Here is a 461,373-nt window from a genome sequence, read left to right as displayed (position 1 = left end):
CTGGTGGGCCGGCGCCCGGTGTGGTGCGTGGGATCGGAGTAAGCGCTAAAGCGCCAACTCGGATCGACCGCGGTGCGTGGGACCGGAGTAAGCGCTGAAGCGCTAACTCCGATCGACCGCGGTGCATGGGATCGGAGTAAGCGCTGAAGCGCTAACTCGGATCGACCGCGGTGCGTGGGACCGGAGTAAGCGCTGAAGCGCTAACTCCGATCGACCGCGGTGCATGGGATCGGAGTAAGCGCTGAAGCGCTAACTCCGATCGACATAGGAGACAACGATGGACCGGTTCAAACAGATCGAAACCTTCGTGCGCGTCGCGGATGCCGGCAGCCTTGCGGCGGCGGCGCTGGAGGAGGGCGTGTCGCCGGTGATTCTCGGCCGTCGTATCGACGCGCTGGAAAAGCGCCTGGGCGTGAAGCTGATGTACCGCTCGACGCGCCGGCTGGTGGTGAGCGAAGACGGCGCCGCGTTTCTGGAGCGCTGCCGCGGGCTTCTCACCGAGTGGGATCAGGCGGAAAACGAACTGAGCGCCGGGCGGCGCGCGATCAACGGCCATCTGATCGTGTCAGCGCCGGCTGCGTTCGGACGCAAGCACGTCGCGCCGCTCGCCCCGGCGTTTCTCGCCGACAAGCCGGAATTGCAGGTGTCGTTCAATCTGACCGACCGGGTGGTGGATCTGGTGCGCGAGGGCTATGACCTGTCGATCCGCATTGGCGGCGCGGTCGATCCGAATTTCGTCGCGGTCAAGCTGGCGTCGAACCGGCGCGTAGTGTGCGGCACGCCAGACTATTTCCGCCGGCACGGCAGGCCGAAAACGCTCGAAGACCTGCCGCAGCACAACTGTCTCGCGTTCAATCTGCAAGGCGGACAGAACCGCGGCTGGTATTTCCGCCGTAACGGCAAGCTGGCGACGGTGCGCGTGGGCGGCACGCTCGACTGCAACGACGGGGAGTTGCTGCACCGCTGGGTGTCGGAAGGGCTTGGGCTCGGCTGGCGCTCCACGTGGGAAATCCAGCAACAACTGGCGCGTGGCGAACTGGAAACCGTGCTCGACGAATTCGCGCTGCCCGACTACGACATTCTCGCGGTCTATCCGCAACAGCGGTATGTGCCGGCCAAGGTGCGGTATTTCATCGATTATCTGAAAGACGTGTACGCCAGCGCGGATTACTGGAACCGGCCGGCTTATTAGACGCGGCAGACTCAGCAGACTCAGCAGAGCCAGCCGGCGGCCCGGCACGGCGGCGGTCCTGTGGTCCGACACCCGGGCAGAACCGCCGGATTTTTTGCGAATTGCACGCGGCGTGGGGAATAAACTCGGGAGATGCCCGGTTATGTGCTGTACAGAGTGTCACGACGAGCAACATCGCACAGCCCGCAATGCCCTGGAGGGCCGAGGTGGTCCAGACCGATTCAGATCCTGCCCGCGCGCACGGCGAGACCGACGCAGCAAGGAGCCGGCGCTTTCAGCAGATGGCGCTGCCGCACCTCGACGCCGCGTACAACCTTGCGCGCTGGTTGTGCGGCAACGCCAACGATGCCGACGATGTCGTGCAGGAAGCCTTCATGCGCGCGTTCCGCTTTTTCGACACCTTTCGCGGCGACTCGGCGCGGCCGTGGCTGCTGGCGATCGTGCGCCGAACCTGGTACACGGAATGGCGGCGGCGGGCGTCGTCGCACGAAACGGTGGAGTTCGACGACACGATGGACGACGCGACCTTCGACGGCTGGACGGTGGGCGGCACGGACCCTCAGGCGCTGTTGATCCGCGACGAGGATTCGAAACTCGTGCACGAGGCGCTCGCGCAGTTGCCGGTCGAATATCGGGAAGTGCTGATGCTGCGGGAGCTGGAGGAGATGGGCTATCGGGAGATCGCGCTGGTGGCGGACGTGCCGATCGGCACGGTGATGTCCCGGCTCGCGCGGGGTCGCCGCAAGCTCGCCGCGCTGCTGACGGAGAAGCAGGGGGGCGCGGCGGCGCCGCACCGGCCATCGATGTGCGCGGCGGCGCCCGGCGCAAGCAAATCCGCCTCGGCGAGCGTGACCCCACTGCGGGCGTCCGCCAATGGCCGGCCACTCAACACGCCGGGCGGCACCGCCGCCGGCAACAACGCTCAGGAGACGCCAGATGGACTGTAACGAAGCGCGGCCGCTCCTCGACGCGAACGCCGATCACGAATTGCCCGCGCCGGATGCCCGGCGCATTCAGCAGCATATCGAGAGCTGCGCAGCTTGCCGGCGCGAAAGCGAAAACCTGCGGGCCTTGAGCGGCGCGCTGCGCGCGGCGCCTTACCATCGTGCGCCGCAGTCGCTGCGCGAGCGGATCGTGGCGGGGTTGCCGAGCGTCGACGAGCCGGCTGGGGCCACCGAGCCGCCCGCTGTAAGTGTGCCGAGCGCCACGACGCCGCCGCGCGAACCTGCGCGGCGCGGCTGGCTTGAACGTTGGCTGGACGGCTGGCGCGCCCCGCAAGGCGGGTTCGGCTGGCCGGCGGGGGCGGGTGGCGGAGCTCCGGTTGGCTCAGTCGGCGCAGGCGGCGTCTTCGCGCGCGGCTGGCTGGCGGCGCTGGTCCTCGCATTGTGCGCGGTGGCCGCGGGCGTGGCGTTGAACCTGCGCCGGCCCGCGGACATCGGGCCGTTTGCCAACGAACTGGTGGAAAGCCACGTGCGGGCGCAGGTGTCCGGTCGCGACATCGACGTGATTTCGACGGATCGCCATACGGTCAAGCCGTGGTTCAACGGTCGGCTCGATTATTCGCCGCCGGTCGAGGACCTGGCGGCAAGCGGCTTCGCGCTGGAAGGCGGGCGTCTGGACTACCTCGCGCATCAGCGGGTGGCTGTGCTGGTGTACCGTTACCAGAAGCATGTGATCGACGTCTATGTCTTTCCGCAGGCCGGCGCGGGCCGGGACGCGGATGGCGCGGCACCGGCCACGCTCGGTCGCGAAGGCTACTCGATCGCGCACTGGGACGCGGAAGGCATGACCTGGTGGGCGATCTCCGACGCGGCGCCCGACGCGCTCAAGGGACTGGAAGTGGCGCTGAAGGCGCGGCTGCAAAGCGGCAGCGAGCGTACGGAAACCGGCTCGTAGAAGGCGGACGGCGGCTTTGGCCGCCTGTTTCGGCATCGGCGCGCGATCGGGGACCGCCGGGCGGCGCGCGCTGGCGGCCCATCGAGTCACGTGCAAGGGCTGGCCGGCGGTTTCAGGCTTCCCGGCACGAAATGTCGGGTCCGGCTTTGTGGTGTCACAGCCTAAACCCTTGAAAACACTCCCGATTCACGCGCCGCAACAACGGGATATCTTGCAACCCGGCCCTAATCGGGTTACACTCATTGGCTTCTCACTTGCCACACCGGTTCCGACGCCCGGGTGGCTTTAATCCACAAGGAGTGTGTATGCGTCATTATGAAATCGTCTTTATCGTGCATCCCGATCAGAGCGAGCAAGTGCCCGCCATGATCGAGCGTTACAAGAGCACGATCACCTCGCACGGTGGCCAGATCCACCGTATCGAAGACTGGGGCCGTCGCCAACTGGCCTACATGATCGAGAAACTCGCGAAGGCTCACTACGTCTGCATGAACATCGAATGCGACCAGACCACGCTCGACGAGCTGGAACACGCATTCAAGTTCAACGACGCTGTTCTGCGTCACCTGATCGTCAAGATGAAGAAGGCCGAAACCGGCCCGTCGCCGATGATGAAGGAAGTGCAGCGCGAAGAAGCCAAGAAGTCGGCTGCTACGCAACCGTCCGAAGCGCAGGCTTAAGACACACTATTTAAGCTATCAGATCAAGCGTCGCTCTCGACCAAGGTTACATGAATCGGCTGCAACTCACGGCCAGCGTCGTCGAACGCGAACCGGTGCGGTACACCCCCGCCGGCGTTCCGATTGCAGGCTGCACGTTGCACCACCGCACGGAAGTCGTCGAAGCCGGCATTGCCCGGCAAGTCGAACTGACCATGCAGGCGGTAGCCGCAGGCGAGGCGAGCGGTAAGCTCGAAAGCTGTCAGATGGGCGTGGAAACGCTCTTCACAGGCTTTCTGGCAAAAAAGCACCGCAACGCAAGAACTCTGGTATTTCACATCACAGCATTGCAGGACATTGGAAAGGACTGAACATGCCCCGCCCGACTGGTAAGAAATTCGACAAGCGTCGTCAGCAACAAAATCCGCTCTTCAAGCGCAAGAAGTTCTGCCGTTTCACGGCCGCTGGCGTCGATCACATCGACTACAAAGACCTCGAAACGCTGAAGGACTTCATCGGCGAAAACGGCAAGATCACGCCGGCGCGTCTCACGGGTACGAAGTCGCACTATCAACGCCAGCTGGACACGGCAATCAAGCGCGCACGTTTCCTCGCGCTGGTGCCGTACACCGACCAGCACAAGGCCTAACCCGACGACGCGATAAGGAGTCTCCGAATGCAAATTATTCTTCTGGAAAAAGTCGTCAATCTGGGCAACCTGGGCGATATCGTGAAGGTCAAGGACGGTTACGCACGTAACTTCCTGATCCCGAACAAGCAAGCTCGCCGTGCAACGAAGGAAGCCCTGGCTGAATTCGAAGTGCGCCGCGCAGAACTCGAAAAGATCGCCGCTGAAAAGCTGGCTGCTGCTACCGCCCAAGGCGAAAAGCTGGGTGGCTCGACGGTGCAGATCAATCAGAAGGCTGGCGTCGACGGCCGTCTGTTCGGTTCGGTGACGAACGCGGACATCGCTGAAGCCCTGGTCAAGCAAGGTTTCGCAGTGGAAAAGGCGCAAGTGCGTCTGCCGGAAGGCCCGCTGAAGCTGGTTGGCGAGCACCCGGTTCAGATCTCGCTGCACACCGACGTTCTCGTCGATGTGACGGTGGCTGTGATCGGCGAACACGTCTAAGCAGCAAGTTGTATTTGCCAGGATGTCGCTGGCGAAAGGCAGGGGCCGGGTAACCGGCCCCTGTTTTTTTTGTGCCCGTCTTTTTTGTTTTTCCTGCTCGCCGCAGCGGCTCGATTACCCGATAATTCCTCTCCATGAACGCACCGTCCAAAGATCCCCAACTCGAGTCGCTAAAAGTCCCGCCGCATTCGATCGAGGCCGAGCAATCGGTGCTGGGCGGCCTGCTGCTCGATAACGCCGCGTGGGACCGTATCGCGGATTTTCTGTCGCAGAGCGATTTTTACCGCTACGACCACCGCATCATCTTCGAGCACATCGGCAAGCTGATCGCGGCCACGCGTCCGGCCGACGTGATCACCGTGTACGAGGCGCTCGGCACTTCGGGCAAGGCGGAAGAGGTCGGCGGTCTGGCGTATCTGAACGCGCTCGCGCAGAACACGCCGAGCGCGGCCAATATCCGGCGCTACGCGGAAATCGTGCGCGATCGCGCGGTGTTGCGCAGGCTGGTGTCGGTCGCCGACGAAATTTCGGCAGACGCCTTCAACCCGCAGGGCAAAGAAGTCCGGCAGCTGCTGGACGAAGCCGAATCGAAAGTGTTTTCGATCGCCGAAGACGGCGCGCGCGGTACGCAGGGTTTCCTCGAAATCGGGCCGCTGCTGACCGAAGTCGTCGAGCGCATCGACACGCTGTACCACACCGCGAATCCGAGCGACGTGACTGGCACGCCGACCGGCTTTGTCGATCTGGACCGCATGACTTCCGGTATGCACGGCGGCGAGCTGATCATCGTCGCCGGCCGTCCGTCGATGGGTAAGACGGCGTTTTCCATGAACATCGGCGAATACGTGGCGGTAGAGTACGGCTTGCCGGTCGCGGTGTTCTCGATGGAAATGCCGGGTTCGCAACTCACCATGCGTATGCTCGGCTCGGTCGGGCGGCTGGATCAACACCGCATGCGGACCGGGCGCCTGACCGACGAGGATTGGCCGAAGCTCACGCATGCCGTGCAGAAAATGAGTGAAGCGCAGATTTTCATCGACGAAACCGGCGGCCTGAACCCGATGGAACTGCGCTCGCGAGCGCGGCGGCTGTCGCGCCAGTGCGGCAAGCTCGGGCTGATCATCATCGACTACCTGCAGCTGATGAGCGGGTCGTCGTCAGGCGAAAACCGCGCGACCGAAATCTCGGAAATCTCGCGTTCGCTGAAAAGTCTCGCCAAGGAACTCGACGTGCCGGTGATCGCGTTGTCGCAGCTCAACCGCGGTCTCGAGCAGCGTCCGAACAAACGGCCGATCATGTCTGACTTGCGGGAATCAGGCGCTATCGAACAGGATGCCGACGTGATCCTGTTCATTTACCGCGACGAAGTCTACAATCCGGACAGTCCGGACAAAGGCACGGCCGAGATCATCATCGGCAAGCAGCGTAACGGTCCGATCGGTCCTGTTCGGCTCACGTTCCACGGTCAATTCACGAAGTTCGACAACTTTGCCGGCGCGCAGAATTTCTACAGCGATTGAGCGGAGAAGGGAAGCGATAACTGAGACGCCGTTGTAACGGCGCTTCCGGAAGTGCGGCGCGGGTCCCACAACGGTACAATGTGGCGGTTTTATGTCAGCCATTATGTGACCAATTTTCGGGATCCCAATGTTCGGTCGATTCATGCCCACCGAGGGCAAGTTCTTTGAAATTTTCAATGCGCACGCAACGTGCATCGTCTCCGCAAGCCGTGAACTCGAGCTGCTGATCGACAACCTGCAGGACGCCGAAACCCACAAGCAAAACGTGCAGAAAGCCGAGAAGGCCGCTGACAAGCTCACGCACGAAACCATCGACCTGCTGCACAAGACGTTCATCACGCCGCTCGACCGTGACGAGATCCACAAGCTGATCACCACGATGGACGACATCCTCGACCTGATGGAGGACGTCGCCACCGCTATCTCGCTGTACGACGTGCAGGCCGTGACTTCCGAGGCGAGCCAGCTCGCGCATATCTGCACGGCAACCTCCGAGCGCGTGCAATTCGCCGTCAGCCTGCTGTCCGACATGAAGCAGGCAAGCCAGATTCTGAAGGCCTGCGAGGAAATCGACCGTCTGGAATCGGAAGCCGACCGGGTGCTGCGCGCAGCCATGTCGAAACTGTTCCGCGAAGAAGACAACGTCAAGACCCTGATCAAGCTGAAAGCGATCTATGAATTGCTCGAAACGATCACGGACAAGTGTGAAGATGTAGCGAACATCATCGAAGGCATCGTGCTGGAAAACGCATAATGCAATCGATACAACTCGCAATCTGGGTCGTCACCGGCCTGGTCGCCGTCGCGCTGATTTTCGACTTCATGAACGGCTTTCACGACGCGGCGAATTCGATCGCCACGGTCGTCTCGACAGGCGTGCTGAAGCCGCAACAGGCTGTCGCCTTTGCGGCGGCGTTCAATGTCATCGCGTATTTCGTGTTCCATCTGAAAGTTGCCGCGACTGTCGGCAAGGGCACGATCGATCCGAACATCGTCGACCATTACGTGATTTTCGGTGCGCTGGTCGGCGCGATCGGCTGGAACATCATCACCTGGCACTACGGCATTCCATCGAGCTCGTCGCATGCATTGATCGGCGGCCTCGTGGGCGCGGCGCTCGCCAAGTCGGGGTGGGGTTCGCTCAATTTCGACGGCCTGATGAAGACGGTGGCGTTCATCTTCATTTCGCCGCTGCTCGGCTTCGTGCTCGGCTCGTTCTTCATGCTGGCGGTGTCGTGGATTTACTTCCGCACGCCGCCGAGCAAGGTCGACCGGCGTTTCCGGCGTCTGCAACTGGTGTCCGCGGGTTTGTATAGCCTCGGCCACGGCGGTAATGACGCGCAGAAAACCATCGGCATCATCTGGATGCTGCTGATCGCGACGGGCTATGCGTCGTCAATGGCGGACGCGCCGCCGCTGTGGGTGATCGGCGGCTGTTATCTCTCCATGGGCGTCGGCACACTGTTCGGCGGCTGGCGGATCGTCCGCACGATGGGCCAGAAGATCACCAAGCTCAAGCCGGTCGGCGGTTTTTGCGCGGAGTCGGGCGGGGCGATCACGCTGTTTACCGCCTCGTGGCTCGGCATTCCCGTGTCCACCACGCATACCATTACCGGCGCGATCGTCGGTGTCGGCGCAACCCAAAAGCTCAGCGCGGTGCGGTGGGGCGTGGCCGGCAACATCGTCTGGGCGTGGATTCTGACGATTCCGGCCTCCGCGGCGCTCGCCGCGGCTGCCTGGTGGCTCGGCCACCGTTTCCTGTAAAGGCGCAACGCGGGCGGCGACGCCGCCTGCCGCGCGTTCACGTTGTCAGGGTTCGAAAAGAAGCGTGCCGCCTAGATGAGCGGCGCGCTGCCTCCATCCATCGGGACGATTGCGCCCGTCACATAGCTTGCACGGCGGCTCGCCAGAAAGAGCGCGACGTCGGCGATTTCCTCCGGTTTGGCAAAGCGTCCGAGCGGCACTTTGGCCTGGCCGCGCGCGAGCGCTTCCGCGTTGCCGATGCCTTGCTGCGTGGCTTCCAGTTTGACCGCTTCCTCGACACGTTCGGTCAGCGTTGCTCCCGGATTGATCGCGTTGATGCGGATGCCGTAGCGCGCGTAATAGTGGGCGAGGCCGACGGTGGCAAGCATCAGCGCGGCATTTGCGGCTCCGCCGGCAATATGGATATCGCTCGCGACCTTGCCGCCCATGCCGATGATATTGACGATCGTGCCGGGCTCGCCGCCCGTGCCGGCTTTTACCCGTTCGGCCATGCGGCGCAGCACTTCCTGCTGGGGATAGATGTAGGGGAAGTATTTCGCTTCCATGGTGGCGCGGAACGCGTCGGCATCGAGCGTCTCCGGGTCGTAGCGGCGTGCGGCGCCGGCACTGTTGATCAGCACGTCGATCGGGCCGACGGCGGTGCTCACTTCCTCGACGATATCGGCGGCGCTGTGCGGTTCGTGCAGATCGGCGCGAGTCCGGTGTACGTGCAGGCCTTCCTGTTTCAACTGTTCGTAAGCGCGCGCGAGGTTGGCGGGGTCGCGCGATACGATCGCGACTTTCGCGCCCTCGATCGCAAACGCACGGGCGCAGGCAAGGCCGATTCCCTTGCTGCCGCCTGTAATCAACACCACCTTGTCTTTGAGTCCGAGATCCATCGTCATCACCCGCTGTCGAAAGAATACCGACGACGATAGCAGATTGGCGGGATGGTTGTGATGCGCAGGACGGTGGCGCGGCGTGTGATTGCGAGTCGCTGGGCGGCGGCTGTGCAGCGCGTGCGTCGATGGCCACGCTATACGACGAGGTGTGCACGCTAAGGCGGCTACGATATCCGAATTCGTTCGCATGCCGAGCGCGAAGCTCGCTCACGGCACGGTCCGCGCCGTGGCGTCAGAAGTTGCCGTTGGCGAAGCGGGCGATCGGGTCGTCGTTGGTTTGCGTCGGAGCGGGCATGCCGCGCGAGGCCGTCGAAGCCCGCATGATCTGCACGCTGCCGTTTTCATCGGCTTGCTGCGCCTGCCGGGCCTGCCGCGCGGCGACGGAAGCGGGCGGCGGCGGCTCGAACGCGTCGGCGGCGGCGTCGATAGGATCGGGCGCGCGGGCGGTTGCCGTTTGCGGAGCCGTCCGCGAAGCGGTCAGCTGTTGTTGGACCGGTGCGGTGCCGCTGGCGTTATATGCATTGGCTTGTTGAGCGGCCGGAATCGGCGTCGGGGACACGGCGCCCGCCGCGCGAGCCTGCATCTGAGCCGCGCTCATGCCAGGTGGTGGCGGCTCGAACGGATCGGCTTGTGCCGTGGTGCTGACCGGTTGAGCCTCCACGCTCAACGGCGCGCGAGGCACCGCCGTAACGCGGACGATCTGCTGCGACTGCGACTGCGACTGCGACTGCGACTGTGACTGCGACTGTGACTGCGACTGCGACTGAGATTGGGGTTGCAGTGCGCCTGCGGCATAGACCGGCGGCTGCGCCGCTGCCTTCGCCGGCGCCGGTGCGACGGTCGCGGTCGCGGTCGCGGTCGCATAGGCCGGCGCTGACTGCGCCACCGGCGCGACGCGCTCAGGCTGTGGCGCGGCAGCTTGATAGCTCGGCGTATGGAACGGTGCGGGTGTCGCAGCTGGCGAGGCCACTCGGCGAATGCCGTCGAAGCGCTTGGCCCAGTAAGGATTGGTCAAATAGTCGAGCCGCACCGTACCACCGGTAGACGGCGCGTTGACGAAGCGCAGCTTGCCGACATAAATGCCAACGTGCGAATGCGCGCGTCCTGTCGTGTTGAAGAAAATCAGATCGCCGGGCGCGATCTCGTCCGGTTCTATCGATTCCCCGCGCCCGCTCATATCCGCCGTCGTGCGCGGCAGATTCACGGAAGCCGCACGCGAGACCACATAGCGAACCAGACCGCTGCAATCGAAGCCGCTATCCGGCGTATTGCCGCCCCACCGGTACGGAATGCCGACGAGGCTCATCGCCTGAATCGAGATTTCTTCACGGCCGATGCTGTGATCGACGAAGTTCGGAAAGCCGGGCGGCGGAGCATGATATGCGCCGTTCGCCACCACGACCTGGCTGCCCGATCCACGCGACGACGTTTTCTGCGGCGCGCCGGCACAGGCGGCGAGCAGCAGAACGGTCAGCAGCGATAGGGCGAGTCGGCGCATGAAGACGAGGAGAGCGGTAAACGCTCGTTTAATGGCGGACGATTTCGGGATGGTAGCCCTTGGAACCTCGCTCCGGCAAGAATTCTTCATAAATTACATGAAGTTCGTGCGCTAAGTGTTGCCCGTCAGGAACGTATGGCAAAGAAAAAAGCCGCTTCCGGAGTGTTCCAGAAGCGGCTTCGGTTTGAAGCTAACTAATTGAAACTTAGAGAATTTCCGACGCGTAGTCGGCAAGGCGCGAACGCTCGCCGCGCGCCAGCGTCACATGCCCGCTGTGCGCCCAGCCCTTGAAACGATCGACCACGTACGTGAGCCCCGAACTGCCTTCCGTGAGGTAAGGCGTATCGATCTGCGCGATGTTGCCAAGACAGATGATCTTCGTGCCCGGACCCGCGCGCGTGACCAGCGTTTTCATCTGTTTCGGCGTCAGGTTTTGCGCCTCGTCGATGATCAGATACTTGTCCACGAACGTGCGGCCACGCATGAAGTTCATGCTCTTGACCTTCAGGCGCGAGCGGATCAGTTCCTGAGTCGCGGCGCGGCCCCATTCGCCGGCTGCGTCGTCGGTTTTCTGCAGGACTTCGAGGTTGTCGTCGAATGCACCCATCCACGGCTGCATTTTTTCCTCTTCCGTACCCGGCAGGAAGCCGATGTCTTCGCCGACCGGCACCGTTGCGCGCGTCACGATGATCTCGTTATAGCGCTTGTCGTCCAGCACTTGCGCGAGACCGGCGGCGAGTGCGACCAGCGTCTTGCCGGTACCGGCCTGACCCAGCAGCGTGACAAAGTCGATTTCCGGATTCATCAGCAGGTTCAGCGCGAAGTTCTGCTCGCGATTGCGCGCCGTGATGCCCCACACGTTGTTTTTGTGGTGGCCGTAGTCGCGCAAGGTTTGCAGCAGCGCCGTCTTGCCGTTCAGCTCGCGCACCAGCGCGTGAAACGCCGGCTCGCCGTTTTGCGGTTCCAGATAGACGAACTCGTTGACCAGCATCGAGGCGCACAGGGGACCGGTCACGCGGTAGTACGTGGTGCCGGTCTTGGTGTCCTGCCAGCTTTCCATGCCCTTCGCGTGCTTGGTCCAGAAATCCTGCGGCAGCGCGCGGATGCCGGAGTACAGCAGATCGCTGTCTTCGAGCACCTGGTCATTGAAGTAGTCTTCGGCGGGCAGGCCGAGCGCATGCGCCTTGATGCGCATGTTGATGTCTTTCGACACCAGCACGACCTGGCGATCCATCCGGTCGCGCTGCAACGCGCGCACCACGCCGAGAATCTGGTTATCGGCCTTGCCTTCCGGCAGACCCTCCACCGGTTCGATGGCGGCGAGCTTGGTCTGGAAGTACAGACGCCCGGAAGCCTCGCGGCTGCCCAGACGCGCCAGCGAGATGCCGTCGGACATGTTGCCGGCGTTCGCCACCAGTGCGTCGAGCGTGCGGCTCACCTGGCGGGCGTTGCGCGCGACTTCCGACATGCCCTTCTTGTGGTTGTCGAGTTCTTCCAACGTCATCATTGGCAGATAGACGTCGTGTTCCTCGAAACGGAACAGGCAGCTCGGATCGTGCATCAGCACATTCGTGTCGAGCACGAAGAGCTTCTGGACTTCAACCGGCTCGGCGGCCGCGCCGCGTTTGCGGCCGGTGCCGCGAGTGCTCCGCGCAGCGGCTGCGGGTGTGCTCGCCTCAGCCTGCTTCGCGCTCGGCGCGCGTGCGACGACCGGCTGCGCGGGCGCAGCCGGCTCGGCTTGCGGACGGGCAGCTGGAACCGGTTGCAACAGGGCGGCCGTTTGCTTCGATTTGCGGCCGCGAGTGGGCGCGGCCTGTTCCGCGGAGGCGGACGCAGCCGGGGCCGCCGACGATGTCGGCACAGGCCGCAAAGTGGTCGCGGCGTTGGCGGCGTGCGCCATTGGCGTGGCGACGTTCGCGCGGCCGTAGTCGGCCGACTCTGCGGATTCCCCAACGGCCGTCTGTTTCTTCGCGGCGGAGCGCGCCGGGCTGGCGGCTTTGGCCTTGTATTCGTCAGGCGGCAGGAGATTGCCGAGCTTGCTGGGGGGGGTAGGCAAAGGCATGGTTTCCCTCGAATTATTCGGGTCACATATCGTGCGCCGCCTGTCGCATTCTGCCGGTGCCAGTGGATGCGCACGCAGTTTGCGCCCGGAGGCGCGCATTCGGTCTAGAGATGCCGGTTCGCCTGGTCTTCGATCGGCTCCTTAACGGAAGCGCGTGGCCGAGTGAACGACGGCTCTCGCGCAATTAAAAAAGCCGCCGCCCCGGCGTACGGGGCAAGCGGCTCGCCTACAGTGCTCGCGTTGCACCTCGCGACTCCGACGGGACCCGGAAAAAACGGGAACCAGCCGTCAAGTCTGGCACAGCGGCGAAAAAGTTGGGGTGTACAGGCACTCATTGCAACCCAATATAACGCGCCTCAAAGCGCTTGTACAGCCTCCAGAATATCGTCGACATGCCCGGGCACTTTCACGCCGCGCCACTCCTGGCGCAGCACGCCTTCAGCGTCGATGAGGAACGTGGAGCGTTCGATTCCCCGTACTTCTTTGCCATACATTTTCTTCATTTTGATGACATTGAAGAGCGCGCACAGCGTTTCCTCGGGATCCGAGATCAACGGGAAGGGCAGTTCCAGCTTTGCCTTGAAGTTGTCATGCGAGCGCAGGCTGTCGCGCGACACGCCGAGGATTTCCGCGCCGGCCTTCTTGAACTTCGGATAGAGATCGCGGAACTGCAGACCTTCGGTCGTGCAGCCCGGCGTGTTGTCCTTCGGGTAAAAATACAGCACCACCTTCTTGCCCCGCAGCTTGGACAGCGTGATCTCGCCACCGGTAGCGGGGGCGGTGAAGTCGGGGATGGGTTGGTCGACTGCGATGGGCACGTGCTTCTCCGGTTGTTATGGCCGGCGCCGGATGATTGCGGCGGCGGCCTGGCATCGAGACTTTTGGGGGAGGGGCGGCCGGCGCGCGGCATGTTCTCGCGCGGCGGTCGGGTCGTCAGGGCCGGCTGCCGGTTGACCAGTCAGGGCTGGACAATCAGTTCGCCGGAGCGCCCTGGAATTTCGCCCCACGTAACAGGGTACGATGGCAGCGTGCTGCGGTCTAGCGTGGCGTAATAATCGCCCATCGTCGCGAAGGTGTGGCCCTGCGCGCGCCAGCCTTCCAGAAGCTGTTCGAAAATCGGTGCGAGCTTCTGTCCTTCGAGTTCGGCGTGCAGCGTGTACACCTGATCGTGCGGATTGTTTTCCGTGTGCTTCAACATCCATGCGGCGACGTTGTGCGGCTCGACACCGTTCACGCCGAGCACTTCGTCGAGCGTGGGCAGCGTGGTCGGCATTTGCACATGCGTGAGCGTGCGGCCGTCGACCACCGGCAGATACGGCGAGTGGCCGCGTCCGTCGGACGCGTAGTGCATGCCCCACGCGTCGATCTGCTCGAACGCGTGGCCGTTCATCTGCCAGCCCGCCGCGCCGTGCGTGACCGGCGGCGCGCCGAACACCTCGACGAAACGGTCGTGACTCTGCTGCATCTGCGCCCTGGTCCACGCGCGGTCTTTCGAGCGCACGTTGTCCTGCCAGTAGACGTGATCCCACGTATGAATGCCGCATTCGAAGCCGGCTTCGTGAATCGCGCGCATTTCCGCCGAGGCCTTGGCGCCGATGTCCGGACCGGGCAGCAGCACGCCGTACATCAACTGCTTGATGCCGTAGTGTTCGACCACCGAGGTGCGCGACACTTTCTGCAGAAAGCCCGGTCGCAACACGCGGCGCATCGCCCAACCGGTGTGGTCGGGCCCGAGGCTGAAGAGGAAGGTGGCGCGCGCCTTGAAGCGGTCGAAGATACGTGCGAGATTCGGCACGCCTTCGCGGGTGCCGCGCAGCGTGTCGACGTCGATCTTCAGGACGATACGAGCCAAGGATCAGCCCTTATTGCTGTTCGACGAGCGCGCGCGCTTCGCCGACGTGGCCGCGATACGCTTCGAAAATCTTGCGCAGCGCTTCGTCGAAGGTCGACTTCGGCGCCCAGCCGAGTTCCTGCATGGTGTTGTCGATCTTCGGCACGCGGTTCTGCACGTCCTGGTAGCCGGTGCCGTAGTAAGCGCCCGACGACGTTTCGACCAGCTGCACCTGCTTGGCCGTTTCCGCGTATTCCGGGAATTCGGCGGCGAGCGTCAGCATCTTGTGCGCGAGTTCACGCACCGAGAAATTGTTGGTCGGGTTGCCGATGTTGTAGATCTTGCCCGTCGCCACGCCGTCCTTGTTTTCGATGATCTTCATCAGCGCGCCAATGCCGTCGTCGATATCCGTGAACGCACGCTTTTGCGCGCCGCCATCGACGAGACTGATGTTCTCGCCGCGCACGATATGGCCGAGGAACTGCGTGACCACGCGCGAGCTGCCTTCCTTCGGCGTGTAGATCGAATCGAGGCCCGGGCCGATCCAGTTGAACGGACGGAACAGCGTGAAATTCAGGCCTTCCATGCCGTAACCCCAGATCACGCGATCCATCAACTGCTTGGAGCACGCGTAGATCCAGCGCGGCTTGTTGATCGGGCCGTACGACAGTTGCGATTCTTCCGGATCGAACTGCTCGTCCGTGCACATGCCGTAGACCTCGGAGGTCGACGGAAACACGAGGTGCTTGCCGTACTTGACCGCCGAACGCACGATCGGCAGGTTCGCTTCGAAGTCGAGTTCGAACACGCGCAGCGGCTGCTTGACGTACGTGGCGGGCGTGGCGATCGCGACCAGCGGGAGGATCACATCGCACTTCTTGACGTGATATTCGACCCACTCCTTGTTGATCGTGATGTCGCCTTCGAAGAAGTGCATCCGTTCATGATTGACCAGGTCGCCCAGACGCTCGGTCTGCATGTCCATGCCGAAGACTTCCCAATCGGTCGTTTCGAGAATGCGTTTGGACAGGTGATGGCCGATGAAGCCATTCACACCCAGGATCAGGACTTTTTTCATGAGTAACGGGGAGTTTGGATGAGCTGGGCAAATTCGGCCGGAGTGACGACAGTCTCGCTGCCGTCGTGCTGGCGCCGCAATTCGTGGATGGCGATCGCGCGGCCGTCGCCGCATATCGCGAAAATGCCATTATCGCTTACGTGCAGGCCCGGCGGCAAATCCGAGCGAAGCGCGCCGGGCGCGGCGAGGCGCGCGCGCGTCACGACGAAACGTTGCTCGCCGATGTCCGTGAAGGCGCCGGGATAGGGTGGCGCGACCGCGCGAATCAGGTTGTAGACCTGCTGCGCCGATTGCGTCCAGTCGATGCGGCCGTCTTCCGGCTTGCGCCCGCCATAGTAGCTGCCCTGCGCGAGATCGTTCGGCAGATGCGGCGCTTCACCCGCCAGCAGGGACGGCAGCACGCGCCACAGCGTTTGCTCGGCGGCCACCGTGACCTTGTCGAACACCTGGCTCGCGGTGTCGTCGGGCAGGATCGGCACCGGCGTTTGGGCGATGATCGCGCCCGCGTCCGGTTTGGCGGCCATTTCGTGCAGCGTCGCGCCGGTTTCGGTTTCGCCGTGAATCACCGCCCAGTTGGTCGGCACGCGGCCGCGGTACTTGGGCAGCAGCGAGCCGTGCATGTTGTAAGCGCCCCGTGCGGCGAGCGCCAACACGTCGACCGGCAACATGTGGCGGTAGTAGAACGAGAAGATGAAGTCCGGGCGCGCGGCGCTCACCGCGGCGCGCAGCTCGGGACTCTTCGGATCGTGCGGGGTGATCACCGGAATGCCGTGCTCGGCCGCGACCGAGGCGACGCTGCCGAACCAGATGTTTTCGGTCGGGCTGTCTTCGTGCGTGACGACGAGCGCCACCTCCACGCCGCGCGCGAGCAGCACCTGCAGGCAGCGCACGCCGACGTTGTGATACGCGAATACGACGGCGCGTGGCTTCATGGATTGGGGCCCTGATCGACGAGCGGCGCGGCCTGCACGGCCTGCACGACCGCCTGGCGCGGCGCTTCGGCCACGGTCGTGCCGTCGCGCTGTTCGAGAATGGTCTGCACGAGATAGCGTGGGCGTGCGCGCACCTGCTGGTAGATGCGGCCGATATATTCGCCGAGCAGGCCGAGCGCGAAGATGATCACGCCGAGCAGGAAGAAGATCACGGCGAACAGCGTGAACACACCTTGCACTTCCGCACCGATGATGAAGCGGCGAATCAGCAGCAGCACGAACAGCGCCGCGGACCCGAGCGACAGGATCACGCCGATGAACGACAGCCACTGCAGCGGTACGACCGAGAAGCCGGTCACGAGGTCGAAGTTCAGGCGGATCAGCGAATACAGCGAGTACTTCGATTCGCCGGCGAAACGCTCTTCGTGCGCGACCTCGATTTCGACCGGATTCTGCGCGAAGGTGTACGCAAGCGCCGGAATGAAGGTGTTGATTTCGCCGCAGCGATTGATCGTGTCGATGATGTGCCGGCTGTAGGCGCGCAGCATGCAGCCCTGGTCGGTCATCTTGATGCGGGTGATGCGCTCGCGCAGCCGGTTCATCGCGCGCGAGGCCTTGCGGCGCCACAGGCTGTCCTGACGTTGCAGGCGAATCGTGCCGACGTAGTCGTAGCCTTCGCGCATCTTGTTGACCAGCTTGGCGATCTCTTCCGGCGGATTCTGCAGGTCGGCGTCGAGCGTGATGACGATCTCGCCGCGCGATTGCTCGAAGCCGGCCAGAATCGCCATGTGCTGGCCGTAGTTGCCGTTCAGCAGAATCACGCGGGTCGTGTCGGGACGCGCGCGGAACTGCTCGGCAAGCAGGGCGGCGGATTTGTCGCGGCTGCCGTCGTTGATGAAGATCACTTCATAACCGGTGCCGAGCGCGTCGAGCGCAGGATAGAGGCGCGCGAACAGCGCAGCCAGGCCGGCTTCCTCGTTGTACACCGGGATGATGATCGACACTTCCGGTGCGACGGCGCGATGTTCCGAATAAATCATTTCCGCTTATTTTCCGTATTGTTCGCAAATTTCATTGACCGCGCGGCACACGCGCTCCACGTCGCCTTCGTTCATCAGCGTGAACAGCGGCAGTGTGACGTTGGTCGCGCCGAAGCGCTCCGCATGCGGGAACATGCCTTCCTTGAAGCCATGCGCGCGGTACAGCGAGAACAGGTGGATGGCCGGGTAGTGCACTCCCGAACCGATGCCACGCTCTTTCAGTTGCCCCATGAAACCGGCACGGTCGATCGAGAGCTTCTCGAGCGGCAGCGTGACCTGGAACATGTGCCAGTTGCTGTTTTCAAAGTCAGCAAACGGCAGGCCGAGCCCGAGTTTCTTCGCCGCGCCGCCCTCCAGACCCGCGAAATACGCGCGCACGAGCTTCTTGCGCTGCGCAAGGAAACGCTCCAGATGCGGCAACTGGCCGAGGCCGACGCGCGCGGCGACGTCCGTCAGGTTGTACTTGCCGCCCAGCACGTCGCAGTCCATGCCGTCGAAGCCGGTGCGCGTGATGCCTTGCAAGCGGTATTTCTGAGCAAGGATGGCTTCTTCCTCGTTGTTCAGCACGAGCGCGCCGCCTTCGATCGAGGTCAGGTTCTTGTTCGCATGGAAGCTGAACGAGACCATGTCGCCCAGCTTGCCGATGCGCTCACCGTTCCAGGTCGAGCCGAACGCCTGCGCGGCGTCTTCGATCACGCGCAGCTTGTGGGCGCGGGCGATTGCATAGAGACGGTCCATGTCGACCGGCAGGCCCGACAGGTACACCGGAATCAGCGCCTTGGTGCGCGGCGTGATGGCTTTTTCGAGCAGATCGAGGTCGATGTTGCGGGTGACCGGGTCGATGTCGGCAAACACCGGCGTCGCGCCGACTTCATAGATCACGTTGCTGGTGGAGACCCACGAGGCCGGCGTCGTGATGACCTCGTCGCCTTCGCCCACGCCGGCGATGCGCAGGCCGATTTCCAGCGTCGCCGTGCCGGAATTGAACGTGCGCACCGGCCGGCCGCCGCAGAATTCGGAGAGCGCCGCTTCGAATTTCTGGTTTTGCGGGCCGGTGGTGATCCAGCCGGAGCGCAGCACCTCGGCGACGCCCTGAATCGTTTCCTCATCGATCTCGGGTTTGACAAAGGGCAGAAACGGGAGTGTTGACTGGCTCATGAATGCTTCGCTCGATTGAAAGGGGGCGCAACCCCGAAGGGCGCGAACTAAACCACATAGTGTGCGCAACCTGGGTCGCGGCTAAAAAGGGTGCAACCGGGCAGCATACCAGGATCAACCTTACATATTGCTTAGCCGGCCGGAACGACCGCTTACGGTATCTTTGCCGCCTTCATACGCACAGGCGGCCCGGCAATAAACAACAATAGATTGTGACCGGCACGCCGCGGCGGGCCGTGGTGACTAGCTGCGAGCCAACACCAGCACGCCGATCAGGATGATGCCGATGCCAATCAGCTTCTGTACCGACAGCACTTCGCCGAACAGATACCACGCCGCGAACGCATTGACGACGTAGCCGAGCGAGAGCATCGGATAGGCGATCGATACGTCCACCCGCGACAGCCCGACGATCCACACGGCCACGCTGATCACATAACAGGCCAGCCCGCCGATGATCGGCGGCTGGGTTGCGATGCGAAAGGCAATGGGCAGGATGTTCGCACGGGTGAATTCGAAGTGTCCAACGGCATTCGTACCGGCTTTGAGCAGCAACTGCGCACCGGCGTTCAACGTGACGCCGGCAAGAATGCAAAAGAGGGAAATCGGGTTCATCGAACGGGCAGATCCTGATATGGGGTCATTGTTGTGCTTTTTCCACTGGCACGGATGCGGGTGCGTCAGCTGCCGGCGCGTCGGACGCGAGCGGCTTTTCCACCACCACGCGGCGCGAGTCGCGGGCGATCACCCGCATCGGCAGGCCTTCCTTGAGAAGCCGGTCGTAGGTCGGCGGCGGAATCAGCGCGAGCGCGTAGCGGTCGGCCTTCCAGCGTTCGACCCAGGCGTCGACCGACGGAATCCATTTCTGCGGTTCGACGGACACGCCGAACGCCAGTTCGTCCGCATGCTCGACCATGATCATCGTGTGGTCGACGTAGAACGGCAGCGTGTGGTCGAGTACGCCCACCGAGTAGAACGGCGTGTCGGCCGGCAGCTTCGAGATCTCGGCCTTGATGGCCGGCGCGAGCGGCGCGCCGGAGCTCAGGCGGCCGAACACGTCGTGACCCGTGCCGGCAATCGTGCCGAGCAGCAGCCACGCCGCGCCGAAGGTGGCGATCGCGCCGAGGCTGCCGGCCCGGCCGCGGCGGTTCAGCCACAGCGCCGCGAGCGTCAGCGCAAAGGCGACGCCGAGCGCCGCCAGCACCCACGTGCGGTACTCGGCATACAGTTCGGCCGGATTGCGGGCGCTGCCAAAGCGCGGCAGGAACATTGCGGCAAACGCGGCCACGACGAGAAAGAGCGCATAGCCGGCCAGATGACGGCGCAACTGGTCGCGCGTGACGAGCGGCAGATACATGCCGATCAGAAGCGCGATCGGCGGCGCGATGGGCAGCGTGTAGGAGAGCAGCTTCGAATGCGACGCGCTGAAGAACAGGAAGATGAAGACGGTCCACGTCAGCATCAGCGTGACCGGCGCGAAGCCGTTCGGCTGGCGCGGCAGGCGCCATGCGTGGCGCACGCTTTGCAGCGTCACCGAAAGCCACGGCAGGAAACCCACCAGCAGCACCGGCACGAAGTAGTAGAACGGTCCCGGACGGTTCTGCTCAGGCGTCAGATAGCGCTTGAACTGCTGAACGATGAAGAAGAAGTTCAGGAATTCCGGGTTGCGCTGCTGCACCAGCACGAACCACGGCGTGACGATCGCGAAAAAGACGATCAGCCCGCCGATCAGATGCAGACGCTTCCACACCGCCCAGTCGCGCGCGATCAGCGTATAGAGCACCAGCACGGCGCCCGGCAGGATCACGCCGACGAGTCCCTTGGACAGCACCGCCAGCGCCATCGAGCCCCAGCACACCCACATCCAGCCGCGCACGCAGCCGCTCGGGAGGTTGGGGCGCTGCGCGAGCAGCAGCGCGCACAGCGTCAATTCCATCCAGAACGACAGGCCCATGTCGAGCGTGTTGAAGTGGCCCATCAGGTTCCAGTACGGCGAGGTCGCCAGCACGATCGCGGCGAACACGCCGGTTGCCGTGTTGAACACGCGCTGGCCGGTGAAGCCCACCAGCAGCACGCCGGCAAAGCCCGTCAGTGCGGTATAGAGCCGCGCCTGCCATTCGCCGATGCCGAACCACGCGAACGTGAGCGCGTTCGCCCAGGTCTGCAGCGGCGGCTTTTCGAAATACTTGTAGCCGTTGTAGCGCGGCGTGATCCAGTCGCCGGTGACGAACATCTCGCGCGCCATCTCGGCGTAGCGGCCTTCGTCGCTCGGCAGCAGGTGGCGCCAGCCGAGCGGCACGAACCAGATCACGGCGAGGGCCAGCACCAGCAGCAGAACCGTGGTGCGGTTGAGCGGTAGCCTCGTCGGCGTATCGTTCATGGATTTCAACCTTTATGGCGACGCCGCACAGGCGGCGAAGCGATGTTGTTCGGAAATGGCGACCGGCCATGCGGCGCGGCCATCAGCGAAGCGACCCGCGCTCTGCGGGCGCCCGTCTTCCGGGCGCGTGCATCAGACTCCCGACGCGGCGTTCGAGTTGCTTCCAACCGCAGCAAACTTCGACAGCGGTGGCTTCTTCAGCTTCCGTCGACGGGGCGCTGACGCGACGCGCGGTCGCGCTCAGGCTGTCGGTGCTGCCTTCGTTCGATGGCGCGCAGTGTACGTTATCGCCCCTGACGCGGCCAGGGCGTGCAGTCAGCGCCGACGCCGCGAGGCCCCGAATAAGGTCCGCAGCAGGCTGCGGCGAATTGCTCCCGGGCGGCCTCGCGGCACGGTTTCAGGCTTCGATCAGCAACGCGGCCGCGACCTTGCGGCCCTCGGCCATCAGAATGTTGTAGGTGCGGCAGGCGGCCTTGAAGTCCATCGTTTCGACGCCGATGCGCCTCGCCGTCAGCGCGGCTGTCAGGCGCGGATGCGGAAAGCGCAGCCGCTCGCCGCTGCCGAACACGACCACTTCCGGCGCGGAGTCGACCAGCATGGCGAAGTGCTCGGCGCTCAACTGCTCGAAAGAGGAAACGGGCCAAGGGATGACCGGTGCGTCCGGCAGCACGAGAAGGCTGCCCGAATGGCGCACCAGATTGATTTCGACATAGTCGGCGCCGTAGCCGGTGACGGTGTTGAGGGCGCCGCTCGAATCCTGATGTAATTTCAAATTGGTTTTCCGAAGTCGTCGTGAGACATCATGCGTGTTGACGGCCTGACCGGGCGGGGCCCAGGCGGGGCGATTCGACGCGAATGGGGCACGCGAATGGGGCAGAAGCGGCCGAAAAGGCTTGCCGATGCGGTTGGTGCATTGCGGAAGTCGGCCAAAATCCGCTAAATTATAACTTTTTAGCCGCCTTGCGGCGCCCCTCGCTCATATGCCGCCACAAGCCGCGCTGAGTCGGCGGGTGCGGCCCACCGGCTACCCGCCTTGGTTTTACCCGCTTTCGGCCGCTGTTCGTCGGTTCTGTCTGCGTGCGTCAACGCGAGAAGGGCTCGCGAAGCGGCCTGCGCAAGGGCTCGACGATAGCTCCACGCGACGACGGCTAGACGAACCGGCGCTGAGATTCGGCCTGAGACTCGGCCTGAGACTCGGCCCGATTCGCGTGACGCCGGTCGCCGCTTGCCGTCGCCGGTCGTGCCGCGCCCGAATTCCCCCTATCGGCGAACCCGCCCGGCCCATTTTGCTGTTTGCGCGCGCCGGTTTGCCCAAGCCATCAACCAGGATGAAGTGCCCGCCGTGAAACCGATACTCAAATCCAACAAGTTGTTGAATGTCTGCTACGACATTCGCGGGCCCGTCCTCGAACATGCGAAGCGGCTCGAAGAAGAGGGCCACCGCATCATCAAGCTGAACATCGGCAATCTCGCGCCGTTCGGTTTCGACGCGCCGGACGAAATCATTCAGGACATGATCCTGAACCTGCCGGGTTCGTCGGGTTATTCCGATTCCAAGGGCGTGTTCGCCGCGCGCAAGGCGATCATGCATTACACGCAGCAAAAGGGCGTGCACGGGGTCGAGCTGGACGACATCTATATCGGCAACGGCGCGTCCGAGCTGATCGTGATGGCGCTTCAGGGCCTCCTGAACGATGGCGACGAGGTGCTGCTGCCCGCGCCGGACTATCCGCTGTGGACCGCCGGCGTGAGCCTGTCGGGCGGCACGCCGGTGCACTACATCTGCGACGAATCGAATAGCTGGATGCCCGACCTCGACGACATTCGCGCGAAAATCACGCCGAATACGCGCGCGCTCGTGGTCATCAACCCGAACAACCCGACCGGCGCGCTGTATTCGGACGAACTGCTGCTCGGCCTGATCGAGATCGCCCGCCAGCACGGCCTCGTGATCTTCGCCGACGAGGTCTACGACAAGATCGTCTACGACGGCAAGAAGCACACGTCGATGGCGGCGCTCTCCGAAGACGTGCTCACGGTCACGTTCAACAGCCTGTCGAAGAGCTACCGGTCGTGCGGTTATCGCGCCGGCTGGATGTTCATTTCGGGCCTGACCGCCGGCGAGAACCGCCGCCACGCGAAAGACTACTTCGAAGGGCTCGGCATTCTGGCTTCCATGCGTTTGTGCCCGAACGTGCCGGGCCAGTACGCGATCCAGACCGCTCTCGGCGGCTACCAGAGCATCAACGACCTGATCGTGCCGACCGGGCGCCTGTACAAACAGCGCGAACTCGCGTATGACATGTTGACGGCGATCCCCGGCGTGAGTTGCGTGAAGCCCGAAGCGGCGCTGTACATGTTCCCGCGGCTGGACCCGAAGATCTATCCGATCCAGGACGACCAGCAGTTCATCCTCGACCTTTTGCTGGAAGAGCGCGTGCTGCTCGTGCAGGGCACCGGCTTCAACTGGAAAACGCCGGATCACTTCCGCGTGGTGTTCCTGCCGAACGTGGACGACCTCGCGGATTCGATCAACCGGATCGCGCGTTTCCTCGACGGTTACCGCAAACGTCACACGGCCTAGCGCACAATACGGCGCTAGGGCGCTAGGGCGCAACGCGCGGCGCGCTCACAGGCAATGCGGGCTGACGCCGCGCCGTGCGGAACGCGCCAGACCCGCGACCCGTTTATTTTTAATCACCTACTCGAAAACACACGCTGCATGGAACCGATCAAAGTTGGACTGCTGGGCTTCGGCACGGTAGGCAGCGGCACCTTCACGGTACTGCGTCGCAATCAGGAAGAAATCAAACGCCGCGCGGGCCGCGGCATCGAGATCGCGCGCATTGCCGTGCGCAATCCCGCCAAGGCGACAGCCGCGCTCGGCACCGAGGCCGGCACGGTGGCGCTGACCGATGACTTCAACGCGGTGGTCGACGACCCCTCGATCGATATCGTGGCCGAGATGATCGGCGGCACGGGCGTGGCGCGCGACCTCGTTCTGCGCGCAATCAAGAACCGCAAGCACGTGGTAACCGCCAACAAGGCGCTGCTGGCCGTGCACGGCACGGAGATTTTCGAGGCGGCGCGCGCCAACGGCGTGATGGTGTCGTTCGAGGCGGCGGTGGCGGGCGGCATTCCGATCATCAAGGCGCTGCGCGAAGGTCTGACGGCCAACCGAATCCAGTACATCGCGGGCATCATCAACGGCACCACGAATTACATTCTTTCGGAAATGCGCGACCGCGGGCTCGACTTCGCAACCGCGCTGAAAGCCGCGCAGGAACTCGGCTACGCCGAAGCCGACCCGACCTTCGACATCGAAGGCGTGGACGCCGCGCACAAGGCGACCATCATGAGCGCGATCGCGTTCGGCGTGCCGGTGCAGTTCGACAAGGCTTACGTCGAAGGCATCAGCAAGCTCGCGGCGATCGACATCAAATATGCCGAGGAACTCGGCTACCGCATCAAGCTGCTCGGTATCACGCGCCGCACCGACAAGGGCATCGAATTGCGCGTGCATCCCACGCTGATTCCGGAAAAGCGCCTGCTGGCGAACGTGGAAGGCGCGATGAACGCGGTCGTCGTGCATGGCGACGCGGTCGGCACCACGCTTTACTACGGCAAGGGCGCGGGCGCCGAGCCGACGGCTTCCGCGGTGGTGGCCGATCTGGTCGACGTGACGCGTCTGCACACGGCCGACCCGGAGCATCGCGTGCCGCATCTGGCGTTCCAGCCGGACAGCCTGTCGAGCACCCCGATCCTGCCGATCGACGAAGTCACGAGCGGCTACTACCTGCGTCTGCGGGTGGCGGACGTGACCGGCGTGCTGGCCGACATCACGCGCATTCTGGCCGACACCGGCATTTCCATCGACGCGCTGCTGCAGAAGGAATCGGAGCAGGTCGACGCGAACGGCAAGGGCGAAACCGACATCATCCTGATCACGCACGAAACGGTCGAAAAGCACGTCAACGCCGCGATCAAAACGATCGAAGCGCTGAAGACCGTTGTCTCGCAAGTCACGAAGCTGCGCATGGAAGCGCTGAACTAGGCCGAACTATGAACTACCTGTCCACCCGCGGCGCCGGCGCCGGCGAGCACCACTCCTTTGCTGACATCCTGCTGGGCGGTCTCGCCAAAGACGGCGGCCTGTATCTGCCCGCCGAATATCCGCGCGTCACCACTGACGAACTGACGCGCTGGCGCACGCTGCCGTACGCGGATCTCGCCTTCGAGATCCTGTCCAAATTCATCGACGACATTCCCGCCGAAGACCTGCGTGCGCTCACGCGCAAGACCTACACGGCGGCAACGTACTGCAACGTGCGCGACGACGAAAGCGCCGCGCAGATCACGCCGTTGAAGGTGCTGGGCGTTGAAGAGGGCGCGCCGCTGTCATTGCTGGAACTGTCGAACGGGCCAACGCTCGCGTTCAAGGACATGGCCATGCAGTTGATCGGCAACCTGTTCGAATACGCGCTCGCCAAACACGGCCAGACGCTGAACATTCTGGGCGCGACGTCGGGCGACACCGGCAGCGCCGCGGAATACGCGATGCGCGGCAAGAAGGGCATCAGCGTGTTCATGCTGTCGCCGCACAAGAAAATGAGCGCGTTCCAGACCGCGCAGATGTACAGCCTGCAGGACCCGAACATCTTCAACATCGCGGTGGAAGGCGTGTTCGACGACGCTCAGGACATCGTCAAGGCCGTCTCGAACGATCACGCGTTCAAGGCGAAGTACAAGATCGGCACGGTCAACTCGATCAACTGGGCGCGCGTGGTTGCGCAGGTCGTGTACTACTTCAAGGGCTACTTCGCGGCCACGAAGTCGAACGACGAGCGGGTGTCGTTCACAGTGCCGTCGGGCAACTTCGGCAACGTGTGCGCGGGTCACATCGCGCGCATGATGGGTTTGCCGATCGAGAAGCTGGTCGTGGCGACGAACGAAAACGACGTGCTCGACGAGTTCTTCCGCACCGGTATTTACCGCGTGCGCAAGGCGGCCGAGACGTATCACACCAGCAGCCCGAGCATGGATATTTCCAAGGCTTCGAACTTCGAGCGTTTCGTGTTCGATCTGCTTGGCCGCGATCCGGCGCGCGTGCTGCAATTGTTCCGTGACGTCGAAGAGAAGGGCGGCTTCGACCTCGCCGCGAGCGGCGACTTTGCGCGCGTGCAGGAGTTCGGTTTCGTGTCGGGCCGCAGCAGCCACGAATCGCGCGTGGAGACAATCCGCGACGTGTTCGAGCGTTACGACACGATGATCGACACGCACACCGCCGACGGCCTGAAGGTCGCGCGCGAGCATTTGCAGCCGGGCATTCCAATGATCGTGCTGGAGACGGCGCAACCGATCAAATTCGGCGAGACGATTCGCGAAGCGCTGCTGCGCGAACCGGAGCGGCCCGCGGCGTTCTCGGGCCTCGAATCGCTGCCGCAGCGTTTCGAAGTACTGCCGGCGGACGCGCAGCGCGTGAAGGACTTTATCGTCGCGAAGGTAGGCGCGTAAGTTGGCACATCAGGCGGCGCATGATTCAGCGCATAAGTCAGCCGCCATTGCCGTGACGCGCCACACCGCCTGGGGCGCGCCCAGTCTGTCGGCGCGCTTCATGCGCCGCATGTCAAAGGCGCTTGCCGCGAAACCCCGCGGCAAGCGCTCAAACACCAGAAATCCGCTCATAACGCCCCTTAGCCCAGACTTCCTGCTTCGACCGCTACAATATTCTTTTAACCTGCGGCTTCGAGACCAGAGATGTCCACACCCACGCCCCGCGCGCCGATGCTTGCCACCGCCGAAGCCTTGGCGACCCTGCTCAGCGCAGCGAGCCCGATTGCCGGCACTGAGTCGATCCCCACGCTGGATGCGCTGAACCGTATTCTCGCGGCCGACGTCACCTCGCCGCTCGACGTCCCGCCGATGAACACCAGTTCAATGGACGGCTACGCGATCCGCAGCGCGGACCTGGCCGGTCAAGCCACCGGCCGCTTGCCGGTTTCACAACGCATTCCGGCCGGCCACGCGCCAGAGCCCCTGACACCCGGCACGGCCGCGCGTATCTTTACCGGCGCCACCGTGCCGCCCGGTGCCGACGCGATCGTGATGCAGGAGCAAACCGAAGCCAGCGGCGCTGAAGTCACGATCCTGCACAGCCCGCAGCCCGGTGAATGGATTACGGTGCAGGGCGCGGATATCCGCAGTGGCTCGGTCATCCTTCCGGCGGGCACGCGGCTCACGCCTCAGGCGTTGGGGCTTGCGGCCTCGGTCGGGTGCGCGGAACTCGTCGTGCGGCGGCGCGTCAAGGTAGCCGTCTTCTTCACCGGCGACGAGCTGACCATGCCGGGCGAACCGCTGAAGCCCGGCGCGATCTACAACTCGAACCGGTTCACGCTGCGCGGGCTGCTGGAAAAACTCGGCTGCGAAGTCACCGACTACGGCATCGTCGCCGATAAGCTCGACGCGACCCGCGCGACCTTGCGTGAAGCCGCCGAAGCACACGACCTGATCCTCACCTGCGGCGGCGTGTCGGTGGGCGAAGAGGATCATGTGAAGCCGGCTGTGGAAGCAGAAGGCCGTCTTGCAATGTGGCAAATCGCCATGAAGCCGGGCAAGCCGCTTGCCTTCGGCGCAGTGCGCCGTGCCGCGCGGCGTGACGAAACCGCGGCGGCGGCGGATGCGGCTGAAACCTTTTTCATCGGCCTGCCGGGCAATCCGGTGTCCAGTTTCGCGACCTTCCTGCTGTTCGTGCGCCCGTTCATCCTGAGTCTGGCCGGCGTGCAGACGGTTACGCCGCGCGCACTGTCGCTGCGCGCGGATTTCACGCAGAGCAAGGCCGACCGCCGCAACGAATTCCTGCGCGCGCGTATCAACCCGGCTGGCGGGCTCGATCTGTTCCCGAATCAGAGTTCGGCCGTGCTGACCTCGACCGTTTGGGGCGATGGCCTGATCGACAATCCGCCGAACCACGCGATCAGCGCCGGCGAGACGGTGCGCTTCCTTCCTTTTTCCGAACTGCTGAACTGAGGCCGGCGGCCGCCGGTGGCATCCCGATGAAGATTCAACTTCGATATTTTGCGAGCGTGCGTGAAGCGCTCGATCTGGCCGACGAAACCGTCGATCTGCCCGACGGCATTGCAACCGTCGGCGACGTGCGCGCCTGGCTGCGCGCGCGCGGCGGCATCTGGTCCGACACCCTGGCCGAGGGCCGCGCGCTGCGCATGGCTTGCAACCATGTCATGACCGGCGCGGGCACTCGCGTTACCGAGGGCTGCGAAGTCGCGTTTTTTCCGCCCGTTACCGGCGGCTGATCCGCCGCGCCGCTCCCAACTGCATAGGAGGCCCAGATGCCCGTTCGCGTCCAGACGGAAGACTTCGACCTCACCGCCGAGGTCGCCGGATTACGCGCGCGCAATCCGAAAATCGGCGCGGTCGCCTGCTTCGTCGGCACCGTGCGCGATCTGAACGACGGCAGCGCGATCGAGACGATGGAGCTCGAACACTATCCCGGCATGACGGAAAAATCGCTGGAGGCGATCATCGTCAGCGCGCGTGAGCGCTGGCCGGGCATCGAGGTGCTGATCGTGCATCGGGTCGGCAAGCTGTATCCGCTCGACCAGATCGTGCTGGTGGCGACGACGGCCGCGCATCGCGGGGATGCCTTCGCATCCTGCGAATTCGTGATGGATTATCTGAAGACCCAGGCGCCGTTCTGGAAGAAAGAAAAGACCGAGGCTGGCGAGCGCTGGGTCGATGCACGTGTCACCGACGACGCGGCGCTCGCCCGCTGGGGTATCGAATCGGATAATCGGGCCGAGGACTAGGCGCCGGTGGAATCCGGGTGTCAGCGGGGCCGCGAGTCTGTGAACAGCAAGCGTTTTGACGCCGCTCACGCCGCTCGCCGGCGCTCCTGACGGTTCGGGCTTGGCCGATGCCTGCCGGCCCGCTGCACGGGTTTAGAACGGCAGCCTCGCGCGCGTCTGCGTCATTCGTCCCGCGACCGGCCGACAATGCGCGTCGGAAACGGCTCACCTGGCGGGCGCGCCGCGTGAGCTGCCTCGTCAACATCGTGCGGACGACGTTTGGGCGCAACGCGTTCCAGCAGCGCTTGTTGTTCCTCCGGGATCTTGTAATCCCAGCCGAAACGGCTCAACTGCAGACTCTGCGCGATGCGCAGCGCCGGTTCCATGAAGCGGACCGCGGCGGCGGGCTGATAACGCGACTGCACCGTGTCCAGAAACAGATACAGCCAGCGGCTGAAGTGCTGCGGCTCGATGCCCTCGAGCGGCTGATGCGCCTGCTGCACGTTGCCGCGATATTGCTTCGCGCCCAGCACGAGGCTGCCCCAGAAGGTGCACATCTTGGGCAGGTGATCGTCCCAGCGGCCCGCGAGCGGCGCGTCGAAGACCGGACCCAGCAGCGCATCGGCGCGCACGCGATCGTAAAAGGCGTAGACCAGTTCGCGGATATTCGCCTCGGTGGGCTCGGCGGCGCGTTCGACGACCGGCGCGGCGGGAAAAGACGGGTTCATGCAAAGTCCAAAAGGTGCTGTTCTCGATTGTGCGTCGCCACACGGCGCCGCACTGCGTCAGGAATGGCCTCAAACGGAGTCCAAACGAAAGGAAGTAGGCCGCGAATACCCCGCTTTTCGTAAGAATGCCCCACGCAGGAAACGTTACCATTACTGCCGAAACATACGCACCGCCTAACTGCGCAGAACAAGAAAATATGCGTAGCGCCTGCATCTTAGGGCGAAGCGACGGCCCACGGCAACCCTTGCATCGACGCGGTTATCCCCGGATCGCGGCTTGCGCTCATCGTGATACCTGCACCTATGAGACTGACCGACTATACGGATTACTCACTACGCGTTTTGCTATACCTCGCGGTTCGCGGCGAAGGGCTATCGACGATCCAGGATATTTCGGACGCGTACGGCATTTCCAAGAACCACTTGATGAAGGTCGTGCAGCAACTGGGCGAACTCGGCTGGATCGAAACGGTGCGCGGGCGCAACGGCGGATTGCGGCTGACCGAGCAAACCAGCGCGCTGACGGTCGGCGAAATCGTGCGCGCGACCGAAAGCGACTTTGCGCTCGTTGGTTGTTTTCCAGACCAGCAAGGTGAGCGCCGCAGTTGCGTCATTTCACCGCAGTGCCGGTTGCGTGGCGCGCTCGAAGCGGCGCGTAATGCCTTTCTCTCCGAGCTGGACCGACATACCATTGGTGAGGTGGCACAGCCGCATGGCCCGCTGTCCGCGCTGCTCGGCTTGAGCAGCGTGATTCCGGTCGTGCCGGTCGCGCCGGCCGGTGGTAATCCCGCGCCGATCGCCTGAAAACGGTGAGGCAGTTCTCTTGCGTCCAAACGTTAAATATTCGCTGTCTGATGCAAAAAAGCGCTTGAAACCTGGATAAAACGCCTCATTTTGGTGGTAATCGAAATTGGAGGTCTCTTGATGAGAATCGACAAACTTACCACTAAATTCCAGGAAGCCCTGGCGGATGCGCAGAGTCTGGCCGTCGGCCATGACAATCAATACATCGAACCGGTTCACGTCCTGTCGGCGCTCGTCGCGCAGCAGGATGGTTCGGCACGCTCGCTGCTCTCGCGTGCCGGCGTGCATGTGCAGGCGTTGCAAACGGCGCTCGGCGACGCGATCACGCGTCTGCCGCAAGTGCAGGGCACCGACGGCAATGTGCAGATCGGCCGCGAGCTGACCGGTTTGCTGAACCAGGCCGATAAGGAAGCGCAAAAACTCAACGACACGTTCATCGCGAGCGAGATGTTCCTGCTCGCCGTCGCGGACGACAAAGGCGAAGCTGGCCGTCTCGCGCGTCAGCACGGCTTGTCGCGCAAGTCTCTGGAAAGCGCGATCGCCGCCGTGCGCGGCGGCTCGCAAGTGCATAGCCAGGACGCCGAAAGCCAGCGTGAAGCGCTGAAGAAATACACCGTGGACCTGACCGAGCGCGCGCGGGCCGGCAAGCTCGACCCGGTGATCGGCCGCGACGACGAAATTCGTCGTTCGATCCAGATCCTGCAGCGTCGTACCAAGAACAACCCCGTGCTGATCGGCGAACCGGGCGTGGGTAAGACCGCGATCGTCGAAGGTCTGGCGCAGCGTATCGTCAACGGCGAAGTGCCGGAAACGCTCAAGGGCAAGCGCGTGCTGTCACTCGATATGGCGGCGTTGCTGGCCGGCGCCAAGTATCGCGGTGAGTTTGAAGAGCGTTTGAAGGCCGTGCTGAACGACATCGCGAAAGACGAAGGCCAGACCATCGTCTTCATCGACGAAATCCACACCATGGTCGGCGCAGGCAAGGCCGAAGGCGCGATGGACGCGGGCAACATGCTGAAGCCAGCGCTCTCGCGCGGTGAGCTGCATTGCGTCGGCGCGACCACGCTCGACGAATACCGCAAGTACATCGAAAAGGATGCCGCGCTCGAACGCCGCTTCCAGAAGGTGCTGGTCGACGAGCCGACGGTGGAAGCCACTATCGCAATCCTGCGCGGTCTGCAGGAAAAGTACGAACTGCACCACGGCGTGGATATCACCGACCCGGCGATCGTCGCGGCGGCTGAACTGTCGCATCGTTACATCACGGATCGGTTCCTGCCGGACAAGGCTATCGACCTGATCGACGAAGCCGCTTCGAAGATCAAGATGGAAATCGACTCGAAGCCGGAAGAGATGGACCGGCTCGACCGTCGTTTGATCCAGTTGAAGATCGAGCGCGAAGCCGTCAAGAAGGAAAAAGACGAAGCGTCGCAAAAGCGCCTGCAACTGATCGAAGAGGAAATCGAGCGGCTGGATCGCGAATATTCGGACCTCGAAGAAATCTGGACCGCGGAAAAAGCCGCGGTGCAGGGCAGCGCGCAACTGAAGGAAGAGATCGAGAAGACCCGCGCGGAAATCACGCGCCTGCAACGCGAAGGCAAGCTGGAGAAGGTCGCCGAGTTGCAGTACGGCAAGCTGCCGGGTCTCGAAGCGCAGTTGAAGGAAGTGACGCAGGCCGAGGCGAAAGAGCAGAACAATCCGACGCGTCCGCGTTTGCTGCGCACGCAGGTCGGAGCGGAAGAAATTGCTGAAGTCGTGTCGCGTTCCACCGGCATTCCCGTGTCGCGCATGATGCAGGGCGAGCGTGAAAAGCTGCTGCAGATCGAAGAGAAGCTGCACGCGCGCGTGGTCGGCCAGGACGAGGCGATCAGCGCGGTGGCCGATGCGATCCGCCGCTCGCGCGCGGGTCTGTCGGATCCGAACCGGCCGTATGGTTCGTTCCTGTTCCTCGGCCCGACCGGTGTGGGCAAGACCGAACTGTGCAAGGCGCTTGCGTCGTTCCTGTTCGATTCGGAAGATCATCTGATCCGTATCGACATGAGCGAATTCATGGAGAAGCACAGCGTCGCACGTTTGATCGGCGCGCCGCCGGGATACGTCGGCTACGAAGAGGGCGGCTATCTGACCGAAGCCGTGCGCCGCAAGCCGTATAGCGTGATCCTGCTCGACGAAATCGAGAAGGCGCATCCGGACGTGTTCAACGTGCTGCTGCAAGTGCTCGACGACGGCCGCATGACCGATGGCCAAGGCCGCACCGTGGACTTCAAGAACACGGTGATCGTGATGACGTCGAACCTCGGTTCGCAGGTGATCCAGTCGATGGTCGGCGAGCCGCAGGAAGCGGTGAAGGACGCGGTCTGGGAAGAAGTGAAACTGCACTTCCGCCCCGAGTTCCTGAACCGGATCGACGACGTCGTGGTGTTCCATGCGCTCGACCGTTCGAACATCCAGTCGATCGCGCGGATCCAGTTGCAGCGTCTGCACGAGCGGCTTGCCAAGCTCGACATGCAACTGGTGGTGTCGGATGCGGCGCTCGAGCACGTGGGCAAGGTCGGCTACGATCCGCTGTTCGGTGCACGGCCGCTGAAGCGTGCCATCCAGCAGGAGATCGAAAACCCGGTCGCCAAGCTGATTCTGGCTGGCAAGTTCGGTCCGAAAGACGTGATTCCGGTCGAACTGGAAGACGGCAAACTGGTGTTCGAACGCGTCGTGCACTAAGCGAGACGCGCTCTGTGAACGGCGGAGCGGCAGCGGTCGAGCTGCTCCCGTCGAAGTAAAAAACGGCAACGAAGGTGACTTCGTTGCCGTTTTTTTTTGCCCGCTGACCGCACTGCGCTGGCGGCCTTGCGTGGCGTGTGGCGTGCGGCGCGGCCGCGCCGCACGCCTGTGTGTTTAAGCAGCGGCTTAAGCGTTGCCCTTGCCGAACAGCGCCGACAGGCCGCCGAGCGCGCCGAGCACCGTGGTGGCGTTCAATTTGCCCTCGGCCGGCACTTCGCCTTCCGGCGTGGCCGCGTTGACGACGTGCGGCAGAATCTGCGAGAGCAGGCCGGTGACCTGATCCGGCTGCACACCGGCTTTTGCCGCGAGGTTGGTGACGGTCTCGGAGCCGAGTACGCTGTGCAGCGCATCAGGGGCGATCGGCTGGTTCTCGCCGTTGCTGACCCAGGAGGTCACCACGTCGCCGAGGCCTTTTTCCTTGAAACGGTCGATCAGGCCGTTCAGGCCGCCCGGCTGGTTATTCACGAATTCGAGTGCGGCAGCAACCAGGGCCTGCTGGCCACCGCCTTCGGGGGATTTGCCAACCAGGGAACCGAGTGTGTCGAGTAGGCTCATGACGGTCTCTCTTGAATGCCGACACGCGCTTGACGGGTCGGCGGGTGAAAACGCCGCGCGTTTGCGCGGCGCCGTGGAAGGAAGGCGGGAGGCGGCGGGACGGGCCGGTGGGTTCGTCGCACGAGATCACACGCGAAGCACTCAGCCCGTTACGCCGCCGACGCTCAATCCTGTTTCGTACTCCGTCTCATGCGCGTCCGGTCCGCGAACTGTTCTGTTCAGGCACCACCCGAGGCCGCCGCAGCCGATGCGGCCTTGCTCTTCTTCGCTTTCTTCTTCGAGGCCTTGGCGTCGGAAGCGTCAGCCGGCGCCGCCGCGCTCGCGGCGGCCGGCGCGGAAGCCGCTGCCGCCTCGGCCTTGCTCTTCTTCTTCGACTTCGACGCCTTCGCACCCGAAGCGTCCGCTGGTGCGGCGGGCGTCGTGGTCGCGGCCGTGGCTGGCGCCGCGGTAGTGGCGGCCGGCGCTGCCTTGCTTGTGGCGGTGCTTCCCGCCTTGGTGGCGGGTTTGGCGCCGCTCGGCGGGGTGGACGAGCCGTTGATCGTCAGGCCGGCCGCTTCGAGGTTGGTCACCGATTTGGTGCCGATGCCTTTGACGCGCGTGGCGAGATCATCGGCGTCCTTGAACGGGCCGTTCTTGGTGCGTTCGTCGATGATCGCTTTCGCATGCACCGGGCCGATACCCTTGACCGATTCGAGCGCCGCCTGATCGGCGGAGTTCACTTCGACGGCCGCCGCAAAACCGGCCGACAGCGACAAAGCCAAAGCAAGGCAAAGCATTAAAAGCTTCTTCAGCATGGCAAGCACTCCATTGAGGGCAAAAAAAGTTAGCCACTAAGGGACAACTCGAGACAACTAGTAACGACTGGGGACGACGCGTTGTGTAGCACGCGCTGCGCTTAAGCATAGAACAAATTGCGCGCCCTTATTTGCGAACGCGGACGATTTATACCGATCGATTCATGACAAGTAAATCAATGTGAACGAGATTTAAACCTTTTGCCTAGTGATTAGGCTCTGGTGAGTTTATCGATCAAATCCACACGCCATAAAAAATGACAGCGCAGACAAATGACAGTATGCCGCGCTTGACTTAGAGTGCACTCGAAGTCCTAACCTGAGTTCCGTCATGTCGAATATCTCGAAAGCACTCACCATCGGGCAGGTCGCTGAAACGATCGGCGTCTCGACGCATACGCTGCGCTACTACGAACAGGCAGGCTTGATTCGCGCTGTCGGGCGCACGCAGGCGGGGCATCGCCTGTATTCGCCGGCCGATCTCGACTGGCTGCTGTTCGTGATGCGGCTCAAGGCGACCGGCATGCCGATAGCCGGCATGCAGGCGTTCGCGGCGCTGCGCGCGCAAGGCCAGCCGACGGTGGACGCGCGCCGTGACATGCTGGTGGCGCATCGGGATGCGGTTTTGGCGCGGATCGCCGAGTTGCAGGTCAATCTCGGCGCGATCGTCGACAAGATTGCGTACTACGAGGCGGCGGGGCGCGCATCCGCCGTGGATCGCTCGACACGACAGACCGGCGAAACCCACTCGCATTCACATTCGGAAGAGGACTCACCATGGACCACGCACACAACGACCGCTACACCCGAGGCTGGGACAAACTGAAGGAAATCGACGGCTCGGCCGGCGAGCAGGTGATCGCCGCGCTCGCGCCGATCGCGCCGGATTTCGGGCGTCTGCTGATCGAATTCGGCTTCGGCGATATTTACAGCCGCCCGCAACTCGATCTGCGCGCGCGCGAGATCGCGACGATTGCGTCGCTCGCCACGCTAGGCTGCGCGCAGCCGCAGTTGAAGGTGCATATCGAGGCGGCGTTGAACGTCGGCTGCACGCGCGAGGAGATCGTCGAGGTGTTCATGCAGATGGCGCTTTATGCGGGCTTTCCGGCGGCGCTAAATGCGCTGTTCGCCGCGCATGAGATTTTCGAGCGGCATGATCAGGCGGTGAATAACGCGCAATCTGTGAGGGCGAGGCAGGCGATGGAGGCAGACGCGCTCGCTGGTTGAAGTCGCGCCTGCGGGCGGCGATGCCAAGGGTAGGGCAGGCGGCTGCTTTGCGCAGCCGTTTTCTTGTACTGACAACGCAACTAACAGTCAATTATTGATAACCCGCTCAACAGCGCGTTTGCGGTCGACCAATGCGCTACAGGTTCAGCAGCAAGAAGCCTCGCGATCTTACGGCCGGCGAGCGCCCTGTCACGCGGCCGAATCGACCCGAAGCGCCGCATCGGCATGCAAATGCCGCTTGCTCACGACCCGCCAGTAAATCAGCAGGCCAATGCCGGCAATCGCCAGGCTCAGCGTATTCGCCACCCAGAAGCCGCGCGCGCCAGTCAGCCATTCCGGCATTGTGCCGGTCACGTTGAAGCCGAGCGCATAGCCGCCACCGAGCCCGACGCCCCACAGCGCTACGGCGTAGATCACGGTCGGCACGACCGCCACTTTGTAGGCGCGTAGCACGAACGCGGTGGTGATCTGCAAAGCATCGAATACGTGATAGCACGCGACGATCAACACCAGCGGCAACGCCGCGGCCACGACTTGCGCATTCGGCGTATAGCCTTCGATGATATAAGGCCGCAGCGCCAGCACGATCGCGCCGTAACAGCAGGCGATCGCCACGGCCATCATGATGCCGTGACGCGACAGCGTGCGCGCCGCTTCCGGGCGATGCGCGCCGAGCGCCTGCGCGACCAGCGTCGACGAAGCAATGCCGATCGACAGCGGTGTCATGTACAGCACCGCGCCGATGTTGCCGGCGATCTGGTGGCCGGCGAGCGTCGTCGTGCCGAAGCGCGCGATGAAAAGCGCCATGAACGTGTAAGAGGTGACTTCGATCAGGTACGACAGGCCCATCGGAATGCCTAGCCGCAGTTGCGCCGCCTGGCGCCGCCAGACCGGCCAGCAGAAGCGCGAGAAGATGGCGAACGGTGTGAATACATCGACGCGCGTCAGCAGGATCATTCCGAGCACGGCAAGCGCCCAGTTGATCAAGGTGCTGGCGAGCGCGCAACCGGGGCCGCCCAGCGCCGGGACGCCCAACCCGCCGAAGATGAACCACGTATTGAGCGGTACCTTGAGCAACAGCGCGCCGATTTGAAGGATCATCACGAGCCGCGGCTTGCCGACCGCATTGGTGACCGAACTGTAGACACGAAAGGCGAGACCGGCCGGCAAGCCGAAGGCCAGAATCCGCAGATAGGCGACCGTGCGGTCGTGCAACGCGTCGGGCACGCGCGCCAGTTGCAGCACCGGGCCGGGAAAAAACAGAATCAGGAAACCGATCACGGTCAGCGCCAGCGCAAGCCACAGGGCCTGGCGAACTTCCTCGCCGATTTCGCTGTAGCGGCGCGCGCCGTAGAGTTGCGCGGTAATCGGCTGCAGTGCGGTGAGAATACCCGTCAGGCCGATGTAGACGGAAATATAGATCGATGAACCGAGGCCGAGCGCGGCCAGATCGACTGCCGAGAAACGGCCGACCATCGCCGTGTCGATCACACCGAACGCGATAATCGCGAGTTGGCCGATCAGGACCGGCCATGCTAATGCGGCGATTTTCCGTACATCGGCGAGCATGCTCAGTTGGACTTCTTGTGCCAGTTACGGCGTTTGACGACTGGCGGCTTCGGACGGTCGATGCGCACGTACAGGCGGAAGCGCTCGTCGCGGTCGGCCACGCGGCGGCCCTCCCACACCAGCTTCCAGACGAAGTCGGACATCGCGCTCGGTTCGCCGTAGTCCTGCGTATCCTGGCGCAGGATCACGTCGCAGTCCTGGTCGAAGGAAAAATGCATATCGCCGAAGTAGGCAAAGGTCGCGATCTGCGCATTGCCGAGGCGCACCGGCGAAATGCAGGTGTAGTCGTCCGGCAGATGGGCGGAGATCTGTTCGGCAACGTCTTTATAGGTCCGGCTGTAGTTGACGACCGGCAGCCACAGCGTCATGAGCAGCACCCACATCAAGGTGGTGCCGGCGCTCGAGAGCACCACGCTGCGCCACAACACTTTCGGGTGACGGGCAAGACGCCATTGCACCAGCACGAACCAGCAGACTGTCACGGCGACCGCGCACACAAACGACAGAATCTTGAACTGCGGCGCGAAGCCCGGCGCGAGACGCGCGAGGTTGCGCGCGAGCGGATGCGGAAAACCGGTCAGTCCCGCGATATAAACCAGCCACACGAAGCTGCCGAGAATCGTGAAGCTCAGGAGGGCGAACCAGTCGATCGCGTTGATCGCACCGCGCTTGAGCGTAGGCAGCGCGAACGCGGCCAGCACGGCGAGCGGCGGCAGCAGCAGCATGTAAAGCCGGTTCGACTGGTGGCTTTGCAAAACGACCAGCACGAACAGCGGCCCGATCACCGAAAGCGGAATCGCCACATGCGGCGCGCGGCGCAGGCCGGACCAGCTGAACCACGCCCAGAGTGCCAGCGGCCACGCCGGCCACGTGAAGAGCGGCAGGTTTTTCAGCGCGTAGCCGGCGACCGAGCCCGGCGGTCCGGCGAACGAACTCAGGCTGACGTGCACCCACTGATTGAGATACCAGACGGCGTCGTCGGGGAAGGTGGCGAGCGCGGCGACCGGCCATGCCGCCGACAGCACGAGCGCCACCGGCAGGCCCGCCAGCAAGAGCCAGCGCGAGCGCGTTTCGCGCACGATCAGGGTCATCGCCAGCGTGCCGAGCAGCAGCGCGCCGACCAGCACCGGGCTGCTGGCCAGGGTCACGAACGCGATGGCGAGACCCCAGATCAGCGCGCCTTGAATCGGCTTGTCGATCATGCGCACGAGCCCGTACACGAGCATCGCGATACCGCAGAACTGCGCGAGCTGCGGTGTGGTTTCGTGGCCGCGCTCGGCGAGGCCGAAGCACGCGAGCAGGATCAGCAGCGCGCCGTCGGCGAGGGTGCGGCCGTAGTCGCGCGGTTCTGGCTCGCCGCCGAATGCGTATTTGAATGGCTGAACTTCGGCGCGCCGGCCGAGCAGGTACGCGGCATACCAGACGAACGCGCAGCCCGCGCAAAACAGCAGGCCGGTAAATACGCGCGACGCGTTGCTCGCGTCGACCCACGGTGCAAGCACGCGGATCGCACTGGCGCCGAACCAGTAGCCGAGCGGGCCGTCTTCAGTGAGATATTTGCCGACCAGATTCGGCAGAAGCCAGTCGTGCGCGCTGCCGTTCGCCATGGTCCACATGACGCCGAAGCCGGCTGCATCCTCGTTCTTCCACGGATCGCGGCCGAACAGTCCGAACGATGCGTAGACGATACAGATGGTCAGCAGCAGCCAGCGCGGCAACGCACTGGTCGCTGAGGCAGTGAGGCGAACGGCAGGTCTCATGCGGTGTGTGGATATCGGATAAGCGGTGCAGCCGGGACCGGACGGCATGTCCGGCTGGAATGGCCAATTTGGAGCATCCGGCATTGTAGTCGTGCCGTGCGATGCGCGTCACGGCCGGTAACGGCTCGCAACGTGATTCGACAGGCGGTAACACGGGTTCGGCAGTGCGCCGCGCTCGCTTTCGACCATTGACGATGAATCGGCAAGGCGACAAAAAAGGGCAGCTCGCGCTGCCCTTTTTGCTCCTGCTTCGCTGCTCGCCCGACCGGCTGAATTGGCCGAGCCGGCTGAACTGGCGAGGAGGCGGGTATTACTTCGCTGCGACCTTGCCGGTAGCGCGCGAGCCAAACTTGTTGCGGAACTTCTCGACGCGGCCTGCCGTGTCCATGATCTTTTGCTGACCGGTGTAGAACGGATGCGATTCCGACGACACTTCGATCTTGGCGAGCGGGTAGGTCTTGCCTTCGAATTCGGCGGTTTCACGCGTCTGGATGGTCGAGCGCGTCACAAACTTGAAGTCGTTCGACACGTCGATGAACAGAACTTCGCGGTAATCCGGGTGAATGCCTTCTTTCATGGTCTTTCCTTTAATCTGGCGGTAGCCAACCCGCGTGCGACCGTCTTTGAACGGACCGCATCTAGGCGCGAGCCACTTGCCTATGGTCGAAAAACGGCGATTATGCCAGAAAATCAGTCGCTTGACGACTTTTGTGCCAGCCTTTTGCGAGCCGTGTGCGCTGATTTCGCAGCGTTCCTGCCGGATCGCGGCCGTGGAGCGCTGCGGCGGCCGGGCCTTGTCTGGCGGGCGTTGCGCGTCAGCCTGCAGGGAACGTCACGCCGACACGCGCCGGATCTTGCCGGTAGTATCGTGCCAGCAGCCGGTAAAGCTCGGGATATTCGGCTTCGAACGCCTGCGGTTTGACAAGCAGCGCCTCGCTGCAAACGGCAAAAAATTCCGATGGATGGTCCGCCGCATACGGATCGATCAGCGAATCGCGCTCGAATCTCGCCCAGCGACGCTCCGGCACCGCGTCGACTTTTGCGCAGAAGTGGTCGTACGCATGGTCGAATACGTCGGCCCACGCCTGCGCATCGAGCGGCGCGTGCCAGCGGCGCATCAGCGGCGGGTGGCCGTCCGCCTCGCCGTTCAGCATGTCGATCTTGTGCGCGAATTCGTGAATCACGACGTTGTAGGCGTCCGTGGCGTCCGTCATTTGCGCGTCTTCCCATGACAACACCACGGGGCCGCCTTCCCACGCTTCGCCGCTCGCGTCCTGCTCGACCTCGTGCACCACGCCATCTTCGTCCTCGACGGTCTTGCGGATCACGAATTCGCCCGGATAGACGATCACGCCGACCCAGCCGCGATACAGATCGAGGCTCAGATTCAGCACCGGCAGGCACGCCTGGGCGGCGATCGCCACGGTCATTGCGTCGGTGAGCTCAAGTTCGTGCGCGGTCGAAAATTCCTTTTGCGCAAGGAACAGGCTCGTCAGCTCACGCAAACGCACGAGGTCTGGCGCATCGAGATGCGCGAGAAACGGCAGGCCGTCGAGCGTGGCTTGCCAGAGCGAGTCGTCGATCGCGTAGTCGCGCAACGCGCGCTCGCGCCGGCGTGTGCCGAGCCATTGAGTGAGTTTCGAGAGCATGGCCTGATGCAACCTCTAGTCGATCTGTTTTTGCCACGCGGCGAAAATGCCGCCGCATATCGCCACGCCGGCGAGGAAGTAGAAGCCGTCCAGCGAGGCGAGAAAGCTGGCCTGTTGCGCGACCGTACGGCTGATTTCCACGATGGCCAGCGAGTGCGCTTCGGACGGCGAGCGGCCGGCGGCGGCCAGGCCTCTCGTGAGCGCGGCTAGCGAGTTCTGGAATAGCGGATTGTACGGATTCACGAACTCCGCGAGGCGGGTTTCATGCAGCGCCTGCCGATGCTGCTCGACGATGATCATGGAGGCGGTCGCGAACGAGATCGTCACCTGCCGCACGATGTTTTTCAACCGGTAGCCGTGCGTGAATTCTTCAATGGCGAAAATTCGGAAAGTCAGATTAGCCACCGGCAGCACGATGAACAACAGCAGCAGGCCGCGCAACAAAAGCGGGACAATCAACGCCGCTTCGCCGACGCCGGGCGACATGCGCGTCATCCACGCCGCGGCGAACGCGGCCACCGCGAAACCCGGCACGATGATCCACTTCTTGCGCGGCAGCAGTTTCGCATAGCGCAGATAGACGAACAGGGCGCTCGCCGAAATCAGCGATGTCACGCCGACCAGTTGCCCGGTGTTTTCGACTGGATAGCCAAGACCGCCTTCGAGAAAGCGCGAGATCAGAAAGCCGAACACGGTCGAGATGTAGTAGTAGAACATGTAGAGCACGAGCCCGGCCTGGAACACCTTCTCGCGCAGGGCATGGAGGCGCACGAGCGGCGCCGGATGGTGCCACTGATGATAGGCGAACCAGCCCAACGCGACGATCCCGGCGACGGTCAGCAGGATCAGCCCGGGTGAGGCGCTGAACAACTGGAAGCGCACCTGCTGCATCACGATCTGCAGGGCGCCTTGTGCGAACGCGAAGATGAGGTACGGCCAGAAATGCGCGGCGCCGCGTTCTTCGGGCAGGCGGTTGCCGGAGTCGGGCAGCGCGAGCAAGGCCAGAACGGCGAACAGCAAGCCCACGGGCGCCGTGCACGCGAACAGCGCGCGCCAGCCGAAATGCGCGATCAACTGGCCGCCGATCAGCGGCGCGAGCGCACTGCTCAGGACGATCAGCACGAGGAACGCGCGGGTGGCCGCGGGCCGCTGCTGCGGCTTGAAACTCATCTGGATCAGGATGCGGCAGGTGCCCATCATCGGCCCGATGAAATAGCCCTGCATGCCGCGCGCGAACGCCAGTTCGATCGACGATTCGCACAACGCCGCTGCCACCGCGCCGGCGCAATAGAACACCATGCAGCCGGTCACGTAGCGCCGGTAGCCGAAGCGCTCAACCCACCATTGCTGCTGCAAAATGCCCAGCACCGCCGCGACCGCATAGGCGCTCGACGCCCAGACGAGTTCGTCGGGCGATGCATTGACGCCGCCGGCGATATAGCTGGTGAAGAACGAGAAGATCGAGTTGTCGAAATAGTCGAGGCCGGTGACGACGGCCAGCACCCAAGGGAAGAAATCGCCGCGCAGTTTCTCGACACTGAACAGCGGTGTCCGGCACGACGTCGTACTCATGAGGATTCGCCCGGCGAGGATTCGCCCGGCGTGGAGTCGTCTGGCGAGGATTCGCCCGCCGTGGATTGGCCCGGGGTCTTGCCGCGCTTTGCGTGCGACGTGCCGCTTGCCTTGGCGCGTGCGCTGCGGCGCTGCTCGAGCAATGCGTCGGCGTTCTCGCCGGCGAGGCGCCGCCGGAGATAGTCGAGGTCGGGGCTCAGTTCGGCGCGCAGCTTCTGCGCTTCCTTCAGTTCGCGCCGCATGCTTTCGATGCGCGCGTCGAGCGCTTTAACCTGTTGGGCGATGGCGTCGTGAATCTGCTGCAGCGATTCGGTCGAGTAGCGGTGGCGACCGTCGACGGGTTCGAGCGGTTGCTTGAGCATCTCGGTAATGCCGTGCAGCGAGAAACCGAGCGAGCGCAAACGCAGAATGCGGCCGAAGCGCTTAAGGTCTTCCTCGTCGTAGAGCCGGTAGCGGCCCTCGCTGCGCGTGGGCGAGACGAGGCCGCGTTCCTCGTAGTATTTCAGCGTACGCGGTGTGACGCCGAGGCGTTCGGCGGCGTCGCGCACGGTCAGCAGAGTGGGTGAGTCCTTCGACATGGCATGCGGTGAATAAGACGGACTGCCGGCATTGTACTTCAACGTGTACGTTCACGTACATGTTGGCCGGCTCGGCGGGGTTGATGGCCGAGAGCCGGTTGGGTGAGTATGCCGCGCCGGAGCGGCGAAAGGCGGACAAAAAAAGCCGCTCGTTTGCGGCGAGCGGCTTTTGATGCGATGCAGATGATGCGGCTAGTGCGGCTAAATCAGCCCAAGGCTTTAGCTGCCACCACCACGGCGCATCATGTCGAAGAACTCGGAGTTGCTCTTCGTCTGACGGATTTTGTCGAGCAGGAATTCCATCGACTCGACTTCGTCCATGTCATGAATGAACTTGCGCAGCACCCAGATCTTTTGCAGCACTTCCGGCTTGATCAACAGTTCTTCGCGGCGCGTGCCGGACTTGTTCAGGTTGATCGACGGATAAACGCGCTTTTCAGCAAGGCGACGTTCCAGGTGCACTTCCATGTTGCCGGTGCCCTTGAATTCTTCGTAAATCACGTCGTCCATGCGGCTGCCGGTTTCGATCAGCGCCGTGCCGATGATGGTCAGCGAGCCGCCTTCTTCGATATTGCGCGCGGCGCCGAAGAAGCGCTTCGGACGTTGCAGCGCGTTGGCGTCGACACCGCCCGTCAGCACCTTGCCCGAGGCCGGCACGACGGTGTTGTAAGCGCGCGCGAGACGCGTGATCGAGTCCAGCAGAATCACCACGTCGTTCTTCATTTCGACGAGGCGCTTGGCTTTTTCGATCACCATTTCGGCGACTTGAACGTGACGGGCAGCCGGTTCGTCGAACGTGGAGGCGATCACTTCGCCCGCCACCGAACGCTGCATTTCGGTCACTTCTTCCGGGCGTTCGTCGATCAGCAGCACGAACAACACGACGTCCGGATGGTTCTGCTTGATCGCGTGCGCGATGTGCTGAAGCATCACGGTCTTACCCGACTTCGGCGACGCCACCAGCAGGCCGCGCTGGCCTTTGCCGATCGGCGCGATCATATCGATGATGCGGCCCGTGACGTTTTCCTCGCCACGCATTTCACGTTCGAGCAGCAGCACCTTGTTCGGGTGCAGCGGCGTCAGGTTTTCGAACATGATCTTGTGCTTCGAGGCTTCCGGCGGCTGGCCGTTGACCTTGTCCACCTTCACCAGCGCGAAATAGCGTTCGCCGTCTTTCGGCGTGCGTACTTCGCCTTCGATCGTGTCGCCCGTATGCAGGTTGAAGCGGCGGATTTGCGACGGGCTGATGTAAATATCATCCGTGCTGGCGAGGTACGAGGTTTCCGGCGAACGCAGGAAGCCGAAGCCGTCCGGCAGCACTTCGAGCGTGCCGTCGCCGAAGATCGTGTCGCCCGTTTTGGCTCGTTTTTTTAGAATGGCGAACATCAATTCCTGCTTGCGCAGGCGGTTCGCACTTTCGATCTCGAGGCCATTGGCCATCTCGATCAATTCGGACACGTGCAGAGTCTTAAGCTCGGATAAATGCATACGGAGAACCCGCAGGAGAAGGTGCGACGAAATGAAATCTGGGAGGAGAGTGAGCGGAACCGCTCAAGGACTTACACGTCTTTTCGACGTTTTGCGGATTCTAGCATAGCACACGCCAATTTCCGTCAGTGCGACGGCATGGCATCTTTCTTGTTGAGCGTGTTGCCGGCTGACAACACGCTCAACGCGACTCGCCCGCGGGCCTCAGAGGCCCCCGAGCGTGCCGATGCGCCGCATTTACAGGTTGCCGTCGAGGAACGCGGTGAGTTGCGATTTCGACAATGCGCCGACTTTCTGTGCGGCAACGGCGCCGTTCTTGAAGAGGATCAGCGTAGGAATGCCGCGCACGCCGAACTTGACCGGCGTCGATTGGTGCTCGTCGACGTTGATCTTGGCGATTTGCAGGCGATCGGCGTAATCCTTCGCGACTTCGTCGAGGATCGGCGCGATCATCTTGCACGGGCCGCACCATTCAGCCCAGAAATCGAGCAGCACGGGTTTATCGGATTTCACGACGTCCTGTTCGAACGATGCGTCGCTAATATGCTTGATTTGTTCGCTCATTGTATGAATACCTCTATCGGTTCGAGGCCCGCCTGAATTGCTCGCCACGATACGTCTAAACCTAAGGAAACTTCCGTTCGCTTTGCCGCAATCGAAGCCTTGCCGACACACGCCGGAAAAGGTGAGCACTGTGAACACCTGTTACGGAATATGCAGAAGGCTCGCTCTCGCGGGTCATCCGTATGGCAGTTTAGCTTAATTCGCTATGCGTTGCCGGGGGCGATAGTACTCATCAGGGGCAGCGGGGCCAACGGCTGCCGATGAAGTGCCACCGTGTTTCATCAACCATGACGCCACCTATGTGGTGGCCCGGCCGCCAAACTCAAGTGGCATTGTCGGCGCCGGCCTCGACCTGCGCCCGCCGTTGTCTATATATGGTGCGAAGGTTGCGATTCAGCGCGCCATTCGCACTTTGGTCGTATTAACAGTCGCGCGACGGGCCAAGCGGTGATAGAATGTTTCGTGACGGGCCTCCTCGCATGGAGGTGCGGTCAACCTGGTCAGGTCGGGAACGAAGCAGCCACAGCCGTTTTCCACCAGTGCCGAGGGTCAGGCTCGTCACCCTTCCTTTTTGTTTTTCGTTGTTCTCTAGTTGTTCGTTCTGTGCGGGTTCTGCCGCAAAACTTTCCATCTCCTGTTTTACCCTGAGTGCCGACGCATGCCGCCATGCTGAGTGGTGATTCTTCGCGCGCCTCGTCTATTTTTTTCTATCGGTTCATTAGGCAGTTTCAATCAAGTGGCAGCATGCGTTCGTGCGCTGTCGCGAATCGGTTTTGCGCGGCATTGTTACTGATACAATTTCCGGATGACCTATCAAGTTCTCGCACGCAAATGGCGGCCGAAGGATTTCGCTTCGCTCGTCGGACAGGAACACGTGGTGCGCGCGCTCACGCACGCGCTCGACGGCGGCCGTCTGCACCATGCCTATCTGTTTACCGGCACGCGCGGCGTCGGCAAAACCACGCTGTCGCGCATCTTCGCCAAGGCGCTGAATTGCGAAACCGGCGTGACCTCCACGCCGTGCGGCGTGTGCCGTGCGTGCCGCGAGATCGACGAGGGCCGCTTTGTCGATTATGTGGAGATGGACGCGGCGAGTAATCGCGGCGTCGACGAAATGGCGGCGCTGCTGGAGCGCGCCGTGTATGCGCCGGTGGATGCGCGCTTCAAGGTCTACATGATCGACGAAGTGCACATGCTCACCAATCACGCCTTCAACGCGATGCTGAAGACGCTGGAAGAGCCGCCTGCGCACGTCAAGTTCATCCTCGCCACCACGGACCCGCAAAAGATTCCGGTCACGGTGCTGTCGCGCTGTCTGCAATTCAATCTGAAGCAGATGCCCGCCGGCCATATCGTCTCGCATCTCGAGCACATTCTCGGCGAAGAGAAGGTGCCGTACGACGCCCAGGCGCTGCGCCTGCTCGCGCGCGCGGCCGACGGCTCGATGCGCGACGCGCTCTCGCTGACCGATCAGGCGATTGCCTATTCGGCCAATCAGGTGAATGAAGAAGCGGTGCGCGGCATGCTCGGCGCGCTCGATCAGAGTTACCTGATTCGTCTGCTCGACGCGCTTGCCGATGGCGATGGCGCCGCGGTCCTCACGGTGGCCGACGAGATGGCGTTGCGCAGCCTGTCGTTTTCAACGGCGTTGCAGGATCTGGCGAGTCTGCTGCATCGGGTCGCGTGGGCGCAGTTCGCGCCGTCGTCGGTGCTGGACGAGTGGCCCGAGGCGAGCGATTTGCGCCGCTTCGCAGAAGCGCTCAGCGCCGAACAGGTGCAGTTGTTCTATCAGATCGCGACGATCGGCAGGAGCGAACTGGGTCTCGCGCCCGACGAATACGCCGGCTTCACCATGACGCTGCTGCGCATGCTGGCGTTCGAACCGGCGCCTACGGGCGGCGGCGGTGGGGCGGTGGGTGGCTCGCGTGCGGCTGGCCAGGCAGGGTCGGGTGGCGCGAGGCGCACCGGTGCGCCGGCAGTGGCCGCTGAACGTGGCGCGTCGGGTTCGCCGGCGGTCACGGCTTCGAGCGCCGTGCCGGGAGCTCCGCGGGAGGCGCAATTGAACGTTGCCGCGCCCGTTCGTGAAACACAGTCTCGCGACGCTGCACCGGCTGACAAGGGCGCTGCGGTTCACGCATCGGTCGAATCCGAAACGCGTGCTGCGGAGCACGCCAATAATCCGGTTGAAGCGCGGGCGGCAGTTGGTGGCATTCAAACTGCGCCGGTCAATTCCGCTCAGGGCCCGTCAGCGGAGCGATCTCCTGCCGCGCAACCGGCTGTCGTCGCCGAGTCGGCGGCGGGTGTTGACGAATCGAATTCGGCGCCGACGTCAGTGACTGCCCGAGCACCCGCGTTGGCGCCGTGGGACGACGCGCCCGCCAATCCGGTAGCGAATGGCGTTTCCGCGGGCACTGATCTCAGCGATCCGGCTTCGAATCAAGTATCGGGAATTGCGGGATTCAACGGTGCGGCTTCGAACGATTTTTCCGCAGCTGCGGGCCTTAACGAACCGGCTTCGAATGAAGTCTCCGCGGCCGCAGCGCTCGATGACGCAGCACCCGCGTCTTCACTAAGCGCACCGGCAGCCGCCGCGCTCGCGCGCACGGAGCAAGCTGCCGCGGCGGCGCCGTCGCAAGAGCCGCCGCCCGCAGCCGACTCCGCGCCACGTCGCGCAGGTGGCGCGAGCGCCGCTCTCGACGTCTTGCGCAGCGCCGGTTTGAAGGTGTCCTCGGACCGTGGCCGAGCTTCTGCCGCCACTGCCGCGAAGCCCGCCGCGCCGGCCACGCCGAAACCGGCCGCACCGCGCGTGGTCGTTCCCGTGCCGACGCCGGGCACGCCGCGCCGTGCGCCGCAGCAGGACGCCGCGCCTGCAGCGCCTGCGGCTCGGCCGTCAGCGTCCGCGTCACCGGCCCAGCGTAGTGGCGCCGAGCAGAACGGCTCGTCGGTGCCGCCGTGGGACGATATGCCGCCTGACGAATACATGCCGCTCACGGCCGCGGACGAAGGCTATTACGGCCTGCCGGACGACGGTTACATGCCGGTGTTCGACAGCGGCCCGGACGACGTCCGCGTGAGTGCCGCGCCCACGCCGGCGCCAGTTGTCGATCAACGTCCGCTGCCGCCCGCCGTGCCGCTCGATGCGCTGGGCTTCAAGGGTGACTGGCCGGCGCTCGCCGTCGACCTGCCGCTCAAGGGCATTTCGTATCAGCTTGCGTTCAACAGCGAACTGATGGCGCTCGAAGGCAACACGCTCAAACTGAACGTGCCTGTGCCGCAGTATGCCGAAGCCTCGCAGGTCGCCAAACTGAAAACCGCGCTCGCCGACAGGCTCGGCCAGACTGTCGACGTGCTGGTCGAAGTCGGTCCGGCGCGCCGCACGGCCGCCGCGCATGACGCCGCCCAGCGCGCGCAGCGTCAGCAGGAAGCGGAGCGCGAGATCGGTGCCGATCCGTTCGTGCAGTCACTGATCCGCGAGTTCGGCGCGAGCATCGTGCCCGGCTCGATCCGCCCGATTACTCCGGACGCCGGCTCGAACGGCGCGCCGTCGGTCCACTGATTCGCCGCGCGATACGCCATTACGCGCCCGATTTCCGAATTTCACGCTATCAAGAAGGAGCATGTCCATGATGAAAGGCCAACTCGCCGGGCTGATGAAGCAAGCCCAGCAGATGCAGGAAAACATGAAGAAGATGCAGGAGCAACTCGCGCTGATCGAAGTCGAGGGGCAGTCGGGCGCCGGTCTCGTGAAGGTGACGATGACCTGCAAGAACGACGTGCGCCGCGTGTCGATCGACCCGAGCCTGCTCGCCGACGACAAGGACATGCTGGAAGACCTCGTCGCCGCTGCATTCAACGACGCTGTGCGCAAGGCCGAAGCCACCGCCCAGGAAAAGATGGGCGGCATGACCTCGGGCCTGCCGCTGCCGCCGGGCTTCAAGCTGCCGTTCTGAACGACGCCGCCGCAAGGCGGTGTCCGCGCCGCGACTGCTGTTGCCGCGGCGTGAATCGCGCCACAAAGCGCGAGCGGTGCGTGCTGTCGGTGCCGTAGCGGCTGCCAGCGCCGCTCGCGCTGTGCGCGTGTGCCGGTTTGATCCAACTGGCCGTGGCCTGGCCGAGATGCACCTCGCGCGCACCGGTTCGGGCCGTCGTCGGAATGATTGAAACCGATCGAATTACCCGTATCGCCACCCGTATAGCCGGGCACTACTCACTTCGACGCCGATCCGCATGAAACAACCCTCCGCCTTGTCGGCGCTCGTCGAAGCGCTGCGCGCGCTGCCCGGTGTCGGGCCGAAGTCCGCGCAACGCATGGCGTACCATCTGATGCAGCACGACCGCGAGGGCGCCGAAAAACTCGGCCGCTCGCTGCTGTTCGCCACCGAGCATCTGCAGCACTGCGAGAAGTGCAACACCTTCACCGAAGCGCAGATCTGCGAGGTCTGTCTCGACGAGGAGCGCGATCCCACGTTGCTGTGCGTCGTCGAGACACCCGCCGATCAGATCATGCTCGAGCAGACCATGACCTATCGCGGGCTCTATTTCGTGCTGATGGGACGCCTGAGTCCGCTCGACGGCATCGGTCCGAAGGAGATTCATTTCGACCGGCTCGTCAGACGCGCCTCCGATGGCGTCGTCAAGGAAGTCGTGCTCGCAACCAATTTCACTAACGAAGGCGAGGCGACCGCGCATTACCTCGGGCAGACGCTCAAGGCGCGCGGACTCTCCGTCACGCGTCTCGCACGCGGCGTGCCGGTGGGCGGCGAACTCGAGTATGTCGACGCCGGCACGATTGCCCGCGCAATGCTCGACCGCCGCTCGATGTAGCCCGAGGCATCGGCGGGAACGCAACGCGGCGCGCGCCAGGACCAGAACCAAGGAGACACATGAGCGTCACCCCTGAATCAAACGCGAGCGCCGCGCCTCAGAACAAAACCGGCCCGCTCGCCGGCGTCAAGGTGCTGGAACTGGGCACGCTGATCGCCGGTCCGTTCGCCGCGCGCTTTCTCGGCGAATTCGGCGCCGACGTCATCAAGATCGAAGATCCCAAGGGCGGCGACCCGCTGCGCAAATGGCGCAAGCTCTATCCGGAAGTTGGCGGCACGTCGCTCTGGTGGGCCGTGCAGGCGCGCAACAAGAAATCCGTCACGATCAATCTGAAGGCCGAAGAGGGCAAGGAGATCGTGCGGCGCCTCGCGAAGGAAGCGGATATCGTCGTCGAAAATTTCCGGCCGGGCTTGCTGGAGAAACTCGGTCTCGGCTACGACGTGCTGTCCGCGGAAAACCCCGGACTCGTCATGGTGCGCCTGTCCGGCTACGGGCAGACCGGTCCGTATCGCGACCGGCCTGGCTTCGGCGCAATCGCGGAATCGATGGGCGGCTTGCGTCATATCACCGGCTATCCGGATTTGCCGCCGCCGCGTATCGGTATTTCGATCGGCGATTCGATTGCCGCGCTGCACGGCGTGATCGGCGCGCTGATGGCGCTGCATCACAAGCAGGTGAACGGCGGCAAGGGGCAGGTCGTCGATGTCGCGCTCTACGAGGCCGTCTTCAACATGATGGAGAGCGTGGTGCCCGAATACGGCGTGTACGGCATGGTGCGCGAGCGCACCGGCGCGTCGCTGCCGGGTATCGTGCCGTCCAATACGTATCCGTGCCGCGACGGCAGCATCGTGATCGGCGGCAATAGCGATCCGATCTTCAAGCGCCTGATGATCGCAATCGACCGCGAGGATCTCGCCAACGACCCGGCGCTCGCGCACAACGACGGCCGCGTGCCGCGCACCCAGGAAATCGACGGTGCGATCGCCGCGTGGCTTGCCACGCGCACCATCGACGAAGCCCTCGCCGTGCTGAATGCGGCCGACGTACCGGTGGGCCGCATCTACAGCGTGGCGGACATGTTCACCGATCCGCAGTTCATGGCGCGCCAGATGATCCAGCGCTTCAAGTGGCAGGACGGCCAGGAAATCACGCTGCCGTCGGTCACGCCCAAGCTCTCGGCAACGCCCGGCGAGACGCGCTGGCTGGGCCCGGAACTGGGTGAACATACCGATGAAGTCCTGCAGTCGCTAGGTTATGATTCTGACCATATTGCAAGGTTGCATGCGCAACAAATAGTTTGAGTGTGCACGCCGCGGCAAACAATAAAGCCGAAACAACGGACAACAAAAGTTTGGAGACTCGAGACCATGCAACGGAGAAGCTTTCTCGCCGGTACGGCCGCACTCGCGGGCGCCTCGCTCGCCGCCACACCGCTCGCTTTCGCGCAGGGCAAACCTGAAACCACCAAGGTGGCGATCGCGGTCGGCGGCAAGAACCTGTTTTACTACTTGCCGCTCACCATCGCCGAGCGTCGCAACTACTTCAAGGACGAAGGGCTCGAGGTCGAGATTTCCGACTTCGCCGGCGGCTCGCAGGCGTTGAAGGCGGCGGTTGGCGGCAGCGCGGATGTGGTGTCCGGCGCGTTCGAGCACACCTTGCTGCTGCAGGCGCAAAAACAGATGTTCCGCGAATTCGTCCTGCAGGGACGCGCGCCGCAGATCGTGCTGGCGGTCTCGAAGAAGACCATGCCGAACTACAAATCGATTGCCGATCTGAAGGGCAAGAAAATCGGCGTGACCGCGCCGGGTTCGTCGACCTCGATCATGGCGAGCTTTGTGTTGGCGAAAGCCGGGCTGACCGCGAAAGACGTCGCCTTCATCGGCGTGGGCGCGGGCGCCGGCGCGATCGCCGCGTTGCAGTCGGGGCAGATCGACGCTCTCGCCAATCTCGACCCGGTGATGACCAAGCTCGAACGCACCGGCGAGATTCGCGTCGTGTCGGATACGCGTACGCTCGCCGATACGCGCAGCGTGTTCGGCGGCGATATGCCGGCGGGTTGCCTGTATGCGTCGCAAAGTTTCATCACGAAGAATCCCAATACCACGCAGGCGCTGACCAACGCGATGGTGCGCGCGCTCAAGTGGCTGCAAACGGCGACCGGCAGCGAATTGATCAACACGGTGCCGGAAGGCTATCTGCTCGGCGATCGCGCGGTGTATCTGGACGCGTGGCAGCACGTGAAGGAAGCCATGTCGCCCGACGGCCTGATGCCGGCGGACGGCCCCGCGACCTCGCTGAAGACATTGCAGGCGTTCGACCCGAACGTCCAGGGCAAGCCGATCGATCTGTCGAAGACGTGGACCAACGACTTCGTCAAGAAAGCGCTGAGCACCGTCAAGGCGTGAGCCGGGTGAGGGCGAGCGGGCCGCGAGGCGGCGGCCACCACCTTCGCCGCGCTCGCCGCGGGCCCGTTTGCCATGACGCGATCACACACCGAATCCGATCTTCGAAGCGAGCTGAACGATGACAGTTGCCGCACTGGCGCTCGACAACATCACCTGCACGTTCGCTGCGCGCGACAATCGCGCGCAGCGCTACACCGCGGTGAAGGACACCACCTTGCGCATCGCGCCGGGCGAATTCGTCTCGGTGGTCGGCCCGACCGGCTGCGGTAAATCCACGCTGCTCAATGTCGGCGCGGGCCTGCTGGGTCCGTCGTCGGGCACGGTCAGCGTGTTCGGCGAGCCGCTTCAGGGCATCAACCGGCGCGCCGGTTATATGTTCCAGGCCGATGCGCTGATGCCGTGGCGCTCGGCCATCGACAACGTCATGGCCGGCCTCGCTTTTCATGGCGTGCCGCCCGCTGAAGCACGCGTGAAAGCCGACGAGTGGTTGAAACGCGTCGGCCTCGGCGGTTTCGGCGATCGTTATCCGCATCAACTATCGGGCGGCATGCGCAAGCGCGTCGCGATGGCGCAGACGCTGATTCTCGATCCCGACATCATCCTCATGGACGAGCCGTTTTCCGCGCTCGATATCCAGACGCGTCAGTTGATGGAAAACGAGTTGCTCGACCTGTGGGCGGCCAAACGCAAAGCGGTGTTGTTCATCACGCACGATCTCGACGAAGCGATCTCCATGTCCGACCGCGTGGTGGTGCTGTCCGCCGGGCCGGGCACGCATCCGATCGGCGAATTCACGATCGATCTGCCGCGTCCGCGTGATGTGGCGGAAATCCGCGCGCATCCGCGCTTCGTCGAATTGCATGCGCAGATCTGGAGCGTGCTGCGCGATGAGGTGCTCAAAGGCTATCAACAGCAGCTCACGGCTGTTTAGGCGCGTCACGTCATTGCGTCACGTATGGCGTCATGGGTTGGCGTCCCTGGTAGTGTCCATTAATCGTCGAAGGCAAACCGAGTCATGTGGAAGACGTTGCGCCCGAACCGGGCGAATCTGGTGATCTGGCAATGGCTGCTGCTCGTGCTGTGCTTCGTGCTCTGGTACGTGCTGACCAGTCCGACGCTGTTGCCGGCGTTCTATTTCGACGACCCGAACAAAGCGGCGTTCTTCTTCGGCGAGCCGCAGAAGGTGTTGCAGCGGATCTGGGAGTGGTTCACGGGCGGCGAGATCTATCTGCACCTGTGGATCACGCTGGTCGAAACCGTGCTCGCGTTTACGCTCGGCACCGCGCTCGGACTCGGCGTAGGCCTGTGGCTCGCGTTGTCGCCGCTCGCGAGCGCGCTATTCGATCCGTATATCAAAGCCGCCAACTCGATGCCGCGCGTGATTCTTGCGCCGATCTTCGGTGTGTGGTTTGGCCTCGGTATCTGGTCCAAGGTGGCGCTCGGCGTCACGCTGGTGTTCTTTATCGTGTTCTTCAACGTCTATCAGGGCGTGAAGGAAGTCAGTCCGGTCGTGCTCGCCAACGCGCGCATGCTCGGCGCGAACCGCAAGCAGTTGCTGCGCTTCGTCTACTTGCCGAGTGCGATGAGCTGGGTGTTTTCCAGCTTGCATACTTCAGTGGGGCTGGCGTTCGTCGGCTCGGTGGTGGGGGAGTATCTCGGCTCGGCGCGCGGCGTCGGCTATCTGATTCTGCAGGCCGAAGGCACCTTCGATATCAATACCGTGTTTGCCGGGATCCTCGTGCTGACCGCGTTCGCGCTGGTTCTGGATGCCATCGTCGGTATGGGCGAGCGGCGCTTGATGAAGTGGCAGCCCAAGACGGGCGATACGGAAAAGCTGTAGCTCCGCGAGCGCCAAGTTATGTGGCGCAATGCATGAGCGAAAACGGCGCGCGGGATGGATGCCCGCGCGCCGTTTTTTCTGGGCGCTCGAAGGAACCGCTTGAACGAGCCGCCCGATCAAGCTTCGCTCAAGCGCAGTCTTCGCTTCGACTAAGGCGTCACCACCACCTTCCCGATCACGCGACGTTCAGCCATGTCACGCAGCGCGCGCCCGGTTTCTTCGAGTGAATAACGCGCCGACACATACGGTTTAAGCTTGCCTTCAGCGATCCAGCGGGTCATCTGCTGGAACGCCGCATGATTATGCTGCGGCTCGCGCTTCGCAAAGTCACCCCAGAACACGCCGACCAGGCTCGCGCCTTTGAGCAGCGTCAGGTTGAGCGGCAGCTTCGGAATCTCGCCGTTCGCAAAGCCAACCACGAGATAACGCCCACGCCAGCCGATGCTGCGGAACGCCGGCTCCGCATACACGCCGCCGACGGGGTCGTAGATCACATCCGGGCCTTTCCCGTCGGTGAGCGCCTTGATGCGCTCGCGCAGATCCTCGGTGCTGTAGTTGATGGTGGCGTCCGCGCCGTGCTTGACGCAGGTCGCAAGTTTCTCGTCGCTCGATGCCGCTGCGATCACGCGCGCGCCGAGCGCCTTGCCGATCTCCACGGCCGCGAGTCCAACGCCGCCGGCCGCACCCAGCACCAGCATCGTCTCGCCGGGCTGCAATGCACCGCGATCGACCACGGCGTGATGCGAGGTGCCGTACGCCAACGTGAAGGCCGCCGCCAGTTCGAACGGAACACCGTCCGCCAACGGCACGCAGGCGCTGACCGGCGCCAGCGCCTGTTCCGCGAAACCGCCCTGACCGGTGAAGGCGACCACGCGCGAGCCTGGCTTGAACTGCGTGACGTCCGCGCCCACCGCGCGCACCACGCCCGCGACTTCCGAGCCGGGCGTAAAGGGCAGGGGCGGTTTGAACTGGTACTTGTTCTCGATGATCAGCACGTCGGGAAAGTTGACGGCTGCGGCTTTGACGTCGATTACGACGTGGCCCGGCGGTGCTTCGAGGTCGGGCAGGTTTTCGACGACCAGGCTCTCCGGCGGCCCATATTGATTACAGCGAATCGCGCGCATCGTGTCTCCATGTCGATCAGGGGTTCGCAAGTATTCTGAGTCTAAAGCAATCAGCACGATCGTGCGTTTTTACTGTCTTGCCTGCGCTCATCGGGACGGTTGTCGGGTGATCGATGCGCGTGCGGCAAACGACTCGCGCGGGGTAAGCGCGATTCCCGCGCGTGCGCATTGCATACCGCATGCGCATGGGCCGCCGTGTCGTTCGCGCGTCTTCTTTCCTCGGTTACAATCGCCGCATGCGAATCCTACTCAGCAATGACGACGGTTATCTGGCGCCCGGCCTTGCCGCGCTTTACGAAGCGCTCAAGCCGATCGCGGACGTCACCGTGATGGCACCCGAACAGAATTGCAGCGGCGCGTCGAATTCCTTGACGCTCTCGCGGCCGCTCTCGGTACTGCGTTCGGCCAATGGTTTCTACTACGTGAACGGCACGCCCACCGACTCGGTGCACATCGCGCTCACGGGCATGCTCGACCATACGCCGGACCTGGTGGTCTCGGGCATCAACAACGGTCAGAACATGGGCGAAGACACGCTCTATTCCGGCACCGTCGCCGCCGCCACCGAGGGGATCATGTTCGGTGTGCCGGCCATCGCGTTCTCGCTGGTCGATAAAGACTGGGTGCATCTCGAAGACGCCGTGCGCGTCGCCACCGAAATCGTCGCCCATTATCTCGAGCAGCCGTTGCCGGGACATCCGCTTCTAAACGTCAACATTCCGAATTTGCCCTACGAGCAGCTCGGCGACTGGCAGATTACGCGTCTCGGCAAGCGGCATCCGTCGCAGCCGGTGATCCGGCAAACCAATCCGCGCGGCGAACCGATCTACTGGATCGGGCCGGCGGGCAGCGCGCGCGACGCGAGCGAAGGCACCGACTTTCACGCCGTCGCCAACGGCCATGTGTCGATCACGCCGCTGCAGCTCGACTTGACCCACACGCAAATGCTGCCCGCAGCGCGCGACTGGGTGCGCGCCGGCAGCGGCGCTTCATGACGAACGAGCGCGCCAAGCGCTTTCCGCTCGGCCTCGAGGACCTGGTGCGGGAACCGCGCCGGGCCGAAGGGCGCCCGGGCGAAATACGCGCGGCGACGCTGGCTGCGAGCGCGGCGCTGAACGCACGTCCGCAAGCCGCGAAGAACGCGTCGCTTGGTTCCACGGGTCAATCCCAATCGAAGCAACAGGCGAGGTCGCACACCGCGGCGCACGCGAAGCCGCAAGCCAAGCCCTCGGCGGCAACGCCGCCAAAGCCGCTGGCCGCGTCTTCCGCCAAAGCGCCGGCGAGCGCACCAGTGAAAGCGCCAATGAAAGCGCCGGCCAAGGTCGCCGTGCCGAATTCGACTGCGCGCCCCGCGTCGCAGCCGGCGCCGGCCAAGCCTGCCACCCGCTCAACCGAGCGCAGTGCCGCGCCGAACGTCGCGTTGAGCGGCGCGATGAGCGGCGCATTGGCGCTGACTTCGGAACGGGTTCGCGAACGGATGGTCGAACGCCTGCGTGCGAACGGCGTGACCGATCAGCGCGTGTTGAACGCGATGTCGGTGGTGCCGCGCCACATGTTCGTCGATCCGGGTCTGGCGGCTCAGGCCTATGAAGATGCCGCATTGCCGATCGGCCATCACCAGACGATTTCCAAGCCCTCGGTCGTCGCCCGCATGATCGAACTGGCCGCCGCCGGCCGCACGCTGAATAACGTGCTGGAAATCGGCACCGGCTGCGGTTATCAGGCGGCCGTGCTGAGCCAGGTCGCGCGCGAGGTGTACTCGATCGAACGTATCAAGCCGCTGTCGGAGCGCGCGAAGACAAACTTGCGCCCGCTGCGCATTCCGAACATCCGCCTGCACTACGGCGATGGGCGGCTCGGTTTGCCGTCGGCGGGACCGTTCGACGCGATTGTGATCGCCGCGGCGGGGCTCGACGTACCGCAAGCCTTACTTGAACAACTCGCGATCGGCGGCCGTCTGGTCGCGCCGGTCGGCTCGCAGGACGGCCAGAACCAGGTGCTGACTCTGGTCGAGCGCCTCGGACCCGCGCAGTGGCGCGAGTCGCGGCTTGATCGCGTTTTCTTTGTACCCTTAAAATCCGGAGTGATTTGACACCGATGAGTATGTTGCGCGCGATGCAAAGAACCAGACTGAATGCCCCCATGACCGTAACCCAGCGCAGCGTGTGCGTGCTCGCCTTGTCCCTGTTGATGACGGCCTGTGCATCCCGGCTCGACCAGGCGCCGGTCGTCGACCGCTCCGGCGGCGGCACGCTCAGCACGCAAGCAGCGCAGCCGGCCGTGCCGCTCGGTCCGCCGCCGCCGGGCTACTATCGCGTGAAGCCGGGCGACACGCTGTATCGGATCGCGCTGGAGAACGGCCAGAACTACCGCGACATTTCGGCCTGGAACAATCTGACCAACCCGAATCAGATCGAAGTCGACCAGTTGTTGCGTGTCGTACCGCCGGGTGCGAACACCGCGGCGCTCACGCCGGGTGTCTCGACCGCGCCGATCGGCGGCAGCGCTTCGGTGCAGAGCGCGCCGCTCGGCAGCACGGCGCCGGCCACGGGTGCGACCGCGGGTGTCGCGGCACCGCCGCTCTACGGGTCGGCCGCCAACAACGCGTCGTCGGCGCCGCCGGCCAACCCGGGCGCGGCGAGCGACTCGAACACCGGTGCATCCGGCAACGTGGCGTTCGCCTGGCCGGTGCGTGGGCCGCTGCTCGGCACCTTCAACGACTCGACCAACAAGGGCGTGAATATCGGCGGCGCCGCGGGTGATGCGGTGAAGGCGTCGGCGGATGGTCGCGTGGTTTATGCCGGAAATGGGCTGCGTGGTTACGGTAATCTCATTATCATCAAGCATGATGCAACTTATCTCACCGCGTATGCACACAACCGCTCTTTGATGGTAAAAGAGGGGGATGCGGTGACGAAGGGGCAGAAGATCGCTGAGATGGGCAATAGCGATTCCGACCGCGTGATGTTGCATTTCGAAGTTCGCCGGCAGGGTAAACCTGTCGACCCACTGAAGTATTTGCCGCCGCAATAAGCGATACGACCATGCCGAAATCGAAGCGCCCGCCGCAGCAAGCCGAGTCTGAGACGATCAGCCACGCTATGTCCGCTTCGGTGGATGAAAGCGGCGCTTCGGAAGTGGAAGAGGAGATCGCGGAAGAGCGCGATCTCGACGAACGCCAGGGCGGCGCGGATGAAGGCGGTGACGCCCGCGAAAGCGCGAGCGAGGCGGCCCCGGACGCGGACGATTTCCGCGCGCTGTTGCAAGCCGAGCTGACGGCCGACACGATCCAGCACTACCTGAACCGTATCAGCGTCAAGCCGCTTCTGACTGTCGAGGAAGAGCAGAAGTATTCGCGTCTTGCCAAGGCGGGCGAGTTCGAGGCGCGGCAGGTCATGATCGAGCGCAATTTAAGGCTCGTTGTCAGCATTGCGAAGGGTTACCTGAACCGCGGCGTGCCGTTGCTCGATCTGATCGAGGAAGGCAATCTCGGACTGATGCACGCGATCGAGAAATTCGATCCGACGCGCGGCTTCCGGTTTTCTACCTATGCGACCTGGTGGATTCGCCAGAGTATCGAGCGCGCGATCATGAACCAGGCGCGCACCGTCCGTTTGCCGGTGCACGTAATCCGTGAACTCAATCAGGTGCTGCGCGCCAAGCGCCATCTGGAAAAGAATTCGATGAACTCGGGCGAAGCCGCCGAGCGCCGCGACGCCAGCATCGACGACATTGCCTATCTGACCGGCAAGACCACCGACGAAGTGACGGACATTCTCGCGTTGAACGAGCACACCGCTTCGCTGGACGCGCCGCTCGATCTCGATCCCGCGAGCAGCCTGCTCGATCTGCTGTCAGACGATCAGAGCCAGTCGCCGGATGCCGAAGTGCAGCACCGCGAACTGGAAACGCTCACGCGCGCGTGGCTGGCACGGCTGTCCGACAAGCATCGGCATGTGATCGAGCGCCGCTTTGGCCTGAATCACATCGAACCCGCCACGCTCGAAGAGCTGGCCGACGAAATGGGCCTCACGCGCGAGCGTGTGCGCCAGATCCAACAGGAAGCGCTCGTGCGCTTGAAGCGCTTCTTTGCCTCCAACGGTGTTCGGAAGGACGCCGTTCTATAACCTGATGACACCGATTCTTGTTTTCGACATCGAGACCATTCCCGATGTCGCCGGCATTCGCCGCCTCGAAGATTTGCCCGCCGACCTGAGCGACGCCGAAGTCGCCGAGCATGCGTTCGCCGCGCGCCGCGAAAAAACCGGCGGCGATTTCCTGCCGCACCATCTGCAACGGATTGCGGCAATTTCCTGCGTGTTCCGCGACAACAACGGCTTCCGCGTGCGCTCGCTCGGCAGGCTGGAAGACGGCGAGGCGGCGCTCGTGCAGTCGTTTTATCGCGTGATCGAGAAGTACACGCCGCAGCTCGTGTCGTGGAACGGCGGCGGCTTCGACCTGCCGGTGTTGAACTACCGAGCCTTGGTCAACGGCATTCCCGCCTACAAGTTCTGGGATCTCGGCGAGGACGACCGCGAGTTCAAGTGGAACAACTACATCAGCCGCTATCACGCGCGTCACACGGATCTGATGGACGTGCTCGCCATGTACCAGGCGCGCGCCAACGCGCCGCTCGACGCGCTCGCCAAGATGTGCGGCTTCCCCGGCAAGATGGGCATGGACGGCAGCCAGGTGTGGCACGCGTACCAGGAAGGGCGTATCGAGGAAATCCGCAATTACTGCGAGACCGACGTCGTCAATACGTACTTGCTCTATTGCCGCTTCCAGTTGATCCGCGGCGCGTTTTCACCCGCGGAGTATGCTGACGAGATCAACCTCGTCAAGAACGCGCTGGCGCTGGAAACGGCGCCGCAATGGGCCGAATATCTAGCGGCATTCGATCAGTAAGCCGCTCGCGGACGAGCCATGATGGAGTTCCGCGGGCGAAGAGAGCAGTGAGGCCGCCGCAGCCGTTCGCTCCAAAGGCACGAAAGGCTTGCAAGGTACGAGACGGCGTGAGGCGCGTTCGTCTCCGTCTCCCGCCGCCACCGCCGTTATCGTGGCTAATGTGTCTGGCGGCCATTCCCGCCGCGCCGGATGATGGCCACGCGCGGCGCTTCGTCTACAATCTCGCCTTTCCCCCAAGTTTGTCAGGAAGTAGCAGGTGTCCCGAACTGCCCCCCAACGCCGCGCGCCGAAGCGCCACAAGACGCCTCCGCCCGCGCCGGCACACGTCGTTACCGGCAACGAGCCGGTCATTGAAATCGTTTCGCTCGATATGGAAGCGCGCGGCGTTGGCCGCACCGAGACCGAAGACGGCTCGCCCGGCAAGGTGATTTTCGTCGAAGGTGCGCTGCCGGGCGAACGCGTAAGCTACTCGACGCATCGCAGCAAGCCGAAATTCGAGCAGGCCGAAGTGGTTCAGGTATTCCGCGAGAGCGTGATCCGCACCAAGCCGAAATGCACGTACTTCGATATCTGCGGCGGCTGTTCGATGCAGCATCTGGACATTCGCGCGCAGGTGGCCGTCAAGCAGCGCGTGCTCGAAGACAATCTCCAGCATCTCGCCAAACTGCGCCCGGAAACGGTGTTCCGGCCGATTCACGGTCCGTCCTGGGGTTATCGCTACCGTGCGCGTCTGGCAGTGCGCTTCCTGCCGGAAAAAGGCGGCATGCGGATCGGCTTCCACGAGAAGAAGAGCAGCTACATTGCCGACATGAAAACCTGCGAAGTGCTGCCGCCGCACGTGTCGGCCATGCTGATGCCGCTGCGCTTCATGGTTCGCAAGCTGTCGATCTACGACCGCATGCCGCAGCTCGAACTGGCGGTCGGTTCGTCGGTGACGGCGTTGGTGGTGCGCAATCTCGAACCCATCACAGCAGCGGACGAGCAGGTGCTGCGCGATTTCGCCGACGAGCACAAGGTGCAGTTCTGGCTGCAGCCGGGCGGCCCGGACACGGTCACGCCGTTCTATCCGCTCGACGTGGAGCTCGACTACACGCTGCCGGAGTACGGCATTCGCATGCCGTTCAAGCCGACCGACTTCACCCAGGTGAATCACGCCATCAACCGCGTGCTGGTGAGCCGCGCGCTGCGTCTGCTGGCGCCGGCGCGCACCGATCGCGTGCTCGATCTGTTTTGCGGGATCGGCAACTTCACGCTGCCGCTCGCGCGGATCTCGAAGGAAGTGATGGGCATCGAAGGCAGCGAGGTGCTGACTTCGCGTGCGCTCGCCAATGCCGAACTGAATGGCGTGGCGGGGCATACGTCGTTTGCGTGCCGCAACCTGTTCGAAGTCACCGCCGACGACCTGCGCGCGCTCGGCCACTTCGACAAGTTCCTCATCGACCCGCCGCGCGAAGGCGCGCTGGCCGTCGCCAAGGCGCTGGCTGAGATCGCGCAGAGCGGCAACGGGCCGCTGCCGAAGCGCATCGTCTACGTGTCGTGCGCGCCGGCGACGCTCGCGCGCGACGCCGGTCTGCTCGTGCACGAAGCGGGCTACCGGCTGGTGGGCGCGGGCGTGGTGAACATGTTCCCGCATACGTCGCATGTGGAGTCGATCGCGTTGTTCGAGCGGGACTGACGAGCGCGCCTGGTTGCGTCGGCGCTGCGCGGCAGCGCGACGGCCTAAGGCAGCGTAAGGCAGAGGCAAAAGGCAGCGCACAAACAAAAACGCCACGACCGAAGTCGTGGCGTTTTTTTATTCCTGCTGCTTTTCAGTACGCGGCGCGGCTTAGAACTGCCACCACGACTTTTCCGTACCCGGCCTTGCATGACCCGTGATGTACGGGCTGTCAGGGAAGGTGCCGGCCAGCACGCGCTTCGTGTCGTCGGCCAGTTGCGGCTGATTCAGCTTCTGATACGACAGCATCATGATATGCAGTGCGTCTTCAATCGCCGGCGCGTTCTTGTATTGCGTGAGTGCCAGTTGCGCGCGATTGATCGCGGCGACATAAGCGCCGCGGCGGTAGTAATAATCCGCCGCGTGGACTTCGTGCGACGCCAGCGCGTTCACGATATAGCGCATGCGTTGTGCTGCGTCCGGCGCATACTTGCTGTTCGGGTACTTGTCCACGACGATCTTGAAGGCGTCGTACGATTCGCGCAGCGACTTCGGATCGCGCTCGCTCATGTCCTGGCCGGAGAAGCGGCCGAACAGACCGAGGTCGTCGTTGAAGTGGATCATGCCCTTCAGGTAGTACGCGTAAGCGATGTCCGGATGATCCGGGTGCAGCTGGATGAAGCGGTCGATCGCCTGGTCGGCGGCGGCGTTTTCATTGTCTTTCCAGTTGCAGTAAGCGACATTGATCTGTGCCTGCTGGGCGAAGTGGCCGAACGGATCGCGCCCCTCGAGCATTTCGAAGTACTTGGCGCACTTGCCGTAATCACCACCGGACAAGGCGTCGTTCGCCTCCGTATATAATTTGTTGTTGTTCCACGTTGCCGTTTCGTCGGTCTTCTCCGGCAGGCCGTGGCAAGCCGCGACAACCGCGACGGCTGCGGCACACGCAATGTATCCGGCCACTTTCCGGGCCGCCTTCTTGATGGCCGCCAAATTGATCGCCGCTTTAGTGATGGTGTTCAAGGCTCGCATTTTCCAGTCTAGCTTTACGTCCAGGTGACCCAGACTCAATGACCCGCTCAAATACTCCAGGTGCCGCAACCGGCGCCGGGAATAGCAACAAAGATTATAGCGTAAGCGCTGACCCCTCCGACGCGTTGGGCGTCGATTCCCTCGACGACGATCTCGGCAGCGACGCGCTCGGCGCCGCGGCCGTGTCCAGCCTTGTGCCGACGGTCGCGAACCGCGTGACGGACGAGACGCCGCGCAGCGTCGTCGTGCCCGACGAACTGGCCGGCGAGCGCCTCGACAAGGTGCTCGCGCGGGTCTTCCCCGAGTTCTCGCGCAACCGTCTGCAGAGCTGGATCGAAGCCGAGCGCGTGCGGATCGACGGCAAGCCCGCGAAAATCCGCCAGCCGGTGCCGCTCGGCGCGACCATCGAACTCGTGCCCGATCTGCTGCCCGAGCAGCTCGCGTTCACGCCGGAGCCGGTGCCGCTCGAGATCGTTTATGAAGACGACACGCTGGTGGTCATCAACAAGCCGGCCGGTATGGTCGTGCATCCGGCCGCCGGCAACTGGAGCGGCACGCTGCTCAACGGACTGCTGTATCGCTATGGAGACGCTGCCGCGGGCCTGCCGCGCGCCGGCATCGTGCACCGTCTCGACAAGGAAACCTCCGGCCTGATGGTGGTGGCGCGCACGCTCGAGGCGCAGACCGACCTCGTGCGCCAGTTGCAAGCGCGCACGGTGAAGCGCCGTTATCTCGCGCTGGTGTGGGGCAACATGCCCGAAGAAGGCACGATCGACGCGCCGATCGGCCGCGATCCGCGCGAGCGCACCCGCATGGCGGTGGTGACGAGCGCGTCGGGCAAGCCCGCGCGCACGCATTTCCGGCGTGTCGATTCGGCGATCTGGGAGCGCCAGCCGGTGACCGCGATTCATTGCGATCTCGAGACCGGCCGCACTCATCAGATTCGCGTGCATTGCGCGCACATCGGCCATCCGCTGCTCGGCGATCCGATTTACGGGCGCGCGCGCGGCAAGCGTTCGGTCACGCCGCTGCCTGGCGGTTTCGCGCGCCAGGCGCTGCATGCATGGCGGCTCGGCCTGATTCATCCGCAGACCGGCCGCACGATGCAGTGGCGTGCCGACGTGCCGGAAGACATGCAGGCGCTGTCGGCGGCGCTCGGTCTCGGCCGCGACGACGCAGGCGAGTTCGACGAGACGTACTACGAAGAAGACGACTACGACGCGTCGTTCGACGAGGACGGCGATGAAGGCGCACTCGACCACGACGAACACGACAGTGCAGATGACCACGACCACGAACACGACGAGGACGATCACGCATGAGTGCGCCCGAGCTGAGCTTTGCCGATGTCGTGCAACCCGCATGGAATGTGTCGCCGCGCGTGCGCGCGCTCGTCACCACGCGTAACGGCGGCGTGAGCGAACCGCCGTTCGGCCGCTGGCACAACGGCGCGGATTTGCCCGGCGGCCTGAACCTGGGCATGAAGTCCGGCGACGATCCGGCCGCGGTCGCCACCAATCGTGAACGTCTGCTGAAGCTGGCCGGCGTGAGCGAGGCGGCGTGGCTCGAACAGATTCACGGCGCCGGCATCGTGCGCGCGGAAGAGGTGATCGCATCGGCACGCGTGAGCGGTGGGCCGACGCGCGCCGATGCGAGCGTCACCGATCGTCCTGGCAGCGTGTGCGTCGTGATGGTGGCCGATTGCATGCCGGTGCTGTTGTGCGACGAGGCGGGCCGCGCGGTCGGCGCGGCGCACGCGGGGTGGCGCGGACTGGCGGCGGGCATCGTAGAACAGACTGCGCAGCGCGTCGCCGAACTCGCGCAGGTGCAGGCGAGTGCATTGCATGCCTATCTCGGTCCCTCGATCGGACCCGACGCCTTCGAAGTCGGCCCAGATGTGCGTGACGCGTTCATGAACGGCGTGGGCGGCGCGCAACGCGATGCCACGGCAAACGCATTCGTCGAGCATCCGCAGAATCCGGGCAAATATCTCGCCGATCTCCCGGCGCTGGCGCGTTTGCGGCTGCAGCGGCTCGGCGTGACAAAGATTGTCGGCGGCGACCTCTGCACGGTCACGCTGCGCGAGCGTTTCTACTCCTATCGCCGCGACCGCGAGACCGGCCGCATGGCCGCACTCATCTGGCTGGACGATCAGGCGCAGTCGATCGCGGACTAGTCCTGCTCGCGACGCCGCCCCGCGCGGCGCTCTTGCTGTCAATGCAGAAGACACACACCGGCACACGCGAATGACGTTCGGCGAGGTCGACGTCATCGTGCCGGCAGGCTACGTCAGAGCATTGCCGCGGCATTCTTACGAGCACGCGTATGAGGGTTTATTGGGAGACGCCGCATGTGTTTTTGCTGCGCTGCCGGAATTGCCTGCGATGCGTGAATCTGCCGCAGAAACTGTTCGCAGACGAACGGATAAGTGCGCATAAACCTATGCAATATGGGAGCTTTTTTCGTTCGCGGCTGCGTTGAATCTCCCATGGCCCAAAAGCGCGATCTGCTACACAGGGAAAACGATAATTAAAAAACTATCGCACTGCGGCAAAATCGGGAACAAGCATTGACATGCCTTGCGATGGGGAGCAAGAATGTTCCTCACGGATCCTCGTACAAGGGACAGGGCGTGACGAGGTCGCGAGCAATTGCTCACGTGCGCACGAACCTGCCTCTCAACCCGTCCGCAAGGACTTACCGGTCAAAAGCAGGCATGGCAGCATCACATACCTCAGCTTCCCCCAAGACGGACTCCTCGACGGAGAACACGCAGCAGGCCGGTACGAGCGGTGCAGCGCCGGCCCCAGGGATGCAGCAGCTGTTCGACGCCTGGATGGGCGCCTGGCGCTCGCTTGGCACGCCACCCGGCGGCAACGGCATGCCTTTCCCAATGCCTCAAATGCCGCTGCCCATGCCGTTCCAGATACCGCAAGCGGGTCTGCCGCAAATGCCGTCGTTTCCCGGCATGCCGGACTTCAGCAAACTGGCGGCCGGAGCAATGCCGGCCATGCCGTCTTTCGCCGGTCTGAACATACCGAGTGCAGCCATTCCCTCCGAGCGACTGCAGAAGCTGCAGGCTGACTATTCGCGCGAGGCAATGGAGTTGATCCAGCAAGCCACCACGTCCGCAACCAAAGCGCCCGAACTCAAGGATCGCCGCTTCAGTTCCGACGCATGGAGTGCGGCGCCGGCCTACGCATTCACTGCCGCCTGGTATCTGTTGAACGCGCGCTATCTGCAGGAAATGGTCGACGCGCTCGACACGGAACCCAAGGTGCGTGAGCGTATCCGTTTCGCTGTCCAGCAGTGGACCGCGGCGGCGTCGCCGAGCAACTTCTTCGCCCTGAATCCGGAAGCGCAGAAGACCTTGCTGGACAGCAAGGGCGAGAGCTTGCGCCAGGGCGTGATGAACCTGCTCACCGACTTGCAGCGCGGCAAGATTTCGCAGACCGACGAATCGGGTTTCGTGGTCGGCGACAATCTCGCGAACACCGAAGGCTCGGTGGTGTTCGAAAACGATCTGATGCAGGTGATCCAGTACAAGCCGCGCACGGCGACCGTGCGCGAACGGCCGCTGCTCATCGTGCCGCCTTGCATCAACAAGTTCTACATTCTCGATCTGCAACCGGAGAATTCGCTGGTTGCCCACGGACTCGATTCGGGGCATCAGGTGTTCCTGATTTCGTGGCGCAACGCGGATCAATCCATCGCGCATAAGACGTGGGACGACTATATCGGCGAAGGCGTGCTCACCGCCATTGAGACGGTGAGCAAAATCAGCGGTCGCGAGCAGATCAATACGCTCGGCTTCTGTGTGGGCGGCACGATGCTCGCCACGGCGCTGGCGGTGGCCGCGGCGCGCGGCGAACATCCGGCTGCGTCCATGACGCTGCTCACCGCCATGCTCGATTTCTCGGACACGGGCGTGCTCGACGTGTTCGTCGACGAGGCGCATGTGCAGATGCGCGAGCAGACCATCGGCGGCAAGAACGGTACGGCGCCAGGGCTGATGCGCGGCATCGAGTTCGCCAACACGTTCTCGTTCCTGCGGCCGAATGATCTGGTGTGGAACTACGTCGTCGACAATTACCTCAAAGGGCGCACGCCGGTTCCGTTCGATCTGCTCTACTGGAACAGCGACTCGACCAGCCTGCCGGGCCCGATGTACGTCTGGTATTTGCGCAATACGTACCTCGAAAATCGTCTGCGCGAGCCGGGTGCGTTGACCACCTGCGGCGAGCCGGTCGACCTGTCGAAGATCGACGTGCCCACCTTCATTTACGGGTCACGCGAGGACCATATCGTGCCGTGGCAAACGGCGTACGCGTCGGTGCCGCTGCTCAGCGGGCCGTTGAAGTTCGTGCTCGGCGCATCGGGCCACATTGCCGGCGTGATCAATCCGCCCGCGAAGAAAAAGCGCAATTTCTGGATGCTGGAAGGCGACGTCAAAACGCTGCCGGAGAATGCCGAGGAATGGCTCGATCAGGCGACCGAAGTGCCTGGCAGCTGGTGGCCCGAATGGACCACGTGGCTCGATCAGCACGGCGGCAAGAAGGTGAAGCCGCGGGCCTCTGCAGGCTCGGCGGAATTCCCGGTGATCGAGCCGGCGCCCGGACGCTATGTACGGCAACGGGAGTAGGTTCGAGCTTGCTTCACAGCGCGGTCCTTTGCGCTGTGAACGAGCGTCCGGCTGAGCTGGCGCGCTGAGTTGGCGCGCTGAGTTGACGCGTGATCCTGGCGCATAAGCAGAAGCAACGAGATTTTTAACTTGACGGGCTGCGGCGCATTTGGCCGACTCGCCCGGAGGATATGGAAATGACTGATGTTGTGATCGTATCGGCCGCCCGTACGGCAGTTGGCAAATTTGGTGGGTCGCTGGCGAAGATCGCCGCGCCCGATCTCGGCGCCACGGTGATTCGCGCGGTACTCGAGCGAGCAGGGCTGAAGCCCGAGCAGGTGAGCGAAGTGATCCTGGGTCAGGTGCTGACGGCAGGCTCGGGCCAGAATCCGGCGCGTCAGTCGCTGATCAAGGCGGGCTTGCCGAACGCCGTGCCCGCCATGACGATCAACGTGGTGTGCGGCTCGGGCCTGAAGGCCGTGATGCTCGCGGCCAACGCGATCATCGCGGGCGACGCCGATATCGTGGTGGCCGGCGGTCAGGAAAACATGAGCGCGGCGCCGCACGTGCTGCCGGGCTCGCGCGACGGTTTCCGCATGGGTGACGCGAAGCTGGTCGACTCGATGATCGTCGACGGCCTGTGGGACGTCTACAACCAGTACCACATGGGCGTGACGGCGGAAAACGTCGCCAAGGAATACGGCATCACGCGCGAGCAGCAGGACGCGTTCGCGGCGCTGTCGCAGAACAAGGCGGAAGCCGCGCAGAAAGCGGGCCGTTTCGACGACGAAATCGTGCCGGTCGAGATTCCGCAACGCAAGGGCGAGCCGCTGCGTTTCGCCACCGACGAGTTCGTGCGCCATGGCGTGACGGCTGAATCGCTCTCGAGCCTGAAGCCGGCTTTCTCGAAGGAAGGTTCGGTCACGGCGGCCAATGCGTCGGGTCTGAACGACGGCGCGGCGGCGGTGCTGGTGATGTCGGCGAAGAAGGCGGAGGCGCTCGGCCTCAAGCCGCTCGCGCGCATCAAGGCGTACGCCACCTCGGGTCTGGATCCGAAAGTGATGGGCATGGGCCCGGTGCCGGCTTCGCGCCGTTGTCTCGAACGCGCGGGCTGGACGCCGGCCGATCTGGACCTGATGGAAATCAACGAAGCGTTCGCCGCGCAGGCATGTGCAGTGAATCAGCAGATGGGCTGGGACACGTCGAAGATCAACGTGAACGGCGGCGCGATTGCGATCGGCCATCCGATCGGCGCGTCCGGCTGCCGGATTCTCGTCACGCTGCTGCACGAAATGCAGAAGCGCGATGCGAAGAAGGGTTTGGCGTCGCTGTGTATCGGCGGCGGCATGGGTGTGGCGCTGGCGCTTGAGCGCGCTTGAGTATCGCCGCGTGACCGACACCACAGGCGTCGGTCACGTGGCAAACGGAGCGTTGCCGCGCGCGTCACGCGCGCGGTCAGCGGTGGCCTCGTCGGCCGGTCGCCCGGCGGCTGCGGAGATGAAGCACAGACGAGGGAAGAGGCGGCCGGTCGGTGCCTCGAAAACGATAACGGAGTGTAGTTTATGACACAGCGAATTGCGTACGTAACGGGCGGGATGGGTGGCATCGGCACGAGCATTTGCCAGCGGCTGCACAAAGAGGGCTTCAAGGTCGTCGCGGGCTGCGGCCCGAATTCGCCGCGCCGGGTGAAGTGGCTCGAAGAGCAGAAGGCGCTGGGCTTCGATTTCATCGCGTCCGAAGGCAACGTCGGCGATTGGGAGTCGACCAAGAACGCGTTCGACAAGGTCAAGGCCGAAGTCGGCGAGATCGACGTGCTGGTGAACAACGCGGGCATTACGCGCGACGTCGTGTTCCGCAAGATGACCCACGAAGACTGGACGGCGGTGATCGACACCAACCTGACCAGCCTCTTCAACGTCACCAAGCAGGTGATCGACGGCATGGTCGAGCGTGGCTTTGGCCGCATCATCAACATTTCGTCGGTGAACGGCCAGAAGGGCCAGTTCGGCCAGACCAACTACTCGACCGCGAAGGCCGGCATTCACGGTTTCACGATGTCGCTGGCGCAGGAAGTGGCCACCAAGGGCGTGACGGTCAACACCGTGTCGCCGGGCTACATCGGCACCGATATGGTCAAGTCGATCCGCCCCGACGTGCTGGAAAAGATCATCGCGACGATTCCGGTGCGCCGTCTGGGTCAGCCGCAGGAAATCGGCTCGATCGTGGCATGGCTGGCATCGGAAGAATCGGGTTTCTCCACGGGTGCTGATTTTTCGCTGAACGGCGGATTGCATATGGGCTGAGTCACGGGCGCGCCGCTCACGAGGCGGCGTGCTTCGGCTCAGATGGTTCGGCGGCGTCTCGATTGCGCGATGACCAGATTGCGCAGCCGGTATGACGCCGTTTCCGCGCTCGACTTGCGCTCAAAGGCGTTACATGACCACTACTACAAAGAAAACAGCCGAACGACTGATCAAGAAATATCCGAATCGTCGGCTCTACGATACCGAGACAAGCACGTACATCACGCTGACGGACGTCAAACAGCTCGTGTTGGATCAAGAGGATTTCAAGGTCATCGATGCGAAGAGCAACGAGGATCTGACGCGCGCCATCCTGTTGCAGATCATTCTCGAAGAGGAAAGCGGCGGCTTGCCGATGTTCTCGTCGTCGATGCTCTCGCAGATCATCCGTTTCTACGGTCATGCGATGCAGGGCATGATGGGCACGTATCTGGAAAAGAACATCCAGGCATTCATCGACATTCAGGCGAAGCTCGCCGACCAGTCGAAGAATCTGTACGAAGGCAAGGCCATGAATCCCGAGGTCTGGTCGCAGTTCATGAACATGCAGGCGCCGATGATGCAGGGCATGATGACCAGCTACATCGAACAGTCGAAGAACATGTTCGTGCAGATGCAGGAGCAGATGCAGAATCAGGCGAAGTCGATGTTCGCTACTTTCCCGTTTACGCCAGGTGGTCCGGTCAACGTGGCCGGTGCCGGCAATGTACCGGCTACTCCGCAGGGTAATCCGGAGCCGGAGAAGAAGTAAGGGCGGGGGCTCAAGCTAGTGGTGTTTCCACGCGTCGGGGCGCCATACGGGGCCACCCGGGGCCACCGCCCTTAACAGGTGAGTAACGGCGCAGCCTGCGCGCCGATGCGGAGGGCACGGCTGCGACCGTAAGGCGCCGGCGCGGTACAATCGGCGGCTGCGTGTGTGGGGCATTTTCTTCGGAGAGGGCGCTCTGGCCGCCGACTCCCCCCATTCCCACGGTCGATCTCATGTTTCATCACTGCCCCAGTCGCCCTCTGGAAACCCACCGCCTCCCGGCGCCCGTTTCCCCATGAGCCGCCTCTTCCTCGCCCCCATGGAGGGGCTCGCTGACTACGTATTGCGCGACGTGCTGACCGGCATGGGCGGATTCGACGGATGCGTGTCCGAGTTCGTCCGGGTGACGGGCTCTTTGCTTCCCGGCCGGGTCTACGAAAGGGAAGCCCCCGAAGTGCTCGACGGCGCCTACACCCGCGCCGGTACGCCGATGGTGATCCAGTTGCTCGGCAGCGATCCCGAATGGATGGCGCTGAATGCCGCGCATGCGGCCACCTTGTCACCGCACGGCATCGACCTGAACTTCGGCTGTCCCGCCAAGGTGGTCAATCAGCACGGCGGCGGTGCCATGCTGCTGGCCGACCCTGAACAACTGAACCGGATCGTGTCGTCGGTTCGGGCCGCTGTGCCTGCCGGCATCGCCGTGACGGCCAAAATGCGCCTTGGCGTCTCCGACACGTCGCTGGCGATCGATTGCGCGGTCGCGCTCGCCGAAGGCGGCGCCGCCTCGCTCGTCGTGCATGCGAGGACGCGCGATCACGGCTACCGGCCGCCGGCTCACTGGGAGTGGATCGCGCGTATCGATTCGGCCGTGGACGTGCCGGTTATCGCGAACGGAGAAGTCTGGACGGTGGCTGACTGGGAGCGCTGCCGCGCTGTCAGCGGTTGTGCGGACGTGATGCTCGGGCGGGGCGCCGTATCGGACCCGTTCCTGGCGCTCAGGATACGCGGCCTGATGGATCGGTCCCCATCCGAAGGGGAATGGCATCAGGTGCTTCGTCACATGGCCGGCTATCTGCGGAAATTACAGGCCCGCGTCGCCTCCCGTCACGAGCATGGACGCGTCAAGAAGTGGCTCAGCTACCTGCAGCGCACCTGGCCGCAGGCGGCCGAACTGCACGCGGCGATCCGCCGGGTGCAGGATTCGCACGAAATTCTGGCGATGATCGAGCGCGCTTTGGGATTCGATAAATTAATCGCGCCACATCAGTCCGAGTCTGCCGGCCGGCTCGATCCGGCGCACGCCGCGGCCGGTTGAAGGCGGAAATTCAAAGACTTACGAGCGGCAGCCGTGGCGAACCGCTACAATTCAGGGTTTAACGTCTTCAAGCGGTTCCCCATGTCTGCCACCCCCCCGATTGCCCCGAATGCCACGCCGAAGGTTGGCTTTGTCTCGCTCGGCTGCCCGAAAGCCCTGGTCGATTCCGAGCAGATCATCACCCAACTGCGCGCCGAAGGTTACGAGATTTCCGGCACGTACGACGGCGCGGACCTCGTGGTCGTCAACACCTGCGGCTTCATCGACGAAGCGGTGCAGGAAAGCCTCGACGCGATCGGCGAAGCGCTCAACGAAAATGGCAAGGTGATCGTGACCGGCTGCCTCGGCGCCAAGAAGAGCGCGAGCGGCTCGGGGCTGATCGAAGAAGTGCATCCCAAGGTGCTGGCCGTGACCGGTCCGCACGCGCTCGGCGAAGTCATGCAGCACGTGCACACCCATCTGCCGAAGCCGCACGATCCGTTCGTCGATCTGGTGCCGGCCGCCGGCGTGAAGCTCACGCCGCGCCACTACGCGTACCTGAAGATTTCCGAAGGCTGCAATCACCGCTGCACGTTCTGCATCATCCCGTCCATGCGCGGCGACCTGGTGTCGCGTCCCGTCGCCGACGTGATGCTCGAAGCGGAAAATCTGTTCAAGTCGGGCGTGAAGGAACTGCTGGTGATTTCGCAGGACACGAGCGCGTATGGCGTCGACGTCAAATACCGCACCGGTTTCTGGAACGGCAAGCCGATCAAGACGCGCATGACCGACCTGGTCGGCGCGCTCGGCGAACTCGCCGCGCAATACGGCGCATGGGTGCGTCTGCATTACGTGTATCCGTATCCGAGCGTGGACGAAGTGATCCCCATGATGGCCGAAGGCCCGTTCAAGGGCCACGTGCTGCCATACCTCGACGTGCCGTTCCAGCACGCGCATCCGGAAGTCCTGAAGCGCATGAAGCGCCCGGCCAACGCCGAGAAGGTGATGGAGCGCGTGAAGAAGTGGCGCGAGATGTGCCCGGATCTGACCATCCGTAGCACGTTCATCGCCGGCTTCCCCGGTGAGACCGAAGAGCAGTTCCAGACGCTGCTCGATTTCATCCGCGAAGCGGAACTCGACCGCGTCGGCTGCTTTGCGTACTCGCCGGTCGAAGGCGCAACGGCCAACGAACTCGACGGTGCATTGCCCGACGAAGTGCGCGAAGAGCGCCGCGCGCGTTTCATGGAAGTCGCCGAAGAAGTGTCGGCCAAACGTATCGCGAAGAAGGTCGGCAAGACGCTGAAGGTGTTGGTCGACGAGATCAACGCGGACGGCGGCATCGGCCGCACCGCGGCGGACGCGCCGGAGATCGACGGCGTCGTGTATATCGCGCCGGCCGCCAAGGCGTCCAAGCGCTACAAGGTCGGCGACTTCGTGTCGGTGAAGATCACCGGCGCCGACGGTCACGACCTGTGGGGCGAGGTTTAAGCAATGGCGGCAAGCATGCCTGCAACGCCGGAAGTTCAGCGCCCCGACATCCTCGCGCTCGGCGAGGCGATGATCGAATTCAACCAGTCGGCCAAAGACGAGCCGAACTACCTGCAAGGCTTCGGCGGCGATACGTCGAATTTTTGTATCGCAGCCGCCCGGCAAGGCGCGCGGACGGGTTTCGTCTCCGCGGTCGGTGCGGATCATTTCGGGCGTTTGCTGGTCGATCTGTGGGAACGTGAACAGGTTGATACCTCGCTGGTGCGGGTCGATCCGCACGCGCCTACCGGCGTGTATTTCGTGTCCCACGGTCCGAATGGCCACGCGTTCGACTATCTGCGCGCCGGTTCGGCCGCGAGCCGTTATGCGCCACACGATCTGCCGCTAGAGGCGATTGCCGCGGCCAAGGTGATTCATCTGTCCGGCATCAGCCTCGCGATCAGCCTGAGCGCTTGCGATGCGGCGCTCGAAGCGATCGCGCATGCGCGCGCCAATGGCGTGCGCGTGAGCTTCGACACCAATCTTCGCCTGAAGCTGTGGCCGCTCGCGCGGGCGCGCGCGGTGATGCTCGAAGCCATTCGCCAGACCGACATCTGTCTGCCGAGCTGGGACGATGTTACGGAACTCACGGGTCTGACCGGCCGTGACGAGATCGTCGATTTCCTGCTGTCGCACGGTCCGCGCGTGGTCGCGCTCAAGCTCGGCAAGGAAGGCTCATATATCGCCACGCCGAACGAACGGCGTGTGGTGCCGGGCCACGTCGTCAACGCGGTCGATGCAACCGGCGCGGGCGACTGCTTCGGCGGCGCGTTCATCGCGCGGATCGTCGCGGGTGACGATCCGTTTGCGGCGGCACGTTATGCGAACGTCGCGGCGGCGCTGTCCACGCAAGGTTACGGCGCGGTGGCGCCGATTCCTTCGCGCCCAACAGTCGAACAACTTCTGGCGGGCTGAACACGGGCATTGCGACGCGGGCCCGCCGAGGCAAAATCATCCTGAGAGACTAAAGAAGGAGCGAGCGATGCAACGAGACGTAGTGGTGGTTAGCGGTGTGCGCACGGCAATTGGCGCTTTCGGCGGCAGTCTGAAGGATTTTTCGCCAACCGATCTCGGCGCACGCGTTGTGCGTGATGCGCTGGCCCGCGCCAGCGTGTCGGGCGACGAAGTCGGCCATGTGGTGTTCGGCAACGTCGTGCATACCGAAGCGAAAGACATGTATCTGGCACGCGTGGCGGCGATCAACGGCGGTGTCGCGCAACACGCGCCGGCCCTGACCGTGAACCGCCTGTGCGGCTCCGGCCTGCAGGCCATTGTCTCCGCCGCGCAAAGCGTGCTCCTCGGCGACGCCGACATCGCGATCGGCGGCGGCGCGGAAAACATGAGCCGCGCGCCTTATTCCATGCCTGCCGCGCGCTTCGGTCAGCGCATGGGCGACGCGCGCCTCGTCGACATGATGGTCGGTGCGCTGAACGATCCGTTCCAGGCGATCCACATGGGCGTGACCGCCGAGAACGTCGCGCGCAAGTACGACATCTCGCGTGAAACGCAGGACGCACTCGCGCTCGAATCGCACCGCCGCGCGGCCAACGCGATCACGAAAGGCTACTTCCAGGAACAGATCCTGCCGATCACGATCCCGTCGAAAAAAGGCGATGTCGTGTTCGACACGGACGAGCACGCGCGCATGAACGCATCGGCTGAAGATTTCTCCAAGCTGAAACCCGTGTTCGTGAAAGAGAACGGCACGGTGACAGCCGGCAACGCGTCGGGCATCAACGACGCCGCCGCGGCCGTGGTGCTGATGGAGCGCAGCGTCGCTGAACAGCGGGGCATCAAGCCGCTGGCGCGCCTCGTGTCGTATGCGCATGCAGGTGTCGATCCGGCGTACATGGGCATCGGGCCGGTGCCGGCCACGCGCCGCGCGCTCGAGCGGGCCGGCCTGACGGTCGCCGACCTCGACGTGATCGAGGCGAACGAAGCGTTCGCCGCGCAGGCCTGCGCGGTCAGCAAGGAGCTGGGCTTCGATCCCGCCAAGGTCAATCCGAACGGCTCGGGCATTTCGCTCGGCCACCCGATCGGCGCGACTGGTGCGCTCATCACCGTCAAGGCGCTGTATGAATTGCAGCGGATCGGCGGCCGCTATGCGCTGGTCACGATGTGCATTGGCGGCGGGCAGGGTATTGCGGCGATCTTCGAACGGATCTGAAGCGCTGCGCATAGCGGCAGTATCGAGCAATAAGGAACGAACGGATGCGGGAACTGAAAGCGATGAAGGGTGCGATGCGTCGGCGCGGTTGGGCAATAGCGTCCGTTGCCGCGTTGCTGTGTGCGGGCGCGACGGTGGTGATGCCCGCCCAGGCATGGGCGGAAAGCGACGCGGTGAAAGAGTTGGCGGCACCCGCGCCGATCCAGTTACCGCTCAAGCCCAGTGCTGAATTCGCGAAGTTCCCGCGCTACGCCGGCATGCTGGGCTCGCGCCAGATCGTGCTGAAGCTCGGCCCGAAATCCGACGATCCTGCCGGCGTGCACGGCGAGTATCAGTACACGGACTCCGGCGAAGTGATCCTGATCGCCGGCGACCGCGACGGCGACACGCTCGAAGTCGAGGAATCGAACGACGGCACCCATATTACCGGCAACTGGGTCGGCAAGTTCGCGGCAGACGGCTCGGTGGCGGGCGACCGCATGAACGTCGACGATTCCGACCCGCAGCCATTCGATCTCAAGCCGTTGGCGGCAGGGCAGGCGGTGCCGCGGCCCGGCGCGCCGGCGAGCGCGGCGAACAAGGCTGCGACCCAGCCTGCCGCAGGCGGATCCACGGCTCCGGCTCCGGCAACTGCCGCTGGCGGCCACGCCGTCGGCGGCGTCAGCAACTTGCAAACCGGCGACTGAACCCGGCCATGCGGGCTTCCTCGGCCCGCCGACTCGCGCTGTCCGATAAGCGAAATCCAACCGGCTCGGCTAATCTTGCGTGTGCGGCGCGCCCCGAATTCGCGTGCCCTCCGTTTCCGTCAGATTCTCTCCGAAACACACCATGACCCAATCCAAACTCCAACGCGATCTGCAAACCCGTATCGTGCGTGCCGAAGACCAGCTCACGCCGGGCTTCGAATCATTCTCGATGCCGGTCACGCGGGCTTCGACGGTCGTGTTCCCCGATCTCGCGACCATGCGTGCGCTCGACTGGAAAAACGACGCGCAATGGCGCTACGGCCTGCATGCCACGCCGACTTCGCTTGCGCTGGCGCAGCGCCTCGCGACCATCGAGGGCGGCAATCACGCGTTGTTGCAGCCGTCGGGCTTGTCGTCGATTTCGAATGTGTATTTCGGCCTCGTCAAGTCAGGCGACGACGTGCTGATTCCCGATAACGTCTATTCGCCGAACCGCGATCACGGCGACTGGCTGGCGCGCGATTTTGGCGTCACCGTGCGCTATTACGATCCGATGATCGGTGCGGGCATTGCCGATCTGATCCGGCCGACTACGCGCCTCATCTGGCTCGAAGCGCCAGGCTCGGTGACGATGGAAGTCGCCGACGTGCCCGCTATCACCGCCGTGGCACGCGCACGCAACGTCGTCACCGCCATTGACAATACGTGGTCCGCGGGGCTCGGGTTCCGGCCGTTCGATCATGGCGTCGATATTTCGGTGCAGGCGTTGACCAAATATCAGTCGGGCGGCGGCGATGTGCTGATGGGCGCCACCATTACCGTCGATCGCGAACTGCACCTGAAGCTGAAGGCGGCGCGTATGCGCATGGGCATCGGGGTCTCGTCGGACGACTGTTCGCTGATTCTGCGCAGCCTGCCGACCATGCAGTTGCGCTTCGAGCAGCATGACCGCGCGGCGCTCGGATTGGCCGAATGGTTGAAGACGCGGCCGGAAATTGCCGCCGTGTTGCACCCGGCGCTGCCGGACTGTCCGGGGCACGAGTTTTTCAAGCGCGACTTCACGGGCGCGGGCGGGCTCTTTTCAGTTGTGTTCGACGGCCGCTACAGCCCGGCTCAAATCGACACGTTCTGCGAATCGCTCGAACTGTTCTCGCTCGGCTGGAGCTGGGGCGGCGCGCACAGCCTTGCAATGCCGTATGACGTCGCGTCGATGCGCACCGCGGGGCAATGGCCGCATCGCGGCACCTTGGTGCGGTTTTATATCGGTCTCGAAACCGAAGCGGATCTGCGCGCGGATATCGAGCAGTCGCTGGCCGCGCTGGGTTGAACGTTCCAGGCGACGTTTTTTCGTAGGATCAGTGGGCCCGTCGGGACATGTTTCCGGCGGGCTTTTTTGTTGTCACTTTTTGTTGTCACGATAGCCAGTAAGCCTAACCATTCGGCTGAATGTTCAGCATGATATCCCGACGCTACGATGGCGTGCATTCCAACTCAAGGTTGCCGCACCATGGTGAGCTTCGATGAATCTTTTCTTCTGGATGTTGCTGAATCTCGGCGTGCCGATCATCGGCCCGATCTTTACGCTAACCCTTGTCGCGCCCGCGCACGGTTGGCGCGTGGCAAAGGCGCTGATTGCCGGCTCGGTGAAAGACGGCCAACTGTTCTGGTGTGCGATGCCGCGGCGAAACAGCTTATTTGCTGATGGAAGCTTTTCGCCCACTGAGATCGTCCTCTCCGTTTTGTTCACGGTGATTGCCGTAGCTTTATTAGCATCCCTACATGTGCAGCTGATCTAGATTTTTTAGATAGTGCAGCATTTATACTGATCCTCTCAAGGAGGCAATCATGAAGAAATTCTCGTTGTGGCTGGTGTCCGAGAAAATTTACCCGCGCTTTTTGATGTGGATCACGATCATCGCAAGCCTCGATGCGATTAGCCTTATGTTGACGCTTTCAACGGGCATTGTGAAAAAATAGAGCCATGGCTGGCGCTGGCCACCATTGCATCGGCCAGCGCATCAAACAGCCTTCGAACAGGTATCAGAACAGGTATCAGAACAGGTATCAGAACAGCCGCAGTAACCCGTCCAACCCCACATGGTTGAACGCCACGCTTGCCGCTTCGCGCACCACTGGCTTCGCACGGAACGCAACGGAGAGACCGGCTTCAGCCATCATCTTCAGATCGTTCGAGCCATCGCCCATGGCAATCGAGCGGCCTGGTTCAACGCCCAATTGCGCGCATGTTTCGCGCAGCGTGCGGGCTTTGACATCGGCGTTGACGATCTCGCCGATCACCTTGCCGGTCAGTTTGCCGTCCACGATTTCAAGCGTGTTCGCGCGCGTGAAATCGAGACCGAGACGCGCCCTCAGTTTTTCGGTGAAGAACGTGAATCCGCCCGACACCAGCAGCGTTTTCAAACCAGCCGCCTTCGCGCCCGCCAGCATCTGCTCTGCGCCCGGTGAAAGTTTCAGCCGCTCTTCGTACACCCGTTCGAGCGCGCTTGCGTCGAGGCCTTTGAGCAGCGCCACGCGGCGCGTCAGGCTTTCGTTGAAGTCCTTGATTTCGCCGCGCATTGCGGCCTCGGTGATCGCGGACACTTCGCTTTTCAATCCGCAGAAGTCCGCGATTTCGTCAATGCATTCAATGGTAATCAGCGTCGAATCCATGTCCATCGCCACCAGCCCGAAGTCGCGCAGTTGGCGGCCGGCTTCGACAAACGCGTAGTCCAGTTGATGGGTGCCGCAATAGACGTCGAGGTCGCCACGTTGAGCGACGCTTGCGTCGGCAATACGAATCGCGTTTGCGTCGATGACGCTGGCGTGCGAACCGCGCGCGAGCGCGACGAGCGTTTTTTGATGGTCGGCGGAAAGGGGCGCTGGGCTTTGAATGACGAGGTTCATGGACGACGACGCAATGACGCAGGAAAGGACGGGCGCGCGGCGCGCGCGGAAAATCCCGTTATTGTAACGGTTCGCCGGTCGGCATCGCCTCTCGCGCTCCGCTGGAACTGCCGGAGGCGCCACCGTGCATTGCGCCGTGCAATCCTCCGGCGCGCGGTTCATACTGGCGCATCGAACGACGCCTCGCAGCCATTACACGCACCGGCCGTCCCATTCGCGCCTTCGCGAGGCGCAATGGCCGGCCCGCGAATGCACCGGCACCCTTGACGAGGCGCACTACCACGGAGACAACGCATGCCCCAGGCGACCGCCGGCGACGCATCCACTCTTGCGCGCGACTTCGATCTGCGCCACCTGAATCCCGCTTTCTATGCCGATCCCTATCCGGTTTATCACGCATTGCGCACCCACGAACCCGTCAAGCGCATGCCGGACGGCTCGCTGTTTCTAACGCGGTTTCGCGACGTGCAGGCGGTTTACCGGGATCCTAAAACTTTCAGCTCCGACAAGACCGTCGAATTCAAGCCGAAATACGGCGATTCGCCGCTCTTCGCGCATCACACCACGAGCCTTGTCTTCAACGATCCGCCACGCCATACGCGTGTGCGCAAGCTGATCGCCGGTGCGCTGACGGCGCGCGCCATCGCGGCCATGGAGCCGGGTCTGGTGCGCCTCGTCGACGGCTTGCTCGATGCCGCCGCCGAACGCGGCCGGATCGATCTGATCGCCGAGTTCGCGTCGGCGATTCCGGTCGAGATCATCGGCAATCTGCTGGACGTGCCGCACGCGGAGCGCGAGCCGTTGCGTGACTGGTCGCTCGCGATACTCGGCGCGCTCGAGCCGTCGCTCACCGAGGCGCAACTCGAGCGGGGCAATCGCGCGGTGAGCGAATTCGTCGACTATCTGCGCGATCTGGTCGCGCGACGCCGCCGCGAGCCGGGCGATCCGCAACATGACGTACTGACGCGCCTGATCCAGGGCGAAGAGGGCGGCGAGCAGTTGTCCGAAGCGGAGTTGCTGCAAAACTGCATTTTCATTCTGAACGCGGGACATGAGACGACCACGAATCTGATCGGCAACGGACTCGTCACGCTGACGCAATGGCCGCAAGAGCGTGCGGCGTTGCTGCGCGAGCCGTCGCTGATCGGAACGGCGGTGGAGGAATGTCTGCGCTTCGAGAGTTCGAATCAGCTGGGCAACCGCATGGCGACCGTCGACACCGAGATCGGCGGCATCGCGGTGGCGCGCGGCACGCCGGTTACGCTGTGCATCGGCGCGGCCAATCGCGATCCGGAACAGTTCGAGGATCCGGATCGCTTCGACATTCGCCGTGATCCGAACCGGCACCTGGCGTTCGGCTTCGGCATTCATCAGTGCGCCGGGTTGTCGCTCGCGCGGCTCGAGGCGCGCATTGCGATTGGCCGGTTCGTGCAGCGCTTTCCGGCGTATCGACTGAGCGGCGAGCCGACGCGCGGCGGCCGAGTGCGGTTTCGAGGCTTTGCCGAGGTGCCGATCGAGCTTGAGGCGGTTTGAGCTGGCTTGAATCGCGTTGAGCTGGCAGAAGGTTTGACCCGGCAAAAGCCTTGAACCGCAAAGCCCGGAACGGCGTAGCTTTTGCCGGATTGACGCAAGACTTACAGCCTGAGTGTGAGAGCGCCCAGCCGTCGCCGCCTGCTGGCTTTGGCCGGAATGCCGTGGCACGCTTGCTGCTTCGCTTCAGGTCCTAGGCCCAAGGGAGCGCACGATGGCACACATGATCTGGAAAGGCGCAATCAGCTTCGGCCTCGTTCACGTGCCGGTGCAGTTGTATCCGGCAACGCAATCGGAGAAGGTCGGCTTCAATCTGCTCGACAAGCGCACCATCGATCCGATCGGCTACAAGCAGATCAACAAGCGCACCGGCAAGGATGTGACGCGCGATAACATCGTGCGCGGCTTCGAGTACGAGAAAGACAAGTACGTCGTGCTGTCCGACGACGAGATTCGCTCAGCAAACCCCGAGTCGACGCAAACGGTCGATATCCTCGCGTTCGTCGATGCTCCGGACATTTCGTTCCTCTACCTCGACACCCCGTATTTCCTCACCCCCGACCGTAAGGGCGAAAAAGTCTATGCGCTGTTGCGCGAAGCCATGAAGGCGTCGGGCAAGATCGGCGTGGCGAGCGTCGTGCTGCATAACAAGCAGCATCTTGCTGCGTTGATACCGGTCGGTCCGGTACTCGCGCTGAACACGTTGCGCTGGGCTGCCGAAGTGCGCGACTTCGACGAATTCAAGCTGCCGCCCGAGGGCATGAAAGCCGCGGGAGTGTCAACGCGCGAACTCGACATGGCGAAGAAGCTGATCGACGATATGAGCGACAAATGGGATCCGTCGCAGTATCACGACACCTTCCGCGACGACATCATGGCGCTCGTCGATCGCAAGATTCGCGCAGGCAAGACCGAGGAAATCACCGAGGTCGAAACGACGCACGAGTCGCGTCAGTCCGCCGATATCCTCGATCTGTCGGATCTGCTCAAACGCAGCCTGGGACGTGGCAAGAGCAAGCAGCCGGCGTCGGCCAGTCGCAAGCGCGCTGCGGACGACGATGAAGACGACGCCGACAGCGAAGCCGAAACGTCGGCGCCGGCCCGCAAGAAACCGCGCGCCGCGCGCTCCGCGAGTACGGCAACAACGCGCAGCAGCGCAGGCAGCCGTGCGAGCGCCAAGACTGCTTCGACGCCGGCCACGCGCAAGCGTCGCGCGGCGGCTTGATTGTCAGCCTCGCGTCCACGCCGCTTGCGAGCAACGCCACCATCGTCATGAACGACAGACTCGATACCTACACCCGCAAGCGTCGCTTCGACGAAACGCCGGAGCCGTCGGGCATGCGCGTGGCCCGCAAACAAGGCAGCCGGAAGACGACCAGACAGTCATCCGCCGATGCGCTCTCGTACGTGATTCAGGAGCACGACGCACGTCGTTTGCATTACGACTTCCGGCTCGAGCTGAACGGCACGCTCCTGTCGTGGGCGGTGCCGAAAGGGCCGAGCCTCGACCCGTCGGTGAAGCGGCTCGCGGTGCATGTCGAAGACCATCCGGTCGAGTACGGGTCGTTTGAAGGAGAAATTCCGCCGGGCAATTACGGAGCTGGCAGCGTGATCGTATGGGATCGCGGCACATGGGAGCCGGTTGGTGGCCCGGCGGAGGCGACGCGTGCGTACGCGGCCGGCAAACTCAAATTTCTGCTGCACGGTGAGAAGCTGCGCGGAGGCTGGACGCTGGTGCGCAGCCATATGCGCGGCAGCGGCGACAAGGAGCAATGGCTTCTGATCAAGGAACGCGATAACGAAGCGCGCGCTGAAAGCGACTACGACATATTGAAAAAGCGCCCAGGCAGCGTGCTCGACGGCGTCGCCGCCGCGGGCACAGGTGCGAGAACGTCGAGAGCAGTGACAGCGAAGCGCACAACAGACAAGGCTGCAGGCAAACGCGCTGCGGCCGCGAACGCCACCGCGAAACCGGATGCGGCATCCACCGCGAAACGGGGCGGCAAGAATGGCGCGAAGTCCGCTTCACCGGAACGCGCCGACCCCAAGCGACCCGACATCGTAGCGACGCGCAGCGCGCGATCGCTGCGCGAACTCGCCGCCTCGCCGTCGATCGAGGGTGCGGTGCCGGCCCGCCTGCCGGCGAGCTTCAAACCCCAACTCGCAACGCTCGTCGACGCGGCGCCCGCCGGCGATGATTGGTCGTATGAGATCAAGTTCGACGGCTATCGTGTGCTGGTCAGAATCGACAGGATGACCAAGGGAAATGCGGTCAAGGTGTTCACTCGCGCAGGCAACGACTGGACCGTGAAGTTCGGCAAACAGGTCGAGACGTTCGAACAACTCGACATCGACAGCGCGTGGCTCGATGGCGAAGCCGTCGTGCTGGACCCCAACGGCGTGCCGAATTTTCAGGCGCTGCAGAATGCCTTCGATTCGAACCGTCCACAAGACATTGTCATCTACCTGTTCGACATACCGTTTCTGAACGGCTACGACTTGCGCGGCGTGCCGCTCGAACAGCGTCGTGCAATTTTGCGCGCCCTGCTGGAGGAGGTCGACGACAGCGTGCTGCGCTTCTCGAATGATTTCGACTTCAGCGCCGACGACCTGCTCAGGAGCGCGTGCGACATGGCGTTGGAAGGCATCATCGGCAAGCGGCGCGATAGTGGCTACATGTCGGGGCGTTCATCGGCGTGGATCAAACTGAAGTGCCGCCGACGCCAGGAGTTCGTGATCGGCGGCTATTCGGAACCGTCCGGCAGCCGCGCGGCGTTCGGTGCGCTGCTGCTCGGTATCTACGACGGCAACGGCAAATTGCAGTACGCGGGGCGCGTAGGCACCGGTTTCGACGCGGCGCTGCTGCGCTCGGTGAAGAAAGAACTGGATGCGCACGAGACCCAGCGCATGCCGTTTGCAGCCGCACCGCGCGAGCGCAGCCGCACGCCGGTCCATTGGGTGGAGCCGGTGCTGGTCGCCGAATGCAATTTCGCGGAGTGGACGAGCGATGGCATCGTGCGTCAGGCTTCGTTCGTGAGTCTGCGCAACGACAAGCCGGCGCGTCAGATCGTCAAGGAATCACCTCGCAGGGGAGCCGACGTGGAACAGCAAACCGAATCTGGTTCTGACGGCGTGCCGAAGAAGCGCGCGGCGCGCAAGACTGCCGCGGGCACTTCGGTGGCGTCCGAAGCGAGTGGTGCGAACGAGGGGAGAACGACGGCCACCAAGGCCGTAGGTGCTAAGGCAGTGGGTATGAATGCCACGAGTACGAAAGGCAAGGGTACGAAAGCCGCGGGTACGAAAGCCGCGAGCACGAAAGCCGCGAGCACGAAAGCCGCGAGCACCAAAGCCGCGAGCACCAAAGCCGCGAGCACCAAAGCCACAGGCACCGAAGCCACGGGCACCAAAGCCACGAGCAGCAAAGCCACGAGCAGCAAAGCCACGAGCACCAAAGCCCCGAGCACCAAAGCCGCCGCCGCCAAAGACACGGCCACCAGGACAAACGCAGCAGCAAAACCAAACACCCCTTCGATCCCCTCCGAAGTCGGCGGCGTCCGCATCTCGCATCCCGAGCGTGTTATCGACAAAAGCACCGGCACGCGCAAGATCGATCTCGTGCAGTACTACGAATCTGTGGCCAACTGGATGCTGCCGCATTTGCAGGACCGTCCGGTGTCGCTGGTGCGCGCGCCCGAGGACATCGGCGGTGAACTGTTCTTCCAGAAGCACAGCCAGAAGCTGTCGATTCCGAATGTCACCCAGCACCCGGGCCTCGATCCGGGGCATCCACCGCTGATTACCGTCGACACGCTCAAGGCGCTGATCGGCGCCGCGCAGATGGGCACCGTCGAATTTCACACCTGGAATGCCGTCGCCTCGAATATCGAAAAACCGGACCGCATGGTGTTCGACCTCGACCCCGACGCCTCGCTGGGTTGGGAGCGCATGATCGAAGCCGCGCAATTGACGCGTTCGCTGCTCGAAGAACTCGGCCTCACGTCTTTCTGCAAGACAAGCGGCGGTAAAGGCTTGCACGTGGTCGTGCCGCTCGCGAAGCAGGCCGGCTGGGACGAAGTGAAGGATTTTTCGCAAGCCGTCGCGCAGCACATGGCGGCGACGCTGCCCAAGTACTTCAGCGCGAAGATGGGCGCGCAGAATCGCAAGCAGAAGATCTTCGTCGACTACCTGCGCAACAACCGCGGCTCGAGTACGGTCGCCGCATTTTCGGCGCGTGCGCGTCCGGGGCTGGGCGTATCGGTGCCGCTGACGTGGGACGAAGTCGCCACTTCCACAGGCGGCGATCAGTGGACCATCGAGAATCTGCACGAGCGCCTCGCCGATCTGAAAAGCGACCCGTGGGCGGACTACTCGAAAACACGCCAGCGCATTACCGCAGCCATGAAGAAGCGACTGGACGGCGCGCAGTAAGGGCGCTTCAGCAAACCTGATTCACCGCGAAAAGGAGCACATCATGAAGACCTCACCGCAATCCTCGGACGGCGACAAGCAGGCCGATCCGCATGCTAAAAAGCAACCTCGCTCGATGCAGGAGGCTGCCGCGCCGCTGCCGCATGAAACCGACCAGGTTCCGGAATCCCAGCACGAGGACGGCCCGCGCCTTGTTGGTAAGCAGGCACATCGCGACCTCGAACGCGGGCTGAAAGATACGGACCGGCGCGGCGGCGACGAGTATCAGGAAAAGACGCAGAACGACGCGCACGCCGACGTCAATTCCGATGGCAAAGAAGCCGGGGGCGGGCGCGGCAAGCATTGACCGGACTACGGCGCAACGGAACTACGGCGCAACGGGACCACGGCACAACGGGACAACGGCAAAACGGCAAAACGTCGCCGTGCCACATGCCATCGTGCCTCATGCCATCGTGCCACCCGCCACCCGCCACCCGCCACATCCACGGCCGTTCGCTCAGTTGAGCCGCGCCATTACCTTCCCGCATAGCCCATCCGCTCAGCCCGGTTCCCGGTCCCAATAAGGCGGATCGCCGAAATGGGCGGCGAGGAATTCGATAAAGGCGAGCGTCTTCGGCGGCACGAAGGAGCGGCTCGGATACACCGCCCAGATGGCCACGCGCTCGGCGAGCGGATAGCTATCCAGCACACTGACCAGTTCGCCGCTGCGCAGAAACGGCGCCACGTCCCAGGTCGATTTGAGCGCGATGCCGAAACCGGACAGCAGCGCGTCGCGGATCACTTCGCCGTTGTCCGTGACAAGCCGTCCGCTCACGCGAACCTCGAGCGCTCCTGCGGGCGTTTCGAAGGCCCAGTCGCGCTGGTCCGACAGAATCATGCACTCGTGTTCCGCAAGCTCCGAAGGATGGTGCGGCGTACCGCGCGCGGCAAGGTAAGCGGGCGCCGCGCACAGCACCCGGCGATTCACTGCCAGGCGCCGCGCCACCAGTGACGAATCCTTCAGCACGCCGACGCGGATCGCCACGTCGATCCCCGCATCGACGAGATCGATTACCTGATCCGTCAATCGCAGATCGACGCTCACGCCGGGAAAGCGGCGCAGAAATTCGCTGATCACGGGCGAAACGTGTTGCCGCCCGAACGACGACGGCATCGAAACCCGCAAGCGGCCTTGCGGCTCGGCCTGCGCGCGGCCAACCGAGGCGCGCGCGGCGGCGGCCGCGTCGAGCAGGGCTTCGGCGCGCGACATGAAGACTTCACCATCCTGCGTGAGGCTGATGCGGCGGGTGGTCCGGTGCAGCAGGCGCGCGCCGAGCAGTTTTTCCAGCTGCGCGATGCGTGAGCTGGCCACCGCGGCCGACAAACCGAATTCGCGCCCAGCCGCCGATACGTTGGCCAGCAGAGCCGCACGCACGAACAGGGCGACATCGAGCAGATCGAGCCGCTCCCGATCGCCTGAAGCGCCACGCATGGGATGAGCAGTCAGATTCATTCTTCTGAATTTCCAAAAGATGTTTAAGTCATTATCGCGGTTTTAAAGAAGTTAGAACCGGCTTAGGATCACGCCATTGGGATTGAAGTCCTTGATCAGCGGCGCGACAGGCTCTGCGCAAGGATCGCGATCCTCCCATTTCGTCTGAACGAACAGGAGCATGTATGAAAGCTGTCGGTCTCTATCGTTATTTGCCGATTGATCAAGCCGAAGCCTTGGTCGATGTGGATATCCCCAAGCCCGAAGCCACCGGTCGTGATCTGCTGGTCAAGGTCGAGGCCATTTCCGTCAATCCGGTCGACACCAAGGTGCGCGCCCCAAAAGACACCGTCGAAAAAGCCCCGCGCGTACTTGGCTGGGATGCCGCCGGCACGGTCGTCGCGGTCGGTCCGGACGTGACGCTGTTCAAAGTAGGTGATCCTGTGTTCTATGCGGGCAGCATTACGCGGCCGGGCGCCAACAGCGAATTCCACCTGGTCGACGAGCGGATCGTCGGGCGCAAGCCCGCGTCGCTCGATTTCACGCATGCGGCCGCGCTGCCGTTGACCGCGATCACCGCCTGGGAAGCCCTGTTCGACCGCCTAGGCGTGTCGCCGCAAGGCGCGGATGAGGGGCAGACCGTGTTGATCATCGGCGGAGCGGGCGGGGTCGGTTCGATCGGTATTCAACTGGCGAAGCAACTCGCGAAGCTCACGGTGATCGCGACCGCATCGCGGCCCGAATCGGCCAAATGGGCGACGGAACTGGGCGCGGATCACATCGTCGATCACTTCGGCGATATGCCCGCGCAATTGAAAAAGCTGGGGATCGACGAGGTCGATTACGTGCTCATGTTCAACGACACCGACAAGAACTTCCCCGCGGCGGCCGAAGTCATCAAGCCGCAAGGCGGCATCTGCACGATTGTGGAAAACAGCAAACCGGTGCCGGTCGAACTGTTGAAGGCGAAGAGCGCCGCGTTCCACTGGGAATTCATGTTCACCCGTTCGATGTTCGGCACGCCCGACATGATCGAGCAGCACAAACTGCTGACTGAAGTGGCGCGTCTCGTCGACGCGGGCACGTTGCGCACCACGGTCGGTCAGGACCTCGGCGCCATTAACGCGGCGAATCTGCGCCGCGCGCATCAACTGCTCGAAGAAGGGCGGGCCATCGGCAAGCTGGTGCTGACGGGCTTTGCAGACTAAGCCGCACTGCGCCTGAACCAGCAAGCCTGGCTCATACGGCCGGCGTCGCAGCCATGCGCGCCGGCCGTTTTCATTTGAGGTAGGTCAAGCGGCGCGTTCTCGCAACGTGCGTGACGATTTGTAGCAGAACGGCGCGGCGTGCGCTCGCGCGTGCCTGTGCGGCCACACGCGCAGAAAACGCGTTGCCGCAAGCGGGTTAACACCCGATTCGCGGGCAGCGCGCGCGGGTTCGCTTGGCGTTAGACTGACGGGGCATCATGCTAAAACAGCTGCGTGTCTCGCAGCCCCGGCTGGCCAGGCATCGACCGGCTTCATCCAGTCACGCGGTGCGTGGGCAGTCGTGCTGAAGCGAGCGCGCAGCGGCACAACAACGAGGTGACAGTATGAGCTTCAGACTCTCCGCCGTTTCAGTTGTCGCTTCTCTCGCTTGCGTGCTCGCGCCAGGCATGCTGGTGCCGGCGGCCCACGCGGCCACGCCGATCACGGTTACGTCTCAGTCCGCCCTCGACGGCCCGATCCGCTACACGGTTCGAGTCACGTCAAAGCAGTTCGGCAATTCGCAGGAAACCCGCACGATCCGCTCCGGCGAATCGGATGACTTCACGTGGAAGACTGTGCCGCCTGGCGGCCCGGTTCCCGCCACGGACGCATGCCCGAACTACGCGTCGCTGCCACTCGATACCAACGGCGCGATGATTCGCCAGACCCAGATCCGCTTTGCGCCGGTCGTCGCCGCTGACGGCACGGCAACCGTGCAATTGAGCTTCCAGGCACAGACACCGCACGGCGTGAAATCAGTGACGAGCGGCGGCAAAACGCTCAAGTGTCCGAACGACGTCAGCGTCAGTCAGATCGTGCGATTCACGATGCCTGTCAATGGCAGCACGAAAACGCTCACGCTCAGCGACGGCACGGAAATCGCGATCAGCGCGAAGCGTTGAGTCGGGCGCGCGCAAGAGCGGGCGGACGCGCTTAACGCCGCGCCGTGGTCCGCTCCACGAGCCGCGCGGACAGAAACCGGTGCTCCGCCGAAAAGAGCCGGCGGTACGTGAGCAGTACCGCGCCCACCGTTCCGAGGGCCGACGACGCGGCGATCAGAAACATGATCACGATCTGATAACGCACGGCCTGTAGCGGCGACTGGCCGGCCAGTACCTGGCCGGTCATCATGCCGGGCAGGCTCACCACGCCGACCACGGCCATCTGATTGAGCGTCGGCATCATGCCCGCGCGCACCGCTTGCCGCGCCGGCGCCTGTGCGGCTTCCCAACGCGTCGCGCCGAGCGCGAGCGCCATGTCGACGCGGTCGCGCCGCGCGGTCAACTCCTCGGTCATCCGTTCGATACCGAGCGACACGCCGGTCAGCGTATTGCCGAGGATCATGCCGAGAATCGGAATCGCATACTGCGGCTCGTACCACGGGTGAATGCGGATCACGACGAACAGCCCGACCGCGGCCACCAGCCACGAACTGATCCAGATCGACAGCACACTGTCCGCGCGTTGGCCGCGATAGGTGCGGCTGCCGCGCTGCGCGCCCGCGAAGCCGGCGATCAGCGTCATCAGGATCATGAGCGGCAGCACCACGTACCAACGGTCGTAACGGAACACCCAGCCGAGCACGTAGCCGATCGCCAGCAACTGTACGACGGTGCGCACGGCGGCCCATGCCAGCTTGCGTTCGAGATCGAGCTTCAACGCGACCGAGACGACTCCGTTCACGACGATCAGCAACGCTGCAATCGCGACATCCCAGAGACTCAGGTTTTGCAATGTCATTGGCCGAACTCCGGATGATCGTGACGCTCGGTCGGCTCTTCCTGCCGCGCCGTTTCACCGAGGACGCCCGCGCGCATGACCAGGTGCTGCTCGCTCATGCGGATGGCTTGCGCCGGATCGTGGGATACCCAGATCGATGCATGACGCAGAGGATCGGCGTCGAACCAGGCATGCACCAGACCTTCGATCGCGCGCGACGACTCCGGGTCGAGCGAGGCGGTGGGTTCGTCGAGCAGCAGGACCTCTGGCGCCAGTTGCAACACGCGAATCAGCGCGGTGATCTGCGCCTCGCCGCCGGACAATTCGCTGGCGCTCTTGTCGAGAAAGTCGTTGCCACGGCCGGCCTGAGCGGCGAGGCTCGCGGCGCGCGCGCGATCGAAACGCATGTCGCGATAGGCGCGCAGTTCGAACGGATAGCGCAGATTGTCTTCCACGCTGCCGTCGAGCAGCGCGGGCCGCTGCCGGATATACGCGACGTTGCGCCGGTAGCGCGGTATGGCGGCGCGCTCCACCGCCGCGCCATGCCACATGATGCGTCCCGCATCGAGCGGATCGAGCAGGGCGAGGGCGCGCAGGAACACACTCTTGCCCGAACCCGACGGCCCGGTGACCGCGACGCGGTCGCCCGCATGCAACGCGAAGGTGGTTGGTTGCAGCAGCGTCTGGCCGCGCACGGCATCGCGCCGCGCGATGCCGTCAGCGAAAACCAAGGGGACGTCGGTCATAAGTGGGACCGTAATAGGCAATGCATGAGGTCGAAGCTCGCGGTGATGGAGTAATGACTCGTTAGGAACCGTTCCCGCAGCGCAGTGAATGCGCGGCCGGCGGTGCAGCATGATAAAACGGCAATGCACTAGCACTTGACGGCCACCAGGCGGGCACGCAACGTGCTGCTCGGTGCTCAACCTGGAATCAACCGCGGAGCCTATCAATGGCAGTGTCGAGCACGATCGGAAGACGGATCGGGAAAATCATCGCATGGTTGCTGGCGATCATCGTCATTCTGATTGTGGCGTTGACCATTTTCATACTGACTTTCGACTGGAACCGGGCAAGGCCCTATATCAACGACAAAGTCACGCAGGCGATCGGCAGGCCGTTCGCCATTAACGGCGACCTGAAAGTGGGCTGGCGGCATCCGGTGGGTGAGACCGGCTGGCGCGGCTGGGTGCCCTGGCCGCGTTTTTCGGCGGCCAACATTACCGTCGGCAATCCGGACTGGACCAGGCAGCCGCAATTCGCCACGCTCGACGAGATCGACTTCCAGGTCAAGGTATTGCCGCTGCTCGCGCACGATATCGTGATTCCCGCGATCAACCTTGTGAATCCCTCGGTGGACCTGGAGCGCCTGCTCGACGGGCGCAACAACTGGACCTTCAAACTGGCTTCGTCCAGCGGGCCTTCCGAATGGAAACTCGATCTGCACGATATCGCGTTCGCCAAGGGCAACATCGCGTTGTCCGATCAGCAGAAAAAAGTCGACTTGCAGATGGTCGTCGATACGCTCGGCCAGCCGATTCCGATCGGTGAGGCGATGAAGCAGCAGGAAGCGGCGTCGCGCAGCGCGTCGGCGGAAGCGATCGGCAAGTCGGGCGCGAACAAGCTGACCGCGCAGGCGAATGCGCAAGCGGCATCCGAAGCCGCAGCGGCTTCCGCAGCGGCGGCCTCGGGCGCATCGGCCACGGATATCACGGCGTCGGGTACGACGGCGGCCACGGGCGCCTCGGGTGCGATGGTCGCGGGCGGCTCGAAAGGCGCCAGCGCTGCCGTTGGCGCGGGCGCGAGCAGCGCGGTCGTGGCGTCGGCACCGGCTACGGGTGTGAGCGGAGCAAGCGGTACAAGCGGTGCAAGCAGTGCCGAGGCTCAGGCAGCAGCGAAACGGGAGATTCCACCGTACGCCATCGGCTGGACCGTCAAAGGGACTTACAACAAGACGCCGGTGTCGGGCAGCGGTAAGGTCGGCGGCGTGCTGGCGTTGCAGGACGCAAACCGGCCGTTCCCGGTGCAGGCCGATGTCAAGGCGGGCGATCTGCATGTCGGTCTCGTCGGTACGATCACCGACCCGGCGCATCTTGCTGCGGTCGATCTGCGCCTCTGGCTGCAAGGCAACAGCATGGCGCGTCTCTATTCGCTGACGGGCGTGACCCTTCCCGACACGCCGCCGTATGCGACCGAAGGACGCTTCGTCGGCCAGTTCAAGTCCAGCGGCAGCGTCTTCAAGTATGAAAATTTTACAGGCCGGGTCGGCGGCAGCGATCTGAACGGCTCGTTGACTTATACGGCGCGTGAACCGCGTCCGTTGTTGCAGGGCGAACTGGTCTCGCATCTGCTGCAATTCTCGGATCTGGCGCCGGTGATCGGCGCGGATTCGAACGCGAGCAAGGCCAAGCGGGGCGATGCGACGGCGCAACCTTCCAACAAGGCGCTGCCGGTCGAGGAATTCCGCACCGACCGCTGGAAGGCGATCGACGCCGACGTGAAGTTCACCGGCCGGCGCATCGTCAAGGACGTCAATCTGCCGATCACGGATCTGTACACGCATATTGTGATGACCGACGGCGTGCTCTCGCTGGAGCCGTTGAAGTTCGGCGTGGCGGGCGGCACGCTCGCTTCGGACATCCATCTGGACGGCAGTGCGACGCCGCTGAAGGGCCGTTTCGCCACATCGGCGCGGCATCTCAAGCTCAAGCAGTTGTTCCCGAACTTCAAGACGATGCAGAACGCGCTCGGCGAAATCAACGGCGACGCCGCGCTGACGGCGACGGGCAATTCGCCGGCCGCGCTCGCGGCCACCTCGAACGGCGAGGTGAAGGCGCTGGTGACGGACGGCACGGTAAGCCGCCTGCTGATGGAAGCGGCCGGCTTGAACGTGGCCAACGTCGTGTATGAAAAGCTGTTCGGCAATCGCGACGTGAAGATCAACTGCGCGGCCGCCGATTTTGTCGCCACCAATGGCGTGCTCGATTCGCGTGTCTTCGCGCTCGATACGGACGACGCGGTGATCGACATCGACGGCAATGTGAATCTGCGCGACGAGTCGATGGACCTGGGCGTGCATCCGCATACCAAGGGCTTCCGGGTATTCTCGCTGCGCTCGCCGCTCTATGTGAAAGGCACCTTCAAGGATCCGCATGTTGGCGTGAACGCTGCCGCGCTCGCTTTGCGCGGCGGTGCGGCCGTCGGTCTCGGCTTGATCAATCCGTTCGCGGCGCTGATTCCGTTGCTCGCGCCGAGCAACAACAAGCCGTTGCCATGCAACCAGTTGCTGGCGCAGGTCCGGCAGGCGCCGACGGCGCCGCCGCCGGGCGTGAAGCAGCAGCCGAAGGCCGCTATTTCTCTGGATGGCGCGCCGGTCAACAAGTCTTCGGGTAGCGCATCGTCGCCCGCTGCCGCGGATAAGAAGCCGGCGGTGATGTCGCCGGCTAGCGCGGCTGCATACAAGGGGAGCTGATGCCTTTCGTTCTGCCTGCGGAGTGGTTGAGCTGGAGCCTGGGCGGCGGCCTGTCGTTGATTTTTCTGTGGCTGATCAGCGTGCCGCCAGTGCGCGGCGGCATGGATGACATCGCGACGAAATGAGAACGGCGAGTGCGGCATGCGTGGACGCGATTGGGCCGGCTCGTTGCGCGGGTCGAATGAGAAGCGGCAATGAGGCGACTTAAGCGTCACGTCATGACGTCACGGTGTGTCGTAACGCGACCACGTGACGGAACGACGCAGCCGGCACACAGCGGAGAACGACACAACGCCAGCGCCTGATCGACTCCGCGATCAGGCGCTGGCGTTGCGAACTTGATTGTCTACCGTTGAGGTCGGGCGCAGCCGTCTATCGCAGCGATCGCGGAGCCGCATCCCCGGCCGCGTCCTGACGGCGAACCCCACGACGGGCGCCGCCGATGCGGGTCGCGCCGAATTCCGTGAGAATCTTGCCGCGAGCCCGGCTGGCAAACACCAGGAAACCGAAGCCATCCGCCTCATACCAGTAACCGCCGTTCTCGAGCCCGTCGAGCGGTTGCTCCAGTGCATTGGTAATGGATTCGATGCAGCGGCGCCGCAATTCGGCGGGAGCCGGATAGGGCGGTTGTGCGCCACGGACACTGCACAAGAGTACGTCGAGCCCAGGCAGCACGTGCGCATAAAGGACCGGCTCGTCTTGCGCGCGAGCACGCGCAATTTTGGTGTCGAGCTGACCGAACGGCTTGAAATGCCGTAGTACCGCGAGGAACGACTCATCGCCGTCCACCTTCGCGCGTCTACGCTTTTTCGGGAAGGACATAAAAATTCGCCTGAAAAAGAATTGCAAGAAACGCAGCGTCCTCATGCGACCACTCCCGGCTTCGCGCGCCGCACGTCGATCTTTTATAGCATACGACAAGGCCGGATTCACGGTGATTCGACGACTGCGCCGCCCCACCGCCTCCCGCACGAATCATGCCGAACCGCCTCGCCGCGCGCTTTCGCTTCCCAGCACATCTGTTTCCATCATAGACGCACGAGGCGCGGAAAAAACATCTCATACCAATAAAAAAGTCATTTTTGTGTGGGCGAGCGCATCTTGCCGCTACGTTGAAATATCTCCAATTCACGTCGATAATGGCCCGTCCGGCTGCACTGCGCCATGCTCGCCGATCCCGTCACCGCCAAGGCCGCCAGCGCGGCGCGGCATGGCCGGCTTTGCGAGCGCCGCGGCCGGAGCGACCCTTTGCGACCCTTCGGGCGAACATGAAACTATTCACGAAGGGTCTGCTGCTGATCGCCGTGCCAAGCGCGGTCGAGCTGGCGCTTCTCGGCGTCGTCTTCGATACCCAGGAGCAGACAGCGCAGGCCGCGCAGTGGGTTACCAACAGCAAGCAGATCCTTTATCAGTCGTCGGCCATTGTCGATCCGTTGTTGCGTCAGGCGGCGCGGGTTCGCACCGCCATGGTGATCGGCGACGCATCGCTGATCGACCGTCACACCGTCTGGGTCGATCTCGGCGATCGTCTGTCGAAGCTCGAAGTGCTGGTTGCCGATGCGCCGCAACAGGTCGAGCGCGTGCACAAGATGCAGCGGGCGATCGACGCCTATCGCGCGCAGACTGTCGCGATCTCGCAGGCGCTGCATGCGGGGCGCGCGCCGAATTCGTTCGCCGCGCTGGAGACCGGCGCGTTGCCGCAGCAGATCGCGCTATTTCGCGAGGAACTCGCGGCGTTCGGCGACGAAGCGTCGCGGCTCGACGCGGACCGCTCGGCGGCGCTCGCGCGACGGCGGGCGCGTCAGCAATACGCGCTGATCGGCGCCGTGCTGGGCTCGATGCTGATCTGGGCGGCCACCGCTGTGGTGTTTGCGCGTAGCATCGGCCGCCGGCTGGAAGTGTTGACCGGTAACGCGGAGCGTCTGGGCAGTGGGCGCACGCTCGCCGCGCCTTTGTCGGGCAGCGATGAAATCGCCGCGCTCGACAGGGTGCTGCATCAGACCGGCACGCGTCTGCGCGAGGCCGAGGCCGAGCAGGCCATGTTGAAAACGCGGCTCGAAGCGCGCGCGAGCGAACTGGCCGGCGTCAACGAGGAGTTGCGTCAGGAGACGCAAGACAATGAAATGTTCATCTACAGCGTGTCGCACGATCTGCGCTCGCCGTTGGTGAATCTGCAAGGTTTCTCGAAGGAATTGCAGGTCTCCTGTAACGAACTGGATAGCGTCGTCGAGGCGGCCAGGTTGCCGGAAGCCGAGCATAAACGCATGGTGCATATTCTCGATGGCGACGTGCGCGAGTCGTTGCACTATTTGCGCACCGCGGTGACGCAAGCCGCCGCCATCATCGACGCGCTGTTGCGGATCTCGCGCGCCGGCCGGCTCGAATATCAGTGGCAGCGCGTGAGCGTCGGGCGCGTGGTGGGCCGGGTGGTCGACGCGCTGCAAGGCGTGATTGGCCAACGCTCGGCCGTGGTGACCGTGCGCGAGTTGCCGCCCGCATGGGGCGACCCGGGCGCGATCGAGCAGATTTTCAGCAACCTGATCGGCAATGCACTGAATTATCTGGATCCGGCGCGCAACGGACGCATCGAAGTCGGCGCGCTGGAACCCGAGCCGGTCGAGGACACGGAGCCGCGCGCGGTGCGCATGCGCACGTATTATGTGCGCGACAACGGCCTCGGCATTCCGGCTGCGTATATGTCGAAAGTGTTCAGGGCATTTCAGCGCCTGCACGGCGACGTCGCCGAAGGCGACGGCATCGGCCTCGCGGTGGTGCGGCGCATGGTTGAGCGGCACGGCGGGCGGGTGTGGGTCGAATCGGCGGAAGGCGCGGGTTCGACCTTTTTCGTCGTATTGCCGGAACAGCCCGCACGCCTTTGAACATGACATGAGCGCGCAGACGCGGCGGCAGCGAAGATAATCACGGGCGGGCAGGCATCCACGCATCGTTCAGCACGGAGAGCATATGAGTGACGGGGAAACGGTCAGCATCGTTCTGATCGAAGATGACGACGGCCACGCCACGCTCGTGGAGCGCAATTTGCGCCGTGCTGGCATTTCGAACGGTTTCGTGCGCTTTCACGACGGCCAGCAGGCTCTCGATTATTTCTTCGGCCCGGCGCCGGCGGACGCCGCCGCGAGTGCCGGCGTCGACCAGGCGGGCAAATCTTGCCCCGCGCGCGAAGATCTGATGAATTTCGTCGTGCTGCTCGATCTGAAAATGCCGCGGGTAGACGGCTTCGAAGTCTTGCGGCGTCTCAAAGAATCGCCGCAGACGGCCGCCGTGCCGGTGATCGTATTGACCACCACCGACGATCCGCGGGAAATCGCGCGCTGCTACGAACTCGGCTGCAACGTCTACATTACCAAGCCGGTCGAATACGATGCGTTCATCGAAGCTGTGCGCCGCCTCGGGTTTTTCCTGCAGGTGGTCAAACTGCCTTCCGGGCAGCGCCTCACGGCGCCGTAATGCAAGACTCGCATGAAGCTGGCCGAAGCCGCTCGTGACAAGATGGAGACCACTTGAAGACCCTAGCCAGAGAAGACTCCGCATGACCGAAGACGTGTCCACGCAGCATGCCGCCTACGTGCTCGTCGTCGATGACGACGAAGGCATCCTGCGGCTCGCGCGCAAGTCGCTCGAGCGTGCCGGCTGCCGGGTCGCCATCTGCGCCGGCGTCGACGCGGCCCGTGAGCGGCTCGCGGGCGGCGGCCCCGATTTGCTGGTGCTCGACTATCAACTCAGCGGGCCGGAGACCGGCCTCGACTTCTTTCGCCGGTTGCGCGCGGAAGGCGTGCGGATTCCCGCCATTCTCGTGACCGGCTTTACCGACGAATCGCGCGTCATTGAAGCGCTGCGCGCGGGCGTGTCGGACGTGGTGCCGAAATCCGGCGATTACCTCGATTACCTTCCCGAAGCCGTCGAACGGGTGCTCTCGCAAGTGCGTCTGCAGCGAGCGTCGGACGAAGCCTTGCTGTTGCGCGATCGCGAGCAGCATTACCGCACCTTGTCGGAGGCGCTGCCGCACCTTGTCATGACCTGCAACGCCGCGGGCGACTGCGATTTTCTGTCGAAGCAGTGGTACGACTACACGGGCCTTGCCGAAGGCAGCTCGCATGGTCTCGCCTGGCTCGACGCGGTGCATCCGGACGACCGCGAAGCAATTCGCCGCAGCTGGCTCAAGGCGGTGTCGGGCAACGCCGGCGACTACCGGCACGAGCTGCGGATTCGCCGCCACGACGGCGAATACCGCTGGTTCGACGCCCGTGTGGTGGCGATGCGCGACGCCGAAGGCAACATCAGCAAATGGTTCGGCAGTTGCACGGACATTCATTCGCAGCGCGAGGCGATCGAGGAGCGCGAGCGGCTGCTCGCGTCGGAGCAGGCCGCGCGCCAGATTGCCGAAGAAGCGAACCGCGCCAAGGACCGCTTTCTGGCCATGCTGTCGCATGAATTGCGCACGCCGCTCACGCCGGTGCTCGCGGGCGCCAGCGTGCTGGAGATGATTCCGGGGCTGCCCGATCAGGCGCGCGCGAGCGTGCGCATGATCCGCCGCAACGTCGAACTCGAAGCGCGGCTGATTGACGACCTGCTCGACCTGACGCGAGTGGCGAACGGCAAATTGCGCCTCACGCTGGAAACCGTCGACGTGCACGACGTGATGGACAGCGTGCTCGAACTGTTTCGCAGCGAGATCCAGGTCAAGCAGCAGGACGTGCATGTTCACAAGAACGCCCGGCATCATTACGTGCTGGCCGATCGCGCCCGGCTGCAACAGATGCTGTGGAACCTGATTCGCAATGCCGCCAAGTTCACGCCGGACGGCGGCCATATTTACGTGCGCACCCGCGACGAACGCATGCATGTGCAGATCTCGGTCGAAGATACGGGGATCGGCATCGAGCCGGAGCAGATCGGCAAACTGTTCAATGCTTTCGAGCAGGGCAACCAGAACATGACGCGGCAATTCGGCGGTCTCGGCCTCGGGCTCGCGATCACGAAGGCGCTGACCGACGTGCACGGCGGCACGGTGACCGCGCAAAGCCCCGGCGCACATTGCGGCGCAACCTTCACGATCACCTTGCCGACGGCCATGCCGCCGGAGGTGACTTCACCCGTCGTGGTGCCGGACGCGGTGCATCCAGCCGGTTTGCTGAACATCCTGCTGATCGAAGATCACGTGGACACCGCCGAGGTCATGGCGCAACTGATTCGCAGCCTCGGCCACGAGGTGACGACGGTGGGCCGGGTGGACGACGCGCTGGCCGCTACTCAAGTGCAGAATTTCGATCTGGTTGTCAGCGACGTGGGTTTGCCCGACGGCACGGGCCTCGACTTCATCAAGGCGTTCCGCGAACACTCGGACGCGCCCGCGGTGGCGTTGACCGGCTTCGGCACCGACGAAGACGTGCGTCGTTGCCTCAGTGCCGGCTTTACTTCGCATTTAACCAAGCCTGTCAATTTCAGCCAGCTCGAGACGATGATCGAAGGCGCGGTCAGTCGGAAGGAGCAGAAAGAGATTTGAGGGTGCGCGCCGCGCGCATCGGCTCACGATATGAAAAAGGCCTGTTGCGATTGACTCGCAACAGGCCTTTTGCTTTGCCGGCGGCTGACGTGCCGGAACGTTTAACGCGGTGAGTTCTTCAACGAATCGCGGATTTCGCGCAGCAGCAGCACGTCTTCCGGTGTCGGCGGCGGTGCTGCCGGTGCGGCTTCAGCCGGCTTGCGCAGATTGTTGATGAACTTGACCATCAGGAAAATGATGAACGCGAGAATCAGGAAGTTGATCAGTACGGTAATGAACGAGCCATAACCGAATACGGCGACGCCCGCCGTTTGCAAGTCTTTATACGACTCGGGGCTGCCTTTGAAGCTGGGAGGAATGTCGCCGAGGCGAACAAACTTATTGGAGAAATCGAGGCCGCCGGTGGCAACCCCGACAACCGGCATGATCAGGTCTTTGACAATTGAATTGACGATGGTGGAGAACGCGCCGCCGATAATCACACCGACCGCGAGATCCATCACGTTGCCCTTGAGGGCAAATTCCTTGAATTCCTTGACCATGCTCATAGAGGTTCCTCCCAGAAGTCGATGTTCGAATGATACCAACCTGAGAAGGATAGGCTAGTCTTTTGGCCAGGAACGCGACGTTTGTTTCTTTATTGAGGAAACAGTGACTCGCTATGCCGCGCGCGCTCGATATGCGCTGCAAATGTGACCGGGTCGGTATTGGTGCCGCACAACAGAACGCCCACGCGCTTGCCTTGCAACTGTTCGCGCAGCGGGCCGAGCAAGCCGGCGGTGGCTGCCGCGCAGGCCGGTTCGACGGCAAGCTTCAGTTGTCCGAACAAGGTGAGCATCGCCGCGCGCAACTGGTCGTCGGATACCGTGACGAGCTGATCGATATGACGGCGGCACAATTCGTAGCTGTATTCCTCGGTGTGAGGCGACATGAGCGAATCGGCAATGCCGTGCATCTGGCCCATCTTGACCGTGTGATTGGCGGCGAAACTCTTGCCCATCACGTCCGCGCCTTCCGGCTCCACGCCATAGATATGCACGTTCGGATTCGCGAGCCGCATGGCCGTCGCGACACCGGCGGCGAGGCCGCCGCCGCCGATCGGCACGATCACCGCTTCGAGATCGGGCGTTTGCGTGACCCACTCGTAGCCGAGCGTGGCCGAACCCAGCACCGTGCGATAGCCGTTGAACGGATGCACGAAATAGCGGCCTTCTTCCGCCTCGATGCGGCGGACCAGTTCGAATGCCTCGGCAATGTTCTCCGCGAATACGATCTCGGCGCGATACTGCCGGCACAGCGCCACGCGCGCCGGATTGGCCGCGCGAAACAGCACGACCTTGGCGCTGATGCCAAGGCGCATGGCCGCATACGCGACCGCCACCGCATGATTGCCGCCCGACACGCACGTGACGCCCGCGCTGCGTTGGGCTTCGTCGAGTGCGAGCAGATTGGTGAACGCGCCGCGCGCCTTGAAGCTGCCGCCCGCCTGCAGCAGTTCGAACTTGAAATTCACCAGCGTGCCTTCCAGCGACGGAAAGTCCACCCTGTCGAATACCGGCGTTCGCGTCACCCACGGCGTCAACGCAAAATGCTGCGCGGCGATGTCGTCGAGCGTGGGGATCGGCTCGCCGTCGATCGTATGGTCGGTGTGTTGCGGCGCGGCAGTTGACATGGCGTGGGCGTGCGAGGGTCGGTATGAGTAAGACTGTTTTCAGGCGGCTCGGTTTCAGTGCGCGTGCGCGTCGACCGACATGCTGTGAATGAATTTCTGCAGAAAGCGCTCGCACGCCACCAGCTGATCCAGCGCGACGAATTCGTTGGCCTTGTGCGCCTGTTCGATGTTGCCCGGACCGCATACGATGCTCGGAATCCCCGCCAGCGAGAAGAGGCCGGCTTCCGTGCCGTAAGCGACCTTGCGCTTGTCCTGATCCGCGGTCAACGCGCGCACCAGTTGCGTGATGGCGGCTTGTTCAGACGAATCGAGGCCGGGCGCCGCGGCGATCTTCGTAATCTCAATCGCCGCCGATGGATGCTCGCGCAACATTTTCGGCAGCAGCGTTTCGCGCGCGTATTGATCGATGCGCGCAAAAATCGGCTCGGGATCGAGCGTGGGCAGGTTGCGGAATTCGAACTGGAACTTGCATTCGGCCGGCACCGTGTTGATCGCATTGCCGCCCACGATCGTGCTGGTTTGCGCGGTGGTGAAGGGCACGTCGTACAGTTCGTCGAACGGGCCTTGCTCGCGGAACTGATCGGCCATGTCGCGGATGTAGCAGATCAGACGCGCGGCGTATTCGATCGCGTTCAAACCCTTCGGCGTGAGCGACGAGTGCGCGGCCTGACCGCGCACGCAGCACTGGTAGGCGTTGATGCCTTTGTGCGCCACGATGGGCCGCATGCTGGTCGGCTCGCCGACAATGCAGCCGTCCGGCTTCACACCGCGCTTCATCAGGTCGGCAATCAGGAGGGGCGCGCCCGCACAGCCCACTTCCTCGTCGAACGACAGGGCGAAGTGAATCGGCTTGGCGAGTTTGGTGCGCTGCATGTCCGGCACCAGCGCGAGCGCCGCGCCGATAAAGCCTTTCATATCGCAGGTGCCGCGGCCGTAGAGTTTGTCGCCGCGAATTTCCGGCTTGAACGGATCGCTGTCCCATTTCTGGCCGTCCACGGGTACGACGTCCGTGTGACCCGACAGCACCACGCCGCCGTTCGTTTCGCCGTCGTGTGCGGGAATCGTCGCGAACAGGTTGGCCCATTTGCCGCTTTCGTCGTGCGTGAGCGTGGCCTCGATACCGACGGCGCGCAGTTCGTCGCGCACGATTTCGATCAGGCCGAGATTCGGATTGCGGCTGACCGTGTCCATCGACACGAGACGGGTGACCCAAGGCAGTGAAGCGGGTAGTGACGCAGAGGAAGCGGGATTCGAAACAGAGTCGGGAGACGGGGAGGACTGCGCTGATTCAGCGACGTGCGACATGACAAGACTCCGGCATTTGAGTCTTTCGATCATACCCAAAAAAAAGCCCGTCCGTACGCTGCGGTGCGCGTTTGCGCACCGCAGCATGAACGAAAAATGCTACACGTACCGCGGTTTTTCAACGCGGCGCCAGGCCGTCGCGGTCCGCAGCCTCAGCGTGCGGCGACACTGGCGGCCGTGCCGCGGCTCGGAGTGCCGAGCGCGCGCAAGGTTTCCTTGACCGTGGCAACACGTACCGCAAGATCGGGGCTGCGCGTTTCGATACGCAGCTTGTCCTGGCCCGCGAGCTTGATGTGCTTGTGTTTCTGCACCATCTCGATGATCCGCATCGCGTCGATTGGCGGATTGGGAATGAACTGCAAGCCGATCACGGCTTCGCCGGCATCGATCTTCGAAATGCCCAGCGGCTTTGCGGCAAGCCGCAAACGATGCGTCTCCACGAGCGCGTGCGCTTGCGGCGGCAGCTTGCCGAAACGGTCGATCAACTCTTCCTGAATGCTGTCGATCGAATCGTTGTGTTCGCAATTAGCCAGCCGCTTGTACAGCGACAGACGCTCCTGCACATCGCCGCAATAGTCCGCAGGCAAAATTGCCGGCGCATGCAGATTGATCTCCGTAGTCGCGGCGAGCGGCGCGGTGAGGTCGGGCTCCTTGCCTTCCTTGAGCGCCTTCACGGCGTCGTTCAGCATGTCGGTATAAAGCTGGAAGCCGATCTCGTGAATCTCGCCCGATTGCTTGTCGCCAAGCACTTCGCCCGTGCCGCGAATTTCCAGGTCGTGCATGGCCAGATAGAAGCCCGAGCCGAGTTCCTCCATCTGCTGGATCGCTTCGAGGCGGCGCTGCGCCTGCTTGGTGAGCCCTTGCGGATCGTGGACCAGCAGATACGAATACGCCTGGTGGTGCGAGCGGCCCACACGGCCACGCAACTGATGCAGCTGCGCGAGACCGAACTTGTCGGCGCGGTGAATCAGGATCGTGTTGGCGCTTGGCACGTCGATGCCGGTTTCGATAATCGTCGTGCACAGCAATACGTTGGCGCGTTGCGCAACGAAGTCACGCATCACGCGTTCGAGTTCGCGTTCATGCATCTGACCATGCGCGACCGCGATACGCGCTTCGGGCACCAACGCTTCGAGCATTTGCCGGCGATTCTCGATCGTCTCGACTTCGTTGTGCAGGAAGTACACCTGGCCGCCACGCTTCAACTCGCGCAACATGGCTTCGCGAATCACGCTGTCTTCTTCGCGGCGCACGAAGGTTTTGATCGCAAGGCGCTTTTGCGGCGCGGTGGCGATCACGGAGAAATCGCGCAGGCCTTCGAGTGCCATGCCGAGCGTACGCGGGATCGGCGTGGCCGTGAGCGTAAGCACGTCCACTTCGGCGCGCAACGCCTTCAGGGCTTCTTTCTGGCGCACGCCGAAACGGTGTTCCTCGTCGATGATCACGAGACCCAGCCGCTTGAACTGCACGTCGGACGAGAGCAGCTTGTGCGTGCCGATCACGATATCGACCGTGCCTTCGTTGATCTGCTGGATCGCCGCGTTGACTTCCTTGGTCGACTTGAAACGCGAGAGTTCGGCGATCCGCACCGGCCAGTCGGAGAAACGGTCGCTGAAAGTTTGCGTGTGCTGTTCGGCGAGCAGCGTGGTGGGCGAGAGCAGTGCCACCTGCTTGCCGCCCATCACCGCGATGAACGCGGCCCGCAACGCGACCTCCGTCTTGCCGAAGCCGACGTCGCCGCATACGAGCCGATCCATCGGTTTGCCGCTCGTCATGTCGCCGATCACGGCCGCGATCGCGGCGGCCTGGTCCGGCGTTTCCTCGAAGCCGAAGCTCTCCGCGAACTTCACGTAGTCTTTCGGTTCGAGTGCGAATGCATGGCCTTCGCGCAGCGCGCGACGGGCGTACAGGTTCAGCAATTCGGCGGCGGTATCGCGAATCTGCTGCGCCGCCTTGCGCTTGGCTTTTTCCCACTGGCCCGAGCCGAGCGAGTGCAACGGCGCGCTTTCCGGATCGGCACCGCTATAGCGCGAGATCACGTGCAACTGCGCGACCGGCACATACAGCTTGCTGTCGCCGGCGTATTCGAGGTGCAGAAACTCGGTCTCGCCTTCGCCGAGATCCATGGTGATGAGGCCCATATAGCGGCCGATGCCGTGCTGCGAATGCACGACCGGATCGCCGACCTTGAGCTCGGACAGATCGCGCACCATCGAATCGACGTTGCTCGCCTGTTCCTGGCGGCGGCGCCCCGCACGACGCGCAAGCGGACCATAGAGCTCGGTCTCGGTGATGATCGCGATGCCGTCGACCGGCACGGCAAAACCGTTGGCGAGCGGCGCGACGCCCAATGAAAAGCGCTCGTCGCTCGTGAGCCAGTCCTGGAAGCTGTCGCTCGATACCGGTCGCAGATGATTGTCGGCGAGCAACTGCAGCAGCGTTTCGCGCCGGCCTGCCGATTCGGTGGCGAACAGCACGCGATTCGGCGTGGTGTCGAGATACGTGCGCAAGGCCGCTACCGGATCTTCCGCGTGACGGTCGATAGCGAGGTTCGGCAACGGAGTGGACCAGCCGCCGCCGGCGTTGGCAGGCAGCGCGAGCCGCGCGAAGGGCTTGGCGAACGTGAAGAAATCTTCGTCCGACAGGAACAGCCGCTGCGGTTCCAGAATCGGCCGGTCGCGGTCATGCGAAAGGAAGTTGTAGCGCTGCTTCGTGTCGTTGGTAAAGCGCCTGATCGCCGCGTCCAGATCGCCGACGAATGCCAGTTGCGCGCCTTCTGGCAGATAGTGGAACAGCGTGGCGGTTTCGTCGAAGAAGAGCGGCAGATAGTATTCGATGCCCGCGGACGGCACGCCATTGCCGATGTCCTTGTAAATCGACGCGCGGCTCGGGTCGCCCTCGAAGGTCTCGCGCCAGCGGCTGCGAAAAGCGGTGCGGGCCGCTTCATCGAATGGAAATTCGCGGCCCGGCAGCAGGCGCACGTCTTTCACCGGGTACAGGCTGCGCTGGGTGTCCGGGTCGAACGCGCGAATCGAGTCGACCTGGTCGTCGAACAGGTCGATCCGGTAGGGCAAGGGCGAGCCCATCGGATAGAGATCGAGCAGCGAGCCGCGTACGCAGTACTCGCCCGGGCGCACCACCTGGCTCACGTGCTCGTAGCCGGCCAGCGTCAACTGGGCCTTGAGTTTGGCTTCGTCGAGGCGCTGGCCCTGCGAGAAGGAGAACGTATAAGCCGCGAGGAACGACGCGGGCGGCATGCGGTACAACGCCGTGGTGGCGGGCACCAGCAGGATGTCGCAACGGCCTTCACCGAGATCGTGCAGCGTGGCGAGACGCTCCGAGACCAGGTCCTGGTGCGGTGAAAAGGTATCGTAAGGCAGCGTTTCCCAGTCCGGCAGCAGGCGCACGCGCGCCTCGGGCGCGAAGAAGCCGATTTCCTGCGCCAGTCGCTGCGCATCGACGGCGCTTTCGCACACGACCGCGAGCAGCGGCACCTTCTCGCGATAGGCGAGATGGTAGCGGGCGATCAGCAGCGCGTCGGACGAGCCGTGCGTGCCGTCGAAGGCGAAACGCTGGCCAGCCTTGACGAGCGCGACGGGCGGGGAGTACTGCGATGATGCGGCGATGTCTGGCATAGATGAGAAAAAACGGCCTCAGGCTCACACGTGACCGGCAAGTTTACGCGTGTCGGGGCGTGGATGCGAAGGACCTATTATAAAATCCGTCCATTACTTTGACTTCGCGGCATCCGCACTCGTGACTTCCCGTCTATTTGCCCTGATTCCGTGCGCAGGCACCGGCAGCCGTTCCGGCGCCGCGATGCCCAAACAATATCGCACTGTCGCTGGCCGCGACATGTTGCATTACTCGCTGGCGGCGTTCGACGCCTGCAGCGAGTTTGCGCAAACCCTCGTCGTGATCGCCCCTGATGACGCCCATTTCGACGCCCGCCGCTTCGGCGGCTTGCGTTTCGCCGTGCGCCGCAGCGGTGGAGCGTCGCGCCAGGCCTCGGTGCTCAACGGCCTGCACGCGCTCGCCGAGTTCGGCGCCCACGACGACGACTGGGTGCTGGTGCACGACGCGGCGCGCCCCGGCATTACCCCCGCGCTGATCCGCACGCTGATCGGCGCGCTGAAGGACGACGCGGTGGGCGGCATCATGGCCTTGCCGGTCGCGGACACGCTCAAACGGATCGACGCGAACTCGACCGACGGCCGGATCGCGCGCACCGAGGCGCGCGACGGCTTGTGGCAGGCGCAGACGCCGCAGATGTTCCGCATCGGCATGTTGCGCGAGGCGATCCTGCGCGCGCAGGCCGACGGTCACGACCTGACCGACGAAGCAAGCGCGATCGAGTGGCTGGGCCATGCGCCGAAACTGGTGCAGGGCAGCTTGCGCAACTTCAAGGTGACTTATCCGGAAGACTTCGATCTGGCCGAGGCGATTCTCAGCCGACCCGCGGCTTCATGACGGGCGATTTCAAATTTAACGAGCGGACTTGAGGATTTGACGCATATGGATTTCAGAATTGGGCAAGGCTATGACGTGCACGCGCTGGTGCCGGGACGCCCGTTGATTATCGGCGGCGTGACGATTCCCTATGAGCGTGGCCTGCTCGGTCATTCGGACGCGGACGTGTTGCTGCACGCCATTACCGATGCCCTGTTCGGTGCGGCCGCGATGGGCGATATCGGCCGCCATTTCTCCGATACCGATGCGAAGTTCGCAGGCGCGGACAGCCGGGTTTTGCTGCGCGAATGCGTCGCGCGCGTGAAGGCGGCGGGCTTCTCCATCGCCAACGTCGATAGCAGCGTGGTGGCGCAGGCGCCGAAGCTGGCGCCGCATATCGAGGGCATGCGCGCCAATATCGCCGCCGACCTGGATTTGCCGGTCGAGCGCGTCAACGTCAAGGCCAAGACCAACGAGAAGCTCGGCTACCTGGGCCGAGGCGAGGGCATTGAGGCTCAGGCCGCGGTTCTGCTGGTCAAGAACTGATTGGTTTGAGAACGCGCGCAGCAGCGGGAACGGCATCGCACTGCGCGCATATCGAGGCTTACTTGTCTTCGGCGGCAATGCACTGCGCGGTCGCGTTGATCACCGCGGCGATCCGCCCAACGTCACGCAATTGCGTGGAACTCATGCCTTCGGCGACCAGCGTGTCGAAGTGCGACTTCACGCAAAAATGGCACTTGCCGATGATCGACGCCGCCAACGCATACATCTCGAAGCGCCGCTTATCCACTCCGCCGTGCGACGCATAAGCGTTCATGCGCAACTGCGCCGGCTGCGACTTCAGGTCAGCGCTTTCCGTCATCTCGACGTACGGATACCAGACGTTATTCATGCCCATCAGCGCAGCGGCCGTCAGCGCGCCTTGGGTCTCTTCCGGCGACAACACGCCGGCATTGCGAATCGCGTCGACGATCACCGTGCTCTTCGCCGCGAATGCGGCCGCTAGCGCGACCCCGACGGCGTCATTGCCTTCGAGCGATGAGCGCGCGATCGTCCCATCCAGATTCAGCCGGATGTCTTTCGCATAGTCAGGCACACGCGCCTTAATCGAAGCCAGGAATTCCATTGAGATCTCCTATCAGTTCGTCGATAAAAAAGCCCGCGGCTCGTTCAAGCTTAGCGGGCTTTTGACAGGTCGCACGGTTTAGAGCGTTGCGCCGCCGACTGCGCGGTTGCAAGGACACAGCTCGTCCGTTTGCAGGCCGTCCAGAATACGCAGCACTTCTTCCGGGTTGCGGCCGACGTTCAGGTTATTTACCGAAACGTGCTGGATCGTATTGTCCGGATCGACAATGAAGGTGGCGCGCAGCGCGACGCCTGCTTCCTTGTCACGCACGCCGAGCTGGTCGATCAACTCGCCTTTCACGTCGCCGAACGCGTAATGGTTCAGCTTGTCCAGATCCTTGTGCTCGCGGCGCCAGGCCAGCTTCACGAATTCGTTATCGACGCTGCCGCCAAGCAGCACCGCGTCGCGTTCCTCAAAATCTTTGGCCAGCTTGCCGAACTCGACGATTTCCGTCGGGCACACGAACGTGAAGTCCTTCGGGTAGAAATAAATGATCTTCCACTTGCCCGGGAACGACTGCTCCGTGATGTCTTCGAACGCCGAGACGCCGTTTTCCTCAGGATGGTTGAAGCCCGGCTTTGCAGCAGTGACGGTGAACGCTTCGAGTTTATCGCCAACGGTTTTCATGCGAGTGCTCCTTCGTGTGTTGGAAAAACAGCATGTTGAGGCTACCAGCTCGTGCAGACGAGCGCGTTACACGTGATTCACTATAACTCTATTGACCTATTAATCCAATAGTTTTTAACTAATTATCGAGATGGTTGTTATCCAGTGCGGCAGATGGCGGAAAAGGGCGGATGAGACTATTGCGCTCAGACACCCTTGGCCAGCGGAAACTCGATAGTCACTTCGAGCCCCGGTCCTGGCGTGCGGTTACGCAAGCGCAGCGCGCCGCGGTAACGGCCCACGAGGCGCTGAACGATGGCCATGCCAAGGCCGGTGCCGTTCGCCTGGGTGCGTGCCGAATTCACACGATAGAACGGCCGTGTGACAAGCGCCAGTTGGTCTTCTGGAATGCCCGGCCCTTCATCGACCACGGACAGTTCAACCCGTGAGTGCGACACCCGCGTTTCGAGAATCACGTGCGGAATGCCGTCGCCGTCGCTCAGGCCGTATTTGCGCGCGTTTTCCAGCAGGTTGCCGACCACGCGCCGCATGTCGGTTTCATCGGCCTCGATCACCGCCGACGGCGCGAGCCGCGTAATCAGCCGCATGCTGTCTTCGCTCTGCATGCGCGCGGCCAGTTCTCCTGCGATCACGGAAAGGTCGACAGGTTCCGGCACGCGCTGCACCGGCCGCGCGTAATCGAGGAACCGGCCGATGATCATGTCCATCTGTTCGATGTCGTCGACCATTGCGTCTTTGGTGGCCTGATCCGACGGACTCATTTCGGTTTCGAGACGCAGCCGCGCGAGCGGCGTGCGCAGATCGTGCGAGATACCCGCGAGCATCAGCGCGCGGTCGGCCTCGAGCTGTTCGAGGTCCTGCACCATCTGGTTGAAACTGCGATTGGTTTCCGCGGCCACGCCCATGCCGCGTTCGGGCAGCGGCTCTGGCGATTGCCCCGAGCCGACTTTGCGAGCGGCCATGGCGAGGCGCGCGAACGGACGATTCACGAGACTCGTGATGAATGCCGCGCCGAACAGCGACAACGCCAGCGCGAACACGCCCCAGCCCGCCCACTGCAAACCGGTGGCATTGTCGAGCTGATCGCGGTCGAGCGCGACCCAGTAATCGTCGTCGTCGATCTTGAAGCTGATCCACACGCCGGGAATGTCGTTCACGCTTTGCGCGATCACGGTGTCGTCGCCGAGGCGGCCGCGAATGTCGTGTTCGATCAGCCGGTTCAGCGACTCGTCGGGCTGAAGCTTGTACTTGTCGGTGGTTTCGCGCGGGTACACGCGCACACCCTCATTGCTTTCCAGATCCTGCAGCAGGGCGCGCCGCAGGTCGGGATCGGAATAGAGGAGTGCGGTGCGCGTGAGCTTGACGATGGCGACGAGCTGCAACGCCACGCGCTGCGCGCGCGGCTCGCGTTCGATCACCCGGAAGCTCTGGAACCACGCGGCGAGACTGACTGCGATCAACAGCGCGATCAACAGGAAGGTCCGCCAGAAAAGGCCACCGAACGCGAGCGTCAGGAGGCGCCGGTCGATCCGCATGGGCCCTTCTTATCTGAAATCAAAGCAGGCAATGGCCTTGCATGGGACCAGAGTTAGCGCTGAAGCGCCCACTCTGGTCGACACTGGAGGTGAGAGCAAACTTAGGCTGCACCGTCGGGGATGAACACGTAACCCAGACCCCAAACCGTCTGGATGAAACGCGGGCTGCCCGGATCAGGTTCGATCAGCTTGCGCAAACGCGAAATCTGCACGTCGAGACTGCGGTCGAAGACTTCGTACTCACGGCCGCGTGCGAGTTCCATAAGCTTTTCACGCGACAGCGGCTGGCGCGGATGACGCGCGAACACCTTGAGCACCGAGAACTCGCCCGTGGTCAGCGGAATTTCCTGGCCGGCCTTGGTGAGCGTGCGGGTAGCGAGATTCAAGGCGAACTCGCCGAACTCGAACACCTCGGTGGTTTCGGACGGCGCGCCCGGCAACTCCGAAGGCGACTGGCGGCGCAACACCGCGTGGATCCGCGCAACCAGTTCGCGCGGATTGAACGGCTTGGGCAGATAGTCGTCGGCGCCCATCTCGAGCCCGACGATACGATCGACGTCTTCACCCTTGGCCGTGAGCATGATGATCGGCGTACGGTCGTTGCTGCCGCGCAGACGGCGGCAGATCGACAGACCGTCTTCGCCGGGCAGCATCAGATCGAGCACCAGCAGGTCGAAGCGCTCACGCACCCAGAGCTTGTTCATGGAAGGAGCGTTCTCGGCGACATAGACATTGAAGCCCTGTTCACCGAGGTAGCGGCGCAGCAGATCGCGCAGGCGCGGATCGTCGTCGACGACGAGAATTTTCGAAGGGTTTTTGGTTTCCATGGTCGGCATCTTAGCGCGATTAGAAAGTGGTGCGCGTTTGCATCGTTTTCGGGGTTACAGTCAGTTACAAAATTTACCCGCAGTGTGGCACGACGTAAAGCGGGGGCAGGTAGACTCCTTTACTGAATGCGGCTGTTCGGTGGATACTTCACTCGAATAAAACTCTCGTACCCGGCCCGTTACCGGGGTCTGTATACGCATTTGAGGTAGCCGGTTGCCGCGCCACGAAGGGAACAACATGAAGGGAGGGGTTTGGCCGAATGTGCGCCTCAGCGTGATTGCACTGGCGGTAGCCGGTACGCTTGCAGGCTCACTGGTACCAACGCTCGCCCATGCCCAGCCTTCGGCCGACAGAGCTGCGAGCGAGCGCTCGCCTAAGCCAGGCAGATCCAATCGCCACGATCCCGCGACCGAACGCCCCGCGTCGGATGTGATTATGCGCACCGCTGTTCCCCCCGATCTCGATCAACGCCGTCGTGATGGTCATATGACGCCCGACGAACGGCGTCTGTTACGGCAGCATATCGAAGACGCTGTCCGCGAACTCTATAAGCGGTAGCTATTTTCGTGCCTGCGTTGGCACGCGCTTCACTCTTCCTCCCGCAACATCTTTCGCGTTCCGCCGTGCGTGAAAAAATTCGTTGCACTTCCCTCGTCAACTTCCCGCCTCGTCTGCCGTTGAATCGTCAATGCGAAGCGCGCCGTGCATGCATTGCGTGCGCCGCCGCTTGTTCAAGGTGTCCCGTCAATCCGGATGATCGATGATGAGATTGCTCACAGGTGGTAATTGCCGCCGCAGGTTGGCAGCATGGGCCACTGCCATGACGGTCCTGGCAATCGGTTTACCGGCTGCGGCCGTGGGTTTGCCGCCCGCCGCCGTGCCGTCGGCAGCGTCGCATGTCGGACATCGCACTCATCATGCGCCCACTGCAGGCGACAGTGCGGCTTCCGAACGCGAGCAGAGCATTCTCGATGCCGACGACGCGCGCTTCTTTCTGACGCGCGTCGGCTTCGCACCAGATGCCGCCGAGCTCGCGCAATACGTCGGACTCACGCGAGTGCAGGCCGTCGACACAGTGCTCGCGAGCGCCAGAACCGAGGCGGTCACGCCGCGGCCCGACTGGGTCCTCGAACCGATACCGACACGCGAAACGCGCAAGGCATGGACCGATGATCAGCGTCGCGAAGCGCAGCGATTGCGCGGGCAGCGTTACGAACTATTACGCGCATGGTGGGTGCGCGAGATGCTGGCCACACCGTCGCCGCTTACCGAGCGCATGACGCTGTTCTGGCATAACCACTTCACGTCGGGGCAAGACAAGGTGCAGTATCCGCAGCAAATGGCGCTGCAGAACATGCTGTTGCGCCGAAACGCGCTCGGCAACTTCGGCGAGCTTCTGCACGACGTCGCGAAAGATCCTGCGATGCTGCAGTACCTCGATGGCGCGAGTAATCGCAAGGGCAAGCCTAACGAAAATTTCGCACGTGAGGTGATGGAGTTGTTCACGCTTGGCGAGGGGCATTACTCGCAACGTGACGTGTCCGAGGCGGCGCGCGCGTACACCGGGTGGAGTCTCGATCCCGACACGCAGGCCTACGTGTGGCGCTCCAACCAGCATGACGACGGTGAGAAGACCGTGCTTGGCAAGACCGGGCCGTTCGATGGCGATCAGGTGCTCGATATTCTGCTGGCGCAGCCAGAGACCTCCACCTTCGTGACCACGAAATTGTGGCGCGAGTTCGTCTCGGATACGCCGGACCCGCAGAGTATCGCGCCGATCGCGGCGCGCTTCCGCGCGAGCCGCTACGATATCAAGGTGGCGTTGCGCGGCATTTTCCTGAGCGACGCGTTCTGGGAGGACGATCATCGCGGCGTCCTCGTAAAGTCGCCGGCGGAGTTCGTGGTCGGCACGCTGCGCGCATTCGACATCGGCTATGAGAATACCGCGCCGTTTGCCGCGCAAATCCGCACGCTCGGCGAAAACCTGTTCTATCCGCCGAACGTCAAAGGATGGCCGGGCGGCACGACATGGATCAACAGTTCCACACTGCTTGCCCGCAAGCAGTTCGTCGAGCAGTTGTTCCGCGCCACCGAGGCCGCGGGTCCACTGCGTACGGCGAATCTGGCGGGCGCGAGGATCGCGGCAAGCGACGCGATGTCCGGCATGCAGACCACAGCGCCGCTGCAGCGCGCAACGGCGCATGCCGCTCAGGGTGGCAAAGGTGGCGTACGCTTCGACATTGGAACATGGCTCGCGCGTTACAACACCGCGCCGACGGCGCGGCCCGGATTGTCGGCCGAGTTGCAGTTGCAGCACGCGGTCTTGCCGCTCACGCCGGTGGACGCGATCGAGACCGGTTCGACCGCGGGCGCCTATCTGCAAGCATTGCTGATGGACCCGGCGTATCAATTGAAGTGAGCCATTGAAACAGGCACGCGCCAAACGGTGAAAAAGACGGGACTGTCGAAGCGGACATGACCCGCGCCGTGACAATCGAACGAGGTGCAGGATGAAACGACGCAGCTTTCTCTCGATGTGCGCGGCTTCGAGCGTCACGTTCTGGCTGCCACGCGCATACGGCGCGCAGTCGGCCGAACCGTACGCATCGTCGGCGCGCGGCTACGAGAACCTGTTGATCCTCATCGAATTGAAAGGCGGCAACGACGGTTTGAATACCGTGATTCCGTTTGCCGATCCTGCTTACTATCAGTTGCGCAAGAACATCGGCATCAAACGCGACCAGGCGATTCAACTCGACGAGCGCACCGGATTGCATCCGTCTTTGCAACCCCTCATGCCGCTGTGGCGCGACCGGCAACTGGCGATCGTGCAGGGCGTGAGCTATGCCCAGCCCAACCTGTCGCATTTCCGTTCGATCGAGATCTGGGACACCGCGTCGCGTTCCGACCAGTATCTGCGCGAAGGATGGCTCACCCGCGCGTTTGCACAAATGCCGGTGCCCGCCGGGTTCGCCGCCGACGGCGTGGTGATCGGCAGCGCCGAGATGGGGCCGCTCGCGAACGGCGCGCGCGCCATCGCGCTGGTCAATCCGGCGCAGTTCGTGGCGGCTTCGCGGCTCGCCACGCCCGTATCGCTGCACGAGCGCAATCCCGAGCTGGCGCATATTCTCGACGTCGAAAACGACATTGTGAGAGCCGCCGACCGGCTGCGTCCAACGCAAGGGCAGCCTCAGTTGAAAACCGTGTTTCCGGGTGGAGCTTTTGGCAGTTCGATCAAGGCAGCGATGCAAGTGCTCGCGGCCGGCGACGCACCAAAAAACGACCACGGCGTTGCGGTGATCCGCCTGACGCTGAATGGTTTCGATACACACCAGAATCAGCCGGGTCAGCAGGCGGTGCTGCTCAAGCAACTGGCGGAAGGAGTCGCGTCGATGAAATCGGCGCTCGTTGAACTCGGTCGCTGGGACGATACCCTGGTGATGACTTATGCCGAGTTCGGCCGGCGTCCGCGTGAGAACCAGAGCAACGGCACGGACCACGGCACCGTGGCGCCGCATTTTGTCATGGGCGGACGCGTGCGAGGTGGTCTGTACGGCGTGCCGCCGGCGCTGGCGCGGCTCGACGGCAATGGCAACTTGCCGGTCGGTGTCGATTTCCGGCAGCTTTATGCCACGGTGCTCGGGCCGTGGTGGGGGCTCGACGCGCCGGCGATTCTGCAGCAGCGGTTCGAGCCGCTGCCGTTGCTACGGGTTTGACGGCAGCTTTTGTCGACACCTTGGCAACGGTTTTTGGGAGCCCATCTACCGACGTCTTTTTCTAGCGACGCAGTGAGTGACGCGCCGACCGCTTCCGACGCCAGACCGACGCACCGCCCGGTCACTTTGCGCGCCACGCGATCCAAAGCTTGCGAATCGGCGTCAATGCGATGCGTTGATGCAGCACGTGATAGCCGTCACGTTTGATTTCATCCAGCAGAGCCGACGCCAAGGCGGCTTGCGCGACGAGCGTGCGCTGCGTGCGGCGCTCGTTGGCGGGCACGGCGCCGAGGGCGTTTTGCAGTGCATCGCGGGCGCGCTTCGTCTCGAAGCGCATCAACTCCGTGAATGCCTCGGTGTATTTCCGATTGATCAGATCCGCGGCGGTGACATTGAAGCGCTGCATTTCGTCGATCGGAATATAGATGCGGCCGTGGCGCGCGTCATGGCCCGTTTCCACGACGAATTGCGCAAGCATTAGCGCCTCGCCGAGCGGTGCGGACCAGTTCGACGCCTGAGCGGCGTCTTTCGCCGTGGCGCGCGCGACCAGCGAGGCGAACGTGCCGCCCACGCCTTGCACATAGCGCCGCAAATTCGGGTAATCGAGGTAACGGGCCTGGTCGAGGTCCATTTCGAACCCGGCGAGCAACGTTTGCAGTGCCGGATACTCGGCTTTCACGTCGGGCAGATGCGCGGCCAGCGCCTTGGACACCGGATGCGACGGCGAACCCGAAGCCAGCGCGGCGATTTCGTTTTGCCACCACGCGAGTTTCGTGCGGCCAATGGCCGGATCGCTCGTCTCCTTGACCGTTTCCTCGAACTCGCGGCGCAGCGCGAACAGCGCGGTCAACAGCGGCTGGCTGGCCGCGGGCGCCTGCCGAAGCGCATAGTAAGTGCTCGATCCGGGCGGCGCCGCTTTCTGCTGGCAATATTCTTCGAAATTCACTGGATTGGGAATGTGGGGAAGGGCAGGCGAAGAGGGGGCACGTCGTGCGTGCATCAAGCCAAAAATTGTAGCATCGGCGCCGCTTCGACAGATGCCGGGCAAATGCAGACAAGCGCGAATCAATCGGTTAGAATCTCTCGCTTACGCTTTCGGGCGCGTGTTTCAGACGCGGCCGACAGTATGCAGGACAACGGGCAAACGCATCGCGCATTGCCCGGCTGCGAGGGTGGCGAAATTGGTAGACGCACCAGGTTTAGGTCCTGACGCCCGCAAGGGTGTAGGGGTTCGAGTCCCCTCCCTCGCACCATTTATTCGTAGTGAAAAACCCCGTCAAGTCTTTGGGCTGACGGGGTTTTTTGCTTTTCGGCGATGCCGCCGGCGCGATTCGGCCGCGCTCAGGCGTCCGGCGTTTGCGCAGGCGCTTGCGTGCCTGGCAGATCCGCTTGTGCGGCGCCTTCGAGAAAGCGACGGGTCGATTCGAATGCCTGCAACATCTGATCGGGCCACGGCGTTTGCAGCATGACCGCCTGGTGATTTTCGAAGGCCGACGACAATAGCTTCGCGAGCTCAGGCGAGCGAAGATGACGCAGCAGCACACTGACCGCGATCGCCGTAGCCTGGCTTGCGCCGGCCGTCTGGAGTTCCGAAGCGGTGAGGGCCGCGACCTGTTTGTTGATGTCCACTGCAACTTCCTTGGATGAAATGTGGGAGATTGAAGGCTCGAGGGCCGGTGCCGAATTTTGACATGGTTGGCGGCTTATCGTGGCCGCCTGCCGTATGCGCTCGATGCAATGTCACTTCATGCTCGTGCAGGCGTCAATATCGGTATTCTGGACGGTGTGCGCGCTTCGCCGTGACGATCTGGGCGAAGCGCCGGTTGAGCCGGTTGAGCCGGCTGTTCTGGCTCATTGGCGCCGTGCTGCTCGCGGCGACTTTGCTCAAGCGGGTTCTGTTCGACCTGTCCCACGTGACGGAAATCGAGAGAACCGCATCGTTTATCGGCATCGGGTCAATGGTGCTGTTGATCGGATTCATCGGCTTCATCGGCTTCTTCTCGCCGTTGCCGCCCAAGGCTATGGTCCTGGAAACTGAACAATGAAACATGTCTTCGCATTGACTGGCTGGGGTGTTGCGATCGTCGCGGCGTGGACGTGCGCGCCCGCATTTGCGGCGGATGATTTCGCACAACGCTTTGCGCTCCAACTCGACGAGGGCGCCGCGCATTACAGCATGACGTTGCCGGCAGCCGTCTACGCGGCAAGCCAGCGCAGCGATCTGGGTGACGTGCGCATCTTCAACGGTGCGGGCGAGCCGGTGCCGTACTCGCTCGACGCGCCTCGCGAACCCGCTCGCACGCCGCCCACGCTGCGTCCGGCGCGCTGGTTTCCGTTGCCGTCCACGGCCGCCAAAAGCGCTGGCGCGCCGCTCGGGGTGACGATTGCCGGCGATGGTTCGTTGCGTGCAACGTCGGCGCCGCCGTCCCGCGCGCAGCACGACACGGACGTAATCGATACCGGGCGCTTGTCGCGCACGAGTCGCGTGAGCGCGTTGCTCGTGCATCTGCGCGACGACAATTACCAGGGGCGCGTGGGCGTGGAAGCCAGTGATGATTTGCGTCACTGGCAACCCGCGGGCGACGCACAACTCCTCAAGGTCAGCTACAACGGCAGCACGCTGAGTCAGGACCGGATCGAGCTGGGCGGCACACCTGCGCGGTACCTGCGTTTGCGCTGGCTCGACGGCGCGCCGTACGTCGACTCGATGGAGATGGAGGTGCAGGCGGTTGCCGTCGAGCCCGTGCAACGCGCGGAGCGGGCGTGGCGCGAAGGCATCGTCGCCCACGCGGGCGTGAAGCCCGGCGAGTACTTCTTCAACACCGGTGGCCCGTATCCCGTCGACCGGCTGCGGCTGAATCTGCCTCAGCCAAATACCGTCGCGCCTGCCGTCGTCTATTCCCGCTCGGGGCTGGAGGCGCCGTGGCGCGAAGTCGCCGGTGCGATGCTGTTCCGCTTGCACAACGGCGCGGTGGAGCAGAGCAATCCTTCACTCGAATTGACGCCCGACGCGGATCGGCAATGGCGTGTGGTGGTCGACACGCGCAACGGTGGGCTCGGCAGCGGAGCGCTAACCATTGCCGCGGGCTGGCGTCCGGCTACGCTGACTTTCGCCGCGCGTGGCGCGGCGCCGTTCACGCTGGCGGTCGGGAGCGCGGCGACGGCGTCGGCGGCGGTGAGCCGGAGCGAGTTGTTGATGGGTGCCCCAGCGGTGCCCGCGACGGCCCGTCTGGGTGACGCGCTGTCTGCCGAGCAGGCGGCGAGCGCGCAGGCCGCGAGCCACGATCCGGATGGGACGCGCCGCTATTTGCTATGGGCGGCGCTGCTGCTGGCCGTCGGTTCGCTCGGGGCGATCGCCTGGCGACTCGCGCGACGCGCTCAGGTTCGAGCGGGCGTGGCGTCTGGTGGTGTGTCTGGTGGGTCCGCAGGGTCCGGTGTGGCGAGCGCGACGACTCACGATGCCGCCACGGGTGACACAAACGGGCAAGGCGGCAACGGTTGAACTCGGCGCGCGCCTATGCCGCGCCGGTCACTCTTCCTCCCGCGCGGTCATCGTGCCGATGATCTTGTCGAGCGCGTGGCCGAACGCGAGTTGTTCCTGCTCGTCGAGGCAGCCGAACATGTCACCGTTCCACTTGCGCGCGATCGGCATCACCTTGCGATACAACGCGCGGCCCTCGGGCGTGAGGGAGACCAGCACGACACGGCCGTCTTCGGCGCTCGCTTCGCGCTTCACGAGTCCTTGTTTGATCAATGCTTCAGCGGCGCGGCTTGCCTGGCTTTTGTCGAGATTGGCATGCCTTGCCAGTTCCATGATCGAGAACGGCCCGAACGATCCCACCGACGCAATCACCCGCGCCTCGGGCAAGGTGACGCCGAGCTTGTCCTGATAGCGTTCGCTGATGCCGCGCTCGGCGAGTTTGTTGAGAACATGCAGACGGTACGTGAGGAATTGTTCGAGCCCGGCTTTGGGTGCCTTCATGGTCTTCCCGTAGTGAGTGAGCGGTCGCGGCGCTGTGATTGTTGCCGCAACCGTCCTGCCGGTCAACGCGTGCCGTACTTCAGGCGCGTCAACTGTTCGGCTTCGTCCGCCAGAAGGCGTGCCGCGTCGCGAATCGCGACCTCGAGCGTGATCGGCCCGGGTGCGGGCGAGAAGCACCCGCTGAAATATTCGGCAAGGCGCGGCAAGGCCGCGGAGTCGACCCCGCCCGAGAGCAGCGTGGCGGGCACGCCCGCTGCCTGCGCATGACGGCACGCGATGAAGGGCGCTTTGCCGTGCAGCGTTTGCACGTCCGAGCGGCCCTCGCCGGTGATCAGCCAGTTCGCGCCTTCGAGCGCGGCGTCCAGACCGATTTGCCGCGCGACGGTTTCCGCGCCCGGTTCGAACTGCGCGCCGAGCATATGCAGCGCGAAGCCGAGGCCGCCGGCCGCGCCCGCGCCGGGCTGGTCGCGCGCCGTGCGGCCGAGCGCCGGTTCGAGCAGATCGGCGAAGCGGGCAAGCGCTGCGTCGATTGAAGCAATCTGCTCGGGTTTCACGCCCTTTTGCGGACCGAACACCGCGGTTGCGCCGTGGTCGCCAGTGAGCGGATTGTCGACGTCCGACATGCCGACGAACAGCGTGTCCGCAAGGCGCGCGTCGAGTTGCGACACGTCCACTCGCGCAAGCCGCGCGAGTTGTTCAGGCGTGGCGTCGAGTTCCTTGTCCTGCGCGTCGAACAGCTTGAGGCCGAGGCCCGCCAGCAGGCCCGCGCCGCCGTCGTTCGTGCTGCTGCCGCCAAGCGCGACGAAAAAGCGCCGCACGCCGGCGTCCATCAGCGCGCGAATCGCTTCGCCCATGCCGCGTGTGCTACGCGCCTCGACGGGCACGCCCATTCCCACCGGATCCGTAATGCCGACGATCTCCGCCGTTTCGATAATCGCGCTGCCATCCGCAAGGAGGCCCGTGAGCGCTTCGCGCACCGGCCCTGCCGCGCCGCGCACGCTCAGCTTGCGGCGCTCGCCGCCGCTCGTGAGCATGGCGTCGAGCGTACCTTCGCCGCCGTCGGCCATCGGGCAGATGCGCACGCTCGCGTCGGGGCGGGCGCGCTGGATGCCCGACGCGATTGCTTGCGCGACCTGTTCCGCGCTAAGCGAGCCTTTGAAGGAATCGGGAGCAATGACGACGACGGGCGAGGACGGCGAATTCGGCATGGTGTCTCTGAATGGTTGGAGTCGTTGCGAGGGCGGGTGAAATGACGATGCGGGCGCAGCCCCGAGCGCGTCCATTAGCTTATCAGCATGGGCGCGCTGACTGAATATGTCGAACGGCATAGCGGGCATTGTCGGCGGCGGCGCGCGCAACCGCGCGGCGCATCAGTCCGGCGACGCTGAATGATCGATGTGAAGTGGCGCAAAGCGCCCGACTTGCGCGTGAGAGCCGGTGGCGCAGGGGCGGCGGCACGCCGCCGGGGCGCACCGGAACGGGGCAGAAACTGGCATCAAACAGGTCGGAAAGCGGCCGGAAACCGATCAAAATCCCGATAAAAAAGCGCGCATTCATCGAATCCCGGCTAGTCGCGCAAATAGTTTGCTAAAATATTCGGCTCTTTGGACCCAACCGTGCTGCCGGTGGCCTGCAAGCCCGCGGCGCAGGCGCGCAATCGATGCTAAAGACGTGATCGCCACACTGCGCGACACCGCGCAGCATCGAAAAGCGGCACGGAGAAGATAACTGATTCGCTCGAATAATTTTAGGACGATTGAAGCCATGGCTAACGTTGTTGAAAACCTCGGCAAGCTCGAACGCCGCGTCACGATTTCCCTGCCGAAGGACGCCGTGCAGAAGGAAGTGGACTCGCGTATCCGTCAACTCGCGAAGAACGTGCGCATGCCGGGTTTCCGCCCGGGCAAGGTGCCGCTCAAGATGGTGACGCAACAGTATTCGGGCCAGGTGGAAGCCGAAGTGCTGAGCGACAAGGTCGGCAAGGAATTCTTCGACATCAGCCGCGCCGAAAACCTGCGCGTCGCTGGTCAGCCGAGCTTCGCGCCGAAGACCGACGCCACTGAAGGCGACTACGCGTTCGACGCGACATTCGAGGTGTATCCGGAAGTGAAGCTGGGCGACGTCGCCACGGCGGAAATCGAGCGCACCACGACCACCATCAGCGAAGCGGAAATCGACCGCACGCTGGAGATCCTGCGCAAGCAGCGCGTGCACTTCCACGCTCGCGGCGAATCCGGCGAGCACGGTGACGGCGGCGCGGACACGGCGGCCAAAGAAGGCGATCGCGTGACGGTCGACTTCGTCGGCAAGATCGACGGTGAAGTGTTCCAGGGCGGCAGCGCTGAAGACTTCGCGTTCGTGCTGGGCGAAGGCCGCATGCTGCCGGAATTCGAAAAGGCAGCCACTGGCCTGAAGGTCGGCGAAGCGAAGGAATTCGACCTGGCTTTCCCCGAGGACTACCACGGCAAGGAAGTCGCCGGTAAGACCGCGCAATTCACGATCACGATGAAGAAGATCGAGTGGCCGCATCTGCCGGAAATCGACGGTGAATTCGCCAAGTCGCTCGGTATCGAAGACGGCGACCTGACCAAGATGCGCGCTGAGATCAAAGACAATCTCGAACGTGAAGCGAAGCGCCGCACGCAAGCCATCGTCAAGAACCAGGTGATGGACGCGCTGCTGAAGATTTCGGAACTCGACGTACCGAACGCGCTGATCGAGCAGGATCAGGAACGCCTCGTCGCGATGGCGCGTCAGGATCTGGAGCAACGTGGCGTGCCGAACGCCAAAGACGCACCGATTCCGGCTGCCATGTTCAAAGAACAGGCTGAGCGCCGTGTCAAGCTGGGCCTTGTGCTGGCCGAGCTGGTCAAGGCCAATGAACTGCAAGCCAAGCCGGAGCAGATTCGTGCCGAAGTGGACGAATTCGCGAAAAGCTATGAAGACCCGAAGGAAGTCGTCCGCTGGTATTATTCCAACCAGCAACGCCTTGCCGAAATGGAAGCGTACGTCGTTGAAGCCAACGTCGTCGATTTCGTCCTTGGCAAGGCTAAGGTGACGGACAAGGAAGTGAGCTTCGAAGAACTGGCAAGCGCAACGGCGCAAGCGTAAGCGTCGCTGCAACGGCGTGCCGGCTGTCGGAGCGACGGCCCGCACGCCGTTTTTTTGTGCTGCAAAAGTGTGGAGCGTTGTGTGAGGCACAGGCATCCCGCTCGCACGGATCGCGCACTTGAATACGGGGTCGTCGACCACACCTGTCTAGCATGTAATATTCAGAATATTTCAGACAAGGATCCACTGCATGACCTTTCGCGCTCAAATGCTGGACACGTTGACCTCCCAGTCGTCGCGGGATCTCGAAGCGCAGGCGCTCGGTCTGGTGCCGATCGTCGTGGAGACGAGCGGCCGGGGCGAGCGCTCGTATGACATTTATTCGCGTCTGCTGAAGGAACGCATTGTGTTCCTGGTCGGCGAAGTGAACGATCAGACGGCTAATCTCGTGGTTGCGCAGATGCTGTTCCTGGAAAGCGAGAACCCGGACAAGGACATCAGTTTCTACATCAACAGCCCGGGTGGTTCGGTGTCCGCCGGTATGGCGATTTACGATACGATGCAGTTCATCAAGCCGGACGTCTCTACGCTGTGCATGGGTCTCGCGGCCAGTATGGGCGCGTTCCTGCTGGCAGCGGGCGCGAAGGGCAAGCGTTTTGCTCTGCCTAATTCGCGGGTGATGATTCACCAGCCCCTCGGCGGTGCTCGCGGTCAGGCGTCGGATATTGAAATTCAGGCGCGCGAAATCCTGTATTTGAAGGAACGGCTGAATCATCTGCTGGCGCATCACACCGGCCAACCGGTCGAACGTATTGCACGCGACACCGACCGCGACAACTTCATGTCCGGCGACGACGCGCAAGCTTACGGTCTGGTTGACCAGGTGGCGCACAAGCGTCCTTGATCTGGTGCGGTTTTGCCCCGAATTGGGGCAAAACCGTTAGCCGATCGATTGTGAAACAATCAAGACTCGTCCGAGCGCCTGCGGCAAACGCCGTCACCTTGGCTCAGTCCCTGCCGCGCCCAAACTGCGAGGCGGGGGCAAACGGCGTATTATGTAATCGAGTGTCCGGAGGCTCACACATCTATGGCGGACAAGAAAGGTTCTAACAGCGAAAAGCTGTTGTATTGCTCGTTTTGCGGCAAGAGCCAGCATGAAGTCAAAAAGCTGATTGCCGGCCCGTCGGTGTTCATCTGCGATGAATGTATCGACCTGTGCAACGAAATCATCCGCGATGAGGCTGCAGGTGCGGGCATCGAGGCGGGCTTGTCCAAGTCCGATCTGCCGAGTCCGCAGGAAATCCGTGAAATCCTCGACCAGTATGTGATTGGTCAGGAGCGCGCGAAGAAAATTCTCGCCGTGGCGGTGTACAACCACTACAAGCGCCTGAAGCATCTCGACAAGAAGGATGAGATCGAGCTGTCCAAGAGCAACATTCTGCTGATCGGCCCGACCGGCTCCGGCAAGACATTGCTCGCACAGACGCTCGCGCGCCTTCTGAACGTTCCGTTTGTGATTGCCGACGCAACCACGCTGACGGAAGCCGGCTACGTCGGTGAAGACGTCGAGAACATCATTCAGAAGCTGCTGCAAAACTGCAATTACGAAGTCGACAAGGCCCAACGCGGTATTGTCTACATCGACGAAATCGACAAGATCAGCCGCAAGTCCGACAACCCGTCGATTACCCGCGACGTTTCGGGCGAGGGCGTGCAACAGGCGCTGCTGAAGCTGGTCGAAGGCACGATGGCGTCGGTGCCGCCGCAGGGCGGGCGTAAGCATCCGAATCAGGACTTCATCCAGGTCGACACCACCAATATTCTGTTCATTTGCGGTGGCGCTTTTGACGGCCTCGAAAAGGTTATCGTCGATCGTACCGAGAAGACCGGCATTGGCTTCGGTGCAAGCGTGAAGAGCAAGCAGGACCGCGACGCCGGCGAAGTGCTGCGCGAAGTGGAACCGGAAGATCTGATCAAGTTCGGCCTGATTCCCGAACTGATCGGCCGTCTGCCGGTGGTGGCCACGCTCGGCAAGCTCGACGAAGTCGCGTTGATGAAAATCCTCGTCGAACCGAAGAACGCTCTGGTGAAGCAATACCACAAGCTGTTCAATATGGAACGCGTCGAGCTCGAAATTCGCCCGGCCGCGTTGCAGGCTGTGGCGCGTAAGGCAATTCGTCGCAAGACGGGTGCTCGTGGTCTGCGCTCCATCCTGGAACAGGCGTTGCTTGATGTGATGTACGACCTGCCGCAGATGAAAGGCGTTAGCAAGGTCATCATCGACGACAACGTTATTGACGGCGACGGCAAACCGCTACTGATCTACGAAGACGCGCCCAAGGTCGCGGGTTCGAACTGATCGGCTTTCGGGTTCTTGCAAAAAAAGCCGTTCATGGCAACGTGAACGGCTTTTTTCGTTTATCGTGTGGTCAGGATGGTTGTTTTCACTATGGAGTCACTGAACCTTCGGAGTCACTGAACTTTTCCCACACGCGGAGGCTTGCAATCTTTTCTGCTGGCCTCACCTATCGAACGAACTGATTCCACTCATGGGGAAATGAAATGTCAGGAACCCAACTCCTTCCGCCGGAACGCATTACGCTCCCGCTGCTCCCGCTGCGTGACGTAGTCGTCTTCCCGCACATGGTGATTCCGCTCTTCGTAGGCCGCCCGAAGTCGATCAAGGCTCTCGAAGCAGCGATGGAAGGCGGCAAGCACATCATGCTCGTCGCCCAAAAAACGGCTGCGAAAGATGAGCCGACCGAAAAGGACATGTACGAAGTAGGGTGCGTTGCTAACATCCTGCAAATGCTCAAGCTGCCCGATGGCACCGTCAAGGTGCTGGTCGAAGGCTTGCAGCGCGCGAAAACGCTTTCCATCGAAGAACAGGAAACGCAGTTCTCGTGCGAAGTCATGCCGCTCGAACCCGACCACGCCGACAGCGCTGAAACCGAAGCGCTGCGCCGCGCGATCGTGTCGCAGTTCGACCAGTATGTGAAGCTGAACAAGAAGATCCCGCCGGAGATCCTGACGTCGCTGTCGGGTATCGACGAAGCCGGTCGTCTGGCCGACACGATCGCGGCGCATCTGCCGCTCAAGCTCGACCAGAAGCAGCACATCCTCGAAATGTTCCCGGTCATCGAGCGACTCGAGCATCTGCTCGCGCAACTCGAAGCCGAGATCGACATCCTGCAGGTTGAAAAGCGCATCCGCGGGCGTGTCAAACGCCAGATGGAGAAGAGCCAGCGCGAGTACTACCTGAACGAACAGGTCAAGGCGATCCAGAAGGAACTCGGCGAAGGCGAAGAAGGTGCGGACCTCGAAGAACTCGAGAAGCGCATCACGGCTGCCCGCATGCCGAAGGAAGCCAAGAAGAAGGCCGACGCCGAGCTGAAGAAGCTCAAGCTGATGTCGCCGATGTCGGCTGAAGCGACCGTCGTGCGTAACTACATCGACACGCTGATCGGCCTGCCGTGGCGCAAGAAGAGCAAGGTCAACAACGACCTCTCGAATGCGGAGCGCGTGCTCGACGAAGACCACTTCGGTCTCGAGAAAGTGAAGGAACGCATTCTCGAGTATCTCGCGGTCCAGCAACGTGTCGACAAGGTTAAAGCGCCGATCCTGTGCCTCGTTGGGCCTCCGGGTGTTGGTAAGACGTCGCTGGGTCAGTCGATCGCTCGCGCCACGAACCGCAAGTTCGTGCGTATGGCGCTCGGCGGCGTGCGCGACGAAGCCGAGATTCGCGGCCACCGTCGTACGTACATTGGTTCGATGCCCGGCAAGATTCTGCAAAGCCTGACGAAGGTCGGCGTGCGCAATCCGCTCTTCCTGCTCGACGAAGTCGACAAGATGGGTCAGGATTTCCGCGGCGATCCGTCGTCGGCTCTGCTGGAAGTGCTCGATCCGGAACAGAACCATACGTTCGCCGATCACTACGTTGAAGTGGATTTCGATCTGTCGGACGTGATGTTCGTGGCGACGTCGAACTCGCTGAACATTCCGCCGCCGTTGCTCGACCGGATGGAAGTGATCCGTCTGTCGGGTTATACGGAAGACGAGAAGGTCAGCATCGCGCAACGTTATCTTTTGCCCAAGCAGAAGAAGAACAACGGCCTCAAGGACGGCGAGGTCGATGTGACGGAAACCGCGATCCGCGACATCATTCGTTACTACACGCGTGAAGCGGGCGTACGTTCGCTCGAGCGTGAAATTTCGAAGATCTGCCGCAAGGTCGTGAAGATGCTTCTGCTGAAGAAGGCGGAAGGCGCGGTGAAGGTGGACGGTAGCAACCTCGACACGTTCCTTGGCGTGCGCAAGTACGACTTCGGTCTGGCTGCGAAGGAAAATCAGGTTGGCCAGGTCACGGGTCTTGCGTGGACGGAAGTGGGCGGCGATCTGCTGACCATTGAAGCCGCGGTGATGCCGGGTAAGGGCAATGTGATCCGTACGGGTTCGCTCGGCGACGTGATGAAGGAATCCGTCGAAGCGGCACGCTCGGTGGTCCGTTCGCGCTCGCGTCGTCTCGGTATCAAGGACGAAGCGTTCGAGAAGCAGGACATTCACATCCACGTGCCGGAAGGCGCGACGCCGAAAGACGGTCCGTCTGCCGGTATCGCGATGACGACCGCGCTGGTGTCGGTGTTGACCGGTATTCCGGTGCGTGCCGATGTCGCAATGACGGGCGAAATCACGCTGCGTGGCGAAGTTCTGCCGATCGGTGGCCTGAAGGAAAAACTGCTGGCGGCGCATCGCGGTGGTATCAAGCTGGTGCTGATTCCGGAAGAAAACGTCAAGGATCTGACGGAGATTCCGGACAACGTGAAGAACGCAATCGAAATCGTGCCGGTCCGGTGGATCGACAAGGTGCTCGAACTTGCGCTCGAACGTGTGCCGTCGGCGTTGCCGGATGAAGAGCCGAAACCTGCTGCGCCGGTTGCAGCGGAGCCTGGCAAAGACGCCGCAGCAACTGAAGTCGTGAAGCACTAACGCACTCTGCAACGAAGCTGCTTGCTGGAACAAAACCCGCGGTCACGGCCGCGGGTTTTTTATTGTTCGCTCAATGTCGGCCAGTAGTTTCGTGAGACACGTTTTCCCATCTATTGAGCAAAGCTTTGATGCGTCGGCCGATTGGTTGTGTGCGCATCGAATTGCGGCAACATCCGGTTATAAAAAGCCCGCTTGAAAACCACTCGAATCAGGCTCAACCCCGCTTGACACAAGGGTTTCGGCCAATTCTAATGATTGCGCCCGGCGTTGGCCGCCGGCCGCGTGATATCAGGCGCTATAGAGCGCCGTCACGATCGCCATAACATTCTCGGGGGTTGGGATGAATAAGACGGAATTGATCGATCACATTGCACAGGAAGCCGACATTTCGAAGGCAGCGGCAGGCCGTGCACTCGACGCGGTGATCGGTGGTGTCAAAGGTACGTTGAAGAAGGGCGGTTCGGTCACGCTGGTCGGTTTCGGCACGTTCGCGGTCGGCAAGCGTACCGCGCGCACCGGGCGCAATCCGCGCACCGGCGCCGCCATCAAAATCAAGGCAGCAAAGGTTCCTAAATTTAGGCCTGGCAAAGCTCTGAAGGATGCGCTAAACTAATGGGCTCGCTGCTTGAGGGACGTCGGTAGATGGAAGTCAGTAGGCAGAAGTCACGCAGCGGCAGCACTGAATCGTGAAACGGGTGCTTAGCTCAGTTGGTAGAGCGGCGCCCTTACAAGGCGTAGGTCGGGAGTTCGAGCCTCTCAGCACCCACCAGTTTCAGATTCGGCTGAATGTTTCAGCGCAGCGCAGTTGCTGCATAAGGAGTGGTAGTTCAGTCGGTTAGAATACCGGCCTGTCACGCCGGGGGTCGCGGGTTCGAGTCCCGTCCACTCCGCCAGTATCCTCGAAAGGCGAACTCCGGTTCGCCTTTTTTATTGCCCGCTGTTGTAAGATCGGGCGTTCTGTTTTTGGCACTCCTCACGCATGCTCGATTTTTTCCGCAATCACAAACGCCTGATGATGTTTATGCTCATCCTCGTCATTGTGCCGGGGTTGGGTTTTGTGGGTATTCAGGGCTTTCGCGGCTTCTTTGACGAAAGTGCAAACGTCGCGAGCGTCAACGGTCACAAGATCACGCGCGCTGAATACGATAACGCGATGCGTCAGCAACTCGACCGTGCCCGTCAGATGCTCGGCGCTCAGTTCGACATGAAGTCGTTCGACACGCCGGAGCGTCGCAGCGAGATGCTCGACGGCCTGATCGAACAGCGTGTGCTGGCCGATGAAACGCAGCGCCTGCACCTGACCGCATCCGACGACGCCGTGCGTCGCGTGCTGCTCAACGATCCGGTGATCTCGTCGCTGAAGAATCCTGACGGCACGATCGACGTCGACCGCTACAAGCAGCTGCTCGCCATGCAAGGCATGACGCCCGACCAGTACGACGAACGCGTGCGCTACAGCATCGCCACGCAGCAGTTGCCGGCCAGCATTCAAGGCAGTGCGTTCACGTCGAAGACGCTCGCGCAGCATCTGACCGAACTCGCGGAACAGCAGCGCGAAGTGCAGGGCATCGCGTTCCATCCGCGCGATTACGCGGCGAAGGTGCAGCCTACCGACGCGCAACTGCAAGCGTATTACGACGCGCATCCCAATGAATTCGCCACGCCGGCCACCGCCACGATCCAGTATCTCGTGATGTCGCCGGCAACGCTCGCCGCTTCCGTGCAGCCGAGCGACGCCGACCTGAAAAAGTTCTACGACGACAACATCGCGCACTACCGTACCGACGGTCAGGTGCGTGCGAGCCACATCCTGATCGCAGCGCCGAAAGACGCGAGCGCGGCCGACAAGGCCAAGGCGAAGCAGAAGGCCGAGGAGTTGCTCGCGCAGATCAAGGCGCATCCGGACCAGTTCGCGCAGATCGCGCAGCAGAATTCGCAGGATCCGGGTTCGGCGTCGAAGGGCGGCGATCTGGGCTACTTCGGCCGCGGCATGATCGCAGGCGGCCAGGCGTTCGACGACGCTGTATTCGCGCTGAAGAAAGACGAAGTCAGCGGCATCGTGCAGACCGATTTCGGCTATCACATCGTCAAGGTGACGGACGTGAAGCCGGCCGTTACAAAGCCGTTCGACGAAGTGAAAGATCAGATCTCGAAAGACCTGAAGACGCAGTTGGCAAGCAAGGCTTTCAGCGACGATTCAGAAGGCTTCACGTCGATCGTCTACGAAAAGGCGAAGAGCCTCCAGCCGGCTGCCGACAAGTACAAGCTGCAATTGCAAACAGCTACGGTCACGCCGCAGCCGGACCCGAAGCTTGCACCTGACAGCCCGCTGAACAACGCGAAATTCCTCGCCGCGGTGTTCGCGAACGACGCGGTGACGGCGCGCAACAACACGCAGGCCATCGACGTCGGCGGCAATACGTTGATCGCGGCGCGCGTGACTGACTACAAGGCGGCAGCGGTGCCGTCGCTCGAGGCCGTCAAGGACGCCGTGCGTCAAAAGGTGATCGCGGTTCAATCGAACGACGCGGCTCACAAAGACGGCGTGGCCAAACTCGCCGAGTTCGAGAAGTCGAAGGCAACCACGGGCTTCTCGTCGTCTCTTAAGGTATCGCGCAACGACGCACAGGGCGTGCCGCCGGCGGCATTGAGTGCAATCTACAAGGCGGACGCGCAAAAATTGCCCGCTTATGTCGGTGTGGATCTGGGTGACGACGGCTATGCGATCTATCGTGTGAACGCGGTGGTAGCCGGCACGACGGTCGATCCGCAGCGTTTGGCCGCAGCACAGCAACAGATCGCGCAGGTCGATGCGCAATCTGAAGCAGAGGCGTATGTCGCAGCAGTGCGCGCGCGTTCCAAGGTGAAGTTCTACGGTTCGCTCGACAGCAGCAATGCGCAAGCAAGCGGCGAGTAACGCCCACGCGTAAACCTACGCGCACACGCAAAAAAGCCCCGCTATGGCGGGGCTTTTTCATTTGACGAGTGCAAGCTCGTCAAACGGTTGGCAGCAGCGCGTTACAGGCAGCCGCTGATTGCACTCGTGGCGTCGCTGCCTGCGGCGCCATTGGCGCGGAAGCCGACCCACGTGCCCTTGCCGGTGTACGAAGGACGTACGACAGCGGCGGCGCCGTTAGGCGGCTGCTGACCCGGAACATACACATCCATGGCTTGGTCGTTAGCCAGCGTGTCTTGCGACACGACTTGTTGCTGCGAGCTGTCTGCCCATTTTTGCGCGATGCAGGTGGCAACAGCCTTAGGCGGCTGCTGGCTTTGCCCAACGGACTGAACGCCAGCAGGCGGTTGAGCGGCACAGGCGGAAATTGCCACGGTCAAAGCGATTAACGGTAAATATTTCACGTTATCTCCTCAAAAGTCGCTCAAAATCGAGCCGGGCTACACGGGATTACGAAAGTGTCAGAGAGAACTTACCGATCCGCGTTCCCGAAGTTCTGGAAACAAGTTGTTAGCAGGCTTTTCAGCGCGGCGAACTTGTGCGAAGGAGTGGCTTGACTGCGGGCCACACGTTGTTAAGTAGCACTGGCTGTGCCTGCTGGGTGGGATGAATCTGATCGGCCTGGAACATCTCCGGTTTGTCGGCGATGCCGGCAAGCAGAAACGGCACAAGAGGCACGCGCAGTTGCTTCGACAACTCGCCGTACAGGCCGTGGAACTTTTGCGTGTAGTCGGGGCCGTAATTGGGTGGCACATACATGCCGATCAGTACGACTTTCGCGTGACCTTGCTGAGCCTGCTCGATGATCGTGCGCAGGTTGTCTTCGGTGGTGGAAAGCGGCACGCCACGCAATGCGTCGTTGGCGCCGAGTTCGACGATCACGATGCTCGGCTTCAGGCGCTGCATGAGCGCGGGTAAGCGGGCGCGTCCGCCGCTCGTGGTGTCGCCGCTGATGCTCGCATTGGCGACGCTATAATCGATTCGCTCGTCGGTGAGGCGCTGGCGCATCAACGCAACCCAGCCAGTGTCGCGGGGCAGGCCGTATTCGGCGGAGATGCTGTCGCCGAGCACGACGATCACCGGCTTGACCGGTTCGGGCGCATTGGCGGCCCGGGCCGCGAAGCTCGCTGAAAACAGGGTGGCGGCCATCACGGTGCAGCCGCAAGCCTTCGTCAGCGCCGTGGCGCGAGACGTCATGGCACGCACTTTCAACCTACGCTTCACCATGCTAAACAAAACTGATCCAGTCATTGAAGTGCGGGGTTTGTGCAAGAAGGTTAAGGATGCAACGGGCGAACTGACGATTCTCGACGACATCGATCTTGCTATCGCTGCCGGCAGCAGTGTGGCGATTGTCGGTGCATCCGGGTCGGGCAAGTCTACGCTGCTCGGCTTGCTCGCAGGATTGGACAGCGCGAGTTCGGGCTCGGTTCGGCTGCTCGGCCGAGAACTCGGCGAGCTGAACGAAGACGAGCAGGCCGCATTGCGTAGCGGCTCCGTCGGTTTCGTGTTCCAGTCGTTTCAACTCATGCCGCATTTAACGGCGCTCGAAAACGTCACCTTGCCGCTGGAACTGCAGGGCGGCATCAGCACCCGCGAAGCTGCGACGCGTGCGCGTGGCTTGCTGGAGCAGGTGGGCCTCGGCAAGCGGACCGGTCACTACCCCAAGCTGCTGTCGGGTGGCGAGCAACAACGTGTGGCGCTCGCGCGTGCGTTCGTCACGCATCCGGCGATCCTGTTCGCCGACGAACCGACCGGCAGTCTCGACGCGGCCACTGGTCACGCGGTGATCGATCTGATGTTCGAAATGAACCGCGCGAACGGCGCGACGTTGATTCTCGTCACGCATGACATCGAACTGGCGCGCCGCTGCGATACGACGGTAACGATCGAGGCGGGGCGTCTCGTGTGAGCGAGCCGTGGGCGCAACGGGCGTCGCTGCCAAAGCAAAAGCGGGCCACAGGGGCCCGCTTTTTCATTGCGGAAGCTACTGTGTCGGCAGGTGAGCGCACTGAACAGCTTCAGCGCAGAGTCGAAACACATTCAGCGCAAATTCATCACCGGCTCTTCACCGACTAGACGGCGCGATGCGCCGTGCCGCTCACCGTCACTTCTTCAACGCCGCGCGTGCCCGCGCGATCAACGCGGACGTCGACGAGTCATGCTTCTTTTCATCGACGCTCGGCGCGGTCAGATCAGCCTCGACCACCTTGCCGAGGATCTTGCCCAACTCGACGCCCCATTGATCGAACGGGTTGATATCCCACACGGAGGCTTGCACCAGCACCTTGTGCTCGTACAACGCAATCAATGCGCCGAGCGAACGTGCGGTGAGCGCATCGACCAGCAGCGTGCTGGTCGGGCGGTTACCCGGAAACACAAGGTGCGGCGCCAGCTCCGGCTTGTCCGCGCCGGCCACTTTCTTCGCTTCCTCGAGCGTGCGGCCGAGCATCAACGCTTCACTCTGCGCAAAGCAATTGGCGAGCAGCTTCGGATGATGGCTGACGAGCGGATGCTCCGGCGTCAACACGGCGATGAAATCGATCGGCACGATCGTCGGACCCTGGTGCAGCATCTGGAAGAAAGCATGCTGACCGTTCGTGCCCGGTTCGCCCCACGTCACCGCGGCGGTCGGATAGTCGACCATCGCGCCGTCGAGGCGCGCGGACTTGCCGTTGCTCTCCATTTCGAGCTGTTGCAGATACGAGGGCAGGAAATGCAGTGCTTCCGAATACGGCGCGACCAGGTAGCTTTGCGAGCCGAAGAAGTTGCGATACCAGATGCCGATCATGCCGAGCAGCACCGGCAGATTTTTTTCGAGCGGCGCGTCGCGGAAATGCTGGTCCATCTCGTTGGCGCCCGCGAGCAGTTCGCCGAACTGCTGCGGTCCGATCGCGATCATGATCGACAGCCCCACCGCCGACCACAACGAATAGCGCCCGCCGACCCAGTCCCACATCTCGAACACGTTCTCTTTCGCGATGCCGAACTTGACCACCTCCGTGGGATTGGCCGACACGCCGACGAAGTGTTTCGCCAGCGCGCTTTCCGGGCAGCCTTTCTCGACGAACCAGTCGCGCAGCGAGCGCGCGTTGGTCATGGTTTCGAGCGTGGTGAAGGTCTTGGAGACGATGATCGCGAGCGTTTCTTCCGGATCGATCTGCTGCATCACGTTGTACAGATCGGCGCCGTCGACGTTCGACACGAAGTGCGTGGTGATCTCCGGCGTGGCCAGATGATGCAGCGCGTGCACGACCATCTTCGGCCCGAGGTCCGAGCCGCCGATGCCGATGTTCACCACGTAGCGAATCCGCTTGCCGGTATAGCCTTTCCACTCGCCGCTGCGCACCTGATCGGCGAACGCGGCCATCTTGGCGCGCTCGGCCTGAATCTGGTCGTAGAACGGCGCTTTCGGATCCGTGGCGCGCAGTGCCGTGTGCAGCGCGGCGCGGCCTTCCGTCGGGTTGACGACTTCACCCGCGAACATGGCGTCGCGGCGTTTTTCGACGCCGGCTTCGCGCGCGAGTTGCACGAGCAGTTTCAGCGTCTCGTCGGTGATGCGGTTCTTCGAGAAATCGGCCGCGAGACCGCCGCCCGCGAACGCAAAGCGCTCGGCACGGGTAGGAGCGGGATCGTTCTCGGGGGCGAACCAGTCGCGCAGGTGCGCATCGCGAATCTTCTCGTAATGCGTTTGCAGCGAGGACCAGGAGGGGAGCGAGTTCTGGGTCATAGCGTCCGTCTAACCAAGGGGCACGAAGAAAGGCGCGCGCGTGAAGCGCTGCCGAGGATGATGCAACGATGCTGTTAGAGCGATGCCGCGCGGCCGGGTTCGCCGCGGGTGGCGGCGAAGCTTCGGCCGAAATTTCGGGGAAACTTAGTCGTCACCCGTGCTTGCTCCGACGCGCGGCGCAGTCAGTCAGTATAACGGCGTTGCGTGACGGGCGGCAGCGCTTTGGACGGTGCGCCCATAGGTTGGGACGAACGCTTTCAGGACTCCGCTGCCGGATAGAACAGACGGTTCAGCAAGGTGCGCACCATCGGCGCCAGTTCGCCCGCGGTCAGGCCCGCGGGACCGTGGCCTTGTGCGCTCAGCGTGTCGGCGGCGAGGCCGTGCAGATAGACGCCCGCAAGCGCCGCTTCGTAGCGCGGCAGATGTTGCGCGAGCAGCGCGCCGATGATGCCGCCGAGCACGTCGCCGGTGCCGCCCGTCGCGAGCGCGGCGTTGCCGGTCGGATTGATCGCGAGACGGCCGTCCGGTGCCGCGACGACCGTGCCGGTGCCTTTCAGGACCACGACGCTGGCAAAGCGTGCGGCAAGCGCGCGTGCCGCGGTGAGGCGGTCGCGCTGCACGCCCGGCGCGTCGGTGCCGAGCAGGCGCGCGGCTTCGAGCGGGTGCGGCGTGAGGATGCACGGGTCGCCCTGTACGCCGCGCGCGGTGACTTCGGCGGCGAGCGCGGGATCTTTCGCGATCAGGTTCAACGCGTCCGCGTCGAACAGCTTGGGCACGTCGAGGCGCAGCACGTCGTGCATGACCTGGGTGGCGCGGTCGCGATGACCCATGCCGCAGCCGACTGCGAGCGCGTCCATCTGATCGAGCGGTAGAGCGTCGATCGCATGCAGCATGAGTTCGGGGTGCGGCGGGTCGTAGGGCGGGGCGCCTTCGCCCAGAAGCGCGACGTGTACCTTGCCCGCGCCGCTGTAAAGCGCCGCGCGCGAAGCGAGAATCGGCGCGCCGCACATGCCGGTGTCGCCGCCGACCACGGCAAGGCTGCCGAAGCTGCCCTTGTTGGTCGCGAAATCACGTGGCGGCAAATAGGCGGCGAAGAGTTCGGGCGCGTTCAGTTGGACGGCCGTACGGCCGCTGGTGTCCACGCCGATCGGCGCGACAGTGACCGCGCCCGCGAGGTCGCGGCCTTGCGCGGTGAAGAGTCCCGGCTTGGCGCCGATGAAGGTGATCGTATGCGTGGCATGGACGGCGGCGCCGTCGCCATTGGCTACGACCGTGCCGGTGTCGCTGTCCAGTCCGCTCGGCACGTCGAGCGCCAGCACGCCGCCTTTGCGGGGGCGTGTTTTTGTTCGTTGCGAGAGGCGGCGCGCGACGTCCGCGAAGACACCTTCGAGCGGACGTGTCAGACCTATGCCGAACATGCCGTCCACGAGCCACGTATAGCCGTCGAGCGAGGCGGGCACTGTTGCGGTGATCGCGACGCCCGCCGCGCGCGCCGTATCGAGAGCCCAGCGGGCGTCGTCCGGTTTTACTTCGACCGGCATGCACAGTTCGACGGCAATGCCGGCTTCGTGCAGTTCCGTCGCGAGAATCAGCGCATCACCGCCGTTATTGCCCGGCCCCGCGATGAGCCACACCTTCTGTCTGGATTTGCCGATCGAGGTGTCGCGGGTGATCTGCTCCTGCAGGAAGCTCGCGGCGGATTTCCCGGCGCGCGACATCAGCGTGTGCTGCGGCAACGCTGTCGCCGCCTGGGATTCCGCGATTCGCAGATCAGTCAGCGTCAGTAGCGGCAATGCGCGGTTGTGCGGGCTGATGAGCGTTGGCGGCGTGTGATCGGCATCTGTCATGGCGGGGCTCGGCGGTTCACCTGGAGCCAGGTGAGAAAGCTTGGGAATCGCTATGGTAGTGCCGATAGGCGCCCGGCGGGCGCCTCTTGCGGCGTGCTCATGCGCGCGCCCGCCTCACAGTCAGTGGAAGCGGCCCGCTCATGCGCGCGCCCACCTCGTTCAATGGAAGCGGTCCGCGCGCAATGCGGCCAGCGTGTCCGCGGGAACGTCCGGCGTGCCGCCTGAAATCAGGTCGGCAACCAGTTTGCCGGCCCCGCAGGCGAGGCCCCAGCCCGCAGGGCCGTGACCGACATTGACGAAAAGGCGCGGATGCAGCGCATTGCCGATCACCGGCAAGCCGTCCGGCGACAGCAGTTTGGCGCCTTCCCACGGCAAGGCCGCGGAAATGCGCGCCGCGCCCGGAATCCAGTCGTGCGTGGCCTGGCCGAGCAGGGCGAGCGCTTCTTTCGTCACGGCTTCGCCCAGCGGCTTGTCGATCTGGCCGGCGCTTTGCAAAACCGCGCCGCCCGCGATTCGCAGGCGATGGTTCATCCGGCTGATCGCGATCCGCTTCACCGCGTCCACGATGGCGACGTGCGGCGCGCATTCCTCATGCGCGATCGGTGCGACCAGCGTGTGCAGGCGCAGCGGATGCAGCGGCAGCCGCAAGCCAAGGCGCTCGAGAAGAGGCAGGCTGCCGTGGCCCGCGGCCACGACCACGGCGTCGGCGTGGATCACATCCACTTCGCGCGAGCGGGATGCCGCGCCCGGCCGCGGCGCCAACTCGACCGCGGCGCGCTGGCCTTCGAGGCGGATCGAGGAGACTTCGCAGCCCAGCATGAACTGGACGTCGCCCTGGGTATCCAGCGTCTGCTTGATCAGTTTCGTGAACAGCGGGCAGTTGGCCGTGCGCTCCTGGTCGAACAGCACGCCGCCCGCGAATTCCGGCTCCGTGCGTACGGAATGCTCGAACGCGGCGCATTGCTCGGGTGTCAACTCGTGGTGCGGCACTTCGAAGAGCCGGAGCAGGCCGAGGGCCGGCCGCGTCTGTTGCCACTCCTGTTCAGAGCGCACCAGATAGAGCACGCCGCTTGCCTGTTCGAACTCGAGCCCGAAGCGCGCTTCCATGTCGGCCATGGTGTCGCGCGACAGCTCGATCAGCGGTCGCAGCAGTCCGAATTGATGGCCGAAGGCGTCGGGGTCTTGCAGTTCGGCGAGTTGTTTGACCAGCTGGCGCGCCGGTCCGTTGAAACCGGTTTTATTGACTACGCCGTTCTTGGCGTTTTGACGGCTCGCCATGAAGGTCGGGCCGAACCAGACGTCCAGCGGGGTGGGCAGGACGGTGCCGCCGTGTCCGTAGGTCGCGCCCTGCGCGACAGTGGCGTGGCGCTCGACGACGCATACCCGGTGGCCGGCCGCGCGCAGTTGATAAGCGGTGGCGACGCCCGCAATCCCGCCGCCAATGACGATGACATCCATGTTCTGATTCGATTTGCCGACGGGGCGCCGAAGCGGCGTATTCCCGTTGAGCGTGACATGCGGCGCGCTGCCCGGCCTGCTCGGGCCGTCCGCGCCGATCTGGTGAAAGGGCGAATGATAGCAGTCAAACCGGCCCGCCTGCCACGCGCGCGGCGCGGGCTCCGGCCGCGGCGGGCGCAACGGCGAGGGCACGGGAGCGCACGGGATGCGTCGTCGTCCTTCGTGATCCGTCGCGGCCGCGGCGAGTGCCGGTGCTGCTCAGAGGCTCATGCCGTTGCCTGCGCGCGAATGAACATGCCGTAGTTTTCGGCGTTGTCGGTGGCTATGTCGCTGTTCCGCGCCGCGAGGCCGGCGACGGCGGCCGGACCATACAGGTGATCCTTGGTGTTGCCGATGTACGGGAAATGGCTCAACTCATGGGCGATCGTCGCTTCCGGCGTGTTGGTGCCGAACGCGTGATCGAAGAAATGCGGTTTGAGGTTGATCTGATGCGGCGAACTGGATTGCACGTGCGCCAGCTCCGAGTTGTCGTGCGCCGCGCCGAGGACGAAGGTGAACCGGTCGTGCGACATGGCGTGCTGCATGCGGGTGAAGACCTGTTCGACTTTCTGCACGTTCCGCTGAGTCGGGCTGCCGAACCAGCGCGCAAAGTTGCTGTCCGGATGACCGGATTCGAGCTTGTCGAGCGCGCTGTCGATCATGCGCTTCACGTGTTGATAGGCGCGGTTCACTATGCCGCCTTGCGCCGGCGTGAATCCGATCAGCGCCGGGGTCTGCGCGGAGCCGGGGGCCGGTTGATCGTAGTCGGTGTGGTCGTTGTTGTTGTCGGGCGCCTGGATGTCGCCACTATCGCCGCCTGTGGGCATGAAGGGCTGGCCGCCACTATCGCCTGTGGGCGTGGGGAGTTGGGCGCCGCCGTTGCCGATAGGCGCGGAGGGTTGACCACCACCGTTGCCGATAGGCGCGGAGGGTTGACCACCACCGTTGCCGATTGGCGCTGAGGGCTGGCCGCCGCCAGTTGCCGGCAGCTCGCTGCCGCCGTCGCCATTACCCGGGAGTGGCGATGACGCCGGAGCGCCGCCGGCCACGGGTGGAGGCATCGTGTGGCCCGCAGGTTCGGGCGTGAGACCCTCGGCGTCCATCGAAGGAGGTATGTTGTCGGGCTTTTCGTGCCAGGCGATGCGTTTGTGCTTGCCGTTTAGGTCCCAGACGTCACGGATGTGGTTTCCGTTCGCGTCCCAAGTGTCGCGTATATGGTTGCCGCTCGAATCCCATTTGTCGCGAACATGTTTTCCGCTTTCGTTCGAACTCTCGCGGATGTGTTCGCCGTCTGCGTCCCAACTCTCGCGGATGTGTTCGCCGTTGGCGTCCACGCTGTCGCGGGTGTGCTTGCCGTCCGAGTCCCACGTGTCGTGAATAGGGGCACCTTTGGCGTCCACGCTGTCGCGGGTGTGCTTGCCGTCCGCGTCCCACGTGTCGCGAACCGGATTGCCTTTTGCGTCCTTGGTGTCCCGGGCCCGCTCACCCGAACCGTCCAGCGTATACGGCACCGCCGTACCGGCGATGCGCTCAAGCGGCTCAGCCCCGCCTCCAACCCTCGGTGCCCGGTCGTCCGTCTTGCCGTGTGGAGCCCAGTCCGGCGCATTGCCAACCGGCGCACGCAGCGTCTCGTCCGGCGCATGGATGCGAGGCGCCTGCCGCGCGGGTGCTGCGGCCATGCCCCGCGGCGGCTGCATCAAGGCCAGCGGATGCGAAGTCTGATGGGTACTGCCATAGCGGTTCACGTTCATGACATGCCTGTTCAGATGAGTTTGCGGTTCGCGCCGCGGGCGGGTTCGCGCATCACGCAGCCCCGCCGACGCGTCCGGGCGAATGAATTGCCCCACTTGCGCGTCGATTAAAGCATCGGCACGTCGACGGGATGTCGTATCGGAAGAACACATTCGCAAGCACGCGGCCGCCGGCCGCCCGGACACGCCGCGTGGCCGCCGGAAGCCCGTTCCCGGGGTATAATCTCGGACTTCCGTTCCGCCTCACGTCGCCTTCACGCGCGATTCATCGGCATCACTCATCGGCATCATTAGCGACGCAACGTCAAGTCCATGGCCCACTTCTCGTGTTTCCCCGGCGCTTCGGCCCTTTCCGATTTCCGTCAAACCCGCCTGCTCGAAACGCTTACGCGCATCGATCCGAACATCACCGGCGTGCGCGGGCAATATCTGCACTTCGTCAACGCCCAGACGCCGCTCTCCGCTGAAGACAACGCGAAGATCGAAGCGCTGATGCACTACGGCGATCCGCTCGAAGAAACCAAAGAGCGCGGCACGGCCGAGACCTTCCTCGTGGTGCCGCGTTTCGGCACGGTGTCGCCGTGGGCGAGCAAGGCAACGGATATCGCGCATCTGTGCGGCCTCACGCAGGTGCGCCGCATCGAGCGCGGCGTCGAGTACACGGTCACGCTGAAAAGCGGCCTGCTGGGCGGCAAGAAGGCGCTTTCCGACGAAGCCCGCGCGGCCGTCGCGGCAGCCTTGCACGACCGCATGACCGAGAGCGTGTCGCCGTCGCGCGACCACGCGCTGCACCTGTTCGACGAACTGCCGGCCAAGCCGCTGCAAACCGTCGACGTGCTCGGCCAGGGCCGCGGCGCGCTGGTGGCGGCGAACACGGAACTGGGCCTCGCGCTCGCCGAGGACGAAATCGACTATCTGGTGGACGCGTTCACGAAGCTCGGCCGAAACCCGACCGACGTGGAACTGATGATGTTCGCGCAGGCCAACAGCGAACACTGCCGCCACAAGATCTTCAACGCGGACTGGACCATCGACGGCGAAAAGCAGGACATCTCGCTGTTCAACATGATCCGCAACACCGAGAAGCTCAATCCGCAAGGCACGATCGTCGCCTACTCGGACAACTCGGCGATCATGGCGGGCGGCATGGCCGAGCGCTGGTTCCCGCGCACGCCGGCCGACCTCGGCGCGAGCGAATTGCCGGAGCACTATCGCCGCAGCACCGAACTCACGCACACCTTGATGAAGGTGGAGACGCACAACCACCCGACCGCGATCTCGCCGTTCCCGGGCGCCGCGACCGGCGCGGGCGGCGAAATCCGCGACGAAGGCGCGACGGGCCGCGGCGCGCGTCCGAAGGCGGGTCTGGCGGGCTTCACGGTGTCGAATCTGGAACTGCCGGACGGCGTCGAGACGTGGGAAAACGCGCGCGACGCCGCACAGCCGCTCGCGCACCGCAATCCGGACGACAAGCACGAAGCCTATGGCCGGCCCGACCGCATTGCTTCGCCGCTGCAGATCATGATCGACGGCCCGCTCGGCGGCGCCGCGTTCAACAACGAATTCGGCCGGCCCAACCTGGGCGGCTATTTCCGCGCTTACGAGCAGAATGTCGCGGGTCTGGTGCGCGGCTATCACAAGCCGATCATGATCGCCGGCGGCATCGGCAATATTTCGGACCAGCACACGCACAAGCACGATCTGCCGGAAGGCTCGCTGCTGATCCAGATCGGCGGTCCGGGCATGCGCATCGGCATGGGCGGCGGCGCGGCGAGTTCGATGGCGACCGGCACGAACACCGCTGAACTCGACTTCGATTCGGTCCAACGCGGCAACCCGGAAATCGAACGCCGCGCGCAGGAAGTCATCAATGCGTGCTGGCAGCTCGGCGAGAAGAACCCGATCCTGAGCATTCACGACGTCGGCGCGGGCGGTCTCTCCAACGCCTTCCCGGAAGTGGTGGACGGCGCCGGCAAGGGCGCGCGCTTCGACCTGCGCAAGATTCAACTGGAAGAGAGCGGTTTATCGCCGCGCGAAATCTGGTCGAACGAGGCGCAAGAACGCTACGTGCTGGCCATCGCGCCGGCCGATCTGCCGGCCTTCGAAGCCATGTGCCAGCGCGAGCGCTGCCCGTTTGCCGTGATCGGCACGGCCACCGCCGAGCGTCAACTCAAGCTGATCGACTCCGAACTGAACGACGACGCGGCGCACCAGCCGGTGGACATGCCGATGGAAGTGCTGCTCGGCAAGGCGCCGCGCATGCATCGCGACGTCAAACGCGTCGAGCAGAAGCTCGAACCGGTCGACGTCACCGGCCTCGCGCTGTCGGATGTGGCGACTAGCGTGCTGCGTCACCCCACGGTGGCGAGCAAGTCGTTCCTGATCACGATCGGCGACCGCTCGGTGGGCGGCACGACCGCGCGTGACCAGATGGTCGGCCCGTGGCAAGTCCCGGTGGCCGACGTCGCAATCACCACCATGGACTATGCGGGCTTCCGTGGAGAAGCCATGACCATGGCCGAGCGCACGCCGCTCGCCGTGATCGACGCGCCGGCGTCGGGCCGCATGGCGGTCGGCGAGGCGGTGACCAACATCGCGGCGGCGCCGATCGCGTCGCTCGACAAGCTCAAGCTGTCGGCAAACTGGATGGCCGCGTGCGGCGCAGCGGGCGAAGACGCCGCGCTTTACGACACGGTCAAGGCGATCGGCATGGAATTGTGCCCGGCGCTCGGCATCAGCATTCCGGTCGGCAAGGATTCGCTGTCCATGCGCACCAAGTGGGAAGACCGCGGCGTCGCGAAGGAAGTGGTCGCGCCGGTCTCGCTGATCATCTCGGCGTTCGCGCCGGTCGAAGACGTGCGCCGCCATCTCACGCCGCAACTGCGCCGCGCGAGCGACGTGGGCGAATCGGTGCTGATCGCGATCGACCTCGGCCGCGGCAAGCATCGCCTGGGCGGCAGTATTCTCGCCCAGGTCACGCAGCAGGTCGGTGACACGGTGCCGGACGTGGACGATCCGGAAGACCTGAAGCGTTTCTTCGCCGCGATCCAGGCGCTGAACCAGGACGGCAAGCTGCTCGCCTATCACGACCGTTCGGACGGCGGCCTGTGGGCGACGGTGTGCGAAATGGCGTTCGCGGGCCATGTCGGCGTGTCGCTGAACGTCGACATGCTGGTGCTCGATCCGACCCATGAATCCGATTACGGCGACGCCAAGGACTGGGCGAAGCAGACCAGCGGCCGCCGCGAAGACCGCACGATCCGCGCGTTGTTCAACGAGGAACTCGGCGCGGTCGTTCAGGTGCGCGCGTCCGAACGTGACGCGGTGTTGGGCGCACTGCGCGAACATGGCCTGTCGGCGTGCTCGCATGTGATCGGCAAGATCAACGAGCGCGACACGATCGAAATCTATCGCGACGCCAAGAAGATTTACGAAGCGCCGCGTACCGAACTGCATCGCACGTGGAGCGAAGTGAGCTGGCGGATTTCGCGGCTGCGCGACAACCCGGCTTGCGCCGACGCCGAATACGAGGCGCTCGCCGACGCGGCCGATCCTGGCATCACGCCGGTGCTGAGCTTCGATCCGACGGAAGACGTCGCCGCGCCGTTCATCGGCAGAAGCGCGCGTCCGCGTGTGGCGATTCTGCGCGAGCAGGGCGTCAACTCGCACCTCGAAACGGCTTACGCATTCGACCGTGCCGGCTTCGACGCGCACGACGTGCACATGAGCGACCTGCTGACCGGCCGCGCCAATCTGGCGGATTTCGCCGGCGCGGTGGCGTGCGGCGGCTTCTCGTACGGCGACACGCTGGGCGCCGGTGAAGGCTGGGCGAAGGCGATCCGCTTCAACGCGCAACTGGCCGACATGTTCGCCGCGTTCTTCGGCCGCGAAGACACGTTCGCGCTCGGCATCTGCAACGGCTGCCAGATGATGAGCAGCCTCGCCTCGATGATTCCGGGTGCTGAAGCGTGGCCGAAGTTCACGCGCAACAAGTCGGAGAAATTCGAAGCGCGCTTCTCGCTGGTCGAAGTGCAGGCATCCCCGTCGATCTTCTTCAACGGCATGGAAGGCTCGCGCATTCCGGTGGCGATCGCGCACGGCGAAGGCTACGCGGACTTCTCGCAGCAAGGCGATGCGTCGAAGGTCGCGGTGGCGATGCGCTATGTCGATCACCGTGGTCAGGCGACCGAGCAGTATCCGTTCAACCCGAACGGTTCGCCGAACGGCATCACGTCGGTGACGACGCCGGACGGTCGCTTCACGGTGCTGATGCCGCACACCGAGCGCGTCCATCGCGCGGTGCAGATGAGCTGGCATCCGGAAGGCTGGGGCGAGGGCGGCACTGACGCGAGCCCGTGGATGCGCGTATTCCAGAACGCGCGCCGCTGGCTGGGTTGATGATGTGACGCGCCGCGGCGGCTGCGCCGCCGTGGCGCGAGCAAGCCGGTGCGGGCCCGCGCCGCCCGCCTTGCCGCATTAATGAGAAAGACGAGCGACACCCGCCGCGTATCCGCTCTGGTACGTGAAAGGCGTGCGCTCCACAATCTTCTGCTGTTCGTACCCGATCGGGTACGAAATCGACGCATAAGCCGCTAATACGCCATTTCGTACCCGCTCGGGTACGAAATCAGGTCGACACCCTTGTACCGTGGCATAATGTTCCCGAGCGGGTACGAACGTACAAAGGGGTGACAGTGCCGCAATCCGACGTTTTCATTGACGACATGACGGCGCTCGGCGATCTTGTCCGGGCATCGAGGCTCGCCCAAGGGCTGACACGCGACGACGTCGCCATTGCGACGGGTCTGTCTCCCAAGTTCATCACGCATATCGAGGCCGGTAAGCCCACAGCGCAGATCGGCAAGGTGCTGCATCTCCTCAGCGAACTGGGCATCAGGCTGCGCGCGCAAGTTTCCGTGGACATTCCCCCAGGCTCGGCCACCAAGGCGCTTCATCGCAGGCGGACTACGCATGGCCGCTAGAACGCTCGTCGCCTATGCGAACGGCCTGCGCGTGGGCACCGTCAGCGATGACAACGGTATCTGGTCATTTACCTACGACAAGGACTGGCTGGGTCGTGAGGACGCGTTTGCGCTTTCACCCGCATTCCCGCTGAATGCCCAGCCTTTCATAGACGCCTCGAGCCAGCGGCCTGTGCAATGGTTCTTCGACAACCTGTTGCCGGAAGAGGAAATGCGCATTGCGCTCGCTCGCGAAGCCAAAGTCGATGCGAGCGATGCGTGGGGGCTGCTTGCCTATTACGGCCGTGAATCGGCGGGTGCCTTGACGCTGCTTGCAGAGGGTGAACAGGAGGCATCGAGCGGTCTGCAGCCTTTGTCATACGCGAATCTGGAGGCGCGCATCCAGGTCATGCCGCAGCATGCGCTTACCGCCACGGCACCTAAACGCATGTCCGCGGCGGGCGCCCAACAGAAGCTGCTTCTGACCTTGCGAGGCGACGCGCCGGATTACGCGCTCTTCGAGCCTGTGGGGAGTGAGCCGTCCATGCATCTGCTCAAGCCCGACATGCGAAGCACGGGCTATCCCCACTCGGCGATCAACGAATTTTTCTGCATGCGTCTTGCCCGCGCAATGGGTGTGCGCGTACCGCCTACGCATTTCTTGCGCGTGCCTTCGGCCTGTTACGTGATCGATCGCTTTGACCGTGACACGACCAGCGAGCCGGCTCGGCGACTGCATACCGTCGACGCCATGCAGTTGTTGAACTACGACCGCAGCTTCAAATATCAGAACGCAACGGCGCAGGTACTCAGTGATGCCATCGAAAAAACGAGCACTCGGGCAATGGCGCGTCTCGACGTTTTCCGATGGGCGGTTTTCAACGTACTGATTGGCAACGCCGACTCGCATCTGAAGAACCTCTCGTTCTTTGTCAGCCCTCGCGGCTACATGCTGGCTCCGTTTTACGATCTGGTGAGCACGGTCGTCTACCATACGCCGACCTACCAGCCGCAACAGCGGGACCGTTGGCCGCGCTGCGACCTGACCATGCCGGTGGGAGACGCCACGCAGTTCGCAGACATGTCCAGAAAGAACATGCTTGCATTCGGCGAGGCGCTTCGTCTCGCGCCAAAGGGCTCGGAAAAGTTGCTGGATGACATGCTCGTCACGCTCGACGCACGTGTGGCCGACACGCGGCGCGCCGTCGACGAGATCGCGCGGCCGAATGCCGGCGAAGTCCGGCTGCTCGACTCGATCGTGGCGATGCCGCTTGCGGAGATGAGCGCAGCCTTGCGCAAGTAAGTGCGGCGGTTACGCCGGGACGGTCAATCCCAATCCCAAATGAAAAAGCGCTGTTCAGTCATTGACCGAACAGCGCCTTGCGCAGACTCGAATGCCGCTGATCAGCATAAGCGCTAATGCGACGCGCCACGTTGATCCAGCGGCCAACTCCGCTTACTGAATCTTCGCGTTCTTACGCAGACCTTCTTCGAACGCTTGCAGTTTTTCCTGCTGGATCTGTTGCACGATCTGCGGGCGCACCTGTTCGAGCGGCGGAGGCGTAATGCTGCGCACGTCGTCGACACGGATGATGTGCCAGCCGAATTGCGTATGCACCGGCGTGTCGGTCATCTGGCCTTTCTGCAGATGCGTGGCCGCGTCCGCGAATTCAGGTACGTAGGCCTTCGGGTCCGACCAGTCCAGATCGCCGCCGTTCTTGCCCGATCCCGGATCCTTCGAGTATTGCTTGGCCAGGTCTTCGAAGCTCGCGCCGGCCTTGATCTTCGCGATCAGGTCTTTGGCCTGCTGTTCGTTGTCCACGAGAATGTGGTGCAGGTGATATTCCTTGCCGCCTGCGTCCTTGATCAGCGCGTTGTAGCGTGCGGTGACTTCGGCGTCGGTCGGCTGGTTGTTCTTCACGAAATCTTCGATCAGCGCGCGCAGCACGACGGTTTGCTGGGCGACGGCGATTTGGGCCTTGATGTCCGGACGGTTCGGCAAGCCACGGCGCAGCGCTTCCTGCATCAGGATCTCGCGGTTCACCAGCTCTTCGCGGACAGCCGTTTGCAATTGCGGCGTATTTTGCTGGCCTTGATGGACCAGTTGATCGATCAGCGCATCGGCACGCGCTTTCGGAATCGGCGTGCCGTTCACGACGGCGATGTTCTGTGCGAATGCAGGTGCGGCCGCAAATGCAGCCAGCAATACCCAGAGGCGGGTTTTCTTCAAGGTCATCGAAAATTTTCCTAGCGGGGCAACAAAGCGAATTCTTCGGGCGTGTACGCCGTGATTGCAAGGGCGTGAATGCCGCGCTGCATGGCATCGGCCAGCGCATCATACACCATGCGATGCCGCGCCACGCGGGCCTTGCCGGCAAATGCGGCAGCCACGATCGTGACACTGAAATGACCGCCGGCCGACGCGCCGGCATGGCCTGCGTGCTGCGCGCTGTCGTCGGTGATCTGGATGGAAGTGACCGGCGCGAGAGCGGCGACGAGGCGGGCCTCGATCAGCGCGGCGCGCTCGGCGGTGGTAGCGTGCATGAATACATCGGCGTTGCTCGACATGTCATTCTTCCTTCATATACTTCGACAGCCACAAACTCTGTCCGACGATGAACACGACGAGGCAGCCGGTTGCGCCGAACAGCTTGAAATTGACCCACTGGTCGGTCGTGTAGTTGTACGCGACGAAGAGATTGACGAGTCCGAGCAGCACGAAAAAGATCGCCCACACCACATTCAGCTTGCCCCAGATCGCATGCGGCAGCGTGATCTGCTTGCCCATCATCGCCTCGATCAGGTTCTTGTTGAAGGCCAGTTGCGAGACGATCAGCGCGACCGAGAAAGCCCAGTACAGCACGGTCGGCTTCCATTTGATGAACGTGTCGTTGTGCAGCACGAGCGTGGCGCCGCCGAACACGGTGACGACGCCGAGGCTCACCCACAGCATCGGGTCGACCTTACGGTGGCGGAAAGCCACCCATGCGATCTGCACCAGCGTGGCGACGATCGCCACTGCCGTCGCCGTGAAAATGCCCCAGATCTTGAAGGCGACGAAAAACAGGATGATCGGGAACAGATCGAACAGGAATTTCATTATCTGGTCGGGGAATCGGAGAGCGAGTCGGAGAATAGGGACGCGGTGCGGAACGGGTCGACCGGATCGACCGGCTCGCAAGCTGGATGAAGGGTGTCGCGGCCGGCGTGCGCGCGATTGAGCAGACGCCGGCCGGCAACGCGCCGGACTCCGCGCTGCGTTACTTGGGCTCGAATTGTAACGCAGCCGAATTGATGCAGTAGCGCAGGCCGGTCGGCGCGGGTCCGTCTTCGAATACGTGGCCCAGATGCGCGCCGCAGTTCTTGCATTGCACCTCGATGCGCAGCATGCCGTGCGAGCGGTCGGTTTTCTCGGCGATCACTTCGCCGTCGATCGGCTTGAAGTAGCTCGGCCAGCCGCAACCGGCGTCGAACTTGGTGTCCGATTCGAACAGCGGCGTGCCGCAACAGACGCAGTCATAGATGCCGCGGTCCCAGTGGTCGTGATAGCGGCCTGTGAACGGGCGCTCGGTGGCCGCGTGGCGCGTCACCTGATATTCGATGTCGGAGAGCTGCTTGCGCCATTCGGCGTCGTCTTTCTGCACGGCGGGGGCGTCGGTGTTGAGTTCGTCGGGCTTGTTCATGGTCGGGTTCCTGTCTCGGGCTTGTTTTTGGGGACGGCTAGATGCTCCGGCGGATTCGGCTCGCTGTGTGTCTTCACACGATCGGCAGCAATCGGGCGAAATCATCCAGCATGCAGCGCGTCACGACGAGCAGCTCACTTCCAGCGAACTCGCCCAGTCCGGCGGCAACCCGGCATACGCTTCATGCTCGGGCTGTTCGTTGAACGGACGGCGCAGCACGGCCGCCAGTCGTTCCACTTCGGAAAAATCCTTCTCTTTCGCGCGGCGGATTGCCGTTTCCGCCAGATGATTGCGAAGTACGAATTTGGGGTTCACACGGTTCATTGCAATGGCGCGGGCGGCGTCGTCGCGTGTTTCCTCGGACAGCCGCGCGCGATAGTCGTTCACCCACGCGTCGAAGCCGGCGCGGTCGAGGAACAGGTCGCGCACCGAGGCGTCGCCGCTCGCGTCGTGCTTCGATACGCGCGCCAGATTGCGGAAGGTCAGCGTGAAATCCGCGCGATTGGCGTGCATCACTTCGAACAGGCGATTGGCGAGGGCGTCGTCGCCGGGACGTTCGGTTTCGAGGCCGAGTTTCGCGCGCATGCGCCGCTCCAGTGCCGGCGCGAAACGGTCCTTGAAGCCGCCGAGCACGCGCTGCGCGTCTTCGATCGCCTTGTCGCCGCGCACGCTTTCCTCATGCTTTTCGCCCAGCAGCGGCAACAGGCCTTGCGCGAGGCAGAAGAGGTTCCAGTAAGCGATCTGCGGCTGCATTCTGTACGCGTAACGGCCTTGTGAATCGGAGTGGTTGCAGATGTAGCCGGCGTCGAAACCGTCCATGAAACCGAATGGGCCGTAGTCGATCGTGAGACCGAGGATCGACATGTTGTCGGTGTTCATCACGCCGTGGCAGAAGCCGACCGCCTGCCACTCGACCATCAGGTCGGCGCTCGACATCACCGCTTCGTTCAGCAGCGCGAGATACGGATCGTCGGCTTCGCGGCAATGCGGATAGAAGCGTTCGATCACATGATCGGCGAGCGCACGCAGTGCATCGGTGCGATCGTTCGAATAGAAATGCTCGAAGTGGCCGAAGCGCACGAAGCTCGGCGCCACGCGCGTGACCACGGCGGCCGTTTCGACCGTCTCGCGCCGCACCGGCTGATCGGAGCCGATCACGCACAGCGCGCGCGTGGTCGGAATGCCGAGGTGGTGCATCGCTTCCGAACATAGATACTCGCGGATCGACGAACGCAACACCGCGCGGCCGTCGCCCATGCGCGAATAGGGCGTACGCCCCGCGCCTTTGAGCTGCAGCTCGAAGCGCCGGCCGTTATGTTCGACCTCGCCGAGGCCAAGCGCGCGGCCGTCGCCGAGTTGGCCCGCCCACACACCGAACTGGTGGCCTGAATACACCGACGCGTAAGGCAGCGCCTGCTCCGGCCATTCACGCGTGGCGTTGCCGGAGAACAGCTCGGCGAAGCCCGGATCGTTCTCGAGACCGGGCTCTAATCCGAGCAGCGCGGCGGTTTCAGCGGAGAACCCGACCACGTACGGCGCGCTGAGCGGCGCCGCGGGCAGACGCGTCATAAAGACGCTGCCGAGCCGTGCGAACGCGCTCTCGGGCACATTGGTGAGCGAGTCGGAAAGAGCCGACAAAGGCCCGGATAACCCTGCAATGCTTGGGGAAAACGACATGTTGAGCGCCTCTGGATTAACCGATATTGTAAGTCCGCGCCCGCGGAGCTGCTGGCCGGCCCTGTATCCCTGCCGCATCGAGCCTGCAGGAGCCGTTTGCCGCATTTCCTCTGCATTTTGCTGACGGCGCGTCGAGGCTGAGGCGCGCCCCCCGAGCTGCAAACCGATTGAAACAATCAAGCCGAGGAGACCACCCTTTATGACGACGCCGCTGCTTGGCCAGATGATGGACGTGCCGCTCACCGTGCCTTCGTTGCTCGCGCACGCCGCGCGGCATTTCGGCAGCACTGAAATCGTATCGCGGCGGATCGAAGGCGACCTGCATCGTTATACCTATCGTGATTGCGAAAAGCGCGCGAAGCAGCTCGCACAGGCTTTGATTGCGCTCGGCGTCGAACCCGGCGAACGGGTCGCCACGCTCGCATGGAACGGCTACCGGCATCTGGAAGCGTATTACGGTACGACCGGCTTCGGCGCGGTCTGTCACACGATCAATCCGCGTCTCTTTCCCGATCAGATCGCGTACATCATCAATCATGCGGACGACGCCTACGTGCTGTTCGACACCACGTTCGCGCCGCTCGTCGATGTCCTCGCGCCGCAATGCCCGAGAGTGCGCGGCTGGATCGCGCTCGCGGACGAAGCGCATCGGCCCGCCATGCAGACCCCGGCGCTCAGTTACGAGACGCTCGTCACCGCGCAGGACGGCGATTACGAATGGCCGCCGCTCGACGAACGGCAAGCGTCGTACCTGTGCTATACGTCCGGCACCACCGGCAATCCGAAGGGCGCGCTGTATTCGCATCGCTCGACGGTGCTGCATGCGTTCGGCGCCTCCTTGCCCGACGCCATGAGTCTGTCCGCGCGCGACTGCGTGCTGCCCGTCGTGCCGATGTTCCATGTGAACGCGTGGGGCATTCCGCACTCGGCGCCGCTGACCGGCGCGAAGCTCGTGTTCCCCGGCAAGGATCTCGACGGCAAGTCGTTGTACGAGTTGATGGAAAGCGAACGCGTCACGTATTCAGCCGGCGTGCCGACCGTGTGGCTCGGCCTGCTCAATTATCTGCGTGAAGCGAAGGTGCGCTTTTCGTCGCTCAATCGCACGGTGATCGGCGGCTCGGCGTGTCCGCCGGCCATGCTGCGCACGTTCGAAGACGACTACGGCGTGCAGGTGATCCACGCGTGGGGCATGACCGAAATGTCGCCGCTCGGCACGCTCGCGAAGCTGACGTGGGAACAAAGCCAGCGTCCGCTGGAAGAGCAGCGCAAGTTGCTGGAGAAGCAGGGACACGTGCTCTATGGCGTCGATATGAAAATCGTCGGCGAAGACGGCCGCGATCTGCCGTGGGACGGCGTGGCGTTCGGCGATCTGCATGTGCGCGGGCCGTGGGTGATCGACCGGTATTTCCGCAAGGACGACTCGCCGCTCATCGACGGCTGGTTTCCCACCGGCGACGTCGCCACCATCGACCGCGACAGCTTTCTGCACATCACGGACCGCTCGAAAGACGTAATCAAGTCCGGCGGTGAATGGATCAGTTCGATCGACATCGAAAACGTGGCGATCGCGCATCCGGCCGTGGCCGAAGCTGCCTGCATTGCGTGCGCGCATCCGAAATGGACCGAGCGGCCGCTGCTGGTGGTCGTCAAGCGGCGTGGCTTCGACGTGACGCGCGAGGAGCTGATCGCCTTCTACGACGGCAAGGTCGCGAAATGGTGGATTCCCGACGACGTCGCCTTCGTCGACGAACTGCCGCACACGGCGACCGGCAAGCTGCAGAAACTCAAGCTGCGCGACATCTTCCGCGACCATGTTCTGCCGTCCGCGCTCGAAGACGAAAAGGACTGCCCGCTCACGCCGCTTGCCAGGGGAAACCCCGTCTCCTGACAAATTGAACGAGCGTGCTTTTTTGTGTATCCTGCCTGCTGACCCCGGAAAATCAGACAATGAGTCGGATCGATACTCCGACTCGATGAACCGGAAGGGCGGCGCGCCTGAGCGACGCCTTATTGCATGAATCGCATGGAGGCAGGCAGATGGCAGTGGACTACACAACCCATGACGGCGTGGCCGTCATCACGCTGAACAATCCTCCCGTCAACGGCCTCGGCCTGTCGACGCGAGCGGGTATCGTCGACGGGATCGAGCGCGCGCAGAACGATCCGGCCATCAAGGCGATCGTGCTGACTGGCGCGGGCAAAGCTTTCTCGGGCGGCGCCGACATCACCGAATTCAACACGCCGAGAGCGATGCAGGAGCCGACGCTCGCCACCGTCATCAAGACCGTGGAAGGCAGCGCGAAGCCGGTGGTCGCGGCAATTCACAGCGTCGCGATGGGCGGCGGGCTGGAACTGGCGCTCGGCGCGCATTACCGCGTCGCCGCACCCGGTGCGCAGATCGCGCTGCCGGAAGTGAAGCTCGGCATTCTGCCGGGCGCGGGCGGCACGCAGCGTTTGCCGCGCGCCATCGGTCTCGAAGCCGCGCTCAACATGATCGTCTCCGGCGCGCCCGTCATGTCGGAGAAACTCGCCGATTCCGGTCTGTTCGATGAACTCGCGCAAGGCGATCTGGCCGAAGCCGCGCTCGCGTTCGCCCGCAAGGTGGGTGCCAAAGCCGGCCCGCATCCGAAGGTGCGCGAGCGCAAGATCGAGCATCCGAACGCCGCCGGCTTCATTCAGTTCGCGCGCAACAGCGTCGCGGCGGTCGCGAAGAATTTCCCCGCGCCGCAGAGATGTATCGACGCCGTGGAAGCGGGCGTGCAAAACGGCTTCGATAAGGGCCTCGCTTTCGAACGCGACTGCTTCATCGCACTCGTGCAGACGCCGGAAAGCCGCGCGTTGCGTCACGCGTTCTTCGGTGAACGCGCGGCGAGCAAGATTCCCGATGTGCCTTCCGATACGCCGGTGCGCGATATCAAGCAGGTGGCCGTGATCGGCGCGGGCACGATGGGTGGCGGCATCGCCATGAACTTTATCAATGCGGGCATTCCGGTCACCCTGCTGGAAACAAAACAGGAAGCGCTCGACCGCGGTCTCGCGACCATTCGCAAGAACTACGAAGCGACCGTCAAGAAGGGCAAGCTCAAGCCCGAAGCGCTCGACCAGCGCATGGCGCTGATCACGCCCACGCTTTCCTATGACGACCTGAAAAACGCCGACCTGATCGTCGAAGCCGTGTTCGAAGAACTCGGCGTGAAAGAGCAGGTATTCAAGCGTCTCGACGAAGTGGCGAAAGAAGGCGCGATCCTCGCCTCGAACACCTCGACGCTCGACGTCGACAAGATCGCCGCTTTTACGAAGCGTCCGCAGGACGTCGTCGGCATGCACTTCTTCAGCCCGGCCAACGTGATGAAGCTGCTCGAAGTGGTGCGCGGCAAGGAGACGGCGAAGGACGTGCTTGCCACCGTCATGAAACTCGCCAAGAAGATCAGGAAGACCGCGGTTGTGTCGGGCGTGTGCGACGGCTTTATCGGCAACCGGATGATCGAGCAGTACATCCGCCAGGCGCTCTTCATGCTCGAAGAAGGCGCGCTGCCCGCGCAGGTGGATCGCGCGATCGAGAAGTTCGGCTTCGCGATGGGTCCGTTCCGCATGAGCGATCTGGCGGGTAACGACATCGGCTGGGCGATCCGCAAACGCCGCTATCAGGAACAGCCTGAGATGCACTACTCGAAGATCGCCGACCGGCTCTGCGAGACGGGGCGCTTCGGTCAGAAGACGGGCGGCGGGTGGTACGACTACAAGGCGGGTGATCGCACCGCGTATCCATCGCAAGTGGTCGACGAGATGATCGTTGCGTTTTCGAAGGAAGCCAATGCCGAGCGCCGCAAGATCAGCGACGAGGAAATCGTCGAGCGCCTCGTGTTCGCGCTCGTGAACGAAGGCGCGAAGATTCTCGAAGAGGGTATCGCGTCGAAGGCGTCGGACATCGACATGGTCTATCTGACCGGCTACGGTTTTCCGCTTTATCGCGGCGGCCCGATGCTGTACGCGGACACGGTCGGCCTCTACAACGTCGAGCGCGCGATTCGCCGCTATACCGCGCAGCCGAACGGCGATGCCTGGCAACTGGCGCCGCGCATCGCGGCACTGGCGGCCGAGGGACGCGGATTCAACGGCTGAATCACTGCGCGAGTGAAATGACTGCCGCGGCGCTGACCGGCGATGCGCCGGTCAGCGCCACTAACGACATTCGCAATTTGCAAGTATCCACCAACTCGTATGGGACCAAAGCGCGCTGCGCGAGACCGGAGTAACGAGCTTTGCATCGGGGCTGGAGTAACGCGCTAAAGCGCGAACTCCAGCCGACAGTCAAAGCGCGACTCCGGCGGCAGCTAAAGCGCTAACTCTGGTCGACACAGGAGACACGCATGACTGACGCCGTAATCGTATCGACCGCCCGCACGGGCCTCGCCAAATCATGGCGCGGCGGTTTCAACATGACGCACGGCGCGACGCTCGGCGGCCATGTCACTCACGCTGCCGTCGAGCGCGCGAAGCTCGACCCGGCGCGCGTGGAGGACGTGATCATGGGCTGCGCCAATCCGGAAGGCGCGACGGGCATGAACATCGCGCGGCAGATCGCGCTGCGCGCGGGTTTGCCGGTCAGCGTGCCGGGTATGACGGTGAACCGTTTCTGTTCGTCTGGATTGCAAACTATCGCGCTTGCCGCGCAACGCGTGATCGCCGGTGAAGGCGACGTGTATGTGGCGGGCGGCGTGGAGTCGATCTCGTGCGTGCAGAACGAGATGAACCGGCACATGATGACCGAAGGCTGGCTCAGCCAGAACAAGCCCGAAATCTACTGGTCGATGTTGCAGACCGCGGAGAATGTGGCGAAACGCTACTCGATCTCGAAGGAACGCCAGGACGAATATGGCGTGCGTTCGCAACAGCGCGCGGCCGCCGCGCTCGACGCCGGCAAGTTCAAGGACGAGATCGTGCCGTTGACGGTGCTCGCGGGTGTTGCCGACAAGGCGACCGGCCGTCTCTTCACGAAAGAAGTGACCGTCAGCGGCGACGAAGGCATTCGCGCCGACACGACGCTCGAAGGTGTGTCGAAGATTCGTACCGCGATGCCGGGCGGCGTGATCACCGCGGGTAACGCAAGCCAGTTCTCGGATGGCGCGTCGGCTTGCGTGGTGATGAACGCGAAGGTGGCGGAGCGCGAAGGCTTGCAGCCGCTCGGGATTTTTCGCGGCTTCGCGGTGGCCGGTTGCGAGCCGGACGAGATGGGCATCGGCCCGGTGTTCGCGGTGCCGAAGCTGCTCAGGCAGGCGGGTTTGAAGGTCGAGGACATCGACCTGTGGGAGCTGAACGAAGCGTTCGCGGTGCAGGTGCTGTATTGCGCCGACAAGCTCGGTATTCCGCACGATCGCCTGAACGTGAACGGCGGCGCGATTGCGGTGGGCCATCCGTATGGCGTATCGGGCGCGCGTTTGACCGGCCATGCGTTGATTGAAGGCAAGCGGCGCGGCGCGAAGCTCGTTGTCGTGACGATGTGTATTGGCGGCGGGCAGGGCGCGGCGGGTTTGTTCGAAGTGGTGTGATCCCGTTCGAGCGGTAAAGAACGGCGGGTGCCGTGTGGTTCGGCGCGACGGCGACGAACCCGCGGCACTCGTTTTTTTATCCGCGCGCGGTGTAGACCCCGATTACCCGTATCACGGCAACGCCATGCCGGTCGACGGCAGGCTCAACGTGCCTTGATCGACGAATCGCGTCGTGCCGGTGAGTCCACCCGCGAGCTTGCCGCGCAGAATGTACGGAATTTGCCCCGACTGCGCCGCGCCTGCGAAGGCGAACGCCTGGCGAACCGCGGCGAATGCCGGCACGGTCAACGGCACATTGACGACCGTTTCGCCGAAGCGCGGCACGCTGCCGGCCTGATCGCTCACGCCGCTTGCGAACGGCTTGCCGTTCAGTTCGAGATCGAGCGACACGCCGTTGAAGCTGACCGTGGAATCGTTGGGATTCTGCACGCGCAGTTTTACGTTGAAGCGCATCTCCAGACCCTGGCCGTCGATCGGTTCGATACCGGCCACGTTCACGCGCAATGGATCGCCGCCGAACAGGCCCGCGCAGCCGTTGAGCGTTAGCGTGACGATGGCGAGGACCGTGGCCAGACGAATGGAACGGCCTAACAGCAGCGCGCGGAAGAAGGACATGACCTGCACCTCGAAACAAGCGGCTTGGATCATGCATTGTACCGGGCCGTGTTGGCCGCCGAGCGGCGTTTCAGGCTGCGCGCCGCAGGCGTGTTTTGACGAGACTGGCCAGATGGCGCGCGGTTTGACGGATCAGACTGCGGCCGTCGTGAAGAGCGCGCGAGGGCTGCACGACGAACGCGGCAGCGTTCGCGCGCACGCCGCTGATCGACACGACGCCGCGTTGCGGCGTAACGAAGCACTCGCCCTCGTGCAAGGTGATCGACGTGACAGGCACGGCGTCGCCCAGCCACGCGAGAGCGTGATCGCGGAACGCGAGCTGAAGATCGCCTTCGACGGCGACAATCGAAGTGCCGGCGCGCAACTCATGCACGGCCATTTGACCTGCGGCGAGACGAGAAGCAGTGCGGCGCGCCGGATCGGAGCGACATTGACGAAGAGACATGGCCGTTTCCTTCAAAGCGTTTTCATGCCACTCAGCTTATTGAGTCCGCTCACATGAAAACAGCCGCAGCCATCAGCAATGTGAACCGGTACAGCAACGCGTTTTAGTGCGCTGTATCGGCTGGAATCGTGCGGATGTGTATCTGTTGCGACGCGCGAACTGTCCGCACCATCGGCGGATGATTCAATCCATTCTGACCCGGCAGGCTGCGGACCCGCTGCCCGATAACCAGCCGCTGTACCGGCAGCTGGCCGATCAATATCGCCGCGCGATCGGCAACGGCGTGCTGCGCCCGGGCGACCGTATGCCGTCGATGCGCGCATTCATGCGCCGGCACGGCGTCAGTCTCGCGACCGCGACCGAGAGCTACCGCGTACTGGAACGCGCCGCGCTGATTGACGCCCGTCCGCGCGCCGGTTACTTCGTGCGTGTGCCGCCCACGGCTGCGTTGCCGGCCGCGTCCGAGCCCGATCTGGCGGTGCTGCCGGGCGCCGCGCAGTTCGTCGGCATCCATTCGGCGATTTCCGCGATCGTGTCGAGATTGCAGCGACATCCGGACGCGCTGAATCTCGGCGGCGCGACCGCCTCGCCCGATCTCTATCCCACCGATGCATTGCAGAAAGCCGCGCTGCGTGCACTGCGCAAGCGGCCCACCTTGCTGACCGCCGCCGGGCACGACCAGGGCGATCCGGCCTTGCGCGCGATCATTGCGCGCCGCGCGCTCGACGCCGGCATCCAGATCGGCGCGGACGACATCATCATGACGCACGGCGGTATCGAAGCCGTGAATCTTGCATTGCGAGCGGTGACTCAACCCGGCGACACCGTCGCGGTCGAATCGCCGTGCTTTTTCGGTCTGCTGCAGGCGCTGGAAAGCCTCGGCTTGCGCGCGCTCGAAATTCCCGCCAGTCCGACCACCGGCCTCGCCATCGAAGCGCTGGCGTTCGCGCTGCACACGCATCCCGACATCAAGGCCGTAGTCGTGGTGCCGAACCTGCAGAACCCGCTCGGCAGCGTAATGCCCGACGCCCACAAGGCGCGGCTCGTCGAACTGTGCGCGCGAGCCGGTATTGCGCTGATCGAGGACGATCCATATCGCGAGCTGGCCGACGCGGCACAGCCGCCCAGATCGTTGAAGGCCTGGGATACGGACGGCACCGTGATCCACTGCACGTCGTTCAACAAGGTGCTGGCACCCGGCATGCGGGTCGGCTGGATCAATGGCGGCCGCTGGCATCCACGTATCGGCATGCTGAAGTTCGCGCAGTCGCGTCACAACGAACAGCTGTCGCAAGTCGTGCTCGCCGAGTTTCTGGAGACGAACGCGTATGAGCGGCATTTGCGGCGTCTGCGCGAGCGGCTGCGGCTTCAGCGCGAACGGATGGCGGCGGCGATCGCCACTTCGTTTCCGGATGGCACGCGCTTCACCCCGCCGGCCGGCGGGATGTTTTTCTGGATCGAATTGCCGCGAGAGACGTCGTCGGCGGCGCTCTTCGAGGCGGCGTTGAACGACGGCATTCGCGTGATGCCGGGGACGGTGTTTTCGAACGCGGGGCGTTTCGATCATTTCATCCGGCTCAGTTCACCAAGCACGGATCTCGATCGCGCCGACGATGCCGTGCGCAGGCTAGGGCGCCTGGCTGCGCGTCTGGCGACGCACGCGGGCTGAGCCGGCGCGGCACGGACGTGGCGCCGACGTACAATTGACAAGTACCTGAAAAAGCATATTGCCCGGCTAGTGGCATCTCCCCGCCATTAGCAATCCGGTCATCTGCTGATTGCTCCCCGGCGGCTTCTGGCAGATCGTTTCCCGGAGGCCAATGGCGATCTGCACCGCGCCACGATTCGAAAATCATCACGGAGACCGATATGCCATTCATTTGCGAAAACGTCGAGTGTCGAGCTGTGCTGGCCCGCAAACAGGTCAAACCGAATCGGGATAACAACGCGTTTTTCTTCTATTGCCCCGACTGCAACACGCGCAACGAGCTGATCGATGTGGGCGCGGCAGGTGGTCCTCTGGAACTGATTCAACCCGTGCGGCAAGGACTCCCGCACAAAGTGGTGGCAACGGCCCGGCCTCTCGAGGACGGCAGGTATGCGGCGCAGTTGAGCATTCAGAAGGCGCTTGGAATCAAGGGGCCTTTCGCGGCGGAAGAACGGTGGGACGAGCTTGGCATTTTCCCCGACGCACAAGGCGCCGTCACTCATGCTAAAACCACTGCAGCGGGTTGGTTGGGGGCTGACTTCAGCCACTAGATCGCTGAACCGGTGGGCGTCGCATTCGCGCGCCCGCTTCGATGGTGTGTCTGCGCGTCTGGCAGCCACTTTCTGATTTATCGTCGATAAACTCCGTACCCGATTGGCGCAACTCGCGGAGCCCAATCGGGTCACCACCCCTCCAATCGTCCTTCGTTTCGATCCTGCCGGCGCAATTCACAGCGAAGCGCAATGCTCGCGAGCGAGCCATTACCGGCATCGCCTGTGCCGTTACCTGCCGGCCCGACCTCCTGATAAAGCTCCATCGAAAGTGTAAGTTTGATAGGCTTAGTGTTTGCCTCGGCCGAAGGCTTTCTCGCGTCCTGCATCAACCGCATGAACGCACTGACCACGAAATTCGAAAACAGCCATGACCGATTCGCCTTCATCCAAAGCGAGCACCGAAACCCTGCTCGAGAGCCCGTTCGTCGACCGGTTAGGCGCGCAGTTAGTGTCGGCCGCGGACGGCGCTAGCGAAGTCGCGCTGCCGTTGCAGCCGGATCATATGAACACGTGGGACGTCGCCCACGGCGGCGTCACCATGACGCTCGCCGACATCGCGCTCGCCATGGCCGCGCGCAGTCTCGCGGGCGACGGCGTGGGCGTGGTCACGGTCGAAATGAAGGTCAACTTCATGCAGCCTGGCCGCGGCGAATTACGTGCCACCGCCCGCGTGCTGCACCGCTCGACCACCATGGCTTATTGCGAAGGCGAGATTCGCGACAGCGAAGGCCACTTCGTCGCCAAGGCGCTCGGCACGTTCAAATACATGCGGCGTCTCGCCGTCGGCCGCGAAGTGAGGCAACAGCGTTTGCGCAGCGACCCGTCGGCGAAACCCGGTCCGAGCGACGGCTGAGCGCCGCCTTGAACCGCGCGTGTCAGGGAGGCGCTCGCGCCTCCGGTTCCGCCTTCGTGTAAGCCGTTCGAATCATCCGCCGATCCCATCGGCAACTTATGGAGACGATCGCCATGACCCAGATCAACCGCCAACTCGTGTTGGCGTCGCGCCCGCAGGGGGCCGTGACCCCCGACAATTTCCGCCTCGTCGAAACGCCGGTCGCGCCGCTGGCCGAAGGCGAATTGCGCGTGCGTAATCACTACCTGTCCCTCGACCCCTACATGCGCGGCCGCATGAACGACAGCAAGTCGTATGCGCCGCCGCAGCCGCTGAACGAAGTGATGATCGGCGGCACGGTGGGTGAAGTGGTCGAGTCGAAAAATCCGAAGTTCGCAGTCGGCGACAAAGTCGTCGCGATGTTCGGCTGGCAGGAGTACGGCACGTCGAACGGAACGGGCCTGCAGAAGGTCGACGACACGCATGTGCCGCTATCGGCCTATCTCGGCCCGGTCGGCATGCCCGGCGTCACGGCGTGGTACGGCCTGAACCGCATCATCGCGCCGAAAGCGGGTGAGACGGTGGTGGTCAGCGCGGCGAGCGGCGCGGTGGGCAGCGTGGTCGGCCAACTGGCGAAGCTGGCCGGCGCGCGCGCAGTCGGCATTGCCGGCGGCGCGGACAAGTGCCGCTATGTCACCGAGACGCTCGGCTTCGACGCGTGCGTCGACTACAAGGCCGGCAATCTCTATCAGGACCTCAAGGCGGTGACGCCGGACGGCGTGGACGGCTACTTCGAGAACGTCGGCGGTGAGGTGCTCGACGCGACGCTCGCGCGTATGAACGCATTCGGCCGGATCGCGCTGTGCGGGTTTATCGCGGGCTATGACGGCCAGCCGTTGCCGCTCAAGCATCCGTCGCTGATGCTCACGCAGCGTCTGCTGGTGCAGGGTTTCATCGTGAGCGAGCATATGGACGTATGGCCCGAAGCGCTCACGCAACTCGGCACGCTGGTTGCGCAGAAGAAGCTGCACTATCGCGAGACCATCGCGCAAGGACTCGATGCGGCGCCTGAGGCGTTCATTGGCCTGCTCAAAGGCAGGAACTTCGGCAAGCAACTCGTCAAGCTGATCTGAGCGCGGCGGCAGTCGGGCAGCCCACGCAAGGCGCCGCTCAATCCAATGGAGTGACACGATGTTCGATTTCGCAGGCAAGGTGGCGGTGATCACCGGTGCGGCCAGCGGCTTCGGCCGCGCATTCGCGCAGAAGGGCGCCTCGCTCCGCATGAAGCTCGTGCTGGCCGACGTGAATCCCGACGCGCTCGCGCAAACCGTCGACGCATTGCGCGCCGGCGGCGCCGAAGCGATCGGCGTGCCGACCGACGTCGCGAGCGCGGCGCAGGTCGAAGCGCTCGCGCAAGCCGCACTGACCGCCTACGGCAAGGTGCATCTGCTGTTCAACAACGCAGGCGTAGGCGCGGGCGGCTTTCTGTGGGAAAGCTCGGCGAACGACTGGTCGTGGGTGTTCGGCGTGAACGTGATGGGCGTCGCGCACGGCGTGCGGGTGTTCACGCCGATCATGCTGGCGCAGAACGAGCCCGCGCATATCGTCAACACGGCGTCCGTCGCGGGCTTGCTGTCGCCGCCCGCCATGGGCATCTACAACGCGTCGAAACACGCGGTGGTGTCGCTCACCGAAACGCTGTATCACGACCTGCAGTTGGCGCAGGCTAGCCAGGCGGGACCGGCAGGCGGCCAGGTCGGCTGTTCGCTGTTGTGCCCGGCCTTCGTGCCGACCGGCATCGCCAATGCGGAACGCGCGCGGCCTGCTGATCTGCGCAACGACAGCGGCCCGACCCGCTCGCAGATCGCCGCGGGCAAGCAGCTGCAGCGCGCGGTGCAGTCAGGCAAGCTGAGTGCCGACGACGTCGCAGACATCACCTTCGAAGCGATCGCGGCGCGGCGTTTTTACGTCGTCACGCATCCGGGCATCATGGCGACGGTGAAGCTGCGCCACGAGGATATCGAGCAGTTGCGCAATCCCACTGATCCAATGTCGCTGAAGCCGGAAGTGAACAACGCCGGCTAGCCGGGACGCTTGCCGTATCGCCGGCGCCCGCTGAGATCCAGGGCGCCGGTTTCTTTTTGAACCGCGCCGGTTTGTTTCAAACCTTCGGCGCTTATGCGCCATAAGACGCACCATGCCGCTGAATCCGAAGATCGAGCAGGTGCTCGATATGATCGAGCGGGCCAGGCGCCCGAAGCTCCATGAAATGACCGCGCAGGACGCGCGGGCCTCGTACGAAAAAAGCGCGCCGATTCTGGAGATCGCGAGCGCGCCGATGTTCGCGATCGACGATCTGCAAATCGCGACACGCGACGGCGCGACGATTCGTGCGCGTCTCTACCACCCGGTCGAGCCGAGTTGGGCCGAGCCCGCGCCGGCGTTCGTGTATTACCACGGCGGCGGCTTCACGGTGGGCAGCGTCGATACGCACGATGCGCTGTGCCGGATGTTCGCGCGCGACGGCAATTGCGCGGTGTTGTCCGTGGACTATCGCCTCGCACCGGAATACAAATTTCCCACTGCCGTCGAGGACGCTTTCGACGCCTTGGCCTGGCTGCACGCGCACGCAGCCGAATACGGGCTGGACGCCGGCCGGCTGGCAGTGGGCGGCGATAGCGCGGGCGGTACGCTGGCCACGGTCTGCGCGGTGCTCGCACGCGACGCCGGCATCGAACTCGCGCTGCAATTGCTGATCTATCCGGGCACGACAGGCCATCAGCAAACCGATTCGCACTCGCGCTTCGCCAACGGCTTTCTGCTGTCGGGCGACACGATTCAATGGTTCTTCGACCACTACGTGCGCGCGCGCAGCGACCGTGACGACTGGCGTTTCGCGCCGCTGGACGGCCAGCTTGGCGCGCCCGAATTCAGCGGCGTCGCGCCTGCGTGGATCGCCACCGCCGAATACGATCCCTTGAGCGACGAGGGCGACGCCTACGCGGAGAAATTGCACGCGCTGGGTAACCGGGTCACGCTCAAGCGCTATCCGGGCATGATCCACGAGTTCTTCAAGATGGGCGGCTTCGTGCCGGACGTCGCACAGGCGCACGCGGATGCCGCCGCGGCCTTGCGCGCGGCTTTCGATTCCGACTGAGGGCGTTCATCGGGTTGTCGGCGGCTGACGAGCCACCGGACCCTGGTCACGCGATCTCGCGTTCGATATTGAAGGCGAAACTGCGCTCGAAGTCGCCTGGCCGCGCAATGCGATGCGAGCCGTTGTCGTCGCTGCGCTCGGCGACGGCCACGCTGATCACTTCGCCGTGCAGGGTCACGCGCAGTGCGGTCGTCCCGCGCGTGCCGTACTCCGGCGTTTCGATGAATGCAGCCGACAGCGCCCGTTCGCGTTCGAGCGGAATGCCGGTGGACGGCAGTTCGTCGTCGCGGGCGAGGCGCGGATCGCGCATCAGGTCGATCAGGCGTTCGAGCGGCGGCATCGCGTTGCGCGCGAGCAGCGTGCCCAGTTCGGCGCGCTTTTTGACGAGCTTCGGCCACGCGGTATCGAGCACCGCGTTCGAGATGCCGTGCGTGCCGGGTTCGAGCAGCGTCGGCGCGCGCTCGGAACGGTTGCAGTACCAGGCGAGTTCGCGGCGCGTCCAGTCGCCCACCAGCAGATTGAACCCGTTATAGATGTCGCCGGTTTGCGCGACGTGCCGCAGGTACGCGAGCGGCGTGCCGTGCGGGTTGCCATTCGAGTCGCGCGTGGCGCCGCTCAGCCAGTCGCTGACGAGCGTGCCGCGGGTCGGCGCGTCGGCGCGCATTTCGTGCGGCGCGCGGTAATTGGTCAGCGCGGCGAAGCGGCCGTCGCGCGACGAGCCGAGCCACGTGCCACCGCCTTGCAGATCGCGCCCGGCCAGCACCGTCGGCGCATCGTGCCACCAGCCGACCGGTTCGGCCGTGCGGCGAAAGAACTCGTCGCGATTGGCGGCAAGCGTGAAGAGCGGGCCGTCGACCGCGTGGGGTCGCCAGTCGAACACGATCAGGCACATCGGGGGCGTCTCCCGGTGGAGGCGTTGCAGTTGAAAAGGCCAGTAAAAAGCGGCGCCTGACTGCGCCGCTTCGTTCCCCGCGAGAATGTCAGACTTCGGTGGGCAGCCCGTAGGGCAGCGTAAGGAACCGCAGCGCCGGGCCGTCCGCCGCGCCCAGATGTACCGAGCCGTTTTCCAGCGCCGCGAGCTTGATCTCGACCAGCAGATCGACGCCGCCTTCCGGCGCCGACGCCGCGTTCACCACCATGCCGCACGGCTGGCCCGGATCGTCCGAATGGAACAGTTCCGCGCCCGCGCGCACCGTGTCGAGTTCGCCAGCCACGTTGGCGAGCGAAGTGCGCCGCTTGATCGTGCCGCGATACTGGCTGCGCGCCACCACTTCCTGGCCGGGATAGCAGCCTTTGCGGAAATTCACCGCGCCCAGCACGTCGAAATTGACCATTTGCGGCACGAACTGCTCGACCACCGGCTGGGTGATGCGCGGCTCGCCCGCGCGAATGTCGAGCCAGTCCCACACGGCCGGCGAGACGCGTTTGAGCTTCTCGTCCAGCAAGGGCAGGTGCGACTCGATCTGCGCCTTCGGGCCGATCCACAGATAACGCAGGCGCCCGAGCGCGTCCGGTACGCGAATCAGCGAGCCCGCCGCGCCGTCCACTTTCACGTGCACGCCGTCCGGCAGCGCGTCGAACACATTTGAGAGCGCCTTGCGCACGTCGCCGGCGAGACCGATCACCGCCAGTTCGCCGCTCGCGTCAGTGAGTTTGGCCTTGGCGCGCAGCACGAACATGGAGAGCCGCTTCTGCACGGCGGCCTGCACGTCTTTCGACACCAGCAGGCGGATCGTATCGCCGCTGCGCCAGGTCAGGAACGACGCCAGCAGACGCCCTTTGGCCGAGCAGTAACCGGCCAGACGCGCATTGGCGGCGTCGAGGTGCTGGGTGTCGTTGGTCAACTGGCCGTGCAGGAAGCTTGCCGCGTCGTCGCCGGTGGCGTCGATCACGCCGAACTGCGTGAGCGGCATATACGCGCCTTGCTGAACGAGCGCGTCGAATTCATCGGCGGAGGGGCGCGGCAGCGCGGGAAGACTTGCCGGCGTGGCGGCGGCTGCCGTAGGAGCTGTGTTTGGAGGCGTGCCTGAAGCGGTAGCGAGCGGTGTGTTCATGGATTCCGGGAACAGTCAATTCTGACTTTGGCTAAGGCAAACAAGTATTATATGCAGTCCAACCCTGCCACGTTTCGCATGTCCCTGTTCAAGAAATGTTTCATTGCCGGCTCACTCGTCGTTGTGCTGGCCGCAGCCGCAATTGCTGGCGGATACCATTGGGCCACCAGTCCGCTCGATCTGACCCCTGCGCAACTCGATGTCACGGTCAAGCCGCATAGCAGCTTGCGCAGCGTCACGCTGCAACTCAATCGAGGCGGCGTGCCGGTCGAAGCGGAGCTGTTCGTCATCATGACGCGGCTGCTCGGACTGCAAAGCGAGCTGAAATCGGGCAACTACGAGTTCAAGACGGGCGTGACGCCGTATGAGGTGCTGCAGAAAATCGCCCGCGGCGACGTCAACGAATACGTGGCGACCATTATCGAAGGCTGGACCTTCAAGCGCATGCGCGCCGAGCTGGATGCCAATCCGGCGCTCAAGCACGACACGGCCGGGATGAGCGACGCCGACCTGATGAACGCGATCAACGCACCGGAGGCGTCGATCGGCAATGGCGAGGGACTGTTTTTCCCGGACACCTACCTGTTCGACAAAAACACCAGCGACCTCGACGTGTACCGCCGCGCCTACCGTCTGATGCGCCTGCGTCTGGACGAGGCGTGGACCGCGCGCGCGGCGAATCTGCCGTACAAGACGCCGTACGACGCGCTGACCATGGCGTCCATCATCGAAAAGGAAACCGGCAAGCCGTCTGACCGGCCCATGGTGGCCGCGGTGTTCGCGAACCGGCTGCGCGTGGGTATGCCGCTGCAAACCGACCCGACCGTGATCTACGGCATGGGCGAGAGCTACAGCGGACGCATCAGAAAGAAAGACCTGCAGACCGACACTCCCTACAATACCTACACCCGCATGGGGCTGCCGCCAACGCCCATCGCGCTGCCCGGCGTGGCGTCGCTGCAGGCGGCGCTGAACCCGGCACCCAGCACCGCGCTGTATTTCGTCTCGCGCGGCGACGGCAGCAGTATCTTTTCCGACACCCTCGGCGATCACAACAAGGCCGTGGACAAATACATTCGAGGGCAATGATGGCGCGGGGCAAATTCATTACGTTTGAGGGCATCGACGGGGCGGGCAAGACCACCCACCTCAGCTGGTTTCGGGAGCGCCTCGAACGGAAAGTCGCAAGCACCGGCCGCGCGGTCGTCATGACGCGTGAACCGGGCGGCACGCCGCTCGGCGAGCAGATCCGCGAAATCGTGCTGCATCAGAAAATGGACCTCGAAACCGAGGCGCTGCTAATGTTCGCGCTGCGCCGCCAGCACCTGGCCGAAGTGATCGAGCCTGCGCTCGCACGCGGCGACTGGGTGCTGTCGGACCGTTTCACGGATGCGACCTTCGCCTATCAGGGCGGTGGCCGCGGACTGCCGCGCGACAAGCTGGAAACGCTGGAGCGCTGGGTGCAGGGCGGTTTCCAGCCGGACCTGACGGTGCTGTTCGACCTCGCGCCCGAAATCGCCAGCGAGCGGCGCAGTGCGGCACGCGATCCGGATCGCTTCGAGAGCGAATCGGCGGCATTTTTCAATCGCACCCGCGCCGAATATCTGCGCCGCGCCGAAGAAGCGCCGTACCGGTTCGCTATCATTGACTCCGCGCAGAGCATTACGCAGATTCAGAGAAAACTTGAAGAATTGATCGCAGTTCTTTGATTTAAAAAGAATATAACCTTGGTTTATATCGGTTTTCAGAGTTCATGCGGTACTGCATGTAACGTCTGCAACCGTTTGATCGAAAAGAGAAACAATGATTTATCCGTGGCAAGCCGATGACTGGAACCGCCTGCAGCAATTGCGCGGCCACTGGCCGCACGCCCTGTTGCTGCATGGGCAGGCGGGCATCGGCAAGCTGCGCTTCGCGCAGCATCTCGCGCAGGGCTTGCTGTGCGAGGCCCAGCAGGCCAACGGGGAGCCGTGCGGCGCGTGCGTGGCCTGCAACTGGTTCGCGCAGGGCAATCATCCGGACTACCGGATCGTCGTACCCGAGGCGCTGGCCGCCGAAGCGGGCCTGAACAACGCGGCGGACGAAAAAGCCGACAAGGCCGATGCAGACGAAGGCAAGAAGACGCGCACGCCCAGCAAGGAAATCAAGATCGAGCAGATTCGCGGTTTGCTCGATTTCGTCGGCGTGGGCTCGCACCGCGGCGGCGCGCGCGTGGTCGTGCTGTATCCGGCGGAAGGGCTGAATATCGCCGCGGCCAATGCCCTGCTGAAGACGCTTGAAGAACCGCCGGTGGGTGTCGTGTTCCTGATGGTGTCGGCGCGTATCGATCGCCTGTTGCCCACTATCATCAGCCGCTGCCGCCAGTGGCCGATGACCATGCCCGCGCCGGACGTGGCGACGAAGTGGCTTGCCGCGCAAGGCGTGGCCGAGGCGCCCGCGCTGCTCGCCGAAGCCGGCGGCGCGCCGCTCACGGCGCTCGCGCTCGCCAGCGACGAGAACCGCACGCTGCGCGACTGGACGCTCAAGCAACTGGCCGCCGGCCCGCAGTGCGACGCCTTCGCCTGCGGCGAGGCATTGCAGAAGCTGCCTGTGCCGCTGGTGCTAGGCTGGCTGCAACGCTGGATGTACGATTTGCTGGCGCAGCGCACGGCGGGCGCGCCCCGTTACTTCCCGCAAGCCTCGGCGGCATTGACGCGCTGCGCGTCGCAGGCCGATGCCAGCGCGTTCGCGCGCTTCATGCGCACTGTGACGCGCCAACGCGCCGTCGAGAACCATCCGCTGAATGCGCGGCTGGTGTTCGAAGAGCTGTTTATCGGCTATCGCGAGTTGTTCGCGTAAGCCGCCGCTGCGTGCGGGGCGCGTTCTCGGCCGCTGGCGCGCTGCGCCGCGCCTCACAGCCGGCGCCGGCCCGCCATTCGTCCTGCGCCGTTCGTCCGCCGTTCGTCCATTATCCGCTTCCATCTCACGTTCAACGCACCATGAGCCTTTCCTACCGCGATGCCACGCTCGACGATCTGCCCGCTATCGTCGCCATCTACAACTCGACGGTGCCGTCGCGGCAAGTCACCGCCGATCTCGAGCCGGTCAGCGTCGAAAGCCGGCTGACCTGGTTTCACGCGCATGGCCCGCACAAGCGTCCGTTGTGGGTGGTGGAAGACTCGCAACAGCCCGGCCGCGTGATCGCATGGCTGAGCTTTTCGGACTTTTACGGCCGCCCGGCCTATCTGCGCACCGCCGAAGTCAGCATCTATCTCGACGAAAGCGCGCGTGGCAAGGGTCTCGGCAAGCAATTGCTGGCGGCTTCGCTAGCGGCGGCGCCGGCGCTCGGCATCGATACCGTGCTCGGCTTCATCTTCGGCCACAATGACGCGAGCTTGCGCCTGTTCCGCGGCTTCGGTTTCGACACGTGGGGATCGTTGCCGCGCGTGGCCGTGCTGGACGGCGTGGAGCGCGATCTGGTGATTCTCGGCAAACGCCTCGACGCCGCCGCGACAGCTCCGGCCGCCGCCTGATTCCCTTCGAGCCAGCCCTACGCAGGACACCCCCATGTTTGTCGACTCACATTGCCATATCAATTTCGAAGGACTCGCCGACCGCCTGCCGCAGGTGCTCGAGAACATGCGCAGCCATTCGGTCACGCATGCGCTGTGCGTGTCCGTCGATCTCGAAACGCTGCCTTCCGTGCTGGATATCGCCAGCCGCCATGAGAACGTGTACGCGTCGGTCGGCGTGCATCCGGATCACGAGCACATGCGCGAGCCGAGCGTCGCCGAACTGGTCGAACTGGCCGCGCATCCCAAAGTGGTCGCGATCGGCGAGACCGGCCTCGACTACTACCGGCTGGAAGGCCGCACCATCGCCGACATGGAATGGCAGCGCGAGCGCTTTCGCACCCATATCCGGGCGGCGCACGCCGCGAACAAGCCGCTGATCATCCATACGCGATCGTCGTCGGAAGACACGCTGCGCATCATGGCCGAGGAGCGCGCAGGCGAGCCGGGCGGCGTGATGCATTGTTTCACCGAGCCGTGGCATGTCGCCGAACAGGCGCTTGCGCAGAATTTTTACATCTCGTTGTCGGGCATCGTCACGTTCAAGAGTGCGACCGACGTGCAGGACGTCGCGCGCCGCGTGCCGCTCGAGCGTTTGCTGATCGAAACCGACTCGCCGTATCTCGCGCCCGTGCCGTATCGCGGCAAGCCTAATGAACCTGCGTACGTAAGTTATGTCGGACGGTTCATCGCGCAACAACGCGACATGCCGGAAGCGGCGCTGGCCGAGGCGACCACGCAAAACTTCTTCCGCCTTTTCAAGATTCCCGCGCCGGCTGGTGCGTGAGGCGTAAAGTCGATAAATATCAAGAGGATAGGGAAGTTTCCTAAAGTTAAATATGAGAGAAATTTCGATGTCGTTGACTGCACAGCAGGACACTTTCGCAGGCGTGACAACGCGTGGCGCGCTGGCTTCGGCACGGCGCGGCGTCTCGCGCTTCACGTTCGCCGCTGCGCTCGTTTGTGCCGCGCTGACTTCGCTGGCGGTGTCGCCGGCCCAGGCGGCGCCGATCGATTCGCTGATCAAATCGGTCAAGTTCGACGACGTGGACGGCGTCAACAAGTTGCTCGCCAAGGGTATGGACCCGAACAGCGTGGATAACCAGGGCATTCCGCTGCTGGTGCTGGCCGCGCGTGAGAAATCGGATAAAGTCGGCGCCGCGCTGCTCGCCAATCCGAAGACCAACATCGAGATTCAGGACAAGGCCGGCGAGAACGCGATGATGATGGCCGCGCTGAACGGCGATCTCGCCTTCGTCAACCAGTTGATCGCGAAAGACGCCGAGGTCAACAAGAAGGGTTGGGCGCCGTTGCACTACGCGGCGGCGAACGGCAACGACGACATCGTCAAGGTGCTGCTCGACCATTCGGCCTACGTCGACGCCGGCTCGCCGAACGGCACCACGCCGCTGATGATGGCCGCGCGCGGTGGCCACGTGTCGACCGTGAAGCTGTTGCTCGACAACGGCGCGGACCTGACGGTGAAGAACCAGATCGGCATGACGGCGCTCGATTTCGCGAAGACTTACAAGGAGCCGGACGTGGTCGAAGGGTTGACCGCGCGCCTGCAGCAGATGCAACAGAAATAGTGTGCGCGGCTCACGGCGGCCGGTTTGCCGGCGGCTTGGGGCGGGTAGAGGGTCTATGCGCTCTGCCGGCGGCTGGAGCGCGAGTCGAATGTGTCTGCGCTCCGTCGGCAGTCTGGAGCGTGAGCCGAAGGTGTATGCGCTCTGGCGGGCGAATTGGAGCGCGAGTCGAAGATCTACGCGCTCTGTCGGCGGCCCGGAGCGCGAGTCGAAGGTCCACGCGCTCTGCCTGCCGCCTGAAGCGCCAATCGAAGGCCCACCCGCACTGACAGCCATCTGAGCTGCTGTCAAAAGCCCGCGCGGTCTGCCTGCCGCGACGGGCGCCGCCCGCGAAACGCTGCCGTGGCATCGCTGAAGCACACGAGTGCCGGAGCACTTGGCGCCGCCAACTCACCCGGCTCAAAAAAAGTGCCTGAAGATAGCGGTGGCGCGCACGCTTGCGCTTCGCAAAACAGTGCAGAATGTCGACTTTGGCGCGCCACATGTGCGCGCCCTTTGGATGCGGCGAAAGACCGCCTGATAAACGACCCTGGAAAGGAACACCATGCTGCGGGCTTTGATTTTCGCCAGCGCGCTCGCCGTACCGCTATCGGCAGCCGCGTTTACGGGAGGCGACCTCAACAAGCTGTGCACCAAGACGGACGTGGCATCGCGTAGCGCGTGCGCCGCTTATATCGAAGGCGCCGCCGACGGCATCTTCAACACCATCGACGCGATCGGCGGCACGACCGGCCCGCGCGTCGGCCAGTACTTCTGCCTGCCGCAGGACGCGCGCTCGGCGCAGCTGACCGACGCGGTGCGCAAATATATCGCTGAGAATCCGATCGTCGCCGGCTATAACGCCAGCACGGCGATCTCGCTCGGGCTCGGTAAAGCGTTTCCCTGCAAGAGCGGCAGTTGAAATGAAGCACGGCTGATGCCCTGCGCGTCGGCATCCGGCGTGTTGGGCGTTTCGGCCCATGAGGGTTTTCCGGCTTTTCAGCCGTGGGCACTTCGGGGCATTTCTCATAGCTCTACCTGAGACCCGGTCTCAACGCCGGCTGTCCGCTTGTAGAGGCGGCGGGCCTCGCCACCTTTCGCGGATCGCGCGGAAGAACAATCTAAGATGTCAGTAGGCAGGTCGTGCAGTCGTGCGGCCTCGCGTCCGCTTCAGCGGCGCCTGGCGACCGGCGCCGCCCGGCAGCCGGGCGCCTTTCGCCACTCCGCGGCTACCCCGCGGCCATGTCGGTGGCCGGTTCCGCGCCGGCTCGGCTCAGCTCAGCACTCATGCCAGGAGGACATTCCCCTTCATGCCTACTCTCGACGACCTCAGCCGCATCGCCGAAGCGCCGCTGCACACGTGGCTCGGCGCGTTGATCGTCTCGGTGATCGCGGTGGTGCTGGCCGTGGGCATCCATCGGGTCGGCGCGCGTATCGTGACGCGGCTCGCGCGGCCTTATCCGCTCACCAGCGTGGTGCTGCGCTATATCGACAAGCCGGCGCTATTCATGCTCGTGATCCTCGCGCTGGAGGCAGTGGGCTGGGAAGCGCCCGACACGCTGACCTTCATCACGCCGTTGCGCGACGCCGCCGCAATCGCGCTGATCGGCGCGATCACCTGGCTCTCGGTGCGTTCGGCGGCGGCGATCGGCGAGGCGATCATTCAGGCCCATCCGCTCGATACCGCCGACAACCTCCAGGCGCGCCGCATCCATACCCAGGCGCGCGTGCTCGCGCGTTCGGTGATGTTCGTGATCGTGATCGTCGGCGTGGGCGGCGCGTTGATGACGTTCCCCAATGTCCGGCAGATCGGCGCGAGCCTGCTGGCGTCCGCGGGTGTGGCGGGACTGGTCGCCGGTATCGCCGCGCGGCCGGTGCTCGGCAATCTGATCGCCGGCTTGCAGATTGCGCTGTCGCAGCCGATCCGTCTCGATGACGTCGTCGTGATTCAGGGCGAGTGGGGGCGTATCGAGGAAATCACCGGCACGTATGTATCGGTGCGTCTGTGGGATCAACGTCGGTTGATCGTTCCGCTGCAATGGTTTATCGAAAACCCGTTTTCGAACTGGACCCGCAGCAGTTCGCAGATCATCGGCACGGTGTTTCTCTACGTCGACTACCGCATGCCGCTCGCGCCGTTGCGCGAAGAACTCGCGCGCATTGTCGAGGACGCGCCCGAGTGGGATCGCCGCGTGCAGGTGTTGCAGGTGACGGACGGCACCGAGCGCTCGATGCAATTGCGCGCCCTCGTCAGTTCGCTCGATTCCGGCCTGAACTGGGATTTGCGCTGCCGGGTGCGCGAGGGATTGCTCGACTACATTCAGAAGCATTACCCACAGTACCTGCCGCGGGCGCGCGCGGAAGTGTCGGCGGAACTCGAAGCCGGCAAAGGCGAAGCGCTCGACTGGGTGCCGCGCAGCACGCAGACGCCGGCCGGCAGCACGGCCGCGCACACCGAGGCCGATCCGGTGGCGAGCCGCGCCGCGAGGCCGCCGGCGGGCGAACTGCCGCAGCATGTGAAGGAAAAAGTTTGACGGCGGTCTGACGGCGGTCTGACGGCGGGCTTGACAGCGATCAGACAGCGATCAGACAGCGATCAGACAGCGATCAGACAGCGATCAGACAGCGAATCAGGCATGCGGCCAGACAAGCGGTCAAACGGGCGGTCAAACATGCGGCTTGAGGGCGTTTTGACGGAGGCTTGACAGCAGTCCGGCGGCAGGTTCGATCGCGGCTTTAACCACGGCTTTGACCACGAAACCGCCAGACTGTGGCACGCCGACGCCGATGAATGCAACTGATCGGGCACCAAAGCGGTCGAACCGTCCACTCACTCACGAAGCCGGCGCGGCTTCGCGTGTCTCATCGTGTTTTGGGTTCTCCTCGCGCGATGGCGCACGAGACGAGACATCGCCAAAGACCCGATGATCGATACGCGAGCGCGCCGCGCGAACCAAGGAGGACATGCAACATGGGCCGACTCATCGTCGTGTCGAATCGCGTCGCAACGCCGACGGAAACCAAAGGATCGGCCGGCGGCCTCGCGGTCGGCGTATTCGGTGCGCTGAAAGATGCCGGAGGCGTGTGGTTCGGCTGGAGCGGCGACGTGGTCAGCGAGACCGTCGCCAATGCGGGTCCGACGCTGGAGCAGGACGGCGCGGTGACCTTCGCGACCGTGGGTCTCACGCGCAAGGATTACGACCAGTACTATCGCGGCTTTTCGAACGCGACGCTGTGGCCGGTGTTCCACTACCGCAACGACCTCGCACGTTACGAGCGCGAGGAGTACGCGGGCTACCGGCGCGTCAATGCGTGGCTCGCGCAGAAGCTGATCAAGCTGCTCGAACCCGACGACGTGATCTGGATTCACGACTACCATTTGATCCCGTTCGCCGAGGCGCTACGCAACGAGGGCGTGACGAACCGCATCGGCTTCTTCCTGCATATTCCGTTTCCCGCGCCGCAGATCCTGCTCAACATTCCGCCGCATGAAGAACTGGTGAAGTCGCTGTCGTGCTACGACCTGCTGGGCTTCCAGACCGCCACCGACGAACTTGCGTTCAAGGATTACGTCACGCGCCACGCCCGCGGTACGGTGGGCGCGGACGGCGTGGTCGAAGCATTCGGCCGCAAGCTGCGCACCGGCGTGTACCGGATCGGCGTGTTCCCCGACGAAATCGCCGAGCAGGCGAAGCGCTACGAAAGCCGTCAGCACGTGCTCGACCTCAAGCAGAGCCTGGAAGGCCGCAAGCTGATCATGAGCGTCGACCGGCTGGATTATTCGAAGGGACTTGTCGAGCGGTTCCGCGCCTTCGAGCATCTGCTGGAGCGCTCGCCGGAATGGCGCGGCAACGTCACGCTGGTGCAGATCGCGCCGCCCACGCGCTCGGACGTCGCCACCTACCAGAAGATTCGCCAGGATCTGGAGTACGAAGCAGGGCGCATCAACGGCCGCTACTCGGGTCTCGATTACACGCCCATTCGCTATCTGAACCAGCAGTACGACCGCTGGAAGCTGATGTCGCTATTTCGTGAATCGCAGATCGGTTTCGTGACGCCGCTGCACGACGGCATGAACCTGGTCGCGAAGGAATACGTCGCCGCACAGAATCCCGACGATCCCGGCGTACTGGTGCTGTCGATTTTCGCGGGCGCGGCGGCGGAGCTAACGGGCGCGCTGCTCGTCAATCCACACGACGCGATTGGCATGTGCGAAGCGTTGCAGCGCGCGTTGCAGATGCCGCTCGACGCGCGTCAGCGGCGCCATGAGATCAACATGGCGGCGCTGCGCAAGAACGATCTGGGTGTCTGGCGCGATACCTTCCTGCGCGATCTGCGCAGCGTGCCGGTGCAGAAGCCGGGCAAGGGCGGCGGGCATAAATGACGGCATGTATCGACCAGTGCGTGGCCCGCTCGTCGAGCGGACGTTTCGCCGCGTGTGAGCGCGTAGCGGCGCCACGGAGCGCGCACGCATACGCGGCTGAACGTCAGGCGGACGCATGTTGACCACATTGGCTGTCGCGGGTTACCGGTCGCTGCGCGAGTTGATCGTGCCGCTCGGCCGCCTGAATGTGATCACAGGCGCCAACGGTAGTGGCAAGTCGAGCGTGTATCGGTCGCTGCGGTTGCTGGCGGAGACGGCGCGCGGCGGGGTGATTACTTCGCTGGCGCGCGAGGGCGGCCTGCCATCCACGTTGTGGGCTGGTCCTGAGCGCTTTTCGCGGGCGGTGCTGGCCGGCGAGTTTCCGGTCGAGGGCACGCGGCGCAACGAGCCTGTGAGTCTGCGGCTAGGCTTTGCCGGCGACCAGTTCGGCTATGCGATCGATCTCGGTCTGCCGGCGCCAGAGCGGCCGTCACCTCCCATTCCCAGCAAGTTCACGCTTGATCCAGTCATCAAGCGTGAATGCATCTGGAGCGGCCCGGTGCTGCGGCCTTCAGCCTTGCTGGTGGATCGGCACGGCCCGGCGTTGCGCACGCGCGATGAGCGTGGCGACTGGCAAACCATTCCGCAACCCGTCGCCAGCTTCGACAGCATGATGACGGAGTTCTCCGATCCACGCACCGCGCCCGAGATGGTCACGGTGCGCGAGCAGATCCGCTCGTGGCGCTTCTACGACCATTTCCGCACCGACGCCGAAGCGCCCGCGCGTCTGCCGCAGATCGGCACGCACACGCCGGTGCTCGCGAACGACGGCGCGGACCTCGCCGCGGCCTTGCAAACTATCCGCGAGATCGGCGACCCGGCCGCGCTCGACGCCGCCATCGACGACGCTTTTCCGGGCTCGCGCCTCGACGTCGCGACGCAGGACGGCCGCTTCGAAGTGGTGATGCAGCAGCATGGCTTGCTGCGAGCGCTGAAAGGCGCGGAGCTGTCCGACGGCACCTTGCGCTACCTGCTGCTGGTCGCGGCGCTGTTGACGCCTCGTCCGCCCGAACTCCTCGTGCTGAACGAGCCCGAAACGAGCCTACATCCGGATTTGCTGCCGGCGCTCGCCCGCCTGATCGCGCAAGCCGCCGCGCATTCGCAGGTGCTGGTGGTGTCGCACGCGGCGCGGCTGATCGCGTCGCTCGAGCGCGAGGAGGCGAGCCAGTCGATCGTGCTGGAGAAACACTTCGGCGCGACCCGTATCGCCGACCCGGACGATCGCGATCTGCCGCCGTGGAAATGGCCGGCGAGATAACCGCACAATCGTTTCGGCGGCGCGCCGCATGTAAGCTGGATGTAACAGCGCCGAGAAAATGCAAGATTGGCGGTTTTTTGTTGTCCCGTAGTGAATAATGCATCGATGCCGGTCCTGCATCGCGCCCGAGCGCGACCATTGCATTGATCGGAGGTATCGGCGCTGACATACGCAGCGCCGCTGACGTGCACCGCCCAAGGCGCAAGCCGTCAGCTTACGGAGACACAATATGAAGATTGCGCAGATCGCCCCTCTGACCGAATCGGTGCCGCCGAAGCTTTACGGCGGCACGGAGCGCGTCGTGTCGTACATCACCGAGGCGCTGGTCGAACTCGGCCATGACGTGACGCTGTTCGCAAGCGGCGATTCCGTGACCAGCGCGAAGCTCGAAGCCGTCTGGCCGCGCGCGCTGCGGCTCGACCCGGGCATTCGCGATCGCGTCGCGCCCCATATGCTGCTGATGGAACTGGTGCGCCGCCAGGCCGAAGACTTCGACGTTCTGCATTTTCACCTCGACTATTACTCGTTCTCGGTTTTCAAGCGTCAGGAAACGCCGTTCGTGACGACCATGCACGGCCGGCTCGACTTGCCGGAGCAACAGCCGGTATTCGACACCTTCAACACGGCGCCCGTGATCTCGATTTCGAACGCGCAGCGCCATCCGCTGCCGCAGGCCAAGTGGCTGACCACCGTGTATCACGGCTTGCCTGAGCAGCTCTATACGCCGCAGCCGGTCGAGCAGAAGTACCTGGCGTTTCTCGGCCGGATTTCGCCGGAAAAGCGGGTCGACACGGCGATCCGGATTGCCGGCCGCTGCGGTATGCCGATTCGCATTGCGGCGAAGGTGGACGCGGCCGACCGCGAATATTTCGAACGCGACATCCGTCCGTTGCTGGATTTGCCCTATGTGGAGTTCATCGGCGAGATTGCGGATCATCAGAAGGCCGAGTTCCTGTCCGGTGCGCACGCGTTGCTGTTTCCGATCGACTGGCCCGAGCCGTTCGGTCTCGTGATGATCGAAGCAATGGCATGCGGCACGCCGGTGATCGCGTTCAACCGCGGCTCGGTGCCGGAAGTGCTGGAAGACGGCGTGACGGGCTATATCGTGGAGGACGAGATCGGCGCCGTGGCGGCGGTCAATCGTCTGCACAAGATGCCGCGTGCGGGTGTGCGGCAGCGCTTCGAGGAGCGTTTCACCTCGCACCGCATGGCTCAACAGTATGTGAACGCGTATCAGTCGGTGATTCGCGCGCAGAAGCGTTCGCGCTTCAAGGTGATCGATACGTCGGGAAGCTGATCCGAAGGGATTCAGCCAACGCGGCGGGATAAAAAAGAGCGGCGATGCGTGGTGCGCACCGCCGCTTTTTATTGCCGCATCACTCGGAACAGCGAGGCGCTGCGGACGGTCGGGACTTCTGCGTCAGGCCATGCGGTACGCCCGCGCTGAACCTCGGCCCACAAAAGCTCACCGGCGCGGCGCGTGCCGCGTTGTTTGCAATGCACAGGCGGTCCGCGTGGGATTGCGTCTGATCCGGCCACCGCTGCTCACGGAACCCGGCGGATCAGACGCACACCCCGCAGACCGGCAATCGGACCGCGCGCGTTAGATCTTCAGACGCGAGACCTTGGTGCCTTGCAGTGATACATCGGCCATCAGGCCGGCATTGGTGAGCACGAACACCTCGACCGGCGCCGTCGCGGTGTTGGTGTCGATCGCGCCGTTGGCGCCCATCTTCACCAGCGCGACAGAGGCGTCGCCGCCCGCCGACCAGCCGTCGGCATTGCGGAATTTATCCAGTGCATCCTGGGTCATGAACAGGAAGATGATCGCCTTGGATTGCGCACCTGCCTGAAAGCCGAACGAACCGGAAATCGTGCTGTAGTACCCGACCGTGCCGCCGCCGACCCGCAGTGAGCCTTCGCCGTACTGACCGCCGACGATAAAGCCCACCTGAAGCACCGACGGGAAAACGAGAACGCCGCGCGCCTTAGAGACCAGTTCGCGTGAGCCCTTCACAGTCGTGAAGAGCCGCGACATGGTGCCTTCGACGCTAGCGTCGATCGACTGGCGTTTGGATGCGTCGGTGGCGGGTGTGTCAGGGTTGCCTTTGTTCGTCGTACAACCAGCGAGTGCAAGGCCTCCGAAAGCGAGCGCAGCGGTAGTCTTCAACATGAAGTTTCGTCTTTGCATCGTTTTTCTCCGTCATGGTTCCGGGGCGCAACCTCATTTGATATTGCCGGGTTGCCTTTGAGTTATATCACACGCAAGCACAAATGGCGCGCTTCCTTGGCAGGCCAAGAGCCTTGTGTGACGGGGGTTTCGGGCAAATCGTAAGACGTCGTGCTGTAATTTTGACTGCTGCGGGAGCCTGCGGCGTAGCCGCGCGCGCCGCGCGTTGGAATGGTTCCGGGGAAATCGTGCCGGATTTGATTGGGCTCAATGGAAGGGTACGCGTGAGCGCATCGACGGATCATTTTTACCGATTTTTCGCCGGGCGTATAAGCGTTGCAATCAAACTGAAAGTGTTGCTTCGACGCCGCAGATCTGATGCCGGATCGGATGAGCACTTTCATCCGTGATTCGCCGGACTTTTGACCGCAGGCGGACGCCGCAATACGCGACGCACCATGCCGATCAACATGCCGAGCAGGAACAGCGTCACGGCCGGCACGATCCAGTAGCCGACGAATGCATGCCAGAGGTAAGCCAGCAGTGTAGCGCGGCGCACGCTGTATTCATTGCGGGCGTCCTGTTGACGCGCCGCGTTCGCGGCTAGCACCTCGCTTGGGCAGCCTGCGGCTTGCGCCTCATCCGGCTTGCCGTGGCAGCGCGCAGGGGCGCCGGCGGCGCGTTGTGCGTCGGTGAAATTCCAGCTGGTGAGCGCGCGGTCGAGGTCGACGGCGTTGTACGCCATTTCCTCGCGAATCTCGCTCACCGCCACGATCGCCACGGGCACCGCCCAGAATATGATGACGACCAGCCACCGCCTCAGCCAGCGGTTTTTATGCTTCGATACCATCCTTGCCTCCGATGGATGCTCTGCAGCACCAACGACAAGATGGCGGCCCGTCTAATGTTGTATATGGGGGTGGGCCGTCTCCGCAGCCATCATAGAAGAAAAATGGCGCGTTCGGGCGGGTGGACAGTGAAGGGCGGGGCGGGAGGCAGGCAAACAGCGCGCCGGATACGGCGTCGCTGTGTTCGAACGGAAAGCGCTCGTGCCCCGCGCTCGTCGCGCGGCGCCGATTGGCTATGTTTGACTTGCTGTGATCACTTGGACGGCGCGGACGACAGGCAGCTCTTCATGAACGCCTTGCGGTCATCACCCTTCTTGTCGGTGGCTTGCGTGTTGCACGCCTTCATCTTGTCCTGCTGGCTCATCGGCGCGGCGGCGGTCGGCTTGGCGGACAGACAGGTCTTCATGAATGCCTTGCGGTCGTCGCCCTTCTTGTCGCCGGCCTGCTTGTTACAGTCGGCCATTTTCGTTTGCTGGCTGTTCTCCGCGAACACCGGCGAAACGAGGACAGCGCCCAGCACCAGCGTAGCGATAGCGGATTGGATTTTCATGTGACACTCCATCGGTGGTGAAAACGTTTTTGGTCGTTCATGCGCGCGGGCGTCAACGGTATCCAGGACCCTCGGCACGTCCATTATGGCAAATGCTGTCTGCCAGAACGGCCAAAACAGCAATCCGGTTGACACGCGCTCACGCTGGTTTTCCCCTACGTAGCAGGGATTCGCGCCGGATTGGAGAATGAAAGGGCAATGGCGGCCATGTCGAATTATGTTATGCATTCCAGATTAATTGCATAAGGCGAATTCAAACGAATCAGCACGGCATCATTCGACAGAATGAATCTGGAAATTCAAACATGCTTTGTGCATTGCTGCAGGTGCAATTGAATAGTAAATCGGCATGAAATTCTGTATCCCGATATATGGGTAATATTGACCGCGATGCATGCCGCGGTTGCGTCGCTGGTCCAATTCCCCGCACCGTCCCAAGGAGGCTCTCCATGCACTATCTGTTGATGTATGACCTGGTGTCCGACTACCTCGAACGACGCGCCGCATACCGCGACGAGCATCTGAAGCTCGCGTGGGCCGCCGCGGAGCGCGGCGAGCTGTTGCTGGGCGGGGCGTTAAGCGAGCCCACCGACACCGCCGTTCTGCTTTTTCAAAGTGACTCTCCCGCAGTCGCCGAAGCCTTTGCCCAAGCCGATCCCTATGTGCTCTCCGGTCTCGTGACGCGCTGGCGCGTGCGTGAATGGACGACGGTGGTCGGCGAGGGCGCGGCAAAGCCGGTACGTTGAAACCTAATCGAGCGGGTCGTATCGGAGAAGCGCTGAGCCGCGCAGTCAGTCGGCGGGTGGCGCGCTGCGTTCGCCGCGTCGCACAGGCCGATGTCCACGCGCTCATGTACCGCGCATAGTCTTTCCGGGCGCGGCTTCCCCACGCCTGTTCCTCACAAAGCCGCAAGCGAAATGCATCGAAATATCGAGTCGAAGAGATCGCCGATTCATTAAAGCCTATTCACGCGTGATGCCTAAATGTTGTGCGCTGCAATAGCGTCGTTTTGTGCCCGGAAGCAACAGGAGTTCTGTGACGGTAATGCGAGAAAAGACGCAGCAAAAAGGACAAGATTGTTTCTATCCGTAACACTTGTCTCACTCATATTCACGGAAACCCTGGGGATGGTATGCTTCGTGCACAAATTCTCCCATGCACGAGTGAGACCACGTTTTGTGCTTCGCAATAGGGATAAGCCGCACTAAGAAAGGGCGGGTTTGACCAGCTGACAGAACGTACAAAACATATTTGTGCAACCGCGGGCTGCACACGAATCGTGAAAGTTGAATTCGTGGCGTCCCAAAGCCGCGGCCCGGCCAGGCTGCGTGGAGAAAACCCAATGTTTTTCGATGAGCTAAGCAATGACGAATGGGCGCTGCTGGCAGCGCTTGTCTCAGACGAGCCGGCCGTCCGTTTAAACCGGCGTGGCCGGCCTCGCGCCGAACCGCGCATCGTGGCGAACGCCGTCCTGTGGATTCTCACAACCGGTGAACCCTGGTCGAAACTGCCCGGCCGTTACCCGTCGGGTCCCACTTGCCGGCGCCGCTTTGAAGAGTGGCAATTGAACGGCACGCTGCTGGAGATGGTTCGGCTGTTGTCGCAAACCGGTCGCACTTTTGCGTACGTCCCTCAACCGGCGCCGCCCGTCGCGGCCAAACCCGCCGCACCGGTAGCGGAAAGCCCCCGCACGCGCGACGAGAATCTGCGTGGCGTGTCGTGGAGAAGTCCCGAGTCGTGGCAGGCGCCCGGTATGTCGAGCAGCCTCGCCAACTGGCGTTCGGCCGATCCGATTGCCGACATCACGCGGCAGTTGTCCGGGGTTGCTAATGGAACTTCAAACGGAGTTTCAGGCGCGGTTTCAAGCGGACTTTCAAGCGGTGTGGCGAACGGCATGACGAACGTCTCGCCAGTGTCGCGCGCACCGGCGTCGCACGGTGCAGCGCCTGCGCGGTATGTCGCGCGCGCAGAACTGCCTCGCTCGGACGAAGCGGGCGCGGTGAATGCGGCCATGCACGGTTTGAACTCCGCCATCGCGTCGGCGCGCGGCACGCCCGCGCCCGATGATCGGCGCAGTCCGCTGTCGATGAGTCTCGCGCCTCGCGGCACGGAAATCGCCGACCGCGGCTATGTGATCTATGTCTCGGCTGAGCGGGTGCCGAACGCCATGTATCGCGCATGGGCGGAAATTATGAAGGACGGCAAACGCGTCGAGCGTTCCGGCCTCGTCGGCCCGCGCTTTGAGGATGCGGAAGCGGCAGAGCACTACGCGCTGGACTGGGCGCGCCAGTGGATCGACCGTGAATGTCTCACGCTGGCAGCGGCAGCTGAATCAGCAGCATCGGCGCATGCGTCAGCGAACCCGGCGCACGCCGCGGCTCGTCCGTTGCCAGCCTTGCGCCATGTGCCGGAGCCGGTCGCGGTCAATCACGGCGCGCCTTTGCATGGACCGCTGAACGCGTTCCGTGGCCCGTTGCGCCGTTATCCCGGCGAACCGGCGGCTGTCAACGCAGCAACCGAGAGCAGTGCATCAGACCGTTTTCCGTCGTACACAGAACTCATCTCCCACGCGGGATGAGCGCGGCGGCTAGCACGGCATTTCCCCGCGGCCGGTAGGAGCAACCGCCGCAGGTTCCCGCTTCATTCGTTGTGATTCACTGGTGATGTCAGCAGGACGCCATTCCTGACGCCCTGGGTTGACGTGCGTTACTGGCGTCCGTAGGTGTCGTCGAAGCGCACGATATCGTCTTCGCCGAGATATGAACCGGACTGGACCTCGATCATTTCGAGCGGCATCTTGCCGGGGTTTTCCAGGCGGTGGGTGACGCCCAGCGGAATATAGGCCGATTCGTTTTCGGAGACGATAAAGCGCTCTTCACCGCGCGTGACGAGCGCCGTGCCGCGCACGACGATCCAATGTTCGGCGCGGTGATGATGCATTTGCAGCGAGAGCCGCGCGCCCGGTTTCACCACGATCCGTTTGACCTGGAAGCGCTCGCCGGTGTCGACCGAATCGTAGTTGCCCCACGGGCGGTGCACCTTGCGATGATTGGCCGCCTCCAGTCCGCCGTCGTTGCGAATCCGTCCCACGATCTTCTTGACGTCCTGCACGCGCGACTTGTCGGCTACCAGAATGGCGTCGGCCGTTTCAACCACCACGAGATCCTGCGTGCCCACGCAGGCAATCAGGCGTCCTTCCGAATGCGCGAAGGTCGAGGCGGCGCCTTCGAACATCACGCGTCCACGCCCTACGTTCTGATCGGCGTCCTTGTCCGAGATGTCCCAGATCGCGTCCCACGAACCCACGTCGGACCAGCCCGCCTGCAAAGGCACGACGATGCCCGAGGCCGCGCTCTGATCGTTGCCGAGCTGTTCCATCACCGCGTAGTCGATCGAATTCGACGGTGACGCGCTGAACGCGTCGCGTTGCAGACGGAAGAAGTCGCCGTCCGCTTTGCCGCCCGCGAAGGCCGCGTCGCAGGCTTCGTAAATGGCCGGCTGGAAATGGCGGATCGCCTTCAGCCAGGTGGACGCGCGCATGATGAAGATGCCGCTATTCCACCAGTACTCCTGCGATTCGATATAACGCTGCGCCAACTCCAGATGCGGCTTCTCGACGAAGCGATCGAGCTTGTGTGCACCGATCTTACCGATGGTTTCGACACCGGCTTCCTGTGCATCATTAGTCGTGCCAAGCGCCGCGCCGATACGAATGTAGCCATAGCCCGTTTCCGCGCGCGTCGGCACGATACCCATCGTGACGATATGACCGGCTGCCGCGTGCTGCACGCCGGTCGCCACTGCCGCATGAAATCCGTCAATATCCGTGACCGCGTGATCGGCGGGCATGACCACCATGATGCCGTCTTCGTCCTGCGCGGCGACGGAGAGGGCGGCCACCGTGAGCGCCGGCGCCGTATCGCGTCCGGCGGGCTCGAGAATCAGCCGGGTCGGCTTGCCGCTCGTGCGCAGTTGCTCGGCGGTCGTGAAGCGCTGGTCTTCATTAGCCACCACGACGAGTTGCTCGGTAAGCGGATAGCCGGCTTCAAGTCCGTCGAGACGGCGCGTGGTGGATTGCAGCAGCGAATCTTCGCCGAGCAGGCCGATGAGCTGCTTTGGGTGCTGTTCGCGCGACATCGGCCACAACCGCGTGCCGGAGCCGCCTGCCAGAATCACGGGATGAACCTTGAGCTTGACGTTCAGGGACTTGACTTGCGTAGACCGGGTGTCGGCGGGCGTGGCCGTAACCGGAGCTGTCATGATGGACTCCTCGAGGCTGGGTGAATGCGTCGAGTTTTATCACGAACTCAGGAATCAATAAAAGCGCGTTAAATAGAAACTATATAAAGCGCCCAATAAATTTATCCATTTCGTGAAGAAAAAATGTCCGGATAATTTTTTAAAAAGAAAAATTACCCGAAAAAAATCCCGCACCATTTTTTTATCGTCATTCATGCCGCAGAATGACGACAGAAGGCGCTGCGTAAGCTTCGTAGGAAAACGCTCAGAAAGCACGAAATTGGCTCGTATGAACGCTTGCCGGGCATCAGTCAAACGCCAAATCCGGTAAGAATTGCCGAACAAAATTGAGAAAAAATGCTGGAATTTTGACCGATACAATTTGAGATATTTTGCGGTCTTGCGGCGGGAATTTTAATATCGCTTTATCTATACCTGTACAAGGGTATTCACTCATTCCGACACGCGTTTCCCAATCCGGCCGTGTAGACGGTTTTTCGAACGGGAAACAGAAGGGCAATTAGCACGGCTTCAAATAGTTTCGCGTCGCGCATGAATTTGCATGACGCGCATACCGGCGTTGTGCGTCCCGTCGCCGGACCGGATTTCAATCAACCAACGGATGGCACTTGACTGACGAACTGAGGGGCAGCGCATGCTGAGCGTTCTATCGAGAATCATCGACATCGCCATGGTCGCGCTCGGCGCCGCCATCGCGGCGGCCGTGCACAGCGGGAAAGTGGTGTGGCTGGACGATATGCAAAGCGTCTCGCTCGCGTTCGACTGTCTGCTGGTGGTGGTGTTTTTCCCCGCGCTCGGGATCTATCAGTCATGGCGCGGCAAGCCGCTGTATGACATGCTGAGCCGCGTGGCGGGCGGCTGGCTGCTGGTGGAAATCACCGGCGTGCTGATCAGCTTCAGCCTGCACCGCTCGGACAGCCTGTCGCGGCTGTGGCTCGTTTATTGGGCCGTGGCGACCATCGTGCTCCTGATCGTCACCAAGGTGATCGTCTATTCGATTCTGCGCGGACTGCGCCGCGAGGGCTTCAATCAGCGCGCGGTGGCGATTGTCGGTGGCGCGCCGTATGGGCGCTTTCTGATCCAGCAGATGCGCAGCCGTCCGGAGGCTGGGTTCAGCCCAGTCGTGGTGTTCGACGAGGACGGCACGATCAATCCGTATGAGGACCCGGATGCGGGCGAGGCGATCGAAGGCGTGCCGGTCGAGCGCGACTATCAACGCATGCTGCACCTCGTGCGCCAGCGCGCGATCCGCGAACTGTGGCTCGCGCTGCCGATCTCGAAGGAGAAAGCGATCCATCGCTTCGTGATGGACCTGCGCAACGACTTCGTGAACATCCGCTTCATTCCGGACGTGCGCAGCCTCACGCTCTTCAATCAGCCGATGGTCGATCTGCTCGGCGTGCCGGCGATCAACCTGGCCGCCTCGCCGATCACCGATCTGCGCGTGCTGCCCAAGCGCGTGTTCGACCGTCTGTTCGCGCTCGCCGCGTTGACCGCGCTCGCGCCGGTCATGCTGGTGATCGCCGCCGCGGTGAAGCTGAACTCGCCCGGTCCCGTGTTCTTCCGGCAGAAGCGCAAAGGTATCGACGGCAATCAGTTCGAGATCTACAAGTTCCGCTCGATGCGCGTGCACAAGGAAGAGGTTGGCAAGATCACCCAGGCTACGCGGCGCGATCCGCGCATCACCGCGGTCGGCGCGTTCTTGCGGCGCACGAGCCTCGACGAGCTGCCGCAGTTCATCAACGTGCTGCGCGGCGAGATGTCGGTGGTCGGCCCGCGTCCGCATGCGCTCGAACACGACGACATCTACAAGGATCTGGTGAAGGGCTACATGCACCGCTACCGGATCAAGCCGGGCATTACCGGTTGGGCACAGATCAACGGCTATCGCGGCGAAACCGATCGCATCGAAAAGATGATGGGCCGCGTCAAGCTCGATCTGTACTACATGCAGCACTGGACCTTCTGGCTCGACATCAAGATCGTCGTGCTGACGCTGTGGAAGGGCTTCGTGGGCAGCAACGCATATTGACCCGCTGATTACCCGCTTATTGCACGCTTATTGAGCCTTAGCCGCGCAATGCATCGCGCGAGCGCATTCCTGAATCAACTCCATTTTCGAGGTGTAATACATGAACCTGACGATCATCGGTAGTGGCTACGTGGGCCTCGTGACGGGCGCGTGTCTGGCCGACATCGGCCACGATGTGTTCTGTCTCGACGTCGATCAGCGCAAGATCGACGTGCTCAACAACGGCGGTGTGCCGATCCATGAACCGGGTCTGCAGGAGATCATCGCGCGCAATCGCAAGGCCGGCCGTCTGAAGTTCTCGACCGACGTCGAAGCGGCCGTCGCGCACGGCGATATCCAGTTCATCGCGGTCGGCACGCCCTCCGACGAGGACGGTTCCGCCGACCTGCAATACGTGCTGGCCGCCGCGCGCAATATCGGCCGATATATGACGGGCTTCAAGGTGATCGTCGACAAATCGACGGTGCCGGTCGGCACGGCCTCGCGCGTGCGCGAGGTGATCGCCGCCGAGCTGGCCGAACGCAATGCCGCGCATATGTTCTCGGTGGTGTCGAATCCCGAGTTCCTGAAAGAGGGCGCGGCGGTGGAAGACTTCACGCGGCCCGATCGCATCGTGCTGGGTTGCGACGAAGACGTGCCCGGCGAGAAAGCGCGCGAACTGATGAAGCGCCTCTACGCGCCGTTCAACCGCAATCGTGAACGCACGCTGTACATGGACGTGCGCTCGGCCGAATTCACCAAATACGCGGCCAACGCCATGCTGGCCACGCGTATTTCGTACATGAACGAGCTGGCGAATCTGGCCGACCGCGTCGGCGCGGATATCGAGGCGGTGCGCCGCGGCATCGGCTCCGATCCGCGCATCGGCTACGACTTCCTGTATGCCGGTTGCGGCTACGGCGGTTCGTGCTTTCCGAAAGACGTGCAGGCGCTGATCCGCACGGCCGCGGACCACAAGGCGAATCTGCGCATTCTCGAAGCGGTCGAAGCGGTCAACGACACGCAGAAGAAAGTGCTCGCGCACAAGATCGTCTCGCGTCTGGGCGAAGATCTGTCGGACCGCACCTTCGGCGTATGGGGCCTCGCCTTCAAGCCGAATACCGACGACATGCGCGAAGCGCCGAGCCGTCCGCTGATCGCCGAACTGCTGCGCCGCGGCGCTCGCGTGAAGGCGTATGACCCGGTCGCGATCGACGAATCGAAGCGTGTGTTCGCGCTCGATCTGAAGGACGTGCCGCAGCAGCACGCGCGCCTCGAATTCGTGAAGGAAGAGATGGATGCGGCCGTTGGCGCCGACGCGCTGGTGATCCTCACCGAGTGGAAGGTGTTCAAGAGCCCGGATTTCGATTCGCTCAAACGGATTCTCAAGACGCCGCTGATTTTCGACGGCCGCAACCTGTACGAACCGGACGCGCTGCTCGAACTCGGCATCGAGTATCAGGCGATCGGCCGTCAGCACGCGCTGCGCAACGCACCGGCGAAGGTCGGCGCAAACGGCTTGCCGCTCGCGCGATCGGAAGCGGCGGAAACGCCGGATACGGCCGAAGCCGGCCGCTGATCCGGTTCCGACGCACGGATACGCCGTCACCACGCGCCTCATCACGGAGCCTGCCATGTTTGCCAACGTTCTGATCGTTTGCCACGCCAACGTGTGCCGTTCGCCTGCCGCGGAAATGCTGTTCAAGGCCCGGCAACGCGCGGCGTCGCGTTCGCATTCGGCGCCGATCGCGTTTCATTCGGCGGGCCTGCGCGCGGTGAACGGCCACGGCATGGACCCTGTGATGCGGCGCCTGCTCGACGAGCAGGGCGTCGCCTCGGGCATCCACTACTCACGGCGTCTGAACCGGCAACTCGTGCGCAACGCCGATCTGGTGCTGGTCACCGAGCGCGCGCAGGTGAGCGACGTCGAAGCGCTCGATCCGGCCTCGCGCGGCAAGGTCTATCCGCTCGGCAAGTGGGAAGCGGATTCCGACGTCGCCGATCCGCATGGCGGTGCGGAAACCGCTTATAGGGAGAGTCTCGTGCTCATCGAACATCTGGTCATGGGATGGCTGAAAAAAATATGCTGATGAAAAAACTCGCTGCACACTCGTTCGCGAACGGCAAGTATACGAATTTCAAGTCGAACCTTGCCGCCACGCTTTTGCTGACGTCCTTTCTGTCGGCCTGCGCCACCGCACCTGGCAATTACCTCGACACCTCCCGTCTGAAAGACGATGGCCAGCACGACAGTCAACCCGCCGAGACCTATCCGGTCCATGTGATCGACGCCGCCGTCGTGACCGCGCAGGCGCAAGCCGCCGCCGCGAAGACGCAGGTGCTGCCGCCCTCGACGCTGAGCGACCCGTCGCAGTACGTGTACCGCCTGTCGCCGCAGGACATTCTCGGCATCACCGTGTGGGACCACCCTGAACTGACCACGCCGCAGGGCAGCACGCTGTCGGCGGGCGGCAACACCACGCAGTCGGTCGGGGGCGCCTTGCAGCAGCCGTATACGGCCGCGCTGCCGGGCCAGGCCGACCCGTACGGCCAGACCATCGCCGCCGACGGCACGATCTTCTTCCCGTTCGTCGGCCGCATTCGGGCCGCCGGCAAAACCGTCGGCGAGGTGCGCGATCAGTTGAGCGCCGGCCTCGTGCGCTATATCCGCAATCCGCAAGTCGACGTGCGCGTGCTGTCGTACCGCGGCCAGAAGGTGCAGGTGACCGGCGAAGTGAAGACGCCGGGCCCGCTCGCCATGAGCGACGTGCCGCTCACGCTGGTCGACGCGATCACGCGTTCGGGCGGCACGAATGCGGACGCCGACATTCAGCGCGTACGTCTTACGCGCAATAACAAACTGTATGTGCTCGACGCCGACCGCATGCTCGATCGCGGCGACACCACGCAGAACGTGATGCTGCAGAACGGCGACGTGATCAACGTGCCTGACCGCACCGACAGCCGCGTGTTCGTGATGGGTGAGGTGAAGACGCCGATCCAGTTGCCGATCATCAAAGGTCGCATGACGATCGCCGATGCGCTCACGCAAGGCGGCGGCATTCTCGACACGGACGCCAATCCGCGCCAGATCTTCGTGATGCGCGGCATGAAAGACCATCCGACCACGCCGGATGTCTACCGCCTCGACATGACGCAACCGGACGCCATCATGCTGTCCTCGCAGTTCCAGTTGCAGCCGCTGGATGTCGTGTACGTGGGCACCGCTGCGTCGACCACCTTCAACCGTGTGTTGCAGCAGGTGTTGCCGAGTGTGCAGACGTTGTTCTACCTGAAACAGCTGACGCGCTAATCGTCTGAGCCGTCGTCAGGCCCGCGCCGCGCCGTCCTTCAGGGACGCGGCGCGGGACCGAAGCAAATGCCGATGTAACCGATACGGGAAGCGAACTGTGAGCAACCAAATCTCTCCACACATGGCCGGTCCGATCAAGACCGAAGAAGAGGACGTCGTCCTCGGACAACTGGTCCAGGTGATCCTCGACGACATCTGGTGGCTCATCGCCATTGCCGCCGTGATCGTCGCGATCGCGGGCGCGTACTGTTTTCTCGCCAAGCCGATCTATTCCGCCGATGCGCATGTGCGGGTCGAGCAGTCCGACAACACGTCGCAGGCGCTCACGCAGACGCAAACGGGCGCCGCGATCACCACCGGCTCGACCTCGCTGCCCACCGACGCGGAAATCGAAATCATCAAGAGCCGCGGCGTGGTCGGCCCGGTCGTGCAGCAACTGAAGCTGAACTTCAGCGTCACGCCGAAGACGCTGCCGCTCCTCGGCAGCATCGCCGCGCGCATGGCGACGCCGGGTCAGCCGGCGCGTCCGTGGCTGGGTCTGTCGTCGTACGCATGGGGCGGTGAAGAGGCCGACGTCGATTCGATCGACGTGGTGCCCGCGCTGGAAGGCCAGAAGCTCACCATGAAGGTGATCGACGACCAGCACTACGAACTGTATGCGGAAAACGGCGCGCTGTTGCTGCGCGGCCTCGTCGGCCAGCAGGAGCAGGGCGGCGGCGTGACCATGATGGTCAACAAACTGGTGGCGCGCCCGGGCGAGGAATTCACGGTGATGCGCGCCAACGACCTCGACGCGATCTCCGCGTTCCAGTCGGCCATCACGGTGCAGGAGCAGGGCAAGCAGACAGGCGTGATCCAGATCTCGCTGGAAGACAAGAGCCCCGAACATGCCGCGCTCGTCGCCAATGCGCTGGCCGAGTCGTATGTGCGCCAGCACGTGCTGAACAAGCAGGCCGACGCGAGCAAGATGCTCGACTTCCTGAAGAGTGAAGAGCCGCGCCTGAAGTCCGATCTCGAACGCGCTGAGGCCGCCTTGACCGCGTATCAACGTCAGTCCGGCTCGATCAACGCGAGCGACGAGGCCAAGGTCTACCTCGAAGGCAGCGTGCAGTACGAGCAGCAGATCGCCGGCTTGCGCCTGCAGATGGCGCAGCTCACCGAGCGTTACGGGGACGATCACCCGATGCTCGTCGCCGCGCGTGCGCAGATGGCCGAATTGCAGGCGCAACGCACCAAATACGCCGACCGCTTCCGCGATCTGCCGGCCACCGAAGTGAAGGCCGTGCAATTGCAGCGCGACGCGAAGGTGGCCGAAGACATCTACGTGCTGCTGCTCAACCGCGTGCAGGAACTGTCGGTGCAGAAGGCCGGCACCGGCGGCAACGTGCATATCGTCGACGTCGCGCTGCGTCCGGGTGTGCCGGTCAAGCCGAAAAAGGCGCTGATCCTGTCGGCGGCGGTGATTCTCGGGCTGATCGCGGGCACGGGTTTCGTGTTCCTGCGCCGCAATATGTTCAAGGGCATCGACGACCCGGATCACATCGAGCGCGCATTCCATCTGCCGGTGTTCGGCCTCGTGCCGCAGAGCGCCGAACAGGCCGTGCTCGAGACCAGCTTCCAGCGCGGCGGCGAACGCCTGCGCTCTGTGCTCGCGAATGCGCGGCCCAAGGACGTCACGGTGGAAAGCTTGCGCAGCCTGCGCACCTCCATGCAGTTCACCATGATGGACGCGAAGAACCGCATCGTCATGCTGACGGGTCCGATGGCCGGAGTCGGCAAGAGCTTCCTGACGGTCAACCTCGCCGTGCTGCTCGCGAATTCGGGCAAGCGCGTGCTGATGATCGATGGCGACATGCGCCGCGGCGTGCTCGAGCGCTATCTGGGCGGCGTGCCGGATAACGGTCTGTCCGAATTGCTGAGCGGGCAGATCTCGCTGGAAGAAGCGATCCGCAGCTCGAACGTCGACGGCCTGAGCTTCATCTCGTGCGGCCGCCGTCCGCCCAATCCGTCGGAACTGCTGATGTCGCCGCGCCTGCCGCAATACCTCGACGGTCTCGCCAAACGCTACGACGTGATCATCATCGACACGCCGCCGGTGCTGGCCGTGACCGATGCGTCGATTATCGGCGCGTATGCCGGTTCGACCTTCTTCGTGATGCGCTCGGGCGTACACAGCGAAGGCGAGATCGCGGACGCGTTGAAGCGTCTGCGCGCGGCCGGCGTGCACGTGCAGGGCGGCATTTTCAACGGCATGCCGGCCCGCTCGCGCGGCGGCTACGACCGGGGCTACGCGGCGGTTCAGGAATACCTGAGCACTTGAGCCGGATGCGTTTAGGGATGCAACTCGAACCTCGCGCAACGACGTTAAAAAAGGACATCACGATGAAAGTGACGGTACTGGTTCCGACTTATCGACGCCCGGCCGATCTGGCGCGCTGCCTCGCCGCGCTGCAACGGCAGTCGCGTCTGCCGGACGAAGTAGTGGTGGTGGCGCGCGCCGACGACGAAGCGACCCACGCCTGCCTGCGCGATCCGGCCGTGCCGGGCGCGTTGCCGCTCTCGGTGGCGCTGGTCGAGGTGCCCGGCCAGGTCGCGGCGCTGAATCGCGGGCTGGACGCGGCCAAAGGCGACGTGATCGCGATCACCGACGACGACGCCGCGCCGCACGCCGACTGGGTCGAACGCATTGCGGCCGCGTTCGCGAGCGATGCGCGCCTCGGCGCACTCGGCGGGCGCGACTGGGTGCACGAGAAAGGTCGCGTGCTCGACGGCGAGCGGCCGCTGGTGGGCAAGGTCACGGCGCACGGCAAGATTATCGGCAATCATCATCTCGGCGTGGGCGGTGCGCGCGAAGTGGACATTCTGAAGGGCGCGAACATGAGCTACCGCCGCGAGGCGGTGCGCACCATCCGCTTCGACGCGCGCCTGCGCGGCGCGGGCGCACAGGTTCACAACGACATGGCGTTCAGCCTGGCGGTGAGGAACGCCGGCTGGAAGCTGATGTACGACCCGCGCGTGGCGGTCGATCACTTTCCCGCCGAGCGTTTCGACGACGACCGGCGCGACGCGCAAACCATGGCGGCCTTGCGCAACGCCGCGTTCAACTTCCATCTGATCCTGCGCGACCAGTTGCCGCCGCTGCACCGCGAGACCGCGTGGTGGTGGTGGACGCTGGTCGGCACGCGAGTTTATCCGGGGCTCACGCACGCGGCGCTCGCGCTGCTCTCGAAGCAGGCGGGCCTGAAGCTCACGCGCTGGCGCGCCGTGCGCACCGGCGCGCACGAAGCGCGCCGCGCGCTGTCCCGCGCCGCGTGAGCACGACACCGCGCCGCACGTCCCGCACGTTCGCGCATCGGCGCACGGCCCGCATCAGGGCCGCCGATGCCCCTTTCCACCGGCAGAGCGGAGTGTCTGCATGAGTACGAAAGTTCACGTTCATCTGTTTTACGGCGCCGACCCGCGCTTTTACCGACAGGGCGACGACATTGGTTGTCTGTACGGCTATCACCACGCGGAATCCGACACGTTCAAACTCACCTATTCGCAGGACGCCCGCGAAGGCAAACCGGTGCGCCTGTTGCGCCGTGCGCTGAAGGCAGCGCTCGGCTTCGACTTCATTCATACGTGGCGCAACCGCGCCGAGATGCTGCGCTCGGACGTGATCTGGACGCACACCGAACAGGAATGGCTCTCCGCGGCGCTCATGCTGCTGCTGAGCGGCCGCAAGGCCGGCGCCGATCACGGCCCCTTGCTGCTCGCGCAAAGCGTGTGGCTGCTCGATAAATGGCCTTCTTACGGCATGCTGCGCAGTTGGCTGTATCGCAAGCTGATGACGCGCGCCGATCAGCTCACCACGCTCGCGAGCGAAAACGCCGGGCTGTGCCAGCGTTACTTCGATCGCGACGCCAAGGCGCTGCTGTACGGTCTGAACACGCGCGATTTCCCGGTCAAGACGCCCACCGAATGGACGCCGCACACACCGATCCGCATCGCCGCGATTGGCAACGACCGTGACCGCGATTGGGAAACGCTCATCAAGGCATTCGGCAACGACGGGCGCTACACAGTGAAGCTCGCGACGCGGCGGCGCATTCCCGCTTCGCTGCGGGTGCCCAACGTCGAGATCGCGCTGTTCTCCGGCATCAAGAAACAACACGAACTGTACGACTGGGCCGATGTGATCGTCGTGCCGTTGCGGCCGAATTCACACGCCTCCGGCATTACGGTCATGCTCGAAGCCGCCGCGGTCGGCAAGCCGATGGTGGTCACGAATGTCGGCGCGTTGCAGGATTATTTTCCGGCCGGCGAGGCGTCTTATATCCCGCCGTTCAACCCGCAGGCGTTGCGCGAGGCCGTGGACCAGCTCGCCGCCGAGCCCATGCACGCATTGCGCCAGGCGCAGGCGGCCGCGGCCGGCCTGCTCGCCCGCGATCTAACCACGCAGCACTACGCCATGCAGCATGTGCGGATCACGCAGGAGATGCTGCGCTCGCGCGCCGCGACGCGCGCGCGCTCGGCGGCCGGCATGACGACAGCGGCTGCAGGCGTGTCCGAGTCCGAGCGGCCGGCGCGGCAGTCGCGCGGGGGTCTCTGAACGATGTCGACGATTGCGCGAAGCGCCGCAGGCGCGAACGGCACGGGACGGGCCAAGTCCCGCGCCCGCAAGGAATGGCTGCCGGAGGCTTTGCTGTGGTTCGTCACGACGCTGCTGATCGGCGCGCATCAGGGCACGGTGCTCACGCTCGCGTTTCCGGTGCTCGCGATCCTGACTGGCCTGTGGCTCTACTTCAAGAGCCCGGCGCGCTATATCGGCTTCATGTGGTGGCTGTGGTTCCTGAGTCCGGAGGTGCGGCGTCTGGCCGACTGGTCCAAGGGATCGTTCACACCGACCAGCCTGATTCAGGTCGCACCGCTCGCGGTGACGATGATCAGCGCGCTGTCGCTGCTGCGCTACTACAAGCTGCTCGCGCAACGGCGCGGCCTGCCGGTGCTGCTGGTCCTGCTCGGGCTGATCTATGCGTTCCTCGTGGGCGTGATGTCGAGCGGGCCGCTCGCGGCCACCTACGACCTCGCGAACTGGCTCTATCCGATCCTGATCGGCTTTCACATCATGGCGAACACGCGCCAGTATCCGCAGTACCGCGACACCATCGTCAATACGTTCATCTGGGGCATGCTGGTGATGGGCGGCTACGGCCTCGTGCAGTTTTTCATCATGCCGCAGTGGGACGCGCTGTGGATGCTCGGCTCGCAGATGAACTCGCAAGGCGATCCGGTGCCGATGGGCGTGCGCGTGTTCAGCACGATGAATTCGTCGGGACCGTTCGCGTTCGCGATGATGGGCGCGATGGTCTTCGTGATGGCGGCCACGCACCGGGTGCGCTGGGTTGCCGCGGCGCTGGGCTTTTTCTCGTTCGCGCTGAGCCTCGTGCGCTCGACGTGGGGCGGGTGGGTCATCGCGTTGCTGATCCAGCTCGTCAAGTCGAACAACAAGGTGCGCGTGCGTATCGTGGCCAGCGCGGTGTTGCTGGCGGGGCTATGCGTGCCGCTGCTGGCGGTCGGCCCGGTGGCCGAGCGGATGCAGGCGCGCCTGACCACCATCGTCAACCTGAACGACGACCAGAGCTACGCCGCGCGTAACGAGTTCTACGCGACCTTCGCCAAAACGGCCTTTACCGATGTATCGGGCGAAGGCATGGGCGCCACCGGCACCTCCACCAAGCTCTCGAACGACGGCGGCCAGCTCGGCCAGTACGGCAACTTCGACAGCGGCGTGATGAACATTCCGTTCGTGCTCGGCTGGCCCGGCACGCTGCTCTACATGTCCGGAATCATCTGGCTGGTGACGCGCGCGGTGCTCGCGTCGTTCAAGCTGCGCAACGATAAATTCGTGTCTGCCTGCATGAGCCTGAGTCTCGCCACCTTCGCGATGCTGGTGTTCACCAATTCGCTGGTCGGCACCGGCGGCCTGCTGCTTTTCATGGGTGTTTTCTCGATTCTTTCCGCGGTGCATTACGAAAAAATCAACCGCGCCAATGCGTCATACCGCACGCTATCTATCCACGGAGGCACTGATTGAGAGTCGCCATTGTCACGCACGTTGTGCGCCATAACGACGGCCAGGGGCGCGTCAACCACGAGATCGCCCGCGCGGCGCTCGACGAGAACATCGGCGTCACGCTGGTCGCCTCGCACGTCGCGCCGGATCTGCTCGCGCATCCGAACGTCCGCTGGGTGCCGGTAAAAATCGGCCGCTGGTGGCCGACCAATCTGCTGCGCCAGCAGGTGTTCGCATTCAAGAGCGCGATGTGGCTGCGCGCGCATCGCCGCGAGTACGACGTGCTGCACGTGAACGGCTTCATTACGTGGATGCCCGCCGACGTCAACACCTCGCACTTCGTGCATAGCGGCTGGTTCGGCAGCAAGTACTACCCATTCGGGCTCACCAAGGGCGTGTGGTCCGCGTATCAGTCGGTCTATACGCGCTGCAATGCGCTGCTGGAGCGCTGGGCTTACCGGCGCTCGAAGGTCATCACCGCAGTGTCGCAAAAGGTCGCCGATGAGATCCGCGCGATCGGCCTCACGCCCGGCAACCGTGTCGATGTGATCTACAACGGCGTCGATACGCAAGGCTTTGCCGCGGCCTCCGGCGACCGCGAGAAATTCGGTTTGCCGAAGGACGCGTTCCTGCTGTTGTTCGTCGGCGACCTGCGCACGCCGCGCAAGAATCTCGGCACCGTACTCGCCGCGCTCAAGTTTTTGCCCGAGCACGTGCAGATCGCGGTGGCCGGCTTCCTGCCGGGCAGTCCTTACCCGGAAGAGGCGAAGACGCTCGGCATCGCGCATCGCGTGCATTTTCTCGGTCTCGTGAAAGAGATGCCGGTGCTGATGCATTCGGTCGACGCCTTCGTGTTCCCGTCGCGCTATGAGGCGATGAGCCTGTCGCTGCTCGAAGCGATGGCGGCGGGCTTGCCCGTGGTCACGGCGCGCACGGCAGGCGGCGCTGAAATCATCACGCCGGAATGCGGCATCGTGCTCGACGATCCGGACGATCCCAAGGCGCTGGCCCACGCGGTCGCACGCCTCGCCGAGAACCACGTGGCGCGCCGTGCGATGGGCGTGGCCGCCAACGAACTCGCAACCGGCTTCGGCTGGGCGCGCATGGCCGCGCAATACATCGCGCTGTATCGCCAGTTGGCGGGGCAGCAGAAGGATCGCCGGCGCAGCGAGGTGGAAGCGGCGGCGGTCGCCAAGACCGACGCGCTGACGCTGAACACGCTGGCCGGCCAGAAGAGCGCGGAATGACGTGGCGGGTTCGTATCGGCCCGCCGGCGGTTTCATCGCTTAACCATCACAACTCTCAAAACGCACAGGGGTCACAACCATGACGACGAGCTCTATCAAATCGCTGCAGATCGGGATGCATTGGTTCCCCGAGCGCGCGGGCGGCCTCGACCGCATGTACTACTCGCTGGTCGGCGCGCTGCCGGGCGCGGGCGTCGCGGTGCGCGGCGTGGTGGCCGGCTCGCCGAAGGTAGCCGCCGACACCGGTGGCGCGATCAACGGCTTCGGCTCCGCCGCGCAATCGCTGCCGTTGCGGCTGATGGCCGCGCGCCGCGCGCTGCGCCAGGAACTCAGCACGTCACGCCCGGACGTGATTTCGTCGCACTTCGCGCTCTACACGTTTCCGGGCCTCGACGTGACGCGCGGCATTCCGCAGGTCTCGCATTTTCAGGGACCATGGGCCGACGAGAGTCACGTGGAAGGCGCCGATTCGCTTGGCCAGCGCGCCAAGCGCTATCTGGAGCAATCGGTCTATGCGCGCTCGTCGCGGCTGATCGTGTTGTCCGAAGCGTTCGGCAAGATTCTGACGTCGCGCTATCGCATCGCGCCGGACCGCGTGCGCGTCGTGCCCGGTTGCGTCGATGTCGAGCAGTTCAATCTGCCGATATCTCCGGCCGAGGCGCGACTCAAACTGCAAATGCCGCAAGACCGGCCGATCGTGCTGGCGGTGCGGCGTCTGGTGCGCCGCATGGGCCTCGAAGATCTGATCGATGCGATCAAGCTGCTCAAGCGCAGTGCGCCGGACGTGCTGCTGCTGATCGCTGGCAAGGGGCGGCTGGAGGGCGAACTGCAGGCGCGCATCAATGAAGCGGGTCTGGAAGATAACGTCAAGCTGCTGGGTTTCGTGCCCGATCAGCATCTGGCGGCGCTCTATCGCGCGGCGAATATCAGTGTCGTGCCGACGGTCGCGCTGGAAGGGTTCGGCCTGATCACGGTCGAATCGCTGGCCTCGGGCACGCCGGTGCTGGTCACGCCGGTGGGCGGCTTGCCGGAAGCGGTGGCGGGTTTGTCGCCGGATCTGGTGCTGCCGGAAACAGGTGCGAAGGCAATCGCGGACGGACTGGCGGGCGCGCTCAACGGTACGCTGAAATTGCCGGATGCCCAGGCATGCCGCCGTTATGCGCGCGAGAACTTCGATAACGCGGTGATCGCGAAACGGGTGGCCTCGGTGTATAGCGAGGCGATTGCGGCGGGTGGGGTGCACTGAATCAAGCCTGCGGCGCGGTGAAATGAAAAAGACGCGGGGCCTCGATCATTGCGATCGGGCGCCGCGTCTTTTTTTGCATTGAAGATGCGCGACCGCCGGCACGGCGGCGCCTCGTCACCGCGAATCAGAACGTCTCGTGATGCTGGTTACGTCCGAGATCCGCATGAACCATCATGTGGCACAGCTGTTCCAGCGTGGTTTCCGGCTTCCAGCCGAGTTTTTCGTGAGCCTTGTCGGCGCAGCCGATCAGCAGGTCCACTTCGGCGGGGCGATAGAACTTTGGATTGACGCGTACCAGAGTCTTGCCGGTGGCGACATCGATACCGGTTTCGCGTTCTTCCTTGCCCGACCATTCAAGCTGGTAGCCCGCGGCAGCGAACGCCATGCGCACGAAATCGCGGACCGTTTCGGTGCGGCCGGTGGCGAGCACGAAGGTGTCCGGTTCATCGGCTTGCAGCATGCGCCACATGCCTTCCACGTATTCGAGCGCGAAGCCCCAGTCGCGTCGTGCGCTCATGTTGCCAAGTTCGAGCACGTCCTGCTTGCCGAGCTTGATCTTGGCGACGGTGTCGGTGATCTTGCGGGTGACGAATTCGCGGCCACGCAGCGGCGATTCGTGATTGAACAGAATCCCGCTGCTCGCGAAAAGACCGTACGACTCGCGATAGTTGATCGTCGACCAGTGCGCGAACAGCTTGGCCACGCCATAAGGGCTGCGCGGATAGAAGGGCGTGTCCTCGCGTTGCGGGACGGCCTGCACGAGGCCGAACATTTCCGACGTCGACGCCTGGTAGTAGCGGGTCTTCGGGTTGAGCATGCGGATGCCTTCGAGCAGATTCAGTGCGCCGATGCCGGTCACTTCAGCGGTCGTCACCGGCTGGTCGAACGAAACGCCCACGAAGCTCTGCGCGGCGAGGTTGTATAACTCGTCGGCCTGCGCGCCTTCGAGCAGACGCAGCGTCGAACCGAGATCGGTGAGGTCGTGTTCGACGAGGCGCAAATTCGGATGATCGAGCACGCCAAGCTCACGCATGCGCCAGAAATTGACGGAGCTCGTGCGCCGGTAGGTGCCGGTCACGTGGTAGCCCTTGTCGAGCAGCAGTTTGGTCAGATAGGCGCCGTCCTGTCCGGATACGCCGGTGATGATCGCTTTGCGTGGTTGGCTCATAGCTTGCCTTCGGAATTGTTAAAAGAAAAAGAAAAAGCAGTCGCGCCGGTTAAGGCGCATTTCATCGGCACTCGGAAAGCACATCTCAGAAGCACGTTTTCGCCCGCGGCAAAGATGCCGAAGAGGCGAAACGCACTTGAAAAAGCGCTTCACGGCGTGCCGTCCAGCAGCCGCCGCACCAACGGTTCGACGACCTGAAAATCCTGTTCGGCCTTCAGCCGGTACAACCCCGGCCTGGGATGCGCGCCGTCGGACATCAACGTCTTCCAGTCCGGCAAACTGCTGATGTAGGCGAACTGATCGACGAGCGGCACCTGCTGCTCGGTGGCCACCCGGCGCGTCATCGCGACCATCGTGGCGAGCCGCGCGTTGAGCCGGTTGTCCGGCATCGGGTTCGCGGTCTGCAGAACCGGCTGTTTGCCGAGCGCGCGAGCGGTCGTTACCAGCGCCGTCTCGGCCGTGTAGAACTGCTCGGGCGTCTGGTTCTGCATGACTTCGTTGATGCCGTAGTTGATCAGTACGATCTGCGCGGGCGAAGCGGCGAGCCGCTCCTGCCACGGCAGGCCGGCCGTCGGCCCGGCACGGCGATTGCCCGTGCCGTCGCGCAGTTGCATTGCCATCGTGTTGCCCACACCGTAGTTCGTGACGCGCACCTGGCCGCCGTGATGCGCCTGCAATTCGTCCTGTAGATACGTCACCGCGTTTTGCGCTTGCGGGCCGCAATGGCCGTCGCTGCAGGTAATGCCGAGCGTGGTCGAATCGCCGTAGGCCTCGATCAGCACTTGCGTTCGCGGGCCCGGCGTCGCGGCGAGCGCGGTCGACCCGAGCATCGCCGCGCTCGCCCATACGCTTGCAACGAGCCATGCGCGGCGCTTCATGCGCGGCTTTGCGGCGCTTGCGGCGCCGTGCTGACGCCGCCGCCCGCTGCGGGCTGCGTTTGCGGTTGGGGATGCGTCTGCGTTTTTAGCGGGGCATGCGCGTTGCCCGCCGAGCCGAAAATCAGGCGCTTCTCGAATGCGAACCAGGTGAAGGTGGCGTAGACGAGCGTGATCGCTAGCGCGAGCGCGGCGGTCACATAGCGGTTCAGATGCAGCGGCCACAGCGCGTACAGCACGCTCAGGTGAATCAGATAGATCGTGTAGCTGATGGTGCCGATATAGACGAGCACGGGATTGCACAGCAGCCGTTTGACGATGCCCTTGCTTTGCAGGGCGATGACCACGACGGAAGTACAAAGCACCAACGAAACGCTATAGAGCCCTGCATTCGAGAGCGGCGTGTTAGCCGCGCGAAAACGCGGAAAGTGCAGGTGCAGCCACGCCAGCACCGCGAGCGCCGCGATCATTCCCAGCACTGCGAGCCCCTTGAACGGCTCGAGCGCATTGCGGTCACGCCGTACGGCGACCGCCAGCAACGCGCCGGCCGCGAGCAGATCCATCCGGAACGGCGTGAGGTAGTAGATCGGCCAGAACGAATCGAACCAGGGCGTGGCCACCGCGCGCAGCACGGGCACGAGCAGGATCAACGCGGCCGCCACGTAGCCGAGCACGCGCTCGGGCACGAGCAGGATCACGAATGGCCAGAAAATATAGAACTGCTCTTCGACAGCGAGCGACCACAGCACATTCAGGCTGTCGTGACCGCTCTGGTTGAGCGCGTCGCCGATATTGGTCGCGAAGAATGCGTACCACTGCCAGTGCTGCGCCCAGCCGAAGCCGAACAGAATCGACGACACCACCATCAGCAGCACGTAGGGAGGCAGGATGCGGCGCGCCCGGCGCGCGTAGAAATAGCCGAAATACGACTGCCCACGCGCCTTGCGTTCGAGCAGGATGCCGGTAATCAGAAACCCGCTCAGAACAAAGAACAGATCGACACCCATCCACAGCGGCGCCTTCAATGCGTGCTGCGCGAACACGGCGAGCACGGCGATGGCGCGCAAGCCGTCGAGCTGCACGATGCGGCGGGAGTGGGAAGGCGCTAAGGGCAGTGCGCTGGCAGTCATGAACCGTCCATGGTGTGAAGCAGATGGGCCGGGCGAAGGATCGCGCGAGGGTTGCGGAGAACAGGCGCGCTCGCTTCGCGTCGCAACGGAAGTGCAATTGATTCTAGGGAAAAGAAAATCGTGAAAAAACGGGAATGAATTGGATAAATGAATCAGATTGCAACAGGGTGTTTCGTTGTCCATTCGCAATGGATTTTTATGCTTGTATCGAATGGATGAGCAGCCGTGTAATAAATGCGGATCGCCGCGCGGAAGATCGGTAAGGATGGCGCAAAGGCGCGTACGGCGATACGCGCCGCAGTCGATCTGTTTTTAATCGATTTTTAAATTGAATTCTTTCACAACGCTTAAAGCGCCGAATATTTTTGAATTATTTTCGATTTTCGTCGCGGTGTTTTTTCCGCGTAATGTGAGCCGTGCGGATTGGGCGGCCAAGGACGGCGCGTGGGCTTCGCGCTTTGCCTCTTTGCCGGCGCATCAGGCACGCGGCAACTGGTCTTGTCGATGCCCTGCCTGAGTCCTGTCCGCGCACGAATCTGTCTCATGTCCTTGCATGGCTTCTGGCGACTTGCATCACGAGATCGACCGCGATTCGTACCGTCATTTCACTGGGTTGTGCACCCGCGATCTGCGCGCGAGCCAAGTTGCGGCGCGCGCGGCGCAGCGTTGATTGGAGGAAATACCTTGCCCCGTTTCACGTTCAAAAGCTGGCTCGCCGTGTTCGCATGCGCCGCCGGACTGACTGCGCAATCGGTCAGTTTCGCGGTTCATGCGGAAACCGCGTTGAACGCGAAGACGTCATGGATTGGCAACACATTTGGTTTCGGCGATGGCACCTGGGCGCAGATCAACATCACCGCCATCGCGGTGACGCCGGACGGCAAGGTCTATACGAACGCGCCCTGGGACGAAAGCGGCGCTGAGGCGAGCGTCTATCAGAACGGCAAGATGCTCGGCTTCGCAGGGGGCACGCATGGCTGGGGCAACAGCGGCGGCAGTGCGGTTGCGGTGAATCGCAAATATGCGTTCGTCGCGATCGCGGTCGGCAACGAGAAGGGCCGGCTGGTCGAGCAGGGCGTGTGGCCGGAGAAGGGCAAGCAATGGTTCGGCATTTCGCGCCGGCAGATCGCCGATCCGAAACGCGCCGCCCCGTTCCAGCCCGCAGCGAAAAGCGCCGACCCGCATGCGCAACTGGCGGCCGGTTTCCTGATGATGAACGAAGTGCCGACCGACACGAGCGCCGAAATCGGCGGCCTCGCGGCGAACGAAACCACGCTGTACGCGGCCAACACGGCGCGCGATCGTATCGAGGTGTACGACGCGGAATCGATGCAGCAGAAAACCACCTGGAGCGTGCACGAGCCGGGTCGACTCGCGCTGGCGCCGGACGGCACGCTGTGGCTCTTGAGCGGCACGCGTAACGACGCTGCGCCGCACGTCGAGCACTACACGGCGGCGGGCAAACGCATCGACGAAAATTTCACGCTGCCTGCCGGCACGATTGCGGTGGATATCGCGGTCGATGCGCAAGGCCGCATCCTGATCGCGGACAACGGTCCGCGTCAACAGGTGCTGTATTTCAGCAGGAATAACGGCCGCTATGCGGAGTCGGGCTCGCTCGGCGAGCACGGCGGCATTTTTAGCGGCGTTGCCGGCAAGCCGGGCTCGCAGCGTTTCAACGGACTGACCGGCGTGGGCGTGGATGCGCGCGGCAACGTGTATGTGTCGACCAACGGCATTGGTCCGCGCTATGCCCCGATCGGCGCGGGACTCGGCGCCACGCTCGAAAGCTATGCGCCGGACGGAAAGCAGAACTGGCAGGTGCAGGGGCTGCTGTTCGTCGACGGCGCATGGATCGATCCGTCGCGTCCGGACAGCGTCTATACCGGCAACAAACGCTTCGAACTCGATCTGTCGAAGCCGGCCGGACAGGACTGGAAATACGCGGGTTTTCTGTCGAACCGCTTCAAGTATCCGGACGACCCGGTGTTTCACACCGATCAGTACCCGGGCCTGCCGATCGCCCGCAAATTGAAGGGCCGCACGTTTCTGTATCTCACGGACATGTATGCCGACCATCTGAAGATCTATCGCTTCGATCCGCAGCATGACGGCGAAACGGCGATTCCCTCGGGCTTCATCGCGGGACGTGAGCGCGCCGTGGCCAAGGTGCCGAATGCGCCGCCCGGCGGCGACTGGATCTGGCGCGATGCGAATGGCGACGGCAAGTTCAACACCGACGAATTCACGCTCAATACGTCCGGTATGAAGCTCGCGGGCGGCTGGGGCTGGTGGGTCGATACCGCCGGCGACATCTGGCGCACGCGCGATACCAAGGGCATTTATCGCTTCCGTTTCGGCGGGCTGGATGCAAAGGGTAATCCGGTCTACGCGTACTCGAACATGACGCAGTACCCGGTGCCGCAACCGTTCACGGAACTGCATCGCGCGATCTACGACCCGGACACCGACGCCATGTATGTGACGGGCTACACGGCCGACACGCCGATCGATCGCGGCTTCTGGAAAGAAGTGGGCCGCGTGCTGGTGCGCTACGACAAATGGTCGAGCGGCAATCCGGTGCAGCGCTATGCAATCACGCTGCCGTGGCAGACGCAGAGCAAACCCATCGCCACCATCATCGGCCTGACGGTCGAGGGGCAATACATCTTCGGCGTCGAGCCGGTCGGCGCGGTGCACGTGTGGGACAAGGACAGCGGCAAGGAGCTCGGCGTGATCCGGCCGGGCCCGGAAGTGGGCCGCGCGTCGGGCTGGGTCGATGTGCCGAACGGCATCAGCGCTTCCAGGCGCGCCAATGGCGAATACCTCGTGTTCGTCGAGGAAGACGCGCGCGGCAAAGTGATGATGTACCGCTGGAAACCTTGATGAGCGAGGCGTGAACGCTTCATTCGCATAGCGAGGCAACACCCAGGAAAGACCCAGGCAGCACGCAGGCAAACGTAGTCAACCCCAAGGCATCCGATGGACAAAGGCATTCTCAAGAACGTAGCGATCAATTTCTTCGGATTGGTGCTGCCGACTTTCGTCTCGCTCGTGACCGTGCCGTCGTATATCAAGCTGCTCGGCGTCGAGCGCTACGGCGTGATCAGTCTCGTGTGGACGCTGATCGGCTACTTCGGGATTCTCGATCTCGGCATGAGCATGGCCGCGCAGAATCACATCTCGAAGGCACGCGCATCCGGCGACAAGGAAGAGAGCGCACGCGTGTTCTGGAGCGCGACATGGCTCAATCTCGCGACCGGCGTGATAGGTGGATTGATCATCTACTTCGGCGCGTTTCTCTACACCGCGTATTTCACCAAGGTATCGCCCGAGTTGCAGCACGAGGTGTATATGGCGCTGCCGTGGCTCGCGGTGGCGATTCCGATTGCCAACGTGTCGTGGGTGTTCGCGGGTGCGATCAACGGCGCGGAACGCTTCGGCGTCTACAACACCAATCAGACCATCGGCACGTTCCTGTTCCAGTTGCTGCCGCTCGGCGCCGCACTGTGGATGGGCGCGACCTTGCAGAACGTGCTCGCCGCCGCGGTGTTCGCGCGGATCCTGGCCGCGCTTCTGCTGGGCCGTTCCGCGCTGAAAGTGCTGGAGATTCGCCGCGTTCTGCCGCCGCAATTCGGCGTGGCGAAAGGGCTGTTCAATTTCGGCGGCTGGATGCTGATTGCGAGCGTCACCACCATGATCGCCGACTCGCTCGACCGGGTGATGCTCGGCACGAGCCTCGGCGCGCGTTTCGTTACGTATTACACGGTGCCGCAAAACCTCGTCACGCGTCTGAACATCGTGCCGACGGCGCTGGTGCGCACGCTGTTTCCGCGGCTCTCCGCAGTCGGCCGCGCCGACGCCGACACCATCACCCGGCAGTCGCTGGAGTTTCTCAACGGTGTGTTCACGCCCGTCGCGCTGGTCGCGATGCTGGTGCTCGAACCTTTCCTGCATCTGTGGGTGGGCAATGAAATCGCCACCGTGGCGGCGCCCGTGGGCCGCATCATGATCGTTGCCGTGTGGCTCGTCGGGCAGGCCAATGTGACGCGGATTCTGATCCAGTCACAGGTCAATCCGGCCACCGCCGCGCGCGTCGGTCTGTTCGAATTGCCCCTGTTTGCAGGCGCGTTGTGGTTCGGCATCACCCATTTCGGTCTGACGGGCGCGGCAGTGGCCGTGGCCGGCCGGGCGCTGTTCGACTACGCGGTGCTGCTGCGCCTGTCGGCGATTCACGCGCGGCAGATCGCGCTCGACATGCTCGCCCACCTTGCTTTCCTGCTGGCGAGCCTGTGGCTTGCCAGCTTCCTGCCGGGTCTCGCGGCGGCGATTGTCGCCGGCGTATTGATGGTCGGCGCGAATGTCGCCTGGTCGATCACGATGACCCCTGCCTTGCGCGATCTTGCGCGTTCACTGCTGTTGCGACTGAATCCGAGGAAAAGCGCATGAACCACGAAGTCCTTGAAGAAGCCGTGCTGCAACCCGCGACGCGCAGCGCACTGGCCGAACTCACCACCGTTCCCGGTGTTCAGGCGCCGCCGCGCCGCGCCGCATTCCGTGGCGATAAAACGGTGCGCGTTGCGATCGTGCATGACTGGCTCGTCACGTATGCGGGGGCCGAGAAGGTGCTCGAACAGATCGTTGCGTGCTTTCCGGACGCGGACCTGTTCAGCCTCGTCGATTTTCTCGACGACCGCAGCTTTCTGCGCGGCAAAACCGTCACCACGTCGTTCATCCAGAAGCTGCCGCTCGCGCGCACCAAGTACCGCTCGTATCTGCCGCTGATGCCGCTCGCGATCGAGCAACTCGACGTGTCCGCCTACGACGTGGTGATTTCGAGCAGCCACGCGGTCGCCAAGGGCATTCTGACCGGACCCGATCAGGTGCATATCAGCTACGTGCATTCGCCGATCCGCTACGCGTGGGATTTGCAGCATCAGTACCTCAAGCAGTCGAGGCTCACCGCCGGCCTGAAGTCGGCCATGGCGCGGCTGATTCTGCATTACATCCGCAACTGGGATATCCGCACTTCGAATTCGGTGGATGGCTTCGTGGCCAATTCCGACTTCATCGCGCGGCGTATCAAGAAGGTCTATCAGCGTGACGCGCGAGTGATTTTTCCGCCGGTCGATGTCGAAGCATTCACGCTGTGCGCGGACAAGGACGACTTTTATCTGACCGCTTCGCGGATGGTGCCGTACAAGAAGATCGATCTGATCGTCGAAGCGTTCGCGCGCATGCCGCAGCGCAAGCTCGTCGTGATCGGCGACGGTCCCGACATGCAGAAGATCCGCGCGAAAGCGGGGCCCAACGTCGAGATCATGGGCTACCAGCCGTTCAAGGTCCTCAAGGACCGGATGAGCCGCGCGAAGGCTTTCGTGTTCGCCGCGGAAGAAGACTTCGGCATTTCGGTGGTCGAGGCGCAAGCTTGCGGCACGCCGGTGATCGCTTACGGCAAGGGCGGTGCGCTCGAAACCGTGCGCGATCTGTCCGAGTCACGGCCCACCGGCATGTTTTTCGACGAACAGAATGCCGAGTCGATCATCGCCGCGGTCGAACGTTTCGACGACCACGTGAAGCGTTTTTCGCCACTGGATTGCCGCGCGAACGCCGAGCAGTTTTCGGCCGCGCATTTCCGCGAGCGTTTCTTCGCGCATGTGCGCGCGTCGGTGCCGGCGCTGCGCACGGCGACACTCCCGTCCTACGTGCCGTATAAGGCTGATACCGCAGCCAACGGGCCGCGCATTCTGGCCGTCGATCAAAGCGGCGTGCTCGGCGGCGCCGAGTTGTCGTTGCTGGAGATCGTCAAGGCATTGCGCTCGCGCATCGAAGTCGTGCTGTTCGACGACGGCCCGTTCCGCACCGCGCTGGCCAAAGCCGGCGTAGCGGTCGAGGTGCTCGATGCGGGCGCGCTGCGCCATGTGCGCAAGCAGGGCGGTTCATTGCCGAAGGGGCAAGCGCTCAAGGGCCTGATGTCGCTCGTGCGCGCCACGGCCAAACGCGCGCGCAAGTCCGACGTGATCTACGCGAACACCCAGCGCGCCATGGTGATCGGCGCGCTCGCCGGCAAACTGGCGCGGCGCCCGGTAGTCTGGCATCTGCGCGATATCGTGAGCCCCGAGCATTTCGGCGGCAAGCAACTGGCGATCATCAAATGGTGCGCGCGTCTTGGCCTCACCCATGTGATCGCCAATTCGGCCGCCTCGGCGCGCGCGTTCGCCGAGCTCACGCAGTTCGACGAAAAACGCATCGACGTGGTGTTCAACGGCATTTCCGCCGCGCCGTTCGACGCGTTGCGCACGGTGCCGCAAGCGGCGCTGCGCCAGCGCCTCGGCCTGCCGCAGGACGCGTTTCTGGTCGGCTCGTTCAGCCGTCTCGCGCGCTGGAAAGGACAGCACGTGCTGCTCGAAGCGATGGTCCTCAATCCGCAGATGCATGCGGTGCTGGTGGGGGCGCCGTTGTTCGGCGAGGATCAGTACGAGATTGAATTGCACGCATTCGTCGCCGCGCACAACCTCGGCGAGCGCGTGCATTTTCTCGGCTTCCAGCACGACATCGCGGCTTGCATGTGCGCGGTCGACGCGGTGGTCCACACGTCGATCACGCCGGAGCCGTTCGGCCGCGTGATCGTCGAAGGGATGCTGGCGCAGCGGCCGGTGGTGGCCGCGCGCGCGGGCGGCGTGCTGGAGATCATCGACGACTACGAGAACGGCGTGCTGTGCACGCCGGGGGATGCGCACGGCCTCGCCGACACGCTCGCCGAATTGCGCTCGAACGACGAACTGCGTAACAGGCTGGTTCGGAACGGATATCAGACGGCGCTGGGCCGGTTCGGCACCGCAACCTATGTGGAAGGCGTCGAGCAGATCCTGAAGCGCGTGGCGGCCTCCAGAACGGCTTAAGCAAGTTCAACGCGGGGTAGGCAGGGGCTCGGCCAGTCCCTGCCGTTTGCGCAGCGGAGCGAAAGTCCAAGGACGTTCGCTCCGTTTTTTTATCGCGCGGGCTGGTTGCTCTCGTTCAGCCCTGTTTTCGCGCCGCTTTCGGCTTGAAACTGGCCGACCACTTCATGGCCGGCAGCTCGACCAGCCGGTAGAACATGTATGCGGCGGGCACAGCCACCAGCATGTAGGCGAACGACGGCCAGATCGACATTTGCAGCGACGAGCGGAACAGCAGCGACGACAGCAGTACGAAGATCGGCAGATGGATCAGATACAGCGAGAAGCTGAAATCGCCGAACCGCGATAGCAGGCGCACGCCGGCTCCGGGGCTGCGGTCCGCGTTGCCGCGGTCGAGCGCCTTGTACAGGTAGAACGCGAAGCCGATCGCCCACAACTGGAATGCACCGTACTGACCGAAATGGAACGCCGCGCAACCGAGCGCGACGAAACCGGCGGCGAGCGCGTAGAGCCACACCGGCGAGCGGGCGTGCGGCGCGCTGCACGCGCGGGTGTCGGCGATCCACGCGCCGAGCGTCCATGAAAACCAATAGGACGTGAAGAACTGAATGTCGTGACGCTCCAGCATGTAGGCGGACACCACGTTGATCACCGCGACGATCGCCAGCACGGAGGTCATGCCGATGCGCCGGCGCAGCGCGAACAGCAGCGGATAGATCGCGTAGAACTGCACTTCGAGCGATAGCGTCCAGAGCGCGCCGTTCGAGCCGAATGTGTGACCGGCCACGCCCTGCAGCGAGAACAGGTTGACGAGGAAGGCCTGCAGGCCGATCTCGCGGATCTTGTGATTGACGGGCGGCAATTGCAGGCTGAACCAGTCGAGCGCGAAGGTCAGCACGAGCGCCGCGAGCAGCACGGGATAAATGCGCGCAAAGCGGCGCACCCAGAAATTGCCCGTATCGAGCCGGTAGTCGGGATTGCCGGCGAGCCGCAGCGCGCCGCCGCGGTGAATGCAATAGCCGCTGATCACGAAGAAAATCGGCACCCCCGCCGAGCCCCACGCGATCGGGAAGGTCAGATACGCGGCGATCGCATTCAGGCTGAAGGCGTGGCCCACGCTCTGGTGAAACGCCTGCATGCCCACCCATTCGACCTGGCGGCAATGAAAATAGGCCACCAGCAAGGCGGCGAAGCCCCGCATGGCGTCGATGACATGCTCCTTGCCCGCGCTGTTCGCGCGTGCTTCGCTGTGGGCGCGCGACGCGGCGGTCGTGCGGGGCGGGGAGAGGGGCAGGGATGAGCCGGCGGCATCCAGTGCAGAGTCGCTCATGCGCGGTCCTTATTCTGACGGAGGAAAAAGCGGGTTCGCGCGGACGCCGTACGCGTCCACGGTGCATGACATGCTAGTGCACGGCGCAGGCAAAAAATCGATAAAAAAATTGCGCGCTGAATTGAATTAGACGGCAATTTTGTGACGAATTGTAATTGCATATATCCGGATGTAGCGGCGAATTATTTACCGCTTTTGTCGTGCTAATTTGAGTGACGGATTCTCTTGACCCGAGGTGAAGTCATGAACCTGCATTTACTCGCCGGCATTGCCGTGCTGCTGATCCTTGTCGCCGCCTCCGCCTATCGGGAGGCGCTGCGCAACGAACCGATCCGCCGTTTTCGCATGAATCCGGGCAAGCTGCCCCAGCTCGACGACAACGAATAACGCGGCTCGCGAGACGTCTGGCGGGCGCGATCGGCCCGTATGCCGGCGCGCCTCGTGCATCCGTAGGCCAGTTGTCAGGATATGTAGAAATTTCTGAATCTGCGAAAAATAAATCCATTTTCGATATGTAATTGTTGCTTATCGCCATGTTGCATATCGAAATTGAATGGTTTTATTTATTCTGATTGAGGAAATTTCACGTGGGCACTGACGTCATTTTTTGCTAGCCTTTCCGGCGAAATCGATTGGCCGCCTGGCCCGCGAACACACTAATTTCTAACCGATGTGGGAATGCCTACCATGCTGAAAGTCACCAAAGCCGTGTTTCCCGTAGCGGGCCTCGGGACACGATTCCTGCCGGCTACCAAGGCAAGTCCTAAGGAAATGCTGCCGATCGTCGACAAGCCGCTGATTCAATACGCGGTCGAAGAAGCGATTGCCGCCGGCATCACCGAGATGATCTTCGTGACGGGCCGCAGCAAGCGCGCTATCGAAGATCATTTCGACAAGTCCTACGAGATCGAGGCAGAACTCGAGGCGCGTAACAAGCAGAAACTGCTCGACCTGGTGCGCAGCATCAAGCCGGCTAATGTCGACTGTTTCTATGTGCGTCAGGCCGAAGCGCTCGGTCTTGGCCACGCGGTGCTGTGCGCCGAAAAACTGGTGGGCGACAGCCCGTTCGCGGTGATTCTGGCCGACGACCTGCTGCACAGCTCGAAGCCGGTGATGAGCCAGCTGGTCGATACCTTCAATCACTACCACAGCTCGGTGATCGGCGTCGAAACCATCGCGCGTGAAGACAGCCGCTCGTACGGCGTGGTGGATGGCCGCGAGTGGGAAGACAACGTGATCAAGCTGTCGGGCATCGTCGAGAAGCCGGCGCCGGACAAGGCGCCGTCGAATCTCGGCGTGGTGGGCCGTTATGTGCTGATGCCCACCATCTTCAAACATATTCGCGCGTTGAAGCCGGGTGCGGGCGGTGAGCTGCAATTGACCGATGCAGTGCAATCGCTGCTGACCGAAGAGCAGGTGCTGGCTTATCGCTATTTCGGCACGCGTTTTGATTGCGGCAGCAAGCTTGGGTATCTGAAAGCGACGGTGGAATTCGCGCTGCGTCATCCGGAAGTGAAGGCGGAATTCGAGGCTTATTTGCAGGCGTATATGCAGACCAATATGCAGGACGGCGTGCCGGCGCAATATACGGCGGAAGCGGCTTGATCCACTTTGAAGGCCGCCGTGGCTAGCGCAGGCGGCTGATGCGCGCCGCGCTCGTTCGAGAGCGCCATGTGCTCGCGAAACTCCCGCGAAACTCATCACGCAGAAGCAACGCGCAGCAGTATCGCGCACATTAAAACGGGCGCCGCTAACCACGCGGCGCCCGTCTTTCTTTCAGCCGGCCCACGCTTCACGCGCGGCCCGGCAAGCCAGTCCTCAGGCTTCTTTCTTCACTTCCAGCCGGAACTTGTGCAGCAACGGTTCCGTGTAGCCGCTCGGCTGCTGGCGTCCTTCGAACACCAGCGCTTGCGCGGCCTTGAAAGCGATCGTGTCGAAGCCCGGCGCCATCGGCTTGTAGTGCGGGTCGCCCGCGTTCTGCTCGTCGACCACTTTCGCCATGCGCTTGAACGTCTCCTCAACCAGCTCGCGTTTCACCACGCCGTGATACAGCCAGTTGGCGATATGCTGGCTGGAAATACGCAGCGTGGCACGGTCTTCCATCAGGCCGACGTTGTGAATGTCCGGCACCTTCGAGCAGCCCACGCCCTGATCGATCCAGCGCACCACGTAGCCGAGAATGCCCTGTGCGTTGTTGTCGATCTCGCTGCGGATTTCCTCGTCGCTCCACTTTGCCTCGGCCACGACTGGAATCGTCAGCAAGCCGTCGAGCAGTTCGTCGCGCACCTTCGCGTAATCCGTGCGTTCCAGTTCCTGCTGCACCGCCTGCACGTCGATCTGGTGGTAATGCAACGCGTGCAGTGTCGCGGCGGTCGGCGAGGGCACCCATGCGGTGTTCGCGCCGGCCTTCGGATGCGCAATTTTCTGTTCGAGCATGGCGTGCATCAGATCAGGCATCGCCCACATGCCCTTGCCGATCTGCGAGCGGCCGCGCAGGCCCGCGCTCAAACCGACTAGCACGTTGCTGCGCTCGTAAGCGGCAATCCAGGCGCTCGACTTCATGTCGCCCTTGCGCAGCATCGGACCGGCTTCCATGGCCGTGTGCATCTCGTCGCCGGTACGGTCGAGGAAACCCGTGTTGATGAACGCGACACGCTCCGACGCTTCGGCGATACAGGCGAGCAGGTTCACGCTGGTGCGGCGCTCCTCGTCCATGATGCCCATCTTGATCGTATTGCGCGGCAGCTTCAGCAGGTCTTCCACGCGCGCGAACAACTCGCTCGCGAAGGCGACTTCGGCCGGGCCGTGCATCTTCGGCTTGACGATATAGATCGAGCCGGTGCGCGAATTCAGCTTGTGCTTGCGGTCGTGCAACGCGCACAGTGAGGTGATCACGGCGTCGAGAATGCCTTCCGGAATCTCGTGGCCGTCTTTCGTCAGCACCGCCAGATTGGTCATCAAATGACCGACGTTGCGGATGAACAGCAGCGAGCGGCCATGCAGCACGACCGGCGCCGTGCCATTCGCGGCGGTGTAGACGCGGTCGGCGTTCAGCCGGCGCGTGAAGGTCTTGCCGTTTTTCGTGACCTCTTCGGCGAGATCGCCGTTCATCAGGCCGAGCCAGTTGCGGTAGAGCTGGACCTTGTCGTCCGCATCCACGGCCGCGACCGAGTCTTCACAGTCGATGATCGTGCTCACCGCCGCTTCGACCACCACGTCTTTCACATGCGCCGAATCGGTCTTGCCGATCGAGTCGTTCGCATCGATCTGGATTTCGAAGTGCAGGCCGTTGTGCTTGAGCAGCACCGCGGACGGCGCGCTTTCTTCACCTTGATAGCCGATGAATTGCGCCGGCGTCTTCAGCTCACTCTTGCCGTTCTTCAGCGTGACGATCAGCTTGCCGCCTTCCACGCCATAGTGGGTCGCGTCGGCATGCGAGCCGTTCGCGAGCGGTGCGGCCTGATCGAGAAACTTGCGCGCATAGGCGATCACCGCGGCGCCGCGCACCGGGTTGAAGGCCTTCTGCTTGTCGGCGCCGTTGCTCTCGGGGATCGCGTCGGTGCCGTACAGCGCGTCGTACAGGCTGCCCCAGCGCGCGTTCGCCGCGTTCAGCGCATAGCGCTGGTTCGACAGCGGCACCACCAGTTGCGGGCCGGCCTGTTCGGCGATTTCGGTGTCCACGTGGTCGGTCGTGGCTTTGACGCTGGCAGGCACGGGCACGATATAGCCAATGCCCTCCAGAAACGCGCGGTACGCACGCAGATCGCGCACCGGACCCGGATTGGCGCGATGCCAGTTGTCCAGCTCGATTTGCAGGCGGTCGCGCTCGGCGAGCAACGCACGGTTCTTGGGCGCCAGCTCATGCACGAGGGCGTCGAAGCCCGACCAGAATTCAGCGCTGTCGATTCCGGTGCCGGGCAGGGCTTCGGTTTCGACGAACTGGTCGAGGTTGGCGGCGACTTGCAGTCCGCCGCGCGGGTTCATCTGAGTCATCGACTGCTCCATCTATCTGAATGGGGCCGATGAGGGGGCATCGGCCCGCGTTGTGCAACGGTTTAGCTTCTTTTGATGATCGCCGCCGCTTCGAGCGGCACGCGAATTTAAGCGGCGATAGCCTGAATCCCGGCCTTGGCGATCTGCGCGTCCTGATCCGACTTGACGCCGGACACGCCGACCGCGCCGACCACCTGGCCGTCGACGATCACCGGCACGCCGCCTTCCAGCGTGCCTTGCAGCGGCGCGCTCAGGAATGCGGTGCGGCCGTTGTTGATCATGTCTTCATATACCTTGGTTTCACGCCGTCCGATCGCCGAAGTGCGGGCCTTTTCGGTCGCGATATACGAGCTGGCCGGCGCGCTGCCGTCGAGGCGCAGCATTCCGAGCGGATGGCCGCCGTCGTCGACCACCACGATGGCGACGGCCCACTTGTTCTGCTCGGCTTCCGCGCGGGCGGCTTCGAGAATGCGGGTCGTTTCGGCAAGGGTCAGCACAGGTTTGCTCAGCATAATGAATTTCCTGGTTCGTTTATGGTAAGGATGCTTCTACAAGTTCTATCCAGTGGCGCACCGGAGTGCGCCCGGCGCCGTCCAGATGCATCTGGCAGCCTATATTGGCCGTGACGATCATCTCCGGCTTGCCGCTTTCCAGCGCGTCGAGCCGGTTTTTGCCTAACCTTTGCGCAAGCTCGGGCTGGGTAATCGAATATGTGCCTGTCGAGCCGCAACACAGATAGGCGTCGGGCACGGCGGTGAGATCGAAGCCGAGTTGTTGCAGGATCGACTCGACCGCGCCGCCCGGCTTCTGCGCATGCTGCAACGTGCAGGGGCAGTGAAACGCGTTTCTTTGCTGAGTCTGCCCTGGCAAGCTTGCTTGCAGCTGACCGAGCGGCCGCGTTGGTGTTCGGTGACAGCGCGGGTTGCACGCAGCCCTCCAGCATCAGCATTGTGCGCGGATGCGGCGGCGCCGGCCTTGGGTTTGTCCCAGCATTTGGCCGAACGCTTTGCCTCGCGATTTTACGTCCAAGCGCGGCCGGAAGAAACGGCCGCATCGCGCGGCCGGTCTTCAGCAGCGCGCCGAATACCGCCGAATGCGGGATCGCGCGGCGCAAACCCTCGCGCAGCAAGCGTTCCGACAAGGGCCGCTCGATGCGCCGCTCCAACTCGGCACGGCCGATATCGAGCAGCGCGTGATAGGTGACGCCGGACGGGCAGGTGGTTTCACAATTGCGGCAGCTCAGGCACCGGTCGAGGTGCAATTGGGTTTTCTGCGTGACAGGATCTTCCTCCAGCATCTGCTCGATCAGATAGATGCGCCCGCGCGGGCCGTCGAGTTCGTTGCCGAGCAGTTGATAGATCGAACAGGAAGAGCAGCGGCTCGTGCGGGCGACATTACGGCTGGAAGGATGGGAGTAGAGGGCTTTACAATCGCGACTTAAACACAACAATTCGCACGCTCCCCACGTGCCCCCCACTCCATGGCGACCATCAGCGAGCTTTTTGTCTATCCGATCAAATCCTGCGCGGGCATTGCGTTGCATGAGGCGCGTCTGTTCGCCACCGGCCTCGAATACGACCGCTGCTGGATGGTCACCGACCCGGCCGGCGCCATGCTCACGCAGCGCGCGTATCCGCGCATGGCGCTGATTCAGGTCGAAATCGGCGCCGAAGATCTCGTGATTCGCGCGCCGGGCATGAGCGAATTGCGCACGCCGCTGGACAGCGCGCGGCTCGAAGCGCCGAGCGCGGTGCAAACGCAGGTCTGGCGCGATGCAGCTTATGGACTCGACACCGGCGCGGCAAGCGCGGCATGGTTCTCGGCGGTTCTCGGCGTGCCCGCGCGCCTGCTGCGCTTCGATCCCGAGCGGGAGCGCATTGTCGATCCGGACTATACGGATAGCGTGGGCGGCGCGACCACGCATTTCGCCGATGGTTTTCCGCTGCTGGTGATCGGTCAGGCGTCGCTCGACGATCTGAACACGCGCCTGAGCGGCAAGGGCGCACCAGCGATTCCGATCAACCGGTTCCGCCCCAATGTCGTGCTGACGGGGCTCGACGCGTACGAAGAGGATTACGTGGAGACGCTGAGCATCGACGGGGAGGCGGGTGAGAACGTGCAATTGCAACTGGTGAAGCCGTGCTCGCGCTGTCCGATGCCCACCATCGACCAGGCCAAAGGCGCGCCCGATCCGGACTGGCCGAACGAGCCGACCGACACGATGAGTGTCTATCGCGCGAATCCGCAGCGAAACGGGGCGATCACGTTCGGCAACAACGCGCTTGTCGCACGCGGGGCTGGGCAGTGGCTGCGCGTGGGGCAGTCGGTGGAGGCGGAACTGGGTTTCGGCGACTGACGGCGGTGGGCGGCCAGTACGTCGGCCAGGTCGGCAACATCGGCAAACGCGGGAAGAGGCCGGTCAAAATGTCCAGCGCAACGTTGCCGGCGCAACGAGGCGCAAGCCGCCGGTCTCGGTCTTAATGGCGGATCCGCCCGTTCAACGCGGCAAGAATGACCGGCATGGGCACCGGTTTGACGAAGTGATGATTGAAGCCCGAACGCAGCGACTCGCTCTTTTCCTCGTCGCGCTCGAGCCCGGTAACCGCCACCAGCATGGGCGCGGGCACGTCGCCCACGTAGCGGATTCGCCGCGCGACCGCGCGCCCGTCCAGGCGCGGCATTTCGACGTCCAGCAACGCGGCCTCCGGATGCCAGGCGCAGTATTGCGCCAGCGCGTCGAGGCCGTTGCGCGCGGTCCTGATCTCGAAACCATGTGCGCTGAAAAAGAGTACGTAAGCGGCCAGCAGATTTGCGTCGTCGTCTGCGATCAGAAGGCGTGTGGCTCGTTGATGGCCCATCCGATTTTCCCCAGTGTGTGTTCTGTGTGTCCGTCTATTCCTTTCCGTCCATTCTTGTTAGTGAGCAATTTGAAGTCCTGAGAGAATTCATCTTCAGGAGAGTCTGTTTTCAGGCCGCATAGAGACAGTTTTCACAGAACCGCGTTTTATAGCGAAGGTCGCCCGGCGCGAATCTACAACCTGCGCAGCCATATTGCCGTACTGAGCATTCTTTCCGACCGCAGTTATTTCGGTAATGTCTGCGCCTGAGCGCTTTTACGCCGCCTGTGCAACGAACTCTCGCCCGATCAGCTTGTCGATCTGCATGGCCACTGTTTCATCGCGCCGTGCCTGGTCCGCAGCCCGCGCGCACTCGACGCTCTCGCCGATCGCGCTGCCCACCAGAATCACCGCCGGACTACCGAAACTCGCGCTCGTCGCATCGACGGAGATGCGATCGAGACGGCTCAAGAGGCGCCGCTCGTTGCTGCCCCCCGCCCACTGAACGACGGCTGCCGGGGTGTCGGCCGGCAGGCTCGCGAGCAACGCGGTCGCGATGCTCTCGATGCGCCGCATCCCCATATAGATTGCCAACGTGGTGTGGGTCGCCGCCAATGCGGCCCAGTCGGGCTCGCCGTGATCCTCCGTATGTGCGGTGACAAAAGTAACGCCGTGGCAGTGGCGGCGATGCGTGAGCGAAATGCCCAGTCCCGCGGCGGCCGCGAATCCCGACGAAATGCCGTTGACGATCTCGACCGAAATGTCGGCGTCGCGCAGTGCCGCGAGTTCTTCACCGGCCCGGCCGAATAGCAGCGCTTCGCCGCCCTTGACCCGCACCACATGCAAGCCCTTGAGCGCGTAGCGCCGCATCAGGCGTTCGATAAACGCTTGCGGCGTGGAGCGGCAGCCGCCGCGCTTGCCGACGCGAATCACCCGCGCCTGCGGCGCCAGCGTCACGATCTCCGGATTCGCGAGGTCGTCCAGCAACACGACGTCGGCCGCCGCCAACGCTTTTGCGGCTTTCAGCGTGAGCAGATCGAGGTCGCCCGGGCCTGCGCTCAATAAGGTGACCTTGCCGGTGTTCGTGTTCATCGCGGTGTCCTTCGCTTGTGGGTCGGCTAACGGCAGTTGAATTGCCGGAGCCAAATAAAAAACGGCGTCCGCTCGTGTTGGTCACGAGGGGACGCCGTTGTCCGTTTGCTGCCTGGTGTATCGGTATTCGACTTCGAGTGGGACGAATCACAGCGTTGTGCCCGTCCGGTATTCGTTCGTACTGCAGGTCATGGTGGCTGCGTTGCCACGTCGACCTGTTCACTCTTACGCAAAGATCACGCCATACGTCGCGACGGTGCGTTCAATGCCTTGCCGTGTCTCGCCTTCCCCCCAAAAAAACCGACGGTGACGCACCGCATGCGTGCCCCGATTGCGCACGTAGACAGTGCTGCGTCGCACCATGCGTGTGCTTCGCTGCATCGAAACGTGTCGCGCGCCGGGTTCGCCGCACGCGCGTGCCATTTGCCTCGAAGCCCCGAGCCACGGCGTCTTTCAGGCGGTTCGGTGCAATTGGCACAGGCCTTGCATCAAGGCTTGCCATCGGATCAACGTGGATCCGTTGCGAGTGCAACACAAAGTACTCGCCGCAGCACAGGTCAGGACAACGGCGTCCCCCGAACTCAGTCATCGACTGGGTTCGCGGGACGCCGTTTTTATTTCCGGAATCGCTTTCGCCACCTGCCGCCCGACGGCGCTCGCAACCAGCACATTGAGGAAACCGCGGTCATGAAAATCATCGTTATCGGTCACGGGATGGTCGGCCACAAACTGGTCGAGTGCCTTGCACAAGACGCCGCGCATGGCCTCGACATCACGGTGCTGAGCGAAGAATCGCGGCCGGCCTACGACCGCGTGCACATGTCCGAGTTCTTCTCGGGCAAGTCGGCGGACGACCTGTCGCTGGTCGAGCCGGGTTTCTTCGAGCGGCAAAACGTGTTGCTCAAGTTAAACGCAAAGGCCGTGGCGATCGATCGTGACGCGCGCACCGTGAAGGTATCGACGGGCGAAACGCTGCCTTATGACAAGCTCGTGTTCGCCACCGGTTCCTATCCGTTCGTGCCGCCCGTGCAGGGCCGTGAACGCGCGGATTGCTTCGTGTACCGAACTATCGACGACCTCGAAGCGATGCGCGAATGCGGTGCGCGCTCGAAGACGGGCACGGTGGTCGGCGGCGGACTGCTCGGTCTCGAATGCGCAAAGGCGCTGCGCGACATGGGCCTGCAAACGCACGTGGTCGAATTCGCGCCGCGTCTGATGGCCGTGCAGGTGGACGACGGCGGCGGCCGCGTGCTGCGCACCAAGATCGAGGAACTGGGCGTGACGGTGCACACGCAAAAGAACACCACGGCGATCGTGGACGGCGAGGCCGGCACGCACCGCATGCAATTCGCGGACGGCAGCCACCTCGACACCGACATGATCGTGTTCTCGGCGGGCATTCGTCCGCGTGACGATCTGGCGCGCGAGAGCGGTCTGACACTCGGCCCGCGCGGCGGTATCGTGATCGATGACGCCTGCCGCACGAGCGATCCGCACATCTATGCGATCGGCGAATGCGCGCTATGGAACGGCCAGTTGTTCGGCCTCGTGGCGCCGGGTTATGAAATGGCCCGCGCGGTGGCGAAGCAATTGCACGGTGGCACGGCCGAATTCGTCGGCGCCGACATGAGCACCAAGCTCAAGCTGATGGGCGTGGACGTAGCGAGCATCGGCGACGCGCACGGCAATACGCCGGGCAGCCGCGCCTACCAGTTCAGCGACGAACGCAAGCAGGTCTACAAGAAGCTGGTGGTGTCGGAGTGCGGCAAATACCTGCTGGGCGGCGTGATGGTGGGCGACGCCGGCGAATACGGCACGCTGCTGCAGATGATGTTGAACCGCATCGAGCTGCCGGCGTCGCCCGAATTCCTGATCCTGCCGCAGGCGGACGGCAACGCGAAGCCCGCGCTCGGCGTGGAGGCGTTGCCCGCGGGCGCGCAGATCTGCTCGTGCAACAACGTCTCGAAGGGCGAGCTATGCGCCGCGGTCTGCGCGGGCGCGACGGACATCGGCGCACTCAAATGCGCCACCAGCGCCGGCACTTCGTGCGGTGGCTGCGTGCCGCTCGTCACGCAGGTGATGAAAGCCGAGATGAAGAAGCAGGGTCTCGCGGTCAACAATCACGTCTGCGAACACTTTCCGTATTCGCGCCAGGAGCTGTATCACATCGTGCGGGTGGAAGGCGTGCGCAGCTTCGGCGAACTGCTCGCGAAGCACGGTCATGGTCTAGGCTGCGATATCTGCAAGCCAGTGGTGGCGAGCGTTCTCGCGTCGTGCTGGAACGAGTTCGTGCTGAAGAAGGAGCACGCGTCGTTGCAGGACACCAACGACTACTACCTCGCCAACATTCAACGCGACGGCACCTATTCGGTCGTGCCGCGCATGGCCGGCGGTGAAGTGACCCCCGACGGTTTGATCGCGGTCGGGCAGGTGGCGAAGAAATACGGCCTCTATACGAAGATCACCGGCGGTCAGCGCGTCGATCTGTTCGGCGCGCGCGTCGAACAATTGCCGCTCATCTGGGAAGAGCTGATCGCCGCCGGTTTCGAATCGGGCCACGCCTACGGCAAGTCGCTGCGCACCGTGAAGTCGTGCGTCGGCTCGACGTGGTGCCGTTATGGCGTAGGCGATTCGGTGGGCCTCGCGGTCGAGATCGAGAACCGCTACAAGGGCCTGCGCACGCCGCACAAGATCAAGTTCGGCGTGTCGGGCTGCACGCGCGAGTGCGCGGAAGCACAGGGCAAGGATGTCGGCATCATCGCGACCGAGAAGGGCTGGAATCTCTACGTGTGCGGCAACGGCGGCATGAAACCGCGCCATGCCGAGCTGCTCGCTTCGGACCTCGATAAAGAAACGCTGGTGCGCTACATCGACCGCTTCCTGATGTTTTACGTGCGCACCGCCGATCGTCTGCAACGCACCAGCGTGTGGCGCGACAACCTCGAAGGCGGCCTTGAGTATCTGATCGACGTAGTTGTCAACGATCGCCTCGGCGTGGCGGACGAACTCGAGTCGGAGATGCAGCACGTGGTCGACACCTACGAGTGCGAATGGAAGAAGGCTGTCACCGATCCCGAAACGCGCAAGCGCTTCCGTCATTTCGTCAACAGCGGCGAATCCGACAGCAACGTCGCTTTCGTCGAGGAACGCGGCCAGATCCGGCCGGCCACGCCCGCGGAGCGCCACGCGAAGCTCGCCGCGATTCCCGTCGTCGTCGAAACCGTCCGATTGATTTGCACCCTTCACCGAGGACTTCCGTCATGAACAACGATCGCCTGCCACGCGCCTGGACACCGGTTTGCCCGCTCGACGACATCGTGCCCAACACGGGCGTTTGCGCGCTTGTCAACGGCGAGCAGGTCGCGGTTTTTCACGTTGACAACGGTGACGCCGACGCCACCGTGTTCGCCATCGACAACTTCGACCCCGGCTCGCAGGCGGCGGTGCTGTCGCGCGGGCTGATCGGCAGCCTCGGCGAGCGCATCGTGGTCGCTTCGCCGATCTACAAGCATCACTTCGACCTGCGGACCGGCGAGTGCCTGGAAACACCGGCGTATTCCGTCGGCGCGTTCGCCGCGCGAGTCGAAAACGGCCAGGTGTGGGTCGCCGTTTGAGCCACGGATTGTCTGCAACCTTTTCGAGTGATCTTGCCCGCCATGTCCTCCACTAACGTGAAAACCGTGTGCCCTTACTGTGGCGTTGGCTGCGGCATGGTGCTGCATGTCGAGGACGGGCAGGTCGTGAAGATCTCCGGCGACAAGGAGCATCCGGCCAACTTCGGCCGGCTGTGCACGAAGGGGCAATCGGCGCACGTTGCGTTGCGCAAGTCCGGGCGTCTTGAAGATGCGTTCGTGCGCCATGCGCGTGGCCAGGACCCGGCGCCGCTGCCCATGGCGCAGGCGATCAGCACCACAGCGGGGCGTTTGCGCGGCCTGCTCGACGAACATGGACCGGATGCGCTGTCGTTTTACGTGTCCGGTCAGATGTCGATCGAGGCGCAGTACCTCGTCAACAAGCTCGCCAAAGGCTTCGTCGGCACCAACAACATCGAATCGAATTCGCGCCTGTGCATGGCGAGCGCGGGCAGCGGCTACAAACTGTCGCTCGGTGCGGACGGCCCGCCGGGATCGTACGAAGACATCGATCATGCCGACCTGTTCTTCGTGATCGGCGCGAATATGGCCGACTGTCACCCGATTCTGTTCCTGCGCATGCTGGATCGCGTGAAGGCCGGCGCCAAACTGATCGTCGTCGATCCGCGCCGCAACACGACGGCGGAGAAGGCCGATCTTTTTATGCAGATCAAGCCGGGCACCGATCTGGCGTTGCTCAACGGCTTGCTGCATCTGCTGCACGAAAACGGCCATACGGATGCCGCTTTCATCGCCGACGCTACCGAGGGGTGGGACGCGATGCCTGCGTTTCTCGCCGACTACACGCCGGAGAAGGTCGCGCAGATCACCGGCATCGCACTCGACGATCTGCGTGCGGCCGCGCAGATGATCGGCACCGCGAGCGAGTGGATCAGCTGCTGGACCATGGGCCTGAATCAGAGTACGCACGGCACGTGGCACACCAACGCGATCTGCAATCTGCATCTGGCAACGGGCAAGATTTGCCGCCGCGGCAGCGGACCGTTTTCGTTGACTGGCCAGCCCAATGCGATGGGCGGCCGCGAAATGGGCTACATGGGACCGGGATTGCCGGGCCAGCGTTCGGTGCTAGTCGAAGAAGACCGCGCGTTTATCGAAGACCTGTGGCGCATTCGGAAGGGCACGCTCAAACCGGAAGTGGGCAACGGCACGATCGACATGTTCACACGCATGGCGGCGGGCGAGATCAAGGCGTGCTGGATCATCTGCACGAACCCGGTGGCGAGCGTGGCGAATCGTCAGAACGCGATCGACGGCTTGCGCGCGGCGCAACTCGTGATCGCGCAAGACGCTTTCCTCGACACGGAGACCAACCGATACGCCGACGTGCTATTGCCCGGGGCGCTGTGGGCCGAAGCCGAAGGCGTGATGATCAACTCCGAGCGCAACGTCACGCTGATGCAAAAAGGGATTGAGCCGCCGGGCGCTGCGCTGCCGGACTGGCAGATCATCGCGCGCATTGCCTGCGAAATGGGTTACGCGGAGGCTTTCACTTACGCGAGCGCCGAGGAAGTTTTCGCGGAAATCACCCGCGCGTCGAATCCCAAAACCGGCTATGACCTGCGCGGCGCGAGCCATCGTCGTCTGAAAGAAACGCCGTTGCAATGGCCGCTTGCATCGGACGATTGCGCCGAGCGCAATCCGGTTCGCTACCTCAACAACGGAGTGAGCCAGACACTCAAGGAACTGCCGGACGGCAGCCGTCCGCGGCTCGTCTTTCCGACCGCGAGCGGCAAGGCAATGTTTTTCGCGCGTGCTTACGCGGCGCCGGCCGAATTGCCGGATCGTGAGTTTCCGATCGTGCTGAATACCGGCCGCTTGCAGCATCAATGGCACACGATGACCAAGACCGGCAAGGTCGCGATGCTCAACAAGCTGAACCCCGGTCCGTTTGTCGAGATTCATCCGGAAGATGCCGCCACGCTCGGCATCAAGGCAAAAGACCCGGTGGAGATTCGCTCGCGCCGCGGCCGCGCGGTGTTGCCGGCTGTCGTGACCGAGCGCGTGAGCGCGGGCAACTGCTTTGCGCCGATGCACTGGAACGATGTATTCGGCGACGACCTGTGCATCAACGCCGTAACGAGCGATGCGATCGACCCGGTCTCGCAGCAGCCCGAACTCAAGTTTTGTGCGGTCGCGTTGAGTCCCGTTGTGGCCGACAGCACGGAGCCGCTTCTGAATGACGACGATACGGTGCTCGCCGAGGCATCCGTTGCCGTAGCCGTGAGCGCGGCGCAGGAGAACACCGTATCGGCAAGCGCCGAGGATCTGGATATGCCCCGTATCAATGCACTCACCGGCCTGTTGCAGTTGCCGCCGACGCTCGCACCTTCGTTCAACGATCAGCAGCGGGTCTATCTGGCCGGCTTCGTTGGCGGCCTGCGTTCAGCGGAAGCGCAGGGCGTCGACAGCGTGCCGGTTCTGCCCGGCAACGCTCCGTTCGATACCACTAGCCGCCTGTATGTGGACGGCTTGCTAGCCGGTCTTTATAGCCGCAGTGCGACGATTGCCGCCGCTCCGCTTGCGGCCTCGCATGCGCAGGCATCGCAAGCATCGCAAGTATCGGGCGTGCGCATTGTGCGCGCGCGTCCCAAGGTCACCTTGCTGTGGGCCTCGCAAACCGGCAACACCGAGTCGCTGACCGAAGGCTATGCGACTCGTTTGATGGAGTCGGGCTTCGAAATCCGCACGTCGTGTATGGCGGACTATCCGGCCTCAATGCTTGCCAAGGCGCAATACGTGCTGCTGATGACAAGCACTTTCGGCGACGGCGATCCGCCCGACAACGCGCAAAGTTTCTGGACGCAATTGAACGGCGAGGGCGCGCCTCGGCTCGACGGCGTGCGCTTCGCGGTGCTCGCGCTCGGTGACCGCAACTACGACCAGTTTTGCGGACATGGCCGTCGGCTCGACCAGCGGCTCGCCGAGCAAGGCGCGCTGCGGCTGATGGACCGCGTCGATTGCGACAGCGAGTATCAGGAGAGCGCGGATGCGTGGCTCGATCGCATCATCGTGCGCATCAAGGAAGAGGACGCCGCGCTGTACGCGGTGCCGCCCGGCGGCATGGTCAACGCGGTGGTGCCGGGCACGGTGCCGAGCAAGACGCGGCCCGCCGCATCGCGGCTCGTGAGCAATCTGCGCCTGAACAAGCAGGGCGCGGCGAAAGACACGCGTTACTTCTCGCTGCACACGGGCGACTCGGGACTCGAATACGAAGCAGGAGATGCGCTTGGCGTGTGGCCAAGCAACTGTCCCGAACTGGTCGACGAATTGATCGGGCTGAGCGGTTTGAGCGCGGATGCCGCCGTGAATGTGGCGGGCGCGGGCGAAATGCGTCTCGCCGATGCACTCGCCAGGCACTACGAGATCGCGCGACCGAATTCGGATCTGCTCGCGTTTGTCGCCGCACGCAGCAATAACGGCGCGCTACGCGATCTGCTGGCGCCCGAGCGCAAGGCCGACCTCAAACAGTGGTTGTGGGGCCAGCAGATCGCCGACGTGCTGCACGAATTTCCGGTGCGCCTCACGGCAACCGAATTGACCGGCATGCTCAAGCGTCTGCAACCGCGTCTTTACTCGATCGCCTCGAGCCCGAAGGCCCATGCCGGCGAAGTTCATCTGACGGTTGCCGCCGTGCGCTACAGCAACGGGCGCCGTCATCGCAAAGGCGTGTCGTCTACTTTTCTCGCGGATCGCGCGGGCGATGTCAACGTTCCCGTGTTCGTGCAGAAGTCCGCACACTTTCGTCCTCCTCATGGTTCGGAAACTCCGATGATCATGGTCGGGCCCGGTACTGGCGTTGCACCGTTTCGCGGCTTCTTGCACGAGCGGCGTGCACGTGGCGACACGGGACGCAACTGGCTGTTCTTTGGCGAGCAGCATGCCGCCTCCGATTTCTACTACCGCGACGAACTTGAATCGATGCGCGACAGCGGCGTGCTGACCCGTCTCGACGTCGCGTTCTCGCGCGATCAGGCGGACAAGGTCTACGTGCAGGACCGCATGCGCGAGCAGGGTGCGCAATTGTGGGCATGGCTCGAAGACGGTGCGCATTTCTACGTGTGCGGCGACGCGAACCGGATGGCGAAAGACGTCGATGCGGCGCTCAAGGAAGTGGTCGCCCGGCACGGCGGCATGAGCGATGAGAAAGCGCTCGACTACGTGAGCCGCCTCGCGCAGGAAAAACGCTACGCACGCGACGTTTATTGATAGCCGCACGCTTTTCAGAGCGACGAGTGCGTTCACCGTTTCAAGGTTTCAACGAGTACGCAGTGAAGCTTCAAAAGACGGAGCCGGATGGCATGGAGGTTGCATGTTCATGCCGGTTTTCAACATCGTGATCATTCCGGTGCGTAGCGCGTGGCGCAATCTGCCGGATAGTCGAAAAATCAGTTTTGTGAGGATGTCTGATGAAAAACGTGATGAGCTCCCTAAAGAGTGGGGACTGGCGCGCGCTGGTGGCGTGTTTCCTCTATTTCGACACCGGCTTTACCGTCTGGGTCCTGTATGGACCGCTCGCGCCGTTCATCAGCAAGAGCATAGCGATGACGCCCGCGCAACAGGGACTGCTGGTCGCGGTGCCGGTGCTGTCGGCCGCGATTCTACGGGTTACGCTGGGTAATCTGTATCAATCCGCTCACGGCAAGCGCATTGCATTGATGGGCGTGCTGTTGTCGGCGGTGCCGACCATCGTATTGCCGTTGATGCCTTCCGTGCCGTCATACACGGTCCTGCTGGTGCTCGGCGTGTTCCTCGGCGTCGGCGGCGCAAGTTTCGCTGTGGCGCTGCCGATGGCCGGCAGCAACTATCCGCCGAAGGTGCAAGGTCTCGTGCTCGGCCTCGCCGCGGCCGGCAATATCGGCGCGGTGCTCGACGGCTTCCTGTTCCCGCAGCTGGCCACGCATTACGGCTGGCAGATGGCCGCCGGCGGCGCACTTCCGTTGCTCGCGATCGCGGCGATCACGCTCTATTTCTGGGCCAATGATTCGGGCGTGAAATCGGGTAGCGTGCTGCGCGCATTCGGCAGCTTCGCGGTGACGCTCGCCGGATTGATCGTGCTGGTGCTGCTGGTCGAAGCCGGCATGTTCGGCTCCGGCAAGACCGGTGTGCTGCTGTTGCCGGTGATCGGCGCATTGCTGGCCATCGCGGTGCTGCCCAAGCGCTATCGCGCGGTGCTGGCCGAGCGTGACACGTGGGCGATCATGCTGGTGTACAGCATTACGTTCGGCGGTTTCGTCGGCATGTCCTCATATGTTTCGCTGCTGTTGACCAACCTCTATCAGCTCTCGAAGATCGACGCGGGTCTCTTCATGGCATTGCTCGCCGCGACCGGCGCAATGGTGCGACCGCTCGGCGGCCTGATCGCCGACAAGGTGTCCGGCGTGCGCGCGCTGACCTTCCTGCTCGCTATCATCTCGTTGTGCGACTTCGTGTTCGCCGCTGCCATGCCTTCGATGGCGGGCGGCATCACACTGCTGTTGTGCCTGTATGTGGCCTTTGGCCTCGGCAACGGTGCGACCTTCCAGCTGGTGCCGCATCGCTGGGCCGGCCGTACGGGTCTGATGTCGGGCATTGTCGGCGCGGCAGGCGGCATCGGCGGATTCTATCTGCCGGTCGTCATGGGTATCGCCAAGGAAAGCACGGGCAGCTATCAGATGGGCTTTGCGACGTTCGGCGCGCTGGCGGCATGCGCGTTCCTTGCGATCGTCGCGCTGCGCCGTCCGTGGATGGCGTGGTCGATGCACTCCGGTGTGATGCACGCGCACGCAACGGAGTAACCGGGTCATGCGCTCAACCCGGCCTGCGCATCGACGCACAGGCCGGGGGCCGGGGACCGTGTCGCGCGACGGGGCCGATCACAATCATAAGAAGTTGACATGAGCATCACGACAGAACGGGTTCACGCACACACGTCCGACACGGACGTCTCCAGCGAGGTGTTGAGCTCGTTGATCAATCTTGCGGGACGTCAACGGATGCTCTCGCAGCGCATCGTGTTGAAAGCGATGCTGGCGTTCCAGCAGTTCGACGGCGCGCTGGCGATCGCGCGCGACACGTTAAACACCTTTGCCGACAGTCATACGGTGCTGACGCAAGGCCGCGATGGCTTGCCCGGCCTGTTTTCTCCGGCGCTGCGCGAAGCGTTTCACGGCAGCGGGAAAGTGGCCGCGAAGATCGCGGACTTTATCGCGCTGGCTTCGGCTGCGTTAGAGGCGATCGGGCGCGCGTCACCGCGCGCTGACGATGCGCTGAAGGCGTTGGTCGACTCCGTGGATCCGTTGCTGACACAACTGCACGGTGTCACCGCCGTCTACGAGCAGGAAAGCCGGCGCATAGCGCGCTTGCAGAAGAAGGAGCAGCAGCAACTGATCGAGCGGATCAAGGGGATCGCGAAAGAAGCGCACATCGTGTCGTTCAACGGACAGATCGTGGCGAGCCGTGCACAAGTGACCGGCCGCGAGTTCGCCGTGGTGGCCGGCGTAATGACGACGATCACAAAAGAGCTGGAAGCCGTGGTGAACGCATTCGTGAAGAAGACGTCGACGGGGTGAGGTACGCAAAGCGGCGGTATTGCCGTATGCTTGGCGTTTTCTTTGCGTCAGGTAAATGTAATGAGTAACGGGTGGCACGTGGTGTGGGCGACCGCCCAGGCAGAATTTTCCGATCTCGGCAGCGTGGCCGACGTCACCCAGGTGCTGATGCGCCTCGGGCTCGCATTGATACTCGGCGGCATATTGGGTTTCGAGCGTGAGTTGTCGCGGCGCGATGCCGGCATGCGTACGCATATGATGGTGGCGGTGGGCGCGGCCTTGTTCGTGGTCGTGCCGTTGCAGGCCGGATTTTCGCAGGACAACATGAGCCGGGTGTTGCAAGGACTCGTGTCGGGTATCGGCTTTCTGGGCGCGGGCGCCATCATCAAGCTCAGCGCCGAGCGCGAAGTGCGCGGCCTGACGACGGCGGCGAGCCTGTGGCTGAGCGCGGGTGTTGGCGTGGCGTCTGGGCTCGGGCGCGAAGCCACGGCGATTCTCAGCGTGGCCATCGCGCTCGCCATTCTGTCGAGTGCGCGGCTGTTCAAGGGCCGCGAGCAGGAGGAGAAGTAGATCTGAGAGGGGGGGGCGATCCTACGACGATGCGGACGCGAAGCCCCCACTGCTTTAAAACTTATGCCGCAGCGCGACCCGAACAGCGACCTGCGTACTCGTCGACGAAGGCGCCTGCACGCCAGGAATGAACGCGTTGTCGAGAATCGAGTGAGTCGAATCGCCCGCCACCTTCTGGTACTCGCCCTGCACATAAACGTCGGTGCGCGTCGACAGGTTGTAATCCGCCATCAACCCCACCGAGTGGATCTTCGGCTTCACACTGCCTGACGACGCGTCGTAGTTCTCCATCGTGTACACATACTGGGCGCCGACAAAGAACGCCGGCGTGAACTGGTATTTGCCGTTCACCTCGAAGTTCTGATACTTCAGCGTATTCAACGTCACGCCCGGCGCGGCCAGCGGAATGCCGATATAGCCGTTGCCGGTCGGATTCTTGTAGTTCGAGTTGGTGTACGCAAAACCTGCCGTCGCCGAGCCGAACGTGTAGTTGATGCCGCCGCCGAACACCCGCATGCGTCCGGCGATAAAGCTCGCGTCGTTGGCGGTGATCGCGCCGGTGGAGCCCACGCCCGGATTGTCCGCCTGCATGTAGGCAGCGGCCACCAGCAGGCCGCCGTTCGCGTACTGGCCGCCGAAGCTGTACGCGCGGTTGTTCGCAAAGCTGGTGTCATTGCTGAAGCTGTACACGCCGCCGAACTGGAAGCCCGCGATCTCCGGGCTCGCATACTTCACGCTATTGCCGAGACGGAACGAGTTGTCCGTGTTGTCGTTGTCGTAGGGATGCGCGAAGAGGTAGCCGGCCCAGTTGCCGTTGGCGGTGGTCTGAGCGAGGTAATCGACCACGGAATCGTACTGGCGCCCCAGCGTGACCGTGCCGAAGCGGCTGTCGCTCAACCCCACGTAGGCCTGCCGGCCAAACATGCGGCCACCCTGGCCGAGCCGCCCGGAGCTTACGTCGAAGCCATTTTCCAGTTGAAACACGGCCTTCATGCCGCCGCCCAGATCTTCCGCACCCTTCATGCCCCAGCGGCTGCCTTGCGCGTAGCCGCTCGCCATTTCCCAAACCGCGCCGTGTCCGGCGTTGTTGGTGTAGTCGATGCCTTCGTCGAGTACGCCGTACAGCGTCACGCTGCTTTGGGCGAAGGCCGAGGACGCGGCCAGTGAGGTGAGTGACGTGAGCGCCATGAATGCGGCGGTCGCGATGCGGTTCTTTTTCATCTTGAGCTCCAGACGTTGGTAGTGAGCGGGCCGAATGCCTTCGACGCCCGCTGCTTTTTGGCAAAGCCCGGATTCTGCAAGTTGGGAGGCCGATCGCGAATGAGGCACATCCCTGGATAAACGTGATTTTTTAGAATGTTTGTCCCGCAAATTATTCGCTTGTGGCCAGCGGTGACGCAGAGAAAAATTCCGTCCATGCACCTTTGGCAGACAAGCCATAGCCGAGGGCGATGCGTTTTTCGCACCAATGCTTTTCAGGAGACGACCATGCGACTCGATCGGAATTTTGCTAACGGCCGGTTCAACGAACCCGCGACAGGAACCGCTGGCAGCGAGCTCATCGCCGTCTACAATCCGGCCACGGAGGCCGTCATTGCCCACGTGACGGGCGCCACCGAAGCTGAAGCCATCGCCGCTGTCGAGGCCGCCGCGGTCGCGCAAAAAGGCTGGCGCAAGCTGCCTTCGACCGAGCGCGCGGCTTACCTGCACAAACTCGCCGATGCGCTGACCGAATGCGCGCCGGCCATCGGCGCGGCGCTCGCGCTGGAGTCGGGCAAGAGCGTGGCCGACGCCACCAACGAGGCGATCTACGCCGGCCAGATCACCCGCTATCACGCGGAGTGGGCGCGCCGCATCGAAGGAGAAGTGATTCCGAGCGATGCGCCCGACGAAAACCTCGTGCTGCATCGCGAGCCGATCGGCGTGGTGGCGTGTCTGATTCCGTTCAACTATCCCGTCTACACGTTCATGCGCAAAGTGGCGCCGGCGCTGATCGCCGGCAACACGGTCGTAGTGCGCCCGAGCAACAACACGCCGACTTCCGCATTCGAAATCGCCAAAGCGGTCGAGAAGGCCGGTATGCCCGCGGGCGTGGTGAACATTCTCGCGATGAATCATGCGACCGCAGAAGCGCTCTGCACGCATCCCAAGGTCGGCATGATCACGCTGACGGGCAGCGTCGGCGCGGGCCGCAAGGTACTCGACTACTGCAAGGCGAATATCGCCAAGCCATCGCTGGAACTGGGCGGCAAGACGCCCGCGATTATCGAGGCCGATGCCGATCTGGAGAAAGCCGCGCGCGACCTGGTCGCTTCCAAGACCACGCACTGCGGTCAGTTGTGCACGGCGATCGAACGGGTCTACGTGCAGGAAAGCGTGCATGACCGGTTCGTCGCGCTGCTGAAAAAGCATATGAGCGCGGTGGAAAGCGGCGATCGCAGCGAACAGCCCTCGCTGATGGGGCCGCTCGTCAACGAAGCGTCACGCCAGTCGATTCACGCGATGGTGGAACGTGCGGTCGCGGCAGGCGCGAAGCTCGAAACCGGCGGCAAGCTGCCGCAAGGAAAAGGCTTCTTCTACCCGGCCACGTTACTGTCGAACTGCCGCCAGGACATGGAAATCATCCAGGAAGAAACGTTCGGTCCGATCATGCCGGTCGTCAAATACCGCACGCTGGACGAAGCGCTTGAGATGGCCAACGACCATCAATTCGGTTTGTCGTCGGTGCTGTATACGGAGAACTATCGCGGTGCGATGAAGATCGCCAACGGCATCGAGGCAGGCGAGCTGTATGTGAACCGTACGCCGGCCGATCCGTATCAGGGCTTTCACGCCGGCTGGAAACGTTCGGGCCTCGGCGGCGACGACGGCAAGCACGGCATGCTCGAATTCACCCAAACCCGTCTCGTGGTCATGAAGTACTGAAGCTGAACCGGCACGCACCGCACGTCGAACCCACGGCGCGTGTCTGCCTTGCAACCCAAAGAAGCGCAGCAAACCGCTGCCAGTCCATAACAAAACATATTGGAGACCCGGCGGGCCGGTGGGCCGGTGCTGTGTCTCTGAGGAGCGCTCACGTGTCATCCCAACCCGTTCGAACCAACGCATCGCTCGCTTTAGGCGACGAGCAGGCCGCACTGCAAGACAGCAAGACGCAGCGCTATATCCAGCTGATGTTGCTGGTGATCGCAGCCGGCGCGATCTACCCGATTCTGTATCTGCGGCAGGTGTATCAGCCGACCATGCTCGAAGTGTTCCACATCACCGATAGCCAACTCGGATATCTGTATTCGTCGCTGGGCACGATTTTTCTGGTGAGTTATCTGCCGAGCGGCTGGCTCGCGGACCGCATCGCGACGCGTCTGCTGATCTGTTTTTCGCTGATCGCCACCGGCGCGCTCGGGCTGTGGTATTCGACCGCGCCGTCGTTTCCCATGCTGATGATGATCTTCGGCGGCTGGGGTTTGTCGACCGGCCTGACGTTCTGGGCCGCCGTCATCAAACGCGTGACGATGATCGCCGGCACGCATGAGCAGGGTCGTTTCTTCGGCTTGCTCGACGGCGGACGCGGCCTGATCGAAGCCATGCTCGCGACAATCGCGATCACGCTGTTCGCATGGATGACGCAAACCAAAGGTGCACCGGTCGCGGCCGGTTTTAAGCTGGTGGTGTACATGTACGCGTTTCTGTGCATTGCGCTCGGCGTCGTGCTCGCGCTTGTCAAAGACCCGCAAGGCACCGAAGACGCAGCCGCCAATCGCGCCGCGCGTCAACGCAACAACGTGCTGGTCGACCTGAAGACGCTCGCGAAGATTCCCGAACTGTGGCTGGTTGCCGCCATTGTGTTCTGCGGCTATCAGGTGTTCTGGGCCACTTACAGTTTCTCTGCGTATCTGCATGAAGGTGAGATCGGCCTGACGGTCGTGATGGCCGGCACGATCACCACGCTCAAGCTGTGGATGCGGCCGATCGGCGGCATTGGTGGCGGCTTTCTGGGCGACCGCTATTCGAAGGTGTCGGTGCTCGTGATCGCGCTCTTTCTCGCCGCGCTGTCGCTCGTGGGACTGATGGCGGCGCCGCGTATTTCGAGCCACGTGCTGCTGGTTTTCCTGGTGTTGTTCATCGGTATTCTGACTTACGCGATTCGCGGCCTGTACTGGTCGCTGCTGGACCGCTGCAATATTCCGGTCGCCACGATGGGTCTTGCGATCGGCCTGATCTCCGTGCTCGGTTATTCGCCGGACGTGTTCCTGCCGCTCATCAACGGTTATCTGACGCAGACGTTCCCGGGCGTCTTCGGCTACCAGCTCTACTTCGGCTATGTCGCCGCCATGGCGGCGCTCGGCGGCTTTGCCGGGCTCGCGCTGAGAAACATGCTCAATAGAAAAGAGGTTGCGTAAATGAAAGTTGTCTCGCTCGAAACGCATATCGTCGCCGTACCGCCGCCGCACGTGGGCGGCATGTACTGGATCTTTGTCAAGCTCAAGACCGATTGCGGGATTGAAGGCGTCGGCGAAATCTATTCGGCGACGTTCCACCCGAAAGCGATGACTCATATCATCGACGACGTTTTCGGCCGCTATCTGCTCGACAAGGACCCGCACCATATCGAGCGGCTCTGGCGCGAGGCGTATTCGAGCGGTTTCACGCAACGCCCCGATCTGACGATGATGGGCGTGGTCAGCGGCCTGGAAATGGCGTGCTGGGACATTATCGGCAAGGCGGCCGGCAAGCCGGTGTACGAGTTGCTCGGCGGCATGGTGAATCAGCGGCTGCGTTCATACACGTACCTGTATCCGAAGAACAGCCGCGGCGAATACGACTACGACGATCCGGATCTGGCGGCCGAATGCGCGGCTGAAAACGTCAAACGCGGGTTCACAGCGGTGAAGTTCGATCCGGCCGGGCCGTACACGGCGTACTCGGGTCATCAGTTGTCGATGGAAGTGCTGGATCGTTGCGAAACCTTCTGCCGGCGCGTGCGCGAAGCGGTGGGCAGCAAGGCCGACCTGCTGTTCGGCACGCACGGGCAGATGGTGCCTTCGTCGGCGATCCGGCTCGCGAAACGCCTCGAAAAATACGATCCGCTGTGGTTCGAGGAGCCGGTGCCGCCGGGCCAGGAAGGCGCCATGGCGCAGGTCGCGCAACACACCAGCATTCCGATTGCCGCCGGTGAACGCCTTACCACCAAGTACGAATTCTTCAAGTTGCTGGAAGCGGGCGCCGCGTCGATTCTGCAGTTGAATGTGGCTCGTGTGGGCGGCCTGCTCGAAGCGAAGAAAGTCGCGACGCTGGCCGAGGTGTACTACGCGCAGATCGCCCCACATCTGTACAACGGGCCGATTGGCGCGGCGGCCAGCATCCAGCTCGCCACCTGCACACCGAACTTCCTGATTCAGGAAAGCATCGGCACGTGGGACGGTTTTCATGCGGCCGTGCTGAAGAAGCCGATTCAATGGGAAGACGGCTACATCATTCCTTCGCAGGAGCCGGGTCTCGGCGTCGAGCTGAATATGGAGGTCGTCAGGCAGCACACGCCTTACACCGGCGAGCGCCTGCATCTGCAGATGGCGGCGCAGCCGGCCGACGTGAAGGATCTCGCGCCGGCAAAGGGTTGAGCGTGGTTTGATCTGGCGAGTTTCACCAATACGCTTTCAATGGATTGAGCGCCGTCTGGCGATATAGAGCATGAACTACGATTACATTATCGTCGGCGCGGGTTCGGCGGGCTGCATTCTCGCCAATCGCCTGTCGGCGTCGGGCCAATACTCGGTGCTGCTGCTCGAAGCAGGCGGCAAGGACAGCTCGTTCTGGTTCAAGATTCCAGTGGGTTTCACCAAGACGTACTACAACGAAACCTACAACTGGATGTACTACAGCGAGCCGGAAAAGGAACTCGACAACCGGCCGATTTATTGTCCTCGCGGCAAGGTGCAAGGCGGCTCGGGCTCGATCAACGCGATGATCTTCGTGCGCGGCCAGCCGCACGATTTCGACGATTGGGCCGCTGCCGGCAACAGGGGCTGGGCGTTTCGCGACGTGCTGCCGTATTTCCGCAAGCTCGAATCGCATCCGCTCGGCAACACGGAATATCACGGTGCCGACGGCCCGATCCGCATCTCGCCGATGAAAGACGCGGTGCATCCGATCTGCCATGTGTTCCTCAAGGGCTGTGATCAGGCGGGCTACCAGCGCAGCGACGACTTCAACGGCGCGCAATTCGAAGGCGCTGGTATTTACGACGTGAATACGCGCAACGGGCAGCGTTCGTCGAGCAGTTTCGAGTATCTGCATCCGGTGCTCTCACGCAAGAACCTGCGGGTCGAGCGCGACGTGCTGGTAAGCCGCGTTCTATTCGACGGCAACCAACGCGCGATCGGCGTGAGCGTCACGCAGAACGGTGTCGCACGGCAATTCATGGCGACGCGCGAAGTGATCCTGTCCGCGGGCGCGGTCGATTCGCCGAAGCTGCTGCAACTCTCCGGCGTGGGTGACAGCGCGTTACTGGCGAAGCATCGCATCGCAATGGTCAAGGATCTGCCCGCCGTGGGCCAGAACCTGCAAGATCATCTGTGCGTGAGCTTCTACTACCGCTCGAACATGAAGACGCTGAACGACGAGATGCGGCCGTTGCTCGGCAAGCTCAAGCTCGGTCTGCAGTATCTGCTGACGCGCAAGGGACCGCTCGCGATGAGCGTGAACCAGTCGGGCGGCTTCTTCAAGGGCAGCGAACGCGAGGCGCAGCCGAACCTGCAGTTGTACTTCAATCCGCTGTCGTACCGGATTCCGAAGAGCAATAAGGCGAATCTCGAACCTGAACCGTATTCGGGCTTTCTGCTGGCATTCAATCCGTGCCGGCCGACAAGCCGTGGTTCGATCGAGATCGCATCGAATCGCGCCGAGGACGCCGCGAAGATCCGTATCAATGCGCTGAGCACGGAGAAAGACATCAGCGAAGTGATCCAGGGTTGCGAACTGGTGCGCAAGGTGATGGCTTCGCCGGCACTGAAGGCGATTACGGTCGAGGAGATTTCGCCGGGACCGCAGGTGAACACGCGGGAAGGTTTTCTGCAGTACTTCCGCGAGCAATCGGGGTCGATCTACCACCTGTGCGGTTCGTGCGCGATGGGCGACGATCCGCGCACCTCGGTGGTCGATGCGCGGTTGCGCGTGCATGGCCTTGCCGGCCTGCGCGTGGTCGATGCATCGATCTTTCCGAATATCACGTCGGGCAATATCAATGCGCCCACCATGATGGTCGCGGAAAAGGGCGCCGACATGATTCTCGCGGACGCGGCGAGTCAGGCCGCGTACCGTCCCGACGTGGCCGAGCTGGCTGCCGCGGCTTGACGGCGTGATGGGCCCGGCGGTTGTCGGGCAGGCCACCGCACAGTAAGAAACCGCGCCGATGCGATGCCATCGGCGCGGTTTTTATTTCATACGATGTGGCGTGTGTGACGCGTCGCAATGCCGCTCGGTGCTGCAACGCACGCCTCAATCCTCGTCGCTCATAGGCGCCGATTCCGACGCATCGAGCGCGCGTCCGCTCAACCAGATCTCCTGCTGCAGCCAGTCGCGAAACAGCGCGACGTGTGGCAGATCGTCCTGCTCGCTACGGGTGACGAACCAGTACGACTGATGCCCGTCCACATGCACGTTCAGCACCTGCACGAGTTGGCCTTCCGCGAGTTCGCGCGCGATCATGTGACGGTCGGCGATCGTCACGCCGAGTCCGTCGATCGCGGCGCGAATCGCGTGGTCGAGCAGATCGAATTCGTAACCGCCGCGCGTATCGACGTTTTCAATTCCCGCCGCTTTCAACCAATGCTGCCAGGTGAGGTAGCGCTGATCGGCGCTCGCCAGCACGTGCAGCAGCGTGAACTGATTCAGGTCGATCGCCGCACGGCCCGCCGCTCGCGCGAGCAAGGCGGGCGAGCAGACGGCGATATGCCGCTCGTTCATCAATAGCCGGCTATCCACGCCTTCCCACTCGCCATTGCCAAAGCGGATCGCGCAGTCGAGCACGCCGGATTCCGCGAGGTTATCGTCGACGCGCGTCGACAGACTCAGTTCGAGCTGCGGATGCGCGTCACGCAAGCGGCCGAGACGCGGCATCAGCCAGCGGCTCGTGAAGGTGGGCGGCGCATTGATACGCAGACGGTTGCGGTGAGTTTTCTCCTGCAGCCCGCGAACCGTGAGTTCGATCCGGTCGAACGATTGCTGCAACGCCTGCAGAAGAATCCGGCCGGCGGCGGAGAGTTCCAGATGATGGTGATGACGCTGCAACAGCGTCTCGCCCAGTTGTGCCTCGAGTTGCCGGACCTGGCGGCTGACCGCGCTTTGCGTGACGTTGAGCAGTTCCGCGGCGCGGGTAAAGCTGCCCGTGCGGCCGGCCACTTCGAAGGCTTTGAGCGCATTCAGCGCGGGCATTTTGCGTTTCAAGATGTTCGACCGGGAGGTGAGGCGCGGTAGCGCGATGTCCCGGTATTTTACTGGTTTGCCTGCGCGGCGCCTGCCTGACAAGCGGCGCGCAGGCGGCCCGTCATCAATAAGCAATACAGACCGACTTGCTCTCCGTATAGGTGTCGATGATCGCCTTGCCGTGTTCGCGGCCGATGCCGGACGCCTTGAAGCCGCCGAACGGCATGGCCGGATCGACCATGTTGTGCGTGTTGACCCAGACGGTTCCGGCCTCGATGCCATCCACCAGCCGCAACGCCTTGTCGAGCTGGTTGGTCCAGACGCTCGCGCCGAGTCCGTACTCGGAGGCGTTCGCCTCAATCAGCACTTCATCGATGTCGTCGTAGGGCATGGCCACCAGCACCGGTCCGAACACCTCTTCCTTGACGACGGAAAGCGGCTTGCGGGTGCGATTGGCGATCACCGTCGGCCGCACGAAGTAGCCGTCGCTCTCCACGCGCGCATCGCGCGACACGATCTCTCCGCCTTCGTCCTTGCCTTGCGCGATCATGCCGGCAACCTTGTCGCGGTGCCGCGCGGAAACCATTGGGCCCATCTGCGTCGCGGCATCGAAACCGGAGCCGAGTGTGATGCCGTCGGCAACGGCTGCGATGCCTTGCACGACTTCGTCATAAATCGAACGTGCGACGTACAGGCGCGAGCCTGCCGTGCAAACCTGCCCATGGTTGAAAAAGATCGCGCTGGCCGCGCCTTCGATAGCCTTGCGCGGGTCGCAGTCGTCGAGCACGATTACCGGGCTCTTGCCGCCCAATTCGAGCGACGCGCGCTTCAGATCGTCGGCGCATTGCCGGCCGATGATGCGCCCGACCTCGGTCGATCCGGTGAACGTGACCTTGTTCACCAGCGGATGCCGGACGAGCGCCGCGCCGGTGGTTTCGCCTCGGCCGGTGACCACGTTGAATACGCCGGCAGGGAAGCCCGCTTCATACGCCAGTTCAGCGAGCCGGATGGCGGTCAACGGCGTTTCTTCTGCCGGTTTGAGCACTACCGTGCAACCGCAGGCCAGCGCCGGGGCGATTTTCCATACCGCCATCAGCAGCGGGAAATTCCACGGAACGATTGCTGCGACCACGCCGGCCGGCACGCGCCTCGTCGACGCGTTGTAGCGCGTGCCCGGCGGGAAGGGGATCGACAGATCGAACGTCGTGCCTTCGATCTTGGTCGCCCAGCCGGCCATATAGCGCAACCATTGCACGCTGCCCGCGACTTCCAGCATCTTCGAGAAGCCGATGAGCTTGCCTTGATTCAGCGTTTCCAGCGTGGCGAGTTCGTCGCTATGCCGCTCCATGAGGTCGGCGAGCTTGAGCAGCAATCCTTCGCGCATGGCCGGCGGCATTCTGCGCCACGCGTCGGATTCGAAGGCGGCTTTCGAGGTTCTAGCGGCGTGATCGATATCCGCTTCCGACGCGTCGGGGATCTGCGCGATTGCTTCCGCGGTGGCCGGATTGAAGATCGGGAAGGTTTTGCCCGCAGCGCTGCCGGTCTTTTCGCCGTTGATGAACATGGTATGTGGCAGCGTCACCGCTGGCTTGTGTTCAGTCATGATGTTTTGTCTCCGTTGGGGTAGTGGCCGTTGCGCTAGCCGGAAGGGTTCGTTTGACGCCGGTATGGGTTCGAATGCGGATGGAAGAGGTGCGTTGCACGCCAACGCACTGCTAAAGACGCAGCGCAGATCAGGTTTGCTGCCGCGCCCAACGCATACAGCACGACAAAGCCATCGCCGAAAAAGTAGGGAGTGGTCGACAACGCCGCGCCCAACACCATGCCGACGTGATGCGCGAGGCCGGGACAGCTTGCGCTCGATAAGCTGTTCGAGCGTGCGCGCAAGTTGACGAGCGCTGGAATCGTCAGGCAGTCGAGAGCCAGAAAGAGAGTCGTCGCGAGCGGGGCGAGCGCGGGATTGTCGTTCGCCGCAAGCGTGCCGATCAGCGCCGCCCGCGCGACGTACAACGCGATCAGCATGCGATTGCCGTGTGAACGGTCGGCGATGAATGCGAGCGCGCAGACTGCGGCAAGCAATAGCGCGATTTGCCAGAGCGGCTGCGCGCCGCTTACGCCGCAAATCGCAAAGAGCTGGAAGCGGGCAAGGCTGCCGCTCGACAGTCCCGCCAGCAGGGCGAGCAAAGCCGTTGCGGCTGAAGGTGGCGCCGTGTTGACCGATTCGTGCGTGCGGCGATGCAGGTCGTGACGCTGTTTGACGGAGGGGCCGAGCACGCACAGTCTATAGAACGACATTCCGATGGCCATTGCCATCATCAGCACTGCAATGACAGTGCCGTGCGCCGAACTGTTCAGATACGCCGGCACATGGTTCATCGCGGTAAGCGTCGCGATCAACGTCGTGGCGCTCGCCAGCAGGGTGTGGCGGGCGCACGAGCGTGACATCAGCAGTGGCACGCTCATCATGACCAGCAGCATCAGCGCGCTCATCCACAGCGAAGTAGCGCGCGGACCGATACCGGCCTGCATCAGCAGCGTAGCGCCGCCGCTCGCGAGGCCCACGCACGCCGAACTCGCGCACAGCACGCGCGCGAGGGCGGTGTGCCGCGCACGAGACACGGTCGGATCAGTGCTTGCAGCAACCATGATCCGGGGACTTTCCGTCTTCAACGCTGTTCAGATCACGCTCGGCGGGCAGGTCCATGGTCGGGTTCGCCGGGAAGAAGTTGTTCGGCTTGAGCATGAAGCCCGCGTATTCCACCGGCATCACCGGGAAGTCCTCCGGCTTGCACACGTGTGTGTGGCCGAAGCTGTGCCACAGCACGATGTCTTCGTTCTCGATGTTGCGGTTCGCTTCGATATAGCGCGGCAGTCCGCCACCGCCTGAATGCTGATTCGGGTAATCGCCGCTGGCATAGCGCTCGGCCGGATCGAACGGCGTGACCCATACGTGACGCGTGGCAAAGCCGCCGCGCTGGCGCACCTTGGAACGTTCATCGGCGAGCATCAGCGGCGAGTCGTTCACGACCAGCTTGTAGCCTGGATTCGCGCCGACGGCATTCTTCACGTTCGGGTTGAAGACCTTCCAGTAACGGCCGGTGTTGCCGCTCGCGACACGGGCCGCTTCGCTTTCGGTTTTCAACACGCGCTTCGTCGTGTCGAACACATTGCCGTACGGGTTGGTGTCGCCCATTGGACGAGGCACGAATTCATGTTCGGTCACGGTGTTGTGCTCGCCGTCCACCATCATATGCATGCGGGCATTGAAGAAGTGCTGGTGCGTCGGGCCGCCGAGGTTCTCCGTGATCATGCCGCCCCAAGGATAGGTATCGCCGTCGGCGACCGCCGAAGTCTGCACGATGCCGGTCAGCTTGCATTCGAGCTGGATCGTGCCGTCCTGGTAGAGATACCAGTAGAAGCCGTAGTCGTAGTTGCCGACCGTGGCGAAGAAGGAAATCACGAGACGACGCGAGCGGCGCATTTCGAACACGCCGGTGCGGAATTCATAGTGCTTCCACAGCGTGCCGTAGTCTTCTTCGTGCATGCAGACGGCGTTCCTCATCACGAATGCATTGCCGAAGTCGTCCGCGGACGGAATGTCGAAATAGCGAATCGTGCCGAGGCAATCGCAACCCAGTTCGAGCTGGTTCGCGAGTTTGCCGAGACCGTATTCGCCGGCGTCGAAGGCGCTTTTCCAGTAATGGTTGGTGCTCGGGTCGGAGTAGGGCACGCACATTTCCGTGACGCTCGCACGGTAGATGATCGGTCGCGCGCTCTTGCCGTCGTCCCACGAAAGTTGATGCAGGACGAGTCCTTCACGCGGCGTAAAGCCGACGCGAAAGTTCCAGTTCTGCCAGTTCACGTGCCAGCCGTCGATCGTAAAGCTCGGGCCGTCGGGCTGGTTGATCGAGAGCGGTTTGAGCGTGCTGCGCGGCTCGCCGAGGCTCGGCGTGTCGTAGTTGTGTTTGGCGCGCGGAATCGGAATGATGCGGCCGTCGTCCACGAGTTCGATCACCTTCTTTTCGAGCAGATCGACCACGGCGAGCACGCCTTCAATAGGATGCGCATAGCCGTTATCGGTCAGCGTTTCGCGGTAGTAGCTCACGCAGCGCACGAGACGCCGGCCGTTCTCGTTCTCGCGATCGAAACAGCCCGCCGAGAACGGATCGACCTGAACGCGTTCCAGATCTTTTTCGCTGAGGCCGCGTTTCATCACGGCCACGCGCCATGCTTCGTCGCTCTTGACGATCTGTTCCGCGTTCATGAAGTCGTCGATCATGATCGGCGGCTGGCCGTAAGGCGCCTCGCCGAATGGCATGACGCGGCGCGCGGCGATCTTCTTTTCTCTCAGGTCCACCTCGAATTCGATCGTCGCGCCATTCGTCCGATCGATTGCAAGCACGAAGGCTGTCCGCGAAAAATACTCGCCGGTCTTGAACGCCACGACTTCGGCTTTCGGCGGCTCGCGCAGTTCCACCATCGGAAAACGCGCGTGCGAATCGAGTTTTTCCGCGGCTTTCACGAGATCGCACGCTAGCTGCATTTCTGCGCCGCTCAGCGGATCGAGCGGATGAACGGGGACGTGAGCGGCTTTCGTGGCATTCGTGTTCATAAGATTCCCGTAAGGAGTTGCTGGACCGGACAGCGTGCTCGCGAGGCAAATGGCGCGCGGCAATCGCTGAGTCGATGGCAAATCGTAGGAACCCAATATTATTTTCGCGCTTGCTTATCGCGCCAAATGAACGATAAAGTGCGCCAAGAGGAATGACTCGGGCAACACATCAGCGAAGACTGAGGAGGAGACGCTCAACATGAAAAAAGTCACGCTCAACGGCAGTTTCCCGATGATTCGCGCCGCGGTCATGGGACCGGTTGTGCGCGCTCTCGACGCATCGGGCGCGCAATGCGACGCGCTGCTGGAGGAGTTCGGCATGAGTCGGCGGCTCTTGTCCAATCCGTATGAAATTCTGCCGCTCACGCGTTATGTGGCCGCGTTCGAACGTGCCGCCGAAGTGCTCGGCGAGTCCGCACTCGGCTTGCGCCTCGGCAGCGAATTACAAGTGACGGAACTCGGGCCGGCGGGTCTGGTGTTCTTTTCGTCCCCCACCTTGAACGCGGCGTTGCGCAAGTTTTCGCTCGCGCTCGCGTCGTGGCAGAACACCACGACCTGCGAATTGCTACGCGACGACGAATGGCCGATGTGGACTTATCAGATCGCCAGTCCGCAAATCTGGCCGCGCCGGCAGGATGCGGAATACAGCCTCTCGACCATGTGCCATATGGTCCGGCTGGTGAGGGGAGCAGCGTGGAATCCGGTCGAAGTCCATTTTGAGCACGCAGCGCCCGCGGATCTCAAACCGTATGCGCGGATCTTTCGTGTGCCGGTGCGCTTTCAGCAGCCTTTCAACGGGATGATTCTGCGTCCGCAGGATCTCGACGCACCGCTCAAGAGCGCCGATTCGCAAATGGCGCGCATGATGGAGCGCCACGCGACCGACCTGATTGCACGCGATGCGATGCCCCACAGCATCGTCGAGCAGGTTCGCGATCTGGTTACGCGGCGTCTCGCGCACGAAAAGCTGATCGTTGCCGACATTGCGAAAGATCTCGGTCTCTCGCACCGCTCGTTGCAGCGGCACCTTGCGGAGCAGGGCACGTCCGTGCGGCAGATCCTGCGCGAGGAGCGGCAGCGCAGTGTGGAGGGGCTGCTCGAACGGGAAGAACTCACCAATGCGGCGATCGCCCGCGCAGTCGGTTATGCCGATGCGACCGTCTTGTGGCGCGCCACGCGCAACTGGAAAAAACAATAGCGCCGGACCTCATGGCATTTTCTTTCATTGTGAAAGTATCGTGCAGGCCAGATGTTGCCGCGCGAAAATAGTTCAGGTTCCTAAATATTCACGGCAAGCCGCTGAATTCTGGCTTCCCGGCGCATTGGCGCACATTATCGAAAATTTGGCGCGGTTCGCGAAGTCGCTTTATTTTTTAGCTACCTACCATGCGCTCACACCGAAGCTTCGGACGTCGGTCAACCGGGTGCCTGGATCAGCCGTGCTGGGGTTCAGGACGTGTTCCAGACTAGCCAACACAACAGAGGCAGCGATGAGTGAACCTTATTCTCCGACCCGTGCGGTCGACGCGGAGAACGCCGTGGAATTGAAAGGCAATACGCTGGGCCTGTGGCAGATCGTTTTCCTCGTGATTTCGGCGGCCGCGCCGCTGACCGGCATGCTCGGCGCGGTGCCGCCCGCGATCAGTCTGGGCAACGGCGCGGGCATTCCGGGCGCGTTCGTGGTTGCGGGCGTGGTGCTACTGATCTTCAGCGTCGGCTTTGCTTCGATGAGCCGGCACGTGGTGCGTGCCGGTGCGTTCTATGCATACATCACCGCCGGACTTGGACGGCCGTTGGGCATGGCCGGCGCGCTCGTCGCACTAATGTCGTACACGTTCATCCAGATCGCGCTATACGGGCTGTTCGGATTCTTCTGCACTGTGATTCTCTCGCCGCTGCTGCATACCGGCTTACCCTGGTACGGCTATTCGTTGATCTGCGTAGCCGTGGTGCAATTCACCGGAATACGCGGTATCGATCTGAATAGCCGCCTGCTCGGCGTGCTGATGTGTCTTGAACTGGGCATTCTGCTGCTGCTCGCAATTGCGATCGTCGTGCATGGTGGCGGACCCAACGGCCTAACGCTGGCGCCGTTCACGCCGCAACATGTGTTCAGCGGCCACCTCGGCATTGCGGTGATGTTCGCGTTTGCGTCGTTCATCGGCTTCGAGGCCACCGCGATTTACGGTAAGGAATGCCGCGATCCGAAAGTGACGGTGCCTCGCGCGACGTACGTATCGGTCATGCTGATTCTCGTGTTCTTCGCCTTTGTTACGTGGACGATTGTCTGCGCGTACGGTCTTGCCGATGTGGTCACGGTCGCCACCAAACAGCCCGGCGATTTCTGGTTCATCCAGTCCGGCAAATATCTGGGCGGAGCGGTGACGACGGTGATGAGCTTTCTGCTGCTCAGCAGTATCTTCGCGAGTCTGTTGTCGTTTCATAACACGCTGGTGCGTTATATCCACGCGCTGAGTCTCGAGGGCATCCTGCCGCAAGTGCTTACCCGCGTGCACGAAAAGTACCGTTCGCCGTATAGGGCGAGCTATCTGCAAACGCTGTCCGTTTGCGTGCTGCTCGGGCTTTTCATCGCGGCGGGCAGCGATGCGTTCAACATCGTGTTCAGCTGGAGCTCTGCGCTCGGCACGATCGGCATTGTGATGTTGCAGGCGGTGACGAGTTTTTCGGTGATCGCGTTCTTCCGCAAGACGCGTAAGGACACGCGCGTATGGCACTCGTTAGTCGCACCGCTGGTGGGTGGTTTGGGTCTGCTCTATATCGGCGTGATTCTGGTGCGCAATCTCGACGCGCTCAGCGGCTCCGATAGTCCGATCGTCAAATCCTTTCCGTGGATCGTGTTCACGGTGGCGTGCGTCGGCGTGGTGATCGGTCTCATTCTGCGCAGGAAGCGCCCGGATATCTACGCGCGCTTCGGCCAGTAATCGCGTCGCTCGACTACCACTCTCCTTACTTCCCGGCAGGAAAATCATGGCAGACAATTTCGTCAAGCGCCCGGCGCTTGCGCTGGCCGCGCTCGGCCTTGCGATGGGCGCGCACGCGCAATCTTCGGTGACGCTTTACGGCACCGTCGACGCCGGTGTCGTCTACACGAACAACCAGCAAACGACGCTCGCCGACGGCAGCACCAACGGGCACGCGAACTACCAGCTGGCGGGCGGCAATCTGGTGCCGTCGCGCTGGGGCTTGATGGGCACGGAGGACATTGGCGGCGGGACGAGCGTCAACTTCGCGCTGGAGAACAGCTTTCTGATCGGCAACGGCGCGATGCTGCAATCGAATACGCTGTTCAACCGCAATGCGTGGGTCGGGTTGAACAACGGTACGTATGGGGCGTTGACGTTCGGGCGTCAATACGATCCGTTCTCGGACTATATGGGTGCGTACGCGTCGAGCAACAATTGGGCGACGCTATACGGTTCGCATTTCGGCGACATCGACAATCTGAACGAAGCATTCAACTTCAATAATTCGATCAAGTACATCAGTCCGAGTTTCGGTGGCTTCACGGTGGGTGGCCTGTTCAGTCTGGGCGGCGTGGCGGGTCATTTTTCGCAGAACAAGGGGTGGGCGCTGGCGGCGAATTACGCGCAGGGACCGTTGTCGCTGAGCGCGGGTTATCTGGAGTTGAATCAGCCGTTGCAGGCGGCGTTGGGCGGCACCAGCAGCTATATCGGCGATCTGAGTTGCGCTAACGCGAACGCGTCGTATTGTCTGTTGCAGGATGCGAGCAAGGTGCGCATTCTTGGGGCAGGGGGCTCGTACGCGTTCGGCAAGGCGAGTGTGGCGGTGACTTATACGCACACACGGCTGTCGCAAAGCCAGTACTTCGCGAGTGCCGCGCGACCCGCGGGAGCCGATGTTTCGTTCGATATTGCCGAGTTGAATACGACTTATATGGTTGCGCCGGATTTGCAGCTTGGGCTGGCGTATATCTTCAATGATGCCAAACCGAGCGGCGGGGCTTCTACCCGGGTGCACCAAGTCAATCTTGGCGCGGTGTACAGCCTGTCGAAGCGCACCGCTGTCTATGCCGTGGCGATCGGGCAAAAGTCTTCAGGGGCCGGGTTGGGAGTGGATCCGGCGACCGGAGGGACGGAGAATCTGGCGCAGATTCCCAATATCGTCAATTCGGATACGGATCGGCAGGTTTCGGTGATTTTGGGGCTGCGGCATAACTTTTGATGCACCCCGGCCAAGGCAAAAACCTAAGCTAATCCGCCAGCCTTTTATCAGCCAAAGCATTCTGACAATCGGCGATCACCTGCCTGACGAGCCTGGCCTGAGGGTCCAGCTCGTCCGTATCAAGAATCTCCTCGACCGCGTCTCTAGCCCAATCGGTTTCGACAAACTGTGCGTGCCGCCGCGCAATCTCCACCGCGGTGGCCGACAGTTTCGCGATACTCAGCCAGTCGGCCTCGCGCGCGCGCCGGTCGAGCCATTTGTGGGCCGCCTGCACGTGAAACGCCGCGTCGGGCCAGTCCTCATTCAGGTAATAAGCGCCAAGACTGCCGCATGTGAGCCAGCACAACAGCTCCAAACGGTCTCGTGGACTCAGATGATGGCGTACATCACTCATGGCGACGCTCGCTGCTGTAAATTGCGTTCCGGTGAGGACGGCGAGCCGCCATCCTCCGCTTTGATTGAACAATATCACGCAGAATTCAAGCGCGGCAATTCCTGACGTTCCCTGGCGTGCCGGCGCCACAGCAGGCACGCCAGCCGACTCGCGGGCCTGCTGCGCTAGCGGGTGGCGACGATGAACAGCCGCGGAAACGGCAACAGCACCGTGCCGTCGGCGAGTGCCGGATAAGCCTCGGCGATAGCGTCGCGGTATCGCCGCAGGAAGGCGGCTTGCCCGGCGGCGTCGAGTTCGGCGAGGAAGGGCCGTAGCGCGCTGCCCTTGAACCATTCGACCACCGCGTCCGTGCCGCCCGCAAGCGGGTGGTGGTAGACGGTGCGCCACACGTCGACCCGCGCGCACAGCGGCTCGAGCAACGCGTAGTACCAGCCGGCGTCGTAGCGCAGGGTGCGCTCGAGGCCACTCAGTCTGGCAGCCCACGGGCCGTCCGCAGCGATTTCGCGCAGCAGACGGTGTGCGGGCTCGTCCAGGTTGTCCGGCATCTGCACGGCGAGACTGCCGCCCGGCGCGAGCTTCGCCACGAGCGACGGAAACAGCCGCTCATGATCAGGCACCCATTGCAGCACCGCATTGGCAAGAATCAGGTCATAGGGCCCATGCGCGTCCCACGTGGCAATGTCGCTCACCTCGAACTGGAATTGCGGCAGGCGCTTGCGGGCCGCCTCGATCATGTCCGGCGAGCTGTCCATGCCGCTGACGACGGCGCCCGGCAGACGCGCGGCGAGCGCTTCGGTCGAGTTGCCCGGGCCGCAGCCAATGTCCACCGCGCTCCGTACGTCCGTTGCCGGCACGGCCGCCAGCAGATCCCTGACCGGACGCGTGCGCTCGTTTTCGAACAACACGTATTGCTTTGCTTGCCAATCCTGCTTCGACGTCATCTGTTGCTCCTCGTGTGCATGATGGCCGGACCGGTTGTCGGGGACTCCGTCTGGACCGTGCCCCGAACCGATCCAATCCGTTCATTTTCAGTGGCGCCGAGCGCGGAGTAAAATGAATTTATCATTCCGATTCCTTCATTTTTCTAATGAAAATCGACACGCTCGGTGTCCAGGCATTCGTCGCCATTGCGGATCGCGGCAGCTTCCAGAGCGCCGCCGATTCATTGCACGTCACGCAAACGGCGATTACGCAGCGTCTGCGCAAGCTCGAAACCTACCTCGGCGTCACGCTGATCGAGCGGACCACGCGGTCCATGGCGCTCACCGAAATCGGGCGCAGTTTTTTGCCGCAGGCGCGCCGCCTGCTCGGCGAACTCGCCGACGCGCTGGTGGAAATCCGCGAGACGGGCGAGGCGCGGCGTGGCGATGTCTCGATCGCCTGTGTGCCGACGGTGGGCGTGCAGTATTTGCCGCGCATTCTGCAGGCCTATTCCGCGCGCTACCCGCATAACCGGATCAGGATTCTCGATCACGCTTCGGCCGCGGTGGAGGAGGCCGTGCTGCGCCGGGAGGTGGAATTCGGCATCAATATCGCGCGCGAGGCGCAGCCGGATCTGGTCAGCGTGCCGCTCACGGAGGACCGCTACGTCTTGATCTGCCATGAAGATCATCCGCTCGCGAAGCGGCGCCGCATTGCCTGGCGGCAACTGCAATCCTATCCGCTGATTCTCGCGGGCGAGGTGAGCGGCAACCGCGCGTTACTGGATGTCGCGCTGGAGTCGAGCGAGCTGGCCTTGCGCTCCTTTTACGAGGTCCAGCGCAGTTCGACCGCTGTCGGCCTGGTCGCGCAAGGTGTGGGCGCGGCCGTGGTGCCGGCGCTCGCGCTCCAGAAGGGCGCGTATGCGACGGTGCGCACCGTCGAACTCACGCAACCCGTTGTGTCGCGCACACTCGTCCTCGTGGTGCGCAAGACCGCGCAGTTGTCGCCGGCGGCGCAGGCGCTCTACGACATGATTCTCGAGCAGGCGACGCTCAAAGCGTGAAAGCGTGAAGCCGTGAAGCCGTGAAGCCGTGAAGCCGTGAAAGCGGCGACGGCCAGGAAGCAAGGTCGTCAGGCCGCGTTCCGCCTGCGCGTCTCCACTTCACTTGAGCGTAACCCGTTGGTCGCTCGACGAAAGCGCCACTCACTCGCCTATGCGACGCGATGTCACTCTCACGGAGCCAAGGTATGCGGAACAATCCGTTGCCGCTCGACCGGCTTCGCGGATATTTTCGCGATCCTGATTATCCCGATCTCAGTGATCATGCCGGTCGGCGTTAGTGACGGGCAGTTGGGCGCCCGCTCAATGACTTTCTTATTCAGATTGCTTTGTTTCGGAAAGCCAATCGTCTTTCAATTTCATAAGCGCAAATTGAGTTTTAACCGGCGCAGCATTGTGTTGTGAAGACGATCAGTTGAACATAGCGCCCGCGTCACCACCCACATTGTGAGGATAGAACTGAATGCAAAGTAACAAGAAAATGGCGCTGCGGCTTGGCGCGATTGCGGCTGTGGTATCTCTGAGTGTGTCATCCGCGTTTGCTGTTGTCAGCGAGCCCGCGCCGAATCCGTTTTTTTCGTCGAAGACCTATGCGTTGACTCACGTCGATCCGGCAGCTACCGACGTCGCACCCTATCCTCTAACGCGCGGCACGTTCCACATCGACCCGGCCAAAGAGCCACGCGTGATTCGCGGCCCCGTCAACATCATGACGCTCGAGTCCACATCGAAAGACTTTATGTGGGGAGTGTCGAGCGAAGGTGCGACGTACATCGACGTCTCGAACGGCGGATTCAGGGAAGTCGCGCGCATCACGCCGCCGGGCGTCAAGGTGATCGAGCCTGCAGTGCTCGGCAAGGTGCTGGATCAGCATTTCGCTAACGTCGATCAGGTGAAGGACGCCGTTTTCAACCGGTTGGGCCTCGATCAGACGCGCGTGGGCAATGGCATCTACGGTCTGGTCGACAAGGACAACCGCGTCTACTACAACACCGCGGACGGCCGGATCTTCGTCTATGGCCTGAAGGATCCGCGCAATCCCGCAGCGGGTATCGAGGTGGTCGCGTCGCGCGATCTGAGCAAAGATGTGCTGACGGGCCAGCACGGCTTCTCCGGCAAGGAAGGCATCATGGGTCTGAATCTGACTTATGACGGCAGGCTCGTCGTGCTGGGCAACAACTCGGTCTCCGTGATCAACCGCGATCTGACCGGCCAGGCCCACACCATCCACCTCGACGAGAACGAGTTCGTCAGCAATTCGGTTGCGGTCGACGACAGGAACGGCCTCTATTTCGCCTCCGACAAGAAGATGCACAAGGTCGTCTGGACGGGGACCAAACTCTCCAACGACGCGTCTGACGGCGCGTGGAGTTCGCCATACGACACGGGCGACTGGTTGCCGACCGTCAAGTTCGGCACCGGAACCGGCTCGACGCCGACCTTGATGGGCTTCGGCAAAGATGACGACCGGCTCGTCGTGATAACGGACGGCGCGGATCGCATGAAGCTCGTGGCGTTCTGGCGCGACCAGATTCCCGAGGGCTTCAAGAAACAGTCGGGCACGAAATCGAACCGGATCGCGGGTCAGATTCTCGTGACTGCCGGCTTGCCGTCGAGCACGAAATACATCCAGTCCGAGCAGTCGGTGGTTGTCAACGGATATGGCGCATTCGTGGTCAACAACATTGCCGAGCACGGCGAAAAGGACAAACTGGTCGACGTCCTGTCGCTCGGTCCGATCAACAAGCCGGCGCATGGGGCCGAGCGGATCGACTGGGATCCGGTGAAGCATCAGTGGAAGTCGGCGTGGACCAACGCTTCGGTGGTGTCGATCAGCATGGCGCCGACCATGAGCGGCCCTTCCGGCATTGTGATGACCAATGGCTACTACGAGAAAGACGGCTGGGAGATGGACGGCCTCGACTGGAATACCGGCAAGGTCGTGTATCGCGCGATTTTCGGCAGGTCCAATTGGGGTAACGGCGGCTACGCTCAACCGCAACTGTTCCCGAACGGCGATTTGCTGTTCAACAGCATCGGCGGGCCGATCCGGATTCGGAATCAGTAAGCGGTAGAGGCAGTCAAGACGGTGTACCGGCGCGCGCGATCGGCAGATTGATTGCGCGCGCTCCGTTTTTATGGGCTTTCGATACGCCCACGGCCGCGCACGTGCATCGTTGTTTTCACGCGAAGTCGGTCGAACGCGACAACGCCTCCCACGTTTCAATCTCCGCGTTCAGTGCGGCGAGCTTCGCTTTCACCAGATCGAACGCGTCGTTGCCGAGCAGCAGGTGCACCGGCGGATTCTCCGCTGCGACGATCGTCAACAGTGCTTGAGCCGCTTTGCGCGGATCGCCGGCCTGCTTGCCACTCTTCGCCTCGCGCGCCTCGCGGATCGGGTCGAACAGGGCGTCGTAGTCGGCAATGCTGCGGCCAGCGCGGATCATCGAGCGGCCGGCCCAGTCAGTGCGGAACGACCCGGGCGCGACGGCCGTCACCTTGATGCCAAAGCCTGCCACTTCTTTCGCCAGCGTCTCGGTGATGCCTTCGAGCGCGAATTTGCTACCGCAGTAGTACGCAATGCCGGGCAACGTGATGAAGCCGCCCATCGAGGTGATATTGATGATGTGACCCGAGCGACGCTCACGCATGGCCGGCAAGACGGCCTTGATCATCGCCACCGCGCCGAACACGTTGACGTCGAATTGCCGGCGTATATCGTCGAGCGGCGACTCTTCCAGCGTACCCTCGTGCCCGTAACCCGCGTTGTTGACGAGGACGTCGATCGGGCCGACCGTTTGCGTGATCGTCGCGACGGCGGGCGCGATGGCGTCGAACTCCGTTACGTCGAGCACGATGGCGTGGGCCCGTCCAGCCGCTAGCGCCATGAAGGCGTCGCGCGCGGCCTGATTGCGCACCGTGCCGACGACGATATGACCCGCGTCGAGCGCAGCCTGCGCGAACGCGCGGCCAAAACCGGAACTCACGCCGGTGATCAGAAACGTTTTGCTCATGATGATCCACTCCTTTGTTTATCCGCCGTCACGCGGCGCCTTCGGGCGAAAGCGCACGGCCTCGACGGAAGCCAGCCCAGGACTGCATGGTAGGGGCGGCCAGGTCCGGTGCGAATGCCGGTTCGTCTGCGGTGATTGCCTAATCCTATGAGTCGATGGATTTTCCAGCGCGGCGGTGGCACATTGCCGTCTGGTTATGCATGTTTTGGAAGGGGCTCAAAAGTGACGGCCAAACACCGTAATCCAGGCGCGCGGCAACGCATGGTGGCCTTGCTCGAAAATCTCGCGCCGGTGGAAGGCTACAACCTCACCGTGTTGCCCGACGTGCGCTTTTTGCGTTCGAACCGGCCGCTCAGTCGCACGCCCGTGCTGTACGACCCCGGCGTGGTGATCGTGTGCCAGGGCCGCAAACGGGGCTTTCTCGGCAATACGGTCTACGTGTACGACGCGCAGCACTATCTGGCCGTCTCGGTGCCGGTGCCGTTCTCGATGGAAACCGAAGCGAGCGAGGCGGAGCCTTTGCTCGCGATCTATTTGCGCCTCGACTTCAAGGTGGCGGCCGATCTGATGCTGCAACTCGACGAGCGGAACGCGGGCGTGCGAGCCGAGCCGCTCGGCATGATGTCGACCCCGCTCGATGCGAAGTTGAGCGCTTCAGTGCTGCGTTTCCTGGAAGCGATGAGCGTGCCGCTGGAGGCCGAGCTGCTCGGGCCGGCGCTGGTGCGCGAAATCTATTTCCACGTGCTGACGGGTGAGCAGGGCGGGGCGCTGCGCGCCGCCCTGACCGCGCAAGGACAATTCGCGAGGATCGCCAAGGCCATCCGCAAGATTCACGCGTGTTATGGCGAGCCCCTGGGCGTCGAGCAACTGGCGCTGGAAGCGAACATGAGCGTGCCCACCTTCCACTTTCACTTCAAGGCAGTCACGCGCTCGTCGCCCATGCAATATCTGAAGTCGACGCGGCTTCATCAGGCGCGCCTTCTCATGGTGAGAAACGAGATGACGGCAGCGCTGGCGTGCGCGCAGGTGGGTTATGAAAGCGCTTCGCAGTTCAGCCGCGAATTCAAGCGCCTATTCGGCCGCAGTCCGGTCGAGGAGGCCGACCGGTTGCGCAAGACCTTCGCCATGCCGCCGCCCGCGCCGGGCTCGATCTTTGTCGCTTCGCACTGAGCACAGCTGGCCCGGTGCGCACGACGCAAATCGTGCCTGTCGGCTTCAGCACGCCGCCGATACAGTTTGAACCCATGCTACAGATCCTCGGCAAGACCTCGTCCATCAACGTCCGCAAAGTCCTGTGGACCTGCGCGGAACTCGCGCTTCCATTCGAGCAGGAAGACTGGGGCTCCGGATTTCGCGCGACTAGCGTGCCGGAGTTCCTCGCGCTGAATCCCAACGCGATGGTCCCCGTGATCAAGGACGGCGAGTTCGTGTTGTCGGAGTCGAACTCGATCATCCGTTACCTCGCCGGCCGCTATCAGGGCGAGTCGTTGTATCCCGTCGACCCTCGCGAGCGCGCCCGCTGCGATCAGTGGATCGACTGGCAGGCGAGCGAATTGAACCGCTCGTGGAGCGATGCTTTTCTGGCGCTGGTCAGGCATTCTCCGGCCCACCAGGACCCGCGGCAGATCGAGCTGTCTTGCGAGAACTGGGCGAGGCATATGGCCGTGATCGAAGGTCAACTGGAACAGACTGGCGCGTTCATCGCGGGAGAGACGTTTTCGCTCGCGGACATTCCGATCGCGCTGTCTATCAACCGCTGGCTTGAGACGCCGTTGCAGCACAGCGATTTGCCCGCGGTCGCGGCCTATATGGCGCGTCTTGCCCCGCGCGAAGCTTACCGAACGTATTGCCGCAACGGCACACCGTAACGTCCGCGAGTGACCGCGGCGGGTTTTGCACACGCGCTTGCGGACACCTGCGCCGCTTACAAAAACCATGCACGGTGCTTGCGGATTCCTGCCTGTGCAAGCGCTTCTGCGTGGCACGCCCCGAGTCGCCTACAATGGCCGCTTTTGCGACACCGATTGAAGGTTCCACGATGCGGGTATCGAAAGTTGCGCTGGCGTTACTGACAGCGTGTTTCACTCTGAATGCGAGTGCCGAGATGACGGCCGCCCAGTACAAAAAATGGGCGCACGCCGATAACAACTCGATCTACGCGGCGTACATCACCGGCACGATCAATGCGTTCGGCTGGGCGAATGGAGATCTGGTGGCGAAGAAGCGTCCGGCGCTCTTCTGTCCGCCGCAAAATCTCGCGATCGGCAACCAGAACGTCTATCCGCTGCTCGACGAGTTTTTCAACAATCACCCGAGCATTTCGGACGACTTTCCGATCGGTCTCGCGATTCTCCGTTCGCTGCAGGGCGCGTTTCCCTGCTGAGGCCAAGCGGGACTGCGTGGCACGCGCGGCGCAGGCTGCGGCCGGCGCTTCGCGCGCGCAGCTTTTCGCGTAAGCGTTCTCCACGCCCGGCAGAATCTCCACGATCTCGAAGCAACGGCTCTGGAACGTGCCCAGCCAGCAGGCGTGAACCAAGCGGGGCCACCGTCGGCCCCGCCGTCTGTCAAACCTGAACGAGCTTCGGAATCTGCACGTCCGGATTGACGTCCGCTTCATAATCCACGCCCGCGATTTCGAAGCCGAACAGACGCAGGAAATCCGTCTTGTAGCCGGTGAAATCGGTGAGTTCGTAGATATTGTCGTTGGTCACCTGAGTCCAGAGCGCCTGCACGCGGTCTTGCACTTCAGGATCGAGTTCCTTGTAGTCCGCGCGCAGACGTCCTTCGTCGTCGAGATGCGGCGCCGCGCCGTACAGGCTGTCCTTGTACAGGCCGTAGACCTGTTCGATGCAGCCTTCATGCGTGCCTTTTTCCTTCATGACCTTGAAGAGCAGCGACAGATACAGCGGCATCATCGGGATCGCGGAGCTCGCCTGGGTGACGACCGCCTTGAGCACGGAGACGCGCGCATCGCCGCCTTTGGCCGCCAGCTTCTCGCGAATGCCGAGCACCTTCTGGTCGAGGTCTTTCTTGGCCGCGCCAATCGAGCCGTTCCAGTAGATGTCGTGGGTGATCTTTTCGCCGAGGTAGGTGAACGCGGTGGTCTTCGCGCCGTCCGCGAGCACGCCGGCTTCGAGCAGGGCGTCGATCCACATCTGCCAGTCTTCGCCGCCCATTACCGCGACGGTGTGGTCGATTTCGTCCTGCGTGGCGGGTTCGAGCACGGTTTCCTTGATGACTTCCTTGTCCGTGTCGATGCCGCGCAGATTCACGGCACGGCCGACCGGCTTGAGCGTCGAGCTGAACACTTGGCCGCTTTTCGGATGCGTGCGTTTGGGCGCGGCGAGGCTGTAGACGACCAGATCGACCTGGCCGAGATCGCGCTTGATGACTTCGATGGTGCGCTGCTTGACTTCGTCGGAGAAGGCGTCGCCGTTGATGCTCGTGGCGTACAGGCCTTTCTCCGTGGCGAATTTCTCGAAGGCGGCGGTGTTGTACCAGCCGGCCGTGCCTGCCTTGGTCTCGCTGCCGGCGCGCTCGAAGAACACGCCGAGCGTGTCGGCGTTAGAGCCGAACGCCGCGCTGATGCGGGCGGCGAGGCCGTAGCCCGTGGATGCGCCGATCACGAGCACCTTCTTCGGGCCGTTGGCGATGGGGCCGCGTGCCTTGACGTACTCGATCTGTTCCTTGACGTTGGCCTCGCAGCCGGTCGGATGGGTGGAAACGCAGATGAAGCCACGCACGCGCGGTTTGATGATCATGAAGCACCTCTTGTCGGAATTGGCGACATTATAGTGGGCCTCGATTGATGCGGGCGCACCGCGCGGGGTTGGCCCCTTGCGACGCGCTAGCGCTACAAAAATCGGCCGCCGCCGCGCATCTTGGTAGGATTGCGCCTTTCCAAGCCGACTCGAAGCTAGCGTGAAGCGCCTGATCCCCTCATTTCTGGAGACCCTTGAAAAAGGTCTGACTCTGGCGAACCCCCTGATCGCCCAAGCCCTGTGGCAAGTGCGCCATCCTACCCGGCGCGGCGTGCTGAAGGCTTGCGCGGCGCTGCCGCTGCTGTTCGTGCTGTATGTGCTGATCCTGATCCCGTTCACGCCGGGCATCGGCGACATCCGCAAGGCCAAGGTCGAGCAGCCCGCGCAGATTCTGTCGGCGGACGGCAAGCTGCTGGCGGAATTCAAGCCCTCCAACCGCGAGTGGGTCAAGCTCAAGGACATCTCGCCCAACGTGGTGAATGCGCTGATCGCCACTGAAGATCACCGCTTCTACCAGCATTGGGGCCTCGACTGGCGGCGCACGGCCTCGGCCGCGCTGCACACCTTTTCCGGCGACCGCCAAGGCGGCTCGACCATTACGCAACAGTTGGCCCGCAATCTCTATCCCGACGAAATCGGCCGCGCGCCGACGCTCACACGCAAGCTCAAGGAAGCGATCACGGCGTTCAAGATCGAGGCGCTCTACACCAAGGACGAGATTCTCGAGACCTACCTGAACACGGTGCCGTTCCTCTACAACGCCTACGGCATCGAGATGGCGGCCCGCACCTATTTCGACAAATCGGCCTCCGATCTGACCGTGCTGGAAAGCGCCACGCTCACCGGCATGCTCAAGGGCAATAGCTACTACAACCCGGTGATCAACCCGGAACGCGCGTTGCAGCGCCGCAATACGGTGCTCGGGCAGATGGTCAAGTACGGCAAGCTGACGCCGGCGGCCTATGCCACGCTCAGCCGCCGGCCGTTGCACATCGATTTCGAGCGCCAGACCGAGCCGCCCGGACCCGCGCCGCACTTCGCGCAGCAGTTGCGCAAGTGGCTCGCCTCATGGGCGGATCGCAACGACTACAACATGTACGCCGACGGGCTGGTGGTGCGCACCACCATCGACTCGCGTCTGCAGACCATGGCCACTCAAGCCGTCACCTTGCAGGGCAACCAGTTGCAGGGGATCGCCAACGCGGCGTGGGGCACGCGTTCGGGCTGCTCGAATGGCCGCGATCTGCTGCAGACCTTCCTGCGCGAAACACCCGACTACCGCGCCGCCAAAGACGCGGGACTGAGCGACGACGACGCGCTCAAGCGCGTCTCGTCCGACCGCGAACTGGTCAAGTCGCTCTGCGAGACCAAGACGCGCGTGCAAGCGGACTTTCTGGCGATGGACCCGCGCAACGGCCAGATCAGAGCGTGGGTGGGCAGCCGCGACTTCAGCCAGGATCCGTTCGATCACGTCCAGCAGGCGCGGCGCCAGCCCGGTTCGACCTTCAAGCCGTTCGTCTACGCGGCGGCCTTCGAGGCGGGTGCCAAGCCCACCGACACGTTCGTCGACCAGCCGGTGGAAATCCCGCTGGCGGGCGGCGAAGTCTGGCGTCCGAGCGACGAGGACGAGCCGAGCGAGCGCAAGATCAGCGTGCGCGACGGCCTCGCGTATTCGCGCAACCGGATTACCGCGCAGTTGATGGAGACGGTCGGGCCGAACAAGGTTGCGCGTCTCGCCCGCGCCATGGGCGTGCGCGACAGCGAACTGGACCCGGTGCCGTCGCTCGCGCTCGGCACGAGCCCCGTCACGCTGAAGGAGATGGTCTCGGCCTACGGCACGATCGCCAATCTCGGCGGCTACGTGGAACCGGTGATGGTGACGCGCATCGAGAACCGCAAGGGCGAGGTGCTGGCCGAATTCGCGCCGGTGCCGCCCAAACAGGAGCTCTCCGCCGACGCCGACCGCGTGCTCATCGACGTCATGCGCGATGTGGTGAACCGCGGCACGGGGTCGAGCATTCGCAGCCGCTTTGGCGTGCGCGGCGATGTCGCGGGCAAGACGGGGACGACGCAAGGCAATGCGGACGGCTGGTTCATCCTGATTCATCCGCAACTCGTGGCGGGCGCGTGGGTGGGCTTCAACGACAGCCGCGTGACCTTGCGCAGCGATTATTGGGGGCAAGGGGCACACAGCGCGCTGCCGATCGTCGGCGATTTCTTCCAGCGCGCGCAGCGCTCGAGGCTGGTCGATACGCGCGTCAAGTTCGCGACCGACGAGAAGCCGGGCTGGTTTGCCGAGCGCTCGGGCAGATTGCGCGAGTGGTTCCAGAATCTGTTCGCGGCGTCGCCGGCCAAGCCGGAGGCGCGGGTTGCGCCGCGCAGTACGACACGTCATGCGCCGCCGACGGCGCCTGTGGAGCCGTCGGCGTCCGCTGCGGCCGCGCAGCCGCGTGCGTTGCCGCAACCGCCGCTGCTTCCTACGCCGGGCTCGGCGCCGGTGGCCGCGAGCGGGGCGGTGGATGGTGAAGCGCGCGGGGGTGGCGAGCCGGCCTTGGCGCCGACACCCACGCCGGACGACGTGGTGCCGCCCGATGCCGGCAGTCCGGCCAACGCGCTGCCGGCAACGTCGGCGAGCGGCCGCGGCGCGCCTTGATGTGGAACGGGCCGCGCCTTTCACGGCGTGGCCCGTTTCGTACCAGCCGCGGCGGAAATAAACGCGCCTAGGACCGCGCCGCCTTCGCGCCGTCCGCGATGTCAGGATTCGAAAAACCGGACGACGCTTCGAGCGAAGCGTCGTGATGCAGCAGCAGAACGGCCGCTACCCCGACGAGTCCCGCGCCCGACAGACACAACAGACCCGCGCCGAAGCCGCCGGTGCTGTCCTTGATCCAGCCCATCGCGTAGGGTCCGAAAAAGCCCGCCAGATTGCCAAGCGAGTTGACCGCGGCGATGCCGCCGGCCGCCGCCGCACCCGACAGGAATGCCGCCGGCAGGGTCCAGATCACCGGCAGGCAGCCGAAGATGCCGAACCCGGCGATCGACAGCGCGATCATCTTCTGCACCGGATTGTCGAGCCCGGCAGCCGCGGCGATGCCGCCGGCCGCCACCAGCAGTGCGAACGCCACGTGCCGTTTGCGTTCGAGCTTGCGGTCCGAATGCCGTCCCCAGAACACCATGCTGATTACGCCGACGATGTACGGCAGCGACGTCACGAAGCCTGTCTGCAGGTTGGTGAGGCCGAACGATTTGACGATCTGCGGCAGGAAGAAACTCAGCCCGTAGTTGGTTGCGTTCGCACCGAAATAGATCAGTGCGACCGCGAGCACGCGCGGATTGAAGAGCGCTTCTTTCACGCTGAAAGCATGCACGGCTTCGCGATGATCGCGCTCCTGTTTCTGGCGCGCGACCAGCCAGTTGCGTTCGTCTGCGGCGAGCCAGCTCGCGTCGGCGGGCTTGTCGGTCAGGTAGTAGAGCACCGCGAACGCGAGCACCAGCGCGGGCGCCGCCTCGATCAGATAGACCCATTGCCAGCCGGCCAGTCCGGCGAAGCCGTCCATCGACAGCAAGGCGCCGGAAATCGGCCCGCCGATCACCGTGGACAGCGGAATGGCCGCCATGAAGTAGCCGACCACGCGGCCGCGATACGCGGCGGGGAACCACAAGGTGAGCAGGAAGATAATGCCGGGAAAGAAGCCGGCTTCCGCCACGCCCAGCAAAATGCGCAGGCCGTAAAACACGTGCGCGGCCGAAAACCCCGTGTAACGCGCAATATCTGGGATATACGCCATCGCGCCCGCGAGAATGCCCCATGTGAACATGATTCGCGCGATCCAGCGGCGCGCACCGAATTTCTCCAGCAGCAGATTGGACGGCACCTCGAAGAAAAAGTAGGCGATGAAGAAGATCCCAGCGCCGAAACCGAAAGCGCTCGCGGAAAAGCCGAGCGCCTTGTTCATTTGCAACGCAGCAAAGCCGACGTTGACGCGGTCGAGATAGGCTATGAAATAGCAGAGCATCAGGAACGGCACGAGCCGAACCGTTACGCGTTTCATGGTGCGTGCTTCGAGATCCATCGACTGTCTCCTCCGGTTCATGTCCGGTCTGGTTGGAATGGTGTGGTTACAGACTAGACGCTGAGGTGCGATTGCGGAAGTTTTTTGCGCGGCGCGCCGCGCTCAGGTCCACGGAGTGTGGACCTTATCGAGGTTGCGATCGAGCTGACCGGCCGCGTTGATCAGCGTTAGATGGGTCAGGGCCTGCGGAAAGGTGCCGAGCGCGCTCACACGGGAACCGACAGCAACGAATGTGCCGACACCGTTCGCGTTGGATGGACGGCGAGAAATAACGCGGCCAACCGTTGGCGCGTGCGACGGACCTGCGTCAATAAAACGCGTGGCGGGCGGTCGAATTGATGTCGTGTTAGAGCCGAGTGGACTCGCTGTGTGCGATTGTTTAGGCGCAAGCAACAGTGTTTTCAGATGGCGAGGCTGATCTCTTGCGCGCGATTACGGATAATTCGATATCGACTAATCCGTAATGAAGTGCAGGTGACACATGTTCAACTCAGTCTCGGACCGCACGCCCGGGCGGGCGGCGGCATTCGGCGCGCTCAACGAGCGATACCCGCTGTCGGGACGCGCGCGCGCCCTTGTCGTGGCCATCGCCGCGTGCGCGAGTCTGATGGGATGCGCCACGTCCAGCGACGTGGTGGCCACCAGCAAGCCCAACACCTATACAGTCGCGGCAAGCGCTACCGGTGGACGCATGGCGTGGGCGCGCGCGCACGAACAGGCCATGAACCAGGCGCGCGATTACTGCGAGCGTCGCGGCATGCAAGCGAGCGTGACGACGGAAACCGTCAGCGGCGTGCAAGTGCTGACGGAGCATGGGTCGTCCATGAATTTCGAATGTCATCCCAAGTTTTAGGCGTTCAATCAGCGCCGGCTCGTGGCGTGTAATTATGAGCCACCTTAGCAGTCGATCGTCTGCATCCCTGAGTACACATTCAATCCGAAGAGAGCCTGCGCTGCGCTCAGACCGCCGCCTTGGATATGAGGGAAGCCAGGCGGTATCCGTATTTACTATTGGCCGATCGCCGCCTACGATAGATTGAGGTTTCGGCTCGACTTCCTGCGCGATTTGTCGTCGATAGAAAGAAAATAGTGCGAGGTTGGAAGTCTTCCGTTGTTCCTGTGCGTCTTAGGGCACCAACCATCTTGCGGGAGAGCGCCATGATTCGCGCCGAACGTCGGATCGTGTTCGCGGCCATCGCGGTGTTCGTCGCGCTCGCCGGCATGGCGATGGTCATTCACGGCGTTCTGTTCGACACCCGCAACGACACCGTGTATGGCGGCGTGTTGCTGGTGATTGGGGTCGCGGTGCTGGCGCTGATGCTGACTCCGCGGCCGTCGGATAAGTCGTGAGGTTTCGTGACGCCTGAGAAAGGCATGCGCGGCGTGCAGTCGCGCGGAATTGTCGCGTCATCGCTGTGAGCGCGCGTCGGGGACCTGCCTGCCGGTGTGGTCGACGAGCGCGCTCAGATTGCACACCGGTAAACGGTTCAGTTAACCGGCCTCCCGATCACCTTTCTTCTCTTCTCGCCAGCCAACCCCACGCGTACAGCTGGGCCGCCTAACTGCCGTGCAGCGTATCGATAATCGCCTGCGTGATGGCGCGTCTGTCATACGACGCGCGATGGATCATGCCGACCGTGCGCAATACCGGTGAATTCGAAATCGACAGCACGCGTAGCGACGGATCGTTGTGCCAGTTGCCCCGGTGCAAAAGTGGCAGCACCGTGACGCCGATATTTTCGCGCACCAGCGCCACGATCGTCTCGATCGAATTGAGTTCGAGGTACTCGTTGACCGCGAGGCCTGCCGCCTGCAAGGCATGCTCCACGACGCGCCCGGTGCGCACCCGACGGTCGAAGCGCAGAAAGGGGTGGCTGAGCAGGATGCGCTGCGGATCGGTATCGGTGATTTTGCGGCTGGCTATCAGCATCAGCGGCTCCGTGTAGAGCGTCGTCCACTTCAGCGTGTCGGGCAGCGTGATGTCGGCACGCGCAACGATCGCCGCGATATCGACCTCTCCCGCCTCCACCATCTTGGCCAGTTCGTCGGAGCGCGACGATAGCAGCCGCACATCCAGTTGCGGATGGGCGGCCTTCAGCCGCGCGACGACCAGCGACAGCGCGCCGATCACCGATACCACGGCGCCGATCGTCACAGGTCCGACCATCGAATCCGTCGGCGTTCCCTCGAGCTCGGTCAGCAGATCGAAAATCTGCTCGACTTTCGGCCAGATCTCTTGCCCGTGCCGGTTCAATGCGATCTGCCGCCCGCTGCGATCGAACAGCTGGCGGCCGAGTGCCTGCTCGAGCGCGCGCATCTGCAAGCTCACCGCCGCCTGCGTCAGCGCGACGCTCTCGGCCGCGGCGGCGAATGATCCGGTTCGTGCGACGGCCCGGAAGGTTCTCAACATGCGCAGCGTTGGCATTGCCCATCCACAAGAAAAATTTAAGTGTGACCAAGAAATATTAATATTTTCCAACGTAAAGCGCACCAGATAATCGTCCCGGAACGACGCATTGAACAGGACCATTAGTCCGATATGGAGCTTTCAAGCATGCCCGATGCCGACCGTCGACCGGTCCTGGAGGTCCGCGGCTTCTCGTTGAAGTTCTCGCGCGCGGCCGAGGTGCCGAACCTCGTGCACGACGTGTCGTTTTCAGTCGGCCCTGGCGAGACGCTTTGCATCGTCGGTGAATCGGGCTGCGGCAAGAGTGTGACGTCGCTCGCGCTGATGGGTCTGCTCGCAAGCCCGCCTGCGCACCGCGTCGGCGGCACCGCGCACTTCGAAGGCCGGGACCTGTTCTCACTGTCCGAGCGCGAACTGGCCGATATTCGCGGCAACCGGCTGTCGATGATCTTCCAGGAGCCGATGACGTCGCTGAACCCGGCGTTCACCGTCGGCGAGCAGATCGGCGAAAGCATCCGGCGGCATCGCCATGTCGAGCGCGGCCAGGCGCGCGCGCAAGCGCTCGAGATGTTGCGGCTCGTGCGGATCCCGGCGCCGGAAACGAGGCTGGACGCGTACCCGCATCAGCTTTCCGGCGGCATGCGCCAACGCGTGATGATCGCGATGGCGCTCGCGAATCGCCCGCGCCTGTTGATCGCCGACGAGCCGACCACCGCGCTGGACGTGACGATCCAGGCGCAGGTGCTGTCACTCGTGAAGAATCTGCAAGCCGAGACCGGCACCGCGATGGTGTTGATCACGCATGACCTCGGCGTCGTCGCGGAAGTCGCCGACCATGTCGCGGTGATGTACGCGGGGTGCATCGTCGAATACGGCACCGTCGCCGATCTGTTCGACGACCCGCAACATCCCTACACGATCGGACTAATGGGCGCGATTCCGTCGGTCGGCAAGCGTGAAGGCGCGCTCGCGACGATCCGCGGTTCCGTGCCGTCGCCCGAGATGATGCCGCATGGCTGCCGCTTCGCGCCGCGCTGTCCGTTCGCGGAGCAACGCTGCATCGACGCCGCGCCGCCCGACAAGGTGATCGACGGTGTGCATGGCGTCGCCTGCTGGCTAGCGCCGGTCGAACAGGTCGCCGCGCCGCTATCACGCAAGGAATTCGCATGACGAGGTTGACTCCAGCAACGCCGCATGCGGACCCGGCCTCGAGTTCGCCGTCGCCGATCATCGAGGCGCGCGCACTGACGAAGCATTTTGGCGGTGCGCGGCATCTCTTCACGCGCACGCCCACTGTCTATGCGGTCAACGACGTGTCGTTCGCGGTCAACGCCGGCGAGACGTTCGCGATCGTCGGCGAATCCGGCTGTGGCAAGTCCACGCTGGGCCGACTCCTGCTCCGTCTGATCGACTCGACAGACGGCCGCGTGTTCTATCAAGGCGTGGACATCACACACCAGCAAGGCGCGCCGCTGCGGCGGCTGCGTCGCGAAATGCAGATCATCTTTCAGGATCCGTTCGCCTCGCTGAATCCGGGCATGACGATCGGTCAGATCGTCGGCGAGCCGATCGCGCTGCACGGGCTCGCGCGCAACGGCGTCGAGCACCGCGAGCGCGTCGCGCAACTGCTGCGCACGGTTGGCCTGCAACCGGCCTACGCGGACCGTTACCCGCACGAATTCTCGGGCGGCCAGCGACAACGGATCGGCATTGCCCGCGCTTTGGCCGGCGAGCCGAAGCTGATCGTCGGCGATGAGCCGGTGTCGGCGCTCGACGTCTCGGTGCAGGCGCAGGTGATCAATCTGCTCGAAACACTGAAACAGAATCTCGGCCTCACGCTGATCATGGTTGCGCATGACCTCGCGGTGATCCGCCATATGAGCGATCGGGTCGCCGTGATGTATCTGGGCGAGATTGTCGAGCTAGCCGATGTCGATGCCCTGTTCGACGCGCCGCTGCATCCGTACACGCAAGCGCTGCTGCGCGCGATTCCGGCGAGCAGCCCGCACGAGCGGCGCGCGAAGCCAGCGTTGTCTGGTGATCTGCCGAGTCCGACTGCGCCGCCGTCCGGTTGCCGTTTTCATACGCGCTGTCCGCACGCGAAGCCGCACTGCGCGCAAGTGCGGCCGGTCAGCGAGCGGCTCGAAGACGGACGGCAGGTGGCGTGCCATTTCTGGCGCGAGATCCAGAACACCGGCGGCGGCGCGCCGCTGCTCACGAGCGTCAGCCCGAAATTGGCCGAGCGGCTCGCGATCTACCGCGACCGTCAGGCAACGCTGGCCGCCGCCGGCGGCGATTGAGCCACTGGCCGAGATGAAGATCGAGTGAAGCATCAAGTTGCCGACGCACCGATGCCGTTTAGCGCACCATTTTTTGAATTAGAAGAGAAAGGGAAGTCCTCATGCGAAGAATGTTGATTGCCGCGGCGCTCGCGCTCGGCGCCACTGCCGCGATGGCCCAGACCAGCCAGACGATCCGGATCGGCCTGCAGGACGACATCGGTTCGCTCGACCCCGCGCGCAGTGTGCAGCTCGTCGACCGGATCGTGTTTGCGTCGCTGTGCAACTCGCTGGTGGATATCACGCCGGACCTGAAGATCGTGCCGATGCTGGCGACGTCGTGGACGACGAGCGCCGACGGCAAGACGCTGACGTTCAAGCTGCGTCAAGGAGTCAAGTTCCAGGATGACGAGCCGTTCAACGCGGCCGCCGTCAAGGCGAACCTGGACCGCGACCGCACGCTGCCGACGAGCAACCGGAAGAGCGAACTGGCGTCGGTCGATCACGTCGATGTAATCGACGACTACACGGTCGCGATCGCGTTGAAACAGCCGGACGCGGCCCTGCTCGCGACGCTGACCGACCGCGCCGGCATGATGCTCGCGCCGAAGACGCTGGCCGATCCGGCCGGCGTTGCCGCGCATCCGGTGTGTTCGGGCCCGTACAAGTTCGTCCAGCGCGTGCAGAACGATCGAGTCGTGCTCGAAAAATTCCCCGGCTACTGGGACGCCGATAAATACCCGGTCCAGCGCGTGATCTTCCTGCCCATTCCGGACAGCACAGTGCGGCTCGCCAATCTGCGCTCGGGTTCGCTCGACATGCTCGAACGCCTTGCGCCGTCCGATGTCGCGTCGGTCAAGAGCGACGCAAGCGGCAAGTTCGCGCCGGTCAGCGGGTTCGGCTATTACTACGTGACGTTCAATATCGGTAACGGCAAGCGCAGCAACGCGCTGTTGAAAGACAAGCGGGTGCGGCAGGCGTTCGACCTCGCGATCGACCGTGATGCGATCAACCAGGTGATCGGGGCCGGCATCTTCACGCCGGCGAATCAGGCGATCCCGAAGTCGAGCCCGTACTACAACGCGTCGCTGCCAATGCCGCATCGCGACGTCGCGAAAGCGAAGGCGCTACTGAAAGCGGCGGGCCACGAGCATGTCGACATCGAGTTCACTTATCCGAACAACACGGTGTCGAGCCAGATCGTGCAGATGATGCAGGCGATGGTCGGCGAAGCCGGCTTCAACCTGAAGCTGCGGCCGACCGACTACGCGACGGAGCTCAATGCCGCCCATAGCGGCGACTTCGAGGCGATGTACCTCGGCTGGTCGGGCCGCGTCGACCCCGACGGCAACCTGCATCAGTTCAATACGTGCGCCGGCAACCTCAATTACGCGCATTACTGCAACCCTGACGTCGACCGGTATCTCGACGCCGCGCGCGTGAAACTGACCGCGGCGGACCGCAAAACGGATTACGACGCGGCGTCGAAGCTGCTCGCCGAGGACGATCCGATCGTCTATGTCTATAGCCAGCCCTGGCCGTTCGAGCTGTCGAAGAAGGTGCAAGGCTTCACGCCCTATCCGGACGGCCTGATCCGCCTGCGCGGCGTTAGCATCAAAGGCTGACCGATCATGCTGCGGATCATCGCCAATCGCATGCTGGTCGCCATTCCAACGCTGATTCTCGTGTCGATGCTGATCTTCGGCCTGCAGAAGCTGCTGCCCGGCGATCCGGTGACGGCGATGGCCGGGGAAGATCAGGATCCACAGCTGATCGCGTCGCTGCGCGTCAAGTACCATCTCGACGAGCCGGTGCCGACGCAATACGTTCTATGGGTTCGCGACGTCGTGCACGGCGATCTCGGCGCGTCGCTGCGAACCGACGTGCCGGTCACTTCGCTGATCGCGCAGAAGTTGCCGGTCACGCTGCAACTCGCGGCGATGGCGATGATCTTCGCGATCGGTATCGGTATTCCGGCCGGCGTCATTTCCGCTGCAAGCCGCGGTGGAGCGCTCGATTACGGCGCGAACATTTTCGCGCTGTCTGGCATGTCGATCCCGAACTTCTGGCTCGGGATCATGATGATCTTCATCGTATCGGTGCGCTGGCATCTGCTGCCGTCGTCCGGCTACGTGTCGCCGACCGAGGACTTCTGGCTGAGCATCAAGACGATGCTGATGCCCGCGCTGGTGCTCGGCGCGTCGCTCGGCGCGCAGTTGATGCGCCACACGCGCAGCGCGATGCTGAGCGTGCTGCGCACCGACTATATTCGGACCGCGCGCGCCAAAGGGCTGCTGCGCGGCACCGTGGTCGTCAAGCACGCTCTTCGCAACGCGCTGATTCCGATCGTCACCGTGCTCGCGCTGCTGTTCGGCGAACTGCTGGCGGGCGCGGTGCTGACCGAGCAGGTTTTCACGATCCCCGGCTTCGGCAAGCTTATCGTCGATGCCGTGTTCAATCGCGACTACGCGGTCGTGCAGGGCGTCGTGCTCGTCACCGCATTGTGCTTTATCGTCGTGAACCTGTGCGCCGACGTTCTGTACGTCCTCCTCAATCCCCGACTTAGGCGCGGCTGATGGCTACTCCCACAACCCCCGCTCACGCGCGCGCCGCATCGCAGGCGACCGTCTTGCCGCGCCGCAAGCGCCGCGGAATCGCGAAATTCATGCGCAATCGCGCTGCCGTTCTTGGCGCGGCGCTCGTGCTGCTCATCGTCCTGATGGCGCTTTTCGCACCCTGGCTGTCACATTACGACCCGGTGCAGGCGAGCTTCATGACCGTGCGTCAGGCGCCTTCGGCCGCGCATTGGTTCGGCACCGACGAACTTGGCCGCGACGTGTTGAGCCGTCTGCTGTGGGGCGCGCGCGCGTCGCTGCTCGCTGGTGTCGTATCGGTTGGCATTGCGGTCTTGATCGGCGTGCCACTCGGTTTGCTGGCCGGTTACTTCGGCAAGCTCGTCGACGGCGTGATCTCGCGAATCGCCGATGCGTTGTTGTCGATTCCATTCCTGATTCTCGCTATCGCGCTCGCCGCGTTTCTCGGACCAAGCCTGACCAACGCGATGGCCGCGATCGGCATCTCCGCGATGCCGCGCTTCGTCCGCTTGACGCGCGGCCAGGCGATCGCCGTGAAAGCCGAGGAATACGTCGAAGGCGCGCGCGCAATCGGTCTCGGCCATGCACGGATCATCATGCGATACATTCTGCCGAACGTGCTGCCGCCGATCATCGTGCAGGCAAGCCTGACGATCGCGACCGCGATCATCGCCGAAGCGAGCCTGTCGTTCCTCGGGCTCGGCCAACTGCCGCCGGCGCCGTCGTGGGGTTCAATGCTCAACACCGCGAAGGACTTCGTCAGTCAGGCGCCGTGGATGTCGATTTTCCCGGGCATCGCGATCTTTCTGGCTGTGCTCGGTTTCAACCTGCTCGGCGACGGTCTGCGCGATGCGCTCGATCCGCGCGAGTCTTAACCGGATTCCATGACCGCTTCGCTGGGCGGCGGCTCCCTCATCACTTTCGTTTGAGTTCGCAATGACACGTTTCAATTGGCAAAACCCGTATCCCACCCCCCGTTTGCCCGTCTTCGCGCGCAACATTGTTTCGACGTCCCATCCGCTTGCGGCGCAAGCCGGCCTGCGGATGTTGTGGAAAGGCGGTAACGCCGTCGATGCGGCTATCGCGGCGGCGGCCGCCATCACGGTGGTCGAGCCGGTCTCGTGCGGTCTCGGCAGCGACGCGTTCGCGCTGGTGTGGGACGGCGCGAAGCTGCATGGGCTGAACGCGTCGGGCGTGTCGCCCGCCGCATGGAGTGTCGATTACTTCAAGCGTAAGTACGGTGAGGAAAACGGTCTCGCGAAGCAGCCCAAACGCGGCTGGGATGCGGTGACGGTGCCGGGTGTGATCGCCGGCTGGGAGGCGCTGCATCAGAAGTTCGGGTCGCTGCCGTTTGCGGACCTGATGGAGCCGGCCATCGAGATCGCCGAGCGCGGGCACGCGGTGGCGAGCGTCGTCGCGTACAAGTGGGCGGCGGCCGTGCCCGAGTTGAAAGATCAGCCGGGCTTTGCCGACACCTTCATGCCGCGCGGCCGCGCGCCGGAAGTGAGTGAACTGGTGCGCTTTCCGGGCCACGCGAAAACGCTGCGCAAGCTGGCCGAGCAGGGTCCGCGCGCGTACTACGAAGGCGAGATCGCCGAGCAGATTGCCGCGTTCTCGCGTCAAGGCGGCGGCGCGCTCACGATAGACGACCTGCGCAATTACCGCGCCGACTGGGTCGAACCGATCAGCAAGGACTATCGCGGTCATACGGTGCACGAGATTCCGCCGAACGGGCAGGGCATCGCCGCGTTGATCGCACTGGGTATTCTCGAACAGTTCGACATGGGTGCGTTGCCGGTCGACGGCATCGAATCGCAGCACCTACAGATCGAAGCTATGAAGCTGGCGTTCGCCGACGTCTACCGCTACGTTGCCGATCCGCGTTCGATGGAGGTCACGCCCGAGCAGATGCTTGACGACGCGTACCTGAAGTCGCGCGCCAAACTGATCGATCCGAAGCGCGCCACGCAGTTCGATTTCGGCATGCCGAAGGCGGGCGGCACCATCTATATGTCGGTGGCCGACGAGCGCGGCATGATGGTCAGCTTCATCCAGTCGAACTACATGGGCTTCGGCTCGGGCATCGTCGTGCCGGACGCCGGCATTTCGCTGCAGAACCGTGGCTACGGTTTCTCGATGGATCCGAAATCGGCGAACGTGGTGGAAGGTGGCAAGCGGCCGTTCCATACGATCATCCCTGCGTTTCTGACCCAGCAGGTGGACGGCCGCCAGGAAGCGGTGATGAGCTTCGGCGTGATGGGTGGCGACATGCAGCCGCAAGGGCATCTGCAATCGATCGTGCGGATGCTCGACTACGGTCAGCAGCCGCAGGCCGCGTGTGACGCGCCGCGCTGGAAGGTCAATCGGGACTTCACAGTCGACGTCGAGGCGACGCTCGATCGGGACACCGTGCGCGCGCTCCAGGAGCTCGGTCATACGATCAAGTCGATTGAGGATCCGTATATGGATTTCGGTTCCGGGCAGTACATCTGGAAGCTCGACCGCAACGACCCCGAGCGCGGTTATGTTGCCGCGAGCGACACCCGGCGCGACGGCCTGGCCGCAGGGTTCTGATCCGGGCAGCTGTCCAGGACGCCAGGGCTCTCGCGGACGGCGATCCGCTCTTCGCGAGAGTGCGGCCTGGAAGAGCGGCATAGCGACTAGCGGGACGCTCGGAGATCAGTGAACGCATGCCGAAAGCGCAGCGCGGCGTGATGCGCTTCACGACCCACGCGCTTAGTTGCGGTGTCGTGTTTGCGTCATGAAGCTGGCGCGGGTTCGGTCACGGCTCAAGCGGAGGTGATGACGAATGTGCAGCGATAGTCGCAGCGACAAGGTATTTCGCGCGGATTGCCTTCGTGGCGGCTATTGGTCGAACCGACGTGACATGCCTCGGTGCTCGACGCCGGATCTGCCTCGCTCGTGGGGCGTGTCTTCAATCAGTACGATAGTGCCGGCGACGGCAACCTTGCCGCTTGTTTGCCTTACGCGCTCGTAGCGGGCATGAACTGCCGCCCAACAAAATCGATGTGCGCGAACATCGCCTGCTGCGCGGCTTCCGGATTGCGTTCACGCACTGCGAGGAAAATCAATTCGTGCTGGCGCATGCGCATGGCGGATTGCACGGCTGCATTCGCGTTGTTCGCGGTGGCGTCGAAGGTGTTCGCGGCGATATGGTCACGCAACATGGTGATCACGCTGGCATAGAACTGCCCGAGCATGCGGTTATGCGCCGCTGCGGTCAGCGCGGTGTGAAACTCACCGTCCATTCGCGCCTCGGTATCGACATCGTGCCCGATCACCGCATCGTGCATCCGCGCAAGCAGAGACTCCAACCGGCGTAGCTCTTCGGGTGTGGAGCGCTGCGCGGCGAAACGTGCTGCCGCGCACTCAAACACCATTCGGAACTCGAGTGTCTCCTCGCGCAGCGGCGGGTGCTCGGCGACAAGTTGCAGCCACGGTGAAGTCAGTGCGGGAAGCTGCTTCTGCACCACATACACACCGCTGCCACGCTTCGCTTCGAGCATCCCCTTGCTGATCAGGTGACGGATCGCCTCACGCACGGTCGGACGCGACACACCGAAATGCTCCGCGAGCACGCGCTCGGCCGGCAGGCGCGCAGATAAAGCCCAAGTGCCGTCAAGCACGTTTTCCTCGATCTGCCGCACAACCTTGTCGAGGATGCCGGATGAAAGTCTGTGAAATCCCATCTCTGCTCCGGCCGAAGTGGCCTGACCAATTTGCGCCGCTCCTGGCAAGAAACGACCATTTGGCAGAACGGGCACATTGAAGAGATGCATCAATCTCGGGTGCGTCCGTCCCCCACGATTCAGGAGAAAAACATGACGGATTCTACTTCACTGGTCATCAGGCTGCATGCGGACGACGACGTCGCAATCGCGCGCGGTCCGATACCTGCGGACACGACGCTCGCCGAGGCCGGCGGCATCGTTACGCGCGACGATATCCCCGGTGCGCACAAGGTTGCGCTGCGCGCGCTGAAAGCCGGCGATCCGGTGCGGCGCTATGGGCAGATCATCGGTTTCGTCACGCAGGATATCCAACCGGGTGCGCACGTGCATACCCAGAACGTGTCGATGGGCGATTTCGCGCGCGATTACGCGTTCGGCAAGGACGTCAAGGCGGTTGCGCCTGCCGGAGAATCGCGGACGTTCATGGGCTTTCGTCGTACCGATGGCCGGGTGGCTACGCGAAACTACATTGGCGTGGTCAGCACGGTCAACTGTTCGGCAACCGTGACCAAGCTCGTCGCGCAGCACTTCTCCGCGCCCGGCAGGCTGGATGCGTATCCGAACGTCGATGGCATCGTGCCGGTCACGCACAGTTTCGGTTGCTGCATTGATCACAATGGCGAGGGCGTGCAGCAATTGCGTCGTACGATTGGTGGCTATATCCGCCACCCGAATTTCGCGGGCGTACTGGTGATCGGGCTTGGCTGTGAAGCGAACCAGATGGGTGCGCTGTTTATCGCGGAAGGTGTCGAGCCGGGTGCAACCATGGTGCCGCTCGTGATCCAGGAGCAGGGCGGTACCCAGAAGACCGTCGATGCGGCAATCTCGGCGATCGAGGCGATGCTGCCGGCTGCGAATGAGGTCAAGCGCGAGCCCTTGCCGATCTCCAACCTCAACATCGCACTGCAATGCGGCGGCTCGGACGGCTACTCGGGCATTACGGCGAACCCGGCGCTTGGCGCCGCGGTCGATCTGCTCGTTCAACACGGGGGCACCGCCATCCTCAGTGAGACGCCGGAGATCTATGGTGCTGAGCACCTGCTGACGCGCCGCGCGATTACCGCAGAGGTGGGCGAGAAAATCGTCGAGCGGATCCACTGGTGGGAAAGCTACGCGGAGCGGGAAAAGGGCAGCATCGACAATAACCCGACGCCGGGCAACAAGGCGGGCGGGCTCACCACGATTCTCGAGAAGTCGCTCGGCGCGGTCGCCAAGAGCGGCTCGACGCCGCTGATGGGGGTGTACCGCTATGCCGAGCCAGTCGACACGAAGGGACTCGTGTTCATGGATGCGCCAGGCTACGACCCGATGGGCGCGACTGGCCAGATTGCGAGCGGCGCGAACCTCGTTCTGTTCACAACCGGCCGCGGCTCATGCTTTGGGGCAAAGCCGGCGCCGTCAATCAAGCTCGCGACGAACACGAAGATGTACACACGCATGGTCGACGACATGGACATCAACTGCGGCGACATCATGGATGGCAAGACGACGGTCGAGCAGAAGGGCCGCGAGATCTTCGAGATGATCATCGAAGTCGCATCTGGCGCGCAGAGCAAGAGTGAAGCGCTCGGGGTCGGCAACGAAGAGTTCGTGCCCTGGATGATCGGCGCGCAGATGTGACGCATCCTTGAAGCGGACTGCGGCAGAGCCCTGGCAGCCTGCGCTGTCCGTGAAGTTGCCTTATTGAATATGGACAACGGTGGGGCGCCACGCTCACCCGAGCGGGCGCGTCCTCCGACGGAGACGAATCGAAATGAAGATCAAGGAAACCATCGAGAGATTTCCCGGTGGCATGATGGTGATTCCGCTGCTGTGGGGCAGCCTGCTTAACACGTTCTTCCCGCATGTACTGACCATCGGCAGTTTCTCAACCTCGCTCGCGCACGGAGCGCTGCCGATTCTCGCGGCGTTCTTCGTCTGCATGGGTGCCGAAATACAGTTGAAAACCGCGCCGCGCGCGCTGAAGAACGGCGCGGCGATCACGCTCGCCAAGCTCGCGAGCGGGGTGGCGATCGGCTTGCTGGTCAGTTATCTGTTCAAGGGGCGCCCGGTGTTCGGGCTGTCCAGCATGGCGATCATCGCGGCGATGACCAACGCGAACATGGGGCTCTACGCGGCGCTGACCAAACAGTTTGGTGACGAGGTCGATCGTGGCGCGCTCGCGGTACTGTCGATTCTTGAAGGCCCATTCGTGACCATGCTCGCGCTCGGCATGTCCGGTCTCGCCAGGATTCCCTTTATCGACCTGATCGCGACAATCCTGCCGATTCTGATCGGCATGCTGCTTGGCAACCTCGATCGCAACATGCGCGCGTTTCTGAAATCAGGCAGTGATCTCCTGATTCCTTTCTTTGCTTTCGGCCTCGGCGCGCAGATCAACCTGCACTCGATCCTTGGCGCGGGCGCGTCGGGCATCCTGCTCGGGCTCGTAACGCTCATCATTGGCGGCGTGGTCAACATCGCGGCGTCCCGTCTCGCCGGTGGTTCAGGCGTGGCCGGTGTCGCCGTGTCGACGACCGCCGGCAACGCGGTCGCGACGCCAATCGCCATTGCAGCCGTCGATCCGCACCTCGCGTCGCTCGTCGCGGTCGCCACACCGCAGATTGCCGCGTCGACGATTGTCACGTCGCTGCTGGCGCCGTTGTTGACCGCACTATTTGCGAAGTATTGTGCGCGGCAAAGAAAGATCGTGGGCGACGAAGGATTCGCGCCTTCACGACTCGCTGAGCGGGCAGACGGGATGTAAGCGCCTGGGGGTTGCCGCTCTTCGACCTCCATTCGTAATCAACATAAGCAGTCCCAAGGTGGGTTGCTTTGACCGGCGTCCGCTTCACAGGGCGGATTCAACAGTGGCTAAGGGGCGATCGACGGCGAGCCGTTGTCGATTGCGCCGTTACCCGGCAATTTCCGCATTCGGCCTCGCGTTGCGTGTCATCGCTCGTGGCGGATTGCTCGCACAGCAATGGCACGCGTTTGACCGGATTGTCAGGCGATTGCGCGGGCAACGGAATGACGCGAGCGGTGCCGTGATTGGAAAACATCCGGGGCGCTAGCTTGGCGTCATCGACGATCCGAAAACGCTCGACGCGATGCCACTCAAGTTGACAGCGATTTCGCTGCGCCGGGAACTCATGTTTCCATCGCGGGTGGGCGTGTCGCCCGCTAACAAATAGGCACCTTTGAACAGGCGTTGCAACGATCCGGCGTTGACCGGACGGGTGGTCTGCTAAGGGCTCACACCCCAATCGCGAAGCGTTTGCGGATCGAGCGGTTGCCCGCACGGCGCTTTTGCCACGAGCCGTTGACGCGTCTTGCCGGCCATTGCGTCCTTGATCCCGACAGGCCACGAAATTTTGTCGCGTCGTCGAGAACGTCGAAAGTGATGAATCTCGTCATCGCGATCGGCGATGGTGCCTTTCCCAAAGACCACGAACGAGCCGGCGTGCCTGATGCATGATGCTTCCACACCAGAATCAATTGCGAAACCGCATGGCCGTGTTGATCACGGTCGATAAATTGATGGAGTGAGACGAAGCAATGCAATTCGACCAAGCGATGAGTGGTCCGCGAACCCTTTACGACAAGATCTGGGAAGCTCACCGGGTCATGACCCGTGACGACGGGCAGGACCTGCTGTTCATAGACCGGCATTTCGTCCACGACGTCACGGCTCAATCGTTCGACATGTTGCGTGAGCGTGGACTCAAACCCCGCTCACCCGAGCGTATCTTCGGCACGGTTGATCACTACGTTTCCAGCACGGCGAACGATCTGGCGTCCGTGGCGGACCCCGAGCGGCGAGGCATGATCACGGCTTTGCAACGTGATTCAGCGGAGTCGCGCATCACGCTCTTCGACATGGATGACGCGCGGCGCGGAATCGTCCACGTCGTCGGACCCGAGCAGGGATTAAGTCTGCCTGGCATGACCGTCGTCTGCGCCGACAGCCACACATCGACCCACGGCGCGCTCGGTGCGCTGGCATTCGGCATCGGCGCAACCGAAGTGGCGCACGTGCTCGCCACACAATGCCTGTGGCAGCGCAAATCGAGCAATATGCGCGTCGTCCTCGACGGAAGGCCGGGGCAGGGCGTTACCGCCAAAGACCTGGTTCTTGCCGTGATCGCGCGGATTGGCGTGGCCGGCGCGGCAGGCCACGTGATTGAGTACACCGGCTCGGCTATCGCGGGTTTATCGATGGAAGGGCGGTTGACGCTGTGCAACATGACCATCGAGGCGGGCGGCCGTGCCGGAATGATCGCTCCCGACGACAGCACGTTCGCTTATCTGTCCGGCCGTCCTTACGCCCCCAGCGGCGCACAGTGGGAGCGGGCGATGGCGCACTGGCGCGAGTTGTTCACCGACGCAGGCGCGGTGTTCGATCGCGAGGTGCATATCGACGTGGCTGATATTGCGCCCATGGTGACATGGGGAACCACGCCTGAATACGCATGCGCGATCGATCGCCGCGTGCCCGATCCTGCCGATGAGGCTGACCCCGATCTCCGGGCGTCAATGTTGCGGGCACTCGAATACATGGGACTGAACCCGCACGAGGCGCTCGAAGGCGTGGCGATCGATAGAGTTTTTATCGGCTCATGCACCAACGGGCGGATTGAGGACCTGCGCAGCGCGGCCGAGGTCGCGCGCGGTCGCCGCGTTGCACCCGGCGTCGAGGCATGGGTGGTGCCCGGATCGCACCAGGTACGCGCGCAGGCCGAAGCCGAAGGGCTGGACCACGTGTTCAGGGAAGCCGGTTTCGAGTGGCGCTTCCCCGGCTGTTCGATGTGCCTCGCGACCAACGGCGATATCGCTGCCCCTGGCCAGCGCTGTGCCTCGACCTCAAACCGTAATTTCGTGGGACGCCAGGGGCCGGGTGTGCGCACGCACCTGATGAGCCCGTCCATGGCAGCCGCCGCCGCGGTGACAGGTCGCCTGACGGACGTGCGCCGCCTCATGGGAGTCTGAAGATGGACAGCCTGAACTACCTTGACTCAGCCGCGGTGCCGATTGCAGCCATCAACTGCGATACCGACCAGATACTGCCGGCACGCTTCCTCCAGAAACCTCGTTCCGACGATTTCGGCCAGTTTCTGTTCCGTGCGCTGCGCTTCGACCACGACGGTGCGGAGCGACCGGACTTCGTGCTCAACCAGATGCCTTACCGGGAGTCTCGCATCGTCGTAGCGAACCACAATTTCGGATGCGGTTCGTCGCGGGAGCACGCCGTCTGGGCGCTGTATGACTACGGTATCCGTGCGGCGATCTCGCCACGCTTCGGCGACATCTTTTTCATCAACTGCCTGAAAAACGGGCTGTTACCGATCGTGCTGCCCGAGGCCGTGGTTTTGCCACTGCTGGACACCCTGGTGGCCAGTCCGGGTAGCCGCATTGCCATCGACGTGCCCGCACAGACGGCGACGTTGCCCGACGGCTCTGTCCATGTCTTCGAGTTGGAGCCCTTTGCGAAACAGTGTCTGCTGCGCGGCATGGACGAGATCGACTACACACTGTCGCATCAGGACCGCATTGACGCGTTCGAGCGCAACCGTGCCCAAGCTTAATGAAGACGCACTCTCACGGATAACAACCAAGGAGAAGTTCAGATGAAGATTGCAGTCATGCCGGGTGACGGTATCGGCACAGAGGTGGTGGCGCAGGCTGTCAAGGTACTGCGGATCCTGGCTCCTCATGCCGAGACTCAGGAGGCGCCCATCGGCGAGGCGGGCATTCAGGCCCATGGTGTGCCGCTTCCCGAACCCACCCTGGCGTTGGCGCGCAAGGCCGATGCGATCCTGTTCGGTTCGGTGGGGGTGGCCGACGAGGCCGATATCCCGCGTGAACGTCGTCCCGGTACAGGATTGCTGCAATTGCGCGAGGCGCTGACGCTATATGCCAACTTCCGGCCGGCCTACATGTTCCCGGAACTGATCGGCGCTTCGACCTTGCGGCCCGAGGTCGTCGATGGGCTGGATATCGTCATCGTGCGTGAATTGAATGGCGACGCTTATTTCGGCCAACCGCGCGGGTTCGAAACCAACCAGGCCGGAGAGCGCGTGGGTTTCAACACAATGCGCTATTCGGAATCAGAGGTCGAGCGGGTTGCGCGTGCTGCCTTCGAAAGCGCGCGACGCCGCAGCCGCAAGTTGTGCTCGGTGGACAAGGCGAATGTGCTGGAGGCGAGTCAGTTGTGGCGCGAAGTGGTTACGCGCGTCGGGCGCGATGAGTACCCGGATGTCGAACTGAGTCATCTCTTCGTGGATGCCGCCTCGATGATGCTCATGCGTCGACCCAAGCAGTTCGACGTAATCGTCACGGGCAACCTGTTTGGAGACATTCTCTCGGATGCTGCGGCCATGTTGACCGGTTCAATCGGCATGCTGCCTTCAGCATCGCTGGGCTATAACCGGAAGGGTTTGTACGAACCTGTGCACGGCTCGGCGCCGGACATTGCAGGCAAGGATATCGCCAATCCGCTCGCCGCGATCCTGTCGCTTGCGATGATGCTGCGTGAGAGCTTCGGCATGGAAGATGCCGCGATCCGCGTCGAGCGGGCCGTGCGTGCAGTGCTAGCCGCCGGCTATCGAACTGCGGACATCCATCAGGAGGGCACGCAATCCGTGGGTACCCGAGACATGGGCGATGCGGTAGTCGAGGCACTGCGCAAGCAGGCAGCGTAAGCGCGCATTGAGCAGCAGGACAAAAGTCAGAAGCACGAGGATCGGGAGCATGAGGAGCCGATGATCCTCGGCCGTTCTCAGCATCACAGGAATCGGGGTCGTGAAGACCCGGTCCGTCCTCGGTGGTAGGTCGCACCCAAATATCCCCGGAAAGGGAGGAGACAACCATGAAGCTGAAATTTGCCATCGCGCTTTGCGTCGCGTTCGAGCTTGGCTGCGGTTCTGTCGCGGCCGTGGCCAAGGACGTGCCTGAAAAACCCGAACTTCACATTGCGGCCGCCTCCGTCGGCATCACCTATCTGCCCATGCTCGTCGCGATGCAACGCGGCTACTTCAAGGACGAGGGGCTGGATGTGCACATCGCTGCCTTCTCCGGTGGGTCCAAGACATTGGAGGCGTTGTTGGGTGGGAGCTCCGACATGGTAGCGGGCGCCTATTCGAACACCATCACGATGGCTACCAAGGGGCAGCACCTCGTGGTGATCGCGGCGCAGGTCATTTGTCCCGGCTGGATCTTTGGCGTGTCCCAGAAGCGTCAGGCCGAAGTCAAGTCGACGAAGGATCTGAAGGGTATGCGTATCGGCGTGAGTGCGCCCGGCTCCAGCACTCACATGGCACTGAACTACATCCTGCACAAGGCGGGCCTTCAGCCCTCGGACGTCTCCATCATCGGTGTTGGCCAGGCTGCGGGAGCGGTAGCGGCAGTGAGGGCGGGTCAGATCGATGCGCTGATCGTCAATGATCCGAGCGCCACGATCCTGACCAAAGACGGCAGCCTCAAACCTTTGGAGAACATGCGTACCGCGGAGGGTAACGTCAAGGTGTTCGGCTCGGATTATCCCGAGTCGAGCCTGTTCGCGACTCAGGATTTCATCAATAAGAATCCGAAGACGGTACAGGCAGTCGCCAATGCGATCGTGCGCGCGGAGAAGTGGATCGCCAAAGCCACGCCTCAGCAAGTCGCTGACAATGTGCCGCCTGAGTACCTGGGCGAGAACAAGGCACTGTATGCGGATGCCTTCACGAACAGCCGCCGTTGCATCGCACAGAACGGAGAGATCACCGTAAAAGGCGCACAGACCGTGCGTGATGTGCTGTCGGCGTTCGACCCCACCGTGGCGTCGGCCAAAATCGATCTCGCCTCGACCTATGACAACCGGTTTGTCGTGAAAGCGGCGGAGATCCAGCCATGAGTACCGCGCCGTGCACTATCACTCTCGAGCATGGCCAGACAGCGATGCGTGAGGCTTTGCGCTTTGACAACGTGACCTGCACCTTTGCCGGCAATGGCAAGAACGCTCAGACCTACACCGCCGTTTCCTGCGGGAATCTGACGATCGGCGACGGCGAGTTCGTCTCGATCGTCGGCCCTACGGGCTGTGGCAAGTCCACGTTGCTGAACGTGGCGGCCGGGCTCACCCGGCCTTCGTCGGGCAGCTTGAGCGTGTTCGGCGAGAAACTGAGCCATGGCCTGAACACGCAAGCTGCCTACCTGTTCCAGGTCGATGCACTCATGCCCTGGAAGACGGCCGAAGAGAACATCGCGATGGGCCTCATCTTCCGTGGCACGCCTCGCGATGAGGCGCTTGAGGTGGCGCACGAGTGGATTGAGCGGGTGGGGCTGCAAGGCCATGGCAAAAAGTATCCGCACCAGATGTCGGGCGGCATGCGCAAGCGCGCCGGCCTGGCGCAGGCACTGGCGCTGAATCCTCGCATCATTCTGATGGACGAACCGTTCAGTGCACTGGACATCCAGACCCGGCACCTGATGGAAAACGAGCTGCTGAGGCTGTGGTCGCGCGACCGTAAGTCCGTGATGTTCGTGACCCACGATCTGGAGGAGGCTATTTCCTTATCGGACCGCGTCATCGTGCTGTCGGCGGGCCCGGGTACGCGGCCTATCGCCGAGTTTGAAATCGACCTCGTGCGTCCACGCGAAATGTCAGAAATCCGTATGACGCAGCGGTTCCTGCAACTGCACACCCAGATCTGGGACGTGCTTCGAGGGGAGGTTCTGAAAAGCTATGCGCGCAATCGTGTTTGACCCAAACAATCGCGTTGTCGTTCTCGTCACGCGGCTCGCACTTCTGTTCGGCGTTCTGTTTCTGTGGTGGATCGGCACCAGTCAGAAATGGTTGTCGCCTTTCTTCTTCGGCGATCCGTTGGGCGTTGCGCGTCGCATCGTCGAATGGACCGTGACCGGCTCGGTGTTTCGCCACCTGTACACGACTTTGCTCGAAACCATGCTGGCGTTCGCCATCGGTACGGTGTCCGGTCTCGCGTGCGGACTATGGCTTGCGCTCAATCCGTTCCTCGCGGTCGTGTTCGATCCATTTATAAAGGCCATGAATTCCATGCCACGCCTGATCTTTGCGCCGATCTTCGCGCTCTGGTTTGGCCTCGGCATCTGGTCGAAGGTGGCGCTGGGCGTGACGCTCGTCTTCTTCGTGGTGTTCTTCAACGTCTTCCAGGGCGTGTGCGAGGTCAGCCCTGCGGTGTTGTCCAACACCCGCATGCTGGGCGCCAATGCACGTCAGCTGATGCGGCACGTCTATCTGCCTTCGGCGACGAGCTGGGTGTTCTCAAGCCTGCACAACGCGATTGGTATCGCGTTTGTCGGAAGCGTGGTCGGTGAGTATCTGGGCTCGGAGAAGGGCGTAGGGTATCTGATTCTGCTGGCTGAGGGCGTGTTCGACATCAACTCGGTGATCGCTGGCATTCTGGTGCTGACCTTGTTTGCACTGGTGCTCGATACAGCGGTATCCGTCGTCGAGGACTATCTGCTGCGCTGGCGCCCTGTCGCCGGGCAGACGGTTGCCGTGAGCGCATGAGCGTGCCGGCCGCGCTCGACAATCCAACATTAAGGAATCTATCTTGCAGACCAACGCAATCAACCTGAAGGATCGCATCGCTGTTGTGACCGGCGGCGCACAAGGCATCGGCCTGGAGGTCGGCCGCCGGCTGCTGGCCTCTGGCGCGCGCCTCGTAATCTGGGATATCAATGCCGCGGGCCTGGAGCGGGCCCGTACAGAACTGGGACACCCCGATGTTCACGTCGAGCGTGTTGATATCGCCGACTATGCGAGCGTCGAAGCTGCCGTCTCGGGTACGCTGAATGTGGCGGGACGCATCGATATCCTGATCAATAACGCGGCGATCGTTGGCCCTAATGCGACCTTGGCCGAGTATCCCGTCGACGTCTGGAAGCAGGTGATCGACATCGACGTCAATGGCACCTTCCACTGTTGCCGCGCCGTGGTACCCGTGATGATCCGACAGAACTACGGCCGCATCGTGAATCTGGCTTCTGTCGCTGGCAAGGAAGGCAACCCCAACGCCGCGGCGTACAGCTCGGCGAAGGCTGCCGTGATTGCCATGACCAAGTCGCTTGGAAAGGAACTGGCGAGCCACGACATCGCGGTCAACTGCGTGACGCCCGCAGTGGCGCGTACGCCAGGCGCGATGGAGCAGTCGCCCGAGCATATCCGCTACATGCTGGGCAAGATTCCGCGTGGCCGTTTTCTCGAACTAGACGAAGCAGCCGCGATGATTGCCTGGCTTGTCAGTGAAGAGAATTCATTTACCACGGCCTCGGTTTTTGATCTGTCGGGTGGCCGCGCGACCTATTGAAGGGAACATAGAAAATGAAGCTATTGCGCTACGGTCCGCTCGGCGAAGAGAAGCCGGGACTGCTCGACGCCGATGGAAACTTGCGAGACTTGTCGGGCCATGTGGCCGACATCTCCGGCGACACGCTGCTGCCCGCGAGTCTGGCCCGCCTGAAAGCGCTCGACGTCACTTCGCTGCCACGCGTGGAAGGCAATCCGCGCCTGGGTCCATGCGTGGGCGGTACGCGAAAATTCATCTGCATCGGGCTGAACTACTCCGACCATGCCGCCGAAACGGGCGCTGCGATACCGCCGGAGCCCATCGTCTTTATGAAGGCTGTCAGCGCGATCGTGGGTCCGGGCGATGCCATCGAGATCCCGCGCAACTCTCTCAAGACGGATTGGGAGGTGGAACTGGGTGTCGTGATCGGCAAGCCCGCGAAGTACGTGAGCGAGATCAATGCGATGGATCACGTGGCCGGCTACTGCGTGATCAATGACGTGTCCGAGCGCGCGTTTCAGGCGGAGCGCCAGGGGCAGTGGACCAAGGGTAAGTCGGCCGACACTTTCGGTCCAACAGGCCCGTGGCTGGTGACTTCAGACGAAGTGCGCGATCCGCAAGCACTGCCCATGTGGCTGGAGGTGAATGGCCACCGCTACCAGAACGGTAATACGGCCACCATGATTTACGGCGTGCGTTACCTTGTAGCCTACCTGTCGCAGTTCATGTCGCTGCAACCGGGCGATATCATATCCACCGGCACGCCGCCGGGCGTTGGGTTGGGGCAAAAGCCGCCCGTGTATCTGAAACCCGGTGACGTGGTGACACTCGGCATCGAGGGCTTGGGGCAGCAACGCCAGAACGTCGTACAGGGCTAAAGAGTCGCCGTCGAACCGATCTGGACAACAAGGAGACAACATCGTGCTAACGATCAGGCGCCAGCTGTCGCCGATATTAGCTGCCTGCCTCGCGCTGACGAGCCACTCGGGCGCGAGCGCTGCCCCGGCGCCAGCGCCGGAGAAACCAACACTTCACCTGGCCGCCGCCGGCGTTGGCTTTCCCTACTTACCCTTCGTCATTGCGCAAAGCCGGGGCTATTTCAAGCAGGCGGGGCTGGACGTCGACATTGGTGTATTTAGCGGCGGCGCGAAGGCGCTGCAGGCAATGTTGGGCGGCAGCGCCGACATGGTCGCGGGTGCTTATTCCAACACGATCACGATGGCGGTCAAGGGGCAGAAGTTGGTCTCGTTCGTGACCCTGGCTTCTTGCCCTGGCTGGGTGTTCGGCGTGACGCGTGCCAGCCGTGACAAGGTCAAGACCTATGCGGATCTTAAGGGGATGCGCATCGGCGTGAGTTCGCCCGGTTCGAGCTTCCACATGGGCGTCAATTATCTGCTTAACAGGGCCGGCCTCAAAACGGGGGATGTCTCGATCATAGGCGTGGGTTCGTCTGCCGGTGCGATTGCAGCGGCACGCAGCGGGCAGATCGATGCATTGATGAGCAACGACCCGGTCGCGACCGTACTGCAGGGCAGCGGCGATCTTTTCCCTCTGGCCGTGATGCGCGACCCCGCCGCAACCCGTGCGACGCTGGGCGGCGACTACCCGGAAGCCTCTGTCTACACCACGAGGGAATTCGCGGCCAGGTATCCTAATACGGTGCAGGCCGTGACGAACGCTGTCCTCGAGGCCGAGCGCTGGATGGCGCACGCCACGCCTGAGCAGGTGGTCGAAGCAGTACCCGCCCAATATGCTCTCGCCGACAAGAATGTCTTCGCTCGAGCCTACGGCAACATGCAGAACTGCATTTCGCGCGATGGACTGATGACGGACGCCGCGGCGCACACCGTACGCGATGTGCTTGCCGCATTCGATCGCGACATCGGCAAGGCCTCGATTGACCTGAAAGCTACGTATGACAATCATTTCGTCGAAAATGCCAGCAAGCGGTGACTTGCACGGAGGTCAATGATGGAGAACGGCATCCATATCGTGGCTGAAGGGCTCAAGTTTCCCGAAGGACCCGTGGCGATGGCCGATGGCTCAATCGTGCTGGTCGAAATCGAGCGCGAGACCATCAGCCGCGTGACGCCCGACGGCACGGTCAGCGTATTGAAGGAGGTGGGTGGCGGGCCCAACGGGTTGGCCTTGGGCCCGGATGGAGCCTTCTACATCTGCAATAACGGTGGTTTCCTGTTTCGTACCATTGCCGGTCTGAATCGCACCAAACCAGGCGTACATCCGCGTTATACCAGCGGGCGCATCGAGCGTTTCGACCCACACACGGGGGATCTGAAGACTGTGTACGACCGCTGCGGTGAATACCCGCTATGCGGTCCCAACGACATCGTGTTTGACCACAACGGCGGCTTTTACTTCACCGACTTCGGCAAGAACCGGCTGCGCGAGCGCGATCATGCCGGCCTCTATTACGGGCGAGCCGACGGATCAATGATCGTCGAAGTAGCCTACCCGCTCACGACGGCGAACGGAGTTGGCCTGTCGCCTGACGATCGTGTCGTGTACGTGGCGGAAACCGAAACCGCGCGCTTATGGGCATTCGATCTCGAGGCGCCCGGCAGGGCCCGCAAGCATCCCTATCCGTCTCCGCACGGCGGACGCCTGATTTGCGGGCTACCGGGCTACCAACGCTTTGACAGCCTGGCCGTGGACGCAGAAGGAAATATCTGCGTGGCAACGCTGGTCACGGGTTGCATCACGGTGGTGGCGCCCTCCGGTGAGGTACTGCGGCAAGTGACGGTGCCCGATGGCATGGTGACCAACATCTGCTTTGGTGGCGCCGACATGAAGACCGCTTACGTCACGCTGTCGGGCACGGGGCGCCTGGGGACCTTGAACTGGCCGCAAGCGGGGTTGAGACTGGCTCATTCCTGATGGCTACGTGCAAGCAAGTGCTTGAGGAACAGTTGGACCGGTGCGGGGAGCGTTTCGGCCTCGCGCACGCAGATCTTCCAGTGTCGTTCGGCCCAGACCTCGTCGAGCTGCACGGCGACGAGGGGCCCCGAGCTCACATAGCGGCGGGCATGATGTTCAGGCACCAGCCCTATGCCAAGCCGCGCTTCGACCATGCTGCGCACGGGTTCAAAACCATTTACCCGGATCGACAGCTTGAGCGGGTGGTCCAGGTCTGCTGCCGCGCGCAAGACGAGCGAATTCAGATAACTACCAGCTTGTGGTCCCACCAGTGGGTACTGGGCCATCTCGCGAAATTTCACCTTGTCTGCATGGCTGAGTGGATGATCGGGCGGCATGATCACCACCAGCCGGTCACTGTGATAGGGAAATACCTGCAGGCCGGCGGTCACCGTCGTGCCGCCGAACACGCCAATGTCGGCTGTGTTCTCCGCGACTGCGCGGACCACGGCTGGGCTTAAACTTTCCTGCAGGTCGATGCGCAGTCCCGGGTGCAGTGCCAGGAAGTCGCGAATGTCGTTGGCAATGTACTGGACGATGGTCGAGAGGCTCGCATGTAGCCGGATCTGTCCACGCACGCCCTCGGCATGGTCGAGCAGTTCACTTTCCATTTGTTTGACATCGCGCAGCAGCACGCGGGCGTGCTGCAAGAGGGCGGTAGCCGCGATCGTCAACTCGAGCCCTTTGTTGCTCCGCACAAAGAGGGGGGTCTTGAGGGTGTCCTCAAGTTGAGACATACGCTTGCTGAGCGCAGAAGGCGCGATGTTTTCGGCTTCTGCCGCGCGGGCAATACTGCCGTGCTCGCAGACGGCAACGAATAGTTTCAGCGACTGGAAATCAAAACGCATTGAGTCTCCCGAGGCGCGGTCTTCTCGTCGCGCCGTACTTTCTCGTGGCGGAAAGAAAGTATGCACGGGGGCGGTCGCGAGTGCAAAAAAACTCCTGTCCGCGGGAGAGCGTTCTGCGCCGATCATAGATGTCGTGCTAGCGCTTCAGTTGGGGGCGACGGTATTGCCACGAGGTGAGGGCCATCCCCGACACCAGGTCGAGGCGGCCGGCTTGAACCCGGGGCCGCTTACCTCGGCGAGCCAGTCGAAGGCGACCCGAAGACCCTCACCCTTCGTGAGCCTCCGATGCGAGTACAGCAACGCCGTCAGCGGCCCGCACCCCTTGGCCCGCGGGCAACACGAAGAGCGGATTGATCTCTGCTTCGACAATGCGTCCATCAAGCTGCACCGCCATTCGCGCAAACGCGACGATGGCGGTCACAAGGGCATCAATATCAGCGCGCGGCCGTCCACGATACCCGTCGAGTAAAGGCCAGGTTTTCAGTTCGTGAATCATCCCGAGTGCGTCATCGCGCGACAGCGGTGCGTCGGCAGACAGGAGTCGCATCGTCGTGTCCTTGAACAATTCTGCGGTGACGCCGCCCATGCCCAGCAGCAACGCTGTGCCCAACGGGTCTCGATGAAGGCCGAGAATCAGTTCCGTTCCACCGGCCACCATTTCCTGAACGAGAAACGCATTCGCGGATAAGCCAGTTGCGGTTTCAACGTCGTCCCGCATGCGGTTCAGGCGCGCGCCGATGCTGTCAGCCGTGACGCCAACCGCTACGCCGCCGACATCGCTCTTGTGGGTGATCGTGTTCGACAGCAGTTTGAGCACGACCTTGTCACCCAACTCGCGAGCGGCGCTCTCGGCTTCATGCGCGTTAGTGACGACACGCTCGCGTACCGCTGCCACACCAAAGCGGGCAAAAAGCTCTTTCGCCTGCGCTTCGTTGAGTGATCCGGCGGGCAGATCGTTTACGTTGACTTCCGATTCAGCGTGTTGTTCGGCCACACTGACGGGGCATTGCATGGACTCGCTGTGCTGCCACATCGCTGCAAGTGCGCTCGTCACGCTTTCGGGCGAAGGGAAGGCCGGCACTCCCTGCTCGTTAAGCAACCGCATGATCTCCGGGGCGTGAGGGCTCACAAATGCCATCACGGGTTTGTCACTCCCGGGCAACGAATCGCGGATTGCGCCGGCCATCAGGTCAGGCATCGCGAGGCCCGACGATCCAATGATAACCACGACCGCGTCGTAAGCCGGACTGTCGAGTAGCGTGCCGATCGCGCCGCGCAGGAGAGCCGGCTGCAGTCCAGCAAGTGTCACGTCGATCGGATTGCGGTCGAGCACCGCATGGTCGCCGGTCTGGAGCGCGCGCAGCTTCGCAGCCGTCACCTCGTCAGGAGGCGGAGTCTCAAAGTTCGCCATGCCCAGGCTATCGGTGACGAGCGTGCCGGCACCGCCGGTCGAGGTCAGAATCGCCACCCGTCGCCCGGAGAGCTTGCGGCGCGTCGCGAGTGCATGAGGAATATCGAGCAAGTCGGAGAACGTCTGGGCGCGAATCACGCCGACCATGCTGAAAAGCGCGTCGTACATGCGGTCGGAACCTGCCAGCGCGCCCGTATGCGAGACCGCCGAGCGCGCGCCTGATTCCGAGCGCCCGATCTTGAAGACCACGACCGGCTTGCCTGCTGCCGCCGCCCTTAGCGCCGCGCGCCGGAACCGGTCCGGATGACGCAGCCCTTCCATGTAGAGCGCGATAACGGAAGTCGAATCATCGTCAACCAGATAATCGACAAAGTCCGCCATGTCGAGATCTGCTTCATTGCTCGTCGACACCAGCTTTGACAGGCCAATACCGCGTGCCGCCGCGCGCGACAACAGCGAGCCAAGAATCCCGCCGCTTTGTGAAATCACGCCGATCCCGCCGACCGTGAAAGCGTCGGTCTCCAGCGCCCCGCTTGCCGACAGCGTGATGCGATCGGTGAGATTGACGAGTCCGATCGTATTGGGGCCGAGCAAGCGCATGGATCCTGCTGCCTCGATCAATTGCGCCTGACGCCTCGCACCTTCCTCGCCAATTTCCGCATAGCCGCTCGCCAGCACGATTGCAGCGCTCGTCCCGCGGCTTGCCAGATCCCGCACCGCAATGTGGGCGCGCTCAGCGCCGAGCAGGACGATACCGACATCGGGCGCATGCGGCAACGACGCTACGTCGGGATAGCAGGGCAAGCCGTCGATCGAGTCGTAGCGCGGGTTGACAGGGTAGATGTCGCCGTCGAATCCGTGCTTCCTGAGGTAAGCCACCGGGCGGCCTGAAGTCTTGGCTGCGTCCGCCGATGCGCCGATCACTGCTACGCTCGTCGGGCGCATCAACTTTAAAATTGCGTTCATGTCGATCTCCTTCGTGCTCACCGGGCTTTGTTCAGGAATGCGAGCACCGAGTCGCGATGTTCACTGCTTGTGTAGCAGACAGCCTGTGCCTGGCTGCCTTGTGCAAACACCTGATGCGCGGACAGCTCGTAGCTCTGATTGAGGATGCTCTTGCCGAGCGCGAGTGCCGTGGCCGAACCCTGGCTCAATTCGGCGGCCCAGGCGTGGGCGTCGGCAATGAGCGAATCAGGCTCGCTCAGGCGATCCGCGATCCCGATTTCCAGCGCTTCCTTCGCATCCACCTTGCGCCCGCTGAAGATCAGTTCCTTCGCCCGCGCGAGGCCGACCCGTCGCGGCAAGAAGTACATGCCGCCACCATCGGGAATCAGCCCGCGTTTGATGTAGCTCCACGTGAAGCTCGCCTCGTGCGACGCGAGGATAAAGTCACAGGAGAGCGCCATATCGGCACCCAGGCCCGCCGCTGCGCCGTTGACTGCCGCGATGGTCGGTTTGGGCATCGAGTAAAGCAGATTGACCGTGTGATGAACGATCTGCTGACGTGACCAGCCATTGAACGCAACCTCGCCCGCTGGGGCTTCCATGCGCTGCGCCATACCGCTGACGTCACCGCCAGCGCAAAACCCCTTACCGTTGCCGGTCAACACCACGGCGCGTACCTCCCGGTCGCGCGACACAGTCTCCAGCGCCGCGATCAGTTCGGCGCGCATTTCGTTGGTGATGGCGTTACGCTTTTCAGGACGATTCAGCGCGATCGTGGCGATCTGCGAGTCGATAGTGAGTTGAATAGTGGATGTGGTCATGCGTGTCTCGATGGTTGAATTGGAGTCGACCGAGAAGGTCGATCTGCTGATGCAGCTTAGCCCCACCTGCCATCCCAGGACACCCCGTCAATTCCACTCTGTGGAACGGAGCGTATTTCATCCGAGGGATCGAGCAATTCCACTGCATGGAATTGGAAGATTGTCATCGCGCGTTCGGCGCCGATAATGGATTCCAACGCAGGACACTGGCCATGACTAACCTGCGGCCCAATACAAGTCTGGAGACATGATGCACGCAGCCCGTTCCAATCCAATCGACGTCAGCGCCGTCGCGCAACCACAGGCAGAGGCCGTCTACCGGAAAGTCACCTGGCGGCTGCTGCCGTTCCTCTTTATCTGTTACGTCTTCGCTTATCTGGATCGCGCCAATATCGGCTTTGCGCATCTGCAGTTCTCACGCGACATCGGTCTTTCCGACGCCGCATTCGGTTTGGGCGTAGGCCTCTTCTACGTCGGTTACATGCTCTTTGAAGTACCGAGCAACTTGTGGCTCGCGCGAGTCGGCGTGAGAAAAACGCTCATGCGGATCATGGCGCTATGGGGCATCGTTTCGGCGGGCACCGCGTTCGTGCAGACGCCGGCGCAGTTTTACATCGCGCGGGTGTTGCTGGGCGCAGCGGAAGCAGGATTTTTTCCCGGCGTGATTCTCTACTTCACCTACTGGTTTCCGGCCGCGCGCCGGGCGCGGGTCACGTCCATCTTCACGACAGCGATCTGTGTATCCGGCATTATCAGTGGGCCGGTGTCCGGATGGATTCTCAACAGCATGTCGGGCTTGCTTGGCTACAACGGCTGGCAATGGCTGTTCCTTCTCGAAGGACTTCCGTCAGTGATCGCCGGTGTCTTTGCCTATGTCTATCTGACGGACCGGCCCGAGCAGGCAACCTGGCTCATGGACGACGAGAAGACCCTCCTTCTGGCAGAGCTCAACCGCGACGCGCAAACGAAGGCTGCACGCGCTCATGGTTCGATCTGGGTTGCGTTGAAGGAGCCGAAGTTTTATTTCCTGACGTTCGCCTATTTCAGCGTGCCGTGGGCGAGCATCGTCGTCCATATCTGGGCGCCAAGCGTAATCCAGAAAAGCGGTGTGTCGAACTACTGGCACATTGGGCTTCTTTCCGCGATTCCTTATGTGGTCGGCGCAGTGGTGATGTATCTGCTCGGCCGGAACTCGGATCGTATGCTGGAGAGGCGGTGGCACTTCATGGCAAGCGCATTGATGGCTGCGCTGGGCGTCGTGCTTCTGCCGGCGGCGGCGAATCACGCAGCGATTCTGGTGGCACTGCTTTGCGTTGCGACGGCCGGTTATCTGGGCATGCTGTCGCTGTTCTGGACGATGCCACCCGCGTATCTGTCGAGCTCGGTCGCAGCAAGCGGCATTGGCCTCATCAGCAGCCTCGGGCAGTTTGGCGGGATTTCTGCGCCCTCGGTGATCGGTTACGCATCGACGCACTTTGGTAGCAGCGCCGTGGGCCTCTATGCCGTTGCAGTTGTCTCTATTCTTGGCGGTCTTGCAGTGGTACTGGGTATTCCAGCGCGCGCGATCAGTGAACGCCGGGAATGAAGGAGACGCTTGCTGTCTTCAGCCTTCCTGGCGCGCGCATGCGGCTGTAATGTCGTCGCGTAGACGCAGCAGGGGAGCCCCGAGCTCGCTGACAACGCTGTCTTTTGACGCCGCCGTGCGGACGCTAAAGTTGAGCACCAGCAAACGATGACCGGGAATGGCGAGCGGCGTCGCGAGTGCGATCACTTCCGGCTGCCAGCTTGTAGCGCAGAAGCCGCTTCGGCGCACCTCATCTACCGCATCAGTGATTTCGCGCGCGAGGCGCTCCCAGCCGCTGCGCTTTCGCCGCTTGAACGCGTTCATCAGGGCGGTGAATTCCTCCTGCGGCAGCGCTGCGAGATACGCGCGACCGAGCGAAGTCAGTTCCATCGGTACGCGTTGTCCCGAGACGATCGTACGCAACGAGGCCCGCTGGTTATAACGAATGGACTCAAGATAGACCATCTCTTCCCGGTCGGCGCCCGCGATTCCGACATTGATACGCCTTGCTTGGGCAGTGTCGCGGATTAGCGGTCCTGCGGCATTCAACACTGTGGATCCGCTGCGCAACGCCTGCGCCAGACTGAGCACGGGTAAGCCGAGTCTGTATGCCCTGCGTGCGGCATCGTGCTCGAGATAACCCGCCTGCACGAGCGTTCGCGTTAGGCGGCTCACCGTTGCCTTCGGCAGACCGGTGCGTTCCGCAAGTTCTCCGTTGCCTAGAAGTGTCGCACCGGGACCGAACGCGCGCAGCAACTCGAGCCCGCGTTCGAGCGATCGATTCGACGGGGTCGCGTTCGATTCCTGTTGTTGATTGTTGTGGTTCGCCATAAACAGTGAATTTGCGGAGCTTCACGTGAAAGGATCGATTATCGATGTATGTCAGTATATGCGGCGAGATTCGACACCTGAATAAACAGTAGATTGACTAAAAAAGCGTAATTCGATGGTCAACAAGAATGCAAGGCTCCGCCGATGACATCGCCCGGACGAAGCAGGCCCATAGCGATTGCCGTCAGACCATGTTGGACCTCGCTGACAATCAGGATCTGTTCGGCTTCGACAGGCAGCCCCTGCGTCAGGAGGTGGCGCGCGACAGCCTCACGCTCGGCCTCGCCAGTAGATCCCTGTGCCTTTAGGGCGGCACTGGCGTAGCAGACTGTCGGCGTTTTCGTTTCACCCGTTGAGCGAAGAGCTGGCGTCACTGCGGCGTGCGAAAGATTCGTCGGGGCGAGCAAAACGGGAAGAGGGCAGCCGGAAGACGACAGACAGGATGCGCCTGGTTTGGTGAGTTATTTATAGCGGAGCCTGCCCGCAAACCCGCATCGAGCCAGGATTAAGCTGCTATCGCAAAGTAAACACGACCGCCTCTTTCATGCATCGAGCGAGGTGGCTCACCGGGTAATGCTAACGGTCAGGAACTGCGAACGATTCGCCGACCATCTGTTCGCTCTTACGCCACAGCGCTTCTGCGTTGACCGGGTCGAGCGCATAGCCTCGAACGCCCTCGCTGACAGGTGTAATCACGGCCTCGTCAGGAACGACATTGCTTACGTGACAGTTCTCGCAGTATCGGCCGCCGACGTCTTCGGCAGACGCGACCACGGCAGCCCATACGGAGGTGGCTGCACCTTGTGGAACGGTCTTGAACCGGAAAGGATCTTTACCTTCGGACGCCAGCTGTTTGTTAATCGCCTCAACGAGCGCGGTCAGCTGTTCTTCGCCCATGTGACGTCCCAGTTCGGTGTGAATGCCACCTGGATGGACCGCGGCAGCTCGCACGCCTCGAGCTCGATGCCGCCGGTCGAACTCAACCGCGAACAGGATGTTTGCTGTCTTCGACCGTCCATACGCCACGAACGGCTCATATGGCGTACGCTCAAAGTCCGGGTCGTCGAGGTTGACGTTTGCAAACCGATGACCTGATGACGCGAGCATCACGACACGGCTCCCCGCCGAAAGCAGAGTTGCGAGCCGGTTCACAAGCACGAAATGCCCAAGGTGATTGGTCCCGAACTGGGTCTCGAAACCATCGGCTGTCGTGCCCTTGGGAGTCGCCATGACGCCTGCGTTGGCGATGACCACGTCGAACAGCTTGCCCTCGGCGAGTAACTTGTCGGCACAAGCCCGAACGCTGGCCAGACTCGCCAGGTCAAGCTCGATGAGCTCGATACTCCCGCCACCTGCTGCCGCTTCTCTCTGCACGCCGCTGATTGCGCGTTCCGCTTTACTCAAATCGCGTGCTGCTCCGACGACGGTCGCGCCGCGGGCAGCGAGGGCTCTTGCCGTCTCCACGCCGAGCCCGGCAGATACGCCTGTCACCAGAATTCGTTTTCCGTGAAGCTTGATGCCAGACAGTACGTCGTCGGTTGTTGATGTCGCACCAAAATGTTCGCTCATGCCATCTCTCCGTCACTGTAAGATTGACGCCACCCTGCCATCCGATAAAGCGGAGACATCCTCCGTTTCATACATAATAAACGGAGCATCTCTCCGTTTGCAAGTGCCGATTCGCCCATGACTGATTCCATACCGAAAGAACGGAAACCGAGAGCGGACGCTCAGCGCAATCGCGAGCGCATCCTTGAGGTTGCAAAGGAGGCTTTCTCACACGAAGGCAGCGATATCAGCCTGGATGATGTCGCCCGCCAGGCCGGCGTTGGTCCAGGAACGCTGTATCGCCATTTCCCCACGCGCGAAGCTTTGCTGGAGAGCGTTTATCGCGCGGAGGTCGAGCGGCTCGCGCAAGAGCAGCTCCGCCTGACAGACGAGTTGCCTGCACTCGACGCTCTCAGAGAATGGATGCTGCTGTTCGTCGATTACATTGCGACAAAGAAGATCATTGCGCCTGCGCTGAATTCGATAGTGGGCGGGGCGTCGTCCGAACTGTTCGAGTGCTCGGGAAAACAAATCAAGGCTGCAATCCGGACGCTGGTTGACCGAGCGGTTGAGAGTGGAGATGTCCGTGCAGATCTCGAGCCACTGGACCTTCTGCGCGCACTGGTTGGAGTATCGAACGTAGCTTCGGCTCCAGACTGGCAACAAAGTGCTAGGCGACTGGTGGGCATACTATTACTCGGATCCAAACCGATCGACGGATAGGCGCTGTCCTTGTCAGAACTCCGAACGAACACCTGTTTCGGCAGGATTGCTGTTGGCCGGGCAGCGTCGGGGAACGGTGCGGCGCCGGCACTAGCGCGTATCCGGGAACGTCCCGTCCATCAAACCAGAACGTGACCGCTGTCGACAACGATGACCGGTAAAGTCAAGCGACTCGCCGCGCGTGCCAGGAGGTAGTCGTTTCAACGCCCCCGCGACGCCCCGGCTTTGCCTGAGAGAAATGCCGGGGGGTGCTGTTTTCCATTTCGGAGGAAAGATGCTGCGGGGGATCTTGCAGTGAATTCCCTGGCGGGCATCGACCACCTGCGTGACGGAGAAGTCCGCGGCGACGCTCATTAGCGAATAGGCGTCGTCGCGTGAGAGGCCTTGCTGTTCCGTAAGCAGCAGCAACATGTCGCGTGAAGCGTTTTTGGTCGCGACGTCGAGGTCTTCGTCGAAGCCGTGGACGATCCGTAGTCCGGCGTTTCCAGCAACGGCGAGGGAAACCTGAAGTCGCGCCGCAGCACGATCTGGAACATCACATTGAGGGACGCCTCGATCGCGGTGCGGCTGATTTCGCCATCGCCTTGCGATACATGCGGGTCGCCGATCGAGAACAATCCGCCGTCCACGGCGACAGGGTAGTACATGGCGGAGCCCGCGCCGATGCGCCAGTTATCAATATTGCCGCCGTGCGCGCCCGGCGGCACGGTGCTCACGCGACCTGCCACGTCAGGCGCGACGCCTGCCGTGCCCAGATGACGGCGCACCGGTACGCGAATGCCTTCAAGCGCAAGTTCGCGGCAGCAGTCGCGGATCTCCGAGCGTTTGCCCGGCACGAGATATTTGCCGGGATAGTCATACGCATACAGCGCGGGAGCCGTGTTCGATGCCTGATCGAGTTCGTAGATAGTGACGCGTTCCTTCTCGAAGTCAGTGAACAGATGGCCCCAATGCGCGGCGAGATTCGAACCGTAGTTGAAGCGCGGAATCATTTGCAGATTGATCGGCTCTGGTGCAAATGGCGGAGCTTGTCGAGGAAATCTGTTTTGATAGGATGCCTCATTGATCCGAGAGGAGCACATTCCAAACCACAGGCACAGTGATGTCCTCGAGGCGAAGTTGGGTGAGGCTAAATTGTCCTTTGCGAAGGCGATGCATCAATTCAACACCCGCCAGCGTGATCGCGGCGTTCCTGAATTGCTTGGAACTACGCATGACGCTCGTGCGTGACTTGATGTTGACAATGCCTGACTTCTCAGTGACGAAATCCAATTCAGCAGCCCCCAAAAAGAAATTTTCAAATGTACTTGACGGGGTGGTGGCTGATCTTCATAATTCGCCTCCCGTTAGATGACGGACGCGAAGAAAGCAGAGCTCTCCAAGCGAATGATCTTTAAAAATTAACAGCCGATAAGTGTGGGCGCTTGATGCGCGATGCGAGGTGGATCTTTCGGGATCTGCCGGCAAGCAAAAGTATCAAGTCTCACACAGTAATGAAAGGAAGGTTTGACTGTCGCAAGATGGTTGGATCATTCGTCAGTACGTTGAGTGAGCGACCGGTTCTTAACGGAACCGAAAAACAGTAACAGGTTTGAACTGAAGAGTTTGATCCTGGCTCAGATTGAACGCTGGCGGCATGCCTTACACATGCAAGTCGAACGGCAGCACGGGGGCAACCCTGGTGGCGAGTGGCGAACGGGTGAGTAATACATCGGAACGTGTCCTGTAGTGGGGGATAGCCCGGCGAAAGCCGGATTAATACCGCATACGATCTGTGGATGAAAGCGGGGGATCCTTCGGGACCTCGCGCTACAGGGGCGGCCGATGGCAGATTAGCTAGTTGGTGGGGTAAAGGCCTACCAAGGCGACGATCTGTAGCTGGTCTGAGAGGACGACCAGCCACACTGGGACTGAGACACGGCCCAGACTCCTACGGGAGGCAGCAGTGGGGAATTTTGGACAATGGGCGAAAGCCTGATCCAGCAATGCCGCGTGTGTGAAGAAGGCCTTCGGGTTGTAAAGCACTTTTGTCCGGAAAGAAAACCTCGTGGTTAATACCCGTGGGGGATGACGGTACCGGAAGAATAAGCACCGGCTAACTACGTGCCAGCAGCCGCGGTAATACGTAGGGTGCAAGCGTTAATCGGAATTACTGGGCGTAAAGCGTGCGCAGGCGGTCCGCTAAGACAGATGTGAAATCCCCGGGCTTAACCTGGGAACTGCATTTGTGACTGGCGGGCTAGAGTATGGCAGAGGGGGGTAGAATTCCACGTGTAGCAGTGAAATGCGTAGAGATGTGGAGGAATACCGATGGCGAAGGCAGCCCCCTGGGCCAATACTGACGCTCATGCACGAAAGCGTGGGGAGCAAACAGGATTAGATACCCTGGTAGTCCACGCCCTAAACGATGTCAACTAGTTGTTGGGGATTCATTTCCTTAGTAACGTAGCTAACGCGTGAAGTTGACCGCCTGGGGAGTACGGTCGCAAGATTAAAACTCAAAGGAATTGACGGGGACCCGCACAAGCGGTGGATGATGTGGATTAATTCGATGCAACGCGAAAAACCTTACCTACCCTTGACATGTATGGAACCTGGCTGAGAGGTCAGGGTGCCCGAAAGGGAGCCATAACACAGGTGCTGCATGGCTGTCGTCAGCTCGTGTCGTGAGATGTTGGGTTAAGTCCCGCAACGAGCGCAACCCTTGTCCCTAGTTGCTACGCAAGAGCACTCTAGGGAGACTGCCGGTGACAAACCGGAGGAAGGTGGGGATGACGTCAAGTCCTCATGGCCCTTATGGGTAGGGCTTCACACGTCATACAATGGTCGGAACAGAGGGTCGCCAACCCGCGAGGGGGAGCCAATCCCAGAAAACCGATCGTAGTCCGGATCGCACTCTGCAACTCGAGTGCGTGAAGCTGGAATCGCTAGTAATCGCGGATCAGCATGCCGCGGTGAATACGTTCCCGGGTCTTGTACACACCGCCCGTCACACCATGGGAGTGGGTTTTACCAGAAGTGGCTAGTCTAACCGCAAGGAGGACGGTCACCACGGTAGGATTCATGACTGGGGTGAAGTCGTAACAAGGTAGCCGTATCGGAAGGTGCGGCTGGATCACCTCCTTTCTCGAGCTAACGCGTCAATGTGTTGAGCGCTCACGCTTATCGGCTGTGAAATTTAGACAGACTCAGGGGTCTGTAGCTCAGTCGGTTAGAGCACCGTCTTGATAAGGCGGGGGTCGATGGTTCGAATCCATCCAGACCCACCAAAGTCTTGTCTGGTGTGCTGATCGATAACCTCTGGGTATCAACAGGTAGAGATTATCTGTGCATGACTGGGGGATTAGCTCAGCTGGGAGAGCACCTGCTTTGCAAGCAGGGGGTCGTCGGTTCGATCCCGTCATCCTCCACCAATCCTCAATGCGTAGCGTTCTGTGAGAAGCAGAGCGTTGTGCATTGGCGATTGAGCCAGTCAGAGTGATACGCGGTTATAGCAACTGCGATATCGGCTGTCGTTCTTTAACAATCAGGAAGAAGTAGTAAAGAGATTCACGAAAGATCACTTAGAGATGGGTGGTTGAGTAGGTGAATCAGGGTTGTGATTGTATCAATGTATGAAAAGGTGATCGAAAGATTGCCTTGGAATACGGCGCAACACGAATACTCAACCTGTAGCGATTGTGGCGAGCGTGTGATTCCCAGTGGATCACACATGAGACACACCCGTTATAGGGTCAAGCGAACAAGTGCATGTGGTGGATGCCTTGGCGATCACAGGCGATGAAGGACGCGGTAGCCTGCGAAAAGCGGTGGGGAGCTGGCAAACGAGCTTTGATCCACCGATATCCGAATGGGGAAACCCGGCCCGTATGGGTCATCCGTAGCTGAATACATAGGCTACGTGAAGCGAACGCGGTGAACTGAAACATCTAAGTAACCGCAGGAAAAGAAATCAACCGAGATTCCCAGAGTAGTGGCGAGCGAAATGGGACCAGCCTGTACTCTTTATCTTCATTGTTAGTCGAAGGCTCTGGAAAGTGCCGCCATAGCAGGTGATAGCCCTGTAGACGAAAACAGCGAGGAAGAACTGGGTGTACGACAAGTAGGGCGGGACACGTGAAATCCTGTCTGAAGATGGGGGGACCATCCTCCAAGGCTAAATACTCGTGATCGACCGATAGTGAACCAGTACCGTGAGGGAAAGGCGAAAAGAACCCCGGGAGGGGAGTGAAATAGATCCTGAAACCGCATGCATACAAACAGTCGGAGCCTCGCAAGGGGTGACGGCGTACCTTTTGTATAATGGGTCAGCGACTTACATTCAGTGGCAAGCTTAACCGATTAGGGCAGGCGTAGCGAAAGCGAGTCCGAACAGGGCGTTCAGTCGCTGGGTGTAGACCCGAAACCAGGTGATCTATCCATGGCCAGGATGAAGGTGCGGTAACACGTACTGGAGGTCCGAACCCACTAACGTTGAAAAGTTAGGGGATGAGCTGTGGATAGGGGTGAAAGGCTAAACAAACCTGGAAATAGCTGGTTCTCTCCGAAAACTATTTAGGTAGTGCCTCGTGTATCACCTTCGGGGGTAGAGCACTGTCATGGTTGTGGGGTCCATTGCGGATTACTACGCCATAGCAAACTCCGAATACCGAAGAGTGCAATCACGGGAGACAGACATCGGGTGCTAACGTCCGGTGTCAAGAGGGAAACAACCCAGACCGCCAGCTAAGGTCCCCAAATATTGCTAAGTGGGAAACGAAGTGGGAAGGCTAAAACAGTCAGGAGGTTGGCTTAGAAGCAGCCATCCTTTAAAGAAAGCGTAATAGCTCACTGATCGAGTCGTCCTGCGCGGAAGATGTAACGGGGCTAAGCAATATACCGAAGCTGCGGATGCATATTTATATGCATGGTAGGAGAGCGTTCCGTAAGCCTGCGAAGGTGCATTGAAAAGTGCGCTGGAGGTATCGGAAGTGCGAATGCTGACATGAGTAGCGATAAAGGGGGTGAAAGGCCCCCTCGCCGTAAGCCCAAGGTTTCCTACGCAACGTTCATCGGCGTAGGGTGAGTCGGCCCCTAAGGCGAGGCAGAAATGCGTAGCTGATGGGAAGCAGGTTAATATTCCTGCACCATTGTTAAATGCGATGGGGGGACGGATCGCGGAAGGTTGTCCGGGTGTTGGAAGTCCCGGTCCTTGCATTGGAGAAGGCGCTTAGGCAAATCCGGGCGCGGAATTCAAGGGTGTGAGGCCATTCACTTCGGTGAAGAAGCAACTGGAAGTGGTTCCAAGAAAAGCCTCTAAGCTTCAGTTTAACAAGACCGTACCGCAAACCGACACAGGTGGGCGAGATGAGTATTCTAAGGCGCTTGAGAGAACTCGGGAGAAGGAACTCGGCAAATTGGTACCGTAACTTCGGGATAAGGTACGCCCCTGTAGCTTGACTGGCCTGCGCCAGAAGGGTGAAGGGGTTGCAATAAACTGGTGGCTGCGACTGTTTAATAAAAACACAGCACTCTGCAAACACGAAAGTGGACGTATAGGGTGTGACGCCTGCCCGGTGCCGGAAGATTAAATGATGGGGTGCAAGCTCTTGATTGAAGTCCCGGTAAACGGCGGCCGTAACTATAACGGTCCTAAGGTAGCGAAATTCCTTGTCGGGTAAGTTCCGACCTGCACGAATGGCGTAACGATGGCCACACTGTCTCCTCCCGAGACTCAGCGAAGTTGAAGTGTTTGTGATGATGCAATCTCCCCGCGGCTAGACGGAAAGACCCCATGAACCTTTACTGTAGCTTTGCATTGGACTTTGAACCGGTCTGTGTAGGATAGGTGGGAGGCTTTGAAGCGTGGACGCCAGTCTGCGTGGAGCCGACCTTGAAATACCACCCTGGTTTGTTTGAGGTTCTAACCTTGGTCCGTTATCCGGACTGGGGACAGTGCATGGTAGGCAGTTTGACTGGGGCGGTCTCCTCCCAAAGTGTAACGGAGGAGTACGAAGGTACGCTAGGTACGGTCGGAAATCGTGCTGATAGTGCAATGGCATAAGCGTGCTTAACTGCGAGACCGACAAGTCGAGCAGGTGCGAAAGCAGGTCATAGTGATCCGGTGGTTCTGTATGGAAGGGCCATCGCTCAACGGATAAAAGGTACTCTGGGGATAACAGGCTGATACCGCCCAAGAGTTCATATCGACGGCGGTGTTTGGCACCTCGATGTCGGCTCATCTCATCCTGGGGCTGTAGCCGGTCCCAAGGGTATGGCTGTTCGCCATTTAAAGAGGTACGTGAGCTGGGTTTAAAACGTCGTGAGACAGTTTGGTCCCTATCTGCCGTGGGCGCTGGATATTTGAAGGGGGCTGCTCCTAGTACGAGAGGACCGGAGTGGACGAACCTCTGGTGTACCGGTTGTCACGCCAGTGGCATCGCCGGGTAGCTATGTTCGGAAGAGATAACCGCTGAAAGCATCTAAGCGGGAAACTCGCCTTAAGATGAGATATCCCCGGGGCTTCGAGCCCCTTGAAGGGTCGTTCAAGACCAGGACGTTGATAGGTCAGGTGTGGAAGCGCAGTAATGCGTTAAGCTAACTGATACTAATTGCCCGTAAGGCTTGATCCTATAACAGGTGTGTCTTGCGATGATCGTTAGTGCTTCAGCACTTACGAGCATCCCACCCCCGAAGGGGGCAGGGACGCCACACACGGTTGAGTGATCAGTGTTGTGCCAGAAACAACACAACCCCCCAAGCTTGCCTGGTGAGCATCACCAGAAACTACTTCTTCCAGATTGGTTGGGCTGTCCCCAGAGACAGCGCAGCAACAAGTCATGCCTGATGACCATAGCGAGTCGGTCCCACCCCTTCCCATCCCGAACAGGACCGTGAAACGACTCCACGCCGATGATAGTGCGGATTCCCGTGTGAAAGTAGGTAATCGTCAGGCTCCCCAGCAGCATCAGAAACCCCACCCCGAAAAGGTGGGGTTTATGCGTTTACGGCCGCCTGCCGCCCGCTGGCAAACGGCAAACGGCAAACGCCCGGCAGTCGTGGATAAACCGGACGAAACCTGCCGCTATAGAACGCGACAGGTTTGCCGTGTGCCATCAGATACTTCGACTGGGCCTCGAGATAGCTGAAGGTCGATTCCGTTGCCGTAAAATGCAGCGTCATCGGCCTGCCAGTCGCATCGTCGATGAACACCCAGCAGCGTGCAAGCGGGCGCCCGTTCCTCGAACCACGGATGTTCGCTGCCGTCGATCTGCACCAGTTCGCCAACACACGAGCGCCGCGCCCGCGGCTGGTAGATCTTCGGCGGGCGCTGCCGGCGTGGAATCCACAGTCCGGCATCGGTCATCAACTGCCGCACGGTTTCCTTGGCCATCCGGATGCCGTGATACTCCCAAAGCTTCTCGCACGCCAGCGTCGGGCCTAAATCGGCATAGCGCTCGCGAATGATCGCCAGCGCCCGCTGAGCCAGTCCTTCGTCCAGCTTCCGGTTGCCGGACCGGCCACGTCTGCGCGAGGCCAGTCCAGCCGCACCGGATTCCTGATAGCGGATCACCAGGCGCTCAACCTGACGCACGGTCAAGCCCAGACGTTCGGCCGCGCGACCAGGCTGAGGCCCATGTCGACAATGGCCTGGATGACCTTCAAACGGTCGAGTTCTCGCATGTTCAATGTCACCAGTGTGGCTGGACACATGGCCGACTCCGAAATCTCGCAACGGACCGACCGGCATGCCAGCGTTTAGAAACACGACATTTCTTATATGGTCGCCTCCCATTTGCAAGGTAATTGTTCATGGCGAGGAGGGTGGTTGCGGACTTATATCCGGACTCGATCGCGGGCATGCCCGCCGGCCCCAATGGATTTCGCCGCAAAGGTCCTAATCTAAATGAGCGGACTCAAGGTCCGAGAAATGTCTCAGGTTTGCCTTTGCGCGGTCCAACCTGTCTTGCCATCGTTCAATACACCTGTGCAACCGTGGATGAGATCAAATGCGGTGACAAATGGTTACTGCGCTGGCGTCGCCTGATACGTTCGCCCATAAGCCAGCAGCGCCCAGATTGTTCGCGCCATCTTGTTGGCCAGTGCGACAGCGACTACGTTCGTCGGACGTCGCGTCAACAGGAGGCGCAATCTCTCGGGCAGATGCTTCGAACTTGAGATGACAGCCCGGGCACCGTGTATGAGTAGCGTCCGTAAATACACGTCGCCACGTTTGCTGATGCCGCCAAGCCTGATCTTGCCGCCTGAGCTGTTCTGACGTGGCACCAGACCAAGGTAAGCCGCAAATTCACGCCCAGACCGGAAGTTTTTCGCCTGACCGATGACCGAGACTGCTGCAGTGGCTGTCAGCAGACCGACACCAGGAATCTCCGAGATACGTAGACACGCTTCATCACTGCGCCTCCATTCGATAATGCGTTGCTCGATGCGCCCGATCTGTTCATCGAGCACGAGCATTCGTGAGAGCTGGTCCTGGAGGCTTTCCGTGAGCATCGCCGGCAACTGGTCTGCGAGCGTTGCGAGTGCGGCTTTGGCGGCCTCGATCGAGGCACGGCGACCCTGCGGCAGGATCACGCCGAACTCGTAGAGCAGACCGCGCATCTGGTTGACCTGCATGACGCGGAACCGTACCAGTTGCTGCCGCATCCGGTGAAGCGCGAGCATCGCCTGCTGATCTTCGGTCTTGACGGCCACGAACCGCATGCCCTGACGCTGCGCAGCTTCCCAGATTGCCGCCGCGTCCGCGGCATCGTTCTTGTTCGACTTGACGAATGGCCGCACGAACTGCGCTGCAATGAGCCGCACATCGTGGCCAAGCCGAGCCAGTTGCCTTGCCCAATGATGAGCGCTGCCACAGGCTTCCATCACGACACGGGATACAGGCCGGTTGGCAAAGAACGGTAGTAGCTGCGCGCGTTTGAGAGCCTTGTTGTGGATTGCGCCGGTGTCAGAATCAACGAAATGGATCTGGAAGACGCGCGTCGCCAGATCGATGGCAATGATCGTGGGTTCCATCAGATTCTCCTTGACGGCAGGACTGCCGAACCTGCAATGTCGCACGTTCTGGAAGCGAGACCGCGGCGCCGGACAGACCGTTAAGGCGGGAGGCGACCATTCCATCTAAATGGCTAGAACACGACATTTACATAAAGCCTCCACACACAATGTCGAGGCCATTCTGAAATGTCGTAGTGGCAGCAAAGTAGAAGTGTCGTAGTTGTACCTTTGCTATCTCCTTGACGAGGTTTTGATTACAGGGTCACGAAGGCTGACCGTCGTTCTGCCAATCGCGGTGTTCAGATCATCGACAGTGATCTCCCGCTGCTTCTTTGTCCGTGCCTTGCGCTCCTTCAGCTTCGGAGCCTGCCCCTGATTGGTCCGTGACGGTGAACCTGACGCGCGACGGTTATCGCGATCGGCCTGAACCAGTTGCGCGACCTGCAGCACGTGACCCAGCCGCTTGTGGTCGACCACCGCGCCCTGATCGATCTCCGAGAGCCGGTCATAAGGCGTGCAGGGAAGGGCGACACCATCCGCGCGAACCTCAATGCGACCGTCCGGATACTCGTACACATCGACGTAGCGTCCGACCAGTCTGCGGTTCGCGTCCGTGTCATCGAGCAGGTAGATCACCCGGTCGTACTGCAGCGTCAGCGAGCGCGTGACGCGCCGCGGTTCACGCCACGTCAGGATGGTGTCGAGATTCTCATCTGTTCGCAGCGGCCGGTGAGCATTGAAAGCGCTGCGTGGTACCTTGCCAAAGCGCGTGTTGTAGTCGGCGATGAAGTGAGGCGCGTAAGCGTTGGCCGCTTCCCGCGTGTCGATCTGGCGTAGCCGTAGTTCCTTCACCAGGCGGTCCTGCAATGTCAGGTTCGCGCGTTCAACACGCCCCTTGGCCTGGCTTGAATTTGCGCACAACCCCTCAATGTTCAACTCGAACATCGCCCGGCCGAAGTGCGTCACACCTTTGCCGCCCGTGGTCGCCGTCTGTGTCGAGCGGAATACGCTCGCCTTGTCGCTGTAGAACGCGACCGGCTTGCCGTGCAGTTCCAGATACGCCCGCGTCGCCTCGAAGTAGCTGAAGGTCGATTCGGTCGCCGTGAAGTGCAGCGCCATGATCCGGCTGGTTGCGTCGTCCACATAGACCAGCAGCGTGCACGCCGGCGCGCGATCCTCGAACCAGCGATGATCGCTGCCATCGATCTGAATCAGTTCGCCCAGACACGATCGCCGCGCCCGTGGCTGGTAGATCTTCGGTGGTCGCTGCCGGCGCGGAATCCACAGCCCGGCCTCCGTCATCAGGTGACGCACCGTTTCCTTCGACAGCACCAGCCCATGACATTCGCGCAGCTTCTCGCACGCCAGCGTCGGCCCGAAATCCACATAACTGCCCCGGATCAGATTCAACGCGCGTTCCGCCGTGCCATCCGCCAGTTGGTAGTTGCTCGGGTGCCCCCGATGCCGTGACAGCAGCCCTGAGGCACCCTGGCGGCGGTAACGTACCGTCAGCCGCTCAACCTGACGCCGGCTCAGATGAAGCCGTTCTGCAGCCTGCCACGTCATCTGTCACCTTTCGGCGTAATGGCGCCGGGCATTTTCGCCGTAATGACGCCACTGGAAACGGGCAATTCGAGGGCTCGAACGGGGATCAAGGTTGCTTGATTTTGCCTCCTTTTGCAAGCTCGGTTCTGAGTGTTTCGACGCCCGGTTTGAGTCCGCGATAGCTCTCGCCGTCGAGGACGATTTTGTGAGCGCCATGACGCAAGCGGTCGAGGGTTGCAGCGCCGATCATCTTGTTACCTGGGAATGCTTCCCCCCATTCTGGGAAGTCCAAATTCGACGTTAAAATCGTTGCTGCGCGCTCATAACGCTCGGCGATCAGGTCGTGGAAGTCTTCATCGTCTGGCGAACGCAGTGGCTTAAGACCAAAGTCGTCAATGATCAGAAGTGGAAGCTTGGCGAGATACTGGAAACGACGGTCGTAAGTGCCCACGGCTGCCGCGCTGCGCAGGCTTGCTAATAATTGGCTTTGTGTTGAGAACAGCACATCGTGTCCTTGCCGAGCTGCAGCGTGTCCGAGGGCTTGCGCAAGATGGCTTTTCCCCGTTCCGCAAGGCCCGGCAATCAGGACCGCCACCTTCTCGTCAATAAATCGGCACGTGGCGAGATCATGGATAGCGGATCGATTCAGCCCTGGTAGCCGGTCGAAGTCGAATCCTTCGAGCGTCTTCTGGCTACGGAAGTTGGCGCGTCGCATGCGCAGGCTGAGCTTCTTGTTATCGCGCCGGGCTACTTCGTCGTGAATGAGCAGCGAAAGGAATTCGGTGAAGGCAAGCTTGCGATCGATGGCCTCGCGGTTTCGCGCTTCCAGCGAATCGAGGATGCCGGACAAGCGCAACTGCTTAAGCAGTGGAGTCAATTCAGGAATGGGATGCATGGCCGGCCTTATTGGAGAATGGTTTGTGTGTTGCGGCAGAAACGGCCGCCTTCGGTGTAGGTGCTCGCCAGCGCATCAAAGGCGTTTAACAGCGTCAGCTGATCCAATCCCTTTTGCAGAATGGTTTTAACGGCCGTGTAGTGCGGCGTGCCGTAGTGGTTGGCGCGCGAGCAGGCAGCTTCAAGGCGGACTGCTCCGTATTTCTGTTTGAGCCGCAAAACGCCTTGCACCGAGCGCATCTTGATTAAGACTTTGTCGCCGAAGAGCGCCTGAACCAGGGCATAGCAGGCAGGCCCGATCTGCTCAGCAGCTGCCAAACACCACTGGGTGTCCTGCAGTTGCCACGCCTGGGCAGCGGATGGCAGATGATCGTCTACCGTGCGACGGCCGCCTGCGCGAGTAAGGCGGGCGTGGGCTGCGACCGATTCCTGCCCGCGATACAGCGTCACCATGGTGTCGGTCGCCTTGAGCCACAGTTCCTGGCCGACCAGCCTATACGGGACCGAGTAAAAACTCTGCTCGAACTGGACATGAGCGTCGCGGTGCACCTTGGCCTTCGCCCACACGGCAAGCTCCGGCAGCACGTCCGGCAAGCTGATCAGCAGGCTTCGTTCAACTTCCGCGAAGCGCTTGAGCGGCATGTCGCGAGTCGTACCGTGAATGCGGTTGCCGGCTTCGTTCATCACCCACGCGTGTACCTGGCGATTGGCGTCAGCCACGCCACGAAACTCGCGTAAGGGCAAGAAGCCTCGCTTCACAAATTTGACGCCCGATTCCACGATTCCCTTTTTTTGCGGATCCCTTGGCGGACAAGCATCAATCTTGAAACCGTATCCTTCTGCGCACTCGCCGTACGCGCGTTGCACCTCGGGCTCGTAATAGCACGCGCGCGTGATCGCACACTTGCAATTGTCGATGATGACCCGAGCCGGCACACCACCAAATGCCTCGAACGCGCGCCGGTGACATCCCAGCCAGGTTGCTACCGTCTGGTCTCGGACAAACTCAACATATTGGTGGCGCGACCAGGCCAGGGTCATGACGAAGAACCATGTCTTGTGGATCTCGCCGGTGAGCGCGTCGGTCATCATCGGACCAGCGCCGAAATCAACCTGGGCCGCTTCGGCCGGCTTGAATTCCAGGCGCAGCGGCACGTCGGGCGTGTGCGATGCATCTATATGCAGAAGGAAACGATAGACCGACGAATAGCTGCCGCCGTATCCGTGGTTGCGAACGAGCGTGGAGTGGATCGTCGTGCATTGAACTCCGGTTGCCCGCCACTTGGCGATCTGCTCCCGCCACGGTTCCAACGTTGAGACGCAGCTCGATGGTAGCGGCGCCTCTTTGCGATCCAGGAAAGCGGCCATTACGTGTTCGTCGGGCAAAACCGCTTCACGCGCCAACCATCCGTTCCTGGCGGCAATCTCCCGCACCTGCGCAATCTTCTTGCGCCCCATGGTCTTCGATCGTGCGATATCCCGGTCAGAGTCGCCTCGGCGCATGCGCACCAGGATCTGTCGGTATTGGTACATCTCGAACCTTAGGTGAAGCTTCACCTAAGGTTCGTTAGGTAAGTCAGAAAATTAGGTTCGGTTGAATATGAGGCAGCGGATTGGGGAGGCCCTTCCCGGGGTTGTGAGGCTATCGTCTGGCCCGGGAAGGGAACTTGGGAGCGAGGTCACTCGCTCGAATGCTTCACCTAATAAACTCAAAGGCTTTCCAGAAATTTGAGCAGTGAATCGGGTGGGCGATAAAAAGGCACCTTGACTCTGGGCGCTTTCACCGCCGCAAGTGCTCGGCGCTTCATTGCCTGATCTGCCTCGACATAGCCGTGCGTCGTCAGGGGGCTTTCATGTCCGAGCCAGAGCGCAACCTCGGTGATACCTACACCGGCCTGCAAGAGATGCGTGGCAACCGTGTGCCTCATGGAATGCGGGGTAATATGGCGCTTCAGAAGCGATGGACAGGTCTTCGCTGCTGCCGTCAGTGCCAGCGAAAATCGTTCAGCCACGTTTGCGCGCGTCATTGGTCCGCCATGGCGACTTGGCAGCAGCGGCTGTTCCGGTTGTAAACGCTGGTTACGTATCCAGGTGCGTATCGCTGCCGCAGTTTCACGCCATAGGGGTACGGCACGCTGCTTCCGCCCCTTGCCATGCAGGCGTACCCACGGCGTCGCAGCGAGCGTTACATCGGCTACCCGCATTCCTGTCAGCTCCGACACTCGGGCTCCAGTGTTGTACAGCAGTGCGAGCAATAGACGGTCGCGCTGCCCGAACCACGTATCCGGATCGGGCGCACCCAACAAGGCGTGAACTTCCTCACGTGAGAGAAATCCGAGAAGCGGTCTCTCGAAACGTTTCGTTGGGATCGAGAGAATTTGTTGAGCCAGGTGCAGTGCTTGCGGACATCGCATCGTGACATAGTGGTAGAAGGTCCGTATTGCGGAAAGCCGGGCATTGCGACTGCGAATGCTATTGGATCGTGCAGTTTCGAGGTGGTCCAGAAAGGCAGTGATCAATGTGACGTCGAGCTCGTCGAGAGTTAACTTCTCGGGCGGCTTATGCAACACTTGCTGAGCGTAGGTCAATAGCATACGGAAGGTGTCACGGTATGATTCGACCGTTCTTGCACTCGCATTCTGCTGCTGCATTAGCCGCTCGACGAAGAACCGCTGGAGGAGCGAGGCAAACTCCTGTGGCTGGCTGGTGACAAGGCTCATGTCGATTCTCCTTTGGCATACTGATGAAAGCGCTCTCCAACGATTGCCATCAGTTCCGGCACCGCCGTACAGTACCAGTAAGTGTGGGCAACTGAAGCGTGGCCGAGATAAGTCGAGAGCGCGAGGATTGCGTGGTCAGCATCGATCCCGTGGCGGTCGGCGCGCAACAGACTGTTGGCGACAAAACTATGTCTGAAGTCATAACAGCGATGATGCGCATAATCGCCTCGTGGCAACCACCCGAGTCGACGGCATAGGGTTTCCAACGCGCACTGGAGCGTTGGTACGCCGGCTGCCTTACCTTTGTCGAGCAGAAAAAAACGGTCGCTGCCTGGCTGGCGCACGAGGCGATCACGCTGTTGAGCATACGTGCGTAGTGCCTCTGTGGTGCTCGGATGCAATGGAATCAAGCGGCTTCGATGCCCTTTTGCTTCCTGGACCAACAGCAGTCCCTGATCAAGATCGACGTCATTACGTGTCAGGCGTGTGGCCTCTATCGGGCGTAGTCCACTTGCTGCGAGCAGCCCGATCATGGTCTTGCAGGTCGCAGGACGCAGGCCATCCCGAGGCTGCAGGCCGGCGGTAGCTGCCATCAGCATCGATACTTCCTGTTGAGTGAAAATATGTGGCGTCAATCGGCGATAGGCTCTGCCGAGCAACCTTCCTGGCGGCACCTCGGTCACTGGATCGAAACGCTGCCAGTACCGCGCAAAACCCCGCAGCAGCTCAAGACGCCGAGCCCAAGTAAAGTATTGACTTCGTTTCGTCGATTGAGCCCATGCCACGGCGAGTTCGACGACAAGGTGTGACTGCGGGGGCGTCTGCCGATCAGCGAACCGCCCGAATTGCCGCAGTCTGGGCGCGTCGCCCACGACATTAAATCCAGCGTTGCGCCGATACGCAAGGTAGTCTTCGATGCGCTCGGTCCAAAGTCGGGGCGCATTCATGATCGATGCTCCGGCCATGGTTGCGCTACCTTGCGCAGACGATCAAGATCAACCCTGGTGTAAAGCGTCGTCGTGTTGAGATGTCTGTGCCCCAGTACATCGGCAACTTCTTTTAGCGATGCCCCACCTTGAATGAGGCGGGTTGCTGCCGTGCGTCGCAACACGTGGACGCCATGAAATCGCTCGTCGAGGCCTGCACGTACAAAGGCGCCTCTGATGAGGTGATTGATGGCAACGGCGTCAATCGGCATGTCGTACGGCGCGATTTGCCGGACAAAGACGGCACGATTACTCGTATCGGGCCGTCCGTATTGTAAATAGCGGACAAGTGCGTGGGCCGTTTGTACCGGCAGCGGTAGCTTGCGTTCTCGTCCGCCCTTGTTATGAGTCAGCGTCACCGTTCCATTCTGCCAATCGAATGATTCCAACTGCAGTCGCACGACTTCCATGCGACGTAGCGCCAAATCGGTCAAAAACCGTGCAATTGCGAAATCGCGCATGCCAATCGGTTTGGTCAAATCGAACGCTGCGAAAAAGAGATCCAGTTCCCTCTCGGTCATCGCAATCGGCAGAGGCGCCGGCATTGGTGGCGCCATCTTCGGGATCGCAGCGAAGAGAGCACGAGTGTCATCTCCGTTCAAGCCACGAAAGCGCAGATAACTTGCGAGATCAACGCAGTAGCTACGACGTGTCCCGTGACTCCGGCCTTTGAAACAGCGTGCGGTGAAGTCCTCAATATCCATTGAAGTCAGGTGACCGGCAGACACGGACCCCTGACCCTGACCGAAGACAGAGTCGAGGAAGCGGCGAATCCGCCAAAGGCGGTTACGGCAAGTGGTCTGCGCGTAACCGCAACTATCCACCAGATAATGCCTGTACAGTTCTAGTTCGATGTCGACCGGCGTATGCAACTGAGGTCGTACGGTGCTGCACAACCCTTCCTCCTTGAGAACGGCCAGAAGATGGCGGAGAGCCGCGCGTACCGTGTTGACATGGCGCATACACGGTCGCGGACATCTGCAATGCGGCAAATGAACATCGACAAACTCCGTCACGAGAGCATCATCGATATCGGCAAGGGTCAACCGCTTGTTCTTGTTCAGCCGATGCGTAAAGTGACGCAAGGAGGCCAGATAGTGTTGAATCGTATCGTCCGCATATCGCAGGGCAAGCAAGTGATCAACGTATTTGGAGACGATGGCGTCTACGGGGCTCCCGATAGCTATGCCACAGCGCGATGAGTCCGCCGCCAATTTGCTGACAGTCATGATGTCCTCCATGAACCAACGTATGCATCGGTAGGAGTACACCGAAATTAGGTGCGCTTCAACAAAGGTCGCATCGCGGCTCTCTACGATACAGTCCGCGTACAAGGGCACTCACCGTGTCGCCTCTGAACCTAATTTCCGCCCGTGCCTAACGAACCTCCGATTGGCCACGGCCTCTCCCGGCAAAAGGCCGGGAGTCTAGCCGATCAATGAAGTTCGAACCCTCGCTGCTCGTCATCTGGGTGGCGCCATTACGCCGCAAAACTACTGGCGCCTTTACGCCGAAAACGCCGTGGCTCCATTACGCCGGAAATCCGGTGGCGCCATTACGCCGAAAACGAAATGGCGCCTATATGCCGGAAATTCACATCATCAGCATACCGTCGACCACCGACTGGATCGTCCTGAGCCGGTCAACCTCGCGCATCGTCATGGTGATCGTCCCAGATGTCGTCATGCGAGCCTCCCGTCACAGGTCAGCCAGCATGACATGCGACGTTTCAGCTTTGCCCAGGTACGACATTACAGCTTTGCTCTTACATACAAATGGGTGATAATTTATCTTATGTCAAATCGTCGTCGGTTCAGGAAAACCACAGTATGGGATAACGCACTGGCCGCCTAAGCTTCGATCAAGGTATGCAAAACGCTTCTTTTCCCCGCTTCGCTTTTCCGGGGTTTGCAATGCTTGATCTGTTCGGCCAAGTCGTTGTTACGTATGAAGATTTGGAGCTTTGGGTGTCCGCCCTTGCGCCTGGCTTCGCAATCAGCGAGCAACGCATGGCGTACTACATACGACATTGGGACGTGGCCGGGAAGGTCGCCCGCGCGAAGCTCGCCGGCACGTTCGACACCACCATAGAAAACGCCCGCGCACGGCGGGCGTTCCTCAATCGCCGTCTAGGCCTCAAATGAAACGCGCTATCATCACCGTCATCGCCGCCGTTGGCGCCTCCCTTTTCTGGCTGTTTGGCGGCCGGAAAATTGATCCTGAGAATCTCGAATGACAGACCTTGATCTCCGCGACCCTCCTGCAGACAGCTGGCTCCTCGCCTCCAAGTTTGACGATGCATGCGGCTATTTTGACGACGTTCGCGACGCGGCGTTTTTTCGCGTTCGACTCGATGGCAAGCTTTACATGATGACGCGCGAAGCCTTCACTACGCTGGCACACGGCCCCGACGCCGAGCGCGCCGTCTACCTTCCCGCCGCACAATGAAAAAAGCCCCTGAAATAGGGGCTTTTTTCTACCGGCTACGCTTGAAGCGGCCTTTGCTGTCCCGTTCGCGGCGGCGTCGATGCTTGGTCATTCGCTTTTCTCCATCAGTGACACGCTGGTCTCAAGTTTGACAACACGGCTTTCCAGCGCGTAAAGCCGTTCGTCGGTTCCCTTTTCCGTGGTGCGCAGGTCCGTCACGGCCACGCGCACCTCGCCCACGTCGTGCGCGATCCCGGACATTTGCCAGATCAGCGTTCCCGCCGTGACCGCGATGCCAGCCAAGCCAGCCCATTTCGATACGCTGTCAGCCATTGCCAGCCCCTTGGCGGGCCTGCTGCACGTTTTCCACCATCATGTGCGTGCCGAGGCCGAGCAGCCCAATGAGCAGCGTCATCAGTGTGTTGTTGTCGATGGCCGGCGGAATCGGAATGTGCCACCAGCCGATCGACGCCCACATGAGCATCGGCCGCGCCAGAATCTGGTACGCAAGCCCGACCGTACACACCCACATCACCGCTGGCCGCGCGCCCGACACGAAGAAATTGCTATTCGCCGCTTCGGTGTTGTTGGTCTGCACCTGCGCGAGCGCGAGCTTGATCTGTCCGTCGAACTGGTCCAGCTCACCGCGCTGCTGCATCTGCAGCAACTGCAGTTCAAATTGCTGCTGGGCCTGCTGCTGCGCTTCCTTGTCTGGCCACACGCGCTTGATTACCGTGCTGATCAGGTCCGCGACGCCGCCGCCCGGCGCGATGAGGTCAGTAATGATGCTCATGGCTACATCCCGATTGACTGCATCGTCAGGCTGGAATTCAGCAGCGAATTCACCGTATCAGACGACGTGGCGTTAGTGGTGTTGAGCGTGGTCTGGTCCGGGATCGCGCCCATGCTCGGCGTTGGATCGCCGCCGCTGAACAGGGAACCCGTCGCGTAGCTGAATAGCGACGACGACAGTCCCGTGACGCCGCCGGCCGCCTTGAACCGCGATTCGATGTACCAGACGGCGAGCGCGAGCGCGACCACCGCAACGGTGATCTCAATGGCGTCGTCTTTCACGCTCACAGCGAGAAGCCCCACGAATTGAGGTCACTTTCTCCCGCGCTCGCCATGGATGCCGTTGTGTCCGACGAGATGGCGCTACTGATCGCATCCGGGTTGTAGGCCGCCGACGTATAGGTCTGGTCCAGCCCGCCGAGCGTCGATGTTCCGGCCGCCGGTACGTAGCTGTTCAGGCTCCCGAACAGCGAACTGAGCGAATTGACCGTGGGCACAAGCGACGCCGCGAGCGCCGCCGGATTCGCCGCGGTGCTCGTCTGCTTGGGCGTCGGTGCCGCGCCCGTGTAGGTCACGTTGCCGCTGAACATCGTCTTGTAGACCACGAACCCCAGCACCACCACCGCCAGCCCGATGGCGACGTTGCCGACCGTGTTGCTCTGCTTGCTCATGCGACGGCCCCTCCTGCAGCCTGATACCACGCCTGCAAAGTCTCAAGCTGGTTCGTCGGCTGTCCGTAGTTGTTGTATCCGAGGCTCGCCCACACCGGCCCGCACTTCTGCACGGCCGACGCGAAATTCCCTGCGTCCACGTCCGCGAGCGCGCCCTTGTTCGTGATCAACTGGATAGCCATGGCGTCCTGCGTGGCCGGGCTGAAATCCGTGAGTCCGGTCTGGCTCCGCAGCGTCTTGAACGTCGGGAAATTGATCTGGTACAGCCCGGCCGCCGTCGAATCGTATTGCTGGTTGAGAATGTCTGGATGCGTGCTGTAATCGCTGAACGTCATCGGGTTGCCCGGCGTCGAGCCGACCAGCACGTTATAGCCGCCGTCGGTTTCACCGATCAGTGCCGCGCCAACTTCGCTCTGTCCGATCATCGCGAGAAAGGCCGACCGGTTGCCACCGTTCGCGCCCGTGCTGCTGCCAAATAGGTCCATCAAATCCCCCGTTGCGCCGCCGAGTGCGCCGCCTGAAACGTCCTGATCGCCGCCGCTATCCGACGACCCGCTATCGCCCAAAAACAGTACCGCCGCCGCGATTGCGACCAGCAGCAGCACCAAACCCGCCTGGTTGTTTTCCATCACCAGTACCTCCACACCACCGCGCGATCGCCGCAGACCGGCCCATGCGTGCCCGGCCCCGCCTGCGTGCATAGCAGCGCTACAACGCCGATTGCTCCGACCATAAGCAGCGAAATCACGTGGTTTTTCATCACTGCCCCAAATACTTGCCGTCGAAATAGCTGTTGGTGCTGGTGCCCTGCACCTGCGGCGAACCGCTGCTTGCGGCCAGATTGGCCCAGCATTCCACGTAGTCGCCCGCGCTCATGACGATCTGCGCCGTGACTTCGCCGCCCTCAAAATTGGTGCCGGCCGGAATGCCGAAACCGGTCGCGCGCAGGTTCGATCCGTTGCGGTACAGGCCGACGTAATCAGTCACCGCGCTCGCGTTGGTCGCGTTCTCGTTGATGTGGCATCGGAACTCATAGCGCCCCGGCACGACTGCGGTAAAGCGGCCGGTGGACGTGCTGAAACCCGTGCCGTTCTGGTAATCGGTCGTGTTGAATGTGAGCTTCGTCCACGTTGCCGCAGTGAGTGTCTGTGCGGCCGACAGATACGCGTTGAACGATGGATCATTGATCTGCAGGCCTGCACTCATGCCGAACATGTTCAGCAGTGCGACGCCTTGTGCGTTGCTGCTGTTGAAGAAATTCGAATAGCTCGCCCCGCCGCTCACATTCATGAAAATGCCGGTGAACAGGTTCTGGTTCCCCGCCGTCGCCTGAATGCCGTATGACGTGCCCGACGTGTACACCATCGTGCCGCCCATCCACGTATTGTCGTGCGCGTTCGACGTATCGATTTTCACGTGGTTGACGGTGTTGACCTCCATGTCCAGACCCACGAACGTATTGCCCGCGATCTGCCCGCAGCTACAGCCGATACCGCTCGCCGTCCAGTGGAAACCGTTGTCCGCGTATGTTCCGGATCCGCCCACCCAGTCATCGAATGCGGCGGCCGTCAGTTGCCACGCGTCGCCGTGCCCGTTGTTCGCCGCGATCACTGCGAAGAAATGCGTATTCAGCACATAGTTGACCTGAATCGCGATGGCCGAAGCCGACGTGCTGGAATTGCCGACCCACAGATTGCGAAACTCGAATTCGTTGAGCGCATCGCTCGCGTCGGTCTTGCCGAGTTGCAGCAGCGTGCCCGCGACATTGCCCTTGATGCCGAAGTCATGGAACGAGCTATAGAAGCCACCGCCGCCCGCGTTGCCGGTGTCGATGATCTGCACGGCGGGCGACGCTGTAACCGTGGACAGATCGAGCATGCTGGTGTACTGGCCTTCGCCGTACAGGCACATGCCCTTTGGAGAGATGGTCGAAAGATCGAGCGTGAGCGCTGACGTGACCTTGTATTTGCCCGAATTGATGCGCCCACATTTGCCGCTCGTCTTGACCGCCGTCAGGAACGCATTCACCGCCGCCGTGCTGTCGGTCGTGTCGGTGGGGTCTGCCCCGAAGTCCAGCAGGTTGATCGAGTCGTCCAGCCGCTGCTGTACCGTACGCGCCGTCGCGCCGGTTGCCGTGTTCTGGTACGCGACCGAGCGCGCGCCATAGGTCGCCGCGTTATTCAGCCGCCCGGCGAGTCCCGATACCAGATCGGATTGCGCGAAGGCCGAACCCGCCATGCACAGCGCGAGCGCCGCGCCGAGAAACCGTTTCTTGTTCATTACGAGACCGTTTGAAGATTAGCGGTGGTGCCCACGTCGGACACGGCATACCAGGCGATTTGCGGCGCGTCGCGTTCCTGCCATACGTCGCCCGGTTGCAGCACCACGGCCGCATTCGCGAACGTCGTGCCGGCGGCCGTCGTGAGCGCCAGTTGGCCTGCGCCTGCGTTGCGGATCATCAGGCGCTTGCGCCCTGCCGCTGCCGCGATCAGCAGCGCGCCCGAGGTGCCGACGGCTACCGGTGCCACGTCTGCCGACGCGCTGCCCGATGGCACGATGCCGACGTTGGTGGCGGTCATGTTGATGGTGCCGCTCACCACGTTCACCGCGACCGGCGCGCCCGGCTCGCTCACCAGCGACACCGGCACGGGATTCGCGCTGGTGTTGGTGACCTGCGAATTGGACTCAAGAATCTGAATATCCACGTCGCCGGCCGTCACTATCGCGCTGACGGTATCGCCCGTCGCCGACTCGATCGTGATGCTGTCGAACCCGCCCGCAGGCTTGATTTTCCAGCCGGTCAGCACGTCCTCAATGGTGTGCTGCACCTGCGATCCCAGCAGGAATTGCACCGTCAGACCCGCGCTGTTTCCAGACGAAATGATCTGCAGCACCGTGCCGCGCACCTGAAACGGCCATGGCTGGTTAGGCGTGAGCGTCGCTCCAATGTTCTGCATGCTTAGGCCTTCCGCTGGCTGACGAAGTACAGCGCCGCGAGCGCGATGATGATTCCGCCGAGAACGATGGTTCGCTGGTCGCCCGTTTTGGCGTCCTGATAGGCGGTCGCAAGCGTCTGTGCGTTGTTCGCGTATGCGCTCGCGAGATTGCTCGAATCCGCACTCATGGCCTGATCGAGCAGGTTTGCGAAATTCGCTGAACTGGTCTGCACCGCGCCGATTGCCGTTTGCGCGATACTGTTCGAGTTGGTCATTGCGGCCTGCGACACCTGCGTGTTGGCGTCGAGCGCGCTTGTGCCCTCGGTCACCACTGCATTGATGGCGCTATTCGCCGTGCCGAAGGCCGCAGTAATTGCGCCATCGTCCAGCGTGTTGACCGTGATGTTATTGCCGCTGCCCGACGTGGATACGCCGGTGCCGCCCGACACGCTCTGCCGGTTGTCCTGGCTGGTCGTGCTGGTTTTGCTGCTGCTTGAAGAACTGCTGCCGCCAGCCATTCAAAACTCCTTTTTCATGACCACGCCGCGCGGCAGATGCCTCACGACGCGGTATCCCTGTTCGATGCCCTTGCGAATCAGCCCCGGCCGACGCGTCTGGAAACTGGCGCTTGCTGGCCGCTGCGCTTCGAGGCATGCATTGAGTACCAGCGACAGATCGATATCCGCCTGACCGCCGTACACCAGCACATGCAGGTTCGTTCCCTGCCACTGCTGCGACCAGCCCGCGACAACCGTTCCGCCCTCCTCCACAACCCAGCATTCGCCGTCCGCGATCAGCGATTCGATCGTCTCGCTGGTGGTACAAAAGCGCTCCGCACGCCGCACGAAAGGCCGGATCTCATCCGCCGACGCGCGGCGCGCGGTCACAGCTTTTTGCGCAGATACAGCCATATCGCACCGCCGACCGCGACCAGCATAAAAATGCCGCTGGCCGAACTGGTCAGGTTCGACACAGCCGAGCCGAGCGACGCAATGCCGCCCGTCACGTTCGACAGCCCGGCCGTGAGGCCCGGTGTCGGCGTGGCGGCCGTGGTGAATGACCCGTCGTTAAACGTGACGATGTTGTCGGTTGCGGCATCGGACGGCCCCGCGTAGTTCGAGGTCGTCGGCCCGCTCATCGAGAAAGGCGTACTCACAGCTTTTCCTCCTTCGCGAACAGCACCGCACCGCCGATGATCAGCAGCCAGAACAGCAGGTTGCCCGGCATGGCGCTAACCACTGCGCTGCCCGGTCCCGGCCCGGTGCCTACCGCGTACACCTGCCCGTTGGCGGCCTTGTAGTAGCCGATGCCCGTGGTCGATGCCTGCGAGTTGATCGAATCAATCGCAACGATGGTGCCGAGCGTGTCCGCAAACGCGGTCGTCAGGTCAATCGTTGGCGTTGCGGTCGAACCCGACTGCAACGACCCGAGGTCGCCCGCCACGGACGTGGTGGGCGGCGGATCGGTGTACGTCGTGACGCCGTAACCGCTGCCCACGTCGTTCAGACCGAACAGCGACGACAGCGCGCCGTCGCCGCTGGTTGCGTCCGTGCTGCCCGAATCGTCCGTGCTAGGGTCCGAGCCGCCCGGCATGGTGAAAAGTCCCATGTCTGTTACCTCCGGTTAGACCGCGATTAACGGCCGGCCGGATCGAGCAGGCGCGTGTAACCAGTCAGATTCACAGGGCCGCCAACGGTCGTGAGACGCACGAACACGTTGTTGGACTTGGTGGTGTTGAGCAGCTTTTCGCGCAGCCCTTGCAGGTAGAAATCCAGCACCAGCAGGCCAGCTTCCTGAACCTTGCCGTACTGCGTTTGCACTGCTGCGAGCTGTGCCGGCGTCGCCTGCAGGATGATCACGCCCTGGTTGAACACCTGAATGTTCGACACCGAGCCGGTGCCGTAGAGGTAGTTCCACACCGCCGTGTTGTCCGCGATGCCTGCGCCCGTTCCGGTGGGGCCGCTGCCGCTCGATGCCGACGTGCCAGCCGTCGCGCACTGGTACGTGTTGCCACCGGCCGACACCAGCGCGCCGACTGCGTACGCGGTCGATTTCACCCATGCCGGTGCATAGTTGGTCTGGTGATAGAAAATCTGCTTGATGATGCCGCCCGAGCCGCCGACCGGGAGCGCAATATCGTTGTTCTGCGCGGTCTGGAAGCTGTAGTTGGCGAAAAGCTGTTTCAGCACGTACTGATTGCCCGACGGGTCGTTTTCGGTCGTGTAGACCACGACGCCGCCCGTGCCCGCTGCCGGCGCACCTGCTGCGGCCGACGCGATATCGATTTCCAGCGTGAAGCTCTGGAACAGGTTCGACGGATAGCACGCAACCAGCATTTCGGCGGCCTGCGAAGTCGGCTTGCCATTCGCGCTGGAGCTTTTTGCGTTCTGCTGCGTGAAGTCAAGCCAGAACGTGAAATCGTCGTTGGTCTTGCCGTCGTACAGGTTTTCGTTTTTCAGGTCCGCGCCGGCCACGGTCCAGACCGCTTTGCCGTTCACCTTGAGGCGCGCCTGCGGAATCATTTCGCAGGTGAGGCCGCCGGTTAGCTGGACCTTGATCTGTTCGTAGGTCACGCCAAGCGGAAAATTGACAATGACGGTGCCGCCCGGCTGGTACGGCGTGATGTTGGTTTGTTGCTGGATGCGCATGCGATCCTCTTATGGTGATGGTGTGGGTACTGTCCGCTTCGGTGCCTGGTGTCCGTTAGGACATCGTGCCGCCGGGCATGTACGGACCAATCACCGGGATAGCGACGATGTTTCGCTGCACGAATGCGCACAGTGCGACGACGCCGAGAATCACGGCTGCGGTTTTCAGGTCTTGACGATTCAAGGTGGTCTCCTTCAGGAGGTGGTTGTGGTAGTCGAACTCGCGCCGTTCGTCAGTGACCAGATGGAATTGCCATCGACCAGTTGTTTGATAAACGGGATGCGCGAAATGAGGATCGATGCGCCGATGACGCCGATGGTCGTTGCCAGAATCTCCATAACCATGCGGTTACGGCTTGGGAACCAGTTGTCGCCAGTTGACACGTCCTGCCCTCTACGATGAAAGAGATCGCAGGATCACAAAGAAAAACGCCGTGGTCACTGTTCGTGATTCACGGCGTTTCGCGGCGATTCGCGGACCTCGCGAATCACGGTTTTTTTCAGGGTTTCGACAATTGCGCCACGCCTCGCTGGGTCGTTTTGGTTTCCATGACGCGGTGGAAGTAGTGGAATTTCGGCAGCGTTGCGATTTCGTCAGGCTTCACCGCCATGATCCCCGCCATCACTTTCTGGTCGCTGGGCCAGTTGACCGCGTAGCACCGAATCTCGCTGGCGTTGCCGAGAAACGACTTGTCGGAGTCCGCCGGCCGCTGGCATGCCGCGATCACCTTCAGGCCTTTATGCCGACCGGCCTTCGTGATTTTCTTCCACGCTGGGGGAGCCCAAGACGCCATCGTGCAGTCGGAAAGCTCCTCAACCACGATGCACCAGCCGTCCATTTCCCACGCGATGCGGCAAAACCGATCGAACAACGGCCGGTTCTCCGGGTTATCCGGCACAAGCACTATCCGCTTTTTGCCTGCCTTGATCGCCGCGACCAGTTCGGTGATGGAAAACACTCGGACACCGCCGATGAACGCCGCGTAATCGTCGCTCTCTACTTCGAGCGGCGACCAGACGAGGATCGGCCGCGACTTCGGCAGTCTCTTGAGCAGCCCCTTGATGTAGACGCCCTTGCCGTTTCCGGTTGCGCCGATTACCGCCGTTATGTCGGCATCATTCTGCGTGCCGGCTACCATGCTAGGCCCCGAAAGAAGGCGCGCCCGGCGCGACCGCAAGCTGTTCCGGCGTCATTGAGCCCGGCTTGAGCGCCGCCGCCGCCTTGGCCGCCTGTTCTGCCTTGGCCTTGTCCATCATCGGCTTGACCACCTGATAGGTGCCGTAGCCGATCGGCGCGCCGGCCGCCACAAGGCCGAATAGCGGATGGCCGATCAGCTTGCCCGCCCCGCCCCAGCCGTACGCCTGATCGCAGCGCCCGAGCGCCACCGACAGCGCATCCAGACGCGGATTGCTCCACACCGGATCGAGCGGCGGAATGACCGCGATCAGCATTTCGCGTGCGACGCCGAGCGCCTTGCGCCAGCCTGCCGCCACATCGGCCGCTTCCGATTCGATTGTTGCCGCTTCGGCCGCTTCTGCCTTCGCGGCGATGCCCGCGTGTTCGGACATTTCTTCCTGGGCGATTTCCTGCAGCACGTCCACGGTCGAGTCGGCGCGCGTATCCACGACGGCCGGCTCTACCGGCGTCGCATCTGTGACCTTTGCCATTTAAGCTCCTGAGAGAATGCCGCCGAAGATGCCGCCGCGCGGCTTCGGTGCATCGGTTTTTTTCTGTGATTCGCCGGGTTTCGCGACCGGTTTCGGCTCCGCGATTCGCGGCGAATCGGGGACCACGGCCGGCGGTTCATCCGGGTCCGCTTCGGCCCGTACCGTCGCCATGAAAAGCCGGTGTCCGCGCTCCTCTTTGTGCTGCACGGCGACGCCGCACCGCCCGCACTTGTAGTAGGCCTTGCCGCTCACGTTCGAGCGGACGTCGACCTCGTTCGCACACGTCCCGCAGTCCGCTTTCCCGAGATACGCCATGGCCGCCTCCGTTATGCGGTTACGGGCGGAACGACGGGCGCGCCGACGGTTTCCGGGACGATCGGCGCGGCCGGCGTGTTCAACACGTCGCCCACTGCCGCCTTGGCGTCGAGCGCCGCCTGATTGGCCGCTACGCTCGCGCTCTGCGCCGCGCGCGTTGCGGCCGCCGCTGAATCTTCGGCCGCTGCCGCGTGCGCCTTCACCTCCTGCAGCCCTTCGATGCGCGCCTTGATCGCCTTGAACTCTTCGTGAATCTCGGTCAGCGCCGCCGTGAGAATCTTCGGATGCGTCGCGTTATGGGCCAGTGCGTCGATGGCCTCAAGAATCTTGCTCATTGGTCTACCTCGTTCTAATGTGCGGGCTCGAAGGGTCGCCCGCTTCCCCTTACACTGCCTGATTTGCCAGTTTCAGCGAATCAATGGCCGCCGCCATCATGCGGATAAGTGCGGCCTGTTCCTTCAGAAGCGTTTTTGCGGGTGCCGGGACCATTACCGACCCCTCCACTACCCGCCGTACCTCGGTTTCGTTGCGTATTGCGTACTGCGTCAACGTCGGTTGTTCGTCCATCTTCGCCCTCCGGCGTACAGTTATTTACACAGGTCCAAGGCGCGCGATGCTCGCGCTTCAAACCCGACTCCCACTCAATCGCTGCGGCCGGGTTCTTCGCCTTCCACTGGTCGTACTTCTCCCCCGTCAGCCACAGTTCCGGCAGCGCCACGCTTGAAGCGCTCGCCGTTTGGCTTTCTACATACGGTGCAGCGATAAATACTCCACGCTTCGCCGCTTCGCTCCACGATGGTTGCGAGCGCGAACGTGCATTCGTGTTTGGTCTTTTTATTTCCCACGTGAACCTCTTTGACTCAATGATTACGGTACGCGGCAACACGCCGATCCAGTTGCCGATGGCGTCGCGAACCTTCGCGACCTCGCGATATTGCACGCCAATCGGCATTGCCGGCGCTTCCTCGCCGTATGCCGTTAGCGCGTCGCTGGCCACGGTCGCAATACGGATACGATAGTTGCGGCCACAGAAAACGCCGCCCTGTGCTTCCACGTAGTGATCCCACGCGACCGAGGCGTTTTCCCGGCCCTCGAACTTCGCCACCTTGTTGACCGCGTTGAATGCCTTCAGCACGTGCGCCGGTGCGTCAGACGGCACGCTTTCAACACGGCGCATTTCACGCCACGGGCCGACCGGCGGCCCGCCTACCTGCTGAAATTGCTTGATTCGCCAGCGCGAGGCCCACGCCTCGACACGGGCCGACGTATCAAGCGAGTCATTACCCAACAGGTCTTTCTCGAGCTTGTGGCCGTCGATGTTCTTCGCCACATATTTGGCGATGTAGGCCGCCGCCGTACCAATCTCCGGGTCCATGGTCTTAAAGTCGCACCGCCTCTCTTGCGCGCCCGCTTCATCGCCGTCCATCTGGAGCGCGTATCGGCGGACAGTGGCGCGGATCTTCGAATCATTGGCCGGCGGGTAAAAGACCAGCAAATGCCAGTGAGGTGTGCCGTCGTGCATGGGCTCGGCAATGCGAAAACCGTACAGGCCAATCTGTGCGCGAGCGAGAGCAGCGCGGATTCGCGCCCACACGCCAGTAAGATATTTCTGGGCATCTTTGGGTTTGGTGTGGTCGTACTTCGAGTTCTTTACCGCACGGCCACCGATGATCTTGTGGCTGTGCATCTTGGACGGACAGGTGATCGTGAGGAACAGCCCAGCGTGGCCATGCGCGATTGCGATGCGCTCGAAGCCATTGATACGTGTCATTAGTTCCGCGCGCTTGATGGCACGGTTAGCCGGCCCTTTGGCCGCCAGTTCCGCCAGCGTGAATTCCTGTTCCGTCTCGACGTTGCGCGCGATGGTCGCCTCAAGCGTCGCCGCGTTTCGTTCGTTCTGCGCCTTGCGGGCCGCCAGCGATTCATTCGACACGTACATGTCGCGCGACTTGTTGACGGTGCCTAGCTCAATCGCCGCGGACTCCACCGCGCGGGCGTGCGCCTTGCGCAACTGTCCGGTCCACCACCTGGCCGCCACCATCCGACGAACAGCGGGTAAATCGTCGTATTTCTTGGCGGGAGCCCATATTCCACGGGCCTCGCACAAGGTCGACAACATTGCCCGCGCTTCGGCGTTTTCGACCGCATTCGCCTCGTCGGCCGACACGCCCGCCGCGCGCAACGCATCGCGGCCGTGCTGTTGCATGTCTTCGATTTCGAGCAGGCGCACGCGGCATCGCTCCGCGCCCTTCCATGCTGCATCGACCACGGCGCCGTCGTCGGCGTCTAGCGTCAGGTCGTCATTGACGGCGAACGGCAAAAGGCGCGCTACGGTGTCCCGTAACGCCTCGTTTGCTTTCCGCTGCGCATCGTTCTGTGAGGTGAGCTTTTCCGGGTTGAAGCTGGTTCTACGTCGCTCCCACGTACCGAGCAGCTTTCCGCACCAGCGCGCCGGAAGCGGCGCAACCAGTTCGTTAGCCCATGCCTCGTTGGTTTGATGGATCACCAGCCGCGCCCCTTAAGGACACGGGCGCGAGCCCGCCCGTACGCATCGGTATCAACCGGCGCACGCGACGGACCCGGCCGCATCGCTTTGAACTTGTCCAGTGCTGCATTGATGGCGGGCATGCATTCATCGCGTGCCCTGTCGAATTCCGCGCGACGGCGAGCCGTCCACGGTGTAGGGAGAACGTGCGCCGGGCCGACCGAGCCGGGCACGTAGCCAAAGGAAACATCCTCCGGCCCTTCGGCGTTGTAGCCGAGATCATCGAACGCGGCCGATTGGCTCATTGCCGGTCCTCGCTTCGTGCAATCAGGTAACCGGCGACAACGCTCGCTGCGCCCAGCACAGCACCCAATGCGAAAAGAACTACGCCCGGATCGATCACTTGCGCAGCCTCAGCGAAATGTCGATCAGGAAGGCGGCCGAGGCAGCGCCCGCGAGGTAGGTAACCAGCAACACGGCAGTCATGCGCCCATCCAGTGGAACACGGCATTGATTGCAGCCAGCACGCGAGCGCGACGCTCAAAGCGCGATACCGCACAGAAGCCACCAAGGGACGAACGCCGGATTTGTAACGATGTATTGCGCATGCCGCACCCCTTCTATCCCCTACCCTGACCTTAGAAACGTCGCCCCACGCCTTGCTGGGTGGCCTCCTAGCGCGGTCGGGTGGGTGATAACCGCTGGCGTTTTGGGGCGACTGGTCAGGAGAATAGTCCCATCTATTGTTACGCGTCAACCGGAATGTGTCGTTGCATCTACGTTGACGTTGGCCTACCTTTCGTTTTGGGTGATTTAAAAAGGGTACGGGGCTATGCGCACGACAATCCAATATCTGGACGCTTTGAAGAAGCGTCTAGACCTTCCTTCCGATTACGCCGCAGCGAAAATGCTGGGTGTGACGCGCCAAGCGGTCAGCAAATACCGCAATGGGCTATCTGTTTTTGATGAGGCTACAGCCGCGCGGGTGGCCGAGCTTCTGGGCATTGATCCGCTTGAGGTTATCTCGGCTTGCAAGGCGGAATCTGCACCTGATGCGTTCATGCGCAAGGTGTGGGAGAACGCTTGGGGAAAAGCGACGGGAGCGGCAGTCACGGCGTCACTGACCGTGTGCATACTAGGGCTAGCCGCCGCTCCCTCGCCCGCCAGATCAGCGTCAGTCTCGGCTGAAAGTGCAACTCTTTATCTTATGTCAAATTATGTACTTGAGCGGATGATGAGAGTGTCTGAACCGTCGGTTTGCTGGTCGCCCTCCCGTTGAACACCCGCGACGTTCTCTCCGGTAGTCAATCCGGGACTGTCTCATTCAGTCTGTTTCCGGAGAAACACCCCACGGGACGTGCTCGCTGTAGCATACGCAAAACAGTCTGATCTTCACTCGGGGGCAAGAGGTGAACGACCCGCTACGAGTTGCAATCTCGGTCCGCCCCAAAACAGCGATAAGGACTCGAAGGATCGTACAGCTCGCCCGGTATCCCAGCGTGCCCGTCTCGAAGAGCAACTGGCGCGAATAACGTGCGTTTTTGCGTACGGCAAGACGGGCCACGCCGAATGCAACCAGGGATAGCGGCAACTCGCCGGATTCACTCGCCCTGCCTTCGCCATAGACAAGCGGCGCGAGCAGCGTGTCATATCGTTCTAGCGTCCGGATCAGTTACCCGGTGCATCCCGATCTGGGGGCGCAGTGCAGTCTAGGCAACCCGAGTTTTCGCTAAACGAGGTCTGTGCGCAGCACACGTCACAATACCCGCGCGCGATGCGCGCGCCCTCGTCCCTCCTCGTTGAGGCGTGTGTTGCCCGCATGCTCCCACATCCCCGTGCTACGCAGAGAATTGACGTTCCATTCGTGCTGACGGAGATGATGCGTCCAGAAAAATCCCGCGGGTTCATCTTCACGAAGTTCGACAAGCCAGTAACGCCAACTCTTATATCTTATATAAGAATCGAGGATGTCGAATAAGGCCGCTTGGATGATCCGCGTTAACCCGCTGAAGCCCTTCCGGCGCTTGCAATCTCTCCCGGTTAGACCCAAAATGTAAGCGCTAACACTTCGATTTCGGCGAAATAATACCGTTTAGATAAGTTCCGTATCTGCGCGACGTCACAAAATGTAAGCGCTACCATTTTTTGAGGACGGATTGAGCGCATAGCGTAGTACGCCGCGGAGCGCAAACTTCGATCCCATGCGAGCCGGAGTGAACGCGCAACACCAAGCCGCCTGACAACGCATCGGCGCGGCCCGCCTCAACTCAACCGAATACATGAACCGGAGACAAAGATCATGAGCACAACCCCTCGCCCTGAGCCGGCACCACCAAGAATTCGCCGCGCCCAGACCGTAGCGCTGACGCTGTTGATGGTCAGCGGCATCGTCAACTATCTGGACCGTGGCACGCTTGCCGTGGCCAATCCGCTGATCCGCCATGATCTCGGCTTGTCGCTGGGTCAGATGGGGCTGCTGCTCTCCGCGTTTTCCTGGAGCTACGCGCTATTTCAATTGCCGGTGGGCGGTCTCGTCGACCGCGTCGGGCCGCGCAAGCTGCTCGGCCTCGGCCTGATCGTCTGGTCGCTCGCGCAGGCCGCTGGGGGCTTCGTCTCGACCTTCGGCTGGTTCATCCTTGCGCGGATCGTGCTCGGCATCGGCGAGGCGCCGCAGTTTCCGTCAGCGGCGCGCGTCGTCAGCAACTGGTTTCCGCTGCGCGCTCGCGGCAAGCCGACCGGCATCTTCAACTCGGCGTCCCCGCTCGGCACGGCGCTCGCGCCGCTCTGCCTGTCGATTCTCGTCGTGAATTTCCATTGGCGCTGGGCGTTCATCGTGACGGGCATCGTCGGCCTGATCGTGGCGCTCGTATGGCTTGCGGTGTATCGCGATCCGGCGAAGGCCACGATGACCCAAGAAGAGCGCCGTTATCTCGAAGGTGACGAGGCGGATCGCAGGCCCGCGCAGTCGCTCACCTTCGCCGAATGGCGTTCGCTTTTTTCGCACGGCACGACCTGGGGCATGCTGATCGGCTTTTTCGGCTCCGTCTACCTCAACTGGGTGTATCTGACGTGGCTGCCAGGCTACCTGACGATGGAACGCCACATGAGCCTCATGCATACGGGCGTCGCAGCATCGATTCCCTTCTTCTGCGGTTTTCTTGGCTCGCTCACGGCCGGCTGGTTCTCGGATCTCATGACGAGCCGCAGCACAAATCCGGTCGGGAGCCGCCGCAACGCCGTGGTGATCGCGATGCTCGGCATGGTCGCGTTCACGATTCCGGCGGCGCTCGTCGAGAGCAATATGCTCGCGATCGCGTGCATCTCGGTGGTGATCTTCCTGGCCAACGCCGCTTCAGCCAGTTCCTGGGCGCTCGCGACCGCCGCCGCGCCGCCAAACCGCGTCGGCTCGCTCGGCGCAATCCAGAATTTTGGCGGCTTCCTGGGCGGCGCCCTCGCCCCCATTCTGACCGGCTACATCGCGCAGACCTGGTCTTTTGTGCCCGCGCTGCTAACGGCGGCAGGCATCGCGTTCATCGGTGCAATGAGCTACTTGCTGCTCGTACGCAAGCCGATCGAGGACAAGCCCGCACACGTCGAAGCTTTTAGCGCGCAGGCGTGACGAGAGCGCGCGCCGAGCTCCACTCAACCCATTCAGAGAGATAACCATGACAAGTGCCACGCACTCCCCCCCTTCGATCGAAGGCATCGTTCCCGTGATGCTGACACCGTTCGACGCTTCCGGCGCGATCGACTATGCCGGCCTCGAACGTCTGATCGAGTGGTACATCGCGCACGGCTCGGACGCGCTCTTCGCCGTTGCGCAGTCGAGCGAGATGCAGTTCCTGAGCCTCGCCGAGCGTGGCGAACTCGGCCGGTTCGTCGTAGAGAAAGTGGCGGGCCGCATTCCCGTCGTGGTCTCCGGCCACATCAGCGACGATCCCGAGGCGCAGGCGGAAGAACTCGGCGTCGCCGCATCGACGGGCGCACAAGGCATCGTGCTCGTGACGAACAGGCTCGATCCGAAGCACGAGGGAACGGAGGTCTTCACGGCCAATCTCAAGCGCCTTCTCGAGCGCCTTCCGTCGGACATTCCGCTCGGCCTTTACGAATGCCCGGCGCCGTATCGGCGGCTGCTCTCCGATGATGAACTGAAGATGTGCATCGACACCGGCCGCTTCATCATGCTAAAGGACGTGAGTTGCGATCTCCAGACCGTCAAACGGCGCGTCGCGATGGCGCAGGGTTCGCCGCTGAAGATCCTGAACGCCAACGCGGCGATCGCGTGGGACGCGATGAAGGCCGGCTCGGCAGGTTTCAACGGCGTGTTCACGAACTTTCACCCGGACCTCTACAAGTGGCTGCGCAACGATGCAGCTCAGGACCCAGCACTCGCGGAGGAACTGTCGACGTTTCTCGTGGTCTCCGCGGTTTCTGAAGCGCTGGGCTATCCGGCGCTCGCGAAGATTTACCATCAGCGCATCGGCACGTTCGAGTCGATTCGCTGCCGCGTGATCGACTACGACGTTCGCGAGCGCTTCTGGGCGCTCGATGCGGTGCTCGACAAGATCGTCGCCGGCACCGGACATTTCCGTTCGCGTATTGCCGCTCTCTCGGCGCCCGCATGAGCCCAAACGCGCGCGCACCCGGCGGAACGCCGCGACGGTATGATGACGGCGCTTGCTGCATCCGCCTTCGTACAACCGTCACTTCCTGATCCGATGCCCCGCTCCTTTGATTCTCCCGCGCCCGCTTCCGATACGGCCCCGGCCCGAACGCCGACGAGCCGCGCTCGCCGCAACACAGGACGCACCGTGCTCTCGGATGTCGCGAAGCTCGCGGGGGTATCCACGGCGACGGTGTCGCGGGTGTACAACGAGCCGGACAAAGTCTCGGCCAGCGTGCGCGAGCGCGTCGAGCACGCCGCGCTCACGCTCAACTGGTTTCCGAATGCGGCAGGACGCGCGCTCGCGTCCACGCGCAGCCATATCGCCGGCATCATTATTCCGACGCTCGACGATCAGGTGTTCGCCTCGCAGGTGAGCGCCATGCAGGCGGCGTTCGCGGCGCGCGGCATCACGCTCGTGCTCGGCTGCTCGAACTACGACCCCGCGCAGGCGATCGTGCAGGTGCGCGCGATGCTGGCACGCGGCGTCGAGGCGATGGCGATCGTCGGCGAGGCGCATCCGGCCGAACTGTTCGATGCATTGCGGCTCTATCGGGTGCCTTATGCGGTCACGTATGCGTATCGCGAGGGCAGCCCGCACGACTGTATCGGCTTCGACAATCACGCGGCCTACGTTGAAATAACGGAACATCTGATTGGCCTTGGCCACCGCTCGTTCGCGGTCTGCATTCAGCCGACTCGCGACAACGACCGGGTGCAGGCGCGCCTCGCGGGCATTCGCTCGGCGCTCGAACGCCACGGCCTCGCCGTCAGGCCGGAGCACCTGTTCGAAGGCGAATCGACGATCGAATTCGGGCGGCGCAGCTTGCGCTCGATCTGGCAATCGGCAGGCGAGCACCCGAGCGCGATCATCTGCGGCAACGACCACATTGCTTTGGGCGTGCTGCGCGAGGCGGAGGATCTGGGGATTGCCGTTCCAGGCGAATTGTCCGTGACGGGCTTCGACGATCTCGCGATCGCCAAAGAGATGCGTCCCGCGCTCACGACCATGCGGGTCGACACCGCCGAGATTGGAAGGCTTGCGGCGCAACACCTGCTCGACGCACTCGACGGCAAGCGAGTTCAACGTGGACACGAGGTGCATGCGCAATTACAGATTCGCCAGTCGACGGGGCCATGCCCGAGCCAGGTTTCGCGGTGATCTTGATAGCTCGTGTGCACCTGAGGGCCACTTCCTGGTAGGAACCGCCGGTTGAATGTCCTTCTCAGATAGCGGCGTTGCATATCCCGTTCAAGTGCCGCGGAAAACGCGGCCTCCACTCACGGCCAGCGATATGCCAACACACGGTCGAGCGGATAAGCTAATTCGCGTACCTCTTCAAGCTGATTGCCTCCGAACAAGTAAACGTGCTGGGCGTCAGATCGCAGAAAGAATCCCACATGACCCTTCCATTCGACGGCATCGTCGGCAGTCAACACTGCAACGCAGCCGTAGATTGGAGCGCCGAGCTCATTTCCCCAAGTTAGCCAGGAGCGAGCCAAGGCCGACTGCGTTCCTGCAATGCCCGATTGCTTCATGCACCAGTTGAGGAATGACGAACACCATGCGATCTTGTCGTCGTAGCCTGCCAATTGAGTGCTTTCGTTATACTCGGCGATCCTCGGGTTGCATTCACCCGCGCCGTAACGCTTGACACCTCGTTCCTTGAACGCGATATCCATCCAGACAGGCGTGAATCCGTTCGCTGCTTGCTGGTCGCGATGCCCTTGAATCATCCGCGTGCTCCTTACAGACGCCCTTCTTCGACTGGGCCGTAGATGGCCCGTGGCTCGCCAGAAATTACCGCCCACTATCGGTCGCCGTAGGACCAGTGCCACGACAGGATCGGAAAGTGAGATCACGAGAGGAACCGGATTCGAGTGAAGAACGGCCCAATGGCAAGACTTGAAATTGTCAGCGATGTGTCTGCTAATGTCGAGCGGCTGGTATTGGACGAGTTCTGAAGTTCGAAGCTAAGACATCGGTTTACTACGTGAGATTCAACCCACCATCCGATAGCAGAATTTCTCCGGTCAGATAGTCCGATGCGACCAGCATCGCGACAGCCTGAGCAATGTCTTCGGGGCTAGCCGACCGCCGCATTGGGGCTCGTGTTTTCCACAGTTCCTGTGCTTGCGTCCAATCCGCGGTCAATGGAGTGTCGACTAGCCCTGGCGCAACAGCATTCACCCGGATGTCAGGCGCGAGTGATAGCGCCAGCAAGCGGGTCATGTGGTTGAGCGCAGCCTTCGTGACCGAGTATGGTATTGACGCTCCCTTGGGCCGAACACCCGCATGTGAACTGATGTTGATCACGCTACCAGGGCGACCCCGTCGAGCTGCATCACGTAATGCTGGTTCCGCTTCAGCTATCAAACGAAACGGGGCGATTACGTTGACCTCGTGGAGTTCCTGCCAGACAGTCGGCGTAGCCGCAGCCAAATCACCATGCGGGATAACACGGCTGATCCCCGCATTGTTGATCAGAACGTCGAGTCGCCCCCATGCGGCGACGGACTCACGTACCAGGCGCACCCTGTCCACATCATCGGCCAAGTCGGCCTGAACGTAGATCGCCGAGCCAAGCTCACGGGCCAATGCTTGCCCTGTTTCCGCCGAACTGCGCGAATGCAAAACGATTGAAAATCCTTCGCTTGAGAGCCGCCGAGCGATGGCAGCGCCAATGCCAGAAGTCGAACCGGTAATAAGCGCAACAGGGGACGCAATTTTCATGGGTGGTGTCATGGACGACGGTCTTTATCAGGTGTTCGTTCGTCGATTGTTGACGATCCAGGCGACTTTGTCGAACGTTCAACCTTGACTGACTGTCGATCCACACGGAAGTCCTGCTGCTTGCGTTGATGGACACAGCTGAGGCCGGTCCAGCATGCCCTACTGCTGCACTGACGCTCGTTCCCATTGATGCGCTGCGTACGATGCCAACTTTGTGGGGACGTCATCGCCATTCATGACGAGGCGATTTAGTATTAAAGCCCAATCGGTGTCAGCGATGCACCAATCGCCGAATAGGTTCAACGCATCCGTTGAGAGAAGCCGATCCGCCGCAAGGTGTAGCTTCTGCACTGCGAGCTGCAGGACGAGGAGTTGGTCGATTGTTAGCTATCTTGGGGCTGGTGTCGAGCGACCGTGATTGGCCGGCCACTGCCTCATGCATCCGGCATATTCCGGACTCAAAGCGGACAGGCTGGCGAGACTCGCTACAGACTCCCCAAGAAAAGATGTCGATTTTCGATCATCAGATTCGTCGTCAGGATATTCCCACCCAAAGGATCTCCCATGAAATACCTCGGCTTGGCCTACTTTACCCCCGAAAAATTCGCCGCGATGGCGCCAGACGACGTCAAGAAATTAGTCAGCCAATGCCCCGCATTGGACGACAAGATGAGAGCTACCGGCAAGGTACTGATTTCCGCTTCGCTTGGCGATCTGGACACCTGGAGGACGCTCCGCCCGCGCAGTGGGAAGACGCACGTCATCGATGGGCCGTACACCGAGTCGAAGGAAGTCGTGGGCGGCCTTTTCGTCATCGAGGCAGATACCCATGACGAGGCGTTGCGCATCGCCTCCATGCACCCGGCGGCCAAGCTGGGCGAAGAAGGCGGATGGGCCGTCGAGCTTATCCCCTTGGATTCATATTTGACCCCATGAGGGCTTGGAGGTGTGTCTCAAACACGCGTCGGCGCTCCTTTCTCCACAAACACGTTGACGGCTTCGTGCGTGTTCGTGGCGGTGCTACTCTGGGCCGAGCGGCGACGCCTGTGATCGACCCGGAGCAGACTTCCGGCTTTCTCCAAACCGGTCGTTCACGGTATCGATTTGTGTCTCAGGCACGCTGATGCGGGATGCCGGTTCGGTCTCGGTGTAGTCCGATTCTCTTTTCAACGCTTGCCTCTCCCGAGCAGATGACGTGCGCGGGGACATATCGCTGACTTGTTGGAGCGCGGTCGAAGGTTGATCGTGTATGGCGCGCCTTGAAAGCAAAATCAAATTAAAGCCTTTTCTTGCATCATTTCAGCACAACCCGAACGTCGCCTTATGAACTTTCTAAAGATTTCATAAACGCTGACGTTATTGTCTAAGGAAAGGCAAGCAATGGCGTCCATGCCAATTCAAAAAATCTTCAGAGAGTCCGTCCGGCTATTCGCCGGCTGGAATAGTCGACGGGAGGCCACGCCTTTCGGCTGTCCGTCGACATTCATCCCCGTGAGAGACCTTGCATGAAAAGCTTCTATCGAACCCTGCTGCTCGCAGGCGGCGCTGCGCTGCTCGCGGCTGGTTGCGCTTCCGGGCCGCAATACAAGGACGTGGCGTCGTCGATCCCGACGCTCGCGCCTGACGATGGCCGCATCTACTTCTTCCGCTCGGATTCGTTTGCAGGCGCAATGCTCCAACCCGAGATCAAGCTCAACGACAAGGTGGTTGGCCATTCGAAGGCTGGCGGCTTCTTCTATGTGGACGAACCGGCGGGCAGCTATACCGTCGCTACCGCGACCGAGGTGACAAAGACGATCACGTTCAACCTGAAGGCCGGCGAGACGAAGTACGTGCGCACGGCAGTCAGCATGGGCGTGCTGGTCGGACACATCACGCCGACGCTCGACTACCCGGAAACCGCGCAGTCGGAAATCCAGACGCTTAAGTACATCGGCGACGCGGCTCCGACCGTCGTTCAGGCTCCGCAGACGAGCATGACGACGTCCAACAAGATGTAATCGCCTCGGGGAGCGCAACGACTGTCCCGCGCGCTCCCCCTTCTAATTCGGGCCTACGCCCACCCGGTACAGTGCCCGCAAAGTGACCGGAGCAGTCTGGCCGCTGGATCCCCGCTTTGTCGCGATCACCACGATTCAGCCTTGCCGTCTATAAATTCCAAGCGTTATTCATCTTGAGCTCGCGTGATATGAGGACCACATCATCTTGCAGTTGCGTGGGACCAAGTCCCCCTTTGGTCGATGTCTCGGGAATGTTTTTGTTCGTCATCGCGCATGCCCTTGTCGTTCGTGGCTGGTGAGCTAACAGTTCGATTGTCGACGACCTTTGTACTGCAGTCGACCGTCTCTTCATGGCTGACCGGAGCCGCCAGATTCGTCAATGGTCCAGTTCAATGCGGTAGCGAAGAGACTCCGCGAATCCATAGGCCGCCGTCTTTCGGAAGCGCTCGACCAAGACACCATCGCATGCTGTGATTACCCGCTGGGAGGCTATATTTTCGGGGTCAACCGTTAACTCGACGTAGGACAACCTTTGCAGCCTCGCTTCGCCGAGCATCAAGTTAAGCGCCTGCCTGGCGTAGCCGTTGCCTCTCTTCCACGGCACGACAGAGAAGCCAATATGTCCAAGCACGTTCGGCGGCAATTCGGTCGTTCCAGCCTGCCAACGAAATCCGATTGCGCCGCTAACATCGCCGTCCCAGATCCATCGGACAATGCTTGGCAGACGGGCCACGGTCGAGCCATCGGGCAAAGGAATCGGACCGCCCGATGCGGTTGGATCGTCCAGGCCACCGACAAACGCCTCCGCGTTCACTTCGATGGCGTGCAATTGTTCGCGCGCAGCGACCTCCTTACGAACATTGTCAGGTGACCATCCCGTCTGAAGAGCCGAAACGTAGCTCGGAAGCAATGCGGTCGTAGGTTTCAACAATTCAATTGCGCTCATTTTGTCCGGCGCGTGTCAGGGAGCAATGATTGTCAGCAGTTTAAGCGGTGCCGCCAAATGTCTCAAAATGGCCGGCAGTACGCATTCATCGATGTCACAGCATCCATTCGCGATTGCCGCTGTCAAACGACCGCTGTGCTGGAGTGAGCGGGCATGCCGGCATCAACATGCGAATGGCGTCTCAGGCCGAATTGTGCATGTAGCTCGTCAGTCACCTTCCGGAGTACTGCAGCCGGTCAAACGGCGGGTTTCCCTGCTCACTGAATGACAGGTTGTGGCCGATTCGGTCGAAAAAAGTCGGCGCCGATGTGGAGTGTCAGATGTCCTGGAAGGCATCAAACTACGGGATTGAATCGTCATGACAAAAAAACGCCAACCCGGACGGGTTGGCGTTTTGCTTACGACAATGCCGATATCAGAACTGGTTCATCGTGTTGTCTTTCCCCGCCGCTTTCAGCGCCGCTTCGCCGCTGAAATACTCCTTGTGGTCGTCGCCGATGTCCGAGCCGGACATGTTCTGGTGCTTGACGCAGGCGATGCCCTCACGGATTTCCTTACGCTGCACGCCAGCCACGTAACCCAGCATGCCCTGGTCGCCGAAGTATTCCTTGGCCAGGTTGTCTGTCGACAGTGCGGCGGTGTGATAGGTCGGCAGCGTAATCAGGTGGTGGAAGATACCTGCTTCGCGCGACGCATCCGCCTGGAAAGTCCTGATCTTTTCGTCGGCGAGCTTCGCCAGTTCGGTCTGATCGTATTCCACGCTCATCAGCTGCGCGCGGTCGTATACCGACACATCCTTGCCTGCGGCCTTCAACGCGTCATACGCCTGCTGGCGGAAATTCAGGGTCCAGTTGAACGACGGACTGTTGTTGTACACCAGCTTGGCGTTCGGGATGACTTTGCGAATCTCGCTGACCATGCCGCCGATCTGGGCGATGTGCGGCTTTTCGGTTTCGATCCACAGCAGGTCAGCACCGTTTTGCAGCGCGGTGACGCAATCCAGTACGCAGCGCGCTTCGCCGGTACCGGCGCGGAACTGGAACAGATTGCTAGGCAGGCGCTTGGGACGCAGCAGCTTGCCGTCACGCTTGATGATGACGTCGCCATTGCCCAGTTCGTCGGCCGACAATTCTTCACAATCAAGGAAAGAATTGTATTGGTCACCCAGATCGCCCGGCGTGTTGGTCACGGCGATCTGCTTGGTCAGGCCGGCGCCCAACGAGTCGGTACGCGCCACGATGATTCCGTCGTCCACACCCAGTTCCAGGAAGGCGTAGCGAATGGCGCGAATCTTGGCGAGGAAGTCCTCGTGCGGCACGGTGACCTTGCCATCCTGGTGGCCGCACTGTTTCTCGTCGGACACCTGGTTTTCGATCTGGATGCAACATGCGCCCGCTTCAATGAACTGCTTGGCCAGCAGATACGTTGCTTCGGCGTTGCCGAATCCCGCGTCGATGTCGGCGATGATAGGCACGACGTGGGTGACGTGGTTGTCGATTTTTTCCTGGATGGCGGCCTTGGCAGCGCCTTCAGCGGCGTCGAGCTGGCGGAACAGGCCGCCCAGTTCACGGGCGTCTGCCTGGCGCAAGAACGTGTACAGCTCGCGGATCAGCGCGCTGACGGAAGTTTTCTCGTGCATCGACTGGTCAGGCAGCGGGCCGAACTCGGAGCGCAGCGCGGCCACCATCCAGCCGGACAGGTAAAGGTAACGGCGCTCCGTGCTGTTGAAGTGCTTCTTGATGGAGATCATCTTCTGCTGGCCGATGAACCCGTGCCAGCAGCCCAGCGACTGGGTGTATCTGGACGGGTCGGCATCGTAAGCCGCCATATCGGCGCGCATGATTCTCGCCGTGTACCTGGCGATGTCCAGGCCCGTCTTGAACTTGTTCTGAGCACGCATGCGCGCCGCGTACTCGGGGTTGATGGCATTCCAGGCGCTGCCGTGATTCTCTTTCAAACCAGCAACTGCCTGAATGTCGTCTTGATATTGGGCCATGTGACTCTCCTAAGAGCAAAGCGCGTTTAACTAAGTGGTTCAGCGCGGCGTCGCTACGTCTTTCGAAGCGAGCTGCATGACTAAATAGTAACGCCACCCGTCCCAAGTCTTATATAAGACATAAGACATATTTTTCTCTTATATTTCAAATAGATACGCGGCAATTTTTGCGATGCAAAACCAGTTTTCAAACAACGAAATGATCCTGATCCGGAGATTCGCGCTGAATCCCGCATTGTGAAACGCGCTTTCGCTGACGGAGAAAGGACAGCCGATCGATTCCGCTGCCATCGTCTGTGTGCCGGCACTAGGCGCGTACCGTCTCGCGCATGCTTGGCCGAGTGCCTGTTGCGATTCGAATGTTGTCACTGGTCCACAGTGAGAAGCGCGGCGCGCTGGGTCGCAGCGGGCCGTATGACGGGCCGCGCTGCTGGCCGCTGAAGCACAGGTGTAATTGGACGACCTCGCGACGCTCCCGCTGCTGCGTCACGCGAGCTTTACAAGCTCTGATTCGCGAGGCCGGGATTCACACCGGATTCAACGCGGGCCGCCCATCCAGCACGGCGGCAACGTTATCCAGCGCCGTGAAACCCATCTGGTCGCGAGTCTCGATCGTGGCGCTCGCCATGTGCGGCGTTAGAAACACGTTCTCGAGCGCCGCAAAACGCTTGTCGACATTCGGCTCATTCCGGTACACGTCCAGACCCGCACTGAACAGATGTCCCGAAGTCAGTGCTTCATAAAGCGCATCTTCATCCACCAGACCGCCACGCGCCGCGTTGACAAAGACCGCGCCCTTGGGCAGCAGCCCAAACTCATTTTTTGTCATTAGCGGGACGCCGCCGCCTGGCACGTGCAGCGTGAGCACATGGCAGTGCGGCAGCATATCCTCGAGGCTGGCGTAGTACGTCGCGCCATTTTCCAGCGACTCAGGCGCACGGTTAATGTCCGTGTAGATCACGCGCATGCCGAAACCTTGGGCACGCTTCGCGACCGCTCGTCCGATACGCCCGAATCCGACAATGCCGAGCGTCTTGCCGTTGACCCGCGTCCCCAGCATTTCGGTCATGCCGAAAGATTTTCCCCAACCGTTTCGCATGATTCGTTCGTACTCCGACGCACGCCGGCAGGCCGCGAGCACGAGCAGCATCGAGAAATCGGCCGTGCATTCGGTCAACGCATCAGGCGCGTTCGTGACGACAATTCCCCTTTCGCGGGCAGCGGCCACGTCCATGTGATCGAAGCCCGCGCTCGCGTTCGCAATGATCCTGACTGTCGAAGGCAGCGCGGCGATGTGCTCCGCTTGCAACCCGGATTTCTTGCCGATCAATACGGCGGGCACCTCGTGCTTCTTGCAGAAGTCGACGACTGACCACGAGTCCATATCGGACTCGGTCACGAAGGCATGGAAATCGGCTTCAGCGCGCTGCGCCACGGCGGTGGGAACTTTGCGCGCAATCAACAGCCTGGTACGGTTATCTTTCGACATGGTTTTTCCTTGGGTAGGCAGACGTCGAGAGACTACGAAACAGCAGACCGGGCCGTCAATGTTGATTGGATGAATCAACTCCTCGGAAATGATGGCCCCACTATTCGTCCCGGTGCGCGCTGCATGCCCCGATCCCTTTCCTTTCGAGCCCCTTGTCCGTGCCGCTGCACTCAACGCCCGTATCAGGAAAACCCTGGTGCGATCCCCATCGGCAAAGCGCTCAGATGTTGATTCAATGAATCAAGATTGCTCGACGCATGGCACGAATGCAACTCTGCACCCCATGTTCAATTGACCTGTCGAGAGGAAGTGAAATGCCTGCATCGAAGAAATTTGCAGCCGTGACGGGCGCCGGCTCCGGCATCGGCCGCTCCGCCGCCATGGCGCTCGCCCACGCCGGATTCGCCGTCGCGCTCCTCGGGCGCAGAGCGGAACCGCTGCTGGAGACGAAGGAGGCAATCGGCATCGCCGGTGGGCAAGCGCATGTGTTCCAGACCGACGTCGCCGACGCAGCCTCGGTCGAGCGCGCGTTTTCGCAGATCGCCGAGACATTCGGCCGCCTCGACGTGCTCTTCAACAACGCGGGGCGCAACGCGGGCGCCGTCCCGCTGGAAGACTACGAGGTCGAATTCTGGAACGATGTCGTCGCCACCAATCTGACCGGCGTGTTCCTGTGCGCTCGCGCCGCTTATCGCTTGATGAAAGCGCAGTCCCCGCAGGGCGGACGAATCATCAACAATGGATCGATCTCGGCGCACTCGCCGCGGCCGCATACCATCGCCTATACGGCGACCAAGCATGCGATCACCGGCATTACCAAATCGATTGCGCTGGACGGACGAGCGTTCAACATCGCCTGCAGTCAGATCGATATCGGCAACGCGGCCACCTCGCTCACGGAACGCATGAACCGCGGCGTACTGCAAGCGGATGGACGTCTGGCGCCGGAAGCAAGAATGGACGTGACGCACGTTGCGAATGCCGTCGTGCACATGGCCAGTCTTCCGCTCGAAGCCAATGTGCTCAACATGACCATCATGGCGAGCGCCATGCCGTTCGTCGGCCGCGGATAGATCGCCCTTTCGCCAATAAAAAAACAACAGGCTAATGTTATGGAGACACCGATGAAAGTCATAGAGGAAAAAACCTTGCCGCCGCGAAACGCGGCCTTCGCGGATACCGCGAAACGCTCCAGAATCCGGTATGTCGTGCTCTCGATGTTGCTCGTGGCCACTATCCTCAACTACGTGGACCGCTCGGCGCTGGGCATCGTTGCACCGGGCCTCTCGAAGGGGCTCGGGCTCGACAGGATGCAAATGGGCGAACTGTTCGCGGCATTCGGCCTCGCCTATTCCATTGCTCTCGTGCCCGGCGGCGTGCTGACCGACGTTCTGGGCTCGCGCATTGCCTATGCGCTGTCTCTCGTCGGCTGGTCGTTCGCCACGCTGACGCAGGGTCTCGCGAGCGGCTATCACATGCTGCTCGGATCGCGGCTCGCGATCGGCGCACTGGAGGCGCCCGCCTTCCCTTCGAACGCACGCGCCGTGACGCTGTGGTTTCCCGCGCGGGAGCGCGGCTTCGCAACCAGCGTCTACGTCATGGGCCAATACATCGGCACGCCCTTGTTTACCGGCTTGTTGCTGTGGATCTCCGCCGCGTACGGCTGGCGCGCGGTGTTTTTCGTGACGGGAGGCTTCGGCATTCTGTTCAGCCTTCTCTGGTACCGGGTGTATCGCGATCCGCATCGGCACGCGAGCGTGAATGCCGCCGAGCTGCAGTACATCAATGACGGCGCGACGACGCGCAAGGCACGCGAAAAATTCGACTGGCGCATGGCGCTCAAGCTGCTCAGCTACCGGCAGATTCTCGCCATCTGTCTTGGCAAGTTCTGCAATAACACCTTGCTGGTCTTCTTCACCACGTGGTTCATGACCTATCTGATCGAAGCGCGCCACATGTCGATGATCAAGGTCGGGATCTTCCAGGCGCTGCCTTTCATTGGCGCGACGCTCGGCATTCTCCTTGCCGGCTCCCTGTCGGATTTCTTCATCCGGCGCGGGGTGTCGATTTCCACGGCGCGCAAGACGCCGCTTATCGTCGGCACGCTGCTCGGCGCTTCGATCGTGCTCGTCAATTTCGTCGAGTCGAACGAGGCCGTGATCGCGATCCTGACGATTGCGTTCTTCGCGCAGGGCGTGGGATCGATGTCGTGGGCCGCCGTCTCCGAAATCGCGCCCCGGCAGTACGTGGGACTGACGAGCAGCATCACCAGTCTCGCGGCCAATATCGCGGGTGTTACCACGCCGCTCATGATCGGCTATATCACCCACCACACCGGCCACTTCTACTGGGCTCTGAACCTGATGGGCGCGATCTGCCTGCTCGGCGCGTTCTCATACTCCGTGCTGCTGGGGAAGCTTTCCCGCATCGAACTGTGACGCTTGCGACTATTCAGAGAAATCGAATGATTGAATTCAAGTGGGATCATCTGCAACTGTGCTCGGCAGACGCCGAAGCGACCGCCGCATGGTTTGCGCGCTGTCTGAACGCTGAAATCGTGCGACGTCCGGGACGCGTGGATTTGCGCATCGGCAGCATCAATCTTTTCATCACGCCGCTGGCGAACGCGCAAGCCGGCCGGCTTCCTCAGGGCGAGCAAAGACAGGGCATCGATCATTTCGGTGTGGTGGTGGACGATCTCGACGCCGCGTTCGAGCATCTGTTGCGCTGTGACGCGGAAATCGTCACGCCGGTCAAGCAGGTTCGCGCCGGCGTCCGAGCCTGCTTCGTACGAGCGCCGGGCGACATTCTCGTCGAGATTCTGGAGCGACGCCCCGCCGAGATGACTTTCACCTGAAAAAACGTCACTATTGACGCTGGATTGGTCGCGCTCATAGGCAACGCGCGACCAGCATCGTAACGCCTCTTCTGCCGCGTTGTGCTGCATCACTTGCCTGTCATCCCATGCGAAACTGGATAACTCTGACTGAAGCGGCCCGACAACTCGGCGTGCAGGCGCAGACTGTCTACGCGTACGTCAGTCGAGGGACCATTGCGGTCATGCCGGACCCGCATGACCCGCGCAAGAGCCTCTATCGTGCGGAGGACGTCGCCGGTCTGTGCCGCAAAAAGCAGGTGGGACGTAAGCGCGAGGCGCTCGCCGCCGGAATGATATTCGGTGCGGAGCCCTGCATTTACAGCGGCATCACCACTTTCTCAAAAGGTCGGCCGTACTACCGGGGACGCGATAGCATCCGGCTAGCGGACACGGCGACGCTTGAGGAAGTGGCGGCCATTCTCTGGAATGCGCGCGCGCCCGTTTCGTTCGAAGCCGGTGGTCTGCCGCTGCAGGGCGACGAGCGTGGCAGGCAATGCGCGTTCACTTCGCTGGCGGCACTCGCGGCCAGCGGGCACTCGACCATCGGACGCACGGACAGCGCACTGCATGTCGAAGCCGGCCGGCTCGTGGCGCTCATCGCGCAAGCGTTTGGCGCGCGTGGTGACGCGCATGCACTTGGGACACATGAGCGGCTCGCGCTCGGTTGGGGCCAGGACCGCGATGCCGCCGAACTCATCCGCCGTGCGATGGTTCTCGTGGCCGATCACGAGATAACGAGTTCGGCGTTCGCCGCCAGAATTACGGCCTCCACCGGCGCATCGCTGCCGGGATGCCTGCTCACGGGACTCGCGACCTTATCAGGCCCACTGCATGGCGACGCGTCGGGCCGCGTGCGGGCCGTGTTCGACGACGTTGGACGACTCGGCGCGGAACACGTCGTTGCTCATCACTTGCAGTCGGCCATTCCGATACCGGGCTTTGGACATCATCTCTATCCGGACGGCGATCCGCGAGCGGCCGCCTTGCTCGAAGTGTTGAATCCACATAGGGAACTCGTCTCGTTCATCGACAAGGTGGTCGAGCTGACCGGACTCCAGCCGAATATCGACGTTGCGCTCGCGGCTCTTGCGGCCCAGTTGGCGTTACCACGCGATACGTCGTTCGCGTTGTTCGCAACGGCCCGCAGCGTGGGATTGCTCGCCCATTGTATCGAGCAGTTGCGGGTGGGCAAGGTCATACGGCCACGAAGCCGCTACACCGGGCGCGCGCTGGAAGACGCCAGCCCGCCGCTGCCGCCCGAAGGCGCCGAGAAGCCACTCGATCCGGCCACGCTCGACAAGAATCGGCTGTTCAAGGCGGTCGATTCCTGAGAAGGCGTAATCGATCAATCGCTTGCGTCATGCATATGATCGAACCGTCCTGTGCGCGGCGGCCCACGGCGCGCTTAAAGATCACGCACCTTGCCAGTCGACTTCGATTGCGGACAGCATGGCAGATAGCGGCCGTGGGAAAGCTGGTTGAATGAGTTCAACGCACGGCTCTTTCGCGGCCCACCCCTCGCACTATCCGCAAGCTCCGAGCGACCTCACCTGGCCATGGTCGGCTACTGAAGCACACCTGCTAAACTCGCCCCGATTCCCGACTTATAAGCGTATTCGAGTAAGCCAATCATGAAGAGTAGTTCAAAAGGCGGCCTTGTCTATTCCACCGACGGCGGGCGGATGTGCCCCGAGTGCAGGCGCCCGCTCGCGGACTGTGTCTGCAAGGCAGTGGCCGCGACATCGCAGGCGGGTGACGGTGCGGTGCGAGTGTCTCGCGAGACCAAGGGCCGCGGAGGCAAGAGCGTGACACTCATAAGAGGGCTGGCGCTCGAGCCGCTCGCTTTGGCGTTGCTAGCCAAGCAGCTGCGCACGGTCTGCGGTTCTGGCGGAACGGTCAAGGACGGCGTAATTGAAGTGCAAGGCGATCATTGCGAGCGGGTCATTGAGGCACTCAAAAAGCACGGCCATAACGCTAAGCGGGCCGGGGGTTAATCGCTTCAACGAGCGACGGCGCGATGAGATCAATCGGCCGCTCGCGGCTATCGAGCGGCTATCGAATCCGCCCAGGCGAGCGTCTCGAAGTGGCCGAATCTCAGTCCGAGGCTACTGCATCGAGCGGCAGCGATTCATCAAAGCGAAACCGTTGAAGATGCAAGCGCCGCCTTGCGATGCCCACCCACTACCGATGCAATGGCGGTCCCAATTGCGAGCGCCAACAGGCATGCTGTCGGAACAAGCATTGGTGCAACGTGGCTATTACTGACTTTGCCAACGTACGGCATCAGGTTCTGTCCGAAGAACCCGCCAAGATTGCCGATGCAGTTGATAGCCGCGACGCTTGCTGCGGCGCGGGCGCCTGAAAAGAAACGCGGGGGCAGCGACCAGAAGCAAGGGTACAGCAGAGGAATACAGGCGCCGCCCAAACACAGCGCAATAAAGCGCAACGACACGGTCGGCAATACGAGACTGGAAGCAAAGCATACGACGCCGATGCCTGCCACCACGACCATTGCTTTTAGCACCACCTGCTCACGCTTGAGTTTCCCGGGAAGCCAAAGCAGAAGAAGTGTCGCGAGTGCCCACGGAATCATGTTGAGCAGGCCGTTCACGCTCGAAGAAACGCCCCAGCTCTTGACCAACGTAGGCATCCAGTACGTAACACCGTACAGCGACGTCGACATCATCATGTAGGTCGCGGCAAACATAAGCACCTTCGGGTCGAGCAATGCGGCCCATGGTCGTGACTCCTTTGCCTCAGGGGACGCTTCGCGCTCGAGCGCCGCGATCACCATGTCCTGCTCGTCCCGAGAAAGAAAGGTCGCTTGCTTGACCGAGCTCGGCAGAAACTTCAGTGCTACGAACGCAATCAGTATTGCCGGAATGCCGGTCGCGAGGAAGACCCATTGCCAACCAGCCAGTCCCAGTGTCCCACCCAAGGAAAGCAGCATGCCTCCAACCAGCGAACCTAACATGTTCGCGAGCGAACTGCCGAGTGTGAAAAGCCCGAGCACGCGCGTCCGGTAGCTCTGAGGAAACCACTGCGTCAGATAGTAAATGACCCCAGGATAGAACCCGGCCTCTGCAACACCCAGTGCGAACCGGAATGAATAAAACACCGGCAGCGACTTCGTGAACGCCATTAACACCGTAATGACGCCCCACGTAATCATGATGCGCGCAAGCCAGGTGCGGGCGCCGAAACGATGCAATGCCAGAGTGCTGGGCACCTCGAACAGGAGGTAGCCGATGAAAAACAGCGAGGCGCCCAACCCGTAGGCGGCTTCCGTCATGCCGAGCGCCTGAACCATTTCCAGTTTCGCGAAACCGACATTCTGCCGGTCGATGAATGCGATGAGAAACATGACGATGAGCAACGGCATCAGCCGCCATGCCATTTTCCTCATTACCTGCTGCTCGCGTATAACCGCCGTAGACATGTTCGCTCCAAAGGTCCATGCCCGCTGCCGTGACTGGCGTTTCGCAGAGCGCCCGGTCAAACGAAAACAAGCAAATTTATATAGTCATATATATGTTTGTATGTTTGGCGCCAATCTGCAATGAGGTATAACCCGGACGGACGGGCTTACGAACACACGCGGCGCTGCTGTTTCAGCAGGCCGCCTGCCTATGTTCGTATGTTCGGAGCGGAAAGAAGGAAGTCGCGCTGTCAGCGAATGTCGACCTGATACTGGAAGGCTGACGCAGCACCACGCGTGGTACGCCATTCAATAGGCGTCCCGGCAAAATCGGATGCCACACGGTGCACGAGAATGACCGGGCTGCCAACATCGATACGCAAGAGCGCTGCATCGGCTTCTGTGGCCTGCTCGACATTCAGAATTTCCCTGGCCGATGCCACGATTTGCCGGCAGAGCCGCTCGTAAAGCGGATACAGCAAGTCTTCGAAATCGCCGAGGGGGAGTGTCGCCAGCCCTTCGAAACGGCTTCGAGGCAGCCATATTTCTTCCGACAAGACCGGTTGCCCGTCAATCAGCCGTACTCTTGAGAGATGAACCGCCTTCTCGGTCGCTTTCATTCGCAACGTGGAGCGAATCCCCTCGTCCGGCTTGACGACTTCGCGGCGGAGCACTTTTGCTGTCGGTCGGACCGGTTTGCCGTCAACCGACTTGAACCGGAAGAAGCGGAACAACGACGAATCAAAGCGAGGACGCCGCACGAAGGTTCCCTTCCCCTGAGTGCGGGTGAGCACGCCGTCGGCCACCAGCAAATCAATCGCCTTGCGAAGCGTTCCGGTCGACACGGCATAGAACTGGCTAAGCTCCGCCTCGGTGGCGATCGCCTTTTCGGGCTCCCACTCGCCCTCCGCGATGCGACGCACCAGGTCGTCGCGCAGTTGCTGGTATCGGGGCAACCGACCGTCTGGCGTGCCCGAGAACGATTGCGTATCCATGATTCATCTAATTGTTCACAGGAATGGTCACTTTACAACAACCCGTGAAGACGAGGGTAAATCCTCAATGACATTTTCGTGGACGACTCTAGACTACACATATAGTCATATACATGAATATATGAATTCAAGTGGAGACAGCGATGCTCACGTGGTACAAACAAGGGACACCCCTCGAACGCAGCACCTTCTGGGGTTGTTTCGCCGGCTGGGGCCTCGATGCCCTCGACGTGCAGATGTTCACCCTGGCAATCCCCGCCATCATTGCAGCCTACGGCATCGACCACACACAGGCGGGCGCCATCAGCGGAGTGACCTTGGTGTCGTCGGCGCTGGGCGGCTGGCTGGCGGGCGCCTTGTCCGACAGGATCGGTCGGGTTCGGACGCTGCAGATTACGATCCTCTGGTTTGCAAGTTTCACCTTCCTATGTGCGTTCGCCCAAAGTTTTCCCCAATTGCTGGTGCTGAAGGCACTCCAGGGTTTTGGGTTCGGCGGGGAGTGGGCAGCCGGCGCAGTGCTGATGGCGGAGACCATCCGTTCCGAACACCGCGGCAAGGCCATGGGAGCCGTGCAGAGCGCGTGGGCTGTTGGTTGGGCCGGTGCCGTGCTTCTGTATGCAGCAGCGTTTTCATGGCTACCGTCGGACACCGCGTGGCGTGTCATGTTCGGGGTCGGTCTGCTACCGGCACTCCTCGTTCTTTACGTTCGCCGCAATCTTCGCGAACCGGCGCGCATCGCTCCGGCTACCACTGAGCCGTCCGTTTCGGTGTGGGCACAGGTCGCACAAGTATTTCAGCCACGCGTCATCAAGACCACGGTGGCAGGCGCGATTCTCGGTACAGGTGCTCACGGTGGGTACTACGCCATCATGACCTGGCTGCCGACCTTCCTCTCAAAGGAAAGACATCTGTCGGTCCTGAACACGGGTGGATACCTCGCCGTCGTCATCGTTGCCTTCTGGTGCGGCTGCATGGCGAGCGCCTACCTGCTCGACCGGATCGGTCGCCGCCGCAACATCGCCTTCTTCGCCTTTGCGTGCATTGTCACGGTCCTGGCTTACGTCATGCTTCCGTTGAGCAACACGGAGATGCTCATGCTGGGTTTTCCGCTCGGCTTCTTTGCCGCCGGCATTCCGGCCAGTCTGGGTGCGCTCTTCAACGAACTCTATCCGGCAGACATGCGCGGCACAGGCGTCGGCTTCTGCTACAACTTTGGGCGGATCGCCTCGGCAGGTTTTCCTGTGCTGGTCGGGTATATGAGTCATTCGATGTCGCTCGGAGCAGCGATTGGTATCGACGCGGCCATTGCGTATGGGCTGGCAATGGTTGCCGTGTTGGCGCTTCCCGAAACGCGCGGCAGGCGCTTGCGGCCGACTGGCGTAGAGCAGCCTTCACAGCCGGTCGCCGATGCCGAGTTTGCGCTTGAACATCCCCGGAGCCAGCGATGACTCAGGCACCACCCATTGCGCGGCGAGGCCTGCCGCGCGTCGACACGCACGCGCACGTGTTTGCAAGAACACTGCCGCTCGCGGACGGACGGCGCTACGCACCCGGCTATGACGCAACCCTGGACGCTTACCGGAAGCTTCTGGACGCGAGCGACATTGGACATGCCGTGCTGGTCCAGCCAAGTTTTCTCGGTACCGACAACAGCTATCTTTTACAGGCGTTGACCACGGAACGGATCCGGCTGCGCGGGGTGGCGGTCGTTTCCCCCGATATTTCGGAAGACGAACTGGCGCAACTGAACGCCGATGGCATTACCGGCGTGCGCCTCAACCTTGTGGGGCAGACGCTCCCCGACATCGGCGCGGCGCGCTACGCGACGTTATGGCGGCGGTTATCAAAACTCGGCTGGCATGTCGAGTTGCATAGGCAGGCGTCGGACCTGGCGCCACTCATCACCACTTTGCTGGATGCGGGCTTGCCGGTCGTCGTCGACCATTTTGGCCGCCCTGCCCTGGATAGCGGTACCAGCGACCGGGGGTTCAAGGACCTGTTGGAGCTTGGCTCTTCGGGTCGTGTATGGGTCAAGATTTCGGGCGCTTACCGTTGCGCGAAACCCGGCTCGAATTTCATGCGCGAAGCCACGGACCAACTGATCGACGCATTTGGCGCCGAGCGCCTGATGTGGGGCAGTGATTGGCCACACACGCAGTTTGAACACGCGACAGACTACCGCCAGACACTTTCCGCGTTGCTGGACTTACTTCTTGCGCCCTCGCTCGTCGATGCAATCCTGTGCTCAACCCCGCATTCGTTTTACGGGTTCGATAAAGAGCCCGTGTCGATCGACCGGAATCCGCTCTGCCGAGTCGCAAGCTATCGCACATAAGGATGGGCAAGCCCCCCGCTCTCGCCCACGCGTCGACGCGCCGTTCGCGATGAACCAGCGCGACACCCGCACAGCAGATTGACGTGACCGCGTGGCTCAGCCCGCGGTCCGTTTGCGACGTTTTGCCTGCGAATGCGAGCCTTGCCAGCTCGCTTCGTCGAGGAGGCGATCGAACAGCCGGTCGCGAGTCGAATCGTCCAGCGGCGAGAGTCCCAACAGAGAGTGAAACGCGAGACCACTATCGCCTCGGACGACACTACAGGAAGGCGCTCGGTCAACGCTCCGGCGCGGCGGCCAGGGCGCTGCTGCATCAACTGGTCGCCCAGGGTCTGCGCGGACGGTTGCGGATGGGGAGCGTCCTGACCGGCCAGCGCTATGTGGCGCTGGACTTCTTCCCGCACGCGCCCGCTGTCAGCATCGATACACGTGGCATGCGGGTCGAACTGCCGACCGTGCCCAATACCGTCGAGGAAGACAATGCGGCAAACGCCACGCTGCAGCAGGACTCGCCGATGCACACCGATATTCGTCAGGCGTTGACCGAGTTGCGCCGCACACTTGCCGCGCTGACGGCGCTGTCGGATTACCTGAAACAGCATCCTGAATCTATCGTGTGGGGTAAATCGGCGGACCACTAACGGGGCTTCGAGGCCCGCCCAGGAATCCGCGTACGAGAGTTTGCGTGGAATCAACCGGATCCAACTACCAGCGCAACAACCGCGGCCCGAGCACCGCGCCAACGACCGCCGGCAACAACATTCCGAGCACGTACCACGCACCCCAGAACGGAATGCCCATCTCCGGGCAATGCAGGCAGTACGCCAGCGTCGCCGTCGACCCAGCCAGCAAACCGCCCGCCGCGCCCGTCAGAGCCAACCGGGTCGGCGCCAGCCCTTTGAGCGCCCAGAACACCGCGATAAAGCCGGGAATCGACAGCATCGCGATATTGAACGGACACACGCGCCATGTTTTGCCGAGCACGACTGCGAGCCTTGCTTCGCCCGGCGCGGCCATCAATACATAGGCGCCTGCCAGCCAGACCGCCGCGACGGGCGCGGCGATCAGCCATCCGCTGCCGCCCGTGCGTACGCCGGGACGGGCAAGCCGCGTCGACATCCACAGCGAGCCGATCATCACACATAAGGGCAACGCGATCTTCGCCCAGAAAATCGGCGTAACCGCCACTTCAGCGAGGTCGCGCCGGATGCCGAGCACCACCGCCATGATCAGCGTGGCGCCGGCCGCGCCGATCAGCACCGCGAGGCCGAAGCGTTTCGTGAGCGCGCGGCGGTCCACGGGCGCGACGCCAGTGGCAAGCAGGGAAATGAAGTCATCCGTTTTCATCGTGTTCCTCGAATCTTTGCAGCCAATGCCTTGAGTCCACGATGTACGCCAATCTTGACCGCGGACTCCGACAAGCCGGTCAATCTCGCGGTCTCCGTCACGGACAGCCCCTCGAGCTTCACATGCACGATCGGCAGCCGCTGGCGATCCGGTAACTGTTCGAGCAGTTTCCCAAGGTCGCGCTTTGCCTGCGCCGGTTCGAGATCGGGCGCGGCGAGCAGCTCGAACGCGTCGTCGAGCGGATCATTCAGCGCGTCGTGCCGCGCTCGCGCCCGAAAGTAATCCGTCAGCTTGTAGCGCGCGATCGCGTGAATCCATGCCGTCAGCGGTTCCTCGACGCGATAGGTATGCCGGGCGTTATGCACCGCAAGCAATACTTCCTGCACGAGATCCTCGGCGTCGGACGCGCCATCGTAAAGCCGCCTGCGCAGGAAGCCGCGCAAGTGCGCGCCCAGCTCCGCAAGGAATTGCCGGTATGCGGCGCTGTCGCCGTCAAGCCCACGCAGGAACAGGGTTCGCAGATGCGCCTCTTTCGCCTGCGCGGCGGTGATATCGGTAGTTCGATTCATCTGGGGCGTCGGTTACAGGAAACAGGAGTTTATTCCATCGTCCCGCGCAATGGAGGTCGCAAGCACGTTGCCCCCTCCTTCACCCGTTCAGCAAAAAATTTTGCGCCGGCTGTAACCGCGTCGGGACACACGGCGAACTACCTCACAGATGCGGGATGACGACGCATCGGTAGTTGCCGGAAAGCAGATTCACTTCATACACATGGGCCCCGTACGCCGCCTAGGCGATACCGGCCTCATCAACAACACTCAAGGAGTTGTCATGAAAAGCATTGCAATTGCAGCATTTGCCGCAGCGTTGCTCGTCAGCGGTGGTTCGGCGTTCGCCCAGGCGAGCGGCGCCATGGCCGGTGATTCGATGTCGAAGGACGCCATGAGCAAAGACTCGATGGCCAAGAGCACCATGTCCAAAGATTCGATGAGCAAGGACGCGATGGCCAAAGACTCGATGAGCAAGGACGGCAGCAAGATGAAACCCGACGCGATGAAGAAAGGCGACGCGATGAGCAAGTAAGTCCCCCAAGGTGCATTCGCGGCATCTCTGCGGCGAATGCACCTTCGAATTCTCATGGCGCTCATTCAACATGAACACGATCCCCAAATCCGGCGCATCGCACGACGCATTGCGCACGATCCAACCCGCGTGGGTGCGTATCGCGCACTGGCTCAACGCGTTGGCCGCTGTGCTGATGATGCTGTCGGGCTGGCGAATCTACGACGCGTCGCCGGTATTCGAAGGTTTCAGGATTCCGACGGGCATCACGCTCGGCGGCTGGCTCGGCGGTGCGTTGCAGTGGCACTTCGCGGCCATGTGGCTGCTGTTCTTCAACGCCCTCTTCTATCTGGCGATGAACCTTGCAACCGGACGGCTCAGATCGAAATTTTTCCCGCTGTCGCCGCGCGCGATCCTGCACGATCTCGGCGAAGCGCTGAGAGGACATCTATCGCACGCGGACCCGAGCCGCTATAACGCGGTGCAGAAGTTCGCATACCTGTTCGTGATGCTCGACATCGCTCTCCTGATCGTATCGGGCCTCGCGATCTGGAAATCGGTGCAATTTCCGCTACTGCGCGACCTGATGGGCGGATACGACCGTGCGCGTGTCGTTCACTTCTGCGCGATGGCGCTGCTGGCCGGCTTTATCGTCGTCCACCTGACGATGGTCGCGCTGGTGCCGCGCTCGCTGCTCACTATGATTCGTGGCCGCTAACCGAGGAGTAAGACAGTGAAGCTATTCAAACCTTCCTCGCTGGGCGTGGATCGCGAGTCGCTCAGTATCGACGTGCGTCGTGAGCTCGATATGCCGTCACGGCGACTCTTCGGCAAGCGCATCATCACGCTCGGCGGGCTCGCGATGCTGACCGGATGCAGCCTGTCGGACGACAAATCGGTCGAGACGTTCCTCGCGCGCGTGTCGAAGCTCAACGACAGCGTGCAGGGCTGGCTGTTCGATCCGAACCGTCTCGCGCCGACCTACACGGAGGCGGACATTACCCGTCCTTTTCCGTTTAACGCGTTCTATGGCATCGACGAGGTCCCGCACGTCAACGGCAGCGACTTCCGGTTGAAGGTCAGTGGCCTCGTGCAGGAAAGAAAAGCATGGAGCCTCGACGATCTCTACGCCTTGCCGAAAGCGGAACAGATCACGCGGCATATCTGCGTCGAAGGATGGAGCGCGATCGGCCGGTGGGGCGGCACACCGTTTTCGGAGTTCCTCAAACGCGTCGGCGCCGATACGTCGGCGAAATACGTCGGCTTCAAATGCGCGGACGACTACTACGAAAGCATCGATATGCCGACGGCGCTTCATCCGCAGACACTATTGACCTTTACGTACGACGGTCAGCAATTGCCTGCGAAGTACGGCTATCCGATGAAGCTCAGGATGCCCACCAAACTCGGTTACAAGAACCCCAAGCACATCATGGAGATCTTCGTGACCAACACGTTTCCGGGCGGCTATTGGGTCGATCAGGGCTATAACTGGTTCGGCGGTTCCTGAACGGCGGTCTGGGTTCGCCAACGGGCTAAAGCGATAGGCGAGAGCGCGGAAAGAAACGGTTTTCCGGTCGCGGCAAGCCCAGATTTTCGCGCAGCGTGGCGCCTTCGTATTCGCGCCGGAACAGCCCCCGCTTCTGCAACTCGGGGATGACCTTGTCGACGAAGTCGTCGAGCCCACCCGGCAGATACGGAAACATCACATTGAATCCGTCGGAGCCCTCTTCCACCAGCCACTGCTCCATCTGATCGGCGATCATGGCGGGCGTGCCGACCATCTCCAGCCCTGCATATCCGCCAATGCGCTGCGCCAGTTGGCGAATCGTCAGCCCGTCGCGCTCCGCCCATTCGAGCACCCGTTGGCGCGCAGTCCGGCTCGCATTCGTTTCGGGAATGTCGGGCAGCGGCCCGTCCGGATCGAAGCCCGACACGTCGTGTCCCAATGCAATCGACAATGAAGCAATGCCGCTCTCGTAATGAACGAACGTGTCGAGTCGCGCTCGCGTTTCGAGCGCCTCGTCCAGCGTATCGCCCACCACGACAAAGGCGGCGGGAAGGATCTTCATATGATCGCGTGGCCGCCCCAGTTTCTCCATGCGGCCTTTGACATCGGCATAAAAGCGCTTTCCGTCCGCCAGTTGCGTTTGCGCGGTGAAGACCACTTCGGCCGTTTCGGCCGCGATCTGCCGCCCTGCTTCCGACGATCCCGCCTGCACGATAACGGGCCAACCCTGCACAGGGCGCGCGATATTCAACGGCCCGCGCACGGAGAAATGCTCGCTTTTGTAGTTCAGCACATGCAGTTTTTGCGGATCGAAGAATGTGCCGGTTGCCGTGTCGCGGATAAACGCGTCGTCGGCCCAACTGTCCCAGAGTCCGGTGACCACATCGAAGAACTCACGCGCGCGGCGGTAGCGCTCGTCATGTTCGACATGCTCGTCGAGGCCGAAGTTGAGCGCGGCGTCGGGGTTCGACGTGGTCACGAGATTCCATCCGGCGCGGCCGCCGCTGATGTGGTCGAGCGAGGCGAAACGCCTTGCCACATGATAAGGCGCGTCGAATGTCGTGGATGCGGTCGCAATGAGCCCCAGCCGATCGGTGACCGCCGCGAGCGCGGGAAGCAAGGTGAGCGGCTCGAACGACGTGACCGTGTGGCTGTGCTTGAGTGCATCGAGCGGCATGTTGAGCACCGCGAGGTGGTCGGCCATGAAGAATGCGTCGAAGCGGCCGCGCTCGAGCGTCTGCGCGAAACGCTTCAGATGCGCGAAATTGAAGTTGGCGTCGGGATAAGCGCCGGGGTAGCGCCATGCCCCGGTGTGAATGGTCGTGGGGCGCATGAATGCGCCGAGGCGAAGCTGACGTGACATAAAACGATCTCCGTCCCGAACAAGGTCGAGCCAGTTTAATCCGGCTTCGGCGCGGCTGCTCGCAAGCCGCCGGCGCCGTTGCGCCAGCCGCTATCCGACGCGATGCGCCGGGCGTCGCAAGCCGAGATTCTCGCGCAGTGTGCGGCCTTCGTAGTCCTCGCGGAACAGGCCGCGTCGCCGCAGTTCGGGCAGCACCAGTTCGACGAAATCGGTCAAGCCGGTGGGCAGCAACGGCGGCATCACGTTGAAGCCGTCGGCGCCGTAGTTCAGGAAGCGCTCTTCGAGTTGATCGACGATCTGCGCCGGGGTGCCGACGAGTTGCCAATGGCCACGCGCGCCCGCCACTCGCAAATAGAGTTGACGTATCGTCAGATTCTCGCGGCGAGCGAGTTCGATGGTCAGCGCTTGCCGGCTCTTGCTGGCATTCGTCTCGGGCAGCTCCGGGATCGGACCGTCGAGCGGATACTCGGACAGATCGAAGCCGCCGGTGAGTCCGGACACGAGCGCGAGCCCCACCTTCGGGTCGACGAGCGACTGCAACTGCTCGAACTTCCGTTTCGCTTCGTCTTCGGTGCGGCCGACAATCGGAAACACGCCGGGCATGATCTTCAGGTCGTCGGGATGACGACCATAGGTCTGCATGCGGCCCTTCACATCGGCGTAAAAATCTACAGCGTCCTGCAACGTCTGCTGCGCCGTGAAAATCACTTCGGCGGTTTTTGCGGCCAGATCGCGACCGGCTTCGGACGACCCTGCCTGCACGACGACCGGATGCCCTTGAGGCGAACGGGCGACATTGAGCGGCCCCTTGACCTGGAAGAAACGTCCCTTGTGATCCAGCACATGCCGCTTGGCCGGGTCGAAGAAGCGGCCTTCGGCCTTGTTGCGAACAAAGGCGTCATCCTCCCAGCTATCCCACAGCCCCGCGGTGACTTCGGCGAACTCGGCGGCACGCGCGTAGCGCTCGGCATGATCGAAATGTTTGTCGCGATTGAAGTTCTTCGCCTCGTGCTCACTCGACGAAGTCACCAGATTCCAGCCCGCACGCCCTCCGCTGATGTGATCGAGCGACGCGAACTTGCGGGCAATGTGATACGGCTCGTTGAAACTCGTCGAGGCCGTGCCGACCAGGCCGATGCGTTCGGTCACGGCCGCCAGCGCAGAGAGCAAGGTGATCGGTTCGAACTGCGCCACGTAGCTATGCGCCGTGCGGCTAAGAAAGTCGACGTTGTCACCGCGTGTTCCCACGCCGTCGGCGAGAAAGACCAGATCGAATTTGGCGGCCTCCGCAGCCTTGGCGAGCTGGACGTAATGACGGAAATCGACGCCGGCGTCGGCTCGCGCGTCGGGATGCCGCCACGCCGCAATGTGATGTCCGGAGGGGTAAAGGAAGGCGCCGAGGCGCAGGTGCCCGCTACGTCTGCTCATGGAAGTCCGCGATTCGAGAATGAATAGGGAGGCGCTGCGCCTGCCGGCCGTAAGTTGAGCGCGCGCTGCTTCGCCTGTGTCCGTCGAAAGGACAACGCGGCATTCTGCCGGCGCTGGCAGGCGAAGGCATGCCAACCGGTTGCATTCTCGATGTGTTCGCCGCATTGCGCCACGAACAAATCGGCAGATCCATATTCGTCAGCGAACTAACGGAAACGCTTGTGAGCGTGTAGCGTACGGAACCTCGAGCGCACCCGCGAAAAAATAGGTCACGCACCGCGTTGCGCTAGCAGCGCAGCCTACGCCACGTGTTCCTGCGTCTGCTGCGCTGCGTGATATGCCCTCAACTCATCAGACTCAAAGCGCGGCAGTCTTGTCACCCACCGCTTTACTGCCGACCGCATCCAGCTTGCTCTGCAATTCGGCTTTGCGTTTTGCCATCTTCTCGCCCAGCGAGCGGAGATTGCAATTCGACTTGCGCAGTTCCGGAAACAGCTCCTGTTCCTCTTCCTCCACATGATGCCCCACCATCTCACTCATCACTTTGAAGGTCGCATCGAAGCCCTTGTCGCCCGCCTTCAGCGTTTCGAACTTCGCAATCAGGGTTTTGACGAGAAAGTGTTCGATGTATGCCTCTTCCACGTCGATCTTGTCACTGGCGGGCAGCGCGGCCTGCGCGGCGGGATAAAGCAGTTCCTCTTCGAGCATCGTGTGGATGGACAACTCTTCGCAGGCGCGCTGCGCAAGGGTGGCCTTTGCGTCCAGATCGTCGTCCGCGGTTTTTTTGAACGCCGTGAACAGTTTTTCGACTGCCCGGTGATCAGCCTCCAGAAGCTCGATGGCATCATGCGGCACTGCTTCTGTCGCCGCCTTGTCCTGTTTCGTCGATTGCATCTTGCGCTCCTCGTTCATGGGTAAGAACGATTCGTGGCGCAAGCGTCATGCCTGACGACTAAAGACCTCAGCGGCATTCATGGCCAGGGAGAGCGCGCCGACCAGCACGAGACTGACCGCCCAGACGATGTCCAGATTGAACCAGCTGCGTGACACGAACTTGAGCCCCAGGTAGCGGTAAACCAGCCACGCCAGCAGCCCGCCGACCACCATCATCGCGCCGGCATGCACACCCGCGACCAGCAGCGCCATGCCCAGGTTGGCCTCGATCAGTGTCTGCGCAGCCCGGTGGCCTTGATCGTCGTAGGCGTGGCAAAGTCCGAGGTAGATCGGCACGAGCATCAGCCCGGCGCCGTGCGCCAAGGCAATCGCGAAAGACCAGAGCGCGAGGCGCGACGGGGGAATCCGCACGAGGACGCGCGGATGGCGTCTCCAGACCAGCAGAAATGCGCCAAAGCCGATAACGAGCACACTGGCGCCGATCTGGATCTGGCGCTGCCAGGCAAGCAGCGTCGTCAGCATGGCGAACGGCAGCATCACCAGCAACACCGCCAGCATGTGCCCCGCCGCGAGATACAGGAGCGCGCGGAACAGCGCCCGCGCGCGTTTTTCCATCAGGCCGCCCGACACCGCGAGCGGCCAACCCATCGCGGGATTGATGCCGTGATAGAGACCGCTCGCGAGAATCGCCAGCCAAAGGCCGGTCTGCGACCAGCCTGCGCCGATCAAACGCCCACCGACGGGTAACAGAACGAATCGGTCGAGCAGTCCCCTCCTTCGAGCCGGATCTGATGCGCCCGGTAGCCATCGGGAAAGTCCACCCAATAGTCGTCGGCCAAAGTAAGGCCGCCCGTGGGCGCCGCCCGCGCCATGACCTGTGCGCCGGGCACGCCGTCCGGGTAAAACTGGTTGTCCCAGGTCGAATAGAGCGAGTTGGTCCAGTAGACACGCTTGCCGTCGCGGCTGATCTCGACCATTTGCGGTCCACCCGCGAAGGTCTTGCCGTTCGGATGAGGCGTGCGCCGCACAATCCCGCCAATGTGAACCGAACCCGTAAGCTTCGGCTTGCGCGGTTCCGTCACGTCGTACTGGCGCAGCTCGCCCGTTCCCCAGCAGGCCACGTAGAGGAATTTGTCGTCGATGGAAAGATCGATATCGGTGACGAGCGGCGGCACCGCGCCGAACCCCTGCAGCAAGGGTGGCAGCAGTTCGGTGGCCGCCGGCTCGGGTGGAATGGTCGCGGTCTTCTCGATGTGAAACTCGCCCCCCTCCCGCCACCAGGTCCAGATCGACCCTTCCAGATTCGTCGTATCGACCACGACGCCGATAAAGCCGTATTCCCGGCTCGGATCGTGCGCGGGACGCACTTCGAGCGCCATCTGATGGTTTGCGCCGAGGTCGATGGTCTGCACGTTGCGCCTGCCGCTCAGGTCCCAGAAATGGATGCGGTGCCCGTACTTGTTCGACAGCAGGTCTTCGGGAACAATGCCGTTCTCGAATTGCGGCGGCAATGCCCATTCGCTCGACACCATATAGTCGCGCGGCAGGTTCCACCAGAAATCGTAGTGTTTCTCCTGCAATCCGCGGTCGATCTCCCAGCGGCCGAGCACCTCGAACGTTTCGCAGTCCATGATGAAAATGCCCGGCGGCCCGTCGGTGCCATCTTTGCCTGCGCCGCCAAGGGTGCTGATGTAGATGCCTTCGGGCCCGCAATGGACGGTATGCGGGCGAGAATAGCCCGTCTTGCGGAAGATTTCTTCCGGCTCGATGATCTTATGAATGCGCGCCTGGGTTGGATGCGGATGCGTGTCGACAATGTAAATGCGCGAAGAACGCATACCCGGAATGATCAGGTAGCGCCGTTCGAGGAACGCGTGTCCGGTTAGCGGCGACAGTGCCGACGAACAGGCATTCCAGCCGAAGTGATGGAATTCGTCGCCCTTATACGGCACCGGCACCGTGTGCACCACCTGGCTATAGGTCGGCGAACCGGGTTTCACGTCGATGACGGCAAGCGCGTCGGGCTGCGAAAAATCGGGGCTGAGCAGGACGGTGTAGGCGTATTCCTCAACCGGCGCATCCATCGCGAGTTGTGGTGATGCATGGAATGTGGGATCCGGACGCATACCCATGGCGGAAGTCTCCTTGTCTGTCTGGTTCGGGACCGAGGCGCCCGGCGTCCGCCTGCTTTGGCGAGTCCGCGCGACTCGTTACGAAACATCGTTATCAATGAGATGCGCGGCCCGATGGCAGGCCGTGGCATAGCTTTAGATTTGTAGTCCACGGCGGCAGCGAGAGCAACCGGAAGTTTCGCCCATTTTTGTGCACTGCGCCGTTGCCATACCGAGGGGGCCTTCCGCCCTATTCTGGTCGCCAATGCCGAATAGTTCTACAGGATCATCGCACGGGCGTTAGTGTGGCCCTCGGTATGCCGTTAGTGCTGCACGCCCCAGCGCCGAACGGTCACGCGTTCGAGCGTGTCGAACACCAGGTGTTCGATCAGCAAGCCGATCACGATCACCGCGGCGAGTCCCGCGAAAACGCGGTCCGTGTACAGCTCGTTGCGATTCTGGAAGATGTACCAGCCAAGGCCGCCACTGCCGGAACTCGCGCCGAACACGAGTTCGGCCGCGATCAGCGTCCGCCACGCAAAGGCCCAACCCACCCGCAAGCCCGCCAGAATCGCCGGCAATGCCGCCGGCACCAGAATCAGCAGCACATGGCGCATGCCGGTGAGCCCGTAGTTGCGCCCCGTCATGCGCAGCGTCGCCGGCACGGATTGAAAACCGGAATAGGTGTTCAGCGCCAGCGGCCAAAGTACCGAATGAACCAGCACGAACAGCAGGCTGCCGGTGCCGAGGCCAAACCACAGCAACGCGAGCGGCAACAGCGCAATGGAAGGCAACGGGTTGAACATCGCCGTCAGCATCGACAGGAGATCGCGGCCCAAACGCGTGGATACGGCAAGCGAGGTCAGCACGAAAGCGAGCGCGGCGCCCAGCAGATAGCCGCGCAGCAGCACCGACATCGACACGGCCGTTTTTTGCAGCAGTTCGCCGGACCACACGCCCTGCACGAATGCGCTGAAAGTCGCGCCGAAAGTAGGCAAGAGCAGATCGTTGTCGATCGCGCGCGCGGCGATTTCCCAGATACCGATCAACACTAGCGCGATCAGCGTCTTGCGCAGCCAGCTTTGCGCGAAGATGCGCTTGCCAAGCGGCAGCGGGGCTTCGAGAACGAGTTCGCCGAGTGGTTCGAGCGGACGCTCGTATTCCTCGCGAACCGGCGGCAGCAAGGTGGCGGGAGAACTCATTGCACGGCCTGCGTCTCTTCAAACAGCAGGTGATGAATACGCGCCACGCTGCGCTGGAAATCGCTGCGCCCAAAACTGTCCTGAGAATACTGATGACTGTTGAGCTCCGCGCGTACACGGCCCGGATGCGGCGACAGCAACAGAATACGGTTGCCGACTACGAGCGCCTCTTCGATGGAATGCGTGACGAACAGCAGCGTAAAGTTCACCTCCTCCCACAGCCGCAATAGCTCTTCCTGCATCTTGCGGCGGGTGAGCGCGTCGAGCGCGGCGAAAGGCTCATCCATCAGCAGCACGCGCGGCTGCATGGCCAGCGCGCGGGCAATGGCGACGCGCTGTTTCATGCCGCCCGACAAGGTATGCGGATACGCGTTGGCAAAGGAAGCCAGCCCGACCTTCTCCAGATAATGCAGCGCGCGCTCGTGGGCCTCTGCCCGCGAAAGCTTCTTCGCGACACGCAGCGGAAAGGCGACGTTCTGCACAACCGTCTTCCACGGCGGCAGTTGATCGAACTCCTGAAACACCACGATACGATCGGCGCCGGGGCCTCGCACGATCTGGCCATCGAGCGAGATACTGCCGGAGGTCGGTTCGATAAAGCCGGCGACGGCTTTGAGCAGGGTCGACTTACCGCAGCCCGACGGCCCCAGCAGCACGAAGCGGTCGCCGCCGTAGACGTCGAAACTCACGTCGTGGGTCGCGCGAACGATCCGCTCGCGTGTGCGGTATTCGAGGTTGACGCGCTCGACCGCGAGCAGTTTTTCGCTGGTCGCCGCAGCGACCTGCTCACCATGGTTCGGAAACAGCAAGGTAGGATTGGCCACCATCAGATCGCTCCCTGTAAGCCGACCACGCGGGCCGATAGAAATCGGGCGAAGCTCGGGTAGGTGTTCACGGTCAGCTTCCCGCCGCGGTTGCCGGGTCGTCGAAGAAGTAATCCTTCCACGACTGCGGGTTGTTCTTGATCACGCCCACGCGATGCATGAATTGCGCGAGTCCGAGCGTGTTTTGCGGCGCGACCTTGTATTGCACCTGCGGATCCTTGATAACCTTCAGCAACAGCGCGCGGTCGATCTTCGACTGATTCGTGCGGATATAGATATCGGCTGCGGCATCCGGATTAGCCGTCACGAAACGTGCCGCGTCCGCCAGTGCGTCGACGAATGCGCGATAGGTCTTGGGGTTGTTGTCGCGGAATTTTTCCGTTGCGTAGAGCACGGTCGCCGAACTCGGTCCGCCCAGCACGTCGTATGAATTCAGCACGATGTGCGCCTTCGGATTACCGGCGAGTTCCTGCTCCTGAAACGGCGGATTACCGAAGTGACCGGTGATTTCGGTGCCGCCGGCGATGATCGCGGCGGCCGCGTCGGGATGCGGCAGCGCCTGCGTGAACTTGTCGAGGCGGTTGTAATCCTTGTCGCCCCAGCGTTTCGCCGCCGCATATTGCAACACGCGCGATTGCACCGACACGTTCACGGCGGGCACCGCGATGCGATCCTTTTCGGTGAAGTCGGCGATCGTCTTGACGTTGGGATTGTTGCTGACGAGGTAGTACGGCAGATTGCCGAGCGAGGCCACGCCTTTCACGTTCTGCTTGCCGTGCGTGCGGTCCCAGATGGTCAGCAACGGGCCGACGCCGGCACCGGCGATATCCACCGCGCCGGAGAGCAGCGCGTCGTTGACGGCTGCGCCGCCGGAGAGCTTCACCCAGTCGACCTTGATATCGATCCCCTGCTTACGCCCTTCTTTCTCGACGAACTGCTGGTCACGCGCCACGTTCAGCAGCAGGTAGACGATGCCGAACTGCTCAGCCACGCGAATCTGCCCTTCGGCGTGCGCGGGCACGCTCGCGCCGAGACCGGCCACGCCCGTCGACAAGGTCAGCAGCGCCGCGGTCAGACGGCGAGCAAAAGACGACCGCGCGGCGGTCGGGCGAAACATGGCGAGCATCGGAACTCCGGTGAGCGTATGAGAGTGGTGAAAACGGGCCACGTTGCCGTCAGAACGGCACGTCGCCTTCAATTGTCGTGCGGTACAGTTTGCGGCGCAGATGATCCGGCGTGCCGGCCGCGAGGTGCATCAACGAGCGGTTGTCCCAGAACACCATGTCGTGTTCGGCCCACTGATGCCGGTAAAGATGCTCGGGGCGCACGCTATGCGCGAACAGTTCGTCGAGCAACGACTTGCTCTCGTCTTCCGGCAAGCCAATCAAGCGGGTCGTGAAATGCTCGCTGACAAAGAGCGCCTTGCGTCCGGTTTCCGGATGCGTACGCACGACCGGATGCACCACCGGCTTCACCTGGGCGATCTGCTCGGCGGAGAGGTTCGGGCGCCACGGGCTGCGCTTTTGCAGCTCGGCGTATTTCGCGAGATACGTGTGTTCCGCCGAACGACCTTCCACGGCGGCGCGCAAATGCGCCGGCAACGTGTCCCACGCCAGATGCATGTTGGCGAACAACGTGTCGCCGCCTTCCGAAGGCAGCTCCTGCGCGTGCAGCAGTGAAGCGAGGCTCGGCTTCTCCTTGTAGGACAGATCGGAATGCCAGTAATGGCCTGCGTCGCCGAGACCGATCGGCTGGCCGTTTTCGACAATGTTGGAAACGACCAGCACCTCCGGATGGCCCGGCAACTGGAACTGGTGCAGCACGTGGATCTGCAGCGGACCGAAGCGGCGGCTGAAAGCGATCTGCTGATCCGGCGTAATGCGTTGATCGCGGAACACCAGCACGTGATGATCCAGATGCGCGCGGTGAATGCGGTCGAAATCGTCCTGACCCAGCGGCTTGCCGAGATCGAGGCCGAGCACTTCGGCGCCGACGGGGCCGTCGAACGCGCGGATCTCGATGTGCCGAGTCGGGTGAACATGGCCAGCAATGCTGGCGGCGGTAGGTGCAAAGGCGGTCGTCACAGGACACTCGTCGTCGAATCGGGTCGGAAGACGCCCGCGAGGGCGCAGTCAGACGAATTTACCGGCGCACGCGCGCGCCGGCAACGAAGCAAATCCGATACGGATATCTGCTGGAGTGATAAAGCCGATGCTTTAACGCATTCCGGCCGTGAAGCAACCACCGGCACCGCATGCGGTCGCCCGTCCCCGCGCACGTGCGCGGGCGTTCGGCACGGCCGGCCCGCACGTTTCACGCAGCTTCAGTCCTGCCCGTGCGCGGTATAACGGGGCTTGAGCACCCGTTGCAGTTGCCGGTTTCTGTCCTCGTCCACCTTGATCCTGTCCCACGTGAGATCGGGAACCCGGTAGTCGGACGCGAGTGCGCCGACGGGCTGCCAGCGCCATTTGCGCGTCGCCCGGTCGATGGCCGCGCGCCAGACGGGTGTGCTGTCGAGCTTGCGCACCTCGAGCTGATTGGGCGCACTGGCGAGCGCATAGTAGCCGTCCCTGAAGAGCCACGCGACATTGCCCCGCGCGAGCCATTTCGCCGCCTTGCCAACCTGTTTCGCCGTCCATTTGTCGACATTGTCGAGAAAGCTATTCCGGGCGTCGATGCCTGGCAATTGCGTGACGAATCGCGTCGTACCGGGAGGCAAGGCCGAGTCGGGATTCCTCGCGAATTCGTACAGGCGGAACCGGTCGCCCGCGGTGCTTTTCCAGAAGGTGTGCAAGCTGGTGGGCGGCGGCACGACCACTTTCCCGTCAAAGCCCGTCAAACTCCATTCGGAGCGGCTACCCAAAGATCCTTGCGAGACATACGGATAGTACGAGTACTTGCCGACGCTGAGAAACTTGCGATCTTCCGCGTGAATGAGATGCTTGCCATCGTATTCAAAAACGCCGTTGCGGTTAGTTCGAGCCGACGGCACAGCGCCCGCGTAGAGGTAGCCGTCGCTGCCGACACGAAGCACCCGCTTGTTGTCGTTCGCGAGATGAAAGCGTCCGTCTTCGCCCATGACGAACTGGCTTGTGTTCCCCGGCACGTCGACTCTGCCTGAATAATCGAAACAGACTTCGCCGTTGGCGCCGACATAGAGCTTGGTCTGCCATCTGGCGTCTCCGTGGCCCCACATCGTCATCGGGCCGCGATAATCGAGCCCCCTGGCTTGCCGGTCTACGAGGTGCGCCACTTGCGACCTCGCATGATCGTAAAACTCGGCTTGCGTGCGATTCGGATCCTGTTCAGGTTGCGGCACCGCGGGCTTGCCGGTGTATGAGATGCGGGACACGAACGGGCTATGACGCCTGTCGTTCCACGCGGGACTGGTGAGCGGAAAGCGCGCCAGTTGCGGTTGGGCGCCGGCCATTTGCGTCTGGTCATAGACATCCCAGCGGTAATCGGGATTGGCGACGAACGGCTGCAATCTGCCGTCCTGCACGTGCTGCCAACCTACAATCTGCGTGTAGTCGATCCGTCCCATCGCCGCCTGTTCGTGAGTTTGCGGGTCGCGGGAGCCGGCGCCGAGACTTCCGTTGACATCCACCATGTTCGGCGTCGGCGCTACACGGTAGATGTAGCCGTTGTTCGACTGCGCCGCAAGGCGCTCCAACGCCGTGCCGCCACGCTCGAAGGTGCCGAGATAACCGGCCGAGTCGACGGCGGACGGATTCGAACTCACGTCGAAATTGTGCATGTCGAGACTCACGTCTTTTAGCGGCGCGCTCTCGATGCTGAAACCGCCTTGCGCCTTCAACGCTTCGGGCGTTACGGTCGACGGCCGGAATAGCACATTCTGTGTTGAGTTGTCCGACGTATCGGTAGACCGCTTCCTGAACTCGGCCCGAGGTACGCCGAGCCGTTCCATGTCAGGCTCGGGTGGTAAAGCGATGGGCGGCACGGCGACGTGGTGTGCCTCCGCGATATCGCCCAATGTGATGTCGTTGATGGGCGACTCTGGCGCCACGGCAAATTCGGCCTGGCTGACGCCTTGCACCGGTTGGCTCCGGTTCAGGTTGGCGAACCACGCCGTCGTCGCGTAGTCGTGGCGGCCAGGCGCGTACTCCTGCTCGTACCGGCTCCTGATGGCGGCCGACATAGCGTCGAAATTTCGATAGCTGTACACGCCGACGGCCGGATCGTAGATCTGGTAGGCATCGTTCCGATAGTCCGCGGACGGCTTGACCCTCTGCACGACGACCGGCGCCTCTCCGGGCGGCACACCTCCCTGCGCGCCGGCGACGTGGGCGCTGCGGTCGGCCGGAGCGTTCAGACGAACCTCGACGAAGTCGTTGTCATAGCCTCGCAAGCTGTTGTCGCGAACATAGGGGTTGCCGAAGTTTCGTTTGAGATCGTCGACCAACTCGGCGGCGCTTCGAATCGTGCTTCGGCCGTCGTGCCTGATGTGGTCCGGCACATTCGCGACCGTCGAATACTGGTTGGCATCCTGCAGGTTGTGAATTTCTTCGATCGTCGCGTGTCGCGACAGTGGGTTGCCAAGCCGATCCCTGAGATCGGCCGTCGCGCTCGCCAGATCAGCAGCACGGCCATGGGAAATATTCATGAGCGCGTCGACAGCCATGCCGGCACCGGAATAGGCCATCGCGCGCGGTGTTTCCGCGGCGACCGAAAGCACGTCCTGCGACAGCCCGTTCGCGCCGGCCGCGGTGCGCGCATACAGGCCCTCGCGAGACTGCGCAGGCGGAGGTTCGGAAAGCACCGGCGGCGGTGGCGGCGTACCGGACGGACGCCCGCGCGGCTGGGGTGCGGTAAAGATCTGGATACTGTTGGGCGTGAGATGAAAATCCGCTTCGTTATACGCGGATTCCAGATATCCCACGAGGGCATGCTCCATGTCGCCCCGGTTCCGGTAAACGAACGCGCCGTTGTTCGGATCGAACAGGACATAACGGTCGTCGGCTTGCCTCGCAATCAGCATGGCATGGCCGCCCCGAAGCGCATTGTCACCGCTGGATAGCCGGTCGAGCCGCACATGCGCCATGTCGCCCGCGTGCATCTCGTCATGGATGCGTGTCATGAGGTTGGCGATGCGCTCCGTGCGATCTTCCGTGTCGCCGAGCCGATCGACACCACCTTCCGCGTACCGGCTCACCCCGAGCGAGCGGGTGTCGTATTGAAACCGCTCGATCCGGTCGAACATCTCCTCGCGGGTCACGGAGTTGCGACCCGCGTCGGCCAGGATCCGCTTCACGGCGGAGGGCACGTCCGGAGTTTTCCCGTCCGCGTTCCGGTCGACGCGGCGTATTGCCTCCATGACGATGCCATCGCAGGCACCATGCCCCGTGTTGCCTCGCTTTCGATCGAGATCGGCCTGGTCGAACTTCTGGTAGGACGCGGCCGTCTCTTTCAGCGCTTCGCCGCCACGGCACTCGCGAAACTCCGACGCGGCGGCGCACTTGCCGAGTGCCCCGCCGCGTCGAACGCGGGAGAGCGTCGAGTTGGATGTCGAGGCGGGTGCCGCGTTCGTGCCACCGTTTCCAGATGGACTGGGCACTCGCGCAGGCGAAACAACCTGCGATGGTGTTCCCGTATCGTTACGTTGCGACGGCTGGCTCGGCTGATCGCGCGATTCCACGGGATAGGACGATACGTTAGTGCGACTGATTTCCATACGGCTCTCCCACGAGAAGGGACACGGTTGACGTGGCGCCGAAATCAGGACCAGCTCTTCGCTTGACCAGCGGATGATGGCTCTCGGCGGCACAGCGTCAGTGTGGGTGAGCATGCTTCGTGTCGGGCGCTGAATAACTGCTACACCAACGCTCGGCATAGCCGTGCCGGGTCATCGCACGCGCAATGGTGCGCGGGGGCCGATCGGACGATCGGCCCCGCAGCAGACGTTACACAGAGTTAAGCGGAGGCGCTGATGTCCCGCGGGCGCCCGCAGGCCGGGACTACAACCGCCCCGGACGCGGATCTGCCACGAATCCGTCGCGATTGGGCATCACCACGCGCGGCAGCGACGCCGCGTCGAGGCGCGTATTCGCCGGCACGATGCCGTTCTGGTTGAGCAGGAAGGCGCTCACCGCATACACCTCGTTTGCGGAAAGCGATTCGGGCGCGTTGTACGGCATCGCGCGGCGGATGTAGTCGAAGAGCGTCGTCGCATAAGGCCAGTAGCTGCCCACGGTGCGCCTGGGCTTTGCGCTCGCGAGCGTGCCCTGGCCGCCCACCAGCGCGTCGCCGAGACCGCCCTGGCCCTGCGCGCCATGACACGCCGCGCACTTCGCGGCGAACACGTGCGCGCCCGTCGCGACGTCGCCGCTGCCCGCGGGCAAGCCGCGTCCATCCGGCGCGACGTCGATGTTCCAGGCGGCGAGATACTGCTCGGTGAGCGGCGTGCCGATCTCGTGAGCCGCGCCGGTGTGCAGTGCGACCCGCGCGACCGGCGCGCTCGATGCGCAGGACGCCAGCATCGCCAGAGACAGCAGCGTGGCCAGCGCCGTGCGCGCCGGCGTAATCTTGCGATGGCCGTCATGCATTGCGCACCTCGCCGCTTTCGTCCACACGCCATTGCTGGATCGCGTTGTAGTGGTATTGCGAATTCAGGCCGCGCGCCGCGACGAGTTCAGCGCGCGTCGGTTGCACGTAGCCGGTCGAATCGGTGGCGCGCGAGAGAATGGCGGCCGCGCCGCCGTCCCAACGCCAGTCCGCCTCAAAGCGAGTCAGCGCGCGATCGTGGATCGCACCGACGAGGCGCGCGGCGCGCCACGTTGCGCCGCCGTCCGTCGATACCTCGACCTTGCGGATCGTGCCACGTCCCGACCAGGCAAGACCGCTGATCGGGTAATAGCCGTGCGTGGTGAGGCGATGTCCCGGCGAAGGCCGCGTAATCACCGACTTCGCGTCCATCTCGAAGGCGAACTGGCGCGCGGTGCCGTTCGCGAGCAGGCTCGTATATTTCGAGGTTTCCTCGCGGGTTTGCAGCGGCGCGTCGACCACCTTCAGGCGGCGCAGCCACTTCACGTTGGTATTGCCCTCGAAGCCGGGCACGATCAGCCGCAGCGGATAACCATTCTCCGGGCGCAAGCGTTCGCCGTTTTGGGCATAGACCACGAGCGCCAGGTCGAGGATGCGATCGAGCGGCAAACTGCGCGTCATCGCGGCGGCATCGGCGCCCTCCGCGAGCAACCAGCCCCCCCCGGTTGCGCGACCGGACACGGATAAACCGCCCACCTCTTCCAGCAAAGTAGACAGGCGCACACCGGTCCATTCACAGCACGAGAGCAGACCATGGGTGAGTTGCACCGGCATGCCGCTTGGACCGTTCCATTCGTTGCCGGTATTGCCGGAGCATTCGAGAAAATGAATGCGCGATTCGGACGGCAGGCGCAGCAGGTCGTCCATCGTGAAGAGTTTCGGCGTGCGCACGAGCCCGTGTATCGCCAGCCGGTGCTGATCGGGATCGATGTCCGGTACGCCGCCATGATGGCGTTCATAGACCAGGCCGTTGGGCGTGAGCGTGCCGTGCAGATCGGCGAGCGGCGTCATCGACGAAGCCGCGCCGGGCAGCGGCCACGCACGCGCGCTACGCCGCACGACATCTGCTTCGTGCGGCGACGGCACACCATAAGGATGGTCGAGGATAGGCGCACCGGGCACGCGGCTCGACGGCGCGACCTCGAGCGGCTTGAGCAGTTCACTCGCGGCCGCGGCTTGGGACACGGCGAGACCGCCGGCCGCCAGACGGCCAAGCAATCGACGGCGGCCGCGCGACGGCGGCGTGTCCGGCACAGGGAGACGTAACGGCATCATGCCCCGCCGCTAAGCCAGCACATTCGAGAACACCCGGTCCGCGAGGCGATTCGAATCGGTGCCGCTGTTGAGCACGCCGACCGCTTTCAGGTCGTCGGCATAAAGCGAGATTTCTTTCCTGAACGCATCGCCGACCGGATGATGACGATCGGTGTGGCTCTTGAGCATCGCGCTCAGTTGACCCACGTTCGCGGATGGCGTGTAGACCGAGAAGATCGCGGCGGCATCGTCCGGATGATTCGCGGTCCACTCGGTGGCTTCCAGCAGCGCCTGGGTCAACGCCTGCGCGGTCGCGCGATCCTTGCGCACCAGCGAACCGCGCACGCCGAGCACGCAGCACGAACGCGTCTGGTATTCGCCGCACAGATTGTTCGACACTTCATAAAGGTGATCGGACTCGCGGATCGACCAGATGGTCGGGTCGCCATCCGCGATAGCCTGCACTTCGCCCTTTTTCAACGCCTCGCCCAGCAGATTCGCCGGATACTGCCGCCAGTTCACGTCACGCTCCGGATCCACGCCGATTTTCTTCAACACGATGGCGAAGAAATTCCTGGTCGGACTCGCCATATCGCTGACGCCGATCGTGCGGCCCTTCAGTCCGCCCAAATCGACAATGCCCGACGCCCGCGTCGCCAGCAAACGCATGCAGCCGCCGTGAATCCCGGCGGTCAGTTTCACGTCGAAGCCCTGCTCCAGCGGCTTGATCCAGCGCAACGCCATGCCGACGCCCGCGTCGGACTTACCGGTCGCGATCGCCTCCAGCAACTGATCGGTCGAGCCGGAAAAATTCACCAGCTCGACCTGCAAGCCGTGACGCTCGAAAAAGCCCTGCTTCACCGCTACGGCGACGGGCGCGGTGCAGATCGCGCCCGCATTCCACGAAAGCTTGAGCGGCTTGAGCGGAGCCTGCGGCGTTTGCGCGAAGGTCAGCGGGCCAGGCATCAGCACCGCACCGCCTAACGCCGCGGCGCCCGCGCTCCACGCCGTCTTGCGCAGCCATGCGCGGCGAGCCGGGTTTGGCGGAGCTTCATCGAAGGGATTCATGGTGAGTATTCCTCAGGTCGATTGTCGATTGTTCTATTCGTTCAGGTATCCAGACCGAGCTGGGCAAGCACCTCGCGGCGCAACGCGACCAGTTTCGGGTCGTCGCGATGGCGCGGATACGGCGCGTCGTTGCGCACCTCGGCGATCACCCGCGCCGGCCGCTCGCTAAAGACGATCACCCGGTTCGCCAGCAACAGCGCTTCTTCCACGTCGTGCGTCACCAGCAGAACGGAGAAGCGCGCGTCCTGCCAGAGGCGCGCGAGTTCGTTCTGCATGCGGATGCGCGTCAGCGAATCGAGCTTGCCGAACGGCTCGTCCAGCACCAGCAGCGCCGGATCGTTGACGAGCGCGCGGGCCAGCGCCACACGCTGCGCCATGCCGCCCGACAACTGATGCGGAAACGCCTCGGCGAATTCAGTCAGGCCGACCAGCTCCAGCGCGGCATCGATGCGTTGCCGCACCCGCGCGTCCTGCGAACCGCCGCGCCGGGCAAAGCCTCTGCGCTGCGCCTGCGGACCGACGCCGACGTTGCCGCGCACCGTGCGCCACGGGTACAAGGTCGGATCCTGGAACACCACCACACGCGACGGATCGGGCCCGGTGATCGCAGCGCCATTTGCCTGCACGCTGCCCTGGGTCGGCGCATCGAGCCCGGCGACCAGCCGCAGCAAGGTGGACTTGCCGCAACCGCTCGGTCCGAGCAGCGCGACGAACTCGCCCGGTTCGACGGCGAAACTCACGTCCTGCAATACCGGCAACGCGGCGCCGCGCAGCGCGAATCGATGGCTGACGTGACGCACGTCGATGCGCGCGCCGTCACGAACCGGCGCCGCGGCGGCCGGCTGATTCAATACCTCGGGTACGGCTACCATTTGAGCAATCCTTTTTGCCAGGCCAGCAGGCGGTCGCGCACGCGGAACAGCAGCGTGATCAGACCGGAGCACATCAGCGCCATCACCAGCAACGCGGCATACATATTCGAGTACGCCGCCCAGCCCTGCGCCCATTGCAGATACCAGCCGAGCCCCGCTTTCACGCCCATCATCTCCGCGACGATCAGCACCGAAAACGATGCACCGAGCCCCATGAACAGCCCGACGAACACCGACGGCAACGCGGCCGGAATCGCGACGCGCAGGATCAGGAACGCGGGCCTCGCGCCGAGCGTGCGGGCAATGTCGTAGTACGCGGAATTGACGCCGGCCACGCCCGACCACGTCAGCACGGCGACCGGAAACGCTGTCGCCAGTGCGATCAGGAACACGCTTGCGCTAAAGCTCGACGGAAAGAAGAAGAACGCCAGCGGCAGCCACGCAGTGGCCGGCAACGGGCCGATCAGCCGCAGAACGGGATGCACCCAATAACTCACGGCCTGCGACCAGCCGATACTCACGCCGATCGTGAAACCCGCAACCGCGCCGAGCAGATAACCGTAGGCAAGCAGGCCGAACGAATGCACGACGCTCGTGCCGAGCCGCGGATAGTCTTCGGCATAGACGCCGATCAACGCTTGCGGCGGCGCGAAGAACGGCCGCGGCAACCATTCGAGCTGTGCCGTGACGGCTTCCCAGGCGCTGACGCCGAGCGCCAGCGCGAGCAGCCACGGCATTGCCGCGAGCCATGCACCGATACGCGTGGAGGTTGCCGCCTTGCGCCCGGACGGAGCGCGCCATCCCGCGAGCGCCGTCGCAGCCGCGAATGCCGCGAGCACCAGCTTGAGCGCAATGAAGGTTTTCGTGTACGGCCAATCGTCGAGACTCGGCCACCACTGGGTCAGCGCCGCGCTGGCCAGCCACGCGAGCGCGGCAAGCCATGCAATCAGCACGCCGCGAGGGAGCGCGCGCCTGTTTGTGAGGCCCCTGGCATCGCCGGACTCCGCGTCGATATCAGGCCCTCGCGTCGCAATCGAATCGAACTGGGTGGACATAAGCGTTCCAGCCTCCTGCCTTGTTGAGTTAGCGCGAGCGCATACTGAAATCGTCTTCACGCGGGGTCTGGCTGCGCGTAATCCTCGCCGTCGATGTCATAGCCTGACGGCTCCCACCGAATCACCAGCAGCACGAGCAGCGAAGTCAGCGGCGCAATCGCGATCAGCCAGAACACCTTGGTGCCGAACGCGGCGGCCAGCACGGGGAACAGAAACAGCGACACGGTCGAGGCGCTGCGCACCAGCGTCTGGTTGAAGCCGACACCGATGCCGCGCAAGGACGTCGGATAGCTGAGCGACGCATACGTCATCGAATGCGAGCCCGGTCCGAAACCCTGTCCGAACAGGTAGCCGCCGAGCAGCAGGATCGCCACCACGACGAGCGCGCCGCTGCCCGGCTTGCCGATCAGGGCGAGCCCGATGAGCGAAGCGAACTGCAGCGAGTGGCCGAGCACCGTCATTTTCCAGGCGCCGACCGTCGGCGCCGTGCGCACGCCGATCAGGCCGCCCACGAACGCAAACGCCAGATTCAGGCACAGCGCCGCGATGATCGTGGTGAGCGGGCCCTGGTGAAAGAAGCTCGTGATGATCACCGGCAAGCCGAAGATGATTGCGTTGTAGCCAAACGAGGAAGCACTGCCGATCACCGCGGCGAGAATCGTGCGGCGCCGGTAAGTGTCGTTGAAGAGCACGCCGTAGTTGCGCCACGATGCGGCGCGCGGCTTGTTCACCGGCGCGGCGCCGGCTTCGACCACGGCGTCCACGCCATACGAGCGCTTGAGAATCCGCGCCGCCTCTTCCAGATTGCCCTGATTCGCGGCCCACACCGGCGATTCGCTGATATAGCGGCTGCGCACCAGAATGATCACAATCGCGGGCACCGCGCCGAAGGCCAGCGTCAGACGCCACAGCCAGCCGAGCTGATGCTCCGGCAGAATCGCGTACAGCCCGAGAATCAGCAGATAGCAGGTGCTCGTGGCCGCATACCAGGCGGGGCACCACGCCGCGACGCTGGCTGCCTTGTTGCCCTTGCCCGCCACGCGTGAGAACTCCGCGAGAAAGGCCATCGCCACCGGTAAATCGAGGCCGACGCCAAAACCCATCAAAAACCGCGCGCCGCCGAGCACCCATGCATTCGGCGCGAGACCCGCGGCAATCGCCGCGACCACGAAGAACAGCATGTCGGCCATGAACACACGATAACGGCCGATGCGGTCAGTCAGATAGCCGCCGAACAGCGCACCGAGAATCGCGCCGAACGTAATGGCCGATGAAACGAAGCCCACCTGCACCGGCGACAACGAGAACTGGCGCGCAATGTCCTTGATCCCGTATGCGAGCGAGGTGAGGTCGTAAGCATCGAGAAAGACGCCGCCGAGCGCGATCGCAATCACGATGCGTGCATTGCTGCCCTTGGCAGCGCCGGCATTGACGATACGCGAGACGTCTTGCGCGCTACGAATGACAGTGGGCCGCGCGGCGCTATCGGCGCTTGCCTGCGAGTCGGCGGCGGCGGGTGGGAAAGCAACAGTGGACATGATCCGGACTTCGCATGAGTGGCTGAAGCGTTGCATGGTAGCCATGCGATCGATGCCGGCAAAACGACGAATTTAACTATGCAAATCGGGAAATCCGCGCTTGCTTCAATGCACCACTTTGAAGCCACGCGCAGCCGGTACGGTTCGCACTTCTGCAGATTTTCTTATCTGCAATGATTGGTTGGATTCGAGCGCACGCGAATCTAACGTGTAGTTCCGACTGTGCGCCGACCTGAGCTTTCACACCCACTCGCACCCGTTCGCACCCGCTTCCTTCTCTCGATTGGTATTTGCGCATGCGCTATTTCCGTTTGCTGAAGACTTTCGTCGCGGTGGCGACACTCTCGCTTGCCGCGGCTCACGCCTACGCCGACAAACCGGCTGTGATCCGCATCGGCGTCGCGCAACAAGGCACCGGCGACCCGCCCTCTTTTGGCGGCTCGCCGGCGGCGACCGTGCAATTGCAGCAGTCGCTCGAAAAGGAATTCGCCGCCGACGGCATCAAGGTCGAATGGCTGTTCTTCAAGGGCGCGGGCCCGGCGGTCAACGAAGCGATCGCCGACAAGTCGCTCGACTTCGCCTTCCAGGGCGATCTGCCCGCTGTGCTCGCCCGCGCCAATGGCCTGAAAACGCACCTGCTGCTCGCCTCGGGCGTACGCACCGGCATCAAGGTCGCCGTGCCCGCGGATTCGGATGTGCACTCGCTCAAGGACCTCAAAGGCCGGCGCGTGTCGATCTTTCGCGGCACCAATCTGCAACTCGTCGCCGACAACGCGCTCGCCGCCAATCAGTTGAGCGAACGCGATCTGCGCGTGATCAATCTCGATACCGCGAGTTCGCTCGCGGCGCTGGCGTCCAAGGGTATCGACGCGTCCGTCAACGATTACCACGTGTACAAGCTGCGTGACCAGGGACTCGCGAAGGTCGTCTACGAATCGCAGAACGACGGTCCGCAGTTCACGCGTCAGTCTCATCTGCTGGTGCTCGACGACTTCGATCACGCGCATCCGGATGTCGTGCAGCGCGTCGTCAATGTGTTCGTGAAAGGAGCGCAATGGTCCTCCGACGAAGGCAACCGCGATGCGCTCTTCAAACTCTGGGCCAAGAGCGGCGTGCCTTACTCGTCATGGCAGGCCGAGTTCGCGAATCAAAGCCTGAAGGATCGCAATTCGCCGCTGATCGATCCGTTCATCGTGGCGCGCTACAAAGCCGTGGCCGACGACGCGTTGAAACTCAAGCTGATTCGTCAGCCGGTCGAAGTGGACGGCTGGTTCGAAACGAAGTATCTCGACAACGCGCTGCGCACGCAAAACCTCGACCACTACTGGACGCGTTACGACGCCGCGGGCAAACCGCTCGGCTAACGCTCAGCCACCTCACCGGAGCGATCACGATGAGCGAAACCGTAATCCACGTCGAACGTGAACGGCTTGCGTCAGCCAACGTGCCGCACGCGTCGCTATTGCGCGATGCGCGGCTGCGCGCAATAGCGTGGCGGCTCGCGCCCTGGGTGTTGCCCGCCCTGCTGCTCGCGCTCTGGACCGTGGGCTGCGAGCGCGGCTGGATCGCACCGCAAATCCTGCCGCCGCCCGAGCGTGTATTCGACACGCTCGTCGAACTTGCCCGCAGCGGCGACCTCGCGCGTAATACGCTGATCAGCCTGCAACGCGTGCTGCTGGGCTTTGGCGCGGGCACGCTGTTCGGTTTCGCGCTCGGCGCGGCGCTGGGTCTGTCGCGCAGGCTCGAGGCTTATGTGCTGCCGAGCTTCAATGCTTTGGTGCAGATTCCCGTGCTCGGCTGGCTGCCGTTCCTGCTGTTGCTGGTGGGTGTGGGCGAACCGCTCAAATACATTCTGATCGCGCATGCGGCGCTCGTGCCGGTCACGCTGAGCACGCTGCAAGGCTTCCGGCAAACGCCCGCCGCGCTCGATGAAGTCGCGCGGGTGTTCGAATACAACGGCTGGCAACGGATTGTCTATCTGGTTCTGCCCGCGGCCGTGCCGACCCTCGCCACGGGAGTGCGGCTCGCGTTCACCAAGGCATGGCTCGCGCTGGTGGTCGTCGAACTGGTGGCGTCTTCCGAAGGACTCGGCTATCTGATCGTCTATGGGCGGCAGCTTTTTCAGCTCGACCTGGTGATGGCGTCGGTGGTCATGGTGGGCGCGATTGGCTATGCGGTGAATCGGGCGCTGGACGCACTCGAAGCGCGTTTGCGGCGCGGACAGCCGTCGGCGTTCCGCGAGTGATGGCATGCAGGCGCACGAACACGCATCGATACGGACCAGCACACCGCAGGACACCCCAAGACACACCCGGACACCCCAGGCGCAGCCATACGCACCGACCACGCACCACCGGCAGCCACGCCCGCCAAGCGCCGCCCGTGAGGATACCCCAATGACTCTCGCCCTCTTCAAACGTTTCACCCTGTCGCCCAAGTCCGCCGGCGATACCTGCGACTGCGCCGCGCCCGCCGCTTCCCAGCGCGCCGCCCGGCCGCGCCGTCCGTGGCTGGCGCGCTTCGATTGGCGCGGGAGCGTCTTGCCCATCGTCGCGATTGCGATCTGGTGGGCCGTTTCGGAGGCGCACGTGGTGAAAAGCGGCCTGCTGGTCAGCCCCGCGCAGGTGCTTGCCACCGCATGGCAGCAGATCATCAGCGGCGCGCTGCTGAAGGCGCTCTCGGCCTCGCTCGCACGCGAAGCGAGCGGCTTTTTGATCGGCACGCTGGGCGGCCTGCTGCTCGGCAGCGTGCTCGGCTTCTCGCGGCTTGCCACACGCATGATCGGGCCGAGCTTCGACACCTTCAAGCAGATTTCGCTGTTCGCGTGGATTCCGCTGATCTCCGTGTGGTTCGGTCTGGGCGACGCGGCGAAAGTCGTGTTCCTCTCGCTCGCCGCGCTTCTGCCCGTCACCGCGCACACCTGCGACGGCATCCACGCCGTACCGCGCGCTTATATCGAAGTCGCGCGCGCCTTCCGTTACTCGCGCTGGCAACTCATTCGCGCCGTGATCCTGCCGGCCGCGCTGCCGTCGATCTTCACCGGCATCTATCTCGCGCTGATCTATTCATGGCTCGCCACGCTCGGCGCCGAATATCTGCTGGTGGCCGGCAGCGGCATCGGCAATACGCTGATCGACGGCAGCGAGCAGTTCCGCATGGATCTGGTGCTGTTCGGCGTGATCGTGGTCGGCATAACCGGCTGGGCATTGAACGCGCTGGCGCGGGCCGTGGAACGCGCGATCTTCGCGCGCCGGCTCCAGTCCGCCGTTCGATGAACCCGCAACTGAACTCTCACCGCCCGGACCGCTCATGACATCTTCCACGCTCTCCGACAGCATCGACATTCTCCACGTCAGCAAACGCTACGCGCAGCAAGGCGGCGCACCGCTCGCCGTGCTCGACGACATCAGCCTGCGGGTGCGCGCCGGCGAGTTCGTCAGCGTGCTCGGTTCGAGCGGCTGCGGTAAATCCACGCTGCTGCGGCTGATCGCCGGACTGGACACCGACTATAGCGGCGACATCGTGGTCGCGGGCGACAAGGTGCGCGACACATCGCTCGAACGAGGCATCGTGTTCCAGGATCACCGCTTGTTTCCGTGGCTCACGGCTTCGCAAAACATTCTCGCCGCGCTGCGCAATGCACCGCTTTCCGCAGCGGAAAAACGCGAAGCCGTGGCGGAACATATCGCGCTAGTCGGGCTCAAGGGTTTTGAACATGCCTACCCGCACCAACTGTCGGGTGGCATGGCGCAGCGCGTGGCGATTGCGCGCGGCCTCGTCAATCGCCCGCGCGTGCTGCTGCTCGACGAGCCATTCGGCGCACTCGACGCGCTGACGCGCGGCCGTTTGCAAAACGAGTTGCAGCGCATCTGGGAACACGAACGCATCACGATGATCCTCGTCACGCACGATGTCGATGAAGCGCTTTACCTCGGCGATCGCGTCGTCACGATGGCACCGCGCCCCGGCCGTATCAAGCGGATCGTGGACGTGGCCTTGCCGCGTCCGCGCGAGCGCCATGACCCGCGCTTCATCCGCTTGCGCGACGAAGTGCTGGCCGACTTCGCCGGGCCTGACCGCGCGCGGCACGAACCCCATACGGACGATACGCCGCAAGACGGCACGCGCATTCCGGTAGCAAGTCCCCCGATCACCGAATGGCGGCTCGCGTGGTGACACGCCCGCTGTCCCATTCGCACAACCACCCTTCACGGAGCAGACGATGAGCGGCGACAAACAGCCGAAGCGGCAGATCAGACTGGGCGCCTTCCTGATGGAGACGGGCCACCACATCGCCGCGTGGCGGCATCCCGATGCGCATGCGGGTGGCGGACTGGACTTCGCGCACTACGCGGAGCTCGCGCAGATCGCCGAGCGCGCCAAATTCGACGCGATTTTTTTCGCCGACAGCGTGAGCGTGCGCGATACCAATCTGCCCTCGCTATCGCGCACCGCGCGCGCCGATCACTTCGAACCGCTCACCTTGCTGTCGGCGCTTTCGGTCGTGACGAGACATATCGGCCTGATCGCGACGGTGTCCACCACGTTCAACGAACCGTATAACCTCGCGCGCAAATTCGCGTCGCTCGATCATCTGAGCGGCGGCCGCTCGGGCTGGAACCTGGTGACGTCGAGCACGGAATCGGAGGCGCTCAATTTCAGTTTCGATCGGCATCCGGAGCACGCAGTCCGCTACGAGCGCGCGAGAGAGTTCTACGACGTGGTGGCGGGCCTATGGGATAGCTGGGAAGACGACGCGTTTATCCGCGACAAGAACAGCGGCGTCTATTTCGATCCGGACAAGCTGCACGTGCTCGGCCACGCGGGCAAGCACTTCAAGGTGCGCGGGCCGCTGAACGTGGCGCGTTCGCCGCAGGGTTGGCCGGTCGTCGTGCAGGCGGGCGCGTCCGAGGCCGGGCGTGAACTCGCGGCGCAAACCGCCGAGGTGATCTTCGTCGCGCATCAAACGCTCGACGAAGCGCAGTCGTTCTATCGCGACGTCAAAGGGCGTCTGGCGAAATACGGGCGCGCGCCGGACCATCTGAAGATCATGCCCGGCATTTTCCCGGTGGTCGGCCGCACCCAGGAGGAAGCCGAAGCGAAGTTCGCCGCGCTCCAGGACCTGATTCATCCGACCGTGGGCCTGTCGCTGCTGTCGAATATGTCCGGCGGCGTCGACCTCTCCCAATACCCCGTGGACGGACCACTGCCCGAACTGCCGGAAACCAACGGCGGCAAGAGCCGTCAACGCCTGCTATTCGATCTCGCGCGGCGCGAAAACCTGACGATCCGCGATCTGTATCTGCGCATTGCCGGTGCGCGCGGCCATCAGCAGGTGGTCGGCACGCCGCAAAGCATCGCGGACCAGTTGCAGCAGTGGTTCGAGGAAGAAGGCGCGGACGGTTTCAACATCATGTCCCCCTGGTTGCCAGGCGGACTGACGGAATTCGCGGAACTGGTGGTGCCCGAGTTGCAACGGCGTGGGCTGTTTCGCACGGAATACGAGGCAGGCACGCTGCGCGGCAATCTCGGGCTGCCGCGCCCCGCGAACCGATACGCCAGTGCCACGCAGCAGGTCGCGGCCGCAGCCGGCCGATAAAACGCCGGCGCTCACACCGTCGCGCCCGTTCTCTTTCGCAAGGAGTTTTTCATGAGTGCAGCCGCAGTGCAGGAAGTACAGTCGATTCAGGTCACGCCGCTGTCCGCGCATATCGGCGCGGAGATTCACGCTGTCGATCTCACGCAGAAGCTGGATGCGCGCCAGATCGCGGAGATTCGCGCGGCGCTTCTGAAGTGGCGCGTCGTGTTCTTTCGCGAGCAGTTCCTGACGCACGAGCAGCATGTTGCGTTCTCCGCGCAATTCGGCGAACTGACCTTGGGACATCCGGTGTTCGGCCACGTGGAGGGGCATCCGGAGGTCTATTCGATTTCGAAGTACCGCAAGGCCACGCGTTTCGAAGGGCAGACCCTGCAACGCCCCTGGACGGGCTGGCACACGGATGTCACGGCCGCGGTCAATCCGCCGTGGGCGTCGATCCTGCGCGGCGTGACGATTCCCCCTTACGGCGGCGACACGCAGTGGACCAACCTGGTCGCCGCCTATCAGAAGCTATCTGCGCCGCTGCGTTCTTTCGTCGACGGACTGCGTGGCGTTCACCGGTTCACGCCGCCGGCCGGCGCGAGCGGAACGCAAGCGTTCATCCAGGCCGTCGAGCAACGCGCGCTCGTCACCGAACATCCGCTTGTCAGGGTTCATCCGGAAACGGGCGAGCGGGCGCTGTATGTCAGCCCGAGCTTCCTGAAATCCATAGTCGGCGTGAGCCCGCGCGAAAGCCAGGTGCTGCTCGAACTGCTGTGGGAACACGTGACGCGGCCGGAGTTCACCGTGCGCTTCAAATGGGAGGCCGGCAGCGTCGCGTTCTGGGACAACCGGGCAACGGCTCATCTCGCGCCCACGGATATCTTCGATCTCGACTTCGACCGGCAGCTGTATCGCACGACGCTGGTCGGCGACGTGCCTATCGGCCCGGACGGCGCGCGGTCGGTGGCGATCGAAGGTTCGCCGGTCAGCGCCGCCGCGGCCGTCGCCTTGAACTGAGGACACCGCCGCGCGCTTGCGATCGGCGGGACATCGGCATGACATCGCCATGACTTAGGCACGGCGCGCGCAAATCCGCCAGACCCTCAGTGCTCACTCGACTCGCCCCATGTCTCTCGGCTATCTTACGGACTGGGACGATCGAAGGGCACAATATGGCGACGTTTCGTGGCATTGCGGCAGTCTTACTGTTCACGCTGCTGAGCGCCTGCGCGAGCTTGCCGCCGCAGGCCGGCCGCACCGAGACGCACGCACTGACGGACACGGACAACACCCGGCTTGCCGCCGCCTTCGTACCGCAGGAGCGCAAGCACCCCGACAGCAGCGCCTTTCACCTGTTGTCCAACGGCGTCGATGCCCTGCTCGCCCGTATCGTGCTCGCGGAAGCGGCCGATCGCACGCTGGACCTGCAGTACTACATCTGGCACGACGACCTGACCGGCCGCCACCTGGCGAACGCGGTGCTCAAAGCGGCCGATCGCGGCGTCAGGGTTCGCGTTCTGCTGGACGATCTGGGCACGGGCGCCGACGACAAGGTTCTGCTCGCCATCAGTTCGCATCCCAACATCAAAATACGCCTCTTCAATCCGGTCGCCAACCGCAGTTTCAAGAAACTGGGCACGGCGCTGGAGTTCAGCCGGATCAACCGTCGCATGCACAACAAGTCGCTGATCGCGGACAATCAGGCCGCCATTCTGGGTGGCCGCAACATCGGCGATGAGTACTTCGGCGCATCCAGCGAGGTCGATTTCGGCGACCTCGACGTGCTGACTTTCGGACCCGTGGTCCATCGCGTCTCCAACGCCTTCGACGAATTCTGGAACTCGGATGCCGCCTATCCGATCGTCAGCCTGACCGGACATGCCGCCGAGCCGGACGCGCTGCCGGCCTATCGCGCGAAGCTCACGGCGTTCATCGCATCCGAGCATGATTCGCCCTACGTCACGCAGGCGAGAGCCAGGCTCGGCGAAACGCTGGCTGCGCGCGACACCGACTTCTCGTGGGGCAAAGCGACCCTGCTCTACGACGACCCCGCCAAGATCACCCGCTCGCCGGACGATCCGCAGGGACACTTGCTGTCGCAGTTCAATGCGTTGCGTATCGAGCCCGCCAAGGAAGTGCTGGTCATCTCGCCGTACTTCGTGCCCGGCAAAAAAGGCGTGGCGTGGATGCGCGCCCAGACACAGCGCGGCGTGCGTGTCACGGTGCTGACGAACTCGCTTGCCGCAACGGACGTTGCCGCCGTTCACGCGGGATATCAGCGTTACCGCAAGGATCTGCTCGACGCCGGCGTCCACCTCTATGAATTGAAACCGGCTGCCGGCGAAGACAGCGGCGGGAAGAAGAAATCGATTCTCGGTTCCTCGAAGGCTTCGCTGCATGCGAAGACCTACGTATTCGACCGGAGCAGCGTCTTTATCGGCTCGATGAATCTCGATCCTCGTTCCATCACCCTCAATACGGAGATCGGCGTGTATTGCGAAAGCCCCCCGCTCGCCGCACAGGTCGCCGATGGGCTCGAACCGAAGCTGGACCAGATCGCGTGGCGGCTCGAAACCCGCACCGATCCCAACGGTACGAGCAGGATCGTGTGGATCGACACCGCGCCGGATGGCAAGGTGACCGAGAGCGGCGAACCCGGCGTGTCCGGCATGAAGCGTGTCGGTATCTGGTTCCTTGGCTTGCTGCCGATCGAATCGCAGCTGTAACGCGGGACCGCGCTGATTCAGCGGCTCAACTTCAGCGAAACAACTTCAGCGGATCAACGTTTGATCTTCAGATACGCACGGCTGATCGTGGGCCGTGTATGCACCCACAACCGCGAAGCCAGCCATGAAGCCGGCTTGTTCCGTACTTCGAGGCGAGTAATCGAGCGCGCCGTTCCGTCATTGCGGCCCGAATAGTTCGAACCCGGCTCGCACGTGTAGAAATGGCGGAAGCCCGCCTGAGCCGCGATGCGCCGATAGTCCGCGTCGTGATAGCCCTGCGGCCAGCACAGGTGATCCGACACGCCGCCCAGCTTCTGCTCCAGCGCGGCGCGTGCGCTCGCGAGATCGGCTGACAGTCCCGCGCATTTCTCCTCTGCGTGAGAGGACACTTGATCCCATCTCACGTGGCTATGCGTGTGACTGTGAAATTCGAACGTGCCGGCTTCACGCATGGCATGAATCTCGGACCATCGCAGAATGGCGCGGTCGGGTTCGCCGTTTTCAATCGCCCGTTCGCCGTCGTGGTGATTGAGCAAGGCAGGCACGTCGCCGCCCGAGCGCGCATGCTCGCGCACCGGCCCTTCGCCGATCCAGCTCGTCACCAGAAAGCACAGCGCGGTCAAGCCGTGCGCCTGCAGAACCGGATGCGCATGCACCCAGTTGTCGAGGTAGCCGTCGTCGAAAGTGAGCACGACAGATTTCTTCGGCAAGGGCTCGCCCGCCAGATAGGCCGACAGTTGCGCGCTGCCGACGGTCGTATAGCCCGCAGCGGCCAGATACGCCATCTGCTCGGCAAAATGCTCGGGCGACACCGTGATCATGCCTGGCGCGGTACTGATATGGTGATACATCAGCACCGGCACCGCGCGTGCGAACTTCGTCATGCTGTCGCCCGCCATTGGCCGTAGTAAGGGCGCCGGGCATAGATGCCGCGCATATAGCAGTCGATGGTCTCGTTCGCCATGGCGTCGACCGTGAAACGGCTGTCGGTCTTCAGACGCGCCGCAAACCCCAGGCGCTCGCGCAGCGGCGCATCGTCGATCAGACGCGCAAGCGCGCTTCTCAATGCATCGATATCGTGCGGCGGCACGAGCAGGCCGTTCACGCCGTCGTCGATCAACTCGGGCACGCCGTCGACCCGCGTGCCGATCACCGGCAGACCTGCCGCCATCGCTTCTATGAAGGATTGGCCGAGCGCTTCCTGATGTGTCGGTAAAACGAATAGATCACATCCGCGCAATACGTTGGCAATGTCCGTGCGAAATCCGAGCAGATGGATGCGATGGGCCAACCCCATGCCATCGACAATAGCCTTGATCTTGTCGAACCACACGCCGTCACCGGCCATCACGACATGCAGGTTGGGCCGCTCGGCCAGCATCGGCTGAACCGCTGCGATGAGATCCTCATGGCCTTTCTTCTCGCGGATGATCGCCACCATTCCGGCAACCACGCTCGTGGCGTCCAATCCGAGTTCGTCGCGCAGGGTGGAGCGTGTCAGCGCTTCCGGCTTCAGGATGCCGTCGTAAATCGTCTCCACGCGGCTTTCATGCACGCCCGCCGAAATCAGATACTTCCGCACATGATGGCTGACCGCGACGACGCGATGCGGCAGCCAGTTATACGTGGCCAACGACGTGATAGGCAACGCCAGATGCCGCGTGCGCACGATAAACGGTGTCCGCGCCAGCCGCCCCGCCATGCCGGCGACGAGGCTGTCATGTCCGCTATGGGTGTTCAGCACGTTGAAGCGGCGACGCTCGAGCAGCGTCCTGATGGTCAGCATGGAGCGCAGGTCGCCGCCGCTACGCATACGCGCATGATGCACTTCGAAGCCTTCGGCGCGCGAACGGATGCCGATGCGCGCGTCTTCCGGGCACACGAGCTCGACGTTATGGCCGAGCGAGCGCAGCGCGATCATTTCCTTGAGCGTGCGAACCTCCTGACCTCCCCATCCACGCGACGACTCGCTGTGGAGAACGCTTAATGCTTTCATTGCGCTGACTTGCCTTACGGCAACCTATCCTGTCTACGACGTGCGGCTCGTAATCGTTCGTAATATTTACCTCGGACCAGTGCGGTCGTCAGGCAAACGCTTTGTTCATGGGGGCGCAGCGATGTGGAAGTGAACTCAACCTGCTATCGGTCGATGTCCATTTAACGGCCTGGCATGACTTCTCGTTGACACTCGACTTTCAAGTCGATGCTGGAGTATTTGGGTGGCTTCCGGTTTTGTAAATAGGCAAACATACCGTTAGGGTCGGCTCGCATAGGCGCAAACGTTGTCGTGGGGAAAGTGTTGTTTTTGGGCTTTCAAAGCGCCGGAGGGAAAAGGGTGAAGACAAAAAAGCGCTTGACTACTGCTGGCATTCTCCGTCTATCAATTGCGGATGATGTCTTTGAGCGGGCGCTGGTCGAATGTGTCCAGGGGGTTTCAGCGTTCGCGACGCGTTCGCCCCTCAATGCCGCGAATCCGTGCTCAACGCAGCCACTTGCGCACGTCCTTTTCCCACTCCGGATCGCCGCAGCCTTGCGGGTTTTCCGGGCCAAGCACGGTAATGTAGCCGCGGCTCTTCATGCATGACTCGTAGGCGCGAATTTTCGTGCATTGATCCTGGCCAGCGTTCTTCGAGACCGCTTTGCATTGCGCGATCGACCTGTCCATTGGACCGAAGTCCATATCGCTCGCCTGGTTGAGCATGGGCGCGTCGGCGCCTGACGCGGAAAACTCGACCGGGCCGGTTTGTGCGCAAGCATTCAGCAGACTGGTCAACGCCACGATGAAGAGAAACTGAACACGTGGATGCATGGGCGACTCCTGCTCGAAAGAGGTTGCAAAATCATACGGTCGCATGGACAGCGGCAGCGCGCTTCCCAAGCGGTTGCTTATGTGGCGTCTGTCTCCGCACATTTTCAATCCGCCGGTTCTTCAAATCTGTTCAACGGTCCCGGCAATGCTTTGTCTTCACGTTTTATCCTCGCCCGGTCCGCATTCCTGCGAAGCACCGCGCCGATCTCTTTCCACACAGGAAAACGCGGCGCAGCGTCTCCCGCATAGTTCGACCGGACGGCGGCGATCAGCCTCGCGGCATCCTGATCCCCGGCGGCGTCGATATTATCGAAACGGGCCGGGCGGCCGAAGTCGCGCCCTCTATCCATCCACGCATATAACGCAGGAATGGTCCGCCGCCACTCGCCCTTACGCGCGGTCGTTGCCAGCTTGCGCCAGGCGAGCGCGTCGCTTGCCAGCCAGCGTTGGCGCGCTTCGCTGAACGCACGCTGACCTCGCCGAACCAACGACGCGATACGCGTGCGCAAGGAAATCAGAAGGATCAGACCCAACACGACAAGACCACCGGCAATCGCTTCGCGTGCGTGGATCACGATGATTCTATGCGGCGTACCCTCGCGCATGGCTTCCAGAGGAATCTCGAACAGCGGCTTTTCCCGTACGGGAGCGGCCGAAAAACGCACCGCCGGCAACACGATCGTTTCCTTGCGCCGCGTAGTCGTGTTCCACCATTCGATCGTCACCGGCGGCAGGCTGAACGTGCCGCTGCGATCGGCCACGTAGCTCGCGCTGTCGGTGCGCTCGCCGGCGACGAGTCCGGCGCGATCTTCGACGATGTTGCGTGTCGTCGAAGGTCTCGCATAGCGCTTGAGTCCGTGCTCGTCCCCGAGTATCGCGGGTGGAATAAGCATCGACTCGGTGCCGGCGGCCCGTTGCGTAATCGTGCGCGTCAGCGGCGCGCCAACGGCGAGATGCGCCGGCGCCGGTTCGATTTTCTGTTCGACGGTGAGCTTGGGCACGGCGAAAAATGGGCTCATGCCTTCGGCCCCGGGCGGCAATGTCGCGACGAACTTCAAGGCCGGCGTATTCACCTGGGCCGGTCCTTGCATGCCGCCGGGATACACCGTAATGGTCAGCGGCGCGATCTCGTAAGTTTTGCCGGCCTGCGGCGCGATCCGGTACGCGCGGCTCACGCCGAACCAGCGCGTGCCGTCGATGTCCTCCGAGAGGTTGTCGGCCTGCTCGTCGGGCAGGTTCACGATCGCGTCGGCGACGGTGAACAAAGGCCAGTTCGGCGCTTCGGTAAACCATGTAGTGGTCAGCAGATCGACGACGAGCTTGACCTCGCTGCCCGCCACGACCGGCCCGGCTGGTTCGAGATGCGCGCGCGCCATGATGCGCGGCGCGGGATCGGCCGCCGCGGCCCGGGCTGCAAGCAGGGAGACCAGCGACGAAAGCAGCAACGTCACGAGCAGCGCAGCGCTGCGTGGAAACCGCATCATGGCGCACCACCCGTCTTGGCCGCGGATTCCTGCTCGAAACGCTGTTGCAGAAAGACAGCGGGCGATGTGTTCAGATTGCGCATCCAGGCATCCTCGCTGGGACGCGGCGCCGCTTCGATGACCGCTGTCGTGCCCCTGCCCTTCTTCTTGTCCACCTGCACCTGGTCGGGCGGATCTTCCTCGGGATCGGCGTCGTTCTGTTTGTCTCGCGCGAGCAGCGTTTGCAGGTAAGCGCGATTGGCCGCGGCCTGGGCGAGTAACGGTTGCAGTTTGAGCGCGTTGTCGTAGGCCTTGATCGCGCCCGCATAGTCGTCGAGATGCGCGAGCGTATTGCCGATATAGAAATACGACTGCGCCGAGTTGAGACGCGAGAAGGTTTCGAGCGCGCCCGCGTAGTTCCCCGCCAGATACTGCGCGCGTCCCTTCCACATCGGATCGTCGAAACGCGCCGCGGCCGCCTTGTAGTTACCGTGTTCGAGATGCCAGCGCCCTTGCTGGTCGTGCGTCGCGAACAGATCGAGCCACTGCCACGGCGCCGCTTGCGCCGGACGCGGCAGCGCGCCGAAGGCAAGCGAGATCAGCACGACCGGCAGCCACTTGACGGTCCAGCCGCGCCGGAAGCTCCACAACGCAAGCAGCAGCAATGGCAACACGAGCCAGTAGCCGCTTTCCTTCCAGCGCGGCTCGATCTTCGTTTGCTCCGCTTGCGCGAGATAAGCCTGCGCGCGATGCTGGACCCACGACACATCGTCGTCGTCCGCGCGCATGCTGGCGAGCGGAATGCCGGCGTCGCGCGCGACATGGCGGATCGCGTCGGCGTCGAAGGTGCCCAGCAGCGGATGGCCTTCGGCGTCCATCTGGATCATGCCGTCGGGACCGCGAATCGGACCGCCGTGCTCCGTGCCGACCGCGAGCCAGAGCAACTGGTGCCGCAGCGATTTCGCTTTCTGCACGAAGGCGTCCGTACCGTCTGCGTCGAAGCCGTCGCTCATGAACACGATCGTGCCCGCCGCCGGGTCATTCGCCAGAAGCTGCTCGGCAACGTCGAGGCCGGCCGTCGCGTTCTTGCCGTCACGCGGCATCAGCGCCGGCGACAGCGCGGGCACGTAGAGTTCGAGCATTGCCGGGTCTTCGGTCGGCGGCACCACCAGGTGGGCGGTCGCCGCGAACACGACGAGTCCCGTGCGCGCGCCTTTGCGCGCTCTCGCGAGATCGAGCACCTTCTGTTTCGCGCGTTCGAGGCGGGTCGGCGCAATGTCGGTGGCATCCATTGAATGAGCCAGTTCGAGTACGACCACGAGCGGCGCCTTGTCCTGATTGAACGGCGGACGCTCCTGCTGCCACGTCGGTCCCGCCGCGGCAAGCGCGCCGATGCCGAGCAGCAGCGCCAGCGTATGAACGGGCTGAAGCACGCGCCGTTTCGCATCACCGACAATCAGATGTTCGAGCAAGGCTGGCGCAATCACACCGCGCCAACGCGCACGGACGTCGTTGCGGCGCAGCCAGACGAACGGCAGCAGGAGCGCCGGAATCAGCAACAGCAGCCACGCCGGCCGCAGAAAATGAAACGCCGTGAGGTCAATTTCCATGCTGCGCCTCGCTGACCGGCACACCTTGCGCGCGCTGCGCTCGCCCAGTCGAGCGCAGCAGCGCGACCAGCAACGCCAGCACATGATAGAGCGCGAGAATGAATAAGCCCGCTGCGACCGGCACCCAGAAATAGTCGCGCTGCGGCCGGTAGATTTCCCGTTTGATTTTTTCGGGCGTCAGTTTGTCGAGCGTGGCGTACACATCGGCGAGATCTTTTTCCTGGCCTAGCGCACGAAATGCGCGGCCACCGGTAATGCTCGCAATGTGCGCCAACGCATCGAGGTCGACGCGATCCTCGCCGGTGGTGGCCGGGTCGCCGATGCCCACCGTATGCACCACGAGCTTGTGCTGCTTTGCGATCTCGGCGGCCCGCTCGGGTGGGATCGCGCTGCTGGTGTCGTTGCCGTCGGTGAGCAGGATCAACACTTTCTCCTGCGCGTGCGAATCCGCCATCAGCTTGACCGTCAGGCCGATCGCGTCGCCGATTGCCGTGCGTGGCCCCGCCATGCCGATCTGCATCTGATCGAGCAGGATCCGCACGCTGTCGTGATCGAGCGTGAGCGGCGCCTGCGGATAAGCCGCGTCGCCGAACACCACGAGGCCGATGCGGTCGCCCTTGCGCTTCGCCACGAAATCGGCCACCACGCGCTTGACGGCGCCCAGCCGGTCCATACGCTCGCCGGCCGGATCGACGAAATCGCGCGTGGCCATCGATCCTGACAGATCGATCGCAAGCATCAGGTCGCGTGCGGGTTCGTCGCGCACGATTGGCGGCTCGACGAACACGGGTTTCGCCGCGCCGGTCACGAGCAGTATCCACAGCACCGGCAGCAGCAAACGCAACAGCCAGTGGCGGCGCAGGCGCACGCCGCCGGGCGCCGGTTTTTCTCCCGCGGCCTGCGCCATTTCGTGGAAGAACGGCACGCGCACGGCCATCGCCGTGCTGCGATATGCCGGCACCAGCCACCACACCAACACGGGCAGCGGCAGCAGCGCGAACATCCACGGAAAATCAAACTTCCACATGATGATGCTCGATCCAGTCTCGCGCGTGCCGGATCAGCGCGGCGGCGTCGTCCGGCGAAAGACGGGCGACCTGCTGCGGCGGTGCGTAGCTTGCGAGGGTGAGCAGCGGGCCGGTTCGCTCGTCGAACCGGCCACACGTGCGGCGCAGAAAGTCGAGCCACGCGTCGCCGGTCAGCGACGCGACCTGCTCGCGCGGTGCGACTTCGAGCGACGTGCGTTTGAGGAGGCGAGGAATCGCGGCGAGCATGGCCGCGCGCTGCATCGGGTCCGCCTGGCCGGACGCGAGACCCGCTTCGATGCCCGCCAGTTCCTTTAACGCATGACGCCGGTAACGCTCGCGCCGATAGCGCCGCCGGGCAGCCCATGACATCAGCAGGACAGCACCGAGCAGCACGATTGCGACGAACAGCCAGCCAATCGTTTGGGGTACGTACGATACCGGCGGGGGCAGCGGCAACTCCTGCAAGCCTTGCAGCTCCGCCGACGACCCGGCCGGAGCGAGCGTAGCGTTCGAGGTGCCGCTCATATGCCGCTCCCCCTGGCAGGCCGCGCGCGTTCGCCGAACAGACGGCGAACCTGATCGACGGCGGGTTCGTCGGTGGACAATGCCATGAGCGGCACGCCGCTCGTACGCAGCAATTCGCCCACTTCAGCCGTGCGTCCGCTGAACAGGCTCGACAGCGGCTCGCGCACCCGCTCCTGCTCGATGCGCAATTCGACCTGCAAGCGTCCTTCGCTGACCACCAGCGTACGGCGGCCAGGCATCTGCTGCCAGAGTGGATCGACGATCATCGCCGCGACGACGTCGTTGTGCGCCGCGAGTTGCCGCAACAGTCGACGCGTGCGATCGCCCGCCCCGGCGAAATCGCTGACCACGCAAATCAGATAGTCATGCCCTGCAAGTTGAAGCACGCCTTCGAGCGCGGCGTCGAGCTGGTCGTATGCGGTTCTGGCTTCGCTTCCGGCATGCAGCGCGCCGTTCATCGCGGCGAGCGCGCCGAACAGGGTCTTGATGCGGCTGCGGCTGCGCAAGGGCTTGATCCGCGTGAGCTGGCTGTCGTTGAACAGCACACCGCCGACGCGATCGCCCGCCGCGAATCCCATCCACACGGCAAGCGCGGCGGCCTCGGCGGCCACGACCGATTTGAACGCGCGGCGCGAGCCGAAAAACATGCTCATGCGCTGATCGACGACGACCAGCAGCGGCCGGTCGCGCTCTTCGGTATAGGTGCGAACCTGCGGTTTGCCGAGCCGCAACGACGCCTTCCAGTCGATATGGCGGACGTCGTCGCCCGGCAGATAGCCGCGAATCTCTTCGAAGTTCAGGCCGCGCCCGCGCAGACGCGATGCGTGCGCGCCCGACAGCACGCTCGACACCGGCGCGGGCGCGACGAAACTCAGCCCGCGCGCCTGAAATTCGAGCTTCGCGAGATGCGCGGCGTCGACATATACGCTGCCGATGTCGGTAGAGGACAGCACGGCCATGCCACTCCTGCGCATTCAAAAGACACCGGGTTCAGGCCGGCACCGCGACCTTTTCGATCAGGCGGTCGATTACCCGGTCGGCGTTGATATTGTCCGCGTTGGCATCGTAGGACAGTATCAGCCGATGCCGCAGCACGGGATGAATGACGGCACGCACGTCGTCCGGCGTAACGAAACTGCGTGCCTGCAGCCACGCCTGCACGCGGCTCGCGCGGTCGAGGCCGATCGCGCCGCGCGGACTTGCGCCGACTTCGATCCACTTGCCGAGGTCCGCGTCGAGTTGCGCGCCGTGACGTGTTGCATTGACGATCGACACGATATAGTCGTCGATTGCGGGCGCAACGACAATCTGCCTGATTTGCTCGCGCACCGCGAAGATGATGTCCTGCGACAGCACGGACGGCGCCTCGGCGGACGCATTGCTCTCCTGCCGCAGCAGGCGCAGCATCGCGACTTCACTGTCCGGCGACGGATAGCCGATCAGCACTTTGAGAAGAAAGCGGTCCATTTGCGCTTCGGGCAATGGATAAGTGCCTTCCTGTTCAATCGGATTTTGCGTGGCCATGACGAGAAAAAGCGCGGACATGCGGTGCGTTTTTCCCGCCACTGAAATTTGCCGCTCTTCCATGGCTTCGAGCAATGCGGATTGAACCTTGGCCGGTGCGCGGTTGATTTCGTCCGCGAGAATCAGATTGCCGAAAATGGGACCCGGTTGAAAACTGAGTGTGCGTTCGCTGCCCGATTGCAGCAGCGTCTCCGCGCCGGTAATGTCCGACGGCAATAAATCCGGCGTGAACTGGATCCGACTCATGGTTGCCGCGAGCCGTGTGGCAATGGCCTTGACCGTGCGCGTTTTGGCGAGTCCCGGCAGACTTTCGAGAAGCACGTGGCCGTCGGCGAGCAACGCGATCAACACCTGCCGAACCACGGACTGCTGGCCCACGACCGCCTGATTCACACTCGCTTCGAACTGCAGAACGGTGTCGCGCATCGTGCTTTCTCTCTCCAGTCATTTATGTCAATCTGATTGGACGACCCGAATGCCCATGCCCGCTGTCAGACACGTTAATGCAATGGTCCGCATTCGTCAAAGTGTCTCACGTGCATGGTTAAAAAAAGATATGAAATGTCGTCAAAAAATTGCTACTCTGCAACTGCTTGTTTGCGCGAGTGCAGCATCGTTACTCTGTATCGCTAAGCTTGTCCCAGTCTTGAAATGCCAGGCTTGAAATAAAGAGTCGACCGTCATATACGACGACCCGGCCGTTTCACTCCATGAGAGAAAAGATGACGAGTGCAAGAGATCGAGGGCCCGCGAAGTTGTCACAGCCGTCGTCACGCCTGTCGTCACACCAGCACGGGGCGGCCGCAACCACTCTCTCGCGTTCCGGTGGCATGCGCAAACTTTTGCTATGGGGCACCCTGCTCGTCATGCTCCCTGCTTGTGTCGGCGCCGCAGTCAGTTGGGCCTTCACGCCGCACACCCCCGCTCATTCGGCCATCGTCCTCGGCGACGGCACGCATGGCCCGCTCGGCATGGCGTGGGTGCCAGGCGGACAGTTCCTGATGGGTAGCGACGCCAAACAGGCGCAACCCAACGAGCGTCCCGCGCACAAGGTCAAGGTGCATGGCTTCTGGATGGACCGCCATCACGTCACCAACGCCGAATTCCGCCGTTTCGTCGAAGCCACCGGCTACGTCACCACCGCAGAGAAGAAACCCGACTGGGACACGCTGAAAGTCCAGTTGCCGCCCGGCACGCCCCGCCCGCCCGAGAGTGCGATGGTGGCGGGTGCCATGGTATTCGTCGGCACCAACCGCCCTGTGCCGCTAGACGATTATTCGCAATGGTGGCGCTATGTGCCGGGCGCCGACTGGCGTCATCCGACCGGGCCGGACAGCAACATCATCGGTAAAGACGATCATCCGGTGGTTCAGGTCTCCTACGAAGACGCGCAGGCTTATGCGAAATGGGCCGGCAAGCGCTTGCCGACCGAAGCCGAATGGGAATTCGCCGCGCGCGGCGGTCTAGAGCAGGCCACGTATGCGTGGGGCGAACAGTTCTCGCCTGACGGCAAACAGATGGCCAATGTGTGGCAAGGCCAGCAGCCGCAGTCTTTCCCGGTCGTCAATCCGAAAGCCGGCGGCGCGCTCGGCACGAGCCCGGTAGGCAGTTTTCCGGCCAACGGCTACGGCCTTTCCGACATGACCGGCAACGCGTGGCAATGGGTTGCCGACTGGTATCGCGCGGATCAGTTCAGACGCGAGGCAGTGAGCACCAGCGCGATCGACAACCCGGCAGGTCCGCGCGATTCGTGGGACCCCGCCGACCCGGGCGTCCCCGTCGGCGCGCCCAAGCGCGTGACACGCGGCGGCTCGTTCCTCTGCAACGAAACCTATTGCCTGAGCTACCGGCCCAGCGCGCGACGCGGTACCGACCCCTACAACAGCATGTCGCATCTGGGCTTCCGGCTGGTGATGGACGAGGACACCTGGAAGGAAGCCGGTGCGCGCCAGGCGTCGGCAAAAGCCGCCGGCGCGCCCGGCATCCCTGGCGGTTAACGTACTGAACTGTTGTACTGGACTGTTGGTGAAACCCCGTGTTTCGCGCCTGCGATCTGTCGGCGCGCGTTGCGATTGACCGTGTGAACGAACCGGAGCCCGGATGCACCTGCGCCATCAGTCTGTGTGGTCGAGCCGTGCCTTGCGCCTGATACGCGTAGCGTGCGTTGCATTCAGTCTCGCGGGCTGCGCCGCGCCGCACGACGGCGTCGCACCCTCCCCAACGACAGCGAGCAAGCCTGCCGCCGCATTGCCCTCATGGCGTGACACGCCCGCGAGACAGGCAATCCAGTCGTTCGTTGCCGACGTGACCCGTGAAGGCTCGCCGTCGTTCGTGCCGCCTGCGGAGCGTATCGCCGTATTCGACAACGACGGCACGCTGTGGAGCGAACAGCCGCTGTATTTTCAGTTCGTCTTTATGCTGGAACAGGTAAAGGCGGCCGCACCGCAGCATCCCGAGTGGAAAAACAACCCGGCCTTCAAGGCGCTCATGGCGAAAGACTACGGGGCGCTCGCGAGCCAGCAGAAAGCGTTGCTGCAACTGGTCGCGCTCGCCAATAGCGGCATGACCGTCGACGACTACGACAAGTCCATCCGCGCGTGGCTGGCAAGCGCACGCCATCCGAAATTCGGCCGGCCCTATACCGACCTCGTTTACAAGCCGCAACGGGAATTGCTCGCCTACCTGCGCGCCAACGGCTTCAAGACCTTCATCGTTTCGGGCGGCACGATCGAGTTCATGCGGGTCTGGGCCGAAAAGGCTTATGGCATTCCGCCCGAGCAGGTGATCGGCTCCAGCCAGGTCGTGCAGTACGAAGTGCGCAACGGCCAGCCCGTTCTCGTGCGCGAGCCGAAACTCGATTTCGTCGATGACGGGCCCGGCAAGCCCGTCGGCATCTATCGCAACATCGGACACAAGCCCATTCTCGCGTTCGGCAACTCCGACGGCGACCTGCAGATGTTGCAGTACACGGCCGCGAGCCCTCGCCGGCATCTCGCGTTGCTCCTGCACCACGACGACGCCGTGCGGGAATTCGCTTACGACCGCGCGTCGAAAGTCGGCAAGCTGGACAAGGCGTGGGACGAGGCCGTCGCCGACGGCTGGACGGTGGTGAGCATGAAAGACGATTGGCAAACCGTCTTTCCCGCACCGCAGCAGTGAGCGGCGGCGAGAAGCGGCGCGCGGCAAGTTCAGGCCGTGGGCTGCCGGCGGCCGACGAGGGGCGACCGCATCACGCGGAGCAATGCGTGACGGGTGGATAAGAGTCAACTCCATTGGAGCGACACGATGACAAACCTGTTGAAACGAGGGCGTTACGCGTTGGGGGCTGGCGCATTAGCCCTTGCCGCGTTCGGTGCGGTGATTTTTCCATCCATCAACGCACCGGCCCAAACCCAACCGGCGGCCAAACCCGCCCCTACGAGCGCGCCGCAACCGGCCGCGAAGTCTTCGGCCAAGCCGAACATTCTCGTGATTTTCGGCGATGACATCGGGCAGGCGAACATCAGCGCCTACACGCGCGGCGTGGTCGGTTACAGAACACCGAATATCGATCGCATTGCTAATGAAGGCATGATCTTCACGGATTACTACGCCGAGAACAGTTGTACGGCCGGCCGCTCTTCGTTCATCACCGGTCAGTCGCCGTTGCGCACCGGACTGTCCAAAGTCGGCGCACCGGGCGCGCCAGTCGGCTTGCAAAAGGGCGACATGACTATCGCCCAGGCGCTCAAGCCGCTCGGCTATGCAACCGGCCAGTTTGGCAAGAACCACCTTGGCGACAAGAACGAGTACCTGCCGACCAATCACGGCTTCGACGAGTTCTACGGCAACCTGTATCACCTGAACGCGGAAGAAGAACCGGAGCGCCCCTATTGGCCGAAGGACAAGAACGATCCCTACGTGAAGAACTTCTCGCCGCGCGGGGTGATTCATAGCACCTCGGACGGCAAGGTTCAGGACACCGGCCCGCTCACCACGAAACGCATGGAGACCATCGACGACGAAACCGGCGCGCACGCGGAGGAATTCATCCGCAAGCAGGTGAAGAACGGCACGCCTTTCTTCGTCTGGATGAACTTCACGCGCATGCACGTCTTCACCCACGTGCGTCCCGAGTTCAGGGGCAAGAGCGGCATGCCCGGCAACGAATATGCCGACGGCATGTGGGAGCACGACCAGGACGTCGGCAAACTGCTCAAGCTGCTGGATGACCTGAACATTTCCAGGAACACCATCGTCGTCTACACGACCGACAATGGGCCGAATCAGTTCTCGTGGCCCGACGCGGCGACCACGCCGTTCCGCAGCGAAAAGGACTCCAACTGGGAAGGCGCGTTCCGCGTACCGGCCATGGTGCGATGGCCGGGCCATATCAAGGCCGGCGAGACCTCTAACGGCATGTTCTCCGGGCTCGACTGGTTTCCGACGCTGCTGGCCGCCGCGGGAGACGGCGGCGTGAAGGACCGGTTGCTGAAAGGCTGGGCGCCTAAGGCGGGAGGCACGAGCTTCAAGAACCATCTTGACGGGTACAACCAGTTGCCGTTCCTGACTGGACAGACGACCCAGGACCCGCGCACGGAGTTCTTCTACTTCGACGACGACGGACAATTGGTCGCGATGCGCCGGGATCAGGATGGCAACGCTTGGAAGGCGGTATTTTGCGAGCAGCGTGCCAAGGGCAACCTCGACATCTGGCAGGACCCGCTCGTCTGTCTGCGGTTGCCCAAGCTGTTCAACCTCCGCATGGATCCTTATGAACGGGCGGACATCACCTCGGATCAATACAACGACTGGGTGACGAAGAACGTCTACCTGAACGGCATAGCGACGCTCAAAGCATCGGCATTCCTGCAGACCTTCGTCGATTACCCGCCGAGCCAGCGGCCCGCGAGCTTTAGCGTGGACGGTGTGCGCCGGCAGGTCGACAAGAAGATCGACGAGTCGTTCAAGAAGCGCGGACTCGAGTAATACGTTTCAGCAGGCGCCGCACTTGCCGGCTTCCATTGGCATGTGCGGCGCGTTTACGCTTCGGTTTTCAAGTCCATTCACCTCGTCTCGACGCACTGCATCCGCGCACATTATCCGATGACCCAAACGTTGGCTCACCGCGCCAAAAACTCTCGCCGAGAGCGTCGCGCACAAGAACGCGCACAGCGTCGCGCCGATCCGCGTGAACATGGGCCGGCCGACACGAACAGTCGCTCTGCTTCTCCTGCTTCGCCTGCTTCGCCTGCATTGCCGATTGCGTGGCCGATGCTCCTGCTGTTTGCATCGGGCGCGGCGTCGCTGATTTACCAGGTGCTGTGGATCAAGCAATTGGCGCTCGTCGTGGGCGTCGACGTGCAGGCGGTCACGACCGGTGTGAGCGCATTCTTCGCCGGTCTCGCGCTGGGCGGCTGGCTCCTCGGCAGGTTCGCCGATCGCATCTCGCGGCCGTTGCTGCTTTACGCCGCGCTGGAAGGCGGCGCGCTACTGCTGGCGGTAGCCGGCACCATTGCGCTAGCACACGCGGCCGCGCCGTTCGCATGGCTGCAGGATCGCGCCGGGCCGCTCGCCTGGGCGTTGCCGTTTGCGCTGGTCGGCCTGCCCGCCGTGCTGATGGGCGGCACGCTGCCGGTGCTGATGCGCGCGCTGGGCCCTCGCGCGACACGGCTCGGCCGCGCCGGCGCGCGCCTGTATGCGGCCAATACGGGTGGTGCGATTGCCGGCACACTCGCCGCCGCCTTTGTGTTGATCCCGTCACTTGGCGTGCAAGGCAGCGCGTTCGCGGCCGCCGGGTTGAACGCGCTGGCCGCATTGGCTGCACTGCTCATTGGCCGTTTCGCTTCTGCACGCGAATCTGTCGATGGACAACCGCTCGAAACGGCCTCTGCCGATGAAACAGCAGTCGACCGGGCCGCGCCCGGCGCACGCCTCGCCGTCGTCCTCTATGCGTTCGCCGGCGGCATTGCGCTGGGTTACGAGGTCGTGTGGTCCCAACTGATCGTCCAGTTCATCAGCACCCGCAGCTTCGCTTTCGCGATCGTGCTCGCCACGTATCTACTCGGGCTGACGCTCGGCAGCGCGCTCAGTTCGCGCCATGTCGATCGCGCGCGCGATCCGTGGGGCATGTTCGCGCTGCTGATCGTGGCCGCCGGACTCGTCGCGCTGCTGGAAGTGGCCGCGTTGGGCGGGTGGCTGCTCCAATGGCAAAGCCTCGCGCGCGAGGCAACCTTCTCCGCCACCGGCAGCCTCCTCGCCGCCATGTGCGCGGGCTTTGCGGTCGCGGCTACGTGCGTCGTTTTCGTGCCCACGCTGTTGCTTGGAGCGGCGTTCCCATTTGCGTTGCGCGTGAGCGTGGATGCCCGGCACACTGGCCGCGATGTCGGCGCCGTGCTGGCGCTCAACACCGCGGGCGGTATCGCGGGCACGCTGCTCGCCGGCTTCCTGCTCGTGCCGGTACTCGGGCTGGTTCGTGCGCTTGCGGTGCTCGCGTTGCTCGCTGGCGCAGTGGCCGCCGTGGCCGTCTGGCGCGGTCAGGGCGTGCGGCGTGGCGCCCGCTGGTCCGTGCCGGTATTGGTCGCGGCCACCCTGTGTGCCGTGCTGCTCACGCCGGCGGATCGTCTCGCCAACCTGCTCGCTGCCGCACGCGGCGGCACGCTGATCTCCTACGAGGAGAGTGCGGGCGGTACCGTGGCTGTGGTTGCACAGGGCGCGGGCCAGAAGCAGTTCCAGCGCCTCTACATTCAAGGCGTTTCCAATTCCGGCGACGCGATGACCTCGTTGCGCTACATGCGTCTGCAAGCGCTCCTGCCACTGCTGATTCACCGCGATACGCCGCGCAGCGCGCTTGTCATCGGACTCGGCACGGGCATCACCGGTGGTGCGCTGCTCACGTGGCCTAGCCTCGGCCAACGCGTGGTCGCCGAGTTGCTGCCTGCGGTCGTACGCGCCGCGCCGCAGTTCAAAGGCAACTACGGTATCGGCACTGACCCGCGCGTCGACATTCGCCTGCGCGACGGACGGCGCGAGCTGCTACGCAGCAGCGAACGTTACGACCTGATCACGCTCGAACCACCGCCGCCCTCGGCGGCCGGCGTGGTCAATCTCTACTCGTCGGATTTCTACCGACTGGCGGCCTCGCGTCTGCGCACGGACGGTATCGTCGCGCAGTGGCTGCCGCTGCCGACCCAGAACGAAGACGACACGCGCTCCTTGATCCAGAGCTTCATCCAGGTGTTTCCGTATGCCGCGCTATGGACCACCGAGTTGCACGAGATGATGCTAATCGGCTCGATGCAGCCGATCGAACTGGATGTGCCGCGCATCGAGTCGCGCTTTGCTCAACCGCAGGTGGCGGCTTCGCTGCGCGAGGTCGGCGTGGCCACGCCGGCGGCGCTGCTCGCGACCTGGATCACCGATCGCGCCGGCCTCGCGTATTACACCGCGGATGCCCTACCCGTGACCGATGACCGGCCACGCATTGAACACGCGGCGTGGGTGCGGCGCGACGCTTTTCCGGACACGCTCGCTCACCTGCTCGCGCTTCGCGGCGAACCGCCGTTGTTGCACGCCGATGACAAGTTCCGCGCGGCCTTGAACGCCGAGCGCGACGCGCTGCAAAGCTTCTATGCCGCGGGCCTCGACGCATACCGCGGCGAACGTGATGCATGGTCTCGCGATATTGGCGAGGCATTGCAGGCGCAACCGGACAATCCCTACTTCCGTTGGTTCGTCGGCGACGAACCGTAGAGGCGCACGAGGGAGCCTCAGCATCGTTCCGTTGATACGGTGCCCAACTCACCGCGATCAAAAGAAAAGGACCTTACGTGCGACTACTGAACCGTATAGCCTTTGCCTTGCATGCAGGAGTCGTAAGCGCGCCAATATGTGCTCATTGCCGACTGCTGGTTAGCCTGCGCCGTTTGCAATTGCGCGGCTTGTTGCTGACGATTGCGCACGCCACCGGCCACCGCACCAGCGGTCGCACCAACTGCGGCGCCATGTCCTGCATCGTTATTACTCACGTCGCCAACGATTGCGCCCGCCGCCGCTCCACGTGCCGCACCGCGAACGCGCGCGCCTGTCGGCCCCGATTGTGGCGCAGGTGTTTGCGCGACCACGGCCGGGTCGATGCCGGTGCTTTGCTTTGCCCATGAGTAGCAGGCTCCATCGTCCGAGGTCTGCTGCTGTTGGCTTTGTCCATGCGCGGGATAGACGGACGGTTTTTGCGCCAGTGCGAGCGCGCTCATACTGGCCATGATCACCACGACGATTCGTTTCATAGAGGTCTCTCATTGGATTGAGCGTTCGAGCAGCAGTCCGGGCCGCGGATCGAGCGGCGTGCGGCGTGCGGATGTATCAGGCAACCCCGCACATACGTCGCCACTTGGTCACTTCGCCGATCTGCGGCGAGGGAACGGTAGATTAGCTGACAGGGTGCCGAAAACGCTCAACGAAAATGAGTTTTCACATTTATCGATTGATATCGAGCTGCGCTAATATTTCGTCGTCCCGCGCAATCGAAACCGCAAACGAAACGGGCACAGGCTGAGTCAATATGTATCTTGACCCCGCCTGGCTACCCGGCGACGATTTCACAGTTCCTCAAGCGACCTATGAAACCTGTGCACGAAACGCAAGAACATTGTTGGATAGGCTGAAGGTCGGCAAAAGCGCCACATGCGCCACGCCGCGCCACGCCGCGCCACGCCGTTAATCCAACAACAAGAGAAACTCAACAAGAATTTATTTGAACAAAAGATTGCACAATTCGTGGGAAAAGGTTTATTAATCTTGCCATCATGCGCGCGCTGTCTGCAACACGATTCGGAGTCCGTTCGAAGCGCGATTGTCGCGGAACCTGCGCGGATCTCGAGCAGCAGTCCGCTGCACTGGTTAGCACCGCCACACATGGCCGATCGCTTCCCAGTGGTTTCCGATGTGGATGTCTCACGCACCGCACCCGTGCGCCATATACAACTTCCAACAGGGGAGACTTGATCGTGAATCGCTCCATGGCATACCAGAGAAGATCGCGGATTCTTCTAGCCACACTCACCGTATTGGCCGGCGCACCGTTGTTCCTCGAGGTCGCGGTGCCTGCCGCCTACGCACAGGCGCCGGTAAAAATTTCGAACCAGCAACTGGACTCGCTCACGGCGCCAATCGCGCTCTATCCGGACGCCCTGCTCGCCCAGGTGCTGATGGCGTCCACCTTTCCGCAAGACGCGCCGGCGGCGGAGGCATGGGCGAAAGCCAATCCGAATCTCAAGGGTGACGACGCCGTGAAGGCAGTGGGGTCCGAGCCGTGGGATCCGAGCGTGCAATCGCTGGTGGCGTTTCCGCAAGTGCTGGCCACCATGGCGTCGAAACCCGACTGGGTCACGCAGTTGGGCAATGCCTTCCTCGCTCAACCGAACGACGTGATGGACTCGGTGCAGCGTTTGCGCAAGCAGGCGCAGCAGGCCGGCAACCTGCAAACCAACCAGCAGCAGAAAGTGGTGGTCGAGCAGAGCACCATCCAGATCGTGCCGGTGAACCCTCAGGTCGTCTACGTGCCGACCTACAACCCCACGGTCGTCTACGGCGCGTGGCCGTATCCAGCCTATCCACCTGTGTATGTTCCGCCTCCGCCGGGCTACGCGGTGGCGAGCGGCCTCGCCGCAGGACTCGCGTTCGGTGCCGGCGTGGCGATCACCAGTTCGCTGTGGAGCAACGTCAACTGGAACAATCACAGCGTCAATATCAACGTCAATCAGTACAACAACATCAATGTGAATCGCCGGCTCGACGTGAACAGCAGCACGACGAACTGGAACCGTAATGCGTCTGTCAATCGCAACACCACAGCCAACGTGGGCAGCGCGCAGCGCGACGCGTATCGCGGGCGCGATACGTCGGCCTCGCGTGCACAGGCGCAGCAAACGCTGCAGAATCGCACCGGCCAGAACCTGGGCGGAAGCGCAAGTGAGCGCGTGCAGGGTATCCAGCATGGCGGCAACAATGCCGCCAACGTTCGCAACAACGCGCAAAACGTGAACCGCGACAACGCGCTGCGCGGCGCGGGCGACGGCGGCGCCGCGAAGCAGGACATGCAGCGCGGGCAAGCAAGCCGCCAACAGTTGGCGAACAACCGCGGCGGCAATCCCGGCGCGAATGGCGGTGGTCAGCAGCGTGGCGGCAATCTGGGCGCGGGAGGCGGTGGCGAGCGTGCCGGCGGCGGCTTCGGTGCGGGCGGCGGTGGCGAGCGCGCCGGCGGCGGCTTCGGTGCGGGCGGCGGTGGACAGCAGCGCGGCGGCGGGTTGGGTGCGGGTGGCGGCGGCCAGCGTCACCTCGGCCGGCAACGTTGAACCGATCTCACAGGAGCCGCTCATGATCCGTATCCATACATTCCAGACCGTCGGCGCACGTCTTGCCGACACGCTTCCTCGCGCCTTCGGCGCTCTCAAGCCACACTTTGCGGGCAGCGCACTCGGGCTTGCCGCGCTCATGCTCGGCGCGTCGGCGGCGCACGCGCAAGCCGTGTATCCGACAGCGGAGGCCGCGGCCAGCGCTTTCGTCAACGCGCTTTCCAGCAACGACGACACCGCGATGCAGCATGTGCTCGGCAAGGATTTCACGCACTTCATTCCCACCAAAAACGTAGGCGAAGACGATATCTACGAGTTTCTCGGCGCGTGGGCAGCAGGACACCAGATCGTCGACGATCCGGCGCCGCTCAACGGTCGCGCGAGCAAGCATCTTTCGGTCGGCAACAGTGGCTGGACGCTGCCGATTCCGCTCGTGCAAGCGGCCAATGGCTGGCGCTTCGATCCCGCTGCCGGCCGCGACGAAATCATGACGCGCCGCATTGGCCGCAATGAGCGCGCGGCAATGCTGACCTCCCTTGCCTACCTCGATGCGCAACGCGATTACCAGGCATTGACCCAGCACTACGCGCAACACATTCTCAGCACACCGGGTCAGCACGACGGCTTGTACTGGCCCACTGCGGAGGGTGAACCGGCAAGCCCGCTTGGCCCGCTTGCCGCGGCAATGCCGCATGGCGGCTCCGTTTCGAAGGAGGGTTATCACGGCTATCACTTCCGCATTCTGAGCGCGCAAGGGCCGCATGCGAAAGGCGGCAGCCAGAACTACATCGAGAACGGCACGATGACCAAGGGCTACGGCCTTGTCGCGTGGCCCGCCGAGTATGGCAAGACGGGCGTGATGAGTTTCATCGTCAATCAGGACGGGCAGATTTACCAGAAAAATCTCGGGCCTCAATCGGCACGTACCGCGACCGCGCTCAAATCGTTCGATCCGGACCCGTCGTGGGAGGCCGTGCAGCCCTGAACGGGGCATCCGCGTCGCCGGCGCCACCCAGCGTGTGGCGCCTCGCGCGCCGCGCCCGGGGCGAAGAATGAACGCGGGGTGAACGCGAGATGAGCTCGCGGCGAACACGGGGTGAACGCGGCTCGGCAGTTCGCGCCGCATCCCATTCAGGAGCGCGTGGCGAGCGGGAGCCAGGACGCGGCCAGTCACGCTTCGGAGCCCAGTCATGAATAGCCCGCAAGAACCCGTCCTCCCCCCGGATTTGCCCGATCCTGACATTGCGCCGCGGCGCAGTTGGCTGCCCTCGCTCGTCTGGGTCGTGCCATTGATCGCGGCGTTGATCGGTATCGCGCTTGTCGTCAAGTCCGTCACCGAACGCGGCCCGGCGATCACGATCGTCTTCGAGAACGCCGAAGGTCTCGAACCCGGCAAAACCCAGGTCAAATATAAGGACGTGGAAATCGGTTCGGTCAAGGCGATCACCCTGTCGAAGGATCAAACGCACGTGGAAATCGCCGTGCAACTCACCAAGCAGGCGGAAAACTTCGCGGTCAAGGACACGCGCTTCTGGGTCGTTCGACCACGCGTCGGCGCCACGGGCGTGTCGGGCATCGGCACGCTGCTCTCGGGCGCGTATATCGGCGTGGACGTTGGCCGCTCCAAACAAACGCAAACCCACTTCGTCGGACTCGAAACGCCGCCCCCCATCACCACCGACCAGAAAGGCCACCGCTTCATCCTGCATGGCGATTCGCTCGGCTCGATCGACATCGGCTCGCCGATCTTTTACCGGCGCGTGCAGGTGGGGCAGGTCTACGGCATCGCGCTCGACAAGGACGGCACGGGCGTGACCATGCAGGTGTTCGTCGCCGCGCCGTACGACCAGTACGTCGGCACCAATTCGCGCTGGTGGCATGCAAGCGGCGTCAATGTCCGGCTCGACTCGGCCGGCTTCGTCGTCAACACGCAGTCGCTCGCAGCCATTCTGGTCGGCGGCCTCGCATTCCAGACGCCACCGGGACAGCCGATGGGCGTGCAAGCACCGGAGAAAACCGACTTCCGCCTCGCCTCCGACGAAACGGACGCCATGCGCGCGCCAGACGGCGTACCGGTGCGCGCCGTGATGAATTTCAACCAGTCATTGCGAGGGCTTTCCGTGGGCGCGGTGGTCGACTTCCGCGGCATCGTGCTGGGCCAGGTGACGGACATTGGTGTCGAGTACGATCCGCAGACGCAGAGCTTCACGATGCCGGTGACGCTGGACCTGTATCCGGACCGACTCAGACGGCGCGCCCGCAGCCAAACGATGCCGCAGGCCCGTTCGACCGCCAGCCACGACCTGCTGCGCCGTCTCGTCGAGCGGGGCCTGCGTGGCCAGTTGCGTACCGGCAACTTGCTGACGGGCCAGTTATATATCGCGCTCGACATTTTCCCGAAGGCGGCGCCCGTCAAGTTCGATGGCAGCATCGAGCCGGTCGAACTGCCGACCATTCCGAATACGCTCGACGCGCTACAGGTGCAGGTGGCCGATATCGCGAAGAAACTCGACCGGGTTCCGTTCGATCAGATCGGCGCGAACCTGAACACGTCGCTGAAAAACGCCGATGCGCTGTTCAATCGGCTGAACACCGAAGTCGTGCCGCAGGCGCGCGACACGCTCGCCGCCGCAAGGCAGACCTTCGGCTCGGCGGAGGCGACTTTGCAGCGCGACTCGCCGTTGCAGTCGGATGTGCACCAGGCGCTGCAGGAATTGACCCGCACGCTGCAATCGCTGAACGCGCTGGCGGATTATCTGGAGCGTCATCCTGAATCGCTCGTGCGCGGCAAACCCGGAGACAAGCCATGACATCGGCGCTGCTGAGACCGTTTGCCCTGCCCCACAACCTAACCAGCCAGGGCTACTCCGCCTCGCCGAACACCTCACACTGACGAACAGCCGCAAGCTCATCGCCCGCCCGCAACCACCCACAACCGTCCGTGACAACCCGCCAATCTCGCCGCATTGCCCGCTAGAATGACCGGCTTTGCCCGCTTCAGCCGCGCCACAAGGCAAAATACGGGTTTTGCGCGCGCCAAACGCGCCGCGCTCCCCGATCAATCAGACGTCGGCAACCGGCACGCCGCCGGCCTTTGCCAACCTGCACAACGACGGCCCACGCAGGCCCGGCGCGGCTTCGCGGCCCGTCGCGTGCGGCGCAGCCAGGACAGCTCGTCCTTTAACAGAGCACCTCAGGAGCATTTATGACCGATTCGAACCCATCCTTCCTCGGCAGGATTTCCCTGGCCGTGAGCACGTTCTTCCGCATTCTCGGCGATGGCGAATTCGCCGCCGGCGTCTTGCGTTTGCGCGAGGGCGGCGCTGCCGCCAGCGCCGCGCCCGTACCGGCACCCGCGCCGGCGCCCGCCCCCACGCCGAAGCCCGCGCCCGTGCTGAAAGAAGCCAGCCCCGACGCCGCCCTGCAACTGCTCGGCCTGCTGCAACGCGACGCGCGTTTCATCGATTTCGTCGAGGAAGACATCAAGAGCTACAGCGACGCCGACATCGGCGCGGCCGCGCGCCTCGTGCACGACGGTTGCCGCGCGACGCTGCGCGAGCACTTCACGATCCGCCCGGTGCGTGACGAAGCCGAAGGCAGCCGCGTCACGCTGGCCGAAGGTTTCGACGCCGCCTCGATTCGCCTGACCGGCAATGTGGTCGGCCGCGCGCCGTTTAACGGCAGCATCAGCCATCGCGGCTGGCGGGTCGACGAAGTGCGTCTGCCGAAGCTCGCGGACAGTCACAACGCCAAGGTGATCGCACCGGCCGAGGTGGAGCTATGAGCGACGCACGCCAGTCACGTTACGCCATCGGCATCGATCTCGGCACCACGCATTGCGCACTCTCCTATGTGGACACGAGCGCGAGCGACGGCGAAAAAACCACCCAGGGCGTGCTGCCGATCGCCCAGCTCACGGGTCCCGGCGCGATCGACAACCTCGATCTGCTGCCCTCGTTTCTCTATCTGCCGCATCCGGACGAACTCGCCTCGGGCGACCTCTATCTGCCGTGGACCGGCCAGCGCGAATACGCGGTCGGCGAGTTCGCCCGCAGCCGCGGCGCGGCCACGCCGATCCGGCTCGTGTCGAGCGCGAAAAGCTGGCTGTGCCATCCGGGCGTCGACCGGCGCGCCGCGATCCTGCCCAACGACGCGCCACCTGAAGTCGCACGCGTCTCGCCGCTCGAAAGCTCGGTGCGCTATCTGACGCACTTGCGCGAAGCGTGGGACCACGCACATCCCGACGCGCCGTTCAGCGAGCAGGACATTACGGTGACGATCCCGGCATCGTTCGATCCGGCCGCGCGCGAACTGACCGCCGAAGCGGCCGAGGCCGCCGGCTACGGCAGCATGACGCTGCTGGAAGAACCGCAAGCCGCGCTGTATAGCTGGATCCAGAAGAGCGGCGGCCAGTGGCGCAAGCAGGTCAAGGTCGGCGACATCATTCTCGTGGTGGACGTGGGCGGCGGCACGACCGACCTGTCGCTGATCGCCGTGATCGAGCGCGAAGGCAATCTCGAACTGCATCGCGTCGCGGTGGGCGAACACATTCTGCTCGGCGGCGACAACATGGACCTCGCGCTCGCGCACGTGGTCGCGCGCAAGCTGGCGGCGGCCGGCACCCAGGCCGACGCGTGGCAACTGCGCGCCCTCACCTATGCATGCCGCTCGGCCAAGGAAACGCTGCTCAGCGACCCGGCTACCGACACCGTGCCGCTCGTCGTGCCGAGCCGCGGCTCGAAGCTGATCGGCGGCTCGATCCGCACTGAACTCACGCGCGCCGAATTGACCCAGACGATTCTCGAAGGCTTCTTCCCGCAAGTGGAGAGCGCCGCGCGTCCGGTGAGCCGCGCGCGTGCCGGTCTGACGCAGCTCGGCCTGCCGTATGCGCAGGACGCTGGCATCACGCGGCACCTCGCGGCGTTTCTCGGCCGTCAGGTGGGCGCGCTCGCCGAACTGGAAGGACTGCGCGACATCGCCACGGCGGAAAACGCGAGTTTCCTGCATCCCACGGCGGTGCTGTTCAACGGTGGCGTGTTCAAGTCGCCGCTGCTGGTCGAACGCATCATGGGCACGCTCAACAACTGGCTCGGCGCGGAAGGCGCGGCGCCGGCGCGGCTGCTCGAAGGCGCCGATCTCGACCTCGCCGTTGCGCGCGGCGCGGCCTATTACGGTTACGTGCGACGCGGCCAGGGCGTGCGGATTCGCGGCGGCACGGCGCGCGCGTACTACATCGCGATCGAATCGGCGATGCCCGCGGTGCCCGGTCTCGAACCGCCTATTCAGGCACTATGCGTCGCGCCGTTCGGCATGGAAGAAGGCACCGAGGCCGAGCTGCCCGCGCAGGAATTCGGCCTGGTGGTCGGCGAGCCGGTGCATTTCCGCTTCTTCGGGTCGTCGGTGCGACGTCAGGATCAGGTCGGCACGCTGCTCGACTTCTGGGGCCCCGAGGAATTGCAGGAGCTCGAAGAGATTCAGGCAACGCTGCCCGCCTCTGGCCGCACCGCCGGCGAAGTGGTGCCGGTGAAGCTGCATGCGCGCGTCACCGAAGCGGGCACACTCGAACTCGAAGCCGTGCCGCGCGGCACTGACGAGCGCTGGAAAGTCGAGTTCGACGTGCGCGGCAACGCGAATGCATGAATGAGATGAAGCGGTACAGCGTCGGTATCGATCTCGGCACCAGCAACACGGTGCTCGCCTATGCGGAGGCGGGGTCGCAGCGCATTCGCGTCTTCGAGATCGAACAACTGGTAAGTCCCGGCGAAGTGGCCGCGCGGCCTCTGTTGCCCTCGGTGCGCTACCACGCGGCGCAGGGCGAACTGAACCCCGGCGATCTGCAATTGCCGTGGTCCAGTGCGGATCAAACCGGCGCTCGGACAAAAGCGCACGCAGAAGCTCAAGCAAACGCCCAAGCCGAACCACCGCCCGTCGTGATCGGCCGGCTCGCGCGCCTGCTGGGCGCTCAGGTGCCGGGGCGGCTCGTGACGAGCGCGAAGAGCTGGCTCTCGCATGCATCGGTCGACCGCGTCGCGCCGATCCTGCCGTGGGGCGCCGCCGACGATGTCCTCAAAGTCTCGCCGGTCGAAGCCAGTGCGAGCTATCTGGCGCACGTGCGCGCGGCCTGGAACCACCGTTTTCCGGACGCGCCGCTCGAGACTCAGGACGTGGTGCTCACGGTGCCGGCTTCTTTCGACGAAGGCGCACGCGCACTGACCGTGCAAGCCGCTCGCATGGCCGGCCTGCACAATCTGAAGTTGCTGGAAGAGCCGCAAGCGGCGTTCTACGACTGGCTGTTTCATCATCGCGAGCGGCTTGCAAGCGAGCTCGCAAACACCCGCCTCGTCCTCATCTGCGACGTGGGCGGCGGCACCACCGACCTCACGCTGATCGAAGTCGGCCTGAAAGACGGCGAGCCGCAGCTCACGCGTATCGGCGTGGGCAATCATCTGATGCTCGGCGGCGACAATATGGATCTGGCGCTCGCGCATCTGGTGGAAGCGCGGCTGCCGGGCGCGGACCAGGCGAGCGGGCGCGCGCGTTTGTCGGCGGCGAGCCTGTCGCAACTGGTCGAGCGTTGCCGCAACGCAAAGGAACAGCTGCTCGGCCCGCAGGCGCCCGACTCGACGTCGATCACCCTGCTCGGCGCGGGCGCGAAGCTGATCGGCGGCGCACGCACGGTGCAGGTCACGCGCGATGAGGTCGAGCGGATCATCGTCGACGGCTTCTTTCCGGCGGTGGCGTCGCACGAACGGCCCGGCAGGCCGCGTGGCGCGATCGTCGAATTCGGCCTGCCCTATGCGACCGATGCCGCGGTCACGCGTCATATCGCGGCGTTTCTGAACCGTTTCGCGGCGCAGTCGCGTAAAGCGCTAGGCGCGGAGTCGTCCGCCTCGCCGCAACTCGCCGACGAACACACGCTGCCGGTGCCCGACACGCTGCTTCTGAACGGCGGCGTGTTCCGCGCCGGCGCGCTCACGCAGCGTCTGGCGAGCACGCTGGGCGCGTGGCGCGGCGAAGCGCTCAACGTGCTGCATAACGACAATCCCGACGTGGCCGTGGCACGCGGAGCGGTCGCGTATTCACTCGCGCGCGCGGGCAACGCGCCGAGAATCGGCGGCGGCTCGCCGCGCAGCTACTTTCTCGTACTCGAAGAAGCCGGCGACAGCAAGCACGAAGCCGAACCGGTGCCACGCGGCATCTGCCTGCTGCCGCGCGGCACGGAAGAAGGCCACGAGATCCTGATCGCGGATCGCACCTTCGCGTTGCGCCTCGGACATCCGGTGCGTTTTCACCTGGTCTCGTCGAGCGCGGACACGGTGTATCAGCCCGGCGAGCTGATCGATCTCGCAAGCGGCGACTTCGTTCGCCTGCCGCCGATCGCGACCATCGTGCAGCCGCGCGGCGCGAGCACCGCACGCGAAACCGCGGTGCAGATCGCGACGTCGCTCACCGAAGTGGGCACGCTCGAAGTCCACTGCATCGAACTGGGTAATCCCGCGCAGCGCTGGCTGCTCGAATTCCAGTTGCGCCGCGAAGACGCGCAGGTGAACTTGACGGCCGATGCCGCTCAAGCCCGCCATCCCGCGCTCGACGAGGCGATCGAACAGATCGACCGCAGCTTCGGTTCGCGCGCGCAGAAGGTCGATCCCAAAGAAGTCAAACGGCTGCGCTCACAAATCGAACACTTGCTGGGCCCGCGCGAGAGCTGGAACAGCGCGTTGCTGCGTGAACTGTTCGGCGCGCTGTGGGAACGCGCGCGGCGTCGGCGCCGCTCGGCGGATCACGAACGGCTCTGGCTGAATCTGGCCGGCTATTGCGTGCGGCCGGGCTTCGGTTATCCGCTCGACGAATGGCGTCTCGAACAACTCTGGTCGCTCTTCGACGACGGCATCCAGTACGTCAACGAAGGCCAGGTCTGGTCGGAATGGTGGACGCTCTGGCGTCGCGCCGCGGGCGGCCTCGACGAGAGCGCGCAACTGCGTGTACTCGACGCGATGGCGTATCTGCAAAAAGCCGCGCAGTCGCGCCACAAGCTGCCGTTCGACGTGGCGAAAACCGGCTTCACCGATATGGTTCGCCTGAGCGCATCGCTCGAACGGATTCCTGTGGAGCGCAAGATCGAACTCGGCGAGTCGGTGCTGACCCGTTTGAAGAAGCCCACGGAAAATCATCAAAGCTGGTGGGCGGTCGGGCGTATCGGTGCGCGTCGGCCTTTCTACGGCAGCGCGCACAGCGTCGTGCCACCGGAGATCGCCTCAGCGTGGCTCGACGCGATACTCGCGCTCGACTGGAAGAAGGTCGATCCCGCCGCGTTTGCCGCCGTGCAGATCGCTCGCATGACCGGCGACCGCTCGCGTGATTTGCCCGAAGACGTGCGCCGCACGGTGGTGCGCCGGCTCGAAGCGGCCAACGCGCCGCGCGCGTGGATCACGATGGTGAACGAGAGTGTCGAGCTCGATAACGCGGACGAAGGCCGCGTGTTCGGCGAGTCGCTACCGGCAGGGCTGAAACTGATCGCGAGCTGAAACATGCGCGACCGGCGCGGCTCGACGTTTGGGCGCGCTTTCGCCGCAAGTGAGTTCCTGCGGTTCCTGCGGATCTTGATCGCGCGACAGGATCTTCAGGCGCCGGGATTTCATTGAAGCCCGCCGGCGTGTTCAGCAGCGTGCGTCCCGACGCTTCACTACGCCATCGTCACCTGGTTTCTACCGCCATGTTTCGACCGATACAGCGCCCGGTCTGCACTCGCGAAACCATCCCGATACGCGGGCCGTGAGGTTTCGGTAATACGCGTGAGCGTCGCGCCCACGCTCACCGTCACCATGCCGAGCGGCGACGCGCGATGCTCGATCGCCAGATCCTCCACCCCCTGGCGCAGCGTTTCGAGCGTGTTTTCGAGCGCTGCCGGTTCAGCTCGCAGCATCAGCAGGCCGAATTCCTCGCCCCCCATGCGCCCGACGATCACGCGTTCGCCATCGGCCGCCGCCTGCATCACCGAAGCCACTTTGCGCAGGCAGTGATCGCCCGCCTGATGCCCATAGGTGTCGTTGTATTGCTTGAACCAGTCCACGTCGACCACGACCGAACCCATCACATCGCCATCGCGCGCCTCCTTCCATCGGCGCGTGATGCTTTCCAGCAGGAAACGGCGGTTGTACAACTGGGTCAGCGGATCGATTGCGGTCGCCGTGCGCATCTTCAGATCGTTTTCGATCATTGCGCGCAGGTGATAGAACACGGCCCGTTGTCCTGCATCGAGCCGGCCCGGCGACGGATCCATCGCGCACAATGCGCCGACGATCTCGCCGTTGGGCGCGCGTAGCGCGATCGCCGCATAGAAACGCACGAACGGATGACGCTGCACCAGCATGCATTCGCCGAAACGCGCATCGTCGTGCGCATCCTCGATCACGAACAGCTCGGCGTCGCGCACCGCATAGTCGGCGAGCGAGCGCGCACGCGTGACGAGCGGCATCGCCATGCCGACCTCGGCGCGGTAATGCTGGTACTCCTCGTCGAGCAGCGTGATCGCGGTGATCGCCGCGCCCGTCACGCTCTTGAGGATCTCCGCGGCGTGGGTGAAGCACTCGCGCATCACCTGATCATCATGCAGCAGCCATTCGATCACCGACGATTCCACCTCGGGTTCGCCGGTGGTGGACGGATCGAACTGCATCCGGCTGGACAGACGATCGTTATTGAAGGCGAGTTGCACGGCAGGGTTCCAGAATGTGGTTAGCTCGTGTCAACGTCAGATACTCACCAAACTTGAGTGCGCATGAGCCAGATCAATCCATGCGGGTTCGCGCGGCCACGCGAAGTACAATTCTCGCGCCGTCTTCATGGCCTGTCAGGCCGGCAGCGCGTCTATTCAGCAGACAATTGGACGCGCCGCCGGCAACGTGCCGCCGATCTCCCGTACGACAACCGCCCTGCTTTCATGACCACGACCGCTCCTCATCTGCCGACGAACGACCTGCTCATTACCAACGTGCATCTGTCGGACGGCACGCGCGTCGACGTGTCGATCGCCGCCGGGCGCATCGCCGCGCTCGGTCCGGGCCTCGCGCGCGCGCCGGGCGTCGCAGTCGAGGACGGCGGCGGCGCGCTGCTGTTGCCGGGTTTCGTCGAAGGACATACACACCTGGATAAGACCAACTGGGGCTTGCCGTGGTATCGCAACGAGGTCGGTCCAAAGCTCACCGACCGCATTGAAAACGAACGGCGCTGGCGTGCGCAGAGCGGACATGACGCGGGACAGCAATCGCTCGCGCTGGCCCACGCGTTCCTGCAGTCGGGTACGACGCGTCTACGCACGCACGTCGATATCGATACCGACGCGGGCTTGCGTCATCTGGAGGGCGTGCTTGCGACGCGCGAAACGCTTGGCGAAGTGCTCGACATGCAGATCGTCGCGTTTCCGCAATCGGGTGTGCTTGGCCGTCCCGGCACCGATACGTTGCTCGGTGAAGCCCTGAGTGCGGGCGCCGACGTGCTCGGCGCGCTCGACCCCGCGCTGATCGACGGCGACCCGGTGGCGTCGCTCGATCTGACCTTCGATCTCGCGCAACGGCATGCCAAACCCATCGACATCCATCTGCACGAGCCGGGCGAAATCGGCGCATTCACACTCGGTCTGCTGCTCGACCGGGTTGCCGCGCTGGGTATGCAAGGGCAAGTGGTAGTCAGCCACGCGTTCTGTCTCGGCGCGTTGCCCGAGCGCGAACGCGACAGCCTGCTCGAAAGAATCGCTGACCTGCGCGTGGCGCTCCTCACCACCGCCCCGCCTTCGACCACCGTTCCGTCGCTCAAAACGTGCATTGAAAAAGGTGTGACCTTGTTCGGCGGCAACGACGGCGTGCGTGACACGTGGACGCCATATGGTTCGCCGGACATGCTCGAACGCGCGATGCTGATCGCGATGCGCTACGGCCTGCGCCGCGACGACGACCTCGCCATCGCCTTCGACTGCATCAGCACCACCGCCGCGCGCGCCTGCGGATTCACCGGCTATGGCCTGCACGTGGACGCGCGCGCGGACCTCGTGCTGGTGGACGCGGACACGCTCGCGCATGCGGTCGTTGCACGGCCGCCGAGGAAACTGGTGGTGTCGAACGGTCGGGTTGTCGCTCGCAACGGTGCGCACGCAAACCACTGACAGTCGCTCAGCGCCGCTGCCCGCATTTGCAATGGGGTGCATGCGGCGCAGCGATCCGCATTGCCTCTCCGTATAGATGAGTGCGGCGACTCCGGCTGCTCGTCATACTGCAATGTGTCCGGCGGCGAGATGCTCAGGATACGACTCCCTGAGTCATCTGCATAAAAAAAGCGCCTGGTGCCAGGCGCTTCCTCAATACGGCGACGGGCGTGAGTCAAGTCCCACCGGCCACAACGCTACTCGTCACGGCCGCTCGCCCCGCGCCAACCGCGCCTCGATGTCGTACACCACTGGCATCAGATCCGCGACGCTGTCGATCACATAGTGCGCGCCGGCCGCCTGCAGCTTCTGGATCGCCGCCTGGCGGCGCCATGCGAACTCATCCGGCGCGAGCGCCTTGACGTCGTCTTCGGCCATGCCGAACGCGTTCCCGCTCACCGCGACACCCACCGCCCACGTGCCGCCATTGATCCCCTCTTCGATGCCGACCTCGGTGTCGTCGACCTTGATCGCATTCTTCGCGCGCCAGACGCCCAGTTCCGGCAGCGTCTTGTAGATCATGTACGGCGACGGCCGCCCTTCCGGCGTATCGCCGGTGCACACGATGCTGTCCGGCGAGAATCCCTGCGCCGCCGCGCCCGGCACGATCTCGGCCATGATCTCGCGCGTATAGCCCGTGGTCGTGCCGATCCGGATATCGTCACTGCGCAGCGCGCTCGCCACGTCGGCGACGCCCGGAATCACCGAGCTGTAGCTTGCCGCCACCGCGATGTTCTTCGGCACGAACACGTCGTACACGGCGTCGATATCCGCTTCACCCGGCACGTGACCGTATTTGTCGGCCCACGCTTGCGCGACGCGCGGCAATGCCATCAGCGCCGCGATATGCGGGCGCTTGGCCATGCCCATCGGACCCCGCGCTTCATCGATCGTGATCGACACGCCGAACTGCTCGAACGTCTCGACGAAGGCGCCCATCGGCGCCAGCGAACCGTAATCGACCACCGTGCCGGCCCAATCGAAAATCACTGCTTTGACGTGCTTCATTTACTTCGATCCTCGGGAGATTCCATCGCGCGCGCAATGTGCCGCGCGTTTTTCATCACGCTCCATCCAGCCGTCCACGCGATACGCGTGCGGGCCTTCTTCTTCAGGCCGCTTCGGCCAATCTCTTGCGTTCTTCGAGCGCCGCTGCCGGCGGCGCCGCATGCTCGACACCCATCGTCCGGAGCGACTCGGCGCACGCCTCTACGACGCGGCGCATGACAGGCTCGTCCACTTGGCCGATGCAGCCGATACGGAAGCTGTCCACCACCGTCAATTTGCCCGGATAGATGATGAAGCCCTGCTGCTTCATCAACTCATAGAAAGTCTCGAACATGAAAGACGGATGCGCCGGCGCAAAAAACGTCACGATGATCGGCGAGCGCCAGCGCGCGTTCAGCAACGGCTCGAAACCGAGTTCGTGCATGCCGGCCACCAGCACGTCGCGATTGTTCGCGTAACGCGCGAGGCGGCCGGCCTGCCCGCCTTCGAGCTTATGCAGACGCAACGCCTCGATAAACGCGGCCACGGTATGCGTCGGCGGCGTGAAACGCCACTGGCCCGTGCGGTTCATCACGTCCCATTGATCGTAGACGTCGAGCGCGAGCGAGTGACTGCGGCCCTTCGCTTCCTGCAACGCGGCCTTGCGCGCAATCACGAAGCCGAAACCGGGCACACCTTCTATGCATTTATTCGCCGACGACACGAAAGCCTCGCAGGCAATCTCACGCACGTCGAGCGGCACCGCGCCAAAGGCGCTCATCGAATCGATCAGCAGCTTGCGGCCTTTCTTCGCGGTGGCGGCGGCAATCTCCTCGATCGGATTGAGAATCCCCGAGCTGGTTTCGCAATGCACGGCGACCACATGGGTAATGCTGGGATCGGCGTCGAGCATGCGTTCGACTTCGGCGCCGCGCGGCGGCAGATAATCGCCCTTGTCCAGCACCGTGCAGGCACGGCCGAGATAGCCGAGCGTGGTCGCGATGCGCTTGCCGTATGCGCCGTTGGCGAGCACGAGCGCATGAGCGTCGCGTGGCATCAGGCTGCCGAGCATGGCTTCGACACAATAGCTGCCGCTGCCTTGCAGCGGCACGCAGTCGTACTCGCCCGTCGTATCGCCCGCGATTTCCAGCAGGCTGCTGCGCAGGAGCGCGGTCATCGCGCGGAAATCGCCGTCCCACGAGCCCCAGTCGCGCAGCATCGCCTCTTTGGTCGAGAACGCCGTGGTGAGCGGCCCGGGCGTCAACAGATACGGCTCGCCCTTGGGCGGCTGCGCGCACGTGAGCGCGGACGACCCGGTGGCGCTCGCGGCTGGGGAACGGTCGATCACGCTGTCCATGTTCGGAATCTCCGATATCGCTGTTGCGGTGGCTCACACAGTACAGAAACACGCGCCATCGGTAAAATCGATATAATCGATGCGGGTATCGCAATAACTTATATGGCGACGAGGCACACGTGCAATACGCACAATTGCGAGCGTTTCATGCGGTCGCGGAACATGGCGGGTTCTCCAAAGCAGCGCAGGCGCTCTCGCTCTCGCAGCCGGCTGTATCGGACCACGTGCGGCGGCTGGAACAGGATTACGGCGTCAAACTCTTCGAACGCGGGCCGCGCGGCGTGGAAACGACCGAACTAGGTCTGCGTCTTTTCAGCGTGACGCGGCAGATGGTCAGTTGCGAGCGCGACGCGCGGCAACTGCTCGAATCGGCGGGCGGGCTCGAATCCGGCTCGCTCTCGCTGGTGGCGGACGCGCCCGATCTGGCGGTCGCGCTGATCAGCGCATTTCGCAAGCTGCATCCGGGGATTGTCGTGACGCTGTCCATCGCCAACGCCGCGGACTGCATGCAGCGCGTGCTATCGAGCGCCGTGGACGCGGCCATTACCGCCGCGCCGCAAGTGCACAGCCGGCTGGAAGCGCGTGTGTTGCGGCGCGATCCCCTGGTGGCGATGGTGCCCGCGAGCTATCCGGTGGCCAAGAAACGCAAGCTGAGCTACACGGAACTCGTGCAGCAGCCAATGATTTTCCGCGAGGCGCAATCCGTCACGCAGCAGTTGCTGGAGATCGAACTGGTGCGCGAATCGCTGCAAGTGGAACCGATCATGTACGTGGATGGCCGCGAGGCGTTGGAAGAAGCGGTCGCGCAAGGCATGGGAGTCGGCGTGATTGCACGCGCCGAATTCAATGAATCGCGACGGATCAGAATGATCCCGCTGGAAGACTGTCAGGTGCAGATGATCGAATCGCTCACGCGGCTTGCCGAGCGGCCGGGGTCGAATCTGCTGGATGCGTTGTTCGCGGTCGAGTTGCCGAACCCGGCGACGGCCGTTCCGGCTGGATAAAGCGGAAAACCGCCCTTCAGGCGTGGCCCGCGAGCGGTTTTCCGCGTGCTGCGTAATGGGGCGCGCCGCTATCCGGCCACGCCACCCACCTTCGCGTTGACCCGCTTAACGCGATCCACCGCTTGCAATCAGGCTTTCGCCCGTCAGCCAGCGCGCGTCGTCGGAGGCGAGGAAGGTCACGACATCGGCGATATCGTCAGGCTGGCCGATGCGGCCGAGCGGCGTCGTGCTGATGGCCCACGCTTCGAGGTCGGAACCGACGATGCCTGCGCTATGCGTGCCTTCGGTGGTGACCATGCCTGGATTCACGGAGTTGACGCGGATCTTGCGCGGGCCGAGTTCACGCGCGAGCACACCCGTAATGCCATCCACGGCGCCCTTGGTCGCGGTATAGACCGCGCTGTTCGGCGGCGTGATGCGGCTCACCACCGAACTGATATTGACAATGCTCGCGCCTTCGCCGAGGTGCTTGACCGCTGCCTGCGTGGTCAACAGCAGACCCAGCACGTTCACGTTGAAGTGCCTATGGAAATGCTCTTCGGTAATCTCTTCGATCGGCGCGAATTCATAGACGCCCGAGTTGTTGACGAGAATGTCGAGACGGCCATACGTTTCCACAGCGGAATCGATAATGCCTTGCGCGTCCGCCGCTTTGGACACGTCGCCGGCCACCGCCACCGCCTTGCCTCCCGCAGCGGTAATCGCGGCGACCACGCTGTCCGCGCCCGCCTTGCTCGACGAATAGTTCACCACCACGGAGGCGCCTTGTGCCGCCAATGCCTTGGCGATGGCCGCGCCGATACCTTTCGATGCACCCGTTACAACCGCAACCTTACCTGTGAGCTTGCTCATGATCGATTCCTTTAGATGGGATTGGCGCCGATGCTGCCGCGAAGATTCGCGGGCTGCGTTGGAAATTGCCGTGGCGCTGTCACTGGTGACAATGTAGGGAGCTTGGGCGAGCAGATAAAGCGGCTGAAGGCGAATAGATACGTCGGTTGAGCCGAACAATCGGGAGACGGGCGATGCGTATGGCGGGTGGGCTTGATGCAAGACCCCGCGCCATCTTCTAACGCGAGTGAAAGGAGCACGGTAAGCACGCACATAAGATCGGTCGGTGATCGCCGCCGCTCCGCAGAGGCGGCTCGAGCCGTCAGCGTTTTGCACGCCTGCAATGCGTGGCCGTTCTGGCTAGAGCGGTTCGGTCAATACCAATGACGCAGCTTAAGTCGCATTGAATTCAGCACTTAAGCATCAACACAATTTGCACGGCGATGCTGACGAGTACCGCCAGCGCGCCGAGCGTATCGAGAATTGCAGACCACACGATGTCGCTCCTTTCACATTCGCTTTCCACCATTGCTTGATTAAACGAATTCGCGCGGCATCAATTGAATGTCCAGTCTGGGCGGGTAGATAACGGATCAGCGCCGCTTCGCACCCGGCCATCCCATTATCAGTGTGGCTGATCTAACTTACCATTTTTAATCGATTTGCCTGATTTGCCACGGTTTCTTATCCTTGACGCACAACCGTATGCGGTACGCCGCATACGCCGCCCGCCCCATTTTTTGCCGGCAAGATCATGGAAAGAACCACCATCAATGTACGCGTCGATAGCGTCCGCGACGAAGCGCACGGCGTGCGCTCATTCAGCGTCTCGCGCCTGGACGGGCAACCGTTCGCTCACTACGAACCCGGCGCGCACATCGATGTCACCGGACCGTCCGGCGTCACGCGGCAATACTCGTTGTGCGGCGACCCGGATCATCGTGAAGCCCATCTGTTTGCCGTGAAGCGCGAAGACGCCTCGCGCGGCGGCTCGCGCTCGCTGCATGACGACGTGACGGTGGGCAGCGAATTGACCATCGGCGCGCCGCGCAATCTGTTCCAGCTCGCGCCGAACGCCGAAGAACATATTCTGATCGCTGCCGGTATCGGCGTAACACCGCTGCTGAGCATGGCTTACCGGCTGCTCAAGCAGCAACGGCGCTTCGTGTTGCACTATTTCGCGCGCAGCGCGGAGCACGCGGCGTTCTTGCCGCTGCTCTCACGCGCGCCGTTCAGTGATTACGTGAAGCTCCACTTCGGCGTTGCGCGGGAGCGGCTCGACGCGGTGCTCGGCGATTGTCTCGCGAATGCGCGCGAAGGCACGCACCTCTATACCTGCGGGCCCGCGCCTTTCATGGAGCGTGTGGTGGCGATCGGCGAAACGCGTGTCGTGCCGGAAGCGATCCATCTGGAACGATTTGCCGCTGAACCGGCCGGTGTCTCGAACAACGAGACCGCCGCGCTCGATACCTTCGATGTGCGGATCGCGAGCAGCGGCGCGACCGTGCGCGTGGACAAGGACACGACCATCGTCGCGGCACTGGCGTCGATCGGCATTGAAGTGGATACGTCGTGCGGCGAAGGGGTGTGCGGCACCTGCATGGTGGACGTGGTGAGCGGCACGCCCGAACATCGCGATCATTGCCTGAGCAAAGCGGAACGGACGAGCGGCAAGGTGATCTGCTGCTGTATTTCGCGCGCCGCGTCGCCGCTTCTGGTGCTGGACCTTTGACGCGCGTCCCGCAGATGCAGTCTTCTGACGCAGCGGCGACGCGCGCGTAACAAACAAGGTGCCGCACTCGCGGCACCTTTCTCAAACGCCTCTTCTTACCGGTCGTCGTCGCGAATCGACGACGCATGCCGGCACAGCGCGCGCACTTCGACATCCATATACGGAAACAGCGGCAACTGGCTCAGCACGTCGTGCAGATGCGCGGGGCTATCCACATCGAACACGCTGATATTCGCGTAGCGCCCGGCAATTCGCCACAAATGCCGCCACACGCCCTCCTGTTGCAGCCTTTGCGACATCGCTTTTTCATCGGCCTTCAGACGCGCGGCGCGTTCTGCATCCATGTCGGCCGGCAGGTTGACGGTCATTTCAACGTGAAACAGCATGCTTGCTCCCATCCCTGATCGATAACAAAAAGCCCTGGCGGCCCGGCCGATCTCGCCGCGCAACCAGGGTTGATAGATTCATGCGGTACGTCCAGCCGTTTTCTACGCAGATCAGGCTTCGGCGCGCAGACGCTCCACTTCGGCGGCCGGCAGGTTGTCGCGTTCCTTGAACAGCGTGAAGTCGAAATCGATCAGCGCGAAGTTGCCGTCCACGCCATACGGTTTGCCTTCGGCGCCCTCGGCCTGCTTGACCGCCGGCACGAGTCCGTCGCGCGTGGCGAAGGCGAAGTCGTCCCACAGATACGGATCCCCGTCGATGTTGATCTGCGTGGTCAGCTTGCGGAAGCCCGGCGCGGAAACAAAAAAGTGGATGTGCGCGGGACGATGTCCATGACGGCCGAGCTGATCGAGCAGCAGTTGCGTCTGCCCTTGCGGCGGCACGCTATAGCCGACCGGCACCACGCTGCGGAAGCTGTACTTGCCTTCGGCGTCGGTACGGATCGAACGGCGCAGATTGAAAGCCGGCTGCGATTTGTCGAAGTACGAGTAATTGCCGAGATGATTCGCGTGCCACACTTCGACGAGCGCATGCGCCAACGGCTTGCCGTCTTCGCCCAGCACGCGGCCGCGCATGATCAGCGTCTGGCCTGGATCAGTGCCGTCGTCGAGCCGCGCATGGCCTTCGGAGAGCGGCGCGCCGGCCACATACAACGGTCCTTCGATGGTGCGCGGCGTGCCGCCTTCAATGCCGGCCTTGGCTTCCGCTTCATCCAGACGCACATCGAGAAAATGTTCGAAACCCAGACCCGCGGCCAGCAAACCGAGCTCGCCGCTTTTGCCCGCGTCGCTGAGATAGTTCAGCGCGGTCCAGAATTCGGCGGGCTGCACATCGAGGTCTTCGATCGTATAGAACAGATCCTGCACGATACGGTTGACGATCTGCTTCGTGCGCGGATTGCCTTCGTGGGTGGCGCTGTCGTTGATCTTCTTGAGCAGCGCGTCGATTGCTTGCTTGTTCATGGGGTATCTCCTTCGTATGATGTTCTGGATGGCTAACGGATGAGCCTTCAGTGCGTGGAAACGCTGGCGCCCTGGCGCGTATCGCGCCGCAGGCGGTCGATCTTGTCCCAGTCGAGCGTGATGCCAAGACCCGGACCTTGAGGCAGGTGCAGCGCAAAATTCTCGTAGCGCAGCGGTTCGGTGAGAATCTCTTCGGTGAGCAGCAAGGGGCCGAACAGTTCGGTGCCCCACTTCAACTCGCCGAAGGTGCTGAAAAGTTGCGCCGAGGCCATCGTGCCCACCGCGCCTTCGAGCATGGTGCCGCCATACAGGTCGATGTTCGCGGCCGAGGCGATGGCCGCCACCTGCGCGGCGCCGACCAGACCGCCCGATTGCGCGATCTTCACGGCGAAGACATCGGCGGCACGGGCGCTGGCAATCGCGAACGCATCGGCCGGGCCGTGCAGCGCTTCGTCGGCCATGATCGGCACCTGAGCGAGGTCGGTCAGACGCTTGAGGCCGGCGCGGTTCCCTGCGGCGATGGGCTGCTCGATCAGCGCCACGCCGGCATCGGCGAAACGCCGCGCGGCCCAGATCGCTTCCGATTCGGTCCATGCCTGGTTCACATCGACGCGCACTTCGCCGCGCCCTTCCAGCGCTTTCCTGATGGCCACGACATGCGCCACGTCGTCCGCCACCGCGCGCGAGCCGATCTTCAGCTTGAACACCTTATGCCGCTTCGACTCGTACACCTGCTCGGCTTCGGCGATATCGCGCTGGGTGTCGCCGCTCGCGAGCGTCCACGCCACGTCCACGCAGTCGCGCACACGGCCGCCGAACAACTCCGACAACGGCACGCCAAGGCGCTGTGCCTGTGCATCGAACAGCGCCGTTTCCAGCGCGGACTTCGCAAAGCGGTTGCCCTGAAAAAGCTCGCGCAGTTTCGCCATCGCGGCGCCCGGACGCGTTGCGTCCATACCTTTGAGCAATGGTGCGAAGTAGGTGTCGATGTTGACCTTGATGCTTTCCGGGCTCTCCTCGCCGTACGCCAGACCGCCGATGGTGGTGCCCTCGCCCACGCCCGCCAAACCGTCGGCGCAACGAATGCGCACCAGCACCAGCGTCTGGCAGTTCATCGTTGCAACCGAGAGCCGGTGCGGGCGGATCGTCGGCACGTCGACGAGAATCGTCTCCACGCTCTCGATCTTCACGGGTGTTGCTATCATTCGTTGCTCTCCTGAACTGCCTGACCGGGAGCCCCCATATTAGAAACAAACCCGCGAAGCAGTCCAACACCGATTCCGACTACTTCCATACCTTAGAGGTATGCATGGACCTTCGCCAACTCCGCTACTTCATCGCCGTCGCGGAAGAAATGAACATCACGCGGGCCGCCAACCGCCTGCATATGACACAGCCGCCGCTCAGCCGCCAGATCCAGCAGATCGAGGAAAACGTCGGCCTGGCGCTGTTTGAACGCGGCTCACGGCCATTGCGCCTGACTGAAGCCGGGCGCATTTTCTATGCGCAGGCGAAGCGGCTCGTCGACGAAGCCGACGAACTCGCCCCGCTCACGCGGCGCCTCGCGCAACTGGCCGAGCGCATCGTGATCGGTTTCGTGCCGTCAACGCTATATGGCGCGCTGCCCGCGGTGATTCGCGCGTTCCGTGAAGCCGCGCCGCATATCGAACTCTCGCTGATCGAAATGTTCACGATCGAGCAGCTCGCGGCGCTCAAAGGCGGGCGCATCGACGTGGGCTTCGGCCGGCTGCGTTTCGACGACGCGCAGCTCGCGCGCGAAGTGCTCGTCGAAGAACGGATGATTGCCGCGCTGCCGCAAGACCATCCTCTCGCGCGACAGAAGAAGCCACTGACCCTCGCTGCGCTCGCGCAGGAAACCCTGATCGTTTATCCGAGCACGCCGCGGCCGAGTTATGCGGACCAGCAACTATCGGCCATGCACGATCATGCATTGGAGCCGAAAGCGATTCATGAAGTGCGGGAATTGCAGACCGCGCTGGGTCTGGTCGCGGCGCAGGTTGGGGTATGTCTCGTGCCGGAGAGCGTGGAGGGTCTGCGCGCACACGGCGTGGTGTACCGGCCGATTCCCGCGGCCAACGTCGCTTCGCCGATCATCATGAGCCGCCGTTTGCAGGACGAATCGCCGACCACCACGCTGCTCTGTTCGCTCGCACGAGACCTGTTCAAACGCGCCTGAAGCGGCCGGCGCCCGTCAGTCACCGCTCGTCGAAACGCCGCACGATATCCGCCATCAGATTGCGCAGCCACACGTTGCCCTCGTCCTGATCGAAATGCTCGTGCCAGTGCATCGTGACCGCGGCTATCGGCAAGGTCACGGGCAACTCGTAAATCTGAAAACCGCCGTCGCGATTGAAAATATGCGCGAGGCGCCGCGGCAGCGTGGCGAACAGATCGGTGACGGCCAGCACGCTCGGCAATGCCACGAAATGCGGCAGTTCCAGCGCAATATGACGCCCGACGCCTTGCGTGCGGAATTCGTCGTCGAGCGCGTGGTGGCTGTGCTCGACCGACGTGATCTGCACGTGGGAAGCATCCAGAAACGCCTTCAGACTCAGCTCCTTCGTGCGCGGCAAGCCGCGCCGCTTCCTCGTCATGCACACGTAGGTCTCTTCGAACAGCGCCTGATGCCGCGTGCGCGCGGTCAACGTGGGCAGATTGCCAATGGCGAAATCGAGCCGGCTCGCCCGCAGCGCATCCTCTATTTCCTCGACCGGCAACGGCTCGATGCGCAATCTCACGCGCGGCGCCTGCTGGTGCAATGCCTCGCAGATGGGTGGCAGATAGGCCAGCTCGCCCGCATCCGATAACGATAGGCGGAACGTGCGCGTGCTCACCGCCGGGTCGAAATGTTCCGCGTAACGCAGCGCCTCGCGCACCGTGTCCAGCGCGCGGGACACGATAGTCGACAACTCCAGCGCAATCGGCGTGGGCTGCATGCCGGCGCGCGTGCGGATGAAAAGCGGGTCGTCGAACAGCGTGCGCAAACGCCCCAGCGAATAGCTGATGGCGGGCTGCGACAACGCCAGCCGCTCGCCCGCGCGGGTCAGGCTGCGCTCTTCGACAATCGCCTGAAAAACGCGCAGCAGGTTGAGGTCGACGTGGTCCAGCGAATTCATCGAGATATCCATGCGGTTGATTTTATATTTCATTTTAGATCAATTTGACGCATATCAGCAGGTCGGCGAGACTGGCTTTCATCGACCACCCCACTTACACAGCCATGAGCGAATCTCCTTATCAGACCGTCGACACGAGCGCGTTGTACCAGCGCGCGCAGCCGGATCGCGTGGCCCCGTCGCTGTATTACGACCCGGCCGTTTTCGAAGCGGAACTCGAACGCATTTTCTACAAGACGTGGATCTGGGTCGCCCACGAAAGCGAGCTGCCGAATCCCGGCGACTTTCGCACCACCACGATCGGCCGCCAGCCCGTCATCGTGGTACGCGACAGGAGCGGCGCGGTCAATGTTCTGCAGAACCGCTGCCGCCACCGTGGCGCGACCGTGTGCGAACAGCACAAGGGCAACGCGAAAGGCTTTACGTGCCCGTATCACAGCTGGACCTATGGCCTCGACGGCGCATTGCGCGCGCTGCCGTACGGCGACGGCTATGAGGGCGTGGTCGACAAGACCGAACTGCCGCTCGCCAGTCTGCGCGTGGGCATCTATCAAGGCCTGATTTTCGCGAGCTTCAATCAGGACATCGAGCCGCTCGAAGACTTTCTCGGCGGCGCGAAACCGTGGATCGACCTGTTCATGAAGCAAGGCGCGGGTTATCCGGTCAAGGCCAACGGCGAACATCGGTTCCGCTTTAACGGCAACTGGAAGATCCAGCTCGAGAACACCACCGACCTGTACCACTTCCCCGTGGTCCACAAGTCGTGGATGAAATCGATCGACGACGAAACCGCCGCCGCGATCACGAGCTTCATGACGAGCGACGAAGCCTTCTGCCGCTCGCTCGGCAACGGCCATAGCCTCGCGGTGCTGGTGCCGGAACTCGTCGATCTCGACAAGGACGACGGTGCGCCGATTCCCGAGCGCTTCGAAGAACTCGCCGCCTCGATCGCCAAAGATCACACGCCGGACGAGGTGCGCCGCATCGTGCGCTCGCTGATGGGCGTCGGCTTCAATTTGAACCTGTTTCCGAACCTCGCGCTGTCGATGGCGTTTTTCCGCGTCCTGCGGCCTATTTCCGCGAACGAGACCGAGATCCGCCATGTCGCCCTCGCCATGGATGGCGGCCCCGAAGAAGCGAACCGTGTGCGCCTGCGCATTCACGAACATTTCCAGGGGCCGTTCGGCTTCGGCAGCCCGGACGACGCTGAAGCGTGGGAGCGCGTGCAGCGCGGCTCGCACGCGGGCCCCGATCTGCCGATTCTCGTGAACCGCGGCCTGAATCGCGAGAGCACCGCGCCGAACGGCGAAAAGACCGCCCACGCCACGGACGAAACCGGCATGCGTGAAGCGTACGCGCAATGGCGCACGATGATGGAGCAAGCATGATGGACGACAGGAACACGCTTTTCTCGCAGAAGACCTTTGCCGGCGCGATCGAACTCATCTGGCGCGAAGCGGAACTGCTGGACCGCAAGGACTATCGCGAGTGGCTGACGCTGTGGGACCCGGCAGGCTTCTACGTGGTGCCGATCGAACACGACACCACGGATTTCGCCGCCACGCTGAACTATGCTTACGACGATCAGGACATGCGCGAAAAACGCGTGCAACGCATGATGTCCGGCTATTCGGCATCGGCCGCCGATGCAGCCCGAACCGTGCGCACCGTGTCGCGTTTCACGCTCACGAGCGACGCGAGCGATGAAGTCACGGTGAATTCGGCGCAAGTCATCGTCGCCTACAAGCGTGGCAAGTCGACGTTGTTCGCGGCGGACCTCACGCATCGCATCAGTTTCGCGAGCGACGAGCCGCGCATCGTGCAAAAGGTCATCCGCCTGATCGATTCGACCGAAGCGTTGAGCGCGATCGGTTTCCTGCTCTGATCCCCGACAACCTGCGAACACGACGATGCCAAACGACACGCTCTCTCCTACAGCCGGATCGCCCGTTGCATCCGCCGCGCCGGCCACCTCGCGGACCTTGCGGCGGATCATCGTCGCCTCGGTCCTCGGCAATGCGCTGGAGTGGTACGACTTTTTTCTGTACGGCACCGCCGCCGCACTGATCTTCGGGCCGCTGTTCTTCCCGCTGCACGGCGATCCGCTGATGGGCACGCTAGCCGCATTTGCCGGCTTCGCAATCGGTTTTCTGGCGCGTCCGCTGGGTGGCATCGTGTTCGGCCATATCGGCGATCGCCACGGCCGCAAACGCGCGCTCGTCATCACGCTGATGATGATGGGCGTGGCGACCTTCGGCATCGGCCTCTTGCCGACGTTCTCGCAAATCGGCTTTCTTGCGCCCACCGCGCTCGTGTGTCTGCGCGTCGTGCAAGGCATTGCGTCGGGCGGCGAATGGGGCGGCGGCGTGCTGCTGATCAGCGAAAGCGCACCGGCCAATCGCCGCGGCTATTATGCGGCGTTCAGCCAGTTGGGCGTGGCGGGCGGCTTCGTGTTGTCGGCGGCCGCGTTCTATCTGGTGCAGCGTTTGCCGCTCGAGAGTTTCATGTCGTGGGGCTGGCGCGTGCCGTTTCTGGCAAGCGTGCTGATCTTCGGTGTCGGCGTATACATTCGCCGGCGCTTGCCGGAAAGCCGCGACTTCACGGCCGCCAAACCGAAGCACATGCCCGTGCTGACGGTACTGCGCAATCATCCGAAGCAGGTATTGCAGGCGATGGGGCTGCGCGTCGCCGAAAATGGCGGGACGTATATCTTCCTCTCGTTCGTGCTGGTGTATGGCAAAACGATCGGGGTGCCCGTTTCGGTGATGCTCGGCGGCGTGATGCTCGCCATGCTGCTCGAACTCGTGACGATCGTGCTGTGGGGGCGTCTGTCCGACGTGATCGGACGGCGGCCGGTGTATATGATCGGCGCGCTCGGGTTGGTGGTGATCGCGTTTCCCGCGTTCTGGCTGATCGATACGCACCAGCCGACGCTCGTGTTCCTCTCGCTCGCGCTAGGCCTGCCGTTCTGTCACGCCGCGATGATCGGCACGCAGCCCGCGTTGATGGGCGAACTGTTCCCGACCGAAGTGCGTTACTCGGGCATGGCGCTCGGTCACGAAATCGCGTCGGTATTTTCGGGCGGACTCGCGCCGCTCGTCGCCACCGCCCTCTATGCGAAAGTACGCGCGCCGTGGCCTGTCGCGTTGATGCTGATCGGCTTCGGCCTGATCACCGCGCTCACGCTCGTGACGATCCCGCGCAACACCAGCACCACGCATGATTGACTTGCGATCAGCCGGGCGGCGCGGCGACGACCGGCAGCGAAAAGCTGCATTCGAGCCCGCCGTGCCGCGCCGGCTTCGCCCAGATCGCGCCGCCGTGCCGCGTCACGATGTTTTTGCACAGCGAAAGACCGATGCCGTTGCCACCGGCCTTCGACGAGGAGAAGCCGTCGAAGAGACGCTCGTGTGCATCGGCGGGAACGCCCGGACCGTTGTCGATGACCTGGGCGATCGCGGATTTGCCGCGCAAATGCGTGACGAGACGAAGTTCGCGGCGCGGCGGTGTGGCGTTTTCGTTGCCCCCTTCGCCCAACGCTTCGATCGCATTGAAGGCCAGGTTCAACACCACCTGCCCGATCAACACACGCTCGACATACACGGGCAATGGCGCGGGCGACTGCTCGATCGTGAGCGTCACGCCCGCCTCGCGCGCGCGCAGTTCGATGAAGTACGCAACGTCCGCGAGGACCTCGCGCAAATCCGCATACGTCTCGCTCGGCTCGCGCTTGACGATGTAATCGCGCACGCTCTTGATGATCAACGCCGCATGTTCAGCCTGGCGATCGGCGCTGCGCAGACCCCAAATGGCTTCGTCGATCGATGCGGGTTGCGCGAGCCGCCGGATCGCGCCTTCGATGAAGTTGCGCACGGCGGCAAGCGGCTGGCTCAACTCATGGGCAATCGCGGTCGCCATTTCCCCCATGGCGTTGTAGCGCCCCGCATATTCGAGCAAACGCGCTTCGTTGCGCCGCGCTTCTTCGACGGCCACTTCGTCCGTCACGTCGCGAAAATGCAGCAAGCGGCCATTCAGATCGTTCTCGATCTCGATGCGCCGGCATGTTATGCGCAACCAGCCCGCTGTGCCGTCGCGGCGCGTGATGCGATAGCGCTGCGGCGCCGAGGGTTGAATCCGCGGCGCATTGGCGAGCTGTTCGACGAGACGCCGGCGATCCGGCTCGCTGCAATAGTCGAGCACGTCCCCCATCGGCGCGCCCTCTTCCAGACCGAGCACACGCCGGCCCGATTCGCTGACGAATTCCACCTCGCCCGCGGGCGTCAGCACCGCGACGCCTTCGCCGAGATCCTGCATGAATTCGCGCAAGCGCGACTCGTAGCGGCGCAGCGTTTGCTTGAGCGTGTCTTCGGCGCTGATATCGCGGAACTGCACCATCACGACCGCACGCTCGCGAAGCGGCACGTAAGTGGCAATTGCCTCGGACAACATATCGGCACCGGTGCGCGAGCGATAACACCATTCGTAAATCTGCGGGCCTTCGGTAATCGAACGGTCCATCGCGCCGACGCCGATCTCGCGCCGGTACTTCGGCGCCGGGCGCGTCATGTCGTTCGCCTTGAGCGGCAACAGTTCGGCGAGCGTAAAGCCGAGCGCCTCGCAGGCCGCGCGATTGGCCCACACGATCGCCTTGCTTTCGGCGTCGTGCAGCAGCACGCACAGCGTGAGCGCGTCGAGCAGGCGGTGAAAGTCTTCTTCGGCGGGAAAGTTCATCGGACGGTACGGCACATGGGTTCGATCACGTATGGGCAGAAACATAACACCCATGCGCGTGTTTCGCGCCTGAGATTTCTTTAGATACCCCCGGCGCATTACCTAAAAGAGCGTCCCACGTCCCAATTGAAGCGTTCTTTTTGCATTTCTAGACTGGTCTGAACCTGCACAGCTCGTTTGTGTTCGATTGTGCTCGCTTGTTAGCGCCCAACGTACCGCGAGTTTCAGCCGATAACGAATCAAGGAGAAGCCCCCACATGTCCGATACCGCCACCGCCCTTGCAGCCGACCACGCGATCACTTCGAACAGCGCGCCGCTGCCGCTCGACGAAGTAATCGCCGAGATCGCCACGCGCCGCGACGAGTTCGACCGCCTCTCGCACGTGCCGCGCGATGTGATCGCCAAACTCAAGCGCGCGGGCGTCTATCGCGCTGCCACGCCGCGGCGTTTTGGCGGCGACGCGCTCGCGCCGGCCGTGTTTCTCGACATGATCGAGCGCATCGCGGCAGCGGACGGCTCGGCGGCATGGGTCGCGAGCTTCGGTTCGGCCAACGTCTACCTGGCGGCGCTGCCGCTGCACACGCAGGCGCAGATCTATGCCGGCGGCCCCGATCAGGTGTTCGCGGGCGGCCTCTTTCCCGTGCAACCGGCGCAACCCGCTGAAGGCGGCTGGCGCGTGAACGGCACATGGAAGTTCGCGAGCGGCTGCAAGGGCGCCGACTGGCTTGGTGTGGGGATCGGGGCGGCCGGCTTAGGTGCGGCCGGCTTCGGTGCGGCTGGCTCAAGTGCGGCCGGCTCAGGCGTGGCCGGCAAACCGCGCACCGCCGTGTTCCGTCCGCAGCAGGTGGAGATCGTCGAGAACTGGGACGTGGTCGGCATGCAGGGCACGGGCAGTCACGATCTGCGTGTCGTCGACCAGTTCGTTGCCGACGACTGGACCTTCGTGCGCGGCGGCGCACCCTGCGTGGATGAACCGCTCTATCGCTACCCGACGATCGCCTACGCCGCGCAGGTGCTCGCCGTGGTCAACCTCGGCCTCGCCCGCGCCGCGCTGGATGTCGCCAACCACATGGCCGGCGGCCGCAAGACCACGACCGGCGCGCCGCAACTCGCGGACCGCGCCTACTACCGCATCGAACTCGCGAAAGCCGAGGCGCAATTGCGCTCGGCGCGCGCCTTCTTCTACGACACGACCGATCAGGTCTGGCAATCGATCCTCGCGGGCAACGCCGTCAGTGCGGATCAGGTGAGCCTGCTGCGGCTCGCGGCGACGCAGATCGCGCGCGAAGGCGCCGAGGTCGTGCAGCGCGCTTACCGCCTCGGCGGCACGATGGCGATCTATCGCTCACATCCGCTGCAACGGCTGATGCGCGACTCGATGGTCGTGACCCAGCACGCGTTTCTCGGCGAAGGCAACTACGACGGCGCCGGCGCGGTGTTCGTTGGCGTGCCGCCGATTCCGGGCTACCTGTAGGCCACTTTCCGCTTGATCAGCATCCAGACGACTACGATTACAAGGAGCAACACCTCATGTCCGATACTTCAACACCGCCGCTGCGCGTTCTCTTCTGCTGCGGCGTCACGCAGAATTTCTTCGACCTGCCGCGCGAACAGATCGGTGAAGTCTGGCAGGCCTACGGCAAGATGCTGGCCGCGGTCGAATTGATGGAAGGCGTCAAGGTGCTCGGCATCATGGACGACGACCGCCTCACCGTGGGTCATGCCGACAACTCGCCGTGGACCTTCTACATCATGGCCGACGTGCGCGATTTCGACACCACCGTGGCCGTGTGCAATCTGTATCGCACCACGCCGGTGGGCGAATACAACCTGTGGCGCTATGGCAAGATCGAAGCGCGTGTCGGCCGTGCGCTGCAGGTGCCGCCGCAACATGCCCATGCAGCCTGAGCGTGACGCGATGAGCGCCATTCCCGAAACACTCGCGGTGTTGACCCAACGGCTCGCCGCGCTCGAAGCCGAATCCGCGGTACGCCGCACGATGACACGCTATATGGCGCTGTGCGACGTGCCGTCCGGCGCAATCGAAGGCGAGACGCTCGCGGCCCTCTTTAGCGCCGATGCGATCTGGGAAGGCATCGGCCCACAGTATGCGAGCAAGTTCGGCCGCCTGAGCGGCCACGGCGAAATCCTCGCGATGCTCACGCGCTACCTGCCGCCCTCGCCGCATTTCTCGGTGAACGTGCACTTCCTCACATCGGAAACCATCGACGTGCAGGGCTCGAATGCAAAAGGCCGCTGGATCATGCTGCAGGCGTCCGGCTATGTCGATGCGCAAGCCGAACTGATCTCCGCGCGCCTTGAAGTGGATTTCGCGCCTGCCGGCAATGGCCGCGACTGGCTCATCACGCACTTTCGCACGGAGCGCCTGTTCGACGCGCCGTGGCAAGTCAATGCAAGGAAACCGAACCCATGAACGAGTTTATCCAGACCCTCTCGCTAGGCGATACGGGTCCGAGCATCGCGATCAAGGACACGATCGATATCGCCGGCTACCGCACCACGGCAGCGAGCCGCGCACTGGCGGACACGCGGCCCGCGCAGCGCCACGCGGAAGTGGTCGAGCGCCTGCTCGCGGCCGGCTGGCACATTGTCGGCAAGGCAAACATGCATGAGCTGGCCTTCGGCATGACCGGCATTAACGACTACACCGGCACGCCGCAGAATCCGCAAGATGCTGCGCGCATTCCGGGTGGCTCGTCGAGCGGGTCGGCCGCCGCGGTAGGGCTGAAACTTGCCGACGCCGCGCTCGGCACCGACACCGGCGGCTCGATTCGCGGGCCCGCCGCATGTTGCGGTGTGATCGGTCTGAAGCCCACCTTCGGGCGAGTGTCGCGGCTGGGCGTCGCGCCGAGTCAATCCACGCTCGATTGTGTCGGGCCATTCGCACGCGACATGCGCACGCTCGCTGCCGCGATGCTCGCTATCGCAGCGGACTTCGATGCGAATGCCGCGCACGCATGGCAAGGCCCGTGCAAAGTCGGCGTCGTGCAAGTCGACGCGGCGCCCGATATCCTCGCAGCCGTCGCACGCGCGGCCGATATGGCCAACTGCACTGCGCACACGCTGCAGCTCGCGGGCCTTGCAGCCGCCTTCGACGCGGGCCTAGCCGTGATCAATGCCGAGACCTCGCGCGCATTCGGTCACCTGGTGGCAACCGGAAAAATCGGCGCGGATCTCGACACGCGCTTGCGCGCGGCAGCCCACACCACCGCCGCGCAACTCGACGCAGCGGAACAGGTGCGCCGCCAGTTCACGGCGGCAGTCGACCGCGCGCTCGACAACGCCGACGTGCTGATTCTGCCAACGCTGCCCGCGCTTCCTATCACGCTCGACGAAGCACGCGGCGGGAAGTCGGTCATCGCCATGTCGTCACTGATCCGGCCGTTCAATCTGAGCGGCCATCCCGCGTTGAGCCTGCCGCTGCCTGTCAAAGGGTCGCCACTCAAGGCGGGATTGCAGATTGTCGGACGCAAGGGGCAGGATGAACAGGTGTGCGCAATCGCGGCGCGTTTCGAAGCCGCCCTCGCCGCTTGAGCGATGCATCAGGCCGCTGCAGTAGCGGCCGTTTTATCAGGAGTGGAAGCGATGCAGAAAAGAGTTGTCCTTGTCACCGGCGCCGCGCGCGGTCTGGGCGCGGCGATCGCCACGCGTTTTCATTCTGCGGGTTACGCGGTCGCCATCGGCGATATCGCATTCGATGCAGCGCAAGCCCTTGCGCGCGATCTGAGCGCCGACGGTTCCACCGCATTCGCGTTGAATCTCGACGTCACCGCGAAAGCCGCTTTCACCACGGCGCGCGACGCGATTCTTCAGCGCTGGGGTCGTATCGACGCGCTGGTCAATAACGCAGGCGCCTCCAAAGTCGTGCCTGTGATGGACATTACCGCGGAGCAATTCGATCAGGTCATCAACGTGAATTTGCGCAGCGTGCTGTTCGGTTGCCAGGTGTTCGGCCAGCATTTCGCCGACGCGGGCGCGGGCCGTATTGTCAACATCGCGTCGCTCGCGGGACAGAATGGCGGTTCGGCAACCGGTGCTCACTATGCGGCTGCGAAAGGCGGTGTAATCACGCTCACCAAGGTCTTCGCGCGCGATCTCGGCGCTGCGGGTGTGACCGTCAACGCGATCTCGCCTGGACCGATGGATCTGCCGATCGTGCATGAAAGCGTCGCGCCCGACAAACTGAAGGCGGTGATCTCGACTATTCTCGCAGGACGTCTGGGCTCGGCGGATTACGTCGCCGACGTTGCCGTGTTGCTCGCCGCGGACAATGCTTACTTCGCGAACGGCGCGTGCTGGGACGTGAATGGCGGGCTGTTCATGCGTTGAGGCTCAGCCACACTCTCACGCCTATTCAATGCAATTCACGCCGCAGCGGCATGCATCAACGCGGCATGCCGACAGCGGCCGCATCCTGATCCCACACTGCCATCACCTCGCGCACCAGCATGGCGATCGATGCCGCGCCGAGCTTATCCTTGATGCTCGCGCGATGCACGTCGACGGTCTTCACGCTGATCGACAGATCGCCGGCGATGCGCTTGCTGCCTTTGCCGTCGATCACGCCGCGCAGCACTTCTTTTTCGCGCGCGGTGAGCGAGTCGATCCGCTTGCGCAGTTCGCGCTGCTTCTGGCCGGCGAAATGACGTTGCGCGGCAAGCTTTAGCGCGCGTTGCACGCGATCGAGCATCTGCTGCGAGTTATATGGCTTCTCGACGAAATCGATCGCGCCGTTTTGCAGCGCGCGCACCGACATCGGAATGTCGCCGTGACCGCTGACGAAAATGGTCGGCAATGTCGCACCTCGACGGTTCAATTCCGCCGGCACATCGAAGCCGCTGTGTTCCGGCATGCGCACGTCGAGCACGAGACAGGCCGGCACCGCCGGATCGAACGCACCGAGAAACTCGCCGGCACTGGCGAAGCCCATCGACTTCACGCCAACCGATTCGAGCAACCAGGCGAGCGACGTGCGCATGCCACTGTCGTCGTCGACGATATAGACGATCGGTGCGGGTGAGGTGGCGGACTGCGGCGGCTGGGACATGTGGACGTAGGGAGGCGATTCGACACGTAAAAGCGGGTTCATCATAACCAGTGGAAAAGGCGCTGCAAAGCGATAGTTACCCTGAAAAGACCGGTGAATCATGGCCCGCTAACTCAACGTTATCAACGTTAGTCGACGCACTGGGGAAACCTTTAGACAGCCTGGGAAACACGCCTGTCCGCCTGCCGCTCGCGCGGATTCTTTTTCACCACGCGATTGAGTACGCTTGAATCCAATCACTCGACACCCGCATCAGCACGCCAACCTATGACGCCGACTCAGCAAGCGACTCCCGACGCCGAAGCCCACCTGCGCGCCAGACAGCAATTCCGTCAGGCCATGGCGCATCTCTGCGCGGCCGTGAATGTCATCACGACAGCCGGACCGCACGGACGTTGCGGCGTGACCGCGAGCGCCGTGTGCTCCGTTACCGATACGCCGCCCACGCTGCTCGTCTGCCTGAACCGATCGAGCGCGATGCACGCGACCTTCCAGCGCAACCGGCACGTTTGCATCAACGTACTGCCGGGCGAGCACGAGTTGCTGGCACGCCACTTCGCCGGCATGACCCAGGTGCCGATGGAAGAACGCTTCGGCTGGCCGATCTGGGATGAAGGCGCACATGGTGTGCCTGTCTTGCGTGACGCGCTGGCCAGCCTGCAAGGCGAGATCGTCGATCTGAAGGAAGTCGGCTCGCATTCGGTGATGTTCGTGAAGACCACGCGCATTAGCGTGAGAACGGATGGCGACGGACTGATCTACTTCGATCGCAACTTCCATCGCGTCAAACGCGCGGCGGTCTGTTGATGCAGGGCGGCAACTCGCGCGATAGCTCATTTTTTGGTGCCGGAAGCGCAAAGCGAGCGCGTGCGGCTGTACGTGCCAGCCGGTGAACACATCTTTAGCGCGAAGATCTTGATCCGACATTGGCGGATGAGTAGAAGGAAATACAAGATGGCGAGCGGGTTATATTTGGTGTTCCTCTGATCCGCCTGAAGCATGACCCGCCTATGACCTACCACGCAACTACAGTCACACTTGAAAATATCAGCGGGATAGTCGCAGAGAAAGATAGGTATGGATCGAGAATAGTGAGACTGGCTTTTAACGTGACGGTCGAGGGAAAACGTCACTACGCTGTACAGATAGACGGTGCGCCCCGACTCGAAAACGGCATGGTGGTGACTGCGGTACTGCGCGATACGGAAAACTGGCAAACGTTGGTAGGTTGGCTTAATCACGCAACGGGTGAGATTTACGGCGTCAATTCACCTGGGCACCAAATCGCGCTATGTGTGTTCAGTGTGCTGCTTGGAGTGCTGCTGTCCATCAGGCAGGTAAGCGCTGAAACGGGTACAGGCCGGATGATTTTCTGGATTTGTTCAGTCGGCCTGCTCAATGCGTGGTCACTTCTGTCGTTGCATAAATCCCTGACTGTTTACAGGCTGCTGAAGCCTTGAGTGCCGAGAGGATCGATTCCCGCTCCTGCGAAAGCGACCCTTGAGAAACTACGTAAAGACGCCCGCACGAAGCGGGCGTCAATATCCGCGGCGCAGATTCGTCCCTTGTCCTGCGCTACAGGTGGCGTGCCGCCATAGCGGAGTCGATCCACTCTCTCGCCGACTCGCGCCGTAGCATGATAAACGCTAGAACGCGAAGCCATACGCAAAGCGCAATAAGAGCGATAGACCACACGCCTAATACCGAAAGATAGGGTCCACCGGACACGGTCCATACAATGCTAAACGCTGCGATCCACTTGAGAAGATCAAAGGCCCATTTTCGGCGTTTCATTGCATACACCAGTGCCAACGGATTAGCTATAAGGCTTGCGATTATAGCGACCCATCCTGTCGGCTTTAAAGGCAAACTCCATAACAAAACGCCTTCTACCGATACCTCACATAGAAAGGCAAGAAAAAAAGCGACGATGGCAGCTCGAATACTGAGTGGCATTGCAGGCGTCTTCATCGGAACATAGTACTCTGACAATAATTCATCCAGCTGGTAAGGTCCGAGCCTCCCCTCTCGTCATACAGCGCCCGGCAGTAACTCTGCTTATATAGGGAGTCTGCTACCGGTGTAAAACTACCCGGCACTGGGGTTCCAGAGATTCTTATCAAACCCGGCGCTGTCATGCTATCACTCAGATAGACGAATAGACCTTTACCGGACATTATCTCATCATATGTGTAAAGGTTATACCCGTTCCCGTGGTTGACGCTTCCCCAATAAAGCGATGCGCTGGCAATGGATGCTGGTTTTGAAAGCTGCAGCGTCTTCGACAATGCAGCTCCAAGCCATACCTTAGCGGCACTCACATACGGTTGAAACGAAGACTGCAAGTCAGCAGCAAGGGCGAGTGCTCCAATTGCCGCTGCCGCGCCGGGTCCAATTTCCGCCCATATAAGTAGCGTAACGGCGATTGTACCAGTCGCACTGACAAGAGTTAGCACATCCCCGGGTTGAACCCTTTTATTTGGGTCTTTCCAGTCAGTCACGATCCGGGTTAGTGCGGACGTGGCTGACAAGCCGTTAGTAATGATGCGGATCGGTTTCAGCATATTGCTGACATTTGATACGGTCGCAATCAGATTGCTGCCGTTCTGGATTATTGACAGCGAGTCGCTCGGACTATTTCCTGCAGACATGAACGCCTGATAAGATCCCATCGAATTCGACCCCGTTTCGACCCATTGCAACACCAACTCTACTTTTGCCATTTGTTATTCAGCCTTTGATTCAGTATCCCATGGGGAAATTGAGTTAACGACCGAACTTACCGAACGAGAAGTCGAAGGATTCGATCCGATCACATAGCGATAAAAGGGTTGCGAAGTTCCAGATTTTGGCGTGTATACCGGCTGGGCAATGAAAGATCGTGAATTCGTAAGAGTAAAAGGAAGGTTTTCGATGATTTGCGAGAATGCCCTATCAGTTGCCAGCTCTAGACTTGCGTTAATATCATCATCAGGATTATCATAATTGATAATACGAACCCAAAAAATCCATGACCCATCGTCGCGCTTCAGTGCGCTCGCGCCATTGGTTAGCGCATAGCCGTGGTGCAACGTGGCAGGGAGCTGGGGCGACTCGGGGGTGGCGCGGGCAATTTGCGATGTGATTCCCACGAGAGATAATGCGCTATTACGCAAAAATAACCGTCTGCTTGTCATCGTTTTTCTCTGATTGAGTGGCTTGCGCCGTTTGCAAATGTAGCTCTCACTACAAATGCAAACTTATCCCCATGGCAGACATGTATGACATCAGAGAACTCCTAAAGACTACTTCCATTTGACAAGGGGATGCCATGCCTCATCGGTTTTCACGCAGGTCTTCGTTCCAATAAAAATCCCCGCCGTAGCGGGGATCGTGTTTTTCTATCGACTCTCGTCAAGCGCCTTTTTTATGGCCGCGCACTTTGGAACTGGAGACGTTTCCATATCGCCGGGGCATGTGAGCCGTTTATAAAACTCAAATTCCTGAGTCGCGATGGTCTTTCGACATTCTGCAATCTGGAAATCAGTATCCGGCGTGTAGTCTCCCCCCCACCCATTGAATGAATAGCCTAACACTGTGCAATCTGATTCAAGCTTGTCTTTCCATATCTGATAATTTTGGTCTATCGCGGCCCGCCTGTCTCCTTTGGCTTGCTCTCTAATTCTAAGATATAGACTTTTCGAGTCAAAAAGCATCTTGTCTGCGTCAGCTTTTGTACATTCGAGAAAATCGTTACGCTTTTTAGCGTGTTTCTCACAAGCCGCGTCAGCAAATGCAGACGTGGCAAAGGCAAAGCCAGTCGCTACAATGATTGCTTTAATGGCTCGCATCGTAATTCCCATCCTTGAACATGTTTCCCTCTGCACGGCGCCGCCTTAAAATGCCACGCGGTTGTACGTCGCCTGCCCACGAATATTCCAAAAACTTTGCTGGCACCTGGTCGTAGTGGCCGGTGTTTACGAGATGCAAAAGTCCCTCATTGTGACTGCGCAAATTATAAACAAAATCGACTAATGCATCGTACTCGTATTGAAAGAGCGGAACATTTATGCGTTGATTCACGATCCGTTCAGGGTCTATCAAATCCTGATGCATTAATTGGTGCGCACGCTCCAACGATATACCCCTCAAAAAAGGGGCTTCAGAGGATACACCCGATATCGGACCCATATGAACCAGGTGCCCGAAGCCAATAGTTGTATTTCCACCGCGCCCACCGCCATCGTTGTCGTATAGATGTGGCCGGAAAGCCTCCCATGCTTCAATAAAACCGATTCCCGCCTGAGAGATTCGCCACGGCTTGCAAAGCCGATCCGTGCGTACGATCACACACGAATTAGGATTGGTGTTTGTTATTGCTGTCCCAAGTGCATCCGGCATCGAGCCTCCTATCTGTGTCCAAGGTAAATCTTGATGGATTGCGCGCTGTCCGTTTGATAGCGCCGGGTTCGTCCGCGCGAATCGGTGATGCCGTGAATCCGTTCGCCCGAAGGCAGAAACACGGTGTAAGGCGTGTCAGGGACTACGTTATGTGCGGCGTCAAAAAGCGCAAACTGCTCATCGTGGCGTTGATGTGCATACTCGACTTGGGACGCGTGCTCACCATCAAGCTCCACGCGTCGCGCGTATTCATAATCGCGGTCCTCGCACCACGACTCTCCTGCCAGGCTCGCAGTGATGCGCGGTGGGGTTGAACACTGGCACAAAACGATATCTCCATCGAGTGCCACATGGTGCGTCGTCTCGTATTGAAGCCGATACGGGCCGCCCGCTTTCGCGAGTATCCCGGTGCTTTTGCACGTCAGGCAGAATGCTTCCTTGCCGAGTAGTGCGGCCTTATGGCCGTGAAAGCGAAAGCCGGTGCCCTGCACATAGTCAAGAACCTCGCCCCCGCAGCTCAAGGTGTCGCCCACAACCGCTATGCGTCGTTTCATACCTGCACCCCCTCACTGAAGTTGAAGCTGGTTGCCATGCTCATCGAGCGGCACGAACAGGGTGGATGTGTGCAACTGCGATGCGGACTGTCGTTGATCACGGCATGCGCGCCGTCGCTGTATGTCACGATATCTCCGACACACGCAAGGGGCAGCCCGGCCAGCGTGATAGACCGCCCGGTGGTGACACGCACGCCTTGCCCGATGAGCGCGCCTACAGTGACTAAGTGATAAAACGTGCCTTGACATACTTGATCCGACATTTCCACGACTCCATGAAATAGACGAAGGCGACCGGCGAGCCAAGCCACCAGTGCTGCTGCAGCGGCTTAGCCACTGCAGGCTCAAAATCATCTGTGGAGGCCTGCAGCGGCGTACATGGGATAAGTCGGAAAAGCAATGCGACTGATGCGCACCGCATGACAATGCGCACTGGAGTTGACAGATCACGGGTCGGCCCGAGCGCACCGGATGCACGGGCAAAAAAAGCGCGATGATTTGCGCCTTCTTCATGGGTGCGGCGTGGCCGCTCATGCTAGTGGGCGGAGGGTTGCGTGCGGTGTGTCGGCGGCTGTGCGGACTCGCATACCACTATGCAAAAGGAAGCTCGGTGAAGGGCATAACGGGAGCGACCTATCATCAATTCGCTTCGCGTATCGACTACTTCGTGTCGAAGCGTACCGATGTCTATTTGATTTGTTCAGGCGGCCTGCGCCGCCGCTCCCACGTGGGGCGCTCACCCCTCGCTCTCCCATTGAACAAGCAGTTCAGCGGGAATGGCCTTGACCACCTCCGCATAGCGCTTACCCACAAGTCGCTCGGCGCGCCCGAGCAGCAAAGGAACCGGACTGCTCGGTTCGTTTTTCTCAAACCACTCACGGGCCTGCCTGATTAGCTCGCGAGCGGTTTGGCGATCGGTAAGTGGCGTGCCCAAGCTCTCACCTGCGATTTCATCGACGTTCCCGCGCGCCGACTCCCCTTCATGCCCGGCCAACGAATCGGGAGGCGCTTCATCCACGCCGCGTTCGATGGTCGGCGGGTCACTCATAGCGATGTCCGCTTTCCTTTTGTCCGCGTACGCGCCATCTCGCGCAACATGCCGGAGCAACCGGGTCAGCGCCGAAAGATCCGGCGCGTGGACGCCCAGGTGCTCGCGGCTCCATGCGTCGATCGCGGCGAGGCTGACGAGCGCCTCGTCGAAGCCCGTCAACGTGCCCTGCTGCTGTGAGCGCAGATCGTCGAGTTGCCGCGTCACCGATTCCGGCGCAAGCGCATCGTTTAGACGGGGATAAGCAAACGCACGCTCAATGTCGCGCACCTGAAGGCGCGTGGCGGTCGACTTCGTCAACGCGATTTCTCGCACATCCGCAAGCAGACCATCCACGTCGGTCAGGGCCTGCAATGCGTTCATGCGGATTTCGAGCGCGGCCTCGCGATCCGCGTCGACGCCGGGCTGCGGGTGAATCTGATCCGCAAAAGCCGCGAGCCACGCGGCGAGCAGGCCCACGCCCTCGGCGAGTCCCGCCGCACCGGTGAGGCGGGTGCGGCAGCGCGTGAACAGCACGGCGAGACGCATGTCCTTGCTGCGCATCATCAAACGGCGGCAGTCGCGATCGACGTCGCTCCAGTTGACGGGCTCCGGCGATCCCACGAAATTGCCGTATTGCGCGTCCGGCCTCGTGGTCATTTTCGCCGCGAGAACGACGAATTCCGGGTCGTATTCGAGGTCGATGCCGCACGGTGCCGCGGAGTCGACCGGGGTCATCCAGTTGTGAGGCACAGGTGCTTTCGTTGTCCCCGCGCTCTGCACAAGGTGTTTTCTGCTTTTGCTCATTATTGACCTTCATCCGCTTGGCCGTCTGCAATTGCGGTTGTTCTTCATGCGTCCGCCGCGATACAGGATCACGCTCAGCCCGCGCGCATTCCAGTGACGTTCAGTTGACTCGTTTCCAGGTCGAGCGAACTCTGCACCATGAATTCGAGCGGATACGGATCCATGCGAATCATGCCGCGGACCTCGAATGCCAGCACGTTGTAGTGAACCTCGGCATCGACACCGGTGAGCGGCGCAATGCTGAGTGATTCGGCGATAAGCCGTGGCTCGAACTCGTTGATCGCGGACCGGATGATCTTCTCGATGTGTTCCCATTTGCGCGTTGCCGTGAAGGCCCCCGCAAGCGGCGGCACGCCGAAATTCACCGTCGACGAAGCCACATGCGGATATCGCTCGCGATCGATCAGATCCTCCATGCTGGTCGTATTCAGCAGGAATGCCAGATCGCGCTGCACGATGTCGCGCATCTGCGAACGGGTCACCGTGTATTCACTGGGCGCTTCCGTGTGCCTGCGCGGCGCATCGTCACGCAGACGGTCGAGCAACGTTGGCAACAGATGCGCGCTCGCTCGTCGGGGCGTGGCGGCGCCTTCGCGCGCGGAACGCGCCTCGCGTTTCACGGCCCCGGAAGCAGGCGCCTTAGGCCTGTCCATCGGCGGCGCCTTGCTGCCACTCTGTCTGGTTGCTGCGGGATAGATATGCGGTCATCGAGTCTCTTCGTGTGTCATTGAACGTGGTGCCGGCAACGGGCTGTCCAGACCCAACGCATGGTGGTCCCGTCGCGCCAGCGCGGGCGGCAACACGCGCGCGCGCCGTGCGGCCACGGCGAGGGATACCTCCGGTGCGAAAAGACCGAGGATTTCGGGCACCGACTCCGCCGCGCCGAAGTCGCCCTCCAGGTCCGCAGCGAGCGGGCCGAACGCGTCTTCCATGAAACGCGCCCCGGACAGAAGTGCTTCGATCGACGCGATGTGCTGTGTCCGTGCACCGGATTGCGCCTCATAGTGCGAAGCCGGATACATGTCGACTGAAAGAGGGGACTGCCCTTCCCAACCTCCAGGCAGAGACGCATGGGGATCGCAAAGGACGCGCCGGTACTGCTCGTGCAACGTTTCGATCAGATCGTTGATACCGCTGCTTGCTTCGCTGCGATCTCGCCGCGACTCGCCGGTATCAGACGCCAGGGCGGCGCCGATCAGGCCGAATATCGCGCTGCTGCCACGAATAGCTTCGCCATTGCTGTACTCGGAATCGTATTCGGGGGCGCGCAGATGATCGTCGGCGATCTGATTTGCAAGGCGCCTGTCTCCCGGCAGTTTGCGTTCCGTTTGTGTCGGGCCCGCTTCAACGCGCGGGGATACCCTCATTTCACGCCTGATAAATCCTCTGACCCACATGTCATTGCCCGTGCTTTGCTGATTGGCGGAAGCCGCATTCTAAACACGAATTCCAAGCATCAGCCCATTTCAAAGCGAATGAAATTTTATTTGACCGCCATCTCTTATTTTTTTTGATAAAGATTAGGATAAAAAACCTTCCAGCGCATGGCATTTTACATATTTTCACGACTATCCCGCAATTTCAAGACAACGATACAGATCAATACATCATAATAAAATAAATCACCTACACACAAAATAGAATCACAAATTAACACTTTCACGAAGAACAATCCCAATCCAACTCGGAATTTTCACAACGTCATCCATTTTCACTCTGTTTCGACCCGCATCAATTGACGAATGAATCAAGTCATGCGCTTAATACAATCCTGACGATTTTATTTCACTTAAAAAAAATATCATGACTTAAGAATGGAAATTTGATTGATCCGCAATGGATCGAATAGCCCGCAGCCCTATTTTCAGATTGATCCCAGATTGATTTGGGCCGATCCGCAATTGCTTCGCCCGACAACGAGCGAAAGCACGAAAACGCATGACAGCGACGCAGAGAAACCCCATGACGACTACGCGACAGGCGCTCTTCGGCAAGCTCGGAACTACGCTATACAAAAGCATCGAGTCCGCCACCGTCTTCTGCAAGCTGCGCGGCAATCCGTATATCGAACTCGTGCATTGGCTGCATCAACTGCTGCAGCAGCCCGACTCGGACCTGCATCGGATTGCGCGGCACTGTGGTATCGACCGGGAAGCGCTCGATCGTGACATGGCGAGCGCGCTCGCCGCGCTACCCGCAGGTGCCAGTTCGATCAGCGATTTCTCGCATCACGTCGAAATGGCGATCGAGCGAGCCTGGGTCTTGGCCACGCTCAGCTTCAATGACCGGCGCATTCGCAGCGCATGGCTCGTCGCGGCACTCGTACAGACGGTGGAATTGCGGCGTGTGCTGCTTTGCATCTCACCGGCGTTCGCCAGGCTAACCGCCGAAGGTCTGAACGCATCTCTGCTGGCATCCATAGACGCATCCCCAGAAACCGCTGAAGCACCCTACGACAACAGCGATTTCTCACCGGCCGTGCCAGGCGAGACCTCGCATGCAATTGCCGCGCAATCAAAAGCTTCGCCGCTCGAACAGTTCTGCACGGACCTGACCGCGCTTGCGCACAACGGCGAAATTGATCCGGTCATCGGGCGCGAGCTGGAAATTCGCACGATGATCGACGTGCTGCTGCGCCGTCGGCAAAACAATCCGTTGCTGACTGGCGAAGCGGGCGTCGGCAAGACTGCCGTCGTGGAGGGACTTGCGTGCGCCATCGCCACCGGCGACGTGCCGCCCAAACTGGTGGGCGTGCGCTTGCTGACGCTCGACGTGGGCGCGCTGCTCGCCGGCGCGAGCATGAAGGGCGAATTCGAGTCCCGTTTGAGAGGCGTGCTGGAGGCCGCGCTGAAGTCGGCGGTGCCCGTGATCCTGTTCATCGACGAAATCCACACGCTGATCGGTGCGGGCGGTCAGACAGGCACTGGCGACGCTGCCAATCTGCTGAAACCCGCGCTTGCGCGCGGCGCGATTCGCACGATCGGCGCCACGACCTGGGCGGAGTACAAGCGCCACATCGAAACAGATCCGGCGCTCACCCGGCGTTTCCAGGTCCTGCAGGTGCGGGAACCGGAAGAACCGGCCGCTATCGATATGGTGCGCGGCCTCGCAAAGACCTTCTCGCGGCATCACGATGTCGTCGTGCGTGACGAGGCGATCCGCGCGGCCGTGACGCTGTCGCATCGCTATCTCCCGTCACGGCAACTGCCGGACAAAGCCATCAGTCTTCTCGACACCGCGTGCGCGCGTGTCGCACTTTCCCTGCACGCACCTCCGCGAGAGTTGCAGGACGTGCGTCAGCGCGTACGGGCGGCACGCGTCGAAAGCGAGTTGCTCACCGCGCAATCGCGTATCGGGCTGGACCCCGGCCGCGCACTGACGGCGGCCCAGACGCGCGTCGATGAGTTCGTCGCCGTTGAAGGGAGCATCGAAGCCCGCTGGAAAGCGCAGCTCGCAGCGGCGCAGGCGTTGCTCACCGCTCGTGATGCGTTCGGCATCGATAGCGGCGTGCCACGCGCGGACACGAGCATGGAGGCGCGCGCATCGCTTCACACGCTCAAAGATCTGGAGCACGCCCTCACGCAATTGCAGGGCGATGCGCCACTGGTGTTCGCGGACGTGAGCGAGGCGATCGTCGCCCAGGTTGTGTCGGACTGGACGGGCATTCCCGTCGGCCGCATGGTCACCGACGAAGTGGCCGCCGTGCAGTCGCTGCCAGCCACGCTCGAAGCGCGCGTGATCGGGCAGTCCGACGCCTTGCGTCAGATCGGCGAACGGGTGCAAACCGCGCGCGCCGGGCTCACGGATCCGAAGAAACCGCTGGGCGTCTTCCTGCTTGCCGGACCCTCCGGTGTGGGCAAGACCGAAACCGCCCTCGCCCTCGCGGAGGCGCTCTACGGCGGCGAGCAGAACCTGATCACCGTCAATATGAGCGAGTATCAGGAGGCCCATAGCGTTTCCGGACTGAAAGGCGCCCCGCCCGGCTATGTCGGTTACGGCGAGGGAGGCGTGCTCACCGAGGCCGTGCGGCGCCGCCCTTATTCGGTGGTCTTGCTCGACGAAATCGAGAAGGCTCATCGCGACGTGCATGAAGTGTTCTTCCAGGTCTTCGACAAGGGCTATATGGAAGACGGAGACGGCCGCTACATCGATTTCCGCAATACGACGATTCTGCTCACCAGCAACACGGGCTCGGAACTCACGGCCACGCTGTGCGCCGATGCGTCGCGCTCACCCGATGCAAACCAATTGCGCGAAGCCCTCAGACCCGAATTGCTCAAGGCATTTCCCGCGGCATTTCTCGGCCGCGTCAGCGTGGTGCCGTACCGGCCTCTCGCGCACGAATCGCTTGCGCGCATCGTACGGCTCCATCTGAAGCGCGTTGCCAGACGCATGGCTGACGTTCACGACATGGCGCTCGCGTACAGCCGGCAAGTGGTGGACTACATCGTCGGCAGGTGCCTTGTTCAGGAAACCGGGGCTCGCGTGCTGATCGGCTTCATCGAACAACACGTGCTGCCGCGCCTTTCCGCGATATGGCTCGACGCCTTTGCGTCGAAACGAATGATCACACGCATCGAGATCGACCTCGTCGACGCGAGCGCGCTACCCATCGCGGCGCTCGCTTTCCAATGCACGTATGCGCTTGCGCCAGCGCCGGAAAGGCACTCATCAGCCGTCATGTCACACACATTTTCCGTCGAGCACGTTGACTGACCGCTGCCGGCTCTTCACCACCGTCCTCGGAGACCTCCATGTCCGTTCCTAGCAGTTCGCAGAAATTCATCGCGCTCAATCGGGCGCCACGTGTGCAGATCGAGTACGACGTCGAAGTCTACGGCTCCGAGAAAAAGGTCGAATTGCCGTTCGTGATGGGCGTGCTGTCGGACCTTTCCGGCTCGCCCGTCGAGGCGCTGCCGCCGGTAGCCGCGCGCGGTTTCCTCGACATCGATATCGACAACTTCGACGAACGGATGAAGGCGATCGAGCCGCGCGTCGTATTCACGGTGCCGAACACGCTATCAGGCGACGGACAGTTGCTGGTCGACATGACCTTCGAGAGCATTGAAGACTTCTCGCCGGCGGCCGTGGCCCGCAAGGTCGATTCGCTGCGCCAACTGCTCGAAGCCCGCACGCAACTCGCGAATCTGCAAACGTATATGGACGGCAAGTCCGGTGCGGAATCACTCGTCAACAGATTGCTACAGGATCCGGCGTTGTTGAAATCGCTTGCGGCCACACCGAAACCGCTCGTGACAGACGCGGACCACGACACAGTGGATACGGTCACGACCATCTGACCGCCTGAGCAGAACAGATCCGGAGGACATGACATGGCAACACAACAGATCCACGCGGGGGCTGCGGAAGCGCATACGCCGTCCGACTTTACCCAGTTGCTCAACCGGGAATTCAGACCGAAAACCGAACAGGCCCGCGTGGCTGTCGAACACGCGGTGCAGACGCTCGCCGAACAGGCATTGCTGCAGTCGGCCACGATCAGCGACGACGCCTACAAAAGCATCGAGGCAATCATCGCGCAGATCGATCACAAGCTTTCCGAACAGATCAATCTGATTCTGCACCATGACGACTTCCAGAAACTGGAGTCCGCCTGGCGCGGTATGCACCATCTGGTCTCGAACACGGAGACCGACGAGCGTCTGAAAATCCGTTTCATGGACGTGTCGAAAGACGAGTTGCGGCGCACGATGAAACGCTACAAAGGCATTGCGTGGGATCAGAGCCCGCTCTTCAAGCAGATCTATGAACAGGAGTACGGCCAGCTTGGCGGCGAGCCTTACGGGTGCCTCGTCGCCGACTACTATTTCGACCATACGCCGCCCGACGTCGATCTGCTCGGCTCGATCGCCAAGGTGGCCGCAGCGGCGCACACGCCGTTCATTTCCGGCGCGTCGCCTGCGGTCCTGCAAATGGAATCATGGCAGGAGCTCGCCAACCCGCGCGACCTGACCAGGATCTTCACGCAAAACCTGGAGTACGCGCCATGGAACTCGTTGCGCAATGGCGAAGACGCGCGCTACGTCGGGCTTGCCATGCCCCGCTTCCTCGCCCGGCTGCCCTATGGCGCGAGAACCCACCCCGTCGACGAGTTCGATTTCGAAGAGGACACCAACGGCTCCGATCACCGTCGCTATGCGTGGGCCAACGCGGCCTACGCGATGGGCGTGAACATCAATCGCTCGTTCAAGCTGTATGGCTGGTGCTCGCTGATCCGCGGCGTCGAATCGGGCGGCACGGTCGAGAATCTGCCGTGCCATTCGTTTCCCACCGACGACGGCGGTATCGACATGAAATGCCCGACCGAAATCGCCATCTCGGACCGGCGCGAAGCCGAATTGTCGAAGAACGGCTTCATCCCGTTGATCCACCGCAAGAACACCGATCACGCCACTTTCATCGGTGCGCAGTCGTTGCAGAAGCCCGCTGAATACTACGACGCGGACGCCACCGCGAACGCGAATCTGTCCGCGCGCCTGCCATATCTGTTCGCCTGTTCGCGCTTCGCGCATTACCTCAAGTGCATCGTGCGCGACAAGATCGGCGCATTCAAGGAGCGCGAAGACATGCAGCGCTGGCTGAACGAGTGGGTCATGCATTACGTCGACGCGGATCCCGCCAACTCATCGCAGGAAACCAAGGCACGGCGGCCGCTCGCCGCCGCGGAGGTGGTGGTGGAGGAAGTGGAAGGCGACCCCGGCTACTACCAGGCGAAGTTCTTTCTGCGCCCGCACTTTCAGCTCGAAGGGCTGACGGTGTCCTTGCGCCTCGTCGCGCGGTTGCCGTCCATCAAGGAAGCCGCCTGACTGAAACGGCCGGAAGCAGGCTTCTGGATGCAGACCATGTTAGCGCTACGAAAACAGGTGTGCGTCCGCATCTCGCCCCGCTTTCCGTTCGTGATTTTCAACCGATTGCGATCCGATTCAACACGTTGATATGTCCGATCAAAATTACGATGTCGATGCAGCGGTCAGGCATCTGAATACTCACGCCCATGCGGATTCCAATGGCCGATGCGCGACCTATGTGAGGCAAGCGCTTGCGGCCGGCGGAATCGTCATTTCTCAGGGACCGGCGGTCGAGTTCGCCAGGAACTACGGTCCCGTTTTGCGCGCGCATGGGTTTGTCGAAGTATCCGTGGGCGACCTGATTACGCCGCGCAAAGGCGACACGGCCGTTATTCAGCCTTATCCCGGCGGCAATATCGCCGGCCATATCACCATGTACAACGGCTTGCAGTGGGTCTCGGATTTTCGCCAGAACGATATGTGGGGCGGTCCGGGCTATCGTCAAAAGAAGCCGGCGTACAAGGTGTATCGCTGGCAGGGGGCGCAATGAGGCAATGGCGAAGCTGCACTTTGGCGGCGGTTGCGTGGGCTGCTCTGGGCATGCAACCGGCACTTGCACAGAGCGTCGATTCGGCGAAGCGGTTTCTGCAAACCGTCTTTGGCGCCTACACGTTCAACGGCGATCCTCCCGGCATCGATACGTCCGGCTCTCATGCGATTGCGTCGCCCTCACTCATGCGGGTCATCAGGAAGGATCAGCGGGCATTGAAGGGAGAGGCCGGCTATCTGGACATGGATCCGGTTTGCCGCTGCCAGGATTTCGACATCACGACGACCGGCATCGACGTCACGGTCGCGAAGCGTCACACGGCGAAGGCCGTCGTGTCGTTTACAAACTTCAAGGAGCCACACCAGGTGGAGTTCGATCTGGTTTGGGTTCGTGGCAGATGGCTTATCGACGATATCAGGGCCGCCGACGATCGCCGCAGTCTTCGTGAGGCACTACAGGCAGAGATTGCGGATGTAGCCAGCAAGTAGTGAAAACCAGACTATCAATATTCAACACGCAAGGAGCTTTTTTTAAATGGCACAAGACATTTTTCTCAAGATCAACGGTATTGATGGAGAGTCGCCGGATGCTTCGCACAAGAACGAAATCGAGGTCAGGAGTTGGGGCTGGCGAGTGTCCCAGCAAGCGAATATGCATGCAGGCTCCGGCGGCGGCGCAGGAAAAGCGACCGTGGACGACCTCGAGTTCGAACACCTCGTGGATCGGGCGAGCCCGAACCTGATGAAATACTGCCTGACCGGTAAGCACGTCGACCAGGCTGTGCTGGTTGTGCGCAAAGCCGGCGGCAACCCGCTCGAATATCTGAAGATCACCATGAACGATGTGATCGTCACCCAGGTTCATCCGTCCGGCAGCAACGCCGACGACGGTATTCACGAGCATGTTCGCCTTTCGTTTGCGAAGGTCAAGCAGGAGTATGTCGTTCAGAACGCACAGGGCGGTAGCGGCGGCGCAGTGACAGCCGGTTACGACATCAAGGGCAATAAGGAAACTTGAGCCGCGTTGCCGGTTCACGCGCAGCCCCGTCCCCGGTAGGTCCTAGAGTTCCCTGGCCTCGCCGGGTTGCGTCCTTGCTGCGTTTCTATCGTGCCTCATTTTTGCGTTGCCCAATGCGCCCGTTCGCCACCGTTATTGCCCTCGCCTTTGCATGTGCGCTGACCGCGTGCGCCAGCCGCGATCCGAACACCGCGAAAGAACCCGTCAAGCTCGAACTGTCGGTCGTTGCGTCGTCGGGTGTCAATCCAGACGACCAGCAGCGTGCGGCGCCGATCGTCATACGGGTTTATGAATTGAAAACCGACGCGGCATTCAATTCCGCCGACTTCTTTTCATTGCAGGACAAAGACAGGACAGCCCTCGCGGACGATCTCGTCACGCGCGCGCAATTCCAGTTGCGGCCAGGCGAGAGCAAATTTATCCGGAACAAAACCGATCCCACCACGACCGTGATCGGAATACTCGCGGCCTATCGGGATCTGCCCAACTCGGTATGGCGCGCGGCCTATCCGCTCCCGGCCGCGCCCGACGCGGCGTGGTATCGCGCCTCGCCGAAATTGAAACTGACCATCGATCTTGAACCGAACGCAATCAGGATCACCGAAAGAAAATAGTGGAATAAAAGCATGAGCTGGCATAACAAGGTGGTCTGGAGCGAGGGGCTCTTTCTGCGCCCGCAGCTTTTTCAGCAACAGGAGCGATACCTCGAGCACTATGCGCACAAACGCGCAGCGACGCTCTCGCCGTTTTTCTTCGGCTTCAGTCACTACAGTCTCGATAGCGAAGCGCTGGCGCTCGGCAAGGTGATCGTGAAGTCGGCCAGTGGCGTGTTCGCCGACGGCACGCCGTTCGATATGCCCGCCAGCACGTCGCCGCCCGCGCCGCTCACCATCCGCGCGGAGCACCTGGATCAGGTGATCTATCTCGCGGTGCCCGCGCGTGTGCCGAACGGCGAAGAGACGAGCTTCGACAACGCCGCCGACTCGCTCGCGCGCAACGCCGTATTTGACACCGAGTTGCGCGACACGAATTCGATCGGACAAGGTCAGAAGACCGTGCAGTTGTCGAATCTGCGCCTGCGGCTCGTGCCGGAGAAGGAATTGACCGATGCATGGATCGGCCTTGCGCTCACTCGCGTCAAGACGATTCACGCGGACAGCAGCATCGCGCTGGACGAGACCTTGATTCCGCCGGTGGCGGGCTTCGGTGCGAGCGAACTGCTCACGAGCTGGCTCGCGAAGATTCACGAACTCACGCGCCTGCGTGCAACCGCGCTCGCAACCCGGCTGACTGGCGCTAACGGCAACGCCGGCACCACAGCGGAAGTCTGCGACTATCTGCTGTTGCAAACGCTCAACCGTTACGAGCCCTTGCTCCAACATCTACGCCGGGTGCCGGCCACGTCCCCGGCCGATCTTTACGCGCTGCTGCTCTGCATGGCGGGAGAACTGTCGACCTACGTGCGCACCGATAGCCGGCGGCCGCTCGATTCCCATCCGGCTTACCAGCACACCACACCGCACCTGTGTCTGAAGCCGTTGGTGGACGACACGCATCTACTGCTCAATGCGGTGCTGGTGCGCAGCGCACAGCACATTGAACTAAGAGAGCTGGGACATGGAATGCGCAACGCGGTGGTCGATCCCGTCGACATGCGCGGCTTCACGGCAGTGGTGCTCGCGGTGCATGCCGCGATGCCGCCCGACCTGCTCCAGCAACAGTTTGCCGCTCAGGCGAAAGCCGGTCCCTCTGAACGGCTGCCCGATCTGGTGCGGGGACATCTGCCGGGCATCGCGCTACAGGCGTTGCCGGTCCCGCCGCGACAGATCCCGTTTAACGCGGGCTTTGTTTATTACGAGTTCGCCCGTGGCGGCCCGTTGTGGGACGAAGTCGCGCGACACGGGGGACTTGCCTTGCATGTCGCCGGCGAATTCCCGTCGCTGAAGCTCGAACTGTGGGGCGTGCGCGGCTAGCACGCATCAGCGGGTGCCAGGCAGCGTGAGACGCTAGCGCCTCGAATAACAAGGGCGACGACAATCCAGAGAGAAGAGGTCAGTCAGTGCATTCAGACGTAGTGAACCGTTCACGCGAGCGTGCCCCGCAGCCTGGCGATCAGGGCGGCATGCAGGCCGCCGCCTCACATTTCGCCCAGGCAGAAGTGTCTTCCCGAGCCGCGAGCGCGGCGGCGTCCGGCCCGTCCCCTCATCGAGACGCGCCGCCGGGTGAATCGACCGCGGAGCGCCTTGCCGCGATCAGGGCCTCGCGCAACCCGCTGCTCGAGGCGGCCCGCCCTCTGTTGCGCGCGCTGGCGGACCTGCCTGACCAGTTGCAGCAGGACGGGATAGAACAGTTGCGGGTGCTGCTTGAGCAGGAAGTGCGGGCTTTCCAGAAGCTCTGCGATCAGACCAACATCCGGCGCGATCATATCCTCGGTGCGCGCTATTGCCTGTGCACGGCACTCGACGAAGCCGCCATGCAAACGGTATGGGGCAAAGGCGGAGAAACCGGCGTCGAATGGAATACCCATGGACTTGCCACGCTCTTCCACGAAGATCGGCAAGGCGGCACCAAGGTCTATCTTCTGGTCGGGCGGCTGATGAGCGAGTCGCAGGAACATCTCGACCTGCTCGAACTCATCTACCGGATTCTTAGTCTGGGCTTCGAAGGCCGCTACCGCTACAAGGCCGATGGACGACGCAAACATGAAACCGTGCGTCAACGGGTCTATAACGAGATCATGCCGCGGCGAGGGAGTCTGGCCGTCGCGCTGTCGCCACACTGGCAATCGGATGCGAAGGGCAATCGGGTGTCGTTTTTCGACTTCCCGGTATGGATCACGCTTTTTGTTCTTTCAGTCATCCTGATCGCTCTGTTCGGCTACTTCAAATACGAATTGCTGAACCACAGCGCGCAGGTGCAAAAGCAGATCACCGACATTGGCCGCATGACACCCCCGCCTCCCCCGCGCGCACTGCACCTCAAGGAACTGTTGAAGAACGAGATTGCCGCCGGCACGGTGAGTGTCGACGAAGACGACCATCACAGCTCGGTAACGTTCCGCGGAGATTCCATGTTCCCGCCGGGAGCTGCGGCGGTGAAGAGCGCGATGACGCCACTCATCACCAGGCTCGCGGGCGAAATCGTCAAGGTGCCGGGCAAGGTCGCCGTGTTGGGTTACACCGACAATCTGCCGATCCGAAGCCGCCAGTTCGCCTCGAACCAAGCCCTCTCGGAGGAGCGCGCCACGCAGATCATGCAACTGCTTCAGACAGCCGGCGTACCGGCGACGCGCCTCGAAGCCGTAGGAAAAGGTGCCGCCGATCCAGTGGGCGATAACACCACCGTACAGGGCCGCGCGCAAAATCGCCGCGTCGAGATCACGGTCGCGCAATGACGGATCAACCACGAGACTCGGGAAATGCAGGCATGAAGAAGTTGTCGTTTCTGGTATCGCGCCAGTTCCTCGCTCTCGCCGCGCTGCTGGTTATCGCGTTGGTGATCTGGTTCGTGGGTCCACTGGTGGCGTTCGGCGGCTTGAAACCGCTCGCCCCCGTCGGCATGCGTGTGCTGGTGATAGCACTCATGCTGGCAGGCGTGCTGCTGTGGCTGGCGGACTGGTCCGCCAGTGTGTTTTTCGTGGCGCTGCTGTGCCTGCTGATCTGGCACGCGTCGCCACTCGTCACCGTCGGCCGCGAACAACCGTTCGTGTCCGCTTCGGCGCGCATGATCGCCATTGCGATATTGCTGGCGATCTCCGTCGTGTACTGGGCATTCCTGCTCTTGCAGAAAATGCGCAGCGAACCGCAATTCCTCCAGAGCCTGCTCGAATTTGGCCGCAGGAAGGAGGCATCGCCGGCTGCGGCACAACTGGAAAACGTACATGCGATCGTCTCGGCGGCGCTCGCGCGTTTGAAAGCCATGCGCACGGGAGCGCGTGGGATCGCGCGTCTGTTTCAGGGCAAACGCTACCTGTATGAATTGCCGTGGTACATCACGCTCGGCTCGCAAGGCTCCGGCAAGACGTCCGCGTTACTCAATGCCGGACTGCCGTTTCCGCTCGCGGCGCAGATGCAGCGCACTGCCGGTGCTCTCCTTGGCACTGTGTCCGTCGAATGGTGGCTGACCAACGAAGCGGTGCTGATCGATACCGCGGGGCACTACACCTGTCATGGCACCTCGCAAAACGGGCGACCGGCGTCGACGCTCGCTACGGTGACGAGCAAGGCTGCTGACAAGGCGACGGTCACGTCAAGGCATGCAGAAGCGGCCGCCACGGACAAACCTGTCGCGTCGCCCGCCGCTAATCATCCGGACTCGAACCGGTTGCACGAAAAAACGGATGCGGACGAATGGCTCGGCTTTCTTGCGATGCTGCGCAAACACCGGCCTCGCGCGCCGATCAACGGCGCGATAGTGACAGTCGAGCTTGCCGCGCTGACGAGTCTCGACGACAACGCGCGCATGGCCGAAGCGGCGGCGTTACGCGCACGTCTTGCGGAGTTGCGCGAAACGCTCGGCATCCGCTTTCCGGTCTATCTGGTCGTGACCAAAATGGACCGCCTGTGCGGCTTCAACGAATACTTCGCTTCATTGACGGCCGAGGGACGAGCCCAACCTTGGGGCTTTACGCTGCCCTACGGCAAGGAGTCGCTTGCCGCCCGAGGCATGCGGACGCGCTGCGACGAGGAACTCGGCTTGTTGACAAACCGCCTCGCCGACGGCGTCAACACGCGTTTGCAGGACGAATTCGATCCGGCCCGGCGCCGGCAGCTCGTCGCGCTATCCGAAGAGTTTGCGGCACTGTCGCAACCGCTGGGCGAGCTGATCGAACGCGTGTTCCTCGACTCACGTTACGACGCCACGCAACTTCACGCCAGCCTGCGCGGCATTTACTTCACGAGCGCGATTCAGGCAGGCGACACGTTGGTCGCCGAGCGGCGCACTATCGCACGGCGGCTGTCGGCATCGCTCGATAGGGTGCCCGGTACGCGCGGTGCCAGGCCGGTGGGCAATCAAAGCTACTTCCTGCACGATCTGCTCACCAAGGTCGTGTTCGCCGAGGCGCAACTGGTGCGTCCCAATCTGCGCTGGGAATTCCGTTTTCGTTTGCTGCGGTTCATCGGCCATGCGCTCGCCGTGCTTCTCTTCGCATGGCTTGCAATCGGCCTGCGGCTCAGTTTCGCGCACAACAGCGACTATCTTTCCCTCATCGGCCGCAAGTCGCAGGCGCTGGCCGCGAAGGTCGCGCAACTCTACAAGGAGCCGAAACCCGACGCGGTCCCCGATACGCTCACCGAAGCGCGTTACCTGCCGACCTTCCCGGGGCTAGACATGGCGGACCCGGATAGCGCGTACCGGTTCGGTCTTTACACCGCGCCTGCTGTGGTCGCCGAGAGCCGCCGCACCTACGATGTGCTCGAAGACAACCTGCTGCTGCCGCATATCGTCCGGCGTATGGAGAACGTCATCGCCCAAGCGGTGACGAACAAGGACTCGAAGACCGCCTACGACGCACTACGCGTCTACCTGATGCTCTACGACAAGCCGAAATTCCACGCCGACGACGTGAAAGCCTGGGTGCTCGACGACTGGGCGAACACGGATAGCGCAGCGGCGTTCGGCGGCCGGGCCTCGATGATCGAGCACGTGCAGCAGCTCTTTTCAGGCAGCCGCGTGGTCCAGTCACCGCTGATCCGAAACGATTCGCTGGTGCAGCAGGCCCGCTCGTTTCTCGATGGCAGTAATGCAACCGCGCGTCTGTATGAACGGGCCAGAGCGGCGATGCAGAAAGAGGCGCCGGACGAATTCACCCTGATCCGCGCGGTCGGCCCGCAAGCCGGACTCGTCTTCACGCGGGCGAGCGGCGCCCCGCTGTCGCGCGGCGTTCCGGGACTCTTCACCTTCGACGGATACCGGCAGCTGTTCGACAAGCATGTGCCCGAGTTCGTCGAGGCCGCGCGCGACGACGACGCCTGGGTAATGGGCCGCACCTATCTGGGCGAGGCTCAAAAAAAAACGGCTGAGTTCGTCAGCGCGGCGAGCGGCGCCGACGACCCGCTCACGGAGGCTATCCGCCGCCAATATCTGACGGAATACGCGCGACAGTGGGATGCGTTTCTCGGCGACATTCGCATTGTCAACGGGACCAGTCTGCAGTTCGATCTACAGGTGCTGCGCAGCTTCGCAGCGCCCGATTCCCCGCTCGCCAGGCTGGCGCGCGCGGCCGTGCGCGAGACCACGCTGACGCAAGCCGTCGCGGCAGCGGACGCCTCCCTGCTGCAAAAGGCCGCCGACCGGCTGAGCCAGAAAGCGGATAAGGCGCTCGGCATCCGGGCCTCGGAAATCATCGAACGTGAACTGGTCGATAGTCACTTCGCCGCGCTGCGCGAGGTCGTTACGGGCAATGCGGACGGACCGGCCGCCGTGCAGGCAGGCACGGCGCAAGTGAACAAGACGGGGCTCGACGGCGTGGGGAACCTGCTGAACGACTACTACACGGCGTTGACGGTCGCCGACAATGCGCTCGCCAACAACAGCATGCCGCCGGCGAGCGACACGGCGGCCAGACTCAAGATGACCGCCAACACCATGCCGCCTCCGCTTCGCGCCGTGTTGCTGGCGCTGGCGGCGGACGGCTCGCGCGAGGTGAATCAGGGCATCGGCCAGTTGCTCTCGCGACAGATGCAGGCGGTAGTCGGCGACACCTGCCGGCTGACGATCGAAGGCAACTATCCGTTCGCGGCGGGCAGCCAGCGCGAGGTGCGTATCGACGACTTCACGCGGGTCTTCGCGCAAGGCGGTGTGATCGACGACTTCTTCGTGAAGACACTCTCGGCCTTCGTGGATACGTCGGCAACACCGTGGCGCTACAAGACGTTGGCCGGCGCGACGGAACCCGTCCAGGGGCCGGAGCTCGAACCCTTCCAGCATGCGAAGGCGATCCGCGACATCTTCTTCGCCGACCCGGATCGGAAACAGCTGTCATGGAAGGCGGAGATCCGGATTCCCGAGCTCGATCCGACGATTACCGGACTGATGATCGATATCGACGGTCAGACGACGCTCTATCAGCATGGGCCGGTTATGCCGTTCCCGGTGACGTGGCCGGGCACACGCGGCGGGGTGCATGCGGAGGTGACGGCCGAGCCGCGCATCCGGCCGGAGACTTCGACGCTCGCAACGGACGGGCCGTGGGCGCTGATGCGACTGGTTCAGAAAGGCCGGGTTGCCGAGACCACGACACCGGGACGCACACGTGTAGCCTTCGACTTCGACGGCCGCAAGGCTGTGCTCGATATCGCGGGTGCGGGCAGCGTCGCCAATCCGCTGACGAGCGATGTGCTGACAACGTTCAAATGCCCGAGTTCGATGCCGATGCTCACCCTCACCGACAGCGGACCACCGCCGGGACTGCCGCCGGGACTGCCGCCGGGAATTCCGGCCGAAGCGACAGGCACCTCTCATTGATACCGCAAGCGATATCCCGGGCATGCGCATGCGGTCGGCGTCATTGCAACAGAATGATGCGACCGACCGCGCGCCATACCTCGACGGATGACGCAGCGCATCACCGCGTGCCGCTATTTCACATTGAACACGTAGTCGCCGTGCGTGCGATGTCCATCCGACGCCACGGCCACCCAGTGCACCGTATACTGACCCGCCTCGAGCGGCGGCAGCGGCACGGCGATCAGTGCCGGATGATGCTCGTCGACCGCGGCTTTCTGCGCGTTGACCTGCTTGCCGCTCGCGTCGGTCACCGTCAGCGAACTGAACGCCGCTTCGAGCGGTCCGTCAAAAATCACCCGTACCTGCGCGGGTGAGGCCACCGTCGCACCGGCTCCGGGTTCCTGCTTCTGCGGGAACACGTGCGCGAAAGCCGCGCTCGCGACTGCGAGACCGGCGAACCACACCGCCAGTTTCGCGGCAGCGAGCCTCGCGTCACCGCGATGGTTGCCGATCGTGCCATTCATGATCATCGTGATTCTCCCGCGTTACTGAAACAAAGGTTTGCCGATCGTGGTCGGCGCAACATCGTCGAAGAAGATATGCGCCTGGACCAGAATGCCCACGTGCGAGCCGCTCGCATGATTGATCGGGATCTGCGCCTCGACGCCGAACTGCCCATAACGGTTGATCCAGATAAAGCCCGGATTGACCGTGCCGGTCGTCTGCCCCTGGCTGCGTGACAGCGGAATCTCCACTAGCGGAATCAGGTTCGCGAGCGGCTGCGGCAGGCCGACATCGCGCACGTGCTGCTGCAGATACGGCAAGCTGTATTGCACCGTGAAGCCGTAGTTGAATGCGTTCGGCTGTCCCGCGCCAGTGGTCAGCGCCGGTCCCGCTTCACCGGTAATGGCGAGCGGACGCAGATACGCGAGCGACTCGGGCAGATCGCCCATGCCCTTGCCCACGTACACGGTCGGCGAGATCGTCGAGAAGTTGTCGGCGATCGCGCGGCTGCCCGTGCCGCCGAGTTCGGCATCCACGCCGATCGAGGTCATGAACTCGTGCGCGTCGTTGACATACAGCAGGTACTTCAGGCCGACGCCGAAGTTGTCGAAGCCGTGCGCCCGCGGATTGTTCTGCATCGCATAGGTGCCGTCCACGGACACCGCGAGCCGCGACGTGATCAGCTTGTCGTACTCGAAGTCGAAGGTGTTGATGCTCTGGTCGCCATTGTCGCCCGGCACGCGTTGATGGCCGAACTGGAGGTTGGCTTCGTCGCCTACGCCGGGGTCGTCGACGGCCATCGTCGACGGAAAGACGCGATTGCCCGCAATCGCGTGGGCACTGGCGAGCGAAGGCGCGCACAACAAAACGCTGGCGGCAGCGACAAGCGCCGCCGCGCGCGGCGGTTTCCCGCTGCGCGTTGTCTGGTTCAGCATGATTCATCCTGTTTCTAGGTCGTGACAAGGCCGGCGCGCGCAGTCGCGACGGACGTGCGGCGGCAGCCGCGATGCACTCGATGCATCGCGCGTGAAGACTCGAATCAGGATGCGAACGGAGGGGCGCGGGGCTGCGCGAAGGTGAGCGGCTCGACGCGGCGCACGCTGTCGAAGCGGGTCGCGACGGTGTGCTGTAAGGCACGGACGGTGACGACGAACAGTCCCTCGACGCTCGGCACGACGGGCATGTGGGCGAGCAGGCTGCAATAGCCGCAGGCGTCGCCGTCGGACAGGGTGGAGTGCTGGGTGTGGTCGTTGCCGGGGTGGCGAGGCGTACTGGATGCGACTGGTGACGCGTGCGGCACGTCTTCCTGCATCGTGTCCATCGCGGGCATCGTGTCCATGGAGCCCATGGAGGCCATCGACGGCATGTCACAATGCTCGCCCGCCATCGCGCTTTCGGCGCCGCGTGCTGCGAGCGTGTGCGAGATCGTCGGGGCGAGCGTGGCCATCAGGATCGCGAACAATCCCAGCCAACTGCCGATTTTCCGATAGAAACGACTCACGATGCACTCGGCGACACGAGGGGAAGCTGTCGCGGATTATGCCACGACGACCCGCGCCTTCCGCTTGCCGGCGCGCCCGTTATGCCGGACATTTCACCGATCCGCTGCGTGGCTGCGGCGCTTCGTTGGACGTCTGGCGTTGGCCGCCCCGCTCCGGCCATTCCGTTTGCATTCACGTCTGGTGCAAACTTTGCCTACGCCCCGTCAATAGAGCAAACTGCCGACGGCAAACGGGGCGCGGACAGTGGACAATGCATTCATCCCGGCCCCGGCACCGAGTCCCCATGAAAGAGCAGCGCCCGCGTCCCCCGCATTTTTCAGGCGTTCAACCCCACGCCGAGTGGCGCGATCACACGTTGCCTTATATCGTCGTGGCCGCGCTCGTCGTGCTGATGGTCACGCTGATCGTCTGGCTGGTCGATCCGGCGCCGCCCAAGACGATCACCATGAGCGCCGGCCCGCACGACAGTTCGTTTTTCGTCGCCGCGGAACAATACAGGAAAATCCTTGCTCGCAACGGCATCAAGCTGAACGTGCTGGAGTCCGACGGCTCCGTACAGAACCTGCAGCGCCTGCTGGACCCGAAGCAGCACGTCGACATTGCGTTCGTGCAAGGTGGCGTGGCCGATGGCCTCAACACTGCGTCGCTAATGTCGCTCGGCAGCGTCTTCTATATCCCGGTGGTGGTGTTCTATCGCGGCTCGGGGTTGAGCCAGCTTTCGCAACTGGAAGGCAAACGGATCGCAGTGGGGCGCGAAGGCAGCGGCACGCGGCTGCTCTCGCTCAAACTATTGGATGCCAATGGTATCGAGCCCGGCGGCGACACCGTACTGGTGCCGACCGACGGCTTGCAGGCCGCCACCCAACTGGTGACGGGCGAAGTGGACGCGGCGATCCTGAACGGCGATTCCGCGACCCGCGGCCTGATGCTGCGCCTGCTCAAGGTGCCTGGTGTGTCGGTCATGAATTTTGCCGAGGCGAGCGCCTATACGCGCCTTTTTCCCTATCTGGACGAGATCGACCTGCCGCCGGGCGTGCTGGACCTGAAACGCACGATCCCGCCTGAAACGGTGCATCTGATCAGTCCGACTGTCGAGCTCGTGGCCCGCAACACGCTGCATCCAGCCATCTCCGATCTGCTGATCGAAGCCGCGCAGGAAGTGCACGGCATGCCGGGCTTATTGCAGCGCGCGGGGCAATTTCCGAGTCCGGTTGCGCGTGAATATCAGATCAGCGAGGACGCGCAGCGTTACTACAGGACGGGCAAAAGCTTTCTCTACCGCACGCTGCCGTTCTGGCTGGCGAGCATCGGCGACCGCACGCTCGTTCTGCTGCTGCCGGTGGCGGTGCTGCTGTTTCCGGCCATGCGGCTGATTCCCGCGCTCTACCGCTGGCGGGTGCGCTCGCGCATCTATCGCTTTTATGGTTCGCTGATTGCGATCGAACGCGGCGCGCTCGCCGATTCGACCGAAGAGGAGCGCAAGCGGCTCTTCGCGGAACTGGATCGGATCGAGGACTCGTTGAACCGGCTGCGCATGCCGCTCGCCTACGCCGACGCGTTCTATGTGCTGCGCGAACACGTCGGATTCGTGCGCAGCCGGCTGGGGGCTGCGTCGCGGCAAGGCAGCCACCCCTAGGCGGGGCGGCGGGTTTTACGCTTCGCGGGTGGCCGGCGTGCTGGCCGGTTCCGTAGCGGCTTCGTGACTTGCTTCGTGAGTGGCTTCACGATCCGCCGTCGTATCCGCCGCGCCGGCCTGCGGCTTGTCCGCAACGCCTTCTTGCGAGGCTGCTGCGGCCTCGGGGACACCCTCCGCCCCGGCAGGAGCATTCTGCGCCTCGGCCTGCGTGGTTGCTGCCTCGGCAGTGGCTTGCGCGCCCGCTTCCGCCGCGGCCTCGCCGGTTGCGTTTGCAGTTTCGCTTGCATTCGGGCTCGCCGCGCCGGCCGCCTTCGGCGCGCCCTTGCCCGCCCGATGCGCCTGCAGACGCTGCGCGCCGGAGGCTTCCTGCGCGGTGACCTTGCCTGCCTCGGCGCCCGTCAGATCGATGCGAGCCGCGCCTTCGACGAGACATTTCCAATAACGGCTGCCACGGCACCAGGTCTTGATCGCATCACGCAATTCGGCTTCGCTCAGCGACAGTTCCTTCGCATGCACCATCAGATCTTCAAAAATACCGACCTTGAGCGGCAGCTTGGGCGCCGGATTCTTGGGGAAAGCAACGGGAAAGCGCTTCTGCAGCCGCCCGATCGATTTCACCACCGGGTCCACCGGCTTTGCGTCCACCGCCGGCCTGGCCTCTGCAGCCGGCCTGTCGCCGGGAGCGGCTGCGGGCGCGGCACGGCGCGGCGGCGCGGGCTTGCGGGCAGGCCTCGCGCCCGGCTTGGACGCGTCTTTGGCAGCGGGCTTGGAAGCCTCCTTAGCCGGCCTGGCAGCGTCCTTCGAAGCAGGCTTGGCGCCGGATTTCGCGGCAGGCGCAGCCTCGCGGCGAGCCGCGGCCAATTGCTTCTTCAGTTCAGCGAGTTGTTCGAAACCCATAGCGCACAATCGATCGAGAAAGACGAGATTGTAGCAGCGTAAGGAAAGCCGTTCGTGACGATGCCGCGAGCCGCGCCGCGCGGTGCGGTTAAACTCGATGTTTGAGGCGCTTTGCGCCAATCGCTTTGCGCCAATATCTCGCCCCTTCCCGCCTCTGCGCTTCATGGACCTCAAGCAAATCCAGTATTTCATCGCGCTTTTCGAAGACGGCTCCGTCACGCGCGCGGCGAAGCGGCTCAATATCGTGCAACCGGCGCTCAGCATGCAGATTTCGAAGCTCGAAACCGAATTGCGCCAGAAACTGTTCGAACGCGGCCCGCACGGCATGACGCCGACCGACGGCGCGCGCCAGATGTACCGCCTGTACACGCCGATCATGCGCGACATCGAACGGGCGCGCGACCAGTTGAGCCGACAGGACGCGATCGTGACGGGGCGCGTGTCGCTCGGCATGGTGTCGTCGGAGGCGGAAAGCGTGCTGCCGGAGTCGCTCGCCAGGTTCAATGCGATGTTCCCGCAGGTCGAAGTGTCGGTCGCCGACGGCTTCAGCGCGCAATTGATCGACGCGGTCGAAGCCGGCCGGCTGGATGCGGCCATCATCAACAAGCCGCGCGGGCGCCTCACGCTCGACGTGGTGCCGCTGGTCGACGAGGAAATGGTGCTGGTGACGAGCGCCGCGCTCGGCCCCGAGCTGCCGCCGGCCGTCGATCTCGCGCAGCTGGCCAGCATCGAACTGGTGCTGCCGACCCGCCGCAACGGCCTGCGCGGCGTGCTGGACGCGGCGCTGCTGGCCGAAGACGTGGTCATCAAACCGAAGTTCGAGATCGATCTGCTGAACACCATCGTGCAGTTCGTCGAACAGAGCAGCGTCGCGACGATCCTGCCGCGCGTGGTGGTTCAGCGCAAGGTCGACGAAGGCGTGCTGTGTGCGCGCACCATCACGTCGCCGCCGATCATCCGGCACATCATCCGCGTGAGCCATCCGAAGCGGCCGATCGGGCCCGCGGCGCACGCGCTGATCGAGATCATCGGCGAGGAGATCCGGCGCGTGACGACGGGCGTGCCCGCCGACCCGTCCGCGAGCTAGACCGCGTCGCGCGCCGCGCCCTGTTCGAGCCGGCCGAGCGTCTCCGGCACGACGAACGCGCCGATCAGGAAAATCACGCTGATTGCCGCGACGAAGATCGCCAGCGTCATCGGCAACTCGCTGGCGTCTTTTGCGACCAGCGAGACGGCGGTCGGCATCATCCCGCCAATGGCGAAGCCGATGTTCCACGAGAGCCCGGTGCCGGTCGCGCGAATCGCGGTCGGGAACCGTTCGTTCAGGAAGATCAGGATCGGCGCGTAGCCCGCGCTGCCGAGCGCGCTGAGAATCACCGCGTACACGCCGATCATGGTGATGCTTTGTGCCGTGGGCAACAGCAGGAACAGCGCGGGCAACGCGAACAGGCGAATCACGCCGAGCCAGATGAAAGCGCTCTTGCGGCCGATGAACGTGCTCAGATGCCCCGCCGCCACCGACGCGATCACCACCGCCACGCTGCAGATCAGCAGGATCGCCGCCGCGGCGCCGTTCGGCGCATGGCTCACCACCTTGAGAAAGGTCGGCAGATAACCCGAGGTCAGGTAATAGCCGCTGCCGCCGCCGACGGTGAGCAGCAGGTTGACGAACAGGATCGAGCGATAGTCGCGGGAAAACAGCGTGCGCACCGGCGAGCGGACGATTTCGACCGGCGCGTCGAGCTTCTGCGCCGCGGCCTTGGCGGCCTTTTCGGCGGCGAGCTTTTTCCACAGCGGCGATTCTTCCAGACTGCTGAAGACGAACAGGCCGAGCACCGAGCTGATGATGCCGGTGAAGAACATGCAGCGCCAGCCCCATACCTCGAACGCCGCGCCGGGGAACAGCGCCGACATCGCCAGATAGGTGAGCGAGGCAAGCAACGCGCCGAGGCCGGCTCCCCCGCCGCCGATCAGCCCCGACACCGCGCCGCGATACTTCGGTGCGACCGATTCGGTGCCGATGGTATGCGTCGAGGCCACCACACCGCCCACGAACACGCCCTGCACGAGCCGCAGCATGAGGAACAGGATCGGCGCGACGAGGCCGACCTGCGCGACGGTCGGCAGCAGGCCGAAGGCGGCCGTGGAAAGCCCCACGCCGACCACCGCGATGATCATCGCGCCCTTGCGTCCATGGCGATCCGCGTACGAGCCGAACCATGCCGAACCGAGCGGGCGCATCAGCAGCGTCACGGCAAACGACGCATAGACGGCGGCGAGCGAGAGCATCGCGTGCTCGGAAGGGAAGAACAGCCGGCCGACCACCGGCGCGACGAACAACAACACGAACAGATCGAACAGATCCAGTGCCCAGCCGAGGCACGAGGCCATTACCGCACCCATCACTTGCCGCTGATCTACCGCGGGCAAGGCGGCGCCATTTTGCGCTGCTACGGACATCGTCATCTCCTTGACTATCTGCGGGCCGTCTTTCGATCGTCCGCGTTTGAGGCACGCTCTTTTGCGCGTGCTCTTGGTGGTGTTAAAAAACCTTATGACGAGGCCGCGGTGAGCGGCGCCGTATTCGATCCAGCACAAGCCGCGCGCCGCGCGAGCATCGCGTCGGCGATTTTTTCGGCCATCATGATGGTCGGGATATTCGTGTTCGCCGAGGGCAGCCGCGGCATCAGCGAGGCGTCGACGACGCGCAGGCCCTGCGCGCCGTGCACGCTGCCCGACGTGTCGGTGACCGCCATGACGTCGTGCGCGCTGCCCATCCGGCAAGTCCCGCTCGCATGCCAGACACCGAACACGTTGGCGCGGATGAAGTCGTCGAGCGCGGCTGGCTCGGCGAGCAGCGCGGACATGCGCTGGCCGCGCGTGAAGAAACGTTCTATCAACAGACGCCGCATTGGCGCGGGCGTATCGAGCAACGCGCCGAGCAGCGAAGTCAGCATCGCATTCCCCTTGCTGACGCGGCTCAGCGCTTTCACCCGCGGTGAGAACGCGGCCGGAAAAAAGTCGCGCGGGTTGTCGCCGAGACCCGAAGCTTCGACGATTTTCGCGAGCATCCGCACGCCGTATGCGAGGCGCGCGAGATCGCGCGGATCGTCGAGCAGATTCAGATCGACCCGCGGCGCCACCGCCGGATCAGCGGATACGAGTTGCACACGGCCGCGCGAATAAGGCCGGTTGCACCAGAGAAAAAACAATCCAAGCCGATTGCCGAGCGCGTGCCATGCAGCACGCGTCGCACTCGAGAGATACAGATCGGATTCGTCGCAGTCCGCGACACCCGAGGTAAAACGCGCGGCCGTCATACTCGCGCGGCGGCGCGCAAGCGGCATGCGAAAACGCCGCTCGAGAAAATGACAGAACGTGAGCGACGGATGATCCTGCAGATTGCGGCCCACGCCCGGCAGATCGACTTTGCACCCGATTCCGAGCGCGTCGAGTTCCGCCTTCGAGCCGACGCCGGCCCGCATCAGCAATGCGGGGGATTGCAATGCGCCCGCGCTGACCACCACCTCATTGGCGTCGAAACGGATACGCGCACCACTGCGTTCCACCGCGACCACGCCACGAGCCACACGCCCTTCCATGACGATCGACTCGACGCGCAAGTCCGCATAGATGTGCAGATTGCGGCGCCGGCGCGTCGCCTCGTCCAGATACGCGGCTGCCGTCGATACGCGCCGGTCGTCGAGATTCGAAAACGCGCCGGGAAAATAGCCGTCGCCGAATTCGGCGTTCTGATCCTGCAAGGCAGCGAAACCGTTTTTCCGCATGCCGCTGGCGAAAGCATCGCAGAACGCCGGCCAGTAGGCCGGGAGAATGCGGCGGATCGGCACCGGGCCGTCGCTGCCGTGCAGTTCGCCGGCTGGGAAATTCACATCGCGTTCGAGTTTGCGGAAATACGGCAGCACGTCCTGCCATGCCCAATCGCTCGCACCCTCGGCGGCCCAGCCGTCGTAGTCGCGCGGCAGGCCGCGGTTGGCCGACTGCACATTGATGCTCGACCCGCCACCCATCACGCGGCCCTGCTCGTACACGCGGGGCGCGGCGTTGCGCGTGGCGCTGGCCTTCAGTTCCGGCCAGATGTATCGGTCGCCGCAGAAGACGGGCATCGGATAGCTGTCGAGGATGGCCGCAGGCACTTTGCCCGGCGGCGTATCCGCGCCCGCTTCGATCAGCGCGACGCGCAACGACGCATTGGCCGACAGGCGATGCGCGAGCACGCATCCTGCCGAGCCACCGCCGACGATCACGTAATCGAAGCGCTCCATACGACTGTCTCCTGTGTCGACCGGAGTTAGCGCTTTAGCGCTTATTCCGATCCCATGCAAAGCAATATTTGAATTCAACCACGCCCGCCGTTCGCCTCAACTCCCACGAAACACCGGCTTGCGCTTGCCATGAAACGCCTCGACGCCCTCGCGGAAATCATCAGAGGTGCGCAAACGGCTATAGCAATGCCCTTCGAGTTCGATCGCGATCGACAACGGCGCGTCCTCTGTATCGTTCAGCAGCTTCTTTGCGGTGCGTTGCGCGAGCGGCGAGAACACGCGCAGTTCATCCACCAGCGCGTCGGTGGTCGCTTCGAGTTCGGAGTCGGCCACGCATTCGACCGCGATGCCCCACTCGTATGCCTGCTTGCCCGGAATCCGGCGCGAGCGCATTACGATGTCCTTGGTGCGGCCGATGCCGACCATCTGCTGCAAACGGGCCGAGCCGCCCGACCCCGGAATCTGGCCGAGCTTCTGTTCCGGCAGCGCGTAGAACGTCGTGTCGGTGGCAATGCGGAAATCGCACGCGAGCGACAGCTCGAAACCCACCCCGAAGCAGAAGCCGCGATTGGCCGCGATCACCGGCTTCGAGCAGCGTGCGGGCGCGGCAATATTCCAGGCGAGCTTCGACACGGTTTCGGGCGATGCTTCGAGAAAGCCCTTGATATCTCCGCCGCTCGAAAAATGTTCGCCTTTTGCGCGCACCACGATCACACGCACGCGCGGATCTTCGTCGAGCGCCTCGAAAGCGGCGCGCAACTGGTCGCGCGCGTGCATCGAAATCACATTCAGCGGCGGCCGGTGCAGGATGATGTCGGCCCGCTCGCGTTGCGCGTCGATCTCGATGGAAAAGCCGTCGAGATCCTGCAGCAGGCTCTGGCCGCGGTGGGTCAGCTCGGTCATGAGTTACTCCTTGGTGGTTTGCGTGTGAGGTGCAATGGCTTCGCCGTGCATGTCTCGCTGGTATTCGCCCGCGGACAGCTTGCGGCGCAGAATCTTGCCGACCGGCGACTTCGGTATGTCGTCCACGAACACGTATTCGCGCGGACGCTTGAAGTTGACGAGCTCGGAGGTGCGACAGTGCGCGTCGAGCGTGTCGGCGTCGACGTAATCGCGGCGTTTGACGAAAGCGACGACGCGCTGGCCCCACCGCTCGTCCTTCACGCCGGCCACCGCGACTTCGTCGACCGCGGGATGCAGCGACAGCACCGACTCGATATCGACCGGCGAGATGTTCTCGCCGCCGCTGATGATCATGTCGTCGACGCGGCCCGATACGTACAGGTCGCCTTCGACGTCGAAGAACCCGGTGTCGCCGGTGAAGTACCAGCCGTCGCGCAGCGACCTGGCGTTCGCGTCGGGACGATTCCAGTAGCCTTCGAAAGCTTCGTCACCTAGCAGGTCGGCGATGATCTGGCCTTCTTCGCCCACTTGCGCGAGGTCTTCGGGCGTATGGGCGTCGAGCGTGACGACGCGCAAACGCGTGTTGATACCGGCGCGCCCCGCACTGCCCGGCTTGCGCGTGGCGTCCTGATCGATGCTGAAGGTGTAGACCTCCGACGAGCCGTAGTGATTGACGAACAGGTCGGGTTCAAACGCCGCCGAGAGGCGCTTGAGCAAACCGTCGTTCATCGGCGCGCCGGCGAAACCCAGCTTCTTCACCGTCGACGTATCCGTCGCGGCAAAAGCCGCATCGGCCAGCAGATCGTGATACAGCGTCGGCACCAGATAAAGGCAGGTGAGCTTGTGCCGCGCGATCGCATCGAGTGCGAAGCGCGCATTCCAGCGGCGCACGCAGACGAACAGGCCGTCCACCAGCGCCATCGAGAGCAGCGAGCGCACGCCCATGGTGTGATAAAGCGGCATCACGCCGAGCGTGCGTTCGCCGTGTCCGTACAGATTCTGCGCGACATGTGCGAGCGCCGCGGCGCGTTCATGACGATGACGGCGCGGCACGCCTTTGGCCTTGCCGGTGGTGCCCGACGTGTAGAGAATCAGCGAATAGTCGTCGGCATTCGCGCAGGTGCGGCCGGCGTTCAGCGAGTTCTGCGTGCTCTGCGCCATCAGCGTTTCGAAGCTCGCGGTGCCGCCTTGCGCGCCGTCGAGACCGATGCGCGGCAGCGCTTGCGCGGCAGGACTTTGCGCGACGGCCTCGGCGCTAACCGGCTCATAGACGATGGCCTTCACCCCGGCATCGATCACGCAGTACTCGAGTTCATCGGGTTTGGCGCGCCAGTTCAACGGCACGATCACCACACCGGTGAACTGACAGGCCCAATGCAGGGTCGCCATTTCCCAGCGGTTTTGCAGCACTACCAGCAAGCGGTCGCCATGCGCGAGACCGAGCGAGCGCACGCCTTCGGCAACCTTCAGGATGAGGCGGTGCCACTGCGCATACGTCAATGCGAGTTCGCCGTCGACCAACGCAAGCGCGTTGGGGCTGCGCTCCACGGCTTGCAGAAAAGTTCGGCCGAGGTCAAGCATGAGCGGCCTCCACGGTTTCACTAGCCGGGTTGCCTTGCCGGCGCCGCGCCGCCACGTCGAGCACCGCGGCCACGATCGGCGTATAGCCCGTACAGCGGCACAGATGGCCCGACAGCATGTCGCGCACTTGCGCTTCGCTCGGATCGGGCACGCGCTGCAAATAGTCGGCGCACGACATCAGTATCCCGGCCGTGCAGAAGCCGCACTGCAACGCGTGATGACGCTGGAACGCCTGCTGCAGATCGCCGAGCTTCAGGTCGGGCGCGAGTCCCTCCACCGTGTCGATGCGGCGGCCGTCGGCCTGCACCGCCAGCATCAGGCACGAGCGTCCCGCCACGCCGTCCACGTGCACCGTGCACGCGCCGCACACGCCGTGCTCGCAGCCGACGTGCGTGCCGGTCGCGCCCAGTTCGTGACGGATGAAATCCGACAGCAGTTCACGCGGCTCGCAATAGCCGCTGCGTTCATGGCCATTGAGCGTCAGCGTGACGCATTGCTGTTCGCCCTGCCGCATCACGTGCACGACATTGCCGTTCGATGTGTTGCTCACTTCGCCTCCTCGATCACGCGCCATCCCAGTTGCCGGACCAGATGCCGGCGATACGCCGCACTGATATGCGCGTCGTCCTGCGCGCCCAGCTTCCAGCTCAAATCATTTAATGCGCTGCGCAGATCGTCGTCGCGCAGACGCGGCCATTGCTCGACCACCGGCCGGTCCGCGACGCCGCCGACCGCGAGGCGGATCGAATCGCTCGTGACGACCGCCGCGCAGGCGACCATCGCGAAGTCGCCGTGGCGCGCGGAGAATTCCGTGAAGCCGTAGCGTTCGCCCGGCCGCTTGAGCGGAAAGCGCACGGCTTCCACCAGCTCATCGGGCTCACGCGCGGTCATCAACATGCCCTGGAAAAACTCGTGGGCTGGCAGCACACGGTGTTTCCTTTTCGAGCGCAGCAACACGTCGCCGCCGAGCGCGGCCAGCACCAGCGGCAGTTCCGCGCTCGGGTCGGCATGGGCGACCGAGCCGCATACCGTGCCGCGATTGCGGATCTGGAAGTGCGAGATATGCGGGAACGCCATGGCCAGCAACGGCACTTCGTCGCGCAGCGTCGCGCGCCATTCGACGCTGCCTTGCGTCGCCGCCGCGCCGACGATCAGCAAGTCGGCCTTGTGATCGACGCGCACCGAGTTCAGCTCGTCGGTGCGCGAGATGTCGATCAGCACGCGCGGTTGCGCGAGCCGCATGTTCAGCACCGCCATCAGCGACTGGCCGCCGGCCAGCACGCGAGCGTCCTCACCGCTTTGCGCGAGGGCGTCGAGCGCATGCTGCGTCGTCATGGCGCGCAGATAATCGAACGACGCGGGTTTCATGCCTGTCTCCTGAAACGGGTCAGCAAACGCGAGAGCCACGAGCCGCCGGTGCGAACCGGTTTGCCCGCCGCCTGACGGCCGAGCGATTCGAACAGTTGCCGCAACACGACCTTGGCCGCGCCTTCGAGCATGCGTCCGCCGACTGCCGCGACCTTGCCCGACACCTGGGCTTCGTAGTCGTAGGAAAGACGCGTGCCGCTTTCGATCGGCGTCAGTTCGACGAGGCCGCTGCCGCGCGCGCTGCCGAGCGACGACATGCCCGCGCCCGCCAGACGCAGCCGATGCGGCGCGTCGATTTCCGACAGGCCGATCTTCGCTTCGAAACGCGCCTTGATCATCCCGACGCCGACCGTCACGTCGGCGCGATACTGGTTCGTGCCTTCGGCTTCGAGCGCATGGCAGCCGGGTATCACTTTGGCGAGCGCGTTCGGATCGAGCAGCACGGCAAAAATCGCTTCCGGCGATGCAGGCAAATCCACGCTGCCTTGCGCGGTGAGCGCCTTGCCGCCACCCGGCGTCGCCGGTTTGGCCGCGCGCGCTTCACGCAACTCGGGACGCGACGGCTCCGGGTCGTCGATGCCGATCAGCGCCATCACTTTCGACGGCGTCAGCGGCAGACGGATATCGTCGACACCTAGCGCATCCGCCACCGCATTCGCGATGCACGGCGGCGTGCTCATGTTGTTGCCCTCGCCGAGTCCTTTCGCGCCGAGCGGCGTGAACGGCGACGGTGTTTCCAGATGCACGATCACCGGATCGGGCACTTCACAGGTGGTCGGCATCAGATAGTCGGCGAGCGTGCCCGACTGGAAGCTGCCGTCCGCGCCGTAGCGGAATTCCTCCATCAACGCCGCGCCGAGTCCTTGCGCGAAGGCGCCGCGAATCTGGCCGTCGGCGAGCGCGGGATTGAGCAGCGTGCCGGCGTCATGCGCGGTGACGTAGCGATCGATCCGCACGCGGCCCGTGGCGCGATCCACTTCGATCCCACACATGTCGAAAGCGAAACCGTAGGCCGCCGACGTATTGATGCGGTCGTTCTCGTCCGGCGCGGCCATGTTCGGCGGATTCCAGAACACCGTCTCGCGCAAGCCCGGCTCTTCGCCTTCGGGCAACAGCGCGGGCGCCCAATGGGGTGCATTGGCGGCGACACGGCCGAACGGCTGCGCGCGATCTTCTGCGCCCTTCGCAAAGATGCGGCCTTCTTCAAAGCGGATCTCGTCCGGCGCGCAACCCAACTGCTTCGACACGATGCGCGCGATCTTGTCACGCACGCGCACGGCCGCGAGATGCACCGTGCCCGCCACCGCGCCGGCGAAGCGGCTGGAATAATTGCCTGCCGCCACCGACCACGCGTCCTTGTGCGTATCGAACTCGACATTGACGACGACGTCATGCGGCGACACGCCGAGCACGTCCGCAACCACTTGCGCGCACACCGTCATATGCCCCTGGCCCGCGGGCGTCGATGCAATCGTCACCACCACGCCGCCGAGCAGATCGACGCTCACGGTCGCGCTTGCGATCGCGCCGCTCTTCGGCCCGGCTTTCTTGCGCGCCTCGGCGGGCATCACGGTCGTGATGTAGCCCATGTTCGACACCGACGGCTCGACGATCGCCGCAAAGCCGATGCCGTACAGCCGCCCTTGCCGGCGTGCCGCGTCGCGGCGGGCGCGCAGTTCTTCGTAATTGCCTTCGGCGAGCGCGCGGCGCAAGGCTTCCTGGTAATTGCCCGAGTCGAGCAGCGCGCCGGCTGCGGCACGATATGGGAACGCATCGGCGGCGACGAAATTGCGGCGGTACACGTCGAGTACATCGAGCTTCAGTTCGAGCG

General features: G+C 62.8%; 397 protein-coding genes, 5 tRNA genes, 3 rRNA genes, 1 other RNA gene and 8 pseudogenes (1 of these 414 running past the window's edge). 228 read left to right on the top strand and 186 right to left on the bottom strand.

Going from position 1 to position 461,373, the window contains the following annotated elements:
* The first annotated feature begins 277 nt into the window (after nt 1-277).
* From BLW71_RS07460 to BLW71_RS07415, 10 genes are all read left to right on the top strand, one after another.
* Nucleotides 278-1,192: a LysR family transcriptional regulator gene (locus BLW71_RS07460; protein ID WP_091794579.1), complete on the top strand. Its 915-nt coding sequence runs from the start codon at nt 278-280 to the stop codon at nt 1,190-1,192.
* A gap of 206 nt (nt 1,193-1,398) precedes the next feature.
* Nucleotides 1,399-2,139: an RNA polymerase sigma factor gene (locus BLW71_RS07455; RefSeq protein WP_091794577.1), complete on the top strand. Its 741-nt coding sequence runs from the start codon at nt 1,399-1,401 to the stop codon at nt 2,137-2,139.
* Entirely contained in the window at nt 2,129-3,088 is a 960-nt protein-coding gene (locus BLW71_RS07450) for an anti-sigma factor family protein (RefSeq protein WP_091794575.1), read from the top strand. The genes BLW71_RS07455 and BLW71_RS07450 overlap by 11 nt, the downstream gene beginning before the upstream one ends.
* Nucleotides 3,089-3,393: 305 nt before the next feature.
* Nucleotides 3,394-3,768, top strand: a complete 375-nt coding sequence (gene rpsF / locus BLW71_RS07445) for a 30S ribosomal protein S6 (protein ID WP_006048823.1) — start codon at nt 3,394-3,396, stop codon at nt 3,766-3,768.
* 50 nt (nt 3,769-3,818) lie between these two features.
* Nucleotides 3,819-4,118: a primosomal replication protein N gene (gene priB, locus BLW71_RS07440; RefSeq protein ID WP_007182110.1), complete on the top strand. Its 300-nt coding sequence runs from the start codon at nt 3,819-3,821 to the stop codon at nt 4,116-4,118.
* 2 nt (nt 4,119-4,120) lie between these two features.
* Complete coding sequence (gene rpsR / locus BLW71_RS07435) at nt 4,121-4,396, top strand: 30S ribosomal protein S18 (protein ID WP_007182109.1); 276 nt, start codon at nt 4,121-4,123, stop codon at nt 4,394-4,396.
* 27 nt (nt 4,397-4,423) lie between these two features.
* Nucleotides 4,424-4,876: a 50S ribosomal protein L9 gene (gene rplI, locus BLW71_RS07430; protein ID WP_091794572.1), complete on the top strand. Its 453-nt coding sequence runs from the start codon at nt 4,424-4,426 to the stop codon at nt 4,874-4,876.
* Between the two features lie 134 nt (nt 4,877-5,010).
* Complete coding sequence (locus BLW71_RS07425) at nt 5,011-6,396, top strand: replicative DNA helicase (protein ID WP_012432804.1); 1,386 nt, start codon at nt 5,011-5,013, stop codon at nt 6,394-6,396.
* Between the two features lie 127 nt (nt 6,397-6,523).
* The gene (locus tag BLW71_RS07420; protein WP_091794570.1) at nt 6,524-7,150 is read left to right on the top strand and encodes a DUF47 domain-containing protein; all 627 of its coding nucleotides are present in this window, start codon (nt 6,524-6,526) and stop codon (nt 7,148-7,150) included.
* Nucleotides 7,150-8,160, top strand: a complete 1,011-nt coding sequence (locus BLW71_RS07415) for an inorganic phosphate transporter (RefSeq protein ID WP_091794568.1) — start codon at nt 7,150-7,152, stop codon at nt 8,158-8,160. Before BLW71_RS07420 ends, BLW71_RS07415 begins: the two co-directional genes overlap by 1 nt.
* Before the next feature lie 71 nt (nt 8,161-8,231).
* Here BLW71_RS07415 and BLW71_RS07410 read toward each other — a convergent pair whose 3' ends face one another.
* The 12 genes from BLW71_RS07410 to BLW71_RS07350 all read right to left on the bottom strand — a co-directional run bounded on the left by BLW71_RS07410 (nt 8,232) and on the right by BLW71_RS07350 (nt 21,792).
* The gene (locus tag BLW71_RS07410) at nt 8,232-9,038 is read right to left on the bottom strand and encodes an SDR family NAD(P)-dependent oxidoreductase (RefSeq protein WP_091800557.1); all 807 of its coding nucleotides are present in this window, start codon (nt 9,036-9,038) and stop codon (nt 8,232-8,234) included.
* Nucleotides 9,039-9,273: 235 nt separating this feature from the next.
* On the bottom strand, nt 9,274-10,539 hold the full coding sequence (locus tag BLW71_RS07405) for a C40 family peptidase (protein WP_091794566.1): 1,266 nt from the start codon (nt 10,537-10,539) through the stop codon (nt 9,274-9,276).
* Nucleotides 10,540-10,744: 205 nt separating this feature from the next.
* Entirely contained in the window at nt 10,745-12,601 is a 1,857-nt protein-coding gene (locus tag BLW71_RS07400) for a PhoH family protein (RefSeq protein ID WP_091794564.1), read from the bottom strand.
* A 356-nt stretch (nt 12,602-12,957) separates the two neighbouring features.
* The gene (locus tag BLW71_RS07390; RefSeq protein WP_073426815.1) at nt 12,958-13,419 is read right to left on the bottom strand and encodes a peroxiredoxin; all 462 of its coding nucleotides are present in this window, start codon (nt 13,417-13,419) and stop codon (nt 12,958-12,960) included.
* Between the two features lie 140 nt (nt 13,420-13,559).
* Nucleotides 13,560-14,453: a polysaccharide deacetylase family protein gene (locus tag BLW71_RS07385; protein WP_091794562.1), complete on the bottom strand. Its 894-nt coding sequence runs from the start codon at nt 14,451-14,453 to the stop codon at nt 13,560-13,562.
* A gap of 10 nt (nt 14,454-14,463) precedes the next feature.
* Nucleotides 14,464-15,510 (bottom strand): bifunctional UDP-4-keto-pentose/UDP-xylose synthase, encoded by a 1,047-nt coding sequence (locus BLW71_RS07380; RefSeq protein ID WP_091794560.1) that lies wholly within the window; start codon nt 15,508-15,510, stop codon nt 14,464-14,466.
* Entirely contained in the window at nt 15,507-16,442 is a 936-nt protein-coding gene (locus BLW71_RS07375; RefSeq protein ID WP_091794558.1) for a formyltransferase, read from the bottom strand. Before BLW71_RS07375 ends, BLW71_RS07380 begins: the two co-directional genes overlap by 4 nt.
* Entirely contained in the window at nt 16,439-17,482 is a 1,044-nt protein-coding gene (locus tag BLW71_RS07370; RefSeq protein WP_091794556.1) for a glycosyltransferase, read from the bottom strand. Before BLW71_RS07370 ends, BLW71_RS07375 begins: the two co-directional genes overlap by 4 nt.
* 6 nt (nt 17,483-17,488) lie before the next feature.
* A complete protein-coding gene (locus BLW71_RS07365; protein WP_091794554.1) occupies nt 17,489-18,640 on the bottom strand; it encodes a DegT/DnrJ/EryC1/StrS family aminotransferase in 1,152 nt (383 codons plus the stop codon).
* Nucleotides 18,641-18,883: 243 nt separating this feature from the next.
* The gene (locus BLW71_RS07360) at nt 18,884-19,255 is read right to left on the bottom strand and encodes an SMR family transporter (RefSeq protein ID WP_091794552.1); all 372 of its coding nucleotides are present in this window, start codon (nt 19,253-19,255) and stop codon (nt 18,884-18,886) included.
* Between the two features lie 25 nt (nt 19,256-19,280).
* Complete coding sequence (locus tag BLW71_RS07355; protein WP_091794550.1) at nt 19,281-21,020, bottom strand: ArnT family glycosyltransferase; 1,740 nt, start codon at nt 21,018-21,020, stop codon at nt 19,281-19,283.
* Between the two features lie 397 nt (nt 21,021-21,417).
* Nucleotides 21,418-21,792 (bottom strand): Mth938-like domain-containing protein, encoded by a 375-nt coding sequence (locus BLW71_RS07350; RefSeq protein WP_091794548.1) that lies wholly within the window; start codon nt 21,790-21,792, stop codon nt 21,418-21,420.
* A 561-nt stretch (nt 21,793-22,353) separates the two neighbouring features.
* On the opposite strand from BLW71_RS07350, the gene BLW71_RS07345 reads away from it, so the two are divergent.
* The 6 genes from BLW71_RS07345 to BLW71_RS07320 all read left to right on the top strand — a co-directional run bounded on the left by BLW71_RS07345 (nt 22,354) and on the right by BLW71_RS07320 (nt 28,843).
* A complete protein-coding gene (locus BLW71_RS07345) occupies nt 22,354-23,604 on the top strand; it encodes a pyridoxal phosphate-dependent aminotransferase (RefSeq protein ID WP_091794547.1) in 1,251 nt (416 codons plus the stop codon).
* A gap of 138 nt (nt 23,605-23,742) precedes the next feature.
* Entirely contained in the window at nt 23,743-25,074 is a 1,332-nt protein-coding gene (locus BLW71_RS07340; RefSeq protein WP_091794545.1) for a homoserine dehydrogenase, read from the top strand.
* 8 nt (nt 25,075-25,082) lie between these two features.
* Nucleotides 25,083-26,534, top strand: a complete 1,452-nt coding sequence (gene thrC, locus BLW71_RS07335; RefSeq protein ID WP_091794543.1) for a threonine synthase — start codon at nt 25,083-25,085, stop codon at nt 26,532-26,534.
* A gap of 270 nt (nt 26,535-26,804) precedes the next feature.
* On the top strand, nt 26,805-28,046 hold the full coding sequence (locus tag BLW71_RS07330; RefSeq protein ID WP_091800554.1) for a molybdopterin molybdotransferase MoeA: 1,242 nt from the start codon (nt 26,805-26,807) through the stop codon (nt 28,044-28,046).
* A 26-nt stretch (nt 28,047-28,072) separates the two neighbouring features.
* Nucleotides 28,073-28,330: a molybdopterin converting factor subunit 1 gene (gene moaD, locus BLW71_RS07325; protein WP_091794541.1), complete on the top strand. Its 258-nt coding sequence runs from the start codon at nt 28,073-28,075 to the stop codon at nt 28,328-28,330.
* A gap of 36 nt (nt 28,331-28,366) precedes the next feature.
* Nucleotides 28,367-28,843: a molybdenum cofactor biosynthesis protein MoaE gene (locus BLW71_RS07320; RefSeq protein WP_091794539.1), complete on the top strand. Its 477-nt coding sequence runs from the start codon at nt 28,367-28,369 to the stop codon at nt 28,841-28,843.
* A 161-nt stretch (nt 28,844-29,004) separates the two neighbouring features.
* On the opposite strand, the gene BLW71_RS07315 is transcribed toward BLW71_RS07320, so the two are convergent.
* The gene (locus BLW71_RS07315) at nt 29,005-29,550 is read right to left on the bottom strand and encodes a group III truncated hemoglobin (protein WP_091794537.1); all 546 of its coding nucleotides are present in this window, start codon (nt 29,548-29,550) and stop codon (nt 29,005-29,007) included.
* 303 nt (nt 29,551-29,853) lie between these two features.
* Between BLW71_RS07315 and BLW71_RS07310 the strand changes: the two genes are divergently transcribed.
* Entirely contained in the window at nt 29,854-30,354 is a 501-nt protein-coding gene (locus tag BLW71_RS07310; RefSeq protein ID WP_091794535.1) for an Rrf2 family transcriptional regulator, read from the top strand.
* Between the two features lie 120 nt (nt 30,355-30,474).
* Nucleotides 30,475-33,072, top strand: a complete 2,598-nt coding sequence (gene clpB / locus BLW71_RS07305) for an ATP-dependent chaperone ClpB (protein ID WP_091794533.1) — start codon at nt 30,475-30,477, stop codon at nt 33,070-33,072.
* Nucleotides 33,073-33,258: 186 nt separating this feature from the next.
* On the opposite strand, the pseudogene BLW71_RS07300 reads toward clpB, so the two are convergent.
* Nucleotides 33,259-33,711 (bottom strand): annotated as a pseudogene (locus tag BLW71_RS07300) (YidB family protein); the annotation flags it as partial.
* Nucleotides 33,712-33,905: 194 nt separating this feature from the next.
* Nucleotides 33,906-34,481: a ComEA family DNA-binding protein gene (locus BLW71_RS07295; protein WP_091794529.1), complete on the bottom strand. Its 576-nt coding sequence runs from the start codon at nt 34,479-34,481 to the stop codon at nt 33,906-33,908.
* Between the two features lie 331 nt (nt 34,482-34,812).
* Between BLW71_RS07295 and BLW71_RS07290 the strand changes: the two genes are divergently transcribed.
* Nucleotides 34,813-35,307: a MerR family transcriptional regulator gene (locus BLW71_RS07290; RefSeq protein ID WP_091794527.1), complete on the top strand. Its 495-nt coding sequence runs from the start codon at nt 34,813-34,815 to the stop codon at nt 35,305-35,307.
* Entirely contained in the window at nt 35,259-35,708 is a 450-nt protein-coding gene (locus BLW71_RS07285; protein WP_091794525.1) for a carboxymuconolactone decarboxylase family protein, read from the top strand. Before BLW71_RS07290 ends, BLW71_RS07285 begins: the two co-directional genes overlap by 49 nt.
* Nucleotides 35,709-35,897: 189 nt before the next feature.
* On the opposite strand, the gene BLW71_RS07280 is transcribed toward BLW71_RS07285, so the two are convergent.
* The 8 genes from BLW71_RS07280 to trxA all read right to left on the bottom strand — a co-directional run bounded on the left by BLW71_RS07280 (nt 35,898) and on the right by trxA (nt 44,888).
* Nucleotides 35,898-37,277, bottom strand: a complete 1,380-nt coding sequence (locus tag BLW71_RS07280; RefSeq protein WP_091794523.1) for an MATE family efflux transporter — start codon at nt 37,275-37,277, stop codon at nt 35,898-35,900.
* A gap of 2 nt (nt 37,278-37,279) precedes the next feature.
* Nucleotides 37,280-39,037, bottom strand: coding sequence for an ArnT family glycosyltransferase (locus BLW71_RS07275; RefSeq protein WP_091794520.1), 1,758 nt, complete (start codon nt 39,035-39,037; stop codon nt 37,280-37,282).
* A 310-nt stretch (nt 39,038-39,347) separates the two neighbouring features.
* A complete protein-coding gene (locus BLW71_RS07270; RefSeq protein ID WP_007182076.1) occupies nt 39,348-39,614 on the bottom strand; it encodes a type B 50S ribosomal protein L31 in 267 nt (88 codons plus the stop codon).
* A gap of 238 nt (nt 39,615-39,852) precedes the next feature.
* On the bottom strand, nt 39,853-40,686 hold the full coding sequence (locus tag BLW71_RS07265) for a M90 family metallopeptidase (RefSeq protein ID WP_091794518.1): 834 nt from the start codon (nt 40,684-40,686) through the stop codon (nt 39,853-39,855).
* Between the two features lie 15 nt (nt 40,687-40,701).
* Nucleotides 40,702-42,258, bottom strand: a complete 1,557-nt coding sequence (locus BLW71_RS07260; RefSeq protein ID WP_091794516.1) for an MFS transporter — start codon at nt 42,256-42,258, stop codon at nt 40,702-40,704.
* On the bottom strand, nt 42,255-42,836 hold the full coding sequence (locus BLW71_RS07255) for a MerR family transcriptional regulator (protein ID WP_091794514.1): 582 nt from the start codon (nt 42,834-42,836) through the stop codon (nt 42,255-42,257). Before BLW71_RS07255 ends, BLW71_RS07260 begins: the two co-directional genes overlap by 4 nt.
* A gap of 219 nt (nt 42,837-43,055) precedes the next feature.
* Entirely contained in the window at nt 43,056-44,324 is a 1,269-nt protein-coding gene (rho, locus tag BLW71_RS07250) for a transcription termination factor Rho (protein WP_006048863.1), read from the bottom strand.
* 237 nt (nt 44,325-44,561) lie between these two features.
* Nucleotides 44,562-44,888, bottom strand: coding sequence for a thioredoxin TrxA (gene trxA / locus BLW71_RS07245; protein WP_006048864.1), 327 nt, complete (start codon nt 44,886-44,888; stop codon nt 44,562-44,564).
* A 464-nt stretch (nt 44,889-45,352) separates the two neighbouring features.
* On the opposite strand from trxA, the gene ffs reads away from it, so the two are divergent.
* The 8 genes from ffs (at nt 45,353) to BLW71_RS07200 (ending at nt 53,957) form a co-directional block, all read left to right on the top strand.
* Nucleotides 45,353-45,451, top strand: an RNA gene (gene ffs / locus BLW71_RS07240) — signal recognition particle sRNA small type.
* A 242-nt stretch (nt 45,452-45,693) separates the two neighbouring features.
* Nucleotides 45,694-48,444, top strand: a complete 2,751-nt coding sequence (locus BLW71_RS07235) for a DNA polymerase III subunit gamma/tau (protein ID WP_091794511.1) — start codon at nt 45,694-45,696, stop codon at nt 48,442-48,444.
* 67 nt (nt 48,445-48,511) lie between these two features.
* Nucleotides 48,512-48,838 carry a YbaB/EbfC family nucleoid-associated protein gene (locus tag BLW71_RS07230; protein ID WP_007182071.1) on the top strand — a complete coding sequence of 109 codons (327 nt, stop codon included), beginning with the start codon at nt 48,512-48,514 and terminating at the stop codon, nt 48,836-48,838.
* Between the two features lie 277 nt (nt 48,839-49,115).
* The gene (recR, locus tag BLW71_RS07220) at nt 49,116-49,712 is read left to right on the top strand and encodes a recombination mediator RecR (protein ID WP_091794507.1); all 597 of its coding nucleotides are present in this window, start codon (nt 49,116-49,118) and stop codon (nt 49,710-49,712) included.
* Nucleotides 49,713-49,771: 59 nt separating this feature from the next.
* Nucleotides 49,772-51,013, top strand: coding sequence for a CaiB/BaiF CoA transferase family protein (locus tag BLW71_RS07215; RefSeq protein ID WP_091794505.1), 1,242 nt, complete (start codon nt 49,772-49,774; stop codon nt 51,011-51,013).
* Between the two features lie 66 nt (nt 51,014-51,079).
* Nucleotides 51,080-52,117, top strand: a complete 1,038-nt coding sequence (locus BLW71_RS07210) for an ABC transporter substrate-binding protein (protein WP_091794503.1) — start codon at nt 51,080-51,082, stop codon at nt 52,115-52,117.
* Nucleotides 52,118-52,235: 118 nt separating this feature from the next.
* Nucleotides 52,236-53,048 (top strand): ABC transporter ATP-binding protein, encoded by an 813-nt coding sequence (locus BLW71_RS07205; RefSeq protein ID WP_091794501.1) that lies wholly within the window; start codon nt 52,236-52,238, stop codon nt 53,046-53,048.
* 84 nt (nt 53,049-53,132) lie between these two features.
* Nucleotides 53,133-53,957 (top strand): ABC transporter permease, encoded by an 825-nt coding sequence (locus BLW71_RS07200; RefSeq protein ID WP_091794499.1) that lies wholly within the window; start codon nt 53,133-53,135, stop codon nt 53,955-53,957.
* A 149-nt stretch (nt 53,958-54,106) separates the two neighbouring features.
* Here BLW71_RS07200 and BLW71_RS07195 read toward each other — a convergent pair whose 3' ends face one another.
* Nucleotides 54,107-55,081 carry an NADPH:quinone oxidoreductase family protein gene (locus BLW71_RS07195; protein WP_091794496.1) on the bottom strand — a complete coding sequence of 325 codons (975 nt, stop codon included), beginning with the start codon at nt 55,079-55,081 and terminating at the stop codon, nt 54,107-54,109.
* Nucleotides 55,082-55,317: 236 nt separating this feature from the next.
* Here BLW71_RS07195 and surE point away from each other — a divergent pair, with 236 nt between their 5' ends.
* From surE to rlmD, 6 genes are all read left to right on the top strand, one after another.
* Nucleotides 55,318-56,076, top strand: coding sequence for a 5'/3'-nucleotidase SurE (gene surE / locus BLW71_RS07190; protein ID WP_091800552.1), 759 nt, complete (start codon nt 55,318-55,320; stop codon nt 56,074-56,076).
* Entirely contained in the window at nt 56,073-57,173 is a 1,101-nt protein-coding gene (locus BLW71_RS07185; protein WP_091794494.1) for a protein-L-isoaspartate(D-aspartate) O-methyltransferase, read from the top strand. Before surE ends, BLW71_RS07185 begins: the two co-directional genes overlap by 4 nt.
* A 5-nt stretch (nt 57,174-57,178) precedes the next feature.
* Nucleotides 57,179-58,114, top strand: coding sequence for a peptidoglycan DD-metalloendopeptidase family protein (locus BLW71_RS07180; RefSeq protein WP_091794492.1), 936 nt, complete (start codon nt 57,179-57,181; stop codon nt 58,112-58,114).
* 11 nt (nt 58,115-58,125) lie between these two features.
* Nucleotides 58,126-59,208, top strand: a complete 1,083-nt coding sequence (gene rpoS / locus BLW71_RS07175; RefSeq protein ID WP_091794490.1) for an RNA polymerase sigma factor RpoS — start codon at nt 58,126-58,128, stop codon at nt 59,206-59,208.
* Between the two features lie 4 nt (nt 59,209-59,212).
* A complete protein-coding gene (locus tag BLW71_RS07170) occupies nt 59,213-59,989 on the top strand; it encodes a 3'-5' exonuclease (protein ID WP_091794487.1) in 777 nt (258 codons plus the stop codon).
* Between the two features lie 256 nt (nt 59,990-60,245).
* Nucleotides 60,246-61,664, top strand: coding sequence for a 23S rRNA (uracil(1939)-C(5))-methyltransferase RlmD (gene rlmD / locus BLW71_RS07165; RefSeq protein ID WP_091794485.1), 1,419 nt, complete (start codon nt 60,246-60,248; stop codon nt 61,662-61,664).
* Nucleotides 61,665-61,814: 150 nt separating this feature from the next.
* Here the strand turns inward: rlmD and BLW71_RS07160 are convergent, their stop codons facing one another.
* Entirely contained in the window at nt 61,815-62,675 is an 861-nt protein-coding gene (locus BLW71_RS07160) for an outer membrane protein assembly factor BamD (RefSeq protein ID WP_091794483.1), read from the bottom strand.
* Between the two features lie 38 nt (nt 62,676-62,713).
* Here BLW71_RS07160 and BLW71_RS07155 point away from each other — a divergent pair, with 38 nt between their 5' ends.
* From BLW71_RS07155 to BLW71_RS42165, 14 genes are all read left to right on the top strand, one after another.
* On the top strand, nt 62,714-63,997 hold the full coding sequence (locus BLW71_RS07155) for an RluA family pseudouridine synthase (protein ID WP_091794481.1): 1,284 nt from the start codon (nt 62,714-62,716) through the stop codon (nt 63,995-63,997).
* Nucleotides 63,994-64,851, top strand: a complete 858-nt coding sequence (gene pgeF / locus BLW71_RS07150; protein ID WP_091794479.1) for a peptidoglycan editing factor PgeF — start codon at nt 63,994-63,996, stop codon at nt 64,849-64,851. The genes BLW71_RS07155 and pgeF overlap by 4 nt, the downstream gene beginning before the upstream one ends.
* A 636-nt stretch (nt 64,852-65,487) precedes the next feature.
* Nucleotides 65,488-67,317: a class I poly(R)-hydroxyalkanoic acid synthase gene (gene phaC, locus BLW71_RS07145; RefSeq protein ID WP_177205083.1), complete on the top strand. Its 1,830-nt coding sequence runs from the start codon at nt 65,488-65,490 to the stop codon at nt 67,315-67,317.
* 176 nt (nt 67,318-67,493) lie between these two features.
* The gene (locus BLW71_RS07140; RefSeq protein ID WP_091800549.1) at nt 67,494-68,675 is read left to right on the top strand and encodes an acetyl-CoA C-acetyltransferase; all 1,182 of its coding nucleotides are present in this window, start codon (nt 67,494-67,496) and stop codon (nt 68,673-68,675) included.
* 183 nt (nt 68,676-68,858) lie between these two features.
* Complete coding sequence (locus BLW71_RS07135) at nt 68,859-69,599, top strand: 3-ketoacyl-ACP reductase (protein ID WP_091794475.1); 741 nt, start codon at nt 68,859-68,861, stop codon at nt 69,597-69,599.
* A gap of 133 nt (nt 69,600-69,732) precedes the next feature.
* Nucleotides 69,733-70,350 (top strand): polyhydroxyalkanoate synthesis repressor PhaR, encoded by a 618-nt coding sequence (gene phaR / locus BLW71_RS07130; protein ID WP_091794472.1) that lies wholly within the window; start codon nt 69,733-69,735, stop codon nt 70,348-70,350.
* 292 nt (nt 70,351-70,642) lie between these two features.
* A complete protein-coding gene (locus BLW71_RS07125) occupies nt 70,643-71,665 on the top strand; it encodes a tRNA dihydrouridine synthase (protein ID WP_091794470.1) in 1,023 nt (340 codons plus the stop codon).
* Nucleotides 71,666-71,746: 81 nt separating this feature from the next.
* Nucleotides 71,747-73,132 carry a 30S ribosomal protein S12 methylthiotransferase RimO gene (rimO, locus tag BLW71_RS07120; RefSeq protein ID WP_091794468.1) on the top strand — a complete coding sequence of 462 codons (1,386 nt, stop codon included), beginning with the start codon at nt 71,747-71,749 and terminating at the stop codon, nt 73,130-73,132.
* Between the two features lie 3 nt (nt 73,133-73,135).
* Nucleotides 73,136-74,086: a sugar kinase gene (locus BLW71_RS07115; RefSeq protein ID WP_091794466.1), complete on the top strand. Its 951-nt coding sequence runs from the start codon at nt 73,136-73,138 to the stop codon at nt 74,084-74,086.
* Nucleotides 74,087-74,153: 67 nt separating this feature from the next.
* The gene (gene bktB / locus BLW71_RS07110) at nt 74,154-75,338 is read left to right on the top strand and encodes a beta-ketothiolase BktB (RefSeq protein ID WP_091794464.1); all 1,185 of its coding nucleotides are present in this window, start codon (nt 74,154-74,156) and stop codon (nt 75,336-75,338) included.
* Nucleotides 75,339-75,382: 44 nt separating this feature from the next.
* Entirely contained in the window at nt 75,383-76,024 is a 642-nt protein-coding gene (locus tag BLW71_RS07105; RefSeq protein ID WP_091794462.1) for a hypothetical protein, read from the top strand.
* Nucleotides 76,025-76,166: 142 nt separating this feature from the next.
* On the top strand, nt 76,167-77,351 hold the full coding sequence (locus BLW71_RS07100) for a cystathionine beta-lyase (RefSeq protein WP_091794460.1): 1,185 nt from the start codon (nt 76,167-76,169) through the stop codon (nt 77,349-77,351).
* A gap of 193 nt (nt 77,352-77,544) precedes the next feature.
* Complete coding sequence (locus tag BLW71_RS07095; RefSeq protein WP_091794457.1) at nt 77,545-77,820, top strand: hypothetical protein; 276 nt, start codon at nt 77,545-77,547, stop codon at nt 77,818-77,820.
* 49 nt (nt 77,821-77,869) lie between these two features.
* Complete coding sequence (locus BLW71_RS42165) at nt 77,870-78,001, top strand: hypothetical protein (RefSeq protein ID WP_286161944.1); 132 nt, start codon at nt 77,870-77,872, stop codon at nt 77,999-78,001.
* An 87-nt stretch (nt 78,002-78,088) separates the two neighbouring features.
* On the opposite strand, the gene serB is transcribed toward BLW71_RS42165, so the two are convergent.
* On the bottom strand, nt 78,089-78,928 hold the full coding sequence (gene serB / locus BLW71_RS07090) for a phosphoserine phosphatase SerB (protein WP_091794455.1): 840 nt from the start codon (nt 78,926-78,928) through the stop codon (nt 78,089-78,091).
* A 294-nt stretch (nt 78,929-79,222) separates the two neighbouring features.
* Between serB and BLW71_RS07085 the strand changes: the two genes are divergently transcribed.
* From BLW71_RS07085 to BLW71_RS07070, 4 genes are all read left to right on the top strand, one after another.
* Complete coding sequence (locus BLW71_RS07085) at nt 79,223-80,461, top strand: cytochrome P450 (protein WP_091794453.1); 1,239 nt, start codon at nt 79,223-79,225, stop codon at nt 80,459-80,461.
* Nucleotides 80,462-80,672: 211 nt separating this feature from the next.
* Nucleotides 80,673-81,683 (top strand): non-homologous end joining protein Ku, encoded by a 1,011-nt coding sequence (gene ku, locus BLW71_RS07080; protein WP_091794451.1) that lies wholly within the window; start codon nt 80,673-80,675, stop codon nt 81,681-81,683.
* Nucleotides 81,684-81,730: 47 nt separating this feature from the next.
* Nucleotides 81,731-84,886, top strand: coding sequence for a DNA ligase D (ligD, locus tag BLW71_RS07075; RefSeq protein WP_091800546.1), 3,156 nt, complete (start codon nt 81,731-81,733; stop codon nt 84,884-84,886).
* Nucleotides 84,887-84,929: 43 nt separating this feature from the next.
* A complete protein-coding gene (locus tag BLW71_RS07070) occupies nt 84,930-85,232 on the top strand; it encodes a hypothetical protein (protein WP_091794449.1) in 303 nt (100 codons plus the stop codon).
* A gap of 195 nt (nt 85,233-85,427) precedes the next feature.
* Here the strand turns inward: BLW71_RS07070 and BLW71_RS07065 are convergent, their stop codons facing one another.
* The gene (locus BLW71_RS07065; RefSeq protein WP_091794447.1) at nt 85,428-86,381 is read right to left on the bottom strand and encodes a LysR family transcriptional regulator; all 954 of its coding nucleotides are present in this window, start codon (nt 86,379-86,381) and stop codon (nt 85,428-85,430) included.
* A 164-nt stretch (nt 86,382-86,545) separates the two neighbouring features.
* Here BLW71_RS07065 and BLW71_RS07060 point away from each other — a divergent pair, with 164 nt between their 5' ends.
* Together BLW71_RS07060 and BLW71_RS07055 are read left to right on the top strand one after the other, a co-directional pair.
* Complete coding sequence (locus BLW71_RS07060) at nt 86,546-87,568, top strand: zinc-binding alcohol dehydrogenase family protein (RefSeq protein WP_091794445.1); 1,023 nt, start codon at nt 86,546-86,548, stop codon at nt 87,566-87,568.
* 383 nt (nt 87,569-87,951) lie between these two features.
* On the top strand, nt 87,952-88,509 hold the full coding sequence (locus BLW71_RS07055; RefSeq protein WP_091794443.1) for a DUF6013 family protein: 558 nt from the start codon (nt 87,952-87,954) through the stop codon (nt 88,507-88,509).
* Between the two features lie 31 nt (nt 88,510-88,540).
* Here the strand turns inward: BLW71_RS07055 and BLW71_RS07050 are convergent, their stop codons facing one another.
* Together BLW71_RS07050 and BLW71_RS07045 are read right to left on the bottom strand one after the other, a co-directional pair.
* Nucleotides 88,541-89,347: an ABC transporter permease gene (locus BLW71_RS07050; RefSeq protein ID WP_091794441.1), complete on the bottom strand. Its 807-nt coding sequence runs from the start codon at nt 89,345-89,347 to the stop codon at nt 88,541-88,543.
* A complete protein-coding gene (locus tag BLW71_RS07045) occupies nt 89,344-90,072 on the bottom strand; it encodes an ABC transporter ATP-binding protein (protein WP_091794439.1) in 729 nt (242 codons plus the stop codon). The genes BLW71_RS07050 and BLW71_RS07045 overlap by 4 nt, the downstream gene beginning before the upstream one ends.
* Nucleotides 90,073-90,278: 206 nt before the next feature.
* Here BLW71_RS07045 and BLW71_RS07040 point away from each other — a divergent pair, with 206 nt between their 5' ends.
* Together BLW71_RS07040 and BLW71_RS42160 are read left to right on the top strand one after the other, a co-directional pair.
* Nucleotides 90,279-92,798, top strand: coding sequence for an AsmA family protein (locus BLW71_RS07040; RefSeq protein WP_091794437.1), 2,520 nt, complete (start codon nt 90,279-90,281; stop codon nt 92,796-92,798).
* Entirely contained in the window at nt 92,798-92,923 is a 126-nt protein-coding gene (locus BLW71_RS42160; RefSeq protein ID WP_286161943.1) for a hypothetical protein, read from the top strand. Before BLW71_RS07040 ends, BLW71_RS42160 begins: the two co-directional genes overlap by 1 nt.
* Before the next feature lie 247 nt (nt 92,924-93,170).
* Here BLW71_RS42160 and BLW71_RS07035 read toward each other — a convergent pair whose 3' ends face one another.
* Nucleotides 93,171-93,665 (bottom strand): hypothetical protein, encoded by a 495-nt coding sequence (locus tag BLW71_RS07035; protein WP_091794435.1) that lies wholly within the window; start codon nt 93,663-93,665, stop codon nt 93,171-93,173.
* 401 nt (nt 93,666-94,066) lie between these two features.
* Here BLW71_RS07035 and BLW71_RS07030 point away from each other — a divergent pair, with 401 nt between their 5' ends.
* The 3 genes from BLW71_RS07030 to BLW71_RS07020 all read left to right on the top strand — a co-directional run bounded on the left by BLW71_RS07030 (nt 94,067) and on the right by BLW71_RS07020 (nt 98,322).
* The gene (locus tag BLW71_RS07030) at nt 94,067-95,677 is read left to right on the top strand and encodes a sensor histidine kinase (protein ID WP_091794433.1); all 1,611 of its coding nucleotides are present in this window, start codon (nt 94,067-94,069) and stop codon (nt 95,675-95,677) included.
* Nucleotides 95,678-95,762: 85 nt separating this feature from the next.
* A complete protein-coding gene (locus BLW71_RS07025; protein WP_091794430.1) occupies nt 95,763-96,266 on the top strand; it encodes a response regulator in 504 nt (167 codons plus the stop codon).
* Nucleotides 96,267-96,348: 82 nt separating this feature from the next.
* Nucleotides 96,349-98,322, top strand: coding sequence for a hybrid sensor histidine kinase/response regulator (locus tag BLW71_RS07020; protein WP_091794427.1), 1,974 nt, complete (start codon nt 96,349-96,351; stop codon nt 98,320-98,322).
* Nucleotides 98,323-98,423: 101 nt separating this feature from the next.
* On the opposite strand, the gene mscL is transcribed toward BLW71_RS07020, so the two are convergent.
* The 4 genes from mscL to mfd form a co-directional block, all read right to left on the bottom strand.
* Nucleotides 98,424-98,870 (bottom strand): large conductance mechanosensitive channel protein MscL, encoded by a 447-nt coding sequence (gene mscL / locus BLW71_RS07015; protein ID WP_091794425.1) that lies wholly within the window; start codon nt 98,868-98,870, stop codon nt 98,424-98,426.
* Nucleotides 98,871-98,959: 89 nt separating this feature from the next.
* Nucleotides 98,960-99,994: a threonine/serine dehydratase family protein gene (locus BLW71_RS07010; RefSeq protein WP_091794423.1), complete on the bottom strand. Its 1,035-nt coding sequence runs from the start codon at nt 99,992-99,994 to the stop codon at nt 98,960-98,962.
* A gap of 54 nt (nt 99,995-100,048) precedes the next feature.
* The gene (gene argE, locus BLW71_RS07005) at nt 100,049-101,299 is read right to left on the bottom strand and encodes an acetylornithine deacetylase (RefSeq protein WP_091794421.1); all 1,251 of its coding nucleotides are present in this window, start codon (nt 101,297-101,299) and stop codon (nt 100,049-100,051) included.
* 152 nt (nt 101,300-101,451) lie between these two features.
* The gene (gene mfd, locus BLW71_RS07000; RefSeq protein WP_091794418.1) at nt 101,452-104,934 is read right to left on the bottom strand and encodes a transcription-repair coupling factor; all 3,483 of its coding nucleotides are present in this window, start codon (nt 104,932-104,934) and stop codon (nt 101,452-101,454) included.
* Nucleotides 104,935-105,055: 121 nt separating this feature from the next.
* On the opposite strand from mfd, the gene ispD reads away from it, so the two are divergent.
* Both ispD and ispF read left to right on the top strand, forming a co-directional pair.
* Nucleotides 105,056-105,769, top strand: a complete 714-nt coding sequence (gene ispD, locus BLW71_RS06995) for a 2-C-methyl-D-erythritol 4-phosphate cytidylyltransferase (protein WP_091794416.1) — start codon at nt 105,056-105,058, stop codon at nt 105,767-105,769.
* A gap of 45 nt (nt 105,770-105,814) precedes the next feature.
* Nucleotides 105,815-106,294 carry a 2-C-methyl-D-erythritol 2,4-cyclodiphosphate synthase gene (gene ispF / locus BLW71_RS06990; protein ID WP_091794414.1) on the top strand — a complete coding sequence of 160 codons (480 nt, stop codon included), beginning with the start codon at nt 105,815-105,817 and terminating at the stop codon, nt 106,292-106,294.
* A 58-nt stretch (nt 106,295-106,352) separates the two neighbouring features.
* Here the strand turns inward: ispF and BLW71_RS06985 are convergent, their stop codons facing one another.
* The 4 genes from BLW71_RS06985 to ompR all read right to left on the bottom strand — a co-directional run bounded on the left by BLW71_RS06985 (nt 106,353) and on the right by ompR (nt 109,875).
* The gene (locus tag BLW71_RS06985; protein WP_091794412.1) at nt 106,353-106,877 is read right to left on the bottom strand and encodes a carboxymuconolactone decarboxylase family protein; all 525 of its coding nucleotides are present in this window, start codon (nt 106,875-106,877) and stop codon (nt 106,353-106,355) included.
* A 78-nt stretch (nt 106,878-106,955) separates the two neighbouring features.
* Nucleotides 106,956-107,504: a peroxiredoxin gene (locus BLW71_RS06980; RefSeq protein WP_091794410.1), complete on the bottom strand. Its 549-nt coding sequence runs from the start codon at nt 107,502-107,504 to the stop codon at nt 106,956-106,958.
* 185 nt (nt 107,505-107,689) lie between these two features.
* Nucleotides 107,690-109,039, bottom strand: a complete 1,350-nt coding sequence (locus tag BLW71_RS06975; protein WP_007182020.1) for an ATP-binding protein — start codon at nt 109,037-109,039, stop codon at nt 107,690-107,692.
* A 101-nt stretch (nt 109,040-109,140) separates the two neighbouring features.
* Nucleotides 109,141-109,875, bottom strand: coding sequence for an osmolarity response regulator transcription factor OmpR (gene ompR / locus BLW71_RS06970; protein ID WP_006048917.1), 735 nt, complete (start codon nt 109,873-109,875; stop codon nt 109,141-109,143).
* A gap of 229 nt (nt 109,876-110,104) precedes the next feature.
* On the opposite strand from ompR, the gene BLW71_RS42155 reads away from it, so the two are divergent.
* The 3 genes from BLW71_RS42155 to BLW71_RS06955 all read left to right on the top strand — a co-directional run bounded on the left by BLW71_RS42155 (nt 110,105) and on the right by BLW71_RS06955 (nt 113,583).
* Entirely contained in the window at nt 110,105-110,425 is a 321-nt protein-coding gene (locus BLW71_RS42155; RefSeq protein WP_091794408.1) for a hypothetical protein, read from the top strand.
* Between the two features lie 262 nt (nt 110,426-110,687).
* The gene (locus BLW71_RS06960; RefSeq protein WP_091794406.1) at nt 110,688-112,286 is read left to right on the top strand and encodes a DUF1800 domain-containing protein; all 1,599 of its coding nucleotides are present in this window, start codon (nt 110,688-110,690) and stop codon (nt 112,284-112,286) included.
* Nucleotides 112,287-112,377: 91 nt separating this feature from the next.
* Entirely contained in the window at nt 112,378-113,583 is a 1,206-nt protein-coding gene (locus BLW71_RS06955) for a DUF1501 domain-containing protein (RefSeq protein WP_091794403.1), read from the top strand.
* Between the two features lie 121 nt (nt 113,584-113,704).
* Here the strand turns inward: BLW71_RS06955 and BLW71_RS06950 are convergent, their stop codons facing one another.
* Nucleotides 113,705-114,529 (bottom strand): squalene/phytoene synthase family protein, encoded by an 825-nt coding sequence (locus tag BLW71_RS06950; protein ID WP_091794401.1) that lies wholly within the window; start codon nt 114,527-114,529, stop codon nt 113,705-113,707.
* Between the two features lie 220 nt (nt 114,530-114,749).
* Here BLW71_RS06950 and BLW71_RS06945 point away from each other — a divergent pair.
* Nucleotides 114,750-114,836: transfer RNA gene (locus tag BLW71_RS06945), tRNA-Leu, on the top strand.
* Nucleotides 114,837-114,924: 88 nt separating this feature from the next.
* On the opposite strand, the gene BLW71_RS06940 is transcribed toward BLW71_RS06945, so the two are convergent.
* Nucleotides 114,925-115,212 (bottom strand): hypothetical protein, encoded by a 288-nt coding sequence (locus BLW71_RS06940; protein ID WP_091794399.1) that lies wholly within the window; start codon nt 115,210-115,212, stop codon nt 114,925-114,927.
* A 118-nt stretch (nt 115,213-115,330) separates the two neighbouring features.
* Between BLW71_RS06940 and BLW71_RS06935 the strand changes: the two are divergent.
* Nucleotides 115,331-115,628: pseudogene (locus BLW71_RS06935) on the top strand (DUF2339 domain-containing protein); the annotation flags it as partial.
* Nucleotides 115,625-117,085, top strand: coding sequence for a DUF3999 domain-containing protein (locus BLW71_RS06930; protein ID WP_091794397.1), 1,461 nt, complete (start codon nt 115,625-115,627; stop codon nt 117,083-117,085). The pseudogene BLW71_RS06935 and the gene BLW71_RS06930, both read left to right, overlap by 4 nt.
* A gap of 27 nt (nt 117,086-117,112) precedes the next feature.
* Here BLW71_RS06930 and BLW71_RS06925 read toward each other — a convergent pair whose 3' ends face one another.
* From BLW71_RS06925 to BLW71_RS40775, 3 genes are all read right to left on the bottom strand, one after another.
* The gene (locus tag BLW71_RS06925; RefSeq protein ID WP_091794395.1) at nt 117,113-117,565 is read right to left on the bottom strand and encodes a MarR family winged helix-turn-helix transcriptional regulator; all 453 of its coding nucleotides are present in this window, start codon (nt 117,563-117,565) and stop codon (nt 117,113-117,115) included.
* Nucleotides 117,566-117,627: 62 nt separating this feature from the next.
* A complete protein-coding gene (locus BLW71_RS06920; RefSeq protein WP_091794392.1) occupies nt 117,628-118,773 on the bottom strand; it encodes a glycerate kinase in 1,146 nt (381 codons plus the stop codon).
* An 82-nt stretch (nt 118,774-118,855) separates the two neighbouring features.
* The gene (locus BLW71_RS40775) at nt 118,856-119,122 is read right to left on the bottom strand and encodes a hypothetical protein (RefSeq protein WP_143048309.1); all 267 of its coding nucleotides are present in this window, start codon (nt 119,120-119,122) and stop codon (nt 118,856-118,858) included.
* 207 nt (nt 119,123-119,329) lie between these two features.
* Here BLW71_RS40775 and tig point away from each other — a divergent pair, with 207 nt between their 5' ends.
* From tig to BLW71_RS06880, 8 genes are all read left to right on the top strand, one after another.
* Complete coding sequence (tig, locus tag BLW71_RS06915) at nt 119,330-120,676, top strand: trigger factor (protein WP_091794390.1); 1,347 nt, start codon at nt 119,330-119,332, stop codon at nt 120,674-120,676.
* A 190-nt stretch (nt 120,677-120,866) separates the two neighbouring features.
* The gene (gene clpP / locus BLW71_RS06910; protein ID WP_007182010.1) at nt 120,867-121,520 is read left to right on the top strand and encodes an ATP-dependent Clp endopeptidase proteolytic subunit ClpP; all 654 of its coding nucleotides are present in this window, start codon (nt 120,867-120,869) and stop codon (nt 121,518-121,520) included.
* Nucleotides 121,521-121,703: 183 nt separating this feature from the next.
* A complete protein-coding gene (clpX, locus tag BLW71_RS06905; RefSeq protein ID WP_007182009.1) occupies nt 121,704-122,975 on the top strand; it encodes an ATP-dependent Clp protease ATP-binding subunit ClpX in 1,272 nt (423 codons plus the stop codon).
* A 203-nt stretch (nt 122,976-123,178) separates the two neighbouring features.
* Nucleotides 123,179-125,602: an endopeptidase La gene (gene lon, locus BLW71_RS06900; RefSeq protein ID WP_091794388.1), complete on the top strand. Its 2,424-nt coding sequence runs from the start codon at nt 123,179-123,181 to the stop codon at nt 125,600-125,602.
* 340 nt (nt 125,603-125,942) lie between these two features.
* A complete protein-coding gene (locus tag BLW71_RS06895) occupies nt 125,943-126,215 on the top strand; it encodes an HU family DNA-binding protein (protein ID WP_091794386.1) in 273 nt (90 codons plus the stop codon).
* An 80-nt stretch (nt 126,216-126,295) separates the two neighbouring features.
* Nucleotides 126,296-126,371 (top strand) — tRNA-Val (locus BLW71_RS06890).
* Between the two features lie 47 nt (nt 126,372-126,418).
* Nucleotides 126,419-126,495, top strand: a tRNA-Asp gene (locus BLW71_RS06885).
* An 86-nt stretch (nt 126,496-126,581) separates the two neighbouring features.
* Complete coding sequence (locus tag BLW71_RS06880; protein WP_091794384.1) at nt 126,582-128,519, top strand: SurA N-terminal domain-containing protein; 1,938 nt, start codon at nt 126,582-126,584, stop codon at nt 128,517-128,519.
* A gap of 101 nt (nt 128,520-128,620) precedes the next feature.
* On the opposite strand, the gene BLW71_RS06875 is transcribed toward BLW71_RS06880, so the two are convergent.
* Together BLW71_RS06875 and BLW71_RS06870 are read right to left on the bottom strand one after the other, a co-directional pair.
* A complete protein-coding gene (locus tag BLW71_RS06875) occupies nt 128,621-128,962 on the bottom strand; it encodes a hypothetical protein (RefSeq protein ID WP_091794382.1) in 342 nt (113 codons plus the stop codon).
* A gap of 118 nt (nt 128,963-129,080) precedes the next feature.
* Complete coding sequence (locus BLW71_RS06870) at nt 129,081-129,755, bottom strand: arylesterase (protein ID WP_177204985.1); 675 nt, start codon at nt 129,753-129,755, stop codon at nt 129,081-129,083.
* 28 nt (nt 129,756-129,783) lie between these two features.
* On the opposite strand from BLW71_RS06870, the gene BLW71_RS06865 reads away from it, so the two are divergent.
* A complete protein-coding gene (locus BLW71_RS06865; protein ID WP_091794378.1) occupies nt 129,784-130,470 on the top strand; it encodes an ABC transporter ATP-binding protein in 687 nt (228 codons plus the stop codon).
* Nucleotides 130,471-130,665: 195 nt separating this feature from the next.
* Here the strand turns inward: BLW71_RS06865 and pgi are convergent, their stop codons facing one another.
* The 4 genes from pgi to BLW71_RS06845 all read right to left on the bottom strand — a co-directional run bounded on the left by pgi (nt 130,666) and on the right by BLW71_RS06845 (nt 137,383).
* Nucleotides 130,666-132,288 carry a glucose-6-phosphate isomerase gene (gene pgi, locus BLW71_RS06860; protein ID WP_091794376.1) on the bottom strand — a complete coding sequence of 541 codons (1,623 nt, stop codon included), beginning with the start codon at nt 132,286-132,288 and terminating at the stop codon, nt 130,666-130,668.
* A 257-nt stretch (nt 132,289-132,545) separates the two neighbouring features.
* Entirely contained in the window at nt 132,546-134,135 is a 1,590-nt protein-coding gene (locus BLW71_RS06855; protein ID WP_091794374.1) for an NAD(P)H-hydrate dehydratase, read from the bottom strand.
* A 159-nt stretch (nt 134,136-134,294) separates the two neighbouring features.
* Nucleotides 134,295-135,593, bottom strand: coding sequence for an FAD-dependent oxidoreductase (locus BLW71_RS06850; protein ID WP_091800543.1), 1,299 nt, complete (start codon nt 135,591-135,593; stop codon nt 134,295-134,297).
* Between the two features lie 266 nt (nt 135,594-135,859).
* A complete protein-coding gene (locus BLW71_RS06845; RefSeq protein ID WP_091794372.1) occupies nt 135,860-137,383 on the bottom strand; it encodes a M35 family metalloendopeptidase in 1,524 nt (507 codons plus the stop codon).
* A gap of 312 nt (nt 137,384-137,695) precedes the next feature.
* Between BLW71_RS06845 and purL the strand changes: the two genes are divergently transcribed.
* From purL to BLW71_RS06830, 3 genes are all read left to right on the top strand, one after another.
* Nucleotides 137,696-141,781, top strand: coding sequence for a phosphoribosylformylglycinamidine synthase (gene purL, locus BLW71_RS06840; protein WP_091794370.1), 4,086 nt, complete (start codon nt 137,696-137,698; stop codon nt 141,779-141,781).
* A 296-nt stretch (nt 141,782-142,077) separates the two neighbouring features.
* A complete protein-coding gene (locus BLW71_RS06835) occupies nt 142,078-142,365 on the top strand; it encodes a helix-turn-helix domain-containing protein (RefSeq protein WP_408292838.1) in 288 nt (95 codons plus the stop codon).
* Complete coding sequence (locus BLW71_RS06830; RefSeq protein WP_091794368.1) at nt 142,355-143,647, top strand: HipA domain-containing protein; 1,293 nt, start codon at nt 142,355-142,357, stop codon at nt 143,645-143,647. Before BLW71_RS06835 ends, BLW71_RS06830 begins: the two co-directional genes overlap by 11 nt.
* A 153-nt stretch (nt 143,648-143,800) precedes the next feature.
* Here BLW71_RS06830 and BLW71_RS06825 read toward each other — a convergent pair whose 3' ends face one another.
* From BLW71_RS06825 to BLW71_RS06805, 5 genes are all read right to left on the bottom strand, one after another.
* Nucleotides 143,801-144,580 carry a peptidylprolyl isomerase gene (locus tag BLW71_RS06825; protein ID WP_091794366.1) on the bottom strand — a complete coding sequence of 260 codons (780 nt, stop codon included), beginning with the start codon at nt 144,578-144,580 and terminating at the stop codon, nt 143,801-143,803.
* Between the two features lie 11 nt (nt 144,581-144,591).
* Complete coding sequence (locus BLW71_RS06820; protein WP_091794364.1) at nt 144,592-144,912, bottom strand: BolA family protein; 321 nt, start codon at nt 144,910-144,912, stop codon at nt 144,592-144,594.
* 1 nt (nt 144,913) lies between these two features.
* Nucleotides 144,914-145,444: a septation protein A gene (locus tag BLW71_RS06815; RefSeq protein WP_091794362.1), complete on the bottom strand. Its 531-nt coding sequence runs from the start codon at nt 145,442-145,444 to the stop codon at nt 144,914-144,916.
* Between the two features lie 160 nt (nt 145,445-145,604).
* Entirely contained in the window at nt 145,605-146,027 is a 423-nt protein-coding gene (msrB, locus tag BLW71_RS06810) for a peptide-methionine (R)-S-oxide reductase MsrB (protein ID WP_091794360.1), read from the bottom strand.
* 120 nt (nt 146,028-146,147) lie between these two features.
* Nucleotides 146,148-147,704: a protein adenylyltransferase SelO gene (locus BLW71_RS06805; RefSeq protein WP_091794357.1), complete on the bottom strand. Its 1,557-nt coding sequence runs from the start codon at nt 147,702-147,704 to the stop codon at nt 146,148-146,150.
* 199 nt (nt 147,705-147,903) lie between these two features.
* Between BLW71_RS06805 and BLW71_RS06800 the strand changes: the two genes are divergently transcribed.
* The 3 genes from BLW71_RS06800 to BLW71_RS06790 all read left to right on the top strand — a co-directional run bounded on the left by BLW71_RS06800 (nt 147,904) and on the right by BLW71_RS06790 (nt 153,253).
* Nucleotides 147,904-149,592 carry a 3-(methylthio)propionyl-CoA ligase gene (locus BLW71_RS06800; RefSeq protein ID WP_091794355.1) on the top strand — a complete coding sequence of 563 codons (1,689 nt, stop codon included), beginning with the start codon at nt 147,904-147,906 and terminating at the stop codon, nt 149,590-149,592.
* Nucleotides 149,593-149,741: 149 nt separating this feature from the next.
* Nucleotides 149,742-151,826 (top strand): 3-hydroxyacyl-CoA dehydrogenase NAD-binding domain-containing protein, encoded by a 2,085-nt coding sequence (locus BLW71_RS06795; protein ID WP_091794353.1) that lies wholly within the window; start codon nt 149,742-149,744, stop codon nt 151,824-151,826.
* Nucleotides 151,827-152,074: 248 nt separating this feature from the next.
* Nucleotides 152,075-153,253: an acetyl-CoA C-acyltransferase gene (locus BLW71_RS06790; RefSeq protein ID WP_091794350.1), complete on the top strand. Its 1,179-nt coding sequence runs from the start codon at nt 152,075-152,077 to the stop codon at nt 153,251-153,253.
* A 111-nt stretch (nt 153,254-153,364) separates the two neighbouring features.
* On the opposite strand, the gene BLW71_RS06785 is transcribed toward BLW71_RS06790, so the two are convergent.
* Nucleotides 153,365-153,868, bottom strand: coding sequence for an LEA/WHy family protein (locus tag BLW71_RS06785; RefSeq protein ID WP_091800537.1), 504 nt, complete (start codon nt 153,866-153,868; stop codon nt 153,365-153,367).
* Between the two features lie 70 nt (nt 153,869-153,938).
* Nucleotides 153,939-154,313 carry a hypothetical protein gene (locus tag BLW71_RS06780; RefSeq protein ID WP_091794348.1) on the bottom strand — a complete coding sequence of 125 codons (375 nt, stop codon included), beginning with the start codon at nt 154,311-154,313 and terminating at the stop codon, nt 153,939-153,941.
* A gap of 178 nt (nt 154,314-154,491) precedes the next feature.
* On the opposite strand from BLW71_RS06780, the gene BLW71_RS06775 reads away from it, so the two are divergent.
* The 6 genes from BLW71_RS06775 to BLW71_RS06745 all read left to right on the top strand — a co-directional run bounded on the left by BLW71_RS06775 (nt 154,492) and on the right by BLW71_RS06745 (nt 160,564).
* On the top strand, nt 154,492-155,982 hold the full coding sequence (locus BLW71_RS06775) for an aminotransferase-like domain-containing protein (protein ID WP_091800534.1): 1,491 nt from the start codon (nt 154,492-154,494) through the stop codon (nt 155,980-155,982).
* A 200-nt stretch (nt 155,983-156,182) separates the two neighbouring features.
* On the top strand, nt 156,183-156,572 hold the full coding sequence (locus BLW71_RS06770; RefSeq protein WP_091794346.1) for a hypothetical protein: 390 nt from the start codon (nt 156,183-156,185) through the stop codon (nt 156,570-156,572).
* Nucleotides 156,573-156,942: 370 nt separating this feature from the next.
* Nucleotides 156,943-157,428: a PaaI family thioesterase gene (locus BLW71_RS06760; protein ID WP_091794342.1), complete on the top strand. Its 486-nt coding sequence runs from the start codon at nt 156,943-156,945 to the stop codon at nt 157,426-157,428.
* A gap of 113 nt (nt 157,429-157,541) precedes the next feature.
* Nucleotides 157,542-158,540, top strand: coding sequence for an NADP-dependent oxidoreductase (locus tag BLW71_RS06755; protein WP_091800531.1), 999 nt, complete (start codon nt 157,542-157,544; stop codon nt 158,538-158,540).
* 58 nt (nt 158,541-158,598) lie between these two features.
* Nucleotides 158,599-159,492, top strand: coding sequence for an SDR family oxidoreductase (locus tag BLW71_RS06750; protein WP_091794339.1), 894 nt, complete (start codon nt 158,599-158,601; stop codon nt 159,490-159,492).
* 112 nt (nt 159,493-159,604) lie between these two features.
* Nucleotides 159,605-160,564 (top strand): alpha/beta hydrolase, encoded by a 960-nt coding sequence (locus tag BLW71_RS06745; RefSeq protein ID WP_091794337.1) that lies wholly within the window; start codon nt 159,605-159,607, stop codon nt 160,562-160,564.
* A gap of 46 nt (nt 160,565-160,610) precedes the next feature.
* On the opposite strand, the gene BLW71_RS06740 is transcribed toward BLW71_RS06745, so the two are convergent.
* Both BLW71_RS06740 and ygfZ read right to left on the bottom strand, forming a co-directional pair.
* A complete protein-coding gene (locus BLW71_RS06740) occupies nt 160,611-161,456 on the bottom strand; it encodes an NRDE family protein (protein ID WP_091794335.1) in 846 nt (281 codons plus the stop codon).
* A gap of 88 nt (nt 161,457-161,544) precedes the next feature.
* Nucleotides 161,545-162,618, bottom strand: coding sequence for a CAF17-like 4Fe-4S cluster assembly/insertion protein YgfZ (gene ygfZ, locus BLW71_RS06735; RefSeq protein WP_091794333.1), 1,074 nt, complete (start codon nt 162,616-162,618; stop codon nt 161,545-161,547).
* A 78-nt stretch (nt 162,619-162,696) separates the two neighbouring features.
* On the opposite strand from ygfZ, the gene mltG reads away from it, so the two are divergent.
* The 11 genes from mltG (at nt 162,697) to BLW71_RS06680 (ending at nt 174,712) form a co-directional block, all read left to right on the top strand.
* Nucleotides 162,697-163,707 carry an endolytic transglycosylase MltG gene (gene mltG / locus BLW71_RS06730; RefSeq protein WP_091800527.1) on the top strand — a complete coding sequence of 337 codons (1,011 nt, stop codon included), beginning with the start codon at nt 162,697-162,699 and terminating at the stop codon, nt 163,705-163,707.
* A complete protein-coding gene (tmk, locus tag BLW71_RS06725) occupies nt 163,707-164,327 on the top strand; it encodes a dTMP kinase (protein ID WP_091794331.1) in 621 nt (206 codons plus the stop codon). Before mltG ends, tmk begins: the two co-directional genes overlap by 1 nt.
* Nucleotides 164,328-164,421: 94 nt before the next feature.
* Nucleotides 164,422-165,456: a DNA polymerase III subunit delta' gene (locus BLW71_RS06720; protein WP_091794329.1), complete on the top strand. Its 1,035-nt coding sequence runs from the start codon at nt 164,422-164,424 to the stop codon at nt 165,454-165,456.
* A gap of 140 nt (nt 165,457-165,596) precedes the next feature.
* Nucleotides 165,597-166,130, top strand: coding sequence for a GNAT family N-acetyltransferase (locus BLW71_RS06715; RefSeq protein ID WP_091794327.1), 534 nt, complete (start codon nt 165,597-165,599; stop codon nt 166,128-166,130).
* Nucleotides 166,131-166,164: 34 nt separating this feature from the next.
* A complete protein-coding gene (locus tag BLW71_RS06710) occupies nt 166,165-166,956 on the top strand; it encodes a TatD family hydrolase (RefSeq protein WP_091794324.1) in 792 nt (263 codons plus the stop codon).
* Nucleotides 166,957-167,023: 67 nt separating this feature from the next.
* A complete protein-coding gene (locus tag BLW71_RS06705; protein WP_091794322.1) occupies nt 167,024-167,758 on the top strand; it encodes an ankyrin repeat domain-containing protein in 735 nt (244 codons plus the stop codon).
* Nucleotides 167,759-168,299: 541 nt separating this feature from the next.
* Nucleotides 168,300-168,656: a Rap1a/Tai family immunity protein gene (locus BLW71_RS06700; protein WP_091794320.1), complete on the top strand. Its 357-nt coding sequence runs from the start codon at nt 168,300-168,302 to the stop codon at nt 168,654-168,656.
* A 388-nt stretch (nt 168,657-169,044) separates the two neighbouring features.
* On the top strand, nt 169,045-170,268 hold the full coding sequence (locus tag BLW71_RS06695; RefSeq protein WP_091794318.1) for a mechanosensitive ion channel family protein: 1,224 nt from the start codon (nt 169,045-169,047) through the stop codon (nt 170,266-170,268).
* A 437-nt stretch (nt 170,269-170,705) separates the two neighbouring features.
* Nucleotides 170,706-172,118, top strand: coding sequence for an alpha,alpha-trehalose-phosphate synthase (UDP-forming) (otsA, locus tag BLW71_RS06690; protein WP_091794315.1), 1,413 nt, complete (start codon nt 170,706-170,708; stop codon nt 172,116-172,118).
* Between the two features lie 115 nt (nt 172,119-172,233).
* On the top strand, nt 172,234-173,415 hold the full coding sequence (locus BLW71_RS06685) for an AAA family ATPase (protein WP_091794313.1): 1,182 nt from the start codon (nt 172,234-172,236) through the stop codon (nt 173,413-173,415).
* A gap of 229 nt (nt 173,416-173,644) precedes the next feature.
* Nucleotides 173,645-174,712, top strand: coding sequence for a glycosyltransferase family 4 protein (locus tag BLW71_RS06680; protein ID WP_091794311.1), 1,068 nt, complete (start codon nt 173,645-173,647; stop codon nt 174,710-174,712).
* Nucleotides 174,713-175,018: 306 nt separating this feature from the next.
* On the opposite strand, the gene BLW71_RS06675 is transcribed toward BLW71_RS06680, so the two are convergent.
* The 4 genes from BLW71_RS06675 to BLW71_RS06665 form a co-directional block, all read right to left on the bottom strand.
* Nucleotides 175,019-175,606 carry a BPSL1445 family SYLF domain-containing lipoprotein gene (locus tag BLW71_RS06675; protein ID WP_091794309.1) on the bottom strand — a complete coding sequence of 196 codons (588 nt, stop codon included), beginning with the start codon at nt 175,604-175,606 and terminating at the stop codon, nt 175,019-175,021.
* A 62-nt stretch (nt 175,607-175,668) separates the two neighbouring features.
* On the bottom strand, nt 175,669-175,989 hold the full coding sequence (locus BLW71_RS40770) for a hypothetical protein (RefSeq protein ID WP_143048308.1): 321 nt from the start codon (nt 175,987-175,989) through the stop codon (nt 175,669-175,671).
* Nucleotides 175,986-176,435, bottom strand: coding sequence for a hypothetical protein (locus BLW71_RS06670; protein ID WP_091794307.1), 450 nt, complete (start codon nt 176,433-176,435; stop codon nt 175,986-175,988). The genes BLW71_RS40770 and BLW71_RS06670 overlap by 4 nt, the downstream gene beginning before the upstream one ends.
* 251 nt (nt 176,436-176,686) lie before the next feature.
* Nucleotides 176,687-176,983: a PsiF family protein gene (locus tag BLW71_RS06665; protein ID WP_091794305.1), complete on the bottom strand. Its 297-nt coding sequence runs from the start codon at nt 176,981-176,983 to the stop codon at nt 176,687-176,689.
* Between the two features lie 449 nt (nt 176,984-177,432).
* Between BLW71_RS06665 and BLW71_RS06660 the strand changes: the two genes are divergently transcribed.
* The gene (locus BLW71_RS06660) at nt 177,433-177,729 is read left to right on the top strand and encodes a YciI-like protein (protein ID WP_091794303.1); all 297 of its coding nucleotides are present in this window, start codon (nt 177,433-177,435) and stop codon (nt 177,727-177,729) included.
* Between the two features lie 596 nt (nt 177,730-178,325).
* A complete protein-coding gene (locus BLW71_RS06655) occupies nt 178,326-179,561 on the top strand; it encodes a DUF6566 family protein (RefSeq protein ID WP_091794301.1) in 1,236 nt (411 codons plus the stop codon).
* A gap of 128 nt (nt 179,562-179,689) precedes the next feature.
* Here BLW71_RS06655 and BLW71_RS06650 read toward each other — a convergent pair whose 3' ends face one another.
* The gene (locus BLW71_RS06650) at nt 179,690-181,243 is read right to left on the bottom strand and encodes a mannose-1-phosphate guanylyltransferase/mannose-6-phosphate isomerase (protein ID WP_091794299.1); all 1,554 of its coding nucleotides are present in this window, start codon (nt 181,241-181,243) and stop codon (nt 179,690-179,692) included.
* Nucleotides 181,244-181,877: 634 nt separating this feature from the next.
* Here BLW71_RS06650 and BLW71_RS06645 point away from each other — a divergent pair.
* The 10 genes from BLW71_RS06645 to BLW71_RS06600 all read left to right on the top strand — a co-directional run bounded on the left by BLW71_RS06645 (nt 181,878) and on the right by BLW71_RS06600 (nt 195,118).
* Nucleotides 181,878-183,275 carry an undecaprenyl-phosphate glucose phosphotransferase gene (locus BLW71_RS06645; RefSeq protein WP_091794297.1) on the top strand — a complete coding sequence of 466 codons (1,398 nt, stop codon included), beginning with the start codon at nt 181,878-181,880 and terminating at the stop codon, nt 183,273-183,275.
* Nucleotides 183,276-183,375: 100 nt separating this feature from the next.
* Entirely contained in the window at nt 183,376-184,833 is a 1,458-nt protein-coding gene (locus BLW71_RS06640; protein ID WP_091794294.1) for a UDP-glucose dehydrogenase family protein, read from the top strand.
* 55 nt (nt 184,834-184,888) lie between these two features.
* On the top strand, nt 184,889-185,344 hold the full coding sequence (locus tag BLW71_RS06635; RefSeq protein ID WP_091794292.1) for an arsenate reductase/protein-tyrosine-phosphatase family protein: 456 nt from the start codon (nt 184,889-184,891) through the stop codon (nt 185,342-185,344).
* Nucleotides 185,338-186,567, top strand: a complete 1,230-nt coding sequence (locus BLW71_RS06630) for a polysaccharide biosynthesis/export family protein (RefSeq protein ID WP_091794289.1) — start codon at nt 185,338-185,340, stop codon at nt 186,565-186,567. The genes BLW71_RS06635 and BLW71_RS06630 overlap by 7 nt, the downstream gene beginning before the upstream one ends.
* 121 nt (nt 186,568-186,688) lie before the next feature.
* Entirely contained in the window at nt 186,689-188,887 is a 2,199-nt protein-coding gene (locus BLW71_RS06625; RefSeq protein WP_091794287.1) for a polysaccharide biosynthesis tyrosine autokinase, read from the top strand.
* Nucleotides 188,888-188,949: 62 nt separating this feature from the next.
* Nucleotides 188,950-189,882 carry a glycosyltransferase family 2 protein gene (locus tag BLW71_RS06620; protein WP_091800524.1) on the top strand — a complete coding sequence of 311 codons (933 nt, stop codon included), beginning with the start codon at nt 188,950-188,952 and terminating at the stop codon, nt 189,880-189,882.
* 100 nt (nt 189,883-189,982) lie between these two features.
* Entirely contained in the window at nt 189,983-191,161 is a 1,179-nt protein-coding gene (locus BLW71_RS06615; RefSeq protein ID WP_091794285.1) for a glycosyltransferase, read from the top strand.
* 3 nt (nt 191,162-191,164) lie between these two features.
* Nucleotides 191,165-192,646: a glucose-6-phosphate isomerase gene (locus tag BLW71_RS06610; RefSeq protein ID WP_091794283.1), complete on the top strand. Its 1,482-nt coding sequence runs from the start codon at nt 191,165-191,167 to the stop codon at nt 192,644-192,646.
* Nucleotides 192,643-193,872 (top strand): glycosyltransferase family 4 protein, encoded by a 1,230-nt coding sequence (locus tag BLW71_RS06605; protein ID WP_091794281.1) that lies wholly within the window; start codon nt 192,643-192,645, stop codon nt 193,870-193,872. Before BLW71_RS06610 ends, BLW71_RS06605 begins: the two co-directional genes overlap by 4 nt.
* 79 nt (nt 193,873-193,951) lie before the next feature.
* The gene (locus BLW71_RS06600; RefSeq protein WP_091794280.1) at nt 193,952-195,118 is read left to right on the top strand and encodes a glycosyltransferase family 4 protein; all 1,167 of its coding nucleotides are present in this window, start codon (nt 193,952-193,954) and stop codon (nt 195,116-195,118) included.
* Nucleotides 195,119-195,242: 124 nt separating this feature from the next.
* On the opposite strand, the gene gmd is transcribed toward BLW71_RS06600, so the two are convergent.
* The 3 genes from gmd to BLW71_RS06585 form a co-directional block, all read right to left on the bottom strand.
* A complete protein-coding gene (gene gmd / locus BLW71_RS06595; RefSeq protein WP_091794278.1) occupies nt 195,243-196,286 on the bottom strand; it encodes a GDP-mannose 4,6-dehydratase in 1,044 nt (347 codons plus the stop codon).
* 149 nt (nt 196,287-196,435) lie between these two features.
* Complete coding sequence (locus tag BLW71_RS06590) at nt 196,436-197,164, bottom strand: SGNH/GDSL hydrolase family protein (RefSeq protein WP_091794276.1); 729 nt, start codon at nt 197,162-197,164, stop codon at nt 196,436-196,438.
* Nucleotides 197,161-198,291: an acyltransferase family protein gene (locus BLW71_RS06585; protein WP_091794274.1), complete on the bottom strand. Its 1,131-nt coding sequence runs from the start codon at nt 198,289-198,291 to the stop codon at nt 197,161-197,163. The genes BLW71_RS06590 and BLW71_RS06585 overlap by 4 nt, the downstream gene beginning before the upstream one ends.
* Nucleotides 198,292-198,975: 684 nt before the next feature.
* On the opposite strand from BLW71_RS06585, the gene BLW71_RS06575 reads away from it, so the two are divergent.
* The 3 genes from BLW71_RS06575 (at nt 198,976) to BLW71_RS06565 (ending at nt 205,193) form a co-directional block, all read left to right on the top strand.
* Nucleotides 198,976-201,177 (top strand): NHL repeat-containing protein, encoded by a 2,202-nt coding sequence (locus tag BLW71_RS06575; protein ID WP_091794269.1) that lies wholly within the window; start codon nt 198,976-198,978, stop codon nt 201,175-201,177.
* 96 nt (nt 201,178-201,273) lie between these two features.
* Nucleotides 201,274-202,740, top strand: coding sequence for a flippase (locus BLW71_RS06570; protein WP_091794267.1), 1,467 nt, complete (start codon nt 201,274-201,276; stop codon nt 202,738-202,740).
* Nucleotides 202,737-205,193 carry a glycosyltransferase family 4 protein gene (locus BLW71_RS06565; RefSeq protein ID WP_091794264.1) on the top strand — a complete coding sequence of 819 codons (2,457 nt, stop codon included), beginning with the start codon at nt 202,737-202,739 and terminating at the stop codon, nt 205,191-205,193. Before BLW71_RS06570 ends, BLW71_RS06565 begins: the two co-directional genes overlap by 4 nt.
* Before the next feature lie 115 nt (nt 205,194-205,308).
* Here BLW71_RS06565 and BLW71_RS06560 read toward each other — a convergent pair whose 3' ends face one another.
* Complete coding sequence (locus BLW71_RS06560; RefSeq protein ID WP_091794262.1) at nt 205,309-206,520, bottom strand: acyltransferase family protein; 1,212 nt, start codon at nt 206,518-206,520, stop codon at nt 205,309-205,311.
* 243 nt (nt 206,521-206,763) lie between these two features.
* On the opposite strand from BLW71_RS06560, the gene BLW71_RS41560 reads away from it, so the two are divergent.
* Nucleotides 206,764-206,907, top strand: a complete 144-nt coding sequence (locus BLW71_RS41560) for a hypothetical protein (protein WP_007181947.1) — start codon at nt 206,764-206,766, stop codon at nt 206,905-206,907.
* Nucleotides 206,908-207,207: 300 nt separating this feature from the next.
* A complete protein-coding gene (gene galU, locus BLW71_RS06555; RefSeq protein WP_091794260.1) occupies nt 207,208-208,125 on the top strand; it encodes a UTP--glucose-1-phosphate uridylyltransferase GalU in 918 nt (305 codons plus the stop codon).
* A 213-nt stretch (nt 208,126-208,338) separates the two neighbouring features.
* Here the strand turns inward: galU and BLW71_RS06550 are convergent, their stop codons facing one another.
* The 3 genes and pseudogenes from BLW71_RS06550 to BLW71_RS06540 all read right to left on the bottom strand — a co-directional run.
* Complete coding sequence (locus BLW71_RS06550; protein ID WP_091794258.1) at nt 208,339-210,513, bottom strand: malate synthase G; 2,175 nt, start codon at nt 210,511-210,513, stop codon at nt 208,339-208,341.
* Nucleotides 210,514-210,620: 107 nt separating this feature from the next.
* Nucleotides 210,621-211,025 (bottom strand): heme-binding protein, encoded by a 405-nt coding sequence (locus BLW71_RS06545; RefSeq protein ID WP_091794256.1) that lies wholly within the window; start codon nt 211,023-211,025, stop codon nt 210,621-210,623.
* Nucleotides 211,026-211,044: 19 nt separating this feature from the next.
* Nucleotides 211,045-211,885, bottom strand: a pseudogene (locus BLW71_RS06540) (heterodisulfide reductase-related iron-sulfur binding cluster); the annotation flags it as partial.
* Between the two features lie 108 nt (nt 211,886-211,993).
* On the opposite strand from BLW71_RS06540, the gene BLW71_RS06535 reads away from it, so the two are divergent.
* Complete coding sequence (locus BLW71_RS06535) at nt 211,994-212,869, top strand: MOSC domain-containing protein (RefSeq protein ID WP_091794254.1); 876 nt, start codon at nt 211,994-211,996, stop codon at nt 212,867-212,869.
* 121 nt (nt 212,870-212,990) lie between these two features.
* Here BLW71_RS06535 and BLW71_RS06530 read toward each other — a convergent pair whose 3' ends face one another.
* Both BLW71_RS06530 and cobA read right to left on the bottom strand, forming a co-directional pair.
* Nucleotides 212,991-213,371, bottom strand: a complete 381-nt coding sequence (locus BLW71_RS06530; protein ID WP_091794252.1) for a response regulator — start codon at nt 213,369-213,371, stop codon at nt 212,991-212,993.
* Nucleotides 213,372-213,626: 255 nt separating this feature from the next.
* Nucleotides 213,627-214,442 (bottom strand): uroporphyrinogen-III C-methyltransferase, encoded by an 816-nt coding sequence (gene cobA, locus BLW71_RS06525; RefSeq protein ID WP_091794250.1) that lies wholly within the window; start codon nt 214,440-214,442, stop codon nt 213,627-213,629.
* 687 nt (nt 214,443-215,129) lie between these two features.
* On the opposite strand from cobA, the gene nirB reads away from it, so the two are divergent.
* From nirB to BLW71_RS06490, 6 genes are all read left to right on the top strand, one after another.
* Nucleotides 215,130-217,706, top strand: a complete 2,577-nt coding sequence (nirB, locus tag BLW71_RS06515; protein WP_091794246.1) for a nitrite reductase large subunit NirB — start codon at nt 215,130-215,132, stop codon at nt 217,704-217,706.
* Nucleotides 217,703-218,056, top strand: coding sequence for a nitrite reductase small subunit NirD (gene nirD / locus BLW71_RS06510; RefSeq protein WP_091794244.1), 354 nt, complete (start codon nt 217,703-217,705; stop codon nt 218,054-218,056). Before nirB ends, nirD begins: the two co-directional genes overlap by 4 nt.
* 42 nt (nt 218,057-218,098) lie before the next feature.
* Nucleotides 218,099-222,304, top strand: a complete 4,206-nt coding sequence (locus tag BLW71_RS06505; protein ID WP_091794242.1) for a bifunctional nitrate reductase/sulfite reductase flavoprotein subunit alpha — start codon at nt 218,099-218,101, stop codon at nt 222,302-222,304.
* Between the two features lie 200 nt (nt 222,305-222,504).
* Nucleotides 222,505-223,872 (top strand): MFS transporter, encoded by a 1,368-nt coding sequence (locus tag BLW71_RS06500; RefSeq protein WP_091794240.1) that lies wholly within the window; start codon nt 222,505-222,507, stop codon nt 223,870-223,872.
* 99 nt (nt 223,873-223,971) lie between these two features.
* Nucleotides 223,972-224,646: a type IV pili methyl-accepting chemotaxis transducer N-terminal domain-containing protein gene (locus BLW71_RS06495; protein WP_091794238.1), complete on the top strand. Its 675-nt coding sequence runs from the start codon at nt 223,972-223,974 to the stop codon at nt 224,644-224,646.
* A 60-nt stretch (nt 224,647-224,706) separates the two neighbouring features.
* Entirely contained in the window at nt 224,707-225,195 is a 489-nt protein-coding gene (locus BLW71_RS06490; RefSeq protein ID WP_091794235.1) for an MgtC/SapB family protein, read from the top strand.
* A 54-nt stretch (nt 225,196-225,249) separates the two neighbouring features.
* Here the strand turns inward: BLW71_RS06490 and BLW71_RS06485 are convergent, their stop codons facing one another.
* Nucleotides 225,250-226,416 (bottom strand): porin, encoded by a 1,167-nt coding sequence (locus BLW71_RS06485; RefSeq protein ID WP_091794233.1) that lies wholly within the window; start codon nt 226,414-226,416, stop codon nt 225,250-225,252.
* Between the two features lie 267 nt (nt 226,417-226,683).
* On the opposite strand from BLW71_RS06485, the gene aldA reads away from it, so the two are divergent.
* The 4 genes from aldA (at nt 226,684) to BLW71_RS06465 (ending at nt 232,545) form a co-directional block, all read left to right on the top strand.
* Nucleotides 226,684-228,120, top strand: coding sequence for an aldehyde dehydrogenase (aldA, locus tag BLW71_RS06480; protein WP_091794231.1), 1,437 nt, complete (start codon nt 226,684-226,686; stop codon nt 228,118-228,120).
* Between the two features lie 152 nt (nt 228,121-228,272).
* On the top strand, nt 228,273-229,595 hold the full coding sequence (locus BLW71_RS06475; RefSeq protein ID WP_091794229.1) for an MFS transporter: 1,323 nt from the start codon (nt 228,273-228,275) through the stop codon (nt 229,593-229,595).
* Nucleotides 229,596-230,813: a mandelate racemase/muconate lactonizing enzyme family protein gene (locus BLW71_RS06470; protein WP_091794227.1), complete on the top strand. Its 1,218-nt coding sequence runs from the start codon at nt 229,596-229,598 to the stop codon at nt 230,811-230,813.
* A 70-nt stretch (nt 230,814-230,883) separates the two neighbouring features.
* Nucleotides 230,884-232,545 (top strand): GMC family oxidoreductase, encoded by a 1,662-nt coding sequence (locus BLW71_RS06465; RefSeq protein WP_091794225.1) that lies wholly within the window; start codon nt 230,884-230,886, stop codon nt 232,543-232,545.
* A 144-nt stretch (nt 232,546-232,689) separates the two neighbouring features.
* Here the strand turns inward: BLW71_RS06465 and BLW71_RS06460 are convergent, their stop codons facing one another.
* From BLW71_RS06460 to BLW71_RS06445, 4 genes are all read right to left on the bottom strand, one after another.
* Nucleotides 232,690-233,625, bottom strand: a complete 936-nt coding sequence (locus BLW71_RS06460) for a LysR substrate-binding domain-containing protein (RefSeq protein WP_091794223.1) — start codon at nt 233,623-233,625, stop codon at nt 232,690-232,692.
* A gap of 115 nt (nt 233,626-233,740) precedes the next feature.
* Nucleotides 233,741-235,219: a phenylacetaldehyde dehydrogenase StyD gene (styD, locus tag BLW71_RS06455; RefSeq protein WP_091794221.1), complete on the bottom strand. Its 1,479-nt coding sequence runs from the start codon at nt 235,217-235,219 to the stop codon at nt 233,741-233,743.
* A 35-nt stretch (nt 235,220-235,254) separates the two neighbouring features.
* Nucleotides 235,255-236,262 carry a hypothetical protein gene (locus BLW71_RS06450; protein WP_091794219.1) on the bottom strand — a complete coding sequence of 336 codons (1,008 nt, stop codon included), beginning with the start codon at nt 236,260-236,262 and terminating at the stop codon, nt 235,255-235,257.
* Nucleotides 236,243-238,228: a primary-amine oxidase gene (locus BLW71_RS06445; protein WP_091794217.1), complete on the bottom strand. Its 1,986-nt coding sequence runs from the start codon at nt 238,226-238,228 to the stop codon at nt 236,243-236,245. Before BLW71_RS06445 ends, BLW71_RS06450 begins: the two co-directional genes overlap by 20 nt.
* 199 nt (nt 238,229-238,427) lie before the next feature.
* On the opposite strand from BLW71_RS06445, the gene BLW71_RS06440 reads away from it, so the two are divergent.
* The 3 genes from BLW71_RS06440 to BLW71_RS06430 all read left to right on the top strand — a co-directional run bounded on the left by BLW71_RS06440 (nt 238,428) and on the right by BLW71_RS06430 (nt 242,431).
* Entirely contained in the window at nt 238,428-239,426 is a 999-nt protein-coding gene (locus tag BLW71_RS06440) for an AraC family transcriptional regulator (RefSeq protein WP_091794215.1), read from the top strand.
* 292 nt (nt 239,427-239,718) lie between these two features.
* A complete protein-coding gene (locus tag BLW71_RS06435) occupies nt 239,719-241,170 on the top strand; it encodes an APC family permease (RefSeq protein ID WP_177204984.1) in 1,452 nt (483 codons plus the stop codon).
* A 46-nt stretch (nt 241,171-241,216) separates the two neighbouring features.
* The gene (locus tag BLW71_RS06430) at nt 241,217-242,431 is read left to right on the top strand and encodes a porin (protein WP_091794213.1); all 1,215 of its coding nucleotides are present in this window, start codon (nt 241,217-241,219) and stop codon (nt 242,429-242,431) included.
* Nucleotides 242,432-242,459: 28 nt separating this feature from the next.
* On the opposite strand, the gene BLW71_RS06425 is transcribed toward BLW71_RS06430, so the two are convergent.
* Together BLW71_RS06425 and tam are read right to left on the bottom strand one after the other, a co-directional pair.
* Nucleotides 242,460-242,825 carry a hypothetical protein gene (locus BLW71_RS06425; protein WP_091800518.1) on the bottom strand — a complete coding sequence of 122 codons (366 nt, stop codon included), beginning with the start codon at nt 242,823-242,825 and terminating at the stop codon, nt 242,460-242,462.
* Nucleotides 242,826-242,989: 164 nt separating this feature from the next.
* On the bottom strand, nt 242,990-243,766 hold the full coding sequence (tam, locus tag BLW71_RS06420; RefSeq protein WP_091794211.1) for a trans-aconitate 2-methyltransferase: 777 nt from the start codon (nt 243,764-243,766) through the stop codon (nt 242,990-242,992).
* Between the two features lie 146 nt (nt 243,767-243,912).
* On the opposite strand from tam, the gene BLW71_RS06415 reads away from it, so the two are divergent.
* The 3 genes from BLW71_RS06415 to BLW71_RS06410 are packed head-to-tail and all read left to right on the top strand — an operon-like array spanning nt 243,913 to nt 246,874.
* Nucleotides 243,913-244,809 (top strand): LysR family transcriptional regulator, encoded by an 897-nt coding sequence (locus tag BLW71_RS06415; RefSeq protein ID WP_091794209.1) that lies wholly within the window; start codon nt 243,913-243,915, stop codon nt 244,807-244,809.
* 36 nt (nt 244,810-244,845) lie between these two features.
* Nucleotides 244,846-245,211: a hypothetical protein gene (locus tag BLW71_RS40765; RefSeq protein WP_143048307.1), complete on the top strand. Its 366-nt coding sequence runs from the start codon at nt 244,846-244,848 to the stop codon at nt 245,209-245,211.
* Between the two features lie 58 nt (nt 245,212-245,269).
* Nucleotides 245,270-246,874 (top strand): hypothetical protein, encoded by a 1,605-nt coding sequence (locus BLW71_RS06410; protein ID WP_091794207.1) that lies wholly within the window; start codon nt 245,270-245,272, stop codon nt 246,872-246,874.
* A gap of 115 nt (nt 246,875-246,989) precedes the next feature.
* On the opposite strand, the gene BLW71_RS06405 is transcribed toward BLW71_RS06410, so the two are convergent.
* On the bottom strand, nt 246,990-247,820 hold the full coding sequence (locus BLW71_RS06405) for an oxidoreductase (RefSeq protein ID WP_091794204.1): 831 nt from the start codon (nt 247,818-247,820) through the stop codon (nt 246,990-246,992).
* Between the two features lie 261 nt (nt 247,821-248,081).
* On the opposite strand from BLW71_RS06405, the gene BLW71_RS06400 reads away from it, so the two are divergent.
* The 3 genes from BLW71_RS06400 (at nt 248,082) to BLW71_RS06390 (ending at nt 250,203) form a co-directional block, all read left to right on the top strand.
* Nucleotides 248,082-248,990, top strand: coding sequence for an AraC family transcriptional regulator (locus BLW71_RS06400; protein ID WP_408303501.1), 909 nt, complete (start codon nt 248,082-248,084; stop codon nt 248,988-248,990).
* Between the two features lie 74 nt (nt 248,991-249,064).
* Nucleotides 249,065-249,688, top strand: coding sequence for a glutathione S-transferase family protein (locus BLW71_RS06395; protein ID WP_091800515.1), 624 nt, complete (start codon nt 249,065-249,067; stop codon nt 249,686-249,688).
* A 236-nt stretch (nt 249,689-249,924) separates the two neighbouring features.
* Nucleotides 249,925-250,203 (top strand): hypothetical protein, encoded by a 279-nt coding sequence (locus BLW71_RS06390; protein WP_286161942.1) that lies wholly within the window; start codon nt 249,925-249,927, stop codon nt 250,201-250,203.
* 51 nt (nt 250,204-250,254) lie between these two features.
* Here the strand turns inward: BLW71_RS06390 and BLW71_RS42760 are convergent.
* A pseudogene (locus BLW71_RS42760) lies at nt 250,255-250,437 on the bottom strand (darcynin family protein); the annotation flags it as partial.
* On the bottom strand, nt 250,385-251,581 hold the full coding sequence (fabV, locus tag BLW71_RS06385) for an enoyl-ACP reductase FabV (RefSeq protein ID WP_091794200.1): 1,197 nt from the start codon (nt 251,579-251,581) through the stop codon (nt 250,385-250,387). The gene fabV and the pseudogene BLW71_RS42760, both read right to left, overlap by 53 nt.
* A 160-nt stretch (nt 251,582-251,741) precedes the next feature.
* On the opposite strand from fabV, the gene BLW71_RS06380 reads away from it, so the two are divergent.
* Nucleotides 251,742-254,234, top strand: coding sequence for a penicillin-binding protein 1A (locus tag BLW71_RS06380; protein ID WP_091794198.1), 2,493 nt, complete (start codon nt 251,742-251,744; stop codon nt 254,232-254,234).
* A gap of 67 nt (nt 254,235-254,301) precedes the next feature.
* On the opposite strand, the gene BLW71_RS06375 is transcribed toward BLW71_RS06380, so the two are convergent.
* Nucleotides 254,302-255,654, bottom strand: a complete 1,353-nt coding sequence (locus BLW71_RS06375; protein ID WP_091794196.1) for an MFS transporter — start codon at nt 255,652-255,654, stop codon at nt 254,302-254,304.
* 481 nt (nt 255,655-256,135) lie between these two features.
* On the opposite strand from BLW71_RS06375, the gene BLW71_RS06370 reads away from it, so the two are divergent.
* Both BLW71_RS06370 and BLW71_RS06365 read left to right on the top strand, forming a co-directional pair.
* Nucleotides 256,136-256,507 (top strand): hypothetical protein, encoded by a 372-nt coding sequence (locus BLW71_RS06370; RefSeq protein WP_091794194.1) that lies wholly within the window; start codon nt 256,136-256,138, stop codon nt 256,505-256,507.
* Between the two features lie 305 nt (nt 256,508-256,812).
* Nucleotides 256,813-257,004: a DUF2964 family protein gene (locus BLW71_RS06365; RefSeq protein ID WP_091794192.1), complete on the top strand. Its 192-nt coding sequence runs from the start codon at nt 256,813-256,815 to the stop codon at nt 257,002-257,004.
* A 208-nt stretch (nt 257,005-257,212) separates the two neighbouring features.
* Here the strand turns inward: BLW71_RS06365 and BLW71_RS06360 are convergent, their stop codons facing one another.
* Nucleotides 257,213-258,079: a LysR substrate-binding domain-containing protein gene (locus BLW71_RS06360; protein ID WP_091794190.1), complete on the bottom strand. Its 867-nt coding sequence runs from the start codon at nt 258,077-258,079 to the stop codon at nt 257,213-257,215.
* Nucleotides 258,080-258,208: 129 nt separating this feature from the next.
* Here BLW71_RS06360 and BLW71_RS06355 point away from each other — a divergent pair, with 129 nt between their 5' ends.
* The 6 genes from BLW71_RS06355 to BLW71_RS06330 all read left to right on the top strand — a co-directional run bounded on the left by BLW71_RS06355 (nt 258,209) and on the right by BLW71_RS06330 (nt 265,508).
* Complete coding sequence (locus tag BLW71_RS06355) at nt 258,209-259,231, top strand: ABC transporter ATP-binding protein (RefSeq protein ID WP_091794188.1); 1,023 nt, start codon at nt 258,209-258,211, stop codon at nt 259,229-259,231.
* Entirely contained in the window at nt 259,228-260,361 is a 1,134-nt protein-coding gene (locus tag BLW71_RS06350) for an ABC transporter ATP-binding protein (protein WP_091794186.1), read from the top strand. The genes BLW71_RS06355 and BLW71_RS06350 overlap by 4 nt, the downstream gene beginning before the upstream one ends.
* 101 nt (nt 260,362-260,462) lie before the next feature.
* Complete coding sequence (locus BLW71_RS06345; RefSeq protein WP_091794184.1) at nt 260,463-261,965, top strand: ABC transporter substrate-binding protein; 1,503 nt, start codon at nt 260,463-260,465, stop codon at nt 261,963-261,965.
* A gap of 6 nt (nt 261,966-261,971) precedes the next feature.
* Complete coding sequence (locus BLW71_RS06340) at nt 261,972-262,916, top strand: ABC transporter permease (RefSeq protein WP_091794182.1); 945 nt, start codon at nt 261,972-261,974, stop codon at nt 262,914-262,916.
* Entirely contained in the window at nt 262,916-263,809 is an 894-nt protein-coding gene (locus BLW71_RS06335) for an ABC transporter permease (protein WP_091794180.1), read from the top strand. Before BLW71_RS06340 ends, BLW71_RS06335 begins: the two co-directional genes overlap by 1 nt.
* Nucleotides 263,810-263,870: 61 nt before the next feature.
* Entirely contained in the window at nt 263,871-265,508 is a 1,638-nt protein-coding gene (locus tag BLW71_RS06330; protein WP_091794178.1) for a gamma-glutamyltransferase family protein, read from the top strand.
* A gap of 410 nt (nt 265,509-265,918) precedes the next feature.
* Here the strand turns inward: BLW71_RS06330 and BLW71_RS06325 are convergent, their stop codons facing one another.
* Nucleotides 265,919-266,644 (bottom strand): FadR/GntR family transcriptional regulator, encoded by a 726-nt coding sequence (locus BLW71_RS06325; protein ID WP_091794176.1) that lies wholly within the window; start codon nt 266,642-266,644, stop codon nt 265,919-265,921.
* 132 nt (nt 266,645-266,776) lie between these two features.
* Between BLW71_RS06325 and BLW71_RS06320 the strand changes: the two genes are divergently transcribed.
* Both BLW71_RS06320 and BLW71_RS06315 read left to right on the top strand, forming a co-directional pair.
* Nucleotides 266,777-268,306 (top strand): UxaA family hydrolase, encoded by a 1,530-nt coding sequence (locus BLW71_RS06320; protein WP_091794174.1) that lies wholly within the window; start codon nt 266,777-266,779, stop codon nt 268,304-268,306.
* 133 nt (nt 268,307-268,439) lie between these two features.
* Entirely contained in the window at nt 268,440-269,432 is a 993-nt protein-coding gene (locus BLW71_RS06315) for a 2-keto-3-deoxygluconate permease (RefSeq protein WP_091794173.1), read from the top strand.
* 488 nt (nt 269,433-269,920) lie between these two features.
* Here BLW71_RS06315 and BLW71_RS41555 read toward each other — a convergent pair whose 3' ends face one another.
* Nucleotides 269,921-270,238 carry a hypothetical protein gene (locus BLW71_RS41555; RefSeq protein WP_177204983.1) on the bottom strand — a complete coding sequence of 106 codons (318 nt, stop codon included), beginning with the start codon at nt 270,236-270,238 and terminating at the stop codon, nt 269,921-269,923.
* On the opposite strand from BLW71_RS41555, the gene leuC reads away from it, so the two are divergent.
* The 10 genes from leuC (at nt 270,224) to BLW71_RS06260 (ending at nt 279,870) form a co-directional block, all read left to right on the top strand.
* Nucleotides 270,224-271,654 carry a 3-isopropylmalate dehydratase large subunit gene (gene leuC / locus BLW71_RS06305; RefSeq protein ID WP_091794171.1) on the top strand — a complete coding sequence of 477 codons (1,431 nt, stop codon included), beginning with the start codon at nt 270,224-270,226 and terminating at the stop codon, nt 271,652-271,654. The two genes, BLW71_RS41555 and leuC, sit on opposite strands and share 15 nt — an antisense overlap.
* A gap of 2 nt (nt 271,655-271,656) precedes the next feature.
* A complete protein-coding gene (leuD, locus tag BLW71_RS06300) occupies nt 271,657-272,250 on the top strand; it encodes a 3-isopropylmalate dehydratase small subunit (protein WP_091794169.1) in 594 nt (197 codons plus the stop codon).
* 42 nt (nt 272,251-272,292) lie between these two features.
* Entirely contained in the window at nt 272,293-273,366 is a 1,074-nt protein-coding gene (leuB, locus tag BLW71_RS06295; RefSeq protein WP_091794168.1) for a 3-isopropylmalate dehydrogenase, read from the top strand.
* Between the two features lie 167 nt (nt 273,367-273,533).
* Entirely contained in the window at nt 273,534-274,559 is a 1,026-nt protein-coding gene (locus tag BLW71_RS06290; RefSeq protein WP_091794166.1) for an ABC transporter substrate-binding protein, read from the top strand.
* Nucleotides 274,556-275,410, top strand: a complete 855-nt coding sequence (locus BLW71_RS06285; RefSeq protein WP_091794164.1) for an ABC transporter ATP-binding protein — start codon at nt 274,556-274,558, stop codon at nt 275,408-275,410. Before BLW71_RS06290 ends, BLW71_RS06285 begins: the two co-directional genes overlap by 4 nt.
* Nucleotides 275,391-276,197 carry an ABC transporter permease gene (locus BLW71_RS06280; protein ID WP_091794161.1) on the top strand — a complete coding sequence of 269 codons (807 nt, stop codon included), beginning with the start codon at nt 275,391-275,393 and terminating at the stop codon, nt 276,195-276,197. Before BLW71_RS06285 ends, BLW71_RS06280 begins: the two co-directional genes overlap by 20 nt.
* A gap of 43 nt (nt 276,198-276,240) precedes the next feature.
* A complete protein-coding gene (locus BLW71_RS06275) occupies nt 276,241-276,996 on the top strand; it encodes an SDR family NAD(P)-dependent oxidoreductase (protein ID WP_091794158.1) in 756 nt (251 codons plus the stop codon).
* A 14-nt stretch (nt 276,997-277,010) separates the two neighbouring features.
* The gene (locus BLW71_RS06270) at nt 277,011-277,853 is read left to right on the top strand and encodes a fumarylacetoacetate hydrolase family protein (protein WP_091794156.1); all 843 of its coding nucleotides are present in this window, start codon (nt 277,011-277,013) and stop codon (nt 277,851-277,853) included.
* Nucleotides 277,854-277,896: 43 nt separating this feature from the next.
* A complete protein-coding gene (locus BLW71_RS06265; protein WP_091794154.1) occupies nt 277,897-278,928 on the top strand; it encodes an ABC transporter substrate-binding protein in 1,032 nt (343 codons plus the stop codon).
* Nucleotides 278,929-278,946: 18 nt separating this feature from the next.
* A complete protein-coding gene (locus BLW71_RS06260) occupies nt 278,947-279,870 on the top strand; it encodes an SMP-30/gluconolactonase/LRE family protein (RefSeq protein WP_091794152.1) in 924 nt (307 codons plus the stop codon).
* Here the strand turns inward: BLW71_RS06260 and BLW71_RS06255 are convergent.
* From BLW71_RS06255 to BLW71_RS06245, 3 genes are all read right to left on the bottom strand, one after another.
* Nucleotides 279,861-280,757: a LysR family transcriptional regulator gene (locus BLW71_RS06255; protein WP_091794150.1), complete on the bottom strand. Its 897-nt coding sequence runs from the start codon at nt 280,755-280,757 to the stop codon at nt 279,861-279,863. The two genes, BLW71_RS06260 and BLW71_RS06255, sit on opposite strands and share 10 nt — an antisense overlap.
* 265 nt (nt 280,758-281,022) lie before the next feature.
* The gene (locus tag BLW71_RS06250) at nt 281,023-283,134 is read right to left on the bottom strand and encodes an acetate--CoA ligase family protein (RefSeq protein WP_091794148.1); all 2,112 of its coding nucleotides are present in this window, start codon (nt 283,132-283,134) and stop codon (nt 281,023-281,025) included.
* A gap of 17 nt (nt 283,135-283,151) precedes the next feature.
* The gene (locus BLW71_RS06245) at nt 283,152-283,934 is read right to left on the bottom strand and encodes an enoyl-CoA hydratase/isomerase family protein (protein WP_091794146.1); all 783 of its coding nucleotides are present in this window, start codon (nt 283,932-283,934) and stop codon (nt 283,152-283,154) included.
* 250 nt (nt 283,935-284,184) lie between these two features.
* Here BLW71_RS06245 and BLW71_RS06240 point away from each other — a divergent pair, with 250 nt between their 5' ends.
* Entirely contained in the window at nt 284,185-285,519 is a 1,335-nt protein-coding gene (locus BLW71_RS06240) for an MFS transporter (protein WP_091794144.1), read from the top strand.
* Nucleotides 285,520-285,537: 18 nt separating this feature from the next.
* Here BLW71_RS06240 and BLW71_RS06235 read toward each other — a convergent pair whose 3' ends face one another.
* Nucleotides 285,538-286,329 (bottom strand): IclR family transcriptional regulator, encoded by a 792-nt coding sequence (locus tag BLW71_RS06235; RefSeq protein WP_091794142.1) that lies wholly within the window; start codon nt 286,327-286,329, stop codon nt 285,538-285,540.
* Between the two features lie 128 nt (nt 286,330-286,457).
* Between BLW71_RS06235 and BLW71_RS41550 the strand changes: the two genes are divergently transcribed.
* Nucleotides 286,458-286,637, top strand: coding sequence for a hypothetical protein (locus BLW71_RS41550; protein ID WP_177204982.1), 180 nt, complete (start codon nt 286,458-286,460; stop codon nt 286,635-286,637).
* Nucleotides 286,638-286,905: 268 nt separating this feature from the next.
* Here BLW71_RS41550 and BLW71_RS06225 read toward each other — a convergent pair whose 3' ends face one another.
* A complete protein-coding gene (locus BLW71_RS06225) occupies nt 286,906-287,898 on the bottom strand; it encodes an SDR family NAD(P)-dependent oxidoreductase (RefSeq protein WP_091794138.1) in 993 nt (330 codons plus the stop codon).
* Nucleotides 287,899-288,015: 117 nt separating this feature from the next.
* Here BLW71_RS06225 and BLW71_RS06220 point away from each other — a divergent pair, with 117 nt between their 5' ends.
* Complete coding sequence (locus BLW71_RS06220; RefSeq protein WP_091794136.1) at nt 288,016-288,600, top strand: TetR/AcrR family transcriptional regulator; 585 nt, start codon at nt 288,016-288,018, stop codon at nt 288,598-288,600.
* A gap of 255 nt (nt 288,601-288,855) precedes the next feature.
* Here the strand turns inward: BLW71_RS06220 and BLW71_RS06215 are convergent.
* Nucleotides 288,856-289,598 (bottom strand): annotated as a pseudogene (locus tag BLW71_RS06215) (acetamidase/formamidase family protein); the annotation flags it as partial.
* A gap of 61 nt (nt 289,599-289,659) precedes the next feature.
* Nucleotides 289,660-289,839 (bottom strand): annotated as a pseudogene (locus BLW71_RS42910) (IS6 family transposase); the annotation flags it as partial.
* 354 nt (nt 289,840-290,193) lie between these two features.
* Between BLW71_RS42910 and BLW71_RS06205 the strand changes: the two are divergent.
* From BLW71_RS06205 to rrf, 5 genes are all read left to right on the top strand, one after another.
* Nucleotides 290,194-291,726 (top strand): 16S ribosomal RNA (locus tag BLW71_RS06205).
* 66 nt (nt 291,727-291,792) lie between these two features.
* Nucleotides 291,793-291,869: transfer RNA gene (locus tag BLW71_RS06200), tRNA-Ile, on the top strand.
* Nucleotides 291,870-291,937: 68 nt separating this feature from the next.
* Nucleotides 291,938-292,013, top strand: a tRNA-Ala gene (locus tag BLW71_RS06195).
* A 319-nt stretch (nt 292,014-292,332) separates the two neighbouring features.
* Nucleotides 292,333-295,211 (top strand): 23S ribosomal RNA (locus BLW71_RS06190).
* Nucleotides 295,212-295,421: 210 nt separating this feature from the next.
* Nucleotides 295,422-295,534: ribosomal RNA gene (rrf, locus tag BLW71_RS06185) — 5S ribosomal RNA — on the top strand.
* The 16S, 23S and 5S rRNA genes sit together here with 2 tRNA genes alongside, the layout of an rRNA operon.
* 119 nt (nt 295,535-295,653) lie before the next feature.
* Here the strand turns inward: rrf and BLW71_RS06180 are convergent.
* From BLW71_RS06180 to BLW71_RS06145, 8 genes and pseudogenes are all read right to left on the bottom strand, one after another.
* A pseudogene (locus tag BLW71_RS06180) lies at nt 295,654-296,292 on the bottom strand (ISNCY family transposase); the annotation flags it as partial.
* A gap of 312 nt (nt 296,293-296,604) precedes the next feature.
* Nucleotides 296,605-297,615: an IS110 family RNA-guided transposase gene (locus tag BLW71_RS06175; RefSeq protein ID WP_091794133.1), complete on the bottom strand. Its 1,011-nt coding sequence runs from the start codon at nt 297,613-297,615 to the stop codon at nt 296,605-296,607.
* Between the two features lie 213 nt (nt 297,616-297,828).
* Nucleotides 297,829-299,163 carry an ISNCY family transposase gene (locus tag BLW71_RS06170; protein WP_091794131.1) on the bottom strand — a complete coding sequence of 445 codons (1,335 nt, stop codon included), beginning with the start codon at nt 299,161-299,163 and terminating at the stop codon, nt 297,829-297,831.
* Between the two features lie 85 nt (nt 299,164-299,248).
* Nucleotides 299,249-300,037 (bottom strand): IS21-like element helper ATPase IstB, encoded by a 789-nt coding sequence (gene istB / locus BLW71_RS06165; protein ID WP_091794129.1) that lies wholly within the window; start codon nt 300,035-300,037, stop codon nt 299,249-299,251.
* 8 nt (nt 300,038-300,045) lie between these two features.
* Entirely contained in the window at nt 300,046-301,569 is a 1,524-nt protein-coding gene (istA, locus tag BLW71_RS06160; RefSeq protein WP_091794127.1) for an IS21 family transposase, read from the bottom strand.
* Between the two features lie 176 nt (nt 301,570-301,745).
* Nucleotides 301,746-302,756 carry a tyrosine-type recombinase/integrase gene (locus BLW71_RS06155; protein WP_091794125.1) on the bottom strand — a complete coding sequence of 337 codons (1,011 nt, stop codon included), beginning with the start codon at nt 302,754-302,756 and terminating at the stop codon, nt 301,746-301,748.
* Nucleotides 302,753-303,703, bottom strand: coding sequence for a tyrosine-type recombinase/integrase (locus tag BLW71_RS06150; protein WP_091794123.1), 951 nt, complete (start codon nt 303,701-303,703; stop codon nt 302,753-302,755). The genes BLW71_RS06155 and BLW71_RS06150 overlap by 4 nt, the downstream gene beginning before the upstream one ends.
* Nucleotides 303,700-304,971, bottom strand: a complete 1,272-nt coding sequence (locus BLW71_RS06145; protein WP_177204981.1) for a tyrosine-type recombinase/integrase — start codon at nt 304,969-304,971, stop codon at nt 303,700-303,702. Before BLW71_RS06145 ends, BLW71_RS06150 begins: the two co-directional genes overlap by 4 nt.
* A gap of 639 nt (nt 304,972-305,610) precedes the next feature.
* Between BLW71_RS06145 and BLW71_RS06140 the strand changes: the two genes are divergently transcribed.
* On the top strand, nt 305,611-305,886 hold the full coding sequence (locus BLW71_RS06140) for a hypothetical protein (protein WP_286161941.1): 276 nt from the start codon (nt 305,611-305,613) through the stop codon (nt 305,884-305,886).
* A gap of 88 nt (nt 305,887-305,974) precedes the next feature.
* A complete protein-coding gene (locus tag BLW71_RS06135; protein WP_091794117.1) occupies nt 305,975-306,190 on the top strand; it encodes a hypothetical protein in 216 nt (71 codons plus the stop codon).
* Nucleotides 306,191-306,277: 87 nt separating this feature from the next.
* On the opposite strand, the gene BLW71_RS06130 is transcribed toward BLW71_RS06135, so the two are convergent.
* The 20 genes from BLW71_RS06130 to BLW71_RS06045 form a co-directional block, all read right to left on the bottom strand.
* Nucleotides 306,278-306,502, bottom strand: coding sequence for a hypothetical protein (locus BLW71_RS06130; protein ID WP_091794115.1), 225 nt, complete (start codon nt 306,500-306,502; stop codon nt 306,278-306,280).
* Complete coding sequence (locus BLW71_RS06125; RefSeq protein ID WP_091794113.1) at nt 306,495-306,962, bottom strand: 3TM-type holin; 468 nt, start codon at nt 306,960-306,962, stop codon at nt 306,495-306,497. The genes BLW71_RS06130 and BLW71_RS06125 overlap by 8 nt, the downstream gene beginning before the upstream one ends.
* Nucleotides 306,963-306,964: 2 nt before the next feature.
* Nucleotides 306,965-307,249: a hypothetical protein gene (locus BLW71_RS06120; protein WP_091794111.1), complete on the bottom strand. Its 285-nt coding sequence runs from the start codon at nt 307,247-307,249 to the stop codon at nt 306,965-306,967.
* Nucleotides 307,246-307,632, bottom strand: coding sequence for a hypothetical protein (locus tag BLW71_RS06115; protein WP_091794109.1), 387 nt, complete (start codon nt 307,630-307,632; stop codon nt 307,246-307,248). Before BLW71_RS06115 ends, BLW71_RS06120 begins: the two co-directional genes overlap by 4 nt.
* On the bottom strand, nt 307,629-308,261 hold the full coding sequence (locus BLW71_RS06110) for a glycoside hydrolase family 24 protein (RefSeq protein ID WP_286161940.1): 633 nt from the start codon (nt 308,259-308,261) through the stop codon (nt 307,629-307,631). Before BLW71_RS06110 ends, BLW71_RS06115 begins: the two co-directional genes overlap by 4 nt.
* Nucleotides 308,262-308,391: 130 nt before the next feature.
* Nucleotides 308,392-309,912, bottom strand: coding sequence for a C1q-like domain-containing protein (locus tag BLW71_RS06105; RefSeq protein WP_091794107.1), 1,521 nt, complete (start codon nt 309,910-309,912; stop codon nt 308,392-308,394).
* Nucleotides 309,912-310,589 (bottom strand): hypothetical protein, encoded by a 678-nt coding sequence (locus tag BLW71_RS06100; protein WP_091794105.1) that lies wholly within the window; start codon nt 310,587-310,589, stop codon nt 309,912-309,914. Before BLW71_RS06100 ends, BLW71_RS06105 begins: the two co-directional genes overlap by 1 nt.
* Nucleotides 310,590-310,591: 2 nt before the next feature.
* Nucleotides 310,592-311,086, bottom strand: coding sequence for a hypothetical protein (locus tag BLW71_RS06095; RefSeq protein ID WP_091794102.1), 495 nt, complete (start codon nt 311,084-311,086; stop codon nt 310,592-310,594).
* Entirely contained in the window at nt 311,087-311,479 is a 393-nt protein-coding gene (locus BLW71_RS06090) for a hypothetical protein (RefSeq protein ID WP_143048305.1), read from the bottom strand.
* A complete protein-coding gene (locus tag BLW71_RS06085; protein ID WP_091794098.1) occupies nt 311,452-311,724 on the bottom strand; it encodes a hypothetical protein in 273 nt (90 codons plus the stop codon). Before BLW71_RS06085 ends, BLW71_RS06090 begins: the two co-directional genes overlap by 28 nt.
* The gene (locus tag BLW71_RS06080) at nt 311,721-312,176 is read right to left on the bottom strand and encodes a hypothetical protein (protein WP_091794096.1); all 456 of its coding nucleotides are present in this window, start codon (nt 312,174-312,176) and stop codon (nt 311,721-311,723) included. The genes BLW71_RS06085 and BLW71_RS06080 overlap by 4 nt, the downstream gene beginning before the upstream one ends.
* Nucleotides 312,177-312,202: 26 nt before the next feature.
* A complete protein-coding gene (locus BLW71_RS06075; protein WP_091794094.1) occupies nt 312,203-313,216 on the bottom strand; it encodes a major capsid protein P2 in 1,014 nt (337 codons plus the stop codon).
* Between the two features lie 55 nt (nt 313,217-313,271).
* Nucleotides 313,272-313,400 carry a hypothetical protein gene (locus BLW71_RS42150; RefSeq protein WP_267914166.1) on the bottom strand — a complete coding sequence of 43 codons (129 nt, stop codon included), beginning with the start codon at nt 313,398-313,400 and terminating at the stop codon, nt 313,272-313,274.
* An 11-nt stretch (nt 313,401-313,411) separates the two neighbouring features.
* Nucleotides 313,412-313,600: a hypothetical protein gene (locus tag BLW71_RS40755; RefSeq protein ID WP_143048304.1), complete on the bottom strand. Its 189-nt coding sequence runs from the start codon at nt 313,598-313,600 to the stop codon at nt 313,412-313,414.
* Between the two features lie 116 nt (nt 313,601-313,716).
* Nucleotides 313,717-314,355, bottom strand: coding sequence for a hypothetical protein (locus BLW71_RS06070; protein WP_091794092.1), 639 nt, complete (start codon nt 314,353-314,355; stop codon nt 313,717-313,719).
* A gap of 1 nt (nt 314,356) precedes the next feature.
* Entirely contained in the window at nt 314,357-314,884 is a 528-nt protein-coding gene (locus tag BLW71_RS06065; protein ID WP_091794091.1) for a hypothetical protein, read from the bottom strand.
* Complete coding sequence (locus BLW71_RS06060) at nt 314,885-315,199, bottom strand: hypothetical protein (RefSeq protein WP_091794089.1); 315 nt, start codon at nt 315,197-315,199, stop codon at nt 314,885-314,887. It lies immediately after the preceding gene.
* 11 nt (nt 315,200-315,210) lie between these two features.
* Nucleotides 315,211-315,534 carry a hypothetical protein gene (locus tag BLW71_RS06055; RefSeq protein WP_091794087.1) on the bottom strand — a complete coding sequence of 108 codons (324 nt, stop codon included), beginning with the start codon at nt 315,532-315,534 and terminating at the stop codon, nt 315,211-315,213.
* 80 nt (nt 315,535-315,614) lie between these two features.
* Nucleotides 315,615-317,705 carry a replication endonuclease gene (locus BLW71_RS06050; protein ID WP_286161939.1) on the bottom strand — a complete coding sequence of 697 codons (2,091 nt, stop codon included), beginning with the start codon at nt 317,703-317,705 and terminating at the stop codon, nt 315,615-315,617.
* Nucleotides 317,702-317,989 (bottom strand): hypothetical protein, encoded by a 288-nt coding sequence (locus BLW71_RS06045; RefSeq protein ID WP_091794083.1) that lies wholly within the window; start codon nt 317,987-317,989, stop codon nt 317,702-317,704. The genes BLW71_RS06050 and BLW71_RS06045 overlap by 4 nt, the downstream gene beginning before the upstream one ends.
* 527 nt (nt 317,990-318,516) lie before the next feature.
* On the opposite strand from BLW71_RS06045, the gene BLW71_RS06040 reads away from it, so the two are divergent.
* From BLW71_RS06040 to BLW71_RS06025, 4 genes are all read left to right on the top strand, one after another.
* Complete coding sequence (locus tag BLW71_RS06040; protein ID WP_091794081.1) at nt 318,517-318,963, top strand: helix-turn-helix domain-containing protein; 447 nt, start codon at nt 318,517-318,519, stop codon at nt 318,961-318,963.
* Between the two features lie 1,020 nt (nt 318,964-319,983).
* Nucleotides 319,984-321,303, top strand: a complete 1,320-nt coding sequence (locus BLW71_RS06035) for an MFS transporter (protein ID WP_091794079.1) — start codon at nt 319,984-319,986, stop codon at nt 321,301-321,303.
* A gap of 46 nt (nt 321,304-321,349) precedes the next feature.
* On the top strand, nt 321,350-322,309 hold the full coding sequence (locus BLW71_RS06030) for a dihydrodipicolinate synthase family protein (RefSeq protein ID WP_091794077.1): 960 nt from the start codon (nt 321,350-321,352) through the stop codon (nt 322,307-322,309).
* A 93-nt stretch (nt 322,310-322,402) separates the two neighbouring features.
* Nucleotides 322,403-323,509, top strand: a complete 1,107-nt coding sequence (locus tag BLW71_RS06025; RefSeq protein WP_177204980.1) for a LacI family DNA-binding transcriptional regulator — start codon at nt 322,403-322,405, stop codon at nt 323,507-323,509.
* A 119-nt stretch (nt 323,510-323,628) separates the two neighbouring features.
* Here BLW71_RS06025 and BLW71_RS06020 read toward each other — a convergent pair whose 3' ends face one another.
* From BLW71_RS06020 to BLW71_RS06010, 3 genes and pseudogenes are all read right to left on the bottom strand, one after another.
* Nucleotides 323,629-324,084 carry a TIGR02594 family protein gene (locus BLW71_RS06020; protein WP_091794072.1) on the bottom strand — a complete coding sequence of 152 codons (456 nt, stop codon included), beginning with the start codon at nt 324,082-324,084 and terminating at the stop codon, nt 323,629-323,631.
* A gap of 253 nt (nt 324,085-324,337) precedes the next feature.
* On the bottom strand, nt 324,338-325,081 hold the full coding sequence (locus BLW71_RS06015) for an SDR family NAD(P)-dependent oxidoreductase (RefSeq protein WP_091794070.1): 744 nt from the start codon (nt 325,079-325,081) through the stop codon (nt 324,338-324,340).
* 159 nt (nt 325,082-325,240) lie between these two features.
* Nucleotides 325,241-325,441, bottom strand: a pseudogene (locus BLW71_RS06010) (glutathione transferase); the annotation flags it as partial.
* A 204-nt stretch (nt 325,442-325,645) separates the two neighbouring features.
* Here BLW71_RS06010 and BLW71_RS06005 point away from each other — a divergent pair.
* Nucleotides 325,646-326,017, top strand: coding sequence for a YciI family protein (locus tag BLW71_RS06005; RefSeq protein WP_091794068.1), 372 nt, complete (start codon nt 325,646-325,648; stop codon nt 326,015-326,017).
* A gap of 569 nt (nt 326,018-326,586) precedes the next feature.
* Complete coding sequence (locus BLW71_RS06000) at nt 326,587-327,081, top strand: DUF2846 domain-containing protein (RefSeq protein ID WP_091794066.1); 495 nt, start codon at nt 326,587-326,589, stop codon at nt 327,079-327,081.
* Between the two features lie 376 nt (nt 327,082-327,457).
* Here the strand turns inward: BLW71_RS06000 and BLW71_RS05995 are convergent, their stop codons facing one another.
* The 3 genes from BLW71_RS05995 to BLW71_RS05985 form a co-directional block, all read right to left on the bottom strand.
* A complete protein-coding gene (locus BLW71_RS05995) occupies nt 327,458-328,027 on the bottom strand; it encodes a GNAT family N-acetyltransferase (RefSeq protein WP_091794064.1) in 570 nt (189 codons plus the stop codon).
* A gap of 415 nt (nt 328,028-328,442) precedes the next feature.
* Nucleotides 328,443-330,023 carry an isocitrate lyase gene (locus BLW71_RS05990; protein WP_091794062.1) on the bottom strand — a complete coding sequence of 527 codons (1,581 nt, stop codon included), beginning with the start codon at nt 330,021-330,023 and terminating at the stop codon, nt 328,443-328,445.
* A 526-nt stretch (nt 330,024-330,549) separates the two neighbouring features.
* Nucleotides 330,550-331,512 carry a 2-hydroxyacid dehydrogenase gene (locus BLW71_RS05985; protein WP_091794060.1) on the bottom strand — a complete coding sequence of 321 codons (963 nt, stop codon included), beginning with the start codon at nt 331,510-331,512 and terminating at the stop codon, nt 330,550-330,552.
* 314 nt (nt 331,513-331,826) lie between these two features.
* Here BLW71_RS05985 and BLW71_RS05980 point away from each other — a divergent pair, with 314 nt between their 5' ends.
* The 5 genes from BLW71_RS05980 to BLW71_RS05960 all read left to right on the top strand — a co-directional run bounded on the left by BLW71_RS05980 (nt 331,827) and on the right by BLW71_RS05960 (nt 336,384).
* On the top strand, nt 331,827-332,585 hold the full coding sequence (locus BLW71_RS05980; protein WP_091794058.1) for an SDR family oxidoreductase: 759 nt from the start codon (nt 331,827-331,829) through the stop codon (nt 332,583-332,585).
* A 51-nt stretch (nt 332,586-332,636) separates the two neighbouring features.
* Nucleotides 332,637-333,950 (top strand): MFS transporter, encoded by a 1,314-nt coding sequence (locus tag BLW71_RS05975; RefSeq protein ID WP_091794056.1) that lies wholly within the window; start codon nt 332,637-332,639, stop codon nt 333,948-333,950.
* Between the two features lie 26 nt (nt 333,951-333,976).
* Nucleotides 333,977-334,369, top strand: coding sequence for a VOC family protein (locus BLW71_RS05970; RefSeq protein WP_091794054.1), 393 nt, complete (start codon nt 333,977-333,979; stop codon nt 334,367-334,369).
* 107 nt (nt 334,370-334,476) lie between these two features.
* Nucleotides 334,477-335,721, top strand: a complete 1,245-nt coding sequence (locus BLW71_RS05965) for a citrate synthase (RefSeq protein WP_091794052.1) — start codon at nt 334,477-334,479, stop codon at nt 335,719-335,721.
* 300 nt (nt 335,722-336,021) lie between these two features.
* Nucleotides 336,022-336,384, top strand: coding sequence for a translation initiation factor Sui1 (locus BLW71_RS05960; RefSeq protein WP_091794050.1), 363 nt, complete (start codon nt 336,022-336,024; stop codon nt 336,382-336,384).
* A gap of 137 nt (nt 336,385-336,521) precedes the next feature.
* Here the strand turns inward: BLW71_RS05960 and BLW71_RS05955 are convergent, their stop codons facing one another.
* Together BLW71_RS05955 and BLW71_RS05950 are read right to left on the bottom strand one after the other, a co-directional pair.
* Nucleotides 336,522-337,829 (bottom strand): MFS transporter, encoded by a 1,308-nt coding sequence (locus BLW71_RS05955; RefSeq protein ID WP_091794048.1) that lies wholly within the window; start codon nt 337,827-337,829, stop codon nt 336,522-336,524.
* A gap of 230 nt (nt 337,830-338,059) precedes the next feature.
* Nucleotides 338,060-338,803 carry a GntR family transcriptional regulator gene (locus BLW71_RS05950; protein WP_091794046.1) on the bottom strand — a complete coding sequence of 248 codons (744 nt, stop codon included), beginning with the start codon at nt 338,801-338,803 and terminating at the stop codon, nt 338,060-338,062.
* Nucleotides 338,804-338,946: 143 nt separating this feature from the next.
* Here BLW71_RS05950 and BLW71_RS05945 point away from each other — a divergent pair, with 143 nt between their 5' ends.
* From BLW71_RS05945 to BLW71_RS05935, 3 genes are all read left to right on the top strand, one after another.
* Nucleotides 338,947-340,251, top strand: a complete 1,305-nt coding sequence (locus tag BLW71_RS05945; RefSeq protein ID WP_091794044.1) for an MFS transporter — start codon at nt 338,947-338,949, stop codon at nt 340,249-340,251.
* Nucleotides 340,248-341,138, top strand: a complete 891-nt coding sequence (locus BLW71_RS05940) for an amidohydrolase family protein (protein WP_091794042.1) — start codon at nt 340,248-340,250, stop codon at nt 341,136-341,138. The genes BLW71_RS05945 and BLW71_RS05940 overlap by 4 nt, the downstream gene beginning before the upstream one ends.
* A gap of 347 nt (nt 341,139-341,485) precedes the next feature.
* Nucleotides 341,486-341,776 (top strand): hypothetical protein, encoded by a 291-nt coding sequence (locus BLW71_RS05935; RefSeq protein ID WP_091794040.1) that lies wholly within the window; start codon nt 341,486-341,488, stop codon nt 341,774-341,776.
* A 64-nt stretch (nt 341,777-341,840) separates the two neighbouring features.
* Here the strand turns inward: BLW71_RS05935 and BLW71_RS05930 are convergent, their stop codons facing one another.
* Nucleotides 341,841-342,482, bottom strand: a complete 642-nt coding sequence (locus BLW71_RS05930) for a DUF1109 domain-containing protein (protein WP_091794038.1) — start codon at nt 342,480-342,482, stop codon at nt 341,841-341,843.
* Nucleotides 342,479-343,051, bottom strand: a complete 573-nt coding sequence (locus BLW71_RS05925) for a sigma-70 family RNA polymerase sigma factor (protein ID WP_091794036.1) — start codon at nt 343,049-343,051, stop codon at nt 342,479-342,481. Before BLW71_RS05925 ends, BLW71_RS05930 begins: the two co-directional genes overlap by 4 nt.
* A gap of 262 nt (nt 343,052-343,313) precedes the next feature.
* On the opposite strand from BLW71_RS05925, the gene BLW71_RS05920 reads away from it, so the two are divergent.
* The 3 genes from BLW71_RS05920 to BLW71_RS05910 all read left to right on the top strand — a co-directional run bounded on the left by BLW71_RS05920 (nt 343,314) and on the right by BLW71_RS05910 (nt 345,054).
* Nucleotides 343,314-343,565, top strand: a complete 252-nt coding sequence (locus BLW71_RS05920; protein ID WP_091794034.1) for a pentapeptide MXKDX repeat protein — start codon at nt 343,314-343,316, stop codon at nt 343,563-343,565.
* A gap of 70 nt (nt 343,566-343,635) precedes the next feature.
* Nucleotides 343,636-344,262: a cytochrome b/b6 domain-containing protein gene (locus tag BLW71_RS05915; protein ID WP_091800502.1), complete on the top strand. Its 627-nt coding sequence runs from the start codon at nt 343,636-343,638 to the stop codon at nt 344,260-344,262.
* 15 nt (nt 344,263-344,277) lie between these two features.
* Complete coding sequence (locus tag BLW71_RS05910; protein WP_091794032.1) at nt 344,278-345,054, top strand: molybdopterin-dependent oxidoreductase; 777 nt, start codon at nt 344,278-344,280, stop codon at nt 345,052-345,054.
* 25 nt (nt 345,055-345,079) lie between these two features.
* On the opposite strand, the gene BLW71_RS05905 is transcribed toward BLW71_RS05910, so the two are convergent.
* From BLW71_RS05905 to BLW71_RS05830, 16 genes are all read right to left on the bottom strand, one after another.
* Nucleotides 345,080-346,417, bottom strand: coding sequence for an LLM class flavin-dependent oxidoreductase (locus tag BLW71_RS05905; protein ID WP_091794030.1), 1,338 nt, complete (start codon nt 346,415-346,417; stop codon nt 345,080-345,082).
* 90 nt (nt 346,418-346,507) lie between these two features.
* Nucleotides 346,508-347,845, bottom strand: a complete 1,338-nt coding sequence (locus BLW71_RS05900; RefSeq protein WP_091794028.1) for an LLM class flavin-dependent oxidoreductase — start codon at nt 347,843-347,845, stop codon at nt 346,508-346,510.
* A 357-nt stretch (nt 347,846-348,202) separates the two neighbouring features.
* Nucleotides 348,203-348,739 (bottom strand): hemerythrin domain-containing protein, encoded by a 537-nt coding sequence (locus tag BLW71_RS05895; protein ID WP_091800499.1) that lies wholly within the window; start codon nt 348,737-348,739, stop codon nt 348,203-348,205.
* A 45-nt stretch (nt 348,740-348,784) separates the two neighbouring features.
* Nucleotides 348,785-349,468, bottom strand: coding sequence for a hypothetical protein (locus tag BLW71_RS05890; RefSeq protein WP_091794026.1), 684 nt, complete (start codon nt 349,466-349,468; stop codon nt 348,785-348,787).
* A complete protein-coding gene (locus tag BLW71_RS05885) occupies nt 349,465-350,871 on the bottom strand; it encodes a selenium-binding protein SBP56-related protein (RefSeq protein ID WP_091794024.1) in 1,407 nt (468 codons plus the stop codon). Before BLW71_RS05885 ends, BLW71_RS05890 begins: the two co-directional genes overlap by 4 nt.
* A gap of 302 nt (nt 350,872-351,173) precedes the next feature.
* On the bottom strand, nt 351,174-352,052 hold the full coding sequence (locus tag BLW71_RS05880; RefSeq protein WP_091794022.1) for an ABC transporter permease: 879 nt from the start codon (nt 352,050-352,052) through the stop codon (nt 351,174-351,176).
* Entirely contained in the window at nt 352,049-352,879 is an 831-nt protein-coding gene (locus BLW71_RS05875) for an ABC transporter ATP-binding protein (RefSeq protein WP_091794019.1), read from the bottom strand. Before BLW71_RS05875 ends, BLW71_RS05880 begins: the two co-directional genes overlap by 4 nt.
* Before the next feature lie 70 nt (nt 352,880-352,949).
* On the bottom strand, nt 352,950-354,002 hold the full coding sequence (locus tag BLW71_RS05870) for an ABC transporter substrate-binding protein (RefSeq protein WP_091794017.1): 1,053 nt from the start codon (nt 354,000-354,002) through the stop codon (nt 352,950-352,952).
* A gap of 49 nt (nt 354,003-354,051) precedes the next feature.
* Nucleotides 354,052-354,960, bottom strand: coding sequence for a TauD/TfdA dioxygenase family protein (locus tag BLW71_RS05865; RefSeq protein WP_177204979.1), 909 nt, complete (start codon nt 354,958-354,960; stop codon nt 354,052-354,054).
* Nucleotides 354,961-355,199: 239 nt separating this feature from the next.
* Nucleotides 355,200-358,568: an enterotoxin A family protein gene (locus tag BLW71_RS05860; protein WP_091794015.1), complete on the bottom strand. Its 3,369-nt coding sequence runs from the start codon at nt 358,566-358,568 to the stop codon at nt 355,200-355,202.
* A gap of 283 nt (nt 358,569-358,851) precedes the next feature.
* The gene (locus BLW71_RS05855; protein WP_091794013.1) at nt 358,852-359,439 is read right to left on the bottom strand and encodes a c-type cytochrome; all 588 of its coding nucleotides are present in this window, start codon (nt 359,437-359,439) and stop codon (nt 358,852-358,854) included.
* Nucleotides 359,432-360,709: a sulfite dehydrogenase gene (soxC, locus tag BLW71_RS05850; RefSeq protein ID WP_091800492.1), complete on the bottom strand. Its 1,278-nt coding sequence runs from the start codon at nt 360,707-360,709 to the stop codon at nt 359,432-359,434. Before soxC ends, BLW71_RS05855 begins: the two co-directional genes overlap by 8 nt.
* Before the next feature lie 12 nt (nt 360,710-360,721).
* Entirely contained in the window at nt 360,722-361,759 is a 1,038-nt protein-coding gene (locus tag BLW71_RS05845) for an ABC transporter substrate-binding protein (RefSeq protein ID WP_091794011.1), read from the bottom strand.
* A gap of 41 nt (nt 361,760-361,800) precedes the next feature.
* On the bottom strand, nt 361,801-362,631 hold the full coding sequence (locus BLW71_RS05840; protein ID WP_091794008.1) for an ABC transporter ATP-binding protein: 831 nt from the start codon (nt 362,629-362,631) through the stop codon (nt 361,801-361,803).
* Entirely contained in the window at nt 362,625-363,686 is a 1,062-nt protein-coding gene (locus tag BLW71_RS05835) for an ABC transporter permease (protein ID WP_091794006.1), read from the bottom strand. The genes BLW71_RS05840 and BLW71_RS05835 overlap by 7 nt, the downstream gene beginning before the upstream one ends.
* A gap of 56 nt (nt 363,687-363,742) precedes the next feature.
* Nucleotides 363,743-365,224: an MFS transporter gene (locus BLW71_RS05830; protein ID WP_091800488.1), complete on the bottom strand. Its 1,482-nt coding sequence runs from the start codon at nt 365,222-365,224 to the stop codon at nt 363,743-363,745.
* Nucleotides 365,225-365,520: 296 nt separating this feature from the next.
* On the opposite strand from BLW71_RS05830, the gene BLW71_RS05825 reads away from it, so the two are divergent.
* The 7 genes from BLW71_RS05825 (at nt 365,521) to BLW71_RS05795 (ending at nt 373,531) form a co-directional block, all read left to right on the top strand.
* Nucleotides 365,521-366,588, top strand: a complete 1,068-nt coding sequence (locus BLW71_RS05825) for an ABC transporter substrate-binding protein (RefSeq protein WP_091794004.1) — start codon at nt 365,521-365,523, stop codon at nt 366,586-366,588.
* 29 nt (nt 366,589-366,617) lie between these two features.
* Nucleotides 366,618-367,469, top strand: a complete 852-nt coding sequence (locus BLW71_RS05820) for an ABC transporter permease (protein WP_091794002.1) — start codon at nt 366,618-366,620, stop codon at nt 367,467-367,469.
* A 151-nt stretch (nt 367,470-367,620) separates the two neighbouring features.
* Entirely contained in the window at nt 367,621-368,499 is an 879-nt protein-coding gene (locus BLW71_RS05815; protein WP_091794000.1) for an ABC transporter permease, read from the top strand.
* A 34-nt stretch (nt 368,500-368,533) separates the two neighbouring features.
* Complete coding sequence (locus BLW71_RS05810) at nt 368,534-369,400, top strand: ABC transporter ATP-binding protein (protein WP_091793997.1); 867 nt, start codon at nt 368,534-368,536, stop codon at nt 369,398-369,400.
* A gap of 46 nt (nt 369,401-369,446) precedes the next feature.
* Nucleotides 369,447-370,823 (top strand): LLM class flavin-dependent oxidoreductase, encoded by a 1,377-nt coding sequence (locus BLW71_RS05805; protein WP_091793995.1) that lies wholly within the window; start codon nt 369,447-369,449, stop codon nt 370,821-370,823.
* Nucleotides 370,824-370,874: 51 nt separating this feature from the next.
* Nucleotides 370,875-371,822 (top strand): TauD/TfdA dioxygenase family protein, encoded by a 948-nt coding sequence (locus BLW71_RS05800; protein WP_091793993.1) that lies wholly within the window; start codon nt 370,875-370,877, stop codon nt 371,820-371,822.
* A gap of 155 nt (nt 371,823-371,977) precedes the next feature.
* The gene (locus BLW71_RS05795; RefSeq protein WP_091793990.1) at nt 371,978-373,531 is read left to right on the top strand and encodes a phospholipase D family protein; all 1,554 of its coding nucleotides are present in this window, start codon (nt 371,978-371,980) and stop codon (nt 373,529-373,531) included.
* 53 nt (nt 373,532-373,584) lie between these two features.
* Here the strand turns inward: BLW71_RS05795 and BLW71_RS05790 are convergent, their stop codons facing one another.
* The 9 genes from BLW71_RS05790 to BLW71_RS05750 all read right to left on the bottom strand — a co-directional run bounded on the left by BLW71_RS05790 (nt 373,585) and on the right by BLW71_RS05750 (nt 382,916).
* The gene (locus BLW71_RS05790; protein ID WP_091800485.1) at nt 373,585-374,415 is read right to left on the bottom strand and encodes a polysaccharide deacetylase family protein; all 831 of its coding nucleotides are present in this window, start codon (nt 374,413-374,415) and stop codon (nt 373,585-373,587) included.
* Complete coding sequence (locus BLW71_RS05785; protein WP_091793988.1) at nt 374,412-375,527, bottom strand: glycosyltransferase family 4 protein; 1,116 nt, start codon at nt 375,525-375,527, stop codon at nt 374,412-374,414. Before BLW71_RS05785 ends, BLW71_RS05790 begins: the two co-directional genes overlap by 4 nt.
* Nucleotides 375,528-376,010: 483 nt before the next feature.
* Complete coding sequence (locus tag BLW71_RS05780; RefSeq protein ID WP_091793986.1) at nt 376,011-376,340, bottom strand: hypothetical protein; 330 nt, start codon at nt 376,338-376,340, stop codon at nt 376,011-376,013.
* A 104-nt stretch (nt 376,341-376,444) separates the two neighbouring features.
* Complete coding sequence (locus tag BLW71_RS05775) at nt 376,445-377,824, bottom strand: BatD family protein (RefSeq protein ID WP_091793984.1); 1,380 nt, start codon at nt 377,822-377,824, stop codon at nt 376,445-376,447.
* Nucleotides 377,821-379,413, bottom strand: coding sequence for a vWA domain-containing protein (locus BLW71_RS05770; protein ID WP_091793982.1), 1,593 nt, complete (start codon nt 379,411-379,413; stop codon nt 377,821-377,823). Before BLW71_RS05770 ends, BLW71_RS05775 begins: the two co-directional genes overlap by 4 nt.
* A complete protein-coding gene (locus BLW71_RS05765; RefSeq protein ID WP_091793980.1) occupies nt 379,403-380,440 on the bottom strand; it encodes a vWA domain-containing protein in 1,038 nt (345 codons plus the stop codon). The genes BLW71_RS05770 and BLW71_RS05765 overlap by 11 nt, the downstream gene beginning before the upstream one ends.
* Nucleotides 380,427-380,966, bottom strand: coding sequence for a DUF4381 domain-containing protein (locus BLW71_RS05760; protein ID WP_091793978.1), 540 nt, complete (start codon nt 380,964-380,966; stop codon nt 380,427-380,429). Before BLW71_RS05760 ends, BLW71_RS05765 begins: the two co-directional genes overlap by 14 nt.
* Nucleotides 380,963-381,925, bottom strand: a complete 963-nt coding sequence (locus BLW71_RS05755; protein ID WP_091793977.1) for a DUF58 domain-containing protein — start codon at nt 381,923-381,925, stop codon at nt 380,963-380,965. Before BLW71_RS05755 ends, BLW71_RS05760 begins: the two co-directional genes overlap by 4 nt.
* Nucleotides 381,926-381,956: 31 nt before the next feature.
* Nucleotides 381,957-382,916 carry an AAA family ATPase gene (locus tag BLW71_RS05750; protein ID WP_091793975.1) on the bottom strand — a complete coding sequence of 320 codons (960 nt, stop codon included), beginning with the start codon at nt 382,914-382,916 and terminating at the stop codon, nt 381,957-381,959.
* Nucleotides 382,917-383,320: 404 nt separating this feature from the next.
* On the opposite strand from BLW71_RS05750, the gene BLW71_RS05745 reads away from it, so the two are divergent.
* The 4 genes from BLW71_RS05745 to BLW71_RS05730 all read left to right on the top strand — a co-directional run bounded on the left by BLW71_RS05745 (nt 383,321) and on the right by BLW71_RS05730 (nt 390,221).
* Nucleotides 383,321-384,487, top strand: coding sequence for a formylglycine-generating enzyme family protein (locus BLW71_RS05745; protein WP_091793973.1), 1,167 nt, complete (start codon nt 383,321-383,323; stop codon nt 384,485-384,487).
* Nucleotides 384,488-384,590: 103 nt separating this feature from the next.
* On the top strand, nt 384,591-385,649 hold the full coding sequence (locus BLW71_RS05740) for an HAD family hydrolase (RefSeq protein WP_091793971.1): 1,059 nt from the start codon (nt 384,591-384,593) through the stop codon (nt 385,647-385,649).
* 126 nt (nt 385,650-385,775) lie between these two features.
* Nucleotides 385,776-387,458 (top strand): arylsulfatase, encoded by a 1,683-nt coding sequence (locus BLW71_RS05735; RefSeq protein WP_091793969.1) that lies wholly within the window; start codon nt 385,776-385,778, stop codon nt 387,456-387,458.
* Nucleotides 387,459-387,743: 285 nt separating this feature from the next.
* Entirely contained in the window at nt 387,744-390,221 is a 2,478-nt protein-coding gene (locus BLW71_RS05730) for a fused MFS/spermidine synthase (RefSeq protein WP_091793967.1), read from the top strand.
* An 83-nt stretch (nt 390,222-390,304) separates the two neighbouring features.
* On the opposite strand, the gene BLW71_RS05725 is transcribed toward BLW71_RS05730, so the two are convergent.
* Nucleotides 390,305-390,754, bottom strand: a complete 450-nt coding sequence (locus tag BLW71_RS05725; RefSeq protein WP_091793965.1) for a YMGG-like glycine zipper-containing protein — start codon at nt 390,752-390,754, stop codon at nt 390,305-390,307.
* 720 nt (nt 390,755-391,474) lie between these two features.
* On the opposite strand from BLW71_RS05725, the gene BLW71_RS05720 reads away from it, so the two are divergent.
* The 6 genes from BLW71_RS05720 (at nt 391,475) to BLW71_RS05695 (ending at nt 401,346) form a co-directional block, all read left to right on the top strand.
* Nucleotides 391,475-392,821: a DUF3300 domain-containing protein gene (locus tag BLW71_RS05720; protein WP_091800482.1), complete on the top strand. Its 1,347-nt coding sequence runs from the start codon at nt 391,475-391,477 to the stop codon at nt 392,819-392,821.
* A 22-nt stretch (nt 392,822-392,843) separates the two neighbouring features.
* On the top strand, nt 392,844-393,806 hold the full coding sequence (locus BLW71_RS05715; RefSeq protein WP_091800479.1) for a DUF2950 domain-containing protein: 963 nt from the start codon (nt 392,844-392,846) through the stop codon (nt 393,804-393,806).
* Between the two features lie 205 nt (nt 393,807-394,011).
* The gene (locus tag BLW71_RS05710) at nt 394,012-395,631 is read left to right on the top strand and encodes a PqiB family protein (protein WP_091793963.1); all 1,620 of its coding nucleotides are present in this window, start codon (nt 394,012-394,014) and stop codon (nt 395,629-395,631) included.
* A gap of 395 nt (nt 395,632-396,026) precedes the next feature.
* Nucleotides 396,027-396,605: a DUF2760 domain-containing protein gene (locus BLW71_RS05705; protein WP_091793961.1), complete on the top strand. Its 579-nt coding sequence runs from the start codon at nt 396,027-396,029 to the stop codon at nt 396,603-396,605.
* Nucleotides 396,602-398,461 (top strand): Hsp70 family protein, encoded by a 1,860-nt coding sequence (locus tag BLW71_RS05700; RefSeq protein WP_091793959.1) that lies wholly within the window; start codon nt 396,602-396,604, stop codon nt 398,459-398,461. Before BLW71_RS05705 ends, BLW71_RS05700 begins: the two co-directional genes overlap by 4 nt.
* Nucleotides 398,458-401,346 carry an Hsp70 family protein gene (locus tag BLW71_RS05695; protein WP_177204978.1) on the top strand — a complete coding sequence of 963 codons (2,889 nt, stop codon included), beginning with the start codon at nt 398,458-398,460 and terminating at the stop codon, nt 401,344-401,346. The genes BLW71_RS05700 and BLW71_RS05695 overlap by 4 nt, the downstream gene beginning before the upstream one ends.
* A 158-nt stretch (nt 401,347-401,504) precedes the next feature.
* Here the strand turns inward: BLW71_RS05695 and BLW71_RS05690 are convergent, their stop codons facing one another.
* Nucleotides 401,505-402,536 (bottom strand): sensor domain-containing diguanylate cyclase, encoded by a 1,032-nt coding sequence (locus BLW71_RS05690; RefSeq protein ID WP_177204977.1) that lies wholly within the window; start codon nt 402,534-402,536, stop codon nt 401,505-401,507.
* A 225-nt stretch (nt 402,537-402,761) separates the two neighbouring features.
* Between BLW71_RS05690 and BLW71_RS05685 the strand changes: the two genes are divergently transcribed.
* Nucleotides 402,762-403,979, top strand: coding sequence for an amidohydrolase family protein (locus tag BLW71_RS05685; RefSeq protein ID WP_091800470.1), 1,218 nt, complete (start codon nt 402,762-402,764; stop codon nt 403,977-403,979).
* 243 nt (nt 403,980-404,222) lie between these two features.
* On the opposite strand, the gene phnX is transcribed toward BLW71_RS05685, so the two are convergent.
* Nucleotides 404,223-405,026 (bottom strand): phosphonoacetaldehyde hydrolase, encoded by an 804-nt coding sequence (gene phnX / locus BLW71_RS05680; RefSeq protein WP_091793957.1) that lies wholly within the window; start codon nt 405,024-405,026, stop codon nt 404,223-404,225.
* Between the two features lie 103 nt (nt 405,027-405,129).
* Entirely contained in the window at nt 405,130-406,362 is a 1,233-nt protein-coding gene (locus tag BLW71_RS05675) for a 2-aminoethylphosphonate--pyruvate transaminase (RefSeq protein WP_091793955.1), read from the bottom strand.
* A gap of 119 nt (nt 406,363-406,481) precedes the next feature.
* Between BLW71_RS05675 and BLW71_RS05670 the strand changes: the two genes are divergently transcribed.
* The gene (locus tag BLW71_RS05670) at nt 406,482-407,366 is read left to right on the top strand and encodes a LysR substrate-binding domain-containing protein (protein WP_091793953.1); all 885 of its coding nucleotides are present in this window, start codon (nt 406,482-406,484) and stop codon (nt 407,364-407,366) included.
* Nucleotides 407,367-407,471: 105 nt separating this feature from the next.
* On the opposite strand, the gene BLW71_RS05665 is transcribed toward BLW71_RS05670, so the two are convergent.
* Complete coding sequence (locus BLW71_RS05665; RefSeq protein ID WP_091793950.1) at nt 407,472-408,218, bottom strand: glucose 1-dehydrogenase; 747 nt, start codon at nt 408,216-408,218, stop codon at nt 407,472-407,474.
* 733 nt (nt 408,219-408,951) lie between these two features.
* On the opposite strand from BLW71_RS05665, the gene BLW71_RS05660 reads away from it, so the two are divergent.
* The gene (locus BLW71_RS05660; RefSeq protein WP_091793948.1) at nt 408,952-409,929 is read left to right on the top strand and encodes a PDR/VanB family oxidoreductase; all 978 of its coding nucleotides are present in this window, start codon (nt 408,952-408,954) and stop codon (nt 409,927-409,929) included.
* 95 nt (nt 409,930-410,024) lie between these two features.
* Here the strand turns inward: BLW71_RS05660 and catC are convergent, their stop codons facing one another.
* The 3 genes from catC to BLW71_RS05645 form a co-directional block, all read right to left on the bottom strand.
* Nucleotides 410,025-410,315: a muconolactone Delta-isomerase gene (gene catC, locus BLW71_RS05655; RefSeq protein ID WP_091800467.1), complete on the bottom strand. Its 291-nt coding sequence runs from the start codon at nt 410,313-410,315 to the stop codon at nt 410,025-410,027.
* Between the two features lie 111 nt (nt 410,316-410,426).
* Nucleotides 410,427-411,335: a catechol 1,2-dioxygenase gene (gene catA, locus BLW71_RS05650; protein ID WP_091793946.1), complete on the bottom strand. Its 909-nt coding sequence runs from the start codon at nt 411,333-411,335 to the stop codon at nt 410,427-410,429.
* 47 nt (nt 411,336-411,382) lie between these two features.
* The gene (locus BLW71_RS05645; RefSeq protein ID WP_091793944.1) at nt 411,383-412,540 is read right to left on the bottom strand and encodes a muconate/chloromuconate family cycloisomerase; all 1,158 of its coding nucleotides are present in this window, start codon (nt 412,538-412,540) and stop codon (nt 411,383-411,385) included.
* Nucleotides 412,541-412,644: 104 nt separating this feature from the next.
* On the opposite strand from BLW71_RS05645, the gene BLW71_RS05640 reads away from it, so the two are divergent.
* Nucleotides 412,645-413,532 carry a LysR family transcriptional regulator gene (locus BLW71_RS05640; RefSeq protein ID WP_091793942.1) on the top strand — a complete coding sequence of 296 codons (888 nt, stop codon included), beginning with the start codon at nt 412,645-412,647 and terminating at the stop codon, nt 413,530-413,532.
* A 19-nt stretch (nt 413,533-413,551) separates the two neighbouring features.
* Here the strand turns inward: BLW71_RS05640 and BLW71_RS05635 are convergent, their stop codons facing one another.
* Nucleotides 413,552-414,472, bottom strand: coding sequence for a LysR family transcriptional regulator (locus tag BLW71_RS05635; RefSeq protein ID WP_091800464.1), 921 nt, complete (start codon nt 414,470-414,472; stop codon nt 413,552-413,554).
* A gap of 104 nt (nt 414,473-414,576) precedes the next feature.
* On the opposite strand from BLW71_RS05635, the gene BLW71_RS05630 reads away from it, so the two are divergent.
* Genes BLW71_RS05630 through BLW71_RS05620 form a run of 3 tightly spaced genes read left to right on the top strand, consistent with a single transcriptional unit; the run spans nt 414,577 to nt 417,699 of the window.
* Nucleotides 414,577-415,860, top strand: a complete 1,284-nt coding sequence (locus BLW71_RS05630) for an aromatic ring-hydroxylating oxygenase subunit alpha (RefSeq protein WP_091793940.1) — start codon at nt 414,577-414,579, stop codon at nt 415,858-415,860.
* Nucleotides 415,857-416,357: an aromatic-ring-hydroxylating dioxygenase subunit beta gene (locus BLW71_RS05625; protein ID WP_091793938.1), complete on the top strand. Its 501-nt coding sequence runs from the start codon at nt 415,857-415,859 to the stop codon at nt 416,355-416,357. The genes BLW71_RS05630 and BLW71_RS05625 overlap by 4 nt, the downstream gene beginning before the upstream one ends.
* 25 nt (nt 416,358-416,382) lie before the next feature.
* Nucleotides 416,383-417,699: an MFS transporter gene (locus tag BLW71_RS05620; RefSeq protein ID WP_091793936.1), complete on the top strand. Its 1,317-nt coding sequence runs from the start codon at nt 416,383-416,385 to the stop codon at nt 417,697-417,699.
* A gap of 7 nt (nt 417,700-417,706) precedes the next feature.
* On the opposite strand, the gene BLW71_RS05615 is transcribed toward BLW71_RS05620, so the two are convergent.
* Nucleotides 417,707-419,203, bottom strand: coding sequence for a PAS domain-containing sensor histidine kinase (locus BLW71_RS05615; protein ID WP_091793934.1), 1,497 nt, complete (start codon nt 419,201-419,203; stop codon nt 417,707-417,709).
* Between the two features lie 257 nt (nt 419,204-419,460).
* Here BLW71_RS05615 and BLW71_RS05610 point away from each other — a divergent pair, with 257 nt between their 5' ends.
* The 5 genes from BLW71_RS05610 to BLW71_RS05590 are packed head-to-tail and all read left to right on the top strand — an operon-like array spanning nt 419,461 to nt 423,554.
* The gene (locus BLW71_RS05610; RefSeq protein ID WP_091793932.1) at nt 419,461-420,678 is read left to right on the top strand and encodes an acyl-CoA dehydrogenase family protein; all 1,218 of its coding nucleotides are present in this window, start codon (nt 419,461-419,463) and stop codon (nt 420,676-420,678) included.
* 56 nt (nt 420,679-420,734) lie between these two features.
* Complete coding sequence (locus tag BLW71_RS05605) at nt 420,735-421,112, top strand: hypothetical protein (RefSeq protein ID WP_091793930.1); 378 nt, start codon at nt 420,735-420,737, stop codon at nt 421,110-421,112.
* Nucleotides 421,113-421,122: 10 nt separating this feature from the next.
* Complete coding sequence (locus BLW71_RS05600; protein ID WP_091793928.1) at nt 421,123-421,638, top strand: nuclear transport factor 2 family protein; 516 nt, start codon at nt 421,123-421,125, stop codon at nt 421,636-421,638.
* Nucleotides 421,635-422,759, top strand: a complete 1,125-nt coding sequence (locus BLW71_RS05595) for an amidase (RefSeq protein WP_091793926.1) — start codon at nt 421,635-421,637, stop codon at nt 422,757-422,759. The genes BLW71_RS05600 and BLW71_RS05595 overlap by 4 nt, the downstream gene beginning before the upstream one ends.
* Nucleotides 422,760-422,810: 51 nt before the next feature.
* On the top strand, nt 422,811-423,554 hold the full coding sequence (locus BLW71_RS05590; protein WP_091793924.1) for an SDR family NAD(P)-dependent oxidoreductase: 744 nt from the start codon (nt 422,811-422,813) through the stop codon (nt 423,552-423,554).
* Nucleotides 423,555-423,609: 55 nt separating this feature from the next.
* Here the strand turns inward: BLW71_RS05590 and BLW71_RS05585 are convergent, their stop codons facing one another.
* A complete protein-coding gene (locus BLW71_RS05585) occupies nt 423,610-424,272 on the bottom strand; it encodes a response regulator transcription factor (protein ID WP_091793922.1) in 663 nt (220 codons plus the stop codon).
* Nucleotides 424,273-424,539: 267 nt separating this feature from the next.
* Here BLW71_RS05585 and hpaC point away from each other — a divergent pair, with 267 nt between their 5' ends.
* Nucleotides 424,540-425,079, top strand: coding sequence for a 4-hydroxyphenylacetate 3-monooxygenase, reductase component (gene hpaC / locus BLW71_RS05580; RefSeq protein WP_091793919.1), 540 nt, complete (start codon nt 424,540-424,542; stop codon nt 425,077-425,079).
* 203 nt (nt 425,080-425,282) lie between these two features.
* Nucleotides 425,283-425,732, top strand: a complete 450-nt coding sequence (locus BLW71_RS05575; RefSeq protein WP_091793917.1) for a hypothetical protein — start codon at nt 425,283-425,285, stop codon at nt 425,730-425,732.
* A gap of 507 nt (nt 425,733-426,239) precedes the next feature.
* Here BLW71_RS05575 and BLW71_RS05565 read toward each other — a convergent pair.
* The 8 genes from BLW71_RS05565 to BLW71_RS42145 all read right to left on the bottom strand — a co-directional run bounded on the left by BLW71_RS05565 (nt 426,240) and on the right by BLW71_RS42145 (nt 432,149).
* Nucleotides 426,240-426,995 (bottom strand): hypothetical protein, encoded by a 756-nt coding sequence (locus BLW71_RS05565; protein WP_091793915.1) that lies wholly within the window; start codon nt 426,993-426,995, stop codon nt 426,240-426,242.
* 3 nt (nt 426,996-426,998) lie between these two features.
* Nucleotides 426,999-427,448: a hypothetical protein gene (locus BLW71_RS40745; RefSeq protein WP_143048303.1), complete on the bottom strand. Its 450-nt coding sequence runs from the start codon at nt 427,446-427,448 to the stop codon at nt 426,999-427,001.
* 204 nt (nt 427,449-427,652) lie between these two features.
* A complete protein-coding gene (locus tag BLW71_RS05560; protein ID WP_091793913.1) occupies nt 427,653-428,102 on the bottom strand; it encodes a hypothetical protein in 450 nt (149 codons plus the stop codon).
* The gene (locus BLW71_RS05555) at nt 428,089-428,652 is read right to left on the bottom strand and encodes a lysozyme (protein WP_091793911.1); all 564 of its coding nucleotides are present in this window, start codon (nt 428,650-428,652) and stop codon (nt 428,089-428,091) included. Before BLW71_RS05555 ends, BLW71_RS05560 begins: the two co-directional genes overlap by 14 nt.
* Nucleotides 428,653-428,660: 8 nt before the next feature.
* Complete coding sequence (locus BLW71_RS05550) at nt 428,661-429,206, bottom strand: PAAR domain-containing protein (protein ID WP_091793909.1); 546 nt, start codon at nt 429,204-429,206, stop codon at nt 428,661-428,663.
* 736 nt (nt 429,207-429,942) lie between these two features.
* On the bottom strand, nt 429,943-431,040 hold the full coding sequence (locus BLW71_RS05545; RefSeq protein ID WP_091793907.1) for a type VI secretion system protein TssA: 1,098 nt from the start codon (nt 431,038-431,040) through the stop codon (nt 429,943-429,945).
* A gap of 74 nt (nt 431,041-431,114) precedes the next feature.
* Complete coding sequence (tssE, locus tag BLW71_RS05540; protein ID WP_091793905.1) at nt 431,115-431,693, bottom strand: type VI secretion system baseplate subunit TssE; 579 nt, start codon at nt 431,691-431,693, stop codon at nt 431,115-431,117.
* 51 nt (nt 431,694-431,744) lie between these two features.
* Complete coding sequence (locus BLW71_RS42145; protein WP_286162037.1) at nt 431,745-432,149, bottom strand: TagK domain-containing protein; 405 nt, start codon at nt 432,147-432,149, stop codon at nt 431,745-431,747.
* Between BLW71_RS42145 and BLW71_RS42140 the strand changes: the two genes are divergently transcribed.
* From BLW71_RS42140 to tssM, 11 genes are all read left to right on the top strand, one after another.
* Nucleotides 432,111-432,554: a hypothetical protein gene (locus BLW71_RS42140; protein WP_286162064.1), complete on the top strand. Its 444-nt coding sequence runs from the start codon at nt 432,111-432,113 to the stop codon at nt 432,552-432,554. The genes BLW71_RS42145 and BLW71_RS42140 overlap by 39 nt on opposite strands.
* Before the next feature lie 448 nt (nt 432,555-433,002).
* Nucleotides 433,003-435,756, top strand: coding sequence for a type VI secretion system ATPase TssH (gene tssH / locus BLW71_RS05530; RefSeq protein ID WP_091793901.1), 2,754 nt, complete (start codon nt 433,003-433,005; stop codon nt 435,754-435,756).
* Nucleotides 435,757-435,794: 38 nt separating this feature from the next.
* Entirely contained in the window at nt 435,795-436,340 is a 546-nt protein-coding gene (tssB, locus tag BLW71_RS05525) for a type VI secretion system contractile sheath small subunit (protein ID WP_091793899.1), read from the top strand.
* Nucleotides 436,341-436,373: 33 nt separating this feature from the next.
* Nucleotides 436,374-437,867 (top strand): type VI secretion system contractile sheath large subunit, encoded by a 1,494-nt coding sequence (gene tssC, locus BLW71_RS05520; RefSeq protein WP_091793896.1) that lies wholly within the window; start codon nt 436,374-436,376, stop codon nt 437,865-437,867.
* A gap of 130 nt (nt 437,868-437,997) precedes the next feature.
* On the top strand, nt 437,998-438,399 hold the full coding sequence (locus BLW71_RS05515; protein ID WP_091793894.1) for a hypothetical protein: 402 nt from the start codon (nt 437,998-438,000) through the stop codon (nt 438,397-438,399).
* Nucleotides 438,400-438,419: 20 nt separating this feature from the next.
* Entirely contained in the window at nt 438,420-438,887 is a 468-nt protein-coding gene (locus BLW71_RS05510; protein WP_286161938.1) for a DUF3828 domain-containing protein, read from the top strand.
* A 46-nt stretch (nt 438,888-438,933) separates the two neighbouring features.
* A complete protein-coding gene (locus BLW71_RS05505; protein WP_091793890.1) occupies nt 438,934-439,416 on the top strand; it encodes an Hcp family type VI secretion system effector in 483 nt (160 codons plus the stop codon).
* Between the two features lie 113 nt (nt 439,417-439,529).
* The gene (tssJ, locus tag BLW71_RS05500; RefSeq protein ID WP_091793888.1) at nt 439,530-440,030 is read left to right on the top strand and encodes a type VI secretion system lipoprotein TssJ; all 501 of its coding nucleotides are present in this window, start codon (nt 439,530-439,532) and stop codon (nt 440,028-440,030) included.
* Nucleotides 440,031-440,042: 12 nt separating this feature from the next.
* The gene (gene tssK, locus BLW71_RS05495; protein ID WP_091793886.1) at nt 440,043-441,389 is read left to right on the top strand and encodes a type VI secretion system baseplate subunit TssK; all 1,347 of its coding nucleotides are present in this window, start codon (nt 440,043-440,045) and stop codon (nt 441,387-441,389) included.
* A 149-nt stretch (nt 441,390-441,538) separates the two neighbouring features.
* Nucleotides 441,539-442,810 (top strand): type VI secretion system protein TssL, long form, encoded by a 1,272-nt coding sequence (tssL, locus tag BLW71_RS05490; RefSeq protein ID WP_177205081.1) that lies wholly within the window; start codon nt 441,539-441,541, stop codon nt 442,808-442,810.
* A 32-nt stretch (nt 442,811-442,842) separates the two neighbouring features.
* Complete coding sequence (gene tssM / locus BLW71_RS05485) at nt 442,843-446,883, top strand: type VI secretion system membrane subunit TssM (protein WP_091793882.1); 4,041 nt, start codon at nt 442,843-442,845, stop codon at nt 446,881-446,883.
* 113 nt (nt 446,884-446,996) lie between these two features.
* On the opposite strand, the gene BLW71_RS05480 is transcribed toward tssM, so the two are convergent.
* From BLW71_RS05480 to BLW71_RS05470, 3 genes are all read right to left on the bottom strand, one after another.
* On the bottom strand, nt 446,997-447,395 hold the full coding sequence (locus BLW71_RS05480) for a copper resistance CopC family protein (protein WP_177204976.1): 399 nt from the start codon (nt 447,393-447,395) through the stop codon (nt 446,997-446,999).
* A gap of 15 nt (nt 447,396-447,410) precedes the next feature.
* A complete protein-coding gene (locus BLW71_RS05475) occupies nt 447,411-448,304 on the bottom strand; it encodes a hypothetical protein (RefSeq protein ID WP_091793880.1) in 894 nt (297 codons plus the stop codon).
* 104 nt (nt 448,305-448,408) lie between these two features.
* On the bottom strand, nt 448,409-448,870 hold the full coding sequence (locus tag BLW71_RS05470) for a DUF2946 domain-containing protein (RefSeq protein ID WP_502686815.1): 462 nt from the start codon (nt 448,868-448,870) through the stop codon (nt 448,409-448,411).
* Between the two features lie 284 nt (nt 448,871-449,154).
* Here BLW71_RS05470 and BLW71_RS05465 point away from each other — a divergent pair, with 284 nt between their 5' ends.
* The gene (locus tag BLW71_RS05465) at nt 449,155-450,507 is read left to right on the top strand and encodes a TAXI family TRAP transporter solute-binding subunit (protein WP_091793876.1); all 1,353 of its coding nucleotides are present in this window, start codon (nt 449,155-449,157) and stop codon (nt 450,505-450,507) included.
* A 15-nt stretch (nt 450,508-450,522) separates the two neighbouring features.
* Here BLW71_RS05465 and BLW71_RS05460 read toward each other — a convergent pair whose 3' ends face one another.
* Nucleotides 450,523-451,404 (bottom strand): ProQ/FinO family protein, encoded by an 882-nt coding sequence (locus BLW71_RS05460; RefSeq protein ID WP_091793874.1) that lies wholly within the window; start codon nt 451,402-451,404, stop codon nt 450,523-450,525.
* A gap of 163 nt (nt 451,405-451,567) precedes the next feature.
* Here BLW71_RS05460 and BLW71_RS05455 point away from each other — a divergent pair, with 163 nt between their 5' ends.
* Nucleotides 451,568-452,491 carry a LysR family transcriptional regulator gene (locus tag BLW71_RS05455; RefSeq protein ID WP_091793872.1) on the top strand — a complete coding sequence of 308 codons (924 nt, stop codon included), beginning with the start codon at nt 451,568-451,570 and terminating at the stop codon, nt 452,489-452,491.
* Here BLW71_RS05455 and BLW71_RS05450 read toward each other — a convergent pair.
* The 7 genes from BLW71_RS05450 to BLW71_RS05420 all read right to left on the bottom strand — a co-directional run.
* On the bottom strand, nt 452,488-453,864 hold the full coding sequence (locus BLW71_RS05450) for an MFS transporter (protein WP_091793871.1): 1,377 nt from the start codon (nt 453,862-453,864) through the stop codon (nt 452,488-452,490). The two genes, BLW71_RS05455 and BLW71_RS05450, sit on opposite strands and share 4 nt — an antisense overlap.
* Before the next feature lie 92 nt (nt 453,865-453,956).
* Nucleotides 453,957-455,690, bottom strand: a complete 1,734-nt coding sequence (locus BLW71_RS05445; RefSeq protein WP_091793869.1) for a GMC family oxidoreductase — start codon at nt 455,688-455,690, stop codon at nt 453,957-453,959.
* Between the two features lie 96 nt (nt 455,691-455,786).
* The gene (locus tag BLW71_RS05440; protein WP_091793867.1) at nt 455,787-456,593 is read right to left on the bottom strand and encodes an enoyl-CoA hydratase/isomerase family protein; all 807 of its coding nucleotides are present in this window, start codon (nt 456,591-456,593) and stop codon (nt 455,787-455,789) included.
* A gap of 3 nt (nt 456,594-456,596) precedes the next feature.
* The gene (locus BLW71_RS05435; protein ID WP_091793865.1) at nt 456,597-458,174 is read right to left on the bottom strand and encodes an AMP-binding protein; all 1,578 of its coding nucleotides are present in this window, start codon (nt 458,172-458,174) and stop codon (nt 456,597-456,599) included.
* Nucleotides 458,167-458,748, bottom strand: coding sequence for a (2Fe-2S)-binding protein (locus tag BLW71_RS05430; protein ID WP_091793863.1), 582 nt, complete (start codon nt 458,746-458,748; stop codon nt 458,167-458,169). The genes BLW71_RS05435 and BLW71_RS05430 overlap by 8 nt, the downstream gene beginning before the upstream one ends.
* Nucleotides 458,721-459,542: an FAD binding domain-containing protein gene (locus BLW71_RS05425; protein WP_091793861.1), complete on the bottom strand. Its 822-nt coding sequence runs from the start codon at nt 459,540-459,542 to the stop codon at nt 458,721-458,723. Before BLW71_RS05425 ends, BLW71_RS05430 begins: the two co-directional genes overlap by 28 nt.
* Nucleotides 459,539-461,373, bottom strand: the 3' portion of a protein-coding gene (locus BLW71_RS05420) for a xanthine dehydrogenase family protein molybdopterin-binding subunit (RefSeq protein ID WP_091793859.1). Its footprint extends 1,210 nt past the window's final position; 1,835 of the gene's 3,045 nt are visible here — the last part of the coding sequence; its start codon lies off the right edge, out of view — the gene reads right to left on this strand; the stop codon is at nt 459,539-459,541. Before BLW71_RS05420 ends, BLW71_RS05425 begins: the two co-directional genes overlap by 4 nt.

The sequence above is a fragment of the Burkholderia sp. WP9 genome (assembly GCF_900104795.1).
In the GTDB taxonomy this organism is placed as follows: Bacteria; Pseudomonadota; Gammaproteobacteria; order Burkholderiales; family Burkholderiaceae; genus Paraburkholderia.
The sequence above is the reverse complement of the archived record's forward strand: the minus strand, read 5'-3'. Positions and strand labels throughout refer to the sequence as shown.

Excerpts from the sequence above, each read along its gene's own strand:
- tssH (WP_091793901.1), top strand. The coding sequence starts at position 433,003 with ATGACGACTACGCGACAGGCGCTCTTCGGCAAGCTCGGAACTACGCTA.
- tam (WP_091794211.1), bottom strand. The coding sequence starts at position 243,766 with ATGACGTCGAAGCAGGATTGGCAAGCAAAGCAATACGTGTTGTTCGAA.
- BLW71_RS07260 (WP_091794516.1), bottom strand. The coding sequence starts at position 42,258 with ATGAGTACGACGTCGTGCCGGACACCGCTGTTCAGTGTCGAGAAACTG.
- BLW71_RS05780 (WP_091793986.1), bottom strand. The coding sequence starts at position 376,340 with ATGCATCCACGTGTTCAGTTTCTCTTCATCGTGGCGTTGACCAGTCTG.
- BLW71_RS05965 (WP_091794052.1), top strand. The coding sequence starts at position 334,477 with ATGCGAAACTGGATAACTCTGACTGAAGCGGCCCGACAACTCGGCGTG.
- BLW71_RS05825 (WP_091794004.1), top strand. The coding sequence starts at position 365,521 with ATGCGCTATTTCCGTTTGCTGAAGACTTTCGTCGCGGTGGCGACACTC.
- BLW71_RS06780 (WP_091794348.1), bottom strand. The coding sequence starts at position 154,313 with ATGTCTCTTCGTCAATGTCGCTCCGATCCGGCGCGCCGCACTGCTTCT.
- BLW71_RS40775 (WP_143048309.1), bottom strand. The coding sequence starts at position 119,122 with ATGAATGCGCGCTTTTTTATCGGGATTTTGATCGGTTTCCGGCCGCTT.
- BLW71_RS06650 (WP_091794299.1), bottom strand. The coding sequence starts at position 181,243 with ATGACAGCTCCGGTTACGGCCACGCCCGCCGACACCCGGTCTACGCAA.
- BLW71_RS07400 (WP_091794564.1), bottom strand. The coding sequence starts at position 12,601 with ATGCCTTTGCCTACCCCCCCCAGCAAGCTCGGCAATCTCCTGCCGCCT.
- BLW71_RS05465 (WP_091793876.1), top strand. The coding sequence starts at position 449,155 with ATGAAAGAGCAGCGCCCGCGTCCCCCGCATTTTTCAGGCGTTCAACCC.
- BLW71_RS07020 (WP_091794427.1), top strand. The coding sequence starts at position 96,349 with ATGACCGAAGACGTGTCCACGCAGCATGCCGCCTACGTGCTCGTCGTC.
- BLW71_RS05445 (WP_091793869.1), bottom strand. The coding sequence starts at position 455,690 with ATGGAGCGCTTCGATTACGTGATCGTCGGCGGTGGCTCGGCAGGATGC.
- BLW71_RS07420 (WP_091794570.1), top strand. The coding sequence starts at position 6,524 with ATGTTCGGTCGATTCATGCCCACCGAGGGCAAGTTCTTTGAAATTTTC.
- BLW71_RS06065 (WP_091794091.1), bottom strand. The coding sequence starts at position 314,884 with ATGGCAAAGGTCACAGATGCGACGCCGGTAGAGCCGGCCGTCGTGGAT.
- phaR (WP_091794472.1), top strand. The coding sequence starts at position 69,733 with ATGACCACTACTACAAAGAAAACAGCCGAACGACTGATCAAGAAATAT.
- BLW71_RS05830 (WP_091800488.1), bottom strand. The coding sequence starts at position 365,224 with ATGTCCACTGTTGCTTTCCCACCCGCCGCCGCCGACTCGCAGGCAAGC.
- BLW71_RS07230 (WP_007182071.1), top strand. The coding sequence starts at position 48,512 with ATGATGAAAGGCCAACTCGCCGGGCTGATGAAGCAAGCCCAGCAGATG.
- BLW71_RS06705 (WP_091794322.1), top strand. The coding sequence starts at position 167,024 with ATGTCGTTGACTGCACAGCAGGACACTTTCGCAGGCGTGACAACGCGT.
- BLW71_RS06030 (WP_091794077.1), top strand. The coding sequence starts at position 321,350 with ATGACAAGTGCCACGCACTCCCCCCCTTCGATCGAAGGCATCGTTCCC.
- clpX (WP_007182009.1), top strand. The coding sequence starts at position 121,704 with ATGGCGGACAAGAAAGGTTCTAACAGCGAAAAGCTGTTGTATTGCTCG.
- BLW71_RS07265 (WP_091794518.1), bottom strand. The coding sequence starts at position 40,686 with ATGCTCTCGAAACTCACTCAATGGCTCGGCACACGCCGGCGCGAGCGC.
- leuC (WP_091794171.1), top strand. The coding sequence starts at position 270,224 with ATGCAATTCGACCAAGCGATGAGTGGTCCGCGAACCCTTTACGACAAG.
- BLW71_RS06035 (WP_091794079.1), top strand. The coding sequence starts at position 319,984 with ATGAGCACAACCCCTCGCCCTGAGCCGGCACCACCAAGAATTCGCCGC.
- BLW71_RS06130 (WP_091794115.1), bottom strand. The coding sequence starts at position 306,502 with ATGGCTGACAGCGTATCGAAATGGGCTGGCTTGGCTGGCATCGCGGTC.
- BLW71_RS05585 (WP_091793922.1), bottom strand. The coding sequence starts at position 424,272 with ATGTCCCAGCCGCCGCAGTCCGCCACCTCACCCGCACCGATCGTCTAT.
- BLW71_RS05640 (WP_091793942.1), top strand. The coding sequence starts at position 412,645 with ATGGACCTTCGCCAACTCCGCTACTTCATCGCCGTCGCGGAAGAAATG.
- BLW71_RS06655 (WP_091794301.1), top strand. The coding sequence starts at position 178,326 with ATGTTTTTCGATGAGCTAAGCAATGACGAATGGGCGCTGCTGGCAGCG.
- BLW71_RS05960 (WP_091794050.1), top strand. The coding sequence starts at position 336,022 with ATGAAGAGTAGTTCAAAAGGCGGCCTTGTCTATTCCACCGACGGCGGG.
- BLW71_RS05575 (WP_091793917.1), top strand. The coding sequence starts at position 425,283 with ATGACCTACCACGCAACTACAGTCACACTTGAAAATATCAGCGGGATA.
- pgeF (WP_091794479.1), top strand. The coding sequence starts at position 63,994 with ATGAGTGCGCCCGAGCTGAGCTTTGCCGATGTCGTGCAACCCGCATGG.
- BLW71_RS06790 (WP_091794350.1), top strand. The coding sequence starts at position 152,075 with ATGACTGACGCCGTAATCGTATCGACCGCCCGCACGGGCCTCGCCAAA.
- BLW71_RS42155 (WP_091794408.1), top strand. The coding sequence starts at position 110,105 with ATGAAGGGAGGGGTTTGGCCGAATGTGCGCCTCAGCGTGATTGCACTG.
- BLW71_RS06415 (WP_091794209.1), top strand. The coding sequence starts at position 243,913 with ATGAAAATCGACACGCTCGGTGTCCAGGCATTCGTCGCCATTGCGGAT.
- BLW71_RS07290 (WP_091794527.1), top strand. The coding sequence starts at position 34,813 with ATGTCGAATATCTCGAAAGCACTCACCATCGGGCAGGTCGCTGAAACG.
- BLW71_RS06430 (WP_091794213.1), top strand. The coding sequence starts at position 241,217 with ATGGCAGACAATTTCGTCAAGCGCCCGGCGCTTGCGCTGGCCGCGCTC.
- BLW71_RS06115 (WP_091794109.1), bottom strand. The coding sequence starts at position 307,632 with ATGAGCAAGCAGAGCAACACGGTCGGCAACGTCGCCATCGGGCTGGCG.
- BLW71_RS05775 (WP_091793984.1), bottom strand. The coding sequence starts at position 377,824 with ATGATGCGGTTTCCACGCAGCGCTGCGCTGCTCGTGACGTTGCTGCTT.
- BLW71_RS05745 (WP_091793973.1), top strand. The coding sequence starts at position 383,321 with ATGCGCAAACTTTTGCTATGGGGCACCCTGCTCGTCATGCTCCCTGCT.
- BLW71_RS06140 (WP_286161941.1), top strand. The coding sequence starts at position 305,611 with ATGCAAAACGCTTCTTTTCCCCGCTTCGCTTTTCCGGGGTTTGCAATG.
- BLW71_RS06670 (WP_091794307.1), bottom strand. The coding sequence starts at position 176,435 with ATGGTATCGAAGCATAAAAACCGCTGGCTGAGGCGGTGGCTGGTCGTC.
- priB (WP_007182110.1), top strand. The coding sequence starts at position 3,819 with ATGAATCGGCTGCAACTCACGGCCAGCGTCGTCGAACGCGAACCGGTG.
- BLW71_RS05435 (WP_091793865.1), bottom strand. The coding sequence starts at position 458,174 with ATGCTTGACCTCGGCCGAACTTTTCTGCAAGCCGTGGAGCGCAGCCCC.
- nirD (WP_091794244.1), top strand. The coding sequence starts at position 217,703 with ATGAACAACGATCGCCTGCCACGCGCCTGGACACCGGTTTGCCCGCTC.
- BLW71_RS06675 (WP_091794309.1), bottom strand. The coding sequence starts at position 175,606 with ATGCAAAGACGAAACTTCATGTTGAAGACTACCGCTGCGCTCGCTTTC.
- BLW71_RS06250 (WP_091794148.1), bottom strand. The coding sequence starts at position 283,134 with ATGAACGCAATTTTAAAGTTGATGCGCCCGACGAGCGTAGCAGTGATC.
- BLW71_RS05975 (WP_091794056.1), top strand. The coding sequence starts at position 332,637 with ATGAAAGTCATAGAGGAAAAAACCTTGCCGCCGCGAAACGCGGCCTTC.
- BLW71_RS06390 (WP_286161942.1), top strand. The coding sequence starts at position 249,925 with ATGACGGCCGCCCAGTACAAAAAATGGGCGCACGCCGATAACAACTCG.
- BLW71_RS06590 (WP_091794276.1), bottom strand. The coding sequence starts at position 197,164 with ATGAAGCGCCGCGCATGGCTCGTTGCAAGCGTATGGGCGAGCGCGGCG.
- BLW71_RS05735 (WP_091793969.1), top strand. The coding sequence starts at position 385,776 with ATGACAAACCTGTTGAAACGAGGGCGTTACGCGTTGGGGGCTGGCGCA.
- tssK (WP_091793886.1), top strand. The coding sequence starts at position 440,043 with ATGAGCTGGCATAACAAGGTGGTCTGGAGCGAGGGGCTCTTTCTGCGC.
- BLW71_RS05545 (WP_091793907.1), bottom strand. The coding sequence starts at position 431,040 with ATGAGCAAAAGCAGAAAACACCTTGTGCAGAGCGCGGGGACAACGAAA.
- BLW71_RS06660 (WP_091794303.1), top strand. The coding sequence starts at position 177,433 with ATGCACTATCTGTTGATGTATGACCTGGTGTCCGACTACCTCGAACGA.
- BLW71_RS05765 (WP_091793980.1), bottom strand. The coding sequence starts at position 380,440 with ATGTGGAAGTTTGATTTTCCGTGGATGTTCGCGCTGCTGCCGCTGCCC.
- BLW71_RS06700 (WP_091794320.1), top strand. The coding sequence starts at position 168,300 with ATGCTGCGGGCTTTGATTTTCGCCAGCGCGCTCGCCGTACCGCTATCG.
- BLW71_RS05800 (WP_091793993.1), top strand. The coding sequence starts at position 370,875 with ATGAGTGCAGCCGCAGTGCAGGAAGTACAGTCGATTCAGGTCACGCCG.
- BLW71_RS41550 (WP_177204982.1), top strand. The coding sequence starts at position 286,458 with ATGCAAGGCTCCGCCGATGACATCGCCCGGACGAAGCAGGCCCATAGC.
- phnX (WP_091793957.1), bottom strand. The coding sequence starts at position 405,026 with ATGAAGCACGTCAAAGCAGTGATTTTCGATTGGGCCGGCACGGTGGTC.
- rplI (WP_091794572.1), top strand. The coding sequence starts at position 4,424 with ATGCAAATTATTCTTCTGGAAAAAGTCGTCAATCTGGGCAACCTGGGC.
- BLW71_RS05785 (WP_091793988.1), bottom strand. The coding sequence starts at position 375,527 with ATGAAAGCATTAAGCGTTCTCCACAGCGAGTCGTCGCGTGGATGGGGA.
- BLW71_RS05440 (WP_091793867.1), bottom strand. The coding sequence starts at position 456,593 with ATGACCGAGCTGACCCACCGCGGCCAGAGCCTGCTGCAGGATCTCGAC.
- BLW71_RS06845 (WP_091794372.1), bottom strand. The coding sequence starts at position 137,383 with ATGAACGTGAACCGCTATGGCAGTACCCATCAGACTTCGCATCCGCTG.
- recR (WP_091794507.1), top strand. The coding sequence starts at position 49,116 with ATGAAACAACCCTCCGCCTTGTCGGCGCTCGTCGAAGCGCTGCGCGCG.
- istA (WP_091794127.1), bottom strand. The coding sequence starts at position 301,569 with ATGTACCAATACCGACAGATCCTGGTGCGCATGCGCCGAGGCGACTCT.
- leuD (WP_091794169.1), top strand. The coding sequence starts at position 271,657 with ATGGACAGCCTGAACTACCTTGACTCAGCCGCGGTGCCGATTGCAGCC.
- BLW71_RS05685 (WP_091800470.1), top strand. The coding sequence starts at position 402,762 with ATGACCACGACCGCTCCTCATCTGCCGACGAACGACCTGCTCATTACC.
- BLW71_RS07330 (WP_091800554.1), top strand. The coding sequence starts at position 26,805 with ATGCTTGCCACCGCCGAAGCCTTGGCGACCCTGCTCAGCGCAGCGAGC.
- BLW71_RS07160 (WP_091794483.1), bottom strand. The coding sequence starts at position 62,675 with ATGCGAGCCTTGAACACCATCACTAAAGCGGCGATCAATTTGGCGGCC.
- BLW71_RS06680 (WP_091794311.1), top strand. The coding sequence starts at position 173,645 with ATGAAGATTGCGCAGATCGCCCCTCTGACCGAATCGGTGCCGCCGAAG.
- BLW71_RS05615 (WP_091793934.1), bottom strand. The coding sequence starts at position 419,203 with ATGAACTTTCCCGCCGAAGAAGACTTTCACCGCCTGCTCGACGCGCTC.
- BLW71_RS07140 (WP_091800549.1), top strand. The coding sequence starts at position 67,494 with ATGACTGATGTTGTGATCGTATCGGCCGCCCGTACGGCAGTTGGCAAA.
- BLW71_RS07315 (WP_091794537.1), bottom strand. The coding sequence starts at position 29,550 with ATGAACCCGTCTTTTCCCGCCGCGCCGGTCGTCGAACGCGCCGCCGAG.
- BLW71_RS06615 (WP_091794285.1), top strand. The coding sequence starts at position 189,983 with ATGAGTACGAAAGTTCACGTTCATCTGTTTTACGGCGCCGACCCGCGC.
- BLW71_RS06110 (WP_286161940.1), bottom strand. The coding sequence starts at position 308,261 with ATGGAAAACAACCAGGCGGGTTTGGTGCTGCTGCTGGTCGCAATCGCG.
- BLW71_RS42165 (WP_286161944.1), top strand. The coding sequence starts at position 77,870 with ATGAAGAAATTCTCGTTGTGGCTGGTGTCCGAGAAAATTTACCCGCGC.
- BLW71_RS07060 (WP_091794445.1), top strand. The coding sequence starts at position 86,546 with ATGAAAGCTGTCGGTCTCTATCGTTATTTGCCGATTGATCAAGCCGAA.
- BLW71_RS07295 (WP_091794529.1), bottom strand. The coding sequence starts at position 34,481 with ATGCTGAAGAAGCTTTTAATGCTTTGCCTTGCTTTGGCTTTGTCGCTG.
- serB (WP_091794455.1), bottom strand. The coding sequence starts at position 78,928 with ATGAACCTCGTCATTCAAAGCCCAGCGCCCCTTTCCGCCGACCATCAA.
- BLW71_RS06640 (WP_091794294.1), top strand. The coding sequence starts at position 183,376 with ATGAACCTGACGATCATCGGTAGTGGCTACGTGGGCCTCGTGACGGGC.
- BLW71_RS07170 (WP_091794487.1), top strand. The coding sequence starts at position 59,213 with ATGACACCGATTCTTGTTTTCGACATCGAGACCATTCCCGATGTCGCC.
- BLW71_RS06490 (WP_091794235.1), top strand. The coding sequence starts at position 224,707 with ATGAGTAACGGGTGGCACGTGGTGTGGGCGACCGCCCAGGCAGAATTT.
- BLW71_RS06015 (WP_091794070.1), bottom strand. The coding sequence starts at position 325,081 with ATGAAAATTGCGTCCCCTGTTGCGCTTATTACCGGTTCGACTTCTGGC.
- BLW71_RS05565 (WP_091793915.1), bottom strand. The coding sequence starts at position 426,995 with ATGGCAAAAGTAGAGTTGGTGTTGCAATGGGTCGAAACGGGGTCGAAT.
- BLW71_RS07285 (WP_091794525.1), top strand. The coding sequence starts at position 35,259 with ATGGACCACGCACACAACGACCGCTACACCCGAGGCTGGGACAAACTG.
- BLW71_RS06375 (WP_091794196.1), bottom strand. The coding sequence starts at position 255,654 with ATGGATCTCGAAGCACGCACCATGAAACGCGTAACGGTTCGGCTCGTG.
- BLW71_RS06315 (WP_091794173.1), top strand. The coding sequence starts at position 268,440 with ATGAAGATCAAGGAAACCATCGAGAGATTTCCCGGTGGCATGATGGTG.
- BLW71_RS06100 (WP_091794105.1), bottom strand. The coding sequence starts at position 310,589 with ATGCAGAACATTGGAGCGACGCTCACGCCTAACCAGCCATGGCCGTTT.
- argE (WP_091794421.1), bottom strand. The coding sequence starts at position 101,299 with ATGTCGCACGTCGCTGAATCAGCGCAGTCCTCCCCGTCTCCCGACTCT.
- BLW71_RS07310 (WP_091794535.1), top strand. The coding sequence starts at position 29,854 with ATGAGACTGACCGACTATACGGATTACTCACTACGCGTTTTGCTATAC.
- BLW71_RS05985 (WP_091794060.1), bottom strand. The coding sequence starts at position 331,512 with ATGTCGAAAGATAACCGTACCAGGCTGTTGATTGCGCGCAAAGTTCCC.
- rpoS (WP_091794490.1), top strand. The coding sequence starts at position 58,126 with ATGCCGAAATCGAAGCGCCCGCCGCAGCAAGCCGAGTCTGAGACGATC.
- BLW71_RS06760 (WP_091794342.1), top strand. The coding sequence starts at position 156,943 with ATGACCGATTCGCCTTCATCCAAAGCGAGCACCGAAACCCTGCTCGAG.
- BLW71_RS06105 (WP_091794107.1), bottom strand. The coding sequence starts at position 309,912 with ATGAACAAGAAACGGTTTCTCGGCGCGGCGCTCGCGCTGTGCATGGCG.
- BLW71_RS06485 (WP_091794233.1), bottom strand. The coding sequence starts at position 226,416 with ATGAAAAAGAACCGCATCGCGACCGCCGCATTCATGGCGCTCACGTCA.
- BLW71_RS06535 (WP_091794254.1), top strand. The coding sequence starts at position 211,994 with ATGGCGACCATCAGCGAGCTTTTTGTCTATCCGATCAAATCCTGCGCG.
- BLW71_RS07105 (WP_091794462.1), top strand. The coding sequence starts at position 75,383 with ATGCGGGAACTGAAAGCGATGAAGGGTGCGATGCGTCGGCGCGGTTGG.
- ligD (WP_091800546.1), top strand. The coding sequence starts at position 81,731 with ATGAACGACAGACTCGATACCTACACCCGCAAGCGTCGCTTCGACGAA.
- BLW71_RS06775 (WP_091800534.1), top strand. The coding sequence starts at position 154,492 with ATGATTCAATCCATTCTGACCCGGCAGGCTGCGGACCCGCTGCCCGAT.
- BLW71_RS05795 (WP_091793990.1), top strand. The coding sequence starts at position 371,978 with ATGGCGACGTTTCGTGGCATTGCGGCAGTCTTACTGTTCACGCTGCTG.
- BLW71_RS06815 (WP_091794362.1), bottom strand. The coding sequence starts at position 145,444 with ATGAAATTCCTGTTCGATCTGTTCCCGATCATCCTGTTTTTCGTCGCC.
- BLW71_RS42140 (WP_286162064.1), top strand. The coding sequence starts at position 432,111 with ATGGGGATCGCAAAGGACGCGCCGGTACTGCTCGTGCAACGTTTCGAT.
- BLW71_RS06155 (WP_091794125.1), bottom strand. The coding sequence starts at position 302,756 with ATGAGCCTTGTCACCAGCCAGCCACAGGAGTTTGCCTCGCTCCTCCAG.
- BLW71_RS06825 (WP_091794366.1), bottom strand. The coding sequence starts at position 144,580 with ATGACCTTGAAGAAAACCCGCCTCTGGGTATTGCTGGCTGCATTTGCG.
- BLW71_RS06500 (WP_091794240.1), top strand. The coding sequence starts at position 222,505 with ATGAAAAACGTGATGAGCTCCCTAAAGAGTGGGGACTGGCGCGCGCTG.
- BLW71_RS05620 (WP_091793936.1), top strand. The coding sequence starts at position 416,383 with ATGCCAAACGACACGCTCTCTCCTACAGCCGGATCGCCCGTTGCATCC.
- BLW71_RS05605 (WP_091793930.1), top strand. The coding sequence starts at position 420,735 with ATGTCCGATACTTCAACACCGCCGCTGCGCGTTCTCTTCTGCTGCGGC.
- tmk (WP_091794331.1), top strand. The coding sequence starts at position 163,707 with ATGGCGCGGGGCAAATTCATTACGTTTGAGGGCATCGACGGGGCGGGC.
- BLW71_RS06460 (WP_091794223.1), bottom strand. The coding sequence starts at position 233,625 with ATGCCCGCGCTGAATGCGCTCAAAGCCTTCGAAGTGGCCGGCCGCACG.
- BLW71_RS06620 (WP_091800524.1), top strand. The coding sequence starts at position 188,950 with ATGAAAGTGACGGTACTGGTTCCGACTTATCGACGCCCGGCCGATCTG.
- tssC (WP_091793896.1), top strand. The coding sequence starts at position 436,374 with ATGGCAACACAACAGATCCACGCGGGGGCTGCGGAAGCGCATACGCCG.
- soxC (WP_091800492.1), bottom strand. The coding sequence starts at position 360,709 with ATGCCGTTACGTCTCCCTGTGCCGGACACGCCGCCGTCGCGCGGCCGC.
- BLW71_RS06600 (WP_091794280.1), top strand. The coding sequence starts at position 193,952 with ATGACGACGAGCTCTATCAAATCGCTGCAGATCGGGATGCATTGGTTC.
- BLW71_RS07050 (WP_091794441.1), bottom strand. The coding sequence starts at position 89,347 with ATGACATTGCAAAACCTGAGTCTCTGGGATGTCGCGATTGCAGCGTTG.
- BLW71_RS05935 (WP_091794040.1), top strand. The coding sequence starts at position 341,486 with ATGGGGAGCGTCCTGACCGGCCAGCGCTATGTGGCGCTGGACTTCTTC.
- BLW71_RS07065 (WP_091794447.1), bottom strand. The coding sequence starts at position 86,381 with ATGAATCTGACTGCTCATCCCATGCGTGGCGCTTCAGGCGATCGGGAG.
- BLW71_RS06280 (WP_091794161.1), top strand. The coding sequence starts at position 275,391 with ATGCGCGCAATCGTGTTTGACCCAAACAATCGCGTTGTCGTTCTCGTC.
- BLW71_RS06850 (WP_091800543.1), bottom strand. The coding sequence starts at position 135,593 with ATGGATGTCATCGTCATTGGCGGCGGGATTGCGGGCGTCGCCACCGCT.
- BLW71_RS05760 (WP_091793978.1), bottom strand. The coding sequence starts at position 380,966 with ATGAGCGGCACCTCGAACGCTACGCTCGCTCCGGCCGGGTCGTCGGCG.
- pgi (WP_091794376.1), bottom strand. The coding sequence starts at position 132,288 with ATGACCCAGAACTCGCTCCCCTCCTGGTCCTCGCTGCAAACGCATTAC.
- BLW71_RS07155 (WP_091794481.1), top strand. The coding sequence starts at position 62,714 with ATGACCCGCTCAAATACTCCAGGTGCCGCAACCGGCGCCGGGAATAGC.
- BLW71_RS06325 (WP_091794176.1), bottom strand. The coding sequence starts at position 266,644 with ATGGGATTTCACAGACTTTCATCCGGCATCCTCGACAAGGTTGTGCGG.
- BLW71_RS05635 (WP_091800464.1), bottom strand. The coding sequence starts at position 414,472 with ATGAATTCGCTGGACCACGTCGACCTCAACCTGCTGCGCGTTTTTCAG.
- BLW71_RS05550 (WP_091793909.1), bottom strand. The coding sequence starts at position 429,206 with ATGAAACGACGCATAGCGGTTGTGGGCGACACCTTGAGCTGCGGGGGC.
- BLW71_RS06125 (WP_091794113.1), bottom strand. The coding sequence starts at position 306,962 with ATGAGCATCATTACTGACCTCATCGCGCCGGGCGGCGGCGTCGCGGAC.
- BLW71_RS06625 (WP_091794287.1), top strand. The coding sequence starts at position 186,689 with ATGGCCGGTCCGATCAAGACCGAAGAAGAGGACGTCGTCCTCGGACAA.
- BLW71_RS05645 (WP_091793944.1), bottom strand. The coding sequence starts at position 412,540 with ATGATAGCAACACCCGTGAAGATCGAGAGCGTGGAGACGATTCTCGTC.
- BLW71_RS07195 (WP_091794496.1), bottom strand. The coding sequence starts at position 55,081 with ATGCGCGCGATTCGCTGTAATCAATATGGGCCGCCGGAGAGCCTGGTC.
- BLW71_RS06240 (WP_091794144.1), top strand. The coding sequence starts at position 284,185 with ATGCACGCAGCCCGTTCCAATCCAATCGACGTCAGCGCCGTCGCGCAA.
- BLW71_RS05995 (WP_091794064.1), bottom strand. The coding sequence starts at position 328,027 with ATGAGCGCAATTGAATTGTTGAAACCTACGACCGCATTGCTTCCGAGC.
- BLW71_RS05945 (WP_091794044.1), top strand. The coding sequence starts at position 338,947 with ATGCTCACGTGGTACAAACAAGGGACACCCCTCGAACGCAGCACCTTC.
- BLW71_RS06410 (WP_091794207.1), top strand. The coding sequence starts at position 245,270 with ATGCAAAGTAACAAGAAAATGGCGCTGCGGCTTGGCGCGATTGCGGCT.
- istB (WP_091794129.1), bottom strand. The coding sequence starts at position 300,037 with ATGCATCCCATTCCTGAATTGACTCCACTGCTTAAGCAGTTGCGCTTG.
- BLW71_RS06795 (WP_091794353.1), top strand. The coding sequence starts at position 149,742 with ATGGCAGTGGACTACACAACCCATGACGGCGTGGCCGTCATCACGCTG.
- BLW71_RS06255 (WP_091794150.1), bottom strand. The coding sequence starts at position 280,757 with ATGCGTTTTGATTTCCAGTCGCTGAAACTATTCGTTGCCGTCTGCGAG.
- phaC (WP_177205083.1), top strand. The coding sequence starts at position 65,488 with ATGCAGCAGCTGTTCGACGCCTGGATGGGCGCCTGGCGCTCGCTTGGC.
- tssE (WP_091793905.1), bottom strand. The coding sequence starts at position 431,693 with ATGGACAGGCCTAAGGCGCCTGCTTCCGGGGCCGTGAAACGCGAGGCG.
- clpB (WP_091794533.1), top strand. The coding sequence starts at position 30,475 with ATGAGAATCGACAAACTTACCACTAAATTCCAGGAAGCCCTGGCGGAT.
- BLW71_RS06170 (WP_091794131.1), bottom strand. The coding sequence starts at position 299,163 with ATGACGTGGCAGGCTGCAGAACGGCTTCATCTGAGCCGGCGTCAGGTT.
- nirB (WP_091794246.1), top strand. The coding sequence starts at position 215,130 with ATGAAAATCATCGTTATCGGTCACGGGATGGTCGGCCACAAACTGGTC.
- BLW71_RS06960 (WP_091794406.1), top strand. The coding sequence starts at position 110,688 with ATGACGGTCCTGGCAATCGGTTTACCGGCTGCGGCCGTGGGTTTGCCG.
- BLW71_RS06270 (WP_091794156.1), top strand. The coding sequence starts at position 277,011 with ATGAAGCTATTGCGCTACGGTCCGCTCGGCGAAGAGAAGCCGGGACTG.
- ygfZ (WP_091794333.1), bottom strand. The coding sequence starts at position 162,618 with ATGAACACACCGCTCGCTACCGCTTCAGGCACGCCTCCAAACACAGCT.
- BLW71_RS06530 (WP_091794252.1), bottom strand. The coding sequence starts at position 213,371 with ATGGGCCATCAACGAGCCACACGCCTTCTGATCGCAGACGACGACGCA.
- BLW71_RS07425 (WP_012432804.1), top strand. The coding sequence starts at position 5,011 with ATGAACGCACCGTCCAAAGATCCCCAACTCGAGTCGCTAAAAGTCCCG.
- BLW71_RS05940 (WP_091794042.1), top strand. The coding sequence starts at position 340,248 with ATGACTCAGGCACCACCCATTGCGCGGCGAGGCCTGCCGCGCGTCGAC.
- BLW71_RS06920 (WP_091794392.1), bottom strand. The coding sequence starts at position 118,773 with ATGCCGAATTCGCCGTCCTCGCCCGTCGTCGTCATTGCTCCCGATTCC.
- BLW71_RS05460 (WP_091793874.1), bottom strand. The coding sequence starts at position 451,404 with ATGGGTTTCGAACAACTCGCTGAACTGAAGAAGCAATTGGCCGCGGCT.
- BLW71_RS05770 (WP_091793982.1), bottom strand. The coding sequence starts at position 379,413 with ATGGAAATTGACCTCACGGCGTTTCATTTTCTGCGGCCGGCGTGGCTG.
- BLW71_RS07275 (WP_091794520.1), bottom strand. The coding sequence starts at position 39,037 with ATGAGACCTGCCGTTCGCCTCACTGCCTCAGCGACCAGTGCGTTGCCG.
- tssM (WP_091793882.1), top strand. The coding sequence starts at position 442,843 with ATGAAGAAGTTGTCGTTTCTGGTATCGCGCCAGTTCCTCGCTCTCGCC.
- rho (WP_006048863.1), bottom strand. The coding sequence starts at position 44,324 with ATGCATTTATCCGAGCTTAAGACTCTGCACGTGTCCGAATTGATCGAG.
- BLW71_RS05875 (WP_091794019.1), bottom strand. The coding sequence starts at position 352,879 with ATGGTGGCCAATCCTACCTTGCTGTTTCCGAACCATGGTGAGCAGGTC.
- BLW71_RS06225 (WP_091794138.1), bottom strand. The coding sequence starts at position 287,898 with ATGAGCGAACATTTTGGTGCGACATCAACAACCGACGACGTACTGTCT.
- BLW71_RS05450 (WP_091793871.1), bottom strand. The coding sequence starts at position 453,864 with ATGTCCGTAGCAGCGCAAAATGGCGCCGCCTTGCCCGCGGTAGATCAG.
- BLW71_RS42160 (WP_286161943.1), top strand. The coding sequence starts at position 92,798 with ATGCCTTTCGTTCTGCCTGCGGAGTGGTTGAGCTGGAGCCTGGGCGGC.
- BLW71_RS06445 (WP_091794217.1), bottom strand. The coding sequence starts at position 238,228 with ATGAACACGAATGCCACGAAAGCCGCTCACGTCCCCGTTCATCCGCTC.
- BLW71_RS06395 (WP_091800515.1), top strand. The coding sequence starts at position 249,065 with ATGCTACAGATCCTCGGCAAGACCTCGTCCATCAACGTCCGCAAAGTC.
- BLW71_RS07185 (WP_091794494.1), top strand. The coding sequence starts at position 56,073 with ATGACGAACGAGCGCGCCAAGCGCTTTCCGCTCGGCCTCGAGGACCTG.
- BLW71_RS06635 (WP_091794292.1), top strand. The coding sequence starts at position 184,889 with ATGTTTGCCAACGTTCTGATCGTTTGCCACGCCAACGTGTGCCGTTCG.
- BLW71_RS06330 (WP_091794178.1), top strand. The coding sequence starts at position 263,871 with ATGACACGTTTCAATTGGCAAAACCCGTATCCCACCCCCCGTTTGCCC.
- tig (WP_091794390.1), top strand. The coding sequence starts at position 119,330 with ATGGCTAACGTTGTTGAAAACCTCGGCAAGCTCGAACGCCGCGTCACG.
- BLW71_RS05880 (WP_091794022.1), bottom strand. The coding sequence starts at position 352,052 with ATGAGTTCTCCCGCCACCTTGCTGCCGCCGGTTCGCGAGGAATACGAG.
- BLW71_RS05920 (WP_091794034.1), top strand. The coding sequence starts at position 343,314 with ATGAAAAGCATTGCAATTGCAGCATTTGCCGCAGCGTTGCTCGTCAGC.
- BLW71_RS07135 (WP_091794475.1), top strand. The coding sequence starts at position 68,859 with ATGACACAGCGAATTGCGTACGTAACGGGCGGGATGGGTGGCATCGGC.
- BLW71_RS06740 (WP_091794335.1), bottom strand. The coding sequence starts at position 161,456 with ATGTGCCTGATCGTGTTCGACTGGCGACCCCACGCGGTCGACGGCCCG.
- BLW71_RS07215 (WP_091794505.1), top strand. The coding sequence starts at position 49,772 with ATGAGCGTCACCCCTGAATCAAACGCGAGCGCCGCGCCTCAGAACAAA.
- BLW71_RS06715 (WP_091794327.1), top strand. The coding sequence starts at position 165,597 with ATGAGCCTTTCCTACCGCGATGCCACGCTCGACGATCTGCCCGCTATC.
- BLW71_RS07125 (WP_091794470.1), top strand. The coding sequence starts at position 70,643 with ATGAGCCGCCTCTTCCTCGCCCCCATGGAGGGGCTCGCTGACTACGTA.
- lon (WP_091794388.1), top strand. The coding sequence starts at position 123,179 with ATGTCAGGAACCCAACTCCTTCCGCCGGAACGCATTACGCTCCCGCTG.
- BLW71_RS06545 (WP_091794256.1), bottom strand. The coding sequence starts at position 211,025 with ATGCTGAGCAAACCTGTGCTGACCCTTGCCGAAACGACCCGCATTCTC.
- BLW71_RS05455 (WP_091793872.1), top strand. The coding sequence starts at position 451,568 with ATGGACCTCAAGCAAATCCAGTATTTCATCGCGCTTTTCGAAGACGGC.
- BLW71_RS05505 (WP_091793890.1), top strand. The coding sequence starts at position 438,934 with ATGGCACAAGACATTTTTCTCAAGATCAACGGTATTGATGGAGAGTCG.
- rpsF (WP_006048823.1), top strand. The coding sequence starts at position 3,394 with ATGCGTCATTATGAAATCGTCTTTATCGTGCATCCCGATCAGAGCGAG.
- mscL (WP_091794425.1), bottom strand. The coding sequence starts at position 98,870 with ATGAGCATGGTCAAGGAATTCAAGGAATTTGCCCTCAAGGGCAACGTG.
- BLW71_RS05790 (WP_091800485.1), bottom strand. The coding sequence starts at position 374,415 with ATGACGAAGTTCGCACGCGCGGTGCCGGTGCTGATGTATCACCATATC.
- BLW71_RS07070 (WP_091794449.1), top strand. The coding sequence starts at position 84,930 with ATGAAGACCTCACCGCAATCCTCGGACGGCGACAAGCAGGCCGATCCG.
- BLW71_RS05820 (WP_091794002.1), top strand. The coding sequence starts at position 366,618 with ATGAGCGAAACCGTAATCCACGTCGAACGTGAACGGCTTGCGTCAGCC.
- rimO (WP_091794468.1), top strand. The coding sequence starts at position 71,747 with ATGTCTGCCACCCCCCCGATTGCCCCGAATGCCACGCCGAAGGTTGGC.
- BLW71_RS07340 (WP_091794545.1), top strand. The coding sequence starts at position 23,743 with ATGGAACCGATCAAAGTTGGACTGCTGGGCTTCGGCACGGTAGGCAGC.
- moaD (WP_091794541.1), top strand. The coding sequence starts at position 28,073 with ATGAAGATTCAACTTCGATATTTTGCGAGCGTGCGTGAAGCGCTCGAT.
- BLW71_RS05600 (WP_091793928.1), top strand. The coding sequence starts at position 421,123 with ATGAGCGCCATTCCCGAAACACTCGCGGTGTTGACCCAACGGCTCGCC.
- BLW71_RS06075 (WP_091794094.1), bottom strand. The coding sequence starts at position 313,216 with ATGCGCATCCAGCAACAAACCAACATCACGCCGTACCAGCCGGGCGGC.
- BLW71_RS06750 (WP_091794339.1), top strand. The coding sequence starts at position 158,599 with ATGTTCGATTTCGCAGGCAAGGTGGCGGTGATCACCGGTGCGGCCAGC.
- BLW71_RS06245 (WP_091794146.1), bottom strand. The coding sequence starts at position 283,934 with ATGACCACATCCACTATTCAACTCACTATCGACTCGCAGATCGCCACG.
- BLW71_RS05870 (WP_091794017.1), bottom strand. The coding sequence starts at position 354,002 with ATGCTCGCCATGTTTCGCCCGACCGCCGCGCGGTCGTCTTTTGCTCGC.
- BLW71_RS06360 (WP_091794190.1), bottom strand. The coding sequence starts at position 258,079 with ATGCCAACGCTGCGCATGTTGAGAACCTTCCGGGCCGTCGCACGAACC.
- BLW71_RS06020 (WP_091794072.1), bottom strand. The coding sequence starts at position 324,084 with ATGATTCAAGGGCATCGCGACCAGCAAGCAGCGAACGGATTCACGCCT.
- BLW71_RS06980 (WP_091794410.1), bottom strand. The coding sequence starts at position 107,504 with ATGAAAACCGTTGGCGATAAACTCGAAGCGTTCACCGTCACTGCTGCA.
- BLW71_RS06870 (WP_177204985.1), bottom strand. The coding sequence starts at position 129,755 with ATGACGTCTCGCGCCACGGCGCTGACGAAGGCTTGCGGCTGCACCGTG.
- BLW71_RS05950 (WP_091794046.1), bottom strand. The coding sequence starts at position 338,803 with ATGGATACGCAATCGTTCTCGGGCACGCCAGACGGTCGGTTGCCCCGA.
- BLW71_RS05970 (WP_091794054.1), top strand. The coding sequence starts at position 333,977 with ATGATTGAATTCAAGTGGGATCATCTGCAACTGTGCTCGGCAGACGCC.
- BLW71_RS07235 (WP_091794511.1), top strand. The coding sequence starts at position 45,694 with ATGACCTATCAAGTTCTCGCACGCAAATGGCGGCCGAAGGATTTCGCT.
- BLW71_RS05905 (WP_091794030.1), bottom strand. The coding sequence starts at position 346,417 with ATGTCACGTCAGCTTCGCCTCGGCGCATTCATGCGCCCCACGACCATT.
- BLW71_RS06040 (WP_091794081.1), top strand. The coding sequence starts at position 318,517 with ATGCGCACGACAATCCAATATCTGGACGCTTTGAAGAAGCGTCTAGAC.
- BLW71_RS06355 (WP_091794188.1), top strand. The coding sequence starts at position 258,209 with ATGCCCGATGCCGACCGTCGACCGGTCCTGGAGGTCCGCGGCTTCTCG.
- BLW71_RS06565 (WP_091794264.1), top strand. The coding sequence starts at position 202,737 with ATGAACCACGAAGTCCTTGAAGAAGCCGTGCTGCAACCCGCGACGCGC.
- BLW71_RS06665 (WP_091794305.1), bottom strand. The coding sequence starts at position 176,983 with ATGAAAATCCAATCCGCTATCGCTACGCTGGTGCTGGGCGCTGTCCTC.
- BLW71_RS06080 (WP_091794096.1), bottom strand. The coding sequence starts at position 312,176 with ATGGGACTTTTCACCATGCCGGGCGGCTCGGACCCTAGCACGGACGAT.
- BLW71_RS07360 (WP_091794552.1), bottom strand. The coding sequence starts at position 19,255 with ATGAACCCGATTTCCCTCTTTTGCATTCTTGCCGGCGTCACGTTGAAC.
- BLW71_RS07085 (WP_091794453.1), top strand. The coding sequence starts at position 79,223 with ATGCCCCAGGCGACCGCCGGCGACGCATCCACTCTTGCGCGCGACTTC.
- BLW71_RS06720 (WP_091794329.1), top strand. The coding sequence starts at position 164,422 with ATGATTTATCCGTGGCAAGCCGATGACTGGAACCGCCTGCAGCAATTG.
- cobA (WP_091794250.1), bottom strand. The coding sequence starts at position 214,442 with ATGAACACGAACACCGGCAAGGTCACCTTATTGAGCGCAGGCCCGGGC.
- BLW71_RS05675 (WP_091793955.1), bottom strand. The coding sequence starts at position 406,362 with ATGGACAGCGTGATCGACCGTTCCCCAGCCGCGAGCGCCACCGGGTCG.
- fabV (WP_091794200.1), bottom strand. The coding sequence starts at position 251,581 with ATGATCATCAAACCGCGCGTGCGTGGCTTCATCTGCGTTTCCACCCAT.
- BLW71_RS06175 (WP_091794133.1), bottom strand. The coding sequence starts at position 297,615 with ATGGAACCCACGATCATTGCCATCGATCTGGCGACGCGCGTCTTCCAG.
- tssB (WP_091793899.1), top strand. The coding sequence starts at position 435,795 with ATGTCCGTTCCTAGCAGTTCGCAGAAATTCATCGCGCTCAATCGGGCG.
- BLW71_RS05715 (WP_091800479.1), top strand. The coding sequence starts at position 392,844 with ATGATCCGTATCCATACATTCCAGACCGTCGGCGCACGTCTTGCCGAC.
- BLW71_RS05835 (WP_091794006.1), bottom strand. The coding sequence starts at position 363,686 with ATGTCCACCCAGTTCGATTCGATTGCGACGCGAGGGCCTGATATCGAC.
- BLW71_RS05710 (WP_091793963.1), top strand. The coding sequence starts at position 394,012 with ATGAATAGCCCGCAAGAACCCGTCCTCCCCCCGGATTTGCCCGATCCT.
- BLW71_RS07055 (WP_091794443.1), top strand. The coding sequence starts at position 87,952 with ATGAGCTTCAGACTCTCCGCCGTTTCAGTTGTCGCTTCTCTCGCTTGC.
- BLW71_RS06820 (WP_091794364.1), bottom strand. The coding sequence starts at position 144,912 with ATGTCGAGCAACGCCGATGTATTCATGCACGCTACCACCGCCGAGCGC.
- gmd (WP_091794278.1), bottom strand. The coding sequence starts at position 196,286 with ATGAGCCAACCACGCAAAGCGATCATCACCGGCGTATCCGGACAGGAC.
- BLW71_RS06150 (WP_091794123.1), bottom strand. The coding sequence starts at position 303,703 with ATGAATGCGCCCCGACTTTGGACCGAGCGCATCGAAGACTACCTTGCG.
- BLW71_RS05990 (WP_091794062.1), bottom strand. The coding sequence starts at position 330,023 with ATGGCCCAATATCAAGACGACATTCAGGCAGTTGCTGGTTTGAAAGAG.
- BLW71_RS05700 (WP_091793959.1), top strand. The coding sequence starts at position 396,602 with ATGAGCGACGCACGCCAGTCACGTTACGCCATCGGCATCGATCTCGGC.
- BLW71_RS06830 (WP_091794368.1), top strand. The coding sequence starts at position 142,355 with ATGGCCGCTAGAACGCTCGTCGCCTATGCGAACGGCCTGCGCGTGGGC.
- BLW71_RS06570 (WP_091794267.1), top strand. The coding sequence starts at position 201,274 with ATGGACAAAGGCATTCTCAAGAACGTAGCGATCAATTTCTTCGGATTG.
- BLW71_RS06710 (WP_091794324.1), top strand. The coding sequence starts at position 166,165 with ATGTTTGTCGACTCACATTGCCATATCAATTTCGAAGGACTCGCCGAC.
- BLW71_RS05625 (WP_091793938.1), top strand. The coding sequence starts at position 415,857 with ATGATGGACGACAGGAACACGCTTTTCTCGCAGAAGACCTTTGCCGGC.
- BLW71_RS05860 (WP_091794015.1), bottom strand. The coding sequence starts at position 358,568 with ATGGAAATCAGTCGCACTAACGTATCGTCCTATCCCGTGGAATCGCGC.
- BLW71_RS05515 (WP_091793894.1), top strand. The coding sequence starts at position 437,998 with ATGTCCGATCAAAATTACGATGTCGATGCAGCGGTCAGGCATCTGAAT.
- BLW71_RS06235 (WP_091794142.1), bottom strand. The coding sequence starts at position 286,329 with ATGGCGAACCACAACAATCAACAACAGGAATCGAACGCGACCCCGTCG.
- BLW71_RS05930 (WP_091794038.1), bottom strand. The coding sequence starts at position 342,482 with ATGAAAACGGATGACTTCATTTCCCTGCTTGCCACTGGCGTCGCGCCC.
- BLW71_RS05630 (WP_091793940.1), top strand. The coding sequence starts at position 414,577 with ATGAGCGAATCTCCTTATCAGACCGTCGACACGAGCGCGTTGTACCAG.
- surE (WP_091800552.1), top strand. The coding sequence starts at position 55,318 with ATGCGAATCCTACTCAGCAATGACGACGGTTATCTGGCGCCCGGCCTT.
- BLW71_RS06975 (WP_007182020.1), bottom strand. The coding sequence starts at position 109,039 with ATGCGGATCGACCGGCGCCTCCTGACGCTCGCGTTCGGTGGCCTTTTC.
- galU (WP_091794260.1), top strand. The coding sequence starts at position 207,208 with ATGCTGAAAGTCACCAAAGCCGTGTTTCCCGTAGCGGGCCTCGGGACA.
- BLW71_RS06435 (WP_177204984.1), top strand. The coding sequence starts at position 239,719 with ATGAGTGAACCTTATTCTCCGACCCGTGCGGTCGACGCGGAGAACGCC.
- BLW71_RS07180 (WP_091794492.1), top strand. The coding sequence starts at position 57,179 with ATGAGTATGTTGCGCGCGATGCAAAGAACCAGACTGAATGCCCCCATG.
- BLW71_RS05665 (WP_091793950.1), bottom strand. The coding sequence starts at position 408,218 with ATGAGCAAGCTCACAGGTAAGGTTGCGGTTGTAACGGGTGCATCGAAA.
- BLW71_RS06060 (WP_091794089.1), bottom strand. The coding sequence starts at position 315,199 with ATGGCGTATCTCGGGAAAGCGGACTGCGGGACGTGTGCGAACGAGGTC.
- BLW71_RS05475 (WP_091793880.1), bottom strand. The coding sequence starts at position 448,304 with ATGCTGAACCAGACAACGCGCAGCGGGAAACCGCCGCGCGCGGCGGCG.
- BLW71_RS07415 (WP_091794568.1), top strand. The coding sequence starts at position 7,150 with ATGCAATCGATACAACTCGCAATCTGGGTCGTCACCGGCCTGGTCGCC.
- BLW71_RS05895 (WP_091800499.1), bottom strand. The coding sequence starts at position 348,739 with ATGCAATCGACGAAACAGGACAAGGCGGCGACAGAAGCAGTGCCGCAT.
- BLW71_RS06425 (WP_091800518.1), bottom strand. The coding sequence starts at position 242,825 with ATGAGTGATGTACGCCATCATCTGAGTCCACGAGACCGTTTGGAGCTG.
- BLW71_RS07045 (WP_091794439.1), bottom strand. The coding sequence starts at position 90,072 with ATGACCGACGTCCCCTTGGTTTTCGCTGACGGCATCGCGCGGCGCGAT.
- tssJ (WP_091793888.1), top strand. The coding sequence starts at position 439,530 with ATGCGCCCGTTCGCCACCGTTATTGCCCTCGCCTTTGCATGTGCGCTG.
- BLW71_RS07025 (WP_091794430.1), top strand. The coding sequence starts at position 95,763 with ATGAGTGACGGGGAAACGGTCAGCATCGTTCTGATCGAAGATGACGAC.
- BLW71_RS05805 (WP_091793995.1), top strand. The coding sequence starts at position 369,447 with ATGAGCGGCGACAAACAGCCGAAGCGGCAGATCAGACTGGGCGCCTTC.
- BLW71_RS05900 (WP_091794028.1), bottom strand. The coding sequence starts at position 347,845 with ATGAGCAGACGTAGCGGGCACCTGCGCCTCGGCGCCTTCCTTTACCCC.
- ispF (WP_091794414.1), top strand. The coding sequence starts at position 105,815 with ATGGATTTCAGAATTGGGCAAGGCTATGACGTGCACGCGCTGGTGCCG.
- BLW71_RS07320 (WP_091794539.1), top strand. The coding sequence starts at position 28,367 with ATGCCCGTTCGCGTCCAGACGGAAGACTTCGACCTCACCGCCGAGGTC.
- BLW71_RS07095 (WP_091794457.1), top strand. The coding sequence starts at position 77,545 with ATGAATCTTTTCTTCTGGATGTTGCTGAATCTCGGCGTGCCGATCATC.
- BLW71_RS06290 (WP_091794166.1), top strand. The coding sequence starts at position 273,534 with ATGAAGCTGAAATTTGCCATCGCGCTTTGCGTCGCGTTCGAGCTTGGC.
- BLW71_RS06145 (WP_177204981.1), bottom strand. The coding sequence starts at position 304,971 with ATGACTGTCAGCAAATTGGCGGCGGACTCATCGCGCTGTGGCATAGCT.
- rpsR (WP_007182109.1), top strand. The coding sequence starts at position 4,121 with ATGCCCCGCCCGACTGGTAAGAAATTCGACAAGCGTCGTCAGCAACAA.
- BLW71_RS07405 (WP_091794566.1), bottom strand. The coding sequence starts at position 10,539 with ATGCGCCGACTCGCCCTATCGCTGCTGACCGTTCTGCTGCTCGCCGCC.
- BLW71_RS07375 (WP_091794558.1), bottom strand. The coding sequence starts at position 16,442 with ATGAAGCCACGCGCCGTCGTATTCGCGTATCACAACGTCGGCGTGCGC.
- mfd (WP_091794418.1), bottom strand. The coding sequence starts at position 104,934 with ATGCCAGACATCGCCGCATCATCGCAGTACTCCCCGCCCGTCGCGCTC.
- BLW71_RS06365 (WP_091794192.1), top strand. The coding sequence starts at position 256,813 with ATGATTCGCGCCGAACGTCGGATCGTGTTCGCGGCCATCGCGGTGTTC.
- otsA (WP_091794315.1), top strand. The coding sequence starts at position 170,706 with ATGGGCCGACTCATCGTCGTGTCGAATCGCGTCGCAACGCCGACGGAA.
- BLW71_RS07450 (WP_091794575.1), top strand. The coding sequence starts at position 2,129 with ATGGACTGTAACGAAGCGCGGCCGCTCCTCGACGCGAACGCCGATCAC.
- BLW71_RS40745 (WP_143048303.1), bottom strand. The coding sequence starts at position 427,448 with ATGACAAGCAGACGGTTATTTTTGCGTAATAGCGCATTATCTCTCGTG.
- ku (WP_091794451.1), top strand. The coding sequence starts at position 80,673 with ATGGCACACATGATCTGGAAAGGCGCAATCAGCTTCGGCCTCGTTCAC.
- mltG (WP_091800527.1), top strand. The coding sequence starts at position 162,697 with ATGTCCCTGTTCAAGAAATGTTTCATTGCCGGCTCACTCGTCGTTGTG.
- BLW71_RS05740 (WP_091793971.1), top strand. The coding sequence starts at position 384,591 with ATGCACCTGCGCCATCAGTCTGTGTGGTCGAGCCGTGCCTTGCGCCTG.
- BLW71_RS07365 (WP_091794554.1), bottom strand. The coding sequence starts at position 18,640 with ATGAGCCAGTCAACACTCCCGTTTCTGCCCTTTGTCAAACCCGAGATC.
- BLW71_RS07355 (WP_091794550.1), bottom strand. The coding sequence starts at position 21,020 with ATGAACGATACGCCGACGAGGCTACCGCTCAACCGCACCACGGTTCTG.
- clpP (WP_007182010.1), top strand. The coding sequence starts at position 120,867 with ATGACCTTTCGCGCTCAAATGCTGGACACGTTGACCTCCCAGTCGTCG.
- BLW71_RS05925 (WP_091794036.1), bottom strand. The coding sequence starts at position 343,051 with ATGAATCGAACTACCGATATCACCGCCGCGCAGGCGAAAGAGGCGCAT.
- BLW71_RS07040 (WP_091794437.1), top strand. The coding sequence starts at position 90,279 with ATGGCAGTGTCGAGCACGATCGGAAGACGGATCGGGAAAATCATCGCA.
- BLW71_RS05815 (WP_091794000.1), top strand. The coding sequence starts at position 367,621 with ATGACTCTCGCCCTCTTCAAACGTTTCACCCTGTCGCCCAAGTCCGCC.
- BLW71_RS07205 (WP_091794501.1), top strand. The coding sequence starts at position 52,236 with ATGACAGTTGCCGCACTGGCGCTCGACAACATCACCTGCACGTTCGCT.
- BLW71_RS06345 (WP_091794184.1), top strand. The coding sequence starts at position 260,463 with ATGCGAAGAATGTTGATTGCCGCGGCGCTCGCGCTCGGCGCCACTGCC.
- BLW71_RS07010 (WP_091794423.1), bottom strand. The coding sequence starts at position 99,994 with ATGTCAACTGCCGCGCCGCAACACACCGACCATACGATCGACGGCGAG.
- BLW71_RS40770 (WP_143048308.1), bottom strand. The coding sequence starts at position 175,989 with ATGAAAGTGCTCATCCGATCCGGCATCAGATCTGCGGCGTCGAAGCAA.
- BLW71_RS07035 (WP_091794435.1), bottom strand. The coding sequence starts at position 93,665 with ATGAGGACGCTGCGTTTCTTGCAATTCTTTTTCAGGCGAATTTTTATG.
- bktB (WP_091794464.1), top strand. The coding sequence starts at position 74,154 with ATGCAACGAGACGTAGTGGTGGTTAGCGGTGTGCGCACGGCAATTGGC.
- ompR (WP_006048917.1), bottom strand. The coding sequence starts at position 109,875 with ATGCCGACCATGGAAACCAAAAACCCTTCGAAAATTCTCGTCGTCGAC.
- BLW71_RS06440 (WP_091794215.1), top strand. The coding sequence starts at position 238,428 with ATGAAAAAAGTCACGCTCAACGGCAGTTTCCCGATGATTCGCGCCGCG.
- BLW71_RS05810 (WP_091793997.1), top strand. The coding sequence starts at position 368,534 with ATGACATCTTCCACGCTCTCCGACAGCATCGACATTCTCCACGTCAGC.
- BLW71_RS06320 (WP_091794174.1), top strand. The coding sequence starts at position 266,777 with ATGACGGATTCTACTTCACTGGTCATCAGGCTGCATGCGGACGACGAC.
- BLW71_RS05555 (WP_091793911.1), bottom strand. The coding sequence starts at position 428,652 with ATGCCGGATGCACTTGGGACAGCAATAACAAACACCAATCCTAATTCG.
- BLW71_RS06400 (WP_408303501.1), top strand. The coding sequence starts at position 248,082 with ATGGTGGCCTTGCTCGAAAATCTCGCGCCGGTGGAAGGCTACAACCTC.
- BLW71_RS06505 (WP_091794242.1), top strand. The coding sequence starts at position 218,099 with ATGTCCTCCACTAACGTGAAAACCGTGTGCCCTTACTGTGGCGTTGGC.
- BLW71_RS06695 (WP_091794318.1), top strand. The coding sequence starts at position 169,045 with ATGCCTACTCTCGACGACCTCAGCCGCATCGCCGAAGCGCCGCTGCAC.
- BLW71_RS05595 (WP_091793926.1), top strand. The coding sequence starts at position 421,635 with ATGAACGAGTTTATCCAGACCCTCTCGCTAGGCGATACGGGTCCGAGC.
- BLW71_RS06865 (WP_091794378.1), top strand. The coding sequence starts at position 129,784 with ATGCTAAACAAAACTGATCCAGTCATTGAAGTGCGGGGTTTGTGCAAG.
- catA (WP_091793946.1), bottom strand. The coding sequence starts at position 411,335 with ATGAACAAGCAAGCAATCGACGCGCTGCTCAAGAAGATCAACGACAGC.
- BLW71_RS07410 (WP_091800557.1), bottom strand. The coding sequence starts at position 9,038 with ATGGATCTCGGACTCAAAGACAAGGTGGTGTTGATTACAGGCGGCAGC.
- BLW71_RS05980 (WP_091794058.1), top strand. The coding sequence starts at position 331,827 with ATGCCTGCATCGAAGAAATTTGCAGCCGTGACGGGCGCCGGCTCCGGC.
- BLW71_RS06925 (WP_091794395.1), bottom strand. The coding sequence starts at position 117,565 with ATGAAGGCACCCAAAGCCGGGCTCGAACAATTCCTCACGTACCGTCTG.
- BLW71_RS05915 (WP_091800502.1), top strand. The coding sequence starts at position 343,636 with ATGAACACGATCCCCAAATCCGGCGCATCGCACGACGCATTGCGCACG.
- BLW71_RS06800 (WP_091794355.1), top strand. The coding sequence starts at position 147,904 with ATGACGACGCCGCTGCTTGGCCAGATGATGGACGTGCCGCTCACCGTG.
- BLW71_RS06005 (WP_091794068.1), top strand. The coding sequence starts at position 325,646 with ATGAAATACCTCGGCTTGGCCTACTTTACCCCCGAAAAATTCGCCGCG.
- BLW71_RS05730 (WP_091793967.1), top strand. The coding sequence starts at position 387,744 with ATGCTCCTGCTGTTTGCATCGGGCGCGGCGTCGCTGATTTACCAGGTG.
- BLW71_RS06880 (WP_091794384.1), top strand. The coding sequence starts at position 126,582 with ATGCTCGATTTTTTCCGCAATCACAAACGCCTGATGATGTTTATGCTC.
- BLW71_RS06070 (WP_091794092.1), bottom strand. The coding sequence starts at position 314,355 with ATGGTAGCCGGCACGCAGAATGATGCCGACATAACGGCGGTAATCGGC.
- BLW71_RS06495 (WP_091794238.1), top strand. The coding sequence starts at position 223,972 with ATGAGCATCACGACAGAACGGGTTCACGCACACACGTCCGACACGGAC.
- trxA (WP_006048864.1), bottom strand. The coding sequence starts at position 44,888 with ATGAGCGAACAAATCAAGCATATTAGCGACGCATCGTTCGAACAGGAC.
- BLW71_RS06770 (WP_091794346.1), top strand. The coding sequence starts at position 156,183 with ATGCCATTCATTTGCGAAAACGTCGAGTGTCGAGCTGTGCTGGCCCGC.
- leuB (WP_091794168.1), top strand. The coding sequence starts at position 272,293 with ATGAAGATTGCAGTCATGCCGGGTGACGGTATCGGCACAGAGGTGGTG.
- BLW71_RS05840 (WP_091794008.1), bottom strand. The coding sequence starts at position 362,631 with ATGGTAGCCGTACCCGAGGTATTGAATCAGCCGGCCGCCGCGGCGCCG.
- BLW71_RS05610 (WP_091793932.1), top strand. The coding sequence starts at position 419,461 with ATGTCCGATACCGCCACCGCCCTTGCAGCCGACCACGCGATCACTTCG.
- BLW71_RS07200 (WP_091794499.1), top strand. The coding sequence starts at position 53,133 with ATGTGGAAGACGTTGCGCCCGAACCGGGCGAATCTGGTGATCTGGCAA.
- BLW71_RS05750 (WP_091793975.1), bottom strand. The coding sequence starts at position 382,916 with ATGCGCGACACCGTTCTGCAGTTCGAAGCGAGTGTGAATCAGGCGGTC.
- BLW71_RS05590 (WP_091793924.1), top strand. The coding sequence starts at position 422,811 with ATGCAGAAAAGAGTTGTCCTTGTCACCGGCGCCGCGCGCGGTCTGGGC.
- BLW71_RS06370 (WP_091794194.1), top strand. The coding sequence starts at position 256,136 with ATGTTCAACTCAGTCTCGGACCGCACGCCCGGGCGGGCGGCGGCATTC.
- BLW71_RS06745 (WP_091794337.1), top strand. The coding sequence starts at position 159,605 with ATGCCGCTGAATCCGAAGATCGAGCAGGTGCTCGATATGATCGAGCGG.
- msrB (WP_091794360.1), bottom strand. The coding sequence starts at position 146,027 with ATGAACAAGCCCGACGAACTCAACACCGACGCCCCCGCCGTGCAGAAA.
- BLW71_RS06755 (WP_091800531.1), top strand. The coding sequence starts at position 157,542 with ATGACCCAGATCAACCGCCAACTCGTGTTGGCGTCGCGCCCGCAGGGG.
- BLW71_RS07460 (WP_091794579.1), top strand. The coding sequence starts at position 278 with ATGGACCGGTTCAAACAGATCGAAACCTTCGTGCGCGTCGCGGATGCC.
- BLW71_RS06985 (WP_091794412.1), bottom strand. The coding sequence starts at position 106,877 with ATGGAATTCCTGGCTTCGATTAAGGCGCGTGTGCCTGACTATGCGAAA.
- BLW71_RS07100 (WP_091794460.1), top strand. The coding sequence starts at position 76,167 with ATGACCCAATCCAAACTCCAACGCGATCTGCAAACCCGTATCGTGCGT.
- BLW71_RS06025 (WP_177204980.1), top strand. The coding sequence starts at position 322,403 with ATGCCCCGCTCCTTTGATTCTCCCGCGCCCGCTTCCGATACGGCCCCG.
- BLW71_RS06895 (WP_091794386.1), top strand. The coding sequence starts at position 125,943 with ATGAATAAGACGGAATTGATCGATCACATTGCACAGGAAGCCGACATT.
- BLW71_RS06560 (WP_091794262.1), bottom strand. The coding sequence starts at position 206,520 with ATGAGCGACTCTGCACTGGATGCCGCCGGCTCATCCCTGCCCCTCTCC.
- catC (WP_091800467.1), bottom strand. The coding sequence starts at position 410,315 with ATGCTGTTTCACGTTGAAATGACCGTCAACCTGCCGGCCGACATGGAT.
- BLW71_RS06855 (WP_091794374.1), bottom strand. The coding sequence starts at position 134,135 with ATGACAGATGCCGATCACACGCCGCCAACGCTCATCAGCCCGCACAAC.
- BLW71_RS06090 (WP_143048305.1), bottom strand. The coding sequence starts at position 311,479 with ATGGCTGTATCTGCGCAAAAAGCTGTGACCGCGCGCCGCGCGTCGGCG.
- BLW71_RS05425 (WP_091793861.1), bottom strand. The coding sequence starts at position 459,542 with ATGAAACCCGCGTCGTTCGATTATCTGCGCGCCATGACGACGCAGCAT.
- BLW71_RS06340 (WP_091794182.1), top strand. The coding sequence starts at position 261,972 with ATGCTGCGGATCATCGCCAATCGCATGCTGGTCGCCATTCCAACGCTG.
- BLW71_RS05755 (WP_091793977.1), bottom strand. The coding sequence starts at position 381,925 with ATGGCCGTGCTGTCCTCTACCGACATCGGCAGCGTATATGTCGACGCC.
- BLW71_RS06220 (WP_091794136.1), top strand. The coding sequence starts at position 288,016 with ATGACTGATTCCATACCGAAAGAACGGAAACCGAGAGCGGACGCTCAG.
- BLW71_RS06955 (WP_091794403.1), top strand. The coding sequence starts at position 112,378 with ATGAAACGACGCAGCTTTCTCTCGATGTGCGCGGCTTCGAGCGTCACG.
- BLW71_RS06055 (WP_091794087.1), bottom strand. The coding sequence starts at position 315,534 with ATGAGCAAGATTCTTGAGGCCATCGACGCACTGGCCCATAACGCGACG.
- BLW71_RS06645 (WP_091794297.1), top strand. The coding sequence starts at position 181,878 with ATGCTGAGCGTTCTATCGAGAATCATCGACATCGCCATGGTCGCGCTC.
- BLW71_RS05845 (WP_091794011.1), bottom strand. The coding sequence starts at position 361,759 with ATGAATCCCTTCGATGAAGCTCCGCCAAACCCGGCTCGCCGCGCATGG.
- BLW71_RS07255 (WP_091794514.1), bottom strand. The coding sequence starts at position 42,836 with ATGTCGAAGGACTCACCCACTCTGCTGACCGTGCGCGACGCCGCCGAA.
- BLW71_RS05695 (WP_177204978.1), top strand. The coding sequence starts at position 398,458 with ATGAATGAGATGAAGCGGTACAGCGTCGGTATCGATCTCGGCACCAGC.
- hpaC (WP_091793919.1), top strand. The coding sequence starts at position 424,540 with ATGACGCCGACTCAGCAAGCGACTCCCGACGCCGAAGCCCACCTGCGC.
- BLW71_RS07210 (WP_091794503.1), top strand. The coding sequence starts at position 51,080 with ATGCAACGGAGAAGCTTTCTCGCCGGTACGGCCGCACTCGCGGGCGCC.
- BLW71_RS41560 (WP_007181947.1), top strand. The coding sequence starts at position 206,764 with ATGAACCTGCATTTACTCGCCGGCATTGCCGTGCTGCTGATCCTTGTC.
- BLW71_RS07380 (WP_091794560.1), bottom strand. The coding sequence starts at position 15,510 with ATGAAAAAAGTCCTGATCCTGGGTGTGAATGGCTTCATCGGCCATCAC.
- BLW71_RS06610 (WP_091794283.1), top strand. The coding sequence starts at position 191,165 with ATGTCGACGATTGCGCGAAGCGCCGCAGGCGCGAACGGCACGGGACGG.
- BLW71_RS06805 (WP_091794357.1), bottom strand. The coding sequence starts at position 147,704 with ATGTCGTTTTCCCCAAGCATTGCAGGGTTATCCGGGCCTTTGTCGGCT.
- BLW71_RS06285 (WP_091794164.1), top strand. The coding sequence starts at position 274,556 with ATGAGTACCGCGCCGTGCACTATCACTCTCGAGCATGGCCAGACAGCG.
- BLW71_RS06045 (WP_091794083.1), bottom strand. The coding sequence starts at position 317,989 with ATGAGCCAATCGGCCGCGTTCGATGATCTCGGCTACAACGCCGAAGGG.
- BLW71_RS06450 (WP_091794219.1), bottom strand. The coding sequence starts at position 236,262 with ATGGTTGCTGCAAGCACTGATCCGACCGTGTCTCGTGCGCGGCACACC.
- BLW71_RS06585 (WP_091794274.1), bottom strand. The coding sequence starts at position 198,291 with ATGACTGCCAGCGCACTGCCCTTAGCGCCTTCCCACTCCCGCCGCATC.
- BLW71_RS06405 (WP_091794204.1), bottom strand. The coding sequence starts at position 247,820 with ATGAGCAAAACGTTTCTGATCACCGGCGTGAGTTCCGGTTTTGGCCGC.
- BLW71_RS05705 (WP_091793961.1), top strand. The coding sequence starts at position 396,027 with ATGACCGATTCGAACCCATCCTTCCTCGGCAGGATTTCCCTGGCCGTG.
- purL (WP_091794370.1), top strand. The coding sequence starts at position 137,696 with ATGGCCCACTTCTCGTGTTTCCCCGGCGCTTCGGCCCTTTCCGATTTC.
- styD (WP_091794221.1), bottom strand. The coding sequence starts at position 235,219 with ATGACTGAACACAAGCCAGCGGTGACGCTGCCACATACCATGTTCATC.
- BLW71_RS06135 (WP_091794117.1), top strand. The coding sequence starts at position 305,975 with ATGACAGACCTTGATCTCCGCGACCCTCCTGCAGACAGCTGGCTCCTC.
- BLW71_RS07370 (WP_091794556.1), bottom strand. The coding sequence starts at position 17,482 with ATGATTTATTCGGAACATCGCGCCGTCGCACCGGAAGTGTCGATCATC.
- BLW71_RS06095 (WP_091794102.1), bottom strand. The coding sequence starts at position 311,086 with ATGGCTGGCGGCAGCAGTTCTTCAAGCAGCAGCAAAACCAGCACGACC.
- BLW71_RS05430 (WP_091793863.1), bottom strand. The coding sequence starts at position 458,748 with ATGGCGCGTGATCGAGGAGGCGAAGTGAGCAACACATCGAACGGCAAT.
- BLW71_RS06000 (WP_091794066.1), top strand. The coding sequence starts at position 326,587 with ATGAAAAGCTTCTATCGAACCCTGCTGCTCGCAGGCGGCGCTGCGCTG.
- BLW71_RS06630 (WP_091794289.1), top strand. The coding sequence starts at position 185,338 with ATGCTGATGAAAAAACTCGCTGCACACTCGTTCGCGAACGGCAAGTAT.
- BLW71_RS06260 (WP_091794152.1), top strand. The coding sequence starts at position 278,947 with ATGGAGAACGGCATCCATATCGTGGCTGAAGGGCTCAAGTTTCCCGAA.
- BLW71_RS05725 (WP_091793965.1), bottom strand. The coding sequence starts at position 390,754 with ATGAAACGAATCGTCGTGGTGATCATGGCCAGTATGAGCGCGCTCGCA.
- BLW71_RS06350 (WP_091794186.1), top strand. The coding sequence starts at position 259,228 with ATGACGAGGTTGACTCCAGCAACGCCGCATGCGGACCCGGCCTCGAGT.
- BLW71_RS07270 (WP_007182076.1), bottom strand. The coding sequence starts at position 39,614 with ATGAAAGAAGGCATTCACCCGGATTACCGCGAAGTTCTGTTCATCGAC.
- BLW71_RS06465 (WP_091794225.1), top strand. The coding sequence starts at position 230,884 with ATGAACTACGATTACATTATCGTCGGCGCGGGTTCGGCGGGCTGCATT.
- BLW71_RS05855 (WP_091794013.1), bottom strand. The coding sequence starts at position 359,439 with ATGCATGACGGCCATCGCAAGATTACGCCGGCGCGCACGGCGCTGGCC.
- BLW71_RS07280 (WP_091794523.1), bottom strand. The coding sequence starts at position 37,277 with ATGCTCGCCGATGTACGGAAAATCGCCGCATTAGCATGGCCGGTCCTG.
- BLW71_RS05560 (WP_091793913.1), bottom strand. The coding sequence starts at position 428,102 with ATGCGAGCCATTAAAGCAATCATTGTAGCGACTGGCTTTGCCTTTGCC.
- BLW71_RS06550 (WP_091794258.1), bottom strand. The coding sequence starts at position 210,513 with ATGACTCAGATGAACCCGCGCGGCGGACTGCAAGTCGCCGCCAACCTC.
- BLW71_RS05885 (WP_091794024.1), bottom strand. The coding sequence starts at position 350,871 with ATGGGTATGCGTCCGGATCCCACATTCCATGCATCACCACAACTCGCG.
- BLW71_RS06470 (WP_091794227.1), top strand. The coding sequence starts at position 229,596 with ATGAAAGTTGTCTCGCTCGAAACGCATATCGTCGCCGTACCGCCGCCG.
- BLW71_RS05955 (WP_091794048.1), bottom strand. The coding sequence starts at position 337,829 with ATGTCTACGGCGGTTATACGCGAGCAGCAGGTAATGAGGAAAATGGCA.
- BLW71_RS07115 (WP_091794466.1), top strand. The coding sequence starts at position 73,136 with ATGGCGGCAAGCATGCCTGCAACGCCGGAAGTTCAGCGCCCCGACATC.
- BLW71_RS07030 (WP_091794433.1), top strand. The coding sequence starts at position 94,067 with ATGAAACTATTCACGAAGGGTCTGCTGCTGATCGCCGTGCCAAGCGCG.
- BLW71_RS05660 (WP_091793948.1), top strand. The coding sequence starts at position 408,952 with ATGGAAAGAACCACCATCAATGTACGCGTCGATAGCGTCCGCGACGAA.
- thrC (WP_091794543.1), top strand. The coding sequence starts at position 25,083 with ATGAACTACCTGTCCACCCGCGGCGCCGGCGCCGGCGAGCACCACTCC.
- BLW71_RS06785 (WP_091800537.1), bottom strand. The coding sequence starts at position 153,868 with ATGTCCTTCTTCCGCGCGCTGCTGTTAGGCCGTTCCATTCGTCTGGCC.
- tssL (WP_177205081.1), top strand. The coding sequence starts at position 441,539 with ATGCAGGCCGCCGCCTCACATTTCGCCCAGGCAGAAGTGTCTTCCCGA.
- BLW71_RS06685 (WP_091794313.1), top strand. The coding sequence starts at position 172,234 with ATGTTGACCACATTGGCTGTCGCGGGTTACCGGTCGCTGCGCGAGTTG.
- BLW71_RS06335 (WP_091794180.1), top strand. The coding sequence starts at position 262,916 with ATGGCTACTCCCACAACCCCCGCTCACGCGCGCGCCGCATCGCAGGCG.
- BLW71_RS05480 (WP_177204976.1), bottom strand. The coding sequence starts at position 447,395 with ATGATCATGAATGGCACGATCGGCAACCATCGCGGTGACGCGAGGCTC.
- BLW71_RS06930 (WP_091794397.1), top strand. The coding sequence starts at position 115,625 with ATGAAACATGTCTTCGCATTGACTGGCTGGGGTGTTGCGATCGTCGCG.
- aldA (WP_091794231.1), top strand. The coding sequence starts at position 226,684 with ATGCGACTCGATCGGAATTTTGCTAACGGCCGGTTCAACGAACCCGCG.